This window comes from Rhizobium sp. WYCCWR 11128 (genome assembly GCF_013416305.1).
GTDB classification, from domain to species: Bacteria; Pseudomonadota; Alphaproteobacteria; order Rhizobiales; family Rhizobiaceae; genus Rhizobium; species Rhizobium indicum.
This window is the reverse complement of record NZ_JACCEZ010000002.1, coordinates 448,579-903,317: the sequence shown is the minus strand read 5'-3', so window position 1 is coordinate 903,317 and position 454,739 is coordinate 448,579. Positions and strand designations below refer to the sequence as shown.

General features: G+C 60.7%; 434 protein-coding genes, 6 tRNA genes, 8 pseudogenes and 1 riboswitch (2 of these 449 only partly in view). Of the genes and pseudogenes, 204 read left to right on the top strand and 244 right to left on the bottom strand.

The window, feature by feature from the left end; translation table 11 throughout:
• A protein-coding gene (gene ileS / locus HX898_RS12080) for an isoleucine--tRNA ligase (protein ID WP_138329005.1) crosses the window boundary here: on the bottom strand, positions 1–2,509 show its 5' portion. It extends 383 nt beyond the left edge of the window; the window shows 2,509 of its 2,892 coding nt (coding positions 1–2,509); its start codon is at positions 2,507–2,509; the stop codon falls past the left edge of the window.
• A 353-nt stretch (positions 2,510–2,862) separates the two neighbouring features.
• Here ileS and HX898_RS12075 point away from each other — a divergent pair, with 353 nt between their 5' ends.
• Positions 2,863–3,126 (top strand): type II toxin-antitoxin system Phd/YefM family antitoxin, encoded by a 264-nt coding sequence (locus tag HX898_RS12075; protein ID WP_180194748.1) that lies wholly within the window; start codon positions 2,863–2,865, stop codon positions 3,124–3,126.
• A complete protein-coding gene (locus HX898_RS12070; RefSeq protein ID WP_180194747.1) occupies positions 3,123–3,581 on the top strand; it encodes a type II toxin-antitoxin system VapC family toxin in 459 nt (152 codons plus the stop codon). Before HX898_RS12075 ends, HX898_RS12070 begins: the two co-directional genes overlap by 4 nt.
• Before the next feature lie 11 nt (positions 3,582–3,592).
• Here HX898_RS12070 and HX898_RS12065 read toward each other — a convergent pair whose 3' ends face one another.
• Together HX898_RS12065 and HX898_RS12060 are read right to left on the bottom strand one after the other, a co-directional pair.
• Positions 3,593–4,576 carry a bifunctional riboflavin kinase/FAD synthetase gene (locus HX898_RS12065; RefSeq protein ID WP_138329006.1) on the bottom strand — a complete coding sequence of 328 codons (984 nt, stop codon included), beginning with the start codon at positions 4,574–4,576 and terminating at the stop codon, positions 3,593–3,595.
• 30 nt (positions 4,577–4,606) lie between these two features.
• Positions 4,607–5,455 carry a TIGR01459 family HAD-type hydrolase gene (locus tag HX898_RS12060; RefSeq protein WP_171599073.1) on the bottom strand — a complete coding sequence of 283 codons (849 nt, stop codon included), beginning with the start codon at positions 5,453–5,455 and terminating at the stop codon, positions 4,607–4,609.
• Here HX898_RS12060 and HX898_RS12055 point away from each other — a divergent pair.
• From HX898_RS12055 to HX898_RS12040, 4 genes are all read left to right on the top strand, one after another.
• Complete coding sequence (locus tag HX898_RS12055; protein ID WP_180194746.1) at positions 5,448–5,732, top strand: hypothetical protein; 285 nt, start codon at positions 5,448–5,450, stop codon at positions 5,730–5,732. The two genes, HX898_RS12060 and HX898_RS12055, sit on opposite strands and share 8 nt — an antisense overlap.
• Positions 5,733–5,849: 117 nt before the next feature.
• On the top strand, positions 5,850–6,146 hold the full coding sequence (gene groES, locus HX898_RS12050; RefSeq protein ID WP_003545797.1) for a co-chaperone GroES: 297 nt from the start codon (positions 5,850–5,852) through the stop codon (positions 6,144–6,146).
• Positions 6,147–6,218: 72 nt separating this feature from the next.
• A complete protein-coding gene (gene groL / locus HX898_RS12045; protein WP_012756206.1) occupies positions 6,219–7,862 on the top strand; it encodes a chaperonin GroEL in 1,644 nt (547 codons plus the stop codon).
• 633 nt (positions 7,863–8,495) lie between these two features.
• A complete protein-coding gene (locus tag HX898_RS12040; protein ID WP_138328912.1) occupies positions 8,496–8,942 on the top strand; it encodes a hypothetical protein in 447 nt (148 codons plus the stop codon).
• A gap of 63 nt (positions 8,943–9,005) precedes the next feature.
• Here HX898_RS12040 and HX898_RS12035 read toward each other — a convergent pair whose 3' ends face one another.
• Entirely contained in the window at positions 9,006–9,716 is a 711-nt protein-coding gene (locus HX898_RS12035; RefSeq protein WP_138328913.1) for a glutathione binding-like protein, read from the bottom strand.
• 315 nt (positions 9,717–10,031) lie between these two features.
• On the opposite strand from HX898_RS12035, the gene HX898_RS12030 reads away from it, so the two are divergent.
• Positions 10,032–10,448, top strand: a complete 417-nt coding sequence (locus HX898_RS12030) for a DoxX family protein (RefSeq protein WP_138328914.1) — start codon at positions 10,032–10,034, stop codon at positions 10,446–10,448.
• Between the two features lie 79 nt (positions 10,449–10,527).
• Here the strand turns inward: HX898_RS12030 and hisG are convergent, their stop codons facing one another.
• The 3 genes from hisG to hisS form a co-directional block, all read right to left on the bottom strand.
• Complete coding sequence (gene hisG, locus HX898_RS12025) at positions 10,528–11,223, bottom strand: ATP phosphoribosyltransferase (RefSeq protein ID WP_180194745.1); 696 nt, start codon at positions 11,221–11,223, stop codon at positions 10,528–10,530.
• Positions 11,220–12,341 carry an ATP phosphoribosyltransferase regulatory subunit gene (locus HX898_RS12020; RefSeq protein ID WP_028743742.1) on the bottom strand — a complete coding sequence of 374 codons (1,122 nt, stop codon included), beginning with the start codon at positions 12,339–12,341 and terminating at the stop codon, positions 11,220–11,222. The genes hisG and HX898_RS12020 overlap by 4 nt, the downstream gene beginning before the upstream one ends.
• Positions 12,342–12,521: 180 nt before the next feature.
• Positions 12,522–14,213: a histidine--tRNA ligase gene (gene hisS, locus HX898_RS12015; RefSeq protein WP_180194744.1), complete on the bottom strand. Its 1,692-nt coding sequence runs from the start codon at positions 14,211–14,213 to the stop codon at positions 12,522–12,524.
• Positions 14,214–14,342: 129 nt separating this feature from the next.
• Here hisS and HX898_RS12010 point away from each other — a divergent pair, with 129 nt between their 5' ends.
• The 3 genes from HX898_RS12010 to HX898_RS12000 all read left to right on the top strand — a co-directional run bounded on the left by HX898_RS12010 (position 14,343) and on the right by HX898_RS12000 (position 16,026).
• Complete coding sequence (locus HX898_RS12010) at positions 14,343–15,101, top strand: hypothetical protein (RefSeq protein ID WP_180194743.1); 759 nt, start codon at positions 14,343–14,345, stop codon at positions 15,099–15,101.
• A 126-nt stretch (positions 15,102–15,227) separates the two neighbouring features.
• Complete coding sequence (locus tag HX898_RS12005; RefSeq protein ID WP_180194742.1) at positions 15,228–15,593, top strand: hypothetical protein; 366 nt, start codon at positions 15,228–15,230, stop codon at positions 15,591–15,593.
• Positions 15,594–15,666: 73 nt separating this feature from the next.
• Entirely contained in the window at positions 15,667–16,026 is a 360-nt protein-coding gene (locus HX898_RS12000; protein ID WP_180194741.1) for a DUF305 domain-containing protein, read from the top strand.
• 66 nt (positions 16,027–16,092) lie between these two features.
• On the opposite strand, the gene HX898_RS11995 is transcribed toward HX898_RS12000, so the two are convergent.
• Positions 16,093–17,142, bottom strand: coding sequence for an aldo/keto reductase (locus HX898_RS11995; RefSeq protein ID WP_130738861.1), 1,050 nt, complete (start codon positions 17,140–17,142; stop codon positions 16,093–16,095).
• A gap of 230 nt (positions 17,143–17,372) precedes the next feature.
• Between HX898_RS11995 and HX898_RS11990 the strand changes: the two genes are divergently transcribed.
• The gene (locus HX898_RS11990; protein WP_003545777.1) at positions 17,373–18,077 is read left to right on the top strand and encodes an HAD family hydrolase; all 705 of its coding nucleotides are present in this window, start codon (positions 17,373–17,375) and stop codon (positions 18,075–18,077) included.
• Positions 18,078–18,197: 120 nt separating this feature from the next.
• On the opposite strand, the gene HX898_RS11985 is transcribed toward HX898_RS11990, so the two are convergent.
• Positions 18,198–18,704: a hypothetical protein gene (locus HX898_RS11985; protein WP_017959138.1), complete on the bottom strand. Its 507-nt coding sequence runs from the start codon at positions 18,702–18,704 to the stop codon at positions 18,198–18,200.
• Positions 18,701–19,330 (bottom strand): DNA-3-methyladenine glycosylase I, encoded by a 630-nt coding sequence (locus tag HX898_RS11980; protein ID WP_062943465.1) that lies wholly within the window; start codon positions 19,328–19,330, stop codon positions 18,701–18,703. The genes HX898_RS11985 and HX898_RS11980 overlap by 4 nt, the downstream gene beginning before the upstream one ends.
• A gap of 229 nt (positions 19,331–19,559) precedes the next feature.
• On the opposite strand from HX898_RS11980, the gene HX898_RS11975 reads away from it, so the two are divergent.
• The 3 genes from HX898_RS11975 (at position 19,560) to HX898_RS11965 (ending at position 22,035) form a co-directional block, all read left to right on the top strand.
• On the top strand, positions 19,560–20,309 hold the full coding sequence (locus HX898_RS11975; RefSeq protein ID WP_003545770.1) for a L,D-transpeptidase: 750 nt from the start codon (positions 19,560–19,562) through the stop codon (positions 20,307–20,309).
• Positions 20,310–20,547: 238 nt separating this feature from the next.
• Positions 20,548–21,240 (top strand): L,D-transpeptidase, encoded by a 693-nt coding sequence (locus HX898_RS11970; protein WP_064651506.1) that lies wholly within the window; start codon positions 20,548–20,550, stop codon positions 21,238–21,240.
• Positions 21,241–21,360: 120 nt separating this feature from the next.
• Positions 21,361–22,035: an outer membrane beta-barrel protein gene (locus HX898_RS11965; RefSeq protein WP_138328923.1), complete on the top strand. Its 675-nt coding sequence runs from the start codon at positions 21,361–21,363 to the stop codon at positions 22,033–22,035.
• Between the two features lie 18 nt (positions 22,036–22,053).
• Here the strand turns inward: HX898_RS11965 and HX898_RS11960 are convergent, their stop codons facing one another.
• The 4 genes from HX898_RS11960 to HX898_RS11945 all read right to left on the bottom strand — a co-directional run bounded on the left by HX898_RS11960 (position 22,054) and on the right by HX898_RS11945 (position 26,751).
• Positions 22,054–22,494: a hypothetical protein gene (locus HX898_RS11960; RefSeq protein WP_138390698.1), complete on the bottom strand. Its 441-nt coding sequence runs from the start codon at positions 22,492–22,494 to the stop codon at positions 22,054–22,056.
• A 65-nt stretch (positions 22,495–22,559) separates the two neighbouring features.
• Entirely contained in the window at positions 22,560–23,870 is a 1,311-nt protein-coding gene (gene glcF, locus HX898_RS11955; RefSeq protein WP_180194740.1) for a glycolate oxidase subunit GlcF, read from the bottom strand.
• A gap of 245 nt (positions 23,871–24,115) precedes the next feature.
• On the bottom strand, positions 24,116–25,315 hold the full coding sequence (glcE, locus tag HX898_RS11950) for a glycolate oxidase subunit GlcE (protein WP_138328927.1): 1,200 nt from the start codon (positions 25,313–25,315) through the stop codon (positions 24,116–24,118).
• On the bottom strand, positions 25,312–26,751 hold the full coding sequence (locus HX898_RS11945) for an FAD-linked oxidase C-terminal domain-containing protein (protein WP_138328928.1): 1,440 nt from the start codon (positions 26,749–26,751) through the stop codon (positions 25,312–25,314). Before HX898_RS11945 ends, glcE begins: the two co-directional genes overlap by 4 nt.
• Positions 26,752–27,014: 263 nt before the next feature.
• On the opposite strand from HX898_RS11945, the gene HX898_RS11940 reads away from it, so the two are divergent.
• On the top strand, positions 27,015–27,911 hold the full coding sequence (locus HX898_RS11940; RefSeq protein WP_138328929.1) for a LysR family transcriptional regulator: 897 nt from the start codon (positions 27,015–27,017) through the stop codon (positions 27,909–27,911).
• A 7-nt stretch (positions 27,912–27,918) separates the two neighbouring features.
• Here HX898_RS11940 and HX898_RS11935 read toward each other — a convergent pair whose 3' ends face one another.
• Positions 27,919–29,076 carry an adenosylhomocysteinase gene (locus HX898_RS11935; protein WP_138328930.1) on the bottom strand — a complete coding sequence of 386 codons (1,158 nt, stop codon included), beginning with the start codon at positions 29,074–29,076 and terminating at the stop codon, positions 27,919–27,921.
• Between the two features lie 98 nt (positions 29,077–29,174).
• Positions 29,175–30,083 (bottom strand): LysR substrate-binding domain-containing protein, encoded by a 909-nt coding sequence (locus tag HX898_RS11930; protein WP_138328931.1) that lies wholly within the window; start codon positions 30,081–30,083, stop codon positions 29,175–29,177.
• 231 nt (positions 30,084–30,314) lie between these two features.
• Between HX898_RS11930 and HX898_RS11925 the strand changes: the two genes are divergently transcribed.
• From HX898_RS11925 to HX898_RS11910, 4 genes are all read left to right on the top strand, one after another.
• Positions 30,315–30,845 carry an NUDIX hydrolase gene (locus HX898_RS11925; protein WP_062943475.1) on the top strand — a complete coding sequence of 177 codons (531 nt, stop codon included), beginning with the start codon at positions 30,315–30,317 and terminating at the stop codon, positions 30,843–30,845.
• Positions 30,846–30,907: 62 nt separating this feature from the next.
• Complete coding sequence (locus tag HX898_RS11920) at positions 30,908–32,407, top strand: inorganic phosphate transporter (RefSeq protein ID WP_138328933.1); 1,500 nt, start codon at positions 30,908–30,910, stop codon at positions 32,405–32,407.
• 17 nt (positions 32,408–32,424) lie between these two features.
• A complete protein-coding gene (locus HX898_RS11915) occupies positions 32,425–33,162 on the top strand; it encodes a 16S rRNA (uracil(1498)-N(3))-methyltransferase (protein ID WP_180194739.1) in 738 nt (245 codons plus the stop codon).
• A gap of 147 nt (positions 33,163–33,309) precedes the next feature.
• Complete coding sequence (locus tag HX898_RS11910) at positions 33,310–34,683, top strand: glutamate--cysteine ligase (protein WP_138328935.1); 1,374 nt, start codon at positions 33,310–33,312, stop codon at positions 34,681–34,683.
• 64 nt (positions 34,684–34,747) lie between these two features.
• Here the strand turns inward: HX898_RS11910 and HX898_RS11905 are convergent, their stop codons facing one another.
• The 3 genes from HX898_RS11905 to HX898_RS11895 all read right to left on the bottom strand — a co-directional run bounded on the left by HX898_RS11905 (position 34,748) and on the right by HX898_RS11895 (position 37,681).
• A complete protein-coding gene (locus tag HX898_RS11905) occupies positions 34,748–35,632 on the bottom strand; it encodes a hypothetical protein (protein ID WP_138328936.1) in 885 nt (294 codons plus the stop codon).
• 66 nt (positions 35,633–35,698) lie between these two features.
• Positions 35,699–36,610, bottom strand: coding sequence for a myo-inosose-2 dehydratase (gene iolE / locus HX898_RS11900; RefSeq protein ID WP_180194738.1), 912 nt, complete (start codon positions 36,608–36,610; stop codon positions 35,699–35,701).
• Between the two features lie 75 nt (positions 36,611–36,685).
• Positions 36,686–37,681, bottom strand: coding sequence for a LacI family DNA-binding transcriptional regulator (locus HX898_RS11895; RefSeq protein ID WP_129418039.1), 996 nt, complete (start codon positions 37,679–37,681; stop codon positions 36,686–36,688).
• 183 nt (positions 37,682–37,864) lie between these two features.
• Between HX898_RS11895 and HX898_RS11890 the strand changes: the two genes are divergently transcribed.
• The 7 genes from HX898_RS11890 to HX898_RS11860 all read left to right on the top strand — a co-directional run bounded on the left by HX898_RS11890 (position 37,865) and on the right by HX898_RS11860 (position 44,176).
• The gene (locus HX898_RS11890) at positions 37,865–38,815 is read left to right on the top strand and encodes a sugar ABC transporter substrate-binding protein (RefSeq protein ID WP_138328939.1); all 951 of its coding nucleotides are present in this window, start codon (positions 37,865–37,867) and stop codon (positions 38,813–38,815) included.
• A 105-nt stretch (positions 38,816–38,920) separates the two neighbouring features.
• Positions 38,921–40,042 carry an ABC transporter permease gene (locus HX898_RS11885; protein ID WP_097620998.1) on the top strand — a complete coding sequence of 374 codons (1,122 nt, stop codon included), beginning with the start codon at positions 38,921–38,923 and terminating at the stop codon, positions 40,040–40,042.
• The gene (locus HX898_RS11880) at positions 40,042–40,830 is read left to right on the top strand and encodes an ATP-binding cassette domain-containing protein (RefSeq protein WP_029872562.1); all 789 of its coding nucleotides are present in this window, start codon (positions 40,042–40,044) and stop codon (positions 40,828–40,830) included. The genes HX898_RS11885 and HX898_RS11880 overlap by 1 nt, the downstream gene beginning before the upstream one ends.
• A 77-nt stretch (positions 40,831–40,907) precedes the next feature.
• Positions 40,908–41,699 (top strand): hydroxypyruvate isomerase family protein, encoded by a 792-nt coding sequence (locus HX898_RS11875; RefSeq protein ID WP_180194737.1) that lies wholly within the window; start codon positions 40,908–40,910, stop codon positions 41,697–41,699.
• A 29-nt stretch (positions 41,700–41,728) separates the two neighbouring features.
• On the top strand, positions 41,729–42,748 hold the full coding sequence (locus tag HX898_RS11870; RefSeq protein WP_094086672.1) for a Gfo/Idh/MocA family oxidoreductase: 1,020 nt from the start codon (positions 41,729–41,731) through the stop codon (positions 42,746–42,748).
• Between the two features lie 56 nt (positions 42,749–42,804).
• Entirely contained in the window at positions 42,805–43,134 is a 330-nt protein-coding gene (locus HX898_RS11865; protein ID WP_094086673.1) for a MurR/RpiR family transcriptional regulator, read from the top strand.
• Between the two features lie 175 nt (positions 43,135–43,309).
• Positions 43,310–44,176: a DUF937 domain-containing protein gene (locus HX898_RS11860; protein ID WP_138328941.1), complete on the top strand. Its 867-nt coding sequence runs from the start codon at positions 43,310–43,312 to the stop codon at positions 44,174–44,176.
• A gap of 264 nt (positions 44,177–44,440) precedes the next feature.
• Here HX898_RS11860 and HX898_RS11855 read toward each other — a convergent pair whose 3' ends face one another.
• The gene (locus HX898_RS11855; RefSeq protein WP_138328942.1) at positions 44,441–44,740 is read right to left on the bottom strand and encodes a DUF1127 domain-containing protein; all 300 of its coding nucleotides are present in this window, start codon (positions 44,738–44,740) and stop codon (positions 44,441–44,443) included.
• 213 nt (positions 44,741–44,953) lie between these two features.
• On the opposite strand from HX898_RS11855, the gene HX898_RS11850 reads away from it, so the two are divergent.
• Complete coding sequence (locus HX898_RS11850; RefSeq protein WP_138328943.1) at positions 44,954–45,910, top strand: LysR substrate-binding domain-containing protein; 957 nt, start codon at positions 44,954–44,956, stop codon at positions 45,908–45,910.
• Positions 45,911–45,916: 6 nt separating this feature from the next.
• Here the strand turns inward: HX898_RS11850 and HX898_RS11845 are convergent, their stop codons facing one another.
• The 6 genes from HX898_RS11845 to HX898_RS11820 all read right to left on the bottom strand — a co-directional run bounded on the left by HX898_RS11845 (position 45,917) and on the right by HX898_RS11820 (position 54,043).
• Entirely contained in the window at positions 45,917–46,558 is a 642-nt protein-coding gene (locus tag HX898_RS11845; protein WP_138328944.1) for a TetR family transcriptional regulator, read from the bottom strand.
• Between the two features lie 214 nt (positions 46,559–46,772).
• Positions 46,773–49,823, bottom strand: a complete 3,051-nt coding sequence (locus tag HX898_RS11840; protein WP_246697906.1) for an autotransporter domain-containing protein — start codon at positions 49,821–49,823, stop codon at positions 46,773–46,775.
• 329 nt (positions 49,824–50,152) lie between these two features.
• On the bottom strand, positions 50,153–50,569 hold the full coding sequence (locus HX898_RS11835) for an MAPEG family protein (RefSeq protein ID WP_138328946.1): 417 nt from the start codon (positions 50,567–50,569) through the stop codon (positions 50,153–50,155).
• A 163-nt stretch (positions 50,570–50,732) separates the two neighbouring features.
• Complete coding sequence (locus HX898_RS11830; protein ID WP_180194735.1) at positions 50,733–51,287, bottom strand: hypothetical protein; 555 nt, start codon at positions 51,285–51,287, stop codon at positions 50,733–50,735.
• A gap of 2 nt (positions 51,288–51,289) precedes the next feature.
• Positions 51,290–52,774 carry an IMP dehydrogenase gene (guaB, locus tag HX898_RS11825; RefSeq protein ID WP_128440017.1) on the bottom strand — a complete coding sequence of 495 codons (1,485 nt, stop codon included), beginning with the start codon at positions 52,772–52,774 and terminating at the stop codon, positions 51,290–51,292.
• A gap of 276 nt (positions 52,775–53,050) precedes the next feature.
• Positions 53,051–54,043 carry an MBL fold metallo-hydrolase gene (locus HX898_RS11820; protein ID WP_138328948.1) on the bottom strand — a complete coding sequence of 331 codons (993 nt, stop codon included), beginning with the start codon at positions 54,041–54,043 and terminating at the stop codon, positions 53,051–53,053.
• 251 nt (positions 54,044–54,294) lie between these two features.
• Between HX898_RS11820 and HX898_RS11815 the strand changes: the two genes are divergently transcribed.
• Entirely contained in the window at positions 54,295–55,719 is a 1,425-nt protein-coding gene (locus HX898_RS11815; RefSeq protein WP_180194734.1) for a DHA2 family efflux MFS transporter permease subunit, read from the top strand.
• Between the two features lie 111 nt (positions 55,720–55,830).
• Here HX898_RS11815 and HX898_RS11810 read toward each other — a convergent pair whose 3' ends face one another.
• The 3 genes from HX898_RS11810 to HX898_RS11800 all read right to left on the bottom strand — a co-directional run bounded on the left by HX898_RS11810 (position 55,831) and on the right by HX898_RS11800 (position 58,673).
• Positions 55,831–56,214, bottom strand: coding sequence for a VOC family protein (locus tag HX898_RS11810; protein ID WP_180194775.1), 384 nt, complete (start codon positions 56,212–56,214; stop codon positions 55,831–55,833).
• A gap of 156 nt (positions 56,215–56,370) precedes the next feature.
• The gene (locus HX898_RS11805) at positions 56,371–57,090 is read right to left on the bottom strand and encodes an RlmE family RNA methyltransferase (protein ID WP_017993025.1); all 720 of its coding nucleotides are present in this window, start codon (positions 57,088–57,090) and stop codon (positions 56,371–56,373) included.
• Between the two features lie 14 nt (positions 57,091–57,104).
• Positions 57,105–58,673: a Ppx/GppA phosphatase family protein gene (locus HX898_RS11800; protein ID WP_171599061.1), complete on the bottom strand. Its 1,569-nt coding sequence runs from the start codon at positions 58,671–58,673 to the stop codon at positions 57,105–57,107.
• A 35-nt stretch (positions 58,674–58,708) separates the two neighbouring features.
• Here HX898_RS11800 and HX898_RS11795 point away from each other — a divergent pair, with 35 nt between their 5' ends.
• The gene (locus tag HX898_RS11795; RefSeq protein ID WP_138328952.1) at positions 58,709–58,936 is read left to right on the top strand and encodes a hypothetical protein; all 228 of its coding nucleotides are present in this window, start codon (positions 58,709–58,711) and stop codon (positions 58,934–58,936) included.
• A tRNA-Gln gene (locus HX898_RS11790) sits at positions 58,916–58,989 on the top strand. Before HX898_RS11795 ends, HX898_RS11790 begins: the two co-directional genes overlap by 21 nt.
• A 169-nt stretch (positions 58,990–59,158) precedes the next feature.
• Here the strand turns inward: HX898_RS11790 and HX898_RS11785 are convergent.
• A complete protein-coding gene (locus HX898_RS11785) occupies positions 59,159–59,464 on the bottom strand; it encodes a hypothetical protein (protein ID WP_180194733.1) in 306 nt (101 codons plus the stop codon).
• A gap of 30 nt (positions 59,465–59,494) precedes the next feature.
• Here HX898_RS11785 and HX898_RS11780 point away from each other — a divergent pair, with 30 nt between their 5' ends.
• Positions 59,495–61,471: an acyltransferase family protein gene (locus HX898_RS11780; protein WP_180194732.1), complete on the top strand. Its 1,977-nt coding sequence runs from the start codon at positions 59,495–59,497 to the stop codon at positions 61,469–61,471.
• Between the two features lie 163 nt (positions 61,472–61,634).
• Here the strand turns inward: HX898_RS11780 and HX898_RS11775 are convergent, their stop codons facing one another.
• Complete coding sequence (locus HX898_RS11775) at positions 61,635–62,588, bottom strand: GDP-L-fucose synthase (RefSeq protein WP_138390714.1); 954 nt, start codon at positions 62,586–62,588, stop codon at positions 61,635–61,637.
• Positions 62,589–63,650, bottom strand: a complete 1,062-nt coding sequence (gene gmd / locus HX898_RS11770) for a GDP-mannose 4,6-dehydratase (RefSeq protein WP_131630351.1) — start codon at positions 63,648–63,650, stop codon at positions 62,589–62,591.
• Between the two features lie 180 nt (positions 63,651–63,830).
• On the opposite strand from gmd, the pseudogene HX898_RS33190 reads away from it, so the two are divergent.
• The 21 genes and pseudogenes from HX898_RS33190 to HX898_RS11665 form a co-directional block, all read left to right on the top strand.
• A pseudogene (locus tag HX898_RS33190) lies at positions 63,831–63,966 on the top strand (dTDP-glucose 4,6-dehydratase); the annotation flags it as partial.
• Between the two features lie 398 nt (positions 63,967–64,364).
• Positions 64,365–65,561, top strand: a complete 1,197-nt coding sequence (locus tag HX898_RS11760) for a glycosyltransferase family 1 protein (RefSeq protein WP_180194731.1) — start codon at positions 64,365–64,367, stop codon at positions 65,559–65,561.
• 2 nt (positions 65,562–65,563) lie between these two features.
• Positions 65,564–66,499 (top strand): glycosyltransferase, encoded by a 936-nt coding sequence (locus HX898_RS11755; protein ID WP_138390716.1) that lies wholly within the window; start codon positions 65,564–65,566, stop codon positions 66,497–66,499.
• A 28-nt stretch (positions 66,500–66,527) separates the two neighbouring features.
• A complete protein-coding gene (locus tag HX898_RS11750; RefSeq protein WP_180194730.1) occupies positions 66,528–66,962 on the top strand; it encodes a hypothetical protein in 435 nt (144 codons plus the stop codon).
• Positions 66,959–68,068 (top strand): DegT/DnrJ/EryC1/StrS family aminotransferase, encoded by a 1,110-nt coding sequence (locus HX898_RS11745; protein WP_138390718.1) that lies wholly within the window; start codon positions 66,959–66,961, stop codon positions 68,066–68,068. Before HX898_RS11750 ends, HX898_RS11745 begins: the two co-directional genes overlap by 4 nt.
• Positions 68,065–68,835 (top strand): class I SAM-dependent methyltransferase, encoded by a 771-nt coding sequence (locus HX898_RS11740; protein WP_180194729.1) that lies wholly within the window; start codon positions 68,065–68,067, stop codon positions 68,833–68,835. Before HX898_RS11745 ends, HX898_RS11740 begins: the two co-directional genes overlap by 4 nt.
• Positions 68,836–68,850: 15 nt before the next feature.
• Entirely contained in the window at positions 68,851–70,050 is a 1,200-nt protein-coding gene (locus HX898_RS11735; RefSeq protein WP_246697905.1) for a glycosyltransferase family 1 protein, read from the top strand.
• Between the two features lie 85 nt (positions 70,051–70,135).
• Entirely contained in the window at positions 70,136–71,014 is an 879-nt protein-coding gene (locus HX898_RS11730) for an ABC transporter permease (RefSeq protein ID WP_138390736.1), read from the top strand.
• A complete protein-coding gene (locus HX898_RS11725; protein ID WP_180194728.1) occupies positions 71,014–72,333 on the top strand; it encodes an ABC transporter ATP-binding protein in 1,320 nt (439 codons plus the stop codon). The genes HX898_RS11730 and HX898_RS11725 overlap by 1 nt, the downstream gene beginning before the upstream one ends.
• Positions 72,330–73,310 (top strand): NAD-dependent 4,6-dehydratase LegB, encoded by a 981-nt coding sequence (locus tag HX898_RS11720; protein ID WP_180194727.1) that lies wholly within the window; start codon positions 72,330–72,332, stop codon positions 73,308–73,310. The genes HX898_RS11725 and HX898_RS11720 overlap by 4 nt, the downstream gene beginning before the upstream one ends.
• Positions 73,303–74,016, top strand: a complete 714-nt coding sequence (locus HX898_RS11715) for a nucleotidyltransferase family protein (protein ID WP_018497436.1) — start codon at positions 73,303–73,305, stop codon at positions 74,014–74,016. The genes HX898_RS11720 and HX898_RS11715 overlap by 8 nt, the downstream gene beginning before the upstream one ends.
• The gene (locus HX898_RS11710; RefSeq protein WP_180194726.1) at positions 74,009–74,854 is read left to right on the top strand and encodes an NAD(P)-dependent oxidoreductase; all 846 of its coding nucleotides are present in this window, start codon (positions 74,009–74,011) and stop codon (positions 74,852–74,854) included. Before HX898_RS11715 ends, HX898_RS11710 begins: the two co-directional genes overlap by 8 nt.
• Before the next feature lies 1 nt (position 74,855).
• Positions 74,856–75,926: a radical SAM protein gene (locus HX898_RS11705; protein WP_180194725.1), complete on the top strand. Its 1,071-nt coding sequence runs from the start codon at positions 74,856–74,858 to the stop codon at positions 75,924–75,926.
• Between the two features lie 116 nt (positions 75,927–76,042).
• Positions 76,043–77,059 carry an N-acetylneuraminate synthase family protein gene (locus HX898_RS11700; protein ID WP_180194724.1) on the top strand — a complete coding sequence of 339 codons (1,017 nt, stop codon included), beginning with the start codon at positions 76,043–76,045 and terminating at the stop codon, positions 77,057–77,059.
• A complete protein-coding gene (locus HX898_RS11695) occupies positions 77,056–77,733 on the top strand; it encodes a glycosyltransferase family protein (RefSeq protein WP_180194723.1) in 678 nt (225 codons plus the stop codon). The genes HX898_RS11700 and HX898_RS11695 overlap by 4 nt, the downstream gene beginning before the upstream one ends.
• Entirely contained in the window at positions 77,715–78,680 is a 966-nt protein-coding gene (locus HX898_RS11690; protein ID WP_180194722.1) for a glycosyl transferase, read from the top strand. Before HX898_RS11695 ends, HX898_RS11690 begins: the two co-directional genes overlap by 19 nt.
• Entirely contained in the window at positions 78,677–79,378 is a 702-nt protein-coding gene (locus tag HX898_RS11685; protein WP_138390727.1) for a WbqC family protein, read from the top strand. Before HX898_RS11690 ends, HX898_RS11685 begins: the two co-directional genes overlap by 4 nt.
• Positions 79,375–80,007, top strand: a complete 633-nt coding sequence (locus HX898_RS11680) for a PIG-L deacetylase family protein (RefSeq protein ID WP_180194721.1) — start codon at positions 79,375–79,377, stop codon at positions 80,005–80,007. Before HX898_RS11685 ends, HX898_RS11680 begins: the two co-directional genes overlap by 4 nt.
• Complete coding sequence (locus tag HX898_RS11675) at positions 79,992–80,858, top strand: hypothetical protein (protein ID WP_180194720.1); 867 nt, start codon at positions 79,992–79,994, stop codon at positions 80,856–80,858. The genes HX898_RS11680 and HX898_RS11675 overlap by 16 nt, the downstream gene beginning before the upstream one ends.
• Before the next feature lie 121 nt (positions 80,859–80,979).
• Entirely contained in the window at positions 80,980–81,837 is an 858-nt protein-coding gene (locus tag HX898_RS11670; RefSeq protein WP_138390737.1) for a glycosyltransferase family 2 protein, read from the top strand.
• Positions 81,834–82,856 (top strand): class I SAM-dependent methyltransferase, encoded by a 1,023-nt coding sequence (locus tag HX898_RS11665; protein ID WP_138390730.1) that lies wholly within the window; start codon positions 81,834–81,836, stop codon positions 82,854–82,856. Before HX898_RS11670 ends, HX898_RS11665 begins: the two co-directional genes overlap by 4 nt.
• Before the next feature lie 133 nt (positions 82,857–82,989).
• On the opposite strand, the pseudogene HX898_RS33530 reads toward HX898_RS11665, so the two are convergent.
• Positions 82,990–83,118, bottom strand: a pseudogene (locus tag HX898_RS33530) (sugar phosphate nucleotidyltransferase); the annotation flags it as partial.
• Positions 83,119–83,221: 103 nt separating this feature from the next.
• Between HX898_RS33530 and HX898_RS11660 the strand changes: the two are divergent.
• Entirely contained in the window at positions 83,222–84,022 is an 801-nt protein-coding gene (locus HX898_RS11660) for a glycosyltransferase family 2 protein (protein WP_138390731.1), read from the top strand.
• Between the two features lie 132 nt (positions 84,023–84,154).
• Here the strand turns inward: HX898_RS11660 and HX898_RS11655 are convergent, their stop codons facing one another.
• The 4 genes from HX898_RS11655 to HX898_RS11640 all read right to left on the bottom strand — a co-directional run bounded on the left by HX898_RS11655 (position 84,155) and on the right by HX898_RS11640 (position 92,128).
• On the bottom strand, positions 84,155–89,563 hold the full coding sequence (locus tag HX898_RS11655; RefSeq protein ID WP_180194719.1) for a M10 family metallopeptidase C-terminal domain-containing protein: 5,409 nt from the start codon (positions 89,561–89,563) through the stop codon (positions 84,155–84,157).
• A 574-nt stretch (positions 89,564–90,137) separates the two neighbouring features.
• On the bottom strand, positions 90,138–90,941 hold the full coding sequence (locus HX898_RS11650; RefSeq protein ID WP_180194718.1) for an anti-sigma factor: 804 nt from the start codon (positions 90,939–90,941) through the stop codon (positions 90,138–90,140).
• Positions 90,938–91,543, bottom strand: coding sequence for an RNA polymerase sigma factor (locus tag HX898_RS11645; RefSeq protein ID WP_180194717.1), 606 nt, complete (start codon positions 91,541–91,543; stop codon positions 90,938–90,940). The genes HX898_RS11650 and HX898_RS11645 overlap by 4 nt, the downstream gene beginning before the upstream one ends.
• 48 nt (positions 91,544–91,591) lie before the next feature.
• Positions 91,592–92,128, bottom strand: a complete 537-nt coding sequence (locus tag HX898_RS11640; protein ID WP_180194716.1) for a tetratricopeptide repeat protein — start codon at positions 92,126–92,128, stop codon at positions 91,592–91,594.
• Positions 92,129–92,295: 167 nt separating this feature from the next.
• Between HX898_RS11640 and HX898_RS11635 the strand changes: the two genes are divergently transcribed.
• From HX898_RS11635 to HX898_RS11625, 3 genes are all read left to right on the top strand, one after another.
• Positions 92,296–93,348 carry a type III polyketide synthase gene (locus HX898_RS11635; protein ID WP_180194715.1) on the top strand — a complete coding sequence of 351 codons (1,053 nt, stop codon included), beginning with the start codon at positions 92,296–92,298 and terminating at the stop codon, positions 93,346–93,348.
• Positions 93,345–93,848, top strand: a complete 504-nt coding sequence (locus HX898_RS11630; protein WP_180194714.1) for an isoprenylcysteine carboxylmethyltransferase family protein — start codon at positions 93,345–93,347, stop codon at positions 93,846–93,848. Before HX898_RS11635 ends, HX898_RS11630 begins: the two co-directional genes overlap by 4 nt.
• Before the next feature lie 77 nt (positions 93,849–93,925).
• Positions 93,926–95,173: an FAD-binding oxidoreductase gene (locus HX898_RS11625; RefSeq protein WP_180194713.1), complete on the top strand. Its 1,248-nt coding sequence runs from the start codon at positions 93,926–93,928 to the stop codon at positions 95,171–95,173.
• On the opposite strand, the gene HX898_RS11620 is transcribed toward HX898_RS11625, so the two are convergent.
• The 10 genes from HX898_RS11620 to HX898_RS11575 all read right to left on the bottom strand — a co-directional run bounded on the left by HX898_RS11620 (position 95,163) and on the right by HX898_RS11575 (position 105,983).
• A complete protein-coding gene (locus tag HX898_RS11620; RefSeq protein ID WP_180194773.1) occupies positions 95,163–95,702 on the bottom strand; it encodes a gluconokinase in 540 nt (179 codons plus the stop codon). The two genes, HX898_RS11625 and HX898_RS11620, sit on opposite strands and share 11 nt — an antisense overlap.
• Before the next feature lie 24 nt (positions 95,703–95,726).
• Entirely contained in the window at positions 95,727–96,680 is a 954-nt protein-coding gene (locus HX898_RS11615) for a peptide ABC transporter ATP-binding protein (RefSeq protein ID WP_138388049.1), read from the bottom strand.
• Positions 96,677–97,693: an ABC transporter ATP-binding protein gene (locus tag HX898_RS11610; protein WP_180194712.1), complete on the bottom strand. Its 1,017-nt coding sequence runs from the start codon at positions 97,691–97,693 to the stop codon at positions 96,677–96,679. The genes HX898_RS11615 and HX898_RS11610 overlap by 4 nt, the downstream gene beginning before the upstream one ends.
• The gene (locus HX898_RS11605) at positions 97,693–98,583 is read right to left on the bottom strand and encodes an ABC transporter permease subunit (protein ID WP_171599637.1); all 891 of its coding nucleotides are present in this window, start codon (positions 98,581–98,583) and stop codon (positions 97,693–97,695) included. Before HX898_RS11605 ends, HX898_RS11610 begins: the two co-directional genes overlap by 1 nt.
• Before the next feature lie 9 nt (positions 98,584–98,592).
• Positions 98,593–99,597, bottom strand: a complete 1,005-nt coding sequence (locus HX898_RS11600) for an ABC transporter permease subunit (protein ID WP_017959055.1) — start codon at positions 99,595–99,597, stop codon at positions 98,593–98,595.
• 87 nt (positions 99,598–99,684) lie between these two features.
• Entirely contained in the window at positions 99,685–101,280 is a 1,596-nt protein-coding gene (locus tag HX898_RS11595; protein ID WP_180194711.1) for an ABC transporter substrate-binding protein, read from the bottom strand.
• 335 nt (positions 101,281–101,615) lie between these two features.
• Positions 101,616–102,098 carry an iron-responsive transcriptional regulator RirA gene (gene rirA, locus HX898_RS11590; RefSeq protein ID WP_003545647.1) on the bottom strand — a complete coding sequence of 161 codons (483 nt, stop codon included), beginning with the start codon at positions 102,096–102,098 and terminating at the stop codon, positions 101,616–101,618.
• A 108-nt stretch (positions 102,099–102,206) separates the two neighbouring features.
• Entirely contained in the window at positions 102,207–103,256 is a 1,050-nt protein-coding gene (locus HX898_RS11585; RefSeq protein WP_180194710.1) for a M48 family metallopeptidase, read from the bottom strand.
• Positions 103,246–104,319, bottom strand: coding sequence for a YjgN family protein (locus tag HX898_RS11580; protein ID WP_180194709.1), 1,074 nt, complete (start codon positions 104,317–104,319; stop codon positions 103,246–103,248). The genes HX898_RS11585 and HX898_RS11580 overlap by 11 nt, the downstream gene beginning before the upstream one ends.
• 167 nt (positions 104,320–104,486) lie before the next feature.
• Complete coding sequence (locus tag HX898_RS11575) at positions 104,487–105,983, bottom strand: CoA-acylating methylmalonate-semialdehyde dehydrogenase (RefSeq protein ID WP_018070268.1); 1,497 nt, start codon at positions 105,981–105,983, stop codon at positions 104,487–104,489.
• Positions 105,984–106,162: 179 nt separating this feature from the next.
• Between HX898_RS11575 and HX898_RS11570 the strand changes: the two genes are divergently transcribed.
• The gene (locus tag HX898_RS11570; protein ID WP_180194708.1) at positions 106,163–106,477 is read left to right on the top strand and encodes a putative quinol monooxygenase; all 315 of its coding nucleotides are present in this window, start codon (positions 106,163–106,165) and stop codon (positions 106,475–106,477) included.
• Positions 106,474–107,355 carry a LysR family transcriptional regulator gene (locus HX898_RS11565; RefSeq protein WP_180194707.1) on the top strand — a complete coding sequence of 294 codons (882 nt, stop codon included), beginning with the start codon at positions 106,474–106,476 and terminating at the stop codon, positions 107,353–107,355. Before HX898_RS11570 ends, HX898_RS11565 begins: the two co-directional genes overlap by 4 nt.
• Here HX898_RS11565 and HX898_RS11560 read toward each other — a convergent pair.
• The 4 genes from HX898_RS11560 to HX898_RS11545 form a co-directional block, all read right to left on the bottom strand.
• Positions 107,352–107,519, bottom strand: coding sequence for a hypothetical protein (locus HX898_RS11560; protein WP_017990318.1), 168 nt, complete (start codon positions 107,517–107,519; stop codon positions 107,352–107,354). The two genes, HX898_RS11565 and HX898_RS11560, sit on opposite strands and share 4 nt — an antisense overlap.
• A gap of 43 nt (positions 107,520–107,562) precedes the next feature.
• Positions 107,563–108,000, bottom strand: a complete 438-nt coding sequence (locus tag HX898_RS11555) for a DUF4174 domain-containing protein (protein ID WP_180194706.1) — start codon at positions 107,998–108,000, stop codon at positions 107,563–107,565.
• A gap of 94 nt (positions 108,001–108,094) precedes the next feature.
• Positions 108,095–108,171, bottom strand: a tRNA-His gene (locus tag HX898_RS11550).
• 130 nt (positions 108,172–108,301) lie between these two features.
• Positions 108,302–108,751, bottom strand: coding sequence for a phasin (locus HX898_RS11545; RefSeq protein ID WP_003545621.1), 450 nt, complete (start codon positions 108,749–108,751; stop codon positions 108,302–108,304).
• Positions 108,752–108,964: 213 nt separating this feature from the next.
• On the opposite strand from HX898_RS11545, the gene HX898_RS11540 reads away from it, so the two are divergent.
• Positions 108,965–112,906 carry an ATP-binding protein gene (locus HX898_RS11540; RefSeq protein ID WP_180194705.1) on the top strand — a complete coding sequence of 1,314 codons (3,942 nt, stop codon included), beginning with the start codon at positions 108,965–108,967 and terminating at the stop codon, positions 112,904–112,906.
• 215 nt (positions 112,907–113,121) lie between these two features.
• Here the strand turns inward: HX898_RS11540 and HX898_RS11535 are convergent, their stop codons facing one another.
• Positions 113,122–115,074, bottom strand: a complete 1,953-nt coding sequence (locus HX898_RS11535) for an acetoacetate--CoA ligase (RefSeq protein ID WP_180194704.1) — start codon at positions 115,072–115,074, stop codon at positions 113,122–113,124.
• A 275-nt stretch (positions 115,075–115,349) separates the two neighbouring features.
• Between HX898_RS11535 and HX898_RS11530 the strand changes: the two genes are divergently transcribed.
• Positions 115,350–117,242, top strand: a complete 1,893-nt coding sequence (locus HX898_RS11530) for an AsmA-like C-terminal region-containing protein (protein ID WP_180194703.1) — start codon at positions 115,350–115,352, stop codon at positions 117,240–117,242.
• 37 nt (positions 117,243–117,279) lie between these two features.
• On the opposite strand, the gene HX898_RS11525 is transcribed toward HX898_RS11530, so the two are convergent.
• The 5 genes from HX898_RS11525 to HX898_RS11505 all read right to left on the bottom strand — a co-directional run bounded on the left by HX898_RS11525 (position 117,280) and on the right by HX898_RS11505 (position 122,882).
• Positions 117,280–118,098 carry an ABC transporter permease subunit gene (locus tag HX898_RS11525; protein WP_138334326.1) on the bottom strand — a complete coding sequence of 273 codons (819 nt, stop codon included), beginning with the start codon at positions 118,096–118,098 and terminating at the stop codon, positions 117,280–117,282.
• A gap of 3 nt (positions 118,099–118,101) precedes the next feature.
• Complete coding sequence (locus tag HX898_RS11520; RefSeq protein ID WP_129417974.1) at positions 118,102–119,013, bottom strand: ABC transporter permease subunit; 912 nt, start codon at positions 119,011–119,013, stop codon at positions 118,102–118,104.
• 4 nt (positions 119,014–119,017) lie between these two features.
• Complete coding sequence (locus tag HX898_RS11515) at positions 119,018–120,160, bottom strand: ABC transporter ATP-binding protein (protein ID WP_138334327.1); 1,143 nt, start codon at positions 120,158–120,160, stop codon at positions 119,018–119,020.
• Positions 120,161–120,249: 89 nt separating this feature from the next.
• On the bottom strand, positions 120,250–121,347 hold the full coding sequence (locus tag HX898_RS11510) for a polyamine ABC transporter substrate-binding protein (protein WP_064652534.1): 1,098 nt from the start codon (positions 121,345–121,347) through the stop codon (positions 120,250–120,252).
• A 125-nt stretch (positions 121,348–121,472) separates the two neighbouring features.
• Positions 121,473–122,882 carry an XRE family transcriptional regulator gene (locus tag HX898_RS11505; RefSeq protein ID WP_180194702.1) on the bottom strand — a complete coding sequence of 470 codons (1,410 nt, stop codon included), beginning with the start codon at positions 122,880–122,882 and terminating at the stop codon, positions 121,473–121,475.
• A 190-nt stretch (positions 122,883–123,072) separates the two neighbouring features.
• Here HX898_RS11505 and aceA point away from each other — a divergent pair, with 190 nt between their 5' ends.
• The 12 genes from aceA (at position 123,073) to HX898_RS11445 (ending at position 134,592) form a co-directional block, all read left to right on the top strand.
• Positions 123,073–124,362: an isocitrate lyase gene (gene aceA / locus HX898_RS11500; protein ID WP_180194701.1), complete on the top strand. Its 1,290-nt coding sequence runs from the start codon at positions 123,073–123,075 to the stop codon at positions 124,360–124,362.
• 24 nt (positions 124,363–124,386) lie between these two features.
• Positions 124,387–124,623 carry a hypothetical protein gene (locus HX898_RS11495; RefSeq protein WP_003556636.1) on the top strand — a complete coding sequence of 79 codons (237 nt, stop codon included), beginning with the start codon at positions 124,387–124,389 and terminating at the stop codon, positions 124,621–124,623.
• Between the two features lie 293 nt (positions 124,624–124,916).
• Positions 124,917–126,062 carry a GNAT family N-acetyltransferase gene (locus tag HX898_RS11490; protein WP_180194700.1) on the top strand — a complete coding sequence of 382 codons (1,146 nt, stop codon included), beginning with the start codon at positions 124,917–124,919 and terminating at the stop codon, positions 126,060–126,062.
• 9 nt (positions 126,063–126,071) lie between these two features.
• Positions 126,072–126,911, top strand: coding sequence for a MurR/RpiR family transcriptional regulator (locus HX898_RS11485; RefSeq protein WP_281426012.1), 840 nt, complete (start codon positions 126,072–126,074; stop codon positions 126,909–126,911).
• Positions 126,912–127,063: 152 nt separating this feature from the next.
• Positions 127,064–127,765 (top strand): N-acetylmannosamine-6-phosphate 2-epimerase, encoded by a 702-nt coding sequence (locus HX898_RS11480; protein WP_017967087.1) that lies wholly within the window; start codon positions 127,064–127,066, stop codon positions 127,763–127,765.
• On the top strand, positions 127,762–128,775 hold the full coding sequence (locus HX898_RS11475; protein ID WP_180194699.1) for a Gfo/Idh/MocA family oxidoreductase: 1,014 nt from the start codon (positions 127,762–127,764) through the stop codon (positions 128,773–128,775). The genes HX898_RS11480 and HX898_RS11475 overlap by 4 nt, the downstream gene beginning before the upstream one ends.
• Before the next feature lie 59 nt (positions 128,776–128,834).
• Positions 128,835–130,127 carry a sugar ABC transporter substrate-binding protein gene (locus tag HX898_RS11470; RefSeq protein ID WP_180194772.1) on the top strand — a complete coding sequence of 431 codons (1,293 nt, stop codon included), beginning with the start codon at positions 128,835–128,837 and terminating at the stop codon, positions 130,125–130,127.
• Positions 130,128–130,180: 53 nt separating this feature from the next.
• Positions 130,181–131,053, top strand: coding sequence for a sugar ABC transporter permease (locus tag HX898_RS11465; protein ID WP_017990304.1), 873 nt, complete (start codon positions 130,181–130,183; stop codon positions 131,051–131,053).
• Entirely contained in the window at positions 131,053–131,862 is an 810-nt protein-coding gene (locus HX898_RS11460; protein ID WP_138334517.1) for a carbohydrate ABC transporter permease, read from the top strand. The genes HX898_RS11465 and HX898_RS11460 overlap by 1 nt, the downstream gene beginning before the upstream one ends.
• Positions 131,859–132,959 carry a sn-glycerol-3-phosphate ABC transporter ATP-binding protein UgpC gene (gene ugpC, locus HX898_RS11455; protein WP_180194698.1) on the top strand — a complete coding sequence of 367 codons (1,101 nt, stop codon included), beginning with the start codon at positions 131,859–131,861 and terminating at the stop codon, positions 132,957–132,959. Before HX898_RS11460 ends, ugpC (HX898_RS11455) begins: the two co-directional genes overlap by 4 nt.
• Before the next feature lie 11 nt (positions 132,960–132,970).
• A complete protein-coding gene (nagB, locus tag HX898_RS11450; protein ID WP_180194697.1) occupies positions 132,971–133,726 on the top strand; it encodes a glucosamine-6-phosphate deaminase in 756 nt (251 codons plus the stop codon).
• Positions 133,727–133,734: 8 nt separating this feature from the next.
• On the top strand, positions 133,735–134,592 hold the full coding sequence (locus tag HX898_RS11445) for an ROK family protein (RefSeq protein WP_348649447.1): 858 nt from the start codon (positions 133,735–133,737) through the stop codon (positions 134,590–134,592).
• Positions 134,593–134,685: 93 nt separating this feature from the next.
• On the opposite strand, the gene HX898_RS11440 is transcribed toward HX898_RS11445, so the two are convergent.
• A complete protein-coding gene (locus tag HX898_RS11440; RefSeq protein ID WP_180194695.1) occupies positions 134,686–135,555 on the bottom strand; it encodes a LysR family transcriptional regulator in 870 nt (289 codons plus the stop codon).
• Positions 135,556–135,645: 90 nt separating this feature from the next.
• Between HX898_RS11440 and HX898_RS11435 the strand changes: the two genes are divergently transcribed.
• A complete protein-coding gene (locus HX898_RS11435) occupies positions 135,646–135,882 on the top strand; it encodes a hypothetical protein (RefSeq protein WP_180194694.1) in 237 nt (78 codons plus the stop codon).
• On the opposite strand, the gene HX898_RS11430 is transcribed toward HX898_RS11435, so the two are convergent.
• From HX898_RS11430 to HX898_RS11415, 4 genes are all read right to left on the bottom strand, one after another.
• The gene (locus HX898_RS11430) at positions 135,855–137,702 is read right to left on the bottom strand and encodes a methyl-accepting chemotaxis protein (protein WP_180194693.1); all 1,848 of its coding nucleotides are present in this window, start codon (positions 137,700–137,702) and stop codon (positions 135,855–135,857) included. The two genes, HX898_RS11435 and HX898_RS11430, sit on opposite strands and share 28 nt — an antisense overlap.
• 243 nt (positions 137,703–137,945) lie before the next feature.
• A complete protein-coding gene (locus tag HX898_RS11425; RefSeq protein ID WP_180194692.1) occupies positions 137,946–140,477 on the bottom strand; it encodes a HAMP domain-containing methyl-accepting chemotaxis protein in 2,532 nt (843 codons plus the stop codon).
• A gap of 312 nt (positions 140,478–140,789) precedes the next feature.
• Complete coding sequence (locus HX898_RS11420) at positions 140,790–140,933, bottom strand: hypothetical protein (protein ID WP_012756101.1); 144 nt, start codon at positions 140,931–140,933, stop codon at positions 140,790–140,792.
• Between the two features lie 140 nt (positions 140,934–141,073).
• Positions 141,074–142,294 carry an NAD(P)/FAD-dependent oxidoreductase gene (locus HX898_RS11415; protein WP_180194691.1) on the bottom strand — a complete coding sequence of 407 codons (1,221 nt, stop codon included), beginning with the start codon at positions 142,292–142,294 and terminating at the stop codon, positions 141,074–141,076.
• Between the two features lie 88 nt (positions 142,295–142,382).
• Here HX898_RS11415 and HX898_RS11410 point away from each other — a divergent pair, with 88 nt between their 5' ends.
• The 5 genes from HX898_RS11410 to edd all read left to right on the top strand — a co-directional run bounded on the left by HX898_RS11410 (position 142,383) and on the right by edd (position 149,348).
• The gene (locus tag HX898_RS11410; RefSeq protein ID WP_033181612.1) at positions 142,383–143,819 is read left to right on the top strand and encodes a glutamine synthetase family protein; all 1,437 of its coding nucleotides are present in this window, start codon (positions 142,383–142,385) and stop codon (positions 143,817–143,819) included.
• 10 nt (positions 143,820–143,829) lie between these two features.
• On the top strand, positions 143,830–145,128 hold the full coding sequence (locus HX898_RS11405; protein ID WP_180194690.1) for an FAD-binding oxidoreductase: 1,299 nt from the start codon (positions 143,830–143,832) through the stop codon (positions 145,126–145,128).
• Positions 145,129–145,262: 134 nt separating this feature from the next.
• Entirely contained in the window at positions 145,263–146,738 is a 1,476-nt protein-coding gene (gene zwf / locus HX898_RS11400) for a glucose-6-phosphate dehydrogenase (protein ID WP_033181610.1), read from the top strand.
• A 10-nt stretch (positions 146,739–146,748) separates the two neighbouring features.
• Positions 146,749–147,447, top strand: a complete 699-nt coding sequence (pgl, locus tag HX898_RS11395) for a 6-phosphogluconolactonase (protein ID WP_180194689.1) — start codon at positions 146,749–146,751, stop codon at positions 147,445–147,447.
• A gap of 77 nt (positions 147,448–147,524) precedes the next feature.
• Positions 147,525–149,348, top strand: a complete 1,824-nt coding sequence (gene edd / locus HX898_RS11390) for a phosphogluconate dehydratase (protein ID WP_180194688.1) — start codon at positions 147,525–147,527, stop codon at positions 149,346–149,348.
• 78 nt (positions 149,349–149,426) lie between these two features.
• Here the strand turns inward: edd and HX898_RS11385 are convergent, their stop codons facing one another.
• The 6 genes from HX898_RS11385 to HX898_RS11360 form a co-directional block, all read right to left on the bottom strand.
• Positions 149,427–149,780 (bottom strand): hypothetical protein, encoded by a 354-nt coding sequence (locus HX898_RS11385; RefSeq protein ID WP_003545591.1) that lies wholly within the window; start codon positions 149,778–149,780, stop codon positions 149,427–149,429.
• Between the two features lie 176 nt (positions 149,781–149,956).
• Positions 149,957–151,045: a sn-glycerol-3-phosphate ABC transporter ATP-binding protein UgpC gene (gene ugpC / locus HX898_RS11380; RefSeq protein ID WP_180194687.1), complete on the bottom strand. Its 1,089-nt coding sequence runs from the start codon at positions 151,043–151,045 to the stop codon at positions 149,957–149,959.
• 50 nt (positions 151,046–151,095) lie between these two features.
• Entirely contained in the window at positions 151,096–152,748 is a 1,653-nt protein-coding gene (locus tag HX898_RS11375; protein WP_180194686.1) for an alpha-glucosidase, read from the bottom strand.
• 34 nt (positions 152,749–152,782) lie between these two features.
• Positions 152,783–153,946, bottom strand: coding sequence for a carbohydrate ABC transporter permease (locus tag HX898_RS11370; protein ID WP_138334350.1), 1,164 nt, complete (start codon positions 153,944–153,946; stop codon positions 152,783–152,785).
• A 1-nt stretch (position 153,947) separates the two neighbouring features.
• Positions 153,948–154,961, bottom strand: coding sequence for a sugar ABC transporter permease (locus HX898_RS11365; RefSeq protein ID WP_138334351.1), 1,014 nt, complete (start codon positions 154,959–154,961; stop codon positions 153,948–153,950).
• A gap of 186 nt (positions 154,962–155,147) precedes the next feature.
• A complete protein-coding gene (locus tag HX898_RS11360; RefSeq protein WP_138334352.1) occupies positions 155,148–156,509 on the bottom strand; it encodes an ABC transporter substrate-binding protein in 1,362 nt (453 codons plus the stop codon).
• Between the two features lie 298 nt (positions 156,510–156,807).
• Between HX898_RS11360 and HX898_RS11355 the strand changes: the two genes are divergently transcribed.
• Positions 156,808–157,833 (top strand): substrate-binding domain-containing protein, encoded by a 1,026-nt coding sequence (locus tag HX898_RS11355; RefSeq protein ID WP_138334353.1) that lies wholly within the window; start codon positions 156,808–156,810, stop codon positions 157,831–157,833.
• 112 nt (positions 157,834–157,945) lie between these two features.
• Here the strand turns inward: HX898_RS11355 and folD are convergent, their stop codons facing one another.
• The 26 genes from folD to HX898_RS11225 form a co-directional block, all read right to left on the bottom strand.
• Positions 157,946–158,845 (bottom strand): bifunctional methylenetetrahydrofolate dehydrogenase/methenyltetrahydrofolate cyclohydrolase FolD, encoded by a 900-nt coding sequence (folD, locus tag HX898_RS11350; protein WP_130825175.1) that lies wholly within the window; start codon positions 158,843–158,845, stop codon positions 157,946–157,948.
• A 120-nt stretch (positions 158,846–158,965) separates the two neighbouring features.
• Complete coding sequence (locus HX898_RS11345) at positions 158,966–160,738, bottom strand: succinoglycan biosynthesis protein exop (RefSeq protein WP_180194685.1); 1,773 nt, start codon at positions 160,736–160,738, stop codon at positions 158,966–158,968.
• A gap of 156 nt (positions 160,739–160,894) precedes the next feature.
• Positions 160,895–161,734 carry a WecB/TagA/CpsF family glycosyltransferase gene (locus tag HX898_RS11340; RefSeq protein ID WP_012756086.1) on the bottom strand — a complete coding sequence of 280 codons (840 nt, stop codon included), beginning with the start codon at positions 161,732–161,734 and terminating at the stop codon, positions 160,895–160,897.
• A gap of 395 nt (positions 161,735–162,129) precedes the next feature.
• A complete protein-coding gene (locus HX898_RS11335; protein WP_180194684.1) occupies positions 162,130–162,669 on the bottom strand; it encodes a hypothetical protein in 540 nt (179 codons plus the stop codon).
• Positions 162,669–163,034, bottom strand: a complete 366-nt coding sequence (locus tag HX898_RS11330) for a hypothetical protein (RefSeq protein ID WP_003545575.1) — start codon at positions 163,032–163,034, stop codon at positions 162,669–162,671. Before HX898_RS11330 ends, HX898_RS11335 begins: the two co-directional genes overlap by 1 nt.
• A gap of 124 nt (positions 163,035–163,158) precedes the next feature.
• Entirely contained in the window at positions 163,159–163,722 is a 564-nt protein-coding gene (locus HX898_RS11325; RefSeq protein WP_011650492.1) for a rod-binding protein, read from the bottom strand.
• A gap of 32 nt (positions 163,723–163,754) precedes the next feature.
• Entirely contained in the window at positions 163,755–164,168 is a 414-nt protein-coding gene (locus HX898_RS11320; RefSeq protein WP_003545570.1) for a hypothetical protein, read from the bottom strand.
• A 7-nt stretch (positions 164,169–164,175) separates the two neighbouring features.
• A complete protein-coding gene (locus HX898_RS11315) occupies positions 164,176–164,928 on the bottom strand; it encodes a flagellar biosynthetic protein FliR (RefSeq protein WP_029874060.1) in 753 nt (250 codons plus the stop codon).
• The gene (gene flhA, locus HX898_RS11310) at positions 164,925–167,012 is read right to left on the bottom strand and encodes a flagellar biosynthesis protein FlhA (protein WP_028743716.1); all 2,088 of its coding nucleotides are present in this window, start codon (positions 167,010–167,012) and stop codon (positions 164,925–164,927) included. Before flhA ends, HX898_RS11315 begins: the two co-directional genes overlap by 4 nt.
• A 90-nt stretch (positions 167,013–167,102) precedes the next feature.
• A complete protein-coding gene (fliQ, locus tag HX898_RS11305; RefSeq protein ID WP_009992823.1) occupies positions 167,103–167,369 on the bottom strand; it encodes a flagellar biosynthesis protein FliQ in 267 nt (88 codons plus the stop codon).
• Between the two features lie 99 nt (positions 167,370–167,468).
• Positions 167,469–167,897 carry a flagellar hook assembly protein FlgD gene (flgD, locus tag HX898_RS11300; RefSeq protein ID WP_180194683.1) on the bottom strand — a complete coding sequence of 143 codons (429 nt, stop codon included), beginning with the start codon at positions 167,895–167,897 and terminating at the stop codon, positions 167,469–167,471.
• Positions 167,888–168,337, bottom strand: coding sequence for a flagellar biosynthesis repressor FlbT (flbT, locus tag HX898_RS11295; protein ID WP_003556571.1), 450 nt, complete (start codon positions 168,335–168,337; stop codon positions 167,888–167,890). Before flbT ends, flgD begins: the two co-directional genes overlap by 10 nt.
• Positions 168,334–168,681: a flagellar biosynthesis regulator FlaF gene (gene flaF, locus HX898_RS11290; RefSeq protein ID WP_003556569.1), complete on the bottom strand. Its 348-nt coding sequence runs from the start codon at positions 168,679–168,681 to the stop codon at positions 168,334–168,336. Before flaF ends, flbT begins: the two co-directional genes overlap by 4 nt.
• A gap of 34 nt (positions 168,682–168,715) precedes the next feature.
• Positions 168,716–169,762: a flagellar hook-associated family protein gene (locus HX898_RS11285; protein ID WP_138388085.1), complete on the bottom strand. Its 1,047-nt coding sequence runs from the start codon at positions 169,760–169,762 to the stop codon at positions 168,716–168,718.
• A 3-nt stretch (positions 169,763–169,765) separates the two neighbouring features.
• Positions 169,766–171,253 carry a flagellar hook-associated protein FlgK gene (flgK, locus tag HX898_RS11280; protein ID WP_180194682.1) on the bottom strand — a complete coding sequence of 496 codons (1,488 nt, stop codon included), beginning with the start codon at positions 171,251–171,253 and terminating at the stop codon, positions 169,766–169,768.
• Between the two features lie 19 nt (positions 171,254–171,272).
• Positions 171,273–172,580 carry a flagellar hook protein FlgE gene (locus tag HX898_RS11275; protein ID WP_138388087.1) on the bottom strand — a complete coding sequence of 436 codons (1,308 nt, stop codon included), beginning with the start codon at positions 172,578–172,580 and terminating at the stop codon, positions 171,273–171,275.
• A gap of 125 nt (positions 172,581–172,705) precedes the next feature.
• Positions 172,706–173,377, bottom strand: coding sequence for a winged helix-turn-helix domain-containing protein (locus HX898_RS11270; RefSeq protein ID WP_003545558.1), 672 nt, complete (start codon positions 173,375–173,377; stop codon positions 172,706–172,708).
• A gap of 280 nt (positions 173,378–173,657) precedes the next feature.
• The gene (locus HX898_RS11265) at positions 173,658–174,215 is read right to left on the bottom strand and encodes a lytic transglycosylase domain-containing protein (RefSeq protein WP_180194771.1); all 558 of its coding nucleotides are present in this window, start codon (positions 174,213–174,215) and stop codon (positions 173,658–173,660) included.
• Positions 174,163–175,596, bottom strand: coding sequence for a flagellar hook-length control protein FliK (locus HX898_RS11260; RefSeq protein ID WP_180194681.1), 1,434 nt, complete (start codon positions 175,594–175,596; stop codon positions 174,163–174,165). Before HX898_RS11260 ends, HX898_RS11265 begins: the two co-directional genes overlap by 53 nt.
• Complete coding sequence (motC, locus tag HX898_RS11255; protein WP_180194680.1) at positions 175,593–176,888, bottom strand: chemotaxis protein MotC; 1,296 nt, start codon at positions 176,886–176,888, stop codon at positions 175,593–175,595. The genes HX898_RS11260 and motC overlap by 4 nt, the downstream gene beginning before the upstream one ends.
• A 4-nt stretch (positions 176,889–176,892) precedes the next feature.
• On the bottom strand, positions 176,893–178,224 hold the full coding sequence (locus tag HX898_RS11250) for a MotB family protein (protein WP_180194679.1): 1,332 nt from the start codon (positions 178,222–178,224) through the stop codon (positions 176,893–176,895).
• Positions 178,221–178,850 carry a hypothetical protein gene (locus tag HX898_RS11245; RefSeq protein ID WP_180194678.1) on the bottom strand — a complete coding sequence of 210 codons (630 nt, stop codon included), beginning with the start codon at positions 178,848–178,850 and terminating at the stop codon, positions 178,221–178,223. Before HX898_RS11245 ends, HX898_RS11250 begins: the two co-directional genes overlap by 4 nt.
• 203 nt (positions 178,851–179,053) lie before the next feature.
• Positions 179,054–180,016 (bottom strand): flagellin, encoded by a 963-nt coding sequence (locus HX898_RS11240; RefSeq protein ID WP_180194677.1) that lies wholly within the window; start codon positions 180,014–180,016, stop codon positions 179,054–179,056.
• A 300-nt stretch (positions 180,017–180,316) separates the two neighbouring features.
• Positions 180,317–181,228 carry a flagellin gene (locus tag HX898_RS11235; RefSeq protein ID WP_026158527.1) on the bottom strand — a complete coding sequence of 304 codons (912 nt, stop codon included), beginning with the start codon at positions 181,226–181,228 and terminating at the stop codon, positions 180,317–180,319.
• Positions 181,229–181,471: 243 nt separating this feature from the next.
• Positions 181,472–182,380, bottom strand: coding sequence for a flagellin (locus HX898_RS11230; protein WP_017958998.1), 909 nt, complete (start codon positions 182,378–182,380; stop codon positions 181,472–181,474).
• Between the two features lie 282 nt (positions 182,381–182,662).
• Positions 182,663–183,568 (bottom strand): flagellin, encoded by a 906-nt coding sequence (locus HX898_RS11225; protein WP_138388093.1) that lies wholly within the window; start codon positions 183,566–183,568, stop codon positions 182,663–182,665.
• Between the two features lie 431 nt (positions 183,569–183,999).
• On the opposite strand from HX898_RS11225, the gene HX898_RS11220 reads away from it, so the two are divergent.
• Positions 184,000–185,973, top strand: a complete 1,974-nt coding sequence (locus HX898_RS11220; protein WP_180194676.1) for a glycosyl transferase — start codon at positions 184,000–184,002, stop codon at positions 185,971–185,973.
• Positions 185,974–186,113: 140 nt separating this feature from the next.
• Here HX898_RS11220 and fliP read toward each other — a convergent pair whose 3' ends face one another.
• The 13 genes from fliP to flgF all read right to left on the bottom strand — a co-directional run bounded on the left by fliP (position 186,114) and on the right by flgF (position 195,263).
• Positions 186,114–186,851 (bottom strand): flagellar type III secretion system pore protein FliP, encoded by a 738-nt coding sequence (fliP, locus tag HX898_RS11215; protein ID WP_138334371.1) that lies wholly within the window; start codon positions 186,849–186,851, stop codon positions 186,114–186,116.
• Entirely contained in the window at positions 186,848–187,354 is a 507-nt protein-coding gene (locus HX898_RS11210) for a flagellar basal body-associated FliL family protein (RefSeq protein WP_138334372.1), read from the bottom strand. The genes fliP and HX898_RS11210 overlap by 4 nt, the downstream gene beginning before the upstream one ends.
• A gap of 12 nt (positions 187,355–187,366) precedes the next feature.
• Entirely contained in the window at positions 187,367–188,083 is a 717-nt protein-coding gene (flgH, locus tag HX898_RS11205; protein ID WP_011650477.1) for a flagellar basal body L-ring protein FlgH, read from the bottom strand.
• Positions 188,080–188,622: a MotE family protein gene (locus HX898_RS11200; RefSeq protein ID WP_138334373.1), complete on the bottom strand. Its 543-nt coding sequence runs from the start codon at positions 188,620–188,622 to the stop codon at positions 188,080–188,082. Before HX898_RS11200 ends, flgH begins: the two co-directional genes overlap by 4 nt.
• Complete coding sequence (locus tag HX898_RS11195; protein WP_003545536.1) at positions 188,619–189,740, bottom strand: flagellar basal body P-ring protein FlgI; 1,122 nt, start codon at positions 189,738–189,740, stop codon at positions 188,619–188,621. Before HX898_RS11195 ends, HX898_RS11200 begins: the two co-directional genes overlap by 4 nt.
• A complete protein-coding gene (gene flgA, locus HX898_RS11190) occupies positions 189,737–190,219 on the bottom strand; it encodes a flagellar basal body P-ring formation chaperone FlgA (protein WP_003545535.1) in 483 nt (160 codons plus the stop codon). Before flgA ends, HX898_RS11195 begins: the two co-directional genes overlap by 4 nt.
• 16 nt (positions 190,220–190,235) lie before the next feature.
• Positions 190,236–191,024 (bottom strand): flagellar basal-body rod protein FlgG, encoded by a 789-nt coding sequence (gene flgG, locus HX898_RS11185; RefSeq protein ID WP_003545534.1) that lies wholly within the window; start codon positions 191,022–191,024, stop codon positions 190,236–190,238.
• A 19-nt stretch (positions 191,025–191,043) separates the two neighbouring features.
• A complete protein-coding gene (locus tag HX898_RS11180) occupies positions 191,044–191,385 on the bottom strand; it encodes a flagellar hook-basal body complex protein FliE (RefSeq protein ID WP_138334374.1) in 342 nt (113 codons plus the stop codon).
• Positions 191,386–191,387: 2 nt separating this feature from the next.
• Positions 191,388–191,804, bottom strand: coding sequence for a flagellar basal body rod protein FlgC (flgC, locus tag HX898_RS11175; RefSeq protein WP_003545531.1), 417 nt, complete (start codon positions 191,802–191,804; stop codon positions 191,388–191,390).
• Positions 191,805–191,808: 4 nt separating this feature from the next.
• Positions 191,809–192,201 (bottom strand): flagellar basal body rod protein FlgB, encoded by a 393-nt coding sequence (flgB, locus tag HX898_RS11170; RefSeq protein WP_138388095.1) that lies wholly within the window; start codon positions 192,199–192,201, stop codon positions 191,809–191,811.
• Positions 192,202–192,463: 262 nt separating this feature from the next.
• A complete protein-coding gene (locus HX898_RS11165; protein WP_138388096.1) occupies positions 192,464–193,006 on the bottom strand; it encodes a flagellar protein in 543 nt (180 codons plus the stop codon).
• Positions 193,007–193,008: 2 nt separating this feature from the next.
• Positions 193,009–194,409, bottom strand: a complete 1,401-nt coding sequence (gene fliI / locus HX898_RS11160; protein WP_171599674.1) for a flagellar protein export ATPase FliI — start codon at positions 194,407–194,409, stop codon at positions 193,009–193,011.
• A 119-nt stretch (positions 194,410–194,528) separates the two neighbouring features.
• Complete coding sequence (gene flgF, locus HX898_RS11155; protein WP_029874043.1) at positions 194,529–195,263, bottom strand: flagellar basal-body rod protein FlgF; 735 nt, start codon at positions 195,261–195,263, stop codon at positions 194,529–194,531.
• Positions 195,264–195,517: 254 nt separating this feature from the next.
• On the opposite strand from flgF, the gene motA reads away from it, so the two are divergent.
• The 6 genes from motA (at position 195,518) to HX898_RS11125 (ending at position 200,824) form a co-directional block, all read left to right on the top strand.
• Positions 195,518–196,390, top strand: coding sequence for a flagellar motor stator protein MotA (gene motA, locus HX898_RS11150; protein WP_011650470.1), 873 nt, complete (start codon positions 195,518–195,520; stop codon positions 196,388–196,390).
• Positions 196,391–197,341 carry a FliM/FliN family flagellar motor switch protein gene (locus HX898_RS11145; RefSeq protein WP_003545522.1) on the top strand — a complete coding sequence of 317 codons (951 nt, stop codon included), beginning with the start codon at positions 196,391–196,393 and terminating at the stop codon, positions 197,339–197,341. It begins immediately after the preceding gene.
• A 65-nt stretch (positions 197,342–197,406) separates the two neighbouring features.
• The gene (gene fliN, locus HX898_RS11140) at positions 197,407–197,994 is read left to right on the top strand and encodes a flagellar motor switch protein FliN (protein ID WP_164054090.1); all 588 of its coding nucleotides are present in this window, start codon (positions 197,407–197,409) and stop codon (positions 197,992–197,994) included.
• Positions 197,995–198,022: 28 nt separating this feature from the next.
• A complete protein-coding gene (gene fliG, locus HX898_RS11135) occupies positions 198,023–199,063 on the top strand; it encodes a flagellar motor switch protein FliG (protein ID WP_138334378.1) in 1,041 nt (346 codons plus the stop codon).
• 232 nt (positions 199,064–199,295) lie between these two features.
• A complete protein-coding gene (gene flhB / locus HX898_RS11130; RefSeq protein ID WP_138334380.1) occupies positions 199,296–200,375 on the top strand; it encodes a flagellar biosynthesis protein FlhB in 1,080 nt (359 codons plus the stop codon).
• A gap of 5 nt (positions 200,376–200,380) precedes the next feature.
• Complete coding sequence (locus HX898_RS11125; protein WP_064652618.1) at positions 200,381–200,824, top strand: hypothetical protein; 444 nt, start codon at positions 200,381–200,383, stop codon at positions 200,822–200,824.
• Between the two features lie 82 nt (positions 200,825–200,906).
• Here the strand turns inward: HX898_RS11125 and HX898_RS11120 are convergent, their stop codons facing one another.
• The 13 genes from HX898_RS11120 to HX898_RS11060 all read right to left on the bottom strand — a co-directional run bounded on the left by HX898_RS11120 (position 200,907) and on the right by HX898_RS11060 (position 213,240).
• Positions 200,907–201,653 carry a helix-turn-helix transcriptional regulator gene (locus HX898_RS11120; RefSeq protein ID WP_028740340.1) on the bottom strand — a complete coding sequence of 249 codons (747 nt, stop codon included), beginning with the start codon at positions 201,651–201,653 and terminating at the stop codon, positions 200,907–200,909.
• A gap of 8 nt (positions 201,654–201,661) precedes the next feature.
• On the bottom strand, positions 201,662–202,408 hold the full coding sequence (locus HX898_RS11115) for a helix-turn-helix transcriptional regulator (RefSeq protein WP_138334381.1): 747 nt from the start codon (positions 202,406–202,408) through the stop codon (positions 201,662–201,664).
• Between the two features lie 402 nt (positions 202,409–202,810).
• On the bottom strand, positions 202,811–204,502 hold the full coding sequence (gene fliF, locus HX898_RS11110) for a flagellar basal-body MS-ring/collar protein FliF (RefSeq protein WP_138334382.1): 1,692 nt from the start codon (positions 204,500–204,502) through the stop codon (positions 202,811–202,813).
• 314 nt (positions 204,503–204,816) lie between these two features.
• Positions 204,817–205,206: a hypothetical protein gene (locus HX898_RS11105; protein ID WP_003545510.1), complete on the bottom strand. Its 390-nt coding sequence runs from the start codon at positions 205,204–205,206 to the stop codon at positions 204,817–204,819.
• Positions 205,207–205,222: 16 nt separating this feature from the next.
• Positions 205,223–205,777, bottom strand: a complete 555-nt coding sequence (gene cheD / locus HX898_RS11100) for a chemoreceptor glutamine deamidase CheD (RefSeq protein ID WP_003545509.1) — start codon at positions 205,775–205,777, stop codon at positions 205,223–205,225.
• On the bottom strand, positions 205,774–206,163 hold the full coding sequence (locus HX898_RS11095) for a response regulator (RefSeq protein ID WP_062942457.1): 390 nt from the start codon (positions 206,161–206,163) through the stop codon (positions 205,774–205,776). Before HX898_RS11095 ends, cheD begins: the two co-directional genes overlap by 4 nt.
• Complete coding sequence (cheB, locus tag HX898_RS11090) at positions 206,164–207,207, bottom strand: protein-glutamate O-methylesterase CheB (RefSeq protein WP_017958976.1); 1,044 nt, start codon at positions 207,205–207,207, stop codon at positions 206,164–206,166.
• Positions 207,204–208,112, bottom strand: coding sequence for a protein-glutamate O-methyltransferase CheR (gene cheR, locus HX898_RS11085; protein WP_017958975.1), 909 nt, complete (start codon positions 208,110–208,112; stop codon positions 207,204–207,206). Before cheR ends, cheB begins: the two co-directional genes overlap by 4 nt.
• Positions 208,109–208,576 carry a chemotaxis protein CheW gene (locus HX898_RS11080; RefSeq protein WP_003545496.1) on the bottom strand — a complete coding sequence of 156 codons (468 nt, stop codon included), beginning with the start codon at positions 208,574–208,576 and terminating at the stop codon, positions 208,109–208,111. Before HX898_RS11080 ends, cheR begins: the two co-directional genes overlap by 4 nt.
• A 4-nt stretch (positions 208,577–208,580) precedes the next feature.
• A complete protein-coding gene (locus tag HX898_RS11075) occupies positions 208,581–210,866 on the bottom strand; it encodes a chemotaxis protein CheA (protein ID WP_138388099.1) in 2,286 nt (761 codons plus the stop codon).
• 17 nt (positions 210,867–210,883) lie between these two features.
• The gene (cheY1, locus tag HX898_RS11070; RefSeq protein WP_003545492.1) at positions 210,884–211,249 is read right to left on the bottom strand and encodes a chemotaxis response regulator CheY1; all 366 of its coding nucleotides are present in this window, start codon (positions 211,247–211,249) and stop codon (positions 210,884–210,886) included.
• On the bottom strand, positions 211,246–211,542 hold the full coding sequence (locus HX898_RS11065; protein ID WP_003545491.1) for an STAS domain-containing protein: 297 nt from the start codon (positions 211,540–211,542) through the stop codon (positions 211,246–211,248). Before HX898_RS11065 ends, cheY1 begins: the two co-directional genes overlap by 4 nt.
• 63 nt (positions 211,543–211,605) lie before the next feature.
• Positions 211,606–213,240: a globin-coupled sensor protein gene (locus HX898_RS11060; protein ID WP_171599678.1), complete on the bottom strand. Its 1,635-nt coding sequence runs from the start codon at positions 213,238–213,240 to the stop codon at positions 211,606–211,608.
• Between the two features lie 725 nt (positions 213,241–213,965).
• Between HX898_RS11060 and HX898_RS11055 the strand changes: the two genes are divergently transcribed.
• Complete coding sequence (locus HX898_RS11055) at positions 213,966–215,387, top strand: glycosyltransferase family 39 protein (protein WP_180194675.1); 1,422 nt, start codon at positions 213,966–213,968, stop codon at positions 215,385–215,387.
• A gap of 78 nt (positions 215,388–215,465) precedes the next feature.
• Here HX898_RS11055 and HX898_RS11050 read toward each other — a convergent pair whose 3' ends face one another.
• Positions 215,466–215,768, bottom strand: a complete 303-nt coding sequence (locus HX898_RS11050) for a helix-turn-helix transcriptional regulator (RefSeq protein ID WP_171599680.1) — start codon at positions 215,766–215,768, stop codon at positions 215,466–215,468.
• A 34-nt stretch (positions 215,769–215,802) separates the two neighbouring features.
• Here HX898_RS11050 and ybaL point away from each other — a divergent pair, with 34 nt between their 5' ends.
• The 4 genes from ybaL (at position 215,803) to HX898_RS11030 (ending at position 221,566) form a co-directional block, all read left to right on the top strand.
• Positions 215,803–217,623, top strand: a complete 1,821-nt coding sequence (ybaL, locus tag HX898_RS11045; protein WP_180194674.1) for a YbaL family putative K(+) efflux transporter — start codon at positions 215,803–215,805, stop codon at positions 217,621–217,623.
• Between the two features lie 54 nt (positions 217,624–217,677).
• Positions 217,678–218,058 carry a hypothetical protein gene (locus HX898_RS11040; RefSeq protein ID WP_180194673.1) on the top strand — a complete coding sequence of 127 codons (381 nt, stop codon included), beginning with the start codon at positions 217,678–217,680 and terminating at the stop codon, positions 218,056–218,058.
• An 83-nt stretch (positions 218,059–218,141) separates the two neighbouring features.
• A complete protein-coding gene (secD, locus tag HX898_RS11035; protein ID WP_180194672.1) occupies positions 218,142–220,691 on the top strand; it encodes a protein translocase subunit SecD in 2,550 nt (849 codons plus the stop codon).
• Between the two features lie 158 nt (positions 220,692–220,849).
• Positions 220,850–221,566 carry an ATP-binding protein gene (locus HX898_RS11030; protein ID WP_180194671.1) on the top strand — a complete coding sequence of 239 codons (717 nt, stop codon included), beginning with the start codon at positions 220,850–220,852 and terminating at the stop codon, positions 221,564–221,566.
• A gap of 2 nt (positions 221,567–221,568) precedes the next feature.
• On the opposite strand, the gene HX898_RS11025 is transcribed toward HX898_RS11030, so the two are convergent.
• The 3 genes from HX898_RS11025 to HX898_RS11015 form a co-directional block, all read right to left on the bottom strand.
• Positions 221,569–222,006: a response regulator gene (locus tag HX898_RS11025; protein WP_003545475.1), complete on the bottom strand. Its 438-nt coding sequence runs from the start codon at positions 222,004–222,006 to the stop codon at positions 221,569–221,571.
• Positions 222,007–222,036: 30 nt separating this feature from the next.
• The gene (locus HX898_RS11020) at positions 222,037–222,741 is read right to left on the bottom strand and encodes a helix-turn-helix transcriptional regulator (protein WP_180194670.1); all 705 of its coding nucleotides are present in this window, start codon (positions 222,739–222,741) and stop codon (positions 222,037–222,039) included.
• A gap of 482 nt (positions 222,742–223,223) precedes the next feature.
• Complete coding sequence (locus HX898_RS11015) at positions 223,224–223,601, bottom strand: response regulator (RefSeq protein WP_180194669.1); 378 nt, start codon at positions 223,599–223,601, stop codon at positions 223,224–223,226.
• 191 nt (positions 223,602–223,792) lie between these two features.
• Between HX898_RS11015 and HX898_RS11010 the strand changes: the two genes are divergently transcribed.
• The 4 genes from HX898_RS11010 to HX898_RS10995 are packed head-to-tail and all read left to right on the top strand — an operon-like array spanning position 223,793 to position 229,587.
• Positions 223,793–225,934: a PAS domain-containing sensor histidine kinase gene (locus HX898_RS11010; RefSeq protein ID WP_180194668.1), complete on the top strand. Its 2,142-nt coding sequence runs from the start codon at positions 223,793–223,795 to the stop codon at positions 225,932–225,934.
• Positions 225,921–226,346, top strand: a complete 426-nt coding sequence (locus HX898_RS11005; protein WP_003545468.1) for a response regulator — start codon at positions 225,921–225,923, stop codon at positions 226,344–226,346. The genes HX898_RS11010 and HX898_RS11005 overlap by 14 nt, the downstream gene beginning before the upstream one ends.
• 4 nt (positions 226,347–226,350) lie before the next feature.
• A complete protein-coding gene (locus HX898_RS11000) occupies positions 226,351–227,946 on the top strand; it encodes a response regulator (RefSeq protein ID WP_180194667.1) in 1,596 nt (531 codons plus the stop codon).
• A 21-nt stretch (positions 227,947–227,967) separates the two neighbouring features.
• Positions 227,968–229,587 (top strand): VOC family protein, encoded by a 1,620-nt coding sequence (locus tag HX898_RS10995; RefSeq protein ID WP_180194666.1) that lies wholly within the window; start codon positions 227,968–227,970, stop codon positions 229,585–229,587.
• Positions 229,588–229,590: 3 nt separating this feature from the next.
• Here the strand turns inward: HX898_RS10995 and HX898_RS10990 are convergent, their stop codons facing one another.
• The 3 genes from HX898_RS10990 to HX898_RS10980 form a co-directional block, all read right to left on the bottom strand.
• Positions 229,591–230,484, bottom strand: a complete 894-nt coding sequence (locus HX898_RS10990; protein WP_180194665.1) for a DMT family transporter — start codon at positions 230,482–230,484, stop codon at positions 229,591–229,593.
• 215 nt (positions 230,485–230,699) lie between these two features.
• Positions 230,700–232,184, bottom strand: a complete 1,485-nt coding sequence (locus HX898_RS10985; RefSeq protein ID WP_180194664.1) for an FAD/NAD(P)-binding protein — start codon at positions 232,182–232,184, stop codon at positions 230,700–230,702.
• Positions 232,185–232,238: 54 nt separating this feature from the next.
• The gene (locus tag HX898_RS10980; RefSeq protein WP_130708601.1) at positions 232,239–232,667 is read right to left on the bottom strand and encodes an OsmC family protein; all 429 of its coding nucleotides are present in this window, start codon (positions 232,665–232,667) and stop codon (positions 232,239–232,241) included.
• Positions 232,668–232,812: 145 nt separating this feature from the next.
• On the opposite strand from HX898_RS10980, the gene HX898_RS10975 reads away from it, so the two are divergent.
• Genes HX898_RS10975 through HX898_RS10965 form a run of 3 tightly spaced genes read left to right on the top strand, consistent with a single transcriptional unit; the run spans position 232,813 to position 234,226 of the window.
• Entirely contained in the window at positions 232,813–233,073 is a 261-nt protein-coding gene (locus HX898_RS10975; protein WP_003545458.1) for a hypothetical protein, read from the top strand.
• Positions 233,074–233,119: 46 nt separating this feature from the next.
• The gene (locus tag HX898_RS10970; protein ID WP_180194663.1) at positions 233,120–233,353 is read left to right on the top strand and encodes a DUF2188 domain-containing protein; all 234 of its coding nucleotides are present in this window, start codon (positions 233,120–233,122) and stop codon (positions 233,351–233,353) included.
• Between the two features lie 18 nt (positions 233,354–233,371).
• A complete protein-coding gene (locus HX898_RS10965) occupies positions 233,372–234,226 on the top strand; it encodes a Ku protein (RefSeq protein ID WP_180194662.1) in 855 nt (284 codons plus the stop codon).
• 179 nt (positions 234,227–234,405) lie between these two features.
• Here HX898_RS10965 and HX898_RS10960 read toward each other — a convergent pair whose 3' ends face one another.
• On the bottom strand, positions 234,406–235,212 hold the full coding sequence (locus HX898_RS10960) for a Ku protein (protein WP_180194661.1): 807 nt from the start codon (positions 235,210–235,212) through the stop codon (positions 234,406–234,408).
• A 236-nt stretch (positions 235,213–235,448) separates the two neighbouring features.
• On the opposite strand from HX898_RS10960, the gene HX898_RS10955 reads away from it, so the two are divergent.
• Genes HX898_RS10955 through HX898_RS10945 form a run of 3 tightly spaced genes read left to right on the top strand, consistent with a single transcriptional unit; the run spans position 235,449 to position 238,675 of the window.
• Positions 235,449–236,183, top strand: coding sequence for a GDSL-type esterase/lipase family protein (locus tag HX898_RS10955; protein ID WP_180194660.1), 735 nt, complete (start codon positions 235,449–235,451; stop codon positions 236,181–236,183).
• A gap of 43 nt (positions 236,184–236,226) precedes the next feature.
• Positions 236,227–237,582 carry an O-antigen ligase family protein gene (locus HX898_RS10950; protein ID WP_138334403.1) on the top strand — a complete coding sequence of 452 codons (1,356 nt, stop codon included), beginning with the start codon at positions 236,227–236,229 and terminating at the stop codon, positions 237,580–237,582.
• Complete coding sequence (locus HX898_RS10945; RefSeq protein ID WP_180194659.1) at positions 237,569–238,675, top strand: acyltransferase; 1,107 nt, start codon at positions 237,569–237,571, stop codon at positions 238,673–238,675. Before HX898_RS10950 ends, HX898_RS10945 begins: the two co-directional genes overlap by 14 nt.
• A gap of 80 nt (positions 238,676–238,755) precedes the next feature.
• Here HX898_RS10945 and HX898_RS10940 read toward each other — a convergent pair whose 3' ends face one another.
• The 3 genes and pseudogenes from HX898_RS10940 to HX898_RS10930 form a co-directional block, all read right to left on the bottom strand.
• Positions 238,756–239,901 (bottom strand): right-handed parallel beta-helix repeat-containing protein, encoded by a 1,146-nt coding sequence (locus HX898_RS10940; protein ID WP_180194658.1) that lies wholly within the window; start codon positions 239,899–239,901, stop codon positions 238,756–238,758.
• 74 nt (positions 239,902–239,975) lie between these two features.
• Positions 239,976–240,625, bottom strand: a pseudogene (locus HX898_RS10935) (alpha/beta fold hydrolase).
• A 192-nt stretch (positions 240,626–240,817) separates the two neighbouring features.
• Positions 240,818–241,513: an alpha/beta hydrolase gene (locus HX898_RS10930; RefSeq protein ID WP_180194657.1), complete on the bottom strand. Its 696-nt coding sequence runs from the start codon at positions 241,511–241,513 to the stop codon at positions 240,818–240,820.
• Positions 241,514–242,076: 563 nt separating this feature from the next.
• Here HX898_RS10930 and HX898_RS10925 point away from each other — a divergent pair.
• The 9 genes from HX898_RS10925 (at position 242,077) to HX898_RS10885 (ending at position 249,835) form a co-directional block, all read left to right on the top strand.
• On the top strand, positions 242,077–242,559 hold the full coding sequence (locus HX898_RS10925; protein WP_003545449.1) for an MSMEG_0572/Sll0783 family nitrogen starvation response protein: 483 nt from the start codon (positions 242,077–242,079) through the stop codon (positions 242,557–242,559).
• 75 nt (positions 242,560–242,634) lie between these two features.
• Entirely contained in the window at positions 242,635–243,681 is a 1,047-nt protein-coding gene (locus HX898_RS10920) for a Nit6803 family nitrilase (RefSeq protein WP_180194656.1), read from the top strand.
• A complete protein-coding gene (locus HX898_RS10915; protein WP_180194655.1) occupies positions 243,608–244,726 on the top strand; it encodes an MSMEG_0568 family radical SAM protein in 1,119 nt (372 codons plus the stop codon). The genes HX898_RS10920 and HX898_RS10915 overlap by 74 nt, the downstream gene beginning before the upstream one ends.
• The gene (locus HX898_RS10910; protein WP_180194654.1) at positions 244,723–245,265 is read left to right on the top strand and encodes an MSMEG_0567/Sll0786 family nitrogen starvation N-acetyltransferase; all 543 of its coding nucleotides are present in this window, start codon (positions 244,723–244,725) and stop codon (positions 245,263–245,265) included. Before HX898_RS10915 ends, HX898_RS10910 begins: the two co-directional genes overlap by 4 nt.
• Before the next feature lie 2 nt (positions 245,266–245,267).
• Positions 245,268–246,242, top strand: a complete 975-nt coding sequence (locus HX898_RS10905; protein WP_180194653.1) for a sll0787 family AIR synthase-like protein — start codon at positions 245,268–245,270, stop codon at positions 246,240–246,242.
• Positions 246,239–247,408, top strand: coding sequence for an MSMEG_0565 family glycosyltransferase (locus tag HX898_RS10900; RefSeq protein ID WP_180194652.1), 1,170 nt, complete (start codon positions 246,239–246,241; stop codon positions 247,406–247,408). Before HX898_RS10905 ends, HX898_RS10900 begins: the two co-directional genes overlap by 4 nt.
• Positions 247,401–247,688, top strand: coding sequence for an MSMEG_0570 family nitrogen starvation response protein (locus HX898_RS10895; protein WP_180194651.1), 288 nt, complete (start codon positions 247,401–247,403; stop codon positions 247,686–247,688). Before HX898_RS10900 ends, HX898_RS10895 begins: the two co-directional genes overlap by 8 nt.
• Positions 247,689–247,700: 12 nt before the next feature.
• On the top strand, positions 247,701–248,972 hold the full coding sequence (locus HX898_RS10890) for an MSMEG_0569 family flavin-dependent oxidoreductase (RefSeq protein ID WP_180194650.1): 1,272 nt from the start codon (positions 247,701–247,703) through the stop codon (positions 248,970–248,972).
• A 2-nt stretch (positions 248,973–248,974) separates the two neighbouring features.
• Positions 248,975–249,835 carry a Pnap_2097 family protein gene (locus HX898_RS10885; protein WP_180194649.1) on the top strand — a complete coding sequence of 287 codons (861 nt, stop codon included), beginning with the start codon at positions 248,975–248,977 and terminating at the stop codon, positions 249,833–249,835.
• A 70-nt stretch (positions 249,836–249,905) separates the two neighbouring features.
• Here HX898_RS10885 and HX898_RS10880 read toward each other — a convergent pair whose 3' ends face one another.
• From HX898_RS10880 to HX898_RS10865, 4 genes are all read right to left on the bottom strand, one after another.
• Positions 249,906–250,679 carry a glucose 1-dehydrogenase gene (locus HX898_RS10880; protein WP_138388119.1) on the bottom strand — a complete coding sequence of 258 codons (774 nt, stop codon included), beginning with the start codon at positions 250,677–250,679 and terminating at the stop codon, positions 249,906–249,908.
• 39 nt (positions 250,680–250,718) lie between these two features.
• Positions 250,719–251,408: a class II aldolase/adducin family protein gene (locus tag HX898_RS10875; protein ID WP_138388120.1), complete on the bottom strand. Its 690-nt coding sequence runs from the start codon at positions 251,406–251,408 to the stop codon at positions 250,719–250,721.
• An 89-nt stretch (positions 251,409–251,497) separates the two neighbouring features.
• The gene (locus HX898_RS10870) at positions 251,498–252,253 is read right to left on the bottom strand and encodes a DeoR/GlpR family DNA-binding transcription regulator (protein ID WP_180194648.1); all 756 of its coding nucleotides are present in this window, start codon (positions 252,251–252,253) and stop codon (positions 251,498–251,500) included.
• Between the two features lie 20 nt (positions 252,254–252,273).
• The gene (locus HX898_RS10865; RefSeq protein ID WP_180194647.1) at positions 252,274–253,692 is read right to left on the bottom strand and encodes an FGGY-family carbohydrate kinase; all 1,419 of its coding nucleotides are present in this window, start codon (positions 253,690–253,692) and stop codon (positions 252,274–252,276) included.
• Between the two features lie 316 nt (positions 253,693–254,008).
• On the opposite strand from HX898_RS10865, the gene HX898_RS10860 reads away from it, so the two are divergent.
• On the top strand, positions 254,009–255,028 hold the full coding sequence (locus HX898_RS10860) for a LacI family DNA-binding transcriptional regulator (RefSeq protein ID WP_180194646.1): 1,020 nt from the start codon (positions 254,009–254,011) through the stop codon (positions 255,026–255,028).
• Positions 255,029–255,043: 15 nt separating this feature from the next.
• Here the strand turns inward: HX898_RS10860 and HX898_RS10855 are convergent, their stop codons facing one another.
• From HX898_RS10855 to HX898_RS10800, 12 genes are all read right to left on the bottom strand, one after another.
• Positions 255,044–256,054, bottom strand: a complete 1,011-nt coding sequence (locus HX898_RS10855; RefSeq protein WP_180194645.1) for a zinc-dependent alcohol dehydrogenase family protein — start codon at positions 256,052–256,054, stop codon at positions 255,044–255,046.
• Between the two features lie 89 nt (positions 256,055–256,143).
• Positions 256,144–256,932, bottom strand: coding sequence for an L-iditol 2-dehydrogenase (locus HX898_RS10850; protein WP_180194644.1), 789 nt, complete (start codon positions 256,930–256,932; stop codon positions 256,144–256,146).
• Between the two features lie 131 nt (positions 256,933–257,063).
• Complete coding sequence (locus HX898_RS10845) at positions 257,064–258,122, bottom strand: carbohydrate kinase family protein (RefSeq protein ID WP_171599702.1); 1,059 nt, start codon at positions 258,120–258,122, stop codon at positions 257,064–257,066.
• Complete coding sequence (locus HX898_RS10840; protein ID WP_180194643.1) at positions 258,122–258,793, bottom strand: D-lyxose/D-mannose family sugar isomerase; 672 nt, start codon at positions 258,791–258,793, stop codon at positions 258,122–258,124. Before HX898_RS10840 ends, HX898_RS10845 begins: the two co-directional genes overlap by 1 nt.
• Complete coding sequence (locus HX898_RS10835; protein WP_180194642.1) at positions 258,793–259,947, bottom strand: Gfo/Idh/MocA family oxidoreductase; 1,155 nt, start codon at positions 259,945–259,947, stop codon at positions 258,793–258,795. Before HX898_RS10835 ends, HX898_RS10840 begins: the two co-directional genes overlap by 1 nt.
• Before the next feature lie 22 nt (positions 259,948–259,969).
• Positions 259,970–260,794, bottom strand: coding sequence for an aldolase (locus HX898_RS10830; protein WP_180194641.1), 825 nt, complete (start codon positions 260,792–260,794; stop codon positions 259,970–259,972).
• A 136-nt stretch (positions 260,795–260,930) separates the two neighbouring features.
• Entirely contained in the window at positions 260,931–261,704 is a 774-nt protein-coding gene (locus tag HX898_RS10825) for an SDR family oxidoreductase (RefSeq protein WP_171599706.1), read from the bottom strand.
• Between the two features lie 11 nt (positions 261,705–261,715).
• Complete coding sequence (locus tag HX898_RS10820; RefSeq protein WP_130764951.1) at positions 261,716–262,441, bottom strand: SDR family oxidoreductase; 726 nt, start codon at positions 262,439–262,441, stop codon at positions 261,716–261,718.
• Positions 262,442–262,471: 30 nt separating this feature from the next.
• Positions 262,472–263,749: a D-tagatose-bisphosphate aldolase, class II, non-catalytic subunit gene (locus HX898_RS10815; protein ID WP_171599708.1), complete on the bottom strand. Its 1,278-nt coding sequence runs from the start codon at positions 263,747–263,749 to the stop codon at positions 262,472–262,474.
• Positions 263,749–264,726: a sugar kinase gene (locus HX898_RS10810; protein ID WP_180194640.1), complete on the bottom strand. Its 978-nt coding sequence runs from the start codon at positions 264,724–264,726 to the stop codon at positions 263,749–263,751. Before HX898_RS10810 ends, HX898_RS10815 begins: the two co-directional genes overlap by 1 nt.
• Before the next feature lie 30 nt (positions 264,727–264,756).
• Positions 264,757–265,983, bottom strand: a complete 1,227-nt coding sequence (locus HX898_RS10805) for an ROK family transcriptional regulator (RefSeq protein ID WP_138334430.1) — start codon at positions 265,981–265,983, stop codon at positions 264,757–264,759.
• A 62-nt stretch (positions 265,984–266,045) separates the two neighbouring features.
• Positions 266,046–266,930 carry a sugar phosphate isomerase/epimerase gene (locus HX898_RS10800; protein WP_180194639.1) on the bottom strand — a complete coding sequence of 295 codons (885 nt, stop codon included), beginning with the start codon at positions 266,928–266,930 and terminating at the stop codon, positions 266,046–266,048.
• Positions 266,931–267,227: 297 nt separating this feature from the next.
• Here HX898_RS10800 and HX898_RS10795 point away from each other — a divergent pair, with 297 nt between their 5' ends.
• From HX898_RS10795 to HX898_RS10770, 6 genes are all read left to right on the top strand, one after another.
• Complete coding sequence (locus tag HX898_RS10795; RefSeq protein WP_064647819.1) at positions 267,228–268,661, top strand: extracellular solute-binding protein; 1,434 nt, start codon at positions 267,228–267,230, stop codon at positions 268,659–268,661.
• 97 nt (positions 268,662–268,758) lie between these two features.
• Complete coding sequence (locus HX898_RS10790) at positions 268,759–269,634, top strand: sugar ABC transporter permease (protein WP_003545408.1); 876 nt, start codon at positions 268,759–268,761, stop codon at positions 269,632–269,634.
• A 4-nt stretch (positions 269,635–269,638) separates the two neighbouring features.
• Positions 269,639–270,475: a carbohydrate ABC transporter permease gene (locus HX898_RS10785; RefSeq protein WP_003556379.1), complete on the top strand. Its 837-nt coding sequence runs from the start codon at positions 269,639–269,641 to the stop codon at positions 270,473–270,475.
• 4 nt (positions 270,476–270,479) lie between these two features.
• On the top strand, positions 270,480–270,686 hold the full coding sequence (locus HX898_RS10780) for a DUF2160 family membrane protein (RefSeq protein ID WP_003545406.1): 207 nt from the start codon (positions 270,480–270,482) through the stop codon (positions 270,684–270,686).
• Between the two features lie 60 nt (positions 270,687–270,746).
• Positions 270,747–271,808 carry a sn-glycerol-3-phosphate ABC transporter ATP-binding protein UgpC gene (ugpC, locus tag HX898_RS10775; RefSeq protein WP_138334432.1) on the top strand — a complete coding sequence of 354 codons (1,062 nt, stop codon included), beginning with the start codon at positions 270,747–270,749 and terminating at the stop codon, positions 271,806–271,808.
• A gap of 11 nt (positions 271,809–271,819) precedes the next feature.
• Positions 271,820–272,545, top strand: a complete 726-nt coding sequence (locus tag HX898_RS10770) for an SDR family oxidoreductase (RefSeq protein ID WP_138334433.1) — start codon at positions 271,820–271,822, stop codon at positions 272,543–272,545.
• Between the two features lie 3 nt (positions 272,546–272,548).
• Here the strand turns inward: HX898_RS10770 and HX898_RS10765 are convergent, their stop codons facing one another.
• From HX898_RS10765 to HX898_RS10745, 5 genes are all read right to left on the bottom strand, one after another.
• Positions 272,549–272,806, bottom strand: coding sequence for a hypothetical protein (locus tag HX898_RS10765; protein WP_064647809.1), 258 nt, complete (start codon positions 272,804–272,806; stop codon positions 272,549–272,551).
• Between the two features lie 325 nt (positions 272,807–273,131).
• Positions 273,132–274,559: an arabinose isomerase gene (locus tag HX898_RS10760; protein WP_138388135.1), complete on the bottom strand. Its 1,428-nt coding sequence runs from the start codon at positions 274,557–274,559 to the stop codon at positions 273,132–273,134.
• A gap of 28 nt (positions 274,560–274,587) precedes the next feature.
• The gene (locus HX898_RS10755; protein ID WP_138388136.1) at positions 274,588–275,592 is read right to left on the bottom strand and encodes an ABC transporter permease; all 1,005 of its coding nucleotides are present in this window, start codon (positions 275,590–275,592) and stop codon (positions 274,588–274,590) included.
• Entirely contained in the window at positions 275,589–277,148 is a 1,560-nt protein-coding gene (locus HX898_RS10750) for a sugar ABC transporter ATP-binding protein (protein WP_138388137.1), read from the bottom strand. Before HX898_RS10750 ends, HX898_RS10755 begins: the two co-directional genes overlap by 4 nt.
• Positions 277,149–277,170: 22 nt before the next feature.
• Positions 277,171–278,340 (bottom strand): sugar ABC transporter substrate-binding protein, encoded by a 1,170-nt coding sequence (locus HX898_RS10745; RefSeq protein ID WP_138388138.1) that lies wholly within the window; start codon positions 278,338–278,340, stop codon positions 277,171–277,173.
• Between the two features lie 190 nt (positions 278,341–278,530).
• Here HX898_RS10745 and HX898_RS10740 point away from each other — a divergent pair, with 190 nt between their 5' ends.
• Both HX898_RS10740 and HX898_RS33185 read left to right on the top strand, forming a co-directional pair.
• Positions 278,531–279,400 (top strand): AraC family transcriptional regulator, encoded by an 870-nt coding sequence (locus HX898_RS10740; RefSeq protein ID WP_246413133.1) that lies wholly within the window; start codon positions 278,531–278,533, stop codon positions 279,398–279,400.
• Positions 279,401–279,726: 326 nt separating this feature from the next.
• A complete protein-coding gene (locus tag HX898_RS33185; RefSeq protein ID WP_138334440.1) occupies positions 279,727–279,912 on the top strand; it encodes a hypothetical protein in 186 nt (61 codons plus the stop codon).
• A 38-nt stretch (positions 279,913–279,950) separates the two neighbouring features.
• Here the strand turns inward: HX898_RS33185 and HX898_RS33180 are convergent.
• The 3 genes and pseudogenes from HX898_RS33180 to HX898_RS10730 all read right to left on the bottom strand — a co-directional run.
• Positions 279,951–280,040 (bottom strand): annotated as a pseudogene (locus HX898_RS33180) (LysR family transcriptional regulator); the annotation flags it as partial.
• 49 nt (positions 280,041–280,089) lie between these two features.
• Complete coding sequence (locus tag HX898_RS10735; RefSeq protein ID WP_138388139.1) at positions 280,090–280,854, bottom strand: response regulator transcription factor; 765 nt, start codon at positions 280,852–280,854, stop codon at positions 280,090–280,092.
• Positions 280,855–281,666: 812 nt separating this feature from the next.
• Complete coding sequence (locus HX898_RS10730) at positions 281,667–282,755, bottom strand: hypothetical protein (protein ID WP_171599717.1); 1,089 nt, start codon at positions 282,753–282,755, stop codon at positions 281,667–281,669.
• A gap of 475 nt (positions 282,756–283,230) precedes the next feature.
• Here HX898_RS10730 and HX898_RS10725 point away from each other — a divergent pair, with 475 nt between their 5' ends.
• The 6 genes from HX898_RS10725 to HX898_RS10700 all read left to right on the top strand — a co-directional run bounded on the left by HX898_RS10725 (position 283,231) and on the right by HX898_RS10700 (position 289,063).
• A complete protein-coding gene (locus HX898_RS10725) occupies positions 283,231–283,806 on the top strand; it encodes a PE-PGRS family protein (protein WP_180194638.1) in 576 nt (191 codons plus the stop codon).
• Positions 283,807–283,909: 103 nt separating this feature from the next.
• Positions 283,910–285,625: a type I secretion system permease/ATPase gene (locus HX898_RS10720; RefSeq protein ID WP_180194637.1), complete on the top strand. Its 1,716-nt coding sequence runs from the start codon at positions 283,910–283,912 to the stop codon at positions 285,623–285,625.
• A 14-nt stretch (positions 285,626–285,639) separates the two neighbouring features.
• Positions 285,640–287,064, top strand: a complete 1,425-nt coding sequence (locus tag HX898_RS10715) for an HlyD family type I secretion periplasmic adaptor subunit (RefSeq protein WP_180194636.1) — start codon at positions 285,640–285,642, stop codon at positions 287,062–287,064.
• A 7-nt stretch (positions 287,065–287,071) separates the two neighbouring features.
• The gene (locus HX898_RS10710) at positions 287,072–287,350 is read left to right on the top strand and encodes a transposase (RefSeq protein WP_164986455.1); all 279 of its coding nucleotides are present in this window, start codon (positions 287,072–287,074) and stop codon (positions 287,348–287,350) included.
• A gap of 289 nt (positions 287,351–287,639) precedes the next feature.
• Positions 287,640–287,981: a hypothetical protein gene (locus HX898_RS10705; RefSeq protein ID WP_180194635.1), complete on the top strand. Its 342-nt coding sequence runs from the start codon at positions 287,640–287,642 to the stop codon at positions 287,979–287,981.
• Positions 287,982–288,175: 194 nt separating this feature from the next.
• A complete protein-coding gene (locus HX898_RS10700; RefSeq protein ID WP_180194634.1) occupies positions 288,176–289,063 on the top strand; it encodes a caspase family protein in 888 nt (295 codons plus the stop codon).
• Between the two features lie 172 nt (positions 289,064–289,235).
• On the opposite strand, the gene HX898_RS10695 is transcribed toward HX898_RS10700, so the two are convergent.
• The 10 genes from HX898_RS10695 to HX898_RS10650 form a co-directional block, all read right to left on the bottom strand.
• Positions 289,236–289,311 (bottom strand) — tRNA-Phe (locus HX898_RS10695).
• A gap of 179 nt (positions 289,312–289,490) precedes the next feature.
• Complete coding sequence (yacG, locus tag HX898_RS10690) at positions 289,491–289,703, bottom strand: DNA gyrase inhibitor YacG (protein ID WP_180194633.1); 213 nt, start codon at positions 289,701–289,703, stop codon at positions 289,491–289,493.
• 32 nt (positions 289,704–289,735) lie between these two features.
• Entirely contained in the window at positions 289,736–290,356 is a 621-nt protein-coding gene (locus HX898_RS10685) for a Maf-like protein (RefSeq protein WP_003545339.1), read from the bottom strand.
• Between the two features lie 58 nt (positions 290,357–290,414).
• Positions 290,415–290,633 (bottom strand): translation initiation factor IF-1, encoded by a 219-nt coding sequence (gene infA, locus HX898_RS10680; RefSeq protein ID WP_003545338.1) that lies wholly within the window; start codon positions 290,631–290,633, stop codon positions 290,415–290,417.
• 122 nt (positions 290,634–290,755) lie between these two features.
• On the bottom strand, positions 290,756–291,241 hold the full coding sequence (locus HX898_RS10675; RefSeq protein WP_173862990.1) for a low molecular weight phosphatase family protein: 486 nt from the start codon (positions 291,239–291,241) through the stop codon (positions 290,756–290,758).
• The gene (locus HX898_RS10670; protein ID WP_017958916.1) at positions 291,238–291,711 is read right to left on the bottom strand and encodes a UPF0262 family protein; all 474 of its coding nucleotides are present in this window, start codon (positions 291,709–291,711) and stop codon (positions 291,238–291,240) included. Before HX898_RS10670 ends, HX898_RS10675 begins: the two co-directional genes overlap by 4 nt.
• A gap of 4 nt (positions 291,712–291,715) precedes the next feature.
• Positions 291,716–293,014: a histidinol dehydrogenase gene (gene hisD, locus HX898_RS10665; RefSeq protein WP_180194632.1), complete on the bottom strand. Its 1,299-nt coding sequence runs from the start codon at positions 293,012–293,014 to the stop codon at positions 291,716–291,718.
• Positions 293,015–293,069: 55 nt separating this feature from the next.
• Positions 293,070–293,501 (bottom strand): DUF2948 family protein, encoded by a 432-nt coding sequence (locus HX898_RS10660; RefSeq protein WP_180194631.1) that lies wholly within the window; start codon positions 293,499–293,501, stop codon positions 293,070–293,072.
• 109 nt (positions 293,502–293,610) lie between these two features.
• Positions 293,611–294,903, bottom strand: coding sequence for a UDP-N-acetylglucosamine 1-carboxyvinyltransferase (gene murA / locus HX898_RS10655; protein ID WP_003545312.1), 1,293 nt, complete (start codon positions 294,901–294,903; stop codon positions 293,611–293,613).
• Positions 294,904–295,010: 107 nt separating this feature from the next.
• Positions 295,011–295,205: a hypothetical protein gene (locus HX898_RS10650; protein WP_168339397.1), complete on the bottom strand. Its 195-nt coding sequence runs from the start codon at positions 295,203–295,205 to the stop codon at positions 295,011–295,013.
• A 153-nt stretch (positions 295,206–295,358) separates the two neighbouring features.
• Between HX898_RS10650 and HX898_RS10645 the strand changes: the two genes are divergently transcribed.
• Both HX898_RS10645 and HX898_RS10640 read left to right on the top strand, forming a co-directional pair.
• Positions 295,359–295,433, top strand: a tRNA-Thr gene (locus HX898_RS10645).
• Positions 295,434–295,689: 256 nt separating this feature from the next.
• Positions 295,690–295,932 carry a DUF982 domain-containing protein gene (locus tag HX898_RS10640; RefSeq protein WP_180194630.1) on the top strand — a complete coding sequence of 81 codons (243 nt, stop codon included), beginning with the start codon at positions 295,690–295,692 and terminating at the stop codon, positions 295,930–295,932.
• Between the two features lie 238 nt (positions 295,933–296,170).
• Here the strand turns inward: HX898_RS10640 and HX898_RS10635 are convergent, their stop codons facing one another.
• Together HX898_RS10635 and HX898_RS10630 are read right to left on the bottom strand one after the other, a co-directional pair.
• Positions 296,171–296,431 (bottom strand): hypothetical protein, encoded by a 261-nt coding sequence (locus HX898_RS10635; RefSeq protein WP_180194629.1) that lies wholly within the window; start codon positions 296,429–296,431, stop codon positions 296,171–296,173.
• A 91-nt stretch (positions 296,432–296,522) separates the two neighbouring features.
• Positions 296,523–296,783 carry a BON domain-containing protein gene (locus tag HX898_RS10630; protein ID WP_130681107.1) on the bottom strand — a complete coding sequence of 87 codons (261 nt, stop codon included), beginning with the start codon at positions 296,781–296,783 and terminating at the stop codon, positions 296,523–296,525.
• 177 nt (positions 296,784–296,960) lie between these two features.
• Here HX898_RS10630 and HX898_RS10625 point away from each other — a divergent pair, with 177 nt between their 5' ends.
• Together HX898_RS10625 and HX898_RS10620 are read left to right on the top strand one after the other, a co-directional pair.
• Positions 296,961–297,236 (top strand): hypothetical protein, encoded by a 276-nt coding sequence (locus tag HX898_RS10625; protein WP_180194628.1) that lies wholly within the window; start codon positions 296,961–296,963, stop codon positions 297,234–297,236.
• A gap of 107 nt (positions 297,237–297,343) precedes the next feature.
• Positions 297,344–299,404 (top strand): ATP-dependent helicase, encoded by a 2,061-nt coding sequence (locus HX898_RS10620; protein WP_180194627.1) that lies wholly within the window; start codon positions 297,344–297,346, stop codon positions 299,402–299,404.
• Between the two features lie 11 nt (positions 299,405–299,415).
• On the opposite strand, the gene HX898_RS10615 is transcribed toward HX898_RS10620, so the two are convergent.
• The 5 genes from HX898_RS10615 to mscL all read right to left on the bottom strand — a co-directional run bounded on the left by HX898_RS10615 (position 299,416) and on the right by mscL (position 305,588).
• Positions 299,416–300,468, bottom strand: coding sequence for an enoyl-CoA hydratase/isomerase family protein (locus HX898_RS10615; RefSeq protein ID WP_180194626.1), 1,053 nt, complete (start codon positions 300,466–300,468; stop codon positions 299,416–299,418).
• 70 nt (positions 300,469–300,538) lie between these two features.
• Positions 300,539–302,500, bottom strand: a complete 1,962-nt coding sequence (locus HX898_RS10610) for an EAL domain-containing protein (RefSeq protein ID WP_180194625.1) — start codon at positions 302,498–302,500, stop codon at positions 300,539–300,541.
• A 108-nt stretch (positions 302,501–302,608) separates the two neighbouring features.
• Positions 302,609–303,643: a UDP-glucose 4-epimerase GalE gene (gene galE / locus HX898_RS10605; RefSeq protein ID WP_180194624.1), complete on the bottom strand. Its 1,035-nt coding sequence runs from the start codon at positions 303,641–303,643 to the stop codon at positions 302,609–302,611.
• Between the two features lie 220 nt (positions 303,644–303,863).
• Complete coding sequence (locus HX898_RS10600; protein WP_180194623.1) at positions 303,864–305,030, bottom strand: pyridoxal phosphate-dependent aminotransferase; 1,167 nt, start codon at positions 305,028–305,030, stop codon at positions 303,864–303,866.
• 120 nt (positions 305,031–305,150) lie between these two features.
• Entirely contained in the window at positions 305,151–305,588 is a 438-nt protein-coding gene (gene mscL, locus HX898_RS10595) for a large conductance mechanosensitive channel protein MscL (protein ID WP_017958900.1), read from the bottom strand.
• A gap of 222 nt (positions 305,589–305,810) precedes the next feature.
• On the opposite strand from mscL, the gene HX898_RS10590 reads away from it, so the two are divergent.
• A complete protein-coding gene (locus tag HX898_RS10590) occupies positions 305,811–309,332 on the top strand; it encodes a hybrid sensor histidine kinase/response regulator (RefSeq protein ID WP_180194622.1) in 3,522 nt (1,173 codons plus the stop codon).
• Between the two features lie 110 nt (positions 309,333–309,442).
• On the opposite strand, the gene HX898_RS10585 is transcribed toward HX898_RS10590, so the two are convergent.
• Positions 309,443–310,000, bottom strand: coding sequence for a TetR/AcrR family transcriptional regulator (locus tag HX898_RS10585; protein WP_180194621.1), 558 nt, complete (start codon positions 309,998–310,000; stop codon positions 309,443–309,445).
• A gap of 137 nt (positions 310,001–310,137) precedes the next feature.
• On the opposite strand from HX898_RS10585, the gene HX898_RS10580 reads away from it, so the two are divergent.
• Positions 310,138–311,340 (top strand): MFS transporter, encoded by a 1,203-nt coding sequence (locus HX898_RS10580; RefSeq protein ID WP_180194620.1) that lies wholly within the window; start codon positions 310,138–310,140, stop codon positions 311,338–311,340.
• A gap of 6 nt (positions 311,341–311,346) precedes the next feature.
• On the opposite strand, the gene HX898_RS10575 is transcribed toward HX898_RS10580, so the two are convergent.
• Positions 311,347–311,790 (bottom strand): nuclear transport factor 2 family protein, encoded by a 444-nt coding sequence (locus HX898_RS10575; protein WP_180194619.1) that lies wholly within the window; start codon positions 311,788–311,790, stop codon positions 311,347–311,349.
• Positions 311,791–311,852: 62 nt separating this feature from the next.
• Positions 311,853–312,257 carry a GFA family protein gene (locus HX898_RS10570; RefSeq protein ID WP_180194618.1) on the bottom strand — a complete coding sequence of 135 codons (405 nt, stop codon included), beginning with the start codon at positions 312,255–312,257 and terminating at the stop codon, positions 311,853–311,855.
• A gap of 58 nt (positions 312,258–312,315) precedes the next feature.
• On the opposite strand from HX898_RS10570, the gene HX898_RS10565 reads away from it, so the two are divergent.
• Complete coding sequence (locus HX898_RS10565) at positions 312,316–312,816, top strand: MarR family transcriptional regulator (RefSeq protein ID WP_180194617.1); 501 nt, start codon at positions 312,316–312,318, stop codon at positions 312,814–312,816.
• 408 nt (positions 312,817–313,224) lie between these two features.
• On the opposite strand, the gene HX898_RS10560 is transcribed toward HX898_RS10565, so the two are convergent.
• The 6 genes from HX898_RS10560 to HX898_RS10535 form a co-directional block, all read right to left on the bottom strand.
• Positions 313,225–313,434 carry a cold-shock protein gene (locus tag HX898_RS10560; RefSeq protein WP_003545273.1) on the bottom strand — a complete coding sequence of 70 codons (210 nt, stop codon included), beginning with the start codon at positions 313,432–313,434 and terminating at the stop codon, positions 313,225–313,227.
• 280 nt (positions 313,435–313,714) lie between these two features.
• Positions 313,715–314,278: a YdeI/OmpD-associated family protein gene (locus HX898_RS10555; RefSeq protein ID WP_180194616.1), complete on the bottom strand. Its 564-nt coding sequence runs from the start codon at positions 314,276–314,278 to the stop codon at positions 313,715–313,717.
• Positions 314,279–314,395: 117 nt separating this feature from the next.
• The gene (locus tag HX898_RS10550) at positions 314,396–316,609 is read right to left on the bottom strand and encodes a 3-hydroxyacyl-CoA dehydrogenase NAD-binding domain-containing protein (RefSeq protein ID WP_180194615.1); all 2,214 of its coding nucleotides are present in this window, start codon (positions 316,607–316,609) and stop codon (positions 314,396–314,398) included.
• A gap of 16 nt (positions 316,610–316,625) precedes the next feature.
• Entirely contained in the window at positions 316,626–317,009 is a 384-nt protein-coding gene (locus HX898_RS10545; protein WP_138388167.1) for a cupin domain-containing protein, read from the bottom strand.
• Between the two features lie 2 nt (positions 317,010–317,011).
• Complete coding sequence (locus HX898_RS10540) at positions 317,012–318,220, bottom strand: acetyl-CoA C-acetyltransferase (protein ID WP_180194614.1); 1,209 nt, start codon at positions 318,218–318,220, stop codon at positions 317,012–317,014.
• Positions 318,221–318,320: 100 nt separating this feature from the next.
• Positions 318,321–320,117, bottom strand: a complete 1,797-nt coding sequence (locus tag HX898_RS10535; RefSeq protein WP_138334496.1) for an acyl-CoA dehydrogenase C-terminal domain-containing protein — start codon at positions 320,115–320,117, stop codon at positions 318,321–318,323.
• A 272-nt stretch (positions 320,118–320,389) separates the two neighbouring features.
• Here HX898_RS10535 and HX898_RS10530 point away from each other — a divergent pair, with 272 nt between their 5' ends.
• The 7 genes from HX898_RS10530 to HX898_RS10500 all read left to right on the top strand — a co-directional run bounded on the left by HX898_RS10530 (position 320,390) and on the right by HX898_RS10500 (position 329,178).
• Entirely contained in the window at positions 320,390–321,091 is a 702-nt protein-coding gene (locus tag HX898_RS10530) for an SDR family NAD(P)-dependent oxidoreductase (protein ID WP_138334497.1), read from the top strand.
• Positions 321,092–321,193: 102 nt separating this feature from the next.
• Complete coding sequence (locus HX898_RS10525; RefSeq protein ID WP_138334498.1) at positions 321,194–321,559, top strand: VOC family protein; 366 nt, start codon at positions 321,194–321,196, stop codon at positions 321,557–321,559.
• Between the two features lie 325 nt (positions 321,560–321,884).
• Positions 321,885–325,655: a peptidoglycan-binding protein gene (locus HX898_RS10520; RefSeq protein ID WP_180194613.1), complete on the top strand. Its 3,771-nt coding sequence runs from the start codon at positions 321,885–321,887 to the stop codon at positions 325,653–325,655.
• A gap of 316 nt (positions 325,656–325,971) precedes the next feature.
• Complete coding sequence (locus HX898_RS10515; protein ID WP_003545257.1) at positions 325,972–326,895, top strand: sulfite exporter TauE/SafE family protein; 924 nt, start codon at positions 325,972–325,974, stop codon at positions 326,893–326,895.
• Positions 326,895–327,695, top strand: a complete 801-nt coding sequence (locus HX898_RS10510) for a TIGR02186 family protein (protein ID WP_138334500.1) — start codon at positions 326,895–326,897, stop codon at positions 327,693–327,695. Before HX898_RS10515 ends, HX898_RS10510 begins: the two co-directional genes overlap by 1 nt.
• Before the next feature lie 200 nt (positions 327,696–327,895).
• On the top strand, positions 327,896–328,453 hold the full coding sequence (locus tag HX898_RS10505) for a dihydrofolate reductase family protein (RefSeq protein WP_180194612.1): 558 nt from the start codon (positions 327,896–327,898) through the stop codon (positions 328,451–328,453).
• 143 nt (positions 328,454–328,596) lie between these two features.
• On the top strand, positions 328,597–329,178 hold the full coding sequence (locus HX898_RS10500; protein WP_003545252.1) for a transglycosylase SLT domain-containing protein: 582 nt from the start codon (positions 328,597–328,599) through the stop codon (positions 329,176–329,178).
• A 231-nt stretch (positions 329,179–329,409) separates the two neighbouring features.
• Here HX898_RS10500 and pdeM read toward each other — a convergent pair whose 3' ends face one another.
• The 3 genes from pdeM to HX898_RS10485 all read right to left on the bottom strand — a co-directional run bounded on the left by pdeM (position 329,410) and on the right by HX898_RS10485 (position 333,413).
• Positions 329,410–330,144, bottom strand: coding sequence for a ligase-associated DNA damage response endonuclease PdeM (gene pdeM / locus HX898_RS10495; RefSeq protein ID WP_180194611.1), 735 nt, complete (start codon positions 330,142–330,144; stop codon positions 329,410–329,412).
• A 78-nt stretch (positions 330,145–330,222) separates the two neighbouring features.
• Complete coding sequence (locus HX898_RS10490) at positions 330,223–332,733, bottom strand: ligase-associated DNA damage response DEXH box helicase (protein WP_180194610.1); 2,511 nt, start codon at positions 332,731–332,733, stop codon at positions 330,223–330,225.
• A gap of 47 nt (positions 332,734–332,780) precedes the next feature.
• Positions 332,781–333,413, bottom strand: coding sequence for a YitT family protein (locus HX898_RS10485; protein WP_171599745.1), 633 nt, complete (start codon positions 333,411–333,413; stop codon positions 332,781–332,783).
• 132 nt (positions 333,414–333,545) lie between these two features.
• Here HX898_RS10485 and HX898_RS10480 point away from each other — a divergent pair, with 132 nt between their 5' ends.
• Both HX898_RS10480 and HX898_RS10475 read left to right on the top strand, forming a co-directional pair.
• Positions 333,546–334,046: an Rrf2 family transcriptional regulator gene (locus tag HX898_RS10480; protein WP_003545245.1), complete on the top strand. Its 501-nt coding sequence runs from the start codon at positions 333,546–333,548 to the stop codon at positions 334,044–334,046.
• 22 nt (positions 334,047–334,068) lie between these two features.
• Positions 334,069–334,530 (top strand): carboxymuconolactone decarboxylase family protein, encoded by a 462-nt coding sequence (locus HX898_RS10475; RefSeq protein WP_180194609.1) that lies wholly within the window; start codon positions 334,069–334,071, stop codon positions 334,528–334,530.
• Positions 334,531–334,599: 69 nt separating this feature from the next.
• On the opposite strand, the gene HX898_RS10470 is transcribed toward HX898_RS10475, so the two are convergent.
• The gene (locus HX898_RS10470; RefSeq protein WP_157628318.1) at positions 334,600–334,767 is read right to left on the bottom strand and encodes a hypothetical protein; all 168 of its coding nucleotides are present in this window, start codon (positions 334,765–334,767) and stop codon (positions 334,600–334,602) included.
• Positions 334,768–334,969: 202 nt separating this feature from the next.
• On the opposite strand from HX898_RS10470, the gene HX898_RS10465 reads away from it, so the two are divergent.
• Complete coding sequence (locus HX898_RS10465) at positions 334,970–335,371, top strand: endonuclease domain-containing protein (protein WP_171599746.1); 402 nt, start codon at positions 334,970–334,972, stop codon at positions 335,369–335,371.
• A 239-nt stretch (positions 335,372–335,610) separates the two neighbouring features.
• Here the strand turns inward: HX898_RS10465 and HX898_RS10460 are convergent, their stop codons facing one another.
• Positions 335,611–336,246 (bottom strand): YitT family protein, encoded by a 636-nt coding sequence (locus tag HX898_RS10460; RefSeq protein WP_171599747.1) that lies wholly within the window; start codon positions 336,244–336,246, stop codon positions 335,611–335,613.
• 210 nt (positions 336,247–336,456) lie between these two features.
• On the bottom strand, positions 336,457–337,389 hold the full coding sequence (locus tag HX898_RS10455) for a tetratricopeptide repeat protein (RefSeq protein ID WP_171599967.1): 933 nt from the start codon (positions 337,387–337,389) through the stop codon (positions 336,457–336,459).
• Positions 337,390–337,533: 144 nt separating this feature from the next.
• On the opposite strand from HX898_RS10455, the gene HX898_RS10450 reads away from it, so the two are divergent.
• The 3 genes from HX898_RS10450 (at position 337,534) to HX898_RS10440 (ending at position 339,731) form a co-directional block, all read left to right on the top strand.
• Positions 337,534–337,800, top strand: coding sequence for a DUF6460 domain-containing protein (locus HX898_RS10450; RefSeq protein ID WP_026154422.1), 267 nt, complete (start codon positions 337,534–337,536; stop codon positions 337,798–337,800).
• 1 nt (position 337,801) lies between these two features.
• On the top strand, positions 337,802–338,299 hold the full coding sequence (locus HX898_RS10445) for a CAP domain-containing protein (RefSeq protein ID WP_128400926.1): 498 nt from the start codon (positions 337,802–337,804) through the stop codon (positions 338,297–338,299).
• Positions 338,300–338,384: 85 nt separating this feature from the next.
• On the top strand, positions 338,385–339,731 hold the full coding sequence (locus tag HX898_RS10440) for an MATE family efflux transporter (RefSeq protein ID WP_171599748.1): 1,347 nt from the start codon (positions 338,385–338,387) through the stop codon (positions 339,729–339,731).
• Here HX898_RS10440 and HX898_RS10435 read toward each other — a convergent pair.
• Both HX898_RS10435 and HX898_RS10430 read right to left on the bottom strand, forming a co-directional pair.
• The gene (locus tag HX898_RS10435) at positions 339,707–340,795 is read right to left on the bottom strand and encodes a quinone-dependent dihydroorotate dehydrogenase (RefSeq protein WP_171599749.1); all 1,089 of its coding nucleotides are present in this window, start codon (positions 340,793–340,795) and stop codon (positions 339,707–339,709) included. The genes HX898_RS10440 and HX898_RS10435 overlap by 25 nt on opposite strands.
• Complete coding sequence (locus HX898_RS10430; protein WP_171599750.1) at positions 340,792–341,145, bottom strand: DUF952 domain-containing protein; 354 nt, start codon at positions 341,143–341,145, stop codon at positions 340,792–340,794. The genes HX898_RS10435 and HX898_RS10430 overlap by 4 nt, the downstream gene beginning before the upstream one ends.
• Before the next feature lie 119 nt (positions 341,146–341,264).
• Between HX898_RS10430 and HX898_RS10425 the strand changes: the two genes are divergently transcribed.
• The 5 genes from HX898_RS10425 to HX898_RS10405 all read left to right on the top strand — a co-directional run bounded on the left by HX898_RS10425 (position 341,265) and on the right by HX898_RS10405 (position 344,439).
• The gene (locus tag HX898_RS10425; protein ID WP_171599751.1) at positions 341,265–341,663 is read left to right on the top strand and encodes a hypothetical protein; all 399 of its coding nucleotides are present in this window, start codon (positions 341,265–341,267) and stop codon (positions 341,661–341,663) included.
• A 91-nt stretch (positions 341,664–341,754) separates the two neighbouring features.
• Positions 341,755–342,402, top strand: coding sequence for a response regulator transcription factor (locus tag HX898_RS10420; protein WP_003545225.1), 648 nt, complete (start codon positions 341,755–341,757; stop codon positions 342,400–342,402).
• Between the two features lie 122 nt (positions 342,403–342,524).
• Complete coding sequence (locus tag HX898_RS10415; RefSeq protein ID WP_171599752.1) at positions 342,525–343,202, top strand: helix-turn-helix transcriptional regulator; 678 nt, start codon at positions 342,525–342,527, stop codon at positions 343,200–343,202.
• Between the two features lie 11 nt (positions 343,203–343,213).
• Positions 343,214–343,924: a thermonuclease family protein gene (locus HX898_RS10410; protein ID WP_180194608.1), complete on the top strand. Its 711-nt coding sequence runs from the start codon at positions 343,214–343,216 to the stop codon at positions 343,922–343,924.
• A 101-nt stretch (positions 343,925–344,025) separates the two neighbouring features.
• Positions 344,026–344,439: a tellurite resistance TerB family protein gene (locus tag HX898_RS10405; RefSeq protein ID WP_003545221.1), complete on the top strand. Its 414-nt coding sequence runs from the start codon at positions 344,026–344,028 to the stop codon at positions 344,437–344,439.
• Between the two features lie 28 nt (positions 344,440–344,467).
• On the opposite strand, the gene HX898_RS10400 is transcribed toward HX898_RS10405, so the two are convergent.
• Complete coding sequence (locus HX898_RS10400; RefSeq protein WP_171599754.1) at positions 344,468–345,343, bottom strand: transporter substrate-binding domain-containing protein; 876 nt, start codon at positions 345,341–345,343, stop codon at positions 344,468–344,470.
• A gap of 575 nt (positions 345,344–345,918) precedes the next feature.
• Here HX898_RS10400 and HX898_RS10395 point away from each other — a divergent pair.
• Positions 345,919–347,910: a methyl-accepting chemotaxis protein gene (locus tag HX898_RS10395; protein ID WP_180194607.1), complete on the top strand. Its 1,992-nt coding sequence runs from the start codon at positions 345,919–345,921 to the stop codon at positions 347,908–347,910.
• Positions 347,911–347,967: 57 nt separating this feature from the next.
• Here the strand turns inward: HX898_RS10395 and HX898_RS10390 are convergent, their stop codons facing one another.
• A complete protein-coding gene (locus HX898_RS10390; RefSeq protein WP_171599756.1) occupies positions 347,968–348,348 on the bottom strand; it encodes a VOC family protein in 381 nt (126 codons plus the stop codon).
• Between the two features lie 422 nt (positions 348,349–348,770).
• Here HX898_RS10390 and HX898_RS10385 point away from each other — a divergent pair, with 422 nt between their 5' ends.
• Positions 348,771–349,049: a hypothetical protein gene (locus HX898_RS10385; protein ID WP_003545212.1), complete on the top strand. Its 279-nt coding sequence runs from the start codon at positions 348,771–348,773 to the stop codon at positions 349,047–349,049.
• 150 nt (positions 349,050–349,199) lie between these two features.
• Here HX898_RS10385 and HX898_RS10380 read toward each other — a convergent pair whose 3' ends face one another.
• Positions 349,200–350,348 (bottom strand): AraC family transcriptional regulator, encoded by a 1,149-nt coding sequence (locus tag HX898_RS10380; protein WP_171599968.1) that lies wholly within the window; start codon positions 350,346–350,348, stop codon positions 349,200–349,202.
• Between the two features lie 354 nt (positions 350,349–350,702).
• Here HX898_RS10380 and HX898_RS10375 point away from each other — a divergent pair, with 354 nt between their 5' ends.
• From HX898_RS10375 to HX898_RS10355, 5 genes are read left to right on the top strand one after another with little or no spacing between them, the layout of a single operon-like run.
• On the top strand, positions 350,703–351,749 hold the full coding sequence (locus tag HX898_RS10375) for a UDP-glucuronic acid decarboxylase family protein (RefSeq protein WP_138388186.1): 1,047 nt from the start codon (positions 350,703–350,705) through the stop codon (positions 351,747–351,749).
• On the top strand, positions 351,749–352,735 hold the full coding sequence (gene galE / locus HX898_RS10370) for a UDP-glucose 4-epimerase GalE (protein WP_131661678.1): 987 nt from the start codon (positions 351,749–351,751) through the stop codon (positions 352,733–352,735). Before HX898_RS10375 ends, galE (HX898_RS10370) begins: the two co-directional genes overlap by 1 nt.
• Entirely contained in the window at positions 352,732–354,639 is a 1,908-nt protein-coding gene (locus tag HX898_RS10365) for a glycosyltransferase family 2 protein (RefSeq protein WP_180194606.1), read from the top strand. Before galE (HX898_RS10370) ends, HX898_RS10365 begins: the two co-directional genes overlap by 4 nt.
• 19 nt (positions 354,640–354,658) lie before the next feature.
• The gene (locus HX898_RS10360) at positions 354,659–355,597 is read left to right on the top strand and encodes a glycoside hydrolase family 26 protein (RefSeq protein WP_180194770.1); all 939 of its coding nucleotides are present in this window, start codon (positions 354,659–354,661) and stop codon (positions 355,595–355,597) included.
• An 18-nt stretch (positions 355,598–355,615) separates the two neighbouring features.
• Positions 355,616–356,125: a DUF995 domain-containing protein gene (locus HX898_RS10355; protein WP_130763191.1), complete on the top strand. Its 510-nt coding sequence runs from the start codon at positions 355,616–355,618 to the stop codon at positions 356,123–356,125.
• A 132-nt stretch (positions 356,126–356,257) separates the two neighbouring features.
• Here HX898_RS10355 and HX898_RS10350 read toward each other — a convergent pair.
• Together HX898_RS10350 and HX898_RS10345 are read right to left on the bottom strand one after the other, a co-directional pair.
• A tRNA-Gly gene (locus HX898_RS10350) sits at positions 356,258–356,331 on the bottom strand.
• Positions 356,332–356,390: 59 nt separating this feature from the next.
• Positions 356,391–357,485 carry a 2'-deoxycytidine 5'-triphosphate deaminase gene (locus tag HX898_RS10345; protein WP_012755918.1) on the bottom strand — a complete coding sequence of 365 codons (1,095 nt, stop codon included), beginning with the start codon at positions 357,483–357,485 and terminating at the stop codon, positions 356,391–356,393.
• Positions 357,486–357,557: 72 nt separating this feature from the next.
• A riboswitch (SAM riboswitch) is annotated at positions 357,558–357,636 on the top strand.
• A 42-nt stretch (positions 357,637–357,678) separates the two neighbouring features.
• Between HX898_RS10345 and HX898_RS10340 the strand changes: the two genes are divergently transcribed.
• Entirely contained in the window at positions 357,679–358,863 is a 1,185-nt protein-coding gene (locus HX898_RS10340; RefSeq protein WP_171599759.1) for an O-succinylhomoserine sulfhydrylase, read from the top strand.
• Between the two features lie 283 nt (positions 358,864–359,146).
• A complete protein-coding gene (apaG, locus tag HX898_RS10335) occupies positions 359,147–359,539 on the top strand; it encodes a Co2+/Mg2+ efflux protein ApaG (RefSeq protein ID WP_003545191.1) in 393 nt (130 codons plus the stop codon).
• A gap of 204 nt (positions 359,540–359,743) precedes the next feature.
• Here apaG and HX898_RS10330 read toward each other — a convergent pair whose 3' ends face one another.
• From HX898_RS10330 to HX898_RS10315, 4 genes are all read right to left on the bottom strand, one after another.
• Positions 359,744–360,331 carry a hypothetical protein gene (locus tag HX898_RS10330; protein WP_138332416.1) on the bottom strand — a complete coding sequence of 196 codons (588 nt, stop codon included), beginning with the start codon at positions 360,329–360,331 and terminating at the stop codon, positions 359,744–359,746.
• Between the two features lie 132 nt (positions 360,332–360,463).
• Positions 360,464–361,456, bottom strand: a complete 993-nt coding sequence (locus HX898_RS10325) for an Hsp33 family molecular chaperone (RefSeq protein ID WP_130761654.1) — start codon at positions 361,454–361,456, stop codon at positions 360,464–360,466.
• A 90-nt stretch (positions 361,457–361,546) separates the two neighbouring features.
• Positions 361,547–362,461 (bottom strand): ornithine carbamoyltransferase, encoded by a 915-nt coding sequence (gene argF / locus HX898_RS10320; protein ID WP_138332415.1) that lies wholly within the window; start codon positions 362,459–362,461, stop codon positions 361,547–361,549.
• Positions 362,462–362,503: 42 nt separating this feature from the next.
• On the bottom strand, positions 362,504–363,703 hold the full coding sequence (locus tag HX898_RS10315; protein WP_138332414.1) for an aspartate aminotransferase family protein: 1,200 nt from the start codon (positions 363,701–363,703) through the stop codon (positions 362,504–362,506).
• 420 nt (positions 363,704–364,123) lie between these two features.
• Between HX898_RS10315 and HX898_RS10310 the strand changes: the two genes are divergently transcribed.
• Positions 364,124–364,657 carry a GcrA family cell cycle regulator gene (locus HX898_RS10310; protein ID WP_012755911.1) on the top strand — a complete coding sequence of 178 codons (534 nt, stop codon included), beginning with the start codon at positions 364,124–364,126 and terminating at the stop codon, positions 364,655–364,657.
• Between the two features lie 247 nt (positions 364,658–364,904).
• Here HX898_RS10310 and phoB read toward each other — a convergent pair whose 3' ends face one another.
• The 7 genes from phoB to phoR form a co-directional block, all read right to left on the bottom strand.
• Entirely contained in the window at positions 364,905–365,588 is a 684-nt protein-coding gene (gene phoB / locus HX898_RS10305) for a phosphate regulon transcriptional regulator PhoB (protein WP_003545181.1), read from the bottom strand.
• A 132-nt stretch (positions 365,589–365,720) separates the two neighbouring features.
• The gene (phoU, locus tag HX898_RS10300; RefSeq protein ID WP_003545180.1) at positions 365,721–366,434 is read right to left on the bottom strand and encodes a phosphate signaling complex protein PhoU; all 714 of its coding nucleotides are present in this window, start codon (positions 366,432–366,434) and stop codon (positions 365,721–365,723) included.
• 44 nt (positions 366,435–366,478) lie between these two features.
• Positions 366,479–367,294 carry a phosphate ABC transporter ATP-binding protein PstB gene (gene pstB, locus HX898_RS10295; protein ID WP_003545178.1) on the bottom strand — a complete coding sequence of 272 codons (816 nt, stop codon included), beginning with the start codon at positions 367,292–367,294 and terminating at the stop codon, positions 366,479–366,481.
• Positions 367,295–367,309: 15 nt separating this feature from the next.
• Positions 367,310–368,632: a phosphate ABC transporter permease PstA gene (gene pstA / locus HX898_RS10290; RefSeq protein ID WP_138332413.1), complete on the bottom strand. Its 1,323-nt coding sequence runs from the start codon at positions 368,630–368,632 to the stop codon at positions 367,310–367,312.
• A complete protein-coding gene (gene pstC / locus HX898_RS10285) occupies positions 368,629–370,110 on the bottom strand; it encodes a phosphate ABC transporter permease subunit PstC (RefSeq protein ID WP_029875431.1) in 1,482 nt (493 codons plus the stop codon). Before pstC ends, pstA begins: the two co-directional genes overlap by 4 nt.
• A 170-nt stretch (positions 370,111–370,280) precedes the next feature.
• Positions 370,281–371,315, bottom strand: a complete 1,035-nt coding sequence (locus HX898_RS10280; protein ID WP_029875432.1) for a substrate-binding domain-containing protein — start codon at positions 371,313–371,315, stop codon at positions 370,281–370,283.
• A gap of 195 nt (positions 371,316–371,510) precedes the next feature.
• Positions 371,511–372,734, bottom strand: coding sequence for a phosphate regulon sensor histidine kinase PhoR (gene phoR / locus HX898_RS10275; protein WP_180194605.1), 1,224 nt, complete (start codon positions 372,732–372,734; stop codon positions 371,511–371,513).
• A 241-nt stretch (positions 372,735–372,975) separates the two neighbouring features.
• Here phoR and ppk2 point away from each other — a divergent pair, with 241 nt between their 5' ends.
• Positions 372,976–373,857, top strand: coding sequence for a polyphosphate kinase 2 (gene ppk2, locus HX898_RS10270; RefSeq protein WP_180194604.1), 882 nt, complete (start codon positions 372,976–372,978; stop codon positions 373,855–373,857).
• 90 nt (positions 373,858–373,947) lie between these two features.
• On the opposite strand, the gene HX898_RS10265 is transcribed toward ppk2, so the two are convergent.
• Positions 373,948–375,132, bottom strand: a complete 1,185-nt coding sequence (locus tag HX898_RS10265; protein WP_180194603.1) for a regulator — start codon at positions 375,130–375,132, stop codon at positions 373,948–373,950.
• 286 nt (positions 375,133–375,418) lie between these two features.
• Here HX898_RS10265 and HX898_RS10260 point away from each other — a divergent pair, with 286 nt between their 5' ends.
• The 3 genes from HX898_RS10260 to HX898_RS10250 all read left to right on the top strand — a co-directional run bounded on the left by HX898_RS10260 (position 375,419) and on the right by HX898_RS10250 (position 377,924).
• Complete coding sequence (locus HX898_RS10260; RefSeq protein ID WP_180194602.1) at positions 375,419–376,378, top strand: nitronate monooxygenase family protein; 960 nt, start codon at positions 375,419–375,421, stop codon at positions 376,376–376,378.
• A gap of 120 nt (positions 376,379–376,498) precedes the next feature.
• Positions 376,499–376,574, top strand: a tRNA-Thr gene (locus HX898_RS10255).
• Between the two features lie 201 nt (positions 376,575–376,775).
• A complete protein-coding gene (locus HX898_RS10250; RefSeq protein ID WP_180194601.1) occupies positions 376,776–377,924 on the top strand; it encodes a hypothetical protein in 1,149 nt (382 codons plus the stop codon).
• A gap of 132 nt (positions 377,925–378,056) precedes the next feature.
• Here HX898_RS10250 and HX898_RS33175 read toward each other — a convergent pair whose 3' ends face one another.
• A complete protein-coding gene (locus HX898_RS33175; protein WP_180194600.1) occupies positions 378,057–379,172 on the bottom strand; it encodes an FRG domain-containing protein in 1,116 nt (371 codons plus the stop codon).
• Between the two features lie 76 nt (positions 379,173–379,248).
• Positions 379,249–379,545, bottom strand: coding sequence for a hypothetical protein (locus HX898_RS10240; protein WP_180194599.1), 297 nt, complete (start codon positions 379,543–379,545; stop codon positions 379,249–379,251).
• Between the two features lie 260 nt (positions 379,546–379,805).
• Between HX898_RS10240 and HX898_RS10235 the strand changes: the two genes are divergently transcribed.
• The 4 genes and pseudogenes from HX898_RS10235 to HX898_RS33170 form a co-directional block, all read left to right on the top strand.
• Positions 379,806–380,186 carry a hypothetical protein gene (locus HX898_RS10235; RefSeq protein ID WP_180194598.1) on the top strand — a complete coding sequence of 127 codons (381 nt, stop codon included), beginning with the start codon at positions 379,806–379,808 and terminating at the stop codon, positions 380,184–380,186.
• Between the two features lie 258 nt (positions 380,187–380,444).
• Entirely contained in the window at positions 380,445–381,941 is a 1,497-nt protein-coding gene (locus HX898_RS10230) for an MDR family MFS transporter (protein WP_180194597.1), read from the top strand.
• 47 nt (positions 381,942–381,988) lie between these two features.
• Positions 381,989–382,564 carry an AAA family ATPase gene (locus tag HX898_RS10225; RefSeq protein WP_180194596.1) on the top strand — a complete coding sequence of 192 codons (576 nt, stop codon included), beginning with the start codon at positions 381,989–381,991 and terminating at the stop codon, positions 382,562–382,564.
• Positions 382,546–382,695 (top strand): annotated as a pseudogene (locus tag HX898_RS33170) (nucleoside kinase); the annotation flags it as partial. The gene HX898_RS10225 and the pseudogene HX898_RS33170, both read left to right, overlap by 19 nt.
• Here the strand turns inward: HX898_RS33170 and HX898_RS10220 are convergent.
• The gene (locus tag HX898_RS10220) at positions 382,663–383,508 is read right to left on the bottom strand and encodes a methyltransferase domain-containing protein (RefSeq protein ID WP_180194595.1); all 846 of its coding nucleotides are present in this window, start codon (positions 383,506–383,508) and stop codon (positions 382,663–382,665) included. The pseudogene HX898_RS33170 and the gene HX898_RS10220 overlap by 33 nt on opposite strands.
• Positions 383,509–383,785: 277 nt before the next feature.
• Here HX898_RS10220 and HX898_RS33525 point away from each other — a divergent pair, with 277 nt between their 5' ends.
• The gene (locus tag HX898_RS33525) at positions 383,786–384,037 is read left to right on the top strand and encodes a hypothetical protein (protein ID WP_348647909.1); all 252 of its coding nucleotides are present in this window, start codon (positions 383,786–383,788) and stop codon (positions 384,035–384,037) included.
• Between the two features lie 138 nt (positions 384,038–384,175).
• Here the strand turns inward: HX898_RS33525 and HX898_RS10210 are convergent, their stop codons facing one another.
• Positions 384,176–384,553, bottom strand: a complete 378-nt coding sequence (locus HX898_RS10210) for a nuclear transport factor 2 family protein (RefSeq protein ID WP_171599768.1) — start codon at positions 384,551–384,553, stop codon at positions 384,176–384,178.
• Positions 384,554–384,680: 127 nt separating this feature from the next.
• Between HX898_RS10210 and HX898_RS10205 the strand changes: the two genes are divergently transcribed.
• Positions 384,681–385,139: a MarR family winged helix-turn-helix transcriptional regulator gene (locus HX898_RS10205; RefSeq protein WP_171599769.1), complete on the top strand. Its 459-nt coding sequence runs from the start codon at positions 384,681–384,683 to the stop codon at positions 385,137–385,139.
• Positions 385,140–385,165: 26 nt separating this feature from the next.
• Here the strand turns inward: HX898_RS10205 and HX898_RS10200 are convergent, their stop codons facing one another.
• Both HX898_RS10200 and HX898_RS10195 read right to left on the bottom strand, forming a co-directional pair.
• Positions 385,166–387,166, bottom strand: a complete 2,001-nt coding sequence (locus HX898_RS10200) for an ABC transporter ATP-binding protein/permease (RefSeq protein ID WP_180194593.1) — start codon at positions 387,164–387,166, stop codon at positions 385,166–385,168.
• 243 nt (positions 387,167–387,409) lie between these two features.
• Positions 387,410–388,309, bottom strand: coding sequence for a GntR family transcriptional regulator (locus HX898_RS10195; RefSeq protein ID WP_130741335.1), 900 nt, complete (start codon positions 388,307–388,309; stop codon positions 387,410–387,412).
• A gap of 342 nt (positions 388,310–388,651) precedes the next feature.
• On the opposite strand from HX898_RS10195, the gene HX898_RS10190 reads away from it, so the two are divergent.
• The 7 genes from HX898_RS10190 (at position 388,652) to HX898_RS10160 (ending at position 396,665) form a co-directional block, all read left to right on the top strand.
• Positions 388,652–390,154, top strand: coding sequence for an altronate dehydratase family protein (locus tag HX898_RS10190; protein ID WP_180194592.1), 1,503 nt, complete (start codon positions 388,652–388,654; stop codon positions 390,152–390,154).
• 90 nt (positions 390,155–390,244) lie between these two features.
• Positions 390,245–391,264, top strand: coding sequence for an aldo/keto reductase (locus HX898_RS10185; RefSeq protein WP_180194591.1), 1,020 nt, complete (start codon positions 390,245–390,247; stop codon positions 391,262–391,264).
• A gap of 9 nt (positions 391,265–391,273) precedes the next feature.
• The gene (locus tag HX898_RS10180; protein ID WP_180194590.1) at positions 391,274–391,720 is read left to right on the top strand and encodes an RbsD/FucU domain-containing protein; all 447 of its coding nucleotides are present in this window, start codon (positions 391,274–391,276) and stop codon (positions 391,718–391,720) included.
• Between the two features lie 208 nt (positions 391,721–391,928).
• Positions 391,929–392,918, top strand: coding sequence for an ABC transporter substrate-binding protein (locus HX898_RS10175; protein ID WP_138332398.1), 990 nt, complete (start codon positions 391,929–391,931; stop codon positions 392,916–392,918).
• A 108-nt stretch (positions 392,919–393,026) separates the two neighbouring features.
• Positions 393,027–394,580, top strand: coding sequence for a sugar ABC transporter ATP-binding protein (locus HX898_RS10170; RefSeq protein ID WP_138332397.1), 1,554 nt, complete (start codon positions 393,027–393,029; stop codon positions 394,578–394,580).
• 27 nt (positions 394,581–394,607) lie between these two features.
• The gene (locus HX898_RS10165; RefSeq protein ID WP_138332396.1) at positions 394,608–395,582 is read left to right on the top strand and encodes an ABC transporter permease; all 975 of its coding nucleotides are present in this window, start codon (positions 394,608–394,610) and stop codon (positions 395,580–395,582) included.
• Positions 395,583–395,645: 63 nt separating this feature from the next.
• Entirely contained in the window at positions 395,646–396,665 is a 1,020-nt protein-coding gene (locus tag HX898_RS10160; RefSeq protein WP_138388246.1) for a zinc-binding alcohol dehydrogenase family protein, read from the top strand.
• 414 nt (positions 396,666–397,079) lie between these two features.
• Here HX898_RS10160 and HX898_RS10155 read toward each other — a convergent pair whose 3' ends face one another.
• Positions 397,080–397,805 carry a copper homeostasis protein CutC gene (locus HX898_RS10155; protein ID WP_180194589.1) on the bottom strand — a complete coding sequence of 242 codons (726 nt, stop codon included), beginning with the start codon at positions 397,803–397,805 and terminating at the stop codon, positions 397,080–397,082.
• The gene (locus tag HX898_RS10150; RefSeq protein WP_180194588.1) at positions 397,802–399,049 is read right to left on the bottom strand and encodes a LysR family transcriptional regulator; all 1,248 of its coding nucleotides are present in this window, start codon (positions 399,047–399,049) and stop codon (positions 397,802–397,804) included. The genes HX898_RS10155 and HX898_RS10150 overlap by 4 nt, the downstream gene beginning before the upstream one ends.
• A gap of 520 nt (positions 399,050–399,569) precedes the next feature.
• On the opposite strand from HX898_RS10150, the gene HX898_RS10145 reads away from it, so the two are divergent.
• The 6 genes from HX898_RS10145 (at position 399,570) to HX898_RS10120 (ending at position 406,411) form a co-directional block, all read left to right on the top strand.
• Positions 399,570–400,478: an ABC transporter substrate-binding protein gene (locus tag HX898_RS10145; RefSeq protein ID WP_003545119.1), complete on the top strand. Its 909-nt coding sequence runs from the start codon at positions 399,570–399,572 to the stop codon at positions 400,476–400,478.
• Positions 400,479–400,565: 87 nt separating this feature from the next.
• Positions 400,566–401,732 carry an ABC transporter permease gene (locus tag HX898_RS10140; protein ID WP_180194587.1) on the top strand — a complete coding sequence of 389 codons (1,167 nt, stop codon included), beginning with the start codon at positions 400,566–400,568 and terminating at the stop codon, positions 401,730–401,732.
• A complete protein-coding gene (locus HX898_RS10135; RefSeq protein WP_138332391.1) occupies positions 401,729–402,673 on the top strand; it encodes an ABC transporter ATP-binding protein in 945 nt (314 codons plus the stop codon). Before HX898_RS10140 ends, HX898_RS10135 begins: the two co-directional genes overlap by 4 nt.
• Positions 402,670–403,419, top strand: a complete 750-nt coding sequence (locus tag HX898_RS10130) for an ABC transporter permease (protein WP_180194586.1) — start codon at positions 402,670–402,672, stop codon at positions 403,417–403,419. The genes HX898_RS10135 and HX898_RS10130 overlap by 4 nt, the downstream gene beginning before the upstream one ends.
• Before the next feature lie 56 nt (positions 403,420–403,475).
• On the top strand, positions 403,476–403,871 hold the full coding sequence (locus HX898_RS10125) for a VOC family protein (protein WP_138332389.1): 396 nt from the start codon (positions 403,476–403,478) through the stop codon (positions 403,869–403,871).
• Between the two features lie 80 nt (positions 403,872–403,951).
• Positions 403,952–406,411 carry a glycoside hydrolase family 2 protein gene (locus HX898_RS10120; RefSeq protein ID WP_180194585.1) on the top strand — a complete coding sequence of 820 codons (2,460 nt, stop codon included), beginning with the start codon at positions 403,952–403,954 and terminating at the stop codon, positions 406,409–406,411.
• 213 nt (positions 406,412–406,624) lie between these two features.
• Here the strand turns inward: HX898_RS10120 and HX898_RS10115 are convergent, their stop codons facing one another.
• Positions 406,625–407,017 (bottom strand): PRC-barrel domain-containing protein, encoded by a 393-nt coding sequence (locus HX898_RS10115; RefSeq protein WP_011650296.1) that lies wholly within the window; start codon positions 407,015–407,017, stop codon positions 406,625–406,627.
• A 246-nt stretch (positions 407,018–407,263) separates the two neighbouring features.
• Between HX898_RS10115 and HX898_RS10110 the strand changes: the two genes are divergently transcribed.
• The 3 genes from HX898_RS10110 (at position 407,264) to otsA (ending at position 412,706) form a co-directional block, all read left to right on the top strand.
• Positions 407,264–408,964: a long-chain fatty acid--CoA ligase gene (locus HX898_RS10110; protein WP_138332387.1), complete on the top strand. Its 1,701-nt coding sequence runs from the start codon at positions 407,264–407,266 to the stop codon at positions 408,962–408,964.
• 151 nt (positions 408,965–409,115) lie between these two features.
• Complete coding sequence (pgi, locus tag HX898_RS10105) at positions 409,116–410,741, top strand: glucose-6-phosphate isomerase (protein WP_138332386.1); 1,626 nt, start codon at positions 409,116–409,118, stop codon at positions 410,739–410,741.
• 549 nt (positions 410,742–411,290) lie between these two features.
• Positions 411,291–412,706 (top strand): alpha,alpha-trehalose-phosphate synthase (UDP-forming), encoded by a 1,416-nt coding sequence (gene otsA / locus HX898_RS10100; protein WP_180194584.1) that lies wholly within the window; start codon positions 411,291–411,293, stop codon positions 412,704–412,706.
• Between the two features lie 74 nt (positions 412,707–412,780).
• Here otsA and HX898_RS10095 read toward each other — a convergent pair whose 3' ends face one another.
• Positions 412,781–413,743: an acyl-CoA desaturase gene (locus tag HX898_RS10095; protein WP_180194583.1), complete on the bottom strand. Its 963-nt coding sequence runs from the start codon at positions 413,741–413,743 to the stop codon at positions 412,781–412,783.
• Positions 413,744–413,912: 169 nt separating this feature from the next.
• Between HX898_RS10095 and HX898_RS10090 the strand changes: the two genes are divergently transcribed.
• Positions 413,913–414,272 carry a metalloregulator ArsR/SmtB family transcription factor gene (locus HX898_RS10090; RefSeq protein ID WP_180194582.1) on the top strand — a complete coding sequence of 120 codons (360 nt, stop codon included), beginning with the start codon at positions 413,913–413,915 and terminating at the stop codon, positions 414,270–414,272.
• 251 nt (positions 414,273–414,523) lie between these two features.
• Here the strand turns inward: HX898_RS10090 and HX898_RS10085 are convergent, their stop codons facing one another.
• The 3 genes from HX898_RS10085 to HX898_RS10075 form a co-directional block, all read right to left on the bottom strand.
• Positions 414,524–415,450, bottom strand: coding sequence for a carbohydrate kinase (locus tag HX898_RS10085; protein ID WP_180194581.1), 927 nt, complete (start codon positions 415,448–415,450; stop codon positions 414,524–414,526).
• 62 nt (positions 415,451–415,512) lie between these two features.
• Positions 415,513–416,202 (bottom strand): orotate phosphoribosyltransferase, encoded by a 690-nt coding sequence (locus tag HX898_RS10080; protein WP_138388265.1) that lies wholly within the window; start codon positions 416,200–416,202, stop codon positions 415,513–415,515.
• Positions 416,203–416,277: 75 nt separating this feature from the next.
• A complete protein-coding gene (locus tag HX898_RS10075) occupies positions 416,278–416,931 on the bottom strand; it encodes a TetR/AcrR family transcriptional regulator (protein ID WP_180194580.1) in 654 nt (217 codons plus the stop codon).
• A 100-nt stretch (positions 416,932–417,031) separates the two neighbouring features.
• On the opposite strand from HX898_RS10075, the gene HX898_RS10070 reads away from it, so the two are divergent.
• From HX898_RS10070 to HX898_RS10060, 3 genes are all read left to right on the top strand, one after another.
• Positions 417,032–417,856 (top strand): NmrA family NAD(P)-binding protein, encoded by an 825-nt coding sequence (locus tag HX898_RS10070; RefSeq protein WP_138388268.1) that lies wholly within the window; start codon positions 417,032–417,034, stop codon positions 417,854–417,856.
• Positions 417,844–418,341 carry an anthrone oxygenase family protein gene (locus HX898_RS10065; RefSeq protein WP_180194579.1) on the top strand — a complete coding sequence of 166 codons (498 nt, stop codon included), beginning with the start codon at positions 417,844–417,846 and terminating at the stop codon, positions 418,339–418,341. The genes HX898_RS10070 and HX898_RS10065 overlap by 13 nt, the downstream gene beginning before the upstream one ends.
• Positions 418,342–418,878: 537 nt before the next feature.
• Positions 418,879–419,439 (top strand): hypothetical protein, encoded by a 561-nt coding sequence (locus HX898_RS10060; protein ID WP_138332379.1) that lies wholly within the window; start codon positions 418,879–418,881, stop codon positions 419,437–419,439.
• A 7-nt stretch (positions 419,440–419,446) separates the two neighbouring features.
• Here the strand turns inward: HX898_RS10060 and HX898_RS33165 are convergent.
• From HX898_RS33165 to HX898_RS10025, 8 genes and pseudogenes are all read right to left on the bottom strand, one after another.
• Positions 419,447–419,646, bottom strand: a pseudogene (locus tag HX898_RS33165) (diguanylate cyclase); the annotation flags it as partial.
• A gap of 29 nt (positions 419,647–419,675) precedes the next feature.
• On the bottom strand, positions 419,676–420,212 hold the full coding sequence (locus HX898_RS33160) for a glyoxalase superfamily protein (protein WP_246697904.1): 537 nt from the start codon (positions 420,210–420,212) through the stop codon (positions 419,676–419,678).
• A gap of 190 nt (positions 420,213–420,402) precedes the next feature.
• Complete coding sequence (locus HX898_RS10050) at positions 420,403–421,581, bottom strand: GGDEF domain-containing protein (RefSeq protein WP_180194578.1); 1,179 nt, start codon at positions 421,579–421,581, stop codon at positions 420,403–420,405.
• Positions 421,582–421,760: 179 nt separating this feature from the next.
• Positions 421,761–422,807 (bottom strand): dihydroorotase, encoded by a 1,047-nt coding sequence (gene pyrC, locus HX898_RS10045; RefSeq protein ID WP_138388275.1) that lies wholly within the window; start codon positions 422,805–422,807, stop codon positions 421,761–421,763.
• 72 nt (positions 422,808–422,879) lie between these two features.
• Positions 422,880–423,512 (bottom strand): nucleoside triphosphate hydrolase, encoded by a 633-nt coding sequence (locus tag HX898_RS10040; RefSeq protein WP_180194577.1) that lies wholly within the window; start codon positions 423,510–423,512, stop codon positions 422,880–422,882.
• The gene (locus tag HX898_RS10035) at positions 423,509–424,291 is read right to left on the bottom strand and encodes an ATP-binding cassette domain-containing protein (RefSeq protein WP_062945140.1); all 783 of its coding nucleotides are present in this window, start codon (positions 424,289–424,291) and stop codon (positions 423,509–423,511) included. The genes HX898_RS10040 and HX898_RS10035 overlap by 4 nt, the downstream gene beginning before the upstream one ends.
• A 2-nt stretch (positions 424,292–424,293) precedes the next feature.
• A complete protein-coding gene (locus HX898_RS10030) occupies positions 424,294–425,358 on the bottom strand; it encodes an ABC transporter permease (RefSeq protein WP_180194576.1) in 1,065 nt (354 codons plus the stop codon).
• A gap of 155 nt (positions 425,359–425,513) precedes the next feature.
• Positions 425,514–426,533 carry a sugar ABC transporter substrate-binding protein gene (locus HX898_RS10025; RefSeq protein ID WP_017958798.1) on the bottom strand — a complete coding sequence of 340 codons (1,020 nt, stop codon included), beginning with the start codon at positions 426,531–426,533 and terminating at the stop codon, positions 425,514–425,516.
• Positions 426,534–426,761: 228 nt separating this feature from the next.
• Here HX898_RS10025 and HX898_RS10020 point away from each other — a divergent pair, with 228 nt between their 5' ends.
• From HX898_RS10020 to HX898_RS09995, 6 genes and pseudogenes are all read left to right on the top strand, one after another.
• Positions 426,762–428,009 carry an ROK family transcriptional regulator gene (locus HX898_RS10020; protein WP_164027026.1) on the top strand — a complete coding sequence of 416 codons (1,248 nt, stop codon included), beginning with the start codon at positions 426,762–426,764 and terminating at the stop codon, positions 428,007–428,009.
• Positions 427,993–428,469: an RbsD/FucU domain-containing protein gene (locus tag HX898_RS10015; RefSeq protein ID WP_138332373.1), complete on the top strand. Its 477-nt coding sequence runs from the start codon at positions 427,993–427,995 to the stop codon at positions 428,467–428,469. Before HX898_RS10020 ends, HX898_RS10015 begins: the two co-directional genes overlap by 17 nt.
• A 246-nt stretch (positions 428,470–428,715) precedes the next feature.
• The gene (locus HX898_RS10010) at positions 428,716–429,390 is read left to right on the top strand and encodes a hypothetical protein (RefSeq protein ID WP_180194575.1); all 675 of its coding nucleotides are present in this window, start codon (positions 428,716–428,718) and stop codon (positions 429,388–429,390) included.
• A 468-nt stretch (positions 429,391–429,858) separates the two neighbouring features.
• The gene (locus HX898_RS10005; RefSeq protein WP_180194574.1) at positions 429,859–431,403 is read left to right on the top strand and encodes an EAL domain-containing protein; all 1,545 of its coding nucleotides are present in this window, start codon (positions 429,859–429,861) and stop codon (positions 431,401–431,403) included.
• A 52-nt stretch (positions 431,404–431,455) separates the two neighbouring features.
• Positions 431,456–431,900, top strand: a pseudogene (locus HX898_RS33520) (TetR/AcrR family transcriptional regulator); the annotation flags it as partial.
• A gap of 242 nt (positions 431,901–432,142) precedes the next feature.
• Complete coding sequence (locus HX898_RS09995) at positions 432,143–432,439, top strand: YciI family protein (RefSeq protein ID WP_138388285.1); 297 nt, start codon at positions 432,143–432,145, stop codon at positions 432,437–432,439.
• A gap of 62 nt (positions 432,440–432,501) precedes the next feature.
• On the opposite strand, the gene HX898_RS09990 is transcribed toward HX898_RS09995, so the two are convergent.
• Positions 432,502–433,134, bottom strand: a complete 633-nt coding sequence (locus tag HX898_RS09990; protein ID WP_180194573.1) for a TetR/AcrR family transcriptional regulator — start codon at positions 433,132–433,134, stop codon at positions 432,502–432,504.
• 488 nt (positions 433,135–433,622) lie between these two features.
• On the opposite strand from HX898_RS09990, the gene HX898_RS09985 reads away from it, so the two are divergent.
• On the top strand, positions 433,623–434,438 hold the full coding sequence (locus tag HX898_RS09985) for an oxidoreductase (RefSeq protein ID WP_180194572.1): 816 nt from the start codon (positions 433,623–433,625) through the stop codon (positions 434,436–434,438).
• A 146-nt stretch (positions 434,439–434,584) separates the two neighbouring features.
• Here HX898_RS09985 and HX898_RS09980 read toward each other — a convergent pair whose 3' ends face one another.
• The gene (locus tag HX898_RS09980) at positions 434,585–435,325 is read right to left on the bottom strand and encodes an SDR family oxidoreductase (RefSeq protein WP_180194571.1); all 741 of its coding nucleotides are present in this window, start codon (positions 435,323–435,325) and stop codon (positions 434,585–434,587) included.
• An 81-nt stretch (positions 435,326–435,406) separates the two neighbouring features.
• Here HX898_RS09980 and HX898_RS09975 point away from each other — a divergent pair, with 81 nt between their 5' ends.
• Positions 435,407–436,069 carry a TetR/AcrR family transcriptional regulator gene (locus HX898_RS09975; protein WP_180194570.1) on the top strand — a complete coding sequence of 221 codons (663 nt, stop codon included), beginning with the start codon at positions 435,407–435,409 and terminating at the stop codon, positions 436,067–436,069.
• A gap of 243 nt (positions 436,070–436,312) precedes the next feature.
• Here HX898_RS09975 and HX898_RS09970 read toward each other — a convergent pair whose 3' ends face one another.
• The 10 genes from HX898_RS09970 to HX898_RS09925 all read right to left on the bottom strand — a co-directional run bounded on the left by HX898_RS09970 (position 436,313) and on the right by HX898_RS09925 (position 445,680).
• On the bottom strand, positions 436,313–437,350 hold the full coding sequence (locus tag HX898_RS09970; protein WP_180194569.1) for a 4-hydroxyproline epimerase: 1,038 nt from the start codon (positions 437,348–437,350) through the stop codon (positions 436,313–436,315).
• A gap of 15 nt (positions 437,351–437,365) precedes the next feature.
• Positions 437,366–438,076: an SDR family oxidoreductase gene (locus HX898_RS09965; RefSeq protein WP_180194568.1), complete on the bottom strand. Its 711-nt coding sequence runs from the start codon at positions 438,074–438,076 to the stop codon at positions 437,366–437,368.
• A 9-nt stretch (positions 438,077–438,085) separates the two neighbouring features.
• Positions 438,086–439,336, bottom strand: a complete 1,251-nt coding sequence (locus HX898_RS09960; protein WP_180194567.1) for an FAD-dependent oxidoreductase — start codon at positions 439,334–439,336, stop codon at positions 438,086–438,088.
• Positions 439,337–439,517: 181 nt separating this feature from the next.
• Positions 439,518–440,795 carry an alpha/beta hydrolase gene (locus HX898_RS09955; protein ID WP_180194566.1) on the bottom strand — a complete coding sequence of 426 codons (1,278 nt, stop codon included), beginning with the start codon at positions 440,793–440,795 and terminating at the stop codon, positions 439,518–439,520.
• Between the two features lie 696 nt (positions 440,796–441,491).
• The gene (locus HX898_RS09950) at positions 441,492–442,373 is read right to left on the bottom strand and encodes an aldo/keto reductase (protein WP_180194565.1); all 882 of its coding nucleotides are present in this window, start codon (positions 442,371–442,373) and stop codon (positions 441,492–441,494) included.
• A gap of 309 nt (positions 442,374–442,682) precedes the next feature.
• Positions 442,683–443,318, bottom strand: a complete 636-nt coding sequence (locus HX898_RS09945; RefSeq protein WP_180194564.1) for a TetR family transcriptional regulator — start codon at positions 443,316–443,318, stop codon at positions 442,683–442,685.
• Between the two features lie 19 nt (positions 443,319–443,337).
• Positions 443,338–444,009 carry a methyltransferase domain-containing protein gene (locus tag HX898_RS09940; protein ID WP_180194563.1) on the bottom strand — a complete coding sequence of 224 codons (672 nt, stop codon included), beginning with the start codon at positions 444,007–444,009 and terminating at the stop codon, positions 443,338–443,340.
• Positions 444,010–444,341: 332 nt separating this feature from the next.
• The gene (locus HX898_RS09935) at positions 444,342–444,644 is read right to left on the bottom strand and encodes a hypothetical protein (protein ID WP_180194562.1); all 303 of its coding nucleotides are present in this window, start codon (positions 444,642–444,644) and stop codon (positions 444,342–444,344) included.
• A 154-nt stretch (positions 444,645–444,798) separates the two neighbouring features.
• Positions 444,799–445,170 (bottom strand): cell surface protein, encoded by a 372-nt coding sequence (locus HX898_RS09930; RefSeq protein WP_180194561.1) that lies wholly within the window; start codon positions 445,168–445,170, stop codon positions 444,799–444,801.
• A gap of 189 nt (positions 445,171–445,359) precedes the next feature.
• Positions 445,360–445,680, bottom strand: a complete 321-nt coding sequence (locus HX898_RS09925) for a hypothetical protein (protein WP_029873856.1) — start codon at positions 445,678–445,680, stop codon at positions 445,360–445,362.
• A gap of 199 nt (positions 445,681–445,879) precedes the next feature.
• Between HX898_RS09925 and HX898_RS09920 the strand changes: the two genes are divergently transcribed.
• Entirely contained in the window at positions 445,880–446,578 is a 699-nt protein-coding gene (locus HX898_RS09920) for a class I SAM-dependent methyltransferase (protein WP_011650257.1), read from the top strand.
• Between the two features lie 89 nt (positions 446,579–446,667).
• On the opposite strand, the pseudogene HX898_RS09915 reads toward HX898_RS09920, so the two are convergent.
• Positions 446,668–447,251, bottom strand: a pseudogene (locus HX898_RS09915) (hypothetical protein).
• A gap of 280 nt (positions 447,252–447,531) precedes the next feature.
• Between HX898_RS09915 and HX898_RS09910 the strand changes: the two are divergent.
• Positions 447,532–447,957: a hypothetical protein gene (locus tag HX898_RS09910; RefSeq protein ID WP_171599799.1), complete on the top strand. Its 426-nt coding sequence runs from the start codon at positions 447,532–447,534 to the stop codon at positions 447,955–447,957.
• A 214-nt stretch (positions 447,958–448,171) separates the two neighbouring features.
• Positions 448,172–449,650, top strand: a complete 1,479-nt coding sequence (locus HX898_RS09905) for a hypothetical protein (RefSeq protein ID WP_180194560.1) — start codon at positions 448,172–448,174, stop codon at positions 449,648–449,650.
• Between the two features lie 26 nt (positions 449,651–449,676).
• On the opposite strand, the gene HX898_RS09900 is transcribed toward HX898_RS09905, so the two are convergent.
• Positions 449,677–449,973 carry a hypothetical protein gene (locus HX898_RS09900; RefSeq protein WP_180194559.1) on the bottom strand — a complete coding sequence of 99 codons (297 nt, stop codon included), beginning with the start codon at positions 449,971–449,973 and terminating at the stop codon, positions 449,677–449,679.
• Positions 449,974–450,001: 28 nt separating this feature from the next.
• Positions 450,002–450,184: a hypothetical protein gene (locus HX898_RS09895; RefSeq protein WP_138332347.1), complete on the bottom strand. Its 183-nt coding sequence runs from the start codon at positions 450,182–450,184 to the stop codon at positions 450,002–450,004.
• 198 nt (positions 450,185–450,382) lie between these two features.
• Here HX898_RS09895 and HX898_RS09890 point away from each other — a divergent pair, with 198 nt between their 5' ends.
• Both HX898_RS09890 and HX898_RS09885 read left to right on the top strand, forming a co-directional pair.
• Positions 450,383–450,904, top strand: a complete 522-nt coding sequence (locus tag HX898_RS09890) for a hypothetical protein (RefSeq protein WP_180194558.1) — start codon at positions 450,383–450,385, stop codon at positions 450,902–450,904.
• Positions 450,905–451,079: 175 nt separating this feature from the next.
• Positions 451,080–451,325: a DUF982 domain-containing protein gene (locus HX898_RS09885; protein WP_064245140.1), complete on the top strand. Its 246-nt coding sequence runs from the start codon at positions 451,080–451,082 to the stop codon at positions 451,323–451,325.
• On the opposite strand, the gene HX898_RS09880 is transcribed toward HX898_RS09885, so the two are convergent.
• Positions 451,315–453,207: an adenylate/guanylate cyclase domain-containing protein gene (locus tag HX898_RS09880; RefSeq protein WP_180194557.1), complete on the bottom strand. Its 1,893-nt coding sequence runs from the start codon at positions 453,205–453,207 to the stop codon at positions 451,315–451,317. The two genes, HX898_RS09885 and HX898_RS09880, sit on opposite strands and share 11 nt — an antisense overlap.
• A 386-nt stretch (positions 453,208–453,593) precedes the next feature.
• On the opposite strand from HX898_RS09880, the gene HX898_RS09875 reads away from it, so the two are divergent.
• On the top strand, positions 453,594–453,788 hold the full coding sequence (locus HX898_RS09875; protein WP_138388315.1) for a hypothetical protein: 195 nt from the start codon (positions 453,594–453,596) through the stop codon (positions 453,786–453,788).
• Positions 453,789–453,810: 22 nt separating this feature from the next.
• Here the strand turns inward: HX898_RS09875 and HX898_RS09870 are convergent, their stop codons facing one another.
• Positions 453,811–454,739, bottom strand: the 3' end of a protein-coding gene (locus HX898_RS09870; RefSeq protein ID WP_180194556.1) for an adenylate/guanylate cyclase domain-containing protein. The gene runs 943 nt beyond the window's last position; 929 of the gene's 1,872 nt are visible here — the last part of the coding sequence; the start codon falls outside the window, past its right edge; its stop codon occupies positions 453,811–453,813.

The following is a 454,739-nucleotide window of genomic DNA, read 5'->3' as shown; positions in this document are numbered from 1 at the left end:
CGGCCAAGGCATCGTTGCGCCATTCCTTTGCAACCGGAGCAAACTGCTCAAGATGCACAGAAACGGCGGACGGGTTGCGCGACAGCCAGGCCTCCTCGGTGGTGAAGGGCAGCATCGGGGCGAGCCAGGTCACCATGCAATCGAAGATCTGACGGATGACGTGCAGGCTGGCGCGCCGGCGCAGGCTCGACGGCGCATCGCAATAGAGCGCATCCTTGCGGACATCGAAATAGAAGGCCGAAAGCTCGACATTGGCGAAATCGATCAGCGCCCGGGCGATCTTCTTAAAGTCGAAGGCATCGTAGTTCTCGCGCACCAGCTCGTCGAGCTCGGCAAGCCGGTGCAGCATCAGCTGCTCCAGCTCCGGCAGATCGGCAAGCGCGATCTCCTCGCCCTTGTCGTGGGCGAGCGTGCCGAGCATCCAGCGGATGGTGTTGCGCAGCTTGCGATAGGCGTCGACATTGGTCTGGATGATCGTCTTGCCGACGCGCAGGTCGTCGGCATAATCCGAGGTCATCACCCAAAGGCGCAGAATATCGGCGCCGGCATCCTTCATCACTTCCTGCGGTGCTGTGACGTTGCCCTTCGACTTCGACATCTTCTCGCCCTTCTCGTCCATGGTGAAACCATGGGTGAGGACGGCGTTGTAAGGCGCACGGCCGCGGGTGGCCGCCGATTCCAGCAGCGACGAATGGAACCAGCCGCGATGCTGGTCGGAACCTTCGAGATAAAGGTCGGCCGGCCACTTCAGGTCCGGGCGGTCTTCGAGCGTGAAGGTGTGCGTCGAGCCAGAGTCGAACCAGACGTCGAGGATATCCATGACTTGGGTCCAGCGGGAATGGTCGTGGTCGTTGCCGAGGAAACGCTCCTTGGCGCCTTCGGCAAACCAGGCGTCGGCGCCCTCATCTTCGAAGGCTTCGAGGATGCGGGCATTGACGGCTTCGTCGACCAGAACCTCGCCCTCATCGTCAGCAAAGACGGCGATCGGCACGCCCCATGCCCTTTGACGGGAAAGAACCCAGTCCGGGCGGCCTTCGATCATGGCGCGCAGGCGGTTTTGGCCGGCGGCGGGCACGAAGCGCGTATCGTCGATCGCACTGAGCGCGCGCGAACGCAGCGTCGTGCCGTCGGCAAGGGTCTTGTCCATATAGACGAACCATTGCGGCGTGTTGCGGAAGATGACCGGCTTCTTCGAGCGCCAGGAATGCGGATACTGGTGCTTCAGCCGGCCGCGGGCAAAGAGCGCGCCGCGGGCGATCAGCTCCCTGATGACACGGTCGTTGGCATCGCCCTTCTTGCCGTTGTCGTCGATGACGCGGGCACCCTCGAAGCCGGGAGCGTCGGCGGTATAGAAGCCACCGTCGTCGACCGGGAACGGGATCTTGGTGTCGATGCCGCGGGCCTCAAGCGTGCGGACAGCCGACATCCAGGCATCGAAGTCTTCGCGACCGTGGCTGGGTGCGGTGTGCACGAAGCCGGTGCCGGCGTCATCGGTGACGTGATCGCCATCGAGCAACGGCACGAGGAATTCGTAGCCGCCGTCGAGATCTTTGAAGGGATGGGCACAGGTCATCGTTGCGAAGTCGGCCGCAGTGACATCGCTCAAGCGCTTGTACTGCAGCTTTGCCTTGGCGAAGGATTCCTCGGCCAGCTTATCGGCAAAGATCAGCTTTTCGCCCGGACGCGGACCAAAATCGTTCTCTGCGGCCGTCACCTCGTAGAGGCCGTAGGAGATGCGCGGCGAAAAGGAGACCGCGCGGTTGCCGGGGATGGTCCAGGGCGTGGTCGTCCAGATGACCACGAACGCATCCTTGAGCGCAGCCGGACCTTCGACGACGGGGAATTTCACCCAGATCGTATCGCTCTCATAGTCTTGGTATTCGACTTCTGCCTCGGCCAGCGCGGTGCGCTCGACGACCGACCACATGATCGGCTTGGAGCCGCGATAAAGCTGACCGCTTGCGGCGATCTTCAAGAGTTCGCCGGCGATGCGCGATTCCGCGTGGAAGTTCATCGTCGTATAGGGATTGTCGAAGTCGCCCTCGATGCCGAGACGCTTGAACTCTTCCGCCTGGACCTTGATCCAGCCGGCGGCGAATTCACGGCATTCCCGGCGGAATTCGTTGACCGGGACCTCGTCCTTGTTCTTGCCCTTCTCGCGATACTTTTCCTCGATCTTCCATTCGATCGGCAGGCCGTGGCAATCCCAGCCGGGCACGTAATTGGCGTCGTAGCCGCGCATCTGGAACGAACGGTTGATGACGTCCTTGAGGATCTTGTTCAGCGCGTGGCCGATATGGATGTTGCCGTTGGCATAGGGCGGGCCGTCGTGAAGGACGAATTTCTCGCGGCCGGCGGCAGACGCGCGCAGTTTCTTGTAGAGACCCATCTCCTGCCAACGCTTGACGAGTTCCGGCTCCTTCTGCGGCAGGCCGGCGCGCATGGGGAAATCGGTCTCGGGCAAATAGAGGGTCTTCGAATAGTCGATCTTTTCGGCTGTGTCGGTCATGTCTGACAATCGTTTTTTGGCGGCCCAGGAAAGGGCGCAACGGGCGTGAAATAGCTGGTGACGGAAGCGCTCGTATCCAAGCGCCAAAAACCCGGACCTTCCGGCCGCTTAGCGCGCGCGGAAGGCCGGGCCGATAATTCGCATCATCATTGCCAGCCGATATTTCTTCATCGCGCCGGTTCATAGGCGTTTTTGCCGGCAAAAGGAAGAGAAGAATTCGCTGCCCGCAATCGGCTTCAACGGCTGGAATCGCCGGTGCCCGCATCGTTCCGGAAAGCCTATGGCTGGAAAGTCTATGCGGCTTGTGGTATATATCTGACTATCTGACCAGATTTGGATCGAGAGCCAGAGCCATGAAAAAAATCACCAAGCAAAGCTGGAAGCTCGAAGACGCGAAAGCGCGCTTCAGCGAGGTGGTCCGTCGTGCACACAGCGAAGGACCGCAGCGCGTGACTGTTCGCGGCCGGGACAGCGTCGTCGTCATCAGCGCCGAAGAGCTCGACCAACTGACCAAAGCCGAACCGAAAAAGCCTTTCGTCGCCTTCATGGAGAGCCTCGACCTCAAAAAGCTCGACCTCGAGCGAGAAGCAGATTACGGGCGGGATGCAGAGCTGTGATCGGCTGGCTGCTCGATACCAACGTCATTGCCGCGCTGATCAATCCGAACGGTGCACCCTCCGTCAAATCCTGGGCTGCGGCTCAAGACGAGGAGCGGATGTTCATCAGCATCCTCACACTGGCGGAATATGACAAAGGCATCGAAAACCTGCCGGACGACGATCAAAACCGCTATCGTTATGCGGCCTCCCGCGATGCGCTGGAGGAAAGGTTTTCGCAGCGCGTTCTTTCGCTGAGCGACTCAGCCGTCAGGCACTGGGGCGTCATTTCAGGGCAGGTGAAACTCAAGACCGGACATGCGCCGTCGGTTGTCGACACGATGCTCGCAGCAACCGCAATCGAGCACAATCTCTATCTGGTGACGCGAAACGTCAGGGATACGCGCTTCTCCGGCGCGGCGATCTTCGATCCATGGACGAACGATCCCGGTCAGTTTCCGCTGAGCCGGAGATAGCCAAGGCGACCTCAGGAAAAGCAGAGTTTCTGATCAAGTGCGCCGATTGGTTTAACACCCGCAAGCAGCGCCCTCGCCTCTTCCTCATCGCGTTTGATCTGGGCGACCAGCGGATCGAGGCCGTCGAATTTCAGCTCAGGGCGGAGATAGCCGAAGAAGGAGACGGAGCAGAGCTGGCCATAGAGATCGCCGCTGAAATCGAAAAGATAGGTTTCGAGCAGCGGTGCGCCGTTTTCCGTCACCGTCGGGCGGCGGCCGTAGCTTGCGACGGCATCGTGGAGCGTGCCGTCCTGGCGGCGGAAGCGGACGGCGTAGATGCCGGCGGCAAGATCGACCTCCGGCGGCAGGCGCATGTTGGCCGTGGGAAAACCCAGCTGCCGGCCGAGCTTTTCGCCATCGATCACCTCAGCCTCCACCGTATAGCGGTAACCGAGCATGCCGGCGACTTCGCTGACATTGCCCTCCTTCAGGAGCGCGCGGATATGGCTCGAAGAGACGACATCGGCGTTTTCGTCGCGGAAAGCATCGATCAGGGTGACGCCGAAGCCGTAGGTATGGCCGGCATTCATCAGGAAGGCGGGACCGCCCTCGCGGCCGCGGCCGAAATGGAAATCGAAGCCGGTGACGACTTCGGAGGCGCCGAGCCAATCCTTCAGGATCGAGTGGATGAAATCATCGGCCGAGCGCTGCGAGAACTCGTAGTCGAAAGGATATTCGATGACGGCGCTGAAGCCCAGCGTTTCCAGGATACGGGCCTTCAGCGGCGCCGGCGTCAGGCGGAAGACCGGTGTCTGCGGCCGGAAGACCGTGCGCGGATGCGGCTCGAAGGTCAGCACCAACGCGGGGATACCGCGCGCCTTGGAGATCTCGAGCGCCCGGTTCAGCACCGATTGATGGCCTCGGTGCACGCCGTCGAAATTGCCGATGGCAATGACGCCGCCCTTCAGATGGGCGGGTAGGGGTTCCCGGGTTTCATTGCGGTGGAAGACGGTCATCGGCTGGCTTCTCTTCATGCAAGGCGTGTCTCATGCAAGGCGGGGCATCCACCACTTCGGCGCGGCGTTTTCCCGTTCGAGATAGGCGTTGAGGATCGCCTCGTCGGTTTCACCGTTGAGAGTATATTCCTTAGCGTGGATACCGCCGCTGATGTAGAGGAGGTCGAGGCCGTAATTCAAGGCGCCGCGCACATCGGTCGGCATGCCATCGCCGATCGCCAGCACACGCTCGACCGGGAAATCGCCGCTAAGCTCGCGGGCAGCCGCTAGCGTCGCCTCGTAGATCGGCCGGTGCGGCTTGCCGGCGATGCGGGTGCTGCCGCCGAGCTGCTCGTAATAGGCGGCCATGGCGCCGGCGCAGGGGATGATGCGATGGCCACGCTCGACGATGAGGTCGGGATTGGCGCAGATCATCGGCACGTCGCGAGCTTTGAAATCGAGAAGCATATCGGTGTAGTCCTCCGGCTTCTCCGTCTCGTCGTCGAAAAAGCCGGTGCAGACGAGCGATAGCGCTTCGCCGGCCGGCCGGCGCTCGACGCCAATGCCTTCGAGAAGCGCCTTGTCGCGCTCGGGGCCGAGCAGAAAGACGGTCTTCGGCCCCTCTGCGATCAAACCGCGCGTGACGTCGCCCGAGGTGACGATCCTGTCATAGGCGCTGTCGGGAACGCCGATCTGGCGCAACTGCTCGACCACCTGCCAGGAAAGGCGCGGTGAATTGGTGATAAGGACAACGGCGAGGCCGCTTTCGCGTGCCGCTTCAAGGGCTGCGGCCGCCTTCGGGAACGGATCGACGCCGTTGTGAACGACGCCCCAGACATCGCAGAGCACCACATCATAGTGACCTGATATCTCCGAGAAGTTTTCTATCCGCTTGGCCATTCCGATTTCCCGATTTGCTTCAGTCACCGGTGACATTGCAAAGGCGCAAGGCGATGGCAAGGCATTTTCTTCGCTGCCGGACCAATGCGAGGAGCTTGAACGGCGATCCGGCGAAGCGGATGGGCAAAGGGTTTTGATGATTATCGCGAAGCGGCAGATCGCTGACGGCGGACGAGTTCGGCAAAGTTCGGCAGCACCCGGGTTTCGGCCGCAATCTCGTACTATTCTCCAGCCTCTTCACAATTCCGGCACAAAAATTCGTGATTGCTCTCATTGACTCCTCTCGGAGCCATCCCTAAATGCTCGTCGCTAGCACTCACCGCAAGGGAGTGCTAACATCTATCCATGTGGGCCACTCCGGTCCGCGAATGTCATTCGATCGAGGGATTAGACAATGGCAAGCACCAACTTCCGCCCCCTTCACGACCGCGTCGTTGTTCGCCGCGTTGAGTCCGAAGCCAAGACCAAGGGCGGCATCATCATTCCCGATACCGCCAAGGAAAAGCCGCAGGAAGGCGAAATCGTCGCCGTCGGCTCCGGCGCGCGCGATGAGTCCGGCAAGGTCGTCGCACTCGACGTCAAGGCTGGCGACCGCATCCTGTTCGGCAAGTGGTCCGGCACCGAAGTCAAGATCGACGGCGAAGACCTTCTGATCATGAAGGAAGCCGACATCATGGGCATCATCGGCTGATCGGCCGACCTGCTTTCCCGAAATGGCTGACGGGCCTTTTGCCCGAACAACTCGAATTCAGGAGTTAAGAATATGGCATCTAAAGAAATCAAGTTTGGCCGCACCGCGCGCGAAAAGATGCTGCGCGGCGTCGACATTCTCGCCGATGCAGTGAAGGTCACGCTCGGCCCGAAGGGCCGTAACGTCATCATCGACAAGTCCTTCGGCGCGCCGCGCATCACCAAGGACGGCGTTTCGGTCGCCAAGGAAATCGAACTCGAAGACAAGTTCGAAAACATGGGCGCCCAGATGGTCCGCGAAGTTGCTTCGAAGACCAACGACATCGCCGGCGACGGCACCACGACGGCTACCGTTCTTGCCCAGGCGATCGTTCGCGAAGGCAACAAGGCCGTTGCAGCCGGCATGAACCCGATGGACCTGAAGCGCGGCATCGATCTTGCTGTCGCCGACGTCGTGAAGGATCTCCAGGCCAAGGCCAAGAAGATCTCGACTTCGGAAGAAGTTGCACAGGTCGGCACGATTTCGGCCAATGGCGACAAGCAGGTCGGTCTCGACATTGCTGAAGCCATGCAGAAAGTCGGCAACGAAGGCGTCATCACGGTTGAAGAAGCAAAGACCGCCGAAACCGAACTCGAAGTCGTCGAAGGCATGCAGTTCGACCGCGGCTACCTCAGCCCCTACTTCGTGACCAACCCGGAAAAGATGATCGCCGACCTCGAAGACGTCTTCATTCTCCTTCACGAGAAGAAGCTCTCGAACCTGCAGTCGATGCTCCCGGTTCTCGAAGCTGTCGTCCAGACCGGCAAGCCGCTCCTCATCGTCGCTGAAGACGTCGAAGGCGAAGCTCTTGCTACGCTCGTCGTCAACAAGCTGCGCGGCGGCCTGAAGATTGCTGCCGTCAAGGCTCCTGGCTTCGGCGATCGCCGCAAGGCCATGCTCGAAGACATCGCCATCCTGACCGGCGGCACTGTCATCTCCGAAGACCTCGGCATCAAGCTCGAATCCGTCACGCTCGACATGCTCGGCCGTGCCAAGAAGGTTTCGATCTCCAAGGAAAACACGACGATCGTCGACGGTTCGGGCGCCAAGACCGACATCGAAGGCCGTGTTGCCCAGATCAAGGCGCAGATCGAAGAAACCACTTCGGACTACGACCGCGAGAAGCTGCAGGAACGTCTTGCCAAGCTCGCTGGCGGCGTTGCCGTCATCCGCGTCGGCGGCTCGACGGAAGTCGAAGTGAAGGAAAAGAAGGACCGCATCGACGACGCGCTCAACGCGACCCGCGCTGCTGTTCAGGAAGGCATCGTCCCCGGCGGCGGTATCGCTCTGCTCCGCTCCTCCACGAAGATCACCGTCAAGGGTGCAAACGACGACCAGGAAGCCGGCATCAACATCGTTCGCCGCGCCCTGCAGTCGCTCGTTCGTCAGATCGCTGAAAACGCAGGCGACGAAGCCTCGATCGTTGTCGGCAAGGTCCTCGACAAGAACGAAGACAACTACGGCTACAACGCCCAGACGTCCGAATATGGCGACATGATCGCCATGGGTATCGTCGACCCGCTCAAGGTCGTTCGCACGGCGCTGCAGAACGCTGCTTCTGTCGCATCGCTGCTGATCACCACCGAAGCCATGATTGCCGAACTGCCGAAGAAAGAATCGGCTGGCGGTGGCATGCCGGGCGGAATGGGCGGAATGGGCGGAATGGACATGATGTGATCGGCGAAAGCCATCACTGACTACCATTCCGGCATCCGGAACAGGAAGGGCGGCCCTCGGGTCGCCCTTTTCTTTTGACCAAAGCGATTCGACGTGCGGTAGGACCGATTGGCATAGCCGATGAAACGTTTGCCCGGCTCTCTACTGCAGCCCCAGGCGCGAAGCTTGCGCCAGGCTTACGTTGCCCACGTCTTTCTCCGCCCACCGACATGCGAGAGATCATTGAGTTGCGGCACGATTTCCGGCCTGACGCAGCGTGAAAACGTTTGCAACGCTCTCAAAGATGATCCTCCTGTGCCAATTCTGGCGAAATAGGCCGAAGATGCAGGCATCCTAAGAAATGAGGCCGATCCGAATACCCCTTAAAAAGCCGTTGCCGTTTATCCAAAAGCTCCTATAAATCCGCGCTGCAATTAAAGCGCGCCCGGCGATAATTTTTCGCCAATAGACGAGGCCGGAGCGCGGAAGGCGATACGTGAACGTTCGGCTTCGAAGGGCTCCGCTTACGGAGGCCAGATGGCCGTGGCAATCATCGCCGGATGAAGCGCGGACATCATGCCCGCTGCTGCGTGATCCTGTTTCTTTGTGTTTGCCGAGCGTGCGGCGGGAGCCGCATCCGAACGGGGGAACGCCTTGTTTAAGATCGCCAGAGCCAATGTAGCCGTACCTTTGACGCCCGGCTCGTTTGATGACGCCAATCAAAATCACGAGATGTTGGCGCAGTTTTCCGTTTCCGAAGCCTGGACTGGAGATTTTTCGAGCGGCATGCTCCGTCTCGGCGAATGGAGCGCGATGCTGCACGGCCTTGCCGCACGGGAATGCGGACTGCTCAGCCTGATCCGCTGCTATGATGCCAAGGACCGCAGCCACATATTGGAGTTGTTCGAGCAGGCGGCGACACTCTGCTCCTCCTTCTGTTTTTCGACGACGATCATCATGCCGAACGGCTTTCGCCAGCCGCTCTTCTGCATGGGCGAGTCCAACGGTCTCGAGCAGAAATACAGCGGCAGCATGGTCGGCGTCTTCGTCTTTCCGCGATTCAAGCTGGAAGGCACAAAGCAGATCACAAGTCGGCGATAGGCCGGAAATCAAGATAAAAGGCCGCCTCGAGGGCGGCCTTCGTGCTTTCCAGCGATCCGTCCGTTACTCCGGCTTGACCGGTATGTTGAGGCCCCTGGCACTTGCCGGACGGGCGATGCAACGCTCCAGCCAATCCGAGACAGCGGGGAATTTCGCATATTCGAGCACCTCTCGGCCGCCATAGAAAATATCGGCGCCGCGAACCCAGGTGAAGGTGGTGATGTCGGCGATTGTATAGAGATCGCCCATGATCCACTGACGACCCTTCAGCCTGTCTTCGAGCACGCCGAGCAACCGTTTGGATTCATCGCGATATCGCTCGACCGGATAGGAATTGTTGGCGACCTTGTCGGCGGCGAATTTATGGAAATGTCCGAACTGGCCGAACATCGGGCCGATACCCGCCATCTGGAAAAACACCCACTGGATGGTTTCGTAGCGACCCGCGGCATCAGCAGGGATGAGCTTGCCGGTTTTCTCGGCGAGATAAAGCAGGATGGCGCCGGATTCGAAAAGGCCGATCGGCTTTCCGTCCGGGCCGTTCGGATCGATGATCGCCGGAATGCGGCCGTTCGGGTTGAGAGATTCGAACTCCGGCGACTTCTGCTCGTTGGCGGCGAAGGAAATATAATGCGGCTCATAGGCGAGCCCGAGCTCTTCGAGGGCGACCGAGACCTTCACCCCATTCGGCGTCTGCAGGGAATAGAGCTGGATGATATCGGGATTTTTCGCCGGCCAGCGCGTCGTGATCGGAAATGCGGAAAGATCTGCCATCGGATTCTCCATGTTGGGCGCCGACCATAAAAGACCGGGCTTGGCAAAGGCAAGCGGGGGGCAGCTAATGCATGTCGCCCAAAAGTGTGCGGCGGTTTTGGGCCAACGACATGCATGACCACAAAAGATCTAAGCGCGTCGCATGAATCCGGTCGAACGCGGCGCGCTTTGGAGATCGTTCCATATTAGTGAACGAAGTGTCCCCTTTCGTTTATCTTTCCACAACGCAAGAAAAGAGCGACATAGAGGCATCCGAGGTCGAACCGGTGCTGGGGCACCAAGATCTCCAAAGTCCTTGAAACGGAGACAACGTCCATGTCGAACAACGTCATCATCCTGATTGCCCGTATTCTTCTTTCCTTCATGTTCATCCTTTCCGGCTTCATGAAGCTCACCGATCCTGCCGGTACTGCGGGCATGATCGCCGGTGCCGGCCTGCCGGCAGCAACCCTGCTGGCCTATGTCGCAGGCCTTTTCGAACTGCTGGCCGGCCTTGCGGTTCTTACAGGCTTCCAGGTCCGCATTGCCGGCTGGCTGCTCGCCGCCTTCTGTGTCTTCACGGGCATTGCCTTCCACCTGCCCTACGCGAGTGGCACGGAACTCGTGAACATTCTCAACCAGATCATGGTCATGAAGAATATCACGCTGGCCGGCGCGTACATACTGCTCGCCACCGTCGGTGCCGGTGCCTATTCGATCGACGCACGCCGCGGCGCCTACGCAGCCGCCTGATACCAGCAGACATCCTCCCATAAATGCGAAAACCCGCCGTCACCCGACGGCGGGTTTTCTTGTGCCTTGATGACGGGGATCAGAGGGCGGCGCGCACCGCGTCGATGATCGCCTGGACCGCCGGTTCGTCCGCATGGCTCTCCTTGCGGGCGCGCACGAGGCAGGCCTGCGAATGCAGGATGACGCCGTCCTGGAGCACCTTCAGGTGGTTGGCACGCAGCGTCGAGCCGGTGGAGGTGATATCGACGATGATATCGGCCGAGCCGGAGGCGGGAGCACCCTCGGTGGCGCCCAGGCTTTCGACGATGCGATAAAGCTGGATGCCGTGCTGGCTCGAAAAGAACTGCTGGGTCAGCCGCCAGTATTTGGTGGCGATGGCAAGGCGCCTGGAGTGGCGGGCGCGGAAATCGGCGGCGACATCGACGAGATCGGCCATGGTGTCGACATCGAGCCAGATCTCCGGCACGGCGACGACGACATCGGCATGGCCGAATCCGAGGCGGGCGCAGAATTCGACGCGCTTGTCGACCTCGGCAAAACCTTCCCGCATCAGATCCTCGCCGGTGACACCGAAATCGACGGTGCCGTTGCCGATTTCGCGGGAGATTTCGGAAGCCGAGAGGAAAGCGATTTCCACATCGTCCCAGCCTTCGACGCGGCCGCGATAGGAGCGGTCGTTACCAACAGCCGAGATCGTCATGCCGGCACGTTCGAAGATCGCCGAAGCGTCCTCCTTCATCCGGCCCTTGGAGGGAAGCGCGATGGTGATGGTCATGCGGCTGCCCTTTCGGTTTCGATGCGGTCGAGCCAGAAGGAGAAGCCGACGGCCGGAATGCGGTCCGTCGCACCGAGGAAGGTCAGGAGCCGGTCGAAGCGGCCGCCGCCGGCCAGAACCGCGGTCGAACCTTCGACCGTCACCTCGAAGACGAGGCCGGTGTAGTAGTCGAGCGGCCGTCCGAAGGCGGCACGATAGTCGAGGCAGGAAAGATCGACGCCGGCATTGGAAAGTGCTGCGACGCGGCCATTGAAACGGGAAAGCGCGTTGCCGAGTTTCAGGCCGGCAGCATCGGCGAAACCGGAAAGGGCCGCGGACGCATTGACGAGCGGCACGTCGAGCGACAGGAACTCTTCCAGCACATGGAAGGCGGCATCGTCGAGGCGCGTTTCGGACAGGATGAGCTTTTCCTTGAGCCGTCGGGCGATCTCCAGGGCCGAGCGGCCGGCATTCGTCGAATAGCCGGTCTTCTGCATCTCGCGCTCGAGATGGGCGACCAGCGCCTGCTCGTCGCCTGATGCGACAAGCCTGGCGATATCGTCGTCCAGCCCGGTGACGAATTGCGGGCTGACGAGGCTGGCAAGCAGCGCCTCCAACTGCGTCATATTGCCGAAGGCGTGGATCAGGCGCTTCTGCCAGCCGAGCGGCAGGCCAAGCGCCTGGACGACAGCCTCGAACACTGCCTGGTCGCCCAATGTCACGGCTAAGCGCCGGCCCGGCAGCAGGCGGGCGAGAATGCCGGTGGCATCGCCGATGGCGCGAGCGTCGGCGTTTGACAGATCGATATCGCCAAGATCCTCGATGCCGGCCTGATAGAATTCGTTGGCGCCGTCGCGGCGCTGACGGAAAACCTCACCGAGATAGGCGTAACGCTTCGGCGTGCCGGTCGCCGTCTCGATGTGGCGCAGACAGACGGGAATGGTAAATTCGGGACGCAGGCAAAGGCTGGCCCCGGTTTCACTCTCCGTCATGAAGATGCGGCGGCGCAGATCCTCGCCGGCGATATCAAGGAAAGGTTCGGCCGGCTGAATGACCGGCGTATCGATGCGCTCGGCGTTGCGCTCGATGAATTCGGCGATGAGGTCGTTGGCGAATTCGGGGAGATTGATCAGGGGCATTGGCTTGACTTCCCTCTTCTCCCCAGCGGGGAGAAGATGCCCAGCAGGGCAGATGAGGGGGATGAGGAGTGTAAACGACGAATGTCCTGAGCGGCGAGCGAAGGACAGCTTCTGCCGTGATGCCCCCTCATCCGACCCTTCGGGCCACCTTCTCCCCGAGGGGAGAAGGGGAGATCCCTCTCAATCTTTGTCATCAGTGTCACCGACTTGAGCGGGATCATATGGAATTGCGAAGCCGATGGCCGCTCGCTTCCGATCCTCGGCCTGCGCAGCAAGGATCTCCCTGACCTTGGCGACGAGGTCGGCTTCCGGCGCCGTCTCCTGCGCCACGCGCGCTTCGCGCCAGCTGGCATTGTCCTCGATCTCGCCGGAGAGCCGCTTGCCTTCGATCAGATCCTTGATCTGCACGACGCTTGTCGCGCGCTCGTCACCGCCCTGGATGATGGCGACAGGGCAGCCGCGGCGATCGGCATATTTCAGCTGGTTGCCGAATTTCTTCCAGTTGCCCTGGTACATCTCGGCGCGGATGCCGGCGGCGCGCAGTTCCTGCGTCATCCTCTGATAGCGGCCCATCGCCTCGACATCGCCGTCCATGACGGTGACCAAGACCGGCTCGATGACCTCGCTGGCGCCGAGCTTGCCGAGGTTCTTCAGCGCCGTCATCAGCCTGGAGACGCCGATCGAAAAGCCTGTTGCCGGAACCGGCTGGCCCATGAAGCGTGAGACGAGGCCATCATAACGGCCGCCGCCGCCGACCGAACCGAAGACGACCTTCTCGCCCTTTTCGTTCGTCACGTCGAAGAGCAGTTCGGCCTCGTAGACCGGGCCGGTATAATATTCGAGGCCGCGGACGACAGAAACATCTATGCGGATTCGTTTCGTACCATAACCTGCAGACCGGGCTAAGCCGCTTATGATTTTTAGTTCTTCAATCCCTTCTTTAAGCTTATCGCTTTCTGGGAATAGACCAGCAAAAATATCAAGAACGCGCGGGTTACCTAAGACCAAGTCCCCGACGTGTGGGCTGTTCGCCATCGTTTCTGACGGACTGACGATAACATCATCGCTCAAGACCTCTGAAATCGGCATAAACATGAAATAGTCTTTTCGATCTTCGATTTGGATCGCGTAGAGCTTTTCCAGTCGATCAATTTGCTCTTTATTCAGACCAGCACCTTTGGTGAAGTCGCCGGATTCATCCTTGCGTCCCTCGCCGAGCAGCAAGCGAACACCATCCAGCCCGAACTTGTCGAGCTTGTCGATGGCGCGCAGCACGTTCAACCGTTGCCCCGCCTTGTCGTCACCGCCGAGACCGATTGCCTCGAGCACGCCATCCAGAACCTTGCGGTTATTGACGCGGATGACATAGTCGCCGCGCTTGATGCCGAGGGCTTCCAGCGTATCGGCCATCATCATGCACATTTCGGCATCGGCCTGAACACCCGGCGCGCCGACGGTGTCGGCATCGAACTGCATGAACTGGCGGAACCGGCCTGGGCCCGGCTTCTCGTTGCGGAAGACGTAGCCGGCGCGATAGGTGCGGTAGGGCAGCTGAATTTCGTTGAAATTCTCGGCGACATGACGGGCGAGCGGCGCCGTCAGGTCGTAACGCAGCGACATCCATTGCTCGTCATCGTCCTGCAGCGAGAACACGCCCTCGTTCGGCCGGTCGCTGTCGGGCAGAAACTTGCCGAGCGCATCGGTATATTCGAACAGCGGCGTTTCGAGCGGATCGAAACCATAGTGCTCATAGACTTCCCGGATCTTTGCCGTCATCTCGTTGACGGCGCGGATATCGCCGGCCGTCCGGTCGACGAAGCCGCGCGGCAGGCGGGCCTTGAGCTTTTGCGGTTTCTTCTGCTTGTCGTTCATTTCCGGGAGTTCCACTGACTGTGACAGTGGCGGTTTCCTAGCGGATTGGGCGGGGAGCGGCAAGGGCGAAGGGTCTTGATGTGGCTGCGAGAATCGATTGAACGAAAGGCATCCATCAGAAATGCGGATATGCTCATGATCACTGAGGCGCTTCTCTATGCCGCAACCTTGCCGCTGACCGGCAAGCCGCATCGAAAGTTCATCCGCTATTCCGTCAATCTCTGGTCGCGGGCCGGGCGCTGCGCGGCGGATTGGGCCGAACATGAGGAGATGAGCCGGAAGGCGATCCTGGCGGCGACGGCCGATCTCAGGCAGAAGCGGACCGCCGTCGTCCTCGGCTCCGGCCTGTTGCGCGACGTGCCGATCGAGGTGTTGGCGCGAGATTTCGACACCGTCGTTCTGGTCGATCTCGTTCATCTCGCTTCGGTGCGCCTGTGGCTGTCGGCCAAAGGCTATCGCAATGTCCGGCTGATCGAGCGCGATCTCTCCGGCTACGACGACCTCGCCGCCGGCCGCGAGCCCGAACCGCTAGGCTTCCTGCGCGGCGTGCCCTATCTCGATTTCGTGGTTTCCGCCAACCTCTTGTCGCAGATCGGTCGCGGCGTGAAACGGCGCCACGAGGCAGAGACCGACCGGATGCCTGCAGACACGGTGGAAAGGCTGATCGCCGCACACCTGGCTGGGCTTTCCGGCCTTCCCTGCCGCAGCTGCCTGGTGACCGACATCGCCTATGCCGTCATCGACCGCAATGGCAAGACGCATGAAGAGGCCGACCTGCTGCACGGCGTTTTACCGCCGCCGGCAAAAGCCGCCTGGACATGGCCGGTGGCGCCGCTCGGCGAAGAAAGCAAGGATTATAGGATCGAGCACAAGGTCATTGCCGCCTAGCACGATGCGAGGATTGAAAGTGTTACAGCGTCCTTTGCGCGTCTGAAAAGACGCGCGGCGCTGCAGTGATCGGGATGTGATCGCCGTTCGGCTTGGCTTGTCTCCAGCCTTCGCCTATAAAACAGCATGCGTTTGCTCGCCCTCATCACGATGTTTCTCGGCTGGCTAGTCTACAGCGCCATGTCCGCATGGGCGGGCTGTCCGACATGCGCGTCAATGAATGCGCCGGTCGCCGTCGAAACCGGCATGCACCACGAAATGCACGGCGTGGCTATGTCCGAGGCGGCGGACAAGGCCGCTCCCTTGAAAGACCCCTGCGCCACCGGCAATTCTGCGCATATGCCGCTTTGCGCCGCCTGCCTGCTGCTACCACCGGCGGTCACGGTCATGGATGGCGGAAAGTCCATTTTCGGCTATCCCGCTCCGGCGCTCGCCCGCGCCCTGGATGACGACAAGCCGACACCGCAGCCGCCCCCTCCCCGACTGTCCTGACACGACGACTATCCATGCCAATCAGGTGGCTCGGCCACCTGGAAACCTATGTCAGACAGAGGAAGGAACTCTCATGTCTCTGAAAATCATCGCCCTCTCCGCAGTGCTCGCGATCGTCGCCGCTCCCGTCCTTGCCGAAGACAAGCCGATGGACATGAGCAAGCCGATGGGCAACCACGATGCGGCAAGCCACGCCTTCAGCGAGGCGAATGCCAAGATGCACAAGGATATGATGATCGAGTATAGCGGCGATGCCGATGCGGATTTCGTCCGCGGCATGATCCCGCACCATCAGGGCGCGATCGATATGGCCAAGATCGAGCTGCAATACGGAAAAGATCCCGATATCCGCAAACTCGCCGAAGCCGTCATCAAGGCGCAGGAGGCCGAGATCGCCGAGATGAACGCCTGGCTCAAAGCCCACGGCAAGTAGTCGATCGTTGATGAAAAGGGGAACGCCGGAAATGCCAGGCGTTCCCAAAGACTTATGTTGGCGAGGTCAGTCCTTCGGCTCGAAATCGGCCGGGCGGCGGCCGGCGCCCTGTCGTGCCAGCATCCAGCCCGGATATTCGGGCGCAAGCGCGCTCACCTCGTCGAGCTTCTTGATATCGTCTTCATCGAGCTTCAGCTTGACGGCGGCAAGGTTCTGGTCGAGCTGGTCGACACGCTTGGCGCCGATGATGACTGTGGTGACGAAAGGTTTCGCGAGGATATAGGCGAGCGCCACGGTGGCGACGCTGACGCCGTGTTTTTCGGCGACTTCGCGCATGACGGCGACGCAGGCCCAGGCCTTGTCCTTGTCGACGGGCGGGAAATCGAAACTGGCGCGGCGGCCTTCACCATTGCCGGGCGCGCCGGGACCGTACTTGCCGGAGAGCAGACCGCCGGCGAGCGGCGACCAGACCATCAGGCCAAGCTTTTCCTCCTGCATCATCGGCACGATGTCGCGTTCGAGATCGCGGCCGGCGATGGAATAATAGGCCTGCACGGTTTCGAAACGGGCAAATCCCCGGCGTTCGGAGAGGCCGAGCGCCTTGGAAATGCGCCAAGCCTGCCAGTTGGAGACGCCGATATAACGCACGAGGCCGCGGGACACGAGATCGTCGAGAGCGCGCAGCGTCTCCTCGATCGGCGTCACCGTGTCGGTCGCGTGGATCTGATAGAGGTCGATATGGTCGGTCTGCAGGCGTTCGAGGCTCGCCTCGACCGAATCCATGATGTGGCCGCGCGAGGCGCCGCGGTCGTTCGGCTTGTCACCCATGACGCCGTAGACCTTGGTGGCGATGACGACGTCCTTGCGCTTGACGTCGAGGTTCTTCAGCGCCTGGCCGAGCAACCTTTCGGACTCGCCGGATGAATAGACGTCGGCCGTGTCGATGAAATTGACGCCCGATGCAAGTGAGCGCTCGACGATCCGGTCGGCGGCATTCTGGTCGACATCGGCGATGGCGCCCCACATACTGCCCTGTTTGGCTTCGCCGAAGGTCATGGTGCCCAGGCAGATTTCCGAGACGAAAAGTCCCGTATTTCCGAGTTGATTGTAACGCATGTCGAAAAATTCCTTTGTGTCTGCCGCAAGAGGGGCTTGCGAACTGCTGAACTTCATTTTTTGATTATTGGCCTGCATATGACAGGCACAGCCGTGGCTGGCTGCAAGTGAGGCGATTTCCATGTAGTGCGGCGGCGGCGCTTTTCAACGCCGCGCATGCCGCGCCAGAACGCCCTTGTCTCGACACAGGCAGCCGATAGATTGCCGGCCACATTTTAAGAGGTACGCATATGACGACGCGACCACTGACCACGATCGGCTTCGATGCCGATGATACGCTCTGGCAGAACGAACAATATTACCGGCTGACGGAAGCGCATTTCACCGGGCTTCTTGCCGATTTCGCCGAGGGTCCGAAGATTTCCGAACGGCTGCTGGAAGCCGAAAAACGCAATCTTCGCCACTACGGCTTCGGCATCAAGGGCTTCACGCTGTCGATGGTCGAAACCGCGATCGAGATCACCGAGGGCAAGGTTCCCGCGAGCGTGATCGCCAAGATCCTCGATACCGGCCGCGATCTTCTCAACCATCCGGTCGAGACCATGCCGCATGTGCGCGACACGCTGGAGGCGCTTGCCGGCAAATACCTGCTTGTCATGATCACCAAGGGCGATCTCTTCGATCAGGAGCGAAAGCTTGCCCAATCCGGGCTCGGCGACTTCTTCGATGCCGTCGAGATCGTCTCCGACAAGACGGCCGTCACCTATCGCCGCATCTTCGCCAAGGTCGGCGATGGGCCGGAACGGGCGATGATGGTCGGCAATTCGCTGAAATCGGACATCGTGCCGGCAATCGCCGCCGGCAGCTACGGCGTTTTCGTGCCGCACGAACTGACCTGGGTGCTGGAACATGTGGACGAGCCGAAAGAGGCGCCGCGTTTCCGCAAGATCGACCACCTCGGCGAATTGCGCGACCTGATCGACCGGCTCGGCTAGAGCGGTTCAGCTTTTAACGGAAACGCAGAACCGCTCTAACTTTTGTTTTTACGCAATTCCGGACGGAAAACCGCTTCGCACTTTTCCTGGAATTGCTCTAAGCCGGGCGCTACCTCTGCCTCATTGCGGCTTCGGCGGGGCCTTCGGGAACAGCGAGGGGCGCTCCGGCTCGGCCGGCGGTTTCGGCTGCTGCGGGGCAGCCGCCAGCGGCTCGATCAGGATGCTGAAGGGAGCGCCGAGGCCACGGCGCGGCGAGACCTTGGAATAATAGGGACGCAGCAGCCAGGTGGCGTTTTCCTTGATCGTCGTCTCGAAGCTCATGCCGTCCTCGTCGGTGCCGAAGAAGGCCTCGTCATCGGGTTTCGACAGGTCGAAAATCGCCAGGAAGGCAAATTTGCTTTTCGTCGAAAAGCTGATCTTCAGGTGCTGGCCGGCGCGCACCGGCAGCGTATAGACATGGCCATTGCCGAACTTCGTCCAGCCCTTCAACTGCATGGTGACGGCCGGGAATTGCAGCTTTTCCAGCTTCTCGCCAGGATCGAGCTGCGGCGTCTGCGCCATGGCGGAGACGGTCAGAAGGAAAAGGGCAGCAGCGGCGATCAATGTTCTCACGGAATGATCTTTCATGGGCGAACCAAAGCGGTGCGCATCGCCTCGACCTCGGGCCGGCAGAAGCAGCCTTCCAGATGATCGTTGACGAGACCCATCGCCTGCATGAAAGCATAAACTGTGGTCGGGCCGACAAAGGTCCAGCCGCGTTTCTTCAGATCCTTCGAAATGACCACCGATGTCGGCGTCGTCGGATTGGCGATGATATGCTCGCGGTCGACCACCGCCGGCCGCTCGTTATGGCCGGGCTCGTAGCGCCAGAAATAATGGGCGAGCGAGCCGAATTCGTCCTTGAGTTCGATTGCGCGCTTGGCATTGTTGATGGTCGAGACGATCTTGCCGCGATGGCGGATGATGCCCGCATCGGCAAGACAGCGAGCGACATCCCCTTCGCCGAAGAGGGCGACCTTGTCGAAATCGAAACCTGAAAAGGCGGCGCGGAAATTCTCGCGTTTGCGCAGGATCGTCAGCCAGGAAAGACCGGACTGAAAGCCTTCGAGGCAGATCTTCTCGAAGAGGCGGATGTCATTGGTGACAGGGCGGCCCCATTCCTCGTCATGATAGCGGAGATAGTCGGGCAGATTGGCATGCCAGTGGCAGCGGCTCCTGCCGTCCTCTCCGATGATGATGCCTGTCGCGCTCATGATCCTTCATTCTGCGGGGATCCGCTTCGTTCTCTGCTCATGATTCCGGCTTTACCATTTGCAAACCGTCTTTCCAAACCGAACGGTAACCCTGACGAAAAGTTTATCCGGTCGGTCGGCTTTTCATGAATCGATCTTTACCATTCGCTGGCGGATCGGGTGGCAGCGTCATTCCCGGGCGGAACATCTCCGCCAGCGCATTTTCGGTCATTTGTAGAGAGTTCGTCCGATGATGAAACAGCTTGTTCTTGCCGCAGCCCTCTTCGGCATCTTCTCCACGGCCGCCCTTGCAGACGACCGCTACGCCACCCGCCCGCCCGTCGTGCTCAGCCCCGATCTGACCGCGCCCTGGATCAACCAGCTGGGCGGCGGCAGGGTTCGTCCCGTCGTCTATCAGCGGCCGGTCATCCAGCCGCAGCAGCGCGGCCTTTTCCAGCGCCGGATCATCCGTCGGGCGCCGCAGGTGTCACCGCAGACCGTTTCGGCGATCAATCCCGGCATCCCGTCGATCCGTCGTCCGATCGAACCGCAATACCTGCCGCAGATGGTCGATTACGACACCACGGAAAAGCCCGGCACGATCGTTATCGATACCAACAACCGCTTCCTCTATCTGGTGATGCAAGGCGGCAAGGCGCGGCGCTACGGCGTCGGCGTCGGCAAGCCGGGGTTCGAATGGGCAGGCGCCCACAAGATCACCCGCAAGACCGAATGGCCGGATTGGACACCGCCTTCCGAGATGATCAGCCGCGAAGCCGCCAAGGGCCATTACCTGCCGGCGCGCATGGATGGCGGGGCGGAAAACCCGCTCGGCGCCCGCGCCATGTATCTCGGCTCGACACTTTACCGCATCCACGGCACCAACGCCCCCTGGTCGATCGGCAGCGCCGTTTCCTCCGGCTGCATCCGCCTGCGCAACGAAGACGTCGTCGACCTCTACGACCGCGTCAATGTCGGGACCCGCGTCATCGTCATGTAACGGCGGCGCAATACTTACAGCGCCGCGTGTCTTTTCTGATCCGCAAAGGGCGCTGTAATCCTTTAAATTGCTGCATAATTTCTCCTTAAGTCGATTCCGATTTGAGGATAAATTATGCAGTGGGGCCGCAAGAACATCCGGCTCCCCTTCTCCAAAAATGCTTTATCCGGCCACACCGATCTTGAATCGGGCAGAAGTTCATGTAGCTTCGAGCGGATTTGCTTGAGGGGAATCGATCATGATCAAACTAATGCCGGGTCTGGCTGCTGCCGGACTTGTCCTATCCTTGATGTCCACATCCGCCTTTGCTGCACCCGCCGGCTCCGCGTCCGACAATGCACGGCGCCCGGCGCAGATCGTGCGCGTCGCGCAGATGCCGAAATATGTGAAGCCGCAGTTCAAGCGCAAGAAAGTGCGCCTGGTAACGACGGAAGCCACCGGCACCGTCATCATCGATACCAACAACAAATATCTCTACCTCGTCGAAGGCAACAATCGCGCCACCCGCTACGGCATCGGCGTCGGTCGCGACGGCTTCGGCTGGTCGGGGGTCGTCAAGATCGGCCGCAAGGCCGAATGGCCGAGCTGGACGCCGCCGGCCGAGATGCGCCGCCGCGAAGCCGCCAAAGGACATATTATTCCTGCTTTCCAGGAAGGCGGCGAGGACAATCCGCTCGGCGCCCGCGCCATGTATCTCTACCAGGGCGGCCGCGACACGATCTTCCGCATCCACGGCACCAATCAGCCCTGGACGATCGGCCTCAACATGTCTTCCGGCTGCATCCGGATGATGAACCAGGATGTGACCCATCTCTACGATCGCGCGCCTGTCGGCACCAAGGTGATCGTCATCGGCCCCGGCAACAGGCAGGGCAAGGTGGCGTTCGAGGACAGGGGTATCGACGTGCTGCGCACCATGTTTGGCGGCTGAGCAACACTTACCAAAAAAACGAAAGGCGCAGTTTGACGCGCCTTTTGTTTTGCTTAGACTTTGCGGCGAAAAGCTGGCACACGTGCCTAAGAGTCGACATATTTATTTCGGGGCTATTCAATGACATCTGCGCTGCGTTCCTCAGCTTCCCTGCTTGCGGGCATCGCGTTTTTTACCATCTGTTCAGCAGTTTCCGCCTCGGCGGAAGACCTGCAATTCTCCATCTACGGCGGCTACCAGACCGCACCGCACAGCGGCGTCGATCTTTCCGACGGAACGAGTTTCACCGCCGGCTGGGAAGGCAAGTCCTTCGGCAGCCCGCCTTATTACGGTGCCCGCGTCACCTGGTGGCTCGAGAACTTCAACAAGCCGAACTGGGGTATCTCGCTCGATTATACCCATGACAAGGTCTATGCGGACGACGATACGCTCGCCAAGGCCGGCTGGTCGCATTTCGAATTCACCGACGGCCTGAACCTGATCACGGTGAACGGTCTCTATCGCTTCCAGGATCCGACCCGCCGCTGGACGCCCTATCTCGGCGCCGGTATCGGAGTGAACATTCCGCATGTCGAAGTGATTCGCCCTGAGGGCAAGACCTGGGCCTATGAATTCGGCGGCGTGACGCTGCAGGCCCAGGCCGGCGTCGACTTCAAGGTAACCGAGCGCTGGTCGACCTTCGTCGAATACAAGGGAACCTATTCGCGCATCGACGTTCCGATCGACAGCGGCGTGGACCTGAAGACCAACATCTTCACGAATGCCGTCAACGTCGGCGTATCGTTCCACTGGTAACAAATTTCAGCTGCGGTGCTATTTGGTGCCGCAGCTGACCTTGCCCTCGACGGCATAGGGTTTTTCACCGCCTTCGATCGTCAGGGAATAGCTGCCGCTGAAATTTGCCGACGGCTTGCCGCGCTCGCCGGCGACAACCACCAGATCCAGCGTTGCGCCGCCGGTGTCATCTTCGCCGCCGTCAAAGACTTCCATCAGCAGTTCGCCGTTGCGCGACCAATGGTTGGTCAGATGCTGCGATTCGAAAACACGCTTTCCGAACACGGCTTCTTGTGCCGGATCCTTGACGATCAGCGCGCCGCGGAAATGGTTGAGCTTGTGGCCGGCAGCGCTTTCGAATCCGCTTTCCAGCGTGAAGCGCGCTTCCTTGTCATCGGCGGAACAGAAAAAACGACTGTCGGCATGGGCGGTGCCTGCCGCACCGAGCAGTCCCGCAAATACGATCATTCCACGCCACATCGCCCAACCTCCCGAGACAGCGTCCTTTGCGGCTCTCGAAAAGATGCGCGGCGCTGCAATAGGTCTCAGCCTAACGGCAAACCTGTTAATTTTTCCGGCACAGCGCCGCCATAGGCCCAATCGAGAAGCTCGACCGTATGCAGGATCGGCATGCCGGTGCCGGTGGCGATCTGGGTGATGCAGCCGATATTGCCGGTGGCGATGATATCGGCCTTGGTGGCCTCGATGTTCTTGACCTTGCGCGCCTTCAGCGCAGCCGAGATCTCCGGCTGCATGATGTTGTAGGTGCCGGCAGAGCCGCAGCAAAGATGGCCTTCGGCCGGATCGCGCACCGTAAAGCCCGCCGCTTTCAGCAATTGCTTCGGCGCAAGCGTGATCCGCTGGCCGTGCTGCATGGAACAAGCGGAATGATAGGCGACCGTGACGCCCTTCGGCTTGTGCGCCGGCAGGTCGAGGGTTGCGAGATATTCGGTGACGTCCTTGGCGAGCGCCGAGACCCTGGCCGCCTTTGCAGCATAGGCGGGATCGAGGCGCAGCATGTGGCCGTAATCCTTGATCGTCGTGCCGCAGCCCGAGGCGGTGATGATGATCGCGTCGAGGCCCCGCCCGTCGATCTCGCGTGTCCAGATATCGACATTGGCACGCGCACTTTCGAGCGCTTGTTCGGCGCGGCCCATGTGATGGACCAGCGAGCCGCAGCAGACCTCTCCTTCCGGCACCACGACCTCGACGCCGAGCCGCGTCAGCAGCCGGATCGCCGCTGCGTTGATGCCGGGATCGAGCACCGGCTGGGCGCAGCCGGAAAGGATCGCCACCCGGCCGCGCCGTTCCGTTTCGGGCTGATAGCTGCCGGGTTTTGCGAAGTCCGAAGCGGCGGGGATGCGGCGCGGCGCAAGCGCCAGCATGGCGGCGAAGGGTTTCAGCGCGCCACCACGCATCAGGCCGGCGAAGGGACGGCCGAGGCGGGCGATATTGAGCGCCAGGCGGAAGCGACCGGGATAGGGCAGCACAGCGGCAAGGATGGCGCGCGTCAGCCGGTTCATGAACGGGCGCTTGTAAGTCTTTTCGATATGGGCGCGGGCGTGATCGACCAGATGCATGTAATCGACGCCGGAGGGACAGGTGGTGACGCAGGCAAGGCAGGAGAGACAGCGGTCGATATGGGTGACGACCTCGGTATCGGCGGGGCGACCGTTTTCCAGCATGTCCTTGATCAGGTAGATGCGGCCGCGCGGGCTGTCGAGCTCGTTGCCGAGCGTCACATAGGTAGGACAGGTGGCGGTGCAGAAGCCGCAATGGACACATTTGCGCAGAATCTGCTCGGATTCGGCGACATCGGGGTCGAGAAGCTGGGTCGGGGTGAAGTTGGTTTGCATCTAGCGGAATTCCCAAGGGATATTGGAGGTTCTGCTCGAAATACCCCCCTCTGTCCTGCGGGACATCTCCCCCACAAGGGGGGAGATCGGCAAGAGGTTGGACCATCGCTTCCTATCTGCCGTGTCGGAGTCGCAGTGCCTGAATTGTTTGGGGAAGTCGTAGCCCCCAGCCAATCTCCCGCCTTGTGGGGGAGATGTCCGGCAGGACAGAGGGGGGTACCTCAGACGCAGACCCATCTTGTTTCTCACCCCATCTTGCCCGGATTGAATATACCGGCCGGATCGAATTTTTCCTTCACTCGCCGAGACAACGTCGCCACCGCCTCGGGCTCCGGATGGAAGGCGGGTGTAACCGCCCTCGCCTCACCCGATGCACGAATCAGCGTCGCGTGGCCGCCGCCGAGCGCCTTGATGTAGCGACGGACCAGTTCCGCTTCGGGGCCGGCCTCCATGCGCATCCAGACGAGGCCGCCCTGCCAGTCGTAGAAGGCGTCGACGGCGGCCTCGAGGCGGAGTGCTGCGACCAGCTGATGGCCGGTGCCGGGGGCGACCGAGACGCGCCAGATCGGCCGCACGCTGCCGTCGGCATAGGGCAGCACGTCGCGGATTTCCTGCCAGAGCTTCTGGCTTTCCGGCTGTTCCAGCCGCGTGACCCTGGCGAAGGCCGACATGGCCGCCGCAAGCTTTTCGATGCGCACGTCGACCGAGCTCGGCAGGCCTTCGATGCGCAGAACGGTCGCCTCGCCCTCGGGCAATTTGCCGGCGAGGAATTTCCACGTCACCGTCAGCGGCAGGTGGGCGGCGCCCGAGACTTCCACCGGCAGGGCCATCGCCGCCGCCATGGCATTTGCCGCCTCGGCGTCGTTGAGACCCGATAGCACCACCGTCCGCTCCGTCTTCGGGCGCGGCGGCACACGGAAGGTGACTTCGGTGAGGAAGCCCAGCGTGCCGTGCGAGCCGGCAATCAACTTGACGAGATCGAGGCCGGTGACATTCTTCATCACCCGGCCGCCGGCCTTGATGATCTCACCCTTGCCGTTGACGAAGCGCACGCCAAGCAGGCTGTCGCGGGCGGCACCCGCGATCAGCCGGCGCGGACCGGAGACATTGGCGGCAAAGACGCCGCCGATGGTCGGCTCGCCGGATGTGCCCATCACAGGGCGATGATCCATCGGCTCGAAGGCGAGCATCTGGCCGTTCTCCGAAAGTGCCGCCTCGACTTCGGCCAGCGGCGTGCCCGATCGGACGGTCATGACCATTTCGCCGGAATTATAGGCGACGATGCCGGAGATTTCGGTCGAGCGCAGCCGGTCCTCGGCGGCAACCGCATTGCCGAAGCCCGAGCGGCTATCGCCGCCGCAGATCGCGAGCGGCTGGCCGCTTTCCGCATGGGCGCGGACGATCACTGCTGCCTCTTCCTCGGTCTTCGGCATCAGATCGATCATGCGGCGGGGCGCCCTTCGAGCGGGAAGACCTTCGACGGGTTGAGGAGCCAGCCGGGATCGAAGGCAGCGCGCGCCGCCATCTGCTGGGTGAGATCGGCCTCGGAATATTGGTGCCGCATCAGGTCGCGCTTCTCGATGCCGACACCATGTTCGCCGGTCAGGCAGCCGCCGGCATCGACGCAGAGCCTCAGAATATCGTTGCCGGCCGCTTCGGCGCGGGCGGCATCATCGGGATCATTGGCGTTGAAAAGGATCAGCGGGTGCATATTGCCATCGCCGGCATGGAAGACGTTGGCGACGCGCAGGCCGTAATGATCGACGATCTCGGCGGTCCGCTTCAGCACGTGGGAGAGCTGGCTGAGCGGCACGGTGCCGTCCATGCAGATATAGTCGGCTATGCGGCCGGTGGCGCCGAAGGCGGATTTGCGACCCTTCCAGATCAATGCCGCCTCGGTCGCCGACTGGCATTCGCGCACGGTCTTCACAGCGTGCCGTCGGGCGATCTCGACGATGTCCTTCAGCGCGGCGTCCATTTCCGCTTCCGACCCCTCGACCTCGACGATCAGCAGTGCGCCGACATCGAGCGGGTATCCGGCATGGGCGAAGGCCTCGCAGATCTCGATCGCCGGCTTGTCCATGAATTCGATCGCAACCGGGATGATGCCGGCGGCAATGACATCGGCAACGCAGGCGCCCGCCTCCTCCGAACTCTCGAAGCCGAAGAGCACCGGGCGCGCGCCTTCCGGCTTGGCGATCAACCGCACCGTCGCCTCGGTGACGATGCCAAGCTGGCCTTCGTGGCCGCAGACGAGGCCGAGTAGGTCGTAGCCTGCCGCATCCAGCGCCTTGCCGCCAAGCTCGATCACGGTGCCGTCGACCAGCACCATCCTGACGCCGAGCAGATTATTGGTGGTGACGCCGTATTTCAGGCAGTGGGCGCCGCCGGAATTCATGCCGATATTGCCGCCGATGGTACAGGCGAGCTGCGAGCTCGGATCGGGCGCATAGAAAAAGCCGTCCGCGGAGACGGATTCGGAAATATTAAGATTGGTGACGCCGGCCTGGACCACGGCGACGCGGTTCGGCAGATCGATTTCGAGGATGCTGTTCATCTTCGACAGGCCAAGCACGACGGCATCCTCCTGCGGAATGGCGCCGCCGGAGAGCGAAGTGCCGGCACCGCGCGGCACGACGGGAATGCCGTAGCGGTTGCAATAGCGCATGACGGCGGAAACCTCAGCCGTGGTGCGCGGCAGGGCGACGGCGAGCGGCAGGCGGCGGTAGGACACGAAGGCGTCGGTCTCGAACGGCACCAGCTCGCGCGCCTCATGCACCAGGCATTCCGGCGGCAGAAGATCGGTCAGATCGGCAACGATCTGGGCTCGGCGCGCCAGCACGTCAGCGCGCGGCTCGAGAAACGAAATGGCGTCGGACATGGCGTTCTCCCTGGCCCTGACGACGGGGAATGACAGCGGGAAGATGATAACGGAAACCGGCCGCGAACCTCCCTGCCGCCGATAGACCGGTTTAGAGCGGTTCAGCTTTTCATGGAAGCGCAGAACCGCTCTAACTTTTTGTTTTGACGCAATTCCGGACGGAAAACCGCTTCGCACTTTTCCTAGAATTGCTCTAGCACTTTCCCGAAAGTGGCGCAAATGCTAAGCACTTATGCCAAAAGAGGAAAAAATCGCAAAACCTTATGACCAATCTGGGTGATCTCGAAATCTTTGCCAAGGTCGTTTCAACCGGAAGCATGTCGCTCGCCGGGCGGGCGCTCGGCTTTTCGCCGGCCGTCGTCTCCAAACGCATCAAGCGGCTGGAGGACCGGCTCGGTACCCGGCTCCTGCAGCGCACGACGCGGCAGATCTCGCTGACGGAGGCCGGACAGGGCTTCTACGACCGCGTTCTCGGCATTCTCGCCGGGCTCGAAGAGGCGGAATTCTATATTTCCGGCCGCTCGGCGCAGATGCACGGCACGCTGAAGATCTCAGCCCCGACCTCCTTCGGGCGCATGCATATCGCGCCGTATCTGAAGGATTTCATGGAGGCGCATCCGGAGCTTGCGATCAACCTGGTGCTGACCGACGAATTCAGCGACATCGTCGGCGGCGGCTTCGATCTGGCGATCCGCATCGCCGAACTCACCGATTCGAGCCTCGTTGCCCGGCGGCTGGCGCCGGTGCGCCGGCTGCTCTGCGCTTCGCCGGATTACCTTGCTGCGCATGGCGAGCCGAAGCACATCGACGAGCTGAAACACCATCGCTGCCTGCCGGCCCACAATAACGACACCTGGCGGCTGAAGGGGCCGGACGGGGCGCTGAGTCTCAGGCCGGAAGGCTTGCTCATCACCAATTCCAGCGAGGTGATCCGCGAGGCTGTGATCGCCGGCCTCGGGATCGCGCTGCGCTCCACCTGGGATATCGGCGAAGAGCTCAAGGGTGGCCGGCTGGTGCAGGTGCTGCCGGCCTATGAGAGCTCGCACAATGTCGCGCTGTCGGCCGTCTATCCCAGCCGGCAGTTCCTGCCGGCCAAGGTGCGGCTGTTCATCGACTATCTGGCGGAACTTTATGGGCCTGTCCCCTATTGGGAGCGTTGACGCCGCTTCAGCGCGCCAGATCGAGATAGGCGTTCGCCACCATCGCATCGATATCGGCGGGCACAGGCACGAGGCAGGATTGGGGACCGGCTTCGCCCCTGGCGATGCGTTCCAGGCAGCGGGCCTGAAGGGTGAAGCCGAGATCCATCGATTCGACGGTATTGCCGAGCGGCCGCGGGCCGGCGAGGTTGGCCATGTGGCCGCCACCCAGCACATGGAAGGAGCGGCCGTCGCCGAGATGGAAGGTCTCGATGTGATCGGCCTCATAGCGGTCGATGCCGACGATATCGGGATGGCGGCGGAAAGCCTCGACATCGATCTCATGCGGGAAATGACCGCCATTCATCAGGATCGCGCCATCCTTGACGAGCGGCAGGTCGGCCGCCGTGACGATACCGGCAAAACCCGTGACGGTGATGATGATATCTGCCGAGCGGATCGCCGCATCGCGCAGCGGCGTGACGAAGCCGTCGAGATGGGCTTCGAGTGTCGTCACCGGATCGGTATCGACGACGCTGACGGTGGAAAAGGCATTGCGGAAACAGGCGGCCGTGCCCTTGCCGCAAGCGCCGTAGCCAAAGACCGTCACGCGTTTGCCGTTGGTGGAGCGGTTGGTGAAGCGCAGGTAGCTTTCGAACAGGCTCTGGCCGACGGCATGCCTGTTTTCGGCGAACTGCTTGATCGGGCTGTCGTTGATGACGAGGATCGGCATGTTCAGGCGCTCGCGCAGCGGCAGCAGCCGGGTGCGGCCGGAGGTGGTTTCCTCGGTGCCGCCGCGGAGATTGGCGTAGGTTTTTTCCGCCGCGATGGCGAAAAGATCGCCGCCATTGTCGAGCAGCAAATCGGGCTGTTCGGCGATCACTGCTTCGAGGCTCTGATGATGCGCGGCGGGATCGGTCGTCTGCGAGGCAAAAACCGTGATGCCTTGGGAACGCAGGAATTCGACCGTCGAAGGCTGGGTGCTGTTGAGATTGCCGGTGCAGACGAGACGGGCGCCGCCGGCGCGAAGCGTCATCAGCAGCGCTACCGTCTTCGGCTCCAGATGAATGCCGGTGCCGATCGACAGGGCCTCGAAAGGACGCGTCCGCTCGAATTCGGCGGCCGTCGCCTTAAGCAGCCGGCAGCTGTTGCCGATCCAGTCGATGCGGGTTGCGCTCTTTTCCATCATCTCTTTCCTATTTGCGTGTTGGTGCTATTTTTAGCCGAGCAACAGGGCGGCGAATATGGAAGTAATTCTGGCGAAGGGGCAGAAAATCTGCCCTTTCAGGCCGGTGTCCCGCAACGAAGCAGCCAGCCGGATAAGGCGGCAAAGGCCGTCCGTTTCGCATCCGGCGTGCGGCAGCAGAGGCTATAGCCCGATGGCCGGGAGATGAAACCGTAGGGCGCGACCAGATGCCCGCGGTGGAGATCGTCTTCGATCGAAGCGCGTGGCGCAAGCGCGATGCCAAGCCCGGAGCGGGCAGCAGCCAGCGCCAGCAGCAGATCCTCGAATTCTTGGGCGCGGGAAAAGACGACCGGCGGCGTGCCGCTTTCGGCAAACCATTCGTCCCAGAGCTTCGGAACGCTGCGGCTGACAAGCATCGTCAGCGCACCCATTGCCGCCGGGCCGCTCGATAGTGTCGCGGCAAGCGAAGGCGTCGCGACCGGGCCGAATTCGTCCTCCATGAACCGCAGGGCGGTGATGCCCGCGGCCGGCCGGTATTCGCCGCCCATGATCACAGCGTCCAATTCGGGATGCATCTGCAGCGGTTCGACCACGGTCATCGGCACGATGTCGACGGTATGACCGAGGCTCGCCTGCATGTCCCCGACGCGCGGCATCAGCCACCAGACCGCGAAGGCGGAGGGCACGCCAAGGCGGATGCGGCCTGGCACCACACCTTCGAGTTCCGAAGCGGCGCGCTGTAGAATGTCGAAAGCCGCACTCGCGGCGGCTGCAAAAACGCTGGCCTGCAAGGTCGGGACCAGCCTGCGGCCGTCACGCGTAAAGAGCTTGCGACCGAAGTGATTCTCCAGCGTGTCGATCTGCTGGCGCACGGCGCCGCGCACCACATTCAGCTCTTCGGCAGCCTTCAGAATGCTGCCGTGACGGCAGACGGCCTCGAAGGCGCGGATGGCATTGAGCGGTGGAAGACGCATGGAGACGACATTCACAAAATCATAGTGGATCACTAGATCTCGCCATTGAACGAAAGGCAAGATCACGCCATATTGTACAGCTGTGCAATGTGACGCATTCGAGACAGGATGTGGCGGATTTTCCGAACCTGTCCCACCTCGATTTCCCTATGAACGGCGATCAAATCGCGTTTCGATCGTCACGCCTATTTTGGATTGAGTAAGCTTTCCGTGATATACTTATATGAGTGATTCCTAACGACGACTGCGAAGGTGACCCGACAATTGACTCTTCTCGCCCGACTGGCTTCCGATGTGCAACTGATGTTCCGGCGTCCGCCGCGACAGCAATATGGTGCGCTCTGCTATCGGGTAAAGAAGAAGAGCGGCGAGGTCGAGGTACTGTTGATGACCAGCCGCGATACCGGCCGCTGGGTCATTCCCAAGGGCTGGCCGATGACGCGCAAATGCGCCCATGAGGTCGCGATGCAGGAAGCCTTCGAGGAGGCCGGCGTCCGCGGCGTCGTCGAAACGGAGACGCTCGGCGCCTACACTTATTCGAAGGTGCTGCGCGACGGCGTGCAGGTGATCTGCAAGGTGCAGGTCTATGCACTCGAAGTCACCGACATGGCGAAAAACTTCAAGGAAAAGGGCGAGCGCCGCATCGAATGGGTCTCGTTCGACGAGGCGGCCGGGCGCGTGCGCGAACCGGAACTCCGCCACCTTTTCCTCGCCTTCAAACAAAGGATGGCCGACAGGCTTTCGGCCAAGGCTGCAAAACAAATTCCAGAAGTGAAACAAATTCCGGCAGAATGAATCCTGCCATCTTGCGCTGCTAGGAAAGCAGCGTAGAAGCAGATTCATCCTCAGGAAAAAGAATGCCGCCACGTCCCGCAGTCCTCACGAAACGCACGCTCGACAAGGACCTCGACAAGATCACCCATGCCGAGGACGCGGCGAAGCATGTTTTGCGGCGGCTGGTGACGCCTGGTCTCGGGCTGATCTTCGTCGGTCTGGCCATGCTCTTTGCGGGCGTCTACGTATTCGACCGGCCGGGAGCGATGCTCGTCATCGCGGCGGCGGCCCTTGCCGGCTACATGGCGATGAACATCGGCGCCAATGACGTGACCAACAATGTCGGCGCCGCCGTGGGCGCGCGCGCCATGACGATGGGCCAGGCACTCATCATCGCCGCGATTTTCGAAGTTCTTGGCGCCACGATCGGCGGCGGCGAGGTCGTCAAGACGATTTCCGCAAACATTGTCGACGCCGTCCAGGTACCGCCGGCGCTGCTCGGCTGGATCATGATGGCGGCCCTGATGGCGGCGGCCCTCTGGATCAACCTCGCAACCTGGATGAACGCGCCGGTGTCCACCACCCATGCGATCGTCGGGGCGGTGATCGGCGCCGGCATCTCAGCCGTCGGGCCGGAGCCGGTGAACTGGCGGGTGATGCTGGAGATCACCTCGAGCTGGATCACCTCGCCGCTGATCGGCGGGCTGATCGCGGCCGGGCTGCTTTATCTCGTCAAGACCCTGATCATCTATCGCGACGACAAAATCGCGGCCGCACAGCGCTGGGTGCCGGTGCTGGTCGCGGTGATGGCCGGCGGCTTCATGGCCTATATGGTGCTGCAGCTGTCGCCCACGGGCAGGTTTCAGTCTTTCACCATCATCCTCATCGGGATCGGCATCGGGCTGGTGAGCTGGCTTGCCGCCCGGCCGCTCATTCTCGCCCAAGCGCGGGATCTCGAAAACCGCAACAGCTCGCTGCGGGTGCTGTTTAAGCTGCCGCTGATCGGCTCCGCAGCGCTGCTGTCCTTCGCGCATGGCGCCAACGACGTTTCGAACGCGGTCGGGCCGCTTTCGGCGATCGTCCATTCGGTCGGCATCGGCGGAGACGGTGGCGTCGGGCATCCGCCGCTCTGGGTGATGCTGATCGGCGCCTTCGGCATCTCCGTCGGCCTGCTGCTCTTCGGGCCGCGCCTCATCCGGCTCGTAGGCGAGGAGATCACCAAGCTCAATCCGATGCGGGCCTATTGCGTCGCGCTGTCGACCGCCTTCACCGTCATCGTCGCCTCCTGGCTCGGCCTGCCGGTCAGCACCACGCATATCGCCGTCGGCGCCGTTTTCGGCGTCGGCTTCTTCCGCGAATGGTACACGCGCCATTCGAAGGCCCGCATCGCCTATATCAGACGCAAGGCCGAAAGCTGGGACATTGACGAGCCGGAAGAGCCGAATATCCACGAGACCCGGCGGCGCTATCTCGTGCGCCGTTCGCATTTCATGACGATCATCGCCGCCTGGATCGTCACCGTGCCGGTTTCGGCAGCGCTTGCGGCAATGATTTATTGGGTTATGTTCGCGCTCTTCGTCTGAGATCCCGAGTTTTTTAAATGCGCGCCAATTTCCGTATGCAACGGCTTTTCGTCGACGCGCCGCTTTCCAGCGGCGCCGTCGTAGAGGCGAATGCCGATCAGTTCAACTATCTCGGCAATGTGCTGAGGATGGAGGACGGTGCGGAGATCCTGCTCTTCAACGGCCGCGACGGCGAGTGGAAGGCGACCCTTACCTTCCCCACGCGCAAACGCATCCTTTTGACGGCAACCGAAGAGACGCGGCCGCAGCCGCTGCCTTGCGACCTGCACTACCTCTTTGCGCCGCTCAAGGTCGGCCGCTTGGACTATCTCGTGCAGAAGGCGGTCGAAATGGGAGCCGGCCTGCTGCAGCCGGTCATGACCCAGCACGTCCAGGGCAAGATCACCAATCTCGACAAGCTGCGCGCCAATGTCGTCGAGGCGGCGGAGCAATGCGGCATCCTCGGCATTCCCGATGTGGCCGAGCCGGTGAGGCTTCTCGACCTGCTCGACCGCTGGCCGAGCGAGCGCCGCATCATCTATTGCGACGAGGGCGATGCCGGGCAAAACCCGCTGCCGGTGCTGTCGGCGATCAAGGAAAGACATCTCGCTTTGCTCGTCGGGCCGGAAGGCGGCTTTTCGGAAGAGGAACGCGCGCGGCTTCGAAGCCTCGATTTCGTCACCGCCATTCCGCTCGGACCGCGCATCCTGCGGGCCGATACGGCAGCCGTTGCGGCATTGGCAGTGGTCCAGGCCGCGATCGGCGACTGGAACTAAGATCGAAAACGGGTTGACATGGAAATCACTGTTATTTTTTTGATGCGTCATTGAAAGAATTTCACTTGCAACATGGGTGGCTTGGGTCCAAATCACCCTTCCAATTGCCCGGCCCCCTGGGCGCCTTTTTGAATACAGGTATCCCGCATGGCCCGCGACACTACCGACCAGACACCGCTCTCTTCGGTCCAGGATCTGACCGATTATATCGCGGCCGGCAACAAGCCGCGGGAGCGCTTCCGGATCGGCACCGAACACGAGAAATTCGCCTTCTTTCGCGCCGACAACAGCCCGGTTCCCTATTTCGGCGATGCCAGCATTTCGGCCCTCTTGACCGGCCTGCAGAAAAAAAGCGGCTGGGAGCCGATCACCGACGGCGGCAACATCATCGGGCTTGCCGAGCAGAACGGCATGGGCGCGATCTCGATCGAGCCTGGCGGCCAGTTCGAACTTTCCGGCGCACCGCTGGAGACGATCCATGAGACCTGTCGGGAATCGAACCAGCATCTGGCGACGCTGCGCGAAATCGCCGAACCGATGGGCATCCGCTTCCTCGGCATCGGCGGCAGTCCGAAATGGACCTATGCGGAAACCCCGCAGATGCCGAAATCACGCTACGAGATCATGACCCGCTATATGCCGAAGGTCGGCACCCAGGGTCTCGACATGATGTACCGCACCTGCACGATCCAGGTGAATCTCGATTTCTCCTCGGAAGCCGACATGCGCAAGAAAATGCGCGTCTCGATGAAGCTGCAATCGCTGGCGACCGCTCTATTTGCATCCTCGCCCTTCACCGAAGGCAAGCCGAACGGGCTGCTCTCCTGGCGCGGCGATATTTGGCGCGATGTCGACAACCGGCGCGCCGGCCTGCTCGATTTCACCTTCCGCGACGATTTCGGCTTCCGTGACTATGCCGAATGGGCGCTCGACGCGCCGATGTATTTCATCGTCCGCGACGGCCGCTATCACGACTGCACCCATGTCACCTTCCGCCAGTTCATGAACGGCGCATTGAAGGGCGAGGTCGCCGATCCGGCGCCGACGATGGGTGACTGGACAAACCATCTTTCGACACTTTTCCCCGACGTGCGGCTAAAGCGTTTCCTCGAAATGCGCGGCGCCGACGGCGGCCCATGGCGCCGCATCTGTGCCTTGCCGGCCTTCTGGGTCGGCCTGCTTTACGACGATGCGGCACTCGACGCCGCCGACGAGTTGACGAAGGATTGGAGCTTTGCCGAGATCGGTGCGCTGCGCAACGCCGTTCCCGCCGAAGGGTTGAAGGCGCAATTCCGCGGACATCCGCTCTTCGACATGGCGCGCGAGGTGATCGGCATATCAAGGGCCGGCCTCAAGGCGCGGGGCAGGCTCAACCGCGAAGGCCAGGACGAGAGCATCTTCCTGGCGCCTCTCGAAGAGGTGCTCGCCAAGAAGGCGACACTCGCCGAGGATCTGCTGTCGCTCTATCACGGCCGCTGGCGGGGCTCCGTGGAACCGGTGTTCGAGGACTATCAGTACTGAACTGAGCCCTGAATAATTCCCTAAATCGGAACCGATTCAAGGAATATGCAGTGGCAAGCTGTGGTCACGGCGCCTTCGCGCGCTTCCTGGCTTCGCGCAATCTGGCCGTGCGACGAGCGGGCCTCAGTTCCTCGATCGTCGGCAGCCACCACTCGGCGTCTTGAACTGGTGGCATCTTCGCAGGCCAGGTGCGGACGAGTTCTTCCAATGTGGGGACCCGCCAATATCCCCAGACATGATCCTCGGTCACGCCGGCATAGAAGTCCGTAACGACGTTCGGGTCGACCAGTTCGCCGGTGATCTCGGTAAAGACGACGATTCCGTAGGCGGTGACCACAGGGCGGCCTATCGGCGGCAAGTCGTCGCTCTGAAGCGGGTAGCGATGACGCTTCCGTTCCGCAGAGCGGAGCTTGCTGCGTATATCCTGTTCGGTCCCCTTCCGCTCCTCGGCTCGACGCCGTCTCTCCTCTGGCTCGTTTCTGCGCGCCGCCGCCTCGATCTCCTGCCACCGGCGTCTGAGTTCCTCATAGGACCGGAAGGGAACGTGCCATATCTTGAGATCGCCGTCCCATCGCGAGAATGGCACTTCGCGCAATTCGTCGACGACGGTCTTCGAATACGGCGTGCGAATTCGAAAGCCTGCCTTGCCGAGTTCAAGGTAAGAACTGTCGATGGGATCGAAGGCGAAGGCGTCGCGGCCCTTCGCATCCGCATGGGCGTCGGCTTCAGCCTCCATCTCGGCAAGCCATCGCCCGATGCGGCGGGACGCCGTCCGCCCGGGAACGAACCAGGCCTTGCGGGCATCACTCCAGCGGGCACGGGGGAAACGTCTTCGGAATTGCTCGACAGTCATCCTGTCATAGGAGAAGGAAATGTCGGCGCCCGGCTTCACACCGTCTTCACTCGGCGGCGCCTCGTTGTGATCAGCGGGGGATTTCGTTTCGGCCATGGAAGGAGAACGCCGGCGCGCAGGGATCGGTTTCCGGCGAGGATATCATGCCGCGAAGAAATCGGCTCAGCTCCGGAAATTTGCCTGCACATGCTTAAATGCCCGCTCGACGGCGGGGCGTGGTTCAGCGACGGCGGGGTCCTGCTCGGCTTCGACGACCAGCCATCCGCGATAGCCGCTGTCCCTGACGAAACGGGCAAGCCGCTTGAAATCGATGATGCCGTCGCCGGGGACGGTGAACATGCCCCCGCGCACGCCGGCATTGAAGCTCATGTCACCCGCACGCACCTCGTCGATAACAGGACCTCGAATGTCTTTCAGATGAATGTGCACGATGCGATCGCCGAACCGATCGATCAGCCTGGCATAGTCGAAGCCGCCGGCGACGGCATGGCCGGTATCGAGAAGCAGTCCCGCCTCCGAGCCTGTCTTGTCAAAGATTGCCGATATCTCGTCGAACGTTTCGGCGACCATCATCAGGTGATGGTGGTAGGCAAGCGTCAGACCATATTCCGTCGCCAGGCGTCCGGCGAAATCGGTCAGGCGCCCGGCATATCCCGCCACTTCGGCCGCCGGCATGCGCAACCGCTGCGACATCGGTGCATCCAGCGGCGATCCAGGCGTCATCATCGCGACTTCGCCATAGACCATCGCCTTGCAATCCATCGCTCGCAGCAGCGCGGCGTGCCCGGCAACGGCCTTCATCTCGTCGTCGACACTGCGCTCGGCCAACTCGCCGGAATGCCATCCGGATGCGAGAGCAAGCCGATGGCTGTCCAGCAGCGAGCGGAGCGCTCCTGCCTCGCGCGGGAATTTCCGCCCGAGCTCGATCCCCTCATAGCCGCTCTCGGCAGCGTCCCGGAGGCAGGTTTCCAGCGATATGTCGGCGCCGAGGTCTTCCAGAACGTCGTTGGCCCATGACAGCGGACTGACCGCCAGACGCACGCCAACGGGCAAGGCAGTGATATGTCCAGTCATCGATATTTCCTCCGAGATATGTCTTGAGAGTGCCGCTTGGTGGCCGCGAAAAGGAGCGCCCCATGTGGAAATGGCCTATGTGGATGTTCGCACGACCAGCTTGCCGGGAAGGGTTACGGTTTCCGGCTCCAGCCGGCCCTTGATCATGCCGATGACCGCCTGCACCATCTCGATCCTCGGCTGCTCATAGGTCGTCAGGCCGTAGCAGGAGGCGCCGCCGAGTTCGTAATTGTCGAAGCCGACGACGGCGATGTCATCAGGTATCCGCAGTCCGAAATTGCCGCGGATCTCGTCCATCGCTCCGAGGGCGAGGATATCATTTTCGCACATGAGGACGTCGACCCTTGCGGCCGGGTCGATGTCGTTCAGATAGTGACGGACGGATCCTGCCCCAGCTTCGGCGCTGTATCTGTCGGCGGACAGAATGGCGATCTCGTCCACCCCCTTCCCCTTCCAGAAATCGATGAAATGCTGCCGGCGCCGCAGCGCCGTCGATAGCGCCGGCGCACCGGTCATGAAACCGGGACGCCGGTATCCCCTTTCATAGAGGTGGTCGACAATGTCGCGCAGCGCCAGTTCGGCGTCGCAGACGACGGCCGGCACGCCGTCGATCTGGCTGTCACGAGCCAGGACGAACATCGGCGGCATGCCCCTGCCCAATTGCCGGTCGCTCAGCGTTTCGTTGCGAAAGGCGGTGCCGAAGAGGATGACGGCGTCGACCTGACGCTGATCGGCGTTCAGCAGCGCATGGACGTGATCGAAGTGATTGTTGATATTGATCAGCACCGCGACCAGGCCTTCCGCCTGCAAACGTTCGGTCAGGGTTTCCAGGAACGGCAGCTTCTGGGGATTGGCGAAGTCGTCGACGAAGACCGCGACCTGATGCGTCAGATTGGTCGCGAGACTACGGGCGAGCAGGTTGGGCGTGTAGTTGAGCACGGCCGCCGCCTCGAGAACCCTACGCTTGCTTTCCTCGGTGATCGAGGCGCCCGGCGTAAATGCCCGGATGACCGTCCACTTCGAGACGCCTGCCGCATCCGCGACCTCTTTGGCCGTCGCTCTTTTTCGCAATGATGCCTCCCCGCAAAAAAAATGAAACAAACATTCCATTTTATGATTCAGATGAAATGAATGCTTGATTTTAGCGCATCCGTGAATAAGATGCACCCGTTTGCACCCGGTAGCAAGCACGTTTGCACCCGGTAGCATTCGTTTTTGCCATCCTGAGGAGTGGATGGCCTAGAGGAGGAAGACATGACATCTATTTTGAAGAAGCTCGCATTCGGCGCCCTCGCCCTTGGCGTTGCGACCACGGCGGCTGTCGGAGCCAAGGCCCAGGAGCCGACGATCATCGCCGTCACCCACGGCCAGGCGTCCGATCCGTTCTGGTCGATCGTCAAGAACGGCATGATGCAGGCGGCCAAGGACAGCAACGTCAAGGTCGACTATCGCGCTCCCGAAACCTTCGACATGGTGGCGATGGCGCAGCTGATAGAAGCCGCCGTCAACCAGAGCCCTGCCGGCATCGTCATCTCGAACCCCGATCCCGATGCGCTCGGTTCGGCGATCGAAAAGGCCGTTGCCGCCGGCATCCCGGTCATCTCGATGAACTCCGGCATTTCCGCTGCCGAAAAACTCGGCATCAAGCTGCATGTCGGCCAGGACGAACTGCCGGCAGGCGTCAAGGTCGGCGCCAAGCTCAAATCTCTCGGCCTGAAGCACGTCCTCTGCGTCAACCAGGAAGTTGGCAACGCGGCGCTCGATCAGCGTTGCGCCGGCACCGAGAAGGGCTTTGAAGGCGGCACGGTAACCGTTTTGCCGACCACGGCCGATCCGGCCGAAATTGAAGCGAAGATCCAGGCGGCTCTGACCTCCGATCCGTCCATCGATGTCGTTCTCGGCCTGTCGGCTCCGCTCGTCGGCGAGCGTGCGGTCGCCGTCGTCGAGAAGATGGGCGCTGGCGACAAGGTCAAGGTCGCATCCTACGATCTGTCCGCCGGCTTCCTGCAGGCTGTCGCCGACGGCAAGGCGTTGTTCGCGGTGGACCAGCAGCCATACCTCCAGGGCTATCTCCCCGTGACCTTCCTGGCGCTCAACGCTCGATATGGCACGATCCCGGCAGGCAACGTCGCCTCCGGCCCGAGCTTCGTCGAGAAGGATGCGGCCGCATCGGTCATCGAGAAATCCTCCCAGGGCATCCGCTGAGGCGGAGCCGCGGCAGCTTCCGCCTGGGCGGAGGCTGCCTCCAACGCCGCGCCTCCACGCGTGAAGGCGCACGCACGGCAACGACCAATCCTTGAGGAATGAACCATGACGCTCGCCAATGAACAGAATGGGGCTGCCACCCGATCCGATGAGCGGCTGAAAAAGGTTTCGGGTTTGACCGCGCTGCTGCGGCGGCCGGAACTCGGCGCCGTCGCCGGTCTGGTGCTCGTCACCATCTTCTTTTTCTTCACCGCCAATCCCGCCATGTTCACGCTGGCCGGCGTGATCAATTTCATGGCGCCGGCCGCGCAGCTCGGCATTCTGGCGATCGGCGCGGCATTGTTGATGATCGGCGGCGAATTCGATCTGTCGATCGGCTCGATGGTGGCCTTTGCCGGATTGGTCTTCGGCACCGCCCTCGTCGTTCTGCACCTGCCGCTCAGCGTGGCGATCCTCGTTGCGCTGGCCTTCGCCGCCGTGATCGGCGTGACCAACGCCCAGATCACCATGCGGACCGGCCTTCCCTCCTTCATCGTCACGCTCGCCTTCCTGTTCATCCTGCGCGGCCTGACGCTCGTCGGCCTGAAATGGGCAAGCGGCGGCGCCACCCAGCTGCGCGGCATGAAGGAAGCCGCAGCCGGCAGTCCGCTCGCGCCATTCTTCTCGGGCGACGCCTTTATCGGCCTGTTCTCATGGCTCGCCGGGCACGGGATCATCGAGACCTTCCCGAACGGCACGCCGAAAGTGCCGGGAATTCCGGTCGAGATCCTGTGGTTCTTCGGCATCGCCGTTCTTGCCACCTGGGTCCTGCTCAGAACCCGCTTCGGAAACTGGATCTTCGCAGCCGGCGGCGATCCGCGCGCCGCCAGAAAATCGGGCGTTCCGGTTGCCCGCGTCAAGACCACGCTTTTCGTGATCACCGCCCTTTGCGCCACGCTGGTCGCCATCCTGACCGTGCTCGACGCAGGCTCGACGGATGCGCGCCGTGGCTTCCAGAAGGAGTTCGAGGCCATCATCGCCGCCGTCATCGGCGGATGCCTGCTGACAGGCGGCTATGGCTCGGCCATCGGCGCATTCTTCGGTTCGATCGTCTTCGGCATGGTGCTGATCGGCCTGACCTACACCTCGATCGACCAGGATTGGTACCTCGTCTTCCTCGGCGGCATGCTGCTGATCGCGGTGATCTTCAACAATGTCATTCGCAAACGCGTCACGGGAGAACGCTGATGAGCATGTCTCAGACGCCCCTCGTCGAGGTGAAGAACCTCGTCAAACACTTCGGCTCCATCATTGCGCTGAACGGCGTGTCGCTCACCGTCAATGCCAACGAAGTGCTCTGCCTTCTCGGCGATAACGGCGCCGGCAAGTCGACGCTGATCAATACGCTCGCCGGCGTCTTCAAGCCGACATCGGGAGAATTCCTGGTCGAAGGGCAGCCGCGCGCCTTTGCCGGTCCGCGCGACGCGCTCGATGCCGGTATCGCCACCGTGTATCAGGATCTCGCGATGATCCCGCTGATGTCGGTGACCCGGAACTTTTTCATGGGACGCGAACCGCTCAAAGGCTTCGGCCCCTTCAAGCGCATGGACATGGAACACGCAAACAACGTGACGCGCGACGAGATGCACAGGATCGGCATCGATGTGCGCGATCCCGAGCAGGCCGTCGGCACGCTTTCCGGCGGAGAGCGCCAATGCGTTGCGATCGCGCGCGCGGTCTATTTCGGCGCCAAGGTGTTGATCCTCGACGAACCGACATCGGCACTCGGCGTGGCGCAAACATCGATGGTACTGAAATACATCAACCAGGTCCGCGGCAAGGGCCTCGGCGTGATCTTCATCACCCACAATGTTCGCCACGCCTATGCTGTCGGCAACCGCTTCACCGCGCTCAACCGCGGCCGCACGCTCGGCACCTATTCGAAGAGCGAGATCGGCATCGAGGACCTTCAAAACCTGATGGCCGGCGGCAAGGAGCTGCAGACCCTGTCGGAAGAACTCGGCGGAACGATCTGACCGACCTTCACCCCGAACTACGATGCGGCGCTCGCGCCGCTCTCACCACCTCAGACCCTTGATATGGAAACCCTGCCATGAGTGCTGCCAAGACTTCCCCCTTCCCGCTTGCCGCCTGCGCCGAAATGCTCTGGCGCGACAAGCCGATCGAATGGCGCGCCGCGCGCCTGAAGGAAATGGGCTTCGGCGTCGGTCTCTGGAACTGGCCGGAGCACGACCTCGCCAAACTGGAGGCAACAGGCGCGACCTTCACGATCATGAACGGCTATCTCACCGGCCGCCTGACCGACGACGAGGGCGCCGCCGAACTTTTAAGGACGGCGCGCCAAACCGCTGAGATCGGCAAGCGGCTCGGTGTGCAGCGGCTGAACCTGCACGGCACCGGCCTCGGAGATGGGGGCCTACCCGTCCAGCCGGTCGAAGTGGTCACCGGCGCGATGTGGCTGAAAGCGCGCGACACGCTCCTCCGGATCGTCGACATGGCCGAAGAGGAAAACGTCACCTTCACGCTCGAAAACCTCAATCCGGTCGATCATCCGGGCGTGCCCTTCGGACGCGCGGAAGACACGCTGGCGCTGGTCTCGAGCGTCGATCACCCCCGGCTTCGCCTCAATCTCGACCTCTACCATGCCCAGATCGGCGAAGGGAACCTGATCGAGCTTTGCCGCAAATGCCTGCCCTGGATCGGCGAAATCCAGGTGGCCGACGTGCCGGGCCGCTGCGAGCCGGGGACCGGCGAAATCAACTGGCGCGGCATCGCCCGCGCGCTGAACGCCATGGGCTATTCCGGCCCGGTCGGCATGGAAGCCTGGTCGGCGGGCGATCCCGAAGCCGCGCTTGAAGCCTTCCGCACCGCCTTCACCCTCTGATCCATCTCGATACGCACAGGATTGCTGCCATGCCAGCCAACAAACCCGTCAATCTCGGCCTCATCGGCGCCGGCCGCATCGGTTCCTTTCATGGGGAGACCGTGTCCCGCCGCCTCGTCAACGCCAATCTCGTCGCCATCGCCGATCCCGCACCGGGCGCTGCCGCCAGGCTCGGCGAGACGCTCGACGTCGAGACCGCTTATACCGGCGTCGCGGAGCTTCTTTCCCATCCCGGGCTCGATGCCGTGATCATCGCCACACCTGCCCGCTTCCACACCAATATCCTCGTCCAGGCCGCCGAAGCCGGCAAGGCGATCTTCTGCGAAAAGCCGATGGCGCTGACACTGGAGGATGCCGATCGCGCTATTGCAGCGGCACGCGCGGCCAACGTTCCCCTTCAGGTCGGTTTCAACCGGCGTTGGGATCAGGCCTTTGCCGAAGGCCGTGCCGCGATCGACGAGGGAAAGATCGGCGCGCCGCAGCTGATCCGCTCGCTGACGCGCGATCCCGGCCCGTTCGGCGCCGATCCCGATCGCATTCCGCTCTGGACGATTTTCTACGAAACCCTCATTCACGACTTTGACACGCTGCTTTGGCTCAATCCCGGAGCAAAGCCCGTCGAGGTCCATGCAATGGCCGACGCCCTCATCCGGCCGGATGCCCGGGAGAAAGGCTTCCTCGATACGGCTGTAGTGACCATCCGGTTCGACAATGGCTCGATCGCGGTCGCCGAGGCAAACTTCTCCGCCCTCTACGGCTACGACATTCGCGGCGAAGTCTTCGGCTCCGGCGGGATGGTCACGATGGGCGACGTGCGCCGCTCTAGCATGACGCTCTTCGACGGCAATGGCGTCTCGAACGACACATGGCGCCGCGACACCGAGCACTTCGTTCACGGCTATACGGCCCAGCTCGCCTCTTTCGTTCGCGCCGTTCGTAACCGTGAACTACCCAAAGGGCCGACGGGTACGGATGCTCGCAATGCACTCGCAATCGCGCTTGCCTGCATCGCATCGGTTTCGAAAAAGCAGGCAATCCCGCTGGACTGAAGGCCAACCGCGGTGCGTCCGGAGCCGGCGCACTGCATCTCGAAGGAACCGCGGTCATGAATTCTGAGGAAAATCTCAAGCGGCCGACCGATCTGACCGAACTCAAGGCCATGATCGTCAAGACAGGCTTGACGCTGCCCGAACAGCAGGAACGCGCTGCCCGCATGGCGCTCACAAATCCGGAACTGATCGCGTTCGGGACCGTCGCTTCTGTCGCGCTCAAGTGCTCCGTCTCCCCCTCCACCGTCGTTCGCGTTGCCACCGCTCTCGGATTTGCGAGCTTTCGCGACTTCAAGACATTTTTCCGGCAGCATCTGAAAACATCCCGCCTTGCCGAGCAGAGCATAAACACTGCCCGACACGCGCCTCCCATCCCGAACCGATGATGTCCTAAAGCGAGAGGGCCGGCGGCGGTGTTCCACTGATCTGCCGCTGAGGCTCGACCGCATGCTCCAGCAAAAAAATTCCTCCCTAAGTTCTTATGGCAAAAAGCCGTTTGCACATTACCATTTCCGGATATAGTGACGTGACACGCGTCACGACTCGGGGAAAGGGACCTCCATGCTGCCACTCTTCGACATGATGATGCAGGCGCAGAACGGCGCGGCGATGGAGGCGATCGCCCGGCAGTTCAACCTTGCGCAGGAACAAGCGACGAAGGCAATGGCGGCGCTGATGCCGGCCTTTTCCGCAGGGCTGAAGCGCAGCACCAGCAATCCCTATGATTTCGTCGGGCTGATGCAGGCGGTCTCCTCCGGCAATTATGCGCGATATTTCGAGGATATGAACCGGGCGTTCACGCCGGAGGGCATTTCCGACGGCAACAATATCCTTGCTCAACTCTTCGGTTCGAAGGAGGTTTCGCGTGCGGTCGCGGCCCAGGCCGCGCAGATGACCGGCATCGGCCAGGATATCTACAAACGGATGCTGCCGGTGCTCGCCGATACGCTGATGGGCGGGCTGTTCAAACAGACGACCGGCCAGATGGCCTCGCCGGTCAACCCCTTCGTCAACACCGCGATGAACGAGACCATCCAGAAGTGGCTGGAAAGCACCGGCTTTGCGCCGAAGCCGAAGACCGCTCCGGAACCCAGCATCTTCGACAATCCCTTCACGCAGGCGATGCAGCTGATGTTTTCGGTGCCGAAGCCGGAAGCGACATCTCAACCGAACCCCTTCCTCGACAATCCCTTTGCCAAGGCGTTCCAGGAGATGATGGGCGGGCTCGGCCAGCAGCCGGCGGCCCCGACCAAGACCAAGACGCCGGAGGCGCCGAAGGAAGAGGCGAAGCTCAATGCCGACAGCTATACCGAGATGCTGAACGCCATGTTCGACAGCGGACTGGAAGTGCAGAAGAACTACCAGAGGAACCTGGAAGCGATCTTCGAAACCTATCGGCCGAAGCCCTCCTCGGACAAGGGCGAATAGCGCTCTAAAGCGCGACGCGATCTTTCAGATTCGCTTGCCACGCTTTAGGTGGTTGGTTTCGCGCATGTCGTTGCCGCAAAACCGCGGCACAGTTTTGCGCGACATGCTTTAGATTTTTGCGCATGTCGTTATCGCAAAACCGCGACACACTTTTGCGCGACATGCTTTAGCGCATAAAAAAACCCGGAGATGGCTTGGGAAAGCCGATCACCGGGTCAAGCGGCAGGGCTATTGGCTATCACCCTGCGGGGAAACTCGCCGCTCCTACTGTTCGTAGGAGCGGAAGAGCGACAGGCGCCAGCGATTGCGCGCCGAGCGCGTCAGATGTTCCGACGGGTCCTCGAAAAAGGTCGACGCCAGGAACGCGGAGGTCAGGTCGGCCCTGCTAAGGCCGATATCCCTCAGCTGAGCGTCGCTCAGATCGTGCAGCGTGTTGATCTCCATCCGATTGCGGAACCCGCGAAAGAGGGAGGTCAACGGTGCGAGGCCTGCTGCCAGACGCTGGGGAAACGTCGGGGTGAGCTTGCCGCAGTCGAGTTCTATTGTTCTGTCTGTCATCCGCATGGGACTCTCCTTTCTTTCGATTTCTTTCAGGCGCGCAACAACCCACCCCTCCCGCGAGGTCGTGCGGGAAGGAGCAAGGCTGAATTCGCTCGGACAGGCAGGGTGTCTGTCCTTCACTTTGCTTGATTTGCATCCCGAAGATGCCAAAGACCTATTGATCAGTCCAACGAATGTTTCTAATGATTATCATCAGCTATCTTTATGGGTGACAACATGTCCGCGCCTCTTGATCTCGACCAATTGCAGACTTTCATCGCCATCGTCGATTCCGGCAGCTTCACCAAGGCCGCCGACAGGGTCTACAAGACCCAATCGGCCGTCTCCATGCAGATGCGCCGTCTCGAGGAGCGCATCGGCAAGCAGCTGTTCATCAAGGACGGCCGCGGCAACCGGCTGACGGTCGAGGGCGAAAAGCTGCTCAACTATGCCCGGCGCATCATCCGCCTCAACAATGAGGCGATCGCGGCCTTCGACGACAACAGGCTGGAAGGGACGCTGCGGATCGGCACGCCTGATGACTATGCCGACCGCTACATGCCCGAGATCATCGGCCGCTTCGCCAAGACGCATCCGAATGTCGAGCTCTATATCGTCTGCGAGCCCTCGGTGGATCTTGCCGAACGCATGCATAAGGGCGAGCTCGACATCGCGCTCGTCACCCACAATCCGCGTGAGCGCATGTCCGATGTGGTGAGAACCGAGCCGCTCTGCTGGGTGGGTTCGGCCAACCATCCGATCCGCGACGACGCGCCGGTGCCGCTTGCCGTCGGCCGGCGTGACTGCCAGTGGCGCCAGCTCGCCTGCTCGGCGCTCGATGCTGTGGGGCGCGAGCACCAGATCCTGTTCACCAGCTGGTCCTGCACCGTCGTTGCCGCTGCTGTGCTTGCCGGCATGGCGGTTTCGGTGATGCCGGAATCGGCGCTGCGGACGGGCATGAAGGTGTTGAGCCAGGCGGACGGCTTCCCGGCGCTGCCGCCGGTGCAGATCGGCATCATGAAGCGACCGGGCGTTTCGCTCTCGCTGATGAACGCGATCACCGCGCATATCACCGCCTGCCTCGACAACATCACGCCCACTGTCGTCGACGACAGCCTCGAGGCAGACGTCAAATCTACCCAGGCGCGCCTTTATCCGCGGCTGAAGGCGGCCAATATGGTCCCAAGCTGGTAGCCGCTCTCAGGCGGCGCGCGGCAGGGTCGTGGCGAAAAGGGAGGCGCGGATGACGCGCTTCCACTCATCGAGCATACGCCGCGCCAAGGCCTCCTCGCTGACGGCGGCAAGCCGGATGACGGCGCCGATCAGGTGGCTGAATAGGTAAGTGCGCGCATACATTTCTTCGTCGCAAAGGTCGGGAGCCAGCTGACGCACGGCGTCATGGAAGATGCCGGCGACGTGACCGCTGTGCTCGATATTCAACTGCAGCAGATCCTGATCGGTCTCCGTTCCCATCCAGACACCGAGATAGACGGGATCGTTGTGGTAGGAATCGTAATACCAGTCGATGGTGGCGCAGACGACGTCCTGCGCCTGGTCGAGTGACTGAACGTCGGCAAACATCGCCGCCATCTTCGCCTGGATCGCCGAGGCGTGCTGGTCGAACAGGGCTTTGACGATCGCCGCCTTCTCCGGGAAATACTGGTAGACCGAACCGATCGGCACCTTGGCGGCGATGGCAAGTTCCGTCATCCGCATGGCGCTGACGCCCTTTTCGGCGATGATCTTGGCGGCGGCGGCGAGAATGAGGTCCAGCCTCTGGATGCTGCGCTCCTGCTTCGGCTTCCTGCGCAAGCCGATCCGATCCATGCTTTCCGCGCCCATGTCGTTCCCATTCTTTTTGTTCGCGCCGGAAGGCATGACATGCAGGTCTTCATCGGCCGTAAATGGAAACACTCGCATTTTAACGACCGGCAAAAGCGTATGAAAAACGGGGCTCTACGGCATTATGCTGCAACTCAAAGTGTTGCAATGTCCTTACGCGCCTGAAAAGACGCGGGGGCGCTGCAATGCATCTCGTATTTAAATCGGGACGTTTCTAGAATTTCACCGACAGCGCCGCTTTAACCCCATGCTGCTGCGCGTTATCGGCAATCTGGCCGGAATAGGCGATGCCGAGGATGGCGCTTCCGGTGAGGTCGAAGTCGAGCCCGGCGTCGAGAACCAAGGCGTTCTCTGCCACCGGCACGCCGGCGACGGTGAACGCGTCGCCTCCGGCAAAAGCCTGCGTCGACAGCGGAACGATGTCGCCGGCGGCGTGCCGCCAGCCTGACATGCCGCGCAGGGTGGCGTTCGTCTCACCCAGGCGGATCTCCATTTCAGCATGCAGCCCAAGCGTGGTGATCGTGGTGTTGGTCATGCGGCTGGAGCTGTGGAGCGCAGCCGCCCCGCCCTCTTCGGTGAAACCCGCCGTTCGAATACCCACATGAGCGAGATTGACGAAGGGCTCGAAAGAGGCCGCCGCCGTATCAAACTGATAGCCCAGCTCCGCAAATGCCTGCAGCGTGCCGGCATTATAGCTCGCTTCCAGCCTGTCCTCGAAGCTCCCGATAAAGACGCTGCGGCTGGTCTCGATCTCGTGCCACGTATGAGCGATGCCGGAGCGGAAGACGAGACCGCCCCATTGCGTGCCGGCGTAAAGGCCGAGGTGATAATCGTCGCTTGATCCCGATGAGCTCCGGTGCCTCGGATCAAATCGGGAATTGCTGTAACCGGCCATCAGGCCGAGCCTGACGTCATCGAACATGGCGTCGACGCCAGCGAGAAACCCGCCGGTCTGGTGGTTGAGTGTGGCGGCATTGCCGTCCGTGCGCGTCTCGCTTGCGCCGCCAAAGGCCGTGCTCCAGAAAACCGGCGCGTCCGAAGGATCGGCAGCGACGAGTTCCGGGCCGCCCGGCCAGAAAGCCTGAATCGGGATCACGCCGGCACCGGCATCGCCGAACGCGGAACGCAGGCGCTCGTTGGCGGCCTCGCGGACAAAGAGGCTTTGCGTGATCAGCGCCGTTTTGATCGAGGCATGGATTTCACCGGAAAGCGCGTCGTAACTGGCCTGGATCAGCGGCTCGTCATCGGGCAATGTGACGATGGCGTCGTAGATATCGTTGCCAGTTCCGAGATTCTCTGCAGCCTCTGCCGCTGCCATCTGGTTGCGCGACCGGGCCATGTCGCTGAAACGCACGTCGTTGCGTTCGATTTCCAGATAGACGTTGTTCGGATCATAGGACAGATTCGCCGAGAGGAAGGCATAATCGGACGTGACGGCGCCGAATGTTCCGTTGATCCCGCCGGCGGCCGTCAGGATCGTATAGGTCGAGAAAGGCTGGTAGTCGCCATTCATCCCGACATGGGCAACGCTGGCGCCATTGAGGAACGCGATGCCCGTGACCGAGATTAAATCGCTGGCAGTGCCAGCCGGATCGACCTCGACCTCATAGGTGGAACTGGGATTGAGGGTGAGGTTGCCGCCGATGGTCAATGTTCCGATGGAGTTGCCCGGCGCGATGGTGACGCCCGCGCCGGCGGTCACCGTACCGATATGACCCGACCCGGCCAGCGTGCCGCCCGTCATCATCAAGATGCCGCCAAGGCTGCCATTGACGATCAGGCGTCCGTCCGAAACCGTGGTCGTGCCGGCATAGCCCGAACTGTTGCCGGTCAGACGCAAGGTGCCGCTGCCCAGCATCGTGACGTCGCCGCTGCCGGAGAATATACCGCCATAAGTGGTGTTGCTCGTCTGATCGAGCGTGAGTTCGGCGCCGCCGATGGCGATCTCGCCGCCGCTTCCCGAAAGTTCTCCCATGGCCAGGTCGAAGCCGCCGAGATCGAGTATGCCGCCATTGACCGCATAGGCGCCGTTCTGCACGAAGGCGCTGGCGCTGCCCGCCTGCAAAGTGCCGGCCTCGACCGTGGTCACGCCGCCATAGCTGCTGGCGCCCGACAGCGTCAGCGTGCCGGCGCCCTGCTTGGTCATACCGCCAGCACCTTGCAGATCCGTCCCAATGCCGATGGCAAAGCCGTTGGTGTCGATAAAGGCGCCGCCCGCATCGAGCATGACATCTCCGGCGTTGAACCCGCCCAGGAAATTCGCCTCATTGCCCGTTGCACGCAGAATACCGCCATCGAAGACGAGGCCGGCGTCACCGGCGCCCCTGTCGATATAACCGGTCTCCAGGACGCCGCGTCCGCTTCCGGCGCTGCCGACAAGTTCTACCGTTCCCGTGGCGCCCGAATCGTCGGCGATGACAACCCCGGAAGCCGAAATCATGCCGCCGTTCTCGACCGTCACGCTGCCCGAGCCGAATTCGCCGACAAACAACGCGCTGGAACTGATCCAGCTCGATCCCGTGCCCGTCACGCTGACCACGCCGCTGCCGTTCGTACTGAAGCCGACATAACCCAGGCTGCCGGTGACCGAGCCGCCGTTCGAAATGGTCAGTGATCCCGCGCCGGCCGTGCCGACCGAGACTTCGGTGGAGTTGCTCCAGACCGAGTTCGGGCCGGTAACGATGACCTCGCCGATGGCGGTGGAATCATTGCTGATATAGCCGGACGCGCTGTTGACCGTTCCGCCATTGGAAATGATCAGAGTACCGGCGCCGCTATCGCCGATGGTGAGATCCTGCGAATTCGTCCAGGTCGAGCCGCTGCCTGTCACCGTCACCGTGCCGCTGGCAGCGGCGGAGAAATAGCCGATATAACCGTTGATATTGTCGACAGCACCTCCGTTTTCGATGGTGAGCGTGCCGGTGCCTTCATTGCCGATATAAAGGTCGTCGGCATTGGTCCAGGTTGAGCCTGCCCCCGTGACCGTCACCGTGCCGCTGGCGCCCGGGTCGACGCCGAGCACGCCGATGTCATTGCTGACGGCGCCGCCATTGCGGATGATAAGGGCTGCGTCGTCGCCGTTCTGGTCGCCCACGAGGAGGTCGGTATTGATTGTCCATGGGCTCGGTTGCGTGCCCGGGCCGGCACCGCCCGGATCGTTGCCATCGACGATCTCCGTGTCATTGCCGGTGATGACCTGCGCCCATCCCGGCTGCACGGCCAGGACCAGCGCCGCAGTGCTCGCCAAACCCGCAAGTCGCAGCATGGCCATCCCATGGATTGCCGCTCCACACATCCTTTCGCCCATGCTCGCTCGCAAATCGTCCCCACCGTCATTCGCTCGCGCAGAAATAGACCAATCAATTTAAATATTAGTAACCATGTTACTGAAATATTCATCGGCCGCGGGAACAACAGCCTTACGTCGCACGCTTTAGGCGCATGTTTTGACTGGTCCACCGCCTCTTCACTGTGAAAGCAATATCGTTGGGAATGACTCATCGTCCGGCGGCCATTTAGGCGCCGATGCCGGCATTTTGCGTCGTCGGCCTGCAACACTTACGGGCAAATGATGGGGCGGCAGCGCCTGTCGCCTCAGCTCATCACCATCCATGCGGCAAGCCAGACCCACATGGCGGCAAGCACCAGGTAACCGGCAGCGAAGATCGGGCTGCGATAACGCAGATCGTTGCTGGTGACATGGATGGCGGCGTGGGCGTAGCGCAGGGCGACGAAGATCCAGGCAAGCCCGACGGTGACGATATTGTCGGCGTCCGCGATATAAAGAAGAATGCAGCAGACATGGAAGAGCACAGGCAGTTCGAACTGGTTGGCGAGGCAGTTCTTGACGGCAAGGCTCTCGGCCGGCTCGTCACGGTTTTCGCGATAATCCGATTTCGCGATGCTGCCGGCGCGGAGCATTTTTGCGCGCCGAAGCCCAAGAAGCGCATAAAGACCATAGACCAGGGCCACATGGGCGAGGAGTGGCCAGAAGATTTGATAGCCGGTCATGTGTGGCCGTTTCCTTTCCGCTTCCGCTTTCGTCGCGAGCATTAGCCGAAAGGGGAGCTGGATACCAGCATAGGGCAACGCCCCATCGGCACCTGCGTCGCTAAAGCACGTCGGCACAGGTGTCCCGGCTTTTCGACATGGAGCTGGATGGAATAACGGCGCCTCAGTCCTGGCGCGGCGAGAGCCAGCGGGCAATTGCAAGCCGGGCGATGACGATGAAACAGATGGCGAGGCTTGCGAATTTCAGCCGCGTCATCCACGGCAGCAGGTGTGTTGCAAGACTTGCGGACGCACCCTTGCCGAAGGCCATAAGGCTCGAGATGTTCTCGGCGTAGTCGGCGATGCCGTAAATGAACGGCAGCAAGTAGACCGCCTTGCCAATGACCGGATGCACCGATTGGCCGAACCACGAACCGACAGGACCGAGCTTGAGGAAGGCGAGGAACAGCAGCGCCGTCAGCAATGCCGGAAAGATCAGCTCCGGCCCGAAATACATGGCGCGCAGCAGCCCGGTCGCCGTCTCGTTCTCATCGAGCAGCTTCTGCATGTGGAAGACCGCCGACTCGTCGTAACCGGCGAAATAGGTGTCGAGCACCGCCTGGCCGGTCTCGTGCTTGAACGGGACGACGAAGCCGAAGGTCGTCCAGGCGAGCACGGCAAGACAGAGAGCTGCGAGCAGCGCGACGATCCAGAGAGGAATCCCGCTGCCCGCCTTCATGATCAGAGGCCAGCGCCCGGATAGTTCGGGCTCTCGCGGGTGATCGTCACGTCATGGGCGTGGCTTTCGCGAAGGCCGGCACCGGAGATGCGCACGAACGTGGCCCGCTCCTGGAAATCCTTGAGGTCCTTGCCGCCAACATAACCCATGGCCGCCTTGAGGCCGCCGGCGAGCTGGTGGATAACGCCCGAGACCGGCCCCTTGTACGGCACCTGGCCTTCGATGCCCTCGGGCACAAGCTTCAGCGTGTCGCGCACCTCGGCCTGGAAGTAACGGTCGGCCGAGCCGCGGGCCATGGCGCCGACGGAGCCCATGCCGCGATAGGCCTTGAAGGAACGTCCCTGGTAGAGATAGACCTCGCCCGGGCTCTCATCGGTGCCGGCAAGCAGCGAGCCGATCATGACGGCGGAAGCACCGGCGGCGATCGCCTTGGCAAGATCGCCGGAGAACTTGATGCCGCCATCGGCGATGACGGGCACATCCTGATCATTTGCGGCCTGCACCGCCGACATGATGGCGGCGAGCTGCGGCACGCCGACGCCGGCGACGATGCGCGTCGTGCAGATCGAACCCGGACCGATTCCGACCTTGACGGCGTCCGCGCCGGCATCGATCAGCGCCCTGGTGCCGTCATAGGTGGCGACGTTGCCGGCCATGATGCGCACCGAATTGGAAAGCTTCTTGACGCGGGTGACGGCATCGAGGACGCGCTGCGAATGGCCGTGGGCGGTATCGACGACCAGAAGGTCGACACCGGCCTCGATCAGGCGTTCGGCGCGCTCGAAGCCGTCGTCACCGACGCTGATGGCGGCGGCGGCGCGAAGCCTGCCCTGCGCATCCTTGGAAGCGTTCGGGTTCAGCTGGGACTTCTCGATGTCCTTGACGGTGATGAGACCGACACAGCGGCCTTCGGTGTCCACGACCAAGAGCTTCTCGATACGATGCGAATGCAGCAGGCGCTTGGCCTCCTGCTGATCGACGTTTTCCTTGACGGTGACCAGATTGTCCTTGGTCATCAGTTCATGGATCTTCTGTTCCTGATCGGAAGCGAAGCGGACGTCGCGGTTGGTCAGGATGCCGACGAGGCGGCCGGACTTCTCGACGACGGGGATGCCGGAGATGCTGTAGGACTTCATGAGCCCGAGCGCATCGGCAAGCGTCGCATCGGGGCCGATCGTCACCGGATTGACGACCATGCCGCTTTCAAACTTCTTCACTTGCCGGACCTGCTCGGCCTGCTCGATCGGCGTCAGGTTGCGATGAATGACGCCAAGGCCGCCGGCCTGGGCCATGGCGATCGCCAGGCGGCTCTCGGTGACGGTATCCATCGCTGATGAGATGATCGGGATGTTGAGTTCGAAATCCCGGGCGATGCGGGTGGAGATATTCGTCTGGCCCGGCATGACCTCGGAATGTCCCGGCTGCAGCAGCACGTCGTCGAAGGTAAGCGCGTCTGCGCCGGTTGCCGTTTCAATGATGCGTGCCATGGCCAAATTCCTTCATTTAATAAAAATGCGACCCTGTCCGGAAACGAATCGTCCGCCCCGGCGGTCTGCATGGGTTGCTTGGAAGTTGGCGAGGGCTGGTAACACGTCTATGACAGGAAGGAAATAGCAAAAAGCCCGGCCTGCCCGCCCGGCTCGTCATGGGTGCCATGCGCCAGGAGCATTCCGGGAATAACGCTAGGCAATTTTCTGTCCAGAACGTTGTAAAAACAATGTTATCGCGGTTCAGCGCTTCCGTGAAGGCTGAACCGCTTCGGATCAGATGTCGAACTGATAGGTCTTCGGCACGAAACGGTACCCGCCATCCTGCCGCTCGACGAAGCCGACTGCCGGGAACGGCATGTGGTAGCCAAGGAAGGCGATCTTTTCGCTCGCAATCATCTCGAAAACCTTGCGGCGGGTGGCGGCTGCCTGCGTCTTGTCCATGTCGAAGCGCACCTCCCAATCCGGCCGCAGCAGCGACAGGATATAGTGGTTGGCGGTATCGCCCGTGAGCACAAGGCGCTTGCCCTCGGATTCGACGTGGAACACCATATGTCCCGGTGAGTGGCCGGCCGCCAGCATCGCCGTTATGCCGGGTGCAAAGCTATCACCCTCCTTGAGGAAAGTGGTCTTTTCGGCAAGCGGCACCACATTGGCGAGCACCGCCTTGTGACCGCCCTCAGCCGGCGTACCCTCACGCGCCTTGTCCGACCAGAAGTCATATTCGGCCTGGCCGACGACATAGCGGGCATTCTTGAAGGCAGCAGCACCGTCTTCCATCAGGCCACCAATATGATCGCCGTGCAGATGGGTGAGCGCCACCAACGTGACGTCGTCGGCCGAATATCCCGCCGCCTTCAGGCCTTCGGTCAGTTGGCCGGCCCCACGTGCGCGGCCGCCAGCGCCGAAGCCGGTATCGACGAGGATGACATCCGAACCGGTATCGATGAGAGCCGGCATATAGCCGTTCATGAACTTGTCGGCCGGCAGGAAGTTTGCGGTCAGCAATGCCTTGACGGTTTCGGGATCCTGATTGGTGCCGAAGGTTTCATAGGGCTTTTCGACAATGCTGGTGCCGTCACGGACGACGGTGAACTTATAGGAACCGAGCTTGAATTGATTGATCTCGGGCAAAAGCGTTCCATCCATATGATTGCTTTCTCCAGTTGCGGCCGCTTCGGCCTTCTCTCTTAAAATGACCGGCGCCGCGAGCAGGCCAAGGCCTGCGGCAAAAAGGGTACGTCGTTTTATTCCCGATGAAATTGCCATATGTCCATCCTCTTATGACGTGCGGTGCGTCGCCGCACGGCCCCCAGTGTCGATTCCGACCGGATTTCTTGCCCCGGCCAAGTAAACATATGTCAATCTTGACTGGCGACGTTGTTGCGCAAGCCGTCTCACGCAGACGTGAAGCAAACGTGTCGTCGACCCGGATTTGGGGATTGGCAGAACCCGCCACTGGGACTAAACAGCACGGGCCTTTCCAGCTCCAATCCGCTGCCCCATCAAGGCTCCCGCCTATGAATCGCATCGTCCCGCTGATCCTCGCCGTCGCCCTTTTCATGGAACAGATGGACTCCACCGTCATTGCGACGGCGCTGCCGGCGATCGCGGCGGATTTGCATGTCGGGCCAATCACGCTGAAGCTGGCGCTGACCTCCTACATGGTGGCGCTTGCGGTATTCATCCCGGTGAGCGGCTGGATGGCCGACAGGTTCGGCGCCAAGAAGATCTTCCGGCTTGCCATCTCAGTCTTCGTCATCGGCTCGATCCTCTGCGCAATCTCGTCCAACCTCGTCGAATTCGTGCTTGCGCGCTTCCTCCAGGGCATGGGCGGCGCGATGATGACGCCCGTCGGCCGCCTCGTGCTGGTGCGCACCACCAAGCGCAGCGATCTGGTCTCGGCCATGGCGCTGCTCACCATCCCCGCACTTGTCGGCCCGCTCACCGGACCGCCGCTCGGCGGCTTCATCACCACCTATTTCAGCTGGCACTGGATCTTCCTGATCAACGTGCCGGTCGGCATCATCGGCATCTGGCTTGCGACGATTTTTCTGCCGGAGGTGGAAGCGACGGCGCCGCCGCGGCTCGATTTCACCGGTTTCGTGCTGACCTCGCTTTCGGCCGCGGGTGTCGTCTTCGGCCTGTCGGTGGTCAGTCTGCCGGCCCTGCCCCCGATCATAGGCGTCACCGCCACCTTGATCGGCGTGCTTTGCGGCTTTCTCTATGTGCGCCATGCCAAGCGGCATCCGGCGCCGATCCTCAACCTCAACCTGTTCAAGAACCCGACGTTTCGAACCTCCACCTTGGGCGGCACGCTCTTCCGTATCTGCGTCGGCGCCATGCCCTTCCTGACGCCGCTGATGCTGCAGCTCGGTTTCGGGCTGACGCCATTCCAATCCGGCCTCATCACTTTTGCCGGCGCGATCGGGGCGATCACCACCAAGTTCATGGCGAAGCGCGTCTTCGCCGCCGCCGGCTTCCGCACCACGCTTCTCGGCGCCGCCATGGTGACGACCCTGGTGACTGTCGTCACCGGCCTGTTCACGCCGTCGACGCCGCATCTCGTCATCATCGGCGTGCTGCTGCTCGGCGGCTTCTCCCGCTCCTTCATGTTCACCGGCGTCAATGCACTTGCCTTCGCCGATATCGACGATGCGGAAGCAAGCCAAGCGACATCGATGAGTTCGGTGATGCAGCAGGTCAGCCTGGCGCTCGGCGTTGCGGTCGCCGCCGCGATCCTGGAGAGCTCGATCTATTTCCGCGGCGAAGCGCTGCAAGTGGCCGATTTCCACCTCGCCTTCTACATCATTGCCGGACTGACGGTCATTGCGACCATTCCCTTCATCCGGATGGACCGCAATGCCGGCGCACTCGTTTCCGGCCACCGCTTGAAGACGATAGCGGCAGCAACTGTCGAAGCCGAACAGCACGCGGTGAAATAAAGCATGTCGCGCAAAAGCGTGCAGCGGTTTTGCGGTAACGACATGCGTGGAAACAAAGACCTAAAGCGCGAGGAGCGAATCTGAAAGATTGCGACGAGCTTTTGGCAGCCGTTAATGCGGGTTTTCGCAGACGGCAGAGAGCTTGTTGCCGTCGAGATCACGCACATAGGCAGCGTAGAAATGGGCATGGTAGGAGCGCAGGCCGGGCTCGCCCTCATCGACGGCGCCTGCCGCGATCGCCGCCGCATGGAAGGCGTCGACATCGGCCCGTGTTTCGGCTGCAAGTGCCACCATGGCGCCATTGCCCGAGGTCGCCCGGCGGCGATTGAAGGGCGTCACCACCCAAAAGCGGCAGCGCGTATCGCCCTCGGCGGCATAGCCGATTTCCTCTTCGGAAGAGCGCTGGCGGCGATAGCCGAGGGGAGACAGCACGGCATCATAAAAATGCCCTGCGCGATAAAGGTCGTTGGTTCCGAGCGTGACGTAAAGAAGCATGGGATCAGGTTCAAATCCTTGCAGCGCCGCGCGTCCTTTCAGACGCGCAAAGGACGCGGCGACGCTTTCCATTGCTGCATATCTTATCCTCAAATCGATACCGTTTTAAGGAGTTATGCAGTCGATCGCCATCATCCGTCAGGACCGACCCGAAGATCAAGCTTCTTCAGCGTCGCCTTCGGCCTTGCGCCCCTTGAACCCCTTGGCCAGCAGGAACATCTCGACCGATTCGGCGCGCGACGAGTTCGGCTTGACATGGACGACCTGGCGGAAGTTCTGCTTCAGCATGGCGAGCAGCTCACGCTCGGTGCCACCCTGGAAGGTCTTGGTGAGGAAATGCCCGCCTTCCCCCAGGACTTCGACGGCGAAATGTGCCGCGACTTCGCAGAGATGCATGGTGCGCAGATGATCGGTGCGATGGTGGCCGGTGGTTGGTGCAGCCATGTCCGATATGACAAGATCGGGCGTGCCGCCGACCGCCTCCAACAGCTTTTCCGGCGCACTGGGATCAAGGAAATCGAGCTGCAGGATCTTGACCCCCGGCAGCTGGGTCATTTCAAGGAAATCGATCGCAGCCACGCGAATATCATCATCTGTCGAGCCGGTGACCTTGGCTGCGATCTGCGACCAGCTGCCGGGGGCAGCGCCGAGATCGATGATGCGCCTGGCGCCGCGCAGGATGTGATGTTTCTCATCGATCTCCAGCAGCTTGAAGGCGGCACGAGCGCGATATCCCTCAAGCTGGGCGCGCTGCACATAGGGATCGTTGATGTGACGCTCCAGCCACTGGCGGGAGGAGGCCTTCATTTTCTTGTTCTTGACGCGCTGGCCGAGCTTGCGGCCGGTGCGGTTTCCCGCGATCGGTGCCTTGGTCATGCCTATTCCTTATCTCACGATCTCACGCGCTGGCCGCGGCGGTTGCGGTTGCGCCGCCACACGCCGTCATCGGCCATCATGTCGGTGAGCAAGCCTTCCCTCAAGCCGCGATCGGCAACCCGCATGCGCGGGCTCGGCCAGCGGCGGCGGATCGCCTCGAGAATGGCGCAGCCGGCGAGCACCAGATCGGCCCGGTCAGGCCCGATGCAGGGATTGGCGGCGCGGCTTGCGAAATCCCAGGAGAGAAGCTTTGCCTGCATGGCGGAGACCTCATCGTCGGACAGCCAGATGCCATCGACCTTGCGCCGGTCATAACGCGGTAGGTCGAGATGCACGCCGGCAAGCGTCGTCACCGTGCCCGATGTGCCGATCAGGTGAAAGTCGCCGCTCTGGGCGACCTCGATCTCCGGGCAATTGAAGCTTCCAAGCATGCCTTCGACTTCACGCACCATGCCTTCGAAGGCCTCCGGCGTGACGTCGTGCCCGCCATGGCGCTCCGACAGGGTCACGACGCCGACCGGAAGCGAGGTCCAGTGGGTGATGTGATTGGCAAGGCGGCTGAAGCGATTGTCGCCAATACGGATGACGGCAATCTCCGACGAGCCGCCGCCGATATCGAAAAGCACGACGGAGCGCGTCTCGCGACCGACCAGCGAGGAGCAGCCGGAGACGGCAAGCCGCGCCTCTGTCTCGCGATCGATGATCTCGAGCGCGAGGCCGGTTTCGGCAACGACCCGGCTGAGGAATTCCTCGCCATTGACTGCCTGGCGGCAGGCTTCGGTGGCGATCAGCCGCATGCGGCGGATCTGCCGGTTCCTGAGCTTGGAGGCGCAGATCCTCAGCGCCTCGATCGCCCTCTCCATCGCCTCATCCGACAGACGGCCGCTTGCCGCAAGGCCTTCGCCGAGGCGCACGATGCGGGAAAAAGCATCGACGACGCGGAATTGACCCGGACGAGTCGGCTGGGCAATGAGGAGGCGGCAATTGTTGGTGCCGAGATCGAGGGCGGCGTAGAGCTCCTCCGGCCACACATGCTCGCCGGCCTGACGATCCCCCGGATGCCCGGAATGGGACTGGCTTTCCTGGCGGCCCCTGCGGTTGGCGCTTGCGCCATTCAGTGCTTCACGCAGTTCGGCCCTGAGCACGGTTTCTTCTGCGCGGCTTTCCTGCTGCTGGGCGCCTGATGGTTTTGCCGGTGTCAGCGGCCGGCCCTGCAGACCGCGCTTGCCGCGGTTTTTGCGGCGATTGCGACGGCTCGGCGCTGAATCGCTATCGGAGCGGACAGCATTGCCTGCCGCTGCCGTCTGTTCCATTGCCTGGGGGAGAGGTGAACCATCCTGCACGGCACCATGGCCGCCACGACGGCGACGCTTGCGCTTGCGGGCCGGATTCCCGGCTGCATCTTCCATCGGGCGCGCAGGCTGTCCGGCACCGCCGGAAGGCTCATGCGAAGCGGGATGAGCCGCGTTGCGGGATTGCCCGCCACGTTTGCCCTTGCGGCGCCTGGACTTCTTGCCGTCCTTGCGCCCTGCCGCCGACGCCCCGTCAAATTGCGGCTTTGCGCCGCCTTCGGGGTCTTCCACGTTCTTTTTCCACCGCGCCGCGCAAGTCTTGAGATATGCAGCAGGCGCTCATTCGATTTTTGCGTTGCGGCAAGAATATCAGCGCCCGCCAAAATCACCAAATTCTTTTTTGGACAGGGGATTTGCAGCGGTTTCATGCCTTTCGCACAGCACTGAATTTTTTCAAAACGGGTATTTGCAATCTGCCGGCTTTTGGTTATAAGCGCCGCACAGCAGCCAAGCCATGCTTCGGCGGCAACTGCTGGGGAATAGTTCAATGGTAGAACGACGGACTCTGACTCCGTTAATCTTGGTTCGAATCCAGGTTCCCCAGCCAATATTTCACTAAGCGATTGATTTTACGGCAAAACGGGTTTGCTTTTATCTGCCCTCCCCGTCCCCTCCTCCAATGCCTGCTTCCTTTTCGCTGCCCTGATCACTTGGATCGATTGGCGCAGCATGTCGGCGAATCCGACATCCTGCCTCGGGCGAGCATCTTGCAGCATCTACGCATTACACGCGCCCATTTCGATCTCTTTTGATTTCGGGCGCGCCGTGGTGGGCAGCGATGGTAGCGCTATTGGCGTCGGCCTGACGTCTTCTGGCTTCTGGAACGGCCCATCGACAAAATTGGTCAGCGACTGGAAAAACAAATGCAAACTAATGAGGGTTCCGGAATGCTGATTTACAACAGCGCAGAAAATAAAGATTGAAATCGGCCCCGCCCACAAATCTTTTATCAGGCCACACTGTTCTCCCTCCAAGATCTCTGTGTTAGGCACCCCAAAAGCGCCAATCTTGCGCGCGACCAAAGTACGCTCTCGATATCGAAGGCAGGCACATTGAAGGTTTACCGACCAGAGATTGATGGCTTACGGGCCATATCGGTGATCGCGGTCATTCTTTACCACGCCGGGTTCACGGTTGCCGGCCACACGGTACTTCAGGGCGGATACATTGGCGTCGACGTATTTTTTGTGATCAGCGGCTTCCTGATTTCCCAAATTTTGTTGACGGAAATCGAAGCAACGGGGCGTATCAATTTCGTTAAATTCTATGCTCGGCGCGCGCGGAGAATTTTGCCGGCGTTGTTCGCAGTCATTTTTGCGACAATTCCCCTCGCCTATTATTTTTTGTTACCATTGGAACTCACAGACTACGCGAACTCCATAGGGTCGTCGCTCCTGTTTGGATCGAATATCTATTTTTATTTTACTGCGGCTCTGTACGGGGAGCCCAATACCCTTCTCAAGCCCTTTCTTCACACCTGGTCGTTGAGCGTCGAAGAACAATTTTATATCGGCTTTCCGGTCTTATTGCTGATCGTGCGCCGATACTTGAAATCAAAATTCTTGCCATACGTGTTGCTCGTGGCAGCCCTCAGCTTTGTATTGTGTATCGTGACGGTGCGGCATGATCCGCAACAGGCCTTCTACTCGCCACTCACCCGGGCCTGGGAACTGCTGGCCGGAACACTTCTCGCCTATCACGAAGTGAGGCGTGGACGAACCCGCCCTCGGCCGTTACTCGCGGCGGCCGGGCTTATCCTCGTTCTTGGCTCACTCATCTTTTTTGGAAAGGATACGGTTCATCCTGGCCGGTTGACTTTGATCCCAGTCATCGGGACCTGTCTGGTGCTCGCATTCGCCGGTCAGCAGAACGCAGCCGGGCGCCTGTTGGCTTCTCGGCCTGCGGCGCTCACCGGATTGGTATCCTACTCTTTATATTTGTGGCATTATCCGGTCTTTGCCTTCTGGCGGTTGACAAGCTTGAATTTCGACAATGGTGACAAGCTTCTCGCCATCGCAGTGACGGTCTTGGTCGCGGTCGTCAGCTTTGTCGTCATCGAAAAGCCCCTTCGCCACACCAGGAGAAGCCGCGCTCTCTGGATCACCCTGAGCTTATCCGTTGTCACCATCACGGCTGCTGTCCTGTCAGCAATCACTATGGCCGGTTTTCCTCACAGGCTGGATGAAGTCTATTCACCTCTCGCGCAGACGAACGAAGCACGGCTCGAAAGCACTTTTCTAAGCCTGAACGACAACATTCAAGCTGGGAAACCAATTATCTTCATCATTGGGGACTCGCACGCCAGAAACTGGTCGATCGCGCTAAAAAATTACATCGATACCGACCGATATCAAATCGTGGCAATCAGCTACTTGAACTGCATGGTGGAGATCAAGAACGATATCGTTAAGGCCCCCTCTCGGGCCAGCATTTACGATAAATACTGCATTCCCTTCGAAAAATATATCAACGACAAGTCATTGCTCAGCCGAACGAAAGCGATCTTCCTCACGAGCCTTCGGCCTTTCGAGTACACCGTCAACCCCTTCCGGTTCGAGCTTCTTTCCTGGATGAAAAGCCACTCGGATGACGCGCGCATTTTCGTTTTCGGAAATTATTTCCAGCTCGACGAATCGCACTCGTGCCTAGGGCTCATGTTTCAGAGAAAATCCGATGCCTCTATATGCCTGCGGGAAGCGACCTATCCGCCGGCCAACCAGCCTTTAGAGCAACTGCCATTTTTCCCATCCGATCTTGCGTTCACCTACGTCGATATCGTCAAGCTTCACTGCGATTACGACAAGGAGAAATGCCTCACGAGCAGCAGGGGTGTTCCGTTCATCACAGACTGGAACCATCTGACAGCAGAATTTCTGACGACCCTGATTGGTGACATTCTGGAAAAGAGAACCGCCGACCTACGGGGCGACGGTCTCCTCGATTTCCTGGTACCGCCGCACGCCAGGCAATCCGAACGAACTGCAAGTTCTCAGCCGAACGCTGGTCGAACGTCTTCCGCTTCTCCATGAGTTTGAGCGGACGGACGCCGGGAACGACGGTAAACTTGGTGTTCAAGTCCGGATCCTCGGCATACCCCATTGTCTCGATCAAGGGTAGCAGCAACGTCGCCTAAAGCTGACGGCTCACACGTCACGCCAATCACCGCCCTTTGGAGTTTTGGATGCCCGACAGCTATTGTCGCGCTACGGCGGCTTTGCCTTCGAACTGCAGGAACCAATCATACACTGCGCGGATACCTTCCTCCAGCGAGATGCGTGGCTTCCAGCCCATGTTCTTCAGCTTGTCGGTGCTCATGAGCTTACGCGGCGTCCCGTCAGGCTTGGAGAGGTCGTGGGCAATTTTTCCTTCGTAACCGACAACACGGCAAACCAACCGCGCGAGCTCGATGATTTCAATGTCCTCTCCCGAACCGACATTGACGTGCTGCGCGTCCGAATAGTTCTTCAACAGGAAAACCAGCGCATCAGCGCAATCGTCAACGTGGAGGAATTCCCGTCGTGGCTTTCCGGTTCCCCAGATGGCAATTTCGGATGCCCCCGTCACCTTTGCGAGGTGCGCTTTGTGAATTAGCGCCGGCAGAACGTGACTGGATTGCAGATCGAAATTATCGCCCGGACCATAGAGGTTGGTGGGCATGGCAGAAATATAGTCGCGTCCGTGCTGCTTGCGGTAGGCGTCGGCCAGCTTGATCCCGGCAATCTTGGCTATAGCATACCACTCGTTGGTCGGCTCAAGCGGTCCGGTCAAAAGCGCATCTTCAGAAATCGGCTGCGGCGCGAATTTAGGATAAATGCAGCTTGAGCCCAGAAACAGAAGCCTGTCGACGCCGTTACGATGCGCGGCTTCGAAGATATTGGCCTCAATAATCAGGTTATCGTAGAGGAAATCGGCCGGGAAGGTATCGTTCGCAAGAATACCGCCAACCTTTGCAGCAGCGAGGATGATCGCATCCGGTCTGTTCGTCTGGACGAATCTCTCGACCTCGTCCTGCCGTTTGAGATCAAGCTCCTGTCGCGTTGCCGTGATGACAGTGCAATTTTCTGAGTGAAGCCTGCGCACAAGCGCGCTGCCGACCATGCCGCGATGACCGGCGACCCAGATTTTCTTGTTAGACAGGTCGGACACTCAGATCTCTTTCCGGCTGTTTTGAGCCTTCCAGTGCTTGACATCCTCCCGCACCATTTCGGCGGCGAGTTCGCGAACCGGGGTCTTGTGGTGCCAGCCCAATTTCTGACGTGCCTTGGTCGGGTCGCCAAGCAAAAGGTCGACTTCCGTCGGGCGGAAATACCGCGGGTCGATTTCCACAAGGCAGGCACCGGACGCGGCGTCATAACCCTTTTCGTCGACGCCGGACCCCTTCCATTCCAAAGCAATGCCCACGTCGGCAAAAGCCCACTCCACAAACTGGCGGACACTCGTCGTCTCACCGGTCGCCAAGACGTAGTCATCCGGCTTGTCCTGCTGCAGCATGCGCCACATGCCCTCGACATATTCACGCGCGTGGCCCCAGTCACGCTTGGCGTCGAGATTGCCGAGGAAAAGCTTATCCTGCCGCCCCAGATGGATGGCAGCCACCGCCATCGTGATCTTGCGCGTGACGAAGGTTTCGCCGCGAAGCGGGCTTTCGTGATTGAAAAGAATGCCGTTCGACGCATGCATGCCGTAGGCCTCGCGATAATTCACGACGATCCAGTAGGCATAGAGCTTGGCTGCGGCATAGGGAGAACGCGGATAAAAGGGCGTCTTCTCGTTCTGCGGCACTTCCTGCACAAGACCGTAGAGTTCCGAGGTCGATGCCTGGTAGAATCGGGTCTTTTCCTCGAGCCCCAGGATACGGATCGCTTCGAGCAACCTCAACGTCCCGATGCCATCGGCATCCGCCGTATATTCAGGCGTTTCGAAGCTGACACCCACATGGCTTTGTGCGGCAAGATTGTAGATTTCATCGGGCTGCGTCTGCTGCACGATCCGCAGCAGGTTGGTCGAGTCGATCATATCGCCATAGTGGAGAATGAAGCGAGGATGTGTCTCATGCGGATCCTGATAGATATGTTCGATGCGGCCGGTATTAAAAGACGAGGACCGCCGCTTGATACCGTGCACCGTATAGCCCTTGCTCAGAAGCAATTCGGCCAAATAGGCACCATCCTGACCAGTCACCCCAGTAATAAGCGCGGTTTTTGTCATTTTTTCACATCGTCGTTCGATACAATCTTCGGGTCGTGTTTATGGAAACGACCGAACGAGTGCAACCCCCATGTAACTGCGGGCAGGTCGGCGAAATGAGTATCGTCGACCTCTTCGGCTGACGTGAGACTGGCACAATGAGACTAGAGCTTTCATCTGTCAGATGTCCAAGGGCTAAATATGATCCTGGTGACGGGAGGAGTCGGCTTCATCGGTGCGAATTTCGTGCTCGGCTGAGCTTGCGCTTCACGATGAACCAGTCGTCAACCTCGATGCGCTCACCTATGCCGGCAATCTTGAAAACCTTACCTCCGTGATGGCCATTCAAGCACCATAGAAGAAACTGTCGATCACTGTCTCAAGATTGCAACGACACCCTCCAAACAGGTCCAAATTTGCCTTGTGACCGGGCCGTTGTGGGTGTTGTCGTGATCGCAGGATATGCTAAGGCCAATACCAGGAATTAATTAGGTGCAACTGAATGGATGACGCGGATGGCCCCTCGCCCCAATTGGTGAGAGCGCCCTTTTGCGGATCTCCGTGACGATCAATTCGTGACAGCATCCGCTGGCTGTGACCCTTTTACAAAGGGACGAGAAATTGAGGAGCGAGATCCGCTGTGTCAGATTATCTGTGAAAAACGACGCGATTCTCCGGCCTGATCGAAATGTGAAGTAGGCGTCTGCTGGCGCGGAGGCTGAGGTTAGTCAAAGCATGAAAATTGGCATCTTGTTAGAAAACCCGATTCAGGTCGGTGGCGGATTCAATCAAGCAATCAATGCGATCGTACAACTCCAGCGTATCATCGGAAAACAGCATGAGGTCGTGGCTTTCACGACAATCAAAGCCAATCTTCAGCATCTCAAGCGGCTTGGAGTTCCCGCAGAATACCTGCCTGCCGCCGGAAGGCTATCTCGAATTGCACTCGCCGTGTTGCGCCGCTTAATCCGCAAGGAAATTGGCAAAGCGTGGATGGCAAACAAGATCGAAAATGCGCTGCTGAAAGCAGGCATGGATCTGGGGTATTTCGTTACACATTCCTCAACTCCGAACTATTTCGGCAAGCTCAACTACGTCACAACAGTCCTTGATCTCTGTCATCGGGACGATCTCGAATTTCCGGAAGTCAGCTCCGAAGGCAGATTCGAAGAACGAGAGCGGCACTTTTCCACATGCCTGCCACGTGCGGTCGCCGTCTTGGTGGCATCACATCAGCTACTGAAGAGGATTGTCGTTCGCTACGGAGTTGACGAAGAGCGCATGATTGCGATGCCGTTCGAGCCCTCTCCTTTCTTAAGTGAAGCGCATTCGATTGATCGCACAGCCGTGCTCGGCAATTACGGGCTGAGGGATGGCTATTATTTCTATCCGGCGCAATTCTGGCCTCATAAGAACCATATACGCATTCTTGAAGCGATCTCGTTGTTAAAGCAAAAGGCGGCCGTTAATTCCGACATACGCGTGGTCTTTTCGGGTGCGGACAGCGGTAATTTGGCCTGGATCAAGCAGCAAGCGCAGCGGTTAGGCGTCTCTGACAATGTGACGTTTCTCGGCTTTGTACCGGTTGATCACATGCGCGCGCTTTACGAAGGCGCTCTGGCCGTCGTGATGTCGACTTATTTTGGCCCGACCAATCTACCGCCGTTGGAAGCGTGGGCAGTCGGCCGCCCGTTGATCTATTCGGCGCACCTCAATGAACAGGTCGGCGATGCGGCGTTGTTTGCCGACGCTAATGACGCAGAGCAGTGGGCCGACGCAATGTTGCGCATTCGGGATCCTGCGGTGGCAGTTGATCTGATCGAAAAAGGGCGTAAGCAGCTAAAAGCGATCGACACGGAGCGGCTCGAAGCCGAGACCCTATTCGTACATAGACTCGAGCAATTTGCGCAACGCAGGAAATGCTGGGAATAATCATGGAATGCGCACCAGTCATACTTTTTGTCTTCAATCGTCCCATGCATATGGCACGGACTATCGCTGCATTGCAGGCAAACGAATTGGCGGAACAGACGCCGCTGTTCATTTTTTGCGACGGTCAGCGCAATGAAAAAGAAGCGGAGCGCGTGCGCCAGGTCCGTGAACAGGCAAAGACGGTAACGGGTTTCAAGTCAGTCACTATCGTCGAGCGTGAAAAAAACTATGGCCTTGCAGGCTCCATCATCGATGGCGTGGGCCGTCTGTGCGAACAATATGGCCGCGTCATCGTCGTCGAGGATGACCTGATAACCTCGCCTGACTTCTTGCGCTATATGAACCAGGGGCTGGATCTTTATGCAGATGAGGAGCGCGTCGCCAGCATTCACGGTTACGCCTATCCGGTCCCCAACGACGATGCTCCCGAGAGCTATTTCCTACGTGGGGCGGACTGTTGGGGCTGGGCCACGTGGGCCCGGGCATGGAAACATTTCGAACCCAATGGGGCTAAGCTTCTGATAGGCCTGAAAGAGAAAGGCCTTGCCAAAGCTTTCGACTATGATGGGAACGCCTTTTTCCTGGCGATGCTGCGCAATCAAGTCAAAGGCAAGAATCAATCTTGGGCGATCAGGTGGCATGCCAGCGCTTATCTGGACAATATGCTGACTCTCTACCCTCGCCAGAGCCTTGTGGAGAACTCAGGGTTTGACGACAGCGGAGTCCACTGCAGCGATGTCGATTATTACGCCGGCAGCCTCGGGCATGCGCCGGGGAAATTGCAAAAGATCCCCGTTGAAGTTAACGAACAAATGCGACTGCGCGTGTTGGGCTTTTTCGCAAAGATGCGCCGCCAGCGGATGAATGATTTTTACAAGCTCGTATTCTCGGCCGGGGTCAAGCGCATACGCAAAGTAGTCGGTTTGGCGGCATCCTGACGCATCGGTCGATTTGGGAAAGAGAAACATGATAGAAAAGATCACGAACGGTGGCGAACTGCAGGCCATGATATTGCGGTCGAACTACACGTTCGATGGTATCCAATTTTTCACGCCGGACGAATTTTCGCAGCAACTCGCCTATATGAAGCGACCGACTGGCTATGTCATCCAACCCCACGTTCACAACGCCGTCGCGCGCGAGGTCCTCTATACGAAGGAGGTCCTGCTTATAAAGTCGGGCGTTGTCCGCGTGGACTTCTATTCCGACGCGCAGGAATACTACGAAAGCGCGATCCTGCGCGCTGGCGACGTCATCCTGCTTGCCTTCGGCGGACATGGTTTTGAAATCATCGAAGAAGCTGAAATCATCGAAGTCAAACAGGGACCTTATGCCGGAGAATCCGATAAGACACGATTTGTACCGTCGGTGCGGGAACTGAAGATAAAGGGTGTCGAATGATTCCGGTCAATGAACCGCTGCTGAATGGTAACGAGAGCAAGTATCTTCTGGAATGTATCGAGACCGGCTGGATTTCCTCCGAAGGCCCTTTCATCACACGTTTTGAGCGTGAGTTTGCCGCGACTGTCGGCCGCAAGCACGCAATCGCCGTTGCGAACGGTTCGATGGCTCTCGACGCTGGCATGATGGCGCTTGGCCTGGAGGAAGGCACTGAGGTCATCATGCCGTCCTTCACGATCATTTCCTGCGCAGCAGCCATCGTGAGAGCGGGTTGTGTGCCGGTTGCGGTGGATTCGGATCCTCTCACCTGGAATATCGATCCGACGAAGATCGAAGCAGCTATTACGCCGAAGACGCGCGCCATCATGGTGGTGCATATCTATGGCCTGCCCTGCGATATGGCCGCGATCAACGAGATCGCCCGCCGCCACGACCTCAAGATCATCGAAGACGCTGCAGAAATGCATGGACAGACATATAACGGCCAGCCTTGCGGCAGTTTCGGCGATGTCAGCATTTTCAGCTTCTATCCCAATAAGCACATTACCACAGGCGAAGGTGGCATGATCGTCACCGATTCCGACGCCCTTGCCGACAGATCTCGAAGCCTGCGAAATCTCTGCTTCCTGCCTGCCCGTCGCTTTGTTCACGAGGAACTGGGCTGGAATATGCGTATGACAAATATGCAGGCGGCTTTGGGTTGCGCGCAGCTTGAGCGCCTTCCGGAATTCGTCGAGCGCAAACGTGCGATGGGCAAACTGTATACCGAGCTGCTTCAGGACCTGCCCGGCATTCAACTGCCGTTGCCCGAGACAACGTATGCCCGGAATATCTATTGGGTCTATGGCATCGTGCTGAAGGACGAGATCGATTTCGACGCAGCCGAAGCGATGAAACGATTAGCGGCTAAAGGCGTAGGCTGCCGTCCGTTTTTCTGGCCGATGCACGAGCAGCCCGTTCTGCAGAAGATGGGCTTCTTCAAGGATGCAGATCTTCCCATCGCCGCAAAGCTTGCGCGCCGCGGCTTCTATATTCCAAGCGGCATGGCGCTGAGGGAAGATCAAATTCGCGAAGTCGCGGGTATCGTCGCGGAGGTCATCCGTTGACGCCCAGTTTCGGATTGTACTCCCAGTATTACGACCTTCTCTATCAGGACAAGGATTACGAGGGCGAAACAGCTTATGTGAAAGCTCTGCTGGAGCGTTATGCCACCGGCCCAATCTCGCAGATTCTGGAGCTAGGCTCCGGCACCGGCATTCACGCCGATAAGATCGCAGAAGCCGGATATGGGGTGCTGGGTGTAGAGCTGTCTGAAACCATGCTTGCGGCGGCCATGCCGAAGGCGGCACAGTCGGGCGGCAAACTTGATTTCACGCTGGGCGATGCACGCACATTCCGGACGGATCGGCGATTCCAGGCGGTCATCTCCCTTTTTCATGTTTTGAGCTATCAGACGTCCGATGCTGATCTCGAAGCGATGATGGAGACTGTTTCCCATCATCTCGAAGACGGCGGAATTTTCATCTTCGACTTCTGGTACGGACCAGCAGTCCTTTGGCAGCGGCCGAGTACCCGCGTCAAACGCTTGGAAAACGATGAGATTTCAGTCGTTCGCGTTGCAGAGTCGGTCGTGCATGACGCCGAGAACGTCGTGGATGTCAATTACACGATCTTCGCGACGGAGAAGCTGAGCGCCAAGACCGAAATGGTTTGCGAAACCCACCGCATGCGCTACCTCTTCCTGAACGAGATAGACCGCCTCCTGACGAATGCGGGGATGAGCCGTGTGATTGCCGAAGAATGGATGTCCAGTTCGACGCCGGGGACCGAAACCTGGGGCGTCTGTGTCGTAGCGCGCAAGAACGCGGGCTGACTGTTGGCGATACATTTGGACGACCGAATTACCTTGCGCCGGAAGAGGATTGGTTTCTATCTCGGAGTAGGCCGCCATGCCGGTGGTATGTTCCAGTACGCGCAAAGCCTTGTGCAGGCCCTGACTTCAATCGACGGCACGGACGTGGATGTCATCGTTGCCTATGGGGACGAAGCCTGGCGCTCTGAACTTGATGCCAGCCCGCTGAAGGCCGTCCCGCTGCAGCACTGGAAGCGGGGCGAGACACTTGCCAAGCTGTTCATGGTTCTGCCCGGCTCCGTAGCGCGTAACATCGCGAGATGGGTGAACCCACTCGTGCGGGAATTGACATCTCTCCAATGTGATCTGTGGATTTTTCCGGCTCAAGACGCCCTGACCTGGCAGATCAAGGAGCCCTCGATCGCAACCATTCACGATTTGATGCACAGATATGAACGCAGCTTTCCAGAAGCCGGAAGCTGGTTGCGCTTTCAACTGAGAGAAAGCCGGTTCCGTCACCTTGCGAACCAGAGCGCTGCCGTGCTCGTCGATTCCGAAACCGGGCGGCGGCATGTCATGGAAAGCTACGGTACGCCAGAAGATTACATATATCCGCTGCCTTATATCGCTCCGAACTATCTTACGGATTCGGTCGAGACGCCCGCCTTCGCCGAACGCTACCGGCTTCCGGAAAAATTCTATTTTTATCCGGCGCAATTCTGGCCTCACAAGAATCACTTGCGGCTCATACAAGCGCTGGCAGCCGCGCGCAGGACTCATCCGAACATGGAACTGGTCTTGGCGGGCAATACAAAGCGCGAATATGCGGCCGTCAAAGCGATAGCAAGCGAGCTTGGGCTATCCCAAGCTGTTCACTTCGTCGGTTATGTACCGGATTCGGATCTGGCTGGGTTTTATCGTCGTGCCAGAGGGTTGGTCATGCCGACTTTTTTCGGCCCGACAAACATTCCGCCGCTTGAAGCGATGGTGTGCGGTTGCCCCGTTTTGATATCGGACAAGTATGGTATGCGTGAACAGTGCGGCGACGCGGCTCTCTATTTCTCGCCGCAATCCGTCGCGGAAATTCAAGGGGCAATGAGCCGCCTGTGGGAAGATGAAGACCTACGTTCCTCTTTGATCAAAAAGGGGCTTGAAAGAGCTTCCTTGTGGAAGCAAGAAGATTTCGACCACCGTCTGAGAGAAATTTTGGGGCGTGTCCTCGATCGAGTCGCATGATACATGGCGTTGGTCCATGCAGTCCCCTGAGGCCGTAGAAAATATGGCACGAGCAACGGCTAACGGAGAGTTTGAGCGCATTAATATGACAGGTCACGTGACAAAACAGGAAGGGGAAAGCGGCACCGAACCCTGGGATATAGTCATCAAGCCGTCCGGCACCATCAGCGTTGGGCTGACGACCGCGTGGAAATATCGTGAACTTATCTGGATGTTCTTCAAAAGGGATTTCACGACATTCTACAAGCAAACCGTGCTTGGACCGGTTTGGTATCTCATACAACCGATACTGACGACGGTCACCTATTACATCGTCTTCGGAAAGATCGCCAATCTCTCCACCGATGGAATTTCCCCGCTTGTCTTTTATATGTCCGGCACCATTATCTGGAATTATTTCTCAGCTTGCCTCACCAATAACTCAGAAACATTTTCGAAAAACTCGAACTTGTTTGGAAAAGTGTATTTCCCCCGGCTAGTCGTACCACTCGCAGTCGCGATGAGCGGCCTGGTCGCATTTGCCATCCAATTCACGCTGCTGCTTACGATCTCTTTTGTTCTCTGGCTTAGTCAGGATGATATTGTGATCAGCTTGCGTTTCGTTTTCGCGACACCATTGATTTTGCTATATGTTGCAACGCTTGGTGTGGGAATGGGACTCTTGGTTTCCGCGCTGACAGTTCGATATCGTGATCTGGTTTATGCCGTCGGTTTCGTTACGCAGCTTTGGATGTATGCGACACCCGTCGTCTATGCTTTCAGCCAGGTTCCCGAACGATATCAATGGTTTTACTACCTCAATCCGATGACGACTCCGGTTCAGGTATTCCGTTGGGCACTTTTCGACGCGTCGCCGCTTCCTCTGAGCATTTGCCTGGCGAATGTCGCGGCCACTCTGATTATTATGTTTGGCGGCTTGATACTTTTTGCGCGGGCTGAGGCAACCGCTATGGATACCGTTTGATGAATGATATCGTTATACGCGCCGAGAATGTCAGCAAACACTATCGCTTGGGTATCATTAATCACGGCACCTTGTACCGCGACCTCCAAAGCTGGTGGGCGCGGTTCCGCAATCTGCCGGACCCCAATGCCTCTGTGTCGGATTACGCTTCCGACAGACAGAACAAGACTCGGCTTAAGAACGACATTTTTCACGCCCTGGATGATGTGTCCTTCGAGATTTCCCGCGGCGATATCGTTGGCGTAATCGGTCGCAATGGGGCAGGCAAGTCGACCCTTCTGAAGCTGATGTCTCGCATAACGCGTCCAACCTCGGGCTATATTGGCATTCGAGGCCGGATTGCGAGCCTCTTGGAAGTCGGAACCGGCTTCCACCCCGAACTCACAGGCCGCGAAAACGTTTACTTAAACGGTGCCATTCTTGGAATGACACACTCCGAAGTTCGCGCGAAGTTCGATGAGATCGTCGAGTTCGCAGAAATCGGCGATTTCATCGACACCCCAGTCAAACGTTACTCTTCAGGCATGTATGTTCGACTTGCCTTTTCCGTTGCGGCACATCTGGAACCCGAAATACTTCTTGTCGATGAGGTTCTGGCAGTTGGCGACGTCAACTTCCAGAACAAATGTATGGGCCGAATGCGGGAGGTGACCAAGGCGGGCCGAACAATCATGTTCGTCAGCCATAATATGACGGCTGTAAGCAGTCTTTGCCCTCGATCCATTCTGTTGTCCGACGGTCGCGTGGCTGCCGTGGGCAGTACGTCCGATGTCATTCGCGCCTATCTCGACCGGCCTGAACTGAGCGGGAAGATAGATTTTGAAATCAACCCACAGGATGTCGACGGCAAGGCGGTGATCTCTCGCCTTTCCATCCGAAAGGAAGATGGCGAGCTAGCACAAACAGTTGAACTCACGAAGAATTTTGTCATCGAGATGGAGTATGAACTGCGCGAACCACTGACAGGGCTTTCCGTCGGGCTGCAGATCATGATGGAGGATGGTTATTCCGCGGTCATCAGCCTGTCTGATCCGGAACTCGACGTAAGCCGCCTCGACACCCGGTCCCCAGGTTATTATCGGGCGCGAGTAGTCATTCCGGCTAGCTTGTTGAACACCGGAACCTTTTATCTCCGCGCCGGCATTTCCAGCCGTTTTTCGATCTATTCGGTGGTTGAAGGCATACGGTTCGAAGTCGAAGACAATGTCGGGATCATCCAGATGCTGGGGCAGCAGCGAAAACCGTCGATTTCGGCGATCCAGCTCCCCTGGGATGTGAAGATGCTCTACCTCCGCGATTCTGAAGGCTTATTGAAATGAAGAAAGTACTCGTGACCGGTGCGGACGGCTTCATCGGCTCTCACCTCGTTGAAACCTTGGTCAAGGCAGGCGTGGAAGTCCGCGCCCTCTGCCAGTACAACTCGTTTTCCAGCTGGGGCTGGCTGGACCAGTCTGAATACCGCGGCAAGTTCGAGGTCATTCTTGGAGACGTTCGCGACCCGGCACAAATGCGTGCCGTCGCTAAAGGCGTTGACACGATATTTCATCTGGCCGCGCTCATCGCTATTCCCTATTCCTATCAGGCGCCGTCCAGCTATGTAGACACCAACATTAATGGCACGTTGAATGTGCTTCAGGGCGCTCTCGATGCCGGCGTTGGCCGTGTCATCCAGACCTCGACCAGCGAGGTCTACGGCACGGCTCGCTTTGTCCCAATCAGCGAAAGTCATCCGCTGCAGGCACAGTCGCCCTATTCGGCGTCAAAAATCGGTGCTGACGCGATGGCCTACAGCTATCATTCGAGCTTCGACCTGCCGGTGACGATCGCACGGCCCTTCAACACGTTCGGCCCGCGACAATCTGCAAGGGCGGTTATTCCGACTGTGATTTCACAGCTTCTGAGTGGACGAACGACGCTGAAGCTTGGTGCGCTCTCGCCCACCCGGGATTTCAATTTCGTGCAGGATACATGCGACGGCTTTCTGGCGCTCGCGGCCTGCGACGAAGCCATCGGACAGACGGTCAATATCGGCTCGGGCAGCGAGATATCGATCGGCGATACCGTTCGGCTGATCGCCGACATCATCGGCGTCAGCGTGGAGATCGAATGCGACGAACAGCGTTTGCGTCCGGCAAACAGCGAAGTGGAACGTTTGTGCTGCGACAACAGCCTGATCAAGTCTCTGACAGGATTTTCGCCGCGTTACAGCTTGGAAGATGGTCTGAAGGCAACGATCGACTGGCTGCGTCAGCCACAGAACCTGGCGAGATACAAGGCGGATATCTTCAATGTCTAGGCGCGCAGTCATTCTGGCGGGCGGAATGGGAACGCGGTTGCGGCCCTATACCGTCGTTCTTCCAAAGCCTTTGATGCCGATCGGCGACTATCCTATTCTTGAGGTGATCATTCGTCAGCTGATATCGGGCGGATTTCAGCATATAACGCTTGCCGTCAACCACCAGGCCGAGCTGATCAAGGCTTTTTTCCAGGATGGCGACAAGTGGGGTGTGCGTATCGATTACTCGCTCGAGGACGAGCCTCTTGGCACCATGGGGCCGCTGCGGCTGATAAAGGATCTGCCGGAGAATTTCCTGGTGATGAACGGCGACATTCTGACGGATCTCAACTATGCCGATTTTCATGATGCCCACGTCCGCGACGGAAATATATTCACGATCTCGTCCAAGACGCGTCAGCATCGTATAGACTATGGCGTTCTTGACACCGGCGAGGCCGGGCTGCTGACCGGTTTTCGCGAGAAACCGACGGCTGAATACAAAGTCAGCATGGGCGTCTACATGGTGTCTTCGAGGGCCGTGGAGCACATACCACAAGGTGGCGCCTATGGCTTTGATCAGTTGATGCTTGATCTTCTTGCGGCCGGCAAGCCGGCCACGGTTCGAGATTTTGCGGGCTATTGGCTCGATATCGGACGGCCTGACGATTATGCCTTGGCGATCGAGCAGTTTGAATCCATGCAGTCCAGGTTCTTGAATGGTTGATGCCATCGTCACCGGTGCTGGCGGTTTTCTCGGCAGGCGTTTGGTCAGACGGCTCAAGCAGGCCGGTTTTGACGTGCTTGCGCTTGACCGAACACACGGAGATATAAGCGAAGAGCAGCTTTGGCAGGAGCTTCCCGCGGCGCGCACGCTGTTTCACCTTGCCGGCAAGACATTCGTTCCGGATAGCTGGAGCCAAGGACCGAGTTTCATGACCGCCAACGTCCTTGGAACGCAACATGCTTTGAGCTGGTGCAAGCGACACAAGGCCAAACTCGTGTTCGCAAGTGCCTATATTTACGGGGTGCCTGACCGGCTGCCGATCCATGAAAGCGATCCGGTCAGGCCGAACAACCCCTACGCTCTTTCCAAACATCTTGCCGAACAGCTTTGTGAGTTCGCCGCCACGCACGAGCAGATACCGGTGGTGGTATTGCGCCTTTTCAATATATACGGCTCAGGGCAGCGCCCCGAATTCCTGATACCGACGCTTCTGAACCGGATACGGACGAAGCAGGAAATACAGGTCCTGGATCTCAGTCCCCGGCGTGACTATATCTTCGTTGAAGATGTCCTGAGCGCCTTTGCCAAGGCCATGGACGTCGTGGAAGGCTACCATTGCATCAATATCGGCTCCGGAATGTCGTATTCGGTGCAGGAAATAATCGACATCTTGCAAGAAGCTGCCGGCACTGCTCTACCTGTAGTGTCATCTTGCACAGTTCGGCGGAATGAAATACCTGACGTGCGGGCCGATATCACGCGGGCTCGCACCGTTCTCGGATGGCGGCCGGAATGGGATCTGCCGGCCGGGATGCGCGCGATGATGAAGGAGTCGTAAATTGAACGAACGTTACGTTCCGATCAACAAGGGCAACTACTCGATGGACACGGTCGAGCGCGAAGCCGCGTTCGACAAATTCCGGGGCGAAGGGTGGGAAGCCGAATACGCAGATTACCGTCGCAAGTGGTCAGAATATGCCCTGAACCAGCAGGTTTCGGATTATCCGCTGCTGGTCGATCTCGAGCTGGCGTCGATCTGCAATCTGCGCTGCCCGATGTGCTACACGATCAGTGACGAGTTCAAGAAAAGTGTGAACACGACGCGGATGGACTGGGATCTCTACTGCCGCATCATCGATGAGATCGGCGGCAAGGTTCCTGCGATCCGTCTGTCGCTGCGGGGCGAGGCCACGCTGCACAAGCGCTTCGCCGACTGTGTGCGCTATGCCAAGGATCATGGGATCAAGGAAGTCTCGACCCTCACGCACGGCTTCAAGCTCAACAGAGACTATTTCGCTCAGCTTGTCGATGCCGGCATCGACTGGATCACCGTTTCGATCGATGGCACCGGTGAGACCTACGAGAAGATACGCAAGCCGATCAAGTTCGAGGCCCTGCTCGATAAGATCAAAGACATCAAGAAGTACAAAGACGAGCGTGGTCTCCACCGTCCGGTCATCAAGGTGCAGGGCATCTGGCCGGCGATCAGGGAAAATCCGGATCTTTACTATGAGACGTTTGCACCTCACGTGGATCTGGTCGCCTTCAATCCGCTGATCGACTATCTCGGCAACGATTCTGACGTTCAATATTTGGATAACTTCACCTGCCCGCAGCAATACCAGCGCCTCGTTATCGGCGCCGACGGGCTTGTGATGAAGTGCTCGAACGACGAGGAAAATCGCGAAGTCATTGGTGACGCGACGATGGAGACGGTACACCAGATTTGGCACGGCGAAAAAATGAATGCAGTGCGTGCTTTGCACAAGGAACCGCAGGGCTTCTTGAAAAGCGAAGTATGCCGCCGATGCTACCTGCCTCGCCTGACGGATGACGAGCCGACAGAAATCTGCGGCCGGAAAGTGATTGTTCGAAATTACGTGGATCGGGCTCAGGAAATCGGAAAGTAGAGCAGCAGCCGGGAGTTGCATGCCGGTCGCGTGCGGGATGACATCGCACAGAGCGGGACTAAGCTGTGCTACCGCTACTGGAACGCCGGCTGTAGAGTGAATTGCAGGAGTAGCAGATGTTCCGGAACTACCGACCCGACCGGTGTTATATTATCGCCGAAATCGGCGGGAATTTTACGACTTTTGATCAGGCAAGACGGCTGATCGATGAGGCGAAGGCGTCCGGCGTGGACGCTGTCAAGCTCCAGACTTATCGGGCAGAGACCCTGTCGAGCCGCAATGCCATGTTCGATATGGAAAACACCGGCGTTACCTCGCAATTCGAGCTTTTCCGTAAATATGAAATCGGGCACGAGCTTCACGAAGCGGTTTTCCGCTATGCCGAGGAGCATGGGCTGGACTGGTTTTCGTCACCCTCACACGAAACGGATGTCGATCTGCTGGAGAAGTGCGGGGTTGGTGCCCACAAGGTGGGCTCTGACGACGCGGTCAACATTCCCTTCCTCCGCTACCTGGCAAAAACGGGCAAGCCGATAATCCTGTCGACGGGAATGTCGACGCTCGACGAAGTTCGGGAATCCGTTGCGGCAATCAAGGAGGCGGGCAACGACAAGCTCATTCTGCTGCACGCCATCACAAGCTACCCGACGCATCCGGAAAATGTGAACCTGCGCGCCATGCAAACGATGATGGAAGCGTTTCCGGATCTCGACGTTGGCTATTCCGACCATACGTTGACCCCGGTCGCCAGCCTTTGTGCCGCCGCGATGGGCGCGCGGGTTATAGAGCGGCATTTCACCTACGACAAAACCGCCGACGGTCCCGACCACATACTCTCGGCCGATCCGGCGGAAATGAAATGGCTTGTGGATGCGATACGTGCGTTCGAGGTCATGAAAGGCACTGGTCGCAAGGAACCGGCAGCCAGTGAAGCGACGACCAGATTGAACAACCGCAAGAGCATTGTCGTCAATCGACCGCTCAATGCCGGCGATGTCATCTCTGCTGGCGATATCTCGGTCAAACGACCTGGGACAGGGATTGAACCTAAGCATCTCGACACTCTTGCGGGGCGACGGCTCGTGAAGGATCTCGATGCGGACGCCGTTCTCCAGTGGAGCGATCTGGCGTGACGCTTGGCATCATTATCCAAGCGCGGATGGGATCGACCCGATTGCCGGGAAAGGTGCTTCGCGACATTTCCGGCAAGCCGCTTCTCGGACATGTCCTGGGTAGGCTTCAGATGTTGACGCGGCCTGCTAGGGTTGTCGTTGCAACATCATCGGCCGGCGAGAACGATATGATCGAAGCCTGGTGCCTTGAGCATGGCGTAAGCTGCTTTCGTGGCGACGAAGCCGATGTTCTCGATCGTTATTTTCAATGCGCAAAATCGCTCGGAATGTCCGACATTGTTCGATTGACCGCGGATAATCCTTTCACTGACATCGAGGAGCTCGAAAGGCTGATCGATCTGCACCAAAGACAGGGATTCGACTACACGCATGCGTTCGGCCAGTTGCCTATAGGCGTCGGCGCCGAAATATTTACCTTCGAAGCGCTGTCGCGCAGTCATCGCGAGGGAAAACTGCCGCACCATCGCGAGCACGTGAATGAATACTTCACCGACCGGCCGGAACTGTTCAAGATCGGCCAGCTCGACGTGCCGCCGGCTAAAATATCCCCCGAACTGCGCCTGACGGTAGATACTGAAGAAGACTGGAGACGTGCCTGTGCTCTTACAGCGCGCGGGGGTGGGAACTGGCTCGGGACAGAAGAAGCGATCAGACTATGTTCGTCTTCTGCATAGAAAGTTCGCATGCACGCGGAATGGGGCATCTGTTTCGATCGTTGACACTCGCCACCGAACTGCGTTCGCGCGGTCATCCGGTCCTATTTCTAGCGAACGATCATCCGAATTCGTTGAGGATCATCCGGGAACGCGGCTTTGACGTGGCGCTTTATGATCTCGCCTCCGTGACCGGATGGGAGAATGGCTTTATCGAACCCGATGCAACATCCTCGGTCTGGATCAATGACCGCCTCAATACGCAGCGATCCCACAGTGAAGCGATCAAGCGTTTGGGCGCCAAGCTCGTTACCTTTGATGATCGTGGCGATGGCGCGGAACTTGCCGACATCAACATCTGCGCTCTCCTGTTCGAAAAGACGAAGGATCTCAAGGGCAAGGATGTTCGGCTGGGGGTGGAGTACATGATACTCAATCCGGAAATCGCGGCGTTTCGCAGGCTTCGGCAAAGCCTCGCGTCGATCCTGGTCACGCTCGGCGGCGCCGATACCTACGGCGTGACTGTCCGCGTCGCCAAATGGCTGAGCAACAAGCCTTTTCCTGTCACCATCGTCACGGGCCCGAGCTTCCAACACATGGCGGAGCTTGAAGAGGTCGTCGCGACCGCGGCACCCGATCGGTTCAAACTGCTCAACCAGGTGCCGTCGCTTGCGGCAGAGATGCATGGCCACGATCTGGCGATTACCGGCGGCGGTGTGACCCCATTCGAAGCCTGTGCGGCTGGCTTGCCATGTGTGGTGATCGCCAACGAACCTTTCGAAATTCCGGTCGGGCGTGCACTCGAGGGGTTAGGAGCGGCGTTCTTTGCCGGGCATCACTCGGCGTTCGATCTCGGCATCCTGGAAAAGCCGATCCCCATCAGGACCATGAGCGAGACTGCCATGGCCAAGGTTGACCTTGGCGGCGTCGGCCGCGTTGCCGATTTGCTTGAAAGACTGGCTGCATGACCATCACAGCGGTTATTCACCAGCCGGATTTCGCTTCATATCTCGGCTTTTTTCAGCGTTTTTTGAATGCCAACCTCTATATCGTTCTCGATCACGTTCAGTTTGTCCATGGCACGAGCAAGAGCTGGACGCATCGTGATAAAATAAAGACGGCACAGGGCGATCGGTGGCTCACCGTCGGAATCAGAAAGCCAAGGCTCGGCACCCGGATCAACGAGGTGGAAATGGCGCCCGGCACCGAATGGATTGACCAAAACCTTTCCCTGCTTCGCGAAAACTATCGCAAGTCCGCCGGTTGGAGCGAGGTCTTTCCGCGCATCGAGGCTCTCTACGGCAAGCGGTTCGATCTGCTGGCCGATTTCAACATGCATTTCCTCGAAGGCATCCTGGATATGCTTCAAATCACCATGCCAACAGTGCGGTCGAGTGCGTTAAGCCCGGAGGGGCATAAGAACGAATTGCTTATCGAACTGCTGCGCAAGGTAGGAGCAACACGTTATCTCTCAGGTCTCGGCGCGCGCGGCTATATGCAGCCTGAACTGTTCGAGGCAGCCGGGATCGAAATCGAATGGCAGCATTTCGTCCATCCGGTTTATCCACAGCCCTTCGGCGAGTTCATGCCCTATCTCAGCATCCTCGACACACTGCTGAATTGTGGTATTGCAGGCACGCGTGACCTGCTCTGGAGTTGCAAATGAATATTCTCGCGATCGGTGCCCATTTTGACGACGTGGAACTAGGCTGTGGCGGTGCATTGGCGCGTCACGCTACAAACGGCGACACGGTTTATGTCTATGTCGCGACCGTATCCGGCTTTTCCAACCAGTATGACCAGTCCGTCCGCAGCAGCCAGGTCGCTAGAGCCGAAGCGGATGCTGCGATGGAAATTCTCGGCGTCCAAAAGATGTTCTGTGGTGAGTTCAAAACCCTTCAGATCGAATTCGTCGATCCGCTGAATATCGAGATCCTCAAGCTCGTGCAGGATCTGAAGATCGATATGGTCTACACCCACTGGGTCGGAGACATCCACCATGACCACCTGGCCTTGTCGCGCGCATCGCTGCACAGCTGCCGCCATGTGCCTCGTCTGCTGATGTACCGCAGCAACTGGTACCATTCGACGGTCGATTTCAGGGGGAATTTCTACGTCGACATCACCTCCCATTGGGACCAGAAGGAAAAGGCGATCCTTGCCCATGAATCCGAGATGGAGCGCACGGGGCGGAAATGGGTGAGCTTCTTCCGCAACGAAGCCGAGAACGCCGGCCAGCGCATCGGTGTAAAATACGCGGAGGTTTTTGAGGTGGTGAAGTGGCTGCAGCTTTGAGGAAGATTTTGACCTTTGGCTCCATGCTGCTCCCCTATGGTGTGCATGAGTTGAGGCGCAGGCTAAGTACTCGCCACAAATTCTCTGCTGATGTCGCGAGATCACTGGCAGAAAATAGACAGCTTGCTGGTCAGCACGAGGGTGGCCGCTGTTTTATTTTAGGGAACGGCCCGAGCGTCAAGGGCTTGGATCTGTCGCGACTTCATGGCGAAGCCGTTATAACCGTTTCCAACGGCTATTTGCACTCCGATTTTGGCAAGTTCCAGTCTCGTTATCATTGTGTCCCGCAGATTACCTACGTGACGATGACATCGGAGGACGTGATCGACTGGTTTAACGAGATGCATTCGCACTTGGGCGCCGCGGAACTGTTTCTCAGTTCTACTGAAGCGGAGCTCGTTCGAAAACACAATCTGTTTTCAGGGCGAACGGTTCGGTATCTCCTGCTCGGTGAAAGCTTCGACGAAAGAACATCAGAGGAAATCGTCGATATCTCTCAACCGGTCCCTCGTGTCGAGTCGGTGCCGGTGATGGCCTTGATGATAGCGATGTATCTTGGTTTCAAAGAGATCATCCTGCTCGGCGTCGACCACGATCGTTTCCTGTCATCAACCTACCAATATGCGTTCGACCTCAAGGTGCAAAAGGGAAAAGATTTCACCGTCAATGCGGACGGCACCCTGACAAGGAGCCGTCACGACGAGTTTCAGCAGCTGGCGCGGCTGTGGCGGCAGTATCGAGCCATCGCAAATATTGCCAAAGCGAATGGTATCCGCGTCGTCAATTCCACACCCGGCGGAGCACTGGACGAATTTGAGAGGCGGCCTTTCCAAGCTTGGTTCGAAGAATGAAGCGCCTTCATCCTGCGTCAGTACTGGTTGATAGAACAAACGCGCGGTTCGCTGTCGCCGATGTGTCTTTTGCGCAACGGCCAGATTTCTGTTGGTTCGTAAGGAAAGACGACAATATTTGATGCGCGTAAAGGTCCTAATTCCGGTCTTCAACCGACTTGAGCACACTCGCAAAGTTATCGCGGCCTTGAGGGCCCAAACCGTTGTCGACAGTATTCGAATTGTCGTCATTGATGACGGCTCAACCGATGAAACGGCTGAGTTCCTCGCGGCGCAGCCTGACGTGACGAGCATAAGAGGCGACGGCAATCTTTGGTGGGGCGGAGCCATAGAGGTCGGTCTGAAGCGGGTTCTGCCCGACTGCGGTCCCGAAGACTACATCCTGTTCGTCAACAATGACACGTGGTTTGGCCCGACCTATGTCGAGACATTGATACGGTGTTCACGCGAAAATGGGGATGCCATTGTCGGCAGCGTCGTTCATGAGGAGGAGAGCGACCCACCTTTGACGGGCGTGGGACCGCGCTTGAACATAAATCGTATTGCGGTATGGGACATTCTTGCCGAGTTGAGTGAAGAGGAGCGCCGGAATCCTAAGCCGCTCTATAAGGCGGACGCGCTCAGCGGTCGCGGAACGTTGTTTCCCGCGGAACTGTTCAAACGACATGGAACCATGCGTCCGCGTTTCCTGCCGCATTATATGGCCGATTACGAAATATCCATGCGCTTCGCACGAACGGGCGTACAACTCCTTGTTTCCAGCGAAGCCATAGTTTATTCACCGCCAGTCTACGGCGCTCACGTGTCGAATACGTCTTCGTGGAAGAAGCATTTTGGCCGGCGCTCGCCCCACAATGTATTTCAGCGGGCCGCGTTCTATTCTTTGATCGGCACGCCTTTGCAACGGCTGACAGCGCCATTGCGCATGGCGGCCTTCATGATTATCCGGACGGCCCACACTCTGCGAGCGAAGAAATGAAAAAGGACAATAACGACGCGATGAAGAGCGATCATCAGATGCAGTGTATTGCCTGCGGTTCGAATATGGAAACATTTATCGAGCGCATATCCGACGATCGATACGGCTGCCCCGGTGTATATTCGATCGAGAGGTGCGTGTCTTGCGGTCATATGACGACGACACCGCCGCTGACGGAAGAAGACCTGCCTGGGCTTTACAGCACCTATTATCCGCGCCGGGAAGTCGATTTCTCCGCCATAGAGCGAGAAGCTGCGCTGGTAAACAAGCCTTTCGCCGCTTTCAATCGTTGGATGGCCGGCACCGATCACCAAGGCCACTATCTGGCGCAGCCTGGTGAGAAGGTACTGGATGTCGGTTGCGGCTCATGCATTTCGCTGCTCGAAATGAGGAACAAGGGTATCGAAAGCTGGGGGATTGAGGCCGATCCGAATGTACGGACGATTGCCGATCACTTCGGTTTGCAAGTCCATATCGGCAACATTTACGATCTGCCTTTTCCCGACATGAAGTTCGACCTGATTGTATTGAATCAGGTGCTCGAACATGTGCCGGATCCCTCGGCCATGCTGCAGGCGGTAAGAGAACGTCTCACCCCCCAGGGCCGCGTGATCATGGCGTTCCCCAATACGGGCTCGTTTCATCACAAGATCTGGAAAGACCGCTGGATCAATTGGCACATTCCCTATCACCAAAATCATTTCAACCGCACCTCTTTTACCAAGCTCGCCGGCAAGTTTGGTTACAAGGTCGAAAACGTCAGAACGGTTACGCCTAATCTCTGGTCGGTCCTGCAATTACGCACCGCACGCGAGCGGAAGCAGGAGGGCAAGTCATCATCCACCTGGACGCACAATGCTGATGCAATCCAAGTCAGGCCACCGTTCTTCACTCGACTGAAGAACGTAGCCCTATCGCGTGGCGCACGTGGGGCCGGGATGGTGATGGGATTGGGCAATCGAATTCTGGATGCCGCAGGCAAGGGCGACAGCCTTCTCTTCGTGCTGAGGCCGATCTAGAAATTCCACCCCGCTCTCCCGCAAGGTCAGGCGATCGCAGGTAGGAGAATTCAACATAACGCTCCGACTGCATGGGAGCGGATATGCAGGCATGGGTGCAGTTCAAGCTCACGCCGCGAGGCCTGGATACAATGACATATGGCGTGTCAAGAACCGGAAGAAGTTGCTTCGAACTGGCGAGGGTCGCAGGATGGAGCCGAGTGCTCGAGGCCCCGGCTAGAAAGATGGCCTTGCGCGGCTTTTTCTTCGGGATCTCCTGCATTGATCAAGGATAATCTGCAGTACTGGATTGCGACGCCGCCTTTCCGTCTGCTACGGGTTGGCCAGATTTCGCCCCTTAAAATGTAAGCAAGACACCCGTCAAGATGGCTGCAGACACTGCCGATCCACGTATTCCCCGAATAAGCCTCATCACCGTTTGCTGGAACGCCGAGCGGACCATTGCCGATACGTTGCGGTCCATCGACACGCAAACCTACCGCGATTTCGAGCACATCATCATTGACGGGGGCTCAAGCGATTCCACGCTCGCCATCATCGCTTTGGCGCCGGCGGACAACCGCCGCGTACTTTCGGGACGGGACGGAGGTATCTATGAGGCGATGAACAAGGGGATTGGCCTTGCGAGCGGCGACATCATCGGCTTTTTGAATGCGGACGACACTTTCGAGAGCAGCGACTCCCTCGAAACCGTGGCGGCCGCGCTGGAAGATCCAGCGTATGATGGCTGCTACGGCGATCTCGTCTATGTTTCCAACCGGCATATCGACCGCAAGATCCGCTACTGGAAATCGCGTACGTTCAGGTCCGGTTCGTTCGCCCGTGGCTGGTGTCCACCGCATCCGACATTTTATGTTCGCCGTAGCATTTATGAACAGTTCGGGCGGTTTGATCTGCGTTATCGGCTTGCAGCCGACGTCGAGCTTATGATGCGATTTTTGGAAGTCGCGCGGATCAGAACAATCTATATCCCGCGAGTCCTGGTCAGGATGCGCTTAGGGGGGGCCACGAACAAGAACGTTCAAAATATATCGCGTCAGAACAAGGAGGTGCTGTGCGCCCTTGCCGACCACGGCCTGAAGGTCTCAACATCAATGTTCTGGGTCTTTAAGATCGTGAACCGGTTGGGCCAGTTCCTGATGCGCAATCGATCGCAGGATTTATAAGCGTAAATCCACGCCGCCGTCGATGGCCGGTTTCACACCGCCACCCTCCCCGAACCCGTCCGCAATCGCCGTCATCCGCTCCGCCGCAGCATGCCCGATCTCCCCCCGGGGTACCAGGAGGTCCGATTGGGTTCACGCAAAAAGGAAATCCCCCGAGTCTAGGCTCGTCAAGGCTACGTTCCTCAACACTATGGTGTTGTCGATATCGGCTGTAACGATTGTATCGTTGCCATACTGACTGGATGCAGCAAAAAGCGATTCCCAGTCGGCGAAAATGTTGTGATCGATTCTGATCGTGTCGTGCGCCGTGCCGGTTGCCATGAAGTCTATGATCGTGTCGTGGCCCCAGTTCGACAAATAAACGAACAAGTCTGCCGCCTCGCCACCAACGAGGATGTCGTTGCCGGCGCCACCGGCAATGGTGTCGGTCCCGCTACCGCCGACGATTAGGTTGTCCAGCGAGTTTCCTGTTCCGACAAAGTCCGTCGTTCCGATATAGGTGAGGTTCTCGACATCACTGCCAAGCGTGTAACTCGCCAGTGTCGTGCGAACCGTGTCGATCCCCGCGTCAGCGTTCTCGGCTACGATATCGACGGCATTGTCGACGATGTAAGTGTCATTGCCTGCCCCGCCGATCAAGGTATCGGCGCCGGCGCCACCATCCAGCACATCATTGCCGGCGCCGCCGGTGATCGTGTTGGCGAGAGCATTGCCGGTGCCGGTGAAGTTTGCCGATCCCGTGTAGGTGAGGTTCTCGACATTGTTGCCGATCGTATAGCTGGCAAGCGCCGTCTGGACCGTGTCTGTCCCCTCGTTCGCATTCTCGATCACAAGGTCGGTCGCAATATCGACGACATAAAGGTCGTCACCCGTCCCGCCTGACATCGTGTCGGAACCAGCACCACCAATCAATGTGTCGTTGCCGACGCCACCGCTGAGATTGTCCGCAGCTGCCCCACCGGTCAGGACGTTGCTCAGCGCATTGCCCGTGCCGGCAAAGGCTGCCGTTCCGATATAGGTGAGGTTCTCGACATTGGCTCCCAGTGTGTAGGCGGCCAGGGCCGTGCGAACCGTGTCGGTTCCCGCGGCGGCGTTCTCGGCAACGCTGTCACCGACATTGTCGACGATATAGGTGTCGTCGCCCGCACCGCCGATCAGCGTATCGGCGCCTGCCCCGCCATTCAGCACATCGTTGCCGGCGCCGCCGGTGATGGTGTTGGCGAGCGCATTGCCGGTGCCAGTGAAGCTGGCCGATCCCGTGTAGCTCAGGTTCTCGACATTGATCAGTGCAGCGATCGAGTAGGTCGCAAGCGACGTGCGGATTTCGTCGGTGCCGGCACTGGCCAACTCGGTGACGACGTCGCTCGCACTGTCGACCACATAGATGTCGTTGCCCGCACCGCCGTTCAGCGTGTCATTGCCGGCGCCGCCGTCCAGCAGATCGTTGCCAGCGCCGCCGATGATCGTGTTGGCGAGCGCATTGCCGGTGCCGATAAAATCGCCGGCGCCGATGAAAGCCAGGTTTTCGACATTGGCAATGTTGGTCAAGGCATAGGAAGAAAGCACCGTCCTGATCAGATCGGTTCCTTCATTCACCCCTTCGGTGACCACGTCGGCCAGATCATCGATGATATAGATGTCGCTGCCCGCTCCGCCGATCAAGCTATCGGCACCTGCCCCGCCATTCAGGGTGTCGTTGCCGACACCACCAGTGATCGTGTTGGCAAGGCTATTGCCTGTCCCGGCAAAGGCTGCCGTTCCGATATAGGTGAGGTTCTCGACATTGGCTCCCAGTGTGTAGGCGGCCAGTATCGTGCGAACCGTGTCGGTTCCCGCAGCGGCGTTCTCGGCAACGCTGTCGCCGGCATTGTCGACGATATAGGTGTCGTCGCCCGCACCGCCGATCAAGCTATCGGCACCTGCCCCGCCATTCAGCGTGTCGTTGCCGTCGCCGCCTGACAGCGTATCGATGGCAGCCGCCCCTGTGATTACATTGTCGAGATCGTTCCCGGTCCCGGCAAAGGCTGCCGTTCCGATATAGGTGAGGTTCTCGACATTGGCGGCAAGCGTATAGCTTGCCAGCACGGTCTTGACCGTGTCGGTTCCCGCGGCGGCGTTTTCGGCAACACTGTCGCCGGCATTGTCGACGATATAGGTGTCGTCGCCCGCACCGCCGATCAAGCTATCGGCACCTGCCCCGCCATTCAGCGTGTCATGGCCGGCGCCGCCGGTGATCGTGTTGGCCAGCGCATTGCCGGTGCCGGTGAAGTTGGCCGATCCCGTGTAGCTCAGGTTCTCGACATTGATCAGTGCAGCGATCGAATAGGCTGCAAGCGACGTGCGGATTTCATCGGTGCCGGCACTGGCCAACTCGGTGATGACGTCGCTCGCACTGTCGACCACATAGATGTCGTTGCCCGCTCCGCCGTTCAGCGTGTCATTGCCGGCGCCGCCGTCCAGCAGATCGTTGCCGGCGCCGCCGATGATCGTGTTGGCGAGCGCATTGCCGGTGCCGGTGAAGTTGGCGGATCCCGTGTAGCTCAGCTTCTCGACATTGTTGCCGAGCGTATAGTTTGCCAGCACGGTCTTGACCGTGTCGGTTCCCGCGCCGGCGTTCTCGGCAACGCTGTCGCCGGCATTGTCGACGATATAGGTGTCGTCGCCCGCACCGCCGATCATCGTGTCGGCACCTGCCGCACCATTCAGCGTGTCGTTGCCGACACCACCAGTGATCGTGTTGGCAAGGCTATTGCCTGTCCCGACAAAGGCTGCCGTTCCGATGTAGGTGAGGTTCTCGACATTGACGCCAAGCGTATAGCTTGCCAGCACGGTCTTGACCGTGTCGGTTCCTTCATCGGCGTTCTCGGCAACGCTGTCGCCGGCATTGTCGACGATATAGGTGTCGTCGCCCGCACCGCCGATCAGCGTATCGGCGCCTGCCCCGCCATTCAGCGTATCGTTGCCGTCGCCGCCTGACAGCGTATCAGCGGCGGCCGCCCCTGTGATTACATTGTCGAGATCGTTTCCGGTGCCGGCAAAGGCTGCCGTTCCGATTCCGATATAGGTGAGGTTCTCGACATTGGCGGCAAGCGTATAGCTTGCCAGCACGGTCTTGACCGTGTCGGTTCCCGCGGCGGCGTTTTCGGCAACACTGTCGCCGGCATTGTCGACGATATAGGTGTCGTCGCCCGCACCGCCGATCAAGCTATCGGCACCTGCCCCGCCATTCAGCGTGTCATGGCCGGCGCCGCCGGTGATCATATTGGCGAGCGCATTGCCGGTGCCGGTGAAGTTGGCCGATCCCGTGTAGCTCAGGCTCTCGACATTGATCAGTGCAGCGATCGAATAGGCTGCAAGCGACGTGCGGATTTCATCGGTGCCGGCACTGGCCAACTCGGCGATGACATCGCTCGCACTGTCGACCACATAGATGTCGTTGCCCGCACCGCCGTTCAGCGTGTCATTGCCGGCGCCGCCGTCCAGCAGATCGTTGCCGGCGCCGCCGGTGATCCTGTTGGCGAGCGCATTGCCGGTGCCGGTGAAGCTGGCCGATCCCGTGTAGCTCAGGTTCTCGACATTGATCAGTGTAGCGATCGAATAGGTCGCAAGCGACGTGCGGATTTCGTCTGTGCCGGCGCTGGCCAACTCGGTGACGACGTCGCTCGCACTGTCGACCACATAGATGTCGTTGCCCGCTCCGCCGATCAGCGTGTCAGCACCTGCCCCGCCATTCAGGATGTCATTACCGACACCACCAGTGATCGTGTTGGCAAGGCTATTGCCTGTCCCGGCAAAGGCTGCCGTTCCGATGTAGGTGAGGTTCTCGACATTGGCTCCCAGTGTGTAGGCGGCCAGTATCGTGCGAACCGTGTCGGTTCCCGCGGCGGCGTTTTCGGCAACGCTGTCGCCGGCATTGTCAACGACATAGGTGTCGTCGCCCGTTCCGCCGATCAAGCTATCGGCACCGGCCCCACCATCCAACACATCATTGCCGGCGGCGCCGGTGATTGTGTTGGCCAGCGCATTGCCGGTGCCGGTGAAGCTGGAGGATCCCGTGTAAATCAGATTCTCGACATTGTTGCTGAGAATATAACCTGAAAGCGCCGTCCGTACGGTGTCCGTCCCCTTGTTCGCACTCTCGACCACAAAATCGACGCCAGCGTCGACCACATAGATGTCGTTGCCGGCACCGCCGATCAGCGTGTCGTTGCCGGCGCCGCCATCCAGCGTGTCGTTGCCGGCGCCGCCGGTGATCGTGTTGGCGAGGCTACTTCCAGTTCCGGTAAAAGCGCCAGTGCCGGTGAAGGTCAGGTTTTCAACATTGGCATTGATGGTCAAGGCATAGGAAGAAAGCACCGTCCTGATCAGATCGGTCCCTTCATTCAGCCCTTCGGTGACCACGTCGACCAGATCATCGACAATATAGGTGTCGTTGCCCGTTCCGCCGATCAATGTGTCATTGCCGGAACCGCCGGAAAGCGAATCATTTCCGGCATTGCCCCAGAGCGTATTGTCCGCCTCATTACCTATAATCGAATCGTTGCCGGAGCCGGCCTGAACGTTCTCAATCAACGATGCAACATTGCCCTGATAAAGAAGGGCGTTGAAAATGTTGCCGCGGGCATAGCCATTATTCGGACCTCCGCCCAGATCGGCCAGCTGACCCTGGGAAAAAACCGAGTGCCCCCCTGCTCGCAAGTCGATTTTGAGGCCCGTCGTATAGGCACTCAGGTCGTAGGTATCGATACCGCCGCCGTCCCAGATTGTCGCGAAGATCCTGTTGGCAGCGGGCGTGATGGCCGCAACGCCGTCGACATAGGTGATGCCCTGGTTCGGATTCCACTTGTAGACGGTATTGCCACTGTTCGTGGTATAGTCCGCACCATACATCTCCTGCAGGGCGGCGATGTCGAGCATCATGAAGCTTTGTGGCGCGCCATCATGCTCATACTTGTACCCACTCAAACTGTCTCCGACATATGTGTGGTAGGTCATGATCGTATATTCGAGCGAGTCGTAGGCGTTCGGAACGACTATCTCCCCTTCGTGACCATGTTTCAGTCCGAGAGCGTGACCCAGCTCGTGCGCCAAGGTATGGCCCGCATAGTTGCCGAACCTCGGAAAGCGAAGATCATCTTCGGTGCCAGCATATCCCGTCCCGAACCAGACATCACCACCCGGCCAGCCGGCAATTGGTAAATAGGCCCATGCCGTGTCAGGCAGAGACGATTGAGCGAACCGCACCGTTGCGGTACCCGCGCTTCCCGCCTCAAAGTTGGCGTTCGTGAATCCCTCGACGGAGAAACCGTCATTTGCCGCACTCCCGTAAGACTGCTCCATAAAGTACAAGGCGAGAGACTGCTGCTGGGACGAAATTGAAGAGAAAGAATGGTATTTTTCGTCACCATAGGCATACGATGACGAGCTCGTGGGAAACGCATAGGTTATCGTTCCGCCCCAGGCAAAGTTGCTCAAGAGCCCGTCTACCTTCTGATCCCCAGTCGAGAAGACGTACGTGGTCCAATTATTAACGTCCGTCATAAAGTCCCCGTTTGCGCACGCCATTCGGCCGCGCCTAATGCCAGTTTCCCTCTGCCCGAAATCAGAGGAAAATTCAACTAAAAGCTTTATTTCGCTTCGGAAAAGTTTTTGACCTTAGTAACTAACGCTCATGAAGCGCTTCCGCCGCAACCTCTACCAAAGGCCAGAAGACATATTCCAGGATCCTGTGCTCGCCCGTTCGAACCTTCGCAATTGCTGCCACGGCGGCACTTAAATTGACGTTACGGTCATCTGCTGAAATTTAATAAGTCTCAGGCTTGGTGATATCGGGAGAGCGAGAGGTCCGCATTGTTTCGGCGCCGCCGAACGTTGTCTTCGCCTGTCGTGCCGCGGGGTCGCCCTCACGGCTTGCCGCGTCGGATACGAGGATCGCATCTGCCGCAATCTTGGTGACGTGGGCTGCGATCGTTCCGTAGTGAAGGGAAATGCTTCGAGCTTGACGAGAGCGTCCTGTCCGACCGTGGTGAAGCCGATGTCCTTGTTCAAAGCGCAATTTGGAGATCAAACGCGCTCCCCAAGAAAAATGGGCGAAGCTGAAATCCCGCTGAGCTGGTCAGCTTGAAAGCCTGCTCCGGGCGTTCTCCGCCAATTCCTGCACCCGGTCTACGGGGATGCGGCCGATCAGCATGAAGGCGTGCGTCGCATTCGACCAATAGACGACGTTCATACCCTTGCGGCTTTCGAGGTCCGGTGCCTTCGGCCCCTTGTCAGACTTGACGATGCAGAGCGCCATCGGCCCGGTCTCGGGGTCGAGATAGGCGATCTGGGCGAGCGTCTTGCCGTCATATTGCAGCAACTGGGCGCGTTTGAAATCGATGCCTGGGAGCGAGACGGCTTCGGGGGAGAGTGACAGGCCGAGTTTTTCGTCAAGACCGGCGAGCTGGGCGGCCTGATCCTCCCTGCTGGGGGCGGGGCCGGCGAGCGTTTCGGCGGTATAGAGAGAGATATAATCGGCGACCACGGCGCGCCATTCGCTGTTTTCGTCCTTTGCCGACAAGCCCTTGCTAATGCCGATGACGGCGCGGTCGATGGCGATGCCGGCGACCAGCGAGGCGGCGAGCGCGCCGAGGAAGCGGCGGCGGCTGGCGAATGCGGGCGTGGAGGCGGAACTGGCGCTTTGCTGCGCCGGGATGGCGGCGAGCATCGCCTCCAGCTTCTCGCGAGGGGCTTCGGCGAGCAGCGGGGCGAAGGCTTGTTCGAAGGGCAGGCTGGCGCGCGCCAGGAATTCCAGCCGCTCGGCGGTGCTCTCGTCTTCGTTCACGATGGCTTCGATGCGGGCGACCTCTTCAGCCGTCAGTTCACCGTCGATGAAGGCGGTCAGCTCCTCGTCGGAGGGAATGGTGTGTTTCTTCGTCATTGCCGTCCCCCTTCCGGTCCGGCGTCGGAGAGCTTGGCGCGCGCGGCCGCCAGCCGGCTCATCACGGTTCCGATCGGAATATCCAAAATGCCCGCAACCTCGCGATAGGAAAGTCCTTCCAGATAGGCGAGGAAAACCACCGTCCTTTGCGCCTCGGGCAGCGCATTCACCTGTTTCAGTACCTGGTTCGCCATCACATGCGTTTCGGTGTCGTGGGCGCCGTCGAAGGTCAGCGTCTCCCCGGCATCGACGAAACCCTGGCCCTGGCGCACCCGGCGCGAGCGGATCTCGTTCAGCCAAATCGAATGCAGGATCGAAAACAGCCAGCGGTCGAGCCGGGTACCGGGGATGAACTGATCGGCGCGCTCGAGCGCGCGAAGGCAGGTCGCCTGCACGAGGTCGTCGGCGACATCGCGCTGGTGCGAGAGAACGAGACCATAACGCCAGAGCCTTGCCAGATTTTCCGTCAGGCCACTCCTGATATCCGCTTCGCTCGCGATGGCCGCCTCCGCCGATCCTGCACTCTTCGGAACCGCCGGATGAAGCGGCGATTCCATTCTGGCGCGACTATAGGCAGGAAAATGGGTGTGCGCGACCGACATTCTTACATCCCTTTCGTGCTTCCATTTTCCCGCCCCATGGCCCGCTGATCAGATCTTCGAGGGATCGAGGATTGCAGCGTTCAGATCCTGATATTCCTCGCAGCCCGTGCCGCAGATCGCCTTGATTGACTTCAGCTGGTCCTTGGCGAGATCGAGCTGACCCTTGATGACATAGGCTTCGCCGAGATATTCGCGGACCTTGGCATATTGCGGGTCCATCTTTACCGACCGCAGATAATAGGAAATGCCCTCGTCGGTGCGGCCGAGCTTGCGGGTAGCATAACCGCGATAGTTCAGCACTTCGGCGGTGTTCTGATCCTTGACCGTGTCGAGCACGGCAAGCGCCTCCTCATAGCGGCCGGCCTTGGCCAGCGAATAGGCATAGTCGGCGCGGTTCTCGTCGGAGACGTTGGCGCTCTGCTGCTTGACGCATTTCTTGGTCTTCTGGTCGTAGATCTCGCCCTTCTTGCAGACCGGCGTCGTGCTGCTGTCATCGCCGATCGCAAAAACCGGACCGGAGAAAACAGAAGCGGCGAGGCAGCCGCCGAGAAGGAGGGAAGCGATGCGGGCTGTCATGATCGTCATGGGGAAACTCCTCGAAAGTGACGTTGCGAGGAGAGAACACCGCTGCGCCTGGCTTTATTCGGCAACCTTCCCACTTTCTCCATCACTGCTTCGTGAAGCAGACGAGGTCGAATAAATCATCGGCACCGCGTGTTTTTCGTTCCGCCGGGAACGACAAGGAGAATTCCGTGACCGATACCGTGAAACTCGTCAGCCTCGCCGTCGCCACACCCGAACATATCATTTTCCAAAAACAGGCGCTCGAAGCCTCAGCCCGGCTGTTTGCCGACCGTTTCGAGGATTTTCGACACCTTGCACGCGTCTTCGACAGCGCCGGTATCGAAAAGCGCCATGCGGCGCGGCCGCTTGCCTGGTTCGACGAGCCACATGGCTGGCAAGACCGGATGCAGGCCTTTGCAGAAGTGGCCGGCGGGCTTTTCGTCGAGGCTGCCAGCTCGGCCCTTCGCCAGGCAGGCCTTGAGGCCGGCGATGTCGACTGTGTCGTGACCGTCTCCTCCACCGGTTTTACGACACCGAGCCTTGATGCGCAGCTTAGCCGCAGGATGGGTTTCAGACCCGATATCGAGCGCGTGCCGGTCTTCGGGCTCGGCTGTGCCGCCGGCGTGTCAGGCTTTGCGATCGCCTCGCGGCTGGCGCGAAGCCGGCCGGGCACTGTTGTGCTTTTCGTCTCGATCGAGCTTTGCACGCTGGCCTTCCGGCTGGACGAGTTGACGCGGCCGAACATCATCGCGACGGCGCTTTTTGGCGACGGCGCTGCCGCCTGCGTGCTTCGATCAGGCGAGAACGGGTTGGCGGAAGTGGAGTCGACTGGCGAACATCTCTTTCCCGACACGCTCGATATCATGGGCTGGAAGATCGATGACGGCGGCTTCGGCATCGTGCTGGCGCAATCGCTGCCGCCGTTTGCCGAAAAGGAGCTCGGCCCGGCGGTAATGGCCATTCTGGCCCGCAACGGGCTGAGGGTGGAGGATATCGACCGCTTCATCTGCCATCCCGGCGGCATGAAGGTGCTGGCCGCGATGGAGAGCGCGCTTTCGATGGTGCCGGGCACACTCGATCACGAGCGCGCCGTGCTTGCCGAATATGGCAACATGTCCTCGCCGACCATCCTGTTCGTGCTGGAGCGGGCAATCCGCGCCGGATTGCCTGCGCGCTCCGCGATGATCGCCATGGGGCCGGGCTTTTCGGCGAGCTGCGTGACGCTCCGGAGGGTGGCATGATGTGGCCGTCGATCGCGCTTCTGGCCTTCGTGACGCTGCAGCGCCTGGGCGAACTCGTGCTCGCCCGGCGCAACACGGCGGTGCTTCTTGCCAGAGGCGCCAAAGAGGTGGCACCCGAGCATTATTCCGTCATGGTAGCGCATCATGCCGGCTGGATTATTGGTCTCTGGCTGCTCGCCCCCGGTAGGCCGGTCGAGCTCTTCTGGTTTCTGGTGTTCATGGGGCTGCAGGCGCTGCGACTCTGGGTGCTGGCGACGCTGAAAGGCCGCTGGACGACGCGTATCATCATCCTGCCCGGCGCGCCGCTCGTCAGCTCCGGGCCCTATCGCTTCCTCCGCCATCCGAACTATGCGATCGTCGTCGGCGAGATCGCCGCCCTTCCCCTCGCCTTCGGCCTACCGCTTTACGCGATCGTCTTTTCACTTCTCAACGCGCTTATCCTCCATGTCCGCCTGAAGGCTGAAAATGCCGCACTGAAAAGCGCAATGATTTTGAAATGAAGGCGATTTTTCGTTTGCGCCGCCTTGTCGACAGGGGCATTTTCACCCCGATAAACTTAAGCGGAATGCAAGCGGAAATGACGAAATACGCAATCGTGCTCGGCGCCGGCATCGTCGGGGTTTCCACGGCCATCCATCTTCAGCGGCGCGGCCGGCAGGTGACGCTGATCGACCGCAAGGATCCGGGCAACGAAACCTCCTTCGGCAATGCCGGCCTGATCCAGCGGGAAGGTGTGGCGCCTTACGGCTTTCCCCAGCAGCTCGGGCTTCTGCTGCGTTATGCGCTGAATAACCGCATCGACGCGCATTATCACCTGCGCACGCTGCCGAGCCAGATCGCCTTTCTCGCCCGCTACTGGTGGAACTCCAATGCGCGCCGCCACGCGATCATTACCCGGGCCTATGCGCCGCTGATCGAAAATTCGATTGCCGAACACAAGGATCTGATCGAGGCTTCGCAGGCGCAAGCGCTGATCCGCAAGGACGGCTGGATCAAGATTTTCCGCACTGAAGCCAAGCGCGACGGGGCTCTTGCGGAGGCAGCACTTTGGCAGAATGAATTCGGCGTGGAGTATGACAGCCTGAGTCCGGCCGATATCGCCCGCATGGAACCTCATCTTACCGGCGATTTCGCCGGCGGCATCCGCTGGCGCGATCCCTGGTCGGTGCTCGACCCGCATGCGCTGACATCGGCCTATCGCCGCTATTTCGAAAGTATCGGCGGCCGCTTCGTCACGGGTGACGCCGCCTCGCTCGGCCCGTACGGCTCCGGCTGGAAGATCCTGACGAGGGAAGGTCCGCTCGAAGCAGAGGATGCGGTGATAGCGCTCGGCCCCTGGGCGGCCGTTGCAACGCGCCGGCTCGGCTATTCATTCCCGCTCGGCGTCAAGCGCGGCTATCACATGCATTATGCCGCCGAGGGCAATGCCGTGCTCAACAATTGGACGCTCGATGCCGAACGCGGCTATCTCCTGGCGCCGATGCGCCGCGGCATACGCCTGACGACAGGGGCGGAGTTTGCAACGCTCGACGCGCCGAAGACGCCGGTCCAGCTCGACCGCGCCGAAGCCGTGGCGCGCACCATCTTCCCGCTTGGAGACCGGCTCGATCCCGAGCCCTGGATGGGCGCGCGGCCCTGCACGCCAGACATGATGCCGATCATCGGCAAGGCGCCGCGCCATCAGGGCCTGTGGTTTGCCTTCGGCCATGCCCATCACGGGCTGACGCTCGGGCCGGTGACCGGCCGCGTGCTTGCCGAACTCATCACCGGTGAGGCGCCGTTCATCGATATTGCGGCCTATTCGCCGCGGCGTTTCAACCCGTGATACCGAGCGCTGCAAGGCTCTTGAGCGCCGTTGCCGCGATGCCTTCGATCGTGTCGTCGATATCGACAGTGACGACGCCCGGCTCGCCGGTCGGCGGTTCCAGCGTCGCCAGCTGACTTTCGAGCAGCGAGGCCGGCATGAAATGTCCCTTGCGCTCGCCCATCCGCTTCATCAGCAACGCTTTGGAACCTTCGAGATAGACGAAGAACAGATTGCCGCCGACAGCAGCCCTGAGCCTGTCGCGATAGATGCGCTTCAGCGCCGAGCAGGAGACGATAATGCCCTCGCTCTTCTCTATCGAGGCTTTCATGTCTTCGCCGATGCGGTCGAGCCAGGGCATCCGGTCCTCATCGGTCAGCGGAATGCCCTTCGACATCTTCTCGACATTGGCGGCGGGATGGAGCGCATCGCCTTCGACGAAGGCCAAGTGCAGGGCTTCGGCGAGTTTCTCGCCGACGGAGGATTTGCCGCAGCCGCTGACTCCCATGACGATGATCGCATGGGATTTGTTCATCTGCTCCGACATGATTTCCTCCTTAGCTTGCCTTCCCGCTCAATCGAGCGGGAAGTGACAGGCATATTGTTGTGCACCCTCACCACTTAGTTCGGGTGAAACCTGGCGACAATAGTCCTGTGCCTTCCAGCAGCGCGGATTGAAGTGGCAACCCGACGGCGGCTTCAACGGCGAAGGCAGTTCGCCCTGCAGGCGAATGCGGGTCTTTTCGCGATCGGGATCGGCGATCGGCGTCGCCGACAGCAAGGCTGCCGTATAGGGATGGCGCGGCCGGGCGAAAACCTCGGCGGCGGGACCGGTTTCCACAGGACGGCCGAGATACATTACCATCACCTCGTCGGCGATATGATGGACGACGGACAGGCCGTGCGAGATGAAGAGATAGGCAAGCCCCATCTCCTTCTGCAGGTCCATCAACAGGTTCAGCACCTGCGCCTGGATCGACAGGTCAAGCGCCGAAACCGGTTCGTCGAGCACCAGCACCTTCGGCCGCAGCATCAGGGCGCGGGCAATGGCGATGCGTTGGCGCTGGCCGCCCGAGAACATATGGGGATAGCGGCCATAATGCTCCGGCCGCAGACCGACGCGGGCCATCATCTCCTCCACCTTGCGGCGGCGGGCGGCGGCGTCGAGACTGGTGTTGATCTTCAGCGGCTCTTCGAGGATCGAGCCGACCTTCTGGCGCGGGTTGAGCGAGCCGTAGGGGTTCTGGAAGACGATCTGCACCTGGCTGCGCAGGCTGCGATCGCCGACATGGGCGGGCTTGCCGTCGATCAGCAATTGCCCCGATGTCGGATTCTCGATCATCGTGACCAGACGGGCGAGCGTCGACTTGCCACAGCCGGATTCGCCGACGACGGCGAGCGTCTTGCCGGAATGCAGGCTGAAGCTGACGCCGTTCAGCGCCTTGACCGTGGCATCGGCTTTGAAGAGGCCGCGGTTGACGGTGTAGAAGCGGGCGAGATCCCTGCCCTCGAGAACAGCGCCCGTCATACGAGATCTCCTGCAGTTTCAACGGCCATGATGCCGGGGTGCCCGAGCGGCTTGCTGTCCTTCAAAGGATAGTTGCAGAGCGCCAGTCCAAGCTCCGGTCCCTGACGGACGACACCGCGATCGCACTCGACCGTGGCAAAGCCGCAGCGCGGCGCGAAGAGACAGCCTGTCGGGCGACCGTGCTGGCCGGGAACGACACCGGCGATCGAGGGAAGACGCTGGCCGACCTTGGCGCGCTCCGGCAGGGCGGCGAGGAGGGCTGCGGTATAGGGATGATGCGGATCGCGAAACAGCGCCCTTACCGGCTGTTCCTCAACCTTCTGGCCGGCATATTGCACCTGCACGCGTTCGGCGGTTTCAGCAACGACCCCCATGTCGTGGGTGATCAGCACCAGCGCCATGCCCTGCTCCTTCTGCAGGCGAACGAGCAGATCGAGGATCTGTGCCTGGATCGTCACGTCGAGCGCAGTCGTCGGCTCGTCGGCGATCAGGAGCTTCGGATTGCAGGCGAGCGCCATGGCGATCATGACGCGCTGGCTCATGCCGCCGGACATCTGATGCGGGAAGTTCGACAGGCGCTCTTCCGGCGCCGGAATGCCGACGAGGTTGAGCAGTTCGATCGAGCGCTGGCGGCGCTCCTTGCGGTTGAGGCCCATATGAAAGCGCAGGGTCTCGCCGAGCTGAAAGCCGACGGTGAAGCACGGGTTGAGGCTCGACATTGGCTCCTGGAAGATCATCGCCATATCCTTGCCGATGATCCTGCGGCGCTGGCGGGCGGAGATGCCGCGCAGGTCCTTGCCATCGAACTGCATCCGGTCGGCGGTGATCCTCGCCGTCCAGGGCAGAAGCCCCATCAGGGCCAGCATGGCCACGGATTTACCCGAGCCGGATTCGCCGACGACCGACAGGATCTCGCCCTTGTCGCAGGCAAGCGATACGCCGTCGACGGCCCGGAAGAGACCGGAAGAGGTCTGGAATTCGACCGTCAGATTTTCAATCTCGAGGAGTGACATCACGACCTCTTCAGTTTGGGATCGAGCGCGTCGCGCAGGCCGTCACCCATCAGGTTGATGGCGAGAACGGTGATGAGGATGGCAAGACCCGGGAATGTCACCACCCACCAGGCGCGCGAGATGAACTCACGGGATTCGGCCAGCATCGTTCCCCATTCGGGTGTCGGCGGCTGGGCGCCCATGCCGAGAAAGCCGAGCGCGGCGGCATCGAGAATCGCCGCCGAGAAGGCGAGCGTCGCCTGAACGATCAGTGGCCCAAGACAGTTCGGCAAGATCGTCTTGAACATCAACCGGAAGGTGCCGGCACCGGCGACGCGCGAGGCGATCACATATTCCTTCTCACGCTCTGAAATGACCGAGGCCCGCGTCAGCCGGACGAAATGCGGCTGGTTGACCAGCGAAATCGCGATCATCGCATTGGTGAGACCGGGTCCCAGCACGGCCACCAGAACGAGAGCCAGCAGCAGCGACGGGAAAGCCAGGATGATGTCCATCAGGCGCATGATTGCCGTATCGATCCTGCCGCGGAAAAATCCGGCAACGAGGCCGATCAGGACGCCTGAAATGACCGAAAGCGTGACGACGACGACGCCGATGAAGAGCGAGAACCGCGCGCCATAGATCAGGCGCGAGAGGATATCGCGGCCGACAGCATCCGTTCCGAGCGGGAAGGAGGCGCTGCCCGCCTCCATCCAGAACGGCACGGCGAGCAGCACCGCACGGTTCTGCTCGTTCGGCTGATGTGGCGCAAAGAGCGGCGCAAGGATTGCGACGACCAGGATGATGGTGAAAACCACGAGGCCGATGACGGCGCCCTTGTTGCGGGAGAAATAATGCCAGAACTCCGCAAGAGCGGATGGCTGGCCGGTTTTGACGGTGACCGTGCTCATGGACCGCTCCTAATGACGAATGCGCGGATTGATGAAGCCGTAGAGAACATCAACAATCAGATTGACCAGCATGATGACGCCGGCGATCAGCAGAAGACCACCCTGGACCACGGCATAATCGCGCTTGAAGACCGAATCGACCATCCATTTGCCGATGCCCGGCCAGGAGAAGATCGTCTCGGTGAGGATGGCGCCGGCTAGAAGAACGCCAATCTGCAGACCGATCGTGGTGATGACAGGGATCATTGCGTTGCGCAGCGCATGCACGCCGACGACGCGCAGCGGCTTCAGGCCTTTCGAGCGCGCGGTGCGGACATAGTCCTCACCCAGAACCTCGAGCATCGCCGAACGCGTCTGGCGCGCGATGACGGCGAGCGGGATGGTCGCCAGCACGATGGTCGGCAGAATGAGGTAGCTGACGGCCGAGGCGAAGGCTCCCTTCTGGCCCGACAGCAGGCTGTCGACAAGCATGAATCCGGTGACCGGCTTGAAGAAATACATCAGCGAGATGCGGCCGGAAACCGGCGTCCAGCCGAGATAGCCGGAGAAGAAGATGATGAGCAGCAGACCCCACCAGAAAATCGGCATGGAATAACCGATGAGGGCAACACCCATCACGCTCTGATCGAACCACGTGCCTCGCTTGACGGCCGCAAAAACGCCGGCGGGCACGCCAAGACAGACGGCGATAATGATGGCACAGAGCGAAAGCTCCAGTGTTGCCGGGAACAATGTGAAGAACTCGCCGAGAACGGGCCGCTTGGTGACGATCGAGGTGCCGAGATCGCCTTGCAGCACTTTTCCGAGATAATCGAAATACTGCACATATATGGGCCGGTCGAAACCGAGATCGTGCATGATCTGGGCGTGACGTTCCGGCGCCATCACACGTTCACCCGACAAAAGCATGACGGGGTCGCCGGGGATCATGCGGATGAACGAGAAGGCTATCAGCGAAACGCCAAGGAATGTCGGGATCAGCACCGCGAGGCGGCCGATGAAAAAACGCAACATAGCAGGTTTTCCAATAGTTTCCGGCGGTCAGGGGAACCTGACCGCCGGCCGCACCCGGCGTTGACCGGGCAGTTTACAGATTTTTTATTATTCGGAAATGTCCACACCGTCGAAGCGGTGAATTCCGAGCGGGTCCATGAAGAAGCCCGAGACCTTCTTGCTCATCGGAACGAAGACCAATGAGTGGTCGAGCGTATTCCAGGGAGCTTCCTTCTTGAAGATCAGCTGAGCCTGTTCATAGGCCTTCGTGCGCTCGGCGACGTCGGCCGTCTGCTTGGCCTTCGTCATCAGATCGTCGAATTCCTTGTTGCACCACTGAGCGCGGTTGTTGCCGCCGACAGCGTCGCAGCCAAGCAACGTATCCATGAAGTTGTCAGGGTCGCCATTGTCGCCGGTCCAGCCGAGGATGACGGCACCGTCGCGATTCTTGTCGGACGAGAGCTTCAGATATTCGGCCCATTCATGAGTGACGATTTCCGCATCGACGCCGACCTTGGCCAAGTCGGCCTGCATCAATTCTGCGGCGCGGCGCGCGTTCAACATGTACGGACGCGAAACCGGCATCGCCCAGATTTTCATCTTCAGATCCTTGACGCCGGCATCTGCCAGCATCTTCTTCGACGCATCGGTATCGTACTTGTCGTCTACGACGGCATCGTTATAGGACCACATCGTCGGCGGGATCGGGTTCTTGGCAACGGCTGCGGCACCCTGGAAGACGGCGTCGACGATCGCCTGCTTGTTGATCGCCATGTTCAGCGCCTTGCGGACTTCGGCCTTGTCGAAGGGAGCAATCAAGGTGTTGTAGGCGAGATACGAAACGTTCAGGCCGGCTTGCTCGAGCACGGTCAGGTTTTCGTCCTTCTTGAGTTCGGCGACGTCAGCCGCATTCGGATACGGAATGAGGTGGCATTCGCCGGCCTTCAGCTTCTGCGCGCGGACGGCAGCATCAGAGGTGATCGCGAAAACCAGATCGTCGATCTTTTCCTTGCCCTTGAAATAGGTTTCGTTGGCCTTGTAGCGGATAACGGCATCCGGCTGGTAGGCGACGAAGGTGAACGGGCCGGTGCCGAGCGGCTGCTGGTTCAGCTGCGCCATCTTGCCGTCGGCGGCGAGCTTGTCGGCATATTCCTTGGAGACGATCGAGGCGAAGTCCATGGCGAGGTCGGCGAGGAACGGCGCTTCGGGATGGTTGAGCGTGAACTTGACGGTGAGGTCATCGACCTTCTCGATCGACTTGATCAACTCCGGGAAGCCCATGCCGGCAGCATATTCGTAAGAGCCGCCCTCGACATACTTGTTCCACGGATTGTCAGCCTTGAGCTGGCGCTCGAACGAGAAGATGACGTCGTCGGCATTGAAGTCACGCGTCGGCGTGAAGAAGTCGGTGGTCTGGTACTTGACGCCCGGATGAAGCTTGAAGGTGTATTCCTTGCCGTCGGCCGAAACGCTCCAGCTGTCGGCCAGGCCCGGCTCAATCTCGGTGCCGCCATGCTTGAATTCGACGAGACGGCTATAGACCGTGCGCGACGACGCGTCGAAGGTCGTGCCTGCCGTGTAGAGGCTCGGGTCGAAGCCTTCCGGCGAGCCCTCGGAGCAATAAACAAGGGTCTTGGACCAGGCCGACGTCGCCATGACGGAAATCAGGGCCGTCGCTGCCAGGAGGACAGAGATCTTTTTCATAATATTGTTTCCCGGTTGTTCTTCTTGATGTTTGGAGATCGTAGAATGCATCTCGATCGACGGTTGATGGAACGATATTTATCTACTGAAAGCAACGGGCTATGCAGAAAAATTTTCCAGCTGGACAATTTTAGAAATTTTCAGTCAAAAATCAGCCGCATTTGGAAATATTCGGACATAAATGACCGAAATTTTGTCGCATTTGGTATAAATGCGCGCCCATCGCGACATGCAACCGGCATTTCCCAGCATTCGGAGGCCGATGAGACGCCTCAAAAACAAAAACCGCGGTTGCCAGGGCAACCGCGGTTCAGAAGCAAATTCTGATCTTTAAATCAGGCGGCGGGGGCAACGATCGCGGGTTTGCGATAGGCCGGCTCGCCGGTGATTCCGAGAAGGAAATTGATCTGCGGACGCGCCTTGACGAGGTCGTCAATGGAGTATTCCGAAAGCACTGCAAAGAAGGCGTTGAGCGCCTTGCGCAGCGCCGAATTCAAACCGCAGCTGTCGACCAGCGGGCACTCGACCTCACCGTCATCCTCGAAGCATTCGGCCATGGCGAAGCTGTCTTCCGTCACCCGAACGACGTCGAAAAGACTAATGTCGGCGGCCGGTTTGCCCAAGCGCACGCCGCCGTTGCGACCGCGCACGGTTTCGACCAGACCCGCCTTGTTGAGCGGCTGGAGGATCTTGAAAAGAAAGAGCTCGGAAACGCCATAGGCCCTGGCGATTTCCGGAATCCGGCTCAAGTGTCCGTCGTTGGCAGCACAATACATCAACATGCGAACCGCATAGTTGGTCTGCTTCGTCAACCGCATGCCATTCTCCTGACTCGTCTGTTCAGACCTATATAGGCGGTTTGCTAGTTTTGAACAATTCCAAAATATGAAATTCGCATTCAGCTTATGAGGCCATTTGCCGCGACGTCAATCCCGCTTCAGGATCTCGACGTAATCCAGAATCGCCTGCTTGCGCTCGGGCGTGCCTGGATGAGTGGACAGCATGCTGGTGCGGGAGTGGTCGCCGAGCTTGGTCTCCAGCAGATCGAAAAATCTGGCGATCGCGACGGGATCCATGCCGGCCTTGCGCATCAGTTCGACCGAGCGCCGGTCGGCCTCAGCCTCGGCACCGCGAGAATAGGACAATGCGAGCAGGCCGCCGCCTTGCGTCAGGATGTCCTCGACGCCGGAGCCGATATCGCCGGCAATCAGCATGACGAGACCGGCGACGCCTGCGGCCCGATAGAGCTGCCTGAGGCTGTGCTTGTATTCGACATGGCCGATCTCGTGGGCGAGAACGCCTGTTATCATCTCGTCGTCGCCACCCGCCAATTCGATCAACTGGTCGGTGAGGACGATATTGCCGTCGGGAAGCGCGAAGGCATTGGGACCGATCAAACCGCCATTGCGAAAATTCAGGACATAGCGGTCGGCGCCGCCTTCGGCATTGGCCGCCACCTTTCGGAAGCGATCGGCGATTTCGGCCTGCCGGATCTCCTTTATGTGGCTTGGAGACAGCGCCGTCGTATCAAGCGTGTTGAGAGCGCCATAGGACATCATCTCAGAGACGACAGGCGGCGTCACGAAGATGGCGACTTCGACGAGCGCCGGCAGCGCATAACGATAGATTCCGACGGCAAGCAGAACGACCGCGACCGCGAAGACGAAGATGCGCGGATGAAACTCTTCAAGCCGATGCACCCATCCGCTTTTGCCGCCAGCGCGAAGAAAGGCATCGATTGCGTCATTGTCGGCGCTCTCGAAGACCGAACCGTCGGTAAAGACCGCACGCCGGGGGATCGATCCGACGCGCGCCGTAAAGGAGACCTTTCCGATGGCGCCATCGGAAAGAGCCGCATCTTCCGCGGTCACGGCGATGAGGCGCCCGCCCCGCGACAGCAGGCGGGCGGGAACGGCGGCGCTCGAATGCGGCGGATACCATTCCCCCGTCGCGATGGTTTCTCCGTCAGAACCCAAAATCAAGCCCTTCCATGCTCATATATTCCGAACCGACGGCAGTGCCGCTGGCTTCAAACTGCGTAAAGACCTCGCCGATCTCGCCTTCGATGCGGATCGCTGTGTGCTCGGTGACATAACGCGCCAGCCGAACCGCCGCCCAGGGGCGCATCAGGCCGAGGGTGAGTATCGTCACCACGACGTTCGATATGGCGATCCAGGCATAGCGTGCACGGGAAAGATCGCTCCGCAAGACATGCCGACCGTCGACCTGAGTCGACGACCAGACGATGTTGTGGACGGCTGCCCGATAAAAGAGGCCGGCAAGGCCGTAGATGATGAAGAGGCCGAAGAAGCTCAAATAGATTGCCCCCATGGTGAGAGCCACGTCTTCCATCGAGTCGGAGCCGCCGCTGGGGGCCGCTACGAGCATAAGCACAAGCGAACCGACGAGCATGACCGCGCCCAGCACGACCATCAGGGCCGGGACGAGAAGCGCGCCGTAAAGCGCGCCAACTTTGGGATCCGTTTGGAACGGTCGGTTGCCGTAGCGGAGATTGTTGAAGATGTAGCGGTTGAGCCAGCGGCTGGCGAAGGGCGCCAGCAGACCCAGCGACAGGACGGCGACGAGGCTTCCGAGCATGACGGAGACGAAGGCGCCGCCGGCGGAGCCGGTGAAATCAAATCGGACGTTGCGGTAGCTGGTCACGCGGGCGTTGAAACGAATGCCTCTTACGATCAGCCAGGGAAGTGCGATGAGCACAAGGATCGTGGTCACAAGCGAGAACAGCGGATGGATCGCCGCCAGAATGTTGACCACGACAAGGAAGGCGAAGACGATCAGGCGGCCGATGAATATCTGCATGCCGGTGGCGTGATATTCAAAACTGCGGCCGAGCAGGACGGTGTTGCCGTAGAAATAACGATTGCGCCGCACCTTCGCCCAGGCCGAATAGATGCCAAGCGTTACGATCGTCAGAAGAACGTTGACGATCCAGATGCCGAAATATTCCGATGCCGTGCCGGTGAACCTTGCACGCTCGAATGCGTTCGCCGCGGCGCCCGCGGACACTCGATTATCCATATTTTTGCTTCCCCCAAGCATAACAAGCCCACCGGCTCATGACGGGAATCACGCGACCGGCAGCTCATCTGAAAGCAAATCTGGCAAAAATCAACAACCTGGAATCGAAAAATCCGGGGGCGGAAAGGCCCCCGGATTGCAGATTGAAGGTTGGAAACTTGTGAAGATTACTTCATCGTCGGCATGACGAATTCCGCGCCGCTCTTGATGCCGGAGGGCCAGCGGGCGGTGACGGTCTTGGTCTTCGTCCAGAACTTGATCGAATCCGTGCCGTGCTGGTTGAGGTCGCCGAAGCTCGATGCCTTCCAGCCGCCGAAGGAGTGGTAGGCGAGCGGAACCGGGATCGGAACGTTGATGCCGATCATGCCGATATTGATGCGCGAGGCAAAATCGCGGGCGGCATCGCCATCGCGGGTGTAGATCGCAACGCCGTTGCCGTATTCGTGCTTCATCGGCAACGACAGCGCTTCCTCATAGTTGTTGGCGCGAACGACGGAGAGGACAGGTCCGAAGATCTCGGTCTTGTAGATATCCATCTCAGGCGTGACGTGATCGAACAGGCAACCGCCGACGAAGTAGCCGTCTTCATAGCCCTGGAGTTTGAAATCGCGGCCGTCGACGACGAGCTTGGCGCCTTCCTCGATGCCGCGGTCGATCAACCCGCGAACACGGGTATAGGCTTCCTTGGTAACGAGCGGGCCCATGTCGGCCTTGTCGTCAGTATAGGGGCCGATGCGCAGGGATTCGATCTTCGGCGTCAGCTTCTCGACGAGGCGGTTGGCGGTCTCTTCGCCGACCGGAACGGCAACCGAGATCGCCATGCAGCGCTCGCCGGCCGAACCGTAGCCTGCGCCCATCAGCGCGTTGACGGCCTGATCCAGGTCCGCATCGGGCATGATGATCATGTGGTTCTTGGCGCCGCCGAAGCACTGGGCGCGTTTGCCATTCATCGCCGCCGTGCCATAGACGTAGCGGGCGATCGGCGTCGAGCCGACGAAGGAGACAGCGCCGATATCGGGATCGGTGAGGATCGCGTCGACGGCACCCTTGTCGCCATTGACGACGTTGAGGATGCCGGCGGGCAGGCCGGCCTCGATCATCAGTTCGGCGAGACGGATCGGCAGGGAGGGATCACGCTCGGAGGGCTTCAAGATAAAAGCGTTGCCGCAAGCGATCGCCGGCGCAAACATCCACATCGGGATCATGCCCGGGAAATTGAAGGGGGTAATGCCGGCGCCGATGCCGACTGGCTGGCGGATCGAATACATGTCGATCGCCGGTCCGGCGCCTTCGGTGAACTCGCCCTTGGCGAGATGGGGAATGCCGCAGACGAATTCGCAGACTTCGAGGCCGCGGATGACGTCGCCCTTGGCATCCTCGATCGTCTTGCCGTGTTCCTTGGAGAGGATTTCGGCAAGCTCGTCCATGTGCTTGTTCAGAAGTTCGACGAACTTGAAGAAGACGCGGGCGCGGCGCTGCGGATTGGTGGCGGCCCATTTCGGCTGCGCAGCCTTGGCGTTTTCAACCGCGGCGCGCAGTTCCTCGACGCTTGCGAGTGCGACCGTCGCCTGGACTTCGCCCGTTGCCGGATTGTAGACGTTGCTTACGCGGCCGCTGGTGCCGGCAACCTGTTTGCCGCCGATGAAATGACCGATCTCACGCATGGGTGTTCCTCCTGTTTTTCGATGGCCGACAATCGCACTTCAATTTGCACAAATCAATGCGCTGATATAAGCAACCGTTGTGCGCAAATTATAGCTCTATCATTGCATCAGGCGCTGCCGTTGCTTCCAAAGTTGGCACGGCACGCCAACAAGTCAAACCTCAAGGGGAGGTCAAACCGATGAGCCAGAAACCCGTCGTCAGAATGGCAGAGCTGGAGATCGATCCGGACACGCTTGAAACCTATTGCGCATTGCTTACGGAAGAAATCGAAGCAGCCATCGCGCTGGAAGACGGCGTGCTTTCCCTGAGCGCCGTTTCCATCAGGAACAACCCAAACCGGATCCGTATCATTGAAGTCTACGCCGACCAGGAAGCATACGAGGCCCATCTGCGGACACCGCATTTCCTTAAGTACAAGAACCAGACGGCGCACATGGTCACATCGCTGACACTTATCGAGGTCGATCCGATCGCAATGCTTGCCAAGCCATGAACTGGGACGATGTTCGTATTTTCCTCGCCGTCGCCCGCACCGGGCAGATCCTTGCCGCTTCGAAGCGGCTCGGGCTCAATCACGCCACGCTCTCGCGTCGACTGACTTCGCTCGAAGAGGCGCTGAAGACGCGGCTTTTCATCCGCCGCACGAATGGCTGCGAGCTGACGGCCGAAGGCGAAGTGTTCCTGGCATCCGCAGAGCGGATGGAAACGGAAATGCTCGCGGCACAGACCAGCCTCGGCCACACCGATACGGCAATCGCCGGGACCGTGCGCGTCGGCGCGCCTGATGGGTTCGGCGTTTCCTTTCTTGCGCCGCGCATGGGCAGATTGATCGAGCGCCATCCGGAGCTGAAGATCCAGCTCGTACCGGTGCCGCGTTCTTTCTCACTCTCGCTGCGCGAGGCCGATATCGCCATCACGCTGGAGCGGCCCGAACAAGGCCGGCTCGTCTCCTCCAAGCTCACCGACTACACGCTCGGCCTTTATGCCTCGCGGGATTATCTGGCGTCACAAGGAGCGCCCGCCGATGTCGACGCGCTCAAGGCGCATCGCCGCATCGGCTATGTCGAAGACCTGATCTTCACCGCGTCACTGAATTTTTCCGGCGCAGTCATGCGGAGCTGGGATGCGGGCTTCGAGATTTCGACGGCGATCGGACAGACGGAGGCGGTACGAACAGGTGCCGGCATCGGCATCCTGCACGATTATATCGCCAGGCAATATCCGGAACTCCAGCGCATTCTGCCGGAGGTTTCGATCCGGCGCGCCTACTGGACGACTTATCACGAAACGGCGCGCGACCTCATGCGCGTCAGGACCGTCGCCGATTTTCTCCAGGAACTCGTCAGCGCCGAGCGGCACATTTTCCTTTAAGTCTCGAAAGTGTGCTTTGCCGGCTCGTCGTTCTCGTCGGGATTGGGAACCGGTGCTTCGTCAGGCAGCCTGTCCGGCTCCGGTTCCTTGATCGGAGGTACCGGCTTCCAGCCGGGCCCGGGCATCGGCGGCTGGTCGGGAATGGGTTCGTTGGGCACGGACATGACCGCCTCCCTTTCATGATTTCAGTTTACGCGACGTTCGGGGCTATTTGTCCGGCTTCAGCGATTCGGCAGCACGCATCGGCATGCTATCGATGATGGCGAAGAGCTCGCCATCGGTAATCGGCTCGCTGGCCTTGAGCTTGACGGTGCCGTCCTTGCCGAGAAGGAAAGCGGCGAATTCGCCGACCTCCGGCGCCTCGAGATCACGGCGGATGGCCTCACCGTCGAGGCCGTCAGCCGCACCGAAGAGTGGTCGAACGCCGGCGCCGGAAATCTTCAGCACCACCAGGTCGCGATCATCGAGGGCTGAGCGATCGGCCAGCAAGTGATTTTCCTGCCGGGCGGCGCGGGAATTATCCCTGTCGGCGAAAAGTATGAAGACGCGGTTCTTCCACTGGAACTCAGCGAGGCTTTCGATCGGCGCATAAGCGCTGTTCGTCTCGTCGATTTTGGTCGCACCGTAGAGCAGGGTTTTCGACATGCGTATTCTCCCGTTAACATGGAGAACGACCCGGTGCGACATGGGTTCCATCGAAACGATAGGAACCAAGTTTTCATTCTGATCGTGGGGGAGATGGTACGGTTGGGGGGTCTCGAACCTCCGACCTCAGGTGCCACAAACCTGCGCTCTAACCAACTGAGCTACAACCGCATAAATCGCGCTTGGCGCGACGGGGGTCACATACGAGGACTTGGCGATGAATTCAAGCCCCATTCCTCGTCAATATACAAAAAGGCTGGACGCGAGGTCCAGCCTTTTATCTCCGATCGGTAAGGATCGATCAGGCAACCTTGAAGGAAGCCATGGCCTTTTCGGCGGCGTCCTTGGAGGGCTTTGCGAGCTTTTCGGCCACCTGCTTGGTGGTTTCCTGGATCGACTTCGCCTGCTCCACGGTGAGTTCGGCCTGCTTGCGGATGAACGAGGTCTGCAGCTCGAAGAATTCGGCCGGCGACTTGACGCCGAGCAGCGCTTCGAAGTGCGACAGCGAGTTCTCGGAATTGATGCGCAGGATGTCGATCGCCTTCAGGCCGATCTCGACGCTGCCGGCCTGTGCCGTCTGGACGGTGGCTTCGAGCGTCTTGCCGGCTTCCTCGCCAGCGGTCTTCAGCTTGGCATAGGCATCCTTCGACTGCTGAGCGCCCTTTTCGGCGAATTCACGGAAAGATTCCGTGAACTTGGATGGGTCGAAAGAAGCAATTGAAAAAACGTCGTCGGTCTTTATGGTAGCCATGGGTCGCATCCTTTGGGTTGAGGCAGCCGCTGCCTGCGATAGTTGGATGATGCTTATATAAGACATTTCATTGTGCATTGCAACAATTATTGTGCAGCGCACAAGACGTTAACCTTTCCGGCCGAAAACCCCCTCCTCTTCTGGACCGGCATGCGCCCCGCAGTTATTAATAAGCCGTTAATTTAAGAAGGCCGACAGCGACAAGGTTCGAAAATGCCCGCAGTCCAATATCCGTTCATCGATATCGCCGTGCATGCACGGGTGCGGGAACGCTTTTCACGCGGCGAGGCCATGGTGCTGTTTTCGGCCGATCTTGCCCGCCTGCTCTGGGCGAATGGTGCAGGTGCGGAGCTTTTCGGCCATTCGGCAGTCTATGACCTGCTCGATCAGGGGGTCGACCGCACCGACATCACCTTCCGTCAGCTGGAAACCGCCGCGCGCCAGCTGACCGATATCGGTGACAACCGCAGCCTGATGATCCGCGTCGCCAAGGGCTTCCAGCGTGCACAGGTGCAGGCGGCGGCCGAACTGATCCGGCTTTCCCAGGGCGAAAAGGCCATCCTGTTTTCGGTGCCGGTCTCGGCAAAGCCACTCGCGGCCGGCGCATCGGCCGCTCAGATGCTACAGGGACTTGATGATCCCGACACGCATATGGCGGTGATCGGCGCCAATGGCGAGGTCATCGCGGCTTCGCCGGGCTTTGCCTCGCTCGGGATCTCCGAGCAGACGGCAAAGACCTTGATCAACCTTGCCGGCGCGCATCCCGACCGATTGGTCAAACGACCTGTCGCCACCAGCAGAGGCAATCTTCCGGCCGCGGTCGGCAAGCTCAGCGACGATCCGGCGCTCAATCTGCTCTTTGCGGTGGAGACCGCGATCGGTCATCTCGACCCGCTCAACGCGCCCGCGCTCGATCCAGTCGATGCGCCCGCGCTCGACCCGGCCGATACGCCCGCGCTCGACCCGGCCGATACGCCCGCGCTCGACTCGGTCGATACGCCCGCACAGGAAGAAAGCGCGCCGCCGGCCGAAGTGCGTCAAGACGAACCTGTCGCCGCCGCAGGCTTCACCGAGATCATCGACGCGGTCTCGGGGATCGAAGAGGTCGAGGAGACGCTCGAGGAGATCGCCGGCGAAAACGAACAGCCGGCCGAGGCGGCCCCGGCATCCGCAGACGAGGCGATTGAAGAGACGCATCCTGCCGCGGATGCGGAGCCGGAGAGCGACGAGGGCATGATCGATAGCAGCGCGGATGGGGCCACCGAGCCCGCCGCGGTCATCGAGGACGATTTGACTTCCATTGCGGAGACGGTGGAAACGGCAACGGCGGCGGAACCGCCTGTTGAGGCCAACGAAACGCCTATCGAAGACACGCCGGAAGCGGTCCACGAAGAGCCAGCCATTGAAACGCCTGTGGTCGCCGATGCCACCCCTGCCCCTCAGCTTGAGGCTGAGCCCGGCTTCGTCTTCAGACCGAACAGCCGCGCTACGCGCTTCGTCTGGAAGATCGACGCCGAAGGCCGGTTCAACGAAGTCAGCCACGAATTTGCCGAGGCCGTCGGTCCGCATGCGTCCGACATCATCGGCTCTGCCTTCGGCGATGTCGCCGCCCTCTTCAATCTCGATCCCGACGGCAAGCTTTCCGAGGCGCTCGCCCGCCGCGACACATGGTCGGGCAAGACGATCCTCTGGCCGGTCGAAGGCACCAGCCTCGTCGTTCCGGTCGATCTGGCGGCGCTGCCCACCTATACCCGCAACCGCGACTTCGATGGTTTCCGCGGCTTCGGTGTCGTGCGGCTTTCCGATGCGCAGGAAGATCCGCTGGCGCTCGGCCTGACACTCGGCCCCGACGGTATCGGCCATGATGCAGCGAGCCTCGGCCCACCCGCCGAGACCAATGCCGAGGTGGTACGCGAAGCGGAGACAGCGCTCGAAAATCCCCTGATCGAACCCGCGCTGACGCAAGAGGTCGAGGATCAGCCGTCGCAGACGGAGCCAGCGCCGCAAGAGCCAGCGCCGGAAGAGCCAGCGCTGGAAGAGCCAGCGCTGGAAGAGATTGCCACCGAGCAGGCGACCATCGGGACACCTGCCCAGGAAATTGCTGCAGAAAAAGTGGAAGGCAGCGCCGATGCCGGCGACGTTTCCGCCGCCGAGCCGGTAGCGGAACTTCCGCAAGAACCGCCGGCACTTCGCATTTCGGAAACGCCCAATCGCCGCTTCTCCGACAAGATCGTTCAGCTCCACAACAGCGGTGCCGGGCTGACGGCCGCCGAACACGCCAATTTCCGCGAGATCGCCAAACGCCTCGAAGCCTTCGGCGCCAACAAGAACGAGCCTGCCTCCCCGGCGCCGACGGAACCCAACGCCACCGAAACCTCCAGTTTCGAAGAGGCATCCGGACCCGAAGCGTTCGAGACCGAAACACCCACCACCGACCAGGCGGACATACCGTCGGTCGAGGAGATCGCGTCGCAGGAGGCGATCTTCGAGAATGCCGTCGAGGCGGAGCGCGAAGATGATGACGCCGCCGCCGAAGAACCGGCTGTCATCGCCGAGGACGACGCAACGGAAGGGCTTGAGGAGACGGCCAGCCAGATCGAGGTTCTCACCAGCTTCATCCCGCCGCGCATCAAGATGACGGACGGGCTTTCGGTGGGAACGGTCGACCAACTGCCTGTTGCCGTGCTCATCCATATCGGCGATGCGCTGATCCATGCCAATCCGGAATTCATGCGGCTGACGGGCTACGGCACGCTCGACGCATTGCGCGAAGTGGGCGGCATCGAAGCCCTGCTTCAGCGTCGCGAACTCGAGGAGAAGGCCGCAGGCTCCGGCACCATGATGCTCGTCAAGGCCGATGATACGCTGGCGCCGGTGACCGCGCGGCTGCAATCGGTGCGCTGGGAAGACGCCAACGCCCTGATGCTGGCGCTGATGCCGGTGGAAGGCAAGGAAGATGGCCGCGGCGACGTAAACCGGTCCGAGGCCCGCTCCGAAGGCCGCCCCGAGCGGATGGTCGAGAAGGTCGCCAAGCTTCAGGTCGAAGTGGAAGAATTGCGCTCGATCCTGGAAACGGCGACCGACGGCGTCGTCGTCATCGGCATCGAGGGCGACATCCGCTCGATGAACCGGTCGGCCAGCGCGCTTTTCAACTACGACGAACAGGAGACGCGCGGCAAACCCTTCGTCATGCTCTTTGCCCATGAAAGCCAGAAGGCAGTCATCGACTATCTGAACGGCCTCTCCGACCATGGCGTGGCAAGCGTGTTGAATGACGGGCGCGAAGTGATCGGCCGTGAGGCCGCCGGCGGCTTCGTGCCGCTGTTCATGACGATGGGCCAGCTCACCTCCTCCAATGGCTATTGCGCCGTCATCCGCGATATCACCCAATGGAAGCGCACCGAGGACGAGTTGCGCAACGCCAAGGGTGCGGCCGAAACCGCCAACGCCCACAAGACCGATTTCCTCGCCCGTGTCAGCCACGAGATCCGCACGCCCCTCAACGCCATCATCGGCTTTTCCGACATGATGGCCGGCGAACGCTTCGGGCCGATCGGCCATCCGCGTTATATCGAATATGCCAATGACATCGGCCGCTCCGGCCGGCATGTCCTCGATATCGTCAACGACCTGCTCGACATTTCGAAGATCGAGGCGGGCGAGATGGATCTCGATTTTGCTGCCGTCGGCCTCAACGAGGCGGTCTCCGAGGCCGTGGCTCTGGTACAGCCGCAGGCGAACGGCCAGCGCGTCATCATCCGCACGGCGCTGTCGCATGCAGTGCCCGAGGTCGTGGCGGATCTGCGCTCGATCAAGCAGATCGCGCTCAACATCCTGTCGAACGCTATCCGCTTCACCCCGTCAGGCGGGCAGATCGTCGTTTCGACGTCCTATGAGGCGAATGGCAGCGTTGTGTTGAGGGTCCGCGATACCGGCATCGGCATGACGCGCAACGAGCTGGACCAGGCGATGAAGCCGTTCCGGCAGGTCTCCTCGACCCAATCGCGTCACCGCGGCGACGGCACCGGGCTCGGCCTGCCGCTGACCAAGGCGATGGTGGATGCCAACCGGGCGGTTTTCTCGATCAATTCGGCGCCGAACGAAGGCACGCTCGTCGAGATCACCTTCCCGTCGCAGCGGGTGCTGGCCGGTTGACAAAGAAAAGGCAGCCAAGAGGCCGCCTTTGAATTTGGTGCTGTTCAACAAGAGCTCAGTCGATCAACGTCATGTTTCGGAGGCCGGAAGGCCCCAGGCCGCATCGTTCATGTGCGGCCCCCAAGTTAGCTTCACCTTTGACAAACCTTTCTTAACGAAAGGTTTCCATGACAGGAAATTGATGAAGGGTGAAAGCTTGTAATCTACGATCGCTGTCAATCCTTCAGCTCGCTTAGCCCGGCGAAAAGCCCCAGCGCCTCTGGATTGGCAAGCGCTTCCTGGTTCTTCACCGGCCGGCCGTGAACGACCTCGCGCACGGCAAGCTCGACGATCTTGCCGGATTTGGTGCGGGGAATATCGGCAACCGCGATGATCTTCGCCGGCACGTGCCGCGGCGAGGCGCCGGTGCGGATGCGGGTCTTGATCGCCTTGATGAGATCCTCGGTCAACGTCACATCCGGGGCAAGGCGAACGAAGAGGATGACGCGCACGTCGTCGTCCCAGTCCTGGCCGATGCAGAGCGCCTCGACCACCTCCTCCATTTGCTCCACCTGATTGTAGATCTCGGCCGTGCCGATGCGAACGCCGCCAGGATTGAGCGTCGCATCCGAGCGGCCGTGGATGACAAGGCCGCCATGCTCCGTCCATTCGGCGAAATCGCCGTGGCACCAGACATTGTCGAACCGGTCGAAATAGGCGGCGCGATATTTGGCGCCATCGGGGTCGTTCCAGAACATCACCGGCATCGAGGGGAAGGCCTTGGTGCAGACCAGTTCACCCTTCTCTCCGCGCACCGGCTTGCCGTCATCGTTCCAGACGTCGACCGCAAGGCCGAGGCCGGCCCCCTGGATCTCGCCGCGCCAGACCGGCTGCAGCGGATTGCCGAGCACGAAGCAGGAGACGATATCGGTGCCGCCTGAGATCGAGGCGAGCTGTACGTCTTCCTTGATGCCCTCGTAGACGAAGGTGAACCCTTCCGGCGACAGCGGCGAACCGGTGGACGTCATCAGCCGCAGGCTGGAGAGATCGTGGCTGACGCGCGGCGTCAGCCCGCCTTTGCGCACCGCGTCGATATATTTCGCCGAGGTGCCGAAGATGGCGAATTTCTCGGCCTCGGCATAGTCGAACAGCACGTTGCCATCGGGGGCGAAGGGCGAGCCGTCGAACAGGCAGAGCGTCGCGCCGCTGGCGAGACCGCTGACCAGCCAGTTCCACATCATCCAGCCGCAGGTGGTGAAATAGAACAGCTTCTCGCCCGCCTGCAGGCCGCAATGCAGCCGTTGCTCCTTGAGGTGCTGCAGCAGCGTGCCGCCGGCCGAATGCACGATGCATTTCGGCACGCCTGTCGTGCCCGACGAAAAGAGAATGTAGAGCGGGTGCGAAAAGCCAAGCTGCGTGAACTCGACCTCCCTTGCCTCATAGGGCGCGACAAAGGCCTCAAGCGTTAAAGCCCCCGGCGTCTTACGCGCCACGGCCTCCGCGTCGCCGGCATAGTGGACGATGACCGTGGGCACACCCAGATTTTTTGCGACCGTGGCGACCTTGGCGCCGACATCCTGCAGCTTGCCGGAATACCAATAGGCATCGCAGGCGATGAACAGCCTTGGTTCAATCTGGCCGAAGCGGTCGAGCACACCCTGCTCGCCGAAATCAGGCGAACAGGACGACCAGATGGCGCCGATCGAGGCGGCGGCGAGCATGGCGGCGACAGTCTCCGGCATGTTCGGCATCATCGCGGCGACACGGTCGCCTTTGCCGATGCCGAGTGCTGCGAAGGCCTGCTGCAGCTTCGAGACCAGCACGCGCAGCCGGTCCCAAGACCAGCGGTCCTCGGCCTTGTCCTCGCCGCGGAAGATGATCGCATCGCCCTCACCGCGGCCCGACAGCAGGTTTTCGGCGAAGTTCAGCGTCGCATCGGGAAAGAAGCGGGCTTCCAGCATGCGGTCGCCATTGGCAAGCACCTCTGCGCCACGCTCTCCCTTGACGCCGCAGAAATCCCAGACGGTCGACCAGAAATTCTCCCGCTCGGCCACCGACCATGCATGCAGATCCTCAAAGCCTGAAAGAGAAAGCCCGAAATCGGCATTGCAGCGCTCCATGAAGGCATGGATCGGGCTTTTTGCAACGGCATCCGCCGAGGGCACCCAAAGTGGTCTGTTATCCTGCATTCAATCCTCCTCCCCAATGCCGTCCTTATATCATGCTGCATTGCATTATAAAGCGCGGAACCGACGCGATCCGACGCCCAGAGTATGATGTCGAAAAGTGTGAGCGATTTTCGGACGACATCATGCTCCAACTAGTTAATTGAAAGTGTTACAGCGTCCTTTGCGCGTCTGAAAAGACGCGCGGCGCTGTAGGGATTTGCATATGCCTGATATTTCCTATATCCGGCGAAATCAGCGCATAACGGGATGACCGGCTGAATTTGCCGGCGGAGATCATGAGCACGTCAAGACATCGCAGGTGGCGCAGGAAGATCGGACCCGTTTCGCGCTGGCTTCCGGCCTTCGCCCGCCTGTCGACGGTGTTCCTGCTGATCGCGCTGGCGCTTTTCGTGGCGCTCAGAGTTGCCGCCCCCTATCTCATCTCGACCGGTTTCGTGCGCTCCGGCATCGAGGACACGCTGTCCAAATGGACCGGCTACCATGCCGAGATCAAGGGAAGTCCGGTTCTCGAATTCTGGCCGACGCCACGCATCACGCTGAACCAGATCACCATCCGCCAACCGCGCGAAAGCGGTGACAAGCTGCTCGGCAGCATTGAAAGCCTGTCGGCCGATTTCAGCCTCATCGACGCGTTGAGAGGCCGGACAAGCTTCCACGAATTCCATTTGGTGCGCCCCAACCTGGCGCTGACGCGCGACGAGAAAGGCCTGATCGACTGGAGTTATGCCGGCCTGCTCGCACGGGCGATCAGCGGCGTACGTTACGAAAACGGAGCTGAGGTGCTCGATCCCGATCTCGATGCCGAGATCGGCGCGGTGACCGTCGAGGACGGCACGCTTGTGGTCACCGACATCAAGTCCGCCACGAACTATCATTTCGACAGCGTCACCGCCGATATCGCCTGGCCGAGACTATCCGGCGCGATCTCGGCGGTGGTCATCGCCCGTATCAACGGCGAGGACCTGAAGGTCGATTTCGCCTCGCGCCAGCCGCTGCTCGCCTTTGCCGGCAGGAATGCCGAGACACGGACGTCGCTCACATCAAACCTTTTGACCGCCCACTTCCAGGGCATTGCCAGCATCGCCAGCCTTTCGGCCTTTTCCGGCAATGTCACAGCCAGCATTCCCGATGTGCCCGCACTTCTGACATGGTCGGGCAGATCGATCCCCGGCATCGCAACCCTGAAGAGCGCCTCGCTGGAATCCGACATCATGTCGTCGGGCAACGGGCTGCGCTTCAACAATCTCAGCCTCTCGCTGAACGAAGCGAGCGCCACCGGGGTGATGGACCTTTTCACCCAACCCGGCAAACGACCGAAAATCGGCGGCACGCTCGCCTTCGATCAGATGAACCTCAAGCCCTTCCTCGACGCCTTCGCGCTCAGGCTCGCAGCCGGCGAGGCGGAGGAAATCTCCGCCGGCATAAGCGGACCGCTGCGGGTGCTGGATGTCGACGTCAGGCTTTCGGCGCGGCGCGCGCAGATGGGTCTCTTCGAGCTCTCCGATGTCGGCGCCAGCATGATCGTTGCCGGCGGCGAGGCGAAATTCGATATTGGCGACAGCCAGTTCGAAGGCGGTGAAATGACCGCGCATCTGGAAGCGACGCAGCGCGACTTCGACGGCGGCGGCAAGCTGCAGCTGTCGATCCGCAATGCCGATTTCGCAGCCCTTGCCGAGCGCCTGCAGCTGAAGGGTCCGCTGCCGCTTGCAACCGGATCGCTCGATCTCGACCTGCAGTCGCCGAAGGCGATCTGGACGACCGGTCTTGCCGATGTCACCGGCAGGCTGCACTTCTGGACGGGGGAAGGCACGATTCCCGGCATCGATGCCGCAGCACTTCGGACGCAGGCGGCCGAAAAGCCGTTCTTTCCGCTGAGCGCGGCAGCAGGCGGCGCCTTCGCCTTCAACCAGCTCAACCTTCAGGCCGATTTCGCCAATGGCTCGGCCGAGATGCACGACGCCCATATCGCCGGCGCCACACAGACGTTGACACTTTCCGGCGTCATCACCTATCAGTCGAACGGGCTGGCGCTTTCCGGATCGCTGGAGGCGACCGATCCGGCCAAGGCAGCGGAGCTGCCGCTTCTGCCGTTCTTCATCGGCGGCTCATGGCCAAACCCGGTGATCTCGCCGGTTCCGCTTTTCGGCAATACGCCCCGCGCGCAATAAAGCATGTCGCGCAATAATGTGCCGCGGCGCTTTAGGCTCAGGCGCCGGCGGCTGCCGCGCGTTCGTCCCGCTGGCGCTGGATTTCACGGCGCTTGGTGACGATCGAGGCGCAGATGACACCAACGGTGACGATCGCGATCAGGATCGTGCACACCGCATTGATCTCAGGCGTCACGCCGAGGCGCACCTGGCTGTAGATCCTCATCGGCAGCGTGGTGGCGCCCGGCCCCGATGTGAAACTGGCGATCACCAGATCGTCAAGCGACAGGGTGAAGGCAAGGATCCAGCCGGAGAGCACAGCCGGCGCGATGATCGGCAGGGTGATCTCGAAGAAAGTCCGCACCGGCGGCGCGCCGAGATCCTGCGCCGCTTCCTCGATCGATTGATCGAAGCTCAACAGGCGCGACTGCACGACGACGGCGACGAAGCACATGGTCAGCGTCGTATGCGCGAGCGTGATCGTCCAGAAGCCGCGGTCGAAGCCGATCGCGACGAAGAGCAACAGCAGCGACAGGCCGGTGATGACATCAGGCATGACGAGCGGCGCGTAGATCATGCCCGAAAACAGCATGCGACCGCGAAAGCGCGTGTAGCGCACCAGAGTCAGCGCCGCCATCGTGCCGAGGATGGTTGCGGCCGTTGCCGACAGCAGGCCGACACGGATCGTCACCCAGGCGGCGTCGAGCAGGCCCTGGTTCGAGAGCAGCGAGACATACCACTTGGTGGAGAAGCCGCCCCAGACGGTGACGAGCTTCGATTCGTTGAAGGAGAAGATCACCAGGAGCACGATCGGCAGGTAGAGAAAGGCAAAGCCGAGCGTGACGGAGATGATGTTGAAACGGGTCCATCTCAGCATGACTTATTTCCCCCGCTCTTCGGCCTTGGCCTGGGCGTTCTGGAAGAAGACGATCGGGATCACCAGGATCATCAGCAGGATCGTTGCTACCGCCGAGGAGACCGGCCAATCGCGGTTGGCGTTGAATTCGTTCCAGAGCGTCTTGCCGATCATCAGCGTCTGCGAACCGCCGAGCAGGTCGGGAATGACGAATTCACCGACGGCGGGAATGAAGACCAGCATGCAGCCGGCCACCACGCCGGGGATCGACAGCGGAAAGGTGACGCGCCAGAAGGCCTTGATCGGCGTGCAACCAAGATCCTGCGCCGCCTCGATCAGCGTACCGTCCATCTTTTCCAGAGCCGAATAGAGCGGCAGCACCATGAAGGGCAGATAGGAATAGACGATGCCGATATAGACGGCGGTATTGGTGTTGAGGATGATCAGCGGGCTGTCGATGATGTGCAGCGACAGGAGAAGCTGGTTGAAAAGCCCTTCCGGCTTCAGGATCGCGATCCAGGAATAAACGCGGATCAGGAAGCTTGTCCAGAACGGCAGGATGACCAGCATCACCAGCGTCGGGCGGATGGTGCGCGGCGCCTGTGCCATGCCATAGGCAATCGGATAGGCGATCAGCAGCGTGAGGAAGGTGGAGATCCCGGCAATCACCACGCTCGAGACATAGGCATTGAAATAGAGCGAGTCCTCGGTGAGGTAGCTGTAATTGTCGAAGGAGAGCTCTCCGATCTTGCTCCAGAGCCCGGCCCAACCGTCGGCAAGCGAGAAGACGGGCTCGTAAGGCGGCATGGCGATTGCCGTCGTCGAGAGCGAAATGCGGAAAACGATGAAGAAGGGCGCCAGGAAGAAGAGCAGCAGCCAAGTATAGGGGATGGCGATGACGAGGCGATTGTAGAGGCCGGACGTGAGCTTGCCCATGATGTCAATCCTTCAGCAGAATGCCGGCGTTCTCATCGAAAGAGACCCAGACTTCCTGATCGTAGGTGAAGGGGTCGTCGACGGAGCGCTGCGCATTGAGGGACGAGGCCTTGACGACAGTGCCGCTCTGCAATTTTACATGGAAGACGGTCATGTCGCCGAGATAGGCGATGTCCCAGAGTTCACCCCTGGCGGCGTTGACCGAAGCGTTGGCGGGAGGCGTGCGCCCGACCCGCATCTTTTCCGGCCGGATGGCGAAGCCGACGGCGCTGCCGGCCGAAGGTGTCTCGGCGGCGGCGACGCGCACGCTGAATCCGCTGTCGATTGATATCTCGATGGTACCGTTGCCCGATGAGGCGACCTTGCCGTCGAAGATGTTCACGTCGCCGATGAAATCCGCGACGAAGCGGGAATTCGGCGCCTCGTAGATCTCCGCCGGCGTCGCCACCTGCACGACCTTGCCGTGGCTCATGACGGCGATGCGGTCGGCCATGGTCATCGCCTCTTCCTGGTCGTGGGTGACGACGACGAAGGTGAGGCCGAGGTTCTGCTGCAGGTCCATCAGTTCGAACTGGGTTTCCTCGCGCAGCTTCTTGTCGAGTGCGCCGAGCGGCTCGTCGAGCAGCAGCACCTTCGGGCGCTTGGCAAGCGAACGGGCCAAGGCCACGCGCTGGCGCTGGCCGCCGGAAAGCTGGTTCGGCTTGCGGGAGGCGAACTGCTCAAGCTTGACCAGCTTCAGCATCTGCGAGACACGCTCGGCCATCTCGTCCTTCGACATGCCGTCCTGCCTCAGGCCGAAAGCGATATTCTTCTCGACCGTCATGTGCGGGAAAAGCGCATAGGACTGGAACATCATGTTGACCGGCCGCCTGTAGGGCGGGGTGCCGGCCATGTCGGTGCCGTCGAGCACGATTTCGCCCGAGGTCGGCTGCTCGAAACCGGCGAGCATGCGCAGGAGCGTCGACTTGCCGCAACCCGACGCGCCGAGCAGCGCGAAGAACTCACGGTGATAGATGTTCAGCGACAGATCGTCGACGGCGGTAAAATCGCCAAAGCGCTTGGTGACATTCTTGAAAGCAATGAAGGGTTTTGCAGACGGATCGGTCCAAGGCGCAAAAGCGCGGCGGATATTGCCGAGAGACTTCATATTATTCCCCGAAATACAAGGTTCTGCCGGCCTCCACCCCGGCCGGTAATTGAAAGGCCCGGACGTTTCCGTCCGGGCCCAAGGCTGAATTACTGGCCGGTGACGACCTTCGTCCAGAGGCGCGTCCCCAGGCGCTGCGTTTTCGGATCCCACGGCTTGACCGTGAAGAGGTTCTTCATCACCTCCTCGGTCGGATAGATCGCCGGGTCTTCCAGAATCTCCTTGCTGACGAACTGCTGCGAAGCCTTGTTGCCGTTGGCATAGAAGGTGTGGTCGCTCGCCTTGGCGATGACCTCAGGCTTCATCATGTAGTTCAGGAACTCGTGGGCTTCCGCGACATGGGGTGCATCGGCGGGGATCGCCATCATGTCGAACCACATCTGGGCGCCCTGCGAGGGGATCGAATAATTGACTTCGACGCCGTTCTTGGCTTCGGCCGCACGGTCGCGAGCCTGCAGCATGTCGCCGGAATAGCCGAAGGCGATGCAGATGTCGCCGTTGGCAAGCGCATTGATGTATTCGGACGAGTGGAACTTGCGGATATTGGGGCGGACGGCCGTCAGCAGCTCTTCGGCCTTCTTGAAATCCTCAGCCTTTGTGGAGTTCGGGTCGAGGCCGAGATAACGGAACGCAGTGGAGATGACGTCCTTCGGTGTGTCGAGAACGTAGATGCCGCAATCCTTGAACTTTTCGGCGACCTTCGGATCGAAGATCACTTCCAGGCCGGGCTTGACATCGGGACCGAGGATTTCAGCGACCTTCTTGACGTTGTAGCCGATGCCGTCCGTGCCCCACATGTAATCGACCGCGTGTTCGTTACCGGCGTCATATTCGGCGGTGCGCTGCTGGATCACATCCCACATGTTGGAAATGTTCGGCAGTTTCGACTTGTCGAGCTTCTGGAAGACACCGGCCTGGATCTGGCGCTGCAGGAAGTCGGCAGTGGGAACGACGACGTCATAACCCGTGCCGCCGGCAAGCAGCTTGGTTTCCACGGTCTCGTTGGAATCGAAGGTGTCGTAGACGACCTTGATGCCGGTTTCTTTGGTGAAGTCGGTCAGGATGGAGTCGTCGATATAATCCGACCAGTTGTAGACGTTGACCACGCGCTCCTGCGCATAGGCCGGCGCGGCAGCAAGCAGTGCGGTAACGGCGGCGGCCGTCACGCATAGGATGGTTGACCTCATGACTTCTCCTGTTTGTTCAAAGATTCCGCACCCGGGGTATCTTTTCCCTCTGGTTTTCGACGCAGACTAAGAAGGAATTTCACAGCCCACAAGCGCAAAATCCTGCGCCCTCAATGATTTCACAATCACTGGAAATCGAAGGCGCTAAGGCCTGCCACCATCTCGTCGAGCCCGAGCGGTCTCGTCACCGGCGGCTCGGCCCGGGAAAGGCAGCCGCGGCGCTCGCAAAGGCGACAGGCCGGACCGATCGCGACCGGATCGAGCGCCATCGCCTGCCCGTAGACCACGCCCTCGCCAAGGGCAGCATCGCAGCCGATCAGGATCGCGGTGCGCCTGACCCTTTCGCCGAATTCGACGCTCGGTCCCTCCAGCGTGCGGGCGACCGTCAGGAAGGATGCACCGTCAGGCATGACGACCGTTTCGGCGAGGATCTGGCCCGGCTGCAGGAAGGCGGCATGGATATTGAGCTTCGGACAGCCGCCGCCGAAACGGGCCTGCGGAAAGCCCTGGGCGCCGGCCCTGCGCAGCCGGTGGCCGGCGGCATCGATTTCGATCAGGAAGAAGGGAATGGCGGCCGCGCCTGGGCGCTGCAGCATGGCAAGGCGTGCAGCCGCATGGCCGAAAGAGACGCCGAAGCGCGCACGCAGAATATCGATATCGTAGCGCGTCGCTTTCGCCGCCGAAAGAAAGGCCTCGTAGGGCATTGCAAGTGCCAGCGCGGCTATGCGGGCAAGCTCAAAACGGGCGATGCGGCGCGCCTCGGCGGAGGAGAGCGAGAGATCGGCGAGTTCGGCATCGATTGCCGGCAGCAAAGCGAGAGTCGCGGCCTCGATTGATATCTCATGCGCACGGTCGGCCTGTGACAAGCGCTCCGAGATGAAAAGCCGCATCGAATGGCGATCGAAACGGCGTCGCAGATCCGGCATGACATGGACGGGCAAGACACGCACCGCGATGCCGCGCTCGGAACGCAACCAATCCTTCAGCCCGGCGGCAAGATCGAGGCCGCCGGGGAGCGTTGCGGCAAAGGTTTCCGCCGCCGTCTCGATCCGTCCGAAATAACCAGACCGGCGCTCCAGCGTCTCGCGCACCTCGTCCAGCGGCAAGCGGCCGGCGGCGACCGGCGCATGCCCTTCGGCGGCCATCAGCGCCGTCAGATCGGACAGCCTTGCGGCCTGCTCGCGATAGGCGCGATAAAGCTTGATCATGCCGCTTGCGGCATTGGGTGCCGCCTCGGCCACCTCCACCAACTCCTGATCACCCGGCAGCTCGCCCGACAGCAGCGGATCGGCAAAGACCTCCTTGAGCTGGCCGAGACTGCCGCCGGTCTGTCCCCGCAACTCTTCCAGATCGACCCTGTAGACGCTTGCAAGCTTGAGAAGGAGTTGCACCGTCAACGGCCGCTGGTTGCGCTCGATCAGGTTCAGATAGGACGGCGATATTTCAAGCGCTTCGGCCATGGCGGTCTGCGTCAGCGCCAGCGCATTGCGGATGCGCCTGACTTTCGGGCCTGCGAATATCTTCCGTTCCGCCATGTCACACCCTTTGACAGGAAGGAGCGCTCATATTTACAAAATTTTACAAATTCACAGCGCCGCTCTGTCAATCCTCCTCATCTTAACCTCTTTCCATCCAGGAAATCAAAGGTTTTTCTGGTCACAGCGCGTCATATTGTCAATCTTGTCACGCAGCACCTTTGTCGGGGCTTTTAGTGAGGAGAGCAGCATGACCGATTTTTACAAACTTGTCCCCAACACATCGGCTGGTCGTTTCGACGGCATCGAGAGACCCTACTCGGCCGATGACGTGCAGCGGCTGCGGGGCTCGGTGGCGCTGCGCCACACGCTGGCAGAAATGGGCGCGGACCGGTTGTGGCGGCTTCTGCATCAGGAGGATTTCGTCAATGCGCTCGGAGCACTTTCCGGCAACCAGGCCATGCAGATGGTGCGCGCCGGGCTGAAGGCGATCTATCTCTCCGGCTGGCAGGTGGCGGCCGACGCCAATACGGCATCGGCGATGTATCCCGACCAGTCCCTCTATCCGGCCAATGCCGGTCCGGAACTGGCCAAACGCATCAACCGCACGCTGCAGCGCGCCGATCAGATCGAGACCGCGGAAGCCCAGGGGCTTTCCGTCGAGACCTGGTTCGCGCCGATCGTTGCCGATGCGGAAGCAGGTTTCGGCGGACCGCTCAACGCCTTCGAAATCATGAAGGCCTATATCGAGGCCGGCGCTGCTGGCGTTCACTTCGAGGACCAGCTCGCCTCGGAGAAGAAATGCGGCCATCTCGGCGGCAAAGTGCTGATCCCGACGGCCGCCCATATCCGCAATCTCGACGCCGCGCGGCTTGCCGCCGACGTCATGGGCGTTGCGACGCTGGTCATCGCCCGCACCGACGCGGAAGCGGCAAAGCTCTTGACGTCAGACATCGACGAGCGCGACCAGCCCTTCGTCGACTATGATGCCGGCCGTACGGTCGAAGGTTTCTATCAGGTGCGAAACGGCATCGAGCCCTGCATCGCGCGCGCCGTCGCCTATGCGCCGCATTGCGATCTCATCTGGTGCGAGACCTCGAAACCGGACCTCGATCAGGCGCGGCGCTTTGCCGAAGGCGTGCACAAGGTCCATCCCGGCAAGCTGCTCGCCTATAATTGCTCACCTTCCTTCAACTGGAAGAAGAACCTCGACGAGGCGACGATCGCACGGTTCCAGCGCGAACTCGGCGCAATGGGCTACAAGTTCCAGTTCATCACGCTCGCCGGCTTCCACCAGCTGAACTACGGCATGTACGAACTGGCGCGCGGCTACCGGCAGCGGCAGATGTCGGCCTATTCCGAGCTGCAGCAGGCGGAATTCGCCGCCGAGGCCAATGGCTATACCGCCACCAAACACCAGCGCGAGGTCGGCACCGGCTATTTCGACGCCGTGTCGCTCGCCATCACCGGCGGCCGGTCGTCGACCACGGCGATGCACGGCTCGACCGAACATGCGCAGTTCAAGCCGGCTGCGGAATAAATCGAAGAAGAGGAGAAGAAGAACATGGCATCCATTACACGCGTCAGGGAACGGGCCGAGGAGCAGGCGACCAGCATGAGCGAGGATCAGCAGACGACGATCCGCATGCTCGCCAACGACCTGCATCGGCTGAACCAATCGGTCATGAAGGCCGTCGAGGCCGGTGTCTCGGTCGAACTGGTGCGCTCGGCCCGTCATCACGGCGGCGACGGCCACTGGGGCGACCTGCTGATCCCCGTCGTCGTCACCAACCGACATTGACGAAGAGCGGCCAGTAGCGGGGCCGATGACGTCGGCCCCATTTCTCAATCAAAGCGCCTGCGCGTCAGAGAGACGCGTGGGCGCTCATCGTTTTCGAAAACTCATCCCGATCTGGGGCTTGCGCGCCGGGTCGCACGATGCGTGGTCACAGTGCCGCATCGGTTAACCTTTGCCGGATCGAAAATTAAGGACCGTTCAGATCAGCTGGAGTGGCCCTCGACAGCTCCGCATCGCTCATATAAAAATATTTTTCAGAGCTTCAATTTTTCTGGCAATTATCACCAAGGCGAAACATGACATCACGTATTGCAGCAACACAAGATGCGGATTTCATCGTAGAGGCCTACGCAACGTCCTTCGGGTTTAGGGTGCAACAGACTGAAGCCTATGTGGGCAAGGTGGGCCTCGAAAATTTCTATATCGCCGACCATGAGGATAGGCCGGCGGCGGTCTTCGCTCTCATCGCCACCGGGCACTGGTTCGGTGGTAGAGCCGTGCCAGCATGCAACATTGCACATGTGGCCATTCTACCCGAATATCGCGGCCTGGGTCTCGCAGATGCCATCCTGGAGGATGCAGGTGCGATCGCTGCCAGCAGAGGCGCCCTCCTGACAACCTTGTTTGCATCAACCCGCCCCGTCTATCGGAGAGGCGGATATGAATTGGCCGGATCGGAAATTGTCTACGAAGCGGAAACGTCAGAGCTTTATAAAATCAAGGAAAAGTACCATTGCCGTCAGTTGACGCTGCCTGCCGCGCTGGCGACCTTAGCCTCTATCCATGAGCGACAATGCGTGGTGGAGGCAGGCAATCTGCAGCGTAGTGCGGCACAATGGTCCCTTCTTTTGACGTGGCCGGATCCCGCGACATCCATTTACGTCTTCGACAGTGACGAGGACGTTGCATATGTGATCATCGATACGAGCAATCCCGAATGTATGATCATCCGGGATTGGGCGGCGCTGTCGGGACGGGCGGCTCGGTGCATATTGCGGTTTTTGGGGACATTCTCGACCGTATACCCGCGGGTGCGGTGGCACGGTTCGGCGCAGGACAAGTTGGTTTTCGCGATGCCGGACAAGGGATGGCGTCTCGTCCATCAGGAGGAGTTTCTAATGCGGGTCCTTTCCGCAAGGGACGCGCTTCTGGCGCGTGGCTACAACTCAGTGACCGAACAGGTCACGTTGGAGATAATGAAGGGCGATCAGGTCGAGACGCTATCGCTCTCCATCGAAAACGGCACACCGTATTGCCGAACGCATGAAGCCGGCTCACCCATCGTGAAAATCGCAAGTGAACATCTTGCAACTCTCTATAGCGGCTTTCGCTCCGCGAGTTTTCTTGCAAGAGCGGGGTGGATAAACGGTGATCGTGATGGCGTAATGGCATGCGACCGCATATTTTCCGGCCCGCCCCCCTGGGTCGGAGAACATTTTTAAGGACATCACGTGAATCCGACACCGCATATGGCTCTCGTTGCGAGTATTCGCTCCCGCGCTCCGAACATGACGCGCGCGCTCCAGCGTGTCGCAGATTACACGTTGGAAGACCCGCAGGCGGTACTTTACAAAAGTATCACCGAGCTTGCAGAAGACGCGCAATCCTCGGAAGCCAGCGTGATGCGGTTCTGCCGTGAACTGGGATTCACTGGGTTCCAGAATTTCAAGCTGGCTTTGGCGCAGGAGTTGGCTACACAGAGCCAAACCAGCGTCCCGATATCAACGGGAGATCCGGTTCAGAACCTTGTGGAGACCGCAAGAACGGCCCTCGATGAAACCGAGCGGCTGCTCGACCGTAGGATAATACAAGCCGTTGCCCAGGAATTGCTGCAGGCAAAACATATCGAGATTTTTGGCGTCGCCGCTTCGGCGATCACAGCGCAATATCTGGAATACAAGCTCGCACGCCTGGGTGTGCATTCCCACATCGCCCGCGACGCGCATCTGGCAACGATGGCTGCTGCCACCTCAAATCCCGCTGATGTCTATTTCCTGATTTCAAGTTCGGGCTCGACCCTTGATACGGTCAAGATTGCCGAGCTTGCGCATGCGAGGGGCGCACGCGTGATCGGGATCACCAATCGATCGAAAAGCCCGCTGGCAGCCACGTGCACGCATGTGCTGTTGGCATCCTGGCCGGAGACACCGCTTACGGGGGGCGCCTTTCCCTCGAAGATCAGCCAGTTACTGATTGTCGATGCTCTGGCGTCCTATATGACGATGGCTGAGCCGGACCGCCTTATTACCATTCTCGACACCGCCCAAAGCGTTACCGACCGCAACATTTAAGACCCCTGCGTAAGACCCCTGCGAGCGCGCTTTTCGCCGGGTTGTTTTTTTGCTCTTACGGTTTGGCGGAAATTTTCATCATAAATAATTTCTTGACGGTTTATTTCACTATGATACCGTGACCTCGAATTTGAGACGAAGGGTATTGGAACTTGAGCATCCTTGAAGCCTTGCGCGGAACACTTGCCGTTTCCTGTCAAGCGGCTGACGGCAGCCCCTTGCAGCCGACAGATCACATTGTGGCACTTGCCAAGGCGGCGGTGTTGGGCGGCGCGAAGGCGGTTCGTATCGAGGGCGTCGCAAATGTGTCCGCCGTGCGAAATGCCGTCAGCGTCCCCGTCATCGGCATTACCAAGATCGAGCATCCGGATTCAGAGATTTACATCACACCGACGCTGGAAGACGTTCGCCAGCTTTGCGAGGCGGGCGCAGACATTGTGGCGTTTGACGCCACGGCGAGACCAAGACCCTGCAGCGTCGCTGCCCTTGTCGAGGCGGTGCATCAGGCGGGCCGGATCGCCATGGCCGATATCAGCACCTTGGACGAAGGGCGGGCGGCGGTTGCCGCAGGTGCCGACTTCGCGGGCACGACCCTGTCTGGATACACGCCCTATTCGCCACAGACCGAGGCGCCGGATTTTAAGCTGATGGAAGATCTTTTCCGCGCGGGCATCCCGTTTGTGGCCGAGGGCCGCATCTGGGAACCCACCGATGCACGCAGAGCCATCGAATATGGCGCAGCGTTTGTCGTGGTCGGTTCTGCCATCACCCGTCCGGATGTGATCACGCGGCGGTTTGCGGATGCCGTGGCCGGTGCGCGCACAACGCCTGAATTCAATGGAGAAAGCAGATGACAAGGAAATTTCGCGTTGCCGTGATCGGAGCCGGCTTCATGGGTTCGATGCATGCTTCGATTTTCGCAAACGAACCCCGCGCTGAACTCGTCGCCGTCGTCGATAGCGACATCGGACGCGCCGCTGCGCTGGCAGGTGAGTTGCGCGGCAACGTCAAAGCCTACAGCTCCCATCTGGAACTGCTGGCTGGCGAAGAGCTTGATCTGGTCAGTATCTGCACCCCGGATCACCTTCATCTCGATCCGGCGCTCGCCATGGCGGCGAAAGGCATAAATCTCTTCGTTGAAAAACCGATCGCCTCGACCATGGAAGATGCAGCCCAGATCGTCGCGGCGTGCAAGGCGGCGGGCGTCAAGCTGGGGGTCGGCTATCTGCTTCGGTTCGACCCACGCTACTACAAGGCCCGCGAACTGATTACGTCGGGCAAGATCGGCACGCCTATTCACATCTATGCCCGCCGCAACAGCGCCAGAACCGAAGGCCCCAAGCGATACGGCGGCACCTTGCCGCTCGCACTGCATGTCACAGTGCATGATGTCGACATGGTGCTTTGGATGCTCGAGGGTCAGACTCCGGTTTCCGTCTACGCCCAGCAGACTGACATTCTCCTCGGATCGCTCGGCACGCAGGATACGATCGCGGCGGTCGTACGCTTCTCGGGCGGAACCGTCGTGACGTTTGAAAGCGCCTGGTCATTACCTGCCGGCGCTCGTCACATGATCGACGCACGCCTGGAACTCATCGGCACCGAGGGTTCGTTCGAAGTGCAGTGCGGCGATAGTGGCCTTTATTTCGCAGACAGCCAGACATCGCGCGAGATCGACACCCAGCATTGGCCGACCGTCGAAAATCGGGTTGGCGGCGACCTCAAGCTCCAGCTTGCCAGCGTTCTCGAATGGCTCGACGGCGGCCCCTCTCAGGTGGCCAGCGGCGAGGAAGCCATTCGCTCGTTGGAATTGACCCGAGCCCTCATCCGCTCGGCGGAAAGCGGCGAGGTGGAGAGACTCTAGCGCATCATCGATCAAGCAATTCAATGCAACGCATGGATAGTTCAAAAAAGGGGAATGACATGAAACGACGCCAACTACTTGCACTCACGCTTGCACTTGTGACCTCATCGGCCTTGCCGGCAATGGCTGAGAACGCCGATCAGCCCTATGCGGGAACGCATATTGCGGTTCTGATGGAAGGCCACCCGACAACCGACGGCATTCAGAAGCTGTTACCGGAGTTCACCAAGGAGACCGGCATTGAGGTGGAACTCGAGGTCATCCCGGAATCCGACATCACAGCGAAGATGCTCCTGGAGTTCTCCTCCGGCTCTGGCCGCTACGATGTCGTCCAAAACAACATCATCTATATTCCGGGCTTCGTTAAGGCCGGCTATATCGATCCACTCGACGATCTGACGAAAAAGCTGCCCAAACATCTGGACCGCGCCGATTTCGTGCCCGGCTACCTCAACACGAATATTGTCGACGGCAAACTTTACGGCCTGCCGGTTTACGGCGAGAGCACGTTCCTGATGTATCGCAAGGATCTGTTCGAGCAATACGGTCTCACCCCGCCGAAGACTTTTGACGAGGTTATCAGCGCCGCCAAGACCATCAAGGAAAAGTCCAACGGCGAGATCGCAGGCATTACCATGCGTGGCGCCCAAGGTATCCAGAACGTCTATGTCTGGGCGGGCTGGCTGTGGGGTTACGGCGGCGAATTCCTCACCAAGGATGGGAAATCAGCCCTTGGAACGCCAGAGGCCGCCGCCTCGCTCGATGCTTTTGCAAAAGTCCTACGCGACTACGGTCCCGTCGGTGCTGCCAATTTCGGTTGGGAAGAAAACCACGTTCTGTTCCAGCAGGGCAAGGCCGGCATGACAATGGATGCAACGGTCAACGGAGCATTCAACGAGGACCCGGCTGTGTCGTCAGTGGTCGGTAAGGTTGGCTACGTGCCGGTTCCCAAACAGACCGACGCATTGAAGGGTGGCTCATCGTCCCTCGCTGTGCACAGCCTTTATATCACTTCGGCCTCCGCCCAGAAGGAAGCGGCATGGCTATTTGTGTCATGGGCAACGGCGAAGGAGCAGCAAATCAAGTCGTTTAGCATCGCGCCCAACTCCGGTGTCACGTCTGAAGCTGCGTTGAATTCGGATGAATTCAACAAGCGCTACGGAGCCTTCAAGGAAGCGATGCTGGCTTCGATCAACCAGGGCAATCCGCAATATTTGCCGACTGTCACTGCTGCGAACGAAATCATCAACAATGCTGGTATCGCGGTATCCAAGGCGCTTGCCGGCACCGCTTCGGCAAAGGACGCACTGGCGGAAGCCAACACGGCCAACGACGCAGCACTCGCCCGCTAACAAACGGGCGCCACGTCCGGATTTCCGGACGTGGCTACACTGCGGGGATCATTATGCTCAACGACGCGACAAAGCTTTTCTATCAGCCGGTGATTGCCTTTTTCGGCGCGGTCTCGGTGGTCATCACGATCTATGTCGTGTGGCTGACATTGCACAATATCAGTCTGATGCGGCCAGGGCAGGAACAGTTCATCGGGCTGGACAACTACTTGCGGCTTCTGCTCGACCCACGCGGCCTCAATGCTCTCTGGCGCACGGTCCTCTTCACGGTGCTGGCCACGACCATTGAACTGATCATCGGCCTTTTCGTCGCCTTGCTGCTCGACCGGGAATTCCATGGCAAGAGGATCGCGCGAGCTATCATGCTCGTGCCCATCGTCATGACGCCCATCGTCGTCGGGCTGACATGGCGTTTCATGTTCGACCCGTCGAGCGGTATGGCGAACTACCTCCTGTCCCTGCTTCATCTCGGTCCGGTCGACTGGCTGGGCAATCCAAACGTCGCCCTGTTCTCAGTGATGATTGCCGACATCTGGCAATGGACACCCTTTGTCGTGCTCTTGACGATGGCGTCACTGGAAGCGCTGCCGGGCGATCCGCAAAACGCCGCGCGTGTCGACGGCGCTCGGGAGTGGCAGGTTCTCTGGCACATCACCTTGCCAGCGCTTCACCGCGCGCTTCTTGTCGTCGCCCTCATCCGCGCCATCGACAGTGTGAAGACCTTTGACATCTTCTACATCATGACCCGCGGCGGGCCAGCGCTATCGACGGAAACACTCAATCTCTACGGCTATATTTCGGCATTCACCAATTTCGACATTTCCTACGCCCTGACCGTTGCCATGGTGTTGACGATCTTCACCAATGTCGCGCTGCTGTTGCTGTACAACCTGGCCTTCAAGGCTCAAGCGCGGGGAGCCGTATGATGCGCAAAATGGCCTTCTATATCGCCATCCTCGCCCTCATCGTGGTCGTGCTGTTTCCGCTCTACTGGGTGGTCGTCACATCGGTAAAGACGACGAAGGACGCCTTTGCGATCCCACCGGTCTGGTTCTTCGAACCGACCTGGGAGAACTACCAGCGCGTTCTCAACAATGGCGTCTTCATTCGTGCCTTCATGAACAGCGTCCTTATCTCCATTACGGCAAGCGCTATATCGGTGGCGATCGGTGCGCTTGTCGCCTATGGGCTCGTGGCACAGGAAGAACCGGTGCGCCGCAGCAATGAAAAGTTCGTGCTGAGCCTCAGGATAGCACCACCCCTGATCTTCATCATTCCCACGTATTTTCTGGCCGCGCAGTTGAAATTGCTCAACAATCACTGGGTGATCATTGCGGTCTACGCCTTCATCAATGTGCCCTTTGCCATATCGCTGCTCATCACCTTCTTCGAGGACATACCGAAGGAGCTGCGCGACGCGGCAAAAGTCGACGGCGCACGCGAACTGACGATCTTCTGGAACGTGTTCCTGCCGGTTGCCAAGGGCGGCATCGTCGCGACGATGATCCTGTGTGTGCTGTTTACCTGGAATGAGTTCTTCATCGCCCTCGTCCTGACCGGGCGGGACACCCAGACACTGCCCGTCAGCATCACGTCGTTCCTGACTTTTCAGGGGGTGCAGTGGGGACCGCTGACGGCAGCCGCAACGCTTGTCATGCTGCCGATGCTCGTTCTCGGCATGTTGGTTCAAGGCCAGGTCGTACGTGGCATGTCACTCGGAAGTATAAAAGGATGACCGGCATGATCCAGGCCAGCAAGCAGTCGCTTTCCCTACGGAAAATCACAAAATCCTATGGCCCGATCGCGGTGCTGAAAGGGATTGATGTCGAGGTCGATGAAGGCGAGTTCGTCGTCCTTCTCGGCCCCTCCGGCTGCGGCAAATCCACCCTGCTGCATGCGATCGCGGGTCTGCATTCGATCGACTCTGGAGAAATCGTGATCGAGGGTCGACCAGTGACACACATTCCGACACGGGAGCGCGATGTCGCAATGGTGTTCCAATCCTATGCGCTCTACCCGAACATGACGGTTGCGCAGAACATCGGCTTTCCGCTCCGGATGCGCAAACTCTCGCGTGAGACAATTTCGCAAAGGGTGTCGGAGGTCGCACGCCTCTTGCAAATTGAACCGCTTCTCGAGCGGAAGCCGCGCGAGCTTTCGGGTGGCCAGCGCCAGCGTGTTGCCATCGGACGGGCTCTTGTGCGCGACCCGAAGATTTTCCTCTTTGACGAGCCGCTGTCGAATCTTGATGCGACGTTGCGTGTCGAGACACGCGCCGAGATCAAGAGACTGCACGAGCGCGTCGGAAAGACAATGGTCTATGTGACACACGACCAGATCGAGGCCATGACACTAGCGACCAGAATTGTCGTGATGAACAAGGGCGATATTCAGCAGGTCGGCTCGCCCTATGAGATCTATCACAAACCGGCCAACACCTTTGTGGCCCGGTTCGTCGGCTCGCCGTCCATGCAGTTTATCAGCGGCCGCCTTGTTATGGATGGGACCGCAGTGATCTTCACGGATGGAAAGGATTGGAAACTGCCTCTTCCACTCCCAGGACTTTCCGAAGGCATTTCGGGAGACGTCATTCTTGGTGTGCGGCCGGAACACATAAAGCTGGCCCGTCACGATGAGGAGGGTCATGACGCCATCGTCGACCTGGTCGAGTCGACAGGCCCTGAGGACAACGTCACTTTATCGATCAACGGACAGACGGCGACAGCCAGGCTGGAAACCGGGAGCACCGCCCCTGGGCAGACGATCAAGGTACAGATAGCGGCCGAGAAAGCGTCCCTTTTCGACGCCGCGACTGGACAACGCCTGAATTGAACGGAAAAACCATGGAAATCATCGTCAAGGATACAGTCGACGAAGCCTCTGCCATCGTCGCGGAAATTCTGCTTCGGCAAGTCAAAGAAAAACCGGACAGCGCGCTCGGCTTGCCGACGGGAGCGACGCCGCTTGGGGTGTACGCTTGTCTGATTGAGGACTTTCAAAACGGCCGTGGTTGCTACAATCGTGCCCACGCCTTCAATCTTGATGAGTATCTTGGGATTCCAGGCACCGATACTACATCCTATGCCTTCTACATGCGTGAAAACCTGTTCCGGCACATCGATTTCATGCAGAGAAATATCCATATTCCGGACGGTTCAGCTGCGGATGCGAGCGTGGAAGCCACGCGCTACGAAACGCAGATTGCAGCGCGTGGAGGCATCGACCTGATGTTTCTCGGCCTTGGCCGCAACGCCCACATCGGCTTTAACGAACCGGGATCTCCGCATGACACCCGCACCCGGCGGGTTGCGCTGTCAGCCTCGACGATGGAAGCCAATGCGCGCTATTTCGAGCCGGGCTCACGCCAACCCACGCATGCCATCACGATGGGAATCGGCACTATTCTGGAATCGCGGAAAATCGTTGTTCTGGCGACCGGCATCGAGAAGGCCAGCGCGGTTGCGGCAAGCCTTGCAGGGCCAATAACAGATGCCGTTCCCGGCTCCGCGCTCGCACGCCATGCCCATACGACCATTGTGCTGGACAGGGACGCCGCCCACGAGCTTGATCGCATACTGGCGTTGGAGATTGACGCGTGACGAGGCCGGTGCTTGCCATCGATATCGGTGGAACAAAAACGATGACGGCGCTCGTGTCTGACGCCGAAGTCCTTGAGGCGGTGACCGTTCCAACACAGCGTTCTGACGGACCGGATACCTGGCTCACCAACGCCCACGCTGCCGCGGAGCGTTGGCATGGTAAGTATGATGCAATCGGCCTTGCTGTGACGGGCTTCATCCGCAATGGGCTTTGGTCGGCCATGAATCCTGAGACACTCGGAATACCTGAAAACTACCCTCTGGTCGACAAAACCTCGGCCTTGTTTGGCGCACGCGCCCTTGCGATGAACGACGCTCAGGCGGCGGCGTGGGGCGAGTATCGCTTTGGCGCCGGGTCTGGTGGCGATCTGGTTTTTCTGACCGTATCGACGGGTGTCGGTGGAGGTATCGTCATCAACGGTCGGCCACTTGGCGGTCTCGCTGGGCATTTCGGGCTGATGCAAAGTTTTGGCGGTAGTTCCACCTATCTGGAGGACCAAGTGTCCGGGCGCTGGATGCAGGCAGAAGCGGCGCGACAGGGATTTGGCGCCACGCCCGCCCCCGACATTTTTAACGCTGCGCGGAACGACGAAACTTGGGCGAAAGCGATCGTTTCACGATCTGCGCGTGGGATCGCCATGCTTTGCCGGGATATTCAACTTATACTCGATCCCGCGGAGATTGTGATTGGAGGTGGTGTCGGCCTTGCCGAAGGCTATCTCGATCTGGTTCGCGATATCAGCATTCAAGCCCCCTCCGCCATAAGATCGAACATAGTGCCCGCTAAACTGGCTGCACGGGCTGGAGTTATCGGAGTTGCCGATCTTGCAAGCCGGTTACTTCTCTCAAATGGTCAGGCGAAGTGACAAATTCGCGCTGACCAGCGGTCGGAGGATGTACGCGGATATGCGCTCAGGCGAGCGCGGTGGGCGCTGGTGCGCCGGCTGATGCCATAAGCTTCAGCCGCGGCTCGGTCGTTTTCCGGCGAAGAGATCGGCATAACTTTTGATCAGCTTGGTCATGCGGTCGGCGACCGTGCGGATCTCCGGGCGGTGGCGGTCCTCGGCATTCATGACGATCCATTGCCGGTGGCGCAATTCCGGCAACTCGCCGCCCTGCCGCTGCAATTCGGGATGGAGATCGCCGACGAAACAGGGAAGCACGGTCTTGCCGGCGCCAGCACGCACCAGATCCGGCAGCGAACGCGGCCGATTGACGGTGGCGATGATCGCCATCCCGGCATGGGCGTGCGGCCAGCGCAGATAGGCCGATATCGCCTCTTCCTCGGCGACGGCAATCCAGCGCTCGTCGGTCTCGGCGGCGTTGCGCCTGATATAGACGGCATAGGCCACCTCCCCGAGCAGACGTGCGGCAAGATTGGCCTCCTCAGGCTCGAAGGCGCGAATACCGATGTCGCTCTCGCGATAGGCAAGGCTCGCCCGCGCCTCGCCGATGGTGAGCGAAATGGCGAAGGCATCGCCCGGCATGCGGATTGCGGCGAAATTCTCGGTCAGCAGCCAGGCGAGCCAGGTGCCGGCAGCGACCCTGACGGTCATGGCGCCCTCGCCGGATTGCCGCCACGCCGCCACCTTGCGGGCGGCGGCCTCCATTTCCTGCAGATGGTCGAGCAGCGCCTGGCCATCCTGGGTCAGACGGTATCCGGTCTGGCTGCGCGAAAACAATGCGCGGCCGATCTCCTGCTCGAGATCGAGCATGCGCCGGCCGACGGTCGCAGGACTGAGCCCGCTTGCGGTGCTTGCCCCCGTCAGCCCGCCGAGCCGGGCCACCTGCAGGAAAAGCTGATAGGAATCCCAACTCGCGTTTTTCATGAATGAAAAACATAGCGGGATTTTTCCCGTTTATAAAGAGAAATTCGACGCCTAGATCAGGTGATGTCTTACACAGGAAAGGACATTGTCATGATCGACATGATCACCATCGCAGGCACTATCGGCTATCGGCACTATCCCCAGCGAAGCGGTTGCAAGGCGGAAGAGGACAGATTCTATGCCGAGTTCGGAAACAATCGCCTCATTGGCTTTATGGCCTGGCTGACGTCGCTCGACCTCAATCTAGGAAGGCGCCGCAAGGGCGCGGCGCAATCCCTTAGCGGCTGCGGCTGCGCAGTTCAGGCGACTCTTCTTGCTCCGAGATGAGCCGGTGCCGATTCTGCAACGATGCGGAACCGCTCGATCAGCGCCATCAGCGTATCGGCTTCGCCGGCAAGCAGGCGGCTTGCCTGCGTCGTCTCGGCGACCATCGCCGCGTTCTTCTGGGTCATCTGGTCCATGGCGTTGACCGAACCGTTGACCTCCTGCAGCGCGGCCGACTGATCGCGGCTGGCGGTGGCGATAGTCTCGACATGGCCGCTGATCGCGATGATCTCCTGGCTGATCGAGGCAAGGACACTGCCGGTCTTCTGGACCAGTTCGGACCCTGCCGTCACCTCGCGGCTCGATGTCTCGATGAGCGACTTGATCTCGCGCGCCGCATCGGCCGAGCGCTGGGCGAGTTCGCGGACTTCCTGGGCGACGACGGCAAAACCCTTGCCCGCCTCGCCGGCCCGCGCCGCCTCGATGCCGGCATTGAGCGCCAGAAGATTGGTCTGGAAGGCGATGTCGTCGATCACCTCGATGATCTGCTCGATACGCTGCGAAGCCTGCTCGATGCGATCCATGGCGGCGACGGCATCGCCGACGACGGCGCCGGAATTGTCGGCCGTCTTCTTGGTCGCAGCCACGACATTGTTGGCTTCACGGGCACGCTCGGCGGAAGAACGAACCGTCACGGTGATCTCTTCCACCGCGGCCGCGGTCTCCTCGAGGTTGGCCGCCTGCGCCTCGGTGCGTTTCGAAAGCTCGCCGGCAGAGGCGGAGACGGCGCCGCTGTTGCGCTGGATCGTCGAGGCACTGTCACGGATACCGGACAGCGTATCCTGGAGCCGCAAGAGGGAAGCGTTGAAATCAACGCGCAGTTGCTCCAGCCGGCCGACGAAAGGCGTGCCGATCGTCTGCGAGACATCGCCCTGCGACAGGCGTCCGAGGCCGGCGGCAAGCTGGTTGACGGCAAAGTCGATCTGGCCGTCGAGCGAGCGCTTGTCGGCGTCGTTCCTGGCGCGCTCGGCATCGCTCAATTCGCGCTGTTCGGCAGCCTGGGTTTCCAGGTCGCGTCTTGCGCGGGCACTGTCGCGGAAAAGCGCCAAGGCCCGGCCGATGTCGCCGAACTCGTTCCTCTTTTCGACACACGGGATCGCCCCTTCGAGATCACCCGCGGAAATCGAGTGGACGCTGGTCGTCAGCGCCTGCAAAGGCTTCACCGACAGGCGGATCGCATAGAAGGCGAGAACGCCGACGATCAACATGACGATGGCGCCGACGCCGAGAACCAGCATCTGCAGTTCATACATGCGCTGGTAATAGAGCTCCATCGGAATGCCGATGAAGAGAATGCCGACATTGGCGTTCGAGGCATTCTTGATGGGGAAATAACCGGTCATGAACTTGCGGCCGAAAAGCTCCGCCGGACCGTAATAAGCCTCTCCCTTGGCCAGAACCGGCTGGGCCGGGTGCTCGGCGACCAGCTTGGTGCCGACGGCGCGGTCGCCGTTTTCCTTCTTGACGTTGGTAGAGATGCGGACGTAGTCGCTGCCCTGCTTTTGAAAGATGGTCGCAACACCGGCGATCGATTGCGCCGTGCGGTCGACCAGCGAATGGTCGGCAAGGGTGGGAATAGCGTCTTCCGTGACAGTGGAGAGCTGATTGTCCTTCAGCTCGATCTTTGCAGCCTGATCGGCCGCGCCGTAGAGGACGGCCATCGCGCGGGTGGCATCCCTGGCGTCGGAGACAGCCCCGTCCATGACATGATGGCTCAGATTGTAATAGGTCACACCGACGATAGCGGCCGTGCTGATTGCCAGCAGAAACAGCGTGATCGCAACGATCTGGCGTACGATCGACGTAGAGAAAAGGCGCAGCATTAAGACCCCCGGGAGATAGACCAAGGTTAAATTAGACTAAAAGCGTTAAGGAAGATTCTCCGTAAATCATGACCACCGGAGATATTCATCGCCTCATTCCCGGGCGTTTTACGATTATCCCGGCCTGATAGACTGCCCGGCATTCGACCTCTCAAATCTTCTCAGTCGCAGCCTATTTTTGCAGAAATAGGAACGGCCCCGGAAAGTCCGGGGCCGTTCGAATGAAGTCGGGTCGGTCGATGATCAGGCGGCGCGGTAGACCGGCGCACCGGTGGCTTCGCCGTCGATCTTGAACTGCTGGATGAGCCTGCGCAGAGAATCGGCCTCGTCGGCCAGTTCGCGGCTGGCGGCAGTCGTCTCCTCCACCATGGCAGCGTTCTGCTGGGTCATCTGATCCATCTGGTTGACCGTCGCGTTGACGCTCTGCAGCGCGTTGGACTGGTCGTGGCTGGCGCGGGCGATCATCTCGACATGCTGGCTGATCGTGACGATCTGGGCGCTGATCTTGGCGAGCACCGTGCCGGTCTCCTGCACGAATTGCGAGCCGGAATTGACCTCGTTGGTCGACTTGTTGATCAACCCCTTGATCTCCTGCGCCGCGGCGGCGGAGCGCTGGGCCAATTCGCGGACCTCCATCGCGACCACCGCAAAGCCCTTGCCGGCTTCACCGGCGCGCGCTGCCTCGATGCCGGCGTTGAGCGCCAGGAGGTTGGTCTGGAAGGCGATCTCGTCAATGACGCCGATGATCTGCTCGATCTGGCGCGAGGCACCTTCGATGCGGCTCATCGCGTCGATCGCATTGCTGACGACGACGGCGGAATCGTCGGCGCTGCGCTTGGCCTGGCGGACGATCTGGTCGGCATCCTTGGCGCGTTCGGCCGACGAACGGACCGTGACGGTGATCTGATCGACGGCGGCCGCGGTCTCTTCGAGCGAGGCAGCCTGCTGTTCGGTGCGCTTGGAGAGGTCCTCGGCCGACTGGGCCATCTGGTTGCCGTTGCCCTGGATCAGTTCGACATTGTCGCGGATCTGGCTCATCGTCGCCTGCAGGCGCATCATCGAACCGTTGAAATCCTGGCGCAGCTGTTCGAGACGACCGATGAAGGGCGTTTCGATCGTCGTCGAGATATCGCCCTGAGACATGCGTTCGAGGCCGGCGGCAAGCGCATTGACCGCGAATTCGATCTGACGATCCATCTCGCGCTTTTCGGCGTCGTTGCGCTGGCGCTCGTGTTCGGCGGCGGCGCGTTCCTCGTCGCTCTGCTCCTCGATGCGGATCTTGGAGATGGCGTTTTCCTTGAAGATGCCGAGCGCGCGGGCCATGTCGCCGATTTCATCGTGGCGCTGCTCGCCGGAGATGCTGGTATCCAGCGCCCCTTCGGCGATGCGGCGCATGGCGCCGGTGATATGGCTGATCGGGCGCTGCAGCGTCAGCACCAGGGCAATGCCGCCGAGGATCGACAGAAGGATGCCGAGACCGGTGGTCATGACGGAGATGCTGTTTGCCTGGGTGCGCTCGGTACCGGCCGTCTGCTTCTGCAGCTCGGCGAAATCGGTGAGCTTTTTCCAGATCTGGTCGAGTTCCTGGCGCGCCGCGGCATAGGCGGTGACGCGCTCGCCGATCGTGTCGACGATCTTCGAGCCGCCGCCGGAGATGATGTCAAGCGCCGGCTGGATCGCGCCGGATATGCCTTCGGCAAAGCCCATGCCCTTGGCGCTGGTGACCAGCACCTGCATGTCCTTGCCGAGCGTGCCGGCCTGCTGCTGCAGGCGCACGAGATTTTCCTTGCTGGAATCGGCGAGAAAGTCGGAAAGAACGATCTGAAGCGAATAGACGGAATTTTCGAGACGCCTCGTATCCTGCAGGACCGAGTTGGCCTGGGCAATCCGGCCGTCGAGCGCGGCGAATTCCTGGGTCGCGTCACGCATCTTCTGCGTTGCGGTCAGCTGCGTATAGGTCGAGGTCTGGCGGAAGCGCGAAATCAGACGGCCGAGTTCGGTGGCGGTCTCGTCGGTCGGATTGGGCGTCTGGACGATCGCCTTGATGCCGTCGATGGTCGCAGCCAGCGCGTCGATGACGTTCTTCTGATTGCTCGGAACCGAGATCGCGATCAGACGCTGCGATTTGATGATCTCCGGCATCTGTTCGTTGATGAAGGCGATCTTGTCCTGCGGTGTCTGCGGCTTGCTGAAGCCGCTGGCGACGGTGCCGAGGAAATCCCCGCCCTTCAGCAGGCGGTCGGCTGTGCGAAGAGTGCTGGTGGCGGCGCTCTCGTCGCTCTGGACGGTGCTCTGCAACTGCTCGGCCTGGTAGGACACGGTGAAGCGGGTGCTGATCACGCTCTTCTGGGCTGCGTCGATCTGCTCATGCAATGCCTGTTCCTGCTCGTGCAGGGCCCAGAGCTTGTCGACGACGCCCGAAATTTCCTTGGTGCGGCGCGATGCTTCCGCAAGGCTGTCGCGACCGGCGGCCTCGTCACCGACCTGGCTCAGCGTCTGGTCGAGCACGCCTTGCTGGGTCTTCAGATCCGCAATCAGCTTATCGCGCGCCTGCTGGCTGGTGACGCGCAGGAAATCGTCCATCGAGCCATAGAGATCCTTGAAGCCGCTCAGCGACTGCAGCACGCTGTTGGATATTTCCATCCGGCCCTGCAGAAGTCCCGAAGCGTAGAGGCCGGTCAGGCCCACCGCCGAAATGGTGACGACGAAAGGCAGAACGAAGATCAGAACCTTGGTCTTGATCCTGAAGCGGGAAAGAATCTTGTCAATCAACATGGCGTTCCGGGCCTTTCATACACCACTCCTCCCGCAGGCGGCCACATGGCGCCAGCCGGGTGCACATCGAGCTGTTCTTATTTTACATTGGGGAACCCGGAGGCCAGGCGGCAGTCATTGCCAGTTCACGTCCAAACAACTTGGAGATGCCCAAATATTCGCGAGCAATTGTGTCAGATTAGATATTAATTTTCGGATAAGCGGTTATGGCGGGTTAAGCCAAGGCAGTGAAATAGTTGCAAATTATGGGCCGCGACGCCGCGGTGCGACAATGAACACGCCGCAACGTTCGTTCCAGATCTGCGGACAGGATCAGATGAAGTGTGAGAGCAGCAGCGCGAGGCTGGCGGCGGTGGCGCCGGCTGCAAGCATCAGATAGCGCAGGGCGACCATCCGGGCGTTCGGCTTTGCCTCGGCAATTGCGATGGCGCGGGCGCGTCGTGCGTTTCTGTTCATGGCGAAACCTCACTTCTCTCTGACACAACAACAATCCAACAAATCGGCTTGCCGGTAAAGCTTAATTTAGGAACGACCTTACAAACCGCCAATTGAGACAGGATGGCGCACCTCTATTAAGAAGTCTTGAATCGGCTTTTCTAGGCCCATTCGCCCGCGGCAAATCCGGAGGCCCAGGCCCACTGAAAATTATAGCCGCCGAGCCAGCCTGTGACGTCGACGCATTCGCCGATGAAATAAAGGCCGGGAACGGCTTTTGCTTCCATGCTGCGGGAATCGAGCGCTGCCGTGTCGATGCCGCCGAGCGTCACTTCGGCGGTGCGGTAGCCCTCCGAGCCGGACGGTTTGACCGCCCAGTTCTGGACGCCGGCGGCAAGACGCAGCAGCGCCTTGTCGGGCAGGTCGGCCATGTTGCCGGAGATCTTTTCGCGCTCGACGAGAAATTGTGCCAGCCGCTTCGGCAGGATATCGCCGAGTGCGGTCTGCGGCGACTGACGGCCATTGAGCTGTTTTGCCGTCTTCAGATGGGCGGCAATGTCGATATCCGGTTCGATCGAGACCACGACCTCGTCGCCCTCGCGCCAATAAGAAGAGATCTGCAGGATGGCGGGGCCGCTCAGCCCGCGATGGGTAAAAAGCAGCGCCTCGCGGAAGGCGGTCCTGCCGTGGCGGATTTCGGCCGGGGCGGCGATGCCGGCGAGCGGCGCGATGCTTTCCAGCAGGCCGGGATCGAGCGTCAACGGCACGAGGCCGGGTCGGGTTTCGAGCACAGCCAAACCGAACTGCTCGGCGAGGCGATAGGCAAAGCCGGTGGCGCCCATCTTCGGGATCGACTTGCCGCCGGTGGCGACGATCAGCGACGATGCTTCACAGCGACCTTCGCTCGTCGATACCCGGAAGCCGGATTCGGTCTTTTCGACGCCTGATATCTCGGTGCCAAGATGCAGCAATGCACCGGCCATGCGCATCTCCGCCAGCAGCATGCGGATGATGTCTTTGGCGCTATCGTCGCAGAAAAGCTGGCCCAGCGTCTTTTCGTGCCAGGCGATGCCGTGGCCGTCGACCATGGCGATGAAATCGGCGGGCGTGAAACGGGCAAGCGCCGACTTGCAGAAATGCGGGTTGGCGGAGAGGAAATTCTTCGGTCCGGCATGGATATTGGTGAAATTGCATCGGCCGCCGCCTGATATGCGGATCTTCTCGCCAGGCGCCCTGGCATGGTCGAGGATGACGACCGAGCGGCCGCGTTTTCCGGCACGGATGGCCGCCATCATGCCCGCCGCTCCGGCGCCGATGACGATAACGTCGCTTTTGCGCTGCAAACCCGTTTCCCCGATCAAACCCGCGTCTTCTTTTTCCATCAAAGGGCGAAAGTCAACGTTTGCCACCCCTCGCCAATTGGCAAAGTCTGGTTATGATGGCGCCACGATCAACGCAAACCGGTGTGTCATGTCCCCAAAAAAGACGACGCTGAAGCCTGCCAGAAACGTACCCGCCTCGAAGAAAACTCCCCCGGAGCCCGGATCCCTGCGCGGCGTTGCGAACTGGAAGGAAGCAGCGCGGTGGCTCAGGGACAGGGGCATCGAAGACATCGAATGCATCACGCCGGACCTTGCCGGCGTTGCGCGCGGCAAGATGATGCCGAGCTCGAAATTCACCTCGAACACTTCGCTGGCACTGCCGTCGGCGATCTACCGGCACACGATTTCGGGCGAATATCCCGACGAAACGGAAAGCTTTCGCTACGAACCGCGCGACAGCGACCTGAAGCTGATGCCCGACCTTTCGACGCTTTCCGTCGTGCCCTGGGAAACCGACCCGACGGCGCAGGTGATCTGCGACATCGTCGATTCGGACGGCGGAGAAGTGCCCTATACGCCGCGCAACGTGCTGAAGCGGATCATGAGCCTCTATCATGAGCGCGGCTGGAAACCGATCGTGGCGCCCGAGATCGAATTCTACCTCGTCGCCAAGAACGACGATCCCGACTATCCGCTGCACCCGCCGAAAGGCCGGTCCGGCCGCTCGATCCTCGGCGGCCAGGGCTATTCGATCGCCGGCATCAACGAGTTCGACGAGCTGATCGACGACGTCTATCATTTCTCGGAGAAGCAGGGGCTGGAGATCGATACGCTGATCCATGAAGAGGGACCGGCGCAGCTCGAGATCAACCTGCGCCACGGCAATCCGATCGAGCTTGCCGACCAAGTGTTCCTGTTCAAGCGGACGATCCGCGAGGCGGCGCTGAAACACGACATCTACGCGACCTTCATGGCCAAGCCGATGCAGGGCCAGCCGGGCTCGGCGATGCATATCCACCAATCGGTGGTCGATATCGAGACCGGCAAGAACATCTTCTCCAATGCCGATGGCTCGGCTTCGAAGGAATTCTTCCATTTCATCGGCGGCATGCAGAAATTCGTGCCGAGCGCGATGGCGATGCTGGCGCCCTATGTGAATTCCTACCGCCGCCTGCAGCCCGATATGTCCTGCCCGGTCAACAATGCCTGGGGTTACGACAACCGGACGACCGCCTTCCGTGTCCCGGTCTCCGATCCACAGGCGCGGCGCGTGGAAAACCGGCTGCCGAGCTCGGACGCCAACCCCTATCTCGCGCTCGCCGCTTCGCTCGCCTCCGGCCTGCTCGGCATCATGAAGCAGATCGAGCCGACGGCGCCGACCGAGGATTCGGCCAATGAGGGTTCGATCGACCTGCCGCGCGGCCTGCTGGAAGCCGTGGCTCTGCTCGAGGACGAACCCGCTTTCGAGGAGATATTCGGCAAGCAGTTCATCGGCCTTTATGCCGGCGTCAAGCGCGGCGAGTTCGAAACCTTCATGCAGGTGATCAGCCCCTGGGAGCGGGAATTCCTTCTGCTCAACGTGTGAGGGAAGCATCATGGCATCGCAGGAGACGTGGCAGAGCCCGATCGCGCCCGGGCTGTCCTGGTATCAGGCAACCGTCGGGGAGCGCCCCACCTACCCCGCTCTCGACGGCTCGAGAACATCAGACGTCGCCATAATCGGCGGCGGCTATACCGGCCTGCAGGCCGCCTATAATCTTGCCAAATCAGGCGTTTCGGTGGTCCTGATCGAGGCCTGCCGCTTCGGCGACGGGGCGTCCGGGCGCAATGGCGGCCAACTCGGCACCGGTCAGCGATGGTGGCCGGAAGAACTCGAGGAGAAGATCGGCTATGAACGCTCGAAGGCGCTGTTCGATCTTGCCGAAGCGGCCAAGCGCCATCTCATCGATTTCGCCCGCGAGCATCAGATCGAGATCGACTATGTGCCCGGCCAGCTCAACGTCGCACACAAGGCGAGCTACAAACGCGACTATTACGAAAATGCCGAAATCGCCGCCTTACGCTACGGCTATCCGCATCTAAGCTTCATGGACGAGAAGGAAACGCAGGAGAGGCTCGGTTCGAAGCGTTTCCATTGCGGCGTGCGCGATGTCGGCACCGGCCACATTCATCCGCTGAAACTGCTGGTCGGGCTGGCGCGGGTCGCTGCCAATGCCGGTGCTGAAATCTTCGAGATGACCAAAGCAACGGTGATCCGCCAAAGCGGCGGCAAGGTGACGATCGAAACCGAAAGGGGGACGATCACCGCTGAGCGCGCTCTGATCGCCTGCAACGGCCATATCGGCGACCTCGAACCGGTGACGGCGAGCCATGTGATGCCGATCCGCTCCTTCATTGGCGCGACTGCCCCACTCGACGGCCATCCCGATATACTGCCAGGCGGCGAGGCCGTGGCCGATTCGCGCTTCGTCGTGCGCTACTTCCGCAAATTCGGCGACGGCCGCCTGCTGTTCGGCGGGCGCGAGGCCTATACCTCGGACAATCCGCGCGACATTTCAGAGCACATCCGCCGGCAGATCGCCGAGATCTATCCCGACCTGAAGGACATCGAGATCACCCATGCCTGGGGCGGCAGCGTCGGCATCACCTTGCCGCGGCAGCCCTTCGTGCGCGAGGTCATGCCCGGCGTCATCTCGATCGGCGGTTATTCCGGCCATGGCGTCATGCTGTCAAACTACTGTGGCAAGCTCTATGCGGAAACGGTGCTTGGAAAATCTGGCGATCTCGACCTCTTCACATCGCTTGATATTCCAGCCTTTCCCGGTGGCGCCCGCATGCGGGCGCCGTTGCTTTTCCTCGCCTTGTCGTGGTTTGCACTTCGCGACAAGTTTTAGTCCGATTGCGGATTTCCTCTTCCGGAAATTCGCTCTAAAACCAGTTCCTGAGAGATTCATTGCACTGCACACTGGCTTTTTTAAATCGATTAGATTAAAAGGGCCGCCAACCAGCCTGATTGAGAGACAAGCTCATGAGCAGCCAAATCATTCCCGTTGAGCCCTTTGATTACGTCGTTTTCGGCGGCAGCGGCGACCTTGCAGAACGCAAGCTTCTGCCCGCCCTGTATCATCGCCAGATCGAAGGCCAGTTCAGCGAACCGACCCGCGTGATCGGCGCCTCGCGCAGCCCGTTGACGCACGAGGAATACCGCAAATTCGCCAAGGACGCGCTGAACGAGCACCTGAAGAAGGGTGAATATGACGAGGCGGAGGTAGAGAAATTCTGTGCCCGCCTCTACTACGTCTCGGTCGACGCCCGCACGGATGCCGGCTGGGATCAGCTGAAGAAGCTGCTCGACGAAGGCAAGGATCGCGTGCGCGCCTTCTACCTCGCCGTCGCTCCGGGCATCTTCGGCGATATCTCGCAGAAGATCCACGACCACAAGCTGATCACCAAGTCGACCCGCATCGTCGTCGAGAAGCCGATCGGCCGCGACCTCGCCTCGGCGCTGCAGCTTAACGACACGATCGGCCGCGCCTTCAAGGAAGAGCAGATCTTCCGCATCGACCACTATCTCGGCAAGGAGACGGTGCAGAACCTGATGGCGCTGCGTTTTGCCAACGCACTCTACGAGCCGCTGTGGAACGCCAATTACATCGACCACGTGCAGATCACCGTGGCTGAATCGGTCGGCCTCGAAGGCCGCGCCGGCTATTACGACACGGCGGGCGCATTGCGCGACATGGTGCAGAACCACATCCTGCAGCTGCTCTGCCTGACGGCGATGGAAGTACCCTCGTCGATGGATTCGGAAGCCGTGCGTGACGAGAAGCTGAAGGTGCTGCGCGCGCTGAAGCCGCTCAATGCCTCCAACGTCGAGCAGGCGACGGTCCGCGGCCAGTATCGCGCCGGCGCATCGGGCACCGGCCCGGTCAAGGGTTACCTCGAAGAGCTCGAAGGCGGCGTGTCGAACACCGAGACCTTCGTCGCCATCAAGGCCGAGATCAACAACTGGCGCTGGGCCGGCGTTCCCTTCTATATAAGAACCGGCAAGCGCCTGACCGGGCGCATGTCCGAGATCGTCATCACCTTCAAGCCAATCCCGCACGCAATCTTCGACCAGGCGGCCGGACGCATCAACGCCAACCAGCTGATCATCCGCCTGCAGCCGGATGAGGGCGTCAAGCAGTCGCTGATGATCAAGGATCCGGGTCCAGGCGGCATGCGCCTGCGCAACGTCTCGCTCGACATGAGCTTCGCCCAGGCCTTCAACGTCCGCAATCCCGACGCCTACGAGCGCCTGCTGATGGACGTGATCCGTTCCAACCAGACGCTGTTCATGCGCCGCGACGAAGTCGAAGCCGCATGGAAATGGGTGGATCCGATCCTCAAGGGTTGGGAAACGACCGGCCAGCAAGTGCAGGGCTATACGGCCGGCACCTGGGGGCCGAGCCAGGCCATCGCGCTGATCGAGCGTGACGGCCGCACCTGGCATGACGAAATCTAGGACGAAATCGATGGTATCGACCCTGCATTCCTTCGCCAGCGCCGCAGACCTCGCAGGCAGCCTCGCCGACAAGGTCGCGGAAACGCTTTCGGCGGCGATTGCCGCCCGCGGAACGGCGTCCATCGCCGTTTCCGGCGGCTCCACGCCGAAGATCTTCTTCCAGGCGCTTTCGACGCGCGACATCGCCTGGGACAAGGTGACGATCACGCTTGTCGACGAACGTTTCGTGCCGGCCGACAATCCGCGCTCGAACCATCTGCTGGTCGATGCCAATCTGCTGCAGAACAAGGCAAAAGCGGCACGCTTCCTGCCGCTCTATCAGGACGCTGCCTCCGCGGAGGAGGCGGCAAGGCTCGCAACCGAGAAGACCAGGGCGATCAGTTCACCCTTCGACATCGTCATCCTCGGCATGGGTGGCGATGGACACACCGCCTCGTTCTTTCCCGGCGGCAGCAATCTTGCCAAGGCGATCGATGCATCGACGCCGCGCGGCATCATCACCATGGAAGCGGAAGGAGCCGGCGAGCCGCGCCTGACCTTCACCTTCTCCAGTCTTCAGGATGCCGCACTCCTGGTTCTCCATATTGAGGGCGAAGGCAAAAAAGACGTTCTCGCCAAGGCGGAAGGCAGCGGTGACGAGGCAGAAATGCCGATCCGCGCCGTTCTGCGCCGGGCCACTTCCCCGGTCGAGATCTACTGGGCTCCCTGATCCGCCGTCATCCCGACCGAGATTCAGGCCAGAGCCGCCGAAACAGATAGAGACAACGAACAAGGCAGGGATTTTCCATGTCCGCTCATGCACGCATTTCTGCGATCACCGATCGCATCGTCGAACGCTCGAAACCAACCCGCGAGCGCTACCTGGAACGCCTGCGCGCCGCCGCCTCGCAGGGTGTCGCGCGCTCGGTACTTGGCTGCGCCAACCTTGCCCATGGCTTTGCGGTCTGTTCCCCCGCCGACAAGGATGCGCTCGCCGGCGACCGCATCCCCAATCTCGGCATCATCACCGCCTATAACGACATGCTCTCGGCCCACCAGCCGTTCGAGACCTATCCGGCGATCATCCGCGAGGCGGCAGCCGAAGCAGGCGGCGTGGCACAGGTGGCCGGCGGCGTGCCGGCGATGTGCGACGGCGTCACCCAGGGACAGCCGGGCATGGAGCTCTCGCTGTTCTCGCGCGACCTGATCGCCATGTCGGCGGGTGTCGGCCTGTCGCACAACATGTTCGATGCCGCCCTCTTCCTCGGCGTCTGCGACAAGATCGTGCCCGGCCTGGTGATCGCAGCCCTGTCCTTCGGACACCTACCGTCGATCTTCGTTCCGGCCGGTCCGATGACGACAGGCCTGCCGAACGACGAGAAGTCGCGCGTGCGCCAGCTCTTCGCCGAGGGCAAGGTCGGACGCGCCGAGCTGCTGGAGGCGGAATCGAAATCCTATCACGGCCCCGGCACCTGCACCTTCTACGGCACCGCCAATTCCAACCAGATGCTGATGGAGATCATGGGCTTCCACATGCCCGGCTCGTCCTTCATCAATCCCGGCACGCCGCTGCGCGAAGCGCTGACACGCGAAGCCGCCAAGCGGGCGTTGGCGATCACCGCGCTCGGCAACGAATTCACGCCGGCAGGCGAGATGATCGACGAGCGCTCGGTCGTCAACGGTGTCGTCGGCCTGCATGCGACCGGCGGCTCGACCAATCATACGCTGCACCTCGTCGCCATGGCGCGGGCAGCCGGCATCCACCTCACCTGGCAGGACATTGCCGAGCTTTCGGAAATCGTACCGCTGCTTGCCCGCGTCTATCCGAACGGGCTTGCCGACGTGAACCATTTCCAGGCGGCCGGCGGCATGGGTTTCCTCATCAAGGAACTCTTGAAACACGGCCTGGTGCATGACGACGTGCGCACCGTCTTCGGCCAGGGTCTCCAAGCCTATACGGTCGATGCCCGACTCGGTGAAAACGGCGCCGTCCTGCGCGAGCCGTCGCCGGAAAAAAGCGTCGATCCCAAAGTGCTTTCCAGCATCGAAACGCCGTTCCAGGCGAATGGCGGACTGAAGATGCTGCGCGGCAATCTCGGCAAGGCGGTCATCAAAATCTCCGCCGTCAAGCCCGAGCGCCACATCATCGAGGCCCCGGCAATCATCTTTCACAGCCAGCAGGAGCTGCAGGACGCTTTCAAGGAAGGTAAGCTCAACCGCGATTTCATCGCCGTCGTGCGCTTCCAGGGCCCGAAGGCGAACGGCATGCCGGAACTGCACAAGCTGACGCCGCCGCTCGGCGTGCTGCAGGATCGCGGCTTCCGCGTAGCGCTGCTCACCGACGGGCGCATGTCCGGCGCATCCGGCAAGGTGCCGGCCGCGATCCACGTCACGCCGGAAGCGGTCGACGGCGGTCCGATCGCCCGCATCCGCGAGGGCGACATCATTCGCCTCGACGCGATCAAGGGCACGCTCGAGCTGCTCGTCGATGCAGCGGATTTGGCCGAGCGCGAACCTGTCGTCGTCGATCTCTCCGACAATGAATTCGGCATGGGCCGCGAGCTCTTCGCGCCGTTCCGCCGCGCCGTTGGAGCTTCGGATCAGGGCGCGAGCGTACTCTTCCACCACTGAGCATCGCTCGGACAAACAAAAACCCGCGGGGCGCATGCAGCACCCTGCGGGTTTTCGATACCAGTCCGATGGTATCCGTCAGGCTCGAATATCGAGAACGTAGTCGCGGTGCGCCGGATGGGTGCTGTAGACGAAGATCTTGTTCAACTCCTTCTGCGTCAGCAGGCGCAGGAAGCGAACTTCCACTGTGTTGTTGGCGTTGACCTTCATCAGCAGGCAGCCGACCTTGGTGATGCGGGCATCCGGAATATCCAGATAGAACTGCTTCGGCAGGCTGAACTGGGTCAGGATCGCGAGCGTCGCGCTGCTCATCGAAATCCGGACAATATCGCAACGGCGCGAAGCCGCGTGCATGACGCCCTTTTCCGTATATTCGATGCGCGCGGCGTTCATGGTGTCCTCCATTTTGAACCGCGCCTCGCGGTCATACATGAAGGATTCTTCCTTGCTCAGGAAATGAGATTTTGGCTGTGACGGATTGGAAGCGGCCACCTGCTTATCCCCCTCATAAATTGACAGGGAAAAGGTAGCAGCCGATCTTTAACAGAAAGTGAGAATTCGGCCCGCCCCGCACAATTCTTAGGACTATCACCCCAAAAATGGCCGCCTCATTTCCGGTAGGTATGGCCGGTTGCGTCAAAGAGATGCAACTTCTGCCTGTCAGCGGCAAACCGCATCCTCTGGCCCTTCTTCACATCATAGATGCCGGGCAGCTTGACGACGATCGGCTCGCCCGGAACCAGACCCTCGATATAAAGCAGCGTCACTTCGCCGAGCGCTTCGACGATCGACACTTCCCCTTCGAAAAGGTAGTCGGCGCCATCGGCAACCCGGAGATCCTCCGGCCGAACGCCGAAGCTTGCCTGCTTGCCCATTTCCGACGCGTCGGTCGCCACATCCAGCGTCACCGACATGCCGCCGGTCAGCGTCACCGTCGTCTGGCTTCCGGTCCCGGCGATCGTCGCCGGAATGATGTTCATCGCCGGCGAGCCGATGAATTTCGCGACGAAGAGGTTTGCCGGGCGCTCGTAGAGGTCCAGCGGCGCGCCGACCTGCTCGATATTGCCGGCGGAGAGAACGACGATGCGATCAGCCAGCGTCATCGCCTCGACCTGGTCGTGGGTAACGTAGATCATCGTCGTATCGGCCATCTGTTCGTTCAGGCGGGCGATCTCGATGCGGGTCGCGACGCGCAGCGCGGCATCGAGGTTGGACAGCGGCTCGTCGAACAGGAAGACCTTCGGATCGCGGCAGATGGCGCGGCCGATCGCCACGCGCTGGCGCTGGCCGCCGGAAAGCGCCTTCGGCAGGCGACCGAGATATTGGGTCAGCTGCAGGCTCTCGGCCGCCGCTTTGACGCGACGATCGATTTCCTGCTTGCTTTCGCCGGCGATCTTCATGCCGAACGCCATGTTATCGAACACGGTCATATGCGGGTAGAGCGCATAGGACTGGAAGACCATGGCGATGCCGCGCTTGGAGGGCGGCACGTCATTGACGAGATGGCCGTCGATATACATCTCACCGCCGGTGATCGCCTCGAGACCGGCGATCATGCGCAGAAGCGTGGACTTGCCACAGCCGGACGGACCGACGAAGACGATGAATTCGCCCTGCTTGATATCAAGGTCGATACCGTGGAGAACGTCCACGGAACCGTAGGATTTGCGGATATCCTTCAGCGTCAGTCCAGTCATTTCTCTCTCCCTGTGTTCCCTGGGCCTGTGTTTCCTTAGGCCTATGTTCCTTAGGCAAGACGGGCGAAATACGCCCCCCAGGCCGGAATATCGATCTTGTCGCCATAGTTGTTGCTGGTAAAGCCGTGGCCCGTCAATGCCTGCCATTCTCCCGCAGGCAGAATGACGGCGGCCTCGGTCGGGCTCATGTTGAAGATGCAAAGCAGCTTCTCGTTGCCGTATTCACGGGTGAAGACCAGGCTATCGCCCTGTGTTTCCTCGAATTCGATCTCGCCCTTGGCAAAAGCCGGGTGCAGCTTGCGGAAAGCGATGAAGCGGCGATAGTGCTCCAGCACGGAAGCCTCGTCGCCCAGCTGAACGCTGACGGCACGCAGGATATGCTCGACCGGCACCGGCAACCAGGGCTTGACCGTCGAGAAGCCGCCCTGGGCGACTTGGCTGTCCCAGACCATCGGCGTGCGGCAGCCGTCGCGGCCCTTGAATTCCGGCCAGAACTGGATGCCATAGGGGTCCTGCAGATCCTGATAGGCGAGATCGGCCTCGGTCAGCGCCAGCTCCTCGCCCTGATAGAGGCAGACGGAGCCGCGCATGGTCATCAGCAACGAGGCATAAAGCTTGGCAAAGGCGTCGTGATCAGCGACCAGCCCGCCCCAGCGGCTGACATGGCGCATGACGTCGTGATTGGAGAAGGCCCAGCAGGCCCAGCCATCGGGTGCCGCAGCTTCGAAATCCTGCATCACCTCCTCGACGCGCTCCGGCGTCAGCGGATCGGGCGCCAGGAATTCGAAGGCATAGCACATATGCATCTTGTCATTGCCGGAGGTGTACTCGCCGACAATTTCAAGGCCCCGCTGGCTGTCGCCGACTTCTCCGACGGCGGCGATCGCCGGGAATTCCTCGAGAACGGCGCGGAAACGCTTCAGGAAGGCAAGGTTTTCGGGCCGGTTCTTGTCGTAAATATGCTCCTGAAAATTATAGGGATTGACCGCCGGCGCCGTCGAGGCGTTGCGGCGCTCGGGCGCAAGCGCCGGATTGTCGCGCAGTTGCGTGTCATGGAAATAGAAATTGATGGTGTCGAGGCGGAAGCCGTCGACGCCGCGATTGAGCCAGAAGCGCACGACATCGAGCAGACGGTCCTGCACCTCCGGGTTATGCAGGTTCATGTCCGGCTGCGAGGTCAGGAAGTTGTGCATGTAATATTGCATGCGCGTCGGATCCCACGCCCATGCCGAGCCGCCGAAGATCGACAGCCAGTTGTTCGGCGGCGTGCCATCCGGCTTGGCATCGGCCCAGACATACCAGTCGGCCTTGGCGTTGGTCTTGCTGGAGCGGCTTTGCACGAACCAGGGATGCTGATCCGAGCTGTGGGAGATGACGAGGTCGATCATCACGCGGATGCCGAGGCGATGGGCCTCGGCGATCATCGTGTCGAAATCCACCAGCGTGCCGAAGATCGAATCGACATTCTCGTAGTCGGAAACGTCATAACCGAAATCGCGCATCGGCGAGGTGAAGAAAGGCGAGATCCAGATCGCATCGACGCCAAGGTTTGCCACATGCGGCAGGCGGGCGGTGATGCCCTTGAGGTCGCCGATGCCGTCACCGTTCGAATCTTGGTAGGAGCGCGGATAGATCTGATAGATCACCGCGCCGCGCCACCAGTCTTTGTCAGGGGTCGAGATCGATTGGGAAGCCACGTTCATGGAATATCCTGTTTGAAGTCACGTTCGGGAATGGTCAGCCTCCCTTGACCGAACCCGCCAGCAGACCGCGCACCAGGTAACGCTGAAGCCCGAAGAAGACGAGCAGCGGCACGATGATGGTGACGAAGGCTGACGCCGTCAAAATCTCCCAATTGCCACCGCGCGAGCCGAGCAGCGCGTTCAGGCTGCCGGTCAGCACGATGTGGTCCTTGTCGGTGCCGAGGAAGACCATGGCGACGAGCAAGTCGTTCCACACCCACAGGAACTGGAAGATGGCGAAGGAGGCGAGTGCCGGGAAGGACAGTGGCAAAACGATGCGGACGAAGATCTCGAAATCACTCGCGCCGTCGACGCGGGCGGATTCGATGATCTCCTTCGGCAGGCCGGCGATATAGGCCCGCAAGAGATAGATGGCGAGCGGCATGCCGAAAGCGGTATGGGCAAGCCAGATGCCGGGATAGGTCTTCGACGGCTGGCCGAGCATGTTGCCGATCTCGTTGTAGAGGCGCAGCAGCGGGATCAGCGACATCTGCAGCGGCACGACGATGAGGCCAACGACGAGCGCAATCAGCAGCCCGCGGCCGGGAAATTCCATCCAGCTGAGCGCATAGGCGGCGAAAGCGGCAATCAGGATCGGGATGATCGTCGCCGGGATCGTCACGGTCAGCGAGTTGATGAAGGACTGGCCGATACCCTCGCCTCTTAGAACCGTATTGTAGTTCTGCAGCGTGAATTCCGGCGGCGCCGAGACGGATGCATAGATGCGCTTCGGGCGTTGGTCGGGCGAAAAGGCGGTGTTCTTCACATAGCGGTAGCTGCCATCGCTGTTGATCTGCAGGGTTTCACCGTCGCCGAGATCGGCGGTCTCCCCGGCCTTAAAGGCGGCCGGCTGCTGTATGCGGTTGCCGAAGGCCTTCACCGCCCGGCCGGCCTGACCTTCCAGCACATTGCCCGAGATGACGTAGCTGGCGCCCTCTTGCTTTTGCTGGTCGGGTGTACCGAGGCGGACCGCGGCGGTTTGCGTCGAGCCGACGAAGGCCGTCCACCAGCCGGAGACGACGATCTGGTCCTTGTCGCGCAGCGCGCTGACGAAGATGCCGAGGGTCGGGATGAGCCAGATGATGACGATCAGCAGAACGGCTGCGTGAACAAAGAGACGGGCGGGGCCTATCTTGAAGTAACTTCCGATAGCGGTCATCTCAGTGGCCCTTCAATTCGCGATTGGCGCGGCGCACGTTCCAAACCATGATCGGCGTGACGGCGAGCATGATGATGATGGCGATGACCGCACTTCGGCCGGAATCACCGCCACCGCGGAACATCCAGTCGAACATCAGGTTCGCCAGCACCATCGTCTGCCACTGGCCGTTGGTCATGGTCAGCACGATGTCGAAGACCTTGAGGACGAGGATAGTGATCGTCGTCCAGACGACGGCGATGGAGCCCCAGATCTGCGGCACCATGATGCGCCAGAAGATCTGCCAGCCATTGGCGCCGTCGATGACGGCGGCTTCGATCGTCTCTTCCGGAATGCCGCGAAGAGCCGCCGACAGGATGACCATCGCGAAACCGGTCTGGATCCAGATCAGGATGATCATCAGGAAGAAGTTGTTCCAGAAGGGAATGGAGATCCACACCTCCGGCGTGCCGCCGAAGGTCTGAACGATGGCGTTCAGCAGGCCGATCTGGACATCGTTGCCGCCGCGATATTCATAGATGAATTTCCAGATGACCGAGGCGCCGACGAAGGAGATCGCCATCGGCATGAAGACGATGCTCTTGGCGATATTGCCCCACCAGATGCGATCGGTCATCACGGCGATGACGAGGCCGAAGAAGGTGCAGGCAGCCGGCACCACGGCGAGCCAGAGGATGTTGTTGAAGATCGACTGGCGGAATTCGCGGTCACCGAGCGCCCATTTGTAATTGGCGAGGCCGACGAACTGCAGACCGGCGCGGTCGTAGAAGGAGAGGATGAAGGTCGCAACCACGGGATAGACGAGGTAGACGACGAGCAGGAAGAGCGCCGGGCCGATGAACAGCCATGGCCGGACGAGCGCGCGGCGGTTCAGATTGCGCGATGCCGCTCGGATGTCGCCATCCTTCACCGGCAGAGCCATGTCCAGAATCTTATTTGAAAAATAGAAATAGGCCGAACACGCGATCACGGCGGCGAACACGACGCCCAAAGCGGACACTATCTGCAACAGCATTTCGTCCCTCCCCTGCTTCCCTGATCTTATTCCGATCGGTTTTTAATTCTGACGGGTCGACCTCAGTCACCGTCAATCTCTTTGATTGCCTGATCACAATATATCCTGCGATGGCCGGGCTCTTTGCGAGCCCGGCCAGTCATGCAAGCCATGCCGCCGGCAAGCCGGCAGCATCGTCTTGAAGGATTACTTGATGCCGTCCCAGGCGCTCTGGATTTCGCCAGCGGCCTCTTCAGCGGACTTGCCACCGACGAAATCGACCATGCCCGTCCAGAAGGCGCCGGCGCCGATCTTGCCCGGCATCAGGTCGGAACCGTCGAAGCGGAAGGTGGTGGCGGAGGTCAGGATATCGCCTTCCTTCTTCATCTGTGGGTTGGCATAGGCCTCGGTGCTGACGCTCTTATATGGCGTCAGGAAGCTCGACTGCGCCATCCAGACCTCATGGGCGATCGGGGTCTTCAGGAAGTCGATGAAGGCGCGGGCCGTCTTCGAGTCCTTGGCGATCGAGACGAGCGTGCCAGCGCCGAGAACCGGCTTGCCGAGTTCGGGATGCGAAGCAAAGGTCGGCATGTAGAAGAAGTCGGCATCCTGACCGAGCTTCGTGCCTTCAGGGAAGAAGGACGGGATGAACGAGGCCTGATGGTGCATGTAGCACTTCGGCGGAACCGCGAAGAGGCCCTTCGGGCTGTCGCGGAAATCGGTCGAGGCCACAGCTGCGACGCCGCCATCGACGTACTTCGCGTTCTTGGCGAACTTGCCGAACTCGTCGATCGCGGCAACGACGGCCGGATCGGTGAACTTCAGCTCGTTGGTCGTCCACTTGTCGTAGGCTTCCGGCGGCTGCATGCGCAGCATGATGTCCTCGACCCAGTCGGTCGCCGGCCAGCCGGTGGCGCCGCCGGAACCGAGACCGATGCACCAGGGAACGCCGCCGTCCTTGACGATCTGGTCGGTCAGGGCATGCAGCTCTTCCATGGTCGTCGGGATCTTGTAACCGGCTTCCTCGAAATTCTCCGGCACGTACCAGACGAGCGACTTTACGTCGGCCTTATACGGGAAGGCGTAGAAGGCTTCCTTGCCATCCTTGCCCTTGTAGGTGCCGTAACCGACCCAGCTGTCGCCGGCGCCGTAATTGTCCTTGATCCACTTCGAGTTGTCGTCGCCGAGCGGCGTCAGGAAGCCCTTGCTGGCGAGATCGGCCAGGAGGCCCGGCTGCGGCAGAACGGCAATGTTCGGCGGCGAGCCCGCCTGCGTGTCGATGACGATCTGCTGTTCGTAGTTTTCGGAAGAAGAGTATTTGGCATCGATGCCGGTGGCTTCGGTGAAGTAGGCAAGCACGCTCATGAAGAACGCCTCGTCCTCGCCGCGCCACGGCCCGAAGATCGTCAGCGGCTGACCCTTCAGATCGGCATGCGCAGCCTTGAATTCGTCATAGCTCTTCCAGTTGAACTTGGCATCCTGCCCCGGCGCAAATTTCAGTTCGGCCGCAGACGCAGCACCGGCAAAAAGCGCTGCCACGGCAACGCCCATCAAAAATGACTTTTTCATGTGATCATCCTCCCATCACAATCCCAACCGCGCTGAATTCCTTCAATAAAGAAATTTCAAAGCGCTTTGACACCCAACTCATTCCACTTTCGGTGGAATGGAGTCAAGTCAATTCGCGAAAACCCGCTGTGAACACGCCAAATATCGCGGCGCAACAGCGCCTATCGGGAAATATGGAGCGATTTTTCTTGAGTCAAGCGCGCCAGATGATACATACTTGAAAGCGCTTTGGATGCCGCTGGGAGGCGGCAGGCCTTTTCAAGACGGCTGAGGGGCGGGCTCGGAGGAAGCATAGCAGGTGAATCTCAAACAGCTATCGCAATTGCTGGGGCTGTCTCAGACGACGGTGAGCCGGGCGCTCAACGGCTATCCCGAGGTCAACGAGGCAACCCGGGAGCGCGTGCTTCAGGCTGTCAAGGAAACCGGATACAGGCCGAACAAGGCGGCGCAGCGGCTTGCGACCGGCAAGGCAGGCTCGATCGGCCTCGTCATGCCGACGGCGCCCGGCCACCAGTCCGACGTGCATTTCGGTGAATTCCTGGCCGGGCTCGGCGAAGAGGCCGTGCGCCACGATTTCCACTTCGTGATCATGCCTGCCGACCCGGATGACGAGGTGGCGGCGCTGCGCCGCCTTGCGATCAGCGGCAATGTCGATGCCCTGTTCGTTGCCTATATGCGCGGCCACGACCCGCGGCTCGCCATGCTGAAATCGCTCTCCATGCCCTATGTCGTGCACGGCCGGTCCTTCGGTTCGGAGCCGGACTATCCCTATCTCGACATCGACAATGAAGGCGCCTTCTACGATGCGACGCGGCTCTTGCTGCAGCTCGGCCATACGCGCTTTGCGCTGATGAATGGACCGATGCATCTCGATTTCGCCATCCGCAGGAAGAACGGCGTCGTATCGGCCCTTGCCGAGCGCGGGCTCACGCTCGAGGAAGATAGCATGAGCCACGCGCTGATGACGGACGAACAAGGCCTGCTGGCGATGGAACGCTTCCTGCAATTGCCGGAGCGGCCGACGGCGATCCTCTGCTCCAGCACGGTGCTGGCGCTCGGCGCGATCCGCGCGGTCAATCAGGCCGGATTGCGGCTCGGTGAGGATATCTCGCTGATCGCCCATGACGACGTGCTGCCGCTGCTGAAACCGGAAAGCTTTTCGGTGCCGCTGACGACGACACGCTCTTCATTGCGGGCGGCGGGCGTTCGCATCGCGCAGCGGCTGATCGGCACGGTGAAGCAGGCCGGCCCCTTCCCCGACCAGGAGCTCTGGAAGACCGAGCTGATCGTCAGGGCCTCGACCGGTCCTGTTTCCCAGGCCTAGAACAGGATGATTTTAGGCTGGATCGGCTTAAGGTCTGAATCCTGTTCTGCATCATATAGTTAGAGCATGATGTCGTCCGAAAACGCTCACACTTTTGGGCATCATGCTCTAATCAAAACTGCGGCGGTGTCTGCCCTGCCGTGCGATGGGCGGCAATGACCGTGTTGGCCATCAGCATGGCGATGGTCATCGGCCCGACGCCGCCGGGAACCGGAGTGATGGTGCTGGCGACCGCCGAGACCTCCTCGAAGGCGACGTCGCCGACGAGCCGGGTCTTGCCCTCGCCTCTTTCGGGGGCTGCCACCCGATTGATGCCGACGTCGATGACCGTTGCACCGGGCTTGACCCAATCGGCCCTAACCATCTCCGGCCGGCCGACAGCGGCCACCAGGATATCGGCGTTGCGGCAGACCTCGGCGAGATTCTTGGTCCTGGAATGGGCAATCGTCACCGTCGCATTGGCGTTGAGCAGCAATTGCGCCATCGGCTTGCCGAACAGATTGGAGCGACCGATGACGACGGCGTTGAGGCCGGAGAGGTCCTCGCCATGGGTGCGGCGGACGAAGACCATGGCGCCGGCCGGGGTGCAGGAGACCAGTCCGGTCTTCAGGTCGCCGGTGGCAAGCTTGCCGGCATTGACGACGCTCAGGCCGTCGACATCCTTTTCCGGCAGGATCGACTGGATGATCGCCTCGCTGTCGAGCGGCTTCGGCAAGGGCAGCTGCACCAGAATGCCGTGGATCGACGGATCGGCGTTGAGGGTAGCGACGAGAGCTGCCAGATCCTCCTGCTTCGTGTCGGCCGGCAGCGTGTGCTGAACGGACTTGAAGCCGCACTCCTTGGCCATGCGGCCCTTGGAGCCGACATAGGCGTGGCTTGCCGGATCGTCGCCGACGATGACGACCGCAAGGCCGGTGGTGACACCGCTGCTCTTTTCCAGCGCCGCCGTCGCACTCTTGACCGTCTGAATGACCGATGCAGCTACGTTCTTGCCGTCGATTACTGTCGTCACGCGTCTCTCCGCCCTGTTTCGCGTCAATCTATGGATACTCGGCGAGCGTCAATTGCCCGCTAACGCCCTATCCTGTCGGAAAGCGGCAATGCAATAGCAAGCTTGCAAGGAAATGTTCGTTCAGCGCAGCGGCTGCCGCGCTTCAAGCGAATGAACACGAAGCCGGTCGCGCAGACCGGAGATTTCGGAGCGCAGCAGCTCCATTTCGTCGACCGGCGCGGGGGCCGGCGCAGGCATGGAGGGCAGCGGGGCCTGCGGCCGGGATACGATCATTTTCTCGCTTGCGGAATCGGCGACGGGCCTACGCAGCCGGAGCAGGAAAGCCGCAGCAAGGCCTATCGCAAGGCCCGCCGCGGCACCGGTCAGCGCGCGGCCGATCAGACCATCGCTTCCCGATACTGCGGTTGCCAATGCCGGCTTCAGGAGAACGATACGACCGTCGGCGGCCGCTTCCACCGCTGTGGACGTCGCCTCTTCGAGGCGCGAGCGGGCGGCTTTCGCCTTTTCGCTGAGCTCGGTCAGGCGTGACAAATCGACGCCGGTGTCCCGGCTCTGGGCGATCAGCGTGTTGCGGCGATCGTTCAGGCCCTTGCGCGCATCGACGGCGGCTTTGGCGGCGAGGTTGGCACTCTGGGCAAGACGGGTCAGCTCCTTGCCCATATTCTCCTTCAGGCCGTCGGTTTCGGCCTGCTGCTGCAAGAGGCGCGGATGGCGCGGGCCGAGCTCGGCCGAAAGCTGCGCAAGCGTCGTTTTGGCGATGGCATATTTGTCACGCCAGTCCTGCAGCGCCGGCGAAAGCATATCGGAGGGGAGCGAACCGTCGAGCACTTCGGCAAGTTTTGCGGCCTTGAGCTGGTCGGCCTGCGCCTTGGCGGCAAGGATGTTCTGGTCGGCCGCTTTCAGATCGGCATCGAGCCGGTCGATCTGGCGGCGAAGATCGATCGCCACCTTGACGTTGCCCTCGCCGCTCTTCGCCGTGAAGGCGGCAAGCTCGGCCTTGACCTCGTCATAGGTTTTGCGCAAGGCGGTATCGGTCTCGACGTTGCCGCCGGGTCCGTCTGCTGCGGACACCGCTTCGGCAAGCCTTGCGGCGATGCGCATGGATTTGCCGCTATCGCCGGTCGTCACCTTGACGAGGATGGTGCCGGCGGCGGCATCGGGCAGTATCTCGACCGCATGTTTCAGCGTCGCCTCGGCGCGCGAGGCCGGATCGGCAGCCGCGCCGGTCGCCGAGAGGAGATCGAGCGCGACGCCGAGCGCATTGGCACTGGCGCCGGCAAATTCGCGATCATGATCGAGTTTCAGGGCTGCGACCGTCGAAGCAACCACCCGCGCCGACAGCAGCCCTTTGGCCGCGGCCTGGGTGAAGGCAGCGCGGCTTGCGGCATCGCTCTTCACTGCAAGCGTCGCTTCGGCGCGGTAGAGGGCCGGCGAAGCCGGCATCAGCGCCGGCAAGCCCGCGCCGATGATCGTCGCGGCGCCCACCATCATCGCAAGGCCGATCCCGCTTGCCCGACGCCGCGGCGCTGCCGGCTGGGGCTCGGCGGGTTCTTCACGGACCGCGGCCAGCGGTTCAGGTGAGATCATCGGTTCGTCGGCCGGAACGCTCAGCTCTTCATCGCCCGCCGGCTCCTGAAGAATCGGATGGCCGACGTCGTTGGCGGCCCGGAGGCGATTGCCGAGGATGGTTTCGATGCGGTCGACCAGCGGTGCGGTGCGCGCCGCTCTTGTGCGCTGTTCTTCCAGCGCGCGGCCGATGGCGCGCAGCAATTCGGCCTCGGGCGGCGCGATATCAGGCCGACTCGACCGGGGCGCCCCATAGGAATCGTCATGGGGGCGCGGCCTTTCGGCTGCGCGATCTTGGAAGCTGTTTCTGGCCCTGATATCGTACATTTGCGCCACATCTCATGCACATGATGGCCGAGTTCACTCATCCGCACGAATGCAGATGATTAAGTGACTCTAAATATTCATAGCAAAGAAATGGTTAACCGCAGCGGGCAAGAATTGCTAAGCCGCGCATCTTGTTAGACGCGCGGCGCTATAAGGTCAGCTCGCCTTCTTATGGTCCGACCGCGGCTGCAGCGCGCTGCCGTGCTCTTCCGGATGGCTGAGGATCCTTTCGCGCCGGCGGAAGCGGTAGCGCAGGACATGGAAGAGAAACACCGGGATGCCGATGATGTAGCGGCGCCAGAGGCGCGTCGGCTCCTGCAGCAGGCGATAGGCCCATTCCAGGCGCATCATCCGCACCGTCCTCGGCGCGCGTGGGACGGCGCCTGAGACGAAGTCGAAGAGAGCGCCCACCGTCAGCACCAGACGTGCATGATCGGCGCGAATATGATCGTGAACCCATTTTTCCTGCAGCGGCGTCCCCATACCGACGATCAGGATATCGACCTTCTGGCGCTCAAGCTCCTCGATGACATCTGTGGGATCGACCTTGTCGAAGTAGCCGTCGGAAACGACGACGAATTCGTGCCAGGGCGTGTGCCTGCGGAAATTTTCCGCCGCCGCCTCGACGACCGAACGCTCGCCGCCGATGAGGCCGATGCGGCGCGGGGCCTCCATGAAGGTGAGGAAGGCCGGCACGAAATCGGTGCCATTCAGATTGGCGGGAAACGGCGAACCATGGGCGATCTGCGATGCGATGTTGAGGCCGATACCATCAGGCAGCACCAGATTGTGCGACATGATCCGGTAATATTCGTCGTCGCGCAGCGCCGTCAGCATGTTGTGGGCGTTGACAAAGCAAACCACGGTCTGGCCGACGGGAATGGAGGCCAGCTCGTTGATGAAAACGAGGGCATCGTCCCAGCCGAGATCGCAGACCGGCAGATCGAAGATCGTCCGCCGCGATGCGAGCACCGCGAAGTTTGCAATCAGATTCATTCCTACCTCCTGCCGAGGGTGCTGCATGCGCCCGACATCCCGGAAAACAAGCCCATATTTCCGCACCGGAGGTCTCGAAAGGACCGGTCGCGTCCCGCCGGGACGGCGTCGCTCCGATTTCGGATAAGCGGCGCATGCCAAGCTGTGACACCTGATATAACAGGACGGTTTCAAACAACCCTTAGGAAAATTCCTTGAATTTCCATGCTCGCATAAGTCGTTTATTAACCACGCGCGCCAACGACAAACGGCGCCCTCGGGCGCCGTTTGTCGTGGATGATCGAATGATGTCTAAAGCATGTCGCGCAAAAGTGTGCAGCGGTTCTGCGACAACGACATGCGTAAAAACAAAGACCTAAAGCGCGAGGAGCGAATCTGAAAGACCGCGACGCGCTTTAGTGGGCCGCTGGCGCCGGTGCTTCGGCGGCCGGTGCGGTCTCGACGATGTTGACAGGTTTGCCCACCTTCTTCGGCTGACCGGCGGAGCTTTCCTTGACCTCTTCCTTGGAGAGATAGTCGAGCTGCTCCAGCATCACCTCGGCGACGTATTCGCCGCCGAGGCGCTCGTTCATGCCCTTCTTGATCTCCTCGCGGAAGGCCTTCGGATCGAAGGATTTGATGTGGGCGATATCGACCATCTTGTTGCCGACGAGCAGACTGAAAAGCTCGTCCGTCGTCATCTCGCTCAGCGGCAGCGTCACGCCTTTCAGCATGTCCTTGTTCATCATGAACGAAACGCGGCCGAGGAAATAACCGGTGATCGCGCCGTTGCCGATGATCGGCACCGTGATCGTTTCGCCCTTCACCAGTCCAAGAGCGCTCTGCTTGGAATCCGTTGCTGCGGGCGCCGGCGCGGTCGCCAGGTACACCGAGAAATAGACCGATGCCAAAGTGATGGCGCAAACCCAGACACCGGTGAGGACGAGCTTGATCATCAGTTTCCACGCGCGGCGAATTGTTCCTGGGAATAGGTGCCGTCGGCGTCGGCGTCCTGAACTGCGTTCTTCAGCAGGTCGGCGACAGCGCGAACCGCTTCGAGATGCGCCTCGACGCGACGGGCATTGAGAACCAGCTTCTTCTTCAGGCCGTGCAGCTGATCGAGATGGGCAGCGGCAAGCTCGGCCGGATCGGTATCCCGGAAAAGCATCGACAGCTCGTAGAGGCAGCGGCTCTTATGCGCATTGGAGACCTTGAGATCGAACTGCGGATCGTTGCCGATCCGGGTGTTCTCATTGTCGATGATCATTTCGAGGCGTCCGAGAACGGATTTGATCCTGTATTCGTTCGAAATTATTTCCATTGTACCCTCGATTATGCGTCGCTTAGAGCATGATGCCGAAAAGTGTGCGCGGTTTTCGGACGACATCATGCTCTAACTATTTAATTTAGAACAGAATTCAGATTTTAGGCCAACGGGCCTAAAATCATCCGGTTCTATCGGCCTTGGCGTCCGCCGTCGGCGTGCCAAAGGTCTTGCGCTGGAAGTCGTCGATCATGCTGAGCGCGGTGTTGCGGTCATCGTCGTCGGTGGAGGCATTGACGATCTTGCCTTCCTGGCGGCGCAGCTGCTCGCTGTACATCTGCTTGGCGATGCCGATGCCGTCTCCCTTGGCCATGACGTTGCCGAGCTGTTCGGCCATCATGCCTTTCCAGATATCGCCGGTCGCGCCCTTGCCGTAGACGTCTTCGCTTTCGTTCGGCAGCATGGACTTGACGAAATTCTGCAGGACCATGGCCTCGAACTTCCGGTAGCTTTCCGGAACTTCCTCGGTCTTGGTGCGGTTCTGGATGTTGGCGAGGCCGCTCTTCTGGCCGACATGATCGAGAACGTCGACCGTATTGGAGAAGCCCTTGCCATTCTCGGCGAGGCTCGTTGCGGCAAAGGCCGCACGATTTGCCTTCAACTTTTCCTGAGCCGCCTGAACCTCCATGGGGTCGGCAGCTTTGACAACGTCCAGGACCAGATCACTGGGAGGCGAAATAGCCACGTTACAATCCTCTGAATTTAAGATTGCAACGACTATGGTTTTTGAAGCTTGCTGGAGGCTGGCGTTGCGAATTGCTGATCGATGACATCGTAGACTGCATTGTCATCGGCCTCGCGGCGCTCGACTTCTAGGGCTTCCTTCATGCCGTCTTCGAGGCGGTCGCCCTTGGCGCGCTCGCGCGTCAGCCGCATCTCGTGGATCTGCTGCATGCCGGTCAGCTGCTGGTCCTTGATGGTGAGCCTGCCGAATCGGTCGGCGTAATTCTGCGAGAAGGCGTGGTGGACGGGGTCCATCGAGCCGAGCGCGAGGATAACGTCGTCCATCGCCACATTAACCTCGACACGCTGGCGGCTGGTTTCGGCCAGGTCGTTCTCGGCCATTCTTTCGATATGCCGCTGCACCGAGAGCAGCCGCTTGAGCTTCTGGGAGCGCTTCTTTTCGATCATATCAGCCTCATCGCCCGATATAGATCGAGCCGAAGGACTGGCCGAACTGGCTGACCATCGCCGCAATCGAGAAATAGATCAGGAAGAGCCCGCCCATCAGCAGATAGGGCGTGGAGATGAAGTAGACCGGGATCTGCGGCGCCAGCTTGTTGATGAAACCAATCGAGACGTTGAAGATCAGGCCATAGATCAAAAACGGGCTCGACAGCCGCAGCATGATGTAGGTGGTCTGCTCCAGCGTGTCGGTAAAGGAGATCAGCGTCGCGCGCATCTGCATCATGCCGCCGAATGGCATGGTCGTGTAGGAATCGATCAGTGCGCGGAAGACGATGTGATGGAAATCCATGATGAAGAGAATCATCATGCCGGCAAAGGTAATAAAGGCCGACAGGCTGGTCTCAGGCGTATCTTCGATGACGTCGGCGGAGCCCGGCTGGGTGTAGCCGACCATCATGGCGGTGATCGAGGCGGCGAACTGCATGCCGAGCGTGTAGATCCTCGCCAACATGCCATACATCACGCCGATCAGCGATTCGCTGAAGATCAGGCCGATATAGGTTCCGGCACCGGTGTGAACGGCCGGATAGACGGTATCCCAGAGCAACGGCATGACGGCGATCGAGAGCGCGCCGGCGATGAAGACGCGCAGCTGTGCGGGCACGCGCGCCGAGGAAAAACCCGGAAGAGCCAGCACACAGCCACCGATCCGGCAGAAAACCAGAAACAGCGCGAGAACGGTCCCTTGCGGGTCTGTTATCATGAAATAGAGCCCAAAATCTTTATCTCGATGCCCTTGGCCAGTTCGACATGCGACAGGACCGGGAGCGTGGCGAACAGCCTCTCGATGATCATGCGCACATAGGAGCGTGTTTCCGGCGACGTGACAAGTGCGAATGGCAGGCCGCGATCCATGAACTCACGGATAACTTTGGTGGCCTGTTCGCTGAACTCCTCCAGGCTGCGCGGATCGATGTCGAATTCGATCACCTCGCCCTTGGCGTCGCGCTTCAGCGCCTGATGGAAAGCCAGATCCCATTTGCTGCCCAGCCGCAGCACGCGCAGCACGCCGTTGTCGGCGAGATCGCCGCAAAGCTGCTGGGCCATGCGGATGCGGACATGCTCGACGATCTGCTCGGTCTTCCTGACATGCGGGGCGAGCTCGGCCACCGCCTCGAGGATGAGGTGCAGGTTGCGGATCGAGACACGTTCGGCAAGCAGCAGCTTGAGCACTGCCTGCAGGCCCGAATAGGACATGTGCGACGAGCAGATCTCGTCGGCAAGCTTCTTGTATTCGGGATCGAGCCGATCGATCAGCACCTTGACGTCCTTGTAGGACAGCAGCTGCGGCAGGTTGTTGCGGATGACCTCGCTCATATGGGTCAGCACGACGGAAACATTGTCGATCGGCTGGAAGCCCTCGCGTTTCAGATCGTCGGCGAAATTTTCGAGGATCGAGACGGCAGGCATGCCGAATGCGGGTTCGCGGATTTCGTCGCCGGGAATGCTCGGCCGGCGGCCGGCGCCGGTGACGACGAGGACTTCGCCGACACGCAGCAAGTTGGAGGCGACCGTCGTGCCGTGGATACGGATCTGATACGACTTCTCGGCGATGGCGATATCGTCGGTCACCTTGATCTCGGGCACGACGAAGCCGTATTGGGTGGCGAACTTCTTGCGCATCTTGCCGACGCGGAAGGCGAGCTCCTGGTGGGCGCCGAGCAGGCGCGTCGAGACCATCTTGCCGAGTGCGAGCTCGATTTCGGAGGTGCGCAGCACTGCCTTGACCGAATCCTTTTCCAGTTCCTTGTTCTGGACGACCTTCTTTTCTTCCTGCTCGCGGCGAAGCATGTTCTCTGCCTCGACCTGACGTGGGATGAACCAGGCGCCGAAGGCGAGAAGACCGCCGAGGACCACGAAGGGTACAAACGGCAGACCCGGCATCAAGGCCAGGATGAACATCAGCACCGCCGAGACGGAAAGCGCGCGGGGATAACCGCTCAACTGGTTGACGACCGCCTGGTCGGTGGAGCCGGTGGTGCCGCCGCGAGAGACGAGAAGGCCGGCGGCGAGCGAGACGATGAGAGCCGGCATCTGTGCGACGAGGCCGTCGCCGACCGAGAGCTTGACGAAGACGTCAGCGGCTTCGCCGATCGGCATGCCGTGGCGGAAATAGCCGATGATGATGCCGCCGAAGATGTTGATGCAGGTGATGATCAGGCCGGCGACGGCATCGCCGCGCACGAACTTCGACGCACCGTCCATCGCACCGAAGAAGGAGCTTTCCTCCTCGAGTTCCCTGCGCCGGCGCTGGGCTTCCCTCTCGTCAATGATGCCGGCCGAGAGATCGGCGTCGATCGACATCTGCTTGCCGGGGATGGCGTCCAGGGTGAAACGTGCGCCGACTTCGGCGATACGCGTGGCGCCCTTGGTGATGACGATAAAGTTGATGGTGATGAGAATTAGGAAAACGATCAGACCGATGACGAAGTCGCCGGACATCACCAGGCTTGCAAAACCGGCGATGACGCCGCCTGCCGCATCGTGACCCTCATGGCCATGCGAAAGGATTACGCGTGTCGTCGCGATGTTCAGCGCCAGCCGGGTCATCGTCGCGATCAGCAGAATGGTCGGGAAAGACGAGAAATCGAGCGGTTTCTGGATCCACAGCGCGACCATCAGGATCAGCACCGAGAAGGCGATCGAGAAGGCCAGTCCCATATCGATCAGGAATGGCGGGATCGGCAGAAAGAGAATGCAGATGATGCCGATGATGCCGAGGGCAAAACCGACATCGCGCAGGCTCGGGGCGACTTTTGGAATGGGGAGTGCAGGTGGTTGCGCCATGACGATTCCGTCTCTTCATGAGAGGAGGCGGACATGCAGCCCGCCCAATTCGGATCGAGAGTTAAATGGCGAAGCTTGCGCGAAGGTGGCTCAGAAACCGGACTGGATGCGCGAGAAGACCAGATTGGTGAAAATCGAGATCTGCGAGCCGACGAAAGGCGCGGTGACGCCGACCGTGATCAGCACCGCGACGATCTTCGGCACGAAGGTCAGTGTCGCTTCCTGCACCTGGGTCAGCGCCTGGATCAAGGCAATGACGAGACCCACCACCATCGCCGCGATGACGGCGGGACCGGCGGCAATCAGGACGGTCCAGATCGCCGCCTGGAACAGATCCAATGCATCAGCTTCATTCATCCGAAGGCAACCTCATATCGCCTTGAAGCGGCCCCGCCGTGGCCGGACCGCCATTGATTGGTATCACCCGAGCTATGCGGCGCACCGGCGCCGTGGGTATCAGGTATCGCTGGTCGGCGCCTTGTCGGCAATAGTGATTCCCGCCTGCACGAGTATATTACCGCCATCCGTGGTCGTCGCTATGATTCCGTCCGAATAAACCTTGACGGATTCGATGGTGCCTTTGACGGTGCCGTCGGCACTTTCCATGTATTTTCCGACGTAGCTGCTGGCCTGGGTGAGGCTCGAGCTTGCGAGCAGCGTGTCCAGCTTGGTGTTGGTCTGGATCGTCTGCTCGACCTGCGAGAAGCTCGCCAGCTGCGACATCTGCTCGCTGGCATCCATCGGATCGGTCGGATCCTGGTTCTTCATCTGCGCGATGAGCAGTTGAAGGAAATTGTCGTAGTTCAGCGTCGCCTTCGTCTGGGCCGTGCTCGTCGTGCTGGAAGTGCTCGACGTGCTCACGCTCGATGTTGCATCTACCGCCATGGTGCAATCTCCCTGCGAATCTGCTCGACCATCGTCGGCGGCATTTCGTGGTTGTTGAGGATATTGTCTTCGATCGCGTAGAGGCCGCGGATCGCCTTGAGCGCGTCGAAGGCGCGGCCCGTCGAGACGAGCGCATCGATGCGCTTCAGTTCGGCGAGAATCTCCTCGTTCTTGAAGCAGGAGAGCAGCATGGTGATCGACTTGCGGAACAACGCCGTCGAGTGGTCCTTGCCCTCAGGATTGATGAGGATCATCTGCGCGATGAAATAGAGCTGACGCAGCGGCGTCGTGGCTCCCTCCGGCTGGAGGACGTGGTTTTCGAGAAGGAACGTCACATCATTCAGGAATTCCAGCGCGACCTTGCGGTCGACGCGCAGGACGGCGCCGTTGATGAAGATTCTTTCTCCGGCTTTCAGAGAAATGCGAAGTGTACTTTTCATTTAAGTCCATCCCTGATGATGGTGGTAACGTCGATGATGCCCTGGTAGTTATTAGACTGACGTTTTCTGATCCTGTCGCATTCCTTCAATATCCAGATCGCGATCGAGATGAGGTTGGCCCTGAGCCCGATCTCCAGCTGGTTGTCGGGATGTTTGAGATCCTCGATGAAGCTGATCCAGACCCGGCGTGTATAAAACAGGGCTTCAATGGCTTCCCGGCCGTATTTTTCCTTTTCGCGCGCCGCCGCCAGCAGGTCTATGGACCGGTCAAGAACCTGCCATTCCCGCTCTTTCGCGTCGGCCACCGAGTCCTGCATGACTTCGGCATATGAGAACTGATACATTCATGCATCCTTCTTTATTGCGCGCCTTTGCTCATCAAAGGTAGTTTACTAGACTCAACTGCTGGATCTTCGAGACGATCGTGTAAGCGGTTTCAAGCTGCGTTTCCAAAGTCTTGACGAGGGTCGAGGCTTCGTAAGGATCGACGCCCTGGAGATCGACGAGCTTGTTCTTGATGATGTTCGATTGAGCGTCGAGAGCGTCGTTGGACTTCTTGACGCGCTCTTGGGAAAGGCCGAGCTGGCTTGCCTGGGTCACGAGGCCGCTGGTCGCCTTGGTCGTGTAGCTGATCGCCTGCTTGGACACAGTGCTCATCGCATCGCTGCTGAGGCCCTGGCCCAACAGTGCCGAGGTCATTACCGAGGCGAGCGCGAAGTAACGCATGCCCTCGGAATTGGCATTGGTCGAGGATTCGATCACTTCGGAGTTGCTGATGCGGCTCGTCATGTTCTGGCTCGATGCCTGCGACCAGCCGGTCGTCGGATCGGTCCAGTTGGCCTGGTTGAACATCGGCTCTACCGTCGTGGTGATGAAGGTGCTCATTTCGGCGCCGGTCAGATCCTTGACCGCCTTCGGGAGTCCTGCCGCATAAGCGTTCAGCGCCGTAACGATGGCCGCGCTCGTCGCGGTCGTCTTGTCGGTCAGCGGCTGCACATCGGTGTTGATGCCCGAGAACAGATATTCGCCGTTTACCATGGTATTGGCCGTGTCCATCATCGTGGACAGGGCGCTGGTCGCCGACTGGATGGCGACGGTGATGCTGCCTGGGTCGTGGCTGCCCTGGAGAGCGGTCAGCTTCGAAACGAGGCCGTCGCCGACATCCTTCATCTTGGAAAGGCCGAGCTGCGAGGATTCCATGCGCGCGGTGACAAGCGAATTGCTTGATTTGATCGAGGCTATCCGGTCGACCTCGCGGCTGAAGTCGACGCTCCTAGCGGCGTTGCCGCCGAGCGAGACACCGATATCGGCATAGACTCCGGTCGTCGCTTCCATCGTCGCCTTCGTCATCTGGTTCTGCGCCTGACGGATCGTCAACCGCATCGCATTCTGAATGGCCGAACTTGAAATAAATGAGCTCTTCATGGCTTAACTCGCAATATCCAGCAATGACTTCAACATTTCGTCAACGGCGTTCAGGATCTTGGTCGCCGCCTTGTAGGACTGCTCTATGTCGAGGAGCAGCGTCAGCTCCTCGTCGAGGTTGACGCCCGTCTCATTGGAATAGGCTTCGTCGGAGCGTGACAGCGCCGCCGAGGTGTTTTCCGCCGCCGTCGTGGCGTTGCTGCGGTACTGCTCGAGCCAGCCAAGCGAATTCGTGGCGAATTCCATGATGCTGACGTTCGAATCGATGCCGGTCGTGGCGTCGAACCCGACCGGCGTCCCCGCCGCTGGGTCGAAATCAATGTCGGAGCCCAATGCGGTATAGAGACGATCGAGTTCAGTCGTATAACCGCTGGCGCCTGACGTGTTCAGGACGAGGCCGGTGGCGTTGACGCCACCATCGCGCAGGCGCATCGGATCGCCGCCTTGCGAGGTGATGACGCGGCTGCTGACCGTGATGGTCGCCGCCATGCCGGCAATCGCGGTGGCGCCGGTATCGACCGTACCGCCGCTCCAGGTGAAGAGGCCGGGCACATAGGCCGGGCCAGCTGCCGTGTTCTGCTCCTTGAAGAGCGAGACCAGGCCGCGGGCGACTTCGTCGAGCTGCTTCTGGAAGTTCGGGGCGATTTCGTCGCGCACCTGGAGGAGAGACTGAAGGCTTCCCTGCCCCGTCGTCGTCGATCCGCTGCCGCGTGGAAGCGCCACACCGTCGATATAGACCGAATTGCCGGCGATGGTCGCGGTATAGACATCCTGAGACTTGAACGTCACCTTGCGCGGGATCGTCTCGAAGAGGATCGTCCCGTCAGACGTGCTCAGCACCATGTCGTTATTGTCGCGCGTCGTTGCGTTGACGCCGACGATCTGCGAAATCTGCTTGAGAGCCTTCTCACGTTCGTCGAGGGCGCCGGATGCATCCGCACCCGAGGCCGTGGCGGTCTTCACCGCATTGTTGGCCTTCTCGAAGTCGCTGAGAAGCGTGTTCAGCTTATCGACGTCGGTGGCGATCTGCTTGTCGGCGGTGGCGCGGACGTTCTGAACGGATTGCGAGGCATTGTTCAGCGAGTTGGCGACGTCCTGGGCGGCGGTGATGGCGCCCTGAGCGGCGACGGTGCTGCCCGGCGTCGTGCGGAAGGCCTGAAGCTTCTGCTGGAAAACACCGAGATAGGTGGATGGCGACGTTTCGTAGTCGTTGCCACCCACGATCGACTTCAGGTCCTCGAGACCGCCGAGCAATGCCTGCTGGGCACTGTCCTGAGAGGATGTCTTCAGGTATTGGCGCAGCAGCGCCTCTTCCTGCGCGCGGTCGATCTTGACGACCTGCGCGCCATTCAAGGACGTGGTGAGCATCGCCTGCCGGCGCACGTAATCTTTGTTGCCCGCATTCGAGATATTGTTCGATACGACACTGCTCTGAGTGCCCGTATTGTTGAATATATTCTGCGCGGTATTAAGTGCGGATGTGAGCGACATGGCTTACCCGGTACCTTGCTTATCTCTTGAGGTTGACGAGAACGTCCATAATGTCGGAACCCGTCTGGAACACCTTGGAATTGGCGGTATAGCTGCGCTGCGATTCGATCATCTCGGTCAGCTCGCCGGCGAGGTCGACGTTCGAGCCTTCGAGAGCGCCTGATTTGATCGTGCCGAGACCGTTGGTCTGCGGGAAGCCGGTGACGGTGACGCCCGACTGGCCGTTGGCGCTGTAGACGTTGCCGCTCATCAGCGTCAGCTTGTCCGGGCTAGCGACATTGGCCAGCGGAATGCGATAGAGCGGCTTGGTGCTGCCGTCTTCGTATTTCGCGTAGACGATGCCGTCGCCGTCAACCGTGACGTCCTTGACCGGGGTCGCTGCCTGGCCGTTCGGCGTACCGGTGCCGGAGAAGGCGGCGCCGAGCTGGGTGAAACCGGAGAAATCCATGGCGATCGTCTGGCCAGTCACCGTATCGGCGATGTTAACGGCGCCGCCCGTGAGCATCTTGCCATCGCGGTCGAAGGTCAGCGTTCCCGTGCCGACAGCGGCAGCGGCACCACCCGGGGCGTATGGGAAGGAGGTCGTGCCGCCCACCGCTGCGTCAGCGTTGCGGTAGATTGAAACCTGCCAGGTGGCGGCCGTACCTGTCGCCGGCGGCGGTGTCACGACCGATTGCTTCGTGAAGTAGAAGTCGTACATCACCTTGTTGCCGAGACGGTCATAGGCGACCATCGAGACCTTCTTGGTGTCGGTCGTCGTCGTGGCCAAGTTGTCGCTCGGCAGCGTCGCAGGAGCAACCGGAGCGACCTTGGCGTTGGAATCCAGGTTGCCCTTGAAGACACCGGATGTCGAGGCGATGGCGGTCAGACCATCCTGGTTGACATTGACGGGAACGAGGCCGTCGAAGCCGTTGACGACGACGGCCGGAGCGCCGGAATCGTAGGAATAGCCCATCAGCATGAAGCCGGCGGCGTTGACGAGGTTGCCTTCGTCGTCCTTGGTGAAGTCGCCGGCGCGGGTCAGGACCGGCGTGCCGTCAGGACCCTGGACGATGAAGAAGCCGTCGCCCGAGATTGCAAGGTCGGTGCTCGACGTGGTGTAGGAGATGTCACCCTGGTCGGAGACGGCCTGGCGGACGGAGGTCTGAACACCGCCGGAATTGTAATTGCCGCCCGAGGAGGGCAGAACCAGCGACGAGAAGCTCGTCGACACAGCCTTGTAACCGGTGGTGTTAACGTTGGCGATGTTGTCGGCGACGGTGCTGAGGCGGTTGGCCTGAGCGTTCATCCCCGATACTGCCGTCTTCATGCTGCCGAAAATGCTCATCTGAAAACCTCGTTTTACCTGTTATGCACGAGAGTATTTGTCGGGCCTTGCGTGAAGCTGTCTGTCAGGCGAGTTGCGAGGCCAGATATTGAAGTTCAGCCGGGCGCCGCCGCCCGGCCGAGAAATCAGGCCCAATCGATGCAGTAACCAAGGAAGCGCTTGGAATCGACCGGATCGACGCCAAGTTTTTTGCGCAACTTCTTGCGCAGCTTCGAGATGTGGCTTTCGACGACGTTCTCCTCGACCTCTTCATCGAAGATGCCGTAGATGGCGTTGAAGATCTGGGTCTTGGTGACGCGGCGACCACGATTGGCGATCAAATATTCGAGGATGCGGCGCTCGCGCCGGGGAAGTGCGAAGACTTCGCCGTTGATCTCGGGGTCACGACCATCCGAGAAGACGCGGATCCCGCCGATCTCGGTGTAATTGGTGATCGCCTTCAGCCGGCGCCGGATCGCAGCCGCCCTTGCGAGGATTTCGCGGGGATGCACCGGTTTGCGCACCACGTCGTCGACGCCGCAATCGAAAAGCGCAAGAGTGTTTTCGAGCGAGTGCTGGTCGCTGACCGCAATCACCGGCGCCATCGACCGGTCCCGGATCGCCCGGGGCAGTTCGAAGTTGCGCTGGCCCTGACCGATCAGAAAGGCCTCGACTGCAGCTATATCGGAATCGGCGGCGGTCTGTACCCACTCGCCAAATTCCGCTGGATCAAAGCCGGTGGAGGGAATGCCCTCACGACCGAACAGAGATGTGTATCCATCTTTCACGAGCTCACGCTCATCAACCACTACGATCATTCGTCCGCCTCCGAATCAGTGTGGCACTTCGATGATCTATGGGTACGAATCGCACGAATCGGCGACAACTCGTTAAAGTTAATGGCAGAAACTAATAATTGATTAAGATCTGGGTAGCGATTTGATCTATATCTAGTGGGTACGCCTGATTATGCACACCAAAATTTCGTGGAAAAGTTAACAGTCGGTTAAATATGACTTGCGCAGGGGATTCACGCCGGATTCCCGCCACATTGTGACACAGTTTCGTCACAATACGCCTCTTCCATCTTTGGTTGAATCAATTTCGACAAAAGTTACTCGCATTGAGAGTCCACTTGCCGTAGCCCGTGGCGACGAGATTGGAGATGACGCGGCAAACATATTGCTTCTGCGCCGGATTGTTGTTGGGTCCGGCATGGTATCTGGCTACCGCCATCGTCCATGTCTCGTGACGGTCATGCAGATTGCGGAGGAATTTTGCCGCATACTCCACGTTGCGATGCGGGTCGAACATCTCCTCGGCAGAGCGGAATTTCTCGCCGTGAAAGTAATGGTTGATCTGCATGCAGCCGATGTCGATGAGCTTCGCGCCGCTGTTGCGGGCGACATCGAACTGCCGCATCGCGTCCTGCTCCGAGGGCGGAAAAATCGCCTTGCCTTCGACGTTCATGGCGTAGGGATAGAGCGAGCCCTTGCGGCCGGTCTCCGTCAGCCCAACCGAATAAAGGATGCCTTCCGGGATGCCGTATTTGGCCGCTGCCGACTGGATCTCGCGTTCGCAGGCGCCGGTGGAGGCGATCGCCTCAGAGGTAAACGCCGCCAGTGCCGCTGCTGCCGCCAGAACGAGCGTCTTCAACACTGGTATCGCCTGCGCCATTGAAGCCTCCGTCCGTCCGCTGTGCCGTCTGATTGTGGCGATCGCGCGCCTCGCCGCCCTGCCCCTGCTGAGGAAGCGACTGCTGCTGAGAGGCCTGGCCCTGGTTGCCGGCGTCGGGACGCTCGACCGGCGCCATGCTGATGGTGACGTTTTCGACCGCGTAACCCTGGCTGCGCAGAGCTTCGAGAATCTTGCCGTGATCTTCCTTCATTTGACGATAGGCCGCTCCGGTATCGACCTTGAGGTCGATGTTCAGGGCGTCGCCGGACAGGCGCATGGTCGCCGTCACCAGGCCGAGATCGAGCGGGTTCATCTGGATTTTCAAAGTATTGACCACCTTGCCGGTGCTCGTCCATTCCGCCGCGTTGGAGAGCGCCGAGCTCGGCTCCATGGCGCGCGCCCATTCGGAATCGCCGGAGAGAGCGGCGGTGACGGCGGCGGAATTCGTATTCTGCATCAGGCCGATATAGCGGCGCGATTCGAGCACCGAAACGTTTTCGACATCGGCCTTCTTCGAGCCATCTTTCGGCCCGGCCTGATCCGTGCCGATGTGGACATCCATCGACACGCCGCGGCCATCGGCGCGGCTCAACCTGAATGTCTTGCCATCGTCGGCTTCGGAAATCTCCGATCCGGGAACCTTGATGTCATTCGCCTTGCCGCTCTCGTTATTGCCGCTGACCGCGGCAAGAGCGTCGGACGCATGGCCGCCCGCCTTGGCTTCGATACCATCGAGTTTCTTGTCGCCCGCTCCAGCCTCGTCGACCTTGGCGGAGACGTGATGTGCGGTGGTCGCCGGCAAAGTCACTGTCCCGTCGGCAGGCTCCTGCTTCAACAGACCCAGGACATCGGAAATGCCGCCGTCATCATCGTCGCTGACCTTGTCCGTATCGGTTTCCAACGCGTCGGCCTTGGTGTGTTTGCCGCCCTTGGCTGCCGGAGCGACCTCGTCTGCGGGACTGTCCTTCGGATCGAGCTTGCCGAAGGCGAGATCGGCCGGCATTTTGACCTCAGCCTTTACGGGCTTTGTCGTGGCCTTTTCAATACTGGCAATCGTTTCCGGCTGTACCTCCGCCTGTGCCTTCAGCGCGGCGTCGCCGAGGTCGATCAACGGCTTTGCACTGCTGCGGCCGCGGATCGTCCGCGCCACTTTCTCGGCGCCGCCATCGGCAGCCACGCCCTGATCCGGCTGCGCATCGTCGGGCTCGTCATTGACGGCATCGCTGCCTGCCTTGGCAAGCGCGTCGAAGAAGCCGCTCTTTTGGCCGTCAGCATCACCTTTTCCGGCCAGTCGCGCGGATTTCGCAACCGCGGCCGTCTCCGTACCGGAGGCTCCGCCCGAGACGCTTATATCCATCATTGTTCGTTGCCTTCTTGCGCCAGAAGACCGTCGATCTCGTCGAGCTTGGATCGACTGGTCGTCACAAATGCGTTGAATGAGGGGTCGGTATCCTGGCTTCGGCCAGTTGATGCCACACCTCCCGGAACAGGCTCGGGAAGCGCGCCTGGCGCTCCCGGTTGCATGGCTATCGCCGCAGCCTTTTCAGAAGTGATTTCTTGATGATCAGTGTTAGGATTGGAGGCTTGCGTCAAGCTTGCCGGGTCGGGAGCGCGCAGGATCTGCTCGGCAACGGATCGCGCCGCCTCCTGCAGCGCCTGATCCCGCCGCGACAGCGCGTCGCCGTCGATGCCGCTGACATTCTTTGCTGCCTGATCGATATCCTCGGTGGGAAGGCCGGCCATGCCGCCATAGAAATCCGCGAGCGGACCGAAAGCATTGTCGGTGCCGCCGCCAAGCGACTGCACGCGTCCGACCGCCATGCGCGCCAGCTCCGGCTTGCCTGATATCGCGGCGGCGCGGGCGATGCGCAGATAGACCTCGCGCTGGCGCGGTGCGTCCATGAAGGACAGGATGTCGATGACATCCTGCGGCTTCACGTCGTGATCGTGGCCGACGACGAGGGTGACGAAAAGATCGGCGAACTGGCTGGCATAGGGCGAATGCAGGAAGCGACGGACATAGCGCTGCGAATAGGCCATTCCCCTGTCGAGCATCCCCTTGTCGACGCAAATGGCGACGGAGCGGCGCAACGCCGCCTCCTCGACGATCGTGCCCGGGGCGGCAAGGCGCGCCTGGTCGTAGAGATCCAGCGCGTCTGTCGGTTTCGTCGCGATCAGCACGTTGCCGCCGATCAGCGCAAGGTAGGGGCCGATCTTCTTGTCGCGATATTCCCTGGCCGTCTCCTGCAGCGTCTTGGCGACGAGGAGGCCCTTGCCGCTCAAATATTTGCGAAGCACATCGGTGACACGGTTGTCGAAATAGCCGTTGACGTCGTGGGCGATCAGATATTCGAGCGTCTGGGGGTTGCCGCCGCTCATCGTGTAGATCAGCGCTGCGTCGACATTGCGGTCGTCGTCGAAGATCGACGGTTCGACGGTGCGCAGCCGCGTGTCGATCGTGCCCAGCATGAAGCGCTGCATCTCACCGGCCGAATGATCGCCGGTAACGACGGAATCCTGCACGAATTGCAGAGACCGCAGCATTTTGTAGGGAGCGAGATCGTCCGGATCCTGCGCATTGGCTGCGGCCGGCGAAAGCATCGCCAGGCCGAGAGCCACAAATCCGACGTAACAATGCTGCCGACGCGCCATTCGACTATCCTTGATCCGCCTGCACCAGAATCTCGATCCGGCGGTTGGTGGCGTTGAACGGGTCAGACGGCAGCTTCAGCCGACGGTCGGCAAAGCCGGAGACCTGGGAGATGCGTTTCTCGTCGAGCCCGCCGCGCACGAGCATGTAGTAGGCGCTCTGAGCGCGGTCCATCGAAAGCCGCCAGTTCTCGTTCTGCGCGCCCTTATACTGGCGACCGTCCGTGTGGCCGCGGATGGCAACCGCACCACCCCTCTCCTTCAGGATCGAGCCGATCTTTTCCATGGCGAGCACCATTTCCTGGCGCGGAACCGCAGAACCGATATTGAACATCGAATCGTCGGTCTGGTCGGAGATGCTGACCAGCAATCCGCCTTCGGACGCCGTCACGGTCAGGCCTTCGGCGAGCTTGCCGGCAACGCCGCCGATCTGCTGGGCGATCTGCGCCTGCAGCTGCTCGGCTTCCTTTTGCTGCTTCTGCTCGGTCTCGGCGGCACTCTTGTCCGCATCCTTCTGATGATCGGCGTCCTTCTGAGCTTCGGCCTTCTTGTCTTCGGGCGACTTGCCACCCGGCGTCTTGCCGTCCTTGGCCTCGACCGCGCCCTTGGTTTCCTTGGTTTCTTTGGTCTCCTGGGCGGCCTTCTGATCGGTGGTCAGCGGTATCGGCTTGGCGTCCTGAAGCTTGGCGATCTCGGTCGTCTCGCTCTCGACCGCCTGCTCGTCGCTCTTGCCGGGCGGCAACGGCTTGCCGGCCGTCGTGACCTCGACCTGCTTCGTCCAGAAATCCGGATCGAAGGGATCACGATAGGCCTCGCCGCCATCGGCACCGGTGGCCGGGCCGGAATCGGCGGCACCGCCATCGCCCTTGGCGCTGACATTGGCCTGCTGGCCGACTTCCTGGGCAATCTCGGCGAGAACCGAATAAGGGTTTTCGAAGAAATCGGCCTCGGAATAATTGGTTTGGTCGCCGGAGGTCGATGTCTGGTCGTCACCATCCGCCGCGGCCTTGCCGTCGTTCGGATCTTCTTCCTTCTGTTTCGACTTCTCCTGCTTCTCCTCACCCTCGGCATTGTCGACGGGCTTCTTCAGGCCCTTCTCGGTCGGCTTTTCGTCGGAGAGTTTGATCGGATTGAAATAGGTCGCGACCGAAGCCTTGGTCTCCTCATTGGCGGCATTGACCAGCCACATGACCAGGAAGAACGCCATCATCGCCGTCATGAAGTCGGCATAGGCAATTTTCCACGCACCGCCATGGGCGCCATCGTGATCACCGCCGCCATGTCTCTTGACGATGATGATCTCGTTCTTGCCGTGGTGGTGGTTTTCGCCTTCGCTCATTCCAGAACTTTCTTCAAGCTGGCCGCCCAGGCGGACATACGGGTGACGATGACGGAATCACCGATTTCGACGGCAAGATCGATATCGTCGGTCTCAAAGTGGCGAACCGCGCCGGCATGTTCGCCGAGCTCGGCCTTCAATATATCGAAAAGCCGGGGCGGGCCCCTGACGACGATCGCTCCGGCCGCGCCTTCGAGGATCGCATCACGCAGCAGGGCGGCGAGGCTTTCGGCAGCCTTGGCCGCAAGCGCTTCCGTCATCACAGGCGCGATGGCCTGGGCGGCGCCGGCGCTGACCAGCTGAGCGACCTCTTCGGCGATATCGCGGATGCGGGACGCAATGACCGCCGCCGCCTCGACTTCGTAACGAAGCTTCAGTTCCTCGAGTTCACGCGCATGGACCTCCGCCAGCGTCCGCGCCTCGCGTTCGTATTTTTCGGTCAATTCCACGGTCGCTGCGGCATGACCTTCCGCATAGGCTTCGCGGCGCTCCGCCTCGACGTCGATCGCCGGTTCGCTCGGCATTTCGGGGAAATCGTCGCCGCCGAAATCGTTCATGTCGAGGATCGGCGCTGACGATTCCGGTTCACCGAAATCCTTCAAATACCGGGAAAGCGTAATGCTCATAAAAAACCATCCAGCATTCGGGAGGCATGCAGCATGCCCGCCCCCGCTCAAAGTGACCTTGCGCGCCGGCATCCCCTTCGAAACGGGCAAGGGCCTGACCTTGCACCGGCACGGATTCGGACGATGCCTTCATGCCGGAAACTAGGCAGTCAAACTTGCGCGAGGATGAATGGCGCCGCCGCCACCCGTGATCGCGCCCACCCCTATTCCAGCAGGATCAGGATCTTGCTCGCGGCCGTGTTGAGGATCGAGATCGCTTCGACCGCCATCTGCTTCTGGGTCTCGATCGCCTTCTGCCGGATCGAAGCCTCGTCCATGTCGGTATCGACGAGCGCGCCGACGCTCTTGTCGATCGAATCGGCCAGATCGGCGGTATAGTCGATCTGATCGTCGATGCGCGTCTTCATCACGCCGATGGACGCGGCCGTCGTCGTCAGCGAGGAGAGAAGCGCGTCGGTGACGTCAAGCATGTCGGTGAGTTGCTCACCGGTCGTGTTGTTGTCGATCGCAATTTCCGTACCCGTCGCCGGCGTGGTCGAGTTGGCGTTCAAAAGGTAGTAGTTGCGCGACGTCGCACCGTTGTTGTTGATCGCATTGGCATCGACCGACTTGGTCAGCAGGCCACCGCTCGCATTGTTCTTGTCGATGAGGATGGTCTGCGACGATGGGAAATCGATGGTCTGGGCCTGATATTCGCCGGTCGGAGCGCGCACGAAACCAGAGATGACCTGCCATGTCGGCGGCGCAGCGGTGTCGCCGTTCAACAGCCAGTTTTCACCCGCAAACGACGTCGATTCAACGATCGTCTGCAGCTGCTCTTTGTATTCGCTAATCTCGGCGTTGATCTTGTCCTTGTCGGCGCCGGGCTCTCTTGCCGAAACCAGTTTGGCGCGAATATCGCCTATGAGATCGATCGCCGAGTTCATCGCCGTGTAGGTCGCATCCACCTTGGCAGCGCCGAGACCGAGCGCATCTCCGATCGTTCCGAGATTGGTGCTGTCCGAGCGCATGACGGTCGCGACCGACCAATAGGACGCATCGTCGGCGGCCGTCTCGATACGATATCCCGAGGACACTTGCTGCTGGGTCTGGTTGGCTTCTTTGTTGATGCTGCGCAGCACCGCAAGCGCATTCACCGCGGCCGCGTTGGTAATCTTAACGGTCATCGACAGGTCTCGGAATCGGGGTGAAAGGGCAGGCCGGATTGCCGGCGGCGACTGAAGTGGCGTCATGCCTCCGGCAGAGTTTCTACCGGCGTGTCGCAAAAGCAAATCAACTCGAGGCGAAGTTAACTCGATACCAACCTGTTGGGCAAGTGCGGAGCACTGAGCCCGATGCAGCGATCGCAATTCCGACCAAAGCATTGATATAAAAGAAAGAACCGCGCCATTTCGGGCGCGGTCCGGGATGCTTTGCACTTCTTGCCAGACGACGGCGCAAGATTGGGTCCAGCTTCAGCGCCTGATTTAGCTGCGGAACAGCGTGAGGATGTTCTGAGCGCTGGAGTTGGCAATCGACAGCGACTGGATGGCCAGCTGCTGCTGCGTTTGCAGCGCCGTCAGCTTGCTCGATTCCTCTTCCATGTCGGCATCGACGAGGCGGCCGACACCCGATTCGATCGAGTCGCTGAGCGCGCCGACGAAGTTTTCCTGCAGATCGATGCGCGTGGAAATCGAGCCGAGCTGCGATGCAGCCTTGGTCATCGCCTCCAGGCCGGCCTCGATCGACGTCAGAGCCATGGAGATCTCAGCCGAGCCGAAAGTGCTGATGTCCATCGAGTAGATCGAGCCGATCGTTCCATATGATGTGCCGATGATGCCGGAACTCGTGTCGATCACGCCGGCCGAGGTCATGCCGAAGAGGACGTTGCCTGTGGAGCTCGAGTTCAGGATGTAGTCCGTCGTCTTGACGGAGACATTGCCATTGCCATCACGCACGAAGGTGGAAACGACGCTCTTGGTGCCGTCGGCGCCGGCAACCCAGTTTTCACCGGAGAAGGAAGCCGATTGCGCGATGCTCAGGAGCTGCTGCTGCAGCTGGCTGATTTCTTCCTGGACCTTGGTCTTGTCGACGCCCTTTTCGGTCGCGGCGACGATTTTCGCCTTGATTTCGCTGATGACGTCGATGGCGCTGTCCATGGCAGAGTAAGCGGTGTCGACTTTGGCGGCGCCGAGGCCGAGAGCGTCGGAAACAGCTCCGAGAGCCTTGTTGTCCGAACGCATGGTCGTTGCGATCGACCAGTAGGCGGCGTTATCGGCTGCCTTTTCGACGCGGTAACCCGACGATACGTGGTTCTGCGTCGTCTCAAGGCTGTCGTTGATACCGCGGAGTGTCTGAAGAGCGGCCATCGCCGCGACGTTCGTCAAAATGCTGGTCATGAAATGATTGCCCCTTGGCGTGTGGAAAAAAGGGACATTCCGGAAAGCTACCGGGAACGGGAAGCAGCCTCATGCCTGTTAACCGGTTCTTAAATTTGGTTAACTCTCCGTCTCGTTGACCGCAGAAGACAGCATTATGGTTAATCATTGGTTAACGAAAATTAAAAAGCCGCGCTCCATCGGAGCGCGGCTCGATTCCGAGATGCCCGCCGGAGACCGGCGGCCCGATGTTTCTGCGGGCTATTAGCCGCGGAACAGCGTGAGGATGTTCTGCGAAGAGGAATTCGCGATCGACAGCGACTGGATCGCCAGCTGCTGCTGGGTCTGCAGGGCGCTGAGCTTGGAAGATTCTTCTTCCATGTTGGCGTCGACGAGGCGGCCGACACCGGAGTCGATCGAGTCGCTGAGCGCGTTGACGAAGTCTTCCTGCAGGCCGATGCGGGTGGAGATCGAGCCGAGAGCAGCGCCTGCGCTGGTCATGGCCTTCAGAGCCGATTCAACGTTGGTCAGAGCCGTCTGGATCTGGCCGAGCGTGAAGGTGGTGATGCTCATCGAGTAGACCGAGCCGGTAGCGCCCGACGAGGTGCCGAGGATACCGGTGGAGGTTTCGACCGAGCCGCCGCTCATGCCGAACAGGACGTTGCCGGTGGAGGTGTTCGAGAGAACGTAGTCGGTCGTCTTGACCGAAACGGCGTTGGAGGCGTCGCGGACGAAGGTGGAAACGACGCTCTTGGTGCCGTTTGCGCCGGCAACCCAGTTTTCGCCCGAGAAGGAGGCTGACTGAGCAATGCTCAGGAGCTGCTGCTGCAGCTGGGTGATTTCTTCCTGGACCTTGGCCTTGTCGACGCCGTTTTCAGTGGCGGCAACGAGCTTAGCCTTGATGTTGCCGACAACGTCGATGGCGCTGTCCATGGCGGAGTAAGCGGTGTCGACCTTGGCAGCGCCGAGTCCGAGAGCGTCGGAGACAGCCGAGAGAGCCTTGTTGTCCGAACGCATGGTCGTTGCGATCGACCAGTAAGCGGCGTTGTCGGAAGCCTTGCCGACGCGATAGCCGGACGAGACGTGAGCCTGGGTTTCCTGGAGGCCCTGGTTGATGCCACGGAGAGTCTGGAGGGCTGCCATTGCAGCGTTATTGGTGTTGATGCTCGTCATAGTTTGCTTGCCCCTTGTTGGCAGATTTTAAGAAGGGACATTCCGGATTTTCGGCCGGCCCACAGCGATCAGCATCATGCCTGTTAACCATTCCTGTTAGGGTTAACTCGCCGTTTCGATGGGCCTAGATGACAGCAAGATGGTTAAGGAAAGCTAAATTCGAATTGGAAATAGCGTAAAAATATCTGAGACTTAGAAGGATTTTCATTAACCTTATGTTAAAACATTTCGCGGCCGGGGATGACCCGGCCGCGAAACTTGGAAGCCTTGTGCCGACCGGTCTTAGCGGAAGAGCGACAGGATGTTCTGCGAAGAGGAGTTCGCAATCGACAGCGACTGGATCGCCAGCTGCTGCTGGGTCTGCAGGGCGCTGAGCTTGGAGGATTCTTCTTCCATGTTGGCGTCGACGAGGCGGCCTACACCGGAGTCGATCGAGTCGCTGAGGGCGTTGACGAAGTCGTCCTGGCTGTCGATGCGGCTGGAGAGCGAGCCGAGAGCAGCGCCGGCGCTGGTCATGGCCTTCAGAGCCGCTTCAACGTTGGTCAAAGCCGTCTGGATCTGGCCGGCGGTGAAGTTGGTGATGCTCATCGCGTAGATCGAGCCGGTCGCGCCCGACGACGTGCCGAGGATACCGGTGGAGGTTTCGACCGAGCCGCCGCTGATGCCGAACAGGACGTTGCCGGTGGAGGTGTTCGAGAGAACGTAGTCGGTCGTCTTGATCGAAACGGCGTTCGAGCCATCGCGGACGAAGGAGGAAACAACGCTCTTGGTGCCGTTTGCGCCGGCAACCCAGTTTTCGCCGTTGAAGGAAGCCGATTGAGCGATGCTCAGGAGCTGCTGCTGCAGCTGACCGATTTCTTCCTGGACCTTGGCCTTGTCGACGCCGCTTTCGGTTGCGGCAACGAGCTTGGCCTTGATGTCGGTGACGACGTCGATGGCGCTGTCCATGGCGGTGTAAGCGGTGTCGACCTTGGCAGCGCCTACGCCGAGAGCGTCGGAGACGGCCGAGAGAGCCTTGTTGTCCGAACGCATGGTCGTTGCGATCGACCAGTAGGCCGCGTTGTCGGAAGCCTTTTCGACGCGATAGCCCGACGAAACGTGGTTCTGCGTCTGGTTGAGGCCCTGGTTGACGCTACGCAGCGTCTGGAGAGCGGCCTGTGCGGAAGAATTGGTGTTAATGCTTGTCATAAGTCTGTCCCCTGGAAAACTAGATACAAAAAGGAGGACATACCGGACTATAGTACCGGCGATGACGGACCAGCTTCATGCTACTCGGCGCCTGTTTTGTTTGGCCCAAACCCGTCATGTCCAGGGCAATTTCGCAGCCAATGCTTGCCAACTTCTTAAAAGTGCAGACCCTGGGCCGGCTCCTTGCAGGGCATAGTTAATGCCTTCTCACAAGGCTTAGTTAATGCCTGCTGAAGATAATTTTTGGCATCCGAATTCGAGCGGCAAAAGCGAACTTTACCGGCGAAAGGGGCGCTTTCCTGGGACAGTCGAGGCTTTCCGGACAAAGCAGGCGCTCATCGCGCCACCGGTTTCAAGCAAGCTTCGAATGCCAGTATGGCAGATGCCGGGATAGCATCATCGGACTGACCCCGTTTTTGGGAGGACGGTCCATGCGCGCTTCGGCGATCGACAGTCATGCCAGAACATTTCCTTCACGGAGTTGGGTTTTGAACAGCAAAGTTTCGTTCTCTGCGGCATCCAAGGATTACCAGATGGGCCGCTACACACAGTCCTTGGCGACGCTCAACCAGCTCATGGATATCCAGCAGGACGCCAAGACCTATGCGCTGCTGGCCAAGAACCTCGTGCAGCTCGGCTTCAAGGCCGATGCCGCGAAAGCCTATGGCCTGGCCGGCAATTGCGAAGGACCAAACGCCTACGAATACCAGAAACAGGCTGCCAAGCTGCATTACGAGACCGGCAACGAGGACGATGCTCTGCTGATCGCCATGCGAAACCTCGCCAAGGCGCAGGAAGACCCGGAGCTCGCCTTCATCATCACCGCGATCTATCTGAAGCGCCAGCAGCGGGATATCATCCGCCCGTTCAAAACGGTGCTGTCGCAGAGCCAAAACCCCGATCATATGCGCCTGGCGGCCTTGCTTCTCAGCGACGATCTGAACGACCCGACCAACCAGAGCCTCTCGCGCAACCTTTTCAAGCGGTTTCCCGGCAATCTCGCATTCCGCTTCCTGCATCTGGTTTTCGCCCGCGAATTCAATGAGTTCGAAGAGGCCGACAAACATCAGGCGGTGATCGACGCTGCACTCGCAAAGGGGGATATCGAGATCCTGCGCAAGGACAATCCGTTCTATCACCTGCACTGGTGCGGCAACGAGGACTTCAACCGGTATGCGACGATCGGCTTCGCCCCCCTCAACCCGGAACGGGTGTCCTTCCGCCGCAGCCAGCCGCACAGCTGGTCGGACAAGATCCGGATCGGCTACATGTCATCGGACTTCTGGGATCGCCACGCGACGATGAAGCTCTTGCAGCGCATCCTGGAACTGCACGACAAGGACCGGTTCGATGTGACGCTGTTCTGCCATACGGACCCGGAGTTCCTGAAGCACAACGATACCGACCGCAACCGCTGGGGCAGGATCGTCACAATTCACGGCTTCTCCGACCAGGCGATGCTGGAAGCGGTGCGCGAGCATAATATCGACATCATGGTCGACCTGAAGGGCCATACATCAGGCAGCCGCGCCACGGCCTTCAACTTGCCGCTGGCACCGGTGCATGTCGGCTGGCTCGGTTTTCCCGGCAGCACGGTCAATATCGACCTCGATTATGTCATCGGCGACCATTCGGTATTGCCCGACGTGGCAAAGCCCTTCTATCATGAGAAGTTCTGCCGGCTGCCGGAGAGCTACCAGCCGAACGACCCGATGCATCGCCCGAAGCCCCGCCCCGTCACCCGCGAAAAGCTCGGCTTGCCGGAAGAGGCCTTCATCTTTGCGTCCTTCAACGGCAATCGCAAAATCACACCGGAGACGATCGACAGCTGGTGCCGCATTCTCAAGCGTGCGCCAAACAGCGTGCTCTGGCTGATGGCAAATACGCCGCGCAACCAGGCGAACCTCTTGAAGCAATTCCAGACGGCCGGCATTTCGCCCAAGCGGATCATCTTCTGCCCGCGCGCGCCCTATGAAGAACATATCGACCGTCAGCAAGCAGCCGACCTCGGCATCGACACCTTCCCCGTCAACGGCCACACGACCACCTCGGAGCAGCTCTGGGGCGGCCTGCCAGTCCTGACCGTCAAAGGCACGAACTTCGCCTCACGCGTCAGCGAGAGCCTGCTCAGGGCCATCGACCTGCCCGATCTCGTCGCGCCCGACCTGCAGGCCTATGAGGATATGGCCGTCGAACTGGCTGAGAATCCCCGGCGGATCGCCGAATACAAGGCGCATCTCAAGGAGAAGCGTTATATCGCGCCGCTCTTCGATGCCGAACGGTTCTGCGACCATCTGGAGAAGGCCTATGAAGTCATGGCCGAGCGTGCCAAGCAGGGTCTCGCACCCGATCACATGGACATTCCGGCGCTGCCGCCGCGCACGGCGCCGTTCGCGGCGGAGTGAGGCTTTTCGACCGCTACAGCGTCGCGCGTCTTTCAGATGGGTAAAGGACGCTGTAGCACTTTGAATTGTTGCATAATGAAAGAACCCGCTGGAGCGATCCAGCGGGTGTTTTTCATTGGTGAATATCAAGCGGTAGCCGGTCAGCTGAACGAGCGCACCAGGCTGCCGACGAGCAGGTTCCAGCCGTCGATCAGCACGAAGAAGAGAATCTTGAAAGGCAGCGAGATCGAGGTCGGCGGCAGCATCATCATGCCCATCGCCATGGTGATGGTCGCGACGATGAGGTCGATGACGAGGAACGGCAGCACGATGAGGAAGCCGATCTCGAAGCCGCGGCGAATCTCGGAAATCATGAAGGCCGGGATCAGCACGCGGTAGTCGATCGGATCGGTCGTCTGGATATTCTGTCCGCGTTCGCGCGCCAGATCGACAAAGAGCGCCAGATCCTTGTCGCGGGTATTGGCCGCCATGAAGGTGCGGAAGGGTTCGGCGATACGCTGGACCGCCTCGGTCTCGTTGATCTGATTGGCAAGCAGCGGCTGCACGCCGTTCTGCCAGGCCTGATCGAAGGTTGGCGACATGACGTAGAAGGTCATGAACAGCGACAGCGACAGGAGGATCATGTTGGAGGGCGTCGAGGAGAGGCCCATCCCTGAGCGCAGGATCGAGAAGGCGATGATGAAGCGCGGAAAGCTCGTCACCATGATCAGGATGCCCGGCGCGACCGAAAGAATGGTCAGCAGGCCGAATGTGCGGATGATCCAGGCGGCGACGGAGCCATCGACCGGCACGTTCAACAAGTCAGTCGGCAGCTGCTGTGCCACCGCCAGTTCCGGTACCGCCATCATGGCGGCAAGGAAAACTATGAGACGAATCATTCGATGACAAATGTCCTGAACATGACCTTCGATACCCGCCCTTGCGAGCGAAGGTCAACACGTTCCTGTATGTCATCCTTGAGATATTGAAAGCCCCGCGGCCCCTCGATCTGCTGGAGGGAAACGGTCCTGATATAAGCGAGGATATCCTGGTGAATATCCTCGGAAACCTTGACATCCGGCGGCCCGTTGAACAGCAGCGCGACTTCGAGTCGCACCCAGTTTTCTGAGGGGTAGGCGAGGTTCGAGGTGATCGGCTCGAGCTGGACGACGTTGTTGGCCTCGGTCGAGATGCGCGCCAGGCCTTCCTCGGCCTTCTTCTTCGCCTCCTCATCCTTGGCCTGCTCGACCTCCTTGGCACCCTTGACGTTGGGCGCCACGATCGTGCCGACCGCCCAGCCGCCGCCGGCGCCGAGCAGGGTCAGGACGGCGATGCCGATGATCGTCATCAGCGAGCCGGATTTCTTCTGCGATTGACCTGCGCTTGCGTCTGGTTCTGCCATCGTCGTTCAGCCTCAAAGCGGCGAGAAAAGATCGACGGCCTGCTGGCCGCGCGGAGGCTGCTGCACTTCCATCAGACGGCCGCGGCCGCCGTAGGAGATACGGGCTTCGGCAATCTTGTCGTAGGAGATCTGGTTGTCGGCATTGACGTCCTGCGGACGAACGATACCGGCGACATTCAGGATGCGCAGCTCCTGGTTCAGGCGGACTTCCTGCGAGCCCGATATGACGAGGTTGCCGTTTTCGAGAATACCGGTGACGACGGCGGCGACCAGAAGGGTGAGCTTATCGGTACGCTCGATCTTGCCCTTGCCGTCGGTGCTGGTGTCGGAGCCGTAAGTCAGGTCGGTCTTCGACTCGGGCGTCCAGCCGAAGATCTGGGCGTTGACATCCCAGTTCATGCCGCTCGAATTCGTGCGGCTGCGGTTGGTCTCGTTGTCGAAGGAGGCCTTGTCGTTGATCTGGATGTCGACGGTCAGGATGTCGCCGACGTTGAGCGCGCGCGCGTCCTTGAAGAGGGCAGCTTGCGAATCGCTCCACAGCGAATAGCCCTGCGCCACGGCGCGCGGCTGCTTCGGATAAAGCGCCATCTGTGGCGTCTGGCCGTAAGCGAGGCCGCTGCCGATCGGGCTCATGGCAGGCGCACGGCCGATCTCGCTGACCGCAGTCGGAGACTGGCAACCTGCAAGGAGTGCGAGGGCGGCGATCGCGGCCGGGAAACGCATATTCATGAAGGATCCTTCGACGTATTGGGATCGGACGCACTGGCGATGACGCTGGCGATGACCGCGGCCTTCTCAGGGTCCATCTCGTTGAGGATGAGGCTCGACTGACGCGGGCCGAGCCGCATGATCACGGCGGAGGCCACCTCGATCTTCATGTCCTGCAACTGAAGTGCGGCCGCATCCGGCTTCATCTTCCTGTAGATTTCGGTGAGGCCGGCTTCCGCCTGCCTCAGGAAATCGTCACGCCGCTTCAGCCAGTCCTGGTATTCGGCCTTGCGCTTGTCCATTTCTTCCATGCGGGCGTCGATGTCGGCGCGAAGCTTTTCCAGTTCCTGCTTCTGCAGGAGGTAACGCTGGTCGCGGGCGGGCTCGGCGATGTTGGTGCAGAACTGCTTGATTTCATCCTGCGAGGTGATGTCGCCTGCCGGCGCATGTTCCTGCGCGAAGGCGCTGGGGATCGACAGAAGGACGAGGCCTGCGGCCGGCAGCGCCAGCCGGCGCAGCAATTGCAGAACCGTCATGTCGGGGTTGATGATATCAATCATTGCAGCACAAGCTCCGCCTGCAGGGCGCCTGCCGACTTGATGCCCTGGAGAATGGCGATGATGCCATCCGGTTTCACACCGATATTGTTGAGGCCGGCGACAAGGGTCCTGAGATCTGGACCATCGATGATGGCGACGCGCCCGCCGGTCTGCTCGGCCGCGATATCGGTCTGCGGCTGGACGGCGGTCCGGCCGCGCGAGAAGGGTTCGGGCTGGATGATCTGCGGCGTCTCGGTGACCTGGACAGTCAGGGTGCCGTAGCTGACGGCGACCGGCGAGACGCGGACGTCGGAGCCGATGACGATCGTTCCGGTGCGCTCGTTGATGACCACCTTGGCCGGCGTGTCGGTTTCGACGATGAGATTTTCGACGTCGGCCATCAGCCGGGTGAGATCGGCCGCGCGCGGCTTCTGGATCACGACTTCCTGCGAATCCTTGGCTTCGGCGACGGGGCCGCCGAAGCGCGCCGAGGCATAACCGTTGACGATGTCGGCGATACGGATCGCCGTCGAGAAGTCTGGGTTGCGCAGCTGCAGGACGAGATTGACCGAATCTTTGAAGCGGGACGGCAGTTCTCGTTCGATGATCGCGCCGCCGGGCACGCGGCCTGCGGTGGTGACGCCTTCGGTCACGGTCGCCGCCTGGCCCTGTGCCTGGAAACCGGAGACGATGACGGCGCCCTGCGCAACGGCGTAGATCTGGCCGTCGGCGCCGGAAAGCGAGGTCATGACGAGCGTGCCGCCGCGCAGCGACGTCGCGTCGCCGAGCGAGCTCACCGTCACGTCGATACGGCTGCCGGGACTTGCGAAGGGCGGCAGGTTGGCGGTGACCATCACGGCCGCAGTGTTCTTGGCGTTGGACTGACCGCCCTGCGTCGAGATGCCGAGATTCTGCAGCATCGCCCGCATCGACTGCTCGGTGAAGGGCGAGGCACGGAAGCCGTCGCCGGTTCCCTGCAGGCCGACGATCAGACCATATCCGATCAGCTGGTTGTCGCGACCGGCCTGAAGGGAGGCGATGTCCTTGATGCGGGAGGTCAGCGCCCAGGCGGGCGCGACATCAGCCAAGCTCATGGCGAGAACCGCGACAAGGGTGACGAAACGGAAGAACAATTTCATTTTGCCCTCACATGGACCGTGCCGTCCGCAAGCACCGTGCCGCTGACGATGACGCCGGAGTCCATATTGCGTGCGCGGACGACCTGCCCGATCGTGCCGTCTTCGAGCGGCGTGCCGGCGGCGGAGATTGTCATCGCGCCGAGCGATAAGACCAGGCGGATCGAAGAGCCGCGCGTCACCGTATAGGCCTCGCGCAGACCCGAAACCGAAATCGTGCGGCCCGGCAACAGCGTGCGCTTGGAAACCATGCCTTCGACCTGGGAAATGGATTTGGCATAATCGCCGGCGAGGTTGGGGTTGGTGACCTCGACCTCCTGAAGCTGGCTCGACGACAATGTGTCGCCGGGGTAGATGATCGTCGTCGGGACGACGGCATAACCCATGCCGGCGTCCACGTCCGCGGGCAAGAAAATGCCCGCGACTGCGATCGTGGCTGCCGCCACCCATCCTGAGATGTGTCCTGCCCGGCAAAACATCATGTTTCGGCCCTTCCCTTTACTTCAGGTTCTTGCTGACGATGGAGGCCATTTCATCAGCGGTGGTGATCACCTTGGAATTCATTTCGTAAGCGCGCTGGGCCGAGATCAGCTCGGTGATTTCCTTCACCGGGTCGACGTTCGAAGATTCCAGATAACCCTGCTTCATGTAGGCGAAACCTTCCTCGTCAGGATTGCCGATGACGGCTTCGCCGGAGGCCGGCGTTTCCTGGAAGAGATTGTCGCCCAGCGGCTGGAGACCCGCCTCGTTGACGAAGTCGGCAAGGGTCAACTGGCCGAGCTCGGTTGCCTCCGTCGCTCCCGGCAGCTTGGCCGAGACCTGGCCGGAGCGGCTGATCGTCAGTTCGGTCGAGCCCGTCGGAATGGTGATGCCGGGAAGGACCTCGTAGCCGTCGATGGTGACGAGCTGGCCCTGGTCGTTTTTATTGAAGGCGCCGGCGCGGCTGTAAAGCGTCGTACCGTCGGTCGACTGGATCTGGAAGAAGCCCTTGCCGATCAGCGCCACGTCGAGATCGTTGCCGGTCTGGGTCAGTTCGCCCTGGAGATGCAGGTTGCGGACCGCCGAAGTCTGGACGCCGAGACCGATATTGGCACCTTCCGGAACGACGGCCTGGTTGGCGCGGTTGGCGACACCCTTGGCACGTTCAGTCTGGTAGAGAAGATCCGAGAATTCGGCGCGGGCGCGCTTGAAACCGGTCGTATTGATGTTCGCGATGTTGTTCGCGATGACTTCCAGATTGGTCTGCTGGGCATCCATGCCCGTTGCTGCGATGGCGAGCGCTCTCATGTGTTCGTCCTCAAATCAGTTACATCTGCATCTTGGTGACTTCGAGAAAGGCCGAGACGACCTTGTCGCGGATGGCAATCGCGGTCTGCAGCGTCTGCTCGGCCTGGAGCATGGAATCGACGACTTCACGCGTCGTCGCCGTGCCCTTGATACCGGCAAAGGACATGCTTTCCGCACCCTTCAGGCTGGTGACCGCGTCGCTCGCCATGTTGCCCATGACAGAGGCGAAGCTCATGCCATTGGCCGCACCTGCGGCGCCCGACATGGTGGCGGCAGACGAGGAGGCGGAATTTTCGGTGTCGACGGCGCCGAGCGCACGGGTCATCGAAAGGTTGCTGACATTCTGGACGCTGCTGATCATTATTATTGGCTCTTCAGGAGGTCGATCGTGGAGGAGATGAGATCGCGGGTCTGTTTGATGGTCTGCAGATTGGCGTCATACGAGCGGTTGGCTTCGCGCATGTCGGCCATCTCGACCAGGATATTGACGTTCGGCAGTTTGACGACGCCCTTCTGGTCCGCAGCCGGATTGCTGGGGTCGAATTCAGTGCTGAAGTCGCCTTCGTCGACGCCGACCTTCTTGACGCCGACAGTCTCGACGCCGTTGCTGCGATCCATCTGCTGGCCGAAGGTAATCGTCTTGCGGCGATAGGGGTCGGCGCCGGGCGTGTCGCCGGTCGAGCGGGCGTTGGCGATGTTTTCCGAAACGATGCGCAGGCGCGTCGACTGCGCCTCGAGCCCGGAACCGGCGATTTTCATTGCTGCTGAAAGCGGATCCATGACTTTACCTCCTGACCGTCATCAACATCATGCGGTTGAAGGAACTGACCAGCGAGGTGTTCAGATCGTACTGGCGCTTGATATCGCCCGACTTGGAGAGCTCCTCGGCCAAACCGACCGTGTTGCCGGATTCCTGGACACCGATTTCCTGGTCGAGTGCGGCGTCCTTGACGTCGATATCGCCGCTGTCGCTGAAATCGTTGCCGCTGAGATGCGCCGGATTGGTGCGCGCCATGTTGATATTGGCATTGTCGAGCACCGCATCAAAGGGCGTAACGTCCTTGGCATGGAACTTCGGCGTATTGGCATTCGCGATGTTGCCGGCAACAACCTGCTGACGGATCGTCAGCCATTCCGCCTGCCGCGAAGCCAAGTCGAAAAGTTGGATCGGTTGCATGAGAACTCTCCGTTTTTACTGTCCCGAACCTAGTGCGGTAATCTTGCGTGGGACTTACGGGGAATTCAGGCTTCGAGGCGGTTTTCGGCGAAGGCCGCCGCTTTGACAGCGCCGCGCGTCTTTCGGACGCGCAAGGACGCTGTAACTCTTTGAATTGCTGCGTCATTCCATAAATCGGAATGGATCTAAGGAATCGCGCAGAAAAAAGGGCTCCGGCCGATTCGCGGCGGAGCCCTGTTGCCTTTGGCGTTTGCGGACAGGTTCAATTGTTCTGGTAGATCTCGCCCTTGGAGGTGACGATCACCCATTTGCCGTCGCGCTGCTCGAGTGTCGCAAGGCGGCTTTCGTCGGGCAGGATCGAGCCGATGCGCACTACATACATGCCCGAGGGATCCTCGATCAGCGCCCGGCCGTTGGAAACATGCAGCAGACGGAAGGAAGACTTTCCGGGGAAAGGCTGATCTTCCTGTATGGCGCGGCCAGCGCGCTCCTTGCCGAGATCGGAGACCGTCGCCGTCGTCAGCGGATCGATCGGCGGGGCCTTCTTGTCCGCCTCGTTCTTGTTGACCATGGCAAGCGGCGAGACGCTGAAAACGTTGCGGGCCGGCCAATCCGGCAGTTCACGCGAATTCTCGCTGGCGGCGACATTGATGCCGAATTTGTCCGCGTTGAAGAAGACGTACCAGGGAAAGAAGGCGGAGGCGCCGGCAAGCGCCAGGCCGGAGAAGGTCAGAAACCGATCCAGGATGGCGGCTTTCCTGCGCTGCTTCAGGGAAGCGATACGTTCGTCGTCGAAATCAGCCACGTCTAGCCTCTCCTCTGAATAGGGGCGCCCTGATTGCCCATGCCGGCTGCAGCCTTGAGCGCGCCGGCGAGATCGGCGAAAGCATCGAGCGAGTCGCGATCGCCCGGAGACTGCTTCAGAACGTCGTAAATAATCGGCACCTGCTTGATCGCCATGTCGAGATCGGGATCAGCACCCTGGCGGTAACCGCCGATCATGCGCAGGTCGCGCGTCTCTTCGAAGCGATGGATCAGCACCTTCAGCCGCGATACCAGCTTTTCCTGATCCGGCGTCCAAGCCTTGCGGGCGAGACGCGAGATCGAGGCGAGCGGATCGATCGGCGGATACCGCCCTTCTTCGGCGAGACTGCGCTGCAGGACGATATGACCGTCGAGGATGCCGCGGGTCGAATCGGCGATCGGATCATTGTGATTGTCGCCGTCGACGAGGATCGAGATGATCGCCGTGATGGTGCCGGCGCCCTCGGGACCGGGACCGGCGCGTTCCAGGAGGCGCGGCAGCTCGGTGAAGACGGAGGCGGGATAACCGCGCGCGATCGGCGGCTCGCCGGAGGCGGTCGCCACCTCGCGGATCGCATGGGCGAAACGCGTGACGCTATCGACGATGAAGAGGACGTTCTCGCCCTTGTCGCGGAAATGCTCGGCGATGGTGACCGCCGTCAGCGGCGCCATTTTGCGCAGCATCGGGCTCTCGTCGCTGGTGGCGACGACGGCAATCGCCTTCTTCATATTGCTGCCGAGCGTATCCTCGATGAATTCGCGCACTTCGCGGCCACGTTCGCCGACGAGCGCAATGACAACCTTGTCGAAGGCATCGGCGCGGGCGAGCATGGACAGAAGCGTCGACTTGCCGACGCCGGAACCGGCGAAGATGCCGAGGCGCTGGCCGAGGCAGAGCGGCGAGAAGATGTCGATCGCGCGCACGCCGGTCTTGAAGCCGGTCTCGACACGTTTGCGGGTCATCGAGGGCGGCGCGGTATTGGAGATCGAGCGGCGATCGAGGCCCTCGGTGATCGGGCCCAGCCCGTCGATCGGCTCGCAGAGCGAGTTGACGGTGCGCCCGCACCAGCTGTCCGTCGGTGAAATGCGGAAGGCGCCCTTACGGATGACGGTATCGTGGATACCGATCGGTTCGCCGGGTTCGATCGGGCAGACATAGATCAATTCCGGCTCGACGCGCACGACCTCGCCGAGATGGATGCCGGTGGCCGATTTATGGGCCACGAACTCGCCGAGACGAACATGGCGGGAGAGACCGTGAACCGTGTAGTGGCCGGCAGCGATGGTCTGCACGCGGCCGCCATGGGCAACCGCGAACTCCGGCGATGCGTATCGCTCGACGAGGTCCGCCAGATGCGCCAGCTTCGGAGAAAGACCGTCCACTGATAGTAGCGTGGTGCTCATGCTTCAAATCCCGCCCTAAAATACGTCGCGTGCAGCTTGCTGCATGCGACGTATTTTGGATCTTTGTTCTTGTGCACGCCGTTCTCCCAAAACCGCCGAACACTTTTGGGCGACATGCATTAGCGGCTGCCCCCAAGCGTCTGAACGGCTTCCTTGAAGGAATCCTCGCTGTCGCGCATCAGCGACGAGACACTTTCGAAGGCGCGGTTGACTTCGATCAGCTGGGTGATCTCGCGCATGGCGTTGACGTTGGAGTTTTCGAGATAACCCTGCTCGACACCGACATTGAAGCGGTCGACGACGGCGCGCGGCTGGTCGGTGGTCATGATGCCGCTGTTTTCGTAGCGCAGGTAACCCTTGCTGACATCGGCCTCGAACAGGCCGAGCGAGCCGATCTGGCGTCCGCCCTGATAGATGATGCCGTCTGTGCCGACGGCCGGCTCGCCGCCTGTCGTGTTGAGCTGGATCGGCGCGCCGCCGGCGTCAAGAACCGGGTAACCGCGGATCGAGACGAGTTCGCCGGTATCCTTGATCGTAAAGCGGCCGTCTCGCGTCAGAACCTGGCCGGCCGGCGTGTCGAGCGCAAACCAGGCATCACCCTTGATAGCGAAATCGAGCATGTTGCCGGTGTGCTGCAACTCGCCATTTCCCTCGTTCAGGTAGTCGTTGCCCTGGGAAACGAAGGCGACCTTGGTGTTCAGCTTGTTCTTGGTGGCCGCCACCATCTCGTCGAACTTCACCTCGGTGGCGCGAAAACCGGTCGTGTTCACGTTCGCCATGTTGTCTGCGATGGTGGTCAGGCGCTTTTCGAGGGCCATCTGCGACGACAGAGAAACATAAAGACCGGATTGCATGTCGGTAAGCTCCAAGCATTGGCGATGAACGGGACGAAAAGCCGGGCGTCGTCTCATGTGGTTCGGCCGGGATTTCGCTGAGGCGGCATCTCAGAAACGGGCGCGGGCACCCATTCGTCCCCTTTAGACTGACGGCAGATGCTTGCGCGAAGCTGGCACGCGGAAATGCCTCGCGAGCGGGCCTTTCATCAGCCTCACGCAAGGCAGAAACCCTATCGGTCTCAATGAAAAGCAACGTTCAGATTGGGCTGACGATGAACATCATTATCGGATTTATAGTGACTTGCGGCTGTGTCATCGGCAGCTTCATGGCGATGGGCGGCGACGTGAACGCTCTGTTCCAGCCCTTCGAATTCGTCATCATCGGTGGCGCCGGTCTCGGCAGCTTCATCATGGCGAACCCGATGAAGGTGGTGAAGGATTCCGGCAAGGCGCTCGGCGAAGCCTTCAAGCATGCCGTGCCGAAGGAACGCAACTATCTCGATACGCTCGGCGTGCTCTATTCGCTGATGCGCGACCTGCGCACCAAGTCGCGAAACGAAATCGAAGCCCATATCGACAATCCGGCCGAATCGACGATCTTTCAATCGGCTCCGACCGTTCTGAAGAACAAGGAACTGACGGCGTTCATCTGCGACTACGTGCGCCTGATCATCATCGGCAACGCCCGCAGCCACGAGATCGAGGCGCTGATGGATGAAGAGCTCAACACCATCATGCACGACAAGATGAAGCCCTACCACGCGATCCAGATCATGGGCGATTCCTTCCCTGCGATCGGTATCGTCGCGGCCGTTCTCGGCGTCATCAAAGCGATGGCCCACATCAACGATTCGCCCGAAGTGCTCGGTCACCTGATCGGCTCGGCGCTCGTCGGCACCTTCCTCGGCATTCTCTTGTCCTACTGCGTCTGCTCGCCGCTGGTCTCCCAGATCAAGGTCGTACGCAACAAGCAGCACCGCCTCTACGTCATCGTCAAGCAGACGCTGCTTGCCTATATGAATGGCTCGGTGCCGCAGGTCGCTCTCGAATACGGTCGCAAGACGATCTCGGCTTACGAGCGTCCGTCCATCGATGCGGTCGAGCAGGAAATGATGAACCCAGGTGGCGAAAACAAGGCGGCTTAAATGACTATGAGCAATGCTTCGCACGACAAACCGGCAATGGATCCTGCCCTCCTCGCCAAGCTGACAGGCGGGCTTGGCGACAGAGGCAGGGTCGCCAAGATCTGCAGCTCCTTCGGGGAAATCTACAGCGAATTCTTTCCCGACGTCATCAAAAGCGAGACCGGCCTCGACGTGACGGTCAACTATCTCGGCTGCGAGATCGGCTACAAGAACCACCTCATCGAAGACCTGAGCGCGAACGTCACACTCGTCGACGCGACGCTGCGCAACTGGTCGCAGAACATTACGCTTGCCTGCGGCAACGGCTTCGTCATCACGCTGATGGAGCATCTGCTCGGCGCCACAGCCGATACGATCGAGGAACCGGCCGACCGGCTGCTGTCGATCATCGAGCTCGATCTGGCGGTCATGGTCTTCGACAAGATCGCCAAGGTGCTGCGCTCGGCCGTCAACGCGCCGGGCGGTTTCGAACCGAGCCTTTCGGCCCCGTACGCCCATGACATGCGCGCCCGGCCGCAGGAGGATCGTCCGGATGAATTCGCCGCTGCCATCAACATGTCGATCACGCTTGCCGGCATCGTTTCGGAATTTTCGTTGATCGTTCCGCAGACGGCACTGCTCAAGACCAAGGTGACGCCGCCGAAGCCGAAACGCCAGGCCAGCAGCAACTCAGCGGAATGGACCGAACAGCTCGGCGACCAGGTCCGCCGCTCACATGTCACGCTCGAGGCCAAGATCAGGCTGCAGGACCTGACGCTGCGCACGATATCGAAGCTGATGGTCGGCGACGTCATTCCGTTCCGCGACCACGGCGACGTGCGTGTCGAGGTCAGCGCCAACAGCAAGGAATTGTATGTGTGCGAGTTCGGGCGTTCAGGCGAAAACTACATGGTCCGCGTCAAGGATACGATGAACTCGGATGACGAACTCATCCGTCATTTAATGAATTAATCGGTTCTCTGGCTTTTGGGCTGCAAAGGCAGTTTGAGGCAAGTTTCAACTGGAATAGTGATTTCATGGCTACGAAGAAAACACAGCAGAACAGCGACCTCTCCCTGGATCTTCCGGGCAGCGAAGCCGATCTCGATCAGGCGATCGACGATCTGCGCGGCGTGCTGAAGCAGGATGCCGATGGCGACCTGTCGCAGTTTGGCGACGACCTGCAGAGCGACCCCTTCGCAGCAGGAACGGACCTGGCGGCCTTTGGCGGCGAGACTTCGGAAACCCCGTTTGGCAGCGACGATTTCGGCGGCGACTTCGGCGGCGGCGATGCCAACCCGGCGGCCGGCATGGATTTCGGCAGCAGCCCCTCCTTCGAGGCGTCGCCGGCCCCGCTCGGCAGCGCTTTGAATTCCAACTTCGACCTGATCATGGACATCCCGATCGACGTCCAGATCATGCTCGGCACCAGCCGCATGCAGGTCTCCGGTCTGATGAACCTCAATGAAGGGGCGACGATCGCCCTCGACAAGAAGATCGGTGAACCGGTCGAGATCATGGTGAATGGCCGCAGGATTGCCCGCGGCGAAATTACGGTGCTTGATAACGACGACACGCGATTCGGTGTGAAACTGATTGAAGTTTTGAGTACGAAAAAAGCCTGATCCCTGTGTGGGACGGAGAGGTTAGACCATGATGGACTTTGACGATTTCGGCGGCGCACTAGCCGGGAAACCGTTGACCCAGGCTGAAAAGGCGGCGGCTGTTCTTCTCGCTATGGGAAAGGGCGTCGCCGGCCGGCTGTTGAAATATTTCACCCAGGCCGAACTGCAGACCATTATCTCATCCGCCCAGTCGCTGCGCGCTATTCCGCCGGACGAGCTCCTGTTGCTCGTCTCCGAGTTCGAAGACCTCTTCACCGAGGGCGCCGGACTGATGGACAACGCCAAGGCGATCGAGGCCATTCTTGAAGAAGGCCTGACGCCCGACGAGGTCGACAGCCTGCTCGGCCGCCGCACCGCATTCCAGGCCTACGAAACCTCGATCTGGGATCGCCTCAGCGAGGCGGAGCCGACATTCATCGCACAGTTCCTGCTGCGCGAACATCCGCAGACCGTCGCCTATATCCTTTCGATGATGCCCTCCTCCTTCGGCGCCAAGGTGCTGCTGCAGCTTCCCGACAACCGCCGCGCCGACATCATGAACAGAACGGTCAACATGAAGGCGGTCAGCCCGAAGGCTGCGCAAATCATCGAAAACCAGGTCATGACGCTGCTTGCCGAGGTCGAGGCAGAGCGCAATGCAGCCGGCTCGACGAAGGTCGCCGATCTTATGAACGAGCTCGACAAGCCGCAGGTCGACACGCTGCTCAGCTCGCTCGAATCGATCAGCCGCGAGTCGGTCAACAAGGTCCGCCCGAAGATCTTCCTGTTCGAGGACCTCATGTACATGCCGCAGCGCAGCCGCGTCATGCTGCTCAACGACATCTCGACGGACGTGCTCACCGTCGCGCTGCGCGGGTCGCCCCCGGAGATCCGCGAATCGGTTCTCTCCGCCATCAGCCCACGCCAGCGCCGCATGATCGAATCGGATCTGCAGAGCGGCATGGGTGGCGTCAATCCGCGCGAGATCGCGATTGCCCGCCGCGCCGTGGCGCAGGAAGCGATTCGCCTGGCCAATTCCGGCCAGATCGAGCTCAAGGAAAAGGAAGGCGACGCTTCGGCGGCCGCCTAACACGTCGAGACTGTTGACAAATCCGGCATGCCGAAAGGCGGCTGTTGATCGCCGTGCCACAGGCGACTACCCTTCCAGCAACAGACCGCGCTCTAAAGCGCGTCGCATAGAACTCGGTTCCTGCGACGCGCTTTAGGTCTTTGTTCTGATGCATGTCATTATCCCAAAACCGCTGCACGTTTTTGGGCGACAAGCATTAGCTGCGGCCTATTTCTTTGAAGAGGGCCGCGACTTGGCAGACGATGACAAGGACAGCAAAACAGAAGCCCCAACCGCGAAAAAGCAAAGCGATGCCGCGGAAAAGGGCAACGTGCCGTCTTCGCGCGAACTTTCGATCTTTGCGACGATCCTCGCGACCTTCATTTACCTCGTATTCTTCCTTCCAGAAAGTGTCGGGCGCATGACTGAAATGCTGCGCGACATCTTCGAGCAGCCCGACCAGTGGAAGATCGAGACGGGACCGGATGTGCTCGCGCTGTTCGTCCGGATCGGCTGGGCAAGTGCCGCGCTGGTGGCGCCCGCCTTCATCCTGTTCATGGTGTTCGGCGTCGCCTCCTCCGTCTTTCAGAATCTGCCGACGCCGGTGCTCGAACGCATCCGCCCGCAGGTCTCGCGGATCTCGCCGATCAAAGGCTGGTCACGGCTGTTCAGCGTGCCCGGCCTGGTCGAATTCGGAAAGTCGCTGTTCAAGGTGGTCGTCGTCGGGGTGATCCTGTTCTTCGTGCTCAGGAGCGAATATTTCGGCTCGATCGACGCGATGTTCTCCGATCCGCAGACGATCCTGGTGCGAATGATGGCGGCGATGCGCAAGATCATCATCGTCATGCTGATCGCCACGGCTATCGTGGCGATCGCCGATCTTTTCTGGACGCGCCATCACTGGTTTACCGAGCTGAAAATGACGCGGCACGAGGTGAAGGAAGAAAACAAGCAGGCGCAGGGCGATCCCTTCGTCAAGAGCCGGCAGCGCTCGCTGATGCGCGACCGGGCGCGCCGGCGCATGATCGCCAACGTGGACCGCGCGACGCTGGTGATTGCAAACCCGACGCACTATGCGGTGGCGCTGCGTTACGCGCGCGAAGAGAACGATGCGCCGGTGGTGCTGGCCAAGGGTCAGGACCTGATTGCGCTCAAAATCAGGGAGATCGCCGAGAAGAACGGCATACCGGTGTTCGAAGATCCGCCACTTGCGCGCTCCATGTTTGCGCAAGTCTCGATCGATAGTGTCATCCCGTCAGTCTTTTATAAGGCGGTAGCGGAGCTCATCCACCGGGTCTACGCTGCGGACGCCAGGAACAAACGGGTGAGATAAGCCGAATGAAAAAATGCCCCCACTCTACGCAGCGTGAAAAGATCCTTGCAGACGCGATCAGCCCGGTCGCTACCGAACTGCGACTTCTGGATGCTTCTGACCTTATTTCACTGCTGCGCTTCGAGTATTACGGCAATCTTTCCGATCTCGTCGCTTCGGCGGCGGAGCTTTTCTTTCATCCGGGCACGGTGAATTTCGGCCTGGGCGGCAATTATACTCTGGAGTGGGGCGGCAAGCCCGAAGTCGTTCTCGATCTGGAAATCAAGCCGCGCGGCGTCACCGTCTACGCACAGCTCACTCTTGCCGAAGATCACGCCGGCATCGAGATCAGCCATATCGCTTTCCAGGAGCCCTCGGCCGATCCGGACGAAAACACCATCTTCCTCAAAAAGAGCCTTCGGGAAGCGCGTTACAGCGTCAACCAGCCGCCGCAGGCGCTGACCGGCTGACTTTCTTCCATGCACACTTTTGCGCGACATGCTCTCGCGCGTCTCAAAAGACGCGCGGCGCTGAAAGGCACAACGCGTGGGTTCAGCTGATATAACCGAGCCGGATCGCCTTGGCGATCGCCTGGATGCGGTTGACGGAATCGAGCTTGATGGTCGCCGAGCCGAGATAGGCGTTCACCGTGTGCACGGACAGGCCGAGCTTGTCGGCAATCTCTTCGCTGATGCGGCCGTCGCCGGCAAGCTGCAGACAGGCGATCTCGCGTTCGCTGAGCGCCTCGGCGGCAGCCGTGCGGCGTTCGTCGAGCGAGAGCAGATCCATCATGATATGGCAGCAGCGACCGTGTAGCTCGACGATGGTATCGCTCGAAGGATCGATCTCGTCGCCGGTGAAAAGGATGAAACCATTGCCGACGGCGCCGAGGCGCACAGGAAAGGCAAGGCCGGAGAAGGGCAGAATACCGTCCTGCAGCCGCGTCATGAACGGCGAGAAGTCTGCCGGACCGGGTGCCGCACGGTCGTAACCGCCGGCCCATGAAAGCGGCAGCAGCGACTTGTCGATATGATCGAGAAGAATATCGCCGTAGGCATCCGTGAAGGCCTTGCCGAAACCGGCATTGGAAGAACCCCAGTTCTCAAGCTCGCAGACAAGCCGCTGCTTTGCCGGAAGGCCCGAGCCGCTGACGCGGAAGATCGCGAAGCCTTGCGCATCGGCGAGCTTCTGCATCGCGATCAGCCGCGGAAAAAGATCGGACCGGCTGGAAATCCTGTTCACACGCACCGTGCGCAGCTGCTCGGCGCTGCTCATCGTCCTGCCTGCTGGATAGCCCATGGATCCCCCTATACGAGATTATTGCGGACGGCGAAGGCTATGGCCTCGGACCGGGTCTTGGTCGCCGTCTTGCGCATCACGCTGGTGATGTAGTTGTTGATGGTATTGCGAGAGATTCCGAGGATCATCGCGATCTCGTCGCTGGTCTTGCCCTCGGCGATCCAGAACAGGCATTCCAGCTCGCGGTCGGTCAATTCGAAATCGCGATCGACCTTCGTCCCACCGCAGCGCAGGAAGCTCGCGACATAACCTGCAAGCAGTCCTACGTCCCGCAGGCGCTCCGGCGAAAGGATGAACCCCTCGCCGAACAGGAACATCAAGGCCAGCCGCGACCGGCCGACATTGAAGGTCACCGAACAATATTGACGGCTGGCGCCATCCGGAATCTCGGCACTGTCAGGCAGAAGAGCAAAATTCGGCTGGAAGACCTGCATGCATTTTTCCAGCTCCGTCGACCGGGCATAGCCGCGAACCAGATCATTGGCGATGTCCCTGACCAGATCGAAAGGCCAGTCAGACGAAACGATGAAATCGAGGCCACTTTCCTGAAGAAGATCGCAGCGCGCCAGAAGGTAGTGCGACGCACCCACGTAGTCCGTCAATGCGCGCAAACCAGACTGCAACCTGCCGGTGCTGGCGACACCGTGGAGGCGCTGGAGCAGCTCATCGCGCGGCAACAGATCCGGCACCACCGCATTCGCGAAATTCGCCATATGCCTCTCGCCTTTGCTCGCCTGAATTACATTCATATCCATTGGCAATGTCCTGCGGCTGAGAAACGATCGAACTCGGTGCAACAGCAATTTTTCTGCAAGGGATTCAATTCAAGTCCCGCTCGAATCCCATTTCGAATCACCCAAGGGTAAGCCAGCCGATGCAAATCACCATCTCCGACTTCTAGGGATTTACTTTCGCTGTCGCCAATGCACTGATTCGACCGCTCGTTCCAGCCTTCAAGATACAGGGAGGCTAAGGTGATTCTGGCGGTATCGCAACTTGCTTCGCGTTTTACGCGAGTCCATCTCATCATATCGCCCTACAGCCGCATTTCAGTGGTCGGGTCTTTCGCATTTCCAGTCACGGCTTTTCAGCAAACAGCGGTTAGGGATCCAGCTTCGGTACCGACATGAAAAAAGGCCGGTTGCCCGGCCTTTCCTTTACGCTGCTTCGTCGATCGCCCATTTCCTGAGGATTTTCGCGGCGCGTTCCTCGTTGATCTCGACCATACGGGAAAGCTTGCGTTCCGGGCCTTCCTTGACGCGGCGATTGAAGTTTCCATCGTCGTCGCCGAGGCTGAGCAGGTCCTCGGTACTGTCGAAGCCGAAGTCGGACCCGAAGCCGTCCATGAGAGCGCCGCCGGGTGCTCCCGATGCAGGCGCAAAGTCCGGAAGCTCGAGGCCTGCCGCTTCCGGCGTCGCGTCGCCGAAAGCCGCGGAGCTGCCGTTGCCGTTGATGCTGCGCACCAGGGGCCGCAGGCCCATCCAGACCACCACGAAGGCGACCGCGACAAAGGCGAGCGAGTTGATGATGCCGGCAAGGTTGCGGCTCAGCATGTCCATGACGCGGACGCCACCGGTGGCGTCTTCGAGCAACTGGTTCTCGAGGAAGTCCATGGCTGTGACGGTGACGACGTCGCCGCGCTTGGCGTCGATGCCGGCCGCCGAAGCGACGATCTTCTGCATTTCGGCAAGATAGGCGTCGACCTTGGTCTGGTCGGCGGGCTCACCGACCATCTTGGCGATGCGGCCCTTGTTGACCACCACGGCGATCGAAAGCTTTTCGACCTTATAGCTGCTGCGGGTCGTCGCCGTCGTCTTGCTGTTGATTTCGTAGTTGGTCTGCTCTTCGCGCTTGTCGGACTTGTCTTGCGATTCAGGCCCGGCGGAACCGCCGGCTTCGGGCGCCGCCTGCGGAATGTTCTGCTCGACCGTCGTCGCGCTATCGGACTGCTTCTGCTGCGATTGCTGAGCTTCCTTCGTCGAGCGGACCGAGCGTTCGACCTTGGATTCGGGATCGTAGGTCGTTTCCTGGATCTGCTGGGCGTCGGTGTTGAGATCGGCGGTGACGCTGGAGCGGAAGTTGTCCATGCCGAGGAAGGGTGCCAGCGCTTTGTCGATGTTGGATTCGACTTCCTGCTGAACGTTCTGGACGATGTTGAGCGAGCGGTTCAGCGAGCTGTTGCTCGCCTCGTCGCCGGAAGCGAGCAGCTGGCCGGCGGAATCGAGGATGGTCACGTCATCGACGTCGAGCCCCGGCACGGCCGAGGCGACGAGATGGCGGATCGAGGTCGCCGCGCTGCGCCCGGTGGTGGCGCTTGCGCGAATCATGACGGATGCGGTCGGTTTCTGCTCCGCTTTCCGGAAGTTTCCTACCTCCGGCATGACGATATGGACGCGCGCGGCTGTGATACCCGAGATCGACTGGATGGTACGGGCGATTTCGCCTTCCAGCGCTCGAACCCGCGTTACCTCCTGCATGAAGGAGGTCAGGCCGAGGGAGCCGACATTGTCGAAGAGTTCATAACCGGCATTGGCGCTGTTCGGCAGGCCGCGCTCGGCAAGCATCAGGCGGGCCTTGCCCGTCATCCCCGCGGGAACGCTGATGCTGGTGCCGTCCGTGCCGACCTGGAAATTGATGTTGGCTTCGGCAAGCGCCATGCTGATCTGGTTGAGATCGGGCGAATCCAGACCGACATAGAGCGTTTCCTGTGCCGGCTTGTTGACGAAAAGGGCGGCCGCAAGGATGATTGCAATGGAAACGGCACCGACGCCTCCAAGAATCATCAGGCGTGTTCGGCCCAGGGAACCGAAGTTCTTAAAGATCTGAACTAATTGATTTAACAGATTCATTCTGTTCTCGCACGATCCGTCAAAGACAAAGCAGGCTTATTGCCTCATCAGACGAATAGTCGGCGAAACTTGTGCGAGCGTTTCGTGAGAGCGTGCGGGAGCGAATATGCCTAAAGTAATTCCAGCAAAAGTGCGCAGCGGTTTTGCGTCCGGAATTGCGCAAGAATAAAGAGAGAGCGTTTCCGTGACTCGGAGAAAAACGGGGGCGTTCTAAAGCATGTCGCGCAAAAGTGTGCGGCGGTTTTGCGACAACGACATGCGTAAAAACAAAGACCTAAAGCGCGAGGAGCGAATCTGAAAGATCGCGACGCGCTTTAGAAGAAATCGAAGTCACCGGCTGCCTTGCTCAATGGCTGGGAGTGGCCGTGGCGTGTGGCGCCGCCCAATGCCTTCTGCATCTCTGCCAGCTTGACGAGGCTGAGCGCGGTTGCGACGTCGACTGCCCAGCCGTGCGGGATTTCGCCGGTGATGGTATCGATGAATTCAGCAAGGCCGCGCGATTTCTGCACGGCCAGATCAATGCCCTGCATGACCTTCATGGCATCCGGCGAATTCAGGATTTCGGCGCCGCCGATTTCGAGAAGCTGCGGCTCGATGCGCTCGATGAGGTAGGCGACATCGTGCAGTTCGGACACGATGCGCATCAGGATGTCGCTCAGCGCTTCGACAGGCGCAGGCGGCTCCATCATCTGGGTAAATGTCATATGAAAATCCTCGCCATCAAAAAAATTCGATACTGGTTTCGACGGGTTTCTGCGGAGCGGCGGGGCGCTGCTCGAGAGCGACGGTTCTCTGCGTTTCGGCGCCGGTCAGGGGGTATTGCCGGGCACGACCGGAGACCGGCCAATATTCAAGCTTGCGTCCGTGTTCTCCGCCGGTCGAGGAACCGACCACCGGAATGCCTTCATCCCTGAGGAACTGCACGGCGAAGGCCGCGTTCTGCTCACCGACATTGGAGAATGTCGAGATCGTCTTCGCGCCGCCGAAGATCTTTGCCTCCAGCCGGTCGCGCCGGGCGCCCTGCTTCAGGAGACCGTTGATCAGCAGTTCCATCAGATGCACGCCGTACCGCGTTGCATCGCCGCCTGATGTCGGCGACGTCGCCGAACCGGGCAGCAGAAAGTGGTTCATGCCGCCGACACCGGCGACAGGATCTCTGAGGCACGCAGCCACGCACGAACCGAGAATGGTCGAGAGGACCGCATTCGGATCGTTCAGAACCTTGTACTCGCCCTGAATGATGTGCACGCGGCGGGCTGCCCCCTCAGTGATCATTTCAGGGCTCCAAACACGGCTTCGATCGCCGCTTTCATCTTCTCGATCGTGAATGGCTTGGCGAGCACGTTGTTGGCGCCGAGCTGAGCCGCCTTCTGCACCAGTGCGCGGTCGCCCTGGGCGGTCAGGATGATGAAGGCCGCCTTCTTGGTGTTGGGGTTGGTGCGCACCGCCTGAAGGAAGCCGATGCCATCCATCTTCGGCATGTTGAAGTCCGAGATCACCAGGTGGTGCGGCTGCTCGGACATGATCTTCATGCCCTGCTCACCGTCGCCGGCCGACGTGATCTGCTTGAAACCGAGCTGGGTCAGCGCGTCACTGAGCAGCAACCGGCTCGTTACCTGATCGTCGACGATCAGAACTTTGATTTTCTCCGCGATCGACATTTATTCGGTCCCTTCCTTTCGGGCGGCTGTCATTTTCAATATTTCTTCACCGATGGCAGACAGCGGCAGCTGCTGCTCAACGGCGCCAAGTTCATGAGCAACCCTTGGCATTCCGTAAACGACACAGGTTTTTTCGTTCTGGCCGAGCGTTCTGGCGCCGGCGTGGCGCATTTTCAACAATCCGGCGGCGCCATCGCGGCCCATTCCGGTCAAAATCACGCCGACAGCGTTGCGGCCCGCCAGTTCCGCGACCGAATCGAACAGCACGTCCACCGAGGGGCGGTGACCGTTGACCGGCGCGCGGTCGATGAGACGGCAGCACGGTGCCGAGGCACCACTGACCTGCAGGTGCCGCTCGCCGCCGGGGGCCAGATAGATCTTGCCGATTTCGAGCCGGGCGCCGTCGGTCGCTTCCTGCACCACCGGCGCACAGAGGCGGTTCAGCCGTTCGGCAAAGCTCTTAGTGAAGGTCGGCGGCATATGCTGGGTGATGACGGTCGGCGGGCAATTCGCCGGAAATTTCTGCAGCACGGCAATGAGTGCCTCGACGCCGCCGGTCGACGAGCCGATCGCGACGATCTTGCGGCCGACGCGGAAGTCGGCGACCGAGGGTGGTGGCGCGACGGCAGCGACGGGCTGGGAATACTGGCGTTGCGTGCGGGCGGCTGCCTTGACCTTCTCGGCGAGGTCGCCGAAAGGCCTGAGTTCGCCCGGCGCCGGCTTGCCGACACAGTCGAACGCGCCGATCTCCAGCGCCGCAAGCGTCGCCTCGGCGCCGCGATGGGTCATCGTGGATACCATGATGACCGGCATCGGACGCAGCGTCATGATCTTTTCGAGGAAATCGAGGCCGTTCATGTTCGGCATCTCGATGTCGAGCGTCAGGACGTCGGGGTTCAGCCGCTTGATCGCCTCGCGCGCTTCCAGAGCGTCGCCGGCCTGGCCGATGACGTTGACCTCGGGGTCGGAACTCAGCACGGCGGTGATCAGGCCCCGCATCGTCGGCGAGTCGTCAACAACGAGAACTCTTGCCGGAGCGCTCATGCCTTCCTCCCGAGACCTTTGGCCGTATAGCGATAGGTCGTGATGCCGATATTGTCGAAGACGTGTTTTGCCTCACCCGAAACACGCTCGGAATGGCCGATATAGAGATGACCGCCCTCCGGCAGCAGACCGGCAAAACGCTGCCAGATCTTCATCTGCGTCGGCTCGTCGAAATAGATGACGACGTTGCGGCAGAAGATGACGTCGAACTTGCCCTTGAACGGCCATTGCGCCATCAGGTTCAGCTCGTTGTAGGTGATCAGCCGCTTCACGCGGTCGTCGACCTGGAACTTCCTGCGGCCCTGCACCTCAACTTCGCTGAACCATTGCTTGCGCATGGCCGGTGACACGGTTTCGAGCGCATTTTCGTCATAGGCGCCGGCGCGGGCGATCGCGAGGATCTTCGGATCGATGTCGGTCGCCAGGATCTTGAAGTCGTAATCGGCGACATTCGGCATCAGCGACAGCACCGTCAGCGCGATCGAATAGGGTTCCTGCCCGTCGGAAGAGGCAGCCGACCAGATGCGCACCCTGCCGCCCGATCTCGCCCGCTGCAGAAGCTCCGGCAGGACATGGTCGCGCAGATGGTCGAAATGGTGGTTTTCGCGAAAGAAGCGGGTAAAATTGGTCGTCAGATGCGAGAGCATCTCGCGGCGCGGCGCAGCACCCGCCGGCGAGGCGACGAGGTCGCAATACTCCCGGAAGCCGGACAGGCCGAGATTGCGGATATGCTTCGACAGGCGCGAATAGACGAGCGACGCCTTCGTCTCGTTGAGGAAGATGCCGGCATCTGAATAGATCATCGCGGCGATCTCAGTGAGGTCGCGGCGCGTCAGCGGATATTCTCCGCTTGCCAGGACCTCGTCGGATCCCTGCCTCTGATCTTTTGCGCCCATTACACTCATGCGGCTTCGCTTTCGGTCTCTGGAAAGAGGGATTCGAGTTCGATCAGGCAGATCATGCGCTTCTCGATGGCGAGAACGCCGCGGGCAAATTGACGCTCGAGTTCGGAGGAGATCTCGGGCGTCGGCTGGATGGTTTCGTCGGTCACCGTCAGGATATCGGAAACGGCATCGACCAGCAGGCCGACAACCTTGCGCCGGACCTGGGCGACGATGATGACATGACGGGCAGTCGGATCGGCCGGCTTCATGCCGAGCCGGGCCGCAAGATCGATGATCGGCAGCACCGCGCCGCGCAGGTTGATGACACCCAGCATATAGCCAGGCGAATGCGGCATCGCGGTTGCCGGGGTCCAGCCGCGGATTTCGCGAACCGACATGATGTTCACGCAAAATTCCTGATCCCCGATGCGGAACGCGATCAGCTCGCGATCCCCCTCGTTCAGATTTTTTACAGTGTACGACATTCCCTTATCCCACCGCTGCTAAAGACATTTCCGCTTTGAGCGACTGGCCGCGCGAGGCGCCGACGACCGCGTCGACATCGAGGATGAGAGCGACGCGCCCGTCACCGAGGATGGTGGCGGCGGCAATGCCCGGCACATGGGTGTAGTTCGCTTCCAGGCTCTTGATGACCACCTGGCGCTGACCCTGGATGGCGTCGACCATCAGGGCGCGCTGGCCGCCGCCTTCGGATTCCACCAGAAGCGCCACGCCCTCGACCGGATTGGCCTGCGTCGCGCGGAAGTTCAGGATGCGGCCGACATCGACCAGCGGGCAGAAGCTGTTGCGGATCGAGATCAGCCGGTGGTTCGCACCGAAGGAGTGGATCGCGGCCGCTTCCGGCTGCAGGGTTTCGACGATTGCCGTCAGCGGCACGACCAGCGTCTGGCCGGCGACGGTGACCACCATGCCGTCGAGGACGGCGAGCGTCAGCGGCAGGCTCATGGTGAAGACCGAGCCGTGACCCGGCTTCGAGGTGATGTTGATGCGGCCGCCGAGCGCCTGGATCGAACGCTTGACGACGTCCATGCCGACGCCGCGGCCGGAGATGTCTGAGATCTTATCGGCCGTCGAGAAGCCCGGCAGGAAGATCAGGTTGTCGATTTCCTCGTCCGACAGGTTGGAATCGGCCGGGATGAGGTCGTTGTCGATCGCCTTCTGACGGACCTTCTCGCGGTTGATGCCGGCGCCGTCGTCGGCAAGCTCGATCAGGATGCGTCCCGAACGATGCTTGGCGGTCAGGCGGACCGTGCCTTCGGTGTTCTTGCCGGCGGCTGCACGCTTTTCGGGCGTTTCGATGCCGTGGTCGACGGCATTGCGGATCATGTGGGTCAGCGGTTCGGCCAGCTTGTCGATGACCGTCTTGTCGACTTCGGTGTTTTCACCTTCGGTGATCAGGCGGATCGACTTGCCGGTCATGTCGGCGATTTCGCGAACGATACGCGACATGCGCTGGAAGACCGGCTTCACCGGCTGCGCACGGATCGCCATGACCGAGTCCTGGATCTCGCGGGTGAGCTGCTGCAACTCCTCGAGGCCCATATTGATCGAGGAGGTGCCGGTCGTATCATTCTCGATGACGCTCTGCGACAGCATCGCCTGGTTGATGACCAATTCGCCGACGAGGTTGATGAGGCGGTCGACACGGTCGAGATCGACGCGGATGGTCTGGCCGGCACCGGCGGCATTGTTCTGGGCGGCGGCACTTGCTGCGGCCGCTGCGGCGGCTGCCGATTCCTTCTTCTCGACGCGGGCGGCGACAATCTGCGTGACGTTGGAGGCAGTCTCGGCGGCGGCAACGGCTGCAGCCGTCTCCTCGGCCCGCGCGTCTCCGGCGGAAACCTCTTCCATTGCGCCCGTTTCGTCCAGGATCGACAGATCGAAGGGAACCGGCACCATCGGCAGTTCGTCGTTGCTGGTCGCGTCAGCCCTTGCTTCTTCGACCGGCTTGACCGTCAGTTCGCAATCCCACTCGGCGAATTCGAAGACGGTGCGGATGGCGTCCTCGCCCTTGTCCGTCTTGATCGTGACGTTCCAGAAGAAATAAGCGCCTTCCGGATCGAGTTCCTCAAGGCCCGGCAGGTCATCCGTATTGCAATAGATCGTCATTTCACCCAGGCGCGAGAGATCACGCAGCAGCAGGGTGGCGTCATTGCCCTTGGAATAGAGCTCGTAGCGCGGCTTGAAGATGACTTCATAGGTCGGCATGCCGCCCGCATCGTCTTCGCCGCCAAAATCGTCGAAGGAAAAGGGGACCGGCTGGAAGCCGCTGTCGTCCGTCGGCTTGGGGGTCGGCGCCGGAGCGGCCGATGCTGCCTTTGCGGCGGCCTTCGGCGCGGGCGCCTCGGCTGACGCAGAGGGAGACGGCAATTCGCCGTTGGCCAGCGCCTCGAGCTCCTTGACGAGGCCGCGGCTGCGGCTTTCATCGACGCTGCCGCCGTCGCGCGCAGCATTCGTCAGGTCGGCGAGCACGTCGGCCGACTTCAGCATCACCTTCAGGACATCCTGGTTCGGCTCAAGCTTGTTGGATCGAACGCAATCGAGAGTGGTCTCGAAGACATGGGCGAAGGCGACCAGATCGTCAAGGCCGAAGGCGCCGGCGCCACCCTTGATCGAATGCACGGCACGGAACACCGCATTGACGGTTTCCGGATCGCGATCGCCATCATTCAATTTCAGAAGACCGGATTCCAACTCGGCGAGCTGTTCCTCGCACTCCTGGAAAAAGATCTCTTTGATTTCGTTCATATCCATAGGAGCAAATCCTGGGTTTAAGCGGTTACACGCTCAATGGCATCGATCAGCTTGGCCGGGTCGAAAGGCTTGACGATCCAGCCCGTGGCACCGGCCTGGCGGGCGCGGTTCTTCTTTTCCGCGTCGCTTTCGGTGGTCAGGACCAGGATCGGGATCGCCCGATATTTCTCGTTGCGGCGGACACCTTCGATGAAGCCGAAACCGTCGAGGCGCGGCATGTTGATGTCGGTCACGATGACGTCGGGATTGGACTCTTCGAGAACCTCGAGGCCCTCGATGCCGTCTTCCGCCTGGATCGTCTCGAAGCCGGCATTGTTCAGCGTCACGAGAAGCATGTTTCGGATGGTGCGGGAATCATCCACGGTCAGCACTTTTTTCTTCATTGCCGAATCTCCTTGGCAAGCAGGTGGTCAATATTGACGCCAACCAGCTGCATGGTTTTCTGAAATGCGTCGGACACCTTGGAGAAGGTGAACGGCTGCTTGTCCTGCTCCCAGGTCTTCTCGGCGGACATCAGAACCTGGGCGCAAAGCGCACCGATCCGTTCGACGCCGGAAGCGTCTATCGAAAGACCGCTACCCCGGAGAGAAAGGAGTTTATCGCGCAAGGCGGAAGCCTCGTTGAGGTCGAGCACCGCTGTCAAATCCAGCGTTTTGCCACTCTTCTTTGCTGCCATCAGCTTTTCCTTGTCCCCTTGTCCCCGGCCCGAAAAGACAGGCTGAGGCAATCATCCGATAGGTTAGTAAACATTCCGCCCACCTCCGACGCTTGCGAAGGGCTGTGGTAGGCCAAAATCTTCATTTTCGTATTCGTCGACGACCGGTGCCGGGCGGGTAGCGCCCTCAAGGGCGCGCGGCGGTGTCACGCGCACCGGCGCCGGGCGCCCGGCAGTGGCGTTTTCCCGGGCGATGCGGAATTCGCGAATCGTCTGGCCGAGCTCGAGAATGACGGTGTGGAGGTGGTCGGCGCCTTCGGCCGAGCGCTCCGCAAGGCCGGCGCTATCGGCCACCTCGCCACCCAGGCCCTTGACGTCGGCTGTCACGCTGTCGAGGCTTGCGGCATGTTCGCCGGTTCGGGTGGCGATGCCTGATATCGCGGCGTTGATGTCGGTGACCTGACGCACGATGCTGCCGATCGAATCCTGTGTGCGGCCAACCATCTGCACGCCGGCATCGACCTGCGCCTTGGTCGTCGTCACCAGGGTTTTGATCTCGCGGGCGGCTTCGGCCGAACGCTGGGCAAGGGCGCGGACTTCCTGGGCGACGACGGCAAAACCGCGGCCGGAATCGCCGGCGCGGGCGGCCTCGATGCCGGCATTCAGCGCCAGAAGATTGGTCTGGAAGGCGATCTCGTCGATCGCGCCGATGATCTGGCCGATCTTTTCGGCCGACTGCTCGATATCGGCCATGGCGCTGATCGCGCGGCCGACGACCTCGCCGCTTTCCTCGACGGCAGCGCGCGTCGTGGCGGCCGCCTGTTCGGCAGCACGGCTGTCGGCGGCGCCGTCGCGCACACTGCCGGCGATGCCGGCAAGGGCAACGGCGGAAAGCTGCAGCCGGTCGGCCTGGCCGGACGCCGTGCTTGCAAACTGCCGCGACAGACCGGCAAGTGAGCCCGTCGCCGCTTCGGCCTTGACCGTGCGCTCGGTAATAGTGGTGAATTCGGCCTGGAGGCCATCCAATGCACTGTTCAGCGCGACAGCGATGCCGCCATAGGCGCCGTCGCTGTCGACCGGCGCGCGTCGCGTCAGGTCGCGTGCGGACAGGCCGTCGATGACATCGCCGAAGATCCGGATGATTTCGGCCTCGTTGGCGGCACGCTGATCGGCGAGCGCGCGCTGCTCCCCGGCGCGCAGCGCATTGAAGCGGAGCGAGACGGCAATTTCCACATCAACCATGACGATGCGGATGATCGCCGTCATCAGGTCGGAGATTTCGCGGGTGCGGCGCTTGGCCGACGGCAGCAGTGGACGGCCGGCGATCACTTCGGCGAGGCCGGAAACGAGATGCTCCAGCATGACGCCATGGCCGGCCACGTGCCAGCGCGGGTCAAGACCCATCTTGCTTTCGGTATCGGAGAGAACCTTGACGCGCTCGGCATAGAGGCTGTCGAACCGTGCATCCGTCAGCACGTCCCAATGCGAAGATTGCAGATCGTGCAGGCGCTCGACCTGGCGCTCGCTCTCGAAATTGCGCGAGGCGTCTGGGAATGACTGGAACCGGTGGAAGAGATCCCTGAGGCCCGCCTTCAGATGGGCTTCAAGCGCCGGCCGGTTACGGCGCACCAGCTCGCACTGGTCGGCATCGAGACCGGCAAAGCGCAGGCGGTCGCGCAAGCTGCCTGCCTGCGCTCCACGAGCCTGATCTGATGGCATGTCCTGCCTCAACGCCTGTCCCCAACCACTTTCCGGGCGAAAGCCCGGCCAAAAACTTGTGCAGCATCCGATGAACGCGAAGCGTTGAGACGGTCCTCACCACCGGTTACAACCGGCGGAGCGAAGCCCCCTGATCAGCTATGTTTCGGAGCTGTCTGAAGAGATGGATACCGGATCAACCCGGTACGGCGGGACGGCGTCATGCCTGGTGGGAACGAGTGCATCTTCCCATTCCGACGTGTAGACCAATGTTTATGGTTAATTCCTTGCTTGAAGGTTAATAAGCCTTTCGGAGGACAGGCTTTTCAAGCAATTCAAGGCAGTTCGCAGCAAATACTGTTGCGGAGTTGCATGGCTGCTACAAGGCACACGCAAGCTCCGTGTTATATGCCGGTCGATAACCAAGACATGACGTCGACAAGGACAGAGCAATGATTGTTCTCGGATTGGGTGCCTGCTTGATTGCAATGACGCTGCTTGCCGCCGTCGCCCGCCTCGATTCCATCGCCGCAAACCGCGACATCCGCGCCCTTCGGGTGTTCTAACCGCGTCGCAATCTTTCAGATACGCTCCGCGCGCTTTAGGCTTTATTTCCACCATGTCGTTGTCGCAAAACCGCTGCACAGTTTTGCGTGACATGCTTTAGACCCACCCTTCCCCGTTGGCAGTCCGGCACCTTTGGTGTATCGCACTCGCGCCTTTCATGTCAGCGGAACTATCGGTTCATGTCCCCCAGATCTGGTCTCCTCATCGTTCTTGGCTTCACGCTCTGGCGCGTCGTCATGCTCAATTTCGATACGACGGACCTTTTCGTCGACGAGGCGCAGTACTGGTTCTGGTCGCAAAACCTCGACCTCGGCTATTATTCCAAGCCGCCGATGATTGCGTGGGTGATCCGGGCGATGACCGAGCTTTCCGGCTCCAACGCCATCTATTGGATCAGGCTGCTCGGACCGCTGATCCACATGGCAGCAGCACTGGTGCTGATGAAGACGGCAAAACGTTTCGTCGGGCCGGAGATCGAAGGCTGGACGGGCGCCACTTACATCACGCTCCCCGGTGTGGCGCTTTCTTCGGTGTTCTTCTCGACCGACGTGATCCTGCTGTTCTTCATCGCGATCGCCTTGCTTGCCTATTTCGGCCTGACGCAGCGGCGCTCGGTCGGGCTGGCGCTCGTCATGGGCCTTGGCGTCGGCCTCGCCTTCCTGACGAAATATGCCGTGCTGTTCGTCGTTCCGGGCGGCGCGATTGCCCTCCTCCTCATTCCGGCGGCCCGCATCGCCATTCGCGATTTCATCATCGCGGTCGCGGTCGCGGCGGTCGTCGCCCTGCCGAACCTCTGGTGGAACCTGCAGCACGACAACACGACGGTGCGACATACCCAGGACATCGCCCATTGGAGCGAACTCGGCATCAATCTCCGTCGCGGGCTTGAATTCTTCTCCGCCCAATTCGGCGTCGTCGGGCCGATCATCTTCTTTGCGATGCTCTGGGCGGTCTACCGGATGATCAGAGGCAGGAGCGACGATCGGGAAAAGATGCTGGTCTGGCTGTCGATGCCGGTCGTGCTGCTCATCACGCTGCAGGCAACGGTCGCCAAGGCCTATGCCAACTGGGCGGTGACCGCCTATGTCGCAGGCACCATCCTTGCCGTCTGGCTGCTCTACCTGAAGTGGCCGAAGGGGCTCAGGCTGTCGCTCACCATCAACGGCATCGCCAGCCTGCTCTTTCCGCTGGCGACGATCTTTCCGCATCAGTTGCTGCTGCCGAACGGCGACGCGCTGATGAAGCGCTATCTCGGCCGCGCCGAGGTCAGCCGCGAGGCCGCAGCACTCGCAGCTCAGGCCGGCACCGACATTATCGTCACCGACAATCGCGACATGGTCGCCGATCTTTTCTATACGCTGCGGGATGCATCCTACAGGATCTATGCGCGAGCGCCCGCCGGCCTTCCGGAAAGTTATTACGAGCAGGAATTCGCTCTGCCCGCCGGCATCACCGGCAAGGTGCTTTTCCTAACGGACGGGGCCCTTACCTGCGCCACCGAGACGCCCGAGGTGCTGAAGAACTGGCAGCCGACGGAGGGCAACTACAAGGGTAAGACGCTTTCCATCTACAAAGTCTCTGCCACCTGCCTGGCGCCCTGAGGTTTCAGCCCGTTTTATGACAGCGCCAAGCTTTTTTCAGAGGCGCGGCGCGGTAACACTTTGTATTGCTGCATCATTTTATTGGGCAGTGGGCAGGCAGAGACCGGTGCCCGTCCCTTCGATCTCCACGAATTTGACGCCGCCTTCCTCGAAGGCGAGGCGCAGCTGCGCCTCCGTCGCACGATGGATGTCGTGGTGCCGGCCCTCGTAATCGCGGATGGTGCTGCGCGAGACGGCGGCCTTTTCAGCAAGGTCTGTCTGGGTCCAGTCCAGCAGGCCGCGCGCCGCGCGGCAGAGAGCGGGAGTGAGAATTGTTTCTCTTGCGCCTTGACCCATGATTTCAAGTTGCCCATATTGGTCGATATAACCCATATATGTCATATTACGAACGGGATTTCCAGATCGGGAGACAATGATGCCACACGATACGCCCTTGATTTCGACAATCGTCGGCGGCCTTGTGCTGGCTTTCATCTTCGGCGCCTTCGCCCATCGGCTGCGGATGCCGCCGCTCGTCGGTTATCTGATCGCCGGCGTGCTCGTGGGGCCACATACGCCGGGTTATGTGGCGGATCAGAACCTTGCGCCGGAGCTTGCCGAAATCGGCGTCATCCTGCTGATGTTCGGCGTCGGGCTGCATTTCTCCCTGAAAGACCTGCTGTCGGTGCGCGGCATCGCCGTGCCCGGCGCGATCGTGCAGATCGCATTTGCGACATTGCTCGGCTGGGGGCTCGGCGCCTTCATGGGCTGGTCGACCGGCGGCAGCCTGGTCTTCGGCCTGGCGCTTTCGGTCGCTTCCACCGTCGTGCTGCTGAAGGCGCTGCAGGAGCGGCGCCTGGTCGAGACGGAGCGCGGCAGGATCGCCGTCGGCTGGCTGATCGTCGAGGATCTCGCCATGGTGCTGGCGCTGGTGCTGATCCCGGCCGCAGCCAGCATCGGCGGTGAGGGTCACGCTCCCGTCGAGCCGCTGTCGGCCGCGCTGAGCCGCCTGTTCGGCCTCGATCTCGGCATCGGCGGCATGATCGCCATGACGCTGGTAAAGGTGGCGCTGTTCGTGGCGCTGATGCTGGTTTTCGGCCGCAAGCTCATTCCCTGGACGATGCACCGCATCGCCCATACCGGTTCGCGCGAACTCTTCCGGCTCGGCGTGCTGGCGATCGCGCTCGGCGTCGCCTTCGGAGCGGCGAAGCTCTTCGGCGTGTCGCTGGCGCTCGGCGCCTTCTTTGCCGGCATGGTGCTTGCCGAAAGCGAGCTCAGCCATCGCGCCGCACAGGAAAGCCTACCGCTGCGCGACGCCTTTGCCGTACTGTTCTTCGTCTCGGTCGGCATGCTGTTCGATCCGAACATCCTGATCGACAAACCGCTGCCGATCCTTGCCACCATCTTCATCATCGTCATCGGCAAGTCCGTCGCCGCGCTCCTCATCGTGCTCGCCTTCAAGAAGCCGCTCAGTACGGCGCTGACGATTTCGGCCAGCCTCGGCCAGATCGGCGAATTCTCCTTCATCCTCGCCGCCCTCGGCGTCGAACTGGGGCTGCTGCCGGAGGAAGGCCGCGATCTGATCCTTGCCGGCGCCATCATCTCGATCATCCTCAATCCGCTGCTGTTCTTCCTTTGCGACCGCATGCGGCCGCTGCTGGATGGTGCAAAGCGCGAAGACGTCGTGGCGGACCCTGCTCCCGCTGCAGATGCCATAGCAGCGCAGGAGGAGATGCCGCCCGAAGACGACGAGGTGCACCCGACCGCTCTCAGCGGCCATTCCATTCTCGTCGGCTACGGGCGGGTTGGCAGCATCGTCGGACAGAATCTCAAGTCGTCGGCCACACCTTTTCTCGTCATCGAGGACTCCGACAAGCGCATCGGCGAGCTGAAGGCGCAGGGTATCGAAACTCTGTCGGGCAATGCGGTGATGCGGGAAACGCTCGACCTTGCCAATCTCTCTGGCGCCCGCAGCATTGCCATCGCCATCCCGAACGCCTTCGAAGCCTGCCGCATCGTCGAGCAGGCCCGCAGCGTCAATCCATCGATCCTCATCGTTGCCCGCGCCCATTCCGACGCCGAGGTCGATGAGCTGAAGCAATATGGCGCCGACACGGTCATCATGGGCGAGCGTGAAATCGCGCTGGGCATGGTTGACCGGCTCGCTCAAGTGCATCATGAGAGTGTGCCCTATGAAGACGGGCATGGGCCTGATACAATTATGCCGACGGATGACCCTCCGCCGGAAAGAGAATGAGAGATTGGCGCGCTTTTGAGCCGATACGGGAGTGACATTGCCGGGACGGAGAAGATGGAGCTGGACCAGCGCCGTCTGACGAGCCGTATCGCCGCTTCCCTCCTCGTCGCCATCCTTGCTTATCTCGGCCTGCTTTTCGGCGGCAATCTGGCGATCTCGCCGGCCGCCGCCGTCAATACGCTTTCCTCTTCCGATCGGGATTCGCAGCCGCCGCAGCTGACTGCGCGCGATGCCGTGCGCGGCTTGCTTGCCAGTGAACGCAAACTTGCACCGAAGCAGGCGGCGCATGACGCCGGACCGTTTGCCCTTGCCGCCGCCCCGGCTGTCGATTTTTCCGGCTGGACCATGGCCGCGCCTTTTCCGGCATTTGAAGCTTTGCTTCAGGCCGCAGTCTCCAGGACCTATCAGCCGCGCGCACCGCCGGTCGCTGCCTGACGCTCGCGCCGATCGGCGCTTCCGACCATTGACGACATGCCGCCAGCGCCCGCGCGCCGGCCCTCGATATCAAGGAATACAACATGCGTACTTCACGATGGCTGGTGGTCACCTATACGGTGATCATCCTACTCGGCCTATTGATCGCCCTGCCGAACGTCCTGCCGCAATCCGTCCTCCAGCGCGTGCCGGCCTGGCTGCCGCATGAGCAGGTGTCGCTCGGCCTCGACCTTCGCGGCGGTTCGCACCTCGTTCTGGAAGTCGACGAAGCCGACCTTACCAAGGAGCGGCTGCAATCGCTGCTTCAGGACGCGCGCCGCGTGCTGCGCGAAAAGGGCATCCAGCCGAAAGCCGTGGTCCGCAGCCAGAACCAGATCGTCGTGACGCTCGCTGATGCCTCACAGAGCGATGCTGCCGTCACCGAACTCAAGACGCTTGCCAACCCGATCAGCACCGGCCTCAGCGCCGGCCAGGCGGATCTTGATGTCACGGCGAACGGCGCCACCATCACCGTCGGCTTCTCGCGGGCCGGCATCGCTGCCAATGTCGACAATGCCGTCCAGCAGAGCCTCGAGGTCATCCGCCAGCGCGTCGACCAGGTCGGCGTCTCCGAGCCGACCATCCAGCGCATCGGCGCCAACCGCGTGCTCGTCCAGCTTCCGGGCGCGCAGGATCCCTCGCGCCTGCGCGAACTTCTCGGCTCCACCGCCAAGATGTCGTTCCATATGCTGTCGCCGAACAATGCGCCCGGACCCGGCGTGACCATGCTGAAGGACGATGAAGGCAGGTCCTATCCGGTCCTCGACCGCGTCGAAATCTCCGGCGACCGCCTTTCGGATGCCCGCGTCAGCTTCGACCCGAACACGCGTGAGCCGATCGTCAGCTTCCGCTTCGACAGCGCCGGCGCCCGCCGCTTTGCCGAGATCACCCGCCAGAACGTCGGCAATCCCTTCGCCATCGTCCTCGACGACAAGGTGCTGAGCGCGCCTGTTATCCGCGAGCCGATCACCGGCGGCTCCGGCCAGATCTCGGGCAGCTTCTCGGCCGACAGCGCAACGACGCTGGCCGCCATGCTGCGCGCCGGCGCCCTGCCCGCCAAGCTGACGGTCATCGAGGAACGCACCGTCGGCGCCGACCTCGGCGCTGACGCCATCAAGATGGGTATTTATTCCGGCCTCGTCGGCTTTGCTCTCGTCGCACTCTTCATCTTCGTTCTCTATGGCACCTGGGGCATCCTGGCGAATGTGGCGCTGCTGATCCACACGATCCTGACCTTCTCGGCCCTGACGCTGGTTGGCGCGACGCTGACGCTGCCGGGCATTGCCGGTGTCGTGCTCGGCATCGGCCTTGCGGTCGACGCCAACGTTCTCATCAACGAGCGTATTCGTGAAGAGACCCGCAAGGGCAAGGGCGCCTTTGCCGCCATCGATACGGGCTTCCGCCGTGCCTATTCGACCATCATCGACGGCAACATGACGGCCCTGATCGCTGCGGCCATCCTGTTCTTTTTCGGCTCCGGACCGGTTCGCGGCTTTGCTGTGACTATGGCGCTCGGCCTGATCATCTCGATGTTCACCTCGGTCGCCTTCGTGCGTGTCGCGATGATCGAGATCACCCGCCGCCGCAAGCTCAAGGTGCTGAACATCCGGCCGTTGATCCCGTTCAGCCCCTATGACAAGCACATCGAGTTCATGAAGGCCCGCTTCTTCGGCGTCACCGTCTCGGCGCTGCTTTCGATTGCCTCCGTCGTGCTCTTCATTCATCCCGGTCTCAACTACGGCGTCGATTTCCGCGGCGGCATCCAGATGGCCGTCAAGACCCAGGGCACGGCCGATCTTGCGAAGTTCCGCGAAGGTCTTGATAGTCTCGGCCTCGGCGAAATCACGCTGCAGTCCTTCGGCGACAAAAGCAGCATTCTCGTTCGTGCCCAACGGCAGGAAGGCGGCGAAGAGGCGCAGACGGCTGCAGTGACCAAGCTGAAGGCCGAAGTCATCAAGATCGACCCGAACGCCACCGTCGAAGGTACCGACGTCATCGGTCCGAAGGTCAGCGGCGAGCTTGCCTGGGCCGGCATCCTGTCGGTGGTGATCGCAAGCTTTGCGATGCTCATCTACATCTGGGTGCGGTTCGAATGGCCATTTGCCGTCGGCGCCATCGTCACGCTGGTGCTCGACGTCACCAAGGCGATCGGCTTCTTCGCGATCACCGGCCTCGACTTCAACCTGACAGCGATCGCCGCCATCCTGACGCTTGTCGGTTATTCGGTGAACGACAAGGTCGTCGTCTATGACCGCATGCGCGAAAACATGCGGCTCTACAAGTCGATGCCGTTGCGCGAGATCATCGACAAGTCGATCAACGAGACGCTGGCGCGAAGCCTTTACACCAATGCGACGGCCTTCCTCGCGCTGGTGCCGATGGCGATCTGGGGCGGCAGCGCGGTTTCGAGCTTCGCGATCCCGATGGTCTTCGGCATTCTCGTGGCCGGCGCCTCGTCGATCTTCATCGCGGCACCCATCCTGCTCTTCCTCGGCGACTGGCGCCGCCGCCATGCCAAGGCGGCAGCGGCAACCGATGAGGCAGTCGAGATCATTCCGCCGGAACAGGGTCGCCCGCGCAAGTCCGCGAGCTAAAATCCCGTTAACGCATCCTTGAAGAGGGCGCCGGTTGCAGAGCCGGCGCCCTCTTTCTATTGTCGGCTACAGCATTATGTGCCAATTCAAAGTGTTACAGCGTCCTTTGCGCGTCTGAAAAGACGCGTGGCGCTGTAAGAGATCGGGGAAACCGCCAGATGTCATCCGACCCAACGAGACCGCCGGAAATCACCGTTGCCGGAGACAGCGAGGAGCGCATCAAGCGTTTTCTCGCAACCGCCTCGCACGACCTGCAATCGCCGCTTCGCCATATCGCCATGTATGCCGAGCTGCTGCTCGACGATCTCGAGGAGACGCTCGACGGCGAACAGCTTCAGAGCCTGCGGATGATCATGGAAAAGGCGCAGACGGCGCAACGCCTCACCAAGGCATTGATGAGCCTTGCCGGCGGCACACCGCAGGTGACGCCTGAAGAGGTCGACCTGCAGGCGCTCTCCGAAAATGTCTGGGGCGAACTGACCGACGAGACGGCGGTCGGCGAGGCGACGCTTGAAAGCGATGGCCTGCCCTCCATCCGTACCGACCCTGCCCTCTTCGGTCTGGTGCTGCGGCACTTGCTGACCAATGCCCTCATTTATCGCGGGGAAGAGCCGCCGCATGTGGCCATTGCCGCGGAGCGCGAGGGGACGGACTGGTTCATCCGGATTTCCGACAATGGCACGGGCATCGATCCGGCTTATCGGGAGCGGATATTCGAGCCTTTCTGGAAATTGCCGAAGCCGGGAACGGTCCAGGGCGCCGGTCTTGGACTGACGACGACGCGGGAGTTTCTGACGGCGCTCGGCGGCGATATCAGCCTCGAACATTCGGATGAAAGCGGCAGTCGCTTCATCATCCGCCTTCCCATCGCTTGAGATCAGATGCTGTAATCGTCCTTCCAGAAATCCGGGACGTCATAGGTCACATATTCGCGAATGATGTGTTGCAGCGTCTGGGCATCGATTTCGTCCTTGCCGATGCGGAAATCGACGCCGTAATCCGGGAATTCTTGGAAATAACCGCCCGATATATCGGTCGAGACGACGCCGATCGGACCGGTGTAACCGATGCCGCGCAACTCCGGCACCGTGTCGCGGAAATCGGCATTGGGCAGAAGGCGATTGTCGAGCAGGATGAGATCGAAGCGCGCCGCGCGGATCTTTTCCAGCGCGTCACCGATCGATTGCGAATATTCAACCTCGACGGCCGGCTCGGAGAGATCGGCGATCTTCTTCTTGAGCGCGCGGAATTCGATGAATTCGTCGTCGACAAAGAGAACCTTTACGGCATTCCTTCGGCTCGTTTCGGTGATCATCGTCTCATTTCCCCAATCCCGAAACCAACTTCACGAAACCAAACCATTCCTCAAGGCGATCGCCACCATATGAACGCGGTTCACAGCGTCAAGTTTGCGCGCGGCCGCGGTGATGTGCGAATTGACCGTATGTTCGGAAAGACCGAGAATGATGGCGATTTCCGCCGATGTCTTGCCTTCGCTCGTCCATTTGACGATTTCCGATTCGCGCTGGGTCAGCCGTCCGGACATTTCCGGCGTCAGGATTTCCTCGTAGAGCTTGTCGAAAATGCGCATGGTGTCGAGAAGCATGTCGGCGATCTCACTCTGATCCGGCTCCTGACGCTCGCCGCTGAGCACGAGGCAATATCGCCGACCTTCCGGCGTGAACAGCGGGATGAAGAGAAAGACGCCGCCCAGGAACTCGTTGAAAATAAGATCGGACGGATAATCTTCCGGCTGTGCGCTCCGGCCATGGACCGGCGTTGCCAGGAACTGGGCGGACTTTGCCCGGACGGTGCCCAGCGCTTCCTTCAATGTCGTGATGAAAAGGCCGACACGCCGCTCGGCGACATTGGTGATAACGATATCGCGTTCACCGAAAGGAGCCGAAGCCTCGGAAATGCGGGCAAGCGCGAAATTGTCGAAGTTGTAATGCTGCGCCGCCGACTTCAGCAGACGGAAAAAATCGGTGCGGTTGATCGCCCGGCTCAGTTCCGGTCCGGCGTGAAAGGGAGTTGCCGGGGCATTGTTCATTCCCACTCTTCCTCTCCTCCCGCCAATACCTCTAATCCCGAAATCTTGGGATATACGTCTTAGACGCGAAGAGCTACAAAAATTGCGAGACAAGTTGATGAGAGATATCGAAAACGGGGACTTTCGATATTTACGGCGGAAATCATCAATTATCTCAACGACAGGTGATGCACGGGCAGATTTTACTGAGGGGCAGTAGTTCTTACCTGGGTATCGTAAATCTTCTCGTGTTCAACATCCATGAATGCGAGAAGGCAGTGCCAGACGTAAGCGCGAGAGAACCGATAGACCCATTCAGCTAAGGGGTTGGCTGATGTTCGTGGCGGCGAACGCGGGTTGATCGGTTCTCTCAGCGCTTATTTTGCGTTCCATTTCCTTCGCTTCGGTTGCATCTTGTGATGCGCTCCCCACCTTGTCAATTGCGGTTTGTCGCATGCTCCGGGCGAGCGGCAGAGAACGGGCCGCCGGGCTTGCGTCGTTTCCTACACTTCCAGATTGAGAATGATTGCGGCAAGGTCAAGCGGTTTTTCGAGATAGAAATCGGCGCCGGCCTCGAGCGCACGCGCGCGATCCTCATCGGCATCCGAGCCGCTGCAGATCGCAAGCCGCATCGCCTTGAACCGAACATCCCGGCGCAGGCTCATCACCAGGCCAGTGCCGCTGTCGAGCGGCATGTAGAGATCGGTGATCAGCAGATCGGGCACGGCCTTGCCTTCCGCCGCGCGCGCCTCCAACGCCTCCAGCGCCATATCGGCGGTCGAAAAGCAGAGTAGATCGACGTCTATCTGCTGCTTCCGGCTGATATAGTCGAGATAGAAAAGGTCATCCCTGCTGTCGTCGACGTAAAATAGGGTCGGCATCCACCACCGTGATTGGATATTGTTCGAACGAACGTCGCTGTCCTTAGAAATCACGATACCGCGGTTTCACGAAAATTCGATATACCTTACCGCAAGGCATTTCGCAAAAAGCGCGGCATCGCCTTCCCTTGCCTATTGAGTATTCGTTGATTTCGGAAAAAATGGCCGCGCAAACCAAGGAGAATACACGGGTGCAGGATAGCAGCGACGTGGGCCTGCAGGACCAGCGAAGGCGGCACTACCGTGCCTTTGCGATTGCCGTCGGTTGCCTGATGGTCCTCCTTGGCCTGACCGCCCTTGCCGGCTGGTTGTTGCAGGTCGAGATTGTCATTTCGCTGGTTCCCGGCTTTCCATCGATGGCCTTCAATACCGCGCTCTGCTTCGTGCTTTCCGGCGTGGGGCTTGCCGCTTCGACACTCGCCGCACGCCGTTTTCGAATAACGGCGACGATCACGGCGGGGCTTGCGGCGGCGATCGCCGCGGCCCGGCTCGTGGAAATCGTCATGATCGGGCGGACTTTTCACAATGTCGACGTGTTGATCTCGCGCTTCCTGGTTTCGCCGGATTTCATCGCTGAGATCGGCGGCGGCATGGGGCCGAACACGGCGCTGGTCTTCCTGATCGCCAATCTTTCGCTGCTGCTCTCGCTCCAGGTGGAGAAGTCGAGAGGCCAGGTGGTGCAGGAATTGACGAGCTATGTCGTTATCACCCTCGGCATGATCGCGCTGGCCAGCTATGTCACCGATGCCGAACAGGGCTACCGCTGGGGGCCTTATGCGGCGATGGCGCTGCATACGGCGGTCGGCATAGTGATCTTCGGCTCGGGACTTCTCGCCCGCTCCTGGTGGATGCAGCCGGCAAACCGGGCGCAGATCCCGCTCTGGATCCCGGCTGCGGTCTGCTTCACCGGTCTTCTCGTCGATCTCTATACGCCGCTGGGTGTCGCCAACGGCATTCTCTATGTACCGCTGGTTCTGACGGCGCTCTGGTTCGGCAACCGGAACGCGCCGCTTTTCTTCGCCTTTGCCTGCACCGTGCTCCTGATGCTCGGCTTCTTCGCCGTCAGGCACAACGAGGCGGCGTTCTGGCAGGAAATCGCCAACCGCACCATTACGGCTGCCACGCTTTGGCTGATCGCGCTTCTCGTCTTCTATTTCTTGCGCAACAACTATAGCCTCGAAACCGAGCGTGTCCGCTTCGGCGCGCTGGTGCGCGGCACGCCTGATGCCGTCGTCGTCATCGACGAGCGTGGAACGATCAAGAATTTCAATCCGGCGGCTGAAAGCATGTTCGGTTACTCCCCGCAGGAGACAATCGGCAAAAACATCAAGATGCTGATGCCCGAACCCTACCATTCCGAGCACGACGGCTATCTCGCCCATTACCGGCAGACCGGCGAGGAGCGCATCATCGGTACGACGCGCATGGTCTCCGGACGACGCAAGAACGGCATCGTCTTTCCGATCGATGTTTCCATCAGCGCCGTCGCCACCGGCCATACGAAGACCTTCGTCGGTATCGTGCGCGACATCAGCGAGCGCGTCCGGCAGGAAGAACGGATGAAAACGACGCTTTCCCAGCTCGAGGCCTATACGGCCGAGCTCGAGCGCAGCAACCACGACCTCGATGAATTCGCCTATATCGCCTCGCACGATCTCAAGGAACCGCTGCGCGGCCTGCACAACCACTCCCGCTTCCTGTTGGAGGATTATGAAGACAAGCTTGACGTGGACGGCGTGCGCCGGCTGAACCGGCTCGTGCGTCTCAGCCAGCGCATGGAGAAGCTCGTCAACGAGCTTCTTTATTTCTCCCGGCTCGGACGCCAGCAGCTGGCGGTCAAACGCACCGATATCGGCCTGATCGTCAAGGATGTCGTCGCGACGATGGAGTTGCTGCTCGAGGAACGGCACGCCAAGGTGATCATCGACGGCCGGCTGCCGGAGGTGGTCTGCGACGCGCCGCGGCTGACCGAAGTGTTCCGCAATCTCATCACCAACGCGATCAAATACAACGACAAACCGGCGCCGCTCGTCTCGATCGGCTATCTTGACCGGTTCGTCGGCAAGGACGGCACGGTTGCCCGCAACGTGTTTTTCGTTAAGGATAACGGCAAGGGCATTCCGCAGGAATTCCACGAGGATATTTTCCGCATTTTCAAACGGCTGGAAAAGTCGCAGGATTCCGACGACGGGACCGGAGCAGGCCTCACCTTCGTTCGCAAGATCATCGCGCGGCACAATGGCGATATCTGGCTGGAATCCGAGGTCGGCACCGGCACGACATTCTACTTCACTCTGGGAAAAAAGCGCGAGGGGCAGAATGCAGCAGCGTGATACGCAACCGATCCTGATCGTCGAGGACAGCGAAGACGATTTCGAAGCGACGATGCGCGCCTTCAAACGCACCAATCTGCGCAATTCGATCCGCTGGGCGGCCTCCGGTCAGGAGGCGCTCGACATGCTCGCCGAGATGGTGCCGAAACCGGGGCTGATCCTGCTCGACCTCAACATGCCGGGTCTTGACGGCCGCAAGACGCTGGAGGCGATCAAGTCGAACGCCGGCTGGCGCAAGATCCCGGTGGTGATCCTGACCACCTCCGACGACGAACGCGATATCGAAGGCTGCTATGCGCTCGGCGCCAATACCTATGTGCAGAAGCCGGTGGATCTCGACGGGCTCTTCGCCGCGATCCAGCGGCTGAAGGAATACTGGTTCGAAATCGCGATCCTGCCACTCGAGGACTGACAGATTGGCAGAACACTGCTCTATTCTCATCATCGACGACAACATCGACGATCTCGAGGTCTATCGCCGCATATTGGGCCGCGTTTCCAGCACTGCCTATACCGTCGTGGAGGCGGAGACGGGCGAAGAGGGTCGTGCGCTGAACGGCCGGAAACGGCCGGACTGCATCCTGCTCGACTATTCGCTGCCGGGGCGCGACGGGCTCGGCGTTCTTGCCGATATCCTGGAGGATGATCCCGCCGCCAACGTCATCATGCTGACCGGCCAGGGCAACGAAACCGTCGCCGTCGAGGTGATGAAGAGCGGCGCGCGCGACTATCTGACAAAGGATTCGCTGTCGCCGGAGACACTGCATCGCTGCATTCAGAACGCCATCATGCACGGCATGCTGGAAGCAAAGCTGGAGCAGAAGCGGCAATCGCTTGAGATCTTCACTCGCGCCATGGCCCATGATCTGAAGGAGCCGCTCCGGACGATCAAATCCTTCAGCCGCATCCTGCACGGTTCTGCAGCGCTTCCGGCCGAAGACCGGGAATTGCTCGATTACGTGCTCAGCGCCGCCGACCATATGGAAGACCTGATCGTCAAGGTCTCGGGCTTCACCAAGCTCGAGGCCTCCGGCGGGCTGGAGCTCAGGCCGGTCTCGCTCTCCGATGTGCTCGGCCAGGTGGAGGACAATCTGCGCCAGCAGACCGAAAGCCGCGGAGCCGTCATCATCCGCGGGGCGCTGCCGGAGGTCATGGGCGATGCGACGCTGCTGACCCAGCTCCTGCAGAACCTGGTGTCGAATGCCGTCCGCTATTGCGAGCAGAAGGTTCCGGAGATCAGCATCACAGGCGAAGCGCTGGGCGATACCTGCCGCCTCACCGTGCGTGACAACGGGCCTGGCATCGACCCCGAGCACCGCGAGCTGATCTTCCAGCCGTTCAAGCGTCTCGTCGGCCGCGGCATCGAAGGCACCGGGCTCGGCCTTGCCATCTGCCGCCGCATCGCGCAGATGCATGGCGGCTCGATCTGGTGCGAGGCAGAAAATGGGCCGGGCGCCACCTTCATTCTCGAAGTGCCGCTCGCCGAGGCGAGGCCCGTGCCATCAGCCGCATCGGCCGTGCCGCACAGCACAAGGCCAGCGGAGCAGCCAGGCGAAGGTTCGGGCAGGCTCGCCGAAGTGCTGCTGGTCGAAGACAGCCCGGCCGACATCCAGCTTCTGAAGATCAAGCTGATGCGGCGGGACAAGGTGAACTTCAACCTGCATGTCGCCACCAACGGACGCGAGGCGATGCGGCTGCTCGAAGAGCGCGCCGGCATCGCCGATGTGCCGCAGATCGACCTGATGCTGCTCGACATCAACATGCCGATCATGGACGGCTTCGAGGTGCTGCATGCACTTTCAGCCGACATCCGCCTCAAGCAAATTCCCGTCTGCATCCTCAGCACGTCCAGCGACGAGAGCGACATGCGGCGGGCCAGAAATCTCGGCGCGCGCGCCTATATGATCAAGCCGCCGACCCTGCAGCAACTGGAAGAGGCGCTTGAAGATGTCGAACATTTGGAGTTGTTGCAGCGCGGCGATTCGCTTGCGCTTTGTGCGGAACAAAATTAAGCGATCGTCATTGGCAACGGTATGACCTTCGCAGCTCTCATACTCGCGCTCCTGACGACACCGCTTCAATCAGGACTGCTCTCGATGGTATCAGGCATACATCACATCACGGCCGTCACCCGCAAGGTGCAGGCGAATGTGGACTTCTACGCGGGATTTCTCGGCATGCGGCTCGTCAAGCAGACAGCCGGTTACGAGGACGCGACACAGCTTCATCTGTTCTACGGCGATGCAGTGGGGACGCCGGGTTCGCTGCTGACCTTCCTTGCCTGGGAAGATGGTGCGCCCGGCCGAGCCGGTTACGGGCAGATCAGCGAAATATCGCTGTCGATCAATCCCACCAGCATCGGCTACTGGCTGACGCGCGCCATGAGCTTCGGTCTGAGCTCCGAGGGACCGGCCGACGAATTCGGCGAGCCTGTCCTGCGGCTGAAGGACCCTGACAACATCATCCTCAAGCTCGCGGGCGCAAGGAACCTCGCATCGCCAGCCGCCTGGGACGGCGCCTCGATCCCGGTCGAGCATGCCGTTCAGCGCGTGCGCGGCGCGACCATGCTGACGGAGAAGCCCGCCGAAAGCCGCAGCTTCCTCGAGACGCATTTCGGTTACCGCTTCCAGGCCAGCCGCGGCACGATCGACAGGCTGGTGTCGCAATCCGGCGATATCATCGACGTGCGCGATGCGCGCGGCTTCTGGTCCGGCGCGCCGGGCACCGGGACGGTCGATCACGTCGCTTTCCGCGCTGCCGACGAGGAGACGCTGCTTTCCGTTCGCAAGGCTCTTGAGGCGACCGAGGCATCGCCGACCAACTTGCATGACCGCAAATATTTCCGCTCGCTCTACGCCCGCGAGCCCGGCGGCACGCTGGTGGAACTCGCCACCGACAAGCCCGGCATGACCGTGGACGAAGAGCAGGCCGCCCTCGGGGGGAAGCTATTCGCGCCACCCGAAGCCATTACCAATCTCCATGACCTGAAGGTGATGCTGCCGCAATTTTCGATGCCCGGCCAGCCGCGTGTCAATTATCGCGAGCTGCCATTCGTCCACCGATTCTATACGCCCCCAGATCCCGATGGCAGCGTCTTCGTTTTGTTGCACGGCTCCGGCGGCAATGAGACGACGCTGATGCCGCTGTTGAACAAGGCGGCGCCGCGGGCGACGCTGCTCGGCGTGCGCGGCCGGGCGACGGAGGAAGGGTTTCCACGCTGGTACAAGCGCATCACCCCCTTCTCCTTCGACCAGAACGACATCAAGACCGAGGCGGAGGCCTTCGCGGCCTTCATCGAGGGCGCCGTCAAATCCTACGGGCTCGATCCTCAGAAAGTCGTCTATGTCGGTTATTCCAATGGCGCCAACCTCCTGAACTCGCTGCTCTACCTGCACCCGAACCTGGTTCACAAGGCGGTGCTGCTCCGCTCCATGCCTGTGCTGAGCGACTATCCGCATGCCGATCTGAAAGGCACGGACCTGCTCGTCATCAGCGGCAAGACGGATGCCTATGGCAAATATGCGAGCGAACTGGAAGAAAGGCTGAAGAGTTCAGGCGCCACCGTCGATTCCGACGTCATCCCCGGCGGCCACGATCTCGGCGATGCCGACATTCCGATCATCCAGAAATGGCTGTTGCAGGAAAATCGCTGACGATCAGCCGCGGCGGGCAACCATAATACCGGCAAGCACAACGGCGCCGCCGAGCGCCTGCATCGTCCCGATCGCCTCGTTGAGCAGAGCCCAGGCAAGGATTGCCGCAACGACCGGCTGCAACAGCAGCGTCAGCGAGGAAAAGGCCGCTGGCAGGTAGGCCAGCGCATAGGTGATTGCCACCTGCCCGCCGGCATGGCTGATAAAGGCCAGGCCGAAGACGATCGACCAGCCATAAACGGTCGCGGGCAGCATATGGCCCTCGTAGATCAGGCCGATCGGAAAGATGCAGACGGCAGCGCAGGCCGTGCTCCACAGCATGATGCGGATTGTATCGAAGCGGCTGCGCAGCCTGCCGATCGCAAGGATGTAGCAGGCATAGAAGAAGGCGGCGATCATCGCCATGCCGTCGCCGCGAAGGTCGCCATTGCCGATGGCTGCCGGTCCGCCCTTCAGAATGACGACGCCTGATAGCGCCAGGACAAGCCCGAGCGCGAAGACGCGGCTGATCCTCGCGCTGAAAAAGGCGAAGGCGATCAGCGTGACGAAAACCGGTGCGAGATTGGCAAGCAGCGTTGCGTTGGCGACCGACGTCATGGTGAGCGAAAGGTGCCAGGCGGCGAGATCGAGCGCCAACATGACGCCTGGGAGAGCCAGCATGCCATAGTCGGAAAGGCTTTGCGGCTTCGGCCCCCTTTCCTTCTTCAGCAGCGAGACGATCATGATCGGGATCAACGCCAGCGCCACGCGCCAGAAGGCCGTCGCCATCGGACCGACTTCGGACAGCCTGACGAAGATCGGCGAGCCGCCGATCGCCGCCCCGCCGAGAAGGAGTGCGGCAAGAGCGAAGCGGTTGGAAGGCGAGGCTTCGGAAAGGGTGGGAGCGGCCTGCGACATGATCTCGATATTTCTGGTCGCCCAAAATGCCGGGCCGGCGGAATATTACAGCGCCGCGCGTCTTTTCAGACGCGCAAAGGACGCTGTAACACTTTAAATTGCTGCATAATTTTATCCTTAAATCGATTTCGATTTATGGAATTATGCAGTGATGGCCGAGGGACTATCAGAAGTCGATCACCGGGGACAGTCGAAGAGCGACATATTGGTGGAAATCAGGCAGGATGCCTATTCGTCGCGCTGGTCCGCAGCTTTTCGGCGATCTCGGTCGCGACGAAGAAGGCATGCTCTGTCACCTGCGGCAGACCCATCAGCTCGCCGAAGGTGCCGCGCGCCAGCGGACCGGAGATCAGCAGCGAAGGATCTGCCTTTCCCAACGAGCCGATCGCCTCCGAGCGCTCGGTGCAGGCAAGGCCGAGGCCGGTCGGGTCGAGCGTCAGATGGCCACTTGCCGCTAAGGCTGCGAGCCAGGGCTGGGTTTCGAGAATACCGCCATGCGCCGGGCCGGTGGTGACGACGACGGCGTCATAGCGTCCCTCCAACGGCTGGCGCTGATGACGCGGCTGCAGGGTGCAAAGAATGAGCTCGCCCTCGATGCGCGCATCGGCAACCGACCCGGCCAGGATATCGAGGCGGCCCGCAGCAACCGCCGCGTCGAGCACGGCCTCGACCTGCGGGGCGATCCGGAAACGATGCACATCCCAATAGGGACGCAGATGGCGGACGAGCCGGCGTCGTTCGGCAACCGGCAGCGCCTGCCAGAGATCGTATCCCTGCGCCCGCACCTGATCGATCACCCCATGCCAGCTGATGCCCTGCGCCTTCGCCGCACCTATGGCGGCGCGGATCCCTCTCAGCAGCGACACGGCGGAATGGGCCGCATCGGAGATGAAATCGCCGAAGAGCTCCTGCGGTACCGGCGGATGGCCGCGAGACCGCAGACCGCGGCGCGAGATCGCGGTCACCGGACCGTCATGCCCGCGGTGCGCCAGCGAGGCAATGACATCGGCGGCCGTCAGGCCGTTGCCGATGACCAGCACCCGGTCCTGCGGGCGGATCACGTCGAGCGCGCCGGGCTTGGTGGTGTCGGCGACGAAACGGGGATGGGCGGCAAGCCGGGCAGCAAGCCGGGCGGGGGCTGCCGGCGGCGGATGGCTGGTGGCGATCGCGACGATATCGGCCTCCGTCACGCCGCCTCTGTCGTCGAGGATCGACCAGCGGCCGGCACGGCGCTCGACACCCGTCACCGCAGCGCGGCAATGACGCACGCTGCCGTCTTCCAGCAGCGGCTTTAGCAAGGAGGCGACATATTCGCCGAACAGCCGGCGCCGGGGGAAGAGCGAGCCATCGGGCTGCCTGGCCTCAGGGTCGCCGGCGACGGCGTCGCGGGCTTCGATCCAGGCCAGGAATTCGCCCAGGTCATCGGGCTGCAGGCTCATCTTGGCGGCTGGAACATTGATGCGGTGGGCCGGATCGGCCGTGTCATAGGCAAGGCCGCGGCCGAGTTCGGCGCGCGGCTCGAAGACCATAATGGCGGGGCGCTCGCAGCAGTCGGCTCTCGCGAGATGATAGGCGACGCCGGCGCCGGAGACACCGCCGCCGATGATGGCGACGACGGGTTGTTCAGACGTCGGGAGAGGCTTGGGCTGCATGGTGACCGGGATCATTGCTTTCGATGCCCGAGCATAGAAGCCGGTCATTGGTCACGCAATCCTCCTCCCCCGATTGTCTATAATTATTATGTAGATTTAGCCTTACCCCGATATCGTCGTCGAGAACTCGGGATTGCCGCGGATGGTGTTGCTCACCGTGCAGATCTCGTCTTCGGCGGCATGGGCGATTTTCTGCCGGGTTTCTTCGTCGATATCGCCCTTGATCGAAAAGGCGATGTTAAACTTGGCGACGCGCGAAAGGCCTTCCGTCGCCTTCTCGCCGGTGACCTCGGCAGTGATCTCGCTGATCTTGTCGAGAATACCCATCTGGCTGGCGGCGATGCGGGCGCTGAGCACCAGGCAGGCCGAGAGCGAGGAATAGAGCAGATCGAGCGGATTGAAACCCGGCTGCGACGGCGCGGTGACGATATCGATCTCGCCTTTGGTGGCGGAGGTGACATGCGGGAAACCGGTACGGCCGAGAACGGCGGTGGCGCCGGTTGGGCGGGGACGTGCCTTGAGATCGGCCATGTTGAAAATCCTCTTGCGAATATCTTGCAGATGGTGATTTCCGCCTGAGGCGGCAATGGTAACGGACGCCCGCCGGTTTCGGAACCTTTCCATCCGTCATCAGTTGAATACACCTGAACGAAATCAGTGACAAAGGTGGATTGCGATGCCTGACGTCCGCAGCATGGATAACCAAGGCCGGCGGATGGATGCTCGCGATCGACTGATCGTTGCGCTCTATGCGCAGCTGAAAGCCGAGCGGGAAACCCGCGAAACGCTGGAATGGGCGATCCGAAACGGCGCCGTCTCCCAGGAGGTGCTGGAAGCCATCGCTGCCGATCCGGTTCCGGTCGTCACCAGCGAGGATATCGCGTCGCTAGAGAAGATCATTGCGCTCGATGAACGGCGCAAACCAAATCGGAACTAGCCGACGACGACATGCACCCTATTTGAGTGAGAAGAGGAGATCCGAGATGGCCGATATCACCTATCAGGTCGTGCCGCATGACAATGGCTGGGCCTATAAGCTCGGCGAGACACTTTCGGAAACCTATGCGACAGCGGATGAAGCGATTGTGCATGCCAAGGACGCCGCATCGCGCCAGAAGATCGGCAATGGCGATGCGCTGCTCGCCTATCCCGCGCCCGGCGGCCGCGGCTGGGCATTTCAGGAACTCGAAACCGACAAGAGCGGCAGCCGGCTCTGATCTGCAACGGAGGATGGAATGGCCGCTCGGGCAAGCTGGAAGGGTCATCTGAAGGTGGGCGACCTTGCCTGCGCCGTCGGGCTCTACACCGCCGTTTCCTCTTCCGACCGCGTCTCCTTCAACATTATCAACCGCAGGACCGGCCACCGGGTGGAACGGCAGTTCGTCGATAGCGAGACCGGCAAACCGGTCGAGCGGGGCGACCAGGTCAAGGGCTACCAGATGGAGAACGGCGACTACATCGTCATCGAGGGCGACGAGATTGCCGAAATCATGCCGGAAAGCGACAAGGTCCTCAATATCAAGGCTTTCATCGCCTACGACGATATCGACAAACTTTATTTCGACCGCCCTTACTATCTCGCGCCCGTCGACGAACATGACGAGGAGGCACTGTCGCTGATCGCCAGAGGCATGCGCGACGGCAAGGTCGCGGCTCTGGCCGAAGCCGTGCTTTTCCGGCGCAACCGGACGCTGCTGATCCGCCCGCATGACAACTACATCGTCGCAACGATGCTGAATTTCGACTACGAGGTGCGCTCGGCCGATACGGTCTTCAACGACATTCCCGACATCAAATTCGACAAGGAGATGATCGAGCTTGCGGGCCATATAATTGGCACCAAGCACGGCAGCTTCGAACCGAGCACATACGAAGATCGCTATGAGGCTGCCCTCGTCGAGCTGGTGAAGGCGAAGATCGAGGGCCGGGCGCCACCGAAGAAGAAACCGGCTCCGGAACGCAAGGTCGTCGACCTGATGGAAGCGCTGCGCCAGAGCGCCAAGATGAGCGGCAAGGCGCCAGCAAAGAAGGCCCCGGCGAAGAAGAAGGCGCCGGCGCGCAGCGACAGCCGTAGCAAGAAGGCAAGCTGAGATGGCCTCGCCCCCTGGCGGGCGATGGGCAATCTCAGACGCACCCGACCTCGCTCGAATGCATCGGTTTGTCGCGCCGGCGAAGCCACTGGACCTGAAGCGCGTCAAAGTAGATTCCCGCGGTGCGCTTTAAGTCCTTGATTTATGTATGTCGTTTCCCAAAACCGCTGGCCACTTTTTCATTGGCGCGGCTTCTCACCGCCTTCGGCCGCCAGGCTCTTTTTCAGCGCATCCATGATATTGATGACGTTGCCGGTCGATTTCACCGGTGCGGGTTTTTGCGCGGGCGCTGCCTTCTTCAGGCTCTTCTGCTTGCCGCGGATCATCGACTTCAGACGTTTCTGGATCGGATCCTGCACCATGGTCGGGCTCCAATCCTTCGTCTCCTCCTTCACCAGTTGCGTCATCAGCGTCAGCAGCTTGCTGTCGATTTCAGTTTTGCTGTCGAGTTCGGCCACGGGATCACGCACTTCGTCGCCATAGCGCAGGGTCCAGAGAACGATGCCTTTGCCTAGCGGTTCCAGCAGCACCGCACGTTCGCGGCGATAGAGAACAAGGCGGGCAATGCCGACGACGTCATTCGCCTTCATCGCCTCGCGGATGACGCAGAAGGCTTCCACGCCGACCTTGTCCTCGGGCGCCAGAAAATGCGGTTTGTCGTACCAGATCCAATCGATCGAGCCGCGCGGCACGAAGCTGTCGATCTCGATGGTGCGGGTGCTTTCGAGCCCGACCTCCTCGATCTCCTCGTCCTCGAGAAGCACATAGTCGTCCTCGCCGCGCGGATAGCCCTTCACCTGGTCCCTCTCGGCCACCGGCTTGTGGGTGACGCTGTCGACATAGCGGCTTTCGACGCGGTTCTTCGTCTGGCGATTGAGGACGTGGAAACGGACCTTGTTGCTTTCGGTCGTCGCCGGCGTCAGCGAGACGGCGGCGGTGACAAGCGAGAGCTTGAGATAACCTTTCCAGAATGTCTGACGTGCCATGTCTGTCCTGTCTCCCGGACACGGTTGAGCATGGCAATCAACGGCGAGTTCGGTCTTTGGTTCCGGCAATTGAAGATTTCGTTGATCAGATACGGTCGGTGCATTTCCATTTCATGGATCGGCTGCCGTTGGGCCGAGCATTGTAGGCGGAGAGACCAGAGCCACTCTTTCCTTGCCACCGCCATTTTCCTCTTCAATAATGAAAGCCCCAAGACGTCAGGATATCGGTAATCTGAATGTTGCGACTTTTCGCCAACCTCGTCATCGTCCTCGCATGCAATTTCTTTCTCATCGTCGTCAATGCTGGCGCGTCCTTCGCACAGGAATGCCCCGACCCGACAAAAGCGACGAATGCCTCGGCCCAACAAAAGCAGGCAAGCAAGCGATTAAATCGCGCTCTTCCCATCTATCGCGCCAGATCGGCCCGATACAATCTGGCTCTTGTCGGCGATTCGCTCGTCGAACTCTGGCAGCCCTGGATCAAGGACAGCTTTCCTAGGCGCCCGGTGATGAACCTCGCGGTCGCCGGCGACACCACGCAAAATGCATTGTACCGCCTCGATGGTTTAGACCTTCCGGATTTCCATCCCGCGGATGTCGTCTTGCTTATCGGCACGAACAACCTGGGTGCGAAAACTACGCCATGCGCAGTGGCAGCTGGTGTCGTGGCTGTTGTCAGCAAGGTTCGCGCTCTTTGGCCGGGCGCCCATATTTATGCGTTGTCCATACCGCCTCGGGGCAAGCGCTATGCCTTCTACGAGGATGTCAGAATTCCGGCCAACCAACTTGTCGCATCGTCATTGGCTGAAATGCCGGGTGTCACGTTTGTTCAAATGAACGATGATATGTTGCGGTGCGGTAAGCCAAGCGATAAAGAATGTTCCAACTACAAGCCTGACCATCTTCATTTCAATGAAGGGGCATACAAGCTGATCACGAGCTTCCTCGCCACAGCGGGTCTACAGCTTTGATTTTTGCCGCTCAGGTGGTTACCAAAACGTAAGGCGGAATGTCATGAGCACCTCATTTGACAGCTACCAACCGATTGGCCTGCAAAGACATAGACCCAGAGCTCGCGCGCAATATCGCATTCGGCGTGAAACCCTCGTTCGGATCCTCCTCTCGGCAATATTTTATATTTCCCTCTGGAGAGCGACTGGCATGTGGTACGGGCTGCCCGCCGACTTCCAGGAGGGTGTCGGCAAAGATCCCATGCCAATGCGACTCTTGCTGATGTCGCTCGTTCCACTCATTGGCCTCTACTGCCTGCTGGAGCCCAGGCGAGTCGTTGAATTGCTCCGCAGCGCCTCGCCGCTGGTCGGCATAGTCTGCTTATGTGTCTTTCTCTCAATCGCTTTTTCCGTCAGCGTTACAGCCTCGCTCCGGGCTCTCGTCGCCGTCGCATTGCTGACAGCTGGACCCCTTCTTTACAGAGCCCGTTATGGAGCCGTTGACACATTTGAAAGCTTGGCGAAATTTGCCATTGCGACGGCCTTCATCAATATTCTTTACACGGCAGCCTTTCCCCGGTTTGCGGTGATGAGAGGCAGTTATGCCGGGATGGTGAAGGGGGCGTTCTACCACAAAAACATGCTCGGCCAGTTTTCGGCAACAAACTTCATCCTGCTGCTTCCAGCCCTGCCGATGTGGCGTCTGCGCTATTATGATCTCCTGCGATGGGCGGCAATGCTGCTCTACCTCGTGCTCATCGTGCTGGCGAAATCATCGACGGCGATCATCCTGCTTTCGATCGGAGTAGCCGTATACTACGGAATGAGCTGGATTCAGCGCTTTCCGGGCCGCATCTTCAGATCCTTCGTCGTTCTTCTTGCATTCGCCCTGCTGGGCTTCGTCGTCTCCGTCGCGTTGATGGGTGTGGCACAGGCGATTGCCGAGTCATTCGGGAAAGACCTTACGCTCAGCGGACGCACGAATGTCTGGGAACAGTTGCTGCCGCTGATCTACGAGCGGCCGCTTTCAGGCTGGGGATTTGCCTTGTTCCGACAACCCGACATCATGGAGCAATATGTTCGCCTTACGTGGGACGCTCAATCCACCCACAACACCTATATCGAACTTGCGCTGAACATGGGCATACCCGCCACCATCATCTGGACCTCGTTCGTCGTGGTGCGGCTCGTGGCGAAGATGACCTCGTCGCCCCTCAATCAAGCGCTCGCCATCACCAAGAGAAAGGAGGTTGTCATCATCCTCCTGATCTTGATCGGCGCGTTTACCGAAGCCGGAATGATGCTCGCCCCCTTCATCTTATGGCCCCATACCGTGATCGCACTTACGAGCCTCGGCCCGGAGTTCCTGTCCCGCTTCCGCAAACCGACCCAGGCAGGCGCGCAACATGCATCAGGCTAAAAAGATGACTTCAGATAATCGTAGACTGGTGGGCCTCGATGGGATTCGTGGCTTGGCGGCTATTTGTGTGGCAGTGCATCACACCGAAGGTTTTGTCGGATTTGATGCAGCACCTGCTGCCTATCTCGCCGTCGACCTGTTTTTTTGTCTCAGCGGCTTCGTGATCGGCCACGCCTATGAGAGGAAACTCATTCAAGAGTCTTCGCTCTCTGCCAATGATTTCGCCATCAAGCGTCTCGTCCGCTTATATCCCCTCTATCTGCTCGGCTTGTTGCTCGGTGTACTCGCATATGCAGGCATGTCGCTCAGCAGAAATCAGCAAATGGATCCGATGCTGTTTGCCACCTCGTTGATTGCCTCGATGTTCTTCCTGCCGGCGATCGGTGGAACATCGCTGAAGGCGCCGAACCTGTTCCCCTTCAACGGTCCGTCATGGTCTCTATTCCTGGAGATCGTGATCAACCTCGCCTACGGCTATACGGCGAGATTGCTGTCCAACGGTGTGCTCGCTGTCATCCTGCTTGCGTCATGGGTTTGGTTGGCGGCGCAAACGCTGGCCCATGGAAGCGCCGACCTGATTCCGCTCGACGGCGCCTTGCTCTCCGGATTTCCCCGCGTTCTCTTTTCTTTCAGCCTCGGCATCTTGATGTACCGCTACCGTCAGCGGCTTTCCCCTTCGGGCATCGGAAAAGCAGCCGCAGTGACAACAATCGTCGTCGCGACTGCTCTTCTCGTCTTCCAGGCGCCAGCCGCCCTGGTTGGCATAAAGGACCTGATTGTCATCACTGCTTTATTTCCTCTCGCCGTGCTTGTCCTTTACACAGCCAACTTCGATGGCGTGCTGCGACAGCCCCTTCTTATTGCGGGGGAGGCGTCCTACGCGCTCTATGCAATTCATGTTCCGCTGCTCGGATTGCTGTTGGGAGCCTGGAAAGCCGCTGGCCTGGGACAACCACCGGCCTGGGCGATCTTTGCCATCGTTCTTCCGCTGATCGTCGTATTGGCCATTGTTGTCACCCGCCTCTACGATGAACCGGTTCGCAAAGCGCTCAGCGCAGGAAAGGCCATGAGGCTTCGCTGGCGGCGATCCTGATTTGGCAAATTAGAGCGTCCTTTCTCCGCCTGAAGGGACGCACGGCGCTCTAATCCCCGTGCAGCCAAGCGATACGCCGCTTAAATCGAGAGATAGCGCTTCTGCCAAGGCAGCCTGTGTTCCTGCCATGCGCGCGGCGTGAAATCGTCATAGGCAGTCTCAGCGATCGCCAGCATCCAGTTCTGCGCCTTGCGGGCCAGCAGGACGCATGACAATTCCATGCCAGGCTCGACCGTAATGGAGGGCCGGTTGGCGCCTGGGATATCGATCCCCTTGTTACGCCATTGGATGCGGATTTCGTCGGGCTCGGATGTCCATTCGCCGGAGGCAACGGAGGCGTTGCCATCGGGCTTGAAGCGCAGCGGCGGCGGGGTAACATTCAGAAAGCTGCCATCGTTGCGATAGTTGCCATCGATATCACCCGCGGTCGCTTTGCCGTTTCCCTTGAGAACGATATCCTGTTCGCACCGCAGAAATATGTTGCGCCGAAAGCTGCCGGACCACCGACGGTTGGCGAAGAACGCGATGTCGCATTGGCTAATGACGTTATCGTGGATATCGATGTCTTTGCGAAATGCCTGCTCCTGATCCGAAAAGCCGCTCAGACTGACGCCGCGATTGGTGTTCTCGATCCAGTTGTCATAAATGTGATGGCCGGCGTGGTCGGCCTTGTCGCCGACGCCGTAGCCGAAGGAATAGTCATTCATTCTGCCGTCGCGCATGATGTTGCTGCGCACCACGGCGTCATCCCCGATCGACGAAAAGGAGAAATTCTTGCCGCCGATGAAATTGTACTCGACGAGGTATTTTCGCGTTTTGTCGCAGACCAGCGCGCCCTTGTTCGATGCGCTCGCCGGCGACTGCAGGAAGAGGTTGCCGCGGATCACGATATCGGAGCTGATATTGTCGTCGCTGTTTTGATAAGCGAACTGGCAGCAGTCTGCTCCCTCGCCGGAGGCCGCGCCGATGCGATTATTCTCCAGCAAGACGTGGGTCGTCTTCGTCAGGTAGATGCCGTCGCCGTTCACATTCTCCGTTTCACAGCGCCTGACGGTGAGGTTCTTGCCATTGTGAAATTTGAAGCCTCGAGGAGAGTTCTTGACGATAACGTCTTCGACCACCGTATCGGAAAACACCTGATAGGCGACGCCAACATCGGGCGCACCATCGATGACCTGTCCGCGTGTAGACGCGCCGTGAACTTTCTTTCGCAGGATGGCGGTCATTGCATTTCCTTCGATACCGGTGCCGCGGGGAATTAAGCAGAGGGCATGTGGCGGATGTTTGAATATTTGGAAATTCAGCTTGTAAACCGCCCATCTTTCAGAAACGACAAGGCTTGGCTCCACATCATCTTGTTGACGGGCAAGAAAGTGTGGTTTGCCGGTATGACGATATGCGCAGCCGCGCCGTCGAGGCGCGTGCTCTCCACCGAAACCTTCCCATCGTTCGGAACCCTGAGGCCGATGATAAGTGAAGAGACCGGATCGATGGTCCGGTTCCCGGCGATGATGCCAAGTTCGTAATCGACCGTGCCGAACAGCTCGGTCATTGCGGTTTGATCGGTAATCAGCTGCTGTCCCGCCGGTCCATAGACTTTCCTGTATAGCGGCCAGCTCTTGAGGAAATCGGCAATCTGACTGCCGTTGTTCGGCGTTCCGACCATGACCACTCTCCCCAGGTTGGCTGGGCGATAGCTGCTGAGAAGAGCGCGGATGATCAGCCCACCCATCGAATAACCGACGAAATGGACCGGCCATCGCCTGCTTTCTTCACGGCGTCGTCGATCTCCGGCCGAATGATGTCGGTGAGGTCGCTGATCGAAAACTTGGTGGAGGGGTAACCGACATTCACAACCCGATAACCTTGGCCGGACAAAAAGCTGGCGAGCTTCGCCATGCTTTTCTTCGTCCGGGCAATGCCGTGAGACAGGAGGACAGTGTCGTTCATCATGTGTCCGCTCAACGGGCTGCTATCGATCAAGCTATTCTGTAGCTCTCGCGGTGAAGCTTGTCGATCAATGCGGAATGGCCAGACATCCGAACAGTTTCGTTGCGGCGTATCGTGCTCGAAACCGGAGCACGCAAGGCGTGAGAGCGGGGGTGCGCTTATTCTCACACCCCCGCCACAAGCGCCTTGTTCTTACTTCGAGACGTCTACGGCCGCCTCATCAATAAGGGCCGCAACCTCCAGGGGCTTTGATTGCGGCAAAGCATGGCTTGCCTCCAAGGTCGCGACTTTCCGAGCATTGAGACGAGCCGACATTGCCTTTTGATTTTCAGGAGCAATCATTCTGTCTTCACTTGCCATTTGATACCAGGACGGCTTCTTCCTCCAGGCCGGGGCGGTGATGACGTCTCCAAAGGTGCCGGCGAGCGGCGCTTTTTGGGTCGCCGCCAAAACGAAAGCACCTTCCGGGGATATATCCTGGCAGAAGCTTTCGTGAAATTTGTCAGCCTTGAGCCATAGGTAGCTGTCGCTGTCCGGCTCGATATTGGCCACGGCAGCAGGAGGATGCCGTTGAGTGATTCCGCCTGGACTTTCGCCTGCGTCGGGAGCAAATGCGGCAATATAGACAAGCCCCGCGACATTCGGTTGATCTCCCGCTTCGGTGATGACCGCGCCGCCGTAGGAATGACCCACGAGCAGGACCGGCCCTTTCTGCTGGGCCACCATCTTGCGTGTCCGTTCAGCGTCCTCAGCTAGCGACGTCAACGGCAGTTCGACGGCGTGAACGGACTGATAGCCCCTTTGTGCCAGTTCGAGTATGACCTTGCCCCAATGTGCGGCTCCACCCCAAAAGCCATGCACCAGAATGATCGTCGGTTTATTACTCATAGTTTTCTCCTGTTTCCTGGGAAGAGCGACACGGCCGTGATCGGCGACAACGGAATCCGAGCATCCTCTTTGGCGGCGTACTCCGTTAGCCGCCCTGCGAACGGTCCCACATATACATCCAACTGCATTAATTGATTGCATTCAATATAGCTAGACCTCTCCGATTGATGCGATATATCGTCTTGACGCGGACCTTCCTTTGGATACCAGGCGCATCCATTGTCATTGCGGCCGACACCAGAAGGCGGCCGCGAGTCTAGGCAACCCTTCCCAAAGCCCCGGCGTAAACAGGTGACAGAGGCTCCCGCCGCACAAATATCACGGCTCCTCCAATGATTGACGCCCAATTGAATGCATCTGACTTGGGCCTTGGTGCATTCGATTTTTGCATTCGGTCGCACAGAAAATCAGCTCTAAAATTTTCATTCTGAAAATTGATGGCATAAATGAATGTATTATTTGGTATATTTGACTGCTATTTGTGCATAATCAATCTGGCATGGCACTTGCAATTGGATGGATGCTCCCCGGATGGGGATCGGATTTCAATCAAGGAGCCATCCATGCCCGCAGTGACCAAGCCAGCCAATCAAAAAGGCGACTTTCTTGTCGATTACGAGGACAAGGTTTTCGAGGACGTACAGGCCGGCGAAGGCGAAAAAGCTCTCGTCACCTTCCATACCGTGGCCTTCGAAGGATCGATCGGATTCGTCAACCTGCTGCAGGCGACGCGCCTGAAGCGGAAGGGTTTCGAGACCTCGATCCTTCTCTACGGCCCAGGCGTGACGCTCGGCGTCCAGCGTGGTTTTCCGACGCTCGGCGCGGAGGCCTTTCCCGGCCATCTGAATTTCAACAACCAGATCGTCAAATTCATGGAAGAAGGCGGCAAGGTCTATGCCTGCCGTTTTGCCCTTCAGGCACTTTACGGCCATGGCGAAGGCGCGCTGATCCCCGGCATCACGCCGATCAGTCCGCTCGACGTTCTCGACCTGATCCTGATCCATCGCCGCGACGGCGCCTTCATCCTTGATACCTGGACGCTCTAAGCACCAGGCGCCCCAAAGAATAAAGGGCGGAGCCTTGGCGCTCCGCCTCCCCACCCGTCAATCGAGGATTTCGTCATGGAGAAAAAACCGAGCGTCCGGGTTGCCGCCGCGCAGATCGCGCCGGATCTGACCTCGCGCGAGAAATCACTGGCCCGCGTGCTGGATGCAATTCGTGAAGCGGCAGCCAAAGGCGCCGAGCTGATCGTCTTTCCCGAAACCTTCGTCCCCTGGTACCCCTATTTTTCTTTCGTGCTGCCGCCTGTTCTCTCTGGCAAGGAGCACGTGCGACTTTACGAGGAAGCCGTCACGGTACCGAGCGCTGCCACCGATGCCGTCTCGGCAGTCGCCCGCGAGCATGGCATCGTCGTGGCGCTTGGTGTCAACGAGCGTGACCACGGATCGCTCTATAATGCCCAGCTGCTGTTTGATGCCGATGGCACGCTCATCCTCAAGCGTCGCAAGATCACCCCGACATTTCACGAGCGGATGATCTGGGGCCAGGGCGACGCCTCCGGCCTGAAGGTGGTCGACAGCGCCGTCGGACGGCTTGGAGCGCTGGCCTGCTGGGAGCATTACAATCCTCTGGCCCGCTACGCCCTGATGGCGCAGCACGAAGACATCCATATCGCCCAGTTTCCAGGCTCCATGGTCGGGCCGATTTTTGCCGACCAGATGGAAGTCACCATCCGCCACCATGCGCTGGAAAGCGGTTGCTTCGTGGTCAATGCCACAGGCTGGCTGACCGACGAGCAGATCGCCTCCATCACCTCCGACGCTGGCCTGCAGAAGGCCCTGCGCGGCGGCTGCATGACCGCGATCATCTCGCCCGAAGGCAAACATGTCGTGCCGCCGCTCACAGAAGGCGAAGGCATCCTGATCGCCGATCTCGACATGAGCCTGATCATCAAACGCAAGCGGATGATGGATTCGGTCGGCCATTATGCCCGACCTGAGCTGCTGCATCTTGTCATGGATGGCCGCGCCACGGCGCCGATGGTCACCACCACCCAGCCATCCCTCCCCACAGTCGAAGCAAGGACCCTTTCCGATGGAGAATATGACACGTCTGCCGACCGAGATTCTGATCAACGAATTGCAGTCCTACGGAGCCCGGCTCGTTGACCCCAAGGCCGGACATGAAAGCCGCCGCGGTGGTGCCGGACCTTCCGACCACAAGGCACTGACCATTGACGGCATGACGTTGATGGTGCCGGTTCACACCGCACCTGCGTTCGAGAGCCCCTATCTGGTCGAAAAGCCGGACGAGATGGGCCGCAGCCGTATCAGCCGGGATGGCACGGTGCTGGGCGAGGTTTCCTTTCCCCTGCGCCCGCGCTTCTACGAGCGCTCGACCGCCGACGGCATTCCCTATTCGCAGATCGCCGTTCTGCACGGCAAGGACGTGCTTGCCACGACCGTGCTGCAGACCTGCATCCGCTATCAGAGCCGTACCAAGACCTGTCAGTTCTGCGCAATCGGCCAATCGCTGTCCGCCGGCCGCACCATCGCCCACAAGACGCCCGAGCAGCTCGCGGAAGTCGCCAAGGCCGCCGTCGAACTGGACGGCGTCAAGCATATGGTGATGACCACCGGCACACCGAAGGGCGACGACCGCGGTGCTGCGATCCTCGCCGACAGCGCCCGCGCCATCAAGGCGGCCGTCAACATTCCCATCCAGGCGCAATGCGAGCCGCCGGAAGACGATATATGGTTCACCCGCATGAAGGAGGCCGGCGTCGATGCCCTCGGCATGCATCTGGAAGCCGTGACGCCGGAGGTGCGTGCCCGCATCATGCCGGGCAAGGCGCAGGTCTCGATCGCCAAATACATGGCCTCGTTCAAGGCCGCTGTGGAGGTCTTCGGGCGCGGCCAGGTCTCGACCTATATCCTGGCGGGGCTCGGCGACAGCCGTGAAGCCATTCTGGACATCTGCGAAAAGCTGGTTGCGCTCGGCGTCTATCCCTTCGTCGTGCCCTTCGTGCCGATCTCCGGCACGCCGCTCGAAAGCCACCCGGCGCCGAGGCCCGACTTCATGCACTCGATCCTCGGGCCCTTGTCCAGGATGCTGGTCGCCAGCGGCTTGAAGGCCGTCGATATCAAGGCCGGCTGCGGCAAATGCGGCGCCTGCTCCGCCCTTTCCACCTATGAAAGGATGCTCACCAAATGATGCTCGAAACCTTTGCTCCCTATCGCTCGAGCGAATTCCAGGTGAAGTTCGCGACCTCCGCCTGGGAACGCAGCCAAGCGCATGCGCTGCGCCGTGCCGTCTTCTGCGAGGAACAGCAGATCTTCGAGGGCGATGACCGCGACGCGATCGACGATCAGGCCATCCCGATCGTGGCGCTCTCCATGCTCGGCATTGCCGCCGATCAGCTGGTCGGAACGGTGCGCATTCATCAGGCCGAACCCGGCCTCTGGTGGGGCTCGCGACTGGCGGTCCACCAGGATTTCCGCAAGATCGGCGCCCTTGGGGCGAGCCTGATCAAACTCGCCGTGTCCTCCGCCAATGCGATCGGATGCCACACGTTTCTCGCCAATGTGCAGGTGCAGAACGGTCTGCTGTTCCGCAGGCTGCACTGGGATGTGATCGAAGAGTTCGAGGTCTACGGCAAGCCGCATCTCAGGATGAAGGCCGACCTTGCCTATTATCCACCCTGCGCCACACCCGAGGCAGGCTTCACCGCCCTTTCCAGAAAGGCGGCGTGAGGATGGCCGCAATCGACATCAAGAGCCTGGCGGCAAAACTCTCGGCCAGCAGCGGCATCGCCGCCAAGCAGGATATCGGCCCGATCGCGGCAAGGCTCGGTCTGCAGGGGCAGCAGATTGCCGTCGGCGACGATTGCGCCGCGCTGCCCGATGGCGACGGTTATCTGCTCTTTGCCATCGAAGGGTTCATGAACGAGTTCGTCGCCGCCGACCCCTGGTTCGCCGGCTGGTGCGGCGTCATGGTCAATATCTCCGACGTCGTTGCCATGGGCGGCCGGCCAATCGCCGTGGTTGATGCCGTCTGGGCCAATGGCGAGGCTGGCGCGACACCCGTTCTCGAAGGCATGCGGGCGGCATCCAGCGCCTTTGGCGTGCCGATCGTCGGGGGGCACACCAATATCCGCAGCGAACGCGGCCAATTGTCGGTCGCCATTCTCGGTCGCGCCAGGAAGCTGCTGACGAGCTTCGATGCAAAGCCGGGCGATGTGTTAGTTGCGACGATCGACCATCGCGGCCGTTACCGCGAACCCTTCAACAACTGGGAAGCCGCCACCGATGCCGCGCCGGCGCGCCTGCGCGGCGACCTCGAGCTGCTGCCAGAGATCGCCGAGGCCGGGCTGGCGCTGTCTGCGAAGGATATCAGCCAGGGCGGCATCATCGGCACGGCCATCATGCTGGCCGAATGTTCGCATGTCGGCATCGATATCGACGTCACCGCCATTCCCCTGCCCGCCGGTGTGAGCCTCGACCGCTGGCTCGTCACCTTTCCGAGCTTCGGCTATCTGCTCTCGGTCGCGCCGGAACGGGTGGCCGATGTCCTCACCCGCTTCACCGCGCGCGGCATCAACGCTGCGGTCATCGGCGCCGTCGTGGCTGGCGCCGAAGTCGCGCTGGTCGATGGCGAGAGCCGTGCAGTGGTGCGCGATCATGCCGAGACACCTCTGCTGCAGCTCGGCCGACAGGATGTCGCCGCATGAGCCTCCCGTCGCACCGAACGCTGCGCATTGCCATGCTGACCCATTCCACCAATCCGCGTGGCGGTGTGATTCATGCCATGCAGCTTTCGGAAGCGCTGACCTCGCTCGGTCATGAGGTGGTCCTGCACGCGCCCGATGCCAAGGGGGCGGGCTTCTTTCGTCAACCCTCCTGCGGCACCGCCTGCATTGCCGTGCCGCCGGCACCCGCGGACATGACGCAAATGGTCGAGCAGCGGATTGCCGATTATGTCGACTATTTCCGAAGAACCGGAACCAATGGCTTCGACCTCTTCCACGCCCATGACGGCATTTCCGGCAATGCGCTGGCGACGCTCAAGCTGGAAGGCCTGATCCCGAATTTTGCCCGCACTGTCCACCACATCGACCAGTTCGCCGACCCGCGCCTGATGGCTTTGCAGGATCGCGCGATCGATGCGGCCGATATTTTCTTCGCCGTCAGCCGCCTCTGGCGGGACAGGCTGAGAGGTGACCGCGGCATCGAGGCGACAGTGGTCGGCAATGGCGTCGACACCAACCGCTTCTCGCCTGCCTGGAGCGGCGAGCAGGTCGCTCTGCGCGATAGGTTGCGGCTCGCAAGCGGGCCGATTTTCCTCAGTGTCGGCGGCATCGAGGCGCGAAAGAATACCCTTGGTATTCTCGAAGCCTTTCGTCAGGTCCGCGCCATCCGGCCGGATGCCCAGCTTGTCATTGCCGGCGGCGCCTCCCTCCTGGACCATGGCGATTATCAGGAGGAGTTCCGTTCTTGCCTCGCCTGCCTCGGTCGGGACGCCGCAGCGGTGCATATCACCGGAGCGATCGCCGATGCCGACATGCCCAGCCTCTACCGGTTGGCAGATGCGCTGGTGTTTCCCTCGCTCAAGGAGGGCTTCGGCCTCGTCGTTCTGGAAGCCATGGCCAGCGGCATTCCGGTCGTGACATCCTCGATTGCGCCCTTCACCGAATATCTGGGTCCCGGCGATGCGATCTGGTGCGATCCGCATCATCCGGTCTCGATTGCCGAAGGCATGGCGCTGGCGCTGGTCGCACCGATCCGCGAGCAGATCATTCCCCGTGGTCTGGCGGTTGCCGCCCGCCATGGCTGGCAGCAAACCGCGACCGCCCATCTTGCCCGCTATCACACGCTGCTGGAGCCCGACCATGCCTGAAATGCGCTTTGTCATAACCTGGCCCGATGGCCAGGAAGAGAGCTGTTATTCCCCCTCGCTGATCATCCGTGAGTTTTTCACCGAGGGTGAAAGTTATTCGGTCGCCGATTTCGTCGATCGCAGCCGCAGGGCGCTTACCATCGCCAGCGATCGCGTGGAGGCGAAGTTTGGTTTTGCCTGTTCATCCGCAAACGACCAACTCGCCCGAATTGAAAGCGCCGCTGTCGCCTTCCAGAATGACGCAGATGCCCGCGTCCACTGCAAAACCTTCATCCTCTGAAAGGACTAGTCCATGCCCCAGAACCTGAAGCAGCATTACAGCACCGCCGTCATCGGTGGCGGCCAGGCCGGCCTGTCCGCCAGTCATTACCTGAAGAGGCACGGCATCGACCATGTGGTCTTCGAGAAGAAGACCGTTGCGCATAAATGGAAGAATGAACGCTGGGACGCCTTCTGCCTGGTGACGCCGAACTGGCAATGCCAGCTTCCCGATCATCCCTATGACGGCACGGATCCGCACGGTTTCATGGTCAAGGACGAGATCCTTGCCTATGTCAACCGCTTCGTGAAGAAGGTCGATGCTCCGATCTTCGAGCAAACCGGCGTGACGTCGCTCGAAAAGCATGGCGGCCTCTTCCGGCTCGAAACCTCGGCTGGCGCGGTGACCGCCGATGCCGTGGTGATCGCCACCAGCCTCTATGCAGATCCGGCCATTCCGCGTGCGGCGGAGCGCCTGCCCGAGGACATCATGCAGATCCACACCGCCGGCTACCGCAATGCCGGCCAACTGCCGGACGGCGGCGTCATCGTGGTCGGTTCCGGCCAGTCCGGCTGCCAGATTGCAGAGGATCTGCATCTTGCCGGCCGCAAGGTGCATCTCGTCACCGGCAACGCACCGCGTTGCGCCCGTTTCTATCGCGGTCGCGATGTGGTCGACTGGCTTTCCGATATCGGCCAATACGACATCACGGTCGAACATGATGGCATGACGAAGAAGAAGCACGACACCAACCATTACCTGACAGGACGCGACCGTGGACGCGATATCGATCTGCGCAAGTTCGCGCTGGAGGGCATGGCGCTATATGGCCGCATGTCCGGCATCGCCGCCGGCCGGATGCTGTTCGAGCCGAACCTGAAGGCCAATCTCGACGGCGCCGACCGTGTCTATAACGGCATCAATGCCCTGATTGACCGGCATATCGCCGAAAAAGGCATTGATGCTCCGGCCGGATCCCCCTATGTCCCTGTCTGGGAGCCTGAGGCGGAGATTGCCGAACTCGACCTGAAGGCGGAGCGGATCACCTCGGTGATCTGGGCCACGGGATTCAGCCCGGATTGGTCTTTCGTCGGTCTGCCGATCTTCGACGGCAACGCCTATCCTGTTCATCGCCGCGGCGTCACCGCCGTCGATGGCGTCTACGTGCTGGGACTTCCCTGGCTCTGGACCTGGGGCTCGGGCCGGTTCCTCAGCGTCGGCAGGGATGCCGAACATGTGGTCGGGCATCTTGCGGCTCGACGTTCGGCACAGACATCGTCTCTCAAGCAATCGGTCAGCGCCTGATCATGAGCGCAGCCCTTCTCGATTTTCCGCCCGCAGGGCCTTCGGCACGCGACCTGATGGAACGTACCCTTGATCCGCATGTGCTGCTCGGCATGCCCCATCTGAACGGAAGCGGGTTATCGGAGACCTGGCTGATGAAGGAACTCGGCCATCGTCACTGGCTGATGCTCGCCTGTCATCTTGGGCTCGAGAATGCGGATTTCAGAACGGCCGATGGAGAGGAGGCTTATGCCGCTATCTGTGCAACGTCCGTGACAGATGCATGTTTCGACGTCGTGCAGGCGAACGACATTTTGACCATTCATTCGAGATTGTCCGCAGTCTCACGAACCCGGACGTCGACCCGGCACGAGTTGTCCGTCCACGGAGGAAGCGTCGGCGCGGTCGAACTCATCTCAACCTTCGTTTACAGAACGATCAAAGACAGCAATCACTCGATTGCCCGTGTGACGTTGCCTGAGCCGCAGGGACAGCGGTTCCAGCCCAGCCGTCTGGCCCAGAATGCTGCTGACATCCGGAGTGGGCGGTTAGGGACGCATTTCGGGTTTCCGGTCCCCGCCAACAAAGCGCTCCGAACCTTTCGGTTTGATCCCAGCACCTCCCAGGAGTTCAACGGCGCAGGACTATTTTACTTTGCCGAGTATCAGGCATTGGCCGATCGCGCTTTGGAAAACTGGTTTCCCCGCAAGGGGCCGGTCGTCCGAAAGGACGTCTTCTTCCTTGGAAATATCGAACAAAATGAAAGCGTTTTCTTCGACCTTGTTGATTTTTCTGACGAGCAAAAAGCTGTCCATGGGCAGTTGCGACGCGAAAATGGGAAAGTGATCGCCAAAATATTCGGGACGTGGACATGTCTTCGCTGAGGCATGCATTGCAGATTTCAGCCGCCTCTCACCTGTCGTTTGATCGCCGCCAAAATGCATTCGGAATAGACTACCAGCAGGTAAAACCAGCATCGGCAACGACTGTCGTACCGGTCATGAGGCTTGACGCATCCGATGCAAGAAAATGGACGACGGAAGCGATCTCGTCAGGTTTGCCGAGACGGTGCATCGGGGTATCTCGCAGCCAGACATCGATCATGCCCTCATTGTCGTGGCGATATGTGGTCATCGCAGTCTCGATATAGGTGGGCGCAACGGCGTTAACCCGGATGCCACGGTCGGCCCATTCCGCCGCGAGCGACGATGTCATCTGGTGCACGGCAGCCTTGGCGGCGTTATAGTAGGTTTGCTTCTGCGGGCGGTTCGATATCAGACCCGACATCGACCCGATGTTGACGATCGAGCCCGAATTGGCATTGAGCATATGCCGGGCGAAGGCGCGGTTACACCAAAATACGCCATTGTAGTTGACGTCATTGACGTGGAGCCAATGCTCGTCGGTCACCTCTTCTGCGGCGACGCCGGAACGAGCAATCCCTGCATTCGCAACCAGAATGTCCACCTTGCCATAGGTCGAGACCACCCAGTCGGCCAGCCCATCGACTTCCGCCGATTTCGTAACGTCGACCTGGTAGATGGCGACATCATATCCCTTAGCCTTCATTGCCGCCGCGCCCTCATCGGCGATTGCCTTATCAATATCGGCAATGACAACTTTTGCTCCGTGTTCGGCAAGCGCCTCGACGCAGCTTAGCCCTATGCCGCGTCCGCCACCGGTAACGACGGCGACCTTGCCATCCAGGCGAAACTTTTCTGCGTACATTGCGTCCTCCACATAGTCTTCAAAAGATCAATGATCTTCCTAACGAACTTGCTCTGCGAGATTCAAAAACGGATGGCGGCCCGGCTGGTTGAAGTGCTTGCGGCGAACATCGAGCAACCTCTCGATCTGATCTGCATTGAACTCCTTGGCGCCGCCGTAGGAGGCCGCGAGGTAGACGACCTTGGCGTAGTAATCGAGTGCTTCCATCTTGAAATAGGCGCTGTTCAAATCATGCCCGTAAGTCAGGGCACCATGGTTTTCGAGCAAAAGCGCATCGTGCCTTTGCAGGTAGGGTATGATGGCGTCGGACAGTTCCGGCGTGGACGGAAGGCCGTACGGGGTCAACGGGACTTCGCCCAAAAACATTGTCGACTCAGGCATGATCTGCTGGGTCAGCGGCTTGCCACAAATGGCATGCACGGTGGCGTAAAGCGGATGCGCATGCACGACGGAACGCACATCGTCTCGATGATCGTAGACACACAAATGCATGCCAATTTCGGTGGACGGACGATATAGCCCATCACCGATGGGCTTTCCGCTGCGATCGATATGGCAGATCATTTCCGGCTTCATAAAGCCCTTGGAGACACCGGTCGGCGTGCAAAGAAGCGTACCGTCATCCAGTAGAACGGAAATATTGCCGTCGTTGGCCGCGCCCATCTCACGCGCGTAGGCGCGTCGGCCCACCTCGCAGATAAATTCACGCAGTTCGAGATTATTTTCCATGATCCTCACCTTCAATTCCGGAGAGGACCATAACCGCGGCAGCGACATAGTCAACAAAAACAGAAATTTAATGTTTGAAAATGTTGTTTTTAGTAGAGAACCGGGATATCAAGCTTCTGAAAATGTTTGATCCATTCGTCGGAAGGCTGACGATCGGTGATAACAGCGTTGATTTGATCAACAGGGCAGACGCTGGTGAGCGCCGAACCATCAAACTTGTCCCCGTCGACGAGGAGACACACCTTTCGGGCGGCGGCAATGAACGCACGCTTGACCTCAGCATCCGGAAGGCTCGCATCCATAACGCCTCCCGATATCGAGATGGCCTTGCAGCTGATGAGCGCGATATCGGCATTGAATTTGGCGATTGCCTGCGTCGCCAATGTTCCAACGAAGGTCATCGACTGCTTACGCAGCTCGCCGCCGACAGACACGATAGTGTGCTGCGTTGCTCCGGGATTGGCGGTAATGCGTACAGAATTGGTAATCAACGTTAGGTCGTGATGATCTTTAAGCGCGCTGAGCACCTCAAAAGCTGTCGATGAGGAGTCAATCATAACGGCATACGCATCGTGCACCAATGCAGCCGCGAGAGCGGCAATCTTCCGCTTCGCCTCGATATTGGTGACCTGACGCATCCGGTAGGGAAGATCTTCCGCTTCGACTTCCCTTGCTACCGCCCCTCCGTGTGTGCGGCTCAGAAGTCCGCTTCCATCCAAGGTCTGCAGGTCGCGGCGGATCGTCTCTTCGGTGACGCCAAAAGACTTGCTGAGATCAGTGACCTGCACCGTCTTGTGACGATAGACCAGGTCAAGAATTTTCTGTCTTCGTTCGACTGCGAGCATTTTTTAGGGGAAACCCATTGTTATTTCTGAGGGTAGTAATTCAGGATATCGGCCGACTTTTCAATCACGATGCGAGCCGCTGCAAGGTTTTCGATCAAACCAAGGCCAATCAGCTGCATTGCGATATTTCCCCAAGCGCTTGCTTCGATTGGTCCGACGGTGACGATGCGGCTGGTGCGGTTTGCTATCATTTGGCACAAAAGAGCGTCCTGGCCTCCGCCACCACAGATCCGAAGGCGAGCCACCGGCTCGTGCGTCTGCCGTTCGAGCGCCGAAAGACTTTCTGCAACGTCTTCAATCAACCCGCGGTAAACGGCAAGTGCGAGAGGGCCGAGGTCGTCATTGGTGCATCCAGCGAGTTCCGGGCAGACGCGCATCAAAGCGGCCACAATGTCGGGCGGATCGAAGAAAACTGGATCCGACGGATTGATCGAGGCTGACATCCCGCGTGCGGAGGCAATGGTCGCAAGGTCTGACATTTGAGCGAAGCTGATCTCCTGCCCTACGCGCTCCGACCAGTGCGCACGAAGCTTTTGCAGCAGATGTAACCCATTCAAACTTCGTAAGAAAAGCTGACGACCTTCAATGCCACCTTCGTTCCCGAAACCGCTTAACCGGGCGTCCTCCGAAGTGATCGCCTGACGCACCTCGCGGCCGATGATTGACCATGAACCACAGATCAGGAATGCTTCCTGCGTCCGTAGGGGAAGTCCGCATACTGCGCTTGCAGTGTCGTGGGCCGCGACCGAGATCACGGGAATTCGGTTGTGTAGTTGAAGTTCCAATTGGAGCTTTTCCCGAAGCCGGCCAAGGACCGTGCCTGGCTGCTTTAACGGTGGAAGCAGCCCGAGGGGGATGCCGGCGCTGCCGCAGATGGAACGATCCCATTTTCCGTCCAACGAGAGAAGGCCGGAGGTGCGCGCCAGCGTAAGCTCGCCGCCGATTGCCCCTGTCAGGTAATAATTGACGGCATCGGCGATCATCAGCACGCGCTGGCTGGTGGCTATCACCGATGGATCTTCCTTGCCTGCGCTGAAAAGCTGATAGACCGTGTTGATTGGGAGAACCTGCGAACCGGTCCGTTCGAACATTTCATTGGGTGTCATGGGAAAGGCGTCATAGCCTCGTTGGGAACGGGGATGCCGGTAGTGGTGAGGCGCAGCCTGCAGCTTTCCAGAGGCGTCAACGAGAGCATAATCTACCCCCCAACTATCCACGCCGATGGAATCGATCTTCGCGCAGCGCTCGAGTGCCAGCCGCAAGCCTTTCTTGATTTCCTTGAGCAAACGATTGAGGTCCCAGTGAGGTCCATCATCGAGGCGCATCTCTATCCCGGAGAACCGGTGGACCTCCGAAAGATCGATCTTTTGTCCGTCGAAACGGCCGAGCATCGCCCGCCCGCTGCCAGCGCCCAAATCGACTACGAGGCAATTGATCATTTTGCTTCTCTCAAAAAATGGCTTGGACGCCCGCCAAAGCGACAGTATCAGACCGTAATCACAAACCAATCTTTATAAATGTGGCTTTATGTGATTTTCTTTTTGACTTGTATAACGCCGTTTTGCGGTTTCGGAGCGACAGAAAGGTCTTCGAACAGCGGCGCGCTTGATGCGGCGTTCCGCGAGTGATCTAGTGGACGATAAAATGAAGGTGAACTTCAGCAGTCCGTGTGATGAATGTTCGACCGCTCCTGTGCTAGCCTCCTATGCGCGTCTGAAAAGACGCGCGGCGCTGTAGAGAAAGAAATGCGAGCACGTGACGACCAGCATCAGACATATCGCTAAACTTGCAGGAACATCGGTCTCTTCGGTCTCGCGCGTGCTCAACAACAGCGGCTATGCCTCACCTGAGCTCAGGGACCGGGTCGAGGCGGCTATCCGAACGCTGAACTACACGCCCAGCAAGGGCGCCCGTATGCTGCGCGGTGCACCAAGCCGGATGATCGGACTGATGCTGCCGTCGATTGAAGTGCCTTTCTTCGGCATCCTGGCCCATGCGATCGAACAGGAACTGTTTCAGCAGGGCTATCAGACGCTGATCTGCAGCACGGCGGAAAATATGGACCATGAGGTGCGCTACATCTCCATGCTGCTCGCCCAGCGCGTCGATGGCGTCATCGTGGCAAGCGCCTTCGGCAGCACCGAGCATTTCGGAGTGCTGCGTGACGCTCACATTCCAATCATCGCCATTGACCGCGAGTTGAGCGGCATCGCCGACGACGCTGTCATGGCCGATCACGAGGAAGGCGGACGGCTGATGGCGCGCCATCTGATCGACCTCGGCCACCGGGCGATCGCCATCGTCGGCGCGCCGGCACACAGCCAGCCTATCCAGCTTCGCCTGCAAGGAATCACGGCCGAGATGGCGAAAGATGGGATCGCACCCGCCATCGTGGCGATGGCAGAAGAGCACAGCTTTGCAGAGACCTACCGGCTGGCGCGCGAGCTGCTGGCGTCTCGACCTGAGGTCACCGCAATCATCGGCACGACCGATGTTTCGGCGATTGCCGCAATCCATGCCGTCCAGGATCGCGGATTTTCTGTTCCGAGCGACTATTCGGTCGTGGGCTTCGACGATCTGCCCGAGGCAGCCTACGTCTTTCCACGGCTGACAACGGTCGCACAGCCGATCCGCGATGTCGGGCGACAGGCAGCACGGCTGCTGGAAGCGCTGATCGACGAGCACCAAACGGGAGACGAATCTCGACAGGGCGCGATCGTAAAAGTGCCGGTCACGCTGATCGAGCGCGATTCCACCGGTCGCGTCCGCAACTGAGATGTGACCCCGATGCTAGGGCCGGACGATGACCTTGATCTCGCCTGGCAATGGCGCGTTGCCCACCACGTCGGCGACCTCCTCGAGACCGATGGTTTTGGTGACCAATGCGTCCAGTTCCAACGCCCCGCTCGCGACCATTGCCGCAGCGCGCGAATGGGTGAAGGGGTTGAGGTAGGCCGGCCTGATATCGACTTCGTTTACGAGCAGATCGAAGGGCAGAACCGGCACCTCGACACCCGCCGGCGTCACCCCGAAAAGCACGAAGGCACCACCGCGCCGCGCCATTTTCAGACCGGTTTGAAGCGTCTCGCTGACGCCGGCGCATTCGATGACCACGTCGGCGCCGCCTTTGGTGAGTTCTCGAACGGAAGCGATTGTGCCTGAAGAAACCGGGTCGAAGGCGTGCGTCGCCCCCAGGCTCAGAGCGGTTTGGCGTCTCGATTGCTGCCGCGTAATCAAAATGATCTCAGCTGCCCCAGCCAGGCGGGCCAGTTGCACCATGAGCAGACCGATCACGCCCCCGCCGAGGATCGCGACGCTGTCGCCCGGACGGATCCTTGCCTTGTCGATCGCGTGGATACAACAGGCCAGCGGTTCACTGAAGGCGCCGTGAACGGGATCGAGGTCGGCCGGCAGGATGAAGGCCTGCGCGTGTGGCACCGCCACATATTCCGCAAAGCCGCCATCCCGTGTCACGCCGATGGCGGTCAAGCTCTCGCATAAGTTCGGCCGCGCCTGCGTGCAAGCCCGACAGATGCCGCAGGCGATATTGGGGTCGACCGTCACAAGCTCACCGCCGGTAAAGCGGGTAACGGTATCGCCGATCGCTTCGACTATGCCGCAGAATTCGTGGCCCAGCGTCACGGGGATCGCCGTCGGATACTCGCCCTTGTACATGTGGCGATCGGAACCACAGATGCCGGCCACCGCAATCCGGACAAGCAGCTCGCCTGGCCCGGCAACCGGTTTCTCAACGCTGCGCATGGTCAAAGACCCGATCGACTCCAAGCGTACAGCCCTCATTTCACTCCTCCCGACCTCAAGTTCGATTGCCTATTCGTGCTGATGAAGCCGCCTTGCTGGATGATGCGCCCGCGACGCGGCTCAAGCGCTCAGCTCATGACATTGCCGCCATCGACATTGTAGCACTGCGCCACGATGTATGCTGCATCGGGGCCGGCCAGGAAGGCTGCCATGGCCGCTTGTTCTTGGGGCGCGCCAAATCGTCCGGCGGGGACGGCGGCGGCCACGCGGCGCTTGACGTCGCCGGGTTTCAAGCCTTCGCGGCTGCCGAGTTTTGCATCAACGACGTCCCACATCGGTGTATCGACGACGCCGGGAGCGATGGCGTTGACGTTGATCCCATAACGGATCAGTTCCAGAGCGCAGCTTTGCGTGATGCTGATGACGGCCGCCTTGGAAGCGCAGTAAGCCACTGCCGGTCCTTCGCCCCGGCGCCCAGCCTGGGACGAGAAGTTGATGATGCGTCCACCTTCCCCTCTTTCCACCATGTGGCGGGCAACGGCCTGCGTCATGAAGATCAGGCCTTCGATATTGACCTGAAATACGCTCGCGGTCCGTTCCCGGGATATTTCCAGAATCGACTCGACGTCGTAAATGCCTGCGGCGTTGACTAGGATGTCGATCTTGCCGGCGGTTGATATAGTGAAGCGGACAGCTTCTTCGATGCTGTCCTGGCTGGTCACATCAAGCGCCACACCCCAGGCACCAGGGCCGATCGCTTCCGCCACCCGTGCGCATCGTTCACCGTCAAGGTCCGCCACGACAACCCTCGCGCCTTCGGCGGCGAAACGTTCGCATACCGCCTTGCCGATGCCGCTCGCTCCTCCTGTGACCAATGCCACCTTGCCGGAGAGCCGCGCCGTTTCCGCATATATCATCGCACTGCCTCCGCGGTCGCGCCTAAATCGGCAAAGGTGCCGTGCGCGGCTGCCATAATGAATAGCTTCATGTTTGCTCCTCCCCTTTATAACGATAATCGGAGTCGCCCTCCTGGGGCGACGCCAATGGGCTAAGCGGTTTCCGGGTTCGTCTCCTGCGCCTCGCGAAGAAGGACAGACATGTCGGGGATGCCATCGGTGGCTGTCGCCCCCTTGAGGCAACGCGCAGCTGCGGCATGGGCGACGGCGCAGATATGCTCGACAGGCCAGTTTTCATGCAGGCCGTAGAGCACGGCGGCGCAGAAAGCGTCTCCTGCGCCGACGGTACTGACGATGTCATCGGGATCGACAGGTCGTGAACGCGTCATGATCGGGGAAGCGCCAGGCGCGAACCAGAAGCAGGTTTCCGGCGCATGGATGATCGCTCCCTTGGCGACACCAGCCGCAAGCAGGCGCTCGCCCGCTTCCAAAAGCCCCGCCTCGATCAAATCTCCCTTCGCATCGCGAACGGCAACGTCGGTTGCCCGCCCCGCTTCCATCTCGTTGATGATCAGATAATCGCAGAAGGGCAGAGCCACACCGACCTTGGCCGCAAATTCCGGGTCTTCGCTCGAGACGAAATCCACGCAGGTCGTAAGCCCGGCGCGACGCGCGGCCTCCAGCAGGCGCGATGCTCCCGAACGGCCGTCGGGGCCGATGCCGTCGAGACCCGGCAACAGCATGAGATAACCCAGATAGAACAACCGATAGCCGGCCTTGACGAAGGTTGCGGGTGAGACAAGCTCATCCGTGACGGCATCGTTGGCGCCGCCATGATAGAAGAAGGTCCGGTTCTGGCCGGGCACATTCATGACATGCGTATGCGCCGTGACGCGGTCGGAAAGCGCCGTCAGCCCACCGACATCGACGCCGGCAGGTGCAAGGCGGGCCTTGACGATCTCTCCGTCCTGATCGGCGCCGATGCATCCCGCCGCCGCCAGCTTTCCGGGAAATCCGAGCGAGGCCAGATCGGTGACGACATTGGCCGCCCCGCCGCCCACGCCCAGATCCTGGTGCAGGATATGGGCGAGATTGCCCTGTTCGGGCCAATAGGACAGGGTGTGGACGCGATCGACAATGAAGTTTCCCGCGCAGACGATGCCGCCCTGCTTTCGACTGTCGCGATCGTGAACCTCCTCCCCGGCTCGCATCAGCTGGCTCCTTCGTTCCACAAGGGTCTCAGCGGCGGCTCGTCTTCCTCGATCGCGGCAAAGCGCCCGATCGGCTCCAGAAAGAAATTATCGCTGTTGTCGTCGTTGACCTGGCTGACCTCGCCGACAAGGACAGGTCCGCCGCCTTTCCTGCCGTAGAAGCGGTGATAAAGCCCGGTGCGGATCGTCACGCTCTGGCCAGGCTGGAGAACCAGCGGCTCCCATGCGGCAAGCCGGCGCGGCAGCCCGTCTACCGGAACCGTCACATCCTCCGTCAGAACATTGCCATCGGCATCGGTTGCTGCGAATTCGATGACGAGATCGCCACCGGCGCGATTGATGATGTCTTCCATCTTCGCCGCATGACGGTGCGTCGGCGTGAGCTGCCCTTCCTCGACGAAGAGCAGCTTTTCGGCATAGGTCCGCTCACCCTCGATATCAACGATGCCATTGCGCAGGCAGAACAGCACGAGGCCGCATTCGGCGAACCGGTCCGAGCCGAAATCAGTGACATCCCAACCCAGCTGATGGGCGCGCAAATAGGCTGAAGCCTCGGGATGAGTGGCAAAATCCGCCGCCGTCCAATATCCCCATGCCGGCAGGGACCAGTGCCAGCGCTCGAGGGTCTCGGTTGCCCGCAGCAAGGCGGCGTTGATCACAGAGCGCTGCATCAGACGGATGCCCCGTCATACGCGACCGGTACCACGACGTCCTCGCGGCCGGATTTGAGGGCTGCCGTCAGGACCGCATGATGCGCCTGCGCTTCCGCCGGCGTCGCGCAGCCGAAACCGTTGGCGTTGCCGCCGGCAAGCTCATCGACGAAGGCCGCCCACATCTGCTGTATGGCGTCGGCAAAACCGAATTCGAAGATCTTGCCTGTAATGGCTGGAAACAGCGAGCCATAGCCGAGATCCTCGGTGCTCCAGGCTTGCGCACCGCCATTATAGTCCATCCATTGCCACTGGCGCGGCGACTTCGTGCTGAAGAATGCGCTTTTCTTCATGCCGAGAACCCTGATGTACCAGGTGTTGGATTCGCCGGGCGCGATACGCCAGGTTTTCAGCACCATCGGGAAATCCTGATCGCCGGTGCGCACACGGCTGCTGATCGTGGCATTGTCCCAGGTGGTGCAGGGCAGCATGCCGCCCTTGCCGTCAGGACGTTCGGTGACCTTCTTGACCAATTGCGCATGCAGGGTGGTCGGGCGCCAGCCGAGACGCAGCGGCACGTGCAGCACATGCATGCCGAGATCGCCCATGCAGCCATAGTCGCCATTGATGTCGGCCATGCGCTTCCAGTTGATCGGCTTCTGCCGGTCGATATCCGAAGAGTGCAAGAAACCCGCCTCGACTTCGAGGATTTCCCCCATCTCGCCGCTTTTTGCCAGCGCGATGACCTTCTGTGCGCCGGGAAAGAACGGCATTTCCGACGAGCAGCGTACCAGAAGTTCGGGATGCTCGGCGAGAACCGCCATGACCTCCCGGTTCTGAGCAGCGTCCATGCCGAAGGGCTTTTCGCCGAGAAGATGTTTTCCGGCCTTCAGGATGTCGATGTAGAATTGCTGGTGCAGCACATGCGGGACTGCGCAATAGACTGCATCGACCTCGGGATTGGCCAGAAGCTCCTTATAGTCGGCGGTGAACTGGCGAACAGTCGGCACATGATCCCTGAACCAGTCGAGCAGCGTCGCGTTGGTATCACAGACGGCGACGATTTCCGGTCGCGCCTTCACATCGGCCAGATGCAGCCAGCGCGCCGCAGCGCTCGCGAACTCGCGCCCCATCAGACCGCAGCCGATGACGCCGAAGCGGAATATTTTCGTCATGACATCTCCTCCCAGACGCGCGTCAGCCAATATGCAGCGAGGCTTGTTCGACGGAAGCCTTGTCATGGACGATTGCCATCAAGGCCCGCGTCATGCCGCCGGGATTGTGATGCTGGATGACGTTGCGGCCATAGACGATGCCACGGGCGCCCTGCTCCATCAACTGCTTGGTGCGGATCAGGATTTCCTGATCCGAAACGCGGCCGCCGCCGCGCACCAGCACCGGCAGACCTTGGGCGATCTCGACCACGCGATGATATTCCTCGACATTGTCGCACGGGTCGGCCTTGATGATATCGGCGCCGAGTTCGGCCGCCTGGCGCACCAGCGGCAGGATCTTGTCGATCGTGCCATCGACCATGTAGGCGCCCTTGGAATTGTCCTGCATGACAAGCGGCTCGACCATCAGCGGCATACCGTAGATCTCGCATTCGCGCTTCAGGCTGTTCACATTGCGCACGCAGGCGCGGTAGACTTCCGGCTGGTCCGGCAGCATCAAGAGATTGACGACGACACAGGCAGCATCCAACGCGACGCCCTGTTCCACCGCCCTGTCGATCATTTCGGAAAACAGCTGAGACGGAAGGGGATTGCCATAGATGTTGGCGATGTCGGTGCGCAGCACCAGTGCCGGACGATGCTTGCCGGGAATAGCCTGCAGAAGGGGTGCCGTCCCCGGCGGCAGCTGAATGGCATCCGGCGCCGCGTTCGCGATCACCTCGATGGCCGTCTTCATGTTCTCGATGCCGGAAAGGAAGGTGCGTTCATTGAACATGCCGTGATCGATAGCAACGTCAAAACAGTTTCCAGACACGCCGAAAAGTCGGTTCAACCGCGCGGATTTCATCAGCTTCCTCCCAATATGGCAACGTTTCCACACCTGGATAAACGCAGCAGGAATGCGAGTCAAGATAATGTGGTAACGTTTCCATACTGGTTTCCAGGTGTGGACGAGGCGCTGCTCGCACCTCGTCCAGGAAGGACTACCAGCAGGTAAAACCTGCATCGACGTTGACGATCGCCCCGGTCATCAAGCTGGCGGCGCCCGATGCGAGGAAGAGGACGGCGCTGGCAACCTCCTCCGGCGTTCCCATTCTTCCCATCGGCGTGTCGGCGAGCCAGAGCGGGATACGCTCGCGATTGGCTTCGACGGCCACCACCATCGGTGTCTCGATATAGGTGGGCGCGACGGCATTTACCCTGATGCCGTGGTGCGCCCACTCGGCTGCCAAAGAGCGCGTGAGGTGATGGACGGCCGCCTTGGAGACGTTATAGGCCGTCTGAGGCTGAGGCCGGTTGCAGATGTGCCCAGACATCGAGCCGAGGTTCACGATGGCGCCGCGTTTCATCGAAATCATCGGACGACCGAAGGCGCGCGAGCACCAGAAGACGCCATTGAGATTGACGTCCATCATGCGCAGCCAATCCGCGTCGGTGAGATCCTGCGCCGGAACGCCGCTCTGGCCAATTCCGGCATTGTTCACGAGGATCGTCGCCGGTCGCCCGCCGTCGGCGAGCTCAGCCGCGATCGCGTCCATTCGGGCCGCGTCGGTGACGTCGCCGACCCGGACTTCGACGTCGTAGCCTCTGTCGCGCAGCGCAAGCGCTTGCTCAGCGTCGGCCTCGCTGCGTTCGATGACGACGACGGCGGCGCCCGCCTCCGCCAGCGCCTCGGTGCAGCAGAGCCCGATCGCACGCCCTCCGCCTGTGACCACCGCCCGTTCGCCGTCGAGGCGAAATTTCTGCTGGTAGCTCATGTCACGTCTCCTCAAATGTCAAAGGCGCTTGGAAGCACGACGATATCGCGGATGGTGACGTTGCGCGGCCGGGTCAGCATGAAGATGATCGCGTCAGCGACTTCCTTCGGCTCAATCAAGGCTCCGGCCTCCTTGGCCTTGCGAAGGTTTTCCTCCGGCCAATCCGCAAGCAAAGCGCTGATCACCGGGCCTGGAGAAACCGACCCCACACGAATGCCACTTTTCAGAAGCTGGCGTCGCATCGTCTGGACGAAGCACGTCATCGCCCATTTCGATGACGAATAGACCGGCTCCCATGGAATCGCCGAGTGTCCAGCGACGGAGCTGGTGACGACAATGTCGCCAGTGCCACGTTCGATCATGTGCGGAATGACGCTTCGAACGTTCTTGATGACGACGTTGACATTGAGATTGAGCATCCGATCGATGGTATCGAGGTCGGTTTCCATCAGGTCGCCGCCGATATAGGTGCCTGCATTGGCATGCAGGATATCGAGCTTGCCCGTCTTCGACAGGATGCCCTCGAGCAATCCCGCACACTCGCCCGGATCCAGCAAGTTGATCTTGAGCGGAATAGCGCGCTCGCCAAGCCGGGCACAAACCGTCTCAAGGGCCTTCTCATCGCGATCCACCAGCACGACCGTCGCGCCAGCGGCGAGCATTGCCTCCGTCGAAGCGAGTCCTATTCCGGATGCTGCGCCAGTAACCGCCGCGATCTTCCCATTCAATTCCGTCATCGATTTTTCCTCCTGTCTTGATTCTGATTGCTAATTATTCCCGACGCCGCAGGCGGCGTGATAGTCCGAGAGACTCTTTGTCACTCTCCAGATCAAAACCTGTTCCGGATCGAGCGGCGCATCTGCGAATTCCTGTGCGGCCGGCATGTGCTGCCAAAACAAGGGCAGCGGTACGATTTGCCCTCGAAGCGCCTCGCACAGCTGCCGGACGGGATCTTGGACTTCAGCCGACGCCCAATAATAGCGAATGCGGTCAGACAGCGAGTAATGCCGCAGCCAGCGCATCTCGGCGTTTGTGCCGTGGTAGTGGCGGCTCCAGTTGCCGGGCTGATCGAGCATCAACGCTTCCATCGCGGCATAGAGCGGACGCTGGCCGTAATCGGGCAAGAGGTCCGAAGCGATGGCATCCAGCGCGTAGAGCGCCTCGCGCAGGACGAAGGTCAGCTCGGGACCGACCTTCAGAATCGGAAACCCATCTTCCACCAGCGCGGTCAACGGCAGTGTCCCCTGATAATCCGTCGAGTGAGCTTCGAACACGAATTGCGGCTCGTCGGTGAGCACCGATTTCAGCGGGTCTATCTTGCTGCGGTCATAAAGGATGACATTCTGATTGCCGAACTCGACACCCGGCTGAACGACCAGGCCGATGGCGCGTCCGAACGCCTCCGCCAGGCCTGCCTCCGCAAAGACCCCGCGGTGGACTTCGATCGTCTTCAGCGCCGCTGCGGCAGCCGTCGGTTCGATGGTTGTCAGGGCATGGTCGGCCCCGCCTGGCGGCGGCACTTCGGTGCCGATGACGTAAACCGGCATTGCGCCGCCGCTCTTCTTCGCCGACGCCTCGGCGACCGCCGCAAGCCGGGCGGCACGATGGGCCGTGGTTTCGTCGTCGAGCGCCACCGGCTCGCCCTTGCAGCCCATCGAGGCATCGAGGTGAATCTTGCGAAACCCGGCATCGACGTAAGCGGCAACCATCTTCTCGGCTTCGGCCATGGCCTCTTCGGCCGGGCGGTCACGCCACGGATTGGGGCCGAGATGATCGCCGCCGAGAAGGATGAGTTTTTCGGGGCACCCCTCCTCCGCCGCGATCTTCATCACGAGAGACGCGAAGTCGCTTGGCGTCATTCCGGTGTAGCCGCCGAGGTGATTGACCTGGTTGCAGGTGGCTTCGATCAGGACGGTGCTCTCGTGTTGCTTCCCGTGTCGGAGTGCTGCCCGAAGCACGATCGGATGGGCGGAGCATACGGAGGTCACGCCTCTCGGATGGCCTTCGATCCTCAGCCTGGCCAGTTCGTTGAGATGCACCTGCATCACGGTCGCCTTTCCGTTGAAGCGATGAACGCATCGAGTTCTTGCTGAGTGCCGGCACCTTCCATCGGTCCGAGGACCGTCACGTTGCGGGCGCCGGCGGCCGAGCCGTAGGTCAGAGCCTGCTGCGGAGACATTCCGAGCCGTCGGCAGGTGAGATAGGCACCGCCGAAGCAGTCGCCGGCGCCCGTAGGGTCGACCTCCTGAACGACAAATGCCGGGGCGTCGATGCGGTCTCCTTGCCTGCCGAAATAAGTCGCGCCGTCGGCTCCGCGCTTCAGCACGATCTCCTTGACGCCTATCTCGAACAAGCGGCGGATCGCTTCTGCCTCGCCTTCGACGCCGGCGGCACGCTCAAGCTCCTCTCCGGACGGCAGAAGCAGATCGGCGGCAGCGACAAGCTTGGAAAAGCGGCGCTCGGTGTCCTCGTTCAGCTTCAATTCCTTGCGAATGTTCGGATCCACCGAGAGCGTTCCCCCGCGCGCCTTGACGATGTCGACGGCCTTGTCGATCACTTCGCGCGCACTAGGGACCGACAGAGCGGAACCCATCACGTGAAGATGCCCGCTGCGATTGATGAGATCGCCGACCGCTTGAGACCAGCCGAAGCGCGCAGCTGCTGATGTGGCGATGTTGTAGACGAAATCCCGGGAGCCATCCTTGCGGTAGCGGACAAAGGCGCTTCCCGTGGGATAGTCCGGATCGATCGAGATCGTCGAAACATCGACGCCGTCGTGTTTGAGGCGATCGGTATTGACACGACCGAAATCGTCATCGCCGACGGCGCCGACCATTGCGGCCTTTCCGCCGAGGCGGCCGCACTGCGAGATGAAGATCGCCGGCGCCCCGCTCGCGAACGGACCGACAAGCGGCTGGGCTTTGAGAAACCCGTCTCCGACCGTCGTGGCGACGATCTCGACGAGGATCTCCCCTACGCAAACCGTGGGACCAAGCTGGTCCGGAGCCAGTACTGAGGTCATTTGCAATCCCGCTTTCGATAGTTCTTGTCGTCAACTCGTCGCCGACTGGACCGGCGCACCATCCTCGCTGCCGAACTCCTCGCTCTCCAGGGACAGAAAGCGCTGGTGCAACATGCATGCCGCTCCGAAGGCGGAGCCGAACTCCGCATCATCGTCCACGACAATCTCCGGCATGGGGAAAGGTATATTCTGGCCCTCCGACATGTGGACCGCCACGCGGGCGGCCACCATCGGGTAGAGGGATGCCACGGAGCCACCCAGCACGATCCTGTCGGGGTCGAGCAGACGACAGGCCTGCAGCAATGCGTAAGCGAGATGGCGCGACCAGGTTTCGGCGATATTGACCGCGGCCGGGACACGGTCATGAACGTCGCCAAGGAATTCCTGCAGATCGACGTGCTTACGTCCAATAGCCTCGCGATACTGCCTGATCAGCACTTCGCGACCGATCAGTTGCTCAAACTTCTGACCGCCGCTTCCCGGCACCAGGGTGTGGCCGATTTCTCCCGCCAGGCCGTGGCCGCCCCGGAACAGCTTGCCATCGATCATGATGCCGCCGCCGACGCCGGTTTCCATGAGCAGGAACAGGGTCACGCCTGAGACGCCGTGACGGTAGCTGTCGCCGATCGCAAACGCGTTGGCGTCGTTTTCAACCGCGATCGGGACAGCGGCCGGGACGGCGGCCAGGAAGGCAGATCGCCCAATCTCCTTCAACGACACCTCTCGCCAGCCGATGATGGGTGCGAGGGTGACAATTCCGTCCGGCCGGATGTGGGCCGGCGCCGATATGCCGAGACCCTTGCACCGTCCGATCATCCTCTTCGCCATTGCGCCGACGATCAACTCGACGCCCTGCGCCACGGCCTCCTCCACCGTCGAAGACGGCGTGTCGAACGCGATCTTCCGACATGCCCGGACTTCGGCGGAGAGATCGACAACTGCAGCCGATATATGCTCGACGCCAATCTCGATCCCGACGAAGAATGCGGCATCGGGAACCAGTTCGAGCATGATGCCCGGACGACCGGCACGGGAATGCTCCAGGCGCTGCTTGCCGCTCTCGTCCGACTCCTGAACGAACCCGCCTTCCGTCAATTCGGCGACGATCTCTCCCGAGGATGAGCGATTCATCCCGAGTTTCCGGGCGAGATCCGCCCGGCTGAGGCTTCGGTGGGCATAGATCGTCTGCAAGGCGGCGACGATATTGTTCTGCCGGATCCTGCGCGGCGAGCTTCCGATGGAGACGGTGTCGTTCATATTTCAATTCCCTTCAGTCGGCCCAACCCTTACACGACTGGAACAGGCTGTCAGAGGGATAATCAGGGCCGCGCGTTTGTGGCGCGGCGGCGCTTGGCCTCGTCGTATTTCAGCTCGATGTAGCGCTTCGCGTGCGCCGCAAGCGGATCATTATCCTCCCAGGTGTCGCGCCAGATCGCACAGGCGAGCGACAGGCCTTCGTCCACGACCGTCGTCGAGAAGCTTTCGAACACGACGTCGCGCTTATAGTCGATGTCGAGCAGAGCGTCGAAGATCAGATCGAAGTTGATGACACCGTCGCCGAGATAGCCGCGATTGCTCTCGCCGATGTGGAAGTAACCGATCTTGTCGCCGGCCAGGCGGATCGCCGCGGCCGGATTGGCTTCCTCGATGTTCATGTGGAACGTGTCGAGGTGGAGACGGACATGCTCCGATCCCGTCTCGGCGATGAACTTCAGCCCCTGCGCCGTGGTATTCAGCAGGTTCGTCTCGAACCGGTTGACAACCTCCAGCACGAGGTCGACGTTCGCCTGTCTGGCGACTTCGCCGGTCGCGGCGATCGCGGCGACGCTGTTGTCCCAGCCCTTCTTCGTCGGCTGGCGATTGTACTTGGTGTGCGCGGAATAGAGAATTCCACCCAGCTTGTTGCCGCCGATATCACGGACCGCACGAACGGCGTCGGCCAGCGTCTGCTTGCCGGCGGATACCGCAGACATGTCCTCGCTCGATACGTCCTTGTCGAGCGGCAGACCCATCGTCACGCCAATCTCGACGTCAAGCGACTGCGCAAGCTTTGCCAGTCGATCGAGATTGAATTTCTCGGGGCGCAGATAGGCAAATTCGATGGTGCGATATCCGTGTTCGGCCGTCTTGTTGAGGGCCATTTCCAGCCCTTCCTGCGTTTGGCCGCCTGTCCATACAAATGAATGGATACCCAATCGACGCATAGTCGTTTCCTCCAAAAAATGCCTTTGGTTGCGGACAGTGCTATGCCATTTAGTTTGGCAAGACAACAAATAATTTTGGCTTAAAATCTTTTGCTGCTTTGCAAAATTACCTTGCAACGCAATATTTTAAGTCTTCGGACACCGCATTCCGTCCTTCAACGGAAATTAGTTTCTGCAAAAATCAAAGGGATAGATCCACGATTTGCATGTTTAGACAACAAATGTTGCGTCGGTGGTTTTTTTGGCCTACACAAAAGGCCGGCGAAATGATCTCGCTGCACTTTGGGAGGATTGAAAATGAATTATGCTTTGAAGGCTAGCGCGCTTGCGCTGACGCTCAGCCTCGCCACTACCGCTTCGCCGGCCTGGGCTGACTTCTGGTCCGATGCCGGCGCCAAATTCAAGGGCGTGACATTGCATGGCGTCACCGAAAGCACGCCGCCATCGAACTACATCAGGAACGTGCTGGCTCCGGAATTCGAAAAGAAGACCGGCATCAAGGTCGACATCGAGACGACGTCCTGGGATCAGATGTACGACAAGGCCATCAAGGACATGGAAGCCAAGACCGGCATCTATGACATGGTCTACATCGAGCAGGACATCATCTACTCCTATCTCGCCAGGAATTTCCTCGTCGACATCACGAAGACGCTGAAAGACCAGCCGGATCTCAAGGCGCCGACCTACGACGACGCCAACTTCACCAGCTTTGCCGACTACTTCAAGGACGCGAGCGGCGATCTCTTCGGCGTTCCGATGGAAGCCTTCCTGAAGGCGTATCTCTATCGCAAGGACCTCTTCGACGATCCGAAGATCAAGGAAGCCTTCAAGAAGGAAACCGGCAAAGACCTGAAGCCGGCGACCACACACGCGGAATACACCGAGATCGCCGACTTCTTCACGAAGTACGGCAAGGACAACGGCATGGAGCTCTGGGGCACCACCGCTCAGGCACATACAGGCCATCCGGCGTCCTGGTATGAATTCTTCGAGTCCATCGCGCCGACCTTCGGCGTCTACAATTGGGGCATCGACGCCAAGAACAACTATGCGGCGACGGTCGAACATGGCGGCGCGATGAACGGCGACAAGGCAAAGGCCGCGTTGAAGTACTGGCTGCACCTGCGCGACATCGCTCCTCCGGAATCGACGCAGTCAACCTGGACGGAAACTGCAACGACTTTCGCCGCAGGCCGCGTCGCCCAGGGACTGATCTACGGTGAGAATGCCGCGTGGATCGCAAGCGATCCGGCGCAGTCGAAGGTGGTCGGCCAGGTCGGTTTCGCTCTGCCGCCGCTCGAGCCGGGCGTGCTGGACGACGCGAAAGCCGGAAAGGGCTATATCGGCTACTATGATGGCGGTGCCTTCGGCGTGCCGGTCACGTCCAAGAACAAGGAAGCGTCACTGCTGTTCCTCGAATTCATCGGCCAGAACGAAGTGCAGCCCGATTGGGCGATCGCCGCACCGCGCATCACCAATACGGCGACGTTCGACGATCCGAAGGTGAAGGAGATGGACGTCAAGCTCGGCGGCTTCTACACAATGCTGAAGGACGACGGCAAGCTCTTCGCCGGCGCTCCCCCCTACCCCTTCCATGCGCAGGTGCGTGAAGCGACCGCTCCTATCTTCTACGACATCCTGACCGGCAAGATCGGGCCCGATGAAGGCCTCGACCAGATGGCGGCCAAGGCCGAAGAAGAGCTCACCTCGCTCGGCTATCGCAAATAAAACATCCTCCCCAACTTGACGGGTCGTTCCGACGACCCGTCATCTTCCGTTCCCAGATGGAGCGGACGTCCACATAACGTTCAATGGGGGATAGGCGATGCATTCGCAGAAGCTCGGGTGGCTGTTGCTGTCACCGACCATAGTGATCCTCGGACTGTTCGGGATCTTTCCTTTCATCTACGTCCTCTGGGTCTCTTTCCATTCATGGAACCCGTTCGCGGCCAATCCCGGCATGATTTTCAACTGGGCTGAGAACTATCGGCGGCTCGTCTTCGACCCGCAGTTCCTGGCATCGCTCGGTATAACCCTGACATTCGTCTTCTTCGCGGTCGTGTCGGAGCTGGTCCTTGGCTACATCCTCGCCCAGGCGCTGCTCAAGGACTTTCCCGGAAAAGCGGTGTTTCGCACGATCCATACGCTGCCGCTGATCATGGCGCCGATCATCGTCGGCTCAGTCTGGAAGCTGATGACCACCCCGTCCATCGGCATCATTCCCTATCTTCTGAGGAGTTGGTTCGGCTACGATCTGAATATCGGCCAGAGCGCCGTCGCGGCCTTCACCGTCACTGTCATCATGGACATCTGGCACTGGACGCCGCTCGTCACCCTCTCGCTGATCGCCGCACTCGTCTCGCTTCCATCAGACCCCTTCGAGCAGGCGCAGATCGACGGCGCCGGCAAAAGCCAGATCTTCTGGCACATCACGCTCCCCCTGATCCGCCCGGCCCTGCTCGCCACGGTGTTCATCAGGCTGATGGACGCGCTGCGCACCGTCGACGAAGTCCTGATGCTGACCGGCGGCGGTCCGGGTTCTTCGACGCGCTACATCGGCGTCCATATCTTCAGGGAAGTCTTTCCCAAGACGAATTACGGCTACGGTTCGGCGATCTCCGTCATCGTCCTCTATCTCACCATCGTCGTCTGCTGGCTGCTCTATGTCGGCCTGATTGCGCCCCGCGTGAAGAGAGGTTGAAGTGATGAAGACCCGTTTTCCCTGGCTTCCGGTCGTCCTGTGGACCTTGATAAGCCTCGCGACCCTTTTCCCGATCTACTGGCTCTTCGTCATATCGGTGAAACAGCCGTTCGACCTGTTTTCGACGCCCGATGTCATTCTCCGGAGCTTCTTCTGGAAGAATTACCAGGACGTGCTGACCAATCCGACCTTGCGCGGATACATGCTCAACTCGATGATCATTTCGTCGGGCAACGCGCTGCTCGTCACCACGCTCGGCTTCCTTGCCTGCTACGCCCTGACGCGCTTCGACCTCGCCGGCAAGGAAAGCATCTTCTTCTGGACGATCACCAACCGCATGGCGCCGCCGGCGGTCTTCCTGCTGCCGCTTTTCCTGCTGCTGACGCAGGTCTACAGGATCGGCGACTTCTCGCTCGCCGATTCCAAGCTGGGCATGATCCTGGTCTATTGCTCCTTCAACCTTCCCTTCGCCATCTGGACGCTGCGTCCGACCGTGGAAGGCATTCCGAAGGAATTGGACGAGGCGGCCTACATGGACGGCGCGAGCCCATGGACCGTCCTCTATGATATCATCTTTCCTTTGGCACGGCCCGGACTTGCGGTGACGCTGATCCTGACCTGGGTGTTTGCGTGGAACGAATACCTGCTGGCAGCGACGCTCACCAATTTCCATGCGCGGACTCTGACCACCGGCCTGTCGGAATATGTGACGACGACGGGGACGGCCTGGGGCATCATGGCCGCGATCTCAATGCTGACATTGGTTCCGGCGCTCATCGTCTTTTCGGTGGTCCAGCGTCACATCGTCGCCGGCCTGACCTTCGGCGCCGTGAAAGGATGAAACGATGACGTCTCAATCAGAAAATAACGAACCCAAGCCAGGCTTCCTGCCGATCGAAACGAACTGGTTCGACCGGCTCTTCATCTCGATCGTGATCTGGGTCGCGCTCTCGCTGTTCTGGATGCGGTTCATCGAACCGTTCGGGCTTTCGGTATGGTTTGCGGCGGCGATCTCGGCAGTCCTTGGCGCCTATATCGTCTGGAAGGGATGAGATGATGAATTCCGTCAACGACATCAAGTCACAATCTGCACTGCTTTAGGGGGAACGACATTGGCAAACGTACAGGTTAGCGACGTCACCAAGAAATATGGCTCTCTTCAGGTCATGCATGGCGTCAGCGTCGACATCGAGGACGGCGAATTCGTCGTGCTGGTCGGTCCATCCGGCTGCGGCAAATCCACCCTGCTCCGGATGATCGCCGGGCTGGAGACGGTCAGCAGCGGAGATATCCGGATCGGCAGCCGTGTCGTCACCAACGCTCCCCCGAAGGAGCGTGACATCGCGATGGTGTTTCAGAGCTACGCGCTCTATCCCCACAAGACCGTCGCCGAGAATATGGGCTTTCCGCTGAAAATGGCCAAGCGTCCGAAGGCTGAGATCGACGAGAAGGTTGGCAGGGCAGCCGAGATCCTCGACCTGACGCGTTATCTCGACCGCTATCCGAAACAGCTGTCGGGCGGACAGCGCCAACGCGTGGCGATGGGCCGTGCCATCGTGCGCGATCCGCAGGTCTTCCTGTTCGACGAGCCGTTGTCGAATCTCGACGCCAAACTCCGCGTCACCATGCGCGTCGAGATCAAGGAGCTTCACCAGCGGCTGAAGACCACCACAGTCTACGTCACGCACGATCAGATCGAGGCGATGACGATGGCCAACAAGATCGTGGTGATGCGCGACGGCAGGGTCGAGCAGATCGGCAAGCCTCTCGATCTCTACGACTTCCCCGTCAACCTCTTCGTCGCCGGCTTCATCGGCAGCCCATCAATGAACTTCCTTCAGGGCCGCATAGCCACAAGCGACGGCAGGAAGGTCGTCGTCACCGACCAGGGCATCACCCTTCCGCTGGCGGACACAAATGCGGATGAAGGACGAGCCGTGACCTACGGTATCCGACCGGAGCACATCACGATCGGCGAGGAAGGCGTTCCCGTCGAAGTCTCGGTGTTCGAGCCGACGGGTTCAGAGACATTGATCTTCGGTCGCACGGGAGGCGTGCCGATCGACGCCCTGATCCGTGAGCGTATCGAGGTCGACCCCGGACGGACGATGTACTTCCACATCGATCCCCGACGTGCGCATATCTTCGATCGGGAAACAGGCCAGAGACTGTAGGAGGACGACCCATGGAGTTCAGAGGAAAGACGGTGATCGTGACCGGCGCCGGCAAAGGCATCGGACGCGAAATTGTAAGGATGCTCGTCGAACGGGGTGCGCAGGTCGTCGCCCTGACCCGCAGTGCCGCCGACGTCGACGCGCTGCGAGGGGAATTCGGCTGCCGGGCAATCCAGGTCGATCTCGCAGACGCCGATGCGACCAGACAGGCGGCGATCGCCGCCCTTCCCGCAGATTTCCTGATCAACTGCGCCGGCACGACCGAGCTTCAGCCATTCCTGGAGACAACCGTCGAAGCATTCGATCGCCTTGTCGCGGTCAACACGCGTGCTCCGATGATCGTTGCCCAGGAATATGCCCGCTCGCTGATCAAGGAAGGCCGTCCAGGCGCCATCGTCAATGTCTCGTCGGTCGCATCCTTCGTCGGCATCCCCGACCACGCAGCCTATTGTGCATCGAAGGGTGGATTGGATGGCTTGACGCGCGTCATGGCAAAGGAGCTTGCGCCTCACGGCATCCGCGCAAACGGCGTCCACCCAACGGTGACGTTGACGCCAATGGCGGTGAAGGCATGGAGCGATCCCGAGAAGGCCGCGGGGATGATGAAGCGAATTCCGGTCGGTCGCTTCGCTGAGCCGGCAGACATTGCCGAGGTTGTTCTTTTCCTGCTGTCCGACCAGGCTGCCATGGTGAATGGCATATCGATGCCGGTGGACGGCGGCTACATGATTGCCTGAAGTTCAGGACGAACGTGTCGTACGAGCCTGCGATTGCAATAGGGGATGCGGCGAGGTTGACCGCCGCACCAAACGGCGCAGTTCATCCTGATCAACAAAATGATCCGTCACGCCAGCCTCTTTATCCGGATGGCTGAAGACAAGTCCGTCTGAATCCTCAAGCTTCAGAGCTTGCTCCGTATTCATGATCCCCAGTGCCTGGCGCTCGTATTCGGACTCAAGCGCCGCCTCGACGATGGCTTTTTTCTTGCGCATGTCCATTTCCTCCGTTGCTCAAATGGTAACGGACGGGCGGACTCGCGGTTCCCATCAGGGCATCACGATATGAGACCCATTGAAACGAATGCTCGCCGATAACATTGCCCGCCATCGCGCGGGCCGAACTGTTTTTATGCCCTCGCTGCGAGGTTTGGCGCTGCCACAGCATGGCACTATCGATCACCGCGCCGCCGGTGAGGCGGCAAGAACGGGCAGTCGTCTGAGATTTGATGAACAACGCCGGCAAGATAGGCGGAGGAGCTGCGATCGTTTTGAGGGGTCTTTTTATTCGTCAAGCAGTTCCCTCAGCGAGAAATATTTTTGACAATTAGCAAATCCTCACGAACTCGACCTCCAACAGCTTTCCTAACTTTTCGATGCTGCTCCCAATGTGTCCGACGCCGACTGCGCAATGATGCGCCGGTCCTTCGGCGTTCCAATTCTCGACGAACGCGCGCGCCCCGATTGGAAACTGATAGCGGCTGTTGGTGTTTCCAATCTCCAGGATCGGTCCGGGCACCGATTGTCCTTCGGCGCACAACAGCTTCACTTTTCCGGCGCACTCCACCACGGAGAGCAGTGTTACCGGGCCATTCTTAACCGACATTTCGACACTTACGCCGGAGCCGACCTTGCCGTGATAGACCTCCAGAGGACGGATCTTGGTTCGACCCTCTGCAATTTTGGTATGGCCTGGGCCATCATGGCCCATTAGGACCACATCTGCATCGAAATCCATTGCATAATATTCGGTGAAGGAACCTCCGGTGCCGAAGCTGTCCATGATCTTCATGGCCTGCGCGTTCTTGATCTCATATTCGCCAGCAACCGGTATGCCTTCGGCGGTGAGCATCGAACAACCAACGATTACCGACGTGATGACGTCCTCGTATTCATGCCCGGACACCGATTCATAATAATAGGCGAGCGAGCCGAGACGCTTCGCGTCGACGAGTTTGCGCAGCGCGACAGCAGTTCTTGCCGCCCGCGCCAGTTCGTCTGGATCGCAATCCGGCTGCACGTCGAATTCCGTTCGGATTCTGTCCAAGCAGGCCGCCACTTCCGCCTCGCCAACGTCGCGTCTGAGGCGTGCTAGTTCGTCAATCTCCACCACTTCGATGTGTGTCCCGAATGCCGTGCTTTGGGCTGTGAGATCGGAATAGATATCGAGCATGCCGTTGTAATAGCGCCCCATGACGCCAAGGCGATTATGCGACATGACGTGGGCTACCCGTGCGGCCTCGATCCACTCCTCGATCTCGTTGTCGACAAACGGGTCATCGTTGAGAACGCCTGTTACTTGGTGGAACCGAATGCCCGCTCGAGTGAACACATTGGCAATCTCGGGCACCGGGCATGCAGCGCAGTGCGCCAGCCACTCGCCGGTCATGGCAGTCCTGTTGCCGAGTGCGTTGAAGGACGCGTAGTCGATCGCACCAGCCGGCTGCAGATTCAAAATAATGACCGGCACCTTTGCACGCCGAACAACCGGCAAGACGGTCGACGATAGAGCGTAGGTGGTGATGTAAAGGAAAATGATATCGACATCGGCCTGGCGAAACAGATGGCCGGCATCGACGGCCTTCTCCGGCGTATCGACGAGGCCAAGATTGACGACTTCGACCCCGGGCCGTTCCAGCTTGGACGCGACGACATGTACATATCCCCGCAGCCTTGCTTCGAGACCGGCAAACTGCGGCCAATAGGCCTCCAGACCGATACCGAACAGGCCGGCCTTCAAAGGGCGATCAGACATTCCAATTTCTCCTGGAATTATAGCGGGGTCAGCCCTGCAGGCGGACACGAAGCTGGTCGAGGCCCACGGCCAGAAGCAACACGACACCGCGCGTGACATCCTGCCAGAAACTGGACACGTTCATGAGGGTCAGGCCGTTGTTCAGAGTTCCGAGGATCAGCACCGCAATCAGCGTACCCCAGACGCTTCCCCGCCCGCCAAAGAGGCTGGTGCCTCCAAGAATGATAGCGGCGATGATCGTCAGCAGATGCTGACTTGCTGCATTCGGGGCGGCCGCGCCGAGCATTGCTGCAAGAATGATACCGGCGGCAGCGCCTGAAATGCCTGAGATCACGTAGAGGATCATCTGGGTGCGCTCGACAGGCACGCCGAGAAGGCTGCTGGCCTCGGGATTGCCGCCGGTTGCGTAGACAAACCGTCCGAACGGCGTCTTGGCAAGCACGAGCCAAAGGACGGCAAAGACGATCAGCATGACGATGACGGGAAACGGCACGGAAAAGATGCGACCTGAACCAAGCCAGTTGAAGGCCGGCACGAAAAGCGGCTTGCTCAAGCCACCCGTCATGACCATCGACAGGCCCGAGAAGATGCTCATCGTCCCGAGTGTCGCGATCAGGGGATTGAGGCGCAGCTTGGTGACGATCACGCCATTCAAAATTCCGACCCCGGCGCCGATGACCAAGGCTGTCAGGCATCCAACCCAGATATTGATCCCGTTGGAATGCATCAATGCAACGATGACGCCGGCCAGTCCGGCAACGGCAGCCACCGACAGGTCGAGTCCACCGCCAATGATCAGCGGCGTTCCGGCTGCGGCCATGAGCCCGATGAAGGCCATGTTCGTGCCGATATTGGCAAGATTGCTCACCGACAGAAAGAACGGCGACAGCATAGCGAAAGTCGCAAGAAGGATGACATAGAAGCCCAGCAGAACCACGATCCCGGCGGCCGGTCTGGCAAGGATGTCCGTCATCGACTGGCGTTGGCTGGTCGTCTTGGGTTCGCTTGCAACGATCGAGTTTGACTTGTTCATGCTTTCTCCAATTCGTTCGTAGCAGACACGGAGTGCGACTCCGCCGCCTGCATCAGCTCGGCCGCCGATGCATTGGCTCCCAATGCGGCCACGGCCCGGCCCTCTTCGAAGACGATCGCTCGGTCGGCAAGACCGGCGACTTCCTCAGCGTCCGATGAGACGAGGAGTATGCTCAATCCGTTCGCTGCGAGCCGGCGGATCTCCTCATAAATCTCTCGTCGAGCGCCGAGGTCGACCCCGCGGGTCGGTTCCTCGAGAATGAGCAGCTTGGGGTCGCCGAGCAGCCATCGCGCCAGGCACACTTTCTGCTGGTTGCCGCCGGACAGGAGTCTTATTTCCTGCTCCGGACCCGTCGTCTTGACGCGCAGGGTGCGGATCCAGTGTTGCGACATTGCCCGCTCCCGATTGTCATCGACGAGCCCGAAGCGCGTAAAGCGCGTGAGGTAAGGAAGGGTCGTGTTGGTACGGACGGTGAGGTTGGCGATCAGGCCTTGCCGCTTGCGTTCGGCTGCAACGAAACCAATACCGCTTCGAATGCTTGCCCGCGGGTTCGACAACGCCGTTTCGGCTGTCCCCATCCGGATTGAACGGACCTTCGCCTTGGGCTCCGCCCCATAAATGGCTCTGCCGACCTTCTCAATCCCGGAGCCGATCAGGCCGAACGCACCCAGGACCTCGCCGCGGCGCACCGAAAAGGACACGTCGCTGAGCCAGCCTGGCAGCGACAGTCCTTCGACAGCCAGGATCGTCTCGTCCGGCAGGGATTGCGGCTTTGCCGGAAAAAGATCGCCGAGATCGCCTCCCAGCATCGCCCGCAGCACCTCGTCGTGACTGGTGGCGCTCGTCTGGAACTGTCCGCGTACCTCGCCGTCCCGCAACACGACGATCCGGTCGGAGAGGCGAAACACCTCGTCGAGGTAGTGGGAGATATAGATGATCGTGACGCCGTCGGCGCGAAGCGCATCGATCACCCCGAACAGGGTTTCGGCATCTGCTTCTCCGAGTGCAGCAGTCGGTTCATCCATGATCAGAATACGGGCCTGGCCGGCCAATGCCCGGGCGATCTCGACGATCCGCTGCTCCGGAAGCGATAGTGATCCCATTCTCCGGCTCGCAGAGACATGACCGAGCTTCAGTCGGCCGAGCAGCGTCGTCGCTTGCCTCTGCATGGCGGCACGGTCGACGAAACTTATGCCGGCGATCTTGCGCTGGGGCATCGATCCCAACGCGATGTTCTCCGCGACCGACAAGTCCGGATGCACGGACAGTTCCTGCGGCATCAAGCGAATGCCCGATGCTATGGCCGCACGTGCCGACGTGATGTCGACTGCGGCCCCATCGATCTGTATATGTCCGGCGTCGCAGGAATAGACGCCGGACAGGATCTTCATCAGCGTGGATTTGCCTGCACCGTTGGCGCCGAGCAGTGCCACGACCTCGCCGGCATCGGCCGAACATGTGACGTTTTTCAGGACCTGCACGCCGGAGAAGGACTTCGTGACGTTGGTGATTTGGAGCCGCGCTACGCGGCTCTCCGTGCTCGATACCGTCTGCATCAAAATCTCCTCCGACCCCAGATCATTGCTTGGGGAGAATTGCCTCGTAGCCCTTCAACCAATTCTCTTTTTTCAGACCAGAGAGATAGCTTGCGAACTCTGCCTCGGGAAAGGTGTAACCGTCGGCTTCACCGGCGCACGCGAATTCCTTGTAGAATTTGCAGATGTTTGCCTTGGTTACCATCTGGTGGGTGACGAAGGTTGCCTCCGGCACGGCCTTGCCGGCGAGCGCAGACAGTGCAATCGGAATGAGATAATTCCCGTAGCTGCCTGGAAACGAACCCGTCGCCGCCACGAGTTTCGGGTCCGTGGCAAGCGCCTCGGCTTCATCCGCGCCGTTGCCGACGGCGATGGCCTGATCAACACGTCCGGCTGCTCGGACGGCCTGCAGCATGCCCATGGTCGCCTGGTCGTTGATCGCGATGATCAGGATCGGCGCTCCTGGCGGAATGCGGCCGAGTACGTTGTTCATCTGGGTATAGGATTCCTGCAGCGTATTCTTCGTATCGATCTCGATGATGTGGTCGGCCGGGAAATCCTTGGTCAGGGCTAGGAAGCCGGCGCGCTGACCTTCCGTGCGCATGCGCGGGATGACGCCCGACTGGGGCAGTGCGCCGATGACGAGATAGCCGCTTTTTACCGTGTCCGCGCCAAACTGTTTTGCCGCAGCCGTTGCAAGGTAGGACCCGCCCATGAAACCGGACTTCGGATTGTTCACGCCGAAGAAACTTGCACCGGGCATGGGGATATCGATTGCCGTGACCTTGGTGCCGTCTTGCTTGAACACGTCCATCACGGTCTGACCGAAGTTTGCGTCGGTCTGAAACTCGATGACATAGTCAACCTTGCGTTCGGCAAAAGACTTGGCATTGGCAAGCGCGGTCGGGCCATCGAGTCGGTTGTCGGCGACGACGAGTTCCACGCCGGCAGCATCCGCGTTTGCCTGAATGCCTTTCTCCACGAGCACGCCGAAAGCGATGTCACGCTGAAGATTGGCGAAGCCGATGCTGTACTTGCTGCCGTTTTTCGGAGGCGTCACTTTCGACGCGTCGGCGGCCATGGCCTGGAGAGCCTCGGCCGAAAGCATATTGCCGTCGAACTTCGCGGGATCGAACCCGTGGAAATCATCGGCATAGGCAGCAGATGCGGCGAGGCAAGCGGCTGCGACCAGCAGTCTGGCGTGAGTTTTCATATCTATTCTCCTCCCAGCCCCTACCCTCCCCGGCAGCGGCGATAGCTGATGCAATCAGCGTTCGGCAAAATTCGATCAACTTTGCCCTGACCTGATGACGGTACCATCGGCCACACCTGTTGACACGACGCCAAAATCCACAAAAGTGATCATTTGCATACAAAAAATGATCCTAAAAAGGCGACGTCAAATGACGGAAAACTACTTCGTCTACATGCCTGACAACAGAATTTCTGCAGCATGGGGCTGCACCGCTGTCTCGACGGGCTATTCGGTCATTGCGCCGCACTCCGATTACCCTCCGAGCCGTCATCCGGACGACCATCACTTCAGCTGGTCTCGCGGCCGCATCCTTCAGGCCTATCAGGTCGTGCTGATCAGCGCCGGCAACGGGAAGCTCGAATTCGGCAACCTGCGCCGACAGGTGCGCGTCACGGAAGGATCGATTTTTCTCCTGTTCCCAGGCGTGTGGCACAGGTTCGCGCCCGATCGGCGAACCGGCTGGACCGAGCACTGGATAGAGTGCCGGGGAACCGCTTTCGACTTTGCAGTGGATGCTGGCCTCCTGCATGTCGAACGCCCGCTCAACCCGGCAAGCGATGAGATCAATCATGTGTTCGCCGCCATCCATGACTTGGCGCGGCAGGATCCCGTGCTTCATCAGCTGGTGATATCCACGCTCGGGTTGCAGCTCCTTGCGCTGCTCTGCCGGCCGGACGATCTGGCAACCGGCGCCGGCGCGCGCCTCGTCGATCGGGCGCGCATGATCCTGATGGAGCGCTGCGGAACTTCACAATCGGTCGAGGATCTCGCAGCAGAGATGGGGGTGAGCTACCCCTATTTTCGCCGGCTGTTTCGTGAGCAAACCGGGATGTCGGCGAAACAGTATCAAATGAACGTCCGTGTTCAGCGAGCACGCGACTTCCTAGTAAATACCGACAAATCGGTAAAAGAAATCGCCGGCCTGCTCGGCTTTCATTCCGCCTTCCATTTTTCCAGCCAATTCAAAAATGCGGTTGGCTGCGCACCGACGGAATATCGTAGGACCTCTGAGAATTGAGAAGTCTGCCGATCCGTGGCACCGCGCGATCCCAGACGTCCCTCAGTCTGTCTTCGATGTCCGGAACCAGCGGCAGCGTCGAAGACGCAGAAAAGATCATCGCGCAATATGGAGCCGATCGGAAGGCATCCGACAAGGCTGCATGCCGTTTCGCGGCGTAGAAACGAGAGCGGCTGCTCGACGCTGCAACCAGTGGAGAAGCCGCATGTCCGCCAGTCGCTGAAGAGGCGGCGCGCCGGGCAATGGGAACCACAGTTTTCGGAAGACCTCTTATTTCATTGAAAGCTAATTTGAACTCCGTTAGCTTCCTTTGCGGGAGGACTACAATGCAACACATTGATTCGATTACTGCCGAGCCTATCGTAGCGGCGAAGGTCTGGTGCATCGCGGACTTCTGCTCGCAGCACCGATTGGATGGCAAGGAGCAAGCCAAGCTTACTGCTTTGTTCGGTGAGTTCGCGACCATCAGCGAACTCGTCCACAATGTAACGCGTAGATCAAGGTCAAGGTGAAGAGGCCGGCCCGGCGAAACGGCTGACGTTCCATGCGCTCACCTGGCCGGCGGCACCAGCGAGCGTGCGATATCGATGATGTCGTCACGCGAGGTGGTCGGGTCTTCCCTGTTCCAGGCCATCACGATATGAGACCCGTTGAAACGAACGAACGAACGCCGGTACTGGCGACACCGCCTAACCCGGCGAGACGTCAGGCCCACCGGCGGCTCTTTGAATTAAGCGGGCAACCACTTCAGTGCGGTTCTGCGCCTGCAACTTGCGCATTATGTGTTGCAAATGCATCTTCACTGTATGCCCCGACAAATTGAGTTTTCCTGCAATCACCTTATTTGAACAGCCGCATTGCAACTCTGCGAGGACATCCGCTTCCCGGGGAGTGAAATCAGCGATCGCCAAGTACTGCGTCCTATCATCCAAGCTCTTTTCGGCTTCATTTCTGGCCGGACTATGCTCGTTTGAGCCGTTTGTACCAGCTCCCAATAGCTGCGGGAAAAATGTTCCTCCTGCCAGAACGAGACGAAGACCGGCAAGAGCAATGTCAATGGGAAGTGAAGTCGAGAATAAGCCGCGGATGCCCATCTTGAGTGCCTGACGGGCTATGATGGCGTCATCCGTACCTGAGAGCAACGTGACAGGAGCCTCAGGAAAACGTGCAGCAATCGCCGCGAGATCATCACGCAGGCTGGTGCTCTCAACACTTCTGCCAGCCAGGCCCAATACAATCAAACGCACCTCTGCTCCAAGAGCACTATCGAGACTCTCGGTTGAGATCAAATCTATAACGTTCCACCCGGCGAGTTCACGCTCAAGAAGCTTCACCACGGTGGTGCGCGCCAATGTAGAATTCTCGATGATGATCACAGTTGGTGCATTGCGCCCGATACGGCGCCTAGTTCCAGTAATGTCGGACACTTGCGTGCTCCCCACGAATATTTGCAACGCAACAGCTATTCATATTATTCCTGTTCTCACTACATGTCATGAGAAAAAGTGAGTGTATTTCGGATATTAATAGTCTGACCTCTCATGATAATTCTTATAGTTTATAAGATATCAACGATAGATAACTGGGCTTGCAGAGCACATTGAAGAGATTTTTCATGAATTCCTGCTGGTTCGACTTGTCGCTGCAGACTTTCCAGCTTCGCCGAATTCACGTACGGCAAGCGCGTCAACAAAGCTTTCAAAGGCACTGAAAAGGCAACCGATCTGCTACAGACCCATTTCGGAAAGCGCCATTGGATATAACGAGTTGCCGATCGGCTCGGCTTTGTTTCCATATCTCAATTCAAAGCAGTCGCAGACCCGACAGCAAAAAAGCCTGAGATCGCTGACTACCCGTTATGATTAGTGAAACTGTGCTCTAATGACGCATTAATACCAGTTAGCATTGTTCTCCCGCAGACAGCACTGCGCCGGCACCGACCGATAGCGGCCGGAGGTCACGGCCCCTGGCGGCCGAAATCGGCGACAATGCGGATGAGGTCATGGTGGAATGTTCAGTTCTGAGTGAGCCGACCGTTGCGTGCCATGTCGGCCCAAAAGACGAGAGCCCGGCGGAGGAAGCGTTCAACATATGGCCTGATAATGGCACAAAGAACGGTTTCGTGCGGTTGAGCCTCCGCAATGCAAGTGGGGAGGCTATTCGCTAGAGCAATTCCAGCAAAAGTGCATTGCGGTTTTTGCGTCCGGAATTACGTGGAAACAAAGAGATAGAGCATTTCCGTGCTTCGAAGAAAAATGGAAAGGCTCTAGCCATGCATGAAGCTCAGAATGTCGTCTACGAGAGCCGAATGGGCATCCGTGAGGTTACCGTCTCCACCGTGGCCCGCGATGCCGGCCAACTGAAGCGCTTGCTGATCATAGAGAACATGATCGGTCTGTTGGGCATCCGCCGTCCCGCCGGCGGGAACGGCAATGTTGATGGGATGGAAATAGCCGAAATTGACGTCTACCATGCTGCCGGTTGACGATCCGTCCCCACCGCCGCCACCTGCGTGATTGCCGGTATAAATCGTATCTGACGACAAGTTGAAGCCACCGCCATTGCCGCCGATGCCTGCGATCTGCACAGTGCCCTGATCGAAAATGACATTGTTTGTCTGATGAGCCTCTGCGGAGCCGCCTGCGGCGCCGATGGCGATGTTGATCGGTGAAAAGATGGCAATACTCACATCGACCATGCTGCCGACGAAATATCCATCGCCGCCATGGCCCGCATAAAAGTCGCCGGTCAATGTGAGCGCAGTTCCCGGGCTCATCGACGTGCCGTGGCTCGCGACGTTATGGTCTCCGCCCGAGCCGCCCATGCCGCCGATCTGGGTTGCGCCCTGCAGGAACAGTGCGTTGTTCGATTGCTCAGCGTGAGCCGTCGCGCCAGGGCCTGCAGCCACGGCAGTATTCACGGGGGCAAACAGCGCGACTTCGGTGCTGACGAGTCCACCGTAGAAAAGCCCATTGCCCCCGCTGCCGGCATGATTGGCGCCATCGCCGCTACCGATGGCAACATTGCCGCTTCCGCCATTCCCGCCTATCCCCGCCATTTCGGTGGGATGCTGATTGATGAGCGCGTCGTTGCCCTGGAAGGCGTCTGCACCGGAATGAGGTCCCGCAATGGCGGCATTGGACGGCGTGAAGACGGCCAGTGCGTTGCTGCTGATCACGCCTTCGCTGATCCCGTCACCACCGCTGCCGGCTGAATTATGGCTCTGACCGGAAGCGACATCCAATGGAAGCCAAGTCGGCACCAGCGCCAGATGCCCCGCGGCCACGTTGGAGGCGAGGTGTTGATCGCTGCCCGTCTTGGGCAGGTCTTCCAATGAGGGACGAGTTTCCGCCATTACCGTCTCCATTCGCCGGCGACTGCACGTCCACCGAGCATGCGGCGCTATGCAGCCTGAATTGTTCAGGCATTGTGCATCTGAACGTGGGAAAAGCAGAGCCTGCAATTCGTCTACATCCTGTCGGCTAGTGCTGTAGCCATTTGGCTGTCATGGCCGCAGCGCCCGTTGTGCGAGTTTGCGAGCACTGAATCTGCCTATGGATCAGAGGTCCTGATGTCGCCTCGACGAGGTCGCAGACACGATCGACCATGCCACCCTGCACCAAATCAATAAGTACTAATCCAAATAACTCTCCGCCACTTCCAAGTATACGCCCAAATGAATGTCACCGAATATCTAGATATGCCACAGATTAAATCGCAGGCAATATTCGCCTGCGGTTGTATTGGCTGCGGTGACATGCTGGAAATGCACGCCGTAGGGGGACGCCGTAAAACGAACACGGATGAAACCAAGTAAAGGAGTGACATCAATGCCTATTCCACAAATATCCGACACGATTCATCTCAACAACCCGGATGCGGGTGACGCGAATGCCGGCAACGGCGGTGATGGCCACAACGATGGGAACATCAACTACAACCCGGTTGCATATGTAAACCCCGTGCAAACGGTCTACGGGGCAACGACCGATCTGCACAATGGCGATCACGTTTGGCAGAAGGCAGGTTGGGACGCCGGCAGTGGCGGAGACGGTGGCTTTGCTCAGGCCAAGAACGGCTTCCTGGCGGCGGTCACGAACAGCGGCGACGGCGGCGCGGGGGGAGATTCAAACTCCAACGGCAGCCAAGGAAACTCGAGCGGCGGCGACACGGCTACCGTGAATGCGGCTACGACCGCGACACAATATACGCAGCTTGTGGCCGATCAGCATGCCACCATCCTCGCAGGTGTCGGCGGCAACGGCGGCAACGGGAACAACGCTCTGGGCGGCGATATCTCGTCAGCTTTGGTTCACACGGATCCCGAGACGACGACGGTGAACAACACTCTCGATCACTTCATAAACGCCTTCGGCCATATCGACGTCGACCATCTCGGCTCCTGAACTCTGACTCTGAGGGTCGCCGGTTTCGGCTGGCGACCCTCCTGAATTGCTGAATCAGCACGCAGCCTCTTCTTGTCAGAATCAAGTGCAGCGAGATCTGATAATGACAACAATTTCCATAAAGCCACCGCGCCCGCCGACACAGCTTGTTGTTGCGCTTAGGGCTTGTGCCGGAGCCTTCGGGTTGGTCTTCCTCTACAGCTGCGGCTACAATCTCTTTCTTCTCGCGCCTTCCATCTATCTCCTGCAGATCTATGACAGGGTCCTGTCGAGCCGAAGCGCTGACACGCTCCTGATGCTGACGATGATCATCGCCATCGCCGTGCTGGTCGGATCCACGCTGGATATCGTGCGCAGGGCAGCTCTTTCGCGCATCGGCAGTTGGCTGGACCACAGGCTACGGCCCATGGTGCTCACCTCATCGTTCGAATATGCCGCTCGCACCGATACGGGAGCCGCCACGGAATGCTACAGGGACCTGGCTGCATTACGCCAGTTCCTCGATTCACCGGCCAGCTCGCTCTTTTTTGACGTTCCCTGGGCGCCGCTATTCCTGCTCCTGCTCTTTCTTGTTCATCCGTTGCTTGGGACCATCGGTCTTCTGAGCGCCGTTGCACTTCTGCTGTTTGCGTTCATGACGGAACTGGCGACGCGGGAGCCGCTTGCCCACGCCAATCTTGCCCTTTCGAGGAGCTATCTGCGATTTGCGACCGCCCTCAAAAACATCGAGGTCATCAGGGCAATGGGCATGCAGGATGGCGCAGCGCTGATCGTCTATCGCGATGCGGAAATGGCAAGAAGGGCGCAGGACATCGCGATGCATCGCACCGAGATCATTCTTGGTTTCTCCAAATCGATCCGCACACTGGCGCAGATCCTCATGATGGGATCCGCGACATGGCTGGTGCTCGTAAACAGCGGCAGTCCCGGGATCATCTTCGTTGCGAGCCTGCTGCTCGGCCGCGGGCTCGCACCAATCGAGGGCGCAATAGGGGCATGGCGCTCCTTTACGTTTGCGCGCAATGCCTTCAATCGCTTGAACAGAATGCTGATAACAGTTGCATCGGATTGCGATGCCCGAATGGTGCCGCTGCCGGAACCCAATGGCCTCGTTCTCGATAATGTCAGCTATTTCAAACCCTTCGCTGATCGGCCGATATTGACTGATATCACATTGCGCCTCGCGCCCGGCGATTGCATAGCGCTCATCGGTCCTTCGGGATCGGGAAAATCGACACTTGGTCGCGTCATGGCAGGCGTTGTGCCGGCAACGCGCGGATATGCTCTTCTCGGTGGGGTCGATATCTCGGCTCTGCGCCTTTGCGGGGGGACCTGCCACGTCGGATACCTGCCGCAGGACATCGAACTCTTCGGCGGAGCGATCAAGGATGTGATCGGCCGGCTGGACGGAGGAGATCCCGGCAAAGCGATCGACGCCGCAAAGCTGGTTGGATTGCACGAGGCGATCATGCGGCTGCCGCAGGGCTACGAGACCGATATCGGTGAAGGTGGAAACCTGCTCCTTCGAGCTCAGCGCCAACAGCTGGGACTGGCACGGGCGGCCTATGGAAATCCGTCTCTGATCGTTCTCGACGATCCGAATTCGAGCCTGGATTATGACGGCGAACGCATGCTGTTTGCGGCAATCGAGCGCATGAAATCCAGGGGGATGACCGTCGTTATCATAACGCACCGGATGGGGATCCTGCCGGTCACCAACAAGATTGCCATCATGCGTAACGGAACGGTGGCTGCCTTCGGCGACAGCGAGCGGATTTATGAAACTTATCTTCAACCACCGTCTCGAACAGGAACATAGGGAGAAACGCCGCCATGGCCCTTGTTCAACTGGACGCAACGCCGGCGAAATTTTCAAATTCGCCAAGGACTGGTCGGCGGTTGGTCAAGCAACAGACGGCCTATTTGCCGGTGATCGAGTCGAAACAGCGCGGACCCGCGCCCCCCTCGCCGATGCCGGGGCTCAGAGGCGTTGTTTGGACAGGCAACCTGTTGATCCTGGTGTTCATCGTCGGATTGGGAATCTGGTCGGTCCTGGCGCCGCTGAAAAGCGCTGCAATTGCATCGGGCGTTATCGAACCGGAGTCCAGCCGCAAGACCATTCAGCATCTGGAAGGCGGGATAGTCCGACGGATACTCGTCAAAAACGGCGATGCGGTCATGGCCGGACAGATCGTGATAGAACTCGACGACACGAAGTCTCGCTCCGAGCGCGACAGCATTCAAGGGCAACTTTGGGACGCCGAAGGAAGCCGCGCCCGCCTGCTTGCGGAGCAGACGGGCGGCGACCATGTCGCCTATCCTGAGGACCTCAGGGCAGCCATGGACAGATATCCTTCGGTCAGCGCGATTCTGATCGGGCAACAGAAAATCTTCGAAGCCCGTCGCCGCGTCATGCAGGCGGAAATTCAGATCGCCAATGAAAAGATCGCGCAGGTGCGGCAGGAAATCGTCGGACTTGGCGCGCAGAAGGCAGCACTGGCCGACAGAGCGACAATCTCGAGCCAAGAACTGGATCAGGTTGCGATCCTCAGCGCCAAAGGACTGGAAAGAAGAAGCAGACTTCTCAACCTCCAGCGGGAAAAAGCAGACCTCGATGGCCAGCAGGGTCAAGTAGAGGCACAGATCTCTCGCGCCTACCAGGTGATCAGCGGCTCACAGGCCGATCTCGCAAAGCTTGAGAGCGACCGGTTGAGCGAAGTCGCCCAAGGCATGCGCGATACGGAAAGCCGGATCATGCAGCTGCGCGAGCGCTTGCGGGCGATCGACGACCAACTCGCAAGGACCGACATCCGCGCTCCCGACGATGGAACAATCATGAATCTGCGCGTCCACACATCAGGAGGGGTGATCGGCGCCGGTGAACCGCTCGTCGATCTTCTGCCACGCTCCGATCGCCTTGTCGTGTCTGCCCACGTCAGACCGGAAGACATCAATCTCGTTCATGCGGGGCTCGAGGCACAGGTCCACCTCCTTCCCTACAATCAGCGGCGCGTTCCACTCCTGAAAGGTCGGGTCGAGTATGTTTCAGCGGACCGTCTCATCGATCCGCAGAGCGGCCAGCCCTACTTTGCCGCGACGATCCGTGTAACGGACGAGCGATTGGCGAAAATGCGTGATGTCGAACTGGTCGCGGGCATGCCCGCGCAGACACTGATCGAAACAGGCAAAAGCAGCGTGGCGCTCTATGCTGTCAGACCACTTCTCGACAGTTTCAACAGAGCATTTCGTGAGGACTGAAGCGGTGATGGGCAAGAGAAAATTCGACAACGACCAGATTACGGGCATTCTGAAGGAGCACCAAGCCGGAGTGACGGTGGCAGATGTTTGCCACAGGTACGGTATCAGCGAGCCGACCTTCTATCGGTGGCAATCCTTGCAGTTCGGAAACGTCGGTCTCCATGCCAAAAGATTGAGAGCACTGGAGGAAGAGAACCAGAAGCTCAAAAAGCTTTTGGCCGAATCCATGCTCTCGGCGGCAACACTGAGCGAGATGCTGGCGAAGACATCGAAAGGGCGAAACTAACCTCAACAGAGGAGTTTGTTGGCGCCCAATTCGTCAGAAGGAACGGGGCCCCTCATGTAGCAAATGTACACCCGACAGAGTGACACTGCCAAGAAACGAACCGCTAATCGAAGGTTGGTAAAAAATGGCGACCGTCGTCGCCATCGCTAAAGTCAGCATTGTCTACGTCAACCCAAGAAGTTGGCAAACCAAGTTTAGAGCCTGGACGTTGTCTGTAACACTGTGAGAGACAACTCACTTGACTCATCGAAGAGAAATGAAGCACTTTAAGTAAAAATGGGAGAAATTCATGACGCAAGTTGTTGTACAGTTTCCCGGTGTCAATGACGCGGTCAAAGGCCAATTGGCGCAAGACTTAGCCCGCGACATTAAGATGAATCTTCCCAACGTTAACCACTTGGTAACTCGAGAGCGCGTTGACACGCAAGATGCGGGGACTCTCGTTTCAATTGTCCTGGCTGCTCCTGCGATTGTGGCATTCGTCGACGGTTTGTGGATGTGGATGAAGCGCCGGAACCAAAGCGAAGTCACGATTTTGCTTCCGTCCGGAGAACAGTTTTCGCTACGCAATCTCAATAGTGATGACGTACCCAGGGCCATAGAGAAGCTACAGAACTTCCTCAAGTCATGACTGCACCATCGCGCGGGAGGGGATTTGCGGCAATTGTGCTCGGTGCGAGCGAGTGGCCACGAAGTCCACAAAATTTTCCTTCCGCACCGCAGTTTTCCAACTCCGCTTCGAAGTTCGTCGACTATTGTGCTTCAAATCGCGGATTGGAGATTGCCACATCCAATATCCTTAATCTCTTTGACGACCCCCGAGGTATGAGCGACATAGACTTGGCGATTGATCAATTTCTCGAAGCGTACCAAGAGAAAAATCAAGAGCCCCTTACTGATCTAATCATTTACTACGTCGGACATGGGAGTTTTACGGAAGACGGCCGCAAATACTGTATACTGTTGCGCAACAGCAGGTTTGGCAACCTGAGCAGCTCTGCATATCGAATGACGGCTCTCGCTTTGACGGTCATCAAAAGCGTGCCCGCTGCCAGACGTTTTGTCATATTGGACGCATGTTATTCTGCTGCCGCCGCGCCGGATTGGCTCTTTCTTTCCTCTATAGCCGAGAAAATTGAAATAGACGCGATCGATGCCATGGCAGAAACTGGAACGGCCTTACTATGCGCTTCTAGCCCCATCGATGTCGCCGTAATAATTCGCGATGAGCCTTATACAATGTTCTCCGGCGCGCTTATCAAAGCATTGGAGTCGGGCTCCCCGACCGCATCGGAAATCCTAAGTTTCGAGGATATTCGCGAAATCATGGATCGCGTCATCAGAGAAACTTATCGGGCAAAAGCGGTTAGGTCCCAACTTCAAGTTCCCGATCAAAGGAAAGGCAACATATCCCGACGTGGGATTTTTCCCAACCCCTCTTTCGGCGGCACAAATCAAAGCGAACTTGACGTATTCGCTAAAGCTCAGACGAAGGTTGCCATCGCAATATCTGAAGCGGCCGCACCCGCAATGTCTCAAAACAAGCCACATAGCTCGGGGACCGCGTCGCGCGAAAACATCAGACTCGCAGTTCGGGTGAACCAGATGGGACAATCGTGGCTAGAAAAGCCCTCCGTCATTGTTTTGGTGACTATCCTTGTTTTGGCAGCCGCATCTCTTGCTATGGTTGCTTCAAATCCATCTGGACCATGAACCGCTCAATCCAAGCCGCCTTCTAGCTTCGATAGGTGGTAGCAACAAAGAGTTGCTGGCCAACATTCGCAACGTTTGCGTCACGAGGCCCGGCGACTATCAAGTGCCTCACCACGCTCACGAAGTCGTGAACAGTCTCACACCGAGCCTCAAAATACTTAGCGGAATTTAATGGTGCCCAGGACCGGAATCGAACCAGTGACACGCGGATTTTCAATCCGCTGCTCTACCAACTGAGCTACCTGGGCTAACCTGCTTCCGATGGTCCCTTTCGGAAAAGGAACCGTGGGGCCTTGGTTCACCCCGGAAGCGAGCGGGGTTATAGCATCTTGTTCGCCCATGGCAAGCGTCAAATGACTCTTTTTTGACGGTCTTGCCGGCTTTCCGGATTCATGAGGAAAAATAAGAGCTTCGCGGGTGGATTTCTCTAGTTTTCCTCATCCCGATAATCGGCCTTCGTCTCGTCGTCGGCAACCGGGATGGCGTAGGCGCCGGTCAGCCAGCGGGAGAGATCGGCCTCGCGGCAGCGGTTGGAGCAGAAGGGGTAATGTTCGCGGTTCGAAGGTTTGCCGCATTCGGGGCAAGGGCGGGTCTTGCGCAGCGGTTCGACCTTGGCGGCCGCTTTCTTGTCTTCAGGCATATCGGTTTGTCCTATGCGATCGGCCGTCAGGCTCAGCCCTCGGGCCACCGGCTATGCACATCGAAGCCTTCGCCGGTCAAAAGCAGAATGGTTTCATAAAGCGGCAGGCCGACGACATTGGTGTAGGAGCCCACCATCTTCTGTACGAAGGTGCCGGCGAGGCCCTGGATGCCGTAGGCGCCTGCCTTGCCGCGCCACTGGCCGGAGGCCAGGTAGTTCTCGATCTCGAAGCCGGAGAGACGCTTGAAGCGTACCTTGGTCTCGACAATCTTCTGACGGACCTTGCGATCCGGGGTCACCAGGCAAACGCCGGTGTAGACCATATGGTTGCGTCCCGAGAGGAGATGCAGCGAGTTCAATGCCTCGTCGGCGAACTCAGCCTTGCCGAGAATGCGCCGGCCGACAGCGACCACCGTATCGGCAGACAGGATATAGCTGCCCTTCCAGGTGATATCGCCCTTGATGGCGGCAAGGGCAGCTTCAGCCTTCTCAGCCGAAAGCCTGCGGGCCAGCGAACGCGGATGCTCCGACTTCTTCGGCGCCTCGTCGATATCCATCGGCATCAGGCGCGAGGGCTCGATGCCGGCCTGGTTGAGCAGGTCAACGCGACGGGGCGAGCCCGAGGCCAGAATGAGCTTGTATTTCAGCGCCATGGAACCTCGACCATCGTCAGACGGGAGCAAAAACCCTTGCGGGGACCTTCGGGCAAACTTACTTGAAACGGTAGGTGATACGGCCTTTGGTCAGATCGTAGGGCGTCATTTCCACAAGCACCTTGTCGCCGGCGAGAACGCGGATGCGGTTCTTGCGCATGCGGCCCGCGGTGTGGGCGATGATCTCGTGTTCGTTTTCGAGCTTCACGCGGAACGTCGCATTCGGCAGAAGTTCGGTGACGATTCCCGGGAATTCGAGGACTTCTTCTTTAGGCATATAAGTGTTTTCTTCCTGTGGGTTGAATAGGCAGCGCAGCGCGCGCCTTTAAAATTTGGGCGGAAACTACACAATCAACGCAGGTTTGTGAACCTCGTTGATCAGCTTTCCTTTATTTGTTTTCATGCCGATTGCGCGGCAATGCCATTTCGTTTGAGTAGCCGGCTTTCGATGAGGCCGGCCAGATGATCGCGGACCTCGCGGTAGCTCTCCAGAATCTGCTCGCGCGTTCCGATTGCAACCGTCGGATCCATGGTCGGCCAATAGACTACATCGACCGCACTCGACCGCGTCAGCTCGAGTGCTGCATGATGGGCCTGCGGCGACAGCGTGATGATCAGATCGAAGTAATCGTCCTCGAGCTCTTCCAGCGTCTGCGGCTGGCGGCGCCCGAGGGAAAGCCCGATCTCCTCGAGCACGACATCCACAAAGGGATCGCGCTCGCCGGCGCGAACGCCGGCAGACCTGATATAGGTATTGGCCGGCAAAATGCTACGGGCGATCGCTTCGGCCATTGGCGAGCGAATGGCATTCATCCCGCACATGAAGAGGATGGCGCCCGGCCGCTTTCCCTCCTCGACGTCGGCGGCGCGCTCCATTGCCGTCATCCGCGCCAGTAGAGCACGCAGACCAGCGTGAAAAGGCGCCGGGCGGTGTCGAAATCGACCTCTATCTTGCCGGCCAGCCTATCCTTCAGCGTCTGCGAACCTTCATTGTGAATGCCGCGCCGGCCCATGTCGATCGCCTCGATGCGGCTCGGCGTCGACGAGCGGATCGCTTCGTAATAGCTTTCGCAGATCATGAAGTAATCCTTGACGATCCGCCGGAAGGGCGTGAGCGACAGGATATGGGTGGCGACGCCGCCGCCTTCTTCGGTGGTGATGGCGAAAACCAGCTTCGAATCGACCAGCGAGATGTTCAGCCGGTAAGGCCCGCCGGCATGGCCGAGCGGCTCGAAGCTGTTTTCCTCGATCAGATCGAAGATGGCGACAGCGCGCTCATGCTCGACATCGGGCGTCGAACGGCCGATCGTATCGTCAAGGACGACGTCGCAAAGCCGGAAATCGCCCTTCGCCATGCCCTCACCTTTCGAGGTTGAGGCGGATCGCGACCGATCGCGCATGGGCATCGAGGCCTTCGGAAACGGCAAGAGCGATCGCCGCCGGGCCGAGGGTGCGAAGCTGCTGTGGGCCGAGGCGCAGGATCGATGTGCGCTTGACGAAATCGAGCACCGAAAGGCCGGAGGAGAAGCGCGCCGACCGCGCCGTCGGCAGCACATGGTTCGAACCGCCGACATAATCGCCGATAACTTCAGGCGTATGGGCGCCGATGAAGATCGCGCCGGCATTGCGGATGCCGTCGAGCAGCCGGTCGGGATCGACGACGGCGAGCTCCAGATGCTCGGCAGCGATACGGTTTGCCAGCGGAATGGCCTGTTTCAGATCGTCAACCAGGATGACCGCGCCGAAATCGCGCCAGCTTGCCGCCGCCGTCTCGGCGCGGTTCAGCGTCCTCAGCTGGCGTTCGACCGCCTGCTCCACCGCCTTGCCGAATGCGGCATCATCGGTGATCAGGATCGCCTGGGAACTGACGTCGTGCTCAGCCTGGGCCAAGAGGTCGGCTGCGATCCAATCCGGATTGTTGTCCTTGTCTGCAATGACCAGCACTTCGGAGGGACCGGCGATCATGTCGATGCCGACGGTGCCGAAGACATGGCGCTTGGCGGCGGCGACATAGGCGTTGCCGGGGCCGGTGATCTTGGCGACCGGGGCGATCGTCTCGGTGCCATAGGCAAGAGCCGCGATCGCCTGGGCGCCGCCGACACGATAAATCTCGGTGACGCCGACAAGCTTGGCGGCGGCAAGCACCGCCGGATTGACGGCGCCGCCCGTGGCGGGAACGGCGATGATGATGCGATCGACACCGGCGACCTTGGCCGGCACGGCATTCATCAGCACCGAGCTCGGATAACTCGCGGTGCCGCCCGGAACATAGAGCCCGACCGCTTCGATCGCCGTCCAGCGCGAGCCGAGACTGACACCCATGTCGTCCTCGTAGATATCGTCCTTCGGCAACTGCCGGCGATGGTGGGATTCGATGCGCAGTGCTGCGAGCTTCAGCGCCCCCAACACTTCCGAAGGCACCGCCTCGACGGCGGCGTCGATCTCTTCAGGCGTGACACGCATCGGGACGGTGGCGTAATCGATGCCGTCGAATTTCAGCGAATATTCGGCCAGCGCCACATCGCCACGGGCGCGGACGTCATCGATAATGGCGCGAACGACGATGTTCACATCCTCGGAGACTTCACGCTTCGTCGTCAGAAAGGCGGCAAAATGCTGCTCGAAACCTTCCGATGCCTGATCCAGCCAGATTGCCAAGGCCGATATTCCTTCTCAACTCGAAACTGCGATGTTCAAACTTTAGGGCGTCACGTCAGCGGTGGCGAGGCTTGGAAGACGCCTCCCAGGCGCCGCCGATATCGGCCAGCTGGACTTCGATGCATTCGACATCGAGCGCAATCGAGGCCGTGCCCGACAGCGACAGCTCGATCGTACCATCCGGCCCCTCGCCCTTCTTCTCGAAGCGCAGCGCCAGCAGCGACAGCACCTCGTCGCGTTTTCCGCGATCGATGCCGAGCGAGCGAACGGCAATCACGCGTTTGAAGACCAGGGCAGCACGGCGACGCTCGAAACCCTTGCGCTTGCGCTCGGCACCTTCCCAGACGAAACGATTGGCGGCAAGCGCGAACTGCGCATCGCGCGGCGACCAGTCGATGTCGCCGACCTTGAAGACGCTGTCCTGCATATGCGCCGAAATGATCGCAAGGTCTTCATCATCGAGCGCAACAAGTTTCAGGTCGGTCATTCAGCCTCATCCCATTACCGGTCAGTACCGGGCATCGCCGGAATGGCGATGCGTCAGACAAGGGAAATAAGGCGCGGCGACCGAATACGCAACCAGGATAAAGGGCGCGTTACTCGCTGATGCGCTCGACGATGGCGCCGCAGCGGGTCAGCTTCTCCTCGAGCCGCTCGAAACCGCGGTCGAGGTGATAGACGCGAGACACCGTGGTCTCGCCTTCGGCGGCAAGGCCGGCGATGACGAGCGAGACGGAGGCGCGCAGATCGGTCGCCATGACCGGCGCGCCGCGCAGGCGTTGGACACCCTCGATCTTCGCCGTCTGGCCGGACAGCGAGATCCTGGCGCCGAGGCGGGCAAGCTCCTGCACATGCATGAAACGGTTTTCGAAGATGGTCTCGGTGACATGCGAGACGCCGGAAGAACGGGTCATCAGCGCCATGAACTGCGCCTGCAGATCGGTCGGGAAGCCCGGGAAAGGATCGGTGACGATATCGACCGGCCTGATGCCGGCGCCATTGCGCTTGATGCGCATGCCATTGTTGGTCGACGAGATTTCCGCGCCGGCGCGACGCAGCGTTTCCACCGCGGTTTCGAGCAGCGCCACATCGGTATTCTCGAGCACGACGTCGCCGCCGGCCATGGCGACGGCCATGGCATAGGTGCCGGTTTCGATGCGATCTGGCAGGACGCGGTGGCGAGCGCCGGAGAGCGAGGTGACGCCTTCGATGGTGATCGTCGCAGTACCCGCGCCCGATATCTTGGCGCCCATGGCGTTCAAGCAGTTGGCGAGATCGACGACCTCAGGCTCGCGGGCGGCATTGCCGATGACAGTCGTGCCGCGGGCAAGCGTTGCCGCCATCATCATCACATGGGTGGCGCCGACGGAGACCTTCGGGAAGGTGTAGCGTGCGCCGATCAAGCCGCCGGCAGGCGCCTTGGCGTTGATATACCCGGCATCGATCTCCATGGTCGCGCCGAGCGCGGTCAGGCCCTCGATGAAAAGATCGACGGGGCGCGTGCCGATGGCGCAGCCGCCCGGTAGCGAAACGCGGCAGTGGCCTTCGCGCGCCAGCAGCGGGCCAATGACCCAGAAGGAGGCGCGCATCTTCGAGACCAGTTCATAGGATGCGGTCGTATCGACGATGGTGCGGCAGGTGAAATGGATCGTGCGCGAATAGGAATCTTCCTGTCGCTCGCGGCGGCCGTTGACGGCGACGTCGACGCCGTGATTGCCGAGGATGCGCATCAGCAGCTCGACATCGGCCAGATGCGGCACGTTTTCGAGCGTCAGCGTATCGCTGGTCAGAAGCGAGGCGATCATCAGCGGCAGTGCGGCATTCTTGGCGCCGGAAATCGGAATGATGCCATTCAGCTCATTACCGCCGACGATTCTGATACGATCCATGTGCGCTTACGGGCAGCGCCCGCCTTTCCTGAAAGTTCTGCCTTGGAATAAGGAGTGAGGTGTTTAGGGGATTTCTCGACACGCTTCAATTCGCGACGGACGGAACATTACGATTCGTCCAATTTTGCGGCGGGCAGCCCATTTGTTTCGTCGGCTTGGCCGGAACGGCGGGCGCGAACCTGCTGTTTGCGTCGCCCCAGATTTTCCCTGAGCTTTTCGGCGGCGCGGTCGCGGCGCAGTTTCGCCTGCGCTTCGATCGCCTGTTTGCGGCTCTGCTGGCCGGTTTCGGTCTTTTCATTCATGCGACAGGATTAGCTGAATTCGCGCCAATCCAAAAGTCCCTTCATCCCAATCGACGCGAAGTTGGAATTTGCGGCTTGCGCTTGCCGCCAAGCTGTGGCAATAGCCCCCCGTTCTCGCGATTGAGCCACACGGCTCGCACGGGTACTGGTCCTGCTGCCGTAGCTCAGTGGTAGAGCACACCCTTGGTAAGGGTGAGGTCGGTGGTTCAATCCCACTCGGCAGCACCAGTTTTCTTGAAAAGACAGTCAATCTCGACTCTACCCTTCCCGGCGAAAACACCTCATAAGTTAGCGTTTCTCATCAGCTGGCAGCCATAGGCTTTCCTGTCATGGGTCGAGGCGAAACCATTCGTTGCGGCATCAGCGACGATCCGCCCATTGCTGACGGCAAAAATCACGCTAGAGTATTAACTATCGCAAAGTCTCCCCGGAGGAACTGGGAGATGCTGCGCTCGTTTCTGTCGACAATCGTGGAGGAGCGTCAATGGCAACTGAAAGATGGAACAGCCCGGTCAAGGTTGGTTTCGACGGTGCCGATGCGCGAACGGTCAATGGGCCGTTCGATGCGCTGAAGTGCCTGGCGGATCTGTGGCCGAGTATGCGCGGGCTTCGTTATATCAAGGCCCGCAGCGCCTGCCGGGCAGCGCTCGATGGGCGCAAGAGCGTGGAAGAAGCAAGAGCCGAGTTCCTGGCGGCCGCCGAAGAGGCGAAGCTGAAGCTGCATTAGCACTTCGGCAAGGAATTTCGGGCGATTTTCGCCTTCTGGGCGCGCAAGCGTGCCGGAACGGGACAATGCTTTAATTTTGATTTAACCCTGCAATAAATGCGTGCCGGGTTTTGGTGCAAAGGGCGTTGCGCCTGGTACAGCTGCATCAATAGAAGACGACCAGCCATCATGATGATGGTTAGAGGCTCGTCACCTCTGCGGAAACGCAGGCGAGCCTCGTCCGAGCAAAGCGGACGCCTCAGCAGTCCGCGCCGCTCTCATTCTCCACTTCGATATAGCCGACACCAATGATCGTGCCATCTGCCGCGCGAATGAAGGAGGGGAGATAGTGAGGCTCTACCGGCTGGCAGGCGACGGCCCCGGTGTATTCGTTGAGGGCGATCTGGTCCTTCGGCAAAGCGGAATAATTTGTGCCGGTTTCCAGCGAAGCATGGGCGGAGCCGGCAAAGACACCGCAACCCACTATCAAGGTCGCCCAGAGGCGAGGAAGCAACTGCATGAGAGTCTCCAGCGTTTAGGTCCGGCCTTTCAACACGCGAGAGAGCATTTTGGTTCCCTTCATGCATCGCAAAGAGATGAGCGCGAGCCGGCTAGCGTCGCAGCAAGCGAGCACGCACATAGCCCCGGCCGACGACGCCCTCGGCGATCTCGATCGCCCGCTCGACATCACCCCGCCGGCGCACGAAACCTTCCAGGATGACATAGGAGCCCGATATGCTGACGGTGATTTCGCCGGCTTCGATATCGGCGGCCGCATGAAGGGCGCTCTCCACCGAGGCGCGCGTCGCGGCATCGCTGTGGCCCTGACGGCCGGGCTCGCCATGCCCCGTGAATGCTGGAAAGCCGAGCACCGTGAACGTTTCCTAATGTTGGTTGATGTCTGTTAACGCCGCAGCGACGCATTCGTTGCGTCCCCCGAAAAAGAAGAGCCTGCTCGACAGCGATACCTGCGCGGTGGCATGGGCTACCCTTGGCGAAAGGCGCCGCCGCTTCCATATCTGGCTGCAGTCGAAAGAGGGATGATGACGATGAAAGCGCTTCTGCCTGCCTTGTTGGCCGGAGGATTGTTTGCCGGGCTTGCCGGCTGTTCCTCGGCCGATAGCCCGGCGCTGGATCCCATTCCCGGCAGCATTACCTATGGCGGCCAGCCGCGAACGAAGCTTGCCAAGTCGCCGGTCGGCAGCGCCGTCTACAACCAGTTCTACAACGGGACGGGACAGCGCGTGGAGGAAACCTATATCCTTCAGCCCGACCGCAGCCTGAAGCTGGTGCGGCGCGAGATCGGCCCGGATTTCCCCGACTGAGATGTTGCTCGCGCGCCAGATCGCTTGACAGGGACGGCAATCGCGAACATTCAAGGAACATCTAATCTTTCCCCAGTGATTCTGCGGGAGCCCGACCGGACGGCTGGATGTATCTCGAAAAGCTCAATCCGCAGCAGCGCATGGCCGTCGAGCACGGCACGCTCATCGACGGCAGCCATATTGCCGGGCCGCTGCTGGTCATTGCCGGCGCCGGCTCGGGCAAGACGAATACCTTGGCGCATCGCGTCGCCCATCTCATCGTCAAAGGCGCCGATCCCCGCCGCATCCTGCTGATGACCTTCTCTCGACGGGCAGCCGCCGAGATGGCGCGGCGTGTCGAGCGCATCTGCCGCGATGTGCTTGGCTCGAATGCCGGCGTGATGGCGGATGCGCTTTCCTGGTCCGGCACCTTCCACGGCATCGGCGCGCGGCTGTTGCGCGATTATGCGGAGCAGATCGGTCTGGATCCTGGGTTTACCATCCACGACCGCGAAGACAGTGCCGATCTGATGAACCTGATCCGGCACGACCTCGGCTTCTCGAAGACGGAAAGCCGTTTTCCCACAAAAGGCACGTGCCTTGCCATCTATTCCAGGGCGGTGAATTCGGAAACCGCGCTCGACCTTGTGCTGCGCGACATCTTTCCCTGGTGCGCAACGTGGGAGAAACAGCTGCGCGAACTTTTCGCCTGTTACGTCGAGGCCAAGCAGAGCCAGAACGTGCTCGATTACGACGATCTGCTGCTCTACTGGGCGCAGATGGTTGGCGAAGCGATGATTGCCGAGGATATCGGCAGCCGCTTCGACCATGTGCTGGTCGACGAATATCAGGACACCAACCGGCTGCAGGCCTCGATCCTGCTGGCGCTGAAACCCCAAGGCCAGGGGCTGACCGTCGTCGGCGACGATGCGCAGTCGATCTATTCCTTCCGTGCCGCGACGGTGCGCAATATCCTCGATTTTCCCGCCGCCTTCAGCCCGGCCGCCAATATCGTCACGCTCGACCGCAACTACCGCTCGACGCAGCCGATCCTCGCCGCCGCCAACGCCGTCATCGATCTCGCCTCGGAGCGCTTCACCAAGAACCTCTGGACCGAGCGGCAATCGTCCGAGCGGCCGCGCCTGGTCACGGTGCGCGACGAGGCCGAGCAGGCGCGCTACATCACCGACATGGTGCTCGACAACCGCGAGGAAGGCCTCACGCTCAAACAGCAGGCCGTGCTCTTCCGCGCCTCGCATCACAGCGGGCCGCTGGAGGTCGAGCTGACCCGGCGCAACATTCCCTTCGTCAAGTTCGGCGGGCTGAAGTTTCTCGACAGCGCGCATGTGAAGGACATGCTGGCCGCCCTTCGCTTCGCGCAGAACCCGCGCGACCGTGTGGCGGGCTTCCGGCTGATGCAGATCCTGCCGGGCGTCGGGCCGTCGACGGCGCAGAAGACGCTCGACCTGATGGCCGAGGATGCCAGCCCGATTACTGCTCTTGGCTCCATGCCGGCGCCGCCGCGCTCCGGTGAGGACTGGACAATGTTCGTTTCGATGCTGCAGGAGCTGAAGACCGGCAAGGCCGGCTGGCCGGCAGAGATCGGTTTGGCGCGGCAATGGTATGCGCCGCATCTGGAACGGCTGCACGAGGATGCCGCGACGCGGCAGGCCGATCTGCTGCAGCTCGAGCAGATCGCTAGCGGTTATGCCTCACGCGAGCGCTTTCTCACCGAGCTCACCCTCGATCCGCCGGATGCGACCAGCGACCAGGCGGGCGTGCCGCTTCTCGACGAGGATTATCTCATCCTGTCGACCATCCATTCCGCCAAGGGCCAGGAATGGACGAAGGTATTCATGCTGAACGTCGTCGACGGCTGCATACCGAGCGATCTCGCCGTCGGCACCACCGCCGAAATCGAAGAGGAACGCCGGCTGCTCTACGTCGCCATGACACGCGCCCGGGATGGTCTCGACCTCGTTGTGCCACAACGCTTCTTCACCTATGGGCAGAACTCGCAGGGCGACCGGCATGTCTATGCCTCACGCAGCCGCTTCATTCCCGCGACCCTGCTGCAGTTCTTCGAGGCCTGCAGCTGGCCGCAGGTGAAATCGCAGACTGCCGCGCAAGCGCAGGCGCGGCAGGTGCGCATCGATGTCGGCGCCCGCATGCGCGGCATGTGGCGATAACTGGATAGCGTTCAGAGTGAAAGCGGCGGTTCGGCCGGTTTCAGGAAATGCTCGACCGTTTCGGCCCCCACAGCCTCAACAGTTGCCGGCGACCATTGCGGATTGCGGTCCTTGTCGATGACGGCGGCGCGGATACCCTCGAAGAAATCGGGATTATCAAGCATCTGCAGACAGGCGCCGAGTTCGCGGCCGAGGCATTCGGCAAGCGAGGCGCTGCGGCGGCCGGCCCTGAGCAGCCGCAAAGCGAGCTTCAGACTGGTCGGTGAACGCGTCAGCATCACTCGGCGCGTCTCGGCGGCAAATTCGCCTTCCTCCCCGGCGAGTACTGCCAGGATTTCCTCGACGCTGTCGAAACCAAATGCGCGATCGATAACCGCCGCGTTCTGTCGCAGCCGGCTTTCTCCCTGAGGCTCCGAAAACGCCTGCAGCACGGCATCGACATCGCCGGGAGAACTGCCGCGCGGCAGGCCCGAGAGAGCATCGATCACTTCATCCAGCCTCGACGAGGCGATCTGAAGGTCAGCAAGGCGGGCGTGGATCGCATCGGCAGCACCAATGTCGAGCCCGGTCAGGCCGAGCCATGTTCCGGCTTCGCCCGGTGCGCGCGGCAGCAGCCAGGTGGCGCCGACATCGGGGACATAGCCGATGCCGGTTTCGGGCATGGCAAGCCGTGTGCGCTCGGTGACGATGCGGTGGCGGCCGTGCGACGACAGGCCGACGCCGCCGCCCATGGTGATGCCGTCCATCAGCACGACATAGGGTTTGGGATAAGAGGCGATCAGATGGTTGAGGCGGAACTCCTCGCGCCAGAAGGTACCTGCGAGGCCATCGCCGGCGCGGGCACTCTCATGCAGGGCGCGGATATCGCCGCCGGCGCAGAAGCCGCGTTCGCCCTCCCCAGTCGCCACGACGCTTGCCACCTCGGAATCTCGGGCAAAGTCGTGAAGGGCTTCGGTGATCGCTCGAATCATCGGCAGCGTCAGGCTGTTCAGTGCTCGCGGCCGGTTCAGCCGGATGACGCCTGCGGTGCCCCGCCGTTCAATGATGACTTCGCCGTCCTGCATGGTTCACCTCATCTGTTGAGACCATGAATAGACGACGGTGAAGCATCACTCCAGTCGATTCAAGGTCGGTTCAGGCAGACAGCGAATTGCGGGCGGAGACTGCGGCGTCGCACCGGGCGGCGTAATCGATGGCAAGTTCCAGCGGCAGCGGCAGCGAGAAATGATAGCCCTGCGCCAGACGCACGCCCATCGCCTTCAATCCCTCGGCGATCTCTTCGCTTTCGACGCCTTCGGCGACGGAGGCGATTCCGAGATTCTGGCAGAGATTGGCGACCGAGCGGGTGATGTTCATGCAGCGGGCGTCGCGATCGAAATTCATCACGAACGACTTGTCGATCTTCAGCTTGTCGAAGCCGAGACGATGAATATGGCTGAGGCTCGAATAGCCGGTACCGAAATCGTCCAGCGCAATCGAGATGCCGGCGGCGCGCAGCATAGTGATCACCTGGTCGGCGGCGTCGAAATCGGAGAGCAGCGCGGTCTCGGTAATCTCGAATTCGATGCGCTTCGGATCGATGCCGGAGCGGGTGATCATGGCGAGCAGCGCCATCGAGGTCTCGTGGTCGCAGATATCGCGCGCCGAGAGATTGAAGGACAGCCTCAGATGCCGTGGAATGATCGCCAGCGCTTCGAGCGCCTTGGCGAAGAGAATCCGCGTCATGCGGCCGATGACGGCCGTGCGCTCGGCCGCGGGGATGAAGGCGTCTGGACTGATGCGGCCGAAGCGGGCGCTGTCCCAGCGGGCGAGCGCCTCGTAAGCGACGACGCGGCCGCTCTTCAGCTCGACGATCGGCTGATAATCGAGTTTCAATTCCTTGGCGAAGTCGTTCGCCTGCAGCTCGAGTTCGATCAGGTGGCGTAGCGTCAGGATCTTCTCGTGCTCGGCCGAGAAGAATTCGACGCCGCTGCTGCGCTTGCTCTTGACCTGGTAGAGGGCGAAGTCCGCTTTCTCGTAGAGATCCTCGGCCGTGTACTCGCCGATATCGGGGTAGACGATGCCGCAGGAACCGAAGACACGGACCGAGCCGTCGGGGATTTCATAGGGATCGCGGACGGTGGCGCAGAGCGCCTGGCCGAGATCGGCGATCGCCTGGCGTGTCATCGAGCAGGGGAAGATGATACCGAACTCATCACCGCCGAGACGAGAGACGATGCCCTCTTCGCCGACCAGCGCGACGAAGCGGCGGGCCGTCTCCTTGAGCACGAGATCGCCGGCGGCATGGCCGAAGACGTCGTTAACAGGCTTGAAGCCGTCGAGATCGAGAATGCCGAGGACGGGCGGCGAGGACGGATTCTTCTGCAGCCGTTTTTCCAGCGAGAGAAAGAAGCTGCGGCGATTGGCAAGGCCGGTCAGCTGGTCGTGCAGCGCGTTGCGGCTGTTGACGAGGTTCAGCTCTTCGGCTTCCGCCTTCTTCTTCTTCAGCTCCTCGGTCAATTGCACGAGACCGACGAAATTCTGGAAATAGCTGTTGATCACCCTGAGGAAGGGCAGGATCAGGAAGAGGCCGCTGATGGCCGTCGCCACGAAAACGGGATTGCCCGAGAACAGGAAGGTTGCGACCATGGCCGAGAAGGTGATGACCGTGGTCAGGGCTGCCGCCATCGGCAGGTGCATCAGGCAAAAGATGCAGGAAATGCCTGTCACGACGAGGAAATAGGCGATCTGACCCTGCTGGGAAGCATCGCCATATTGGTAAAGCGCGATCGCCCAGCCGCCGAAAGCGACGGCCAGGATGCCGGCCCCTGATATCGTCACCTTCATCAGCCTGTAGGCCCGCTCGGCGGTCACATCTTCCTTGCCCCGGATCTCCCACCAGCAGAGACGGAAGACACAGACGACGCTCAGGGCCACGGGAATATAGAGCGAAAGCCAAAGGGGCGCGGATTTGAGGTGGGTGATCGCCACCGCAAGGGCGTTGATGATCAGCAGGACATAGAGAATGGGAATCTGCGACGACAGGGCTCGGAACTGCGCCAGCAGAAGCGTCGGATTGTCTTTTTGCAGCTGCAATGAGGCCAGAAAGTTCTTCATCGTCTCTTTTCCGTTGGCCCGAACCAGCCAGAGAAAGCTTGATTTTTCCTTATTCACGTGACGGCAAGCGGCCCCCGCAGGCGCGGGGATGGTAAATGGGTTCCTGGATCAGAACGAAGCGGCGGCGAGTGCCCGGTGGATGCTGTGCAGGTCGTCGACATTCTTGTTCGACAGGAACAGTTCCCAATCGAGCGAGCTCTGGACGATGGTTTCCAGCGAATCGTATCTGGGCTTCCAGTCGAGCACCTGCCTGGCGAGCGAAGCGTCCGCGACGACGCTTGCCGAATCCCCGGCGCGGCGCGGCGCCATGTGGATCTTGAAGGAATGTCCGTGCAGGCGGGTGACCATGTTCAGCACGTCGAGCACGGAATAGCCGCTGCCATAACCGCAATTGGCAACAAGCGAGCCCTTGCCTCTGCGCAGGTGCTGCAGCGCTTTCAGATGTGCATCCGTGAGATCGCTGACATGGATGTAGTCGCGCACGCCGGTGCCGTCATGGGTGGGATAGTCGATGCCGTAGACGTTGACGCCATCGCGCCTGCCGAGCGCTGCCTCGCAGGCGACCTTGATGAGGTGCGTGGCGCCTGAGGTCGACTGGCCGGCACGGTGGTGCGGGTCGGCGCCGGCGACGTTGAAGTAGCGAAGCGCGACATAGTTGAAATCATAGGCGGCGGCGGCGTCGCGCAGCATGAACTCGGTCATCAGCTTCGACTGGCCGTAAGGATTTTCCGGATTGAGGGGCGCCGTCTCCTTCACCGGCAGGTCGGTCTTTTGCTGGCCGTAGACGGCCGCCGTCGAGGAGAAGACGAAGTTGCGGATACCGGCCTTGACCGAAGCGGAGAGCAGCGCCCGGGTCTTGCCGGAATTGTTGTCGTAATAAGAGAGCGGATCGGCGACCGAGACCGGGACGACGGCGGAGCCGGCGAAATGGATGATCGCCTCGATGTCGTTTTCGATGAAGACCTTTTTCAATATGTCGGGATCGGCAACGTCGCCGAGATAGAAACGCGCCGCCGGCGCCACGGCCCAGCGAAAGCCTGTGGAGAGGCGGTCGAGCACGACCACATCCTCGCCCGCATCGAGCAGCGCCCAAACCATGTGACTGCCGATATATCCGGCCCCGCCCGTCACCAAAACCGCCATGTCCCGCATCCCTGCTTTCGTTTTTATAAGCAGGGGCATCAGGCGCCGGTTTTTCTTTCCAATTTTCTTATCGAACGGCCGTTGGAAGGCCTTTGAACGGGTATGTTTGGAGTCGTGGTTAGAGGCCGATTTCGGGCTTTGCTAGAGTTTTATCGATCCGGCGATTCCGGCACAAAATCGACTTGGCCGACGCCACGATATCTCTTGCGGGCAGTGCGTCTCAGAGCTTGAGGATATAGTCGCAGAGGCGCTCGGCCGCGATCGCCACCTGGGTGGGATCACGCAGGAAACAGGCGCGCAGGAAGAGTTCGCCGCCCGGTCCGAAAGCGGTGCCGGGAGCAAGGCCGACGCCTGTCTTGTCGACGATATCAAGCGCTGCCCTGCGGCTATCGGCGACGCCGTCGATCTTCAGGAAGGCGTAGATCGCGCCGTCCGGTTTCAGTGTCTCGACGCGGTTGGTGGCGACAAGCGCATCGCAGAGAATATCGCGGGAGCGGGCCGCCTTGGCGATATTGGCAGCGACGAAATCGTCGCCTTGATCAAGGGCTGCAACGGCGCCCTTCTGCATGAACTGCGCCACGCCCGATGTCGAATACTGGATGAGGTTTTCGAGCACCTGACCCATTTCAGGGGGTGCTACGATCCAGCCGACGCGCCAGCCGGTCATCGACCAGTTCTTCGAGAAGGAATTGACGAAGATGATCTTGTCGCCCTCGTCCATCACATCGAGGAAAGAGGGCGCTCGGCCACCGGCAAAGGAGTAGCGGGCGTAGATTTCGTCTGCCAGGATCCAGAGGTCGTGCTTGCGGGCAAGCGCCAGGATATCGCCAAGATCCTGATTCGTTGCCGTCCAGCCCGTCGGGTTCGACGGCGTGTTGATGAAGATGCCCTTGGTCTTCGGGGTGATCGCGGTTTCGATGCGGTCAAGATCGACCGCCCATTTGCCGCCTTCAAACTGCAGCTCGACACTGAGCGAGCGCGCACCTGCTATCTCCAGGGCGGCGGCGATATTCGGCCAGGAAGGCGAGAGGTAAACCAGCTCGTCGCCCGGCGAGGTCAGCGCCTGCACGGCGATCTGGATCGCCTGCATGCCGGAGCCGGTAACGTAGAAATGCTCGACCGGAAGCCGGATTCCGAAATGTCTGTCGTAATAATCGGAAAGTGCCTGGCGAAGCTCCGGAATGCCGCGCTGCCAGGTGTAGAAGGTCTCGCCGGCAGCAAGCGCATCCATTGCCGCCCTGCTGATGAAATCAGGCGTCGGCAGGTCGCCCTCACCCACCCAGAGCGGCAGCAGGCCTTCGCGGCCACGGGCATAGTTGACGAGTTCGACGATCCCGCTTTCGGGCGCCGCTACGGCGCGCGGGCTAAGGCTGCTGACAATCGACATGCATATCTCCGGTTTCCGCCTTCATAGCGGATTTGCGCCGGCAAATCCCATGACATCCAGTGATGGCATATCGATTTTGGTGATGAATGAGCCCGGCCGAAGCGGACGGGCTCCGCCGGATCAAGCCGTCGGGCGCGTGGCGAGAAGATCGCGGATTTCCGTCAGCAGCTGAACGTCTGCCGGCGGCGCTGGCAGCTCTTCCGGTGCTGCCTTTTCCTGGCGCTCGACCTGGGCACGCAGGGTGTTCACGCCCTTGACCATCAGAAAGATGATCCAGGCGAGAATGAGGAAGTTGATGAGCACGGTGAGGAAGCTGCCATAGGCAAACACCGCTCCCTGCTCGCGGGCGGCGGCGAGCGACTGCGCGTTGACGGCCGACGAGAGTGGGAGGAAGTAATTCGAAAAATCGAAGCCGCCGAAAATGGCGCCGACGATCGGCATGATAAGGTCATCCACCAAAGATTTGACGATGCCACCAAAGGCGCCGCCGATGATGACGCCGACTGCAAGATCCATGACATTGCCGCGGGCGATAAAGGCCTTGAACTCATTGAGCATCGGATCCGTCTCCCTTCGATCCATTTCAAAGATATGCAATGGAATTTATTAGCTACATCTTCATTGCAATTAATCAATCGGCAATCGCAATTATCCGGCAATACCTCCCCGCGGTCTTTGACTTAAGGCCTAGACCGCCAGGAATTTTCAAAGCGTCTGAAATGACTTAAGCTGACCCACGTTGCGGGAGGTCCCGGCGGGTTTTCCGCCGGCGGAGGGTCAATGCTTCCAGGCTGGGTTATATTCGCGTCTGCCTTCGGCTATCTGCTCCTGCTTTTCGCCGTGGCAAGCTATGGCGACCGCAAGAACCGCGGCCAGGGCACGCCGCAAGGCGGCCAGGGCACGCTGGGCGGATGGCCGGTTGTCTATGCGCTGAGCCTTGCGATCTACTGCACCTCCTGGACCTATTTCGGCAGCGTCGGGCTTGCCGCGCAGCGCGGGTTGGAATTTGCCGGCATCTATATCGGCCCCATCCTGGTCTTCACGCTCGGCATGCCGTTGCTTCGCCGCATCATCGAGCTCGCCAAGGCGGAGAAGCTCACCTCCGTTGCCGATTTCGTCGCCGCGCGCTACGGCAAGAACCCGACGGTCGCAACGATCGTCGCACTGATCTCGCTGATCGGCGCCATTCCTTATATCGCGCTGCAGCTCAAGGCGATCTCAAGCACCGTCAGCGCGATGGTCAATCCATCCGATTACGGCATCGGCAGCGGCAATCTCTACTTCCTCGACCTGCCGCTCCTCGCGACGCTGGTACTTGCCTGCTTTGCCATCATGTTCGGCACGCGGCATACGGATGCGACCGAACACCAGGACGGCCTGATCCTCGCCGTCTCTATGGAATCCGTCGTCAAGCTCGTCGCCTTTCTGACGGCCGGCGTCTGCGTCATCTGGTTTCTGTTCGACGGCCCGACCGATCTCTGGCGCAAGACCGTCGACAATGAGCTGGTCATGTCGGCCCTCAGCTACCACACGCCGATCAGCCGCTGGATCACCCTGATCCTATTGTCGGCCTTTGCGATCATCCTGCTGCCGCGGCAATTCCACGTGACGGTTGTCGAAAACCGAACCCCGAAGCAGCTGAAACTCGCGGGTTTCCTGTTTCCCACCTATCTCATCGCCATCAATCTCTTCGTGCTGCCGGTGGCGATCGGCGGGCTCTTGACCTTCGGCGGCGCCGGCAATGCCGATTTCTACATGTTGTCGCTGCCGCTTGCCGGCCAGATGCCCGTCATTTCGCTGATCATCTTCATCGGCGGCTTCTCCGCCGCAACGGCGATGGTCATCGTCGATTCCGTCGCACTGTCGATCATGGTGTCGAACGATATCGTCATGCCGATCTTCCTCCGGCGCAAACTCGCCGGCCGCGCCAGCCTGCGCGACAATTTCGCCAAGACGCTGCTCAACATCCGCCGCAGCGCCATCTTCGCCGTGCTGCTGTTCGGCTATGCCTATTACCGTTCGACCGACAGCACCGCCGGCCTTGCCTCGATCGGCCTGCTTTCCTTTGCCGCGATCGCGCAAATCGCCCCAGCGCTCTTCGGCGGGCTGATCTGGCGGCGGGCGAATGCGCGCGGTGCGATCCTCGGGCTGACCTCCGGCTTCGTCATCTGGATCTACCTGCTGTTCCTGCCCTCGCTCGGCGGCCCCGATTATTCCTATGTGGCGAGCGCCGTGCTCGGCTTCATCTTTCCCGGAACCACGCTGTTCACCGCGCCCGACGCCGATCCGCTGGTCAATGCGACGGCGATGAGCCTGCTCGTCAACAGCGCCTTCTTCGTCGTCGGCTCGCTCACCCGCAACGCCAAGCCGCTGGAGCGCATCCAGGCCGGCATCTTCGTCAAGCGGCATTCGCGCTCGCAATTTGCCACGCGCGGCTGGAAGACCCGCATCAGCGTCGGCGATCTCAAGGCGGCGATCTCACGTTATCTTGGCGAAGAACGCATGCAGCGTTCTTTCACGACTTACGAACAAGGCTCCGGCCGCAAGCTGGAGGACGAGCAGCCGGCCGACATGGCGCTCATCCATTTCAGCGAACAGCTGCTCGGCAGCGCCATCGGCTCGTCCTCGGCCCGGCTGGTGCTGTCATTGATCCTGCAGAAGATCGAGGATGCCTCTTCCGACACCGCCTGGTTGCTCGACCAGGCGAGCGAGGCGCTGCAGTATAACCAGGACATGCTGCAGACGGCGCTTTCGCAGATGGACCAGGGCATTGCCGTCTTCGACAGTTCCAACCGGCTGACGATCTGGAACCGGCGTTTCCGGCAATTGCTGGATCTTCCGGAAAGTGCCGGCCAGGTCGGTTTTCCTTTGTCCGATATCGTCACCACGCTCATCCAGCGCGGCGACATCGCGCCCGGCGATCTCAGCCAGACAGTGCGGCATTTCCTGACGCTCGACAAACCTTTCGCGCTGGTGCTCGGCGGCGGCGAGCGGATCATCGAGGTGCGCTCCAACGCCATGCCGGACAAGGGCATCGTCGCCACCTTCACCGACATCACCCAGCGCGTGAACGCCGACCAGGCGCTGAAACAGGCGAACGAGACGCTGGAGCAGCGCGTCGCCGAACGCACGGCCGAGCTTACCCGCGTCAACCGCGAACTCGGCGAGGCACGCGCCGCCGCCGACGAGGCGAATATCGGCAAGACACGCTTTTTTGCCGCCGCCGGCCACGATATCCTGCAGCCGCTTAATGCCGCCCGGCTCTATTCCTCGGCATTGGTCGAGCGCATGGCGCAATCCGAGAACAGCCCGATCGTGCGCAACATCGATTCCGCGCTGGAATCAGTCGAAACCATTCTCGGCGCAGTGCTCGATATCTCCAGGCTGGATACCGGCGCCATGCGGCCGCGGCTCGCCTCCGTCGCGCTCTCCGACCTGCTGGAGCGTATCCAGACCGATTTCGCGCCGATCGCCCGCGAAAAGCGGCTGAAGCTGGTGGTCATGCCGACATCGCTCAGGGTCCGCTCCGATCCCAACCTGCTGCGCCGGCTGGTGCAGAACCTCGTTTCCAACGCCATCAAATACACGATCACCGGCAAAGTGCTGGTGGGCGCGCGGCGGCGCGGCAACCAGGTGATCATCCAGGTGATCGATTCCGGCATCGGTATCCCACCGTCGAAATTCCGCACCGTGTTCAAGGAATTCGCGCGGCTGGACGAAGGTGCCAAAACCGCCTCCGGCCTCGGGCTCGGCCTGTCGATCGTCGACCGCATCGCCCGCGTGCTCAACCATCCGGTCGAGCTGCAGTCGACGCATGGCAAGGGCACGCAATTCCGCATCGCCATGCCGCTCGACGTCTCACGCCCGGCCGCGGCTGCAGCAGCGGTTGCGCCCGCCGACCGTCCCGGCCAGCCGCTGAGCGGGCTGAAGATCCTCTGCATCGACAATGAGCCGAAGATCCTCGAAGGCATGCGGCTCCTGATCAGCGGCTGGGGCTGCGAGGTGGAGGCGCTGGATTGTCTCGCCGAGGTCACCGCCCTCGATGGCCGGGAGGGACCGCCTGATATCGTCATCGCCGATTATCATCTCGGCGACGGCACCGGCATTGCCGCGATCCTGCATCTGCGCCAGCAATTCGGCGCCGATATTCCTGCCCTGATGATCACGGCCGACCGCACGCCGGAGGTGCGCAGCGAGGCCGAGCGATACGGTATTGCCGTTCAGCACAAGCCGGTACGGCCGGCGGCGCTGCGCGCCTATATCACCCAGATTTCCGGCCTCAAACGCGCCGCCGCGGAGTAACAGAAAACTTAGAGCATTTCCGTTTTTCTCCGAATCACGGAGATGCTCTATCTTTTTGTTTTCACGCAATTCCGGACGCAAAACCGCTACGCACTTTTGCTGGAATTGCTCTAGTCCGTCGCGCTCATGACACGCGCAACCAGATCGCGCACACGCGCTGTCGCCGGCACATCGCCGAATAGGATGCGGTACATGATCGGCGCCACGACCTGATCCATGACGCGGTCCACATCCGGAAAGACCTCGCCGCGAGCCTTCGCCCTCTCGGCGATGACGTCGATCTGCTGGCGGGTATATTCGCTGCATTTACAGGCATTCGCGCCCGCCTGCGCGGCCAGCACGTCACGGATCATCTCGCGGCCCGGGCCGGAGGACATTTCCTCGGCATATTGCTCGGCCCAGGCTTGAAGATCGGCCCCGCCGCTGCCGGCATCGACCGGCTGCATATCCGGCCGCAGCCGATCGACGGCGACATCGGCGAGAAGCTCCTGCAGGTCGCCCCAGCGGCGATAGATGGTCGACGGCGTCACCCCCGCCTTGCCGGCAATCAGCGGGATCGTCACGTCGGCGCGGCTCATCTCGGCCATCAGCTCACGGACCGCCTTGTGCACCGATGCCTGAACCCGGGCGCTTCTGCCGCCCGGACGGAGATTCTCTTTTACTGTCATGCGTGCAACCCGACTTTCTCCCCTTGGCAGCGATAGTTCAAAATCTTTGACAGACCTATTAACGCAAATAATTTGCTTTTATAGAGCGCCTGCTCTACGTAAGCTAACGCAACGGTTTAGCTTTAAGGGGCTTATATATGTTCGCCGCAGCCAAATCCACCGAGAATTCGCCGCGCCCCTCGATCGGCTTTCATGCGCTGACGCTCGCGACCTTTTTCGGCGCCTCCGCGGCGCCGACGCCGCTCTACCGGATCTATCAGGAAAACTTTTCCGTCTCGCCGGTGCTGATCACGGTGATTTTCGCGGTCTACGCCTTCGCGCTGCTGGCGGCGCTGCTGATCGCCGGTTCGATCTCGGATCATCTCGGCCGCAAGCCGGTGATCTTTTTCGCCCTCGTGCTCGAAGTCGCCGCCATGGGCCTCTTCGTCGTCGCAAGCGGTCCCGCCTGGCTGATCGCGGCGCGGATCGTGCAGGGGCTGGCAACCGGGATCGCCGGCGCCTCGATCGGAGCGGCGCTCGTCGATGTCGACCGGGCAAAGGGACAGATCGTCAACTCGATCGCGCCGCTTTGCGGCATGGCGGTGGGGGCATTGGGCACCAGCGCCCTGATCCAATACGGCCCCTTCCCGATGCATCTGGTCTATGCGCTGCTGCTCGTCGCCTTCACGCTGCAGGCGGCGGCCATCTGGCTGACAGGCGAGACCGGCGGCACGCGACCCGGCGCTCTCGGTTCGCTGATACCGCGGGTCACCATTCCCAAGCAGGTGAAGCGGCCGCTGTCGCTGGTGACGCCGATCAACATCGCCAACTGGACGCTTGCCGGCTTCTATCTCTCGCTGGTCCCGTCCCTGGTCGCCAGCACGACCGGCAGTCGGGCGCCGCTGACGGGCGGAGCCGTCGTCACCGCGCTGATGGTGAGCGGAGCAATCGCCGTCTATCTCAGGCGCAGCAATACGGCATCGGCCAATCTGGTTTTCGGCGTGTCGGCCAAGACGCTCGGCATCCTGACGGTCGTTGCCGGCGTCCATCTTGCCAATGTACCCCTGCTGCTCATCGGCACAATTTTTACCGGCGTCGGCTTCGGCACCAATTTCCTCGGGTCGATCGGCACCATCATGCCGCTCGCCAAGGCGGACGAGCGGGCCGGGCTGCTATCGGCCTTCTATGTCCAGAGCTACCTCGCCTTCAGCCTGCCGGCAATCCTTGCCGGGTTCCTGGCGAAATCGGCCGGTTACGCATTGACGACGGATATCTATGCGACGGCGATCCTGCTTTTGATGGGCGGCGGATTGGTGAGCATTCGCGCCGACCGCCGGAAGATCGCGGGGAGTGCTGCCTGACATTCTTCACGGCTTGAGATCGAGCAGCGCCCGGCCGCTGCCGTCCATGGCGAAGGGCACCGAGGCGTGCTGGTGGGCAACCAGCCATCGGCCATCCTGCTTGACGAGGCCCAGCGTCTGGCGGAACCAGAGATCGACGTCGGCGCCATCGGTCTTGGTTCCCGTCATGTGCATGAGGCCACTCCAGAAAGCGACATCCTCGCCGGCCGTCAGTTTGGCATCGCGCACCTCGCCGCCGATCGGGCCTTCCCAGGTATCGAACCAGGCCTGCAGACCCGCCTCGTCCTGGCCGTAATAGGCAAGTGGCGGCGCCAGCGAAAATTCGACGGAATCCTCCGCCTCGTAAGAAAGCGCGTCCTTGGCATTCTTTTCGCCCAGCGCCTTGGCGCGCATCATCAGCATGGCGATAATCGCCTCTTCGTCGATCCTGACATTCGCCTGGTCTTTCACAATCGGTCTCCTTCTCCGTTATGGACATAGGACGAATGGGAGGACGGCAATTCGACATCGATTTAGAGATAACCCGTCACCGCCGGTTCGTTCCACCAGGCATCGTGCCTGCCGTCGGCATAACGGACCGGCAGTGCTGCCAGTTCCTCGGGGGTGATATCGTCGAGGCAGGCGATGTTGATCGAGACATAGGCGCCACCGATCTGCTCGACATAACCGTCGCCATAGGCCGGCACACCGCAGGTGCGGCAGAAGCGGTGATGACCGCTCATGGTGTTGAACTGGTAGTCGGCCGTTTCCGCCTGGTCGCACATCAGCCGGAAATCCTCCGGCTTGACGTTGGCGCCCCAATAGCGGCGCTTGGCGCAGATCGTACAATTGCAGCGGCCGGTGCCCTCATCGAGGTCCATGTCCACCTCGTAGTGCACTTTGCCGCAATGGCAGCTTCCCTTGTAGGTTTTCTTCATGGCGCTCTCCTCCTTCGGCGTTGCCTTCAGTTTTCGGATATGACAATATGTTGTCATTATGGATGAAATACAAAATCGACAACATGTTGTCAAACAAAATCGACCGGAGCGGACGATGGAGGGGGATGCTTTTTCCGCTTTCGCGATCACCGCCCTTCGCCTCGCCGGCCATCTGACGGCGGCGGGCGACCAGTTGGCAAAGCCGGCAGGGCAAACCAGCGCGCGCTGGCAGGTGCTGGCCGCGGCAAGGCGCGGCAACATGTCGGTGGCGCAGATCGCCCGCGCGCTCGGCCTCGCCCGCCAGGGTGTGCAGCGGCTTGCCGACGTACTGGAGAATGAAGGGCTGATCGCCTATGCCGACAACCCGCAGCACCAGCGCGCCAAGCTGGTGCGACTGACGGAAGAAGGGGCGGTGCGGCTCGGCGTCATCGAGATCGCGCAAGCCGGATGGGCCGACGGGCTCGGCGCCGCGTTCACGTCAGCCGAACTCGATGCGGCACGGGCGGTGATGGCGCGGGTCATGGAGATGCTGGAGACTGATGAAACGTCCCGCGGCTGAGCGACTTGCCTGTAGTGCGGGACTTGTTGTCGCCGGCGCCGAGCGAAATCGAACGATTGTTTAAAGTCGTGCCGGGAGCGCCCCCCTCTGCCCTGCCGGGCATCTCCCCCACAGGTGGGGAGATTGGCTGGGCGCGCCGGCTTCCCCAAATAATCAACGCTTCAACATGTCAGTTACGGCAAGACGCCGAAGAGGTGGGCCGGCCACTTGCCGATCTCCCCACCTGTGGGGGAGATGCCCGGCAGGGCAGAGGGGGTGTCGCGGGCGCATTTCTTGGGAAAGGGCACAACATCCGCCGGCCAGACACAAAAAAAGGCCGGGTGAACCCGACCTTCCCTGCTATCTCAACGAACCGTGCCAGTACATCCGTGGTCACGATCCGGAGATGATATTTAGAGCCTTGAAGGCTCAGGCCGCCTGGAGGCGGTCTGCCGACATCTTGCCGGACTTGTTGTCGCGGACGAGCTCGTAAGACAGCTTCTGGCCATCCTTGAGATCGCGCATGCCAGCGCGTTCAACGGCGGAGATGTGGACGAAAACGTCGGCTGCGCCGTCATCCGGCTGAATGAAGCCGAAGCCCTTGGTTGCGTTGAACCACTTTACGGTACCAGTGCTCATGACGATATCCTTTTCGAATCGTTCATAGAAGAATGCAGCTCGGATAAATGCCGAGCAGCGATGAAAACCGATTTTGGAGGAAGTTCGCCAGGAACGACACGAGGCCGTTTCAAAGTTCATCTAGCAAGATCGATGCGCGGATATGTAATCGGAAATTGTGTCCGTGACAAGGCCGCAGCTACGGAAATCGGTGACGTTTCAGACACCGCGGACGGGTCTTTGCCTGCCGCGCTGCGCGGAAAACCGAGGGCGAGATTTTTTGCAGAAGCTGAAATACCGTCTATTCGGCCTGCGTCAACCTGCTGATCGCCTTGCCGAGGCGGGCGACCCGGACTTCCGGGGTCGTCGCCTTCAGGAGCGGCAGGACGATTGCATATTGGCCGGTCTTGTCGAGCCGCGCAAAGGCAGCGCCAGCGGCAGCGTTCTCAGCGAGCGCCGCCGCCAGATCGTCCGGCAGGCCGGCATCGCGCTGCGGAGCGTAGGCGACAGCCCACCGTCCGTCGGCCTTGGCGGCAGCGACTTCGGCAAGGCCCGCGGGCCGCATGCGCCCGGTTTCTGCGAGTGCTGCGACGCGATCGACATTGAGCTTGGACCACGGACTTTTGGCGCGCCGGGGCGAATAACGCTGCAGGTAGCAATGCGCGTCAAACCCCTTGCGCTGGCTGTCAATCCAGCCGTAACAGAGCGCCACATCCAGCGCCTCATCGATGGTGATAAGAGTTCGTTTCGGATTTTTCTTACCGATCTTCAGCCAGGCGCCGGTCGATGCCGCGTGATGCAGGCAGAGCCAAGATTCCCACTCCATCGGATCGGCAAAGGCGAGGATGTCGGTTGACGGTTGCATGGGCGGTCCGATCCGGGTGACAGCGAGGCGTGGGTTGCTTGCGGTTCAGATTGCCGACGCCACCCGCCCCATTCAACGTTTGAAACCCGGCAAGAGCGGCACAGCTTAAAAGACGGCCTAAGCCGCCTTCCCCACCTTCGCATAGGGGTCGAACCGACCGTAGAACGTCTCACCTTTCGCGGCCATGTCCTTCAGCAGTGGCGTCGGCTTGAAGTGGTTCCCGTAAGCAGCAGCTAACTTTTCTGCCAATTCCACGAAAGCCTTCGCACCCATCCCGTCGATATAGCTCAACGCCCCGCCGGTATAGGGCGCGAAGCCAAAGCCCAGGATCGAGCCGACATCGGCCTCACGTGGATCGGTGACGATGCCCTCCTCCACGGTGCGGGCGGCTTCCAGCGCGATGGTGACGAGGAAACGTTGTTTGAGCACGTTGACGTCAACCTCATCCGCCGGTTTCTGCGGGTAGAGGGTCTTGAGGTCGGGCCAGACGGACTTCTTCGCCGGTTTCGGCGGGTAGTCGTAGAAGCCCTTGGAATTCTTGCGGCCGAAGCGGCCCTCCTTTTCCACCATGCGGGAGATGAGTTCCATATGCCTGGGGTCGATGGCTTTTTCGCCGAGATCGGCGACCGTCGCCTTGAGGATCTTCAGCGAGAGGTCGATGGCGACCTCGTCGTTCAGCGCCAGCGGACCGACCGGCATGCCGGCCATCTTGGCGGCATTCTCGATCATGACAGGCGGCACGCCCTCGATCAGCATGTCGTAGCTTTCCGACATGTAGCGCAGCACGCAGCGATTGACGAAGAAGCCCCGGGTGTCGTTGACGACGATCGGCGTCTTCCTGATGGCTGCGACATAATCAAGAGCGACGGCCAGTGCTCTGTCGCCGGTGTCGCTTCCGAGGATGACCTCGGTCAGCATCATCTTCTCGACAGGCGAGAAGAAGTGGATACCGATGAAATCGGCCGGGCGTTTCGAATTCTTCGCGAGACCTGAGATCGGCAGGGTCGAAGTATTGGAGGCGAAGATCGCGCCTTCCGGCAGCACGGCTTCGACCGCCTCTATGACTGCTTTCTTCACCTCGCGATCCTCGAACACCGCCTCGATGACGAGATCGGCATTGGCGAGGTCGGCATAGTCTGCCGAGGGCGTGATACGGGAGAGCAATGCGGTCGCCTCATCCTGCGTAAGACGTCCCTTACCGACGGAATCCTTGACCAGGCCTTCGGAGACGGTCTTGCCCTTGGTCGCCGCTTCGATGTCGCGGTCGATCAACGTCACCGGAATACCGGCGGCGGCGGTGACATAGGCGATCGAGGCGCCCATGAAGCCGGCGCCGACGACGCCGATATGTTTCAGCTCGGTCTTCGCGTGACCCGCCGGGCGGCGGGCACCCTTGCCGAGTTCCTGCATGGAGATGAACAGCGAACGGATCATCGAGAAGGCTTCGCGGGTCTGCAGCACCTCGGTGAAATAACGCTGCTCGATCTTCAGGCCGGTGTCGAACGGCACCTGCAGGCCTTCATAGACGCATTTCAGGATGGCAAGGGCCGCCGGATAATTGCCGGATGTTTCCCGGCGCAGGATTGCCGGAGCCGCCGGCCAGAGCTGGGCGGAAGCCGGCGTCCAGATGCCGCCGCCCGGTGCCTTGAAGCCTTTCTCGTCCCAGGGGGCGACCGGCTTCAGGCCATCCTTGATCATCTGCTTGGCGGCCGGGATGAGCTGATCCGGCTCGACCACCTGATGCACGAGGTTCATCGCCTTGGCGCGGGAGCCGGTCAGCGACTGACCCGTCGTCATCATCTGCAGCGCATCCTGGGCGTTCGCCAGCCGCGGCACACGCTGGGTGCCGCCGGCGCCGGGGAAGATACCGACCTTCACTTCGGGCAGCGCGATCTTGACGCTCTTGGCATTGGAGGCGACGCGGCCGTGGCAGGCGAGCGACAGTTCGAAAGCGCCGCCCATGCAGGTGCCGTTGATGGCGGAAACCCAGGGCTTGCCCGACGTTTCGAGCTTGCGGAACAGGCCGCTCATGCGGCCGACCAGACCGAAGAGGTTCTGCACCGCCGTCTCGGGGCTCTTTGCCTTCTCCTCCTGGTAGGAACTGAACATCGACTTGATCATCGACAGATCAGCGCCGCCGGAGAAGGAGGACTTGCCGGAGGTGAAGACGACACCCTTGACGGCGGCATCAGCGGTCGTGGCGTCGATGATCGCGTCGAGCTCGGCCATCACCTCGGCGGTGAAGACGTTCATCGATTTGCCGGGCATGTCCCAGGTGACGAGAGCGATGCCGTCGGCGTCGGTTTCGAGCGTGAAATTGGTGTAGGTCATTGGGTTTCCTCCCCGATCAGGCCGGCAAATGGCTGCGCTGCGCGTCTAAGGTCTTCGTCTTTTCGGTGACGACATCGCCGGTATGCTTGGTCTGCGACGGCTCGAAAAGCACGATCCAGCATTCCTCCTGCGCCACCGGATTATGCTCGACACCCTTCGGCACAACATGAAAATCACCGGCCTTCAGATGCACATGCGGGCGGTCGCGATATTCGATGGTCAGCGCCCCCTTCCAGATGAGGAAGAGCTCGTCCTCGTCACGGTGGGAATGCCAGGCGAGCTGGCCCTGGACCTTGGCGAGCTTGACGCTCTGGCCGTTGAGATCGGCGATGACGCGGGGCGACCAGTGCTCGGTGACCTCGGCATATTCGGTTTCGATCGTGCCGGTGTTGAAGCCCATCGTCAGACCCTTTCAATAACCGTTGCCGTGCCCATGCCGGCGCCGATGCAGAGCGTCACCAGCGCGGTGTTGAGGTCGCGGCGTTCAAGTTCGTCCAGCACCGTGCCGAGGATCATCGCGCCGGTGGCGCCGAGCGGATGGCCCATGGCGATGGCGCCGCCATTGACGTTGATTTTGTCGTGGCCGATGTCGAAGGCCTGCATGTAGCGCAGCACCACGGCAGCGAAGGCCTCGTTGAGTTCGAAGAGGTCGATGTCGAACAGGCTCATGCCTGTCCGCTTCAACAGTTTCTCGGTGACGTCGACAGGCCCGGTCAGCATCAGGGCTGGATCGGAACCGATATTGGCGAAAGCCTTGATGCGGGCGCGCGGCTTCTTGCCCATGCTCTCACCGCCGGCCTTGGAGCCGAGCAGGACGACGCCGGCGCCATCGACGATGCCGGAGGAATTGCCGGCATGGTGGACATAGTTGATGCGCTCGATCTCCGGATGGGCCTGAATGCCGACGGCCTCGAAGCCGCCCATCTCGCCGGGCATCTGGAAGGATGGATTGAGGGAGGCGAGCGCCTGCATGTCCGTGCCGGGGCGCATGTGTTCATCCTTATCAAGGATCGTCAGGCCGTTCTGGTCCTTGACCGGGACGACCGACTTGTCGAACCAGCCGTTTTCCCAGGCATGGGCGGCACGCTTCTGGCTCTCGACCGCGTAAGCGTCGACATCGGTTCTGCTGAAGCCGTATTTGGTGGCGATCAGATCGGCGGAGACGCCCTGCGGCATGAAATAGGCCGGGAAATTTACCGAAGGGTCCATGAACCAGGCGCCACCGGACATGCCGAGACCGACGCGGGACATGCTTTCGACGCCGCCCGCGATGACGATATCGTCGGCCCCTTGCGCGATCTTGCCGGCGCCGAAATTGACGGCATCGAGACCGGAGGCGCAGAAGCGGGAGATCTGCATGCCGGGCGCCTTGGTGGAGTAACCGGCTTCGAAGGCGGCGGCTTTGGGGATGACGGCGCCGGCATCCATGACCGGATCGACGCAGCCCAAGATGATGTCGTCGACCGTGCCCGTGTCCAGCCCGTTGCGGTCGCGGATCGCCTCCAGCGTCTTTGCCGCGAGGCGGACGGAGGGCACCTCATGCAGGGCACCGTCCTTCTTGCCGCGGCCGCGCGGCGTACGCACGTGGTCGTAAATGAAAACCTCGGTCATCGTCTCATCTCCCTGACGGCAATCTATCTTGCCTCAAATCTTGGCGGGAGGAGAAAAGACCCCTCCCCAACCCTCCCCACAAGGGGGAGGGAGAACCGTCTCAAAACGCTTCGGCGGCCAGTTCCATCATCGTGTCGGCGCCGGCTTCGATGCGGGCCTTGCGAAGTGCGGTTTCCGGCATCAGGCGTTCCATGAAGAAGCGGGCGGTGATCAGCTTGTTCTTCAGGTAATCCTCGCGAGCCGCATCGCCTGATGCAAGCCCATCCTCGGCGGCTTTGGCCATCTTTGCCCACATATAGCCGAGAATGACGAGGCCAAAGAGGTGCATGTAGTCGGTCGAGCCGGCGCCGGCATTGTCGGGCTTGGCCATGGCGTTCTGCATGAACCACATGGTCGCGCCCTGGGCGTCGTTCAAGCCCTTCTTCAGATGCTTGGTGAAGAAGGAGAGCTTTTCGTTGCTGCGGTTCTCCTCGCAGAAATCACCGATCTCCTTGAAGAGGGCCATGGCGGCGCGGCCGCCGTTCAGCGCCAGCTTGCGGCCGACGAGATCGAGCGCCTGAATGCCGTTGGCGCCTTCATAGATCATGGCGATGCGGGCATCGCGCACATACTGGCTCATGCCGTGCTCTTCAATATAGCCGTGGCCGCCGAAGACCTGCTGGGCCATGACGGCATGATCGAAGCCCTTGTCGGTCATCACGCCCTTGAGAATCGGGGTGACGAGGCCAAGAATATCGTCGGCCGTCTGGCGCTCCTTCTCGTCGCTAGCGCGGTGGGCGATATCAGACTTGAGCGCGGTCCATAGCAGGAAGGCGCGGCCGGCCTCGTTGAAAGCGCGGATGGTCATCAGCGTGCGGCGAATATCCGGATGGACGATGATCGGATCGGCCTTCTTGTCCGGCGCCTTGGGGCCGGACAGCGAGCGGCCCTGGATGCGGTCGCGGGCATAGCTGGCGGCGTTCTGATAGGCGATCTCGGAAATGGCGATGCCCTGCAGGCCGACCATCAGGCGGGCCTCGTTCATCATCACGAACATGGCGTTGAGGCCGCGGTTTTCGGCGCCGATCAGGAAGCCGGTCGCCTCGTCGTAATTCATCACGCAGGTGGCGTTGGCGTGGATGCCCATCTTGTGCTCGATCGCGCCGCAGGAGACAGCGTTGCGGGCGCCGACCGCGCCGTCCTTGCCGACGAGGAATTTCGGGACGATGAAGAGCGAGATTCCCTTGGTGCCCTCGGGCGCACCCTCGATGCGGGCCAGCACCAGATGGATGATATTGTCGGTCAGGTCGTGCTCGCCGGCGGAGATGAAGATCTTCTGGCCGGAGATCTTGTAGCTGCCATCAGCCTGCGGCACCGCCTTGGTGCGCAGCATGCCGAGATCGGTGCCGCAATGCGGCTCGGTGAGGTTCATGGTGCCGGACCACGTGCCGTCCACCATCTTCGGCAGATAGGTGGCCTTCTGCTCGTCGGAGCCATGGACGAGAAGTGCTGCGATCGCACCCTGCGTCAGGCCCGGATACATCATCAGCGACATGTTGGCGGCCGAGGTATATTCGCCGACGGCGGTATGCAGCGTATAGGGGAGCCCCTGCCCGCCGAATTCCTCCGGCACAGCAAGGCCGATCCAGCCACCTTCGCGATAGGCTTTATACGCTTCTTTGAAACCCTTCGGCGTCGAGACGCTCGCATCGTCGTGGCGCGTGCAGCCTTCCTGGTCGCCGGAATAGTTCAGCGGAAAGAGAGCTTCCTCTGCAACCCTTCCGGCCTCGCCGAGGATCGCTTCGATCATATCGGGGGTCGCATCGGCAAAACCCGGCAGATTGTTATAGCGTTCGAGACCCAGCACGTCGTTGAGGACGAAAAGCGTATCGTTCACCGGGGCCTTGTAGACTGGCATCTCTCAAATTCCTCCCATTCGACTGACCGGATCGCGCCGGCCTTGGGCACTGTCTTACAAAATATTGACGTTTGCGTAAACGTCAAATTCTGCGCTTGTGTCGTCTTTTCTTGAAAAAATTCGAGGGCACGAATCCGCGAGCCATGAAGTACTGAGAGGAGCAGACGCCATCTCATCTTCCTTGTCCATCACGGAACGGAGTCGCGGCCGGGCAGTGGCGCAAGTCGTTCGGACTTCCTAAGTCTTTGGGACGATTCATCGAGGAAGACATCATGACCGATTTTCCCTATGAGAGTGCGCTGATCGTCGGCGCGGGCTCCGGCATCAGCGCATCGCTTGCCCGGCAATTGTCGGCGCAGGGCGTCAAGGTCGGGCTTGCCGCCCGTAATATTGAAAAGCTCCGGGCATTGGTCGAGGAGACCGGTGCCAGTGCCTTTACAACAGATGTCTCGCAACCTGCGAGCGTCGCAGCGCTTTTCGAAGAGGCTACCGCCGCAATCGGCGGACCTGACGTGGTGATCTTCAATGCCAGCGCCCGTCAGCGTGGCCCGCTCGCCGAACTCGATGCCGGCGAGGTCGAGAAGGCGATCGCGACCACCGCTTTCGGCGGCTTCCTGGTGGTGCAGCAGGCAGCGCGGCGGATGATCCCGCGCGGCCGCGGCGCCATCCTGATCACCGGCGCGTCGGCAAGCGTGAAGGGTTTTGCCCAATCGGCCCCCTTCGCGATGGGCAAGTTCGCGTTGCGCGGCCTTGCCCAGAGTGCCGCCCGCGAACTCGGGCCGATGGGCATCCATGTCGCGCATTTCGTCATCGACGGCGCGGTGCGCTCGCAGATCCGGCCGGACCGGGTGGAGAAGCCGGATGGCACGCTGCTGCCGGATGCGATCGCCCAGACCTATATCGATGTGCTTCGCCAGCACCGCAGCGCATGGTCGCTGGAGGTGGAAGTCCGGCCCTGGACGGAGAGCTTCTAAGTCTCCCTCTCTGGCCGCGGCCTGCCGCCGCAGGGGAAGCAACTTTCACGACACTCTCAGACAGGTTAGGCTTTGCCGTCAAGGCAAGCTGGGAGGATACCGATGCCGCGTCTGGACCATGTCACCATCGAGACCCGCGATGCGCGTCAGATGATCGGCTTCCTGGAAGCTGTGCTCGGCGTCAGGGAGGGCTATCGGCCGCCCTTCGCCACGCCCGGCCACTGGCTCTATCTGGACGAACGGCCGGTCATCCATCTCAGCCTGACGTCGCGCAGCAGCGATTATCCACCGGGCATCTTCAACCATGTCGCCTTCAGCCTTTACGAATTCGGCCCGGCGCTGGAACGCATCAAGGCGGGCGGCTATCGCTACGAATATTACGATATTCCCGACACCGATCTCGGTCAGGTCTTCGTCTACGGCCCCGAGGGCGTGAAAATCGAGCTGCAATATCCGCGTCCGGCCTGATCCGCGAGCGGCCCTCCGATCTGACGAATTGAACGGCAATTGCCATCAAAAACGGCGTTTGGAACACAAACGTTAAAAAATTCCCATCGGCATTAACGGCTTGTTTACCACGTTTCGTGAAAGGTGCGGATTGAGCAGTAGCGATCCGCATTCCTTTCCCCCGTCTCGCGTTCCTAAGGATGCCGCTACATCGTTCAGCTTGAGGAAAGTCTAATTGACTATCGTCTTATGAATGGTGCGCTCAGGCCCGCGTAAAGCGGGCAGCAGACGAAAAGCCAACGATCGAGCTCTGACGAGGGGTCGAGCAGTCGAAGCGAGCAAGAAGATGAACGGATCGCGATCAAATCCTTCCCGACAGTCCGACAGGACCTCGCTCGATGCGCTGAACCGCACGATCGAAGGGCTGGAGGCGCGCATCGAAGGGCTGATGGGCAGCGGGCGCGAACAGCGGCCGCGCACGGCAACGGCCGAGCGCGATCCTTATGCCGCTTCCCATGCTCCCCGGCCCGCAAAGGCCCCGCTCGAGCCGCGGCCGGATCCGCTCGCCGAAATTCGTCAACGCCAGCGCGCGCTTGAAGCCGGCCGCGAGCGGCCTTACGCACGCGAGCAGGCTCCGCAGCTTCGCGAACCCACGCCACGCGTCGCCGCCCCGGCGCCGGCCTTGCGCACCGGCGACGACACGATGACGGAGATCGCCCAGGCGCTCGTCAATCTGCGACAGGACCTGAAGCGCGACATTTCCGAGGGCGTGACCCGCGAAATGAACGCGCTGCGCTCCGAGCTGCGCGACATCAAGACTAATGCCGGAGACGGCCGTTTCGCCGACGACATGCGCGCCGATATGGGCCGCCTTGCCCAGAGCATCACCCAGCTGACCGGCCGCTCCGCCGCGCCGGAGGCCACGGGCCTTCGCGAGGATTTCGAAGAGCTGCGCTCACTGATGGACGGGCTGGCGCGCGAGGATTCGCTGCGCCATATGGAAAACCGCTGGGACGGTTTCGAACACCGGCTTGCGGCGCTCGATACAGAGGGGCTGCAGGAAGAGCTCGTTTCGCTCGCCTATCGGCTCGACGACATCAAGCGCCATATCGGCGGCATGGGCGAGAGCCCGGCCGTTCGGGCACTGGAAGACAAGCTGATCTCGATCGCCACAGCGATGGAGCATTTCGGCAATATGATCCAGCCGCACGACCGGGTCATGTCCGAGCAGTTCGCCGCCATGGACATGCGGCTCGACGAGATCAGCCGGGCAATCGCGGCAAGCGGGCGCACCGCCACTGCGAATGATCCGGGCCTGATGCAGCGGCTGGAAAGCCGGCTTGCGGCGCTCGCCGACCAGATCGACCTGATGAGCCATGATGCGGCCAGCCGCGTGAACCCGGCCGACGAGCTGGCGATCCGGCTGGAGGCGCTGACGGGACGCGTCGAGGAGCTGACGAAGGCGGAAGCGACGTCACGGCTCGACGAACGGCTGGAACATCTATCCTATCTATTGGAACGCACGCAGGAGACGGCACCGCAAGCCGACCTCACCGGCACGCTTTCCGACATTTCCCGCAAGATCGACGCGCTTGAGAACGGCGCCGTCAACGACGTGCTGGCGCAGCGGCTTGACCATCTCGCCCGGCGCATCGACGAGATGGCCCATCAGCAGCAGGCGCCGGCGCCCGCCGCTGTAGCCGACGACAGCGCCTTCCTGCGTCTCGAAGGACGGCTGAGCGACATCGCCGCCCGGCTGGAGGAGAGCACATCGGCAGCGCCGACCGATCCGCGGGCGCTGAAGAACCTCGAAGACCAGATCGCCAATCTTTCGGCGCTGATGAGCGCGCCGCGCGAGAGCGCTGTAATACCCCCCGAACTCGACCAGCGCATGGGCGCGATCGAAGATTACATGGCGACGAGCGACGAATATATCATCGAGGCGGCACGCCAGGCGGCAGAGGCCGTTGTCGAAGCCTATTCGCGCCATGGCGGCCCGCAGGGTGTCATGCCCGCCGCCGACATGTCGGCGCTGACGGCGCTGGCCGAGGATCTGCGCCACCTCGAGGATCTCAGCCGCGACAGCGAGGAACGCACGCACAAGACTTTCCAGGCGCTGCACGAGACGCTGGTGCATATCGCCGACCGCCTCGACGGCATGGAAGATCGCGGCCGGCCGCTTGCCCAGATGCCGGTCGCCGAGGTCGATTTCGATGTCGATCCCTATGCGCTGATGGTGGCCGAAGCCGAGATGAACAGGACGCCGGCCGCTGCCCCGGCGGCAAAGGCTTCTCCTGTTATCCGCACGGCCGAGGTTGCAGCCGAAGCTGCCGTCCCTGCGCAAGCCACCGCCATGAGCGGAACGAGCGCGATCGCCATCGAAGCCGCGACCAGGACGACGGAAGCTGCGACATCGGCAGGGACACAGGTACCGGCAAAGGCCAGCCTGCTCGCCAGCCTCGGCAAGCGGCTGATGCCCGGCAAGAAGGCCGAGAGCCGGACGACCGAACGGCCGATGATCGACCCCGCGCCGTCGATCGATCCCACCGATGTGGTGCCGACGGATGCGGCAAACGAACTGCTCGAGCCGGGCTCGGGCGCACCTGATGTGAAGAAGATCCTTGAACGGGTTCGCGCCAGCCAGAGCGCGGCGCGCGGCAAACCTGCCGGCGAAACCGATCGCGCCGATTATATCGCTGCTGCGCGCCGTGCGGCGCAGGCGGCCGCGATGGAGGTGGATGCCAATCCGAAGCAGGCAGCCGGCAAGGCCGAGAAGAAGGGCGCGAATGCCGACAAGGCCGGCAAGGCTTCTGCCAAGACGGGCAAGACCAGCGCCTTTTCGCGCTACCGGCGGCCGATCCTGCTGGCGGTCGGTGCCGTGCTGCTCGCCATCATGGCCTTTCCGCTTGCCCGAACGCTGACAAGCGGCGAGCGCGCGCCGCAGCCGCCAGCAGAAGTCTCGGCGCTGACCGGCGCGGAAAACCCGTCGCCGGCCTTGCCTGACGCGACACCTGCCCAGCCGGATGCCGCCGCTCTCGGAACGACCGCTCCGGCAGCGGATGCTATGCCGCCCGCTGCCGAACAGGCGCAGCCGGAGGCAACCCCGCCTGACGCCCGCGAGCATCTGACCGACGTGGCGCCGCTTGACGGCGAAGGGGCAGCGACCCTTGCCCCTCCCGGTCCGTCGGGCGCGGCACAGGAGACATCGGGCTTCGTTCCCGCACCTGCACCGCAGGCTGCCATCACCATTCCCGACACCGTCCAGCCGAAATCGCTTGCCGATGCGGCGAGCGGCGGGGATGCGTTGGCGCTGTTTGAGATCGGCGCGCGTTATTCGGATGGCCGCAACGGCATGACGGTCGATCAGAAGCAGGCCGCAGGCTGGTACCAGCTTTCAGCCGACAAGGGCTTTGCGCCGGCCGAATACCGGCTCGGCAGCATGTACGAGAAGGGCAACGGCGTCCAACGCGACATCGCCAAGGCGAAGGGTTTTTACGAGCAGGCGGCAAACCAGGGCAATGCCAGCGCCATGCACAATCTCGCCGTGCTCTACGCCTCCGGCGCCCTCGGCCAACAGGATTATGCGACGGCCGCCTCGTGGTTCACCAAGGCTGCGAACCTCGGCATCACCGACAGCCAGTTCAACCTGGCAATCCTCTGCGCACGCGGCAACGGCGTTCCGGCGGATCTCGAAGAGTCCTACAAGTGGTTTGCGATCGCCGCCAAGGGCGGCGACAAGGATGCGGCGCAGAAGCGCGACGAAGTGGCCAAAGCCATGAAACCCGACCAACTCGAACGGGCGCGCACCAAGGCCGATCTCTGGAAGGCGGAGCCGGTCGACCACCGCACGAACGCCATCGACATCCCCGACGAATGGGCGGGAACCGGCGCGAAAACGGCGAGCGTCGACATGAAAAAGGCGATCCGCAACATCCAGGCGATCCTCAACAATAACGGCTTCGACGCCGGCGTGCCGGACGGCGAAATGGGCGCGAAGACCGTGACCGCGATCAAAAACTTCCAGAAGTCGGTCGGGCAGGAGCCGGACGGCAAGGTGACCGATGCAACCGTGAAGGCGCTGCTCGAACGCAACAAGCAGGTCAGCAAGGCAATCTGAGGCCCGCGTCGCATCGACGCGGGATCGTCTGGACTCTCTGTTCCGGCGATGAAAAACGCCTGGCGGCACTATGCCGCAAGGCTTTTTCCAATTTTGCCGTCGTCTGTCACAAAACCTGAAAAAAGCCGGATTATGCCCGGACATATCGATCCGCACATTCGGCGAATCCTCTGCCACCGATCTCTCCGTCAATCTCTATGGCTAATCACGGGGCCGATCGAAAGCCTCTGGCAACGATTTCACAGTATGGTGCGCATTCGAACAGGGACGTGACAAGAAACCGCCCGGCAGGAGCGGTCATCATTCGGGGTCGGCTGTGACAATCTATCTGCCCATCGCAGAATTGTCGGTGAACATCTTCATCATTCTCGGCATGGGGGCGGCCGTCGGATTCCTGTCTGGAATGTTCGGCGTCGGCGGCGGTTTTCTCATCACGCCGCTGTTGATCTTCTACAACATTCCCCCCGTCGTCGCCGTCGCGACCGGCGCCAACCAGGTTGTGGCGTCGTCGATATCGGGCGCGATCACGCATTTCCGGCGAGGCTCGCTCGACGTCAAGCTCGGCACGGTGCTGCTGGTCGGCGGCCTTGCGGGTGCGACGGTCGGCATCTGGATCTTCTCTTTACTGCGCGCCATCGGCCAGCTCGATCTCATCATCTCGCTGATGTATGTCATCTTCCTCGGCACCGTCGGTGGACTGATGCTGCTCGAAAGCGTCAATGCCATGCGGCGGGCAGCGCGCAACGAGCCGCCCGCACCGCGCAAGCCCGGCCACCAGCACTGGGTGCACAAGCTGCCGCTGAAGGTGCGCTTCAAGAAATCGAAGATCTTTCTCAGCGTCATTCCGATCGTCGCGCTCGGCTTTGCGATCGGCATCCTCACCTCGATCATGGGTGTCGGCGGCGGCTTCATCATGGTGCCGGCGATGATCTACCTGCTGCGTATCCCGACCAATGTCGTCGTCGGCACCTCGCTGTTCCAGATCATCTTCGTGACCGCCTATACGACGATCGTACAGGCGGCGACGAACTTTTCCGTCGACATCGTGCTCGCCTTCATCCTGATGGTGGCGGGTGTCATCGGGGCACAATACGGCGTGCGCGTCGGCCAAAAACTGCGCGGCGAACAGCTGCGCGCCCTGCTCGGCCTGCTGGTGCTCGCCGTCGGTGTGCGTCTTGCGATCGCTCTGGTGGTGACGCCGGCCGACGTTTATTCGGTGGTGATGGGAGCGGGCAATTGATGCGCCTGGCTGCCGCTGTCATCGCATTGCTTTGCCTGCTGCCGGCCTCTGTCGGAGCGCAGTGGCTGCCGGGGCAAGCAACGGAAGCGGTGCGTGAAGGGCTGGAAATCGGCACGTCGACCAGCGAAATCGCCATCACCTCGGATTTCCACGGCGCGGATCTGACCATCTTCGGGGCGCTCTCTAATACCGACCAGCTGCTGCTCGCCATCGGCCAGTATGACGTGGTCGTGGTGCTGGAGGGCCCGCGCGAGGATGCGACAGTGCGCAGGAAGGAACGCGTCTTCGGCATCTGGGTGAACACCCGCTCGATGACCTTCGAAGCGGTGCCGCATTCCTATTCGATGTCGAGTTCGCGCATGATCGACGATCTGACGACACCGCTCGAGCTGACCGATCAGGGGATCGGCATCGACCACATTCCGCTGACTCCGGTCGGCTTCGTCGGCGACGGCAGCAATCTCGGCGAGTTCCGCGATGCCTTCCGGCGACTGCAGCAGGGTGGCGGGCTCTACGACCGCAACCCGAGCGGCGTGCGGTTCGTTTCCTCCAACCTCTTCAAGGCGAGCCTGCGCTTGCCGGCAAACATTCCGAACGGCGTGCACACCGTGCGCGCCTATCTGTTCAAGAGCGGGCTTTTCGTGACCGAGAAATCGCTGCCGCTGCGGGTCATCAAGACCGGCATCGAGCAGACGATCACCGACGCGGCGCATGATCAGCCGATCCTCTACGGCTTTGCTGCCGTGCTGCTCGCTGTCATCACCGGCTGGGGTGCGAGCCTGATCTTCCGCAAGGACTGATCCACAGCCAAGGCGCTCAGGATTTCTTCCAAAATAGACTCGGCAAGGCGCTGAGCACGAGGGCCTGCGGGAGCAGCTGCTTGCCTTGAATGTTGTGCCCCAAAAAAACCGCTTGCATATCGCTATCAGTCGGCCTAACTTTCAACCAGTTGTTAAACGCAACCAGTTTTGATGGATGGCAATTCAGAAGGAGGATGGAAATGAGAAAGCTTGTTGTCTGGAACCTGATGACGCTCGATGGTTATTTCGAAGGCACGAAGCCATGGGATATCGACTTCCACAATCTCGGCTGGGGGCCTGAATTGCAGCGCTATGCCGAACAGTTCGGCAGGGAAAGCGATCTGCTGGTCTTCGGCCGCAAGACCTATGAGGGCATGGCCTCCTACTGGCCGACCGCCGAGGGCGAAGGTGAGATCAAAGCCTATATGAACGGCATCGCCAAGATCGCCGTGTCGCGGACGATGAGCGAGCCCGGCTGGAACAATGCCCGCGTCGTCAGCGATCCGATCCCCGAATTGACGCGGCTGAAACAGGAGGACGGCAAGACGATCTTGATCTTCGGCAGCGCCGAGCTTGCCGACAGTCTGCTGAAAGCCGGCCTTATCGACGAAATCAGGGTTTGCCTGGTGCCGGTGATCCTCGGCGGCGGCAATCCGCTTTTCAAACCGGCAGAGAGCCAGGTGCCGCTGAAGCTCATCGAATCCTCGACGACGGAAGGCGGCGCGATGATCCTGCGCTACGAACCCGTCAAAGCGTAGTGGATGGGATGCCGTCCCGATGGTTAGGCCAGGGTATCGATCCCTGGCCGCACAAGGAGGCAGCCGGGGAAGTTCGCATTCGACTAAAAACCGGTTTTTAACATTTACGAGTTAGTAATCTCTCGGAAACGAGAGGTTTTGTCATGCGTACTCGTATCGTTCTGACGGCCGTAGGTCTCGCGCTGCTTGCCGGCTGCGCGACGGCGCCGAAGCAGACGAGGAACATCTGTGCCGTCTTCGACGAGCGCGACGGGCTCTTCTCCAGCTGGCAGAGCGCCGCCGAACGAACGGAGAAGAAATACGGCGTTCCCGTGCCGATCCTGATGGCGACGATGTATACCGAATCCGGCTTCCAGCCCTATGCGCGGCCGCCGCGCACCAAGCTGTTCGGCTTCATTCCCTGGACTCGTCCGTCGACAGCCTATGGCTATTCGCAGGCGCTCGACGGGACCTGGGATCACTACCAGTCGCAGACAGGGAACTGGACCGCGCGGCGGGCGAACTTCGCCGACGCGATCGATTTCATCGGCTGGTATCACTACCAGAACAGCGTGGAGACCGGCATTCCGCTGAACGATGCCTATAATCTCTATCTCGCCTATTATTCCGGTCCGACAGGATACAAACGCGGCGACTGGCGCTCGAACGGGCAGTTGCAGCAGACGGCACAGAAGTTTGCGCGGATGGCAGGGACGTATCAGCGGCAGTTGCAGGAGTGCGATTGAGGGTATTGAAGAACTGCCGTGTGGTACCCCCCTCTGCCCTGCCGGGCATCTCCCCCACAGGTGGGGAGATTGGCTGGGCTCACTGGCTTCCCCAAACAACTAGCGTCACAGCCCGGTGAAACCTTGGAGGGACGCGAAGGTTTGGCCACTTGTGATCTCCCCACCTGTGGGGGAGATGCCCGGCAGGGCAGAGGGGGGCGGACACGGCACGCCGTCCAAATATGAAGGGCGCTATCCCCACAAATTCCCATACCTGACAGAATAAATCCGGTCCTTGCCGAGCAGATGCGCCACCAGCAAAGCCTTGTCGAACAGACCCTTCATCGCCTGATGGCCGAGATCCAGACCGCCGCTCATGACACCGAAGGCCGGCATCAGCAGGCGGGCGCCGTCGGTGGCAAAGCACGGGCGGCGGACGGATTTCTCGCGGCGGCGCACGGTCGCCGACGGGTGCAGGTGGCCGGCGATTTCGCCGCTCTGCAAGCCGTTCTTCGGCTCATGCCGGAAGGTCAGGCCAGCATAATGCATCTCGTCAGCAGATGTGCCCGGCAGATCGACGATGCCATCCGGATCATGGTTGCCATTGATCCAGATCCATTCGCGGCCGCGCGCCATCTCAACGATCAGGGCACGAAAATTCTCCGGCAGATGCTTCGAACCGATACGGTCGTGGAAATTGTCGCCGAGCGAGATGACGAGCTTCGGGTCATAACGGGAAATGACGGCGGCAAGGACGGTCAGCGTCGCCAGCGTATCGTAAGGCGGCAGCATCATGCCGCGGCGCGCAAAGGCTGCGCCCTTCTCCAGATGCAGGTCGGAGACGACGAGCAGGCCGGCATCGGGCAGATAGAGGGCGCCGAGCGGATCGCAGACGGCGGCAATGCCATGGACCGATGTCTCGATGCCCGGCATCGCCAGTCCCGATATGTCGCGCGCCAGCGCCAGGCGGTTCATCACGGTCGTCATTCCTAAATCGTCGTCAGGGCCTAAATCGTCGTCAGACCTAAATCGTCGGGCCCTAATTCTCATCAGGCCCGATTCTCATCAAGCGAGCGCTTCGGCGATCAGATCGTCCGCCGCCTCGGCCAGGAGCGCGTCATGGGCCTCGCCCGGCACCGCCTCGCGTCCGATTTCCAGCATCACCGGCACGGCGAGCGGGGAAATATGATCGAGAGCGCGGTGGGTGATGTGGCCCCTGATTCGTCTCAGCATATCGCCAAGACGGCCAATATCCAAAAGTCCCGTCGCCGCATCCTGCCGCGTTGCCTGCAAGAGGATGTGATCCGGCTCGTGGCTGCGCAGCACGTCGTAGATCAGGTCGGCGGAGACCGTGATCTGGCGGCCGCTCTTTTCCTTGCCTGGATGGCGGCGCTCGATCAAGCCTGCAATCACGGCGCAATTGCGGAAGGTGCGTTTCAACAGGAAGGATTCGTCCAGCCAGGCTTCGAGATCGTCGCCGAGCATATCCTCGTCGAAGAGGTCGGAGAGGTTGAGCCGGCCGTTGCCGATCATCAGCCCCATATCCTCGAGGCCCCAGATGGCAAGCGAATAATCGGTGGCGACGAAACCGAGGGGCTTGGCGCCTATCCGCTCCAGCCGGCGGGTGAGCAGCATGCCGAGGGTCTGGTGGGCGAGACGGCCTTCGAAGGGATAGGCGACCATGTAGCCGCGGCTACCGCGCGGAAAGGTTTCGATCAGAAACTCGTCACGCTTCGGCAGCATCGACTTGTCGTTCTGCAGCGACAGCCAGTCGCGCACCTGATCCGGCAGGCGGCGCCAGCGATCGGGATCGGCGATCATCGCCCGCACCTGCTCGGCGAGATAGGTCGACAGCGGAAATTTGCCGCCATTATAGGAGGGGATTTTCGGATCGAGCGAAAAGGCCTGCGACGCCAGGCACTCGTTTTCACGGATACCCTCGAAGCGCAGCACCTTACCGGAGAAGACGAAGGTATCGCCCGGCGACATCTGCTCGAGGAAATATTCCTCGACCTTGCCGAGCGTGGCGCCGCCACGGCCGATCCTGCCGCCCTCGCCGCGCTTGACCATGCGGATATTCAGCATCGGGCTTTCGACGATGGTGCCGAGATTGAGGCGGTATTGCTGGGCGACCGCGGGATTGGAGACGCGCCAGCGGCCCTCTTTGGTCTTGCGGATACGGGCATAACGCTCGTAGGTCCTGAGCGCATAACCGCCGGTCGCGACGAAATCGACGATGCGCTCGAAGGTCTCCCAGCTGAGATCGGCATAGGGCGAGGCGCTGGTGACTTCGTCGTAGAGTTCCAGCATGTCGAAAGGTTCGGCGCAGGCCATGCCGAGCACATGCTGGGCGAGCACGTCGAGCGCGCCGCGGCCGACCGGCGGTGTGTCCTGGGCGCCGATGTAATTGGCGTCGAGGGCAGCCTGGCACTCCATGACCTCGAAACGGTTGGCCGGCACGAGGATTGCCTTCGACGGCTCGTCCATGCGGTGATTGGCGCGGCCGATGCGCTGGGCAAGACGCGAGGCGCCCTTCGGCGCGCCGACATGGATGACGAGATCGACATCGCCCCAGTCGATGCCGAGATCGAGGGTGGAGGTGGCAACGACGGCGCGCAGCCGGTTTTCGGCCATCGCCGCCTCGACCTTGCGGCGCTGGGCAACATCGAGCGAGCCGTGATGGAGGGCGATCGGCAGGTTGTCGTCATTGATCGTCCAGAGCGCCTGGAAAAGCATTTCGGCCTGGCTGCGGGTGTTGACGAAGAGCAGCGTCGTGCGATGTTCGACGAGCTTGTTGTAGACATCCGGAATGGCATATCGGGCGGAATGGCCGGCCCAGGGAATGCGTTCTTCGGTCGACAGGATCGAGATATCGGGTTTGGCGCCGCCTTCGACGACCACCAGGCCGGCATGGTGCTCCCTGCCCTCTTCCTGGCCGACCAGCCATTTCTGCAGATCCATCGGCTCGGCGACGGTGGCCGACAGGCCGATTGTCTGGAGACCGGGGGCAAGGCGGCGGAGGCGAGCCAGGCCGAGCGAAAGCATATGGCCGCGCTTGGAGGTGACCAGCGAATGCAGCTCGTCGAGGACTATATATTTCAGGTCCTTGAAGAAGCGCTCGGCCTCCCGGTTCGCCAACAGCAGGGCGACCTGTTCCGGCGTCGTCAGCAGAATGTCCGGCGGGTTGAGCTTCTGGCGCTGGCGCTTGGCATTCGGCGTATCGCCGGTGCGGTTTTCGACGGTGACCGGCAGGCCCATCTCCTCGACCGGCTTCATCAGGTTGCGCTCGATATCGATGGCAAGCGCCTTCAGTGGCGAAACATAAAGCGTATGGATGCCGGTGAAGGCGGAGCCGGGCGGGATCCGGCCGCGGCGGGTGAGATCGGTGAGCGAGGGCAGGAAACCGGCGAGCGTCTTGCCGGCACCGGTCGGCGCAATCAGCAGCGTGCTGTCGCCGGCCTCGGCGCGGGCGAGCAGTTCCAGCTGATGGGCGCGTGGGCGCCAGCCCTTTTCCGCAAACCAGCGGGTAAAGGCGGCAGGAAGCAGGGCACGGGCTTCGGAATCGATCTGGTCCACGCCCTGAAAGTAGTCAAACGCCAGGGAAAAAGAAGAGCGGCGCCTTTTCACATGGCGATATAGCGGTCCTTGCGGTGGTTGATGGCAATCGTGAGGTTGAGAACGATCGCACCGAGCACAGAGCAGGCGATGATGAAGGGGCTGGCGACGAAGAAGGAGAGCGCCAGGATGATGCCGTCGAAACCGAGCTGGACGAAGCCGGCGCGCCAGCCGAAGCGATCCTGGATATAGAGGGCAAGAATGCCGATGCCGCCGAGGCTGGCGCGGTGGCGGAAGAGCGCCAGCATGCCGGCGCCGATGACAAGGCCGCCGAAGAGCGCACCGGCGAAAGGATCGACACGCGCCATGCTGATGAAGCCCGGGACGAATTCGGACAGGACCGAGGTCAGCGCAATGGCGGCGAAGGTCTTGATGGTGAAGGCGGCACCCAAACGGCGGAAGGCTAGATAATAGAAGGGCAGGTTTACGACGAAGAAGCAGAGGCCGAAGCTGAAGCCCGTCGCATAATGGGCGAGGAAGGCAAGGCCAGCCGTACCGCCGGCAAGCAGCCCGGCGCCGGAGAGAAGCGTTACGCCGAGCACGGCGAGCATGCTGCCGGCGACGATGCCCTGGGCGTCGTCGAAGAGCGAGTGACGATCGGCGCTGGAATTCAGAAGGCCTGCAAAAGCGTTGGATGCCATGTTGTTCCCCTGTCGGCGTTTCCGTCTTCTATCCGCGGTCAGGATAAAGGCAAGTGGCAGCAGCGAGGACACCTCTTGACAGCTGGCATAATCGTGGATATTTTTTATCCACGAATTGAGGAGGCCAGATGCATGAAGATGGGCGATGGGGTCGAGCAGGCCATTCACAGCGTTGCGATGCTTTCCGGCCTCTCCGAAGGCGGCGTGCTTTCGGCGGCCGCGCTGGCGGAATTCCACGGCGTTTCGACAAGCTATCTGCTGAAGCATCTGCAGGCGCTGTCGGGCGCCGGCATCCTCGATACCGTACCGGGGCCGAAGGGCGGATATCGGCTGGCAAAAGCACCGAAGGAGATTTCGCTGCTCGACATCGTGCTCGCGGTCGAGGGGTCTGCACCGGCGTTCCGCTGCGCCGAAATCCGCCAGCGCGGACCGAACCCGGTCTCCGATCGCTTGTTCGCCCAGCCCTGCACCATCAACGCGGCGATGCTGAAAGCCGAACGGGTCTATCGCGCCGAACTCGCCAAGACGAGCCTGGCCGATATCGGCATCGAACTTGCCGCCGTCGACGACGGATCGATCGCAGCCAGAGGCTGCGCCTTCCTTGAAATCCATGAACGCAAGACGGCTCGTTGAGCCATAACAAAGGAGAAAGAGCATGCAACCACGTTTCAACTTCGCCAAAGCAGCCCCCGATGCCTACAAGGCAGTCGCCGCGCTCGAGCAATATGTCCAGTCCTCCGGGCTGGAGCGCCGCTTCATCCACCTGATCAAGCTGCGCGCTTCACAGATCAACGGCTGCGCCTATTGCGTCGACATGCATGTGAAGGAAGCCCGCCATGATGGGCTCTCCGAACAATGGATCAACCTGATGTGCGTCTGGCGGGAATCGCCGGTCTATGACGCCCGCGAACGGGCGCTGCTCGGCTGGGTGGATTCAGTGACCAATATCGCCAAAACAGGCGCGCCTGATGCCGACTACGAGACGCTGAAGGCCCATTTTTCCGAAGAAGAAATGACGAAAATCACGGTGGCGATCGGCGCGATCAACATCTGGAACCGGCTTGCCGTCGGCTTCCGCTCGCAGCATCCGATTGATACGGCGCAGAAGGCAGCCTGATCGATATCTGCTTACAGGGAAATCATCCTGGCAACCGACCCGAAAATCTCGGGTCGGTCGAATACCGGGTCACTCGTGATCCCTGGTGGCCCGTACGGCAACGGCATCAAACCGATTGCCCGAGAGGTCGACGCTGTTGAATAGGTCGCGGACGACTTTCGCAATTTCTTCCGCGGAAGCGCCCTTGGCGTATTCTTCCTGCATACGGCGTCTGACAAGTTTTTCCAAATCTGACATAGTTCACCTCATCAAATCCGGCGCGAGAAGAGTTTGGCGCCGCGACCGATCACAGGCAAGTTACGTTTTGTTTAGAATGGCTTACCGATTGGTAATGTTAGGGCCTCGCTGGTCAGATTGACACGCGGTTAGGGCACGTCCCCTCTCCCCGTAAAACGGGAAGAGGGTTAGGGTGAGGGGCAAAGCACACGGAACGACTTCAATGAGAGGCTCCAAGCCAAAAACCACTGCCCGAGCACGATCCCTGCGCCAATCGGATAACGACGCAGAGGACAAATTGTGGAAAGAGCTGCGCGACCGGCGGCTCAACGGAAACAAGTTCGTCCGGCAATTGCCGATCGGTCCCTATTTTGCAGACTTCGCCTGCCGTGAACTGCGGCTTGTCATCGAGATCGACGGTAGCCAACATGCGGAAAGCCGACGGGACGGCATTCGGGATGCCTTCATGACCGGCAATGGCTGGTCGGTGGTTCGTTTCTGGAACGTGGACGTGCTGAGAGCTCCGCCATCCGTGCTTGAGACGATCCTTGCAATCTGCGACGGGCGGCTGGTCGAACGCGTGGAAGCTTCGGATTTGCGGTTCTTTCCGGCGGCAGGCGATTAGCGATGGCGTGCCGTGGAGTGGCCCCTCACCCTAACCCTCTCCCCGTAAAGAACGGGGAGAGGGGACGTGCCATACGAGACGTCATGGGGAACGGAGACGTTGCGGCATGTCCCCTTCGCCCCGCAAGCGGGGAGAAGGTGCCGGCAGGCGGATGAGGGGCCAAATCCACGCGGCGACTTTGATGAGAGGACGCAGGCGGACCGCCAAAAAAACGGGGAGACGAGGCTTCGGATGTCGCCTTACAGCGCGATGTAGCGATCAGCGCGGTGATTGATGGCGACGAAGAGGTTGAGGACGACGGCGCCGAGAACCGAATAAAAGACGACGGGCGGCGTGGTGACGAAGAAGGCGGCGGCGAGCACGCACATGTCGATGGCAAGCTGGACGAGGCCGGCACGGATGCCGAAACGCTCCTGCAGGTAGATGCCGAGAATGCCGACGCCGCCGAGGCTGGCGCGGTGGCGATAGAGCGCCAGCAGGCCGAAGCCGAGCAGCAGGCCGCCGAGAAGGGCCGCCCAGGCCGGATGAATGCTCGAAATGGACAGGAAGCGCGACTGCACATCGGCAATCACCGAGGTCAGGCCGATGGCGATGAAGGTCTTGATGGTGAAGGCCATGCCGAGGCGCTTCCAGGAGAGATAGAAGAACGGCAGGTTGAGCAGGAAGAAGGCAAGGCCGAAATTGACGCCGAAGGCATAATGCAGGAGGAAAGCGACGCCGGCGGTGCTGCCGGTTAGAAGGCCGGCGCTGGCGAGCACATAGAGGCCGAGTGCGGCAACGAGGCTGCCGGAGAATATGCCCTGCACGTCTTCGACCGGGGTGTGGCGCGTCGCAGTCGTATTCCAAAAGCCAAGGGCATTGATGAGCTGTGTCATGTCGCCAGTCTCCACGGCAGACGAGTTCAAGAACGCGCCTGGAAAGGCCGGGCGCGACGGAATTTTGGATCATGAAAGGAGCCCGAGCGCCTCGGCGTAATATTGCCGGGCTCTCTGCCGATGCGGTGCAGTATCGGGTTTTTCGGTGTTCCGATCAAGTGAAATAGGTAAGCAATGCTGACCTATTAAAACATCGCAAGAAATGTTCGCTCACGCAGGCTTCTGCGCAAGGAACAGAATGCCGGACACCGGTTTTCCGCCATCTTTGCGAATGACCGATTTGACGATCTTGAGGATTTGGAAGCCGTGACGGGCAAGAAGCATCCTGACATAGGATTCCGAATGGGCGTAACGCAGCGAGGGAGCGAGATGGAAGCCCTCGCCCTCCCCCGCATCCTCGACGGAGAAGGCGATATCGGCGCATGGTGCAGCGAGTTCTCCGACGATGGCAAAGACGCTTTCGAGATTGCCGAGATACATCAGCACATCGGCTGCCGTCACCAGATCGGCGCGATGGCGCGCCGCATCTGCAAAGAGGCCGGAGAGATCGGGCGCGAGCGAGAGATCGGCCTGGGCGAGACTGTCATAGACATGTTTCTCGGCGGCCTTTGCCAGCATGTTCTGGGAGAGATCGAAGCCTTCGAGGCGGCCGACACGGCCGCGGATTTCAGGGCCGAGCAGGCCGGTGCCGCAGCCGAGATCGACGGCCAGTTCGTAGCGCCTGCCGGTGGAGGCGACGAGCGCTGCGAGCTTCTGTGGGACGCTGTAGTCGAGCTTTTCGACAAGGGCTGATTCGAAACGGTCGGCATAGTCGTCGAAGAGGCGCTCGACATAGCGGCTCGGCGGTTGGTCGGGCATGGCCGCGCCGCCGAGAAGGGCGAGCTTGAGGGTTGCACCGAAAATATCATCGGGATCGAGGGCAAGCGTCCTGCGATAGGCCTCGATCGCGGCCTCGCCCCTGCCCGCCTTTTCGCAATAGGTGGCGAGGCGATACCAGCCGGCGGCCCAGGCAGGCACGAGCTCGAGGGCCTGTTCCATCAGCTCGGCGGCCGCTTCCGGCTCGCCGCCTTCTTCGAGCATCCTGGCATAATCGGCGCGGCGGTCGGCGATGACATCGCCAGAGGAAAGCTGGTGGGGTAGCATCAATGGGCCTTATCGGTTCGCGCGCATTTGGCGGCGGCCACAAAAAAACTCAAGTCCTATTTCAGAGGCGAAGCGGCCAATTCCGGAAAGGGCTTGCGGGCGCCGCGCCGCGACCTTATTCCAAGGGCAAACAGGAGATGGCTTATGTCCGATCAGGCGAACAGGTTCCTCGGCGATTCAATCGGCCGCACATTGATAAAGCTTATCGTGGTGTCGCTGATCGTCGGTTTCGTCATGACCGTCTTCGGCCTGACGCCGTGGGGCATCATCTACGGCATACGCGATTTCATTCTGGAGATCTGGTACCGCGGCTTCTCGGCCCTCGGGCGCGTCGGCGACTATCTGATCCTCGGCGCGACGATCGTCATCCCGCTCTTCATCATCCTTCGTCTTTTCAGCTACCGCCGGTAACATGACATCCATCGATCTTTCCAGGCGCGGCCTGCTGCGCCTTTCCGGACTTGCGCTCGCCGCCGGCATCGCCGGCTGCACCACGACCCCGCGGATGGCCGGCACGCCGTCGGACGGCGAGGACGAGACGGCGAGCGTGCTACCGCTCGTCAACCAATTGCGGGCGAAGAACGGCCTGCCGCCGCTTGCCGTCGATCCGGCGGCGAGTACTGCCGCCTTGTTCCAGGCAAAACGCATGGCGAGTGCGGGCAAAATGGCCCATCTCATGGGTATGACCGACAGTTTCGGCGCGCGCGTCAAGGCGAGCGGCGTGCGGCTGCCGGCGGCCGAAAACATCGCCTCCGGCCAGCAGAGCGTCGATGCCGTGGTGACGGCCTGGATCAACTCACCGCATCACCTGGAAAACATGCTCGGACGTTATGGCGGCCTTGGCGTTGCCGTCGCCCATAATACATCTTCCAGGAACCTGCCCTATTGGGCCATGGTGCTTTCCAGCTGAGGTGATTCCGCCGGCAGCAGTTCAAGTGATGCAGCGTCGGTTGCGCGTCTGAAACGACGCGTAGTGCCGTCGCGACGAGGCCGGCATGGATACACGCAGCAATCACAACGCGCTCGCATTCGACGTGACGCACCTGATGGTGCTGTCGATCGCCCTTCCGATGACGCTCGGCTTCATGACGACGCCGCTGCTCGGGCTGACGAACACCGCCGTCGTCGGCCGCATGGGCAATGCGGAAGCGCTGGCCGGGCTGGCGATCGGCGCCATGCTCTTCGACCTGATTCTCGGCAGCTTCAACTTCCTGCGCGCCTCGACGACCGGGCTGACGGCGCAGGCCTATGGCCGTCACGACCAGCACGAGCAGCAGGCGGTCTTTTCCCGGGCGATGATTTCGGCACTCGGCTGCGGACTGGCGCTGCTCTGTCTTTCGCCGCTGCTGATGGCGGCGGGGTTGAGGCTGATGGGGGCGGAAGGCGCGATCGCCGAGGCGACCAGCACCTATTTTTCCATCCGCATGCTGGCAGCACCCGCGGCGCTGGCAAATTATGCCATCCTCGGCTTCGTGCTCGGGCGCGGACAGGGCAAGATCGGACTGCTGCTGCAGGCGATCATCAACGGTATCAACATCCTGCTTTCCATTTATCTCGGCCTGACGCTCGATTGGGGCGTGGCGGGGGTCGCCTGGGGAACAATGGCCGGCGAAACCGTCGGTGCGCTCGCCGGGCTTTTCATCGTGCTGCGCGGCTTCGGTAAGGCAGCCCGGCCGGCATGGTCCGAGGTCTTCTCCCGCCACCGGCTGGCCGAGCTTTTCGCGCTCAACCGCGATATCTTGATCCGGACTTTCGTGCTGATCGGCGCCTTCACCATCATGACGCGGATCGGCACCAGCTTCGGTGCGGTGACGCTTGCCGCCAATGCCGTGGTGATGAATTTCTTCCTGCTGTCCGGCTATTACCTCGACGGGCTTGCCAATGCTGCCGAACAGATCATCGGCCGGGCAATCGGCGCGCGCTACCGGCCGGCCTTTGACCGCGGGCTGAAGCTCACGACCTTCTGGTCCTTCGGGCTGGCGGCGCTCGGCTCCGCCTTCTTCTTCCTCGCCGGCCCCTGGCTGATCTCGGTGCTGACGACCTCACCCGAGGTGCGGCAGGCGGCGGAAACCTATCTGCCCTGGGCAGCGATCACCGGACTGACCGGCGCGCTCGCCTTCCTGATGGACGGGGTCTTCATCGGCGCCACATGGTCGGCCGACATGCGCAACCGCATGCTGATATCTTTTGCCGGCTATCTCCTGATGCTCGCGGTCTTCGTGCCGCTCTTCGGCAATCACGGCCTGTGGCTGGCGATGAACGCCTTCCTGCTCTTCCGGGGCTTCTTCCTGGCGATGCTGGTGCGGTCGCGGGCCGATCAGACCTTCCGCGCCGCCCAATAATCCAGCCGGGTGTCGCGCAAGTCGCGGATCGAGGCGGCCTTTTCGCGGTCCAGGAGTTTCGACAGGCCGCGGACGATATCGCCGGCCAGACCAGGGCCCTCATAGACCATGCAGGAATAGAGCTGGACGAGATCGGCACCCGCCCGGATCTTCTCCAGCGCGGTTTCGGCCGAGGAGACGCCGCCGACGCCGATGATCGGCAGATCAGGGCCGACGCGTTTGCGCATCCTGGCGAGTACCGCCGTCGATTTTTCGAACAGCGGCACGCCGGAAAGGCCACCCGCCTCCTTCGCCTGGCGCTGATCCTTAAGGCCGTCGCGCGACAGCGTGGTGTTGGAGACGATCAGCCCGTCGAGCGCATGCGAAAGCGCCTCGGCTGCGATATCGTCCATGCCTTCCTCGGTCAGATCGGGCGCGATCTTCAGAAAGACCGGGATCTTCCGGCCGGACGCCGCCGCCATCTCGTCGCGCGCAGCAAGCACTGATGACAGCAGCACTGCAAGGCTTTCGCGCCCCTGCAGGTCGCGCAGGCCAGGCGTGTTCGGCGAGGAGATGTTGGCGGTGAAATAGCGCGCGACGGAATAAAAGCGGCGGATGCCGGCGACGTAATCGGCGATGCGGTCCTCGCTATCCTTGTTGGCGCCGATATTGACGCCGATCATGCCGCCGCCCCTCAGCGCGGCAAGGCGCCCGAAAGCGGCATCATGGCCTTCATTGTTGAAGCCGAGGCGGTTGATGACGCCTTCATCCTCCACCAGCCGGAAGATGCGCGGCCGCGGATTGCCGGATTGCGGTTTCGGCGTCACCGTGCCGATCTCGGTAAAGCCGAAGCCGAGCTTCAACAGCGCCTCCGGCACCTCGGCATTCTTGTCGTAGCCGGCGGCCATGCCGAGCGGACTTTCGAAGGTAAGGCCGGCAACGGTCTGGCGCAGGCGCGGATCGGGTGTCAGCTGGCAGGCGGGCACGAAGCCGGATTTCAGCGCGGCGATCGACATGCCATGCGCCGTTTCCGGATCGAACAGGAAGAGACCCTTGCGGGCGAGACGCTTGAAGGGATCGATCATGGCGCGAGCTCCGGAAAGATATGGGCGCCGGCTTCGTCGAGCGGTAACGGCGCCTCCCAGAGCACGGCCGCAAGCGGCAGATCGGCGTAGAGGTGTGGGAAGAGATCGCCGCCGCGCGAGGGCTCGAAGACCAGCTTGTCACCGAAGCCGCCGCCATCCACGGCAATCAGCAGCAGGCCGGACTGGCCGGCCAAATGCAGCGCGGCGGTCTGCTTTACCTGGTCCGCCGTCGACAAATGGATGAAGCCATCCTTGAGATCGATGCCTGCGCCATGAAAAGTGCCGGTTTGTCTGGCTTGCTGCCAGAGCGTTTCCGTCACGATCTTGTAAAGGGTCGGTGTCAGGGTCATCATGGCCTCACGATAGGCTGTTCCTTGGTCACGAGGGCTTTGCCGGAAAGAGGCGGCGATGTCCACGCCCCGGCGCCGAAAAACGGGACCGCCACAAGCAAAATCCGGAGGATGAGACGATGAAGGTTTTGATTCTGACGTTTGGCATTTTTCTGATGCCGTTGGCCGCCGCCGCCGTCGAACCCGATGCCGGCCGCTTCCAGCTGGAGAAGAGCGGCGACCATTTCGTCCGGCTCGACCGGCAGACCGGCGCGATGTCGATCTGCCAGGATAAGGACGGCGCCCTCGTCTGCCGGATGGCGGCCGACGAGCGGGCGGCCTATGAGGATGAACTCGACCGGCTGGCAAAGCGGGTGACCGCGCTCGAACAGGGCAATGTCGCCCAGCGCGCGCTGCCGAGCGATGCCGAGGTCGACCGTTCGATCAGCATCATGGAGCGGATGATGAAGAGTTTCATGGGGATGGTGAAGGAGTTCCAGGCCGAGGAAAACACCAATCCCCTTCCGCAGAAGACCTGATCTGATATAGTCGATATGAGCAAGCCAGCGTGCAACGCGGAGGGGCGGAGGCACAAGCCGGCATGATCGGGCTCTTGGGAGGGAGTTTTCGATGCAGGAACAGACCATCATCATTGCGGACGATCATCCGCTTTTCCGTGACGCGCTGCGCCAGGCGGTGATCGGCATGGAAGGCCGGCAGTCGATCGTCGAGGCCGGCGATTTCGCCGCCGCGCGCCGGGCAGCCGGCGCCCATGCGGATGCCGACCTGATGCTGCTCGATCTCGCCATGCCCGGCGTCAGCGGCTTTTCCGGCCTGATGGCTCTGCGCTCCGAATTCGCCAGCCTGCCGATCGTCATCGTCTCGGCAACCGACGATGCGACGACCATCCGCCGGGCGCTGGAACTCGGCGCTTCCGGCTTCATTTCGAAGTCCTCCGGTATCGAGGATATTCGCCGCAGCATCCAGACGGTGCTTGCCGGCGACATCGCCACGCCGGAAAGCTATCGCGACGGGCAGGAGCAGGATCCCGATGTCGCCGACCTGATCCACCGCCTGCATACGCTGACGCCGCAGCAGAGCCGGGTGCTGACCATGCTCGGCGAAGGGCTACTGAACAAGCAGATCGCCTACGAACTCGGCGTCTCCGAGGCGACGATCAAGGCGCATGTCTCGGCGATCCTGTTGAAACTCGATGTCGACAGCCGGACGCAGGCCGTCATCCAGCTCGGCAAGATCAACATGGCGATGGTCGCCTGAGCGCAGCCGACTGCCCGGCGACAGGATTTTATTCCTCCTTTATCTTTACTCCGCCAGCGCGGTCGGTTAATATTCCGCTTGGTTGAAGCGCGGCGCTTGATCCGCCGCACGGAATCGCGCGCATGCTGTCACACAACCAGATCTGGGAAGCGCTCGACAGGCTTGCCGAACGGCACGAACTGACGCCGTCCGGTCTTGCGCGGCGCGCCGGCCTCGACCCGACCTCCTTCAACAAATCGAAACGGCTCTCCGCCGACGGGCGGCTGCGCTGGCCCTCGACGGAATCGATCGCCAAGGTGCTCGACGCCACGGGTGCGAGCATGGAGCAGTTTCTGGCCTTCATGCGGGCGGACACCGGTCCCTCCGAGCAGCAGGCCAGGCAGCAGGAAAACGCGTTTCAGCCGCAAGGCCGCCCCATTCCGCTGCTTGGCTTCGCCCAGGCGGGCGCCGGCGGTTTCTTCGACGATGGCGGCTTTCCGGCCGGCCAGGGCTGGGACGTGGTGGAATTTCCGGCCGCTCCTTCGCAGAAGGCCGGCGTCTATGCGCTGGAGGTGCAGGGCGAGAGCATGATGCCGCTCTACCGCGACGGCGACGTGCTGATCGTCGAGCCGGGGGCGCAGGTGCGCCGCAACGACCGCGTCGTCGTGCGCACAAACGAGGGCGAGGTGATGGCCAAGGTGCTGCTGCGCCAGAGCCCGCGGTCGATCGAGCTGATGTCGCTCAATCCCGAACATCCCAACCGCACCCTCGAGCTTTCCGACATCGCCTGGATCGCCCGGATCATCTGGGCCAGCCAATAGGAAGATATTCCATGCGCCCTGCCGCCTTCATCACAGGTATCACGGGGATGGCGGTGGTGGCCGGCCTGCTGCTAGCAGGCGAAGCAAGGCTTGGCGGCGGCACGGCCGGGGAAGAGACGGCGTCCGCAGAGGAGAGGGCGACGGCAGCCGCGGATGCTGCTCCCAAAGCCGGCGAACGTGCGACGATGTCGGACGACCGTGCCGAAATGATTGCTCGCTCAGTGGAGCCGACGGCTCCGCCCTCTCAGGCGCCAAGCGATGGCGGGACACCCAAACCGGCCGATGCACCGCAACAAGCGGAGACGCCGGCCGGGGAAACGCCAAGTCCCACTGCGAAAGAGGCGGTGGAGCTGGCGAGGCCGATGGTCGATAATGCCGGCATTCTTTCCTTTGGCGAGCGCCGGCTTCTGCTTGCCGGCATCGTGCCGACGCCCACCGACAGGATATGCGGGCCGACGGGCCGGCAATGGCCCTGCGGCATGATGGCGAAGACGGCGCTGCGCCTGCTGTTGCGCAACCGCAGCGTCAGCTGCGATCTCGAGACGGTGGAATGGAAGGAAACAGTAACGACTGCCTGCCGGCTCGGCACAGAGGATCTCGGCTTATGGCTCGCCGAAAACGGCTGGGCGGAAGCAGCAGTGGGTTCGCCGCTTATGGCTGCCGCCGAAAAGGCCAGGCAGGCAGGAAAAGGCCTCTACGGCGATGATCCACGCCGCAATTAAACCGGCAGCCACGACAGCGTCGGACAGCCCCGGATCGGGCCGATCCCTTGTAATGGCGGTCGCCAATTCCTAATCTGGGCTGACCGAAAAAGGAATCAGAGATGAACAAGCCGCTTTCCGCCCATGACGCGCTGATCTACGTGATGGTGATGGCATCCGCCGTCGACAGCACGATGAACGACAGGGAGATGACAAGGATCGGCCAATTGATCGGATTCCTGCCGGTTTTCCGGGATTTCGACGACGACAAGCTGATTGCGGTGGCGCGCGACTGCGCCTCGCTGCTGGCCGGACCGGAAGGCCTCGACGTCGTCCTCGAAACCGTGCGCGATACCTTGCCCGCAAAGCTCTACGACACGGCCTATGCACTGGCCGTCGAGGTGGCATCTGCCGATCTCTCGGTCAAGGCGGAGGAGTTGCGGCTGCTCAGCCTGCTGCGTGACCGGCTCGGCCTGGATAAGCTCACCTGCGCGGCGATCGAGCGCAGCGCCATTGCCCGCTTCCGCAAGGGCTGAATGCATCAGCTTTGGATTGCTGCATAATTCAATAAAGGCCGTAGGGGAAATACCGTAGATAGATTTCCTGGAGGCGGCCGTTGCGCGACAGCGTGGCGAGCGCGTGGTCGATGGCGGATGTCAACACGCTGTCCTTCTGCCGCAGCATGATCGTCATGCCCTCGCCGAGGAAATGCTCGGAGAGATAGGGGCCGTCGAACAGCGCGCAGCATTTGGCTGAGGCCGGCGAAGAGACCCAGAAGGAAAGCTGCAGCGCATCGGCAAAGGCGGCATCGACCTTGCGGTCCTTGAGCGCCGCAAGCAGGGCGTCCTTCGTGTCGAATGGCTCGGCCTTGAGCGTGGGAAAAAAGGCGGCCAGCATCGCCTCGTGCACCGTCCCCCTGACCACACCGACCGGATGGCTGGAAAGCGCGGCAGCGGTCTTTCCGTCGAGCGGCACGGCAAGATTGCGCACGAAGCGCGCCGGCAGCATCAGATAGGGCCTGGAGAAGAGGAATTGCCGGCGCAGCTCCGGGGTCACGGCAAAACCGGCGATGACGGCATCCCCCTGCGAGGCGGCGAGCGCATCCCTGAGGTCGGCGAAGGGGATCGCCTGGATCTGGCACTTATCCGATATTTCCAACTCGCCGCAGATTTCGCGGGCGAGGTCGACATTAAAACCGGAAAGCTTGCCGTTCTGATCGGTGAAATTGAACGGTGGGAAATCGACCGACGTCAGGAAGCGCAAGCGCACCAGCGAAGAGAGATCGGGCCTCGCAAGACGCTCGCGCGCATCGAAGAGCAGCGGCAGCGAGGGCGCCGCCTGCTGAGCCGATGCGGCAAAACTTGAAAAAAACGCGCCGAGAAACAGGCCGAGCGTGAAAAAACCCTTCAGAGTCAGGGATGCCGGCTTGGATTGCATCATCGTGATCGTTGTCTCTGGGTTAAGCGCGAAGCGTGCGGCGTCGGCGAGATGTATCAGAGTCATGCGTGGTGGGGAATATGGGTGGGAGTGAGGGGAGCGGCGCCGCGCAGAGGAATAGCCTTCATACGACATCCTCGGCCCAGGGAGATCGCCGACGCCAGCCCCTCATCCGGCTGCCGCCACCTCTCCCCGTAAACGGGGCGAAGGGGGATAGCCGCGACCTCTCCGTTTCTCGCCAGCCTCTCGCGGGGCGCGTCCCCTCGCCCCGTTTACGGGGAGAGGGTTAGGGTGAGGGGCAGCCATCGGCGCCAACCGGACAGCCCTGGCGCAAGACTCGAGACGACAATTCAGTCCCTAAAAATCACAGCCAACCACCGCCTCGTGTTAGCGCGGAATTAAAGAATATCGCCTTTATTTGTTGCGACGACATCGGACCCCGCCAGCCGATCGCATGATGCAAGCGTCAGCCCAAACGTAATCCCTAAACCGCGATATTGAAGCAGCGTTTTTCTGCAACAATTGATTTCAAAAGCACCGGGCGCGCGAGCACGCCCCGTCAATCGGGTGACATTTCTATGCTGAAACATCTGAAAATCCGCACAAAAATCATATCCGTCGTGGCGCTCCTGGGGCTGATCACCATGTCCGGGCTGATCTATGTCATATCCGAGTTCCGCCGTGCGGACGCCGCCTACAGCGCCTTCATCGATCATGAGGCGCAGGCCTCGATGCTGAGCGCGCGTGCCAGCGCATCGGCGGTGGCCTCGGTGCTGCAGGTAAGCCTGCTTGCCGACATGAAACCCGATACGCCCGAATTCCAGAAGGCGCTCGCCACACCGAGCAAGCTGCCACAGGCGCGTGACCGCATGAAGCAGGCGCTGGCACTGGTGCCCAGCCGCAAGCCGGCGATCGATGAAATTCAGGCGGGCATCGATGAGATCGAAACGCTGGCGAACAAGATCATCGAACAGAGCAAAGCCAAGGACGACGCCGGCGCCCAGGCGAATGTTGCCCTGATCAATGCCAAGCTCGATGCACTGACGCCGAAGATGATCGCCAACAATGATGCGATGATGGCGATGCTCAACGATGGCGGCGACGCGCTCTCGGCTTCCGTCAACGAACGGATCGTCTTCTGTCTCGTTCTGATCGGCATCGCCGTTCTCGCTGCCGTCGGCTTCAGCGTGGTCGTGGCCCAGATAGGCATCGCCGGCCCGATGATGCAGCTGCGCCAGCGCATGACGCGGCTTGCCGAGGGCGATACGACAAGCGATGTCAGCGGCCTCGACCGCGGCGACGAAGTCGGCCAGATGGCAAAGGCCGTTTCGGTCTTCCGCGACAATGCGATCGAGCGCGCCCGGATCGAAGCGCGCGCCGAAACAGACCGCGACGTCAGCGACAGCGAGCGCCGCGACCGCGAGGCGCAGAAGGCCCGCGAAGCATCTGAACTCGACCGCGCCGTCACCGCGCTCGGCGACGGCCTGCGCCGCCTTGCCGCCGGCGATCTCGCCTCGCATATCGCCGAGCCCTTCGTCGCGCATCTCGATGCGCTGCGTGAGGATTTCAACAACTCGGTCGAGAAGCTCAACGAGACCCTGCATACGGTCGGCGCCAATGCCCGGGCGATCGGCGCCGGCGCCAACGAGATTCGTTCCTCCGCGGACCAGCTTTCCCAGCGAACGGAACAGCAATCGGCCTCCGTCGAAGAGACGGCAGCAGCGCTGGAGGAGATCACCACGACGGTGCGCGACGCCGCCAAGCGGGCCGAGGAGGCGAGCCAGCTCGTCGCCCGCACCCGCCTCGGTGCCGAAAAGTCAGGCGAGGTCGTCCGCAAGGCCGTCTCCGCCATGCAGCAGATCGAGAAGTCCTCGGGCGAAATCTCCAACATCATCGGCGTCATCGACGACATCGCCTTCCAGACCAACCTTTTGGCTCTAAACGCAGGCGTCGAAGCGGCCCGTGCCGGCGACGCCGGCAAGGGCTTTGCAGTCGTCGCTCAGGAAGTGCGCGAGCTCGCCCAGCGCTCGGCGAAGGCGGCCAAGGAGATCAAGGCGCTGATCAGCACCTCCGGCTCGCATGTGCAGACCGGCGTCTCGCTGGTCGGCGAAACCGGCAAGGCGCTCGACGCAATCGTCCACGAAGTGCAGGAGATCAACCAGCACGTCCACGCGATCGCCGAAGCCTCCCGCGAACAGTCGATCGGACTGCAGGAGATCAACACCGCCGTCAACACCATGGATCAGGGCACGCAGCAGAATGCGGCGATGGTCGAAGAATCCACTGCCGCCAGCCACAACCTGGCAACGGAAGCGGCAGCACTCAACAACCTGCTCGGCCAATTCAGGCTGACCGGCACCGGCGGCTTCACCGCCAGCGCGTCAATCGCCACGGCACCACGCGCGCCCACGCGCCCGGCCGCCAGGGCAGCTCCGGTCCGCGTCGCCCGCGAAGGCACTGCCCGCCCGGCCGCCTCGCCGGCCCGCGCGCTCGGCCAGAAAATCGCCAACGCCTTCGGCGCCGGCAGCAGCACATCGCCGAGCCAGGATCCCGACTGGACGGAATTCTGAGCCGGTCAAGACAGGCATTGGCAAGGGCGGCTGCGGCCGCCCTTGCTATTTGAGGACCTAACCCGGCCGCCAGCCGATCTCGACGAGGATGTTTCCGGGCGCCGTGCAATAGAATAGCCAGCCGCCGCGCATGGCGACCGGCGGGCCAGACAGATCCGCACCGGCAGCCACAAGCCCGGCATGGACCGCATCGACGTCCGCCCTTTCGGGCAGAATGAAGCCGATGTGATAGGTCTGGCGCCCGATCTCCACTTGATCGGCGGTGCCGAATTTTGCGATTGCGTGGCTGAGGACGATTTCGAGGCCGGCATCGTCTTCCAGGATCGCGAGGCCGTTCTGGCCGCGCATATCCTTAAGCCTCAGGCCGAAATGGCGGATCAAGAAATCCGCCGTGGCAGCGATATCGGGAACGTGGAAATCGAGATGGTTCAAGCGCATGACAGTCTCCGTTCGAAAAAATCCCGGGACTGCCTTTTTGCCGTCTCCGCACGCCGCCGGGATCCCGCATCTTCATGCGGATCACGTCGCGGGTTCTCGTGCCGTGGCACGGAGCAGAGCTTCGCCACAGCGCTTAACGCTCCAGCGGAAGGGATCGGGCTTACCTCAACCGATCCTGCCTTTTTCGACGAGGCCGATCTAGCAGACGGCATCGGTTTCGGCAATGGATGGGTCGGCGCATCTGGAGGATCCGGATTTTCACCCTAATATCAACAGGTGGATGTCGCGTCCCGCCGGCCGCTCGATCACGGCGCCCCCGGCGACGCTTCCCGAAGGATTGAAGCGCGGCATGGGCATTCGTGTCGTGAACTCTATCCGGTGAGGCGTAGAGTGATATTATTCAGGCATTGGGAGGGATGGACATGAAAGCTGCAATCATCGGCCTCGTCGGCACGCTCGTTCTGGCGGGATGCAACACCGTCAGCTATAGCGGACCGGGCCTCGAACCCATCCCCGGCAGCATTACCTATAGCGGCCAACCGCGCACCAAGCTCACCAAATCACCCCCCGGCTCCGCCTTTCCGCATGATTTCATCGACCAGTACGGCCGGCAGGTCGAGGAAACCTACATCATCCAGCCCGACCGGAGCCTGATCATCGCGCATCGGCAATACAAGCCGATCCGGTTTTTCGGGGATTAGAGCCTTTCCTGGTCAGATATGAAAAGGAGCGAAGCAGGCATCATAGACCGCAACAGGCGGTTTAGAGGCCATGGGTCTGGATCAAATCCGCAGTGTCTTCGGCGATCGCCGCTTAACGGACTTCGAGTCTGGATTTCAGCCCGAGCCGGATCAACCCGTCAGGGCCAGCCAATCACCGATCGTTTTTCCGGAACGCCGCGTGGAGTGGATGGCCGGAGCCGGCCGCTGTTGGGTTGCCATCGTCCTTCGGATTTCACGCGGGCTCAGCCCGAATTCGTGGATGAAGGCGCGCGTAAAATTGGCGGCGACCTCGAAACCGGCGGCTTCTGCGATTTCTGAAATCGGCCTGTGGTCGGCCGAATTGCTGAGATCCGCATAGGCCTGCAGCAATCGCCGCTTGCGAATATAATTGAGCACGCCTCCGCTCGCCTCAAACAGTTGGTAAAGCCGCGTACGCGAAATCCCCAACGCGCGGCACATCACGTCCGGTGTCAGGTTTTCCGAATGGAGATTGACGTGAATGTAGCGGTGCGCCCGCTCCATCAGTCCCATATTGGCCTGGTTTTGACCGGTATCAGTCCTTGTGGACGATGCGGCGCCCGCAACGACCATATCGCCAATGGTTTGGATGATCCGGGGCACTTCCTCTATCGTCAGATTGCCGAGGTTCGTTTCGAGGCCCGTCAGATAGCCCGTGAGCAACTCGGCGTGGCTGCCCGAAAGAACCGTGTTGCCGGCGCTCTGGAGAAGGCTCGCATCGCGAGCCAGCATCTCATACGGCAGGAACACGAGCAAAGCTTCGGTATCGGTCGTCCGTCCGCGATAGGGGCTGCCGAGAGACATGAAAAATATCTCGCCGGCACCGGTCTCGGTGACACGACGGTTGACCTCGGTCCAGGCCTGGCCGCTGCGCTGCAGGCCGACGTTCCAATGGTCGATGGGGCTCGATCGAAGCATGGCCTGATCGCGGATATATCTGTGGGCATGCGCGCGCTGCTGGACGATGAGGATATCGCCGAGCTGCCAGCCGGTCTGCTCCGCGAGGAATCCGTCTTCGGGTGATTTTCCCTCCGGCAGATGAACATCCACGAGCGGCGCCATATGTGCCCGCCAGGCCTGGAATTGTTCTGCCGGTGGCAGGTCCTGCGTCGAGAATCGCAGCGGCTCGAGTGCAGGGGAGGCATGGGGTGGGCGTTCCTTGCGCATAGCCGGTTCACGCGGCCAGCGCCGCCGCTCCATATGCGCCGGCCGTTCCTGTTCCGCGGCAGGATCATCGTCGGATTCAGACCCTGTAGCCATCCAATTCCTCCAGCGCATAACCCGACCCGAGCCATGGAAATTGAGAAAAGCAATTGTTTTTGCGGCTGAAATCTCCGCAGAACTCCGTCTGAAAAAGCGGAAGTGCCCGAAGATTCTCCTGCATAAGTTGTTTATCATATTCCTTTTCGCTCTGAAATGTACGGAGCGATAATTTCCAGGACGCGAGGATAACGACAATTGCCTTTCTTAGCTGTATCTAAATAAGCATCGGTTCATTCCAAAAGAAAAACCGGACGAATAAAATATTCGCATGATCGAACGACTTGGTTTCGCGATATGTCGAAGTAAATATCGAATATCCCATAGCAAACTCTGAAAACACGGGAGGTAGTCGTGAACTATCTTGGCAGGATTCGTGCGCGCTCTGTAAAATCTTCGGCTCGTGATGCAAATTGTCCATCCGGAATACACCACGCTCCCAAGAGAGTTCTTGTCACCGGCGGTGCAGGTTTCCTCGGATCCCATCTCTGCGAGACGCTTTTGGCCTCCGGACACCAGGTGATCTGCCTCGACAATTTTTCCACCGGCATGCGGCGCAATATCACCCATCTGAAGCGAGTCGATCGCTTCAATGTCATCGCCCACGATATCGTCCACCCGCTCGATCTGGAAGTCGACGAGATCTACAACCTCGCCTGCCCGGCATCGCCCCCGCATTATCAGGCCGATCCGATCCATACGACTAAGACCTGCGTGCTGGGCTCCCTCAACCTTCTGGAGCTGGCCGCGCGCACCGGCGCACGTATCCTTCAGGCATCCACCTCCGAAGTCTACGGCGACCCGAACGTCCACCCGCAGGTCGAAAGCTACTGGGGCAACGTCAATTCGTTCGGGCCACGCTCCTGCTACGACGAGGGCAAGCGGTGCGCCGAGACGCTGTTCTTCGACTTCCACAACACGCACGGCGTCGAGATCAAGATCATCCGCATCTTCAACACCTACGGCCCGCGGATGCGTCCGGACGACGGCCGCGTCGTCTCGAATTTCATCGTTCAGGCCCTGACGGGGCAAGACATCACGATATATGGCGACGGTTCCCAGACCCGCTCGTTCTGTTTCGTCGATGATCTCATCGGCGGCATGGTCCGCATGATGGCCTCACCGTCGTCGCTGACGGGGCCGGTCAATCTCGGCAATCCTGGCGAATTCACGATCCGGGAGCTGGCCGAGCAGGTGATCGGATTGACCGGCTCCCGGTCGCAAATCATCCATCGCGCTCTGCCGGTTGACGATCCCCGTCAGCGTCGCCCCGATATTTCGCTTGCCATGCAGGAACTCGACTGGCGGCCGAAGATCGACTTGTCGAGCGGCTTGCGTCAGACGATCGACTATTTCGATGGCGTTCTCACCCGTCCGGCACGCGAACTGGAGGCGGTCTGATGGCTGCGCCCCGGGTCCTTGTCACGGGCGGTGCCGGCTATATCGGCAGCCACACCGCCAAGCTCCTCCGCTCGGAGGGGATTGAGCCTGTCGTCTACGACAATCTCACGACCGGAAACCGTTCGTCCGTGCGCTGGGGCCCTTTCGTCGAAGGTGACGTCCTCGACACGTCATGCCTGATCGAGGTCATCGAGAAATATGCTCCCGATGCCGTCATCCACTTTGCCGCCTCGGCCTACGTCGGCGAGTCCGTGGAAAACCCAGCGAAATATTACAATAACAATGTCTGCGGTGCATTGTCGCTTATCGATGCCTGCCGGCAGACGGGGCTTCAAAACGTCATCTTCTCATCGAGTTGTGCCGTCTACGGCGTCCCCTCCGTGCTGCCGATCGATGAGACGTTGCCGAAGGCTCCGATCAATCCCTACGGCAAGACCAAGCTGATCTTCGAGCATATGCTCGCCGACTATGCGGCGGCCTACGGCCTGCGGTATGTTGCCCTGCGCTACTTCAATGCCTGTGGAGCCGATCCGGACGGCGAGCTTGGCGAATGGCACGTTCCGGAAACCCATCTCATTCCGCGGGCGCTGCTGGCCGCGGCCGGCCGGATTCCGCACCTGGAGATATTCGGCGATGATTACGATACCCCTGACGGCACCTGCATAAGGGACTATATTCACGTCGCAGATCTCGCGCGCGCCCATGTTCAGGCCTTCACCCATCTCGCCAAAGGCGGAGCAAACCTCGCTGTCAACCTCGGCACCGGTCGGGGTTTTTCCATCAGGGAAGTGCTGCGCGTGATTCAGGAAACGACCGGGTGTGAAGTCCCGGTCGTCATCCATCCACGCCGGCCGGGCGATCCGCCCAGCCTCTACGCCGACGCCAGCCTGGCCCGCGAGACGCTCTGCTTCCAGCCTCGATATTCCGACCTCGAAACCATCGTGCGGACGGCGGCTCCGTTCTTCGGACTGGAGGCGCGCGCGTGACCGAACTTGCGATTACCCGAGCGATGCATGCTCCGGAACCCTCCCACGAGCCACTTCTTGTCCCGGTTCTGACCGGACATCGACGGGCCGAATATCTGTTCTCGGCGGCCGTATGGTCCTGCGCCTTCGCCTATTTCTGGATCTGGTGGCTGGAGCCGCGCCATCACGTCGATGCTTTCGGCACAATTACGGTGAGCCTCGTTCTTGCCTGGGTTACCGCTCTGCCAGCCTATTTCATCGTCGTCTTCTATCGGGCGGCAAGACCGAACGGTCCCTTGCGCCTGCCGGCGGGCAGTCGAGTGGCCATGGTCGTGACCAAGGCGCCGGCCGAACCCTTCTCGGTCGTCAGTGAGACCCTGCTGGCAATGCTTGCCCAGGAGGTGGAACACGACACCTGGCTTGCCGACGAAGACCCTTCCCCCGAGACTCTCGACTGGTGCTCCGGGCACGGGGTCCTCGTCTCGACCCGCAAGGGGCGATCCGATTATCATCGGACGTCGTGGCCCCGACGCACGCGGTGCAAGGAAGGCAACCTCGCCTTCTTCTACGACCACTACGGCTACAGCCGCTACGATTTCGTGGCGCAACTCGATGCGGATCATGTTCCCGCGCCCGACTATCTCTTCCATATGCTGCGTCCGTTCGCCGATCCAAAGGTCGGCTATGTCTCCGCCCCCAGCATTTGCGACAAGAACGCTTCCGAAAGCTGGTCGGCACGTGGAAGGCTCTATGCCGAGGCCAGCATGCATGGCTCGCTCCAAGCCGGTTACAATGGCGGCCTGGCGCCGATGTGCATAGGGTCGCATTACGCGGTACGTACCGTCGCCCTCAAACAGATCGGCGGCCTCGGTCCGGAGTTGGCTGAAGACCATTCGACGACATTGATGATGAATGCCGGCGGCTGGCGGGGTGTGCATGCGCTGGATGCCATCGCCCATGGTGACGGCCCCAGAACCTTCAGCGATCTCGTGACGCAGGAATTCCAGTGGTCGCGCAGCCTGGTCATGGTGCTGTTGCGGTACTCCCCGAGCCTCGTCGGCCGGCTGCCGGCCCGGCTCAAGTTCCAGTTCCTCTTTTCGCAACTCTGGTATCCGCTTTTTGCGTTCTTTATGTTGCTCATGTTTGCGTTGCCGATCATCGCGCTCGTGCGCGGCCAGAATTTCGTGACGGTGACCTATCCCGATTTCCTGGCGCATTTCGCACCGCTTTCTATCGCTCTCGTGGTGATGGCTTATCGCTGGCGCGCCAGCAGCTCGTTCCGCCCCTACGACGCCAAGATCCTGAGCTGGGAATGCATGCTCTTTCTCTTCGCCCGCTGGCCCTGGGCGCTCGCCGGTACGCTGGCTGCGGTGCACGATTTTGTAACAGGCTCCTTCGTCGATTTCCGCGTCACGCCGAAAGGCCGGTCCGAAGTCGATCTGCTGCCGGTGCGTGTCCTGGCGCCCTACGCTGTGCTGGCGCTCATGGCGGTATTGCCCGCCCTGGTAATCGCCGATGCCGGCGCCTCCAAGGGTGGTTACTTCTTTACCATCCTGAACGCCGCAATCTACTGCGCGCTGCTGTTGGTCATCGTCGGGCGCCATTCGAAGGAAAATGCGGTTGCGGCGGCCCCGCGTTTCTACCGTCCGGCGATGGCGACCGTGCTTCTTGCGCTTGTCGCGTTGCCGGGGGCTGCAACCATCATGCGCGGAAAGGATGCGACCGAGGCACTCGCCTGGGGCAGCGGCCGCCTTCAGCTGTTCGAAGAGCGCTACGCCGCCTCCGGTGCAGGCCGGGGCGGGACCGCCCTGCGCACGATCTTCTTCAAACCACGATGGATTTCCGATCCGGAGGAGATCCAACTGAGAACGGATGCCGCTCACCCGGATGTGCGGCCGAGCGTGGAGGAAATACACAATGCATAGCCCATCCAAAATAGCCCTGTTGTCGTTAACCGGCCTGTTGCTGTCGGGAGTCGCGGTCCTGCCGACCGCTCTGGGCAGTTCTGCCGAAGGGCAGCCGCTTGCAATGACGACATCGTCCATTGCGCCGCCGACCAAAATGCCGGTCGTCACGAAGGAGTCGATCACGTTCGGCGCCTATGATCCGCACGGAGATTTAGGCGCCTCGCCCGATTCGAAGATCGAACACCTCTTCCTGCCCTGGGAAGATGTCGATCTGCGCACGCTCGTCCTCGCCGACGATTATGCGCAAGCGCGTGGCCGCACCCTGCTGATCTCGGTCGAGCCCTGGACCTGGTCGACCGGTTCGCGCCAAACCTCGCAGGAACTGCTGCACAGCATCCTCAACGGTTCGCGCGATGCGAACATGGCCGCCGTCTGCTCGACTGCTGCCAAGCTGAAAAGTCCGGTCATCATTCGCTGGGGACAGGAAATGGACGAAACCGACAGCCAGTTCTCCTGGTCGCATTGGCAGGGCGACGATTATGCCAAGGCCTATCGCCGGATGGTGGAGGTCTGCAAGGTCCACCTGAAGACGGCCAAATACATGTGGTCACCGAAGGGCAATGAGGGGCTTCAAGCCTTTTATCCCGGCAACGATGTCGTCGATCTTATGGGGCTCTCGGTCTTTGGCCTGGAGCAATACGACAGGGACAAGACTGGCCGTGACCAGACGTTTGCCGAGCACCTTGCGCCCGGATACGCCCGTGTCGCTGGTTACGGCAAGCCCATCATGGTTGCCGAACTCGGCTACGAAGGCGGCGATTCCTTCGTGCGAAACTGGGCTGAGAGCGTAACGAAACGCTATCCCCAGTTCCCGGCCCTCAGCGCCGTTATCTACTTCAACGACCGTGAAGTCTATCCGTGGCCGGACGGCTATGGCCGCCCCGACTGGCGGGTCGTCCGCGAAAGCATCAATTGAACAACAAGGAACCTGAACATGTCCATGCTTCAAAAAATGTTCCTGGCCGTGGCCCTGACCAGCGGTATCGCCACGGCCGCGTCCGCTGCCGGAACCAATGAGCCTGCGGGGATCGAGACCGCAAAGCCGATGAGCAGCGCGGAAATCTATCGGCTCTACAACCAGAATTCCTGGATGTGGAAAGCCGGCGCCGGCTACTTCTCCGCAAAGGCGCGTCGCTTTACCGCCTGGTCGCGGGAAAATGGCTCGCCGTCCTTCGGCACGGGCCGCTGGTTCATCACGGAGTCGGGTAAACTCTGCTTCAACGCCGACTGGCACGCCAAGACCGGAACGGCGACGGCGATCACCTGCTTCAGCCACCGCAAGAAGGGTGGCCTGATTTATCAGAAACGCGAACCGGACGGTGAATGGTACGTTTTCAAGAGCGCACCGGCACAAGCCACCGACGAATTCGCAAAGCTTCGCCACGGCGACTACGTGAGGTCTCAATTGGGGAGGATTGAGACGAGCGTCAGTAAGACCAAATAAAGGCGAAGCTAGGGGTTGCGCGCGGCCGAGGCGCCATCTGTATCCTTGTAGGAGCCGATGCCTGCGCGCAACCCTTTTCATAAAAGATTGCGAAGCGCCTTCAAAAGGCGGCGAACGGACGGCCGGGGCAGCTGGAGCGGGTGAAGGGAATCGAACCCTCGTATTCAGCTTGGGAAGCTGCTGCTCTACCATTGAGCTACACCCGCGATGATGCGAGATTTCCAACAGATGGGGGCCGCTGTCAAGTCGCGCCGGGTGCAACGCTTCAGATGCGGAAGTGTTTCGAGAGTTTCAGGCCCTGGGCCTGGTAGTTGGAGCCGAGGCCGGAGCCGTAGAGGCTGGCGGGCTTTTCCTGCATATGTTCGTAGACGAGGCGGCCGACGATCTGGCCGTCTTCGAGGATGAAGGGCACTTCGTGGCTGCGCACTTCGAGCACCGCGCGGCTGCCGCGTCCGCCGGCAGGCGCATGGCCGAAGCCCGGATCGAAGAAGCCGGCATAATGGACGCGGAATTCGCCGACCAGCGGATCGAAGGGGGTCATCTCGGCTGCGTAATCCGGCGGCACATGCACGGCCTCGCGCGAGACGAGGATATAGAACTCATCGGGATCGAGGATCAGCTCGTTACGGCCGCGGCTGTGGAGCGGTTCCCAGAAATCGAAGAGGTCGTGCTCGGCCTTCTTGTCGACGTCGACGACGGCAGTGTGATGTTTGCCGCGATAGCCGATCAGGCCGTCCTTGTCTCCGGCGAGGTCGATCGACAGGGCAATGCCGCCGCCGGAAACATTGGGCAGCTTGCTGGCAACCAGCGTCTCGCTTTCATGCAGCTTCAAAAGTTCCGGCTCGCCGAGCAGGGCCTGGCCGACGCGGAAACGGATCTGCGACAGGCGTGAGCCGCGGCGCACGACGATCGGGAAGGTGCGCGGGCTGATTTCGAGATAGAGCGGGCCGGAATAGCCTGATGGAATCTTGTCGAATTCCTGGGCGTAATCGGTGATGACGCGGGTGAAGATATCGAGGCGCCCGGTCGAGCTCTTCGGGTTGGCCGATGCCGACATCTCGGCCGGCAGCGCTAAGCTCTCCATCAACGGCACGATATAGACGCAGCCGGTTTCAAGCACCGCGCCTTCGGAGAGGTCGATCACATGCAGGCTCAGCCGGTCGAGCTTGTCGGATACCAGATGCGAGGGGCCGGGCATGAAGCTGGCGCGCACGCGAAAAGCCTTGCCGCCCAAGCGCAGGTCGAGGCTTGCCGGCTGGATCTGGTCGCGGTCCAGCTCCCGCTCGGAGATCAGACGCCCCGTTTCGAACAGCGCGGAGATCGCGCGATCCGCCAGAATTCCCGTTTCGCGAGCCATCATGCCTCATCCATCATTTGCGCCGACAAAACCAAACTCGGGGAATTGACGCAAGCAGCTAACAGCAGTATTGCAGAATTATCCCGTGGTGATTTGGCCGGTCGGCTTGCAGCCACGTTAAATAAGTGGCTAAAAAGACCGGGTTGAAACCGGTCTGCTTTTGCGACCGGTTTTTTTGTTATGTGAAGGTGATGGCATGAGCAAGACCTGGCGCCCGGCAACCCAACTCGTCCACGGTGGCACGCTGCGTTCGCAATATGGCGAGACGTCCGAGGCAATCTATCTCACCCAAGGCTTCGTCTACGAGACGTCGGAGGCGGCCGAAGCCCGCTTCAAGGGCGAGACGGAGGGCTTCATCTACGCCCGCTACGGCAGCCCGACCAACGACATGTTCGAAAAGCGCATGTGCATGCTGGAAGGCGCCGAAGACGCCCGCGCCACCGCTTCCGGCATGGCCGCCGTCACCGCGGCGATCCTCTGCCAGCTAAAGGCCGGCGATCATATCGTCGCCGCGCGTGCCCTGTTCGGCTCCTGCCGCTGGGTCGTCGAGACGCTGGCGCCGAAATACGGCATTGACTGCACGCTGATCGACGGCCGGGATCTGGCGAACTGGGAAAAGGCGATCACGCCGAAGACCAAGGTGTTCTTCCTGGAAAGCCCGACCAATCCGACGCTCGAAGTGATCGATATCGCAGGCGTTGCCAAGCTCGCCAACCAGATCGGCGCCAAGGTCGTCGTCGACAACGTTTTCGCGACACCGCTCTTCCAGAAGCCCTTGGAGCTCGGCGCCCATATCGTCGTCTATTCCGCCACCAAGCATATTGACGGACAGGGCCGCTGCCTCGGCGGCGTCGTCCTTTCCGACAAGGAATGGATCGACGAGAACCTGCACGACTATTTCCGCCATACCGGCCCGGCCATGTCGCCGTTCAATGCCTGGACGCTGCTGAAGGGCATCGAGACGCTGCCGCTGCGTGTGCGCCAGCAGACCGAGAATGCGGCGAAGATCGCCGATTTCCTGGCCGAGCAAGGCAAGGTCGCCAAGGTCATCTATCCCGGCCGCAAGGACCATCCGCAGGCCGATATCATCGCCAAGCAGATGACCGGCGGCTCGACGCTGGTCGCCTTCGAGCTGAAGGGCGGCAAGGATGCGGCCTTCGCGCTGCAGAACGCGCTCGAGATCATCAAGATCTCCAACAATCTCGGCGACAGCAAGAGCCTGATCACCCATCCGGCAACGACGACGCACAAGAACCTGACCGAAGAGGCACGCGCCGAACTCGGCATTTCTCCGGGTACGGTCCGCCTTTCGGCCGGCATCGAGGATACCGACGACCTGATCGAGGATTTCGCGAAGGCGCTTGCCAAGGTCTCGGCCTGATCGACAGTCATGACGGCCGGACCCCACCCGGGTTCGGCCGGATCTCACCAAGGTGAGGCCGTGCCGGACCTCACTGGGTGAGGCCGGATCTCACCAAGGTGAGACCGGGGGGAACAAGTTCGCTCGCCGCGGCGTTCCGAAACGGAATTAACACTGACAATTAGGCTTAACGATCGAAAACCCCTCGGATCACAGCCATTTCAGCGATGATAATTGTTCCGTTTCTTGACGGACAGGGCCTCTTATAAGATACGGGTAACATATCTTGACTAAGGTGCAAGGCATGTATCGCGCCCTCACAAGAGAGATCGAAGTAGTCGTCGAGCCGTTCTATCTGGAGGAGCAATCCGATCCGGAAGACGACCGCTATGTCTGGGGTTACCGGATTGTCATCAGCAACAATTCCGGCATAGCCGTTCGGCTGGTCAACCGTTACTGGAACATCACCGACCAGAACGGCCAGGTGGACGAGGTGACCGGCCCCGGCGTCGTCGGCGAGCAGCCGCGGCTCAGCCCCGGCGACACCTACGAATATTCCTCCGGCTGCCCGCTCGACACACCCTCAGGGCTGATGTTCGGCCATTACCAGATGGAAACGGACGACGGCGAGATGTTCGATGTCGACATCCCCGCCTTCTCGCTGGACTCCCCGGGGCTGCTGCGGGTGCTTAACTAAACGCATGATCCCAAAATCGAGCGCGGGTTGAAGGCGGCAGAAGGCCTAAGCGCGTCCTATCGGGCGCAAGGGATCCAGACGTCATTTTCATCAGTCATCTACTAAAGCGCGTCGCGATCCTTCAGATTCGCGTACCGCACTTTAGGTCTTTGTTTTTCGCATGTCTTTGCAGCAAAACCGCTGCACACTTTGGCGAGACATGCTTTAAAGGTCAAAAGGATCCGAGGCCTGAGTACCTGGCTTTGCTTCAAATGGATCTTTTGATTGTGGCGGTGCCGGCTGTTGGGCAACGGCAGCATTTACCGCTTTTTGGCAGGCGAGCATCTCGTCGGTTGCCTTGACGGAATTTTTTAAACTCAGGGCAACAATCTCTTTTCCATTAAAGGTCGCGCGAAAGCTCAATTTACGAGCGAACTCGGCAACCAAGCTCGAATCCTTGAAGTCGATCCATAATGCCTTAAAGCCATCAAGGTCCACGGCGCTCGCATCAACCGTCCACTTTGAGCGATCTAAATAAAATTCAAGGGGATACTGCTTGCCGTCTTCCAAGGATTTCCAGTTTACATTTCCGATCAGAATGTAAAAAGGACTTTCCTTTTTGACATAATTGAAGCCAAGACGAAAAACCGTGCCGTCTTCAAAGGAAGTCAGAACAAAGCAGCCGTTGCCTAGAGTCTTGTCGACGACCACTTTCCAGCCGCCGACTTCTTTCCATTGGACTGTCTCGTCATCAGCCAAGCTCAATCGTGGCATCGCAGCTATGAGTGCGAGTACAAAAAACAAAAGTCGCATCAACGCCCCATCCCGCTTTCTTAGGCCAGAACCAATGAAACAGAATAGGTGCACAGTGACTACGCAAAGTCGAGTCATCGTGCTGTATCATCGCTAATCTTTTATTGTTGCTGTGTGTGTCCTTAACCGCGCCTATTCAGCCGGCTGAAGTTCGGCCGGCTCGAAGCGATAGGTGGTCGAGCAGAATTCGCAGGTGACGGCGATTTCGCCATCTTCCTGGCTGGCTTCGATCTCCTCGGCCGAAAAGCCCTTCAGCACGCCCTTGATCTTGTCGCGCGAACAGCTGCAGCGGTCGAAGACGGCGCGCGGTTCGTAGACGCGCACGCCTCGCTCGTGGAACAGGCGGAACAGCAGCCGCTCGGTACCAACCAGGGGGTCGGTCAGTTCATCGGCGTCGATGGTCTCGACCAGCGAACGTGCTTCGAGCCAGGCATCGTCCTCGCCATGCGGGCGGCTGCCGGTGTCGCCGTCGCCGCCGTGGAGATCCGGCTGGCGCATGCGCTCCGGCGCTTCCGGCAGGAACTGGGCAACGAGGCCGCCTGCCCGCCAGCGATGGCGCGGCTTTCCCGCATCGTCACGGTCGAAGAGTTCGGCCGCGGCGAGACGGACGCGCGTCGGGATCTGCTCCGATTGGCGGAAATAGACGCCGGCAATTTCTTCCAGCGTGGTGCCGTCGAGCGGAACGATGCCCTGGTAGGGCTGGCTGAACTTGCCCTGGTCGATGGTGAAGGCGAGAATGCCCTTGCCGAGCAATTGCTCAGGCTCGGTTTCGCCTGACTCGACGGCCTTGTTGAGCAGCGCCTGATCGAAACGGGCATAGGCGCGGACATTTTCCGGCGTCGAGAAATCGGCGACGAGAAGATCGACCGGGCCGTCGCCCTTGGTCTGCACCGTGAACTTGCCGTCGAACTTCAGCGACGTGCCGAGCAGCACCGTCAGCACGACGACTTCGGCAAGCAGCCGGGCAACGGGTGCGGGATAATGATGGCGCTCGAGGATGGCATCGAGCATCGGGCCGAGCTGGACGGCGCGGCCGCGCACATCCAGCCCCTCCACCTGGAAGGGGACGACATGGTCATCGCCGGCGAAATCGAACTGGCCGAGGGCGGCTGCAGCTTCTGCCATGGCTTTTCACTCCTAGTTTCAGAGCGATGGGCCAGCGTGCCCTTCGCTCACGCGGTCGCGAGTCTGTCTCTCGCGACGTCCGATTATGGTTCAGATCGCGCCCAGGCACCAAGCAAGAATCGACTTCTGCGCATGAAGACGGTTTTCCGCTTCATCGAAGACCACGGATTGCGGACCGTCGATCACATCATCAGTCACTTCCTCACCGCGATGGGCGGGCAGGCAATGCATGAACAATGCATCATTGCCGGCTTTGGCCATCAAGGCCGCGTTGACCTGATAAGGCTGGAAGACATTGTGACCCCGGGCCCGATGTTCCTGATTCATGGAGACCCAGGTATCGGTCACCACGCAATCGACGCCGGCGACCGCACGGTCGGCATCATGGCAGAGCATGATTTCGGCGCCCTCATTGCGGGCCCAGTTCAGATAGTGATCCTTGGGCTCGGAGCCAAGGGGTACGGCCATGTTCATGCGGTAGCCGAAACGCGCGGCACCCTCGACCAGCGAATGCAGCACATTGTTGCCGTCGCCGGTCCAGGCGATGGTCTTGCCCTTGATCGGGCCGCGGTGCTCTTCGAAGGTCATGATATCGGCCATGATCTGGCAGGGATGGGTGTCATCCGTCAGCGCATTGATCACGGGCACGGTCGCGTGCTCGGCAAGCTCCAGCATCCGGTTATGGTCGGTCGTGCGGATCATGATCGCATCGACATAGCGCGACAGCACCTTGGCGGTGTCGCCGATCGTCTCGGCGCGGCCAAGCTGCATCTCGGTGCCGGACAGGAACAGCGTTTCGCCGCCGAGCTGGCGCATGCCGACGTCGAAGGAGACACGGGTGCGCGTCGACGGCTTCTCGAAGATCATCGCCAGCATCTTGCCGGCGAGCGGCTTGTCGCCCGTGCCTGCCTTGAAGGCCTGCTTGCGGGAAAGCGCATCGTTCATGATGGTTCTGAGATCGGCTGATGTGACTGCCGAAAGATCGAGGAAGTGTTTTGGGCTCATATCGTCTTCTTACCTGTGCTGCGCCCGAAGGCGGCAAATTCTTCAAGCCGTCTTCTTGATCTTGGAAGCGCGGATGCTCTCGGCGGCGCGCTCGACGCGGGCAAGGCCCTCGCGGGCTTCCTCGGCGGTGACCACGAGCGGCGGAAGAAGGCGGATGACATTATCGCCGGCGGGCACGCCGAGCAGATGGGCGGCGCGGATCGCCTGCAGCAGTTCGGCTGAGGGAACGGCAGCCTTGATGCCGAGCAAAAGGCCCTCGCCCCTGATATCCTCGATCACATCGGGATAACGATCCTTCAGCGAGGCGAGGCCCTGCCGGAAGACAAGTGCGACGTCGCGCACCTGCTGGAGGAAGCCATCGGCAAGAATGATGTCGAGCACGGCGCTGCCGACGGCCATGGCAAGCGGATTGCCGCCATAGGTCGAGCCATGCGTGCCGGCCTTCATGCCGGAGGCGGCCTCTGATGTGGCAAGACAGGCGCCGAGCGGGAAACCGCCGCCGATGCCCTTGGCAACAGCCATGATGTCGGGGGTGACGCCCGACCATTCATGAGCGAAGAGCTTGCCGGTGCGGCCGACGCCGGTCTGGACCTCGTCGAGGATCAACAGCAGGCCGTTGTCGTCGCAGAGCTGGCGAAGCGCCTTCATGAACTCAGGCGTGGCAGGACGGACGCCGCCCTCGCCCTGCACCGGCTCGATGAGGATGGCGGCCGTCGCCTCGGTGATCGCGGCGCGGACCGCTTCGATATCGCCGAAAGCCACCTGATCGAAACCCGGCGCCTTGGGGCCGAAACCTTCGAGATATTTTTCCTGGCCGCCGGCAGCGATCGTCGCCAGCGTCCGTCCGTGGAAGGCGCCTTCGAAGGTGATGATATGGAAGCGCTCGGGATGGCCCTTGGAAAACTGATAGCGGCGCGCCGTCTTGATCGCGCATTCGAGCGCCTCGGCGCCCGAATTGGTGAAGAACACCTTATCGGCGAAGGTGGCGTCCGTCAGCCGTTTTGCCAGGCGCTCCTGGCCGGGGATCTCATAGATGTTCGACAGGTGCCAGACCTTGTCGGCCTGCTCCTTTAGCGCGCCGACCACATGCGGATTGCTGTGGCCGACGGAGGTGACGGCAACGCCGGCGCCGAAATCGAGATATCGCTCGCCAGTTTCGGTGATCAGCCATACGCCCTCGCCTCGCTCGAACCGCAGCGGGGCACGAGAATAGGTGTCATAAAGCGGCGCGGCTTCAGCCATGGCGCGATCTCCATCAAAGTTGCCGGGCAATGACTCCGGCTAAGGAAACCAGGCCCGAAAAATCAAAAATGCCGCCTTGCGGCGGCGAGTGGCACTATTTCCTTTTCGCGCTGCAATGTCAACAAAACGGCGCCCTTAGCGTATGCAGCACAGGTGTACAGCGGCATTTTCAGTCTTCAACAGGCATTATTGCAGAAATGACACGCAGGGGCAGCAAGTTGGGGAAAACTACGAATTCGATTCATCCGGATTCATGCGACTCTTGTCACGGAGTCAGGCTCACACTAGGTTAAAGATCAATTACTAGACTGCATGCGGCGGAACTAGTCACCAAAATTGATCAAGCGTTTCTTGTTTCGGAGCTCCCGGGACAACGGTGAGGGATTCTGCCATCACCAACGCAAAAGGTGGAGACAGGGCATGAACTGGACAGACGAGCGGGTCGAGAAACTCAAGAAACTTTGGGCCGAAGGACTGAGCGCCAGCCAGATCGCTGCGCAGCTTGGCGGGGTCAGCCGAAACGCGGTCATCGGCAAAGTGCACCGGCTGTGCCTTCCCGGCCGTGCCAAGGCCGGCGGCACCAATACCGCGGCGCGAACGCCGAAGCGCAATACATCGGCGCCGCGCGCGCCGAACTTCGCCTCCCGGATCACGACCCGCACCGTCACCCGCCAGCAGGGCGCGACGATGCTGAAGGAAGAGATCGAGATCGAAACGATCGAGGAAATGGAATACGTGCCGCGAGGCAATGTGGTGGTGCCGATTTCGCGCCGCCTCGGCCTGACGGAACTAACCGAGCGCACCTGCAAATGGCCGGTCGGCGATCCGCTGAAGGACGACTTCCATTTCTGCGGCTGCGAGTCCCCCGACAATTCGCCCTATTGCGGCTATCACCAGAAGCTTGCCTACCAGCCGGTGAACGAACGCCGCAGGGCAGCAGCGCGGGCCAGTTGAGCGCGGGCAACCATCGTTAGAATGCAGAAAACGGGCCGATTGGCCCGTTTTTTTATGCGCGGATGGAAGCTCAGGCTTCCCTCCGTCATGCTCGGCCTTGTGCCGAGCATCTGATCACCCCAATGACTTGAGGGTAAAACCTTTATTTTCAAATACTTAATTTAGCGAGCGCAGATCCTCGGCACAAGGCCGAGGATGACGTCGCGGGTTTTGCCAGGGCTTTGTCAGCAGGCTCAGATGGAAGCCCTCAGGCTTCCATCGAATAACCGGCGCCGCGGACGGTGCGGATGACGTCCTGCATGTTGGAGAAATTCAGCGCCTTGCGCAGGCGGCCGACATGGACGTCGACGGTGCGCTCGTCGACATAGATATCGTGGCCCCAGACGCCATCCAACAGCTGCGAGCGGGAGAAGACCCGGCCCGGCGACGACATCAGGAATTCCAGCAGGCGGAATTCGGTGGGGCCGAGGCGGACTTCGCGGGTCTTGCGATGGACGCGATGGGTCTCGCGGTCGAGCTCGATGTCACCGCATTTCAGCACCGTCGACAGCACCTCGGGGCGGGCGCGGCGCAGCATCGCCTTGACGCGGGCAACGAGCTCGGGGGTCGAGAAGGGCTTGACGACATAATCGTCGGCGCCCGTCGACAATCCACGGACACGCTCGCTCTCCTCGCCGCGCGCCGTCAGCATGATGATCGGCAGGCGCTCGGTTTCCGGCCGCATGCGCAGGCGCCGGCAGAGCTCGATGCCGGAAACGCCGGGCAGCATCCAATCGAGGATGAGAAGATCGGGCGTGCGCTCCTGGAGCCGCATTTCGGCTTCATCGCCACGAAGGATGGTATCGACCTCGAAGCCTTCCGCTTCGAGATTGTAGCGAAGAAGCACGCTGAGGGCTTCCTCGTCTTCAACAACTGCAACTCTCGGGATCATGCGTGTCGGTCTCCTCGCGCATGATCCTTAAACCAGGGTGATTTAAGCAGTGCATCCTGCGCAAATTCAAAAATTGGCTGCGACCTCTTTGCGCGCCCGGACGGGCGCGCACGCAATTGACTGTGCGGGCGGTTATTCGGTGACCGCGCCGACGGTGTTGGCGCTGTCATCCTTCGGACGATCACCTTCCGGCTGCGCGCCTGTCGCCATGTAAAAGATCGTCTCGGCGATGTTGGTGGCATGGTCGCCGATGCGCTCGATGTTCTTGGCGCAGAAGAGAAGATGCGTGCAGCTGGTGATGTTGCGCGGATCTTCCATCATGTAGGTCAGGAGTTCGCGGAACAGCGAGGTGTACATCGCGTCGATCTCGTTGTCGCGTTCACGGATCGCATTCGCCTTGTCGGCTGAACGATTGGTGTAGACATCGAGCACTTCCTTGAGCTGGACGAGCGCCAGCTCGGACAGATGCTCGAGGCCGCGGGCAAGCTTGCGGGGAACGCCGGTGCTTTGGACGGCGATGACGCGCTTGGCGGTGTTCTTGCCGAGGTCGCCGACGCGTTCGAGATCGGCGGCGATGCGGATCGAACCCATGATTTCACGCAGGTCCGAGGCCATCGGCTGACGGCGGGCGATCGTGACGATCGCCTTGTCGCCGATTTCGCGTTCGGCGTGATCGAGGATCACATCGTCCGAGATGACCTTCTGCGCCAGCGCCGTATCGCCGTTGACGAGGGCGCGCACGGATTCGCCGACCATCTGCTCGGCCAGGCCGCCCATTTCGGAAATCCGCCTGGACAGGAACTTCAGATCATCATCGTAGGCAGAAAAAATATGTGTCGATGCCATGGGGCTTTATCCTCGAATAACGGGAAGGCTTGGTGTCGCCAAAATCAACCGAAGCGACCCATGATGTAGTCCTGGGTGCGCGGATCGTCGGGATTGGTGAACATCTTGTCGGTGTCGTTCTCCTCGACGAGGTTGCCGAGGTGGAACATGGCGGTGCGCTGCGAGACACGCGCGGCCTGCTGCATGGAGTGGGTGACGATGACGATCGTATAGTTCTCGCGCAGCTCGTGGATCAGCTCCTCGACCTTGGCGGTGGCGATCGGGTCGAGCGCCGAGCAGGGCTCGTCCATCAAGATGACTTCCGGGCTGACGGCGACGGCACGCGCAATGCAAAGGCGCTGCTGCTGGCCGCCGGACAGGCCGGTGCCAGATTCATGCACGCGGTCCTTGACCTCGTTCCAGAGACCGGCGCGCTGCAGGCTGGTCTCGACGATCTGGTCGAGGTCGGCCTTCGACTTGGCAAGGCCATGGATGCGCGGGCCGTAGGAGACGTTTTCGTAGATCGTCTTCGGGAACGGGTTCGGCTTCTGGAAGACCATGCCGACGCGGGCGCGAAGTTCGACGACGTCGATATCGGGATCATAGACATCGTCGGTGTCGAGGGTGATCTTGCCGGTGACGCGGCAGCCGTCGATCGTGTCGTTCATGCGGTTGAGGCACCGCAGGAAGGTCGACTTGCCGCAGCCGGACGGGCCGATCAGGGCGGTTACGGTGTTTTCGCGGACGTTCAGGTTCACATCGAAAAGCGCGCGCTTCTCGCCGTAGTAAACCGAGACATCCTTTCCGATCATCTTATACGGGACGTTGCTCATCTTGTGATCCAGCGCCTTTTCAACTGCAGCTTCCGTCAACATGTTCATGATGTGTAACTCCGTTTACCAGCGGCGCTCGAAGCGACGACGCAAGAGGATGGCGCCCATGTTCATGACGATCAGGAACAGGAGCAGGACAATGATGGCACCCGAAGTACGCTCAACGAAGGCACGTTCTGCCTCGTTGGCCCACATATAGACCTGTACGGGCAGAGCCGTCGAGGGATCGAGCGGTGTCGTCGGCGCGTTGGCGACGAAGGCGACCATGCCGATCAGGAGCAGCGGCGCGGTTTCGCCGAGCGCGTGCGCCAGGCCGATGATCGTGCCGGTCAGGATGCCGGGCATGGCGAGCGGCAGCACATGGTGGAACACCATCTGCATCTTCGAAGCGCCGAGGCCGAGCGCTGCGGCGCGGATCGACGGCGGCACGGCGCGCAGTGCCGCACGCGTCGCGATGATGATCGTCGGCAGGGTCATCAGCGTCAGCACCAGGCCGCCGACCAGCGAGGCCGAGCGCGGCAGGCCGATGAAGTTGATGAAGACGGAAAGACCGAGCAGGCCGTAGACGATCGAAGGAACCGCGGCGAGGTTGTTGATGTTGACCTCGATCAGGTCCGTCAGCTTGTTCTTCGGCGCGAACTCCTCGAGATAGATCGAGGCGGCGACGCCGATCGGCAGGGCAAGCACGAGCACGATCAGCATCAGGTAGAGCGAGCCGATGAGGGCGACGCCAAGGCCTGCGGCCTCCGGACGGCTGGAATTGCCGTTGACGAAGAGGCCGGTGTTGAACTGCTTGTGGAGAGCGCCGCTCGCCTTCAGCTCGTTCATCCAGCCAACCTGCTTGTCGTTGACCTTGCGGTTCTTCTCATCGACAGAGAGGTCGATCTGGCCCTTGTTGGCGCTGTCGACATTGGCGTCGGCGAGCACCGTGACATTGACCGTCTTGCCGATGATCGACGGATCGGCCATCACCATATCGCGCAGCTGGATCGGCGCACCCTTGGACAGCATGGCGGATGCATCGCGCACGTCGGGACGGCTCGAGGCATTGACGTTCAGCTGCTTGACGATCGCGTCGCGCAAGAGAACCGGGTAGTTGGCGGCGATCAGCACCGAAGGGTCGGTCGCACGCTTGTTGCTCGGGTCGATCGTCTTCTCGGAGAATTCGATCGGCAGGGTGACCGCCGTCTGCTGGAAGGCGGTGTAGCCCTTGCCGATCACCGTCCACAGCAGGATGAAGAGGAAGACGAGACCGAAGGTGATGGCGGCAATGCCATAGGCCTGGAACCGGCGCTCGGCGGCGTAGCGGCGCTTGATACCGATATCGCGGCGCGCTGGCGCCTTGGAAACGGTGACGCCTGATGTGGGAGAAACAATATCCGTCATTCGTACTGCTCCCGGTATTTGCGCACGATGTAGAGCGCATAGATATTGAGGCAAAGCGTGATGCAGAAGAGGGTGATGCCGAGGGCAAAAGCAACCAGCGTCTGCGGCGAGGTGAACTCAAGGTCGCCGGTCAGCTGGTTGACGATCTTGACGGTCACCGTCGTCATCGGCTCGAAGGGGTTGATCTGGATGCGGGCAGCCACACCGGCGGCCAGCACGACGATCATGGTTTCGCCAATGGCGCGCGAGGCGGTCATCAGCAATGCGCCGACGATGCCGGGAAGGGCTGCGGGCAAGACCACTTTCTTGATGGTTTCGGAGCGTGTGGCACCAAGACCGAGCGAACCGTCACGCAGTGACCCCGGCACGGCGGTGATGATATCGTCCGACAGCGAGGACACGTAGGGGATCAGCATGATGCCCATGACGATGCCGGCCGTCAGAACGCTCTGCGCCTGGATGAAGTTGCTGTAGTTGCCGGAGAGGAGGCCGCTGACCTGGGCGGAAAAGTCGCGCAGGAACGGGCCGACGGTGACGAGCGCGAAGAAGCCGTAGACGATCGTCGGAATACCGGCGAGCACTTCGAGGAGCGGCTTGGCGACCCCACGCACCTTCGGCGAGGCGTATTCGGCCATGTAGATGGCGGCGAAGAGGCCGACCGGCACGGCGACCAGCATGGCGACCAGGCCGATATAGATCGTGCCGAGCAGCAGCGGGATCAGGCCGAACTGACCGAAGGACGAGCTGCCGGCGCCGGCAAAGCGCGGATCCCAGACGGTGCCGAAGAAGAAGTCCATGGCGGGAACGGCCGCGAAGAAGCGGGCGGCTTCCGACAGCATGGAGAAGACGATGCCGATCGTCGTCAGAATAGCGATCGAGGAGGCAAGCAGCAGGCCCCAGAGCATGACGCGCTCGACCCGGTTGCGGGCGCGGAAGCGCGGCGCGATGGAGCGCAGCGCATAGAAGGCGCCAGCAACGGCGAGAGCGAAGACGATCGCCGTCATGGCGATGCGGCTCGTCATGCTCATGGCGTTGAGCTTTTTGGCGGCGTCGAGCATGTAAGGCAGCGGTTGGCTGGCAAGCGGCACACCCTTTTCGAGGAGCTTGGCCTGCAAGGCAGCCGGATCGTTGGCGACCGCGGCAGCTTCATCCGAGGTCAGCATCGTCAGGCCGCGGGCAACTGTTGCCACCGTCGAATAGCCGAGGTCCTGCTCGACCGGGGCTTGAGCCCTGATGTCCTCGGGGAAAGCGCCGCGAACCGAGGACTGGATGATGCCGGGGCTGACGGAGAGCCAGACGCAGAGGACGAGCAAGGCGGGAAGAATTGCCCAGATCGCCGCATAGGCGCCGTAATAGGCCGGCCGTGAATGCAATGCGGAGGACCGGCCTCCGGCAAGCGCCGTGGCACGGTTGCGCGCGACCAGATAGGCGGCGACTCCGATCACCACAAGGCACAAAAGTATGATGGATGTGCTCATTCGTTACGTCCCCAGGCCCATAGCCCCAAAAAGCCCGGCAGCTTGATCAGCCTGCCTTCAGCTTCCAATCATGGAGAAGGAATTCCAACCCTGCAGCTCCGGAACCGCCGGCGCGCAGGGACATAAGGCAATGCCGGCGCGGGCCAAAAGGCACCGCGCCGGCAGAGTCATTACATGGACTTGCCGGCTTCGACGTCCTTGCGGATCGCTTCGCGCTCGGCATCCGGAGCGGCAACGAGGCCGTATTCGACGAGCGGGCTGTCAGGGCCGATCATCTGGTCGGATACGAAGAAGTTGACGTATTCCTTCAGGCCCGGAACGGCGCCGAGATGTGCCTTCTTGACGTAGAAGAACAGCGGGCGGGAAACCGGGTAGGTGCCGTTGGAGATCGTTTCGGTGGACGGAACGATACCGCTCATGGTCGCAACCTTGAGCTTGTCGGCATTGTTTTCGTAGAAGGAAAGGCCGAATACGCCGACGCCGGTCTTGTTGGCGGCGATGCGTGCCAGGGTTTCCGGATAGTCGCCGTCGATGTCGACAGCAGCGCCGTCCTTGCGGACTGCGACGCAGGCCTTCGTCTGGGCAGCCTTCTCGGAGATTTCCTTGGCGATGACTTCCTGTGCGCCAGCGGCCTTGCAGCCGGCAGCGAGAACGTTCAGTTCGAAGACTTCGCGGGTGCCGTGCTTTTCGCCCGGGATGTAGGCAGCGATATCAACAGCCGGAAGCTTCGGGTTGACTTCCGACCACTTCTTGTAGGGGTTGGCGACGAGCTTGCCGTCGACGACGACCTGGGCTGCGAGGGCCTTGTAGATGTCGGCAGGAACGTAGGCAACGTCAGGGTTCGACGAGTCGGTTGCGAAGACGATGCCGTCGTAGCCGATCTTGACTTCCTGGATGTCGGTTACGCCGGCAGCCTTGCAGGCTTCGGCTTCGTTCTTGTTGATCGGACGCGAGGCGTTCGCAATGTCGATGGTGTCTTCGCCAACGCCCTTGCAGAATTCCTTCAGACCAGCGCCCGTGCCGCCGGATTCAACGACCGGCGTCTTGAAGTTGGTGAAGGTTTCGCCGAAGGACTCGGCAACGATCTTTGCGTAAGGCAGGACGGTGGACGAGCCAGCGACCTGGATCTGGTCGCGGGCGACGGCGGCGCCAGCGAAAGCAGCAGTTGCAGCCAGCGCGGCAACGGTGAGCTTGAAGGTGTTCATGTAAATCTCCCGGCATTTGGGCTTGTGTGAGTGCGGCCTTAGAGAGGCCCTCGCATTGCCTTTTTTCATCGGCGAGACTCTCTTAGCGCTGTAAGCACCGTCCTTTTATGTCAAAGCCGTGAAACATTTGTGACAGCTTAAGTAATTGATTTAAAATAATAAAATTATGCAACGTAAAAGTGTTGCGACATATCGTCAAAAACGGACGGTAAAATCGGTGCCCTTGCCGACTTCCGACTTGACGATCAGCCGCGCCCGGTGGCGGGTGAGGATGTGTTTGACGATGGCAAGGCCAAGGCCGGTGCCCTTCTTCGAGCGGCTGTCCTCGATGCTGACGCGGTAGAAACGCTCGGTCAGGCGCGGCACATGTTCGGCCGGAATGCCCGGACCCTTGTCGACGATGCTGACCTCGACCGGCTGGCCGGTGCCGTTCTTCAGCCAGACATCGACGATCTCGCCCTCCTGGCCGTATTTGCAGGCATTTTCCATCAGGTTCTCGAAGACCTGGACAAGTTCGTCGCGGTCGCCCAGCACCTCGACCTTGCCGTCGGGCAGATGCAGGTTGATGTCGACGCCGACATCCCTGGCGAGCGGCACAAGCGCATCTCTGACATGGCCGAGCAGCGGCACCAGATCGATCTTCTCATCCGGCGCGATGTGCGACTTCAGCTCCAGGCGCGAGAGCGACAGCAGGTCGTCGACCAGCCGGCTCATGCGCGTCGTCTGGTCGAGCATGATATTGAGGAAACGCGCCTGCGCCTTCAGATCGTTCTTCGCCGGCCCCTGAATGGTCTCGATGAAGCCGCGCAGCGAGGCCAGCGGCGTGCGCAGCTCATGGCTGGCATTGGCGACGAAATCCGACCGCATGCGGTCGATGCGGCGGACCTCCGATATATCGCGGAAGGACAGGATGAAATAGCGTTCACGCGGCCCGTCATCGGCCGCGAATTCGACGGGCGCGCTGCGCACGATATAGACGCGCTCGGAGGGCAGCCGCTCGGCATGCTCTATCTGGTTCGGCGCATTGGTGGCGATGGTTTCGCGCACCATGTCGAGCACGCCGGGCGAGCGCAGGCGGGCCGATATATGGGCACCGAGCGCCACCTCGCCGAAGGCCTTTTCGGCAGCGCGGTTCTGGAAGAGCACCGAGGCATCGTCCGAGAGCACCATGACGGGGATATCGAGGCCGGCAAGCGTGGCGGAAACTTCAGGCAGGCGGCTGGGTGGCAGCTCCGGCTCGATCTCGACCGGCTCGGCGGGATCCGCCTTGATGATGGGCGCCTCGTTGAAAAGCGCGGTGAAGATCATGACCACCAGCAGAACAAGCACAACCCACTTGTTCATGCCGGCGGCAAGCGCGGCGAGCGCGCTGAGGATTGCCGCAAGCAGCACCGGCCGTTCGCGCCTTATGCGCGCCAACAGGCTTTTTCTCCATGGAGTTTCGTCTGGCAAGTGCCCTCGCGGCGTCGATTCGTTTTTCTTATATTGAACTCTGCCTGATAGCGGCAATTCATGACAGAAGTTTTCGGGCTGCCGCATCTCAAGCGAAAAGCCGCAGCCGAACCCACGAAAAATTGCCGGCCGCCTGCGAGAGATTTGATTTTCAACGGTAAATATGTTCGCTTGCGGGAAGAGAAGCGATCGGGCGGTGGAGGCTGATATGGACGAGGACGTCGAAAACAGGGCCGTGGAGCTGGATATCCGCGGGAAGAAGCGGATCTTCGATGTCGACGATCCCACCCTGCCGGCCTGGGTGGACGAACGCGCGCTGGAATCCGGCAACTTTCCCCACAAGAAGAAGCTCAAGGAAGAGGACTATCTGGAGCAGCTGGAAAAGCTGCAGATCGAACTCGTCAAGGTGCAGTTCTGGCTGCAGGCGACCGGCAAGCGGGTGATGGCGCTGTTCGAAGGGCGCGACGCTGCCGGCAAGGGCGGCGCGATTTCGGCCTCCTCGGCGAATATGAACCCACGCCTTGCGCGCGTCGTGGCGCTGACCAAGCCGACCGACCGCGAGCAGGGACAATGGTATTTCCAGCGTTATGTCGCGCAGTTTCCGACAGCCGGCGAATTCGTGCTGTTCGACCGCTCCTGGTACAACCGCGCTGGCGTCGAGCCGGTCATGGGCTTCTGCACGCCACAGCAATATGAGGATTTCCTCAAACAGGCGCCGCAACTCGAAAAGATCATCGCCCATGAGGGCATCTTCTTCTTCAAATTCTATCTCGATATCGGCCGCGAGATGCAGCTCAAACGCTTCCACGACCGCCGGCACGATCCGCTGAAAGTCTGGAAACTGTCGTCGATGGATATCGCGGCGCTGACGAAATGGGACGATTACAGCGACAAGCGCAACCGGATGCTGAAGGAAACCCATACGGATTTCGCACCCTGGACGGTGATCCACGGCAATGACAAGCGGCGGGCGCGTCTCGAACTCATCCGCCACATGCTGAACAAGATGGATTATGACGGCAAGGACAAACAGGCGCTCGGCACGGTCGACGAGGAAATCATCGGCTCAGGGCCTGGCTTTTTGAAATAGGGCTTTCCTGAAATAGGCGTCGGCTGAGCGGCAGGCCCGGGGTCACCGGCTCTGCCGGGACCGGGGTCACCGGCTCCACCGGGACCGGCCTTACTGCCCCGGCAGGATGCGGATGGCGAAGAGATTGATGCCGCGCGCCTTGCCGTCGAGATCGCTGTTGATCGTCAGCGTGCCCGGCGAATTCGGCGCGAGCGAGCGGTCGAACTTCACCTGCAGCAGCGCATCCGACTTTTCCCGGGTGACGGTGAAGCGATGGCGGGCGCAATTGCCGAGCGTCTGGAAATTGCATTCGACGGTGATCTGCGTCGGCTCGTCGGTGGTGGATTGCAGCGTCAGCGCGATCGTCGAGGATTTGCCGGCCAGCTGTTGCAGCACCGATGGCGGCACGCTGATCGAGATATTGCCATCGGCGGCACCGCTTTCGGAAATCAGCCGGACGGCGGGGCCGTCATTCTCGGTGATTTTTTCGGTGCGCGCCCGCGGGCCGCTCTGGATCTTGTCGGCGTCCTCAGGCTTGAACAGCGGGATCCAATCGGCCGAGAAACTGTTCTGCGGATCGATGGTCACCGGCTGATCGGTGTGAGAGCCCGCATTCCCGGCGCTGTCGTCATTGCCGGTAAAATCCTCGGGCTGGGTGCTTGCCGGCGGATTGGCAACGCTGGTGTCGCGCTCGGCCGCCGTCATCAACAGGCCCGACGTATGCGCCCACCAGGCGCCGATGCCGATGAAGGCGAGCAGCACGCACCAGACGAGCAGCCTCGAAAAGAATTTGCGCGGCTTGCGGCGGCCTGCCGCCCGCTCCGGGCGGAAATCCATATTGGTGGCGCGCTGACCACGGGCGAGCCGTTCCTCGCCGACGGGAGCCGCAGCCAGATGATCGGCATTGCCGGCATGCACGTCGTCGAGACTGGACTCGTCGCCGCGATGCATCAGCTCGGGCGCGCGGGTCTCACCTGATACGACGGGGCCGTCGAACGCATCGGCTTCGGCTTGGTGAACCGGCGGCGCCGGCATTTCCACGACCGGCGGCACGGGCACTTCAGGCGGCCTCTGGCGGGGGTGAAGGCGGTCGCGCTCCTCGCCTTCGATGGCGTGGATGGTGCTTTCCAGGCGGTGGCGGTGATGGGCGACGACCTCGGTGTCGGTGATATCCTGCTTGCGCAGGCCGGCTTCCAGCGCCTGGCGAGCCGACTGATAGATCCTCGCTCGAACCTCCGGATTATCGCGATCGGAATTCTCGAGCGCTGTTCTGATGGCCGTTTCTAATCCGCTCACATCCAGTCCTTCACCTTGAATTCGGCATCGGACTGCAATCCCTGCCGTTCTCCATCAAAATTCGGTAACGGCAAGTGCGGCAAACCGCAAGCCTTGCAGGCCCGGCCGCGGTCGATCGGCGGGGATATCGGCAGCTTTCACCGCTTACGGGCCTTATTCTATTAGCTTTCTCGGACGTATATATTCGGGCTGAAATCGACGAAGGCATGGCAGCCGCTCTTTTATCGCCTTTTCATCTCTGTTATGAGATTGACGTTTTCGTAAACGTCAATGGAAGCGACGAACCATGGCCCTGCCCCCGATCCTGAGGGATAAATTGAGACTGCCGGTCATCGGCTCGCCGCTGTTCATCATCTCGCACCCGGCGCTGACGCTGGCGCAATGCAAGGCAGGCATCGTCGGGGCATTTCCGGCGCTGAACGCCCGGCCGGAAAGCCAGCTCGACGAATGGCTGGCGGAGATTACCGAGGAGCTTGCCCGCCACGACGCCGCCCATCCGGAGCGGCCGGCCGCCCCCTTTGCCGTAAACCAGATCGTCCATATGTCGAACAAGCGGCTGGAGCACGACCTCTCGCTCTGCGTCAAATACAAGGTGCCGATCGTCATCTCCTCGCTCGGCGCTGTGCCCGAGGTCAATGCCGCCGTGCATTCCTATGGCGGCATCGTGCTGCATGACATTATCAACAACCGCCACGCCCATTCGGCAATCCGCAAGGGGGCGGATGGGCTGATCGCAGTCGCCGCCGGCGCCGGCGGTCATGCCGGCACGCTGTCTCCTTTTGCGCTCGTCCAGGAAATCCGCGAATGGTTCGAAGGGCCGCTGCTGCTGGCCGGCGCCATCGCCACCGGCGGCGCCATCCTCGCCGCAGAAGCGATGGGCGCCGACATGGCCTATATCGGCTCGCCCTTCATCGCCACCGAGGAAGCCCGCGCTGCAGACGCCTACAAGCAGGCGATTGTCGAAGGGGCCGCCAGCGATATCGTCTATTCCAACTATTTCACCGGCGTGCACGGCAACTATCTCAAGCCCTCGATCGTCGCCGCCGGCATGGACCCCGACAACCTGCCGCTTGCCGATGTCTCGAAGATGGATTTCGAGCAGGCTGTTGGCGGCGCCAAGGCCTGGAAGGACATATGGGGCAGCGGCCAGGGCATCAGCGCCATCAAGGCGGTCGAGCCGGTGGCCAAACTCGTCGATAGGCTGGAGGTCGAATACCAGGCGGCGCGTGCCCGGCTAACGCTCTGAGGCGCCCTTCCCGCGCCTCCCCTCTTTTTTGCCAAAGCCATGACAGGGTGCTTGAAATCTTCCAACAATGCCTGTATCAGCGCCATGCAAATCGCAGGCCGCATGCTTCGGCCGTGAAATGCCGCTTTAGCTCAGGTGGTAGAGCACATCATTCGTAATGATGGGGTCGCAGGTTCGAGTCCTGCAAGCGGCACCATTTTTCTTTCTCGCATTTCAATCTTTTTACGCTTCAATGTTCGCTGGCCTGCTCCCTCTTAGCGCGGACGACGGCGTGGCTGCAGGACTCCAGCTCGATCGCCACAGAGATCGCTTCAGTCCAAGCACCTCTTGCACCAGAGCGAACAATCACTAACGTTGTTCCGACAACCTTAAGTTTGTCAGCACGGAGAACAAGCCAATGCTCACAGACCTTCCGCAGCATGCAATTGACAGCCTGCATAAGCAGCTCGGTGAAATTGGCCACGCCAAGGCCTGGGTGCTCGTTGAAGAGAAGGATGACCTAGTAGAGAAATTCGGTCAAAGTGTCTTCAACAGGGCACGTGATGTTATTGATGCGCTCAGCCAGCAGATGGGTCTTTCGGCGAAGATCTATGTAGGCTTAATCATCGATGAACAACGAGACTTCCAGGCATGCGCTGCGCGTCTAAGTAAAGACGAATATTGCATTTTGATCTGGGTTGCCGCTGCGAACAGCACTTTGGTTAGTATTTCGAGGCTTCTTAACACAACTGTCTCAGCGGAGCTATTCTCTATTGGCATTCCGGTCCAGCACGAACGGGCAGCTCTCGAAGAGAGTGATACCTTTAAGGCCTACCGCGAGCTTTCGCTGCTTTCGGTGTTAGATCTCGGCGAGAATTTGAATGATTTTCGCAATCGACTAGCCCTTTCTGCGCTTGAATGGCTCGTTCTGCATGAATTTGGCCACATCGTTAACGGTCACCTTGCGCTGGGAGAGACCATCAGTGGCATGACGTACATTCTCGAAAACGACCCGAAGAATGATCGCGACAAACATATCACCGATCAGGCGCTTGAGTTTGATGCCGACTGCTTCGCAAACCAATTCGCTCTGCAACGGGCATTGGGGCGACCTCTCCCAGGTGAGACAGCCGATGCTGCGGACAAAGGCGAGTTGATTGGTCGACGTTTCAAGAGTTACGTGTTCGCCACTATGGCGATCATTCGAGGGTTCGACCGCGAGCGGTTTGACGTTGAAACCCTTTTCGATTCAGACCATCCACCTGGTGGCGTGAGGATGGGCTACTTGCTGGACCAAATTGCAGCATTCGAAAGTGGCGGGAATATCGACTTTAGCGGCATCGATGTGAAAGACATCGCTGCAAAAACAGCGATATCTGTTGAGCGGGCTATTTGGGAGGCGACTGGCATCCATGGAAATGGCGGCAATCTGTGGACGGCGATGAATGTGAGCGAGGAACAATTCCGATTGCCTGTGTTGTCCCGATGGGCGAAAATTCATCCTGCATTGAATGCGGCTAAGCTTAACCCTTTTAAACTCGCCGAACCGCAATACGAGCCAGCTTAACTCACGCTCAATCGTCGTCAGAGCACCTATTTTCGGTGGCGCCTTTGCTTTGGAGGAGAGCACTGAATTATCAGCACCGGTTATCGCGCCGTCTTGTCAAATTGCCAGCTAATATATTGAATTTAAATAATGCTAGAACACAAAATTCTTGAACTTAAGTTCCTCGCACGCGCCGTCGATCCCGGGAAAAAGTGAGCCTGCGGCAACGCCCATAAGTCTAAGTTCAGTAAGCACGGATACTCGATCACTGTATGGAAGCTCGAAAACTTCCAAGTAGCTCTTGCCCATTTGAGTGCCAGCAGTCTCCAGATAGCTTTCAACATCGTCAACCGAAGTAATCGAACACAGCGCTTGCTGGGGCAGCGCCCGCGGATTTTCCAATGCCACGGGGGTCATAAATGAGAAGTGAGGATGCACATTCACGAGGCTATATATCTGATGATAATCCCTCTGCCATGCTTGGCTATCAAATTTGAAGATTCGAACCTTGCGTTTGGGATCGCCCGAGAACCGCTCCCTGTAAGCGAAGAAAGCCGCGACGTAAGGCGAATGCGTCCAATCAAGAAGCGGCGTCGGATACCCGTGATGCTGCAGGAGGTTGCAAAACGCCGCATACTGCTTGTCATCCCGAAAATCAAAATAGTGGTTGGTCTTCGACGTGACGGTGGCATGCAGTTGAGGCACGTCGATTGAAACGAACCGAAATAGATCTCGGCGGTTTGTTCGGTGAAAAGATGTTCTGAGACGAAACCCGACAGACTGCCCGCGAAAAACGTACCTATCGGGCTCCAGTTGGCCGACCATAGTTTTGAATTTGTCCCACGTATTGATCTTTCGATTTGTTTTGAGTTTGCTTGGCTTTTCGGCCGATCCTTTCGTTAGCACTGCGGACAACTTCCCTATCGGTTGCTGCTGCACAAACGCAGTTGCAGTAACTCTCAAATCTCTCTGGCGAAGAACGATCTCAACATGGGCGGTATCCGGGAAGGTTACATTGGGCGCCAGTTGTGCGAGCTCTTGGCTGGGAATTTCGGTTGCTGAGCCGTGCCTCTGGATACTTACATGGACTTTGAGCTTTTGAACGGGCTGCTTATCATCAGTCCTGAAATTGGCTGCGAAAACTCCGATCGGATTGTTATCTTCAAAGACGCATATTCTGCCTGAGTAAACGCTTTGATTCTCATCAATTTCAATCGTAAGCTGCCCGCTCGAATAGCCAGAAAAACGACCCTGCCATTGTCCCAGCATTGCTTTCCCCGCCCCACTACTTTTCAAAAAAATTTCGACATCAGCTAACGACGCAAGAGATGATATAGTAGTGGCCTTAGGAAGCGCGGGGATCTGTGCCCAGCAAGGCATTGGCGAACGCTGTGATAGCTGATTCTCTGTCAGCGTTGGCCATTTGCAGCGCAATGGTCGCAAAATCAGAACTGTCGATATAGGTATTGACCTGTGTACTACCGCCACCCTTTGAACTGATGCTAAAGCTGACAAGGACACCGGCGTTTGGTTGACGCCACTGATCGGGCCGATACGTACTGATTCTTACCCGCTCAGTTTCTCTGCTTTGATACCGCGATGTGACCCCTCCTCGAAATACAGCTGTGTTTTTTAGATCCATCTGATCCTCCGATAGGCAGCAACACGAGCGCAAGGGGCGTCGTGACCAGGTGATGCTTGCACAGCCTGCTTATGAGATTGAAAGGCAACGATAGCAGTCGCCGAAAAGAAAACAATCATCGCGGGAACCTATCCAATTTAGTGGCCTGGAAGCCGGCTTCCCCGGTTCCAATCAAACGACCGTGAAAACCGCAACCCCGACAGGAACAATGCCCCCACCAAGCAGGTTTTCTCCCTGAGACAACAAGCATGGAGAAAATCATGTCCTGCAAGTTCATCGCGATATCACTGCTTTCGATCGGTCTTGCCGGTTCTGCCGTGGCGCAGACGGCCGGGGGTTCGGATGCCAACGGGCGGCTTTCGGTGGCGCCTGTTATCGGCGGATCGGGGAGTTCGGGCGCCGGTTCCGCAGGCGCCGGGTCGGCTGGCACTGGGTCTGTCGGCGGCGGTGCAGCGGGTACAGGGTCTGTCGGCACCGATTCCGGCACCACCGGCAGCACCACCGGCAATGGCGGCGTCAATCTCAACAGCGGCCGCAGCACGATCAATCCAGGCGGGGTCAATCCCAACCTGCAGCAGACGCCGGGTTGCACTAGCGGCAGCGCGGACACCGGCTCGCTCGGCGAGGCATGCCCGCAATGAGGATAAGGCGATGAGTTGCCTTCCCTCCTGATAGAACGAAGGCCCGGGCGAAATAGCGCCGGGCCTTCGTTTTCGACCGACCTTCCCTCAAATGACCCGAAAACAAATGCCATCATGAGAAACCGGGCGCGGCCTGCTTTACCGGCCGGGCTTGAGATCGTAAAAGGACGGTATCACTCCGCAAGCGGCGCATCGCCCCACACCAAAGCCAGCCTGCCGATATTTCCGGCATCTGCGGAGCACCCGAAGAGGATCGTCATGTCGAATGCAGCGCAACGCTCGAACCGCGTGCTTATCGTCGCCACCATCATGCTCGCGACCTTCATGGTGGCGATCGAGGCGACGATCGTGGCGACCGCGATGCCGCGCATCGTCGGCGAGCTCGGCGGCTTTTCCTATTACAGCTGGGTGTTTTCGGCCTTCCTGCTGGCGCAGTCGACGACGACGGTCATCTACGGCAAGCTTTCCGACATCTTTGGGCGCAAGCCGGTGCTGATCGGCGGCATCCTGATCTTCCTCGTCGGCTCTTTGCTCTGCGGGCTTGCCTGGTCGATGATGTCGCTAGTGCTGTTCCGGCTGCTGCAGGGGCTGGGCGCCGGTGCCATCCAGCCGGTGACGATGACGATCATCGGCGATCTCTTCAAGCTGGAGGAACGCGGCCGCGTGCAGGGCGCGATGGCAACCGTCTGGGCGACCTCTGCCGTCGTCGGGCCGCTGGCCGGCGGCATCATCGTCGACAATATCTCCTGGGCCTGGATCTTCTGGATCAACCTGCCGATCGGCGTCATCTCGATCATCGCCTTCATGGTCTTCCTGAAGGAGGACGTGGCGCATAAGCAGGCAAAGATCGATTACCTCGGATCGGTGCTGTTTTCGATCTCGATCGTGGCACTTCTCGTCATGCTGACGGAAACCGATGCGAGCGCCTGGATCCTGCTTTCGCTTTTCGCCGTCTTCGTGATCGCGGGCATCCTCTTTCTCGCCCAGGAGAAGCGGGCGCCGGAGCCGATCATCTCGATCCCGCTGTGGAGCCGAAGGCTGATTGCGACCAGCAATACGGCGACGCTGCTGGCCGGCATGGCGCTGATCGGGCTTTCGACAATCCTGCCGCTCTATGTGCAGGGCGTGCTCGGCCGCTCGCCTCTTGTCGCGGGGTTCACGCTCACCATGCTCGTCGTCGGCTGGCCCTTGGCGGTGATGCTCTCCAGCCGCCTCTACAAGGCCTTCGGCATCCGCCGCACTCTGCGCGTCGGCAGCCTGATGTTTCCTTTCGGCGCCTGTTTCCTGTTGTTCCTGACGCCGGAAAGCTCGCCGATCGTTGCCGGCGCCGGCTCGTTCTTCATGGGCTTCGGCATGGGTCTCATCAGCCTCACCAGCATCGTGCTGGTGCAGGACAGCGTCGAATGGTCGATGCGCGGCAGCGCCACTGCCTCGATCATCTTTTCCCGCAGTCTCGGCAATACGCTCGGCGCCACCGTGCTCGGCGCCATCCTCAATGCCGGCATCAACCATTATGCGAGCGGCGAGGCGGCGGCGGGCCTGCACGAGGTGCTGAACCAGCCGACCGGGCTCTCGGCGCTCGCCGCCGATCCTGCGATCCGCTCGATCTTCAATGCGGCCCTGCACTGGAGCTTCTGGGGCGTGGTCGTCGTCGCGGTGCTGACCTTCTTCACCACCTGGCTGATCCCGGTCGGGCCGAGCCAGAAGCGCGAGGGGACAGCTCCGGCTGCGGCAAGCGAGGCGGCTTCGCATTAGAGCGGTTCAGCCTATGGAAGCGCAGGCACTGGGAGGGTTGCCGGACGATGAGTGTTTTCGTGTTGCTCTTGGGGTTTCCGGGCGTGGGCAAGCTGACGATCGCCAAAGAACTCGGTTCGCTTATATCAGCAAAGATTGTTGATAATCACTGGTTCAACAACCCGATATTGCGACTCCTCGACGAGGATCAGACCGCTCCGCTGCCTAAGGGTGTCTGGGAATACACGGCAAGAGTCCGGCAGGCCGTCCTGGATGCAATCACCGCCTATAGCGGCCCGTCGGCGAATTTCATCTTCACCCATGCCGGTGTCGAAGGCGATGAGCGGAGCACGCGGACGTACCAACAGTTCGTCGACGCCGCCGGACGGCGCGCCGCGGTCTTCGTGCCGGTGCGATTGCTGTGTGCCGAAGAAGAATTGGCGCGTCGCGTTTCGTCCCCCGCACGGCGCGACCACTTGAAAACCACCGACGTAGAGACCTCAAGACATCGAAGCCAAGAGGCCATGGTTCTTGATATCCCGCACCAACAGGCGCTGACGTTGGATGTGACTTTCATGTCGCCTTTGGAAAGTGCTGCGGCAATACGGGATCATGTTGTGACATGCCTGCCGAACGGGAGCTGATTGTCTGATTGCATGCAACGAAAGAGGATATTCCGAAGTGTGGTGTCGTCATCGACGCGACTCTCCCGCTCACGGTCGTCGTCGACGAGATTCTGAGGCTATCGCGTGCCTATGATTACCGTTGCCGTTGAGCGAAGGCGAACCTTGCCATCGCTAACGGATTGGAGAGCTAGCTCCAGGACCTCGCGACGGATTTTCTCCCGTGTTGCCGCATCTGCCCTGGATAGTCCAGCGACAACCGGTGCGGCGACCTCAGTCATGAAGTCCCAATAGCGCGCCGGGGTATCGTGCACCATCATCGCCGACACCTCTTCCTCGGCGACATCGAGAAGGCCCGCCTCTCTGAAGGTCTCGACCATCATGCCTTCCCCCGCACAGCGGAACAGGCCCGGAGAGCCGGGTGGTGGCGAGGGCATTTCCACGTGGCGGGCGATCGTGCCCATAATCGTGGTCGCCCATGGATTTTTGGCAGGAGTGCTCCAGACTGCGGCGCAGACGCGCGCACCGGGCTTTGCCACGCGTGCCATCTCCCTGGCGGCGGCGGCGATATCAGGGAAGAACATAAACCCGAACCGGCACAGAACGGCGTCGAAACTGGCATCGGCAAAAGGCAACGCTCCCGCATCGCATAGGCGAGTTTCGAAGTTTTTGAGGCCACGTCTGGCCGCATTTTCGGCGGCAGCAGTCAGCATATTTTCCGAGAGATCGGTGACGACGACATGACCCTCGGGGATTGCTGCCGCCGCCGTCAGGCCGGGTTCGCCAGTGCCGGCGGCTATGTCAAGCACGCTAAAGCCGTTGGAGAGGTTTGCGCGCCGGAGCATGGCGTCACCAAACGGGGCGAGCCAGCTGAGAACCAAGCTGTCCCATTTCTTCCAGCCGGCGGAAAACTTGTCCCAGGTCTCACGTTGCTGGTTACGGATATCGTCGAGATTTGCTGACATGCACCGGCTCCCCCATCCGTTCAACCGGCAAAGCCGGGAACGTCGACACTATGCGCCGCTGATGTCGGGATTCAATGCAAATAAGCGCCATCGGGCCAATCGCCAGGCATGACCAAACTTGTTGGGACGGAGTGATTGAATTGACCAAGACTATTGGAGCTTTTATACAATGGCTTTTGCGAAACTCCGGATTGGCCAAAAATAATCCTTTTAAATCAATGGGCTTTTCCTGGATGGCGCCAAATCGAGAATGCGGAACCAGCGGAATGCTGAAGCGATGCAGCCCGGCTGTATGCACCAGCCATGGAGAGACAAAATTATAAAGATCATGGTCTTGCTGCACAGCGCCGATGGCATGGCTTGGCAGTCTCCCCCTAAAGGCACCAGCCTGAAGACATTGAGCGAAGCCGAAGAGCAAGGCTTCATCTTGATCCGCGGGGAATTTCAGAAACGGCAATTCCGTCTGACAGAGCTGGGCTCCAACTATGTCGAGCGCGACAAGCGGCGTCTGGAAGCGCGCAGGCTCTGAACCGATACCGCCGGCTAAGCGCGAATTGAACGCACAAGCCAGGCCCCCGACGGCCGAAAGGCGGGTCTGACAATGGCACGTCGCAACAGGAGCGGTCATCCCCGCATAGTGAGTGCAAGCTTACAAAGCATGCTGGGCTTACAGCGCATCCTGGATATCGAAGCGGACGATCTTGTCGCCGTCCATGCGGAAGATATGCGTCACGGTCTTGTCCTTCAGGCCATGGCTTTGCCCTTCCAGCGGCCGGCCATCGAGGTCGAAGACAGACTGGATCACCTCGGCAGCTATGGCTCCATCTTGCGTTTCCTCGAATGCGACCGGCTCGACGTGCGGACTGACGACGGCCCACTGGCGTGTCCAATAGTCGCGCACGGCTGCACGGCCATGAACGTGGCCGCCATCCATGCCGTTGGCCCAGGCGACATCATCGGAAAGCACGGCAAGGACAGCGTCGATGTCTCTGGCGTTGAAGCTGGCATAGATGCGCTGGATCATTTCGACGTCGTTTTGAGACATGTCGTTTCCTCGATGGAGATTGATACATTCGCTGTGCGGCATCGAAACTGCCTTGCCTCATGCCGCACACCAATATACATACGTACATATATATCTCGTGGTCAAGCGCAGGCAAGGGGTGAGCCGAATGGACGACGACGTGCTTTCTACGCCGGGGCATCTCATCAGTCTTGCGGCGCGTGGCTTTGCCCGCCTCAGCGAGTCACGCCTTAAACCGCTCGGCTTCGGTGTCGGCCAGTTGCCTGTGCTGGTCGCGCTGCAAAACGGCAAGGCCAGCACGCAACGCGACCTCGCCCGCTATGCCAGGATCGAGCAACCGCCGATGGCACAGATGCTCGCACGCATGGAGAGGGATGGCTTGATCGAGCGGACACGCGACCCGACTGACGGTCGCAGCAGCCGTATCGTGCTGACGAAAACCGCGCAGCACAGCATGCCGGAGGCGATTGCCGCCTTGTTCCGAGGAAATAAAGAGGCATTGACTGGGTTCACGGATGCGGAAGCGGAGCAACTTGCAGATCTGCTGACGCGGCTAATCGACAATCTGGATCAAATTGCGAGCGCAGAGCCTTCGTCAGGTGATTGATGGTTTTGTGGCCAAACCGACAGTTTCTATTCGGGGACTGTGCCGCCTTCATTCGAGGTCGTACTGCCTTCCGGCGGGGAGCGGCGCTTCTCCAAAACGCGTGACAGCAAGTTCCGTTTTCTCTTGCGCTTGATCAGATCGATATCGCTGACAAGCTTTGCGCCGCCCTCGCGCCGCTCGAGCGTGATCTTGCGGCTATGGAAGACTTCCAGCTCAGCGCGATGCGCGACGCTGAGGATGGTGACCTCCGGCAATTCATCGATCACCATCTGCATCATCTTATCCTGGCTCTTCTCATCGAGTGCTGCCGTTGCTTCATCCAGCACGATGATATCGGGTTGGTGCAGCAGGAGACGTGCAAAGGCGAGCCGCTGCTTTTCGCCGCCCGACAAGGTCTGGTCCCATGGCGCATCTTCCTCGATCTTGTCGTTCAGATAATCCAGCCCCACCTTGTCGAGGGCCGACTTGATCTCATCCAGCGGCCAGCTATCGGCGGCGCCGGGATAGGCGACGGCGCGACGAAGCGTCCCGGACGGGATATAGGGCCGTTGCGGCAACATGAACAATCGCCTGTCGGCATGGAAATTGACGCTACCGCTACCCCACGGCCAGAGACCTGAGATGGCCCGCACCAGCGTGCTCTTGCCGGACCCGGATTCACCGGCCACGAGCACCCGCTCGCCGGGTTCGATCTCGACCCGGGTTTCCGTGACCACGGCGGTGCCATCGTCAAGCGACACGGAGAGATCGTTGAGGCTGAGCATCGCCTCGCCTTCGGTTTCACCATGCTTGATGCGCCCGAGCGAGTCGCTCTGTTCGGCGCGCTCCAGCCCGTCAAGCGACATCATCAGCGAGGCGATGCGCCGTGCACAGGCATTCCAATCGGCAAGACGGGGATAGTTGTCGACCAGCCAGCCGAACGCGCCCTGAACGATGGCAAAAGCAGAGGCGGCCTGCATGACCTGTCCGAGGGTCATGCTGCCTTCGAGAAATTTTGGTGCGCAAAGCAGGACCGGCACGACAGGCGCTATCAGCATCGATCCATGCGACACAAGCGTCGTGCGCATGTGCTGGCGGGCAAGCAGCGCCCATTGCCTGAGCACATTGGCGAAGGTCTTATCGAGATCGTTACGCTCCTCCTCTTCGCCACCGAGAAGCGCGATGCTCTCGCCGTTTTCCCTGACATGCGTCAGCGTGTAGCGAAACTCGGCTTCTGCTTGATTTTTGGCCTCGGAGACGTGGACGAAATAGCGGCCGATGACCGCCATCGAAGTAGAGGTGATCGCCGCGTAGAGGACCGCAGTGATGACGAGAAAGCCGGGAATGGTGATGGTCGAACCTGCGATCGGCAGAGTCAGAGCCCCGCCGATCGTCCAGAGCACCACGATGAAGGTCGAGGCCGCCAGAAATGCGGAAATGACACCGGCGATAAAATCGACGGGTGCTTCGGTGGCAATCCGCAAATCCTCGGAAATGCGCGCTTCGGGGTTCTTGTGGTCGCCGCCAATGAGATTCAACTGATAGTAACGGCCGTTTGCGAGCCAGCGCGCGATGACGGCTGTCGTCAGCCAGGAACGCCAGCGGCGCTGAATCATCATGCGAACGGCGACTTGTATCGTGACAATGGCGACAGTTCCGAGCACGAGCGGCACGAATACGGCGCTCAGGAAATAGACGGTCCCGGCATCGTGTCGCTCTATGGCGTCGAAGATCCCGCGGTTCCACAGATTGATTCCGTACTGGAAGGCGACATTCATGCAGATCATCGCCAACAGCCCGATCGAGAAGGGCCAAGCGAACTTGTCGCCACCGCGGCCCCAGTAACGTCGCGCACTGATCCAGAAACGCTTAAGCAAATACCGCTTGCGCGCCTGCTCGGCCTCCTCAGGCGTCAACTCCGGATCGGGCTCGATGGCATCTGGCGGCGGCATGACCTCGACAGTCGATGCCGTCTCCTGGGGCGAGTTTCCGGCACCGTGCGGTTCGGTGCCGTCGACCGATTTCGGTTTGAATTTAGCGTCGGCCATAAGCGCCATAACGGCTTACACATCGAAATGTTTCATGATGGCTGCCATCCGCCGTATCGAAATCATCTGCCCGTCACCCTAACCCTCTCCCGTTCTGACGGGGAGAGGGGACGTGCCATACGAGACGCGATAGAGGGACGGAGAGGTCGCGGCAGATCCCCTTCGCCCCGCAAGCGGGGAGAAGGTGCCGGCAGGCGGATGAGGGGCTGGCATCGGCGATCTCTGGTCCGAGATGTCCCCCGCTCAGGCGCTCTCCGTCGCGACCTGCGGCAGGGATTGCAGCAGGGTCTGGCGGGCGGAGTGCAGGTGCGCGCGGCAGGCGGTTTCGATTGCCGCCTGGTCGCCGGATTCAAGGGCTGCGATATAATCCAGATGTTCGTGGATGGCGCGCTCGTTGCGCTGGCGGGCGGCGGTCTTGTTCCACTGGTAGTGATAGTGGAAGACGATGGCGATCGCATCGTAGAAATCGGCGATGAAGCGGTTTTTCGAGGCGCGGTGGATCAGCAAGTGGAAGCGTTCGTCGAGGACGGAGAAATCCTTGAAGCGCTGGTTGATGTCGGCAAGCATGGCGTGATGTTCGTCGCGCATAGCGGCAAGATCGGCCCAGCTCTGATTATCCCTGGAAAGCCGGCCGAATTCGGCGGCGGAATGCAGCTCGAACATCTCGCGCACATCGGCAAGTTCGAGGGCGAATTCGCGGGTGAAGCCTTTGAGCGTCCAGTGGCTGTTCGGGCGTTTCTCGATGAGGCCGAAGCGGGAGAAGCGGATCAGGAATTCGCGCACGCTGGTCGTGCCGGTGCCGATCTCGCGGGCCAGCTCCAGCTCGTTGATCTGCATGCCGGGTGCTGCATCATCGGCAAGGATGCGCTGCATGAAGCTGCGCTCGATGATATCGTGGAGGGAGTCGGTTTCCTCGGAGGGAAAGAGGTCATGGTCTGTGGGTTGTCGCAGCACGATCTTCTGGCGCTTGTTCCAGCGGATGATGCCTTCTTCGCTCAGCCGCGTCAGGATGGCGCGCGCCGTCGAGCGGCTGACGCCGAGCTGGGCGGCGATCTCCGGCTCCGAGGGCAGCGCCGTATCCGTGCGCAGGGCTACGGCATACCTGTTATAGGCTTCCTTGAAGACCGTATTCTGCCTTGCCACCAGACCCCGCTTTCCGCCCTCGTGACCGTCGCCCCGCTTCAAAGCAGGACGGAGCGGACCGGGGCTTGTTCAAACGACCTTTAGCTTATTTCCAGTCGCCTGCGGCTCATTGCCTCCCTCGTCCACAGGATCAATATTCCCGTTGACTTGAAAATGTTTATTGTAGATAAAAAACAAAATCAATGCGCTTTCGCCGATGTAGCGAGCCTTTCGCTAGAACAGGATGATTTTAGGTGGGATGGCCTAAAAATCTGAATCCTGTTCTAAATTAAAGAGTTAGAGCATGATGTCGTCCGAAAACCGCTGACACTTTTCGGTATCATGCTTTAGGGAGATAGAGACTTGGACAAACTGCCTTGGATCATCCTTTCGGCCGGCGACAATGTCGCGGTTGCAACGGCGGCAATCGCGCCGGGTTCGACGGTTGCCGGCATTCAGACCCGTGAGAAGATCGACCCCGGCCACAAGGTGGCGATAGCGGATATTCCGCTCGGGTCACCCGTGGTCAAATATGGACAGGCGATCGGCCGCACGACGGCCGAGGTCAAGGCCGGCGACCATGTGCACAGCCACAACCTGCATTTCGAAAACGACCGGCTGGCGGCGACCGCCAATTCGGCGCCGGAAACAGCGTCGGCCGACGACGTGGGGCGCACCTTCATGGGCTATCGCCGCGCCGACGGGCGGGCCGCGACCCGAAACTATATCGGCATCATCGCCAGCGTGAACTGTTCCACCACGGTCTGCCGGGCAATCGCCGATGAGGCGAACCGGACGATCCTGCCGCATTATGAAGGCATCGACGGTTTCGTGCCGATCGTGCACGACCAGGGCTGCGGCATGAGTTCGACCGGCGACGGCATGAACGTGCTGCACCGGACGCTGGCCGGCTATACAAGACATGTGAATTTCGGCGGCGTGCTGATGATCGGCCTCGGCTGCGAGGTCAATCAGCTGACGCTGTATGGCCAGAGCGGTGCGGGCGCGTCGAAGCGGCATTTCAACATCCAGGATGCCGGCGGTTCGCGCCGCGCGGTCGAGCGCGCCATGGGCATGCTGCGCGAAATCGCCGCCGATGTCGGCAAGGAAAAGCGCGTGCCGATGTCGATCGGGGAGATCATCATCGGCTTGCAATGCGGCGGCTCGGACGGCTTTTCCGGCATCACCGCCAATCCGGCGCTGGGTGTGGCGGCCGACCTGCTGGCGGCGGCCGGCGGCACGGCGATCCTGTCGGAGACCTCGGAAATCTATGGTGCGGAGCACCTTTTGCGCAGCCGCGCCGTCAGCGACGAGGTGGCAAAGAAGCTCGATGACAAGGTCGCCTGGTGGGAAGATTACGTTGCTCTGCACGGCGCCTCGCTCGACAACAACCCGTCGCCGGGCAACAAGCGCGGTGGGCTGACAACCATCCTCGAAAAGTCGCTCGGCGCGGTTGCCAAGGGTGGGCGTTCGCCGCTGACGGCGGTTTATGGTTATGCCGAGCGCGTCACGGCCCCCGGTCTCGTCTTCATGGACACACCCGGCTACGACCCGGTCTCGGCGACCGGCCAGGTGGCCGGCGGGGCAAACATGATCGCCTTCACCACGGGCCGCGGCAGCTGCTTCGGCTGTCGGCCGGCGCCGTCGCTGAAGCTTTCCAGCAATTCGGCGCTCTTTGCCTCGATGGAAGAGGATATGGACATCGATTGCGGTACGATCGCCACGGGTGACGCGACGATCAGCGGCAAGGGCCGCGAGATCTTCGACCTCATCGTCGATACGGCATCGGGCAAGAAGACCAAGAGCGAGCTCTTCGGCTACGGCGACAATGAATTCGTGCCGTGGCATCTGGGTGCGACGCTGTAATCATTGTTTTACGCAATCCCGGACGGAAAACCGCTTCACACTTTTCCTGGGACTGCTCCAGATAGTTCAGCTTCTTCGTGAGGAGGAATGATGAAGACGAGACGGATCGGCAAGACCAAGCTGGAGGTGACCGAAATCAGTTTCGGCGCAGCCGCCCTCGGCGGTCTCTACCGCGCCTGCCCGCGCCAGGTGGCGATCGACACCCTGCAGGCGGCCTGGGACAACGGCATCCGCTATTTCGACGTGGCGCCCTGGTATGGGCTCGGCCTTGCCGAACGGCGGGTCGGCGATTTTCTGCGCGACCAGCCGGATGGCAGTTACGTGCTTTCCACCAAGGTCGGCCGGCTGCTTCGGCCGGTGCCGACCGGCACCGTGCCTGACTACAGCTATGTCGATCCGCTCTCCTTCGATGCCGATTACGACTATTCCTATGACGGCATCATGCGCTCGGCCGAATTCAGCTATGCGCGCCTCGGACTCAACCGCATCGATATTCTCTATGTGCACGATCTCGGCGTCTACACGCATGGCGCGGCGAAGAATGCGGTCCACCAGAAGCAGTTTCTCGATTCCGGCGTGAAGGCGCTGGAGGAACTCAAGTCGTCTGGCGCGATCTCCGCCTTCGGCCTCGGCGTCAACGAAGTGCCCGTCTGCCTCGACGTCATGCGCCATTCCGATCTCGACTGCATCCTGATGGCCGGCCGATACACGCTGCTCGACCGCTCCGCCGTCGCCGAACTGCTGCCGCTCTGCCGTCAGAAGGGCACCTCGCTCGTCGTCGGCGGCGTCTTCAACTCGGGCATTCTCGCAACCGGCCCGGTGCCGGGTTCGCATTTCGACTATATGCCGGCTGATGACGACGTGCTTGCCAAGGTCGGCGCCATGGAGGCGATCGCCAAGAGCCACGGCGTGCCGCTGGCAGCGCCCGCCCTGCAGTTTCCGCTGCGTGAGCCGATCGTCGCATCGGTGCTGATCGGCACGGCGAAGCCCTCGAGCCTGACGCGCAATATGGAGATCGTCGAGCCGCGGCTTGCCGACGAGATCTATGCCGAATTCGAACCCTATACGCTGGTCGCGCCGCCGCTCGGCGCCGAAGCCGTCCGAGTCTGAGGAGAGATTATGCTCAAGGGTATTCATCCGCTGCTTGGCCCCGACCTGCTCCATGCATTGAAGACCATGGGACATGGCGACGACATCGTCATATCGGACGCCAATTTTCCCTCGAGCTCGATGGGCCCGCCGGTCATTCGCGCCGACGGCGTCAGCGCCACTGACATGGCCGAGGCCATCCTGACGCATATGCCGCTCGACACGTTCGTGCCGGAAGCGGCGTGGCGGATGGAAGTGGTCGGCGATCCCGATGCGATGCCCGAGGTCTGCACCGAGTTCCAGCAGATCGTTTCCAAGCACGCCGGCGATTTCCGCATCGTGCCGGTGGAGCGTTTTGCTTTCTACGCGATGGCCCGCAAGGCCACCTACATCGTCGCAACGACGGAATTCCGGCTGTACGGCAACCTGATTTTGAAAAAGGGCGTTGTGCATCCGCACGAGGTCGACAAGGCCTGATCCCTATTTTAGGGTATCGTTGTATTGGAATAAAATCAGTTGCTTGGCGGGAGTTTACCAAAGCAAAAAAGCCGGTTTGGCGCTCTTGCAATTTGATTGCGCCTCGGCTAGCTTCACCTGGCAAATGTTTTTTATCGATAAAAATCGTCCGCCTGCGTTCAGCGGCCGATTTATTCGGAGGAGAACGCACCCTGAGAGGAGAACCCTTATGAGCATCGTGAAATCCCTTCTGTCCCGCCGCGCCTTTACCGCGCTTGCAGGCGCCGCAGTCATCGCCACGGCGATGCCGGCACCATCGTTTGCCGCCGACGTGACGATCCCGATCATCGTCAAGGACACGACGTCCTTCTACTGGCAGATCGTTCTGGCCGGCGCCCGCAAGGCCGGTCAGGATCTCGGCGTCAACGTGCCGGAACTCGGCGCACAGGCCGAGTCCGACGTCAACGGCCAGATCAGCATTCTGGAGAACGCCGTTGCCGGCAAGCCGGCCGCCGTCGTCATTTCGCCGACCGAATTCAAGGCGCTCGGCAAGCCGATCGATGAAGCGGCCAAGTCGGTTCCGATCATCGGCATCGACTCGGGCGCCGACTCCAAGGCGTTCAAGTCGTTCCTGACGACCGACAACGTTCAGGGCGGCCGCATCGCCGCTGACGGCCTGGCCGCCGCTATCAAGGGCGCCACCGGCAAGGAAGAGGGCGAAATCGTCATCCTCACCAATCTTCCGGGCGTCGGCTCGCTGGAACAGCGCCGCGAAGGCTTCCTGGATCAGGTGAAGACCAAGTATCCCGGCCTGAAGGTCATTGCCGACAAATACGGCGACGGCCAGGCAACGACCGGCCTCAACATGATGACCGACCTGATCACGGCAAACCCGAACCTCGTCGGCATCTTCGCCTCGAACCTGATCATGGCGCAGGGCGTTGGCCAGGCGATCGCAGAAAACAAGCTCGGCGAGAAGATCAAGGTCATCGGCTTCGACAGCGACGACAAGACGGTCGGCTTCCTCAAGGATGGTGCGATTGCCGGCCTCGTCGTTCAGGACCCCTACCGCATGGGTTATGACGGCGTGAAGACCGCTCTTGCCGTCTCCAAGGGCGAGAAGGTCGAAGAGAACGTCGACACCGGTGCAAACCTCGTCACCAAGGCGAATATGGCCGATCCGAAGATCGACGCGCTGCTGAACCCGAAGATCAAGTAACAAAAACAGACAGGCCGCGCCGGCTTCAAAAACCGGCGCGGCTTTTTCCATCCGTGCTATGTTTTGCGGGGGATGGAGAGCAGACGCGACACAAGGAGGAGAGGTCCCATGATCGGACTGGAAGAGGTCAGTCATCGCCATGATGACAGTGCGACGCTGAAAGAAGCCAATCGAATTCCCGCCGGATCGCCTATCCTCGAACTCAAGGGCCTGCAGAAGAATTACGGTCATGTGCAGGCGCTGAAGCCAGCGACGCTGACCTTTCTCGCCGGCGAAATCCACGCCATCGTCGGGGAAAACGGCGCCGGCAAATCCACCCTGATCAAATTGCTGACCGGCGTCATCACCCGCACGGCCGGCGAAGTGCTGTGGTGCGGCCAGCCGGTAGGGCTGTCGACGCCGAACGAGGCGATCGCCCGCGGCATTAACGCCGTCCACCAGGAAGTCGTGCTCTGCCGGCACCTGACGGTCGCCGCCAATCTCTTTCTCGGCGACGAGGTCAACCGCTTCGGCCTGATGCGCAAGAAGCAGATGGAGAAGATGGCGCAGGCCGTGCTCGACGATCTCGGCTTCGGCCTGCCGGCCGGTGCGCTGTTGAGCTCGCTGACGATCGGCCAGCAGCAGCTGGTGGCAACGGCGCGCGCGGCGATGCGCGGCACGCAGTTCCTGATCTTCGACGAACCCACAGCCTATCTCACACGCCAGGAATCGGCACAGCTCTTCAAGCTGATCCGCCGGCTGCAGGGCGAAGGCGTCACCATCGTCTATATCAGCCACCGCATGGAGGAAGTGTTCGAGCTTGCCGACCGTGTCTCGGTGCTGCGCGACGGCACGCATGTCGGCACGCGCCTGATCGGCGAGACCAACGATGCCGAACTGATCTCGCTGATGATCAACCGCTCGATCGAACAGATCTACCACAAGGAAAAGATTGCGATCGGCGAGACGATCCTCACGGTCAACGGCCTCTCCGGCCCGGGCTTCGAAGACGTGTCGCTGAGCGTCAAGGCGGGACAGATCGTCGGCCTCTACGGCCTGATCGGCGCAGGGCGCAGCGAATTCGCGCTCGGGCTCTACGGCCGCCAGCCGACGACATCGGGCGATGTCGAATGGATGGGCAAGCGTGTCGACATCCGCAACGAACGCACCGCCATGGAGCTCGGCATTGCGCTGGCGCCGGAAAGCCGGCGCGACCAGGGACTTTGCCTCAACCTGCCGATCGGCCTCAACATCAACCTGCCGGTCTTCGGGCGGCTGAGCCACGGGCCGGTGATCAATCACACGCGCGAATCGGCCAATGCCGACCAGCAGATCCGCAATCTCAGCATCAAGACGCCGAGCCGGCGCGTTCCGGCCTCCAGCATGTCGGGCGGCAACCAGCAGAAGATCGTCATCGGCAAGTGGCTGAGCCATGGCGCCCGGCTTTTCATCTTCGACGAGCCGACCGTCGGCGTCGACGTCGGCACCAAGGCGGAAATCTACCGGCTCTTCGCCAAGCTTCTGAAGGACGGCGCGGGCATCATCCTGATCTCCTCCTATCTGCCCGAGGTCTACGAACTGGCCGACCGGCTGCACGTCTTCCGCGCCGGCAAAATCGTCGCGAGCCATGACTATCACGCGGCGACGCATGAAGAAGTGCTCAGCGAAGCGATCGGCGTCTGAGCCAAAAGAATAAGAGGGAGAAAATTCATGACTGCCACCCCCACTGAAATCGTCGCACCGCCGCCGCGCCGGAAAATGAACATCCTGTTCGGCCTGACGCTGATCGGCCTGCTGATCTTCCTCTGGATCGTGCTCGGCCTTGTCACCCCGAGCTTCTGGACACCGCTCAACATTTCGAACCTGCTGCGTCAGGGCGCGATGACGGCGATCCTCGCGCTCGGCCAGACCTTCGTCATCATCACCGCCGGCATCGACCTTTCGGTCGGCGCCATCGTCGGCTTCTGCACCGTGATCATCGCCTGGCTGCTGCAGGCGGGCGTGCCGGTCTGGGGTGCGATCGCGCTGACGCTGCTCATGGGTGTGGCGATCGGCGCCTTCCATGGCTTCGGCATCGTGCATATGGGCCTGCCGCCGTTCATCATCACGCTGGCAACCCTGACATCGCTGCGCGGCATCGGCCTGCTGATCACCAACGGTTCGACGATCAACATCACCAATGAGGGCTTCAGCAATTTCGCCCGCGCCGATCTGCTCAGTATTCCGAGTCTGTTCTGGATGGTCATCCTGGTGGCGGTGCCCTCCTTCATCTTCCTGCATCTGAGCCGGTGGGGCCGCTATCTCTTCGCGGTCGGTTCGAACGCCGAGGCGGCGCGCCTTTCCGGCGTCAACGTCAAGGGCATGATCTACCTTGCCTATATCCTGTCTGCCTCCTTCGCCGCCTTCGTCGGCGTGCTGCTCGCCTCACGCATCGCCATCGGCAATGCGACGCAGGCCGACGGCTGGGAACTGCAGGCGATCGCCTCCTCCGTCATCGGCGGCACCAGCCTGTTCGGTGCGGTCGGCTCGGTGCATGGCCCGCTGATCGGCGCCTTCATTCTCGCCACCATCAACAACGGCGCCAACCTTCTGAACGTCAACTCCTTCTGGCAGCGCATCATCACCGGTCTGCTGATCATCGTGATCGTGTTCTTCGACCAGCTGCGCCGCCGCCGGAGCAATTGAGCGACAAGAGACAGCCGGCCTGAACAGGCCGGCTTCCTCCATTCCAGGAATGCGAGACCCGTCATGAAAGCAGTTCTTTGCCGGGAGCCCGGCGTGCTCGATATCGTCGAGCGTCCCTCGCCAGCGGCTCCCGCCGCCGGCTGGGTGCGGCTTGCCGTCAGCCATGTCGGCATTTGCGGCACCGATTACCACATCTTCGAGGGCAAACATCCGTTCCTCGAATATCCCCGGGTGATGGGGCATGAGATCTCGGCAACGGTGCTGGAAGCGGGCGACGGCGTTGCCATGGCGGTCGGCACGCCCGTCATCGTCAATCCCTATCTCTCCTGCGGGCAATGTATCGCCTGCCGTCAGGGCAAGCCGAATTGCTGCACCAATATCAAGGTGCTCGGCGTCCATACGGATGGCGCCTTCTGCGAGGAGATTTCGGTTCCGGCCGAGAACCTCTATGCCGCCAAAGGTGTAAGCCTCGAAGCGGCGGCAACGACCGAGTTTCTGGCGATCGGCGCCCATGCGGTGCGCCGTTCGATGACCGGTGCGGGAGCACAGGCGCTCGTCATCGGCGCCGGGCCGATTGGCCTCGGGGCGGCGATCTTCTCGCGCATCGCAGGACATGAGGTGACGCTGCTCGATACCAGCAGCGAGCGGCTGCAGATGGCATCCGAGCGTTTCGGCTTCACCTCCGGCATCGTTGCCAACGAGGCGACGGCGGAAGCCGTCCGGGAAAAGACCAATGGCGACGGTTTCGACGTGGTCTTCGATGCGACGGGGTACGGACCTTCGATGGAGAAGGCCTTCTCCTTCGTCGCCCATGGCGGCGCACTGGTGCTGGTCAGCGTCGTCAAGGACGATATCCGCTTCTCCGACCCCGAATTCCACAAGCGCGAGATGATGGTGATCGGCAGCCGCAACGCCACCCGCGTCGATTTCGAGCATGTCGCGGATTCGATCGCCAAAGGGCTGGTGCCGGTGGACAAGCTCATCACCCACCGCACGACGCTTGCCGATGCGCCGCGCGATCTCGCGCGCTGGGCGCATGAGAAGAATGGGTTGATCAAGGCGGTGATCAGTATTGGTGGTTAGGGCAATTTCGGGAACAGTCTGAAGCGGCTGAGTTCTGTTCAATACCACGGCTGTCCGTTTTGCGCTTGTGGCTGCCCCTCACCCTACCGGGGCCTGCCATGCAACAGCGTAAGGGAACGGCGAGGACGCGGCAAATCTCTTCTCCCCTCGGGGAGAAGGTGCCGGCAGGCGGATGAGGGGGCCACATGGCACACCCCCTCCTCTCATAACCTGTCCCGCGACGCCGACGGCAACGCCCTGAGACAACGCGAGCCGGTGAAACCCGCATGGACGTTGGGAAAGACCGGCTTCGCCGGCCCCCTCATCCGCCCTACGGGCACCTTCTCCCCGCTGGGGAGAAGAGGGAGTCGAGAGGTCACGGCATGTCTGTCCGAAGGACGGGTCAAGACCTGTGGCTCGACCCAGGCTACAAGTCTAACCCGCCGCCTCAATTGCCCTACGCATCTGCCTGACAATCGCGACATCCGTCTTGTTCGTACTCTTCGCCTCGAAGCCGAAGGCCACCGCGCGCGGATCGGCGCTTTCGACCGGTGAACTGCAGGAGCCGTGGACCTCGCGGGCGCCGGTCGCCTTCAATATCTCGCCGACATTTGCCGGGCGGATGCCGCTGCCGGGCATGATGGCGATGCGGCCGGCGGCCTTTGCCGAAATGCGCTTCAGCGTGTCGAGGCCGTCGGCCGCCTTCAACTTGCAGCCGGAGGTCAAGATGCGTTCGCAGCCGAGTTCGACCGCCTGCTCCAGCGCCTGATCGGTATCCGGCACCAGATCGAAAGCGCGATGCAGGGTCGAGCCGAGGCCGGCCGCATGCGCCTTCAAACGGTGGATCAACGGCATGTCGAGCGTACCATCCGGCCGGTTGGCGCCGATGACGACACCGGCAAGGCCAGCGGCGCGTACGGCGTCGATATCGATCATCATCGCTTCCTCGTCTGCCCCGTCGAAGACGAAGGGCCCGGCATGAGGGCGGATCATCGCATAGACCGGAATGGGCGCCCGGGCGGCGATCCGCATCAAGCTCGGCAGCGGCGTCAGGCCGCCGAGCTCCAGCGCCGAGCAGAGCTCGATGCGCCCGGCGCCACCCTCGATCGCGGCGGCAAGGCCTTCGGCGCTGTCCACACACACTTCGAGCAAGATCGTCACGCTGCAGTCTCCCTGGCTCTGGCGTCCGTCGGCCTTATGGTGCGCGCGACGGTTTCCGACGTAATTCTGGCCGCCACCTCGATGATGACAGTGCAGGCATCGGCGGCGGCTTTGCGATGGTTGAAGGCGACGTGATAGGACATCGGCAGATGCTCGTCGAGATCGACGATGCGTACCTTGTCGGCGATCGGCATGGCGCTGACGCGGCCGAGGAAGGAGACGTAGCCGTGATTGGTGACGAGGTCGACGATGACAGGCAGCGAATCCGCCGCCGTGATATCCTGGCCGCGCAGGCGCCGGTTGGGCGCGCGTTCATAGCTGAAGGCCATGGCCGCATGGCCGAGGCCGGTGCGCGGGCTCGGCATGCAGATCGGGTGGCCGGCGACGAGATCGGCGACGCTGGTCTCGGTACTGTCAGGCGGGGCGATCACCACCATCTCGGTCTGCAGCAATTCGCGATGGCGGAAGCTTTCCAGCCCGAAGACCGAATCCAGGATCGCGACATCGATGCGGCCGCTCTTCAGCGCCTCGCGCAGATCGTCGGCGGTCATCGAGACCAGCGAAATCGCATTGTTGTTGCGGCGCATATTCCATTCGGAGACCAGCGCGCCCAGGCAGCGCGCTACCCAACTTTCCGATCCGGTCGGGATGATCGAGCCGATGCGCAGCGACCGGGCGGTGCGCCGATAACGCTCGTCGGCCGACGATTTGAGATCGTTCCACGCCTGGCTGATCGCCATGAAGATCTGGTAGGCGCGCCTGCCCTCCTCCGTCAGCACCGAGCCCTGCGCCTGCCGTTCGAACAGGCGGTGCTTAAGAAATTTCTCAAGATTGGCAAGCTGAAGCGAAAGCTGCGGCTGACCGAGGCGAAGGCGGCGGGCGGCCCGGTTGATGCTGCCCTGGTCGGCAACTTCGAGAAAACGCTCCATCGTGACGATCTTGACGGGAATGCGGGATGCCCAGGCTTCGTCGATCTCGGCGGCGGCGGCGTCATGGCCGGCCCATTGGCCGAGCTCACCGATCGCAGCCATGATCGGCTTGAGACCTTCCAGCACCCTGCCGCTCGCAATCAGCGTCGCCAGCTCGCCGGAGGCGCGTTCCGTCAGCGTCATCGCCAGTTCGGTCTCGAGATTGTGGATTGCCGTCGAGACAGTGGAGGGCGACAGCTGGAAGCGCCGCGCGGTCTCGCGGACCGAACCGGAGGTCAGGACATGGCTTGCGATGAACAGGGCACCAAGATGCAAACGTCCGCCTCCGGAAAGCGCTGGAAAAACCGGACGATATGATGTGTTCAGGAAAAAAGATATCCCTGCCTCCGGAGAGGCGGGCTATCGTTCGATCATAGAAAAATCCGGGCGGCGGGAATCCGCAACAGAGCCTGGGAATATCGTGGAAACACGCAAGGGGACAAAAACAAATCGCGCCGGCCTTGGAAAAGGGAATGCGTTTCCGCGCGCGGAGGTGCATTCGCCGCCATAATCGTGCCGCGACCGCAAATACTGGAGGGGGCTTGCATCGATTTTTCGGGCATGAACGCTATTTCCATGACGCACGCAATTCCGGCATGATGGCGACTTGGTCGCCTTCGCCGGCGGATTTCCTATGCGCAGGCCTCCCGCCAAGGGCTTGGGCAACTGCATAATTCCTGAAGTCGGAGCCGATTTCAGGATAAATTATGCAGAAATTCAAAGTGCTACAGCGTCCTTGCACGTCTGAAAGACGTGCGGCGCTGTAGGTCAACGGTGTTTAACAAGGGGATATTCCATGCTGAAGAAACTCGCACTTGCCGTTTCGCTCTCCGCCTTCGCGGTGGGTGCGGCCCATGCCGCCGACGTCGTCGTCTCGTCGAAGATCGACACGGAAGGCACGCTGCTCGGCAACGTCATTGCGCTCGCTCTCGAAGCCAATGGCATCAAGACGCAGGACCGCATCGCGCTTGGCGCGACACCCGTCGTGCGCAAGGCGATCACCGCCGGCGAAATCGACATCTATCCCGAATATACCGGCAATGCCGGCTTCTTCTTCAACAAGGCCGATGACGCCGCCTGGAAGAACATCGACCAGGGCTATGAGCTGGCGAAGAAGCTCGATTACGACGCCAACAAGATCGTCTGGCTGACGCCGTCGCCTGCCAACAACACCTGGGCGCTCGCCGTGCGCAGCGATGTTGCCGGCCCGAACAAGCTGAAGAGCCTTACGGACTTCGGCAAATGGGTTGCCGGCGGCGGTGCCGCCAAACTTGCCGCCTCCGCCGAATTCGTCAATTCGGCCGGCGCGCTTCCCGCCTTCCAGACGACCTACGGCTTCCAGCTGAAGCCCGACCAGATGGTCGTTCTTTCCGGCGGCGACACGGCGGCAACGATCAAGGCGGCCGCCGATCAGACGAACGGCGTCAACACCGCCATGGTCTACGGCACCGACGGCGCCATCGAAGCGGCCGAACTCACCGTTCTCGAAGACGACAAAAATGTGCAGCAGGTCTATGCCCCGACGCCGATCATCCGCGAAGAGGTGTTGAAGGCCAATCCGAAGATCGAAGAAGTGCTCTCGCCGATCTTCAAGAGCCTGACCGCCGACGAGCTGCGCAAGCTCAACGCCAAGATCCAGGTCGACGGCGAGCCGGCAAAGTCCGTCGCCGAAGCCTATCTCAAGGAAAAAGGCTTCCTGAAGTAGTGATAGCCCGCTCCGCCCGATTAAGGGCGGAGCCTCCTTTGCTGATAGGGTTGGGCTGACAGGGTTGGCCAGACAGGGTTGATTTGAATGGCAGAAACCTTAGCGGTCCGCAGGCTGGACCGGCTCGGCGTGGTTCTGGTGGCCGGCGGCATCGCGGCGACAGCACTGATGCCCTTCATCTACGTGAAGGCAAACCGCATCGCCGCCGGCAAGCCGATGCTGCTGATGCAGCTTCTTCCCCAGCCTTCGGTCATCATCCTGACCGTGCTCCTCCTTCTCACCGCTTTCGCCACGCTGTTCCTCACTAATGCGATAGCGCGGCTTATCATCGGCACACTCTGCCTTGCGGCGCTGATCGTTGCGATCGGCCTGGTCTCGACGGCGGCAACGCCCCCCGGCAGCACGGTGGCGCGCATGACGCCTGGCGGCGGCTTCTGGGCACTGTTTGCCGTGATCGGCCTGGTCATATCAGATGCGCTTGTCAAAATCCGGCTGGCGCCCTGGATGCGGGTCGCAGCCCTTGCAGCCTATACGGCGCTGCTCTTCATCTCGCTCTCCTCCGGTCTGCTCGACAGCCTTTCGATCATGAAGGAATTCTCGACCCGGGCCCCGCAATTCGAGACCGAAGCGATATCGCATCTGCTCTTGGCGTTCGGCTCGCTTGCCATCGCCATTATTCTCGGCCTGCCGCTCGGCATCCTCTGCTTCTGGGTGCCTAAGCTGCGCACCGCCGTGCTGCAGGGGCTGAGCCTCATTCAGACGATCCCGAGTCTGGCGCTCTTCGGCTTGTTGATGCTGCCGCTCGGCTACCTCGCCACCCATGTGCCGCTCGCTGCCGCGATCGGCATCCGCGGCATCGGCACGGCGCCTGCCCTGATTGCGCTGGTGCTCTATTCGCTGCTGCCGATCGTCGCCAACACCGTCGTCGGCCTGCAGGGCGTCGACCCTTCGGTGCGCGATGCTGCGGCCGGCATGGGGCTGACACGTTTGCAGATCCTTGTTGGAATCGACATGCCGCTCGCCTTCCCGGTCATCCTCACCGGCATCCGCATCGTGCTGGTGCAGGCGATCGGCATGGTGACGATCGCCGCACTGATCGGCGGCGGCGGCTTCGGCATCTTCATCTTCCAGGGGCTCGGCCAGACGGCCATGGATCTCGTCCTGCTCGGCGCCGTACCGACCGTCTTCTTCGCCTTCTCATCGGCCGTCATCCTCGATGCGGTCATCGACAGCATCCGGGGATCCGCCGCATGACCATGATCGAGATCAGGAACGTCACCAAGCGCTACGGCGTGGCCACCGTCGTCGACAACGTCTCGATGAGCGTCGAGAAAGGCGAGATCACCGTCATCGTCGGCACGTCTGGCTCGGGCAAATCGACGCTGATGCGGATGATCAACCGGCTGGTGCCGATCACCGAAGGCGAGATCTTCGTCGGCGGACAGAATGTGATGGACGTTGAGGTGACCGAGCTTCGCCGCAAGATCGGCTATGCGATCCAGGGCCACGGCCTCTTTCCGCACCGGACAGTGGCGCAGAATATCGCCACCGTGCCGCAGCTTCTCGATTGGGATTCCGCCCGCATCTCCAAGCGGGTCGAGGAACTGCTCGGGCTCTTCAATCTCGATCCGGCAAGCTTTGCCGACAAATATCCGCATCAGCTCTCCGGCGGCCAGCAGCAGCGCGTCGGTGTGGCCCGGGCGCTGGCGGCCGAACCGGAATTGCTGTTGATGGACGAGCCCTTCGGCGCGCTCGATCCCGTCATCCGCGGCAAGGCGCAGGACGATCTGCTGGCAATCCAGAAGCAGTTTGGCACGACGGTCATTCTCGTCACCCACGACATGGACGAGGCCTTCCATCTCGGCAATCAGATCGCGGTGATGAGCGAGGGCAGATTGCTGCAATGCTCGACGCCGGAAAAGATCCTCACCGAACCCGCCGATCCCTTCGTGCAGCAATTGACCGGCACCTCCGACCGGGCGCTGAAGCTGATGTCGCTGCTGCCGCTGAAGGAGAGCATGGAGCCGGCCAAGAACGGTCTCGCCTATGCCCTGCCGCAGTCGCTCAGCCTGCGTGATGCACTGGCCGAGATGATCTGGCAGGGGGTCGATGAGGCGGCGGTGCAGGACGGCGAGAAGGAGCCGGTGGGATCGATCTCGATGACGCGGCTTCTCGAACTGGGCCGCAAGGCATGAAGCTCGTCGTCGCCAATCTCTTCCGCCTGGCGGCGCTGGCTTTGCTGCTCATCCTGCTGTTCAGGACGGAGTGGCTTTCCTTCATGCTGGTGCCGCTGACCAGCAACAATGCGCCTGCCGTCTATACGCAGAACAGCCTTGCTTCGCTCGCCGCCGGCCATCTGCAGCTGGTGATCGGATCGATCGTCTGCAGCGCCGTGCTTGCCGTTGTCGGCGGCATCTTCGTGACGCGGGAAAGCGGGGCTGACTTCCTGCCGCTGTCGCGCGCCATCGCCAATGCCGGGCAGACCTTTCCGCCGGTCGCGGTGCTGGCGCTCGCGGTTCCCGCCACCGGCTTCGGCGCCATGCCGACGCTGATTGCGCTCTTTCTCTACGGCCTGTTGCCGATCTTCGAAAACACCGTCGCCGGCTTGAAGCAGGTTTCGCCGCAGGTTCTCGATGCTGCCGACGGCATGGGCATGAACGGCACGCAGCGGCTGCTGCGGGTCGAGGTGCCGCTTGCCTTGCCGCTGATCCTCGAAGGGCTGAAGGTCGCGACCGTGATCAATATCGGCACGGCGACGATCGGCTCGACGGTTGCGGCAAAGGGTCTCGGTGAGGTCATCATCGCCGGGCTGATTTCCGACAACACCGCCTTCATCCTGCAGGGCGGCCTGATCGTCGGCCTGATGGCGGTGCTGATCTATGATGCCATGGGCTTGGTCGAAGCGGCGATTACCCGAAGAATCGGCTTGCGCGCGGCGTAGGAGGGCGAGTACCAAGATGCCGTAACTGCGGCGCTGTAGTGCAATGGGAGGCAGACTTGGCGAAGATGATCCACTCCATGATCCGCGTTCTCGATGAGGCGCGCTCCGTCGGTTTCTACGAGAGGGCCTTCGGCCTTTCGGTCGCCGACCGCGTCGATTTCGAAACCTTCACGTTGATCTATATGAGCAATGCCGAGACCGGCTTCGAGCTGGAACTGACGGTCAACAAGGGCCGGACCGCGCCCTATGACCTCGGCAATGCCTATGGCCATCTCGCCGTCTCGGTCGAAGAGGTGGCGGTCGAGCGCGAGCGGCTGTCGAAGCTTGGGCTCAAGCCCGGTGAACTGGTGGAGCTCAACCGCGACGGCAAGCTCTTCGGCCTGTTCTTCTTCATCAGCGATCCCGATGGCTACAAGATCGAGGTGCTGCAGCGCCACGGCCGGTTTCTCTGAGGCATCTGACGCCGAACCACCGATACGGTCCAACCACAGATAATCCCACAGCTTCAAGCGGCATGCATCAGGAGCCCGCCATGATCGAAAAGACTGCGCTCAATTCCGGCTGGACGCTCTCCTGTAACGATACAGCAAGACCCGGCCTGCCGGCTGCGATACCCGCGACGGTGCCGGGCTGCGTGCATCTCGACCTTCTCGCCAACCGGCTGATCCCCGATCCCTATATCGACGTCAACGAGATCACCAGTGACTGGATCGGCAAGACCGACTGGACCTATCGCTGCAGCTTCGAGGCGATGCCGGATGATGGCAAGGTGCAGGAGCTCGTCTTCGACGGGCTCGATACCGTCGCGGTGATATCCCTCAACGGCGAAGAGATCGGCCGCACCTTCAACATGCACCGTACCTATCGTTTCGATGTTTCCCGGCTGCTGAAGGCTGGCCAGAACGAACTCACCGTCACCTTCCGCTCGGCTTACGCCTACGGTGCGGAGATGGAAAAGCATTACGGCTACCGTCCCAACAACTATCCGGGACCGGGCAACCTGATGCGCAAGATGGCCTGCAATTTCGGCTGGGACTGGGGGCCGACGCTGGTGACGGCGGGCGTCTGGAAGCCCGTCCGGCTGGAAAGCTGGGATCGGGCGCGGCTTGCCGAAACGCGGGTGTCGGCGACACTTGCCGGCGGCGACGGGCTGGTAAAAGTGCATGCCAGGCTGGCGCGGCATGGCGATAAGGCGCCATGCAAGCTCATCGCCGAAATTGGCGGCGGCGTGACCAAGACGGTGGTGATCGGCGCCGGCGAAGACGAGGTTTCCTTCGAGCTTGCCCTCCCCTCGCCGCAGCTCTGGTGGCCGCACCATCTCGGCGCGCAGCCGCTTTATCCGCTGACGCTCAGGCTGATCGGCGAGGCCAGTGACGATCTGCTCGACGCTCACGAGCGCGAACTCGGTTTCCGCTCGCTGCGGCTCGATACCTCCGCCGACGAGCATGGCTCGGCCTTTACCTTCGTCATCAACGACGTGCCGCTCTTCATCTGCGGGGCGAACTGGATTCCGGACGATTGTTTCCCCCCGCGGGTGACGGCCGAGCGTTATGCCGCTCGGATCGAGGAGGCAAAGGCCGCCAATATCCACATGCTGCGCGTCTGGGGCGGCGGTATTTTCGAGGCCGACGAATTCTATGAGGCCTGCGACCGCGCCGGTATGCTGGTCTGGCAGGATTTCCTCTTTGCCTGCGCCGCCTATCCGGAAGAAGAGCCGCTCAGAAGCGAGGTCGAGGCGGAGGTGCGCGACAATGTCGTGCGGTTGATGCCGCATGCCTCGCTGGTGCTCTGGAACGGCAATAATGAGAATATCTGGGGCTTCGACGAATGGGGCTGGCGGCCGATCATCAAGGCGGGCGAAAGCTGGGGGCTGGGTTATTATCTCGACCTGCTGCCGAAACTCTGCATCGAACTCGATCCGGACCGGCCCTATTATCCCGGCAGTCCCTATTCCGGCTCAATGGAAATCGAACCCAATGCCGACGCACATGGCTGCAAACATATCTGGGACGTGTGGAACGATGTCGGCTACGAGGTCTACCGCAATTATATCCCGCGCTTCTGCTCTGAATTCGGCTGGCAGGCGCCTGCAGCCTGGGCAACGATTGAAGAAAGCGTGCACGACGCGCCGCTGACGCCGCAATCGAACGGCGTCTTTCACCATCAGAAGGCAACTGATGGCAATGACAAGCTGATCCGCGGCCTATCCGGCCATCTGCCGGAGCCACGGACAATGGATGACTGGCACTTCGCCACCCAGCTCAACCAGGCGCGCGCCATCCGCTTCGGCGTCGAACACATGCGCTCGCATCGGCATATCTGCAAGGGTGCGGTGGTCTGGCAGTTCAACGATTGCTGGCCGGTGACCTCGTGGGCGGCCCTCGATTCGGCCGGTCGCCGCAAACCGCTCTGGTATGCGCTGAAGGCGGCCTATGATCCGCGCCTGCTGACGATCCAGCCGCGCGGCGGCGGGCTTGCGGCGGTGGCCGTCAATGAACGAACGCTGTTCTGGCGGGCGAAGATCAGCGGCAAACGCATGAAGCTCGACGGCACCGTGCTTGCCGAATTCGAATTCTGGCGGCTGCTGTGCGACCGCTTCGAGGCAAAGGAATTTCCGCTGCCCAAGGATATCGTCACTCCCGACTTACCGAAGGACGAGGTGATCGTCGTGCAGATGCTCGACCGGCGCGCCTTCCATTATTTCGTCGAGGATATCGAGCTTGCCTTGCCGGCACCGCGGCTGACTATCCATGTCGTCGGGATCGACGGCGGGTATCAGGTCAAGGTGACGGCGCAAAATTTCCTCAAGGATCTTTGCCTGATGGCAGACCGGCTGGATCCGGATGCCGTTGTCGATTCGATGCTGGTGACGCTGTTGCCGGGCGAGAGCCATGTGTTTGCTGTGAAGACGGCAAAGGCGATTACCGCAGACGCCATTGTCGTCGGCGCCGTTCTGCGATCGGCCAACGATCTTGTTGTCGGCTCGCGGTAGCGGCTGCTCCTCACCCTAACCCTCTCCCCGTAAAACGGGAGAGGGGACGTGCCATGCAAGAGGCTGGCGAGGGACGGAGAGCTTACGGCATGGTCTCTTCGCCCCGTTTACGGGGAGAAGGTGGCGGCAGCCGGATGAGGGGCGCGAGCCAGTCGCCAAACACCAAAAGGCCCCGCATCCGCGGGGCCCTTCCAGCTCGGCTATCGGACGACGTTACATCCAGTAGGGCGGCACGCCGTAGTAATCATAGACCCGGCGGCCATTGTCGTTGTACCAGGTGTCGTCATCGTCCGAATAGCTCGGGGCGCCTTCGATCTGCTCCTTGGTCAGGTCGATGCGATAGCCATCCAACTGGGTGTCGTAGTTCAGCTTTTCCCAGGGAAGCGGATAGTGATCGTGACCGATACCCAGGAAGCCGCCGAAGCTCAGCACGGCATAGGCAACACGGCCGTCGAGCTTTCCGATGATCAGGCGTTCGATCGAGCCGATATGCTTGCCATCTGCCCCATAGACACGGGTGCCCTCGACGCGGTCGCTGGCGATTAGCGAGTGGGTGCTCTTGACATTCGGGTCACGGCGGGTGGCGTCGGTATCCTGGTTCAACATTGTGCACCTCCTTTTGGTGTTTCCTCATGATGAGTATGCAAGATCAACGTGATGGCGGACTCAAAGTTCCCCATCTTTCCATGATCGTGCGCTGGCGGAATGTTGACGTTTACGTCAAGGTTAGTATAGCTTCATTCGGCTTGAACCATTCAGGCAATGGCATAAGCTGCCGCACTGGAAGATGGAGGATCTTTCTGGTTATCTGCCGAATGATGTCGGCGCGGCGGCCGCAGGGGAGAGAGACAGATGAACAGCATTTCCGTCCATCCGAACGGAGCCAAGCCCGACAAGCCCTGGCTTGCGGCCTATCCCGATATCGTTCCGGCAGAGATTCCGCCGCTGGAATATGCCTCGCTTGCCGAACTGCTCGAAAAATCCTGCGCCCGTTACGCCGACCGGACCGCCTTTTCCAGCATGGGCAAGGCGATGCGTTACCGCGAGCTGGAGAGCCAGACGCGCAAACTCGCCGCCTGGCTGCAAAGCACCGGCCTTCAGAAGGGCGACCGCGTCGCCGTGATGATGCCGAACGTGCTGCAGAACCCGATCGCGACCTACGCCATCCTGCGCGCCGGCCTCGTCGTCGTGAACGTCAACCCGCTCTATACGCCGCGCGAGCTCGAACATCAGTTGCGGGATTCCGGCGCCAAGGCGATCTTCGTGCTGGAGAATTTTGCCCGCACGGTGGAGCAGGTCCTCAACAAGACCGATCTCCGCCATGTCGTCGTCACCTCGCTTGGGGAAATGCTGGGGCCGAAGGGGCTGATCGTCAATTTCGTCGTGCGCAAGGTGAAGAAGCTCGTTCCCTCCTGGTCGATCCCTCAGCACAAGAGCTTCGGCCAGGTGCTGCGCGAAGGTGCGGGAAAAAAGCTCCAGCCGGTCACGCTGACGGGCAGCGACATCGCCTTCCTGCAATATACCGGCGGCACGACGGGCGTCGCCAAGGGCGCGGTGCTGACGCATGAAAACCTGCTCGCCAACAAGCTGCAGCTGTCCCTCTGGCTGCGATCGGCCTTCGAGCGCAAGAAAGAGCCGGAGGTGCTGAATTTCCTCTGCGCCCTGCCGCTCTACCACATATTCGCGCTGACGGTGAATTCGCTGATGGGCATGTCGCATGGCGCCCACAATATCCTGATCGCCAATCCGCGCGACATTCCCGGTCTCGTCAAGGAATTCGAAAAATCGAAGGTGCATATCTTCCCCGGCCTCAACACGCTGTTCAATGCGCTGATGAACAATGCCGATTTCGCCAAGCTCGATTTCTCGTCGCTGATCATGTCGCTCGGCGGCGGCATGGCCGTGCAGCGTCCGGTCGCCGAACGCTGGCTGAAGATGACGGGCACGGCGGTGACGGAAGGCTACGGCCTTTCCGAGACATCGCCCGTTGCCACTGCCAACCGCTTCGATTCGCCTGAGTTCACCGGCACGATCGGCCTGCCGCTTCCCTCCACCGACCTCGATATCCGCGACGAGGACGGCAATTCGCTTCCGCTCGGCCAGGTCGGTGAAATCTGCATCCGCGGGCCGCAGGTGATGGCCGGCTACTGGCAGAAGCCGGAAGAGACGGCGCGGGTGATGACCGACGACGGCTACTTCCGCTCGGGCGACATGGGTTTCATGGACGAGCGCGGCTATACCAAGATCGTCGACCGCAAGAAGGACATGATCCTGGTCTCGGGCTTCAACGTCTATCCGAACGAGATCGAGGAGGTCGCCGCCATGCACGCCGGCATCCTCGAGGCCGCGGCCATCGGCGTGCCGGACGGACATTCGGGCGAAGCGGTAAAACTCTTCGTGGTCAGGAAGGATCCGAACCTGACGGAAGCCGAGGTGAAAGCCCATTGCATCGCCAACCTCACCAACTACAAACGCCCGCGCTTCATCGAATTCCGCACCGAGCTGCCGAAGTCGCCGGTCGGCAAGATCCTGCGCAAGGACCTGCGCGGCTGAATTTGACGATTTGATGAATTAGAGGCTTTCCTGAAGGGGCCATCCGCTTGCCGCGGGTGGCTTTTTTCCATTTCGACAGGCGGCTGAACTTGATTTGCGGGTGAGAAAGCGAATAGTTTCCGCAACCTTTCCGCCTCCAAAGGAGCCTCCCATGAACGCCATCGTCGAACAGCTGAAAAGCACCGCTGATGCCACCAAGGCGACAGATATCCGCGCCGCCTTCGCCGCCGATTCGCAGCGCTTTTCGCGCTTCTCCGTCGCGCTTGACGACCTGCTGATGGATTTTTCCAAGACAGCGGTGAATGACGACATCCTCAAGCTCTTGGTGAAGCTTGCCGAAGACGGCGGCGTCGAAAAGAAGCGCGAGGAAATGTTCTCCGGCAAGGCGATCAATTTCACCGAGGACCGTGCCGTTCTGCACACCGCGCTGCGCAACCGTTCCAACACGCCGGTGCTGGTCGACGGCAAGGACGTCATGCCCGACGTCAATGCGGTGCTTGCCGCCATGGGCAAGTTTGCCGACGACGTCCGCTCCGGTGCGCTGAAGGGCGCGACCGGCAAGGCGATCACCGACGTCATCAATATCGGCATCGGCGGCTCGGATCTCGGGCCTGTCATGGCGACGCTGGCGCTTGCCCCCTTCCATGACGGCCCGCGCGCGCATTTCGTCTCCAACATCGACGGCGCCCATATCGCCGACATCCTGAAGCTGGTGCAGCCGGAAACGACGCTGTTCATCGTCGCCTCGAAGACCTTCACCACCGTCGAGACGATGACCAATGCGCAGACGGCGCGCAATTTCATCGCCAAGGCGCTCGGCGAAGCCGCCGTGCAGCACCACTTCGCCGCCGTCTCGACGGCGCTCGACAAGGTCGCCGCCTTCGGCATCGATAGCGCCCGCGTCTTCGGCTTCTGGGACTGGGTCGGCGGGCGTTACTCGATCTGGTCGGCGATCGGCCTGCCGTTGATGATCGCCGTCGGGCCGGAGAATTTCGGCAAGTTCCTCGACGGCGCCCATGCCGTCGACAATCATTTCCGTAAGGCGCCGATTACCGAAAACCTGCCGATGCTGCTCGGCCTGATCGGTTTCTACCATCGCAATGTGCTTGGTTACCCCACCCGCGCCATCCTGCCCTACGACCAGCGCCTGTCGCGCTTCCCGGCCTATCTGCAGCAGCTCGACATGGAATCGAACGGCAAGGGCGTCACCATCGACGGCACGCCGGTCGAAGGCAATTCCGGCCCTGTCGTCTGGGGCGAACCCGGCACCAACGGCCAGCATGCCTTCTACCAGCTGATCCATCAGGGCACGAGCATCATCCCGGCCGAATTCATGATCGCCGCCAACGCCTTCGAGCCGGAGCTGCGGCATCAGCATCAGCTCTTGATCTCCAACGTTCTCGCCCAGTCGGAAGCACTGATGAAGGGCCGCACCTTCGCGGAAGCCAAGAAGCAGCTGACCGACAAGGGCATGGACGACAAGAAGGCCGATTTCATCGCCCCGCACCGCGTCTTTACCGGCAACCGTCCGTCGATCACCTTCGTCTATGACAAGCTGACCCCTTATGCGCTCGGCCGGCTGATCGCGCTTTACGAACACCGCGTCTTCGTCGAAGGCGTGCTCTTCCGCATCAATTCCTTCGACCAGTGGGGCGTCGAGCTCGGCAAGGAACTGGCGACGGGCCTGCTGCCGGTTGTCGAAGGCAAGGAAAGTGCAGCATCGCACGACTCCTCGACACAGGGCCTGGTTGCGGCGCTGGCGAAGCTTGCGAAGTAAGCGATCGAGATTGCCCCTCACCCTAACCCTCTCCCCGTTCTGACGGGGAGAGGGGACGTGCCCTGCGAGAGGCGAGTGAGGAACGGAGAGGTCACGGCATATTCCCTTCTCCCCGTCAGAACGGGGAGAAGGTGCCGGCAGGCGGATGAGGGGCTGACGCTGGCTCCAACCTTACAAACCAATCTCACGCGCCGGGGCGGATTGGCGCCAACATCGTCATTGCGGCCGCAAATGATGAACTGATATCAGCGGGCCTGGGGCATCCGCACGATGGGCTTCGTCGTACGAAACCGGATGAACGTTCTTCTAATCAAAAAATTATAGAATGAATTCTTTCAATTCGTTGGAATCGCCCTAGATTCAAGCAAAATCTGTGCGGAAAATGCTCCGTTCGTTGTTCTTGTTGGCATCTGCACCGGGCCGCTCGCGTCCGGGTCGGCTCTGTCGATGTCGGCGCTTTCACTGCATGGTCCCTGCCCAAGTTCAGGAGATGCCTCAAGACGCTCGTCACACAGCGTTTTCATGTCCCATCTTCACTAAAGGAAGCTCATGAGCCGTCTTATCGTCGTTTCCAATCGTGTTCCCATGCCGGCCAAAGATGGGAGCGCCGCTGCCGGCGGCCTGGCCGTCGCGCTGCAGGCAGCCCTGCAGGAGCGTGGCGGCATCTGGATGGGATGGTCGGGAGAATCGAGCGGGGACAGGGAACCTGGCCCGCTGTCGCAACTGCAGAAGGGCAACATCACCTATGCGCTGACCGATCTCACCGACACGGACGTCGAGGAATATTATCGCGGCTTTGCAAACCGTGTTCTCTGGCCCATCTGCCATTATCGCCTGGACCTCGCCGAATATGGCCGGAAGGAAATGGCCGGCTATTTCCGCGTCAACCGCTTCTTCGCACACAGGTTGGCGCCGATGATCGAGCCGGACGACATCATCTGGGTTCATGATTACCACCTCATTCCGCTGGCGGCCGAACTCCGACAAATGGGGCTGAAGAACCGGATCGGCTTCTTCCTGCATATTCCCTGGCCGCCGGCCGATATTCTCGTCACGATGCCCGTCCATGAGGAAATCATGCGCGGGCTCTCGCATTACGATGTCGTCGGCTTCCAGACCGACTACGACCTCCAGAACTTTGCCGGGTATCTCAGAAGGGAGGGAATTGGCGACGACCTCGGAAATGGATTGTTCGATTCCCATGGACGGATATTCAAGGCCGGCGCCTATCCGATCGGGATCGAAACTGCCGGTTTCGCCGAGTTCGCCGAGAGGGCCGCAAACCATATCATGGTACAGAAGACCCGGCGCAGCGTTGAAGGCCGGGACATGATCATAGGGGTCGACCGCCTCGATTATTCGAAGGGCATCATTCAGCGGCTGGAAGCGTTCGAAACCTTCCTCACCAGCAATCCTGCCTACCAGAACAAGGTCACCTATCTGCAGGTCACGCCAAAATCACGATCGGAAGTTCCCGAATACGAGCATATGCAGAAGATGGTTGCCGAACAGGCCGGCCGCGTCAACGGCGCCATCGGAACGGTCGACTGGGTGCCGATCCGCTATGTCAACCGATCGATCAGCCGCAACGTGCTTGCCGGCCTCTACCGGCTGGCGACAATCGGGCTGGTCACGCCGTTGCGCGACGGCATGAACCTCGTCGCCAAGGAATATGTCGCCGCCCAGGACCCGGATCGGCCGGGCGTATTGGTGCTATCGCGCTTCGCCGGCGCGGCTCGAGAGTTGAAGGGCGCACTGCTGGTCAATCCTTACGATGTCGAAGGCACTGCCAATGCGATCGCCAAGGGCCTTGCCATGTCGCTGGAGGAGCGCCGCGACCGCTGGAGCATGATGATGGAGCATCTGCTAACCCACGACGTCTCGCTTTGGTGCGAAAACTTCTTGCGGGACTTGGTACTTGCTCCCGAGCTTCAACCGGAGCGTGACTCCCGGATAGGCTCCTGATCGATCGACGTCGACCCGTCCTTCGGACCCGAGGGAAGAAGAGGAATCGAGACGTAGCAGCAAGGAGGAGGCACTTACGGGCGAGATTCCGCGTGACCTGCTGCGTGATGTGGCGGATGACTGTCACCCGCCGTTTCAGTTGCGTCGATGCGTCTCAACCCTCGCCGTTGCACGATCGTGTGCGGGAGCTTGATCGCCGAAGCCAGACCGAGCCTTGCCAGCAGCCAGATGAAATACCAGCCGAGATCCAATTGCCCCGGCTCGATGCCGAGCCGCGCCGATTCCGGAAAGGCGTGATGGTTGCCGTGGAAGCTCTCGCCGAAGGTCACCAGCCCGAAACGCGGCAGGTTATAGCCCTGCACCGCGACATCATCGACACTCCAGCCCTGATGGCCGGCTCGATGCGCGAAATGACCGACCAGCCAGTGTCCGGTCAGCGACACCGATATCCGCACAGCAATACCCCAAACCACCCATGGCAGTCCGCCGAGTGTGAAGAGCGCGAGTCCCAAGGGAATCTGTTGCGCCATCCATGTCGCCTCCAGGAAGCGATAGAAGTGGTCGCGCCGCTCGCGCTCCTCGAGGATGAAACGCGGCGGATGATCAAGCATCACTATGCAATGCATCTGCCAGAAGGCATCGATGAAGAAAGACCGCCGATGGGCATAGAGGTCATGGCAGTCTCGCTGCCGTTGCGCCCAGTCGCGAATGTCGTGCGCGTAGATCATGCCGAAGGGGCCGGCCATGCCGACCAGCGTACCGAGATAGACGAGAAAGTGCTCGATCCAGATATGAGTGCTGAATGAGCGATGGATCAGCAGCCGGTGCATACCGACCGAATGACCAAGGCAGATCGTGATGGCGGTCAAGAGGATAAAGACGGCAAAGGCGCTCCAGGTGAAGGTCAGTGGGCCACCAATGATGGCAATCAAGGTCATGGCGGTGATCCAGATCGACTTTGCGGGCATCCAGACCACTCTGCCCTTCACCGGATCGCTCCCGTTGTCGATCATTCGTCCAGTGGAAATACTGCTCATGACAAACTCCTTCCCATCGGGCGCATTCTCTACTTGAACATCGCCTACCAATTCATTATTTAAGAAATTACCTAATTACCTTGCGCGAACGGAAGCAATTAAGCAATGCATTAATTCCTTAATTGATTAACGGATCAATGCGATGATGCCGCTGGCACGGAGACCGGACTTGGACGAAGAGACTTTCGATGATGCCGTAGAAGGCCGCTCCGTCAGCGCCGCCCAGCGGGTATTCCACGCGCTTTCCAGTGCGCCGCGCCGGAAGATCCTCGCCTATCTCTCGGCATCGGGTCTGACCGCTGGTGAGATCGCTGACCGCTTCAGCATGTCCAAGCCAGCCGTTTCGCAGCATCTTTCCATCCTCGAAGCTGCGGGGCTGATCAGACGAGAGAAACAGGGCCAGTTCGTCCACTACTCCCTGATCGAGAACAATCTCGTCAACACGCTCAACGGCTTCGTGCAAGAGGTCTGCCCGGTCAGTCGGCCGATCAAGAAGGAAAGCCAGGCGCGCACCCGCGCGAAAGAATAGGCTTGAGCAAGGGCAAATCCCGGGCTGGCGTGGCGTCAGAGCATGATGTCAATACGATGACGGCCCGGTCGAAGCCCGGGACCCTCGCTCGAAAGTTGCCCCTCACCCTAACCCTCTCCCCGTAAACGGGGGCGAGGGGACGTGGCCAACGCAACGTCAATGGAGATTGAGAGGCCGCGGGCATACCCCTTCGCCCCGCGAGCGGGGAGAAGGTGGCGGCAGCCGGATGAGGGGCGAAGCTGGCTTAAGTCTTAGAGGCCGATCTCACGTGCCCAGGGCGGATTGGCGCCGGCGCGGGAGACGGTGACGGCGGCGGCTTTGGCGCCGAGGGTCAGGGCGTTGCGCAGCGCCTGCTCATCCAGCGAGGCGACCTGCGGTTTGGTGAGCAGATTATCCATCTTCAGCGACGCCAGGATGCCGGCATCGAAGGTATCGCCGGCGCCGACCGTGTCGACAACGGTGACGCGCTCACTCGGCACCGTTACCTTGCGATCCTTGGTATAACCGGAAGCGCCTTCGGCGCCCTTGGTGATGACGACGAGCTTGGCGCCGTGGTTCAGCCAGTGGGCGGCGAGCGCATCATGGTCGCCCTGCAGGCCGAACCATTCGAGATCTTCGTCGGAGAATTTCACGATGTCGGCTTTCGCGGCCATGCGCTTGATGCGGGCCATATGCGACGGCTTGTCCTTGATGAAACCGGGACGGATATTCGGATCGAGCGAGATGACGCGGCGAGCGGCTTCGCGGTCGAGCAGGGCTTCGTAGGTTTCGCCGCAGGGGCTGGGGATGAGGCTGATTGCGCCGAAATGCAGCGCCTCGCAATCATCACCGAGATCCGGCAGGTCGGCCGTGGTGATCATCCGGCCGGCCGTGCCCTCGTCGTAGAAGGCATAGGTCGCCTGGCCGTTCACCAGCTTGACGAAGGCTATGGTCGAGGGACGTGGCGTGATGGCGCACGGGCTGTAATCGACATTGCTCGCCTTCAGCGTCTCCAGCAGGATTTCGCCCATCATGTCATCGGCGATGCCGGTGAAGAAGGCGGTGGGAATGCCGAGGCGGCCTAGCGCGATCGCGGTGTTGAAGATCGCGCCGCCGGCATAGGGCGAAAAGCCCTTTTCGCCCAGCGTCGTGTCCCTCGGCAGCATGTCGATCAAGGCTTCGCCGCAGCACAAAATCATCGTATTCCTCCCAACAGCACTTATGCGTTCATCAACCGATTAAGCGAGCTTTTGTCAACTGGCTAGAGCGAAAGCTCACTAACCCCACCATTCCTTCCCGACCAGGCCAGCGGCGCATCGAGGAAGGCCTCGACTTCCGACAGCGTCTTGTCGTCGAAGAGCTTCTGCGCCTTGGCGACGGCCAGAACATTACGCCAGGTGGCGATGTGATGCAGCCTGACTTTGCCGTCGGCAAAGCGCTGTTCACCGAATATGCCGTAGAAGAACAGCGCGATGCCGTGATCGACGATGCCGCCGGCGGCGCGGACCGCTTCGATGAATTTGAACATGCTGCCGCCGGCTGTCGTCAGGTCTTCGATAACAAGCACGCGCGAGCCTTCCGGCATATTGCCTTCGATCTGGGCATTGCGGCCATGGCCCTTCGGCTGCTTGCGGACATAGATCATCGGCAGGCCGAGGCGATCTGCCAGCAGGGCGGCGAAGGGGATGCCGGCGGTCTCGCCGCCGGCGATGCAATCGAACTGCTCGAAGCCGGCATCGCGCAGCAGGGTGCTGGCGGCGAAATCCATCACCGTCGAGCGGATGCGCGGGAAGGAGAGCAGCTTGCGGCAATCGATATAGACCGGGCTCGCCATGCCGGAGGAGAGTTTGTAAGGCTGGGCGGCATTGAAATGCACCGCCTTGATTTCCCAGAGCATCTTGGCCAGCAATTCGGCCATCACGGCGCGGTCGGGAAATGTGGTCTGGATCATGCGGCTCTCCTTCGGCTTGGATCCTTGCGGGAATAGCAGCAAGAGCCCGCCGTTTCCAGACGAAAGGCGAGCTCATTACAGCAGCAGACGGCCGATATCGGCGATCTGCATCTTCTTGAATAGGGCAATCGCCTGGGCGCCCTCCTCCGCATCGAGCGAAACGGCATAACGCACGCCAGCGGCAAGCAACTGCATCGTCAGCCGCGCGATCGCCAGCAGCTCCTTCCGGTCGCGATCCGGCCATAGACGGATAAGCACGGCAAGAAATGCCTGGGCATGAAATTCCATGTCCTCGGCATCGACCTGCTGCAGCAGCTTGTCGGTATGGGTCGCATGCCAGATGTCGCGCATAACAGGTTCGCGGCGGAAGAAGGCGTAATATTCATCGGCGATATTGGCGAGCGCGCCCTGCAGGGCCGTAGCGTCGGTCACCTTCGCCAGCTCCTCTTCGACGCACCGCCTGCCCTCTTCGTTGAAGCGCTCGGCCAATGTGCGGATGATCGAAGTCTTGTCGGGGAAATATTGGTAGAGGGCGCCGAAGGAGAGACCGGCCTTTTCGACGATCTCGCTCATCTTCAAGCCGTCGCTGCCATGGCTTTCGATCAGTTGCGAGGCAACGGCGAGGATCTTTTCGAAGCGCTCGCGGCCGCGCTGCTGGCTGGGGATGCGGCGCAGTTGGCCGGTGGACTCCTGCTGGCGCCTGCGCGTTGCGACCGGCTGTTCCGACATGCTCTCTCCTTTTCCACGTTGACAAACAAAATAAGAGAGATTATCTCATTTTGCAAATGAGAGAGTTTCTCTTGTTTTCAAGTTTGGGAGGAGTTTTGACATGCAGACTTCCGAAATCGTCCTCGTCGGTGGATCGGGAAAGACCGGCGGCCGCATCATCAAGCGCCTGGAAGCGCGCGGCCTCACCGTCCGCGCCGCATCGCGCTCCAGCGCACGGCCCTTCGATTGGGAGGACAGGTCGACCTGGCGCGGCGCGCTTGACGGCGCGTCGAGCGCCTATGTCGCCTTCCAGCCCGACCTTGCAGTCGCCTGGGCGGCGGAGGCGATCGAAGCGCTCGCCAAGGTCGCGGTGGAATGTGGCCTTGAGCATATCGTGCTGCTTTCCGGCCGCGGCGAAGAGGGCGCGCAGCGCAGCGAGGCGGCACTGAAAGCGTCCGGCATAAACACCACCATCCTGCGCGCCTCCTGGTTCTGCCAGAATTTCAGCGAGGGCGCCTTCCTGGAGCAGATCCTGAGCGACCGCCTACAATTGCCGGCGGGCGAGATCAGCGAACCTTTCATCGATGCCGACGATATTGCCGATGCGGCGGTCGCCGCCCTGACCGATCCCGGCCACCGCAACAAGATTTACGAACTGACCGGCCCGCGGGCGCTGACCTTCCGCCAGGCGGTCGCCGAGATCGCTCAGGCCGCCGGGCGGCCGATCGAATATGAGCAGGTGTCGATGGCGGATTTCACCGGCGGGCTTGCGGCGGCCGGCCTGCCGCAGGGCCTGATCGAACTTCTGGAGGAACTTTTCGGCCAGGTGCTCGATGGGCGCAACTCCGGCACCATGGGCGGTGTCGCCGAAATTCTCGGCCGCCCCGCCACCGATTTCGGCGAATATGCCCGCCGGACCGCGGCAACCGGAATATGGAGCGCCTGACCATGCAGATCATTCTCATCCTCTCCCTCGTCGCCGCGGCGATCGGCAGCGGCCTCGTCGCCGGCATCTTCTTCGCCTTCTCGACCTTCATCATGACCGCCTTCTCGCGGATTCCGGCAGAGCAAGGCATCGCGGCGATGAACTCGATCAACGTTACGATCGTTCGCTCGTCCTTCATGGGTCTCTTCGTGCCGACGGCGATCCTCTGCATCATCATCGCCGTGCTCGCCCTGATCGACTGGCGCGGCGGGGCATCTTTTCTGATGCTGGCCGGAGCAGCCCTCTATGTCTTTGCCTCTTTCGTCTCGACCATCGTCTTCAACGTGCCGATGAATGATGCGCTGGCAAAGGTCGGCGGCAATGGGACGGAAGCGGTTCAGCTCTGGGCCGCCTATGTCAGGGACTGGACGTGGTGGAACCATGTGCGGACCATCGCCTCGCTACTCGCCTCGGTGGCCTTCGTGCGGGCGTTGATAATCGTTTGAGAAGCAAGCGGAAGAGCTGGCCGCTCCAGCTTATTTGCCAGCATCCCGGCTCCGGAAAGAGCGCCAGGCTGAGCTCACAGCGAGCAACAAGAACAGCCCCGCCAAACCAGCCCACAGAGAGCCGCCTTGCGTTAGATTGTCACCGTCGGGAGTGAGGCAACTGGATAGGGCTTGCGATATGCAATCTCGGAACTTCCAGTACCTTTCATAGAATAACCATCCGAAAAAAATCGACAGAAACGCTAAAATCAGGACCGAAACACATTTCATCTGGTTCCCACCCTGCCGACCAGGACTCATTTCCATTGAAACAACGTCGATGGTGTGACTGTAAGTTCCAAGGACGGAGATGCAAGCGCCGACATCCATGGGAGCGCCATCATTGTAGTTTGTCGTTGGTGTATAAAGGGGTTCCGCGACCTCTTAGACGCAGCCAAAATGGTTTTTTCTGCCCTGATCGTGCCCCCTTGAAGCCGCTAGCCGAAATGTGCCACAGAGTGATTGACAGGTTGCGATGTAAAGAGCGGTACGTTGTCCATGGGGTCGAAGGAAGAGAGTGTCAAATGGCCGCTCGGCAAACCGGGCCGGATCCTTCTGACCATGTTGCTTTTGCCGGGTGTACTTTCCATTTTCGTCCAGATATCCGGCTTTAACTTTCTGCCGTCAAACGAGTGGATCTCCAAGGCGGCCCTTCCTGCTCTCGCCGTCGGCGTGGTCTCTGCGGCATTGCCGTTTTGGCTCATTTTGAAGAGCAGGCGCGAGATCGACGGCGTGAGGAAAGGTTTCGGCCTGCTAATCGCTCCGATCGCTGGTTATTTCTTCGGAAAGCATCTCGTCATCATCGCAGTGCCGATGCTATTCGCCTTTATCGCTGGCCATCTGGTGGAGCTTTCTTTCACCGTCGTCGACGCCCATGAAAGGGGTAGCAAAAAATGTCGGTCACCGGTTCAGGTCGAAGGGGTTCCGATGCTATTCGACGAAATTTGCCGTGTCCCTGAGAACATCAGGCGAGAACTTGGACCGGGACAGCGGATCGCCGTTTCGGGCCGAGGCACCAGTCGGGGTGTCTTTGTGGAAAGTCTGCGCCGGGTAGATTGAAGAAACGCCGCGCCTCGAAGGCTTTCCGGATGAGCTCGGCGGCGAGCTCGGCCCGGCGGGGCATGATCTCCGTCAGCACCAGCGCAAACTCTTCGCCGCCGAGCCGGCCGCGGTATCGCCGGGGCGGCAACGGGCCGTCAGTTCATCGGCGAAGAGCTGGAGCACGCGGTCGCCGGCGGCCTGGCCATAGCGGTCGTTGATCGATTTGTCACCTATAAGCCAAGCTGCGCTGACGACTACGTCTGCTCGCAAAAGGCGATGCGGTTGCTGAAGGGGTCGGTGACAGTCATCTCCAGTCCCCACGGCGCTTGCTCGACGCCGGGCTTCATGTAGCGGTAGTCCTTGCCTGAGAGTTCGGCGTGATAGGCCCGCACATTGGCGACGCGGACGAAGGCCTTGGCGCCGGGGCTGGCGTCGCCGGAATGTTCGCTGAGGTGCAGCGCCATGCCGTCGCGCGAGACCTGGCAATAGAGCGGGAAGTTTTCGCCGAAGCGGTGCTCCCAATCGAGATGGAAGCCGAGAAAGCCGCAATAGAACTCCATGGCCTTTTCGACCGAGAAGATGCGGAAGATCGGCATCGGCGGCTCGATGCCGATGGCAGAGGGGTTAGCCCCTGCCGCATCGATCTTTGCCGAGAGGATATTCCATTGATCGAGCCCGAACTGCCGGGCGACGATTTCGAGCGCCTCGCTGTGGGTGAGCGAAATGTCGCGGTCGGAAAGGGCCTGCCGCAATGTCTTTGCCATGAGCTTGGCATCGCGAAAATCGCGCATGATGTCATCCTTCCGTCGGCGGCAAACAGGAAGATCAGTGCCCGCGTCTGCTGACCCGTTCGCCATCGATCGCCAAACGGCAAGGGATGTGAAGGAGGTTGTCTGGATGCATTCACCATAACGCAGAAGCGTCGCGGGGCGGCTGGCCGCATCCGGCCGAGGGCGATAATATGAGAGGGTCGATCAGGAATCAAGACGCGGTGCGCGTTGCCTCGACGGGAACCGCCTTGAGGTAGCTGGCAAGCTCGACCCGGTTGCGGCCGGCGCGCTTGGCGACATAGAGCGCCTTGTCGGCGGCACTCAGCATGGTGTCGAAATCCAAGCTCTTTGAACGGCCGGGGGCGACGCCGACGCTGACCGTGCATTTGAGCATTTCGTCGTCGATATGGATCTCGCGCGCCTCGAACGCCCGGCGGATACGCTCGGCCGCCAGTTCCGCCCGGCCGGGCATGATCTCCTTTAGCACCAGCACGAACTCCTCGCCGCCGAGCCGGGCAGCAGTGTCGCCGGTGCGGCAATGGGCCGAAAGTTCGCCGGCAAAGACATTGAGGACGCGGTCGCCGGTGGCATGGCCGAAGCGATCGTTGACGGATTTGAAATGGTCGATATCGAAGACGATGACGGCCGTGGTCGTTCCCATCGGGCGCGTGCCGTATTGGTCGAAAAGGGCGCGGCGGTTGAGCAGGCCGGTCAGCGGATCGGTGATCGCATCGAGGCGATGGCGGGCAGCGAGCCGCCATTGATGCAGCGCCAGCGACAGCGCGCCGATCCCGGTCATGCCGGCGATGCAGACGGCAAGGCTCAGATCTTCGGCCCAGTTGCCGGGGGCTTTGCCGAGCACCAGCTTGCCGTCTGATATCAGCACCGCGGCGCAGAGAAAGAAGGAGATCGCCGTCAACGTATAGAGCGCTGTGATGCCGAGAAGCGGCGCCGGTGCTTCGGCACGGGCGAGCCAATATTGCCGGGCGGTGGCAAAGAGCAAAAGGGCGATGGCGAGATTGTCGGCGATGAAGGCCAGGCCGTCATAGCCTGACAGCATCGGCACGACGGAGAAGACCATCGCCGCAAGCGCGCGGATCGCGATGGCGAGGAAAGACACCCGGCCGGTGAGGAATTGTTTGCCGGCGCCCCAGATGGTGGCAAAACCGGCGTGAAACAGCACGAAATTGGCGACGCCCAGCCATTTCTCCGGCGTATTGACATAAGCGCTATAGACGAAAATGCCGCTGACGACGAGGACAAGGCCGACAGTGGCGGTCAACAGCACGGTTTCTGCGCGACGGACAAGCCAACTGCCCATCAGCGTCACCGCCAGGCAGGCCGCGGAGACGCCGAGCGCCAACAAGAGGGAGTTATAGTCAAGCATCATGCTTTCAGTCTCCGCGACTGCAGCCGCGCCGGATGATGTCGGCAGCTCATGGGGTCGGTGCTGAGGAATGTCTTATGCATCCGTTAACAAATGATGCACCGCACAATACAAATGTTACGCGTTTAACGTTACGCCGGAATTTAGGATAAAAAATCTATTTAAAATTGAAATCTGAAAGCTTACGCCTGCTGCACCACCTGCCAATGCAGGGGAAACATCGGATCGAACACCGTCACGGGACCGGCGCCAGTTTCAATCCTCGCGGGAAAGACAACCGGCTCGGCCTGCCTCGACAGGGTGATGCGCTCCTCGTTCGGCTGTAGCCCGTACCAGGCCGGCCCGTTCAGCGACACGAAGGCTTCGAGCCGCTCCAGCGCGCTTTCCTGTTCGAAGACATGGGCGAGGCAGCTCATCGTATTGACCGAGGTATAGATGCCGGCGCAGCCGCAGGCGCATTCCTTCAGCGGATCGACATGCGGCGCGGAATCCGTGCCGAGGAAGAAGCGCGGGTCACCGCTGACGGCCGCCGCACGCAGGGCCAGCCGGTGGTTTTCACGCTTGGCGACCGGCAGGCAATAATAATGCGGGCGGATGCCGCCGACGAGGATGGCGTTGCGGTTGATGATCAGATGGTGGGTGGTGATCGAGCCGGCGAGATTGCCCCTGGCCGCCTTGATGTAATCGACGCCATCGGATGTCGTCACATGCTCCATCGTCACCTTCAGCTCCGGCAGGCGCTGCCGCAGCGGATCGAGCACGGTCTCGATGAAGACGGCCTCGCGATCGAAGATATCGACCTCCGGCGTCGTCACCTCGCCATGGACGCAAAGCGGCAGGCCGATCTTTGCCATGCGCTCCAGCACCGGCATCGCCTTTTCCATGTCGCGCACGCCGCCATGCGAATTGGTCGTGGCGCCGGCGGGATAAAGCTTCACGGCGGTGATGAGGCCGCTGTTCTTCCCCTCTTCGACGTCATCGGGGCTGGTATGTTCAGTGAGATAAAGCGTCATCAGCGGCTGGAAGCGATGGCCGTCCGGCAAGGCCTTGAGGATGCGCTCGCGATAGGCCTTGGCGTCAGCTGACGTGACGACCGGCGGCACGAGATTGGGCATGATGATGGCGCGGGCGAAGGTGCGGCTCGTATCGGCGATCACGCCCTCCAGCATGGCGCCATCGCGCAGATGCAGGTGCCAGTCATCAGGACGGCGGATGGTGATCGATTGCATGGCAGGCCTCCGAAGCGATGCGTCTGCCGTCTCGATAGCACTATCTTTTACATGAAAACAATCGCCGCGGCATCACGCCAGCGCGATCTCCAGCGTCACATCGGCTGGGCGGCGGTTTTCGAGGATCAGCCGGCCATTCGGCAGGTCGTTGCCGTAGACCTTGGCGCTGGCGGCCTCTTCGGTGAGGCTATAACCGCGCCAGCGATCCCAAAGGCGCTCTTCCAGCACCTCGATTGGTGGGGCGAGCATGATCGTATAGTCGAATATGCCGTCAAGTTCAGCCCATTTGCCCTGCGTGAAGAGCAGATAGTTGCCTTCGATGATGATGAAACGATCCCCGGGAGCGATCGGGCGGGCAGAGGCAATCGCAAGCTCGCGCGAGCGGTCGAAGACGGGGACGAGAACTTCCTGATCTGCGGGGCGAACCGCGCGAACTATATCCAGGAAGCCACGCACATCGAAGGTTTCGGGAATACCCTTGCGGGCAAGCAGGCCACGTTCAATGAGAATGGCATTGTCCATGTGGAAACCATCCATGGGCAGCACCGCGACACTCTCGCCTTTCGCCTTCAGGGCGTTGGCCAGATTGTCGGCCATGGTCGATTTGCCGGCACCCGGCGGTCCGGCGATGGCGACCAGGAAACGCCTGGAATGGCCGGCGCGGTCAAGCACCTCGCCGGCGATTTCATCGATGCGTGCGTTCATGCGGCGACGGGCTCCGTCGGCACCGCCTTGGCGCCGGTCATGAAGGCGACGGCGTCGGACATGGTGTATTCCTTCGGATCGATCACCGTCAGCCGCCGGCCGAGGCGGTGAATGTGGATCCGGTCGGCCACCTCGAAGACATGCGGCATGTTGTGGGAGATCAGCACGATCGGCAGGCCGCGGGCCCGCACGTCGAGGATCAGTTCCAGCACGCGGCGGCTTTCCTTGACGCCGAGGGCCGCCGTCGGTTCGTCCATGATGATGACCTTCGAGCCGAAGGCGGCGGCGCGGGCGACCGCAACACCCTGGCGCTGACCGCCGGAGAGCGTTTCCACCGCCTGGTTGATGTTCTGGATGGTCATCAGGCCGAGTTCGGTGAGCTTGTTGCGCGCCAGCTTTTCCATGGCCGGCCGGTCGAGCATGCGGAACATCGAGCCGAGCAGGCCAGGTTTGCGGATCTCGCGGCCGAGGAACATGTTGTCGGCGATCGACAGCGCCGGCGACAAGGCGAGATTCTGATAGACGGTCTCGATGCCGGCGTCGCGCGCCTCCATCGGCGAGCGGAACTGCACCTGCCGGCCTTCCAGCGTGATCACCCCCTCGTCCGGGGTGACGGCGCCCGATATCGCCTTGATCAGCGAGGACTTGCCGGCGCCGTTATCGCCGATGACGGCGAGGATTTCACCCGGATAGAGGTCGAAATCGGCATTGTCGAGCGCGGTCACGCGTCCATAACGCTTGACGAGACCGCGGGCGGTGAGAAGGGGTTCGCGAGCCATGATTACACCGAAACCTTTCTGATCCACTGATCGATGGCGACGGCGGCAATGATCAGCACGCCTGTCAAAAGGACTTTCCATTGCGGGTCGGCGCCGAGCATGTTGAGGCCCATCGAGACGACGCCGACGATCATGGCACCGAAGAGCGTGCCGAGAATGGAGCCGCGGCCGCCGAACAGCGAGATGCCGCCGATCACAGTCGCGGTGATCGCCTGGAGGTTAAAATCGGTGACGGCAGAGGACGGCGAGATCGAGCCGTTGCGGCCGATCGAGACCCAGGCCGCCAAGCCGGCAATGACGCCCGAGATGGCGTAAACGGTCAGCAGCACCTTCTTGGTCTGAATGCCGGAGAGCTTGGCCGCCTCCGGATCATCGCCGACCGCATAGACATGCCGGCCCCAGGCGGTGTGATTGAGGACATACCAGAGCACCAGGACGAGCAGCACCATGGCGATGACGCCGAGGGTGAGCACGGCGCTGCCGAGCTTGAAGCTCACGGCGAAAAGATGCAGCAGCGGCGCCTTTTCGTCGACGTCGGTGTCGCGGATCGTCTCATTGGCGGAATAGATGAAATTCGTCGCCATGACGATGTTCCAGGTGCCGAGCGTGACGATGAAGGGCGGCAGCTTCATGTAGGCGACGAGGAAGCCGTTCAGCAATCCGCAAAGGCCGCCGACAATCATGCCGGCTGCGACCGCGATCGGCGTCGGTATGCCGTAGGTGATCGCGACATTGCCCATGACGACGGCCGAGATCACCATGATGACGCCGATCGAAAGATCGATGCCGGCCGTCAGGATGACCAGCGTCTGGGCGGCGCCGAGAATACCGACGATGGCGATCTGCTGCAGGATCAGCGTCAGCGTATAGGACGAGAAGAACCGTCCGCCGATCGTCATCCCGAAGATGACGATCGCCAGCACCAGCACGATCAGCGGCACGGCGGCCGGCGTCGAGTGCAGAAAATGCTGCGCGCGCTTGATCAGCGAGACTTTCTCGTGCTCGAAGGAGGCAACGCTCTTGTCGCTGCCGTCGAGGACACGTTCGAATTCCTGTGTTCCGGTCATGGTTCCTCCTCCGCATCCGCGCGCCGAACTCGCGCGGGGGCCGTCACCGATATCCATCCGGTCTTTGATTAGCCGGTTCGTGAGGCGACGGAACATCGTCCGTCGAAAACGGCCGGGGATCAAGCCCCGGCCGGTCTGCTTTCAACAATCAGGGCTCAGCCCCAGCACTTGTCCGTGCCTTCCTTGGTGTCGATCGACTTGACGCCGGAAACCGGCTTGTCGGTGACGAGCGAGACGCCGGTGTCGTAGAAGGACTTGCCTTCGGTCGGCTTCGGCTTTTCACCATTGTCGGCGAACTTCTTGATCGCTTCGACGCCAAGGGCTGCCATCATCAGCGGATATTGCTGCGAGGTGGCGCCGATGACGCCTTCCTTGACCGACTTCACACCCGGGCAACCGCCGTCGACCGAGACGATCAGCACGTTCTTTTCCATGCCGACGGCCTTCAGCGCCTGATAGGCGCCGACAGCGGCCGGCTCGTTGATCGTGTGGATGACGTTGATGCTCGGATCCTTCTGCAGAAGGTTTTCCATGGCCTTGCGGCCGCCTTCTTCATTGCCGTTGGTCACGTCATGACCGACGATACGAGCATCGTCCTCGTCGCCGATCTTGTTCGGGTCCTTCGGATCGATGCCGAAGCCCATCATGAAGCCCTGGTCGCGCAGAACGTCGACCGTCGGCTGCGACGGGGTCAGGTCGAGGAAGCCGACCTTGGCATCCTTGGCCTTGTCGCCCATCGTTTCCTTGGCCCACTGGCCGATCAGCTTGCCGGCGAGCAGGTTGTCGGTGGCGAAGGTGGCGTCGGCGGCATCGGCCGGCTCGAGCGGCGTGTCGAGAGCGATGACCAGCAGGCCGGCTTCACGCGCCTTCTTGACCGAAGACACGATGCCCTTGGTGTCGGAAGCAGCAATCAGGATGCCCTTTGCGCCATCGGCAATGCAGCTTTCGATCGCGGCCACCTGGCTTTCGCTGTCACCGTCGACCTTGCCGGCATAGGACTTCAGCGAGACGCCGAGTTCCTTGGCCTTGGCGGTCGCACCTTCCTTCATCTTGACGAAGAAGGGGTTGGTGTCGGTCTTGGTGATGAGGCAGGCAGCAACGTCAGCCGCCATGACAGGAGCGGAAAAGGTGACACCAAGCGCGAGCGCGCCGAAAGCGAGAACAGATTTCTTCATGGAACTCCTCCCAGAGTTTGCCGGCGCCGCCCCTGCGGGGCCGGAAGCTTAAGATATGACACTTCGCCGTGGATCGCTAATGCCTCCCCGCGGTCCCGTGCCCTTGACGACGGCAATTAAGAGCGAAAAGAAATTGGCTTGTCAATAAATAAATCCAATTGAATTATTAATTCGATGTGGCATGCTCGATCGAATTAGGGCATAGGCCAACAATCGGGAGGAGCGGCCATGTCGTCCTTGGATGGACCGGAACACACGCCGGTCCCGCCACCAATTCTGAATCCGGCCGGAGGTGCGAACCAGGTCAGGGTGCGAGCCTATAACGAACGGCTCGTGCTGTCGCTGGTGCGTCTCTACGGCGCATTGTCGAAGGCCGATATCGCGCGCCGCAGCGGGCTGTCGGCGCAGACCGTCTCCGTCATCATGCGGGTGCTGGAGAAGGAAGGGCTGCTGTCGCGCGGGGAACCGGTGCGCGGCCGTGTCGGCCAGCCGTCGATCCCGATGCATATCAATCCCGATGCTGTCTATTCCTTCGGCCTGAAGATGGGCCGGCGCAGCGCCGATCTGGTGCTGATGGATTTCGTCGGCCGCATCCGCATGCAGTTGCACCGGACCTATGCCTATCCGCTGCCGGATGAAATCCTCGCCTTCGTCACCTCGGGCATCCGGGAACTCGAAGAGCGGCTCGACGACAAGCAGCGCGGCCGTATTGCCGGCCTCGGCATCGCCGCGCCTTTCGAGCTCTGGAATTGGGCCGAAGAGGTGGGGGCGCCGGCTGGCGCCATGGAAGTCTGGCGGGAGATCGACCTGCAGGCCGACATCGCCGCACGCGTCTCCCATCCGGTCTTCATGCAGAACGATGCGACCAGCGCCTGCGGCGCCGAACTGGTCTTCGGCGTCGGGCCGTCCTACCCGGATTTTGTCTATTTCTTCATCGGCTCCTTCATCGGCGGCGGCATCGTGCTCAATTCGGCGATCTTTTCCGGCCGCACCGGCACGGCAGGCGCGATCGGGCCGCTGCCTGTGCGCGGCAAGAACGGCGAGACGAAGCAGTTGCTCGAAATCGCCTCGATCTTCGTGCTCGAAAACATGCTGCGCGAGCGCGGCATCGATCCCGAGCCGCTCTGGTATTCGGCCGACGACTGGGTGGATTTCGGCGAGCCGATGGAAGCCTGGATCCAGGATAGCGCCAAGGCGCTGGCGCAGGCGATCGTCGCCGCCGCCTCGATCGTCGATTTCAGCGCGGCTGTGATCGACGGCGGCTTTCCCAGCTGGGTGCGCAGCCGCGTGGTGCAGGCCACCATCGACGAAGCGGCCAAGCTCGACCTACAGGGCGTCGTCATGCCCGAAATCATCGAGGGCGCGGTCGGCGCGCAGGCGCGCGCCATCGGCGGCGCCAGCCTGCCAATCTTCGCGCGTTACCTCACCGACCAGAACGTACTCTTCAAGGAGGTAGACCATGCTGAAAGGACTTGATCCGCTGTTGAGCCCGGAGCTGCTTTTGACGCTTCGCGCCATGGGCCACGGCGACGAGATCGCCATCGTCGACGGCAATTATCCGGGCGTCGAACATGCCCGCCGGCTGATCCGGCTCGACGGCCACCGCCTCATCCCGGTTCTCAACGCCGTGCTCAGCGTGTTGCCGATCGACGATTTCGTGGCGGAAGCGATCTTCCGCTCGACCGTCAAGGCCGAGCGCGACAAGCTCGACCCCGTGCACGAGGAGATGATCGACTGCTGCGCCCGCCACGAGCCGCACCGGCAGGTGGTGCCGCTGATCGGCCAGGATTTCTACGGACGGGTGAAGGCTGCCCATGCGGTGATCCAGACCGGCGAGCCGAGGCTCTATGCCAACATCATCCTGCGCAAGGGCGTGATCTACCCCAAGGAAGCGGACGCCCATGCGGCGGCCGAGGTGGATCCGTTCGTCTACTAGCAATTCCAGCAAAAATGCGCAGCGGTTTGGTCGTCGATAGGCTTTGGCTTTCGGCCGGCTGAAGGTCAGTCTTTCGCCATTCGTTGGTTGGATGTTACTGTGCGGCCGGTGGGTTGGTCCGCCGCGCCGGCAAACCGCTCGCTAAGCCAAGTGCTGCGAATGGCGCCTCCCACCAGGGACGGACGTCGAGCGGCTGCATAGACACGCGGGACCAGGCCGGTGAAGCGATGAGGACACGGATCTCACATGGCACCTGACATGAACGCGCCTCCTCGTCGCAGCACCACTGGTCTGCGCAAGTTTCTGGATCCTGAGCAGCAGCGCGATTGGATAGAAGGCGAGGCGGAGTTGATCGACGCCGAAGAACGCTTGGAGTCCCTGGAACAGCGGTTCAAGTACGTCGCCCGGTACGAGAAGCTGCTTCGTCGCCCGCAGGCGCAAGACGTTCTGGAAATTCTCAGGGTATACGGGCAGACCTGCATCCCCATCCCGCGCACGACCGAGCGTCACTACTGGTCGGTTTCATGTCTGCCCTCGACTTCCGACAAGCCGCTCATCCGCGTTAATGCGAGCTGGATGGAGCTTTTCACGCTCTATGCCGACAGCGAGGGCCTGCGTGCACGATTCCTGGTGCATCTTTCGCATTTCACCACCGACCATTCACCCGCGCAGGGCGATGTCGACGAGGCTTTTCTCGAGCACTGCGTCACGACGCCCGAAGACGTCGGTTATTTTTTTCCGCGCGGCGAGGACATTTTCGGCATCACTGTGCGGGGCTCGGCCTCGATTCGCAAATTCCTCGCGGAGCGCCGCATCTTGTGCGCCATTCGGACTTTCAATGTGACGCATATGAACCGAGGTCGGAACGCCTATCAGGCGAGCCACTGCTACAGCCTGGGAGATACGATGCTGGCAGATTGATCGGCTCCGGGATGCGGCCCTACCCTGGCGAGACTGCCGAGCCGCTCCGCGGTCGCCGGCGACGCGCAGATGCTGAAAGACGCGGGGGCGCTGTAAACCCGTCACACCCATTCCTTTTCAAGGACTACTTAATCCTCCGGCGGGTTCTTCAGCCGTTCGAAGAATGGGAGATAGCGGCGACCGGCAGACACCATGGAATCGAGGCCCGATCCGATTTACGGGAAAGATATCCAATTCACGCAGCGAAACGCCCGCACCTTCGTCAATGCAACCCGCCATTAACCTTCGAAGGTCAGACAATCTTACGGACTTGTCGGTGCTGCGCAGCTTGCAACGACTGCAATGCCCGACCCGGCATTCGGTGATACGAGCATCAGCCATGTCGGCTGTTGATTGAAAACATGTCGGGGACGATGCGGTTCTCCAAACTGGCCATGACGGCTCGTCACACAACAGGAGCCTGTTCATATGCCTCGCATCCAACCGACCAGACCCCAGGTGGAGATCGTTGTCTGGCTCGCGGCCTTCCTGCTTCTCTTCTGCCTGTCGTGGTCCTTCGACTGGCATGAGGGGCTGGATGCGTTCATCGAGAAGCATCATGACTATCCGCTCGACCACGCGCTCCTTGCCCTTAATATCTCCGGGTTTCTCGGGCTGATTTATTCCGCGCTGAGGATCCGCGATCTTTCGAGGGAGGTTCATCGCAGGCTGCAGGCCGAAAAGAACGTGGACTGGATTGCCTGTCACGACACGCTGACCGAACTGCCGAACCGCAGATTTCTGGATTCCATCTGCGCGCAAGCGATGAGCGATCACAGGGAAGAAACCTACGCCGTGTTCAGCATCGATCTCGACGGCTTCAAGAAGGTCAATGACCTCCTGGGGCACGACCACGGTGATGCGGTGCTGAAGACTGTCGCTCAGCGGCTCTCTTCCCTCTTTCCGCGTGAGCACGTTTTTCGTCTTGGCGGAGACGAGTTTATCGTTCTGGCGCGGCGCACTGGAAATCCCGATCTTGCCGCGTTGGGGAACCGCATCGTGAGCGTGATCGGCAAACCCTTCACATTCAATGGCGTCGCCGTCGACCTCGGCGCCAGTGTCGGCTTCGCGCTTTATCCGGAGAACGGCGATGACCTAAGCCAGGTCATCCGACATTCGGACTGTGCGATGTATGTCGCCAAAAAGCAGGGGCGCAATCTGGTGAAGCCCTTCATGCCTTCGATGCAGGATGAGTTGGCAAAACGGATTCGGGTGGAAGCCGATCTAAGAGCCGCCATCAGGAAGGCTGAGATCGTTCCCTACTATCAACCGCTCGTGGACCTGAAGACGAACAAGATTATCGGCTTTGAGGCGCTGGCACGCTGGAAGACCGCCTCCGGCGAATTCATCCCGCCAAACGAATTCATTCCGGTGGCGGAGGAAGCCGGGCTGATCGTCGAATTGACGGACCAACTGCTTCGCCACGCCTGCACCGATGCGCTTTCCTGGCCAAGTGAGCTCGTCCTGTCATTCAACCTTTCTCCGATCCAGCTGAGCGATCGGTTGCTGGGGCTCAGAATTCTCAAGATATTGGGCGATGTCGGTCTGCCGGCGCACAGGGTCGAGCTTGAGGTGACGGAGAGCGCCATCATCCAGGACGCCGTCACTGCACGAATCGTGCTCGACGATCTGGTGAACGCTGGGGTCAGGATTGCTCTCGACGATTTTGGAACAGGCTATTCCAGCCTCTCACAACTCTCCAACTACCGGTTCGACAAGATCAAGATCGACAGGAGTTTCGTCTCTACATTCGAAACCAATGACAAGCAGGACAAGGTGATCAAGGCCATCATCGCTCTCGGCGTCGGACTTGGCGTGACGATAACCGCCGAGGGTATCGAAGAGGAGAGCCAACTTCAGCGGCTTCAGGATCTGGGTTGCGACATCGGCCAAGGATATCTGCTTGGTAGGCCAGCGCCGGCCGCGGAGCTTGCCACAGGTCAGGTCAGCGCCAGAATTTTGCAACGCGGTTGATGGGGGCCGCGGTATGTCGGCTCTGAATCAGAGCCGATACGAGCTTACCGACTTAGCGCTCGATCGCTATTCCGAACGATTTCCTGCACTACATTCTGGAGGCGCTTCAGCTCCCCACAGCGCGTCAGGTTGCTGCCCATATCCTCTTCAATGCAGCCGATCTCAATACGCGTTATCCCGACCATACGGGATGTCTCGGCATCAATGGCGCCGTGGCGGGATCGGATGAAGCGGAACCCGTGCGGCAGGCGTTGATCGATTTTCGTGCGGCCGGCCAGGCGCAGCTTCGTGAACGCTTCGAACGGGCCAAGGCCGAGGGCGACTTGCCGGAGACGGCAAAAGCCGATGCCCTTGCAGCCTTCGTGATGGCTCTCACGCATGGCATGGCGGTGCTGGCCAAAGCCGGATTCAGCCGCGAGATGCTGGAGGCCGTTGCCGAGCAAGCGCTGTCCACCTGGCCGACCGACCGTTCCACGCTCTCCGAAAATTCATCCTAAACCTCAAGCGACGGGTGCTGCCCTTCGCCGCGCTCACCATCGAGCAAAGCGCCTGCGACGACGGTCGTTCGGCCCGTGAAGATTCTTCGTATCGATATCTTTTTGATAGTGACTTAGTCTTAAATTGATAGTAACCAAATGCGGGTCGATGTTCCATCGCAGAAGACGGCCTGAAAGAGGCAAGGCTCAGCTGTGGGGGGCGTAGGACCGTCTTCAGTGTTCCGGCAACTCAGGAGTCAGATATGAAATACTACCTGTGCAAATACATTCCGCCCCGCCCAGACTTTCTGGCGACCATGTCTGCCGACGAGCAGGAATGGATGAAGCAGCACGGGGTTTTCCTCGATATGCGCCTCCAGGAAGGAAAGATCGTCGCGCATGGTCCGGTGATGGATCCTGCCGGCGGCTACGGCGTATCGCTCTACCAGATTGGCGATGATCAAGACATTCAGGCGATCACGTCGGAAGATCCGATCGTGAAGAACGGCGCCGGCCATTATGAGCATCATCCAATGCTTCATCTGAAGGCGCGTGGCTGACGTCGCATCGGCACTGTTGCCAGCCCGAGAGGGAGCACTTTCTCAGCGAGCTGTTGACCGGCTCATTGCGGATCTCTCACCGGCCAATGGAAGTTCAACATCGACGGCAGCAAGGTGCCCAGCAGCTCGGCTTCCGGCTCGTCGCTTCTGAGCACGAAGGAGAATTTGTCTTCGATTGCCATGTGGGCAATCCCATGGATCGTCGACACAGCCGCGGCGATGCCGGGATGCACGGCTTGGTCCGTTTCAGGTGGAAAAGTCGATCCATAATATTCTGCGGCGGTAAGGACGAAGCCAGTCATGGCGGAATAGACGGCAGGCTCGAAGTCGGGGTGATGGCGGTTGACCAGATCCTTGCGGCAGATCAGGCGGAAATGACCGGGATTGTCGAGGGCGTATCTGACATAGGCCGTCCCGAGCGACTGGAGCTTCTGCTCAGCAGTTTGATTCGCAACGAGAGCATCGGACAAATACCGAGCTAGTTGCCCATAGGCCGCGATCGCCACCTCGGTGAGCAGGCCGACGATGCTGCCAAAATGGTGTTTCGGCGCGCCGGGTGACACGCCGGCCCGGCGGGCTGCCTCCCGCAACGAAAATCCCTCGACGCCGCTTTCCCGGATGATCTCATCCGAGGCCGCGATCAAAGCCGAGCGAAGTTCGCCGTGATGGTAGTTTTCCCGGATTGTCACGCTCACGTTAATTCCTCAAAAATTGCACCGAAATCTATACACTGCATAAATTCCCCTTTACACGGGATTTATGCAGTGTATAGATCATGCCTGTCCAGTCCACGCATAACCGAAACTTCAGGGATTTGCATCCATGAGTATATCAGTCGCCCTTATCGGCCAGGAAGAGCAAATGGCCTCGCAGGTCTGCGCTCGTCCGAACAGATCGACTTCTTTCGAGGGTGGGTTGGATCGCAAATCCCCTACGCGCTGCATCGGTGGTTCCGTCGAGTTTGCATCTCGCCACGGCGATCACTCAAGAGATTTTCGCGGGGGACCGGCCGTGTGCTTGAACTCGGCCCCGGCACTGGCGTGCTGAACTAAGTCACACCAGCAATCCCTTTCAACATCAGGTTCCGACCGGGCGGTCCCACGAGGCCACCCGACCCAAAACGACGACCGTAATATCCCACAACCCCATTGCCGTTGGCGGCACGATCCGAAGGAAAATTGAAATGAGCAACAACAACCGCGGCGTCGCCGTCGTCACAGGTGCAGCGGCCGGTATCGGCCGCGCCACGGCAAAGGCTCTGGTAACCGCGGGCTACCGCGTCTTTGGAACCAGCCGCAAGGCGACAGCCGGGTCTGCCAATGGCATCACGATGTTGACCTGCGACGTGACGGACAGTCAATCGGTCGCGGGCATGATCGCCGAGGTCATCAAACAGGCTGGCCGCATCGACGTTCTCGTCAACAATGCCGGTGGCGCACTGATCGGCGGAGCGGAAGAGTCCTCGATCGAACAGGCTCAGGCACTTTTCGACCTGAATGTCTTCGGGATCATTCGTGTTACGAACGAGGTGTTGCCGATCATGCGCAACCAGCGCAACGGCCGCATCATCAACATCAGTTCGGTCGTCGGCTTCATTCCGAGCCCGTTCAGCGCGCTCTACACTGCGACGAAACATGCTGTCGAAGGTTATTCCGAATCGCTCGATCACGAAGTCCGCACGTTGGGGATCCGCGTCCTGCTCGTCGAACCTGCATTTACCCGCACAGCTCTCGACCATAACTCGACGCAGCCCGACCGCATGACTGGTGTCTACGACGGCGGCCGCAAGACGACAGAAGCTGTCTGGAACAGCGCGATCAAGGCAGGCGATGCGCCCGAAGTGGTTGGCGAAGCGGTCGTCAAGGCAGCCACCGCGAAATCGCCGAAACTGCGCTATCCCGCCAGCAAAGCCGCCCGTCAATTGCACTTCCTGCGCCGCTTCGTTCCCGCCAGTGCATTCGACAAGAGCCTGCGCAAGCAGATGAAGCTGCCAGTCTGACACAGCCTGCGGCTCAACAATGCGTCTCATGCCGGTATCCGGCATGAGACGCAGGCAAGACACTAATAGGCGATCGGCTCGCATTCGAAGGGACCGACCTCCGTCGATCCCCTGTCTTCTGCCGTTCGTAGGCAACAGATCCCGATTCAGGTGTTCAAGCCGCCATCCACTGTGAGGATAGTGCCTGTGATGTGCTTTGCTGCAGGGCTTGCGAGGAAAGCCACAGCGGCGGCCACATCTTCTGGCTCGCCGTAACGTCCAAGTGGGATCAGGGCACGCTGGAAATCGGCGAAGTCGCCATTGGCGGGATTCATTTCGGTGTCGGTCGAACCCGGCTGGACCAGATTTACGGTGATATCGCGAGATCCGAGTTCGCGTGCGAGGCCGCGGGTAAACGAGTGGAGCGCGGATTTTGTCATGTAATAGACCGTACCGGTGTCGCCGACGATGCGTTCGGCGCCGACCGAGCCGATCGTGATGACGCGGCTTCCCGCCTGCAGATAGGGAATGGCCGCCTGCGAAGCGAGCAGAGGCGACCGCACATTGACATCAAGCAGCGCATCGATCTGCTCGACGCTGACGTCGGCGATCGCACCGTAAAGCGCGATTGCAGCATTGTTGACGAGAATGTCGAGACCGCCAAGTGCCTGGGCCGCCTCGTCGACCGAGCGCTTCACCGCCGCCGGATCGGCGCTGTCGGCCTGGATGGCAAGCGCTTTGCGGCCCTTGCCCTCGATCGCCCGGACGACTTCGGCGGCGCGAGCGGCCGAACGCTCATAGGTGATGGCGACATCTGCGCCCTTGTCGGCAAGCGCCAATGCGATGGCGGCGCCAATGCCACGCGAGCCACCTGTGACGAGGGCACGCTTTCCAGCCAGTTCTGTCATGATCTTCTCTTTCTGTAGTGATCGACACATAAATAGCTAGGCACGTTGCGATGGGGTGTCAATGGGTTTATATAATGATCGATGCAAAAATCGGATGAGATGTCGAACGTCAACGAAACCCCTGCCCGCAGTCGCGGGCGGCCGCGGGCCTTCGACCGGGAGGCAGCCTTGGCGCAAGCGACCCGGCTGTTCTGGATCAAGGGCTTCGAGGCGACCTCGATCGCCGACCTCACCGAGGCGATGGGGATCGGATCGCCGAGCCTTTACGCGGCATTCGGTTCGAAGGAGGCGCTCTATGCCGAGGCGTTGCGCCACTATCGCGACAACAACGAGGCGCTCGTCTGGGCAGGGTTCTTTTCCGCAGACACGGCCCGTGACGCGGTGAGGTCATTTCTGATGGACTCGGCCGCTGCCCTGACCGGCTGTGTCGTCGATATTCCCCGCGGCTGCATGGTGGCGCTCTCTTCGGTCGGCAGCGAGGGCCATGTGGAACTCGGCGAACTCGTGCGAGCCGCCCGCGCCGTCACGCTCGAGCGCCTGAAGGCGCGCCTGAACCAGGCGATATCAGCAGGCGAAATTCCAGTCTCGACCGACGTCCACGCACTCTCTCGTTTCGTCCAGACCGTTCAGAACGGCATGTCGATCCTGGCCCGCGACGGAGCGACCCGTGGCGAACTGGAGGCCGTGGCCGAGCTGGCCATGCTGGGTTGGGACACTCGAACCGGGGATGCTGAGCGCAGGTAGACTTACGCCGATCATGCGTAACCTTTAGGCAGTCGGTCGCGGAAGCTTCGCGGGATCGTTGGAGCGTGCCGCTGCCCCTCATCCGGCTGCCGCCACCTTCTCCCCGCTCGCGGGGCGAAGGGGATATGCCGCGCCCTTTCCGTTCCCCATTGGCCTCTCGCATGGCACGTCCCCTCTCCCCGTTTTTACGGGGAGAGGGCTAGGGTGAGGGGCAGCCATCGGCGCGAATCATGCTTCTCGCAGTCAAATCTCCCCAGCCGATGGCCCCCAGACATCTGTCAGCGCAAAACCGTTCGGATGCGGGTCAAAGGGGTCGAGCGCTACCTGGGTCAGGCCGAAGGTGAAGCCGCGGCCGGTGATGGTGGGGATGACGGCGGGGCGGCCGGCCACTTCGGTTACCGCCTGGAGGCCGACTTCGAATTCGGAGCCGATGATCGATTTCGAGGTGAAAACGTCGCCGACCTTGGCCTTGCCGCGGGCATAGAGCGTGGCGAGATTGGCGGAATTTCCGGTGCCGCAGGGCGAGCGGTCGGCCCGGCCTGGCCACATGGTGGTGCAGGTGCGCACCGTGCCGTCGGCTTCGGTATCGCGGAACATCACATAGGCGACGCCCGAGATCGCCGGGATCTCGGGATGGACGACCTTGATGTCGCGGTTGATCAGCTCCTTGAGGATCATGCCGGCCTGGACGAGGCCGGCGGCATTGGCCTTCTCGATCGTCAGACCGATCTGACCGACATCGACCAGGGCATAGAAGATGCCGCCATAGCAGATATCGGCCTTGATCCTTCCCCAATGCGGCGTGTCGATCCCGACATCGAGCTCATGCACGAAGGAGGGCACCATGGTGAGCTTCACCTTCTCGCAGCGCCCGTCGCGGCAGGTCGCCGTCGCCTTGACGAGGCCGGCGGCAGTTTCGAGCGTCACGATCGTCTCCGGCTCTTTCATCTCGACGATGCCGGATTCGAGCAAGGCAGTGGTGACGCAGATCGAGTTCGAGCCGGAACTCGCATGCGCCTGATCGGGCTGCAGGATGATGAAGGCGGCGTCCGCCTCCGGGTGGCGCGCCGGCAGCAGCAGGTTGACCGAGCCGATCGGCGCACCGCGCGGTTCCAGGCAAAGGAAGCGGCGAAGCTCATCACCCTTCGGATCGGTGTTCAGCCAATGCAGCTGGGCGGCGATGGTATCGCCGGGGATCTTCGGCACGCCGCCGATCGCGACGCGGCCGATCTCGCCTTCGGCATGGACATCCAGCAGCTGGATCGTGCGCTTCCATCTCATATCGAAAACTCCAGATCAAACGTGACGGGTGACGCCGCCATCGACGCGGATATTCTGGCCGGTGATATAACCCGCGCCGTCGGACAGCAGGAAGGCCGCGGTCTTGGCGATCTCCTCCACATGGCCGATGCGCTTCATCGGCACCGTCTCGGCGGTCCCGGGCTTGTGGTTCAGGCTATCGATATAGCCGGGCAGGATGCAGTTCATGCGGATATTATCGGCCGCATAACGATCGGAATAGAGCTTGGTGAAGGCGCCGGCAGCGGCGCGATAGGTGCAGGAAACCGGGAAGACCAGCGTCGGCTCGTAGGCGGCGAAAGTGGTGATGTTGACGAAGGCGCCCTTGCCCTGTTTCAGCATGACCGGCGTCACCAGGCGGGCCATGCGCACCAGCGACAGGATCATCATGTCGGAACCGAGCGTCCAGTTCTCGTCCGAAATATCGAGCAGGTCGCCCTTCGGCGGATGGCCGCTCAGGTTGACGACGGCGTCGATGCGGCCATAGGTCTTCATCGTCAGGTCGAAGATCGCCTTCAGATCCTCGGCCTTTTCGGCCACGCCGCGCGCGGCGACGCCGCCAAGTTCGGCCGCCAGCTTCTCGCAGCTTTCGGACGGCGACATCAGCGCCAGCTGATAGCCCTGCGCCGAGAGCTCGCGGGCGATTGCCTCGCCCATGCCGCGGCCGCCGCCGGTGATTAGCGCTACGGGTTTCGTGGTATCGGACATCGGGGCCTCCTAATAGCGGTCTATGCGGAACGGGGTCATATCGAGGGATGGTTTGAGCCCCGTCACCATATCGGCGATCACCAGCGCTGTCGTTGCCGAAAAGGTCAGTCCGAGATGGCCATGGCCGGTCGCATAAAAAACGCCGGGCATTTTCCGCGACGGCGAGATGATCGGGATCGTATCGGGCAGCGCCGGACGATGCCCCATCCATTCCGTCGTCTCCTCGACCTTCAGGCCGGGCAGCGCGCGCTGGGCGTGGCGCACCAGCACCCGCGGACGGCGGAAATCCGGTGCGGCATCGAGGCCAGCGAGTTCGACATTGCCGCCGACCCGGATGCCGCCCGCCGTCGGCGTCACCATGAAAGCGCGATGCGGCCAGATCACCGAATAGCGCATGGATATGCCGGGCTTCATGATCTGCGTGTGATAGCCGCGCTCGGTTTCGAGCGGGATCGGCTCGCCGAGCTTTTCGGCAAGGAAACGGGTGTGGACGCCGGCGGCAAGCACGACCGAATCCGCCTCGATCCGCCTGCCATCCTCGAGGAGAACGACGGCGGTGCCATCGCCCCGGCGCTCGATATTCCGCACAGTGTCGGAGACGAAGGTCGTGCCCACAGCCTTTGCGGCGTCGGTGAGTTTCACCACCAGCTTGTAGGGGTCGCGGATCGACTTGTTGTCGGGGAGCAGCACGGCTTTGGCGATCGCCGGCGACAAAGTGGGTTCGTAATATTGGATGGCGCCGTTGCTCAAGACCTCGAATTCGAGGCCGTAGCGCTGCATCATGGCGAGATGGCCGCGATCGGCGGCAAATTCCGCCTCCGTCTCATAGATCGCCAGACATCCTTCCTCGGTCATCAAGTCGGGTGCGCCGATCGCTTCGAGCATCTGCCTGAAATCGCCGAGCGCGCGGTTCGATAGGCTCATGCCGGCATCCTCGATCTCTCGGAGACGCGAGGGCCGGCCGGCGGCGAGGAAGCGCAGGAACCAGGGCAGCATCCTGGCGGCGTAGGAAGGCCGCAGCCAGACCGGGCCTTCCGGATCGAGCAGCCAGCCGGGGATCTTCTTCCAGGTCGAAGGGCCGGAGCCGGCGGCAAAATCAAGCGCGATGCTTGCCATATTGCCGAAAGAGGTGCCGCGGCCGGGCTCGCCCTTGTCGATCAGTGTCACTTCAAGGCCGCGCCGCTGCAGCTCGAAAGCGATCGAGGCGCCGATCACGCCCGCGCCGACGACCGCTACCCTCTTCTTCATCTCATCCGCCATGCCATCAACCCATCGCACGGCAGACAGAATTGCCGTCGTGAATCTGATATATCACATCAAGATGCGATGCCTAGAGAATTTCCGTTTTCTCCGAATTACGGAAATTCCCTACCTCTTTGTTTTTCGCAATTCCGAAACGCAAAACCGCTATGCACTTTGCTGGAATTGCTCTGTGGAATTTTTACTGGCTTTCCGGCAGGCCGGCGCCGACGCTGTCGCCGACCGAACCGACGGTGTTGTTCATCGACTGGCCGAGACGCTTCAGCTGGGCGTCGTAGTTGCGCCGGGTGCGCGGATCGAAGATCGCGATCGGCGTGCTGACGGCGACACTGACGGCACTTCCGGCGGTCTGGGCAGCGCCCATCGCCACCGCACCGACGGCCTCGCCGAGCCCGACATTGGAATCGGTGATCGTCTGGCCGGCAATCAGCCGGTCGCCGATCAGCTTCACCACCTCGGGGCTTTCGGCGAACTTGCCGTGGTTCAGCCGGTCGCCGCCCTTGAGCTTGGTGAGATCGAGCACGGTGATGCCGGCCGCCTCGAGCTTGCTGCGATAGGGTTCGACGGAAGGATCGATCTGGCCGAGCCGGTCGACATTGCCGGAGATGCGCCGCGACAGCGCCAGAGCCCGATCGTCCTGCGAGACGAAGATGGTGAAGTGCGGCCTTTCCTTGCCGAGGCTTGCGAACTGGCGGCCGAAAACATCGACATCGAGATCCGGCGAGGCGAGGATGACATTGTTGATCTTCGGAGCGACGTGGCCGTTGCGGATCGCCATCTGCCTGAGCGCTTCGACCGTCAGCCAGGTGCCCATCGAATGCGCCATGATGGTGATGTCGCTGACAGCGGGATTGGCGGCGGTGCGGGTCAGCAGTTCCTCCAGCGCGTCGCGGGAATAGTTGGTGCTTTCCTTGTCGTAATTATAATCGAAGATGCTGCCGCGCGACGGCCAGGTGAAGACGACGGGGGCGACGTCGGCATGCGAATCGTGGACGATCTGCGCAAAGCGGTAGACGGCGTCCTCATAACGATTGTTGAATCCGTGCACGAAGACGAGCACCCGGCGGCTCTTCGGCATATGGGTCTTCAGCCAGGTCTCGCCGGCTCGCTCGCCTTCCAGCGGATCGACCGAAACGGTGACGAAATTGCGCAACGGATCGGCCGGCAGACGGCTTGGCCATTGCACCTGGCCGACCTTGCGATTGGCTTCCGGCGGGATCGAGACATCGACGGCATTGACGGCGAGCCCGGTGCCGCGTTCGCCGGAGAAAAGCACGGCGGGATTGTCGTCGGCAGCGCGCGTCGTCGCGACGAGCAGGTCGACCTTGGAGGTGCCAGGGGCCGCGGTGCCAGCCGCCTGCATGACACCGACCGGCCTACCGCCGCAGCCGGAAAGCACCATCGTTGCAACCAGAAGACCTGTCAGAGCCGCGGGCAAGCCGCGTCTTTTGCCGATCATGACCAAACTCCAATCGGTTCACGCACCGGACAGGCGGCGCCCGTTCAAATAGTCCGACGAGGCTTGCCGAGTCAAACCGCCCGACGTGGAAGCCTTTGTTTTGCGCAATCCCTCGTGAAAACCGCAGGACCGGCGTTGCCCGGATCGGTAATTGGTCGATTTCGACTTAGGGCGAGGAGACTTGGTGGGGAAAGACTTGGTGGGGAAAGACTTGGGGGGAAAAGAAAAAAGCCCGACGCGGGAGGAGGTGCGCCGGGCTCTTGATCCTGACTGACAACTGGGAGGAGGAGTGTTGTCAGTCCGATGTAAGAGCGCTGGGAGGAGGAGTGCGCTGCTTACGAAGATAGTAATAGCCAATTCTTTTGATTCGGAATAGCGAAAATACCGCAATGCAGCAATGCGCTGGACGCAATGCTTGCCCTCAAAATAACAGGCCGCCGCCTCATTTTGCAGCATGTTTGACCGGATGGTCAAATTTATGCCGAAAATTGCGGCCTCGGCCTGGATCGTCGGCGTTGCCCCTCATCCGCCTGCCGGCACCTTCGCCCCGCTCGCGGGGCGAAGGGGGTATGCCGCACCCTCTCCGTTCCCCACCCACCCATCGCAGGGCACGTCCCCTCTCCCCATCTTTTACGGGGAGAGGGTTAGGGTGAGGGGCAGCGACTAGCGCAAACCGGAAAGCCTTGGGTTTGCCCGTCAAGCAGCCTTGAAGACCTTGCTTCCCTCTGCGTCGAGGGCCGAGAATTCCTCGTTTGAGAGGGTGATGTCGACGGCCGCGACGTTTTCCTCGAGATGCTTGACCTTGGAGGTGCCGGGGATCGGCAGCATGACCGGGCTGCGCCTCAGCACCCAGGCGAGCGCGATCTGGCTTGGTGCTGCATTGTGCTTTTTGGCGATGGTATCCAGCAGCGAGCCGGGCTTGGCGAGGTCGCCGGCGGCCAGCGGATACCACGGGATGAAGCCGATATTGTGCTTGGCGCAATAGTCGAGCACGTCCTCGCTGGTGCGGTCGACGAGATTGTAGCGGTTCTGGACGGTCGCGACCTTGAAATGCTTCGAGGCGGCCTCGATGTCGGCAACCGACACTTCGCTCAGACCCGCATGGCGGATGAGGCCGCTATCGAGCAGCGATTTGATCGCATCGAATTGTTCCTTGGCCGGCACCTTCTGATCGATCCGATGCAGCTGCCAGAGATCGATCTGCTCGACGCCCAGATTGCGCAGGCTCTTATGCGCCTGCTGGATCAGATATTCCGGACGGCCGACGGGCAGCCAGATATCGGGGCCGTGGCGGGTCAGGCCGCCCTTGGTGGCGATGACCGACTTGCCGCCATAGGGATGCAGCGCTTCCTTGATCAGCCATTCGGAGACATCGGGGCCGTAGGAGTCGGCCGTATCGATGAAGTTGACGCCGAGTTCCGGCAGGCGCTTCAGCGTGCGGATGGATTCGGCATGATCGGAAGGCTCGCCCCAGATGCCCTTGCCGGTGACGCGCATGGCGCCGAAACCGAGACGATTGATCTCGATATCGCCGCCGATCTTGAAGGTACCTGATTTGGCTGCGTTGTAACTGGACATGGTCTTTCCTCTCTTATCAATCAATCATTGAAATCGGTGGAACGGTCGGAGGCGGTTGAACAGCCGCGGCACGGATGCCGAGGCTTTCGGAGATGCCTTCGAGCGCGAATGTCTGCCCTGATCGAAAGCGATGCCCGGCATGGTGATGATCCGCCTATCGCGGGGATCATCAGAATGTGGCCGCTGCGACGCTTGCAGATATAGGACGGCCCGGTTCCGATAACAGGGCCTAATGACAGGGATGGAGCGGAAACATAGACATCGAGCTGACGCCGTCGCACGTGCACACGGAGACCCAGGCGGGCCGCGTCAACGCCTGGTCTTTGCCTCGTCGCCGAATTCCGCCAGCATCTTCCAGAGGTCGGTGAAAATCTCCCGGGCGAAATCCTGCGGCGAAGCACTTGGCGGGCGCTGCTGCCAGAGCTCAGCCCCGACGCGCAGCGCACCGATGACGATGGCCGCAAGAACGCGCATGCGGGGCCGTTCAAGCGGATCACCTCCCTTGCGCAGAAGTAGCGCCTCGGCGAGCTTCTGTTCGAGCTTGGCATATTTCAGCTGGTCGCGGGCCTTCAGCGCCGGCGTGCGATGGATGAGGTCCCCACGCGCCAGACCAGGCTCGTCGACGGAGGCGATGACGGTTGCGGTGATCGCCGCCTCGACCGCCGCGACGGAGGATTCGTCCGCCGGCCTTGCAGCGATTGCCGCCATCAGGCGATCGGCGAAGGCATCCTGCCAGGCGAAGACAACCTCTTCCTTGGAGGGGAAATAATCGAAGAAACTGCGTTTGGAGACATCGGCCGCCTCGGTGATGTCCTCGATCGTCGTGGCCTCGAAGCCGCGCTGCAGGAAGAGGGTCATCGCCGCCTGCTCGATGCGCTCGCGCGTCTGCCGCCGCTTGCGTTCCCGCCTGCCTTCCGTCGTTTCCGTCCGCTTGTTCTCAGCCATTCCGGCCCGGCATCATCGTTCAGCCGCCGGTTTCGTTGGAAAAGGCGGCGACATCGTCGATGTCAGCCGCGCCCGCGCGATAGCTGAAGCGCTCGCGCGACAGTTCCAGCGGCTTGCGGCGCGAAATCCGGTAGACGGAGGCCGGCGGCAGGTTGCGGACCGTGCCGCCGATGCGCACCGCCTTCAGGCCGAGACGGTCAAGGATCGGCCGCGGCACCGGGCAGCGCGGACCGTAGGTGAACTGATAGACGGCGCCGCCCGGGCGCATATAGGCGAAGGCGCCGGCCAGGATCGAGGCGATCTTGCGCGGCGACATGGAGAGCAGCGGCAGGCCGCTGACAACCGCGCCGACCGGTTCGCCTTCGAAAATATCGGCATGGGCGAGATGGGCGGCATCCATCTGCAACACACGCGCCGTCGGAAAACGCGCCTGCAGCGATGAGATGAACTCCGGACCGTACTCGATCAGGGTCAGATCCGCTTCGCTGACCCCGCGCGCCAGCAGCGCCCGGGTGAATACGCCGGTTCCCGGGCCGAGCTCGATGATCGGACCGTCGAGTGCGGCAATTTCACTGGTCATGATCCTGGCAAGCGAATCCCCCGACGGCGCGATGGCCGCGACCCGAAGCGGGTTGCTGACCCAGGAGCGGAAAAAATGCAGGAAATCGGAGCATGCGGCCTTTGCAGTCATGACTATCCCACCTGTCTGAAATTCGATTGATTATGAAAAGCGACCATCGCGGCGAGCATGGCAATTCCAAGGCAGAGGCGTCAATCGCTCCTCGCTGCGGCTTTTCGCAACACCCACCGTCAACAGCGTGCTGATTTTGTACTTATTGCATTTTTGCATTCGATGCAACATCGTACGAACGACAATTGGGGAAGGACATGCCGTACCCGGCTGGCAAGGCCGAGGATGGCGCCGAGGGAAAAGCGAGGTCTGCTAACAAACTGAGGGCGGCTCGGAGGCCGCCCTTCAGCTCAGACGGGGCCGCTCGCGATGGCGAACGGCCGAGCGTCTCGTCAGTAATTGCAGCTGGAGCTGCTCGTCGGGTTGAAGCCGAGCTTGCAATCCATGTTGAGCGGCTTCTTCGGGTTCATCATATAATGTGTCGAGCCCCTGGTTTCCGAGGCGCGCTCGCCGATCGAACCGGTCGTGCGCCTGTCGTGCTCAACCGTGGTTTCTTGGCTCGCAACCGGACGCTCGGCTGCGCCCTGCTCTGTCGCGCTCGACTGGAGGGGAGCTGCCGTGGCCGAGAAGGCCGAGAGGCCGAGGATTGCGCCGAAGGCAGCGGCCATCAGGCCGTTCTTGAAAATCGTGGTCATAATCGTCTCCTTGGGAGGATTCGGGGAATTCACGCCCCGGAGTTAGGAAGGCGATCTGTCACATACTACGGTGCCAAAGCAGAGGTCACGGACATGTGAGCGGCGGCCCGATCAAGAAAAAGGCGGCTCATCGCCGCCTCCTTCATTTGCCGGCTCAATAGCCGTTATCGCAAGGCATGCTGCCGGGGCCGATCGATCCGGAAAACGTAGGGTTGCACATTTCCGGAGCTGCGGGCCTGTTCACCGGCGCGCGGACGATGGAGCCCGTGGTGCCGGCCTCGACGCCGAAGGCGGCAAGCGGATACCAGTAGCCATCGGAATGGCGGCGGGTGCCTGGGCGCTCGGTGCGAAAGCCCTGATAGCCATGCCAGGACCCGGCATGTGGTTTATATTGCACCATTTTTACATCCGAGACAGCGGGCGGTCGAGCCGTTTGAACGGGTGCTGCCTGCGCAGGGATGATCGACGTGAGGGCGAGAAGGGTGCCGAGCGCGGCGGTGGATGGGGCAAGCCTGAACATCTTCATGATAAACCCTCCTTATGGATTTATCTCGGAAGAATGCCTTTCAGACGAGCGGAGTTCCATGGCTCACACGCAATTCCAAAACTCGTGATTGCAGGCGATCCGGCGTGACTAAATCGCCAAAAAACGTGAAAAGTCGCGATCAGGAAAGGGCTCAAACAGCGCTGGTGACGAAACGTGAATTCTCTGTTCTCAATTCGCGTATAATGTCCGGTAGCCCTGGCCGGAGAGGCAAGCGACATATTGGCGATGGGCGGCAGCGCGCGCTATCGTTTCGGCCTCAAGCTCATCGGCCTGAGCATATCCGGTCAGTTGGGCGCGCAGCTGATACTGCTTCCTCGCCTCGTCATACATGGCGTTGCCGTCGGTCATGCAAAGGCCGTGCGCAACGACCGGCGGATTGACCGGCACGCCGACCGCCAGGAGCACGGGATCATTGGCATGATCGATGCAGCCGCCAAGGGCCGTCATCATCGCCAGGGCAGCCAGAGCCCGAAAAATTCCCACCGCCATGCATTCCTCCGGCTGAAGCGCCTTAAAGATCATCAGACCTGCGGATACATCAGGAAGGTTGCGCGAAACTAGGCTGACGGCTTGCCCGCCAATCCCGACCGGACGCACCACCTGACCAGAGATGCTTAAAATATTGCTAAAATATTATATTAATGCTTACTTGTAGTCGTAAACGCTAATCTTTCGGGAGGGAAAGATTATGGCTTCGCCGTGGGTAAACGACGCGCTCTCGCACGCACAATCAGCATTTTCCAGCAAGACTGATACAAATATCCTTGAGGTCGGGGGCGGCTCCCGCACGCATATCCCCTTGAAAGGTGCGCGATATACCGTTGTCGACATCTCCAAGGAGCAACTCGAAAAGAACCAGGACGCCGCTGAGAGGATCCTCGGCGATGCTCAAACCATCGACTATGGAGATCGTCACTTCGACGCCTGCGTCTTCTGGGACGTTCTCGAGCATTTGGAAAGCCCGCGCTCTGCTTTGTTGAGAGCCCATGATACCCTGTCTCCCGGTGGTCTGGTGTTCGTCAAGGGTCCGATCCTGAATTCAGCCAAAGGGATCTTCACCGACCTGACGCCCTGGTGGACACACGTCTTGTTCTATCGCTACGTTCTCAGGCAGAAAAACGCCGGAAAGCCGGGCTATGCCCCGTTCCGCGTCGAGCATGCCGCAGAGGCATCCCATTCGGAGATTGCCGGGACATTGAAAGACCTCGGGATGGATGTCGTCTTTGTCGGCGAATATGTGTCGACGCAGGTGCATGCGCTCAAGGATAGAATTCCCCCGCTTTATTGGCTCTATGAAGCTTTCGGTCTTGTGCTTCGCACGGTTTCGGCCGGGAAGATCGGGGGTCGGGAGACGGAGTTCCTGATCGTGGCAAAGTGCCTTCGTTAGGGACACCCCACCAAGATCTATATAGCACTTCGGAATCCCGAAATTGGTTGCGGCATTGAAATCATTCAATGTTTCCTCATGTCGACATCTCATGAAGCGCGGCGGATTTCGGAATCCCGGAGCGGGGGGATTTCGGGATTCCGAAGTGGGGATTTTTTCTTCCTGCCGACGCGCCCGCGTTTGTCGGCGGCAATCTTGCGGTCGGTCTCGGACCATTTCCGGCACTTTTCCGCCGTGCATCGCTTCCACTCATCGGTGGGTGGCGCACCTTCATGGTCACCGAAGTCAGCGTGAACCGGTTGGGGTGCGCGACGCCGCTGCCCGCCCGGCCGCGGCGAACTTTTATCAGCCCCTTATATTCGAGCTCATCGATCGCATCGGCCACATATTCGCCGGTCACGCCGTAAGACACGAACTGAGGGTGGGTCACGATCAGCTTGCCGTTTTCCAAGGCAGCGTGCGACGTGTGCTCGATGACGATGCGGAAGAAGGCGCGGCAGGCGTTCGCACTCAATGTCGTGAAGGCCGCAGATTCCAGCAACTGAATGGTGAACCATTGCCAGCGAAGGCTGCCGTCGTCCGTGCCGCTCGGCGGAGCGGTATGCTTGCGCACCATCGCCCGCGTCTTTCCCTGACTGGTTCGGCTTTTGTCGCGAGGGTTGAATTCCGCCATCAGCCCCTCGCCCCCGTCGCCGGCCGATCCTTCGGCAATCTGCCTGTGCTGCGAGAACGGCAATTCTGTTCATAAAGCGGCCGACGGCCCTGGCTCGTCCCGGCGACCAACTCGCCGATAGGGAAAAATTTGCTCGACATCCGGCATTCCATGGTTGCAATCACGGGCAACCTAGCGCAAGAACGATCCACGAGCTAGGAAAATATTCTTAGTTTTGATCTTACATTGCTCGGTTGCGCCTGCTACGATCAGCGCCTGAATATCGAGGGGTAGGAGTGCGATGCGAATGATCGGCATGAGGGAAAAGAGCGTGGTGGTTTGCGGCAAGCGGCTGCTGGCATTGATTTCGATCCTGCTGGGAAGCGCCGTTCAGGCTTTTTCCTGCGATCAGCCGGTCGTGATCTCGAATTGGTCCTTCTGTGCGACCGGCAATGTGAGCGCTGAGGGCGGCGCCGCTGATTGGAAAATCGTTCCCGCGTGGACTCGCAAGGACGCCATAAGCGCGTATTTCGGAAATGATCCGCGGCTCTTGGCAAACCACGGGCTTTGCAACGCCAAATTCCAGCGCGTCGTCCTCTGCCAGCCGGGATGGCAAACGGGCAACCCGGATGAGTGCTCATATCTGGTTTGCAGCGGCTATTACGCATCTTTGGTCGGGAAGGAAGAAAGGGAAGCCTATGAGAGAGACCACCCGACCGCTCAATAGTTTTTCGCTTCGCTGCCTTGGGGCAGAGACTGGGGCGGTCGATGAAAAGTGCTTAACCTTGATCTCCCGATCTCGATCTTGAAAACCTGAAGCAGTTTCGCGCAAAACGATTATCGTAGCGTCAGCACTACCCATTCTCTTCATCAGCCAATAAGCTCGCGGCCAGCAGCCGGAAGGCGCCCTACAACCTTCAATGTTCAGAGGCCCTGCCCGCATGACATCACTGTGCTGGAAGAGATTTGTCTGGTTTTGCGTTTGCCTCATACTCTCCCATCCGGCATGGTCCGCCGGCGGCATCGAGATCCCGGGCTATGCGCCAGCGACAGGCGTCGAGCGCAGCTACCACGTTCAAAAAGCGACGGAGACCGATATGTCGTTCTGGTTCGACAAATCAGGCGCCCCGCCGGTGACGGCACGCGGCGCGTTTCGCCAGGCTATGACCGTCCTGTCGCGGGATGAAGACGGCATGCGGGTCCGCTGGTCCCTCAGCGCCGATTTGCCGGAAGGCCTTGCGGGCCTTGCCGACAGCTATCAGATGAACCTGCTCTATCGCAATTCCCTCACGGCCTATGGCACCGCTGCGCTCGAACTCGAAACCGACCTGAACGGCAACCCGCGCGATCTCTCCGGTGTCGATCAGATCGTGGCGCACATGCGGGCGATGGCGGCCAATGGACCGGGTGGAGTTCCCGTGGCACCACAAAGCGGGGTCTATGACATCATCGCCAAGCTGGAGGCAAACCCTCTTCAAATTGTTGCCGCCTTGGTGCCGGAGGCGCAACTGCTCGCCACGGGACAATCCTACAAGGATGAGACCATGGACATCGGACCGGCCTCGGCGACCTCGCGGGACGAAGATTATGGCGGCGTCAGTGTTCCGGTGACATCGACCTGGACGCTGAAATCCACCGACGCGACCGCACACACGGCAACCCTTTCCCTGTCGGAGGAAGCCGACGCTTCGGCATTCAGCCAATCGCAGCAGCCGGCAATCGCAAATTTGATGGCGGGCTTTGCCGAGCGGGCAAAGAACCTCACGGCCGATCAGCTGGCTTTCCTCAAACGCGCCAGCAAGAGCCGAAGCGTCGAGCTCGTGGTGTCCCTGGACGATGGTTCGACACTCGAAGCGTCGGAGATCGTAACCGTTGAGGCAGGAGGGACGAGGTTGCGCACATATACCCACATCCAACGCGAGGATATGCCGGCCAGCCTGCTGCTCCCCGCCGTGCTGACAGCAAAAGACCTGCAGGCGCCCGATTTGCATATCGAGCCGCTGCCATCGGCCAAGGCCGGGCCGGGCATCCTGGATGAGCTTTCGACACCGCCTGCCCCACCGACGGCACCGCAAGAGGCGGCCATTGCTGCAGACAATGACGGGGCCAAGGCGATCGCGCCTGTCTCGCTTGAGGTGAAGAGTGCGGAGGTAACCCTGTCTCCCGTGTCCTACGACCATGGCCTGAATATCGTGCTCACCCCAGAAAGCGCCGCCACATTCCGCGATTTCACGCAGGCGGTATTGGGACGACAAACGCAGATGCTGATCAACGACAAAGTCGTCATGGAACCCTGGATGAGGGAGCCGATCATGGATGGTCGTATCGTTCTGGCGGGAACGGATAGGAAAGATTTGGAAGCGCTGGCCGAACAGTTGAGGGTTCCCGGGGCCAAGATTCTCGTCCGGTTACGCCCATGAGGGCGCCAGCTGTGTAAAGGCGGACTTCAATCTTTCGCTTCAGAGATCAGACGTATCAGAGTTCCGTCACTCGCCGCGGCACTGATTGCCGTTGCGATCTGCCGGAACGGCCCACGCGCGACGAGCGTCTCTGGCGGAGGGTGTTTTCCGGGACCCGGATCGATAAAGGCTGAGCACTCATGACCCGAGTCGAGCATTGCCATGAACGATGTCGTAACAATCGTTTCGCCGCAGGCGGCGCATCGAAGAATGTAGGAACCGCGGTGGACGATCGATTCTGTTTTGTCCAATCCGCAGGACGGGCAGGCCAACATATTGGTCATTGCTTCACTCCAGCATGAGCACGCGGCTCTAGGAAGCGGCGGCCAGAACGATGGCGATCGCGAGCAGCAACGGACCCATCCACTTGAAATGGCGAACCAACGGCGGCCGGCTGGCCGGCTTGCCTGGATATGGCAGATAACCAAGGCCGACGGACGTCATCCACAGGCCGGCGCAAAACATGATGATTTCGTCGATATAGGCTGCGATCATGACTTTCCTGCCTTCGGATTGGTGCGATATCTCCGTCTCCGCGTCCGATACCACTCATCCTACCCATCAGCACGGCCAGACGGAAGAGAAGAGTGGATCTGAGAGATTAAACTTTGGGTAGCATAATTACCTCGAATCCCCTAGTCATTCGAACTCGTACACACGAATCCGCTAGAGCCACTTTCTCGGGAATGTTTCATGCACAACGCCAAATTCATTCGTTACGCCGCCTTCTCTGCTTGCGTCGCTTTTGCGGCATTTCAGGCCGGGCAGGTTCTGGGCGATTCGGCCAATGACAAGTTCTTTGACGCAGCCCTTTGCAAGCCGCCCTATACGATGACATCGGCAATGAAGATCTATGATGTCGTGGAAGCTCTGGCCAAGCCGGACACATCATCCTTGGGCGCGGCGATCTACAAACTCCCGAACCAGATAGGCCGCGACGGCTTTAAGTCGACCGAGATCTTGTTTGCTAACAACGCTGTTGGCGTCTTGATCGAGGGCGAACGCGCCGACGATCTGGCCGCGAAATACGGTTTGAAGCCGGAGACCTCGGACCTGCTCGGCACATCCACGAAGGGCTATTCGCTTGAACTTCCTGCAGATCTGCAGCCGGAACCCGGAATGGCCGGCCCCGGAAAGGTCTCTATCGTTGCTCGCCAAGGCAACGCCCTGCCAGGCAAAACCTTGCTGGCGTGTGAATTCGTTCAGGATTTCTAAGAGGCGGCGCATAAGCGCGCAAAACGGCGGGACGAAACCCTTTTCGAAAAGCACATCCCAGCAGTTCGCTGCTCGAGAAAAGCATCTCGTTCATACCGTACTCGCCACGCCGGATGAATCGCCCTATGTGTGCAGGCTGCAGCGGCAGAGAACACGCAGTGGAGATCCTGAGATCATGCAAACCATTTGGAAGAAGCCGGTAACGCTCGCCCTTGAAGGGCCGGATCAGTGGGTGGTGATCCAGACGACCCAGGCCGCGACATGGGCGCTGGTCGAAGATTGGCCGACCGAAGAGGGGCCGGCCTTGGATAAGGCCTGTGCGGTTTGCGCCGATGTCATGGCGGGAAAACGAAACCGGGAAGAGGCGCGGCAGGCGTTCATCGACGCTGCGATCGAAGCCGGAATCCCGATTAAGGAATAGGGCCAGGAAGCTCTGCTAGCTGAACTTCCATCCGGTCGGCGAGAGCCAGGTAGCGCGGATGGTTCCGGAGAGGATCTAGGTCGCTGTCCTTTTTCATCCAGGCCACGACCGATGCGACATAGGTAGGCGACCCGGACGCCTGCCGCTCGAGGCAGGCGATGGCCTCTGCAGGTTTGCCGAGTTTCGCATAGCAACAAGCGAGATTATAGAGGACTCTGAGATCGTCCCCAGCGATTGCGGCGGCACGGGACGCCCACGACGCTCCACGCTCCATCTCGCCCAAATCCGCCAGCAAACAGCCGCCGTAGCACATAAGGATCGGCTCGTCGGGATGTGCGGCGATCTCTCCTTCTATCAGTCGGAGGCATTCTCGCGCCGACTGTACCGCCTCTTGATGGTGTCCAAGGGATACATGGACCGCTCGCAACTGGTCCCAGGCCCGATAATCATCTGGCTTCAAGGTGATGGTGCGCTCATAGAAGCCGCGCGCCCTTTCGAACTGGCCCTGCGCGTGAAAATTGCGCCCATGGAAGAAGTTCGCCTCGAAAGAGGTCGGATCTCGTTCGAGGGCGAGCTCAAACTCGGCCTCCGCCTCAGCGCGTAGGCCCTTGCTAAACATTGCGATGCCTCGCGATGCATGGGCGTCGGCGAGACCTGGATCGAGCTCCAGAGCCCGGTCGGCGTTGCCTACGATATTGTCATATGTGGCGGTCGGATCGTTGGCGAGCAGAAGGTAGGAGTCGCAGTCGGCCAGTCCGGCATATGCCCGCGCATAGAGCGGATCGACGTCGATGGCCTTCGCGAATAGACCCCGGGCTGCCTTTATGCTCCTCGATTCGTGTCCACGGTTAAAGAACGATCGCCCCATCAGATAAATTTGATAGGCCTCCAGATTGTCGGTTCCCCGCTTGGTGATGGTCTCAAGCTCCTTTGCGAGGAGCCGCACCTTTAGCGCGTCGACAATGTGCTTGGAGATTTCGTCCTGCAGCGCGAAGATATCTTCAAGGTCGCGGTCGTACCGCTCCGCCCACACGTGCCGGCCATCCGTTCCATTGATGAGCTGAGCCGCAATGCGCACTTTGGTTCCGGCCTTGCGCACGCTGCCTTCCAGCACATAGCGCGCGCCGAGTTCGCGTCCCACCTGCTTGATGTCCACGGAGCGACCTTTGTAGACAAAGCTTGAATTGCGGGCGATGACGCTGAGCGCGGACACTTTCGCAAGATCGGTGATTATGTCCTCCGTGATGCCGTCACTGAAGTATTCCTGTTCCGGATCGCCGCTCATGTTGGTGAACGGCAGCACCGCGATAGACGCGCCGTCGCGCTCGGCGGCGGTGGCCGCAGCGGGCCGCTTCGGCGGCGACCATGGGTGTGCGAAGCGCGCCATATGGACTTGTACGGGCCTCTCATGATTCTTCACGGAATGTTGGCCGAAATCCTCGAAATCGATCCCCAACCCGTTGCCGATGTGATCGCGCACAATGCCGGCGATCGCGACCCCGCCGGGATCGGCAAGGGATTGCAGGCGCGCCGCGACGTTGACCCCGTCACCATGGATGTCGTCGCCATCGACGATGATGTAGCCGAGATTGACCCCGATGCGATATACGAGGCGGTCCTGGGCCTCCTGAGGTTCGGCTCTAGCCATCCCGCGTTGAACCTCGGTCGCGCACCTTACGGCATCGGCGACACTGGCGAACTCCACCAGCACCCCATCACCCATCAGCTTGACGATCCGTCCGTTGTGAGCGGCAATACAGGGGTCGACCAAGTCATGCCGCAACGACTTGAGGCGGCTCAGCGTGCTGATGTCATCGATTTCCATCAAACGGGTGTAGCCGACGATGTCAGCTGAGAGGATCGCCGACAGCCTGCGTTGCATCGGAAGCCCCCACACCCTGTTGACCGCAATGCTTGATCGTAGCGCTTAGAATCCGGCGCAATCATGTCGGGAAAATAGCAGACGCTAAAGGTGAGCCGCTGGGTGGCCGCTTTGGGTGCAATTGGCTCCTCCGGAAACACTGACGCCCTAAGCCGCTGCCGGGCGACCATCCAATTATGGTACCCTGGCTGTAGCGGTCGTTGATGACGGCGATAAAGACGGGAGCATCTGCTTTGGTGGCGTATTCCAGAGCCTCTTCTTGCGCAAGGGATCGTTACCTGCAGAGGCCGAGACGAGATCGCGCGGGGCTTCGCGTAGAGCCCGGCCTGCTAGGGTGCGCCATCACGGGGTGAATCGGAGAGCCTCAAGAAGCAGCTGGAAAGCCGGTGAAGACCGGCGACGGGAGGAATACGGCGAATCGGCAGTGCGGTTCTCGGCAGTTCGCCGGCCTGGAAAACCCGCCGAAGCAGTTCATGGCGGGCGGTGACGCCATATCAGCGGTGGTCCCTGTTCTGGAGCAGCGCCTCATTGAGCTGGATGCCTATGAAGAGCTGTCCAAGTCCACGAACGGATCGTTCTAAAACCGCGACGCTGACAGGAACGTCAAGCCGTCTCCGGGGCTTTGGCTCTCGCTAGGTCCTGCAGGAACTCTTCCATCAAGGGCTCGTCGCCGAACCGGCGATAAGCCCTTTCCGCTTCCAGCGAGAATGCCGGATGGGCTTCAACAAGGCTCGCCATGGTAGCCTGCGCCTTTTCAAGCTCTCCGCTTCCACCCTGCAACGCGGCTTGGATGAGAAGGCAATTCGCATCGCGGGGCGCTCTGACAAGACACTCGCTGATGACCGTGGCCGCCTCTTCGCGGCGGCCATCGGCATAAAGCGCCTGACCATGCACGTAGGCATAGTATTCCGGTGCCATGGGGTGCAGTCGGCGCGCCCGCTCCGCGTTGGCGACAGCGTCCGGATAGTCTCCGAACCGGACCTGCGCTTTGGCCAGCGCAATCATACTGTCGGGATCGTTGGGGTTCAGTTCGACCGCACGCTGCGCCGCCTGAAGTCCGCCGGAATAGTCCGCCTGCAGCGCAAGTCCGAAACTGATTACCTGATATCCAAAACCGAGATTGGGATCGAGCCGCACGGCCTGCCGCGCCTCACTGAGCCCCAAATCCAGCTCGGGCGCTGCGGCTTGACCGCCGGGCCTTTGCGCCACTTCGCCGATATAGGTCAACGCAAGGCCTGCGCGGGCTGCGGCATAAGCCGGGTCCATTTCCAGGGCGCGCTGGTACAGGCCACGGGCGGCGAGAATAGCGTTATGGTCAGTGGCGCCGTGCCGGTAACGGTCGCGGGCCTGCAAGACGAGATCATAGGCCTGCAGACTATCCGTCGGCCGCAGCGCCGCCGCTGCCGCTTCGCTTCGGCCGATATAGGGCGCGAGTTGCGCGACGATTTCCGTGGTGAGCTCGCTCTGGACGGTGAAAACGTCAGCAACCTTCTTGTCGAAGCTGCGCGACCATAAGTGCGCGCCCGTGCCTA

Coding starts and splice junctions, on each gene's coding strand:
- HX898_RS12075 (WP_180194748.1), top strand. CDS start 2,863: ATGAAAAAAATCACCAAGCAAAGCTGGAAGCTCGAAGACGCGAAAGCG.
- HX898_RS12065 (WP_138329006.1), bottom strand. CDS start 4,576: ATGACCGTCTTCCACCGCAATGAAACCCGGGAACCCCTACCCGCCCAT.
- HX898_RS12060 (WP_171599073.1), bottom strand. CDS start 5,455: ATGGCCAAGCGGATAGAAAACTTCTCGGAGATATCAGGTCACTATGAT.
- groES (WP_003545797.1), top strand. CDS start 5,850: ATGGCAAGCACCAACTTCCGCCCCCTTCACGACCGCGTCGTTGTTCGC.
- groL (WP_012756206.1), top strand. CDS start 6,219: ATGGCATCTAAAGAAATCAAGTTTGGCCGCACCGCGCGCGAAAAGATG.
- HX898_RS12035 (WP_138328913.1), bottom strand. CDS start 9,716: ATGGCAGATCTTTCCGCATTTCCGATCACGACGCGCTGGCCGGCGAAA.
- HX898_RS12030 (WP_138328914.1), top strand. CDS start 10,032: ATGTCGAACAACGTCATCATCCTGATTGCCCGTATTCTTCTTTCCTTC.
- hisG (WP_180194745.1), bottom strand. CDS start 11,223: ATGACCATCACCATCGCGCTTCCCTCCAAGGGCCGGATGAAGGAGGAC.
- HX898_RS12020 (WP_028743742.1), bottom strand. CDS start 12,341: ATGCCCCTGATCAATCTCCCCGAATTCGCCAACGACCTCATCGCCGAA.
- hisS (WP_180194744.1), bottom strand. CDS start 14,213: ATGAACGACAAGCAGAAGAAACCGCAAAAGCTCAAGGCCCGCCTGCCG.
- HX898_RS12010 (WP_180194743.1), top strand. CDS start 14,343: ATGCTCATGATCACTGAGGCGCTTCTCTATGCCGCAACCTTGCCGCTG.
- HX898_RS12005 (WP_180194742.1), top strand. CDS start 15,228: ATGCGTTTGCTCGCCCTCATCACGATGTTTCTCGGCTGGCTAGTCTAC.
- HX898_RS12000 (WP_180194741.1), top strand. CDS start 15,667: ATGTCTCTGAAAATCATCGCCCTCTCCGCAGTGCTCGCGATCGTCGCC.
- HX898_RS11995 (WP_130738861.1), bottom strand. CDS start 17,142: ATGCGTTACAATCAACTCGGAAATACGGGACTTTTCGTCTCGGAAATC.
- HX898_RS11990 (WP_003545777.1), top strand. CDS start 17,373: ATGACGACGCGACCACTGACCACGATCGGCTTCGATGCCGATGATACG.
- HX898_RS11985 (WP_017959138.1), bottom strand. CDS start 18,704: ATGAAAGATCATTCCGTGAGAACATTGATCGCCGCTGCTGCCCTTTTC.
- HX898_RS11980 (WP_062943465.1), bottom strand. CDS start 19,330: ATGAGCGCGACAGGCATCATCATCGGAGAGGACGGCAGGAGCCGCTGC.
- HX898_RS11975 (WP_003545770.1), top strand. CDS start 19,560: ATGATGAAACAGCTTGTTCTTGCCGCAGCCCTCTTCGGCATCTTCTCC.
- HX898_RS11970 (WP_064651506.1), top strand. CDS start 20,548: ATGATCAAACTAATGCCGGGTCTGGCTGCTGCCGGACTTGTCCTATCC.
- HX898_RS11965 (WP_138328923.1), top strand. CDS start 21,361: ATGACATCTGCGCTGCGTTCCTCAGCTTCCCTGCTTGCGGGCATCGCG.
- HX898_RS11960 (WP_138390698.1), bottom strand. CDS start 22,494: ATGTGGCGTGGAATGATCGTATTTGCGGGACTGCTCGGTGCGGCAGGC.
- glcF (WP_180194740.1), bottom strand. CDS start 23,870: ATGCAAACCAACTTCACCCCGACCCAGCTTCTCGACCCCGATGTCGCC.
- glcE (WP_138328927.1), bottom strand. CDS start 25,315: ATGATCGATCTGATGCCGAAGACCGAGGAAGAGGCAGCAGTGATCGTC.
- HX898_RS11945 (WP_138328928.1), bottom strand. CDS start 26,751: ATGTCCGACGCCATTTCGTTTCTCGAGCCGCGCGCTGACGTGCTGGCG.
- HX898_RS11940 (WP_138328929.1), top strand. CDS start 27,015: ATGACCAATCTGGGTGATCTCGAAATCTTTGCCAAGGTCGTTTCAACC.
- HX898_RS11935 (WP_138328930.1), bottom strand. CDS start 29,076: ATGGAAAAGAGCGCAACCCGCATCGACTGGATCGGCAACAGCTGCCGG.
- HX898_RS11920 (WP_138328933.1), top strand. CDS start 30,908: ATGCCGCCACGTCCCGCAGTCCTCACGAAACGCACGCTCGACAAGGAC.
- HX898_RS11915 (WP_180194739.1), top strand. CDS start 32,425: ATGCGCGCCAATTTCCGTATGCAACGGCTTTTCGTCGACGCGCCGCTT.
- HX898_RS11910 (WP_138328935.1), top strand. CDS start 33,310: ATGGCCCGCGACACTACCGACCAGACACCGCTCTCTTCGGTCCAGGAT.
- HX898_RS11905 (WP_138328936.1), bottom strand. CDS start 35,632: ATGGCCGAAACGAAATCCCCCGCTGATCACAACGAGGCGCCGCCGAGT.
- iolE (WP_180194738.1), bottom strand. CDS start 36,610: ATGACTGGACATATCACTGCCTTGCCCGTTGGCGTGCGTCTGGCGGTC.
- HX898_RS11890 (WP_138328939.1), top strand. CDS start 37,865: ATGACATCTATTTTGAAGAAGCTCGCATTCGGCGCCCTCGCCCTTGGC.
- HX898_RS11885 (WP_097620998.1), top strand. CDS start 38,921: ATGACGCTCGCCAATGAACAGAATGGGGCTGCCACCCGATCCGATGAG.
- HX898_RS11880 (WP_029872562.1), top strand. CDS start 40,042: ATGAGCATGTCTCAGACGCCCCTCGTCGAGGTGAAGAACCTCGTCAAA.
- HX898_RS11875 (WP_180194737.1), top strand. CDS start 40,908: ATGAGTGCTGCCAAGACTTCCCCCTTCCCGCTTGCCGCCTGCGCCGAA.
- HX898_RS11870 (WP_094086672.1), top strand. CDS start 41,729: ATGCCAGCCAACAAACCCGTCAATCTCGGCCTCATCGGCGCCGGCCGC.
- HX898_RS11865 (WP_094086673.1), top strand. CDS start 42,805: ATGAATTCTGAGGAAAATCTCAAGCGGCCGACCGATCTGACCGAACTC.
- HX898_RS11860 (WP_138328941.1), top strand. CDS start 43,310: ATGCTGCCACTCTTCGACATGATGATGCAGGCGCAGAACGGCGCGGCG.
- HX898_RS11855 (WP_138328942.1), bottom strand. CDS start 44,740: ATGCGGATGACAGACAGAACAATAGAACTCGACTGCGGCAAGCTCACC.
- HX898_RS11850 (WP_138328943.1), top strand. CDS start 44,954: ATGTCCGCGCCTCTTGATCTCGACCAATTGCAGACTTTCATCGCCATC.
- HX898_RS11845 (WP_138328944.1), bottom strand. CDS start 46,558: ATGGGCGCGGAAAGCATGGATCGGATCGGCTTGCGCAGGAAGCCGAAG.
- HX898_RS11840 (WP_246697906.1), bottom strand. CDS start 49,823: ATGCTGCGACTTGCGGGTTTGGCGAGCACTGCGGCGCTGGTCCTGGCC.
- HX898_RS11835 (WP_138328946.1), bottom strand. CDS start 50,569: ATGACCGGCTATCAAATCTTCTGGCCACTCCTCGCCCATGTGGCCCTG.
- HX898_RS11830 (WP_180194735.1), bottom strand. CDS start 51,287: ATGAAGGCGGGCAGCGGGATTCCTCTCTGGATCGTCGCGCTGCTCGCA.
- guaB (WP_128440017.1), bottom strand. CDS start 52,774: ATGGCACGCATCATTGAAACGGCAACCGGCGCAGACGCGCTTACCTTC.
- HX898_RS11820 (WP_138328948.1), bottom strand. CDS start 54,043: ATGGCAATTTCATCGGGAATAAAACGACGTACCCTTTTTGCCGCAGGC.
- HX898_RS11815 (WP_180194734.1), top strand. CDS start 54,295: ATGAATCGCATCGTCCCGCTGATCCTCGCCGTCGCCCTTTTCATGGAA.
- HX898_RS11810 (WP_180194775.1), bottom strand. CDS start 56,214: ATGCTTCTTTACGTCACGCTCGGAACCAACGACCTTTATCGCGCAGGG.
- HX898_RS11805 (WP_017993025.1), bottom strand. CDS start 57,090: ATGACCAAGGCACCGATCGCGGGAAACCGCACCGGCCGCAAGCTCGGC.
- HX898_RS11795 (WP_138328952.1), top strand. CDS start 58,709: ATGCAGCAGGCGCTCATTCGATTTTTGCGTTGCGGCAAGAATATCAGC.
- gmd (WP_131630351.1), bottom strand. CDS start 63,650: ATGACAAAAACCGCGCTTATTACTGGGGTGACTGGTCAGGATGGTGCC.
- HX898_RS11760 (WP_180194731.1), top strand. CDS start 64,365: ATGAAAATTGGCATCTTGTTAGAAAACCCGATTCAGGTCGGTGGCGGA.
- HX898_RS11755 (WP_138390716.1), top strand. CDS start 65,564: ATGGAATGCGCACCAGTCATACTTTTTGTCTTCAATCGTCCCATGCAT.
- HX898_RS11750 (WP_180194730.1), top strand. CDS start 66,528: ATGATAGAAAAGATCACGAACGGTGGCGAACTGCAGGCCATGATATTG.
- HX898_RS11745 (WP_138390718.1), top strand. CDS start 66,959: ATGATTCCGGTCAATGAACCGCTGCTGAATGGTAACGAGAGCAAGTAT.
- HX898_RS11730 (WP_138390736.1), top strand. CDS start 70,136: ATGACAGGTCACGTGACAAAACAGGAAGGGGAAAGCGGCACCGAACCC.
- HX898_RS11725 (WP_180194728.1), top strand. CDS start 71,014: ATGAATGATATCGTTATACGCGCCGAGAATGTCAGCAAACACTATCGC.
- HX898_RS11720 (WP_180194727.1), top strand. CDS start 72,330: ATGAAGAAAGTACTCGTGACCGGTGCGGACGGCTTCATCGGCTCTCAC.
- HX898_RS11715 (WP_018497436.1), top strand. CDS start 73,303: ATGTCTAGGCGCGCAGTCATTCTGGCGGGCGGAATGGGAACGCGGTTG.
- HX898_RS11710 (WP_180194726.1), top strand. CDS start 74,009: ATGGTTGATGCCATCGTCACCGGTGCTGGCGGTTTTCTCGGCAGGCGT.
- HX898_RS11700 (WP_180194724.1), top strand. CDS start 76,043: ATGTTCCGGAACTACCGACCCGACCGGTGTTATATTATCGCCGAAATC.
- HX898_RS11690 (WP_180194722.1), top strand. CDS start 77,715: ATGTTCGTCTTCTGCATAGAAAGTTCGCATGCACGCGGAATGGGGCAT.
- HX898_RS11685 (WP_138390727.1), top strand. CDS start 78,677: ATGACCATCACAGCGGTTATTCACCAGCCGGATTTCGCTTCATATCTC.
- HX898_RS11680 (WP_180194721.1), top strand. CDS start 79,375: ATGAATATTCTCGCGATCGGTGCCCATTTTGACGACGTGGAACTAGGC.
- HX898_RS11670 (WP_138390737.1), top strand. CDS start 80,980: ATGCGCGTAAAGGTCCTAATTCCGGTCTTCAACCGACTTGAGCACACT.
- HX898_RS11665 (WP_138390730.1), top strand. CDS start 81,834: ATGAAAAAGGACAATAACGACGCGATGAAGAGCGATCATCAGATGCAG.
- HX898_RS11660 (WP_138390731.1), top strand. CDS start 83,222: ATGGCTGCAGACACTGCCGATCCACGTATTCCCCGAATAAGCCTCATC.
- HX898_RS11655 (WP_180194719.1), bottom strand. CDS start 89,563: ATGACGGACGTTAATAATTGGACCACGTACGTCTTCTCGACTGGGGAT.
- HX898_RS11650 (WP_180194718.1), bottom strand. CDS start 90,941: ATGACGAAGAAACACACCATTCCCTCCGACGAGGAGCTGACCGCCTTC.
- HX898_RS11645 (WP_180194717.1), bottom strand. CDS start 91,543: ATGTCGGTCGCGCACACCCATTTTCCTGCCTATAGTCGCGCCAGAATG.
- HX898_RS11640 (WP_180194716.1), bottom strand. CDS start 92,128: ATGACGATCATGACAGCCCGCATCGCTTCCCTCCTTCTCGGCGGCTGC.
- HX898_RS11630 (WP_180194714.1), top strand. CDS start 93,345: ATGATGTGGCCGTCGATCGCGCTTCTGGCCTTCGTGACGCTGCAGCGC.
- HX898_RS11625 (WP_180194713.1), top strand. CDS start 93,926: ATGACGAAATACGCAATCGTGCTCGGCGCCGGCATCGTCGGGGTTTCC.
- HX898_RS11615 (WP_138388049.1), bottom strand. CDS start 96,680: ATGACGGGCGCTGTTCTCGAGGGCAGGGATCTCGCCCGCTTCTACACC.
- HX898_RS11610 (WP_180194712.1), bottom strand. CDS start 97,693: ATGTCACTCCTCGAGATTGAAAATCTGACGGTCGAATTCCAGACCTCT.
- HX898_RS11605 (WP_171599637.1), bottom strand. CDS start 98,583: ATGAGCACGGTCACCGTCAAAACCGGCCAGCCATCCGCTCTTGCGGAG.
- HX898_RS11600 (WP_017959055.1), bottom strand. CDS start 99,597: ATGTTGCGTTTTTTCATCGGCCGCCTCGCGGTGCTGATCCCGACATTC.
- HX898_RS11595 (WP_180194711.1), bottom strand. CDS start 101,280: ATGAAAAAGATCTCTGTCCTCCTGGCAGCGACGGCCCTGATTTCCGTC.
- rirA (WP_003545647.1), bottom strand. CDS start 102,098: ATGCGGTTGACGAAGCAGACCAACTATGCGGTTCGCATGTTGATGTAT.
- HX898_RS11580 (WP_180194709.1), bottom strand. CDS start 104,319: ATGGATAATCGAGTGTCCGCGGGCGCCGCGGCGAACGCATTCGAGCGT.
- HX898_RS11575 (WP_018070268.1), bottom strand. CDS start 105,983: ATGCGTGAGATCGGTCATTTCATCGGCGGCAAACAGGTTGCCGGCACC.
- HX898_RS11570 (WP_180194708.1), top strand. CDS start 106,163: ATGAGCCAGAAACCCGTCGTCAGAATGGCAGAGCTGGAGATCGATCCG.
- HX898_RS11565 (WP_180194707.1), top strand. CDS start 106,474: ATGAACTGGGACGATGTTCGTATTTTCCTCGCCGTCGCCCGCACCGGG.
- HX898_RS11560 (WP_017990318.1), bottom strand. CDS start 107,519: ATGTCCGTGCCCAACGAACCCATTCCCGACCAGCCGCCGATGCCCGGG.
- HX898_RS11555 (WP_180194706.1), bottom strand. CDS start 108,000: ATGTCGAAAACCCTGCTCTACGGTGCGACCAAAATCGACGAGACGAAC.
- HX898_RS11545 (WP_003545621.1), bottom strand. CDS start 108,751: ATGGCTACCATAAAGACCGACGACGTTTTTTCAATTGCTTCTTTCGAC.
- HX898_RS11540 (WP_180194705.1), top strand. CDS start 108,965: ATGCCCGCAGTCCAATATCCGTTCATCGATATCGCCGTGCATGCACGG.
- HX898_RS11535 (WP_180194704.1), bottom strand. CDS start 115,074: ATGCAGGATAACAGACCACTTTGGGTGCCCTCGGCGGATGCCGTTGCA.
- HX898_RS11530 (WP_180194703.1), top strand. CDS start 115,350: ATGAGCACGTCAAGACATCGCAGGTGGCGCAGGAAGATCGGACCCGTT.
- HX898_RS11525 (WP_138334326.1), bottom strand. CDS start 118,098: ATGCTGAGATGGACCCGTTTCAACATCATCTCCGTCACGCTCGGCTTT.
- HX898_RS11520 (WP_129417974.1), bottom strand. CDS start 119,013: ATGGGCAAGCTCACGTCCGGCCTCTACAATCGCCTCGTCATCGCCATC.
- HX898_RS11515 (WP_138334327.1), bottom strand. CDS start 120,160: ATGAAGTCTCTCGGCAATATCCGCCGCGCTTTTGCGCCTTGGACCGAT.
- HX898_RS11510 (WP_064652534.1), bottom strand. CDS start 121,347: ATGAGGTCAACCATCCTATGCGTGACGGCCGCCGCCGTTACCGCACTG.
- HX898_RS11505 (WP_180194702.1), bottom strand. CDS start 122,882: ATGGCGGAACGGAAGATATTCGCAGGCCCGAAAGTCAGGCGCATCCGC.
- aceA (WP_180194701.1), top strand. CDS start 123,073: ATGACCGATTTTTACAAACTTGTCCCCAACACATCGGCTGGTCGTTTC.
- HX898_RS11495 (WP_003556636.1), top strand. CDS start 124,387: ATGGCATCCATTACACGCGTCAGGGAACGGGCCGAGGAGCAGGCGACC.
- HX898_RS11490 (WP_180194700.1), top strand. CDS start 124,917: ATGACATCACGTATTGCAGCAACACAAGATGCGGATTTCATCGTAGAG.
- HX898_RS11475 (WP_180194699.1), top strand. CDS start 127,762: ATGACAAGGAAATTTCGCGTTGCCGTGATCGGAGCCGGCTTCATGGGT.
- HX898_RS11470 (WP_180194772.1), top strand. CDS start 128,835: ATGAAACGACGCCAACTACTTGCACTCACGCTTGCACTTGTGACCTCA.
- HX898_RS11465 (WP_017990304.1), top strand. CDS start 130,181: ATGCTCAACGACGCGACAAAGCTTTTCTATCAGCCGGTGATTGCCTTT.
- HX898_RS11460 (WP_138334517.1), top strand. CDS start 131,053: ATGCGCAAAATGGCCTTCTATATCGCCATCCTCGCCCTCATCGTGGTC.
- ugpC (WP_180194698.1), top strand. CDS start 131,859: ATGACCGGCATGATCCAGGCCAGCAAGCAGTCGCTTTCCCTACGGAAA.
- nagB (WP_180194697.1), top strand. CDS start 132,971: ATGGAAATCATCGTCAAGGATACAGTCGACGAAGCCTCTGCCATCGTC.
- HX898_RS11440 (WP_180194695.1), bottom strand. CDS start 135,555: ATGAAAAACGCGAGTTGGGATTCCTATCAGCTTTTCCTGCAGGTGGCC.
- HX898_RS11435 (WP_180194694.1), top strand. CDS start 135,646: ATGATCGACATGATCACCATCGCAGGCACTATCGGCTATCGGCACTAT.
- HX898_RS11430 (WP_180194693.1), bottom strand. CDS start 137,702: ATGCTGCGCCTTTTCTCTACGTCGATCGTACGCCAGATCGTTGCGATC.
- HX898_RS11425 (WP_180194692.1), bottom strand. CDS start 140,477: ATGTTGATTGACAAGATTCTTTCCCGCTTCAGGATCAAGACCAAGGTT.
- HX898_RS11420 (WP_012756101.1), bottom strand. CDS start 140,933: ATGAACAGAAACGCACGACGCGCCCGCGCCATCGCAATTGCCGAGGCA.
- HX898_RS11415 (WP_180194691.1), bottom strand. CDS start 142,294: ATGGAAAAAGAAGACGCGGGTTTGATCGGGGAAACGGGTTTGCAGCGC.
- HX898_RS11410 (WP_033181612.1), top strand. CDS start 142,383: ATGTCCCCAAAAAAGACGACGCTGAAGCCTGCCAGAAACGTACCCGCC.
- HX898_RS11405 (WP_180194690.1), top strand. CDS start 143,830: ATGGCATCGCAGGAGACGTGGCAGAGCCCGATCGCGCCCGGGCTGTCC.
- zwf (WP_033181610.1), top strand. CDS start 145,263: ATGAGCAGCCAAATCATTCCCGTTGAGCCCTTTGATTACGTCGTTTTC.
- pgl (WP_180194689.1), top strand. CDS start 146,749: ATGGTATCGACCCTGCATTCCTTCGCCAGCGCCGCAGACCTCGCAGGC.
- edd (WP_180194688.1), top strand. CDS start 147,525: ATGTCCGCTCATGCACGCATTTCTGCGATCACCGATCGCATCGTCGAA.
- HX898_RS11385 (WP_003545591.1), bottom strand. CDS start 149,780: ATGTATGACCGCGAGGCGCGGTTCAAAATGGAGGACACCATGAACGCC.
- ugpC (WP_180194687.1), bottom strand. CDS start 151,045: ATGACTGGACTGACGCTGAAGGATATCCGCAAATCCTACGGTTCCGTG.
- HX898_RS11375 (WP_180194686.1), bottom strand. CDS start 152,748: ATGAACGTGGCTTCCCAATCGATCTCGACCCCTGACAAAGACTGGTGG.
- HX898_RS11370 (WP_138334350.1), bottom strand. CDS start 153,946: ATGACCGCTATCGGAAGTTACTTCAAGATAGGCCCCGCCCGTCTCTTT.
- HX898_RS11365 (WP_138334351.1), bottom strand. CDS start 154,961: ATGCTGTTGCAGATAGTGTCCGCTTTGGGCGTCGTGTTCGCCGCCGTG.
- HX898_RS11360 (WP_138334352.1), bottom strand. CDS start 156,509: ATGAAAAAGTCATTTTTGATGGGCGTTGCCGTGGCAGCGCTTTTTGCC.
- HX898_RS11345 (WP_180194685.1), bottom strand. CDS start 160,738: ATGTACGATATCAGGGCCAGAAACAGCTTCCAAGATCGCGCAGCCGAA.
- HX898_RS11340 (WP_012756086.1), bottom strand. CDS start 161,734: ATGAATCTGATTGCAAACTTCGCGGTGCTCGCATCGCGGCGGACGATC.
- HX898_RS11335 (WP_180194684.1), bottom strand. CDS start 162,669: ATGATCAAGCTCGTCCTCACCGGTGTCTGGGTTTGCGCCATCACTTTG.
- HX898_RS11330 (WP_003545575.1), bottom strand. CDS start 163,034: ATGGAAATAATTTCGAACGAATACAGGATCAAATCCGTTCTCGGACGC.
- HX898_RS11320 (WP_003545570.1), bottom strand. CDS start 164,168: ATGATCGAAAAGAAGCGCTCCCAGAAGCTCAAGCGGCTGCTCTCGGTG.
- HX898_RS11315 (WP_029874060.1), bottom strand. CDS start 164,928: ATGATAACAGACCCGCAAGGGACCGTTCTCGCGCTGTTTCTGGTTTTC.
- flhA (WP_028743716.1), bottom strand. CDS start 167,012: ATGGCGCAACCACCTGCACTCCCCATTCCAAAAGTCGCCCCGAGCCTG.
- fliQ (WP_009992823.1), bottom strand. CDS start 167,369: ATGAATGAAGCTGATGCATTGGATCTGTTCCAGGCGGCGATCTGGACC.
- flgD (WP_180194683.1), bottom strand. CDS start 167,897: ATGGCGGTAGATGCAACATCGAGCGTGAGCACGTCGAGCACTTCCAGC.
- flbT (WP_003556571.1), bottom strand. CDS start 168,337: ATGAAAAGTACACTTCGCATTTCTCTGAAAGCCGGAGAAAGAATCTTC.
- flaF (WP_003556569.1), bottom strand. CDS start 168,681: ATGTATCAGTTCTCATATGCCGAAGTCATGCAGGACTCGGTGGCCGAC.
- HX898_RS11285 (WP_138388085.1), bottom strand. CDS start 169,762: ATGAAGAGCTCATTTATTTCAAGTTCGGCCATTCAGAATGCGATGCGG.
- flgK (WP_180194682.1), bottom strand. CDS start 171,253: ATGTCGCTCACATCCGCACTTAATACCGCGCAGAATATATTCAACAAT.
- HX898_RS11275 (WP_138388087.1), bottom strand. CDS start 172,580: ATGAGCATTTTCGGCAGCATGAAGACGGCAGTATCGGGGATGAACGCT.
- HX898_RS11270 (WP_003545558.1), bottom strand. CDS start 173,377: ATGATCGTAGTGGTTGATGAGCGTGAGCTCGTGAAAGATGGATACACA.
- HX898_RS11260 (WP_180194681.1), bottom strand. CDS start 175,596: ATGATGGATATAAGCGTCTCGGGCGGAGCCTCCGGTACGGAGACGGCC.
- motC (WP_180194680.1), bottom strand. CDS start 176,888: ATGGCGCGTCGGCAGCATTGTTACGTCGGATTTGTGGCTCTCGGCCTG.
- HX898_RS11250 (WP_180194679.1), bottom strand. CDS start 178,224: ATGAGCGAAGGCGAAAACCACCACCACGGCAAGAACGAGATCATCATC.
- HX898_RS11245 (WP_180194678.1), bottom strand. CDS start 178,850: ATGAGCATTACGCTTTCCCGGTATTTGAAGGATTTCGGTGAACCGGAA.
- HX898_RS11240 (WP_180194677.1), bottom strand. CDS start 180,016: ATGACCGTTAAGATTACCAACGCGGCCGCGGTGAATGCGCTTGCGGTG.
- HX898_RS11235 (WP_026158527.1), bottom strand. CDS start 181,228: ATGACCAGCATTTTGACGAACGTCGCGGCGATGGCCGCTCTTCAGACA.
- HX898_RS11230 (WP_017958998.1), bottom strand. CDS start 182,380: ATGACGAGCATCAACACCAATAACGCTGCAATGGCAGCCCTCCAGACT.
- HX898_RS11225 (WP_138388093.1), bottom strand. CDS start 183,568: ATGACAAGCATTAACACCAATTCTTCCGCACAGGCCGCTCTCCAGACG.
- HX898_RS11220 (WP_180194676.1), top strand. CDS start 184,000: ATGCGCGCTTCGGCGATCGACAGTCATGCCAGAACATTTCCTTCACGG.
- fliP (WP_138334371.1), bottom strand. CDS start 186,851: ATGATTCGTCTCATAGTTTTCCTTGCCGCCATGATGGCGGTACCGGAA.
- HX898_RS11210 (WP_138334372.1), bottom strand. CDS start 187,354: ATGGCAGAACCAGACGCAAGCGCAGGTCAATCGCAGAAGAAATCCGGC.
- flgH (WP_011650477.1), bottom strand. CDS start 188,083: ATGAATATGCGTTTCCCGGCCGCGATCGCCGCCCTCGCACTCCTTGCA.
- HX898_RS11200 (WP_138334373.1), bottom strand. CDS start 188,622: ATGATTGATATCATCAACCCCGACATGACGGTTCTGCAATTGCTGCGC.
- HX898_RS11195 (WP_003545536.1), bottom strand. CDS start 189,740: ATGAAATTGTTCTTCCGTTTCGTCACCCTTGTCGCGGTTCTCGCCATG.
- flgA (WP_003545535.1), bottom strand. CDS start 190,219: ATGATGTTTTGCCGGGCAGGACACATCTCAGGATGGGTGGCGGCAGCC.
- flgG (WP_003545534.1), bottom strand. CDS start 191,024: ATGAGAGCGCTCGCCATCGCAGCAACGGGCATGGATGCCCAGCAGACC.
- HX898_RS11180 (WP_138334374.1), bottom strand. CDS start 191,385: ATGATCAGCAGCGTCCAGAATGTCAGCAACCTTTCGATGACCCGTGCG.
- flgC (WP_003545531.1), bottom strand. CDS start 191,804: ATGGATCCGCTTTCAGCAGCAATGAAAATCGCCGGTTCCGGGCTCGAG.
- flgB (WP_138388095.1), bottom strand. CDS start 192,201: ATGCAACCGATCCAACTTTTCGACTTGGCTTCGCGGCAGGCGGAATGG.
- fliI (WP_171599674.1), bottom strand. CDS start 194,409: ATGAGCACCACGCTACTATCAGTGGACGGTCTTTCTCCGAAGCTGGCG.
- flgF (WP_029874043.1), bottom strand. CDS start 195,263: ATGCAATCCGGTCTTTATGTTTCTCTGTCGTCGCAGATGGCCCTCGAA.
- motA (WP_011650470.1), top strand. CDS start 195,518: ATGAACATCATTATCGGATTTATAGTGACTTGCGGCTGTGTCATCGGC.
- HX898_RS11145 (WP_003545522.1), top strand. CDS start 196,391: ATGACTATGAGCAATGCTTCGCACGACAAACCGGCAATGGATCCTGCC.
- fliN (WP_164054090.1), top strand. CDS start 197,407: ATGGCTACGAAGAAAACACAGCAGAACAGCGACCTCTCCCTGGATCTT.
- fliG (WP_138334378.1), top strand. CDS start 198,023: ATGATGGACTTTGACGATTTCGGCGGCGCACTAGCCGGGAAACCGTTG.
- HX898_RS11125 (WP_064652618.1), top strand. CDS start 200,381: ATGAAAAAATGCCCCCACTCTACGCAGCGTGAAAAGATCCTTGCAGAC.
- HX898_RS11120 (WP_028740340.1), bottom strand. CDS start 201,653: ATGGGCTATCCAGCAGGCAGGACGATGAGCAGCGCCGAGCAGCTGCGC.
- HX898_RS11115 (WP_138334381.1), bottom strand. CDS start 202,408: ATGGATATGAATGTAATTCAGGCGAGCAAAGGCGAGAGGCATATGGCG.
- fliF (WP_138334382.1), bottom strand. CDS start 204,502: ATGAATCTGTTAAATCAATTAGTTCAGATCTTTAAGAACTTCGGTTCC.
- HX898_RS11105 (WP_003545510.1), bottom strand. CDS start 205,206: ATGACATTTACCCAGATGATGGAGCCGCCTGCGCCTGTCGAAGCGCTG.
- cheD (WP_003545509.1), bottom strand. CDS start 205,777: ATGATCACTGAGGGGGCAGCCCGCCGCGTGCACATCATTCAGGGCGAG.
- HX898_RS11095 (WP_062942457.1), bottom strand. CDS start 206,163: ATGTCGATCGCGGAGAAAATCAAAGTTCTGATCGTCGACGATCAGGTA.
- cheB (WP_017958976.1), bottom strand. CDS start 207,207: ATGAGCGCTCCGGCAAGAGTTCTCGTTGTTGACGACTCGCCGACGATG.
- cheR (WP_017958975.1), bottom strand. CDS start 208,112: ATGAGTGTAATGGGCGCAAAAGATCAGAGGCAGGGATCCGACGAGGTC.
- HX898_RS11080 (WP_003545496.1), bottom strand. CDS start 208,576: ATGTCGTACACTGTAAAAAATCTGAACGAGGGGGATCGCGAGCTGATC.
- HX898_RS11075 (WP_138388099.1), bottom strand. CDS start 210,866: ATGGATATGAACGAAATCAAAGAGATCTTTTTCCAGGAGTGCGAGGAA.
- cheY1 (WP_003545492.1), bottom strand. CDS start 211,249: ATGAAGAAAAAAGTGCTGACCGTGGATGATTCCCGCACCATCCGAAAC.
- HX898_RS11065 (WP_003545491.1), bottom strand. CDS start 211,542: ATGGCAGCAAAGAAGAGTGGCAAAACGCTGGATTTGACAGCGGTGCTC.
- HX898_RS11060 (WP_171599678.1), bottom strand. CDS start 213,240: ATGCCATCAGATCAGGCTCGTGGAGCGCAGGCAGGCAGCTTGCGCGAC.
- HX898_RS11055 (WP_180194675.1), top strand. CDS start 213,966: ATGTCCCCCAGATCTGGTCTCCTCATCGTTCTTGGCTTCACGCTCTGG.
- HX898_RS11050 (WP_171599680.1), bottom strand. CDS start 215,768: ATGACATATATGGGTTATATCGACCAATATGGGCAACTTGAAATCATG.
- ybaL (WP_180194674.1), top strand. CDS start 215,803: ATGCCACACGATACGCCCTTGATTTCGACAATCGTCGGCGGCCTTGTG.
- HX898_RS11040 (WP_180194673.1), top strand. CDS start 217,678: ATGGAGCTGGACCAGCGCCGTCTGACGAGCCGTATCGCCGCTTCCCTC.
- secD (WP_180194672.1), top strand. CDS start 218,142: ATGCGTACTTCACGATGGCTGGTGGTCACCTATACGGTGATCATCCTA.
- HX898_RS11030 (WP_180194671.1), top strand. CDS start 220,850: ATGTCATCCGACCCAACGAGACCGCCGGAAATCACCGTTGCCGGAGAC.
- HX898_RS11025 (WP_003545475.1), bottom strand. CDS start 222,006: ATGATCACCGAAACGAGCCGAAGGAATGCCGTAAAGGTTCTCTTTGTC.
- HX898_RS11020 (WP_180194670.1), bottom strand. CDS start 222,741: ATGAACAATGCCCCGGCAACTCCCTTTCACGCCGGACCGGAACTGAGC.
- HX898_RS11015 (WP_180194669.1), bottom strand. CDS start 223,601: ATGCCGACCCTATTTTACGTCGACGACAGCAGGGATGACCTTTTCTAT.
- HX898_RS11005 (WP_003545468.1), top strand. CDS start 225,921: ATGCAGCAGCGTGATACGCAACCGATCCTGATCGTCGAGGACAGCGAA.
- HX898_RS10995 (WP_180194666.1), top strand. CDS start 227,968: ATGACCTTCGCAGCTCTCATACTCGCGCTCCTGACGACACCGCTTCAA.
- HX898_RS10990 (WP_180194665.1), bottom strand. CDS start 230,484: ATGTCGCAGGCCGCTCCCACCCTTTCCGAAGCCTCGCCTTCCAACCGC.
- HX898_RS10985 (WP_180194664.1), bottom strand. CDS start 232,184: ATGACCGGCTTCTATGCTCGGGCATCGAAAGCAATGATCCCGGTCACC.
- HX898_RS10980 (WP_130708601.1), bottom strand. CDS start 232,667: ATGGCCGATCTCAAGGCACGTCCCCGCCCAACCGGCGCCACCGCCGTT.
- HX898_RS10975 (WP_003545458.1), top strand. CDS start 232,813: ATGCCTGACGTCCGCAGCATGGATAACCAAGGCCGGCGGATGGATGCT.
- HX898_RS10970 (WP_180194663.1), top strand. CDS start 233,120: ATGGCCGATATCACCTATCAGGTCGTGCCGCATGACAATGGCTGGGCC.
- HX898_RS10965 (WP_180194662.1), top strand. CDS start 233,372: ATGGCCGCTCGGGCAAGCTGGAAGGGTCATCTGAAGGTGGGCGACCTT.
- HX898_RS10960 (WP_180194661.1), bottom strand. CDS start 235,212: ATGGCACGTCAGACATTCTGGAAAGGTTATCTCAAGCTCTCGCTTGTC.
- HX898_RS10955 (WP_180194660.1), top strand. CDS start 235,449: ATGTTGCGACTTTTCGCCAACCTCGTCATCGTCCTCGCATGCAATTTC.
- HX898_RS10950 (WP_138334403.1), top strand. CDS start 236,227: ATGAGCACCTCATTTGACAGCTACCAACCGATTGGCCTGCAAAGACAT.
- HX898_RS10945 (WP_180194659.1), top strand. CDS start 237,569: ATGCATCAGGCTAAAAAGATGACTTCAGATAATCGTAGACTGGTGGGC.
- HX898_RS10940 (WP_180194658.1), bottom strand. CDS start 239,901: ATGACCGCCATCCTGCGAAAGAAAGTTCACGGCGCGTCTACACGCGGA.
- HX898_RS10930 (WP_180194657.1), bottom strand. CDS start 241,513: ATGAGTAATAAACCGACGATCATTCTGGTGCATGGCTTTTGGGGTGGA.
- HX898_RS10925 (WP_003545449.1), top strand. CDS start 242,077: ATGCCCGCAGTGACCAAGCCAGCCAATCAAAAAGGCGACTTTCTTGTC.
- HX898_RS10920 (WP_180194656.1), top strand. CDS start 242,635: ATGGAGAAAAAACCGAGCGTCCGGGTTGCCGCCGCGCAGATCGCGCCG.
- HX898_RS10915 (WP_180194655.1), top strand. CDS start 243,608: ATGGAGAATATGACACGTCTGCCGACCGAGATTCTGATCAACGAATTG.
- HX898_RS10910 (WP_180194654.1), top strand. CDS start 244,723: ATGATGCTCGAAACCTTTGCTCCCTATCGCTCGAGCGAATTCCAGGTG.
- HX898_RS10905 (WP_180194653.1), top strand. CDS start 245,268: ATGGCCGCAATCGACATCAAGAGCCTGGCGGCAAAACTCTCGGCCAGC.
- HX898_RS10900 (WP_180194652.1), top strand. CDS start 246,239: ATGAGCCTCCCGTCGCACCGAACGCTGCGCATTGCCATGCTGACCCAT.
- HX898_RS10895 (WP_180194651.1), top strand. CDS start 247,401: ATGCCTGAAATGCGCTTTGTCATAACCTGGCCCGATGGCCAGGAAGAG.
- HX898_RS10890 (WP_180194650.1), top strand. CDS start 247,701: ATGCCCCAGAACCTGAAGCAGCATTACAGCACCGCCGTCATCGGTGGC.
- HX898_RS10885 (WP_180194649.1), top strand. CDS start 248,975: ATGAGCGCAGCCCTTCTCGATTTTCCGCCCGCAGGGCCTTCGGCACGC.
- HX898_RS10880 (WP_138388119.1), bottom strand. CDS start 250,679: ATGTACGCAGAAAAGTTTCGCCTGGATGGCAAGGTCGCCGTCGTTACC.
- HX898_RS10875 (WP_138388120.1), bottom strand. CDS start 251,408: ATGGAAAATAATCTCGAACTGCGTGAATTTATCTGCGAGGTGGGCCGA.
- HX898_RS10870 (WP_180194648.1), bottom strand. CDS start 252,253: ATGCTCGCAGTCGAACGAAGACAGAAAATTCTTGACCTGGTCTATCGT.
- HX898_RS10865 (WP_180194647.1), bottom strand. CDS start 253,692: ATGATCAATTGCCTCGTAGTCGATTTGGGCGCTGGCAGCGGGCGGGCG.
- HX898_RS10855 (WP_180194645.1), bottom strand. CDS start 256,054: ATGAGGGCTGTACGCTTGGAGTCGATCGGGTCTTTGACCATGCGCAGC.
- HX898_RS10850 (WP_180194644.1), bottom strand. CDS start 256,932: ATGATATATGCGGAAACGGCGCGGCTCTCCGGCAAGGTGGCATTGGTC.
- HX898_RS10845 (WP_171599702.1), bottom strand. CDS start 258,122: ATGCGAGCCGGGGAGGAGGTTCACGATCGCGACAGTCGAAAGCAGGGC.
- HX898_RS10840 (WP_180194643.1), bottom strand. CDS start 258,793: ATGCAGCGCTCTGTGATCAACGCCGCCTTGCTGCGGGCAACCGAGACC.
- HX898_RS10835 (WP_180194642.1), bottom strand. CDS start 259,947: ATGACGAAAATATTCCGCTTCGGCGTCATCGGCTGCGGTCTGATGGGG.
- HX898_RS10830 (WP_180194641.1), bottom strand. CDS start 260,794: ATGAAATCCGCGCGGTTGAACCGACTTTTCGGCGTGTCTGGAAACTGT.
- HX898_RS10825 (WP_171599706.1), bottom strand. CDS start 261,704: ATGAGCTACCAGCAGAAATTTCGCCTCGACGGCGAACGGGCGGTGGTC.
- HX898_RS10820 (WP_130764951.1), bottom strand. CDS start 262,441: ATGACGGAATTGAATGGGAAGATCGCGGCGGTTACTGGCGCAGCATCC.
- HX898_RS10815 (WP_171599708.1), bottom strand. CDS start 263,749: ATGCAGGTGCATCTCAACGAACTGGCCAGGCTGAGGATCGAAGGCCAT.
- HX898_RS10810 (WP_180194640.1), bottom strand. CDS start 264,726: ATGACCTCAGTACTGGCTCCGGACCAGCTTGGTCCCACGGTTTGCGTA.
- HX898_RS10805 (WP_138334430.1), bottom strand. CDS start 265,983: ATGAACGACACCGTCTCCATCGGAAGCTCGCCGCGCAGGATCCGGCAG.
- HX898_RS10800 (WP_180194639.1), bottom strand. CDS start 266,930: ATGCGTCGATTGGGTATCCATTCATTTGTATGGACAGGCGGCCAAACG.
- HX898_RS10795 (WP_064647819.1), top strand. CDS start 267,228: ATGAATTATGCTTTGAAGGCTAGCGCGCTTGCGCTGACGCTCAGCCTC.
- HX898_RS10790 (WP_003545408.1), top strand. CDS start 268,759: ATGCATTCGCAGAAGCTCGGGTGGCTGTTGCTGTCACCGACCATAGTG.
- HX898_RS10785 (WP_003556379.1), top strand. CDS start 269,639: ATGAAGACCCGTTTTCCCTGGCTTCCGGTCGTCCTGTGGACCTTGATA.
- HX898_RS10780 (WP_003545406.1), top strand. CDS start 270,480: ATGACGTCTCAATCAGAAAATAACGAACCCAAGCCAGGCTTCCTGCCG.
- HX898_RS10770 (WP_138334433.1), top strand. CDS start 271,820: ATGGAGTTCAGAGGAAAGACGGTGATCGTGACCGGCGCCGGCAAAGGC.
- HX898_RS10765 (WP_064647809.1), bottom strand. CDS start 272,806: ATGGACATGCGCAAGAAAAAAGCCATCGTCGAGGCGGCGCTTGAGTCC.
- HX898_RS10760 (WP_138388135.1), bottom strand. CDS start 274,559: ATGTCTGATCGCCCTTTGAAGGCCGGCCTGTTCGGTATCGGTCTGGAG.
- HX898_RS10755 (WP_138388136.1), bottom strand. CDS start 275,592: ATGAACAAGTCAAACTCGATCGTTGCAAGCGAACCCAAGACGACCAGC.
- HX898_RS10750 (WP_138388137.1), bottom strand. CDS start 277,148: ATGCAGACGGTATCGAGCACGGAGAGCCGCGTAGCGCGGCTCCAAATC.
- HX898_RS10745 (WP_138388138.1), bottom strand. CDS start 278,340: ATGAAAACTCACGCCAGACTGCTGGTCGCAGCCGCTTGCCTCGCCGCA.
- HX898_RS10740 (WP_246413133.1), top strand. CDS start 278,531: ATGACGGAAAACTACTTCGTCTACATGCCTGACAACAGAATTTCTGCA.
- HX898_RS33185 (WP_138334440.1), top strand. CDS start 279,727: ATGCAACACATTGATTCGATTACTGCCGAGCCTATCGTAGCGGCGAAG.
- HX898_RS10730 (WP_171599717.1), bottom strand. CDS start 282,755: ATGGCGGAAACTCGTCCCTCATTGGAAGACCTGCCCAAGACGGGCAGC.
- HX898_RS10725 (WP_180194638.1), top strand. CDS start 283,231: ATGCCTATTCCACAAATATCCGACACGATTCATCTCAACAACCCGGAT.
- HX898_RS10720 (WP_180194637.1), top strand. CDS start 283,910: ATGACAACAATTTCCATAAAGCCACCGCGCCCGCCGACACAGCTTGTT.
- HX898_RS10715 (WP_180194636.1), top strand. CDS start 285,640: ATGGCCCTTGTTCAACTGGACGCAACGCCGGCGAAATTTTCAAATTCG.
- HX898_RS10710 (WP_164986455.1), top strand. CDS start 287,072: ATGGGCAAGAGAAAATTCGACAACGACCAGATTACGGGCATTCTGAAG.
- HX898_RS10705 (WP_180194635.1), top strand. CDS start 287,640: ATGACGCAAGTTGTTGTACAGTTTCCCGGTGTCAATGACGCGGTCAAA.
- HX898_RS10700 (WP_180194634.1), top strand. CDS start 288,176: ATGAGCGACATAGACTTGGCGATTGATCAATTTCTCGAAGCGTACCAA.
- yacG (WP_180194633.1), bottom strand. CDS start 289,703: ATGCCTGAAGACAAGAAAGCGGCCGCCAAGGTCGAACCGCTGCGCAAG.
- HX898_RS10685 (WP_003545339.1), bottom strand. CDS start 290,356: ATGGCGCTGAAATACAAGCTCATTCTGGCCTCGGGCTCGCCCCGTCGC.
- infA (WP_003545338.1), bottom strand. CDS start 290,633: ATGCCTAAAGAAGAAGTCCTCGAATTCCCGGGAATCGTCACCGAACTT.
- HX898_RS10675 (WP_173862990.1), bottom strand. CDS start 291,241: ATGACGGCAATGGAGCGCGCCGCCGACGTCGAGGAGGGAAAGCGGCCG.
- HX898_RS10670 (WP_017958916.1), bottom strand. CDS start 291,711: ATGGCGAAGGGCGATTTCCGGCTTTGCGACGTCGTCCTTGACGATACG.
- HX898_RS10660 (WP_180194631.1), bottom strand. CDS start 293,501: ATGACCGACCTGAAACTTGTTGCGCTCGATGATGAAGACCTTGCGATC.
- murA (WP_003545312.1), bottom strand. CDS start 294,903: ATGGATCGTATCAGAATCGTCGGCGGTAATGAGCTGAATGGCATCATT.
- HX898_RS10650 (WP_168339397.1), bottom strand. CDS start 295,205: ATGAATGAAAAGACCGAAACCGGCCAGCAGAGCCGCAAACAGGCGATC.
- HX898_RS10640 (WP_180194630.1), top strand. CDS start 295,690: ATGGCAACTGAAAGATGGAACAGCCCGGTCAAGGTTGGTTTCGACGGT.
- HX898_RS10635 (WP_180194629.1), bottom strand. CDS start 296,431: ATGCAGTTGCTTCCTCGCCTCTGGGCGACCTTGATAGTGGGTTGCGGT.
- HX898_RS10625 (WP_180194628.1), top strand. CDS start 296,961: ATGAAAGCGCTTCTGCCTGCCTTGTTGGCCGGAGGATTGTTTGCCGGG.
- HX898_RS10620 (WP_180194627.1), top strand. CDS start 297,344: ATGTATCTCGAAAAGCTCAATCCGCAGCAGCGCATGGCCGTCGAGCAC.
- HX898_RS10615 (WP_180194626.1), bottom strand. CDS start 300,468: ATGCAGGACGGCGAAGTCATCATTGAACGGCGGGGCACCGCAGGCGTC.
- HX898_RS10610 (WP_180194625.1), bottom strand. CDS start 302,500: ATGAAGAACTTTCTGGCCTCATTGCAGCTGCAAAAAGACAATCCGACG.
- galE (WP_180194624.1), bottom strand. CDS start 303,643: ATGGCGGTTTTGGTGACGGGCGGGGCCGGATATATCGGCAGTCACATG.
- HX898_RS10600 (WP_180194623.1), bottom strand. CDS start 305,030: ATGTCGATTGTCAGCAGCCTTAGCCCGCGCGCCGTAGCGGCGCCCGAA.
- mscL (WP_017958900.1), bottom strand. CDS start 305,588: ATGCTCAATGAGTTCAAGGCCTTTATCGCCCGCGGCAATGTCATGGAT.
- HX898_RS10590 (WP_180194622.1), top strand. CDS start 305,811: ATGCTTCCAGGCTGGGTTATATTCGCGTCTGCCTTCGGCTATCTGCTC.
- HX898_RS10585 (WP_180194621.1), bottom strand. CDS start 310,000: ATGACAGTAAAAGAGAATCTCCGTCCGGGCGGCAGAAGCGCCCGGGTT.
- HX898_RS10580 (WP_180194620.1), top strand. CDS start 310,138: ATGTTCGCCGCAGCCAAATCCACCGAGAATTCGCCGCGCCCCTCGATC.
- HX898_RS10570 (WP_180194618.1), bottom strand. CDS start 312,257: ATGAAGAAAACCTACAAGGGAAGCTGCCATTGCGGCAAAGTGCACTAC.
- HX898_RS10565 (WP_180194617.1), top strand. CDS start 312,316: ATGGATGAAATACAAAATCGACAACATGTTGTCAAACAAAATCGACCG.
- HX898_RS10560 (WP_003545273.1), bottom strand. CDS start 313,434: ATGAGCACTGGTACCGTAAAGTGGTTCAACGCAACCAAGGGCTTCGGC.
- HX898_RS10555 (WP_180194616.1), bottom strand. CDS start 314,278: ATGCAACCGTCAACCGACATCCTCGCCTTTGCCGATCCGATGGAGTGG.
- HX898_RS10550 (WP_180194615.1), bottom strand. CDS start 316,609: ATGACCTACACCAATTTCACGCTCGAAACCGACGCCGACGGCATCGCT.
- HX898_RS10545 (WP_138388167.1), bottom strand. CDS start 317,009: ATGGGCTTCAACACCGGCACGATCGAAACCGAATATGCCGAGGTCACC.
- HX898_RS10540 (WP_180194614.1), bottom strand. CDS start 318,220: ATGACCGAGGTTTTCATTTACGACCACGTGCGTACGCCGCGCGGCCGC.
- HX898_RS10535 (WP_138334496.1), bottom strand. CDS start 320,117: ATGCCAGTCTACAAGGCCCCGGTGAACGATACGCTTTTCGTCCTCAAC.
- HX898_RS10530 (WP_138334497.1), top strand. CDS start 320,390: ATGACCGATTTTCCCTATGAGAGTGCGCTGATCGTCGGCGCGGGCTCC.
- HX898_RS10525 (WP_138334498.1), top strand. CDS start 321,194: ATGCCGCGTCTGGACCATGTCACCATCGAGACCCGCGATGCGCGTCAG.
- HX898_RS10520 (WP_180194613.1), top strand. CDS start 321,885: ATGAACGGATCGCGATCAAATCCTTCCCGACAGTCCGACAGGACCTCG.
- HX898_RS10510 (WP_138334500.1), top strand. CDS start 326,895: ATGCGCCTGGCTGCCGCTGTCATCGCATTGCTTTGCCTGCTGCCGGCC.
- HX898_RS10505 (WP_180194612.1), top strand. CDS start 327,896: ATGAGAAAGCTTGTTGTCTGGAACCTGATGACGCTCGATGGTTATTTC.
- HX898_RS10500 (WP_003545252.1), top strand. CDS start 328,597: ATGCGTACTCGTATCGTTCTGACGGCCGTAGGTCTCGCGCTGCTTGCC.
- pdeM (WP_180194611.1), bottom strand. CDS start 330,144: ATGACGACCGTGATGAACCGCCTGGCGCTGGCGCGCGACATATCGGGA.
- HX898_RS10485 (WP_171599745.1), bottom strand. CDS start 333,413: ATGGCATCCAACGCTTTTGCAGGCCTTCTGAATTCCAGCGCCGATCGT.
- HX898_RS10480 (WP_003545245.1), top strand. CDS start 333,546: ATGAAGATGGGCGATGGGGTCGAGCAGGCCATTCACAGCGTTGCGATG.
- HX898_RS10475 (WP_180194609.1), top strand. CDS start 334,069: ATGCAACCACGTTTCAACTTCGCCAAAGCAGCCCCCGATGCCTACAAG.
- HX898_RS10470 (WP_157628318.1), bottom strand. CDS start 334,767: ATGTCAGATTTGGAAAAACTTGTCAGACGCCGTATGCAGGAAGAATAC.
- HX898_RS10465 (WP_171599746.1), top strand. CDS start 334,970: ATGAGAGGCTCCAAGCCAAAAACCACTGCCCGAGCACGATCCCTGCGC.
- HX898_RS10460 (WP_171599747.1), bottom strand. CDS start 336,246: ATGACACAGCTCATCAATGCCCTTGGCTTTTGGAATACGACTGCGACG.
- HX898_RS10455 (WP_171599967.1), bottom strand. CDS start 337,389: ATGCTACCCCACCAGCTTTCCTCTGGCGATGTCATCGCCGACCGCCGC.
- HX898_RS10450 (WP_026154422.1), top strand. CDS start 337,534: ATGTCCGATCAGGCGAACAGGTTCCTCGGCGATTCAATCGGCCGCACA.
- HX898_RS10445 (WP_128400926.1), top strand. CDS start 337,802: ATGACATCCATCGATCTTTCCAGGCGCGGCCTGCTGCGCCTTTCCGGA.
- HX898_RS10440 (WP_171599748.1), top strand. CDS start 338,385: ATGGATACACGCAGCAATCACAACGCGCTCGCATTCGACGTGACGCAC.
- HX898_RS10435 (WP_171599749.1), bottom strand. CDS start 340,795: ATGATCGATCCCTTCAAGCGTCTCGCCCGCAAGGGTCTCTTCCTGTTC.
- HX898_RS10430 (WP_171599750.1), bottom strand. CDS start 341,145: ATGACCCTGACACCGACCCTTTACAAGATCGTGACGGAAACGCTCTGG.
- HX898_RS10425 (WP_171599751.1), top strand. CDS start 341,265: ATGAAGGTTTTGATTCTGACGTTTGGCATTTTTCTGATGCCGTTGGCC.
- HX898_RS10420 (WP_003545225.1), top strand. CDS start 341,755: ATGCAGGAACAGACCATCATCATTGCGGACGATCATCCGCTTTTCCGT.
- HX898_RS10415 (WP_171599752.1), top strand. CDS start 342,525: ATGCTGTCACACAACCAGATCTGGGAAGCGCTCGACAGGCTTGCCGAA.
- HX898_RS10410 (WP_180194608.1), top strand. CDS start 343,214: ATGCGCCCTGCCGCCTTCATCACAGGTATCACGGGGATGGCGGTGGTG.
- HX898_RS10405 (WP_003545221.1), top strand. CDS start 344,026: ATGAACAAGCCGCTTTCCGCCCATGACGCGCTGATCTACGTGATGGTG.
- HX898_RS10400 (WP_171599754.1), bottom strand. CDS start 345,343: ATGATGCAATCCAAGCCGGCATCCCTGACTCTGAAGGGTTTTTTCACG.
- HX898_RS10395 (WP_180194607.1), top strand. CDS start 345,919: ATGCTGAAACATCTGAAAATCCGCACAAAAATCATATCCGTCGTGGCG.
- HX898_RS10390 (WP_171599756.1), bottom strand. CDS start 348,348: ATGCGCTTGAACCATCTCGATTTCCACGTTCCCGATATCGCTGCCACG.
- HX898_RS10385 (WP_003545212.1), top strand. CDS start 348,771: ATGAAAGCTGCAATCATCGGCCTCGTCGGCACGCTCGTTCTGGCGGGA.
- HX898_RS10380 (WP_171599968.1), bottom strand. CDS start 350,348: ATGGCTACAGGGTCTGAATCCGACGATGATCCTGCCGCGGAACAGGAA.
- galE (WP_131661678.1), top strand. CDS start 351,749: ATGGCTGCGCCCCGGGTCCTTGTCACGGGCGGTGCCGGCTATATCGGC.
- HX898_RS10355 (WP_130763191.1), top strand. CDS start 355,616: ATGTCCATGCTTCAAAAAATGTTCCTGGCCGTGGCCCTGACCAGCGGT.
- HX898_RS10345 (WP_012755918.1), bottom strand. CDS start 357,485: ATGATGGCTCGCGAAACGGGAATTCTGGCGGATCGCGCGATCTCCGCG.
- HX898_RS10340 (WP_171599759.1), top strand. CDS start 357,679: ATGAGCAAGACCTGGCGCCCGGCAACCCAACTCGTCCACGGTGGCACG.
- apaG (WP_003545191.1), top strand. CDS start 359,147: ATGTATCGCGCCCTCACAAGAGAGATCGAAGTAGTCGTCGAGCCGTTC.
- HX898_RS10330 (WP_138332416.1), bottom strand. CDS start 360,331: ATGCGACTTTTGTTTTTTGTACTCGCACTCATAGCTGCGATGCCACGA.
- HX898_RS10325 (WP_130761654.1), bottom strand. CDS start 361,456: ATGGCAGAAGCTGCAGCCGCCCTCGGCCAGTTCGATTTCGCCGGCGAT.
- argF (WP_138332415.1), bottom strand. CDS start 362,461: ATGAGCCCAAAACACTTCCTCGATCTTTCGGCAGTCACATCAGCCGAT.
- HX898_RS10315 (WP_138332414.1), bottom strand. CDS start 363,703: ATGGCTGAAGCCGCGCCGCTTTATGACACCTATTCTCGTGCCCCGCTG.
- HX898_RS10310 (WP_012755911.1), top strand. CDS start 364,124: ATGAACTGGACAGACGAGCGGGTCGAGAAACTCAAGAAACTTTGGGCC.
- phoB (WP_003545181.1), bottom strand. CDS start 365,588: ATGATCCCGAGAGTTGCAGTTGTTGAAGACGAGGAAGCCCTCAGCGTG.
- phoU (WP_003545180.1), bottom strand. CDS start 366,434: ATGGCATCGACACATATTTTTTCTGCCTACGATGATGATCTGAAGTTC.
- pstB (WP_003545178.1), bottom strand. CDS start 367,294: ATGAACATGTTGACGGAAGCTGCAGTTGAAAAGGCGCTGGATCACAAG.
- pstA (WP_138332413.1), bottom strand. CDS start 368,632: ATGACGGATATTGTTTCTCCCACATCAGGCGTCACCGTTTCCAAGGCG.
- pstC (WP_029875431.1), bottom strand. CDS start 370,110: ATGAGCACATCCATCATACTTTTGTGCCTTGTGGTGATCGGAGTCGCC.
- HX898_RS10280 (WP_029875432.1), bottom strand. CDS start 371,315: ATGAACACCTTCAAGCTCACCGTTGCCGCGCTGGCTGCAACTGCTGCT.
- ppk2 (WP_180194604.1), top strand. CDS start 372,976: ATGGACGAGGACGTCGAAAACAGGGCCGTGGAGCTGGATATCCGCGGG.
- HX898_RS10260 (WP_180194602.1), top strand. CDS start 375,419: ATGGCCCTGCCCCCGATCCTGAGGGATAAATTGAGACTGCCGGTCATC.
- HX898_RS10250 (WP_180194601.1), top strand. CDS start 376,776: ATGCTCACAGACCTTCCGCAGCATGCAATTGACAGCCTGCATAAGCAG.
- HX898_RS33175 (WP_180194600.1), bottom strand. CDS start 379,172: ATGCTGGGACAATGGCAGGGTCGTTTTTCTGGCTATTCGAGCGGGCAG.
- HX898_RS10240 (WP_180194599.1), bottom strand. CDS start 379,545: ATGGATCTAAAAAACACAGCTGTATTTCGAGGAGGGGTCACATCGCGG.
- HX898_RS10235 (WP_180194598.1), top strand. CDS start 379,806: ATGTCCTGCAAGTTCATCGCGATATCACTGCTTTCGATCGGTCTTGCC.
- HX898_RS10230 (WP_180194597.1), top strand. CDS start 380,445: ATGTCGAATGCAGCGCAACGCTCGAACCGCGTGCTTATCGTCGCCACC.
- HX898_RS10225 (WP_180194596.1), top strand. CDS start 381,989: ATGAGTGTTTTCGTGTTGCTCTTGGGGTTTCCGGGCGTGGGCAAGCTG.
- HX898_RS10220 (WP_180194595.1), bottom strand. CDS start 383,508: ATGTCAGCAAATCTCGACGATATCCGTAACCAGCAACGTGAGACCTGG.
- HX898_RS33525 (WP_348647909.1), top strand. CDS start 383,786: ATGCAGCCCGGCTGTATGCACCAGCCATGGAGAGACAAAATTATAAAG.
- HX898_RS10210 (WP_171599768.1), bottom strand. CDS start 384,553: ATGTCTCAAAACGACGTCGAAATGATCCAGCGCATCTATGCCAGCTTC.
- HX898_RS10205 (WP_171599769.1), top strand. CDS start 384,681: ATGGACGACGACGTGCTTTCTACGCCGGGGCATCTCATCAGTCTTGCG.
- HX898_RS10200 (WP_180194593.1), bottom strand. CDS start 387,166: ATGGCCGACGCTAAATTCAAACCGAAATCGGTCGACGGCACCGAACCG.
- HX898_RS10185 (WP_180194591.1), top strand. CDS start 390,245: ATGAAGACGAGACGGATCGGCAAGACCAAGCTGGAGGTGACCGAAATC.
- HX898_RS10180 (WP_180194590.1), top strand. CDS start 391,274: ATGCTCAAGGGTATTCATCCGCTGCTTGGCCCCGACCTGCTCCATGCA.
- HX898_RS10175 (WP_138332398.1), top strand. CDS start 391,929: ATGAGCATCGTGAAATCCCTTCTGTCCCGCCGCGCCTTTACCGCGCTT.
- HX898_RS10170 (WP_138332397.1), top strand. CDS start 393,027: ATGATCGGACTGGAAGAGGTCAGTCATCGCCATGATGACAGTGCGACG.
- HX898_RS10165 (WP_138332396.1), top strand. CDS start 394,608: ATGACTGCCACCCCCACTGAAATCGTCGCACCGCCGCCGCGCCGGAAA.
- HX898_RS10160 (WP_138388246.1), top strand. CDS start 395,646: ATGAAAGCAGTTCTTTGCCGGGAGCCCGGCGTGCTCGATATCGTCGAG.
- HX898_RS10145 (WP_003545119.1), top strand. CDS start 399,570: ATGCTGAAGAAACTCGCACTTGCCGTTTCGCTCTCCGCCTTCGCGGTG.
- HX898_RS10140 (WP_180194587.1), top strand. CDS start 400,566: ATGGCAGAAACCTTAGCGGTCCGCAGGCTGGACCGGCTCGGCGTGGTT.
- HX898_RS10135 (WP_138332391.1), top strand. CDS start 401,729: ATGACCATGATCGAGATCAGGAACGTCACCAAGCGCTACGGCGTGGCC.
- HX898_RS10130 (WP_180194586.1), top strand. CDS start 402,670: ATGAAGCTCGTCGTCGCCAATCTCTTCCGCCTGGCGGCGCTGGCTTTG.
- HX898_RS10120 (WP_180194585.1), top strand. CDS start 403,952: ATGATCGAAAAGACTGCGCTCAATTCCGGCTGGACGCTCTCCTGTAAC.
- HX898_RS10115 (WP_011650296.1), bottom strand. CDS start 407,017: ATGTTGAACCAGGATACCGACGCCACCCGCCGTGACCCGAATGTCAAG.
- HX898_RS10110 (WP_138332387.1), top strand. CDS start 407,264: ATGAACAGCATTTCCGTCCATCCGAACGGAGCCAAGCCCGACAAGCCC.
- pgi (WP_138332386.1), top strand. CDS start 409,116: ATGAACGCCATCGTCGAACAGCTGAAAAGCACCGCTGATGCCACCAAG.
- otsA (WP_180194584.1), top strand. CDS start 411,291: ATGAGCCGTCTTATCGTCGTTTCCAATCGTGTTCCCATGCCGGCCAAA.
- HX898_RS10095 (WP_180194583.1), bottom strand. CDS start 413,743: ATGAGCAGTATTTCCACTGGACGAATGATCGACAACGGGAGCGATCCG.
- HX898_RS10085 (WP_180194581.1), bottom strand. CDS start 415,450: ATGATTTTGTGCTGCGGCGAAGCCTTGATCGACATGCTGCCGAGGGAC.
- HX898_RS10080 (WP_138388265.1), bottom strand. CDS start 416,202: ATGATCCAGACCACATTTCCCGACCGCGCCGTGATGGCCGAATTGCTG.
- HX898_RS10075 (WP_180194580.1), bottom strand. CDS start 416,931: ATGTCGGAACAGCCGGTCGCAACGCGCAGGCGCCAGCAGGAGTCCACC.
- HX898_RS10070 (WP_138388268.1), top strand. CDS start 417,032: ATGCAGACTTCCGAAATCGTCCTCGTCGGTGGATCGGGAAAGACCGGC.
- HX898_RS10065 (WP_180194579.1), top strand. CDS start 417,844: ATGGAGCGCCTGACCATGCAGATCATTCTCATCCTCTCCCTCGTCGCC.
- HX898_RS10060 (WP_138332379.1), top strand. CDS start 418,879: ATGGGGTCGAAGGAAGAGAGTGTCAAATGGCCGCTCGGCAAACCGGGC.
- HX898_RS33160 (WP_246697904.1), bottom strand. CDS start 420,212: ATGCGCGATTTTCGCGATGCCAAGCTCATGGCAAAGACATTGCGGCAG.
- HX898_RS10050 (WP_180194578.1), bottom strand. CDS start 421,581: ATGATGCTTGACTATAACTCCCTCTTGTTGGCGCTCGGCGTCTCCGCG.
- pyrC (WP_138388275.1), bottom strand. CDS start 422,807: ATGCAATCGATCACCATCCGCCGTCCTGATGACTGGCACCTGCATCTG.
- HX898_RS10040 (WP_180194577.1), bottom strand. CDS start 423,512: ATGAACGCACGCATCGATGAAATCGCCGGCGAGGTGCTTGACCGCGCC.
- HX898_RS10035 (WP_062945140.1), bottom strand. CDS start 424,291: ATGGCTCGCGAACCCCTTCTCACCGCCCGCGGTCTCGTCAAGCGTTAT.
- HX898_RS10030 (WP_180194576.1), bottom strand. CDS start 425,358: ATGACCGGAACACAGGAATTCGAACGTGTCCTCGACGGCAGCGACAAG.
- HX898_RS10025 (WP_017958798.1), bottom strand. CDS start 426,533: ATGAAGAAATCTGTTCTCGCTTTCGGCGCGCTCGCGCTTGGTGTCACC.
- HX898_RS10020 (WP_164027026.1), top strand. CDS start 426,762: ATGTCGTCCTTGGATGGACCGGAACACACGCCGGTCCCGCCACCAATT.
- HX898_RS10015 (WP_138332373.1), top strand. CDS start 427,993: ATGCTGAAAGGACTTGATCCGCTGTTGAGCCCGGAGCTGCTTTTGACG.
- HX898_RS10010 (WP_180194575.1), top strand. CDS start 428,716: ATGGCACCTGACATGAACGCGCCTCCTCGTCGCAGCACCACTGGTCTG.
- HX898_RS10005 (WP_180194574.1), top strand. CDS start 429,859: ATGCCTCGCATCCAACCGACCAGACCCCAGGTGGAGATCGTTGTCTGG.
- HX898_RS09995 (WP_138388285.1), top strand. CDS start 432,143: ATGAAATACTACCTGTGCAAATACATTCCGCCCCGCCCAGACTTTCTG.
- HX898_RS09985 (WP_180194572.1), top strand. CDS start 433,623: ATGAGCAACAACAACCGCGGCGTCGCCGTCGTCACAGGTGCAGCGGCC.
- HX898_RS09980 (WP_180194571.1), bottom strand. CDS start 435,325: ATGACAGAACTGGCTGGAAAGCGTGCCCTCGTCACAGGTGGCTCGCGT.
- HX898_RS09975 (WP_180194570.1), top strand. CDS start 435,407: ATGCAAAAATCGGATGAGATGTCGAACGTCAACGAAACCCCTGCCCGC.
- HX898_RS09970 (WP_180194569.1), bottom strand. CDS start 437,350: ATGAGATGGAAGCGCACGATCCAGCTGCTGGATGTCCATGCCGAAGGC.
- HX898_RS09965 (WP_180194568.1), bottom strand. CDS start 438,076: ATGTCCGATACCACGAAACCCGTAGCGCTAATCACCGGCGGCGGCCGC.
- HX898_RS09960 (WP_180194567.1), bottom strand. CDS start 439,336: ATGGCGGATGAGATGAAGAAGAGGGTAGCGGTCGTCGGCGCGGGCGTG.
- HX898_RS09955 (WP_180194566.1), bottom strand. CDS start 440,795: ATGATCGGCAAAAGACGCGGCTTGCCCGCGGCTCTGACAGGTCTTCTG.
- HX898_RS09950 (WP_180194565.1), bottom strand. CDS start 442,373: ATGTCCAGTTACAACGCAGCCAAATCAGGTACCTTCAAGATCGGCGGC.
- HX898_RS09945 (WP_180194564.1), bottom strand. CDS start 443,318: ATGGCTGAGAACAAGCGGACGGAAACGACGGAAGGCAGGCGGGAACGC.
- HX898_RS09940 (WP_180194563.1), bottom strand. CDS start 444,009: ATGACTGCAAAGGCCGCATGCTCCGATTTCCTGCATTTTTTCCGCTCC.
- HX898_RS09935 (WP_180194562.1), bottom strand. CDS start 444,644: ATGACCACGATTTTCAAGAACGGCCTGATGGCCGCTGCCTTCGGCGCA.
- HX898_RS09930 (WP_180194561.1), bottom strand. CDS start 445,170: ATGAAGATGTTCAGGCTTGCCCCATCCACCGCCGCGCTCGGCACCCTT.
- HX898_RS09925 (WP_029873856.1), bottom strand. CDS start 445,680: ATGGCGGTGGGAATTTTTCGGGCTCTGGCTGCCCTGGCGATGATGACG.
- HX898_RS09920 (WP_011650257.1), top strand. CDS start 445,880: ATGGCTTCGCCGTGGGTAAACGACGCGCTCTCGCACGCACAATCAGCA.
- HX898_RS09910 (WP_171599799.1), top strand. CDS start 447,532: ATGCGAATGATCGGCATGAGGGAAAAGAGCGTGGTGGTTTGCGGCAAG.
- HX898_RS09905 (WP_180194560.1), top strand. CDS start 448,172: ATGACATCACTGTGCTGGAAGAGATTTGTCTGGTTTTGCGTTTGCCTC.
- HX898_RS09900 (WP_180194559.1), bottom strand. CDS start 449,973: ATGACCAATATGTTGGCCTGCCCGTCCTGCGGATTGGACAAAACAGAA.
- HX898_RS09895 (WP_138332347.1), bottom strand. CDS start 450,184: ATGATCGCAGCCTATATCGACGAAATCATCATGTTTTGCGCCGGCCTG.
- HX898_RS09890 (WP_180194558.1), top strand. CDS start 450,383: ATGCACAACGCCAAATTCATTCGTTACGCCGCCTTCTCTGCTTGCGTC.
- HX898_RS09885 (WP_064245140.1), top strand. CDS start 451,080: ATGCAAACCATTTGGAAGAAGCCGGTAACGCTCGCCCTTGAAGGGCCG.
- HX898_RS09880 (WP_180194557.1), bottom strand. CDS start 453,207: ATGCAACGCAGGCTGTCGGCGATCCTCTCAGCTGACATCGTCGGCTAC.